The following is a 454844-nucleotide window of genomic DNA, read 5'->3' as shown; positions in this document are numbered from 1 at the left end:
GATCGAGCCGGGGATCTATCTGCCGGGGCGCTTCGGGGTGCGCATCGAGGACATCGTGACCTGCACGGAAACGGGCGGGCGGCGGCTGAACAACACGGCGCGGGAGCTGCGCGTGGTGGCGTAGCGGGCCTGGGCCTGGGCCTGGCCTCGGGTTTGTGCCCCGCGCCCCGCCGGGCCCGTCCCGCTCTCCCCACGTGGAGCGGGGCGGGACCCGGCGGGGCGGGGTGATCAGGGGACCAGGACGACCTTGCCCATCGTGGCGCGGGTCTCCAGGGCCCGGTGGGCGGCGGCCGCCTCGGCGAGGGGGAAGCGGTGGACGGCCGGGACGAGGCGGCCGGACGCGGCCTCGGCCATGGAGCGCTCTTCGAGGGTGCGGATCGGGTCCGGGCCGCCGGCCCTCTCCAGCATCGGCGGGCCGAGCACGACCTGGGAGGTGATGCCGCGCGCCGCCAGCTCCTCCTCGCCGAACTCCAGCGGGCCGCCACCGCCGGTGAGCAGCCCGCCCGAGGACCAGCCGAAGACGAGGTGACGGCCGCCGGGGCCGAGCAGGTCCACGCCCGCGCGGCCGGGCTCGCCGCCGACGCCGTCGAACAGCACGGTCGCGGGGCGGCCGCCGAGGGCGGCGCGGACCTGGTCCGGCCAGGCCGGGTCGGTGTAGTCGACGGCGATGTGGGCGCCCAGCTCGCGTACCCGCGCCACCTTCTCCGGTCCGCCCGCGAGCCCGACGACCGTGGCGCCGGCGTGCCCCGCGTACTGGACGACGAGCTGGCCGATCCCGCCCGCCGCCGAGGTGACGACCGCGACGTCGTCGGCGGCCAGATCGGCGAACTGGAGGATCCCCATGGTGGTCCTGCCGGTGCCGATCATGGCGACGGCCTGGGCCTCGTCCAGGTTGGCGGGCACCTCGTGCAGCTTGCCGGCGGCGACCACGGCCAGTTCGGCGTAGCCGCCGGGGACCATCCCGAGGTGGGCGACGACGCGCTTGCCCAGCCACGCCGGGTCGGTGCCCTCGCCGAGCGCCTCGACGGTGCCCGCGACCTCACGGCCGGGGATGGTCGGCAGTTCGGGCGCGGAGTGCACGGCGGAGGTCAGGCCCTGGCGCAGTGCGGTGTCGAGGAGGTGGACACCGGCGGCGGCCACCGCGATCCGGACCTCGCCGGGGCCGGGGAGCGGATCGCCGGTCTTCTCGAGGACCAGGTTCTCGGCGGGGCCGAAGGCGTGCAGACGGACGGCGTACATGGGGTCTCCCAGGGGTTGCGGGGCTGTCGTACGGCCACCCTCCAACCTCAACCAAAGGTGAAGTCAAGGAGTGTTGAGCGGCGCGGAGACGTGACGGCCCTCACCGCGACCTCCACCTGTGCGCCACCCGTCGAGCGCGAGGGCGGCGGCGGTGAGGGCGCTGTTGAACGACACCTCGCAGAGCACTCCCGGCGCGGCCACCTGGTCGCCCGCCAGATACACCCCCTCGCCCCGGTCGACCGCCGGCCGGTCGTGCCAGGTGGTGCCGGGCGCGTCCACCGCTCCCGTACGCCCGTTGGCCGTGGACTCCCGCCGCCAGACCGTGCGCTCGCGCCAGCCCGGGAAGCCCAGGTCCAGCAGGCGTTCGGCGCGGGCGACGCCGTCCGCCCTGGTCTCGTCCGGGGCGATGGGCAGCTGGCCCTGGATCAGCTGCTCGCCGGGCGGGGCCAGGGTGGGGTCCTGGGCCGTGAAGCGCTCGATCCAGCCGGGGGAGTCGAGGTCGGAGACGGCGAACGCGTCGCCGCGCCGGGTGCGTACGGCCAGGTCGAGCAGCACCGTGCGGCCGCTGTCCCAGGTCAGGGAGGCGTCGCCGAGGAGCGCGCGGGCGGCGGGCAGCGCGGTCGCGACGATCACCGGCCCGCCCGGGGCGGCGGGCAGCGCGTCCATGCGGGAGCCGGTCTCGATCCGTACGCCGAGCTTCCAGGCGTAATCGGCCATGCGTTCGATGGTCGTGCCCCAGCCGCCGCGCACATAGTGGGCCTCCGGCGGCACCTTGGCGGCGCGCCGGAACCGCTCCTGGACGAACGCGGCGGACAGCCGGCCGGGGGCGTGGTGGAAGAGGGCGACGGCGGCGTAGTTCGCGGCCGCGCGCGCCCCGGCCGCGCCGACCACGCCCGTCGCCCAGGTGGCGAAGTCGGCGTCGACCGGCGCCCGCCTGGTCAGCAGCAGCCTGAGCATGGCGGCCGGGGGTACGCGGCGCAGCCGTCCGCCGCGGTGGAAGCGCAGCCGGGCGGCTTCCAGGGGCGGGAGGCCGGCGAGCGGGCCGAGCAGCCCGCGCTGCCTCAGCCATGGCCAGTGCGGCCCGCCCGCGTAGAAGGCGTGCGGGCCCTCGTTGACGCGGTACGGGCCGGGGGCGGTGCGGGCGCGGCCGCCGAGCGTGTGGTGGGCCTCGTGCAGGGTGACCGGGGCCCCGGCCTCGGCGGCGGCGATGGCCGCGGTGAGGCCCGCGAGGCCGCCGCCGATGACGGTGATGCGGTGCATGGGCAGCACTCCTTCCCGTGCTGCGACCCGGGTGGGACCGGATCGCTTCCCCTGTACGACGACGCGGTGGCGCGAGATGTGACATCGGGCCGCTGTCCGGCCGTTGTCAGTGGCGTGGTTCACGATGGAGAGCGGGCCACGGCGAGCGCGAATGGACGGAGCGGTGATGGCAGGGCGCGGCAGGAGCGGGACGGCGGCGGGCGCGGTGCGGGCGGCGCGGCGGCCGGAGGTGACGCTGCCCGGGCTGCGGCCCTACGAGGGCGGGGAGCTGGAGCCGGAGGGGGACTACGACGGGCTGGAGTTCGCGGACCTGGACTTCGCCGGGCAGCGGGCGGGCGGCGCCCGCTTCCTGGACTGCGGGATCCGCCGCTGCGCGTTCGACGAGGTCCGGCTGGCCCGGGCCAGATTCCTCGACTGTGTGCTGGAGGGCGTGCGGGGCGTGGGCACCGATGCGTCCGAGGCGCGGCTGCGGGATGTGGAGCTGGTCGACGCCCGGCTGGGCGGGGTCCAGCTGCACGGCGCGGTGCTGGAGCGGGTGGTGGTGCGCGGCGGGAAGATCGACTATCTGAATCTGCGGACGGCCCGGCTCACGGACGTCGTCTTCGAGGGGTGTGTCCTCGCCGAGCCGGACTTCGGCGGGGCGGTGCTGGAGCGCGTGGAGTTCGTGGACTGCGCGCTGCGCCGGGTGGACTTCAGCCAGGCGCGGATGAAGGACGTGGACCTGCGCGCGGTCGCGGAGCTGGACATCGCGCGGGGCGTGGAGGACCTGGCGGGCGCGGTGATCAGCCCGACCCAGCTGCTCGACCTGGCCCCGGTGCTCGCGGCCCGGCTGGGGCTGCGGGTGGAGGACGCGGCCCGGACCGGGGATCAGAGGCGGGGGTAGCGGGCCTGTAGGTCCCACACCGCCGGGTTGTCGGCCAGCCCCTCGTGCATATCGGTGAGGTCCGCGATCAGGTCGTGCAGGAAGTCGCGGGCCTCCCGGCGCAGCGCGGCGTGGTTGAAGGTGAGCGGGGGCTCCTCGGCCGGCGCCCAGTCGGCCGTGACGTCCACCCAGCCGAAGCGCCGCTCGAAGAGCATCCGGTCCGTCGACTCGGTGAAGTCCAGCTCGGCGTGGACGGGGCGCGCGGAGCGGTTGCCGCGCGGGTCGCGGTCGAGCCGCTCGACGATGTCGCACAGCGCCCAGGCGAAGTCGAGCACGGGCACCCATCCCCAGGCTGTGGACAGCTCCCGGTCCGCCTTGGTGTCGGCGAGGTAGACATCGCCGCAGAACAGGTCGTGGCGCAGGGCGTGCACGTCCGCGGTGCGGTAGTCCGTCTGCGGGGGGTCGGGGAAGCGGCGGGAGAGGGAGTAGCCGAGGTCGATCACACGGTCGATGGTGTCACGGCGCCCGCACCCGCCGTGCGGTGCCGTCCCCGTCCTGCCGGGGCGGGACGGCACCGCACGCGAGCACATGGCTCAGTGGCCGCGGGCGATCCACTCCTCCAGGTGCGGAGCCTCGTCGCCGATGGTGGTCGGGTCGCCGTGGCCCGTGCGGACGACGGTCTCCGGCGGCAGCGACAGCAGCCGCTCCCGGATCGACTCGATGATCGTCGGGAAGGACGAGTACGAGCGGCCGGTCGCCCCGGGGCCGCCCTGGAAGAGCGTGTCACCGGAGAAGACGGTGGTCAGCGTGGGGGCGTGGAGGCAGACCGCGCCGGGGGAGTGGCCGGGGGTGTGCAGCACCCGCAGCTCGGTGCCGGCCACGGTGAGGACGTCGCCGTCGGCGAGCGCCCCGTCCGGCTTGCGGTCCGGGTGGCGCATGCGCCACAGCACCTCGTCGTCCGGGTGCAGCAGGATCGGCGCGCCCGTGCGGTCGGCGACGTCCGGGGCCGCGTCGATGTGGTCGTCGTGGCCGTGGGTGCACAGGATGCCGAGCAGCCGCCGGTCCCCGACCGCCTCGATGATCGCGTCCGCGTCATGGGCGGCGTCGATGACGTACACCTCGCTGTCGTCGCCGACCAGCCAGACGTTGTTGTCCACCTCCCAGGTGGAGCCGTCCAGGGAGAAGGTGCCGGAGGTGACCAGCCGGTCGACGCGTACGGGCGGTGGCGTCATCAGAGCGTCACCACCGAGCGCAGCACCTCGCCGCGCTGCATCTTCGCGAACGCCTCCTCGACATCGTCGAGCCCGATCGTCTCGCTGACGAACGCGTCGAGGTCGAGCCGCCCCTGGAGATACAGGTCGATCAGCATCGGGAAGTCGCGGGAGGGCAGACAGTCCCCGTACCAGGAGGACTTGAGCGCGCCGCCGCGTCCGAAGACGTCCAGCAGCGGCAGCTCCAGCTTCATCTCCGGGGTGGGAACCCCGACCAGTACCACGGTGCCGGCCAGGTCACGGGCGTAGAAGGCCTGCCGGTAGGTCTCGGGGCGGCCGACCGCGTCGATCACGACATCGGCGCCGTGGCCGCCGGTCAGCTCCCGGATGGCCTCGACGGCATCGGCCGTCTTGCCGTTGACCGTGTGGGTGGCGCCCAGCCCGCGCGCCTGCTCCAGCTTCCGGTCGTCCACGTCCACCGCGATGATCTTCGAAGCCCCGGCCAGCAGGGACCCGGCGATCGCCGCGCCGCCGACGCCGCCGCAGCCGATGACGGCGACCGAGTCGCCGCGCCCCACCCCGCCGGTGTTGATGGCCGCGCCGAGGCCGGCCATCACGCCGCAGCCCAGCAGGCCCGCCGCCGCGGCCGATGCGGCCGGGTCGACCTTGGTGCACTGCCCGGCGGCGACGAGGGTCTTCTCGGCGAAGGCGCCGATGCCCAGGGCCGGGGAGAGCGGGGTGCCGTCGGTGAGCGTCATGGGCTGGTTGGCGTTGTGGGTGTTGAAGCAGTACCAGGGGCGGCCGCGGCGACAAGCCCGGCACTGGCCGCACACCGCACGCCAGTTCAGGATCACGAAGTCACCGGGGGCCACGTCCGTGACGCCCTCCCCGACGGACTCCACGACGCCCGCCGCCTCGTGGCCGAGCAGGAACGGGAACTCGTCGTTGATGCCGCCCTCCCGGTAGTGCAGGTCGGTGTGGCATACACCGCAGGCCCGTACCTGCACCACCGCCTCGCCGGGACCGGGGTCCGGAACCACGATCGTCTCGATCCTGACCTGCTCGCCTTTGCCCGGGGCGATGACACCGCGTACGTGTTGAGTCATGGCAGCAGCGTAAGCGCCATCAGCGGTGCGGACGGAGACGGGCCGCACCGGGGTGCGGTGCGGCCCGTCGCCGCTTCGGCGCTCTTGGCGCGCGCCTACTTCGGGTGCTTCAGGCGTTTCTGGTGTTTCAGGTGCTTCAGTTCACGCTGATCCCGGTCCAGGCGGCCGCGACGGCCTTGTACTCGGCGCTGTTCGCCCCGTACAGGTCGGTCGCCGCGCTGAGCGTGGCGGTGCGGGCCTGTGCGTACTTGGAGGTGGAGGTCAGGTACGTGGTCAGCGCCTTGTACCAGATCTTGGTGGCCTTGTCCCGGCCGATGCCGGTGAGCGTGGCCCCGTTGGACGTCGGGCTGTTGTAGCTGACGCCGTTGATGGTCTTCGCGCCGCTGCCCTCGGACAGCAGGTAGAAGAAGTGGTTGGCGGGCCCGGAGGAGTAGTGGACGTCGATGTTGCCGAGCGTCGAGGACCAGTAGTCCCGGGACGCCCCGTCCTTGCTGGGCTTGTCCATGTAGCGCAGCGGGGTGCCGTCGCCGTTGATGTTGATCTTCTCGCCGATGAGGTAGTCACCGACGTCGGAGGCGTTGGCGGAGTAGAACTCCACGGCGGTGGCCATGATGTCGGAGGTGGCCTCGTTGAGGCCGCCGGACTCGCCGCTGTAGTTGAGCTTGGCGGTGGCCGCGGTCACGCCGTGGCTCATCTCGTGGCCGGCCACGTCCATCGAGGTGAGCGCGTTGTTGTTGCCGGAGCCGTCGCCGTAGGTCATGCAGAAGCAGGAGTCCTGCCAGAAGGCGTTGACATAGCTGTTGCCGTAGTGGGTCCGGGAGTACGAGCCGACGCCGTCGTTCTTGATGCCGTTGCGGCCCAGCACCTCCTTGTAGAAGTCCCAGGTCTCGGCGGCACCGTAGTGTGCGTCGACGCCGGCGGTCTGGCGGCCGCCGCCCCACACGTCGTCGGCGTCGGTGAACAGGGTGCCGGTGCCCGACGTGCCCTGGTTCAGGTCATACGTCTTGTGGTTGCCGCGCGTGCTGTCGGTGAGGCTGTAGGTGCTGCCGCTCTTGGTGGTGCCGAGCGTGACCGTGCCGCTGTACTTGCTGGTGCCGGAGCCGGTCTTGACGGCCTCGTCGGTGAACAGCTTCTCGCCGGTGGCGGCGTCGGTGATGACGTGCAGCTCGCTCGGGGTGCCGTCCTTCTGCATGCCGGTGACGACGGTCTCCCAGGCCAGGACCGGCTTCCCGGTCGCCGCCCAGATGACCTTGCGCGGCGACTTGCCGGCCTTGTCGTCGGTGGGCGCCGCCTTGAGGGCGGACTTCTTGGCGTCGGCGGACGGTACCTCCGCGGCCGTGCTCGCCACGGATATCCGGGCCGAGGTCGCCTTGGTCACGCTGCGCGCGCCGCTCGTCTTCTCGTGGACGACGAGGTCGCCGCCGAGGACGGGCAGGCCGTCGTAGGTGCGCTCGTACCGGGTGTGGACGGTGCCGTCCGCGTCCTTGATGACGTCCCGGACGACCAGCTTCTCCTTGGCCCCGAGCCCGAGGTACTCGGCCTGGGCGGAGGCGTCGGCCTGCGCGGCCTGGATCGCGGAGGCGCGCTCCTGGGCGGAGAGCGGCAGCGCCGTCGCGCCGGCCTCACGGCTCAGCTCGGCCTGGGCGTTGGCCGGGCCGGACTGCATGCCGATCACGACCATCGCGGCGGAGGCGACGAGGGCGGCCGCGCGGACGGACTTCTTGCGGGTGGCGGAAGCTATGGATCTCACTCGGTCTCCTAGCCTTGGGGCCGCTGGGTCGCGGCCCTGTGTAGGGGGTGCGGGCAGCCGTGGGTGGGCCGCCCGGTGGTGCGAGGAGTGGTGCGTGAGTGGTGCTTGCTTCGGTGGTGCCGACACCTGGCGCGCGGTCAGCTGACGCCGACTGAAGCTGACGTGCATCTGACATGCGCGGTGACCGAGCAGAGATTGTCATCGAACGATCGGTTCGGACAGGTCTGAAACAAGAATTTGACTTTGCGTTGTCTCTGGCGGAAGCGATTCCGGTCAGGTTTTCGCCACTTACCCGCGCCTGGAAGATGAGGGCTTGTCAGTTTTCGTGCGGTCGTCCATGTCCCCCCGACCGGACCCGCCCTGACCGGCCGACCAGCTCGCGAGCACCGCCAGCTTCTCCGCGGCGGCCGAACCCGGAACCGCCGCGTAAGTGACCAGGAGTTGGTCAGGATCGCCAGGGAGCGCCAGCGTTTCGTACGACAGTTCCAGATCGCCCACGACCGGATGGCGCAGCCGCTTGAGCCCGTGTGTCTTCTCCTTGACCGGGTGATCGGCCCAGAGCCGGCGGAATGTCTCGTTCTTCATCGCCAGCTCGCCGATCAACGATGCCATCAGGGGATCGTCCGGGTGCCGACCCGCGTCGAGCCGCAGATAGCCCACCGTCTCCGCGGCCACGGTGGGCCACTCCGCGTAGAGCTCGCGGGCCGCCGGGTCCAGAAAGGTGTGCCGGGCCGCGTTGCGCTCCCCCTCGGGCATCGCGGAGAACCCCGACACCGCGTCCGCGAGGGCGTTCCAGGCCAGGACGTCCATGCGCCGGCCGAGAAGGAACGCGGGCGTGCCGGTCATGGTCTCCAACAGCGTGTGCACGCCCGTACGCACCCGCTGACCGCCCGCCCGGCGCCCCGCCGCGCCCCGGCCCGGGCCCCGCCGCGGCCGGGCCAGATCCCGCAGATGGGTGTGTTCCGCCTCGTTCAGCCGCAGCACCCGCGCCACCGCGTCGAGCACCGCGTCGGACACATTCGTCCCGCGCCCCTGCTCCAGCCGGACGTAGTAGTCCACGCTGACCCCGGCCAGCTGGGCCACCTCCTCCCGGCGCAGCCCCGGCACCCGGCGCCGCCCATGGGAGATCAGCCCCACGTCGTCAGGGCGTATACGGGCGCGCCGTGAGCGGAGGAAGTCACCGAGAGCGTCATCAGCCATGCCTCGAGAGTAGGTCAGACCCCTTCCGCCAACCTGGTACTGGCAGACCCAGGAAAAGCGTCACCCTGGGTACGGCGGCGCGGCGGCCGCAACCTTGAGGACGTGCCGGACGGCACGACACCACCGCACGACACCTCAGGAGCATCCGAGATGAACCACGCAGACTCGCGCCAGAACGACCTCGCCGGGCGCACCGCCGTCATCACCGGGGCCGCCAGCGGCATGGGCGCGGCGACCGCCCGGCTGCTCGCCGCCCGGGGCGCCCGGGTGGCGCTGTGGGCGCGGCGCGCCGACCGGCTGGACGGACTGGCCAAGGAGATCGCCGCCGAGGGCGGCCAGGCCCTCGCGGTCCCGGTCGACGTGACCGACGAGGCCGCGGTCGCCGCCGGCGCCGCCCGGGTGCACGACGCCTTCGGCCCGGTGGACCTGGTGATCAACGGCGCCGGGGTGATGCTGCCCAACCCGATCGACGCCGGCCGGACCGACGAGTGGACCCGCATGGTGGACACCAATCTCACCGGCGCGCTGCGCGTCGTGGGCGCCTTCACCCAGGACCTGCTCGCCGCGGCGGCGGACGGCAGGCCGGCCGACCTCGTCAACATCTCCTCCATCGGGGCACATGTGCCGTTCCCCACGTATGCGGTGTACTCGGCGACGAAGGCCGCGCTCACCCAGCTGTCGGCGTCGCTGCGCACCGAATTCGGCCCGCGGAATGTGCGCGTCACCAACATCGAGCCGGGGCTGACCGAGAGCGAGCTGGCCGACCATGTCGACAACGCGACGGCGACCGGCCAGCTGGACGACATGTTCGCCGCGCTCGGGGGGCTCTCCTCCGAGGACATCGCCGACCTGATCGCGTACGTCACCAGCCGCCCGGCCCATGTGAACCTGCGCCAGGTGATCGTCCTGCCGACGCGGCAGGCGTGAGCAGGGCTGTGCTGCCGCCGGGGTAGTTACCTGTTGTGACAGTGGAATTGCTGCGGGTGTCCTAAATTGGATGGCGCAAGTGGCCCCTTGCGCCATCAAGGGGCGGAAACGGGACAAGGGGTGGGCACATGCCGTTCCAGCCGCGCGAACTCCAGCCGGATCGATCCGCTCGTGATCTGCTCGGCTTCGAGATCCGGCGCTATCGGGAGAAGGCGGGCATGTCACTCCGGCGGCTCGCGGAGGTGTTGAACTACAGCAAGTCGCACCTCGCACGGATCGAGGGAGGGGAGTCCCTGCCGGAGGATGACCAACTGCCGTCGAAGCTCGACACCTGCTTCGGCACGGAGGGGCTCTTCATCAGGCTGTACGGGTTGGCGAGAAAGGAGCCGTTCCCCGGCAAGTACCGCCGTGTGATGGAGATCGAGAGCCGGGCGCTGGCCATTGAGTCGTACGTGAGCGCCACCGTGCACGGCCTGCTCCAGACCCCGGAGTTCGCGGACCGGTGGCTACGGTGCGGGCACCCGGACGCCCCGGACGGGGAAATCGCGTCGCTGGTCAAGGCGAGGCTCGACCGACAGACGCGCCTGAGCGCGTCCAGGCCGCCGCGCTGTTGGTTCGTTCTCGACGAGACGGTGCTGCGGCGCCGGGTCGGGACCCCTGAAGTGATGCACCACCAGATGGCAAGGCTGCTCGAGCGCGCGGCTCAGCCGAACATCACTGTCCAGATCCTGCCCTTCGCCGCAGGCGGCGAGCACCCCGATCTGGGTGGTTCGCTGACGCTCTTCACGCCGCCAGACCACGCGCAGGTGGCCTATGTAGAAGGCAGCCGATTCGGGACGATCATCGAGGACCGGGACGGGGTGGTAGAGCGCCAGCAGTCCTACGATCTGTTCAGGGCCATGGCCCTCTCGCCTTATGACTCCGAGGCGATGATCCGAGCGGCGATGGAGGACTGGAAGGCATGTCGACCACCCCTGACCTGAGCACCGCTGTCTGGCGCAAGAGCAGCTACAGCAATGCTGACGGCGGCGAATGCGTCGAGGTGGCCGACGGCCACCCCGGCATAGTCCCCGTACGTGACTCCAAGCACCCCCACGGCCCCGCCCTGATCTTCCCCGCCCCCGCGTGGTCCACCTTCGTGGCGGAGCTCAAAGGCGACGGCATCGCCATGCGCTGACCCCCGAAACGACCGAGGGCCGCCCCTCTGGCAGGGCGGCCCTCAGCGTCTTGCGCGCTACGTCCGTCAGACGTTGACGCCGAAGTCCTTGGCGATGCCCGCCAGGCCCGCGGCGTAGCCCTGGCCGACCGCGCGGAACTTCCACTCCGCGCCGTTGCGGTAGAGCTCGCCGAAGACCATCGCGGTCTCGGTCGCCGCGTCCTCGCTCAGGTCGTAGCGGGCGATCTCGGCGCCGCCGGCCTGGTTGATGATGCGGATGAACGCGTTCCGAACCTGGCCGAAGTTCTGGCTGCGGGACTCGGCGTCGTAGATGGAGACCGGGAAGACGATCTTCTCGACGTCGGCGGGGAGGCCCGCCAGGTTGACGTTGATCTGCTCGTCGTCGCCCTCGCCCTGGCCGGTGACGTTGTCACCGGTGTGGACGATGGACTGGTCCGGGGTGGACTTGTTGTTGAAGAAGATGAAGTGCTGGTCCGAGTAGACCTTGCCGCTCGGGTTCACGGCGATGGCGCTCGCGTCCAGGTCGAAGTCGGTACCGGTGGTGGTGCGGACGTCCCAGCCGAGACCCACCGTGACGGCGGTCAGGCCCGGTGCCTCCTTGGTGAGCGAGACGTTGCCGCCCTTGGACAGGCTTACAGCCATGGGGAGTCCCTTTCGTGGTCGAGTCCTCGGTGCTTCGTACTCCGGACGAAGCTACCGTCACCCTCCTCAACGCGGTCCGCCACCCACCGGTTCCAGCTTCCTTTACCTTCTTTGCCAATCTTTAGCGCCGGGCGGTCCGGACAAAAGCAGGTGACGAGCCCGCGGCGGCGCGGGATCATGGGGGACATGTCCGGGCCCTATGTCATCCGTGGCTCGGTCTCCCTGCCGGAGGCCGAGCTCATGTGGCGTTTCTCGCGGTCGTCCGGGCCGGGCGGGCAGCACGTCAACACCAGCGACAGCCAAGTGGAGCTGCGCTTCGACCTGGCCGCGACCGAGGCGCTTCCGCCGGTGTGGAAGCAGCGCGCGCTGGAGCGGCTGGCGGGGCGGCTGGTCGGCGGGGTGGTGACCGTGCGGGCCTCCGAGCACCGCTCGCAGTGGCGCAACCGCGAGACGGCGGCGGTCCGGCTCACGTCGCTGCTGGCCGAGGCGACCGCGCCGCCGCCCAAGCCGCGCCGTCCGACCCGTATCCCACGCGGTATCAACGAGCGGCGGCTGCGGGAGAAGAAGCAGCGCGGCGACACCAAGCGGGGGCGGTCCGGGCGGGACTGGGGCTAGGTGCGGGCTCGGGGCCTGAGTTGTGGTGAGTATCGGACAGCGACACGCCGACACCACGGCGTGTCGCTGTCCGATACTCACCACAAAATCACTGGCGCAGGACGGAGCGGACCGCGTCCGGGGTGCGGCCGACCACCGTCGTGCCGTCGTCGGCCGTGATGATCGGTCGCTGGATCAGGATCGGATGGGCGGCCAGCGCCTCGGTCCACCGGGCGCGGGCGGACTCCTCGCGCGGCCAGTCGGCCAGGCCCAGTTCGGCCGCCACGGACTCGCCGGTGCGGGTGATGTCCCAGGGCTCCAGGCCGAGGCGGCGCAGCACGTCCTCGATCTCCTGGGCGGTCGGCGGCGCCTCCAGATAGCGGCGCACCGTGTACTGGGCGCCCTCGGCGTCCAGCAGGGTCAGCGCGGAGCGGCACTTGGAGCAGGCCGGATTGATCCAGATTTCCATGGCGGAGGACGTTACCCCAGCGTGCGGTAGCGGCTCCGGAAGTACATCAGCGGGCCGCCGTCCGCGCTCGGGGTGCCCGCCGAGAGCACTCGGCCGATCACGAGCGTGTGGTCGCCAGCCGTCACCCGCTGCTCGGTGCGGCTCTCCATGACCGCCAGCGCGCCGCCGACGAGGGGTGCGCCCGAGGCCTCGCCGCGTGAGTAGGGGATGTCTTCGAACAGCAGCCTGTCGCTGATGCGCCCCTTCATGGCGAAGCGTCCCGCTATATGGCGCTGGCTTTCCGACAGGACCGATACCGCCCAGAGGGGCTGTCGGGCCAGTAGGTCGTCCATCCGCGAGCCGTTGCGAACGCTCACCATGACGAGCGGCGGGTCAAGTGACACCGACATAAACGCGGTGGCCGTCATGCCGACGTCCTCGCCGCGCGGCCCGTCCTCCGGGTCGTGGGCGGTCACCAGCACCACGCCCGCGGACAGCCGGGACAGGGCGGCGCGGAACTCGTCCTCGCTCACCCCACCAGCATGGGGGATGGCGGGCTGCGCGGGCGCGGAAGACGATGAGTGCGGCACGTATTGAACGCTAACGTCGGCCCGGCCGGTCCCGCATCGGACCCCGGGACCAGGCCGGTCCTAGGTCGCGGGCCGTATGTGCCGTACGCCCCGGGTGGCAGCCGGCCGCCTTCGGATGACTGGCGAGGGGCGTTTCAGGATTTGCAATCACAAAAATAAGGAGCGCTCCCACGCTTGTCTCCAAGGCTTGAACACTGTCTGTGACATGACTCACACCAGGCAGTAATTGTTGACCCTGTGTACCGAGTGAACAGCTCGCTGTGATTCAGTGGCCATGGCATTCGGACGACGAGAAGGACGACAAGAAGCCAGGAGTTGCTGTCGAGGTCTCGGGGGAGTAGCGATCGATGGAGACCGAGTCGGAGCCGTACATCCGCCTTGCGACCCTGCGGCTGTTGCACCAGGTGGTCGCCGATCTGAACACCGCCCGCAGCCTCGCCGACACCGTGCAGACCGTCGCCGACGGGGTGATCGCCGGGCTCGGTTTCGAGCTCTCGGCCGTCCATCTGGTCCGCCCGGACGGTGACCTGGTCGTCGCGGCCGTCGGCGGCAGCGCCGGGGCCGAGGCCCTGATGGCCGGCCGGGTCGGCTCGCGCGTCGCATGGGACCGCCGGCTGTCCATGGGGGACCGCTGGGGCGATCTGCGCTTCATCCCGTACAGCGAGGGGTGGGTGCTCGACGACGACGACGTTCAGGAGTGGCACACCCCCGGGCCCGCGCCCCGCTTCCCCGACGAGTGGCACCCCATGGACCGCCTGTTCGCCCCGATGTACACGGCGGGCGGCTCCGGCGGCGAGCTGATCGGCGTCATCTCCGTCGACAAGCCGCGCAGCGGCCGGCGCCCCGGCGCCTGGGGGCGCGAGGCCCTCCAGATGTACGCCTTCCACGCCGCCACCGCGATCGGCAACGCCCGCCTGCGCGCCAATATGCAGCGCGCGCTGCTGCGCCTGGAGCGTGAGCAACAGGCCCTGCGCGCCAGCGAGGAGAGCTTCCGGCAGGCCTTCGAGTACGCGCCCAGCGGCATGGCCATCGCCGAGATGGGCGGCGACCAGCAGGGGCGGCTGCTGCGCGCCAACGACGCGCTGTGCCGGCTGCTGGGCCGGCCGGCCTCCGCCCTGCGCCGCTACTCCTTCTCCGACCTCGTCCACCGCGAAGACATCGGCACCCTCGTGCGCACCTCCGCCGAGGGCGGCCGCTCCGAGCTGCGGCTGGCCCGCCGGGACGGCAGCTATGTCTGGGTGAGCCTGCGCAACTCCGTGGTCGCGGACGCGGCCGACGGCCCGCGCTTTCTGCTCACCCACGTCGAGGACATCGAGGAGCGCAAGACCCATGAGCTACAGCTCGCCCACCGCGCCAGCCACGACTCGCTGACCGGCCTGCCCAACAGCGCCGAACTGCGCGCCCGCCTCGGCAGCAGGCTGTGCGGCAGCCCGCCGGGGCCGGGGGAGTACGGGTCGGGGTACGGGTCCGCGGGCGACGCCGCGGAGGCGGGCGGGTTCTCCCGCGGCTACGACGAGTTCGACGGGCCGGGGCTGTTCGACGGGCCGGGCGGGCCGGGCTTCGGCGGCGGCATTCCGTACGAGCCGCATGTGCACACCATCGCGCCGCGGGGGGACGGCGACGTCGACGACGGCCACAAGGGGCTGGCCGTTCTCTTCTGCGACCTGGACGGCTTCAAGTCGATCAACGACCGGTTCGGCCACCATGCCGGCGACGCCGTCCTCATCGAGGTCGCCCGCCGGCTGGCCGCCGGGGTGCGGGAGGGGGATACCGTGGCCCGTCTCGGCGGCGACGAGTTCGTGGTCCTCGCGGACGGCCTCGGCCGGGCCGACGCCAAGGACCTGGCCGGCCGGCTGCGCAACGCCATCACCCCGCCGATCCGGGTCGACGGCCGGGCCGTCCGGGTCGGGGCCAGCTTCGGTATCGGCTGGGCCGGTTGCGGAATGACCGCCGAGGAAGTGCTCCGCTCGGCCGACCAGCGGATGTATATCGAGAAGCGGTCCCGTAGCAAGGAGCGCCGCCGCGCGGGATGAGCGCTCTGGAACCGGGGTTGTGTTCGTCGCGGTAGGCTGCCCCGATGCGGCACTGCCGCCGACGGTGAATCGATCATGAATATTGGCCATCCGGACAGTGCATGCCCTGTTGCGGCCTTCCCGGCCCTGATATGAGCTGTCATGGCGCGTACGCACCTGAGCGCCGTTGGCCATATGCACAGGGGAGTGACGAGAGGGATGACGGCCGGTAACAACGGCTCGGACGCGCCGGAGAACGACGACCCGTTCGCCTATCTGTACCGCTCGGAAGGCGGGCAGGGCGGAGAGTCCGGCTCCGCCTCCCGGGCCGGCGGCTACGGCTACCCGGGCCCGGCCGCCCCGCAGCAGCCAGGGGTCCCCCGCACCTCGTACAACCACGTCCGCGCGGTCGGCGAGCGCACCTACGGGCAGCAGAACCAGCAGGGGCAGCAGGGGCAGCAGGGGCAGCAGATCCCGAATCAGCAGGCCCACTACGCCGCCCCCGAGACCCTTCCCGGCGGAGGCGGCTCCCGCCGGGCCGCCCCCTCGCGCGGCGCCGGCGGCCGCGGCCCCAACAACAAGGGGCTGCTCATCGGCGCGATCGCCGTCGTCGCCGTGGTCGTGGTCGGCATCGGCATCGCGATGATCACGAACAACGGCGACGACAAGGACGACAAGGCCGGCCCGACCAACTCGCCCACGGCGTCCGCGAGTGCCGAGCCCAGCGAGACCCCCGGGGCCTCCAAGGATCCGTCCGAGTTGCCCAGCGAGGACGCGTGGGGCTTGCGTCTGGAGGGCGGCGCGGGCCCCGCGACGGACATCCCCGGCGCCAAGGGTGAGGGCGGTAAGTACGTCGGCGGGCTGAACACCCCCGGCGCGTCCGTGACCTGGAACGTGGACGTCGCCAAGGCGGGCCCGTACCGGGTGTACGCGAGGTACGGCGTGCCCGGCGAGAACCAGTCGCTCTCGCTCACCGTCAACGGGGAGCGGTCGACCCGGCCGATCAATATGGAGAACTTCATCCCGGACGCGAAGAAGGGCGACTGGGAGAAGAGCTGGACGAGCACCTGGTCCCTCGTCAACCTCAAGGAGGGCGCCAACACCGTCAAGGTGTCCTGTGAGGCCGGTGACAAGTGCGAGGTCATCCTCGACCAGCTGTGGCTCACGGGTAAGGACGGCTGACGGCCGTCGGCTGAGGGCGGTCAGGCCGCCGGGTCCTCGGTGACCTCGATCCGCCCCAGCAGCTCCTCGTAGGTGCCGCGGTCGAACTCGCCCGCCGCCGGGGCCCGTACGGCCGCCGCCGACAGGGCCACCGCGCGCGCCAGCCGATCCGGCCACGGGGCCCCCTCGACCAGGCCGGACAGCAGCCCGGCCACCGCGGAGTCCCCCGCCCCCGTCGGGTTGCCCGCGAGGCGGCGCGGCGGGGCGGCCCGCCAGGTGCCCTCGGCGGTGACCGCGAGCATGCCGTCCGCGCCGAGCGAGGCGGCCACCGCGTGCGCCCCACGCCGCCGGGCGTCCCGCGCGGCGCGCAGCGGCTCGGTGGAGCCGGTGAGCCCGGCGAGTTCGTGGGCGTTGGGCTTGACGATGTCGGGGCGCGCGGCGACGCCGCGGCGCAGGGGCTCGCCGCTGGTGTCCAGCAGTGTGGGCACGCCCGCCGCGCGCGCCTCCCGGATGAGCCGCGCGTACGTCCCCACGGGGACGCCGGGCGGCAGGCTGCCGCACAGCGCCACCGCCGACGCCTCGCGCAGCAGCTCGGCGTACGCGCCCAGGAAGGCGGCCCACTCGGGGGTGGTGACGATCGGGCCCGGCTCGTTGAGCTGGGTGGTGTCGCCGGAGTCGGCGTCGACGACGCCGACGGTGCGGCGCGTCGTCCCGGCGATCGGCACCAGGGCGTCCGTCACGGCGCCGCCGAGCTCGGCGAGCCGCTCCCGCAGGACGGTCCCCGTCACGCCTCCGGCGAAGCCGGTGACGACGGCGCGGTGGCCGAGGGCGGCCAGCACCCGGGCGACATTGAGGCCCTTGCCGCCGGGCCGTTCGGTGACCTCGGTGACGCGGTGGGTGGTGTGGGCGCGCAGGCGCGGCACCTGATAGGTGATGTCCAGGGCGGTGTTGAGCGTGACCGTCAGGATCACCCTGGCATCCCCTTCGTCCGTCCCCGCCCGGCCCGAATCCCCGGCGTTGCGGCACACGCACGCGCGAACATCCGTGCGCCCGTGTGTGCCGCCACATGTGTGCCTGTGCGAGCCGCGTGTGTGCGGCTGTGAAGGATCATGCCAAAACGGCGGCGGCGGGCCCAGTCCCCCGGGGAGACCGGCCCGCCCGACCGGGGTGTCGAATCAGCCCACTTCGGGATCGACCACCCATGCGCCATGGCGCATCACGCCCACCACCGCGAAGTCCTCGCCGAGCACCACGAGATCGGCGTCCTTGCCCGCCTCGAGCGAGCCCACCCGGTCGTCCAGGCCGAGGACCTTCGCGGGGGTGGCGGACAGCGCCCGTACGGCCTCGGGCACGCTCAGCCCGTCCAGGGTCACGGCCCGCGCGAAGGCGCGGTCCAGGGTCAGGGTCGAGCCCGCGATGGAACCGGCCGTCGGGCCGGTGCTGATCCGCGCGACCCCGTCGGTGACCTCGACCTCCATCGGGCCCAGCGGATAGATCCCGTCGCTCATGCCGGCCGCGCCCATCGCGTCCGTGATGAAGGCGACCCGGCCGGCGCCCGCGCGGTGGAAGGCGAGCCGCAGCGCGGCGGGGTGCAGATGCGTGCCGTCGTTGATCAGCTCGACGGTGACCCGCTCGTCCTCCAGCAGCGCGGCGACCGGCCCCGGCTCGCGGTGCAGCAGCGGCGGCATCGCGTTGAACAGGTGGGTCGCCACGGTCGCGCCCGCCTCGACGGCCTCGAGCGCGGCGTCGTACGCGGCGTCGGTGTGGCCGACGGCCGCGATGACGCCGCTGTCGGCCAGCAGCCGTACGGAGTCCAGGCCGCCGGGCAGTTCGGGCGCCAGGGTCACCATCTTCGCGGTGCCGCGGGCGGCGTCGACGAGCTTGCGCACATCCGCCGGGTCCGGGTGGCGCAGCAGCGACGGCTGGTGGGCGCCGCAGCGGTGCGGGGAGATGAACGGGCCCTCGAAGTGGACGCCGGCCAGCTCGCCCTGTTCGACCAGCTCGGACAGCGCCGCGGCCTGCCGGGCGAGGTCGTCGAGGTCGCCGGTGACGGTGGAGGCGAGCAGAGTGGTGGTGCCGTGGCGGCGGTGCGTATGAGCGACGGTGAGGGCTTCCTCGGCGGTGCCGGACGAGAAGGACGCGCCGCCGCCGCCGTGCACGTGCATATCGACGAAGCCGGGGACGATCCAGTGGCCGGTCAGGTCGAGCGCCGGGCCGTCAGGGGCCCCCTCGCCACCCGCCGTCGGTGCGCTGCCCGCGCCCGCCTCGACGATGTGCCGCCCTTCGACCGTCACCCGCCCGTTCTCGACCACCCCGGTCGGCAGCACCACTCGGGCGCCCCTGAGAACCGTTCGAGCCGTTCGAGCCGTTCGTCCGACCATCAGGCGCTTACCTCCGTGGAGAGAAGATCCCAGGCGAGCAGACCCGCGCCCAGGCATCCGGCGGTGTCCCCGAGGGCCGCCGGGACGATAGAGGGCAGCTTCTGGAACGTGATCCGCTCCTCGACCGCCGTGCGCAGCGGCGCGAACAGGGTCTCGCCGGCCTCGGCGAGCCCCCCGCCGATGATCAGTATTCCGGGGTCCAGCAGGGTGACCCCGGTGACCAGGCCGTCGGCGAGCGCGCCCACGGCCTCGTGCCATACCTCCACGGCCCGCGGGTCGCCGGACTCGACGGCCTTGGCGCAGTCCGCGGCGTCCGCCTCGGGGTCACCGCTCGCCCGCGCCCAGGCGCGGCCCACCGCGGAGGCGGAGGCGAGCGTCTCCAGACAGCCCGACTGCCCGCATCCGCACGCCGGGCCGCCCGGCCGTACGACGATGTGGCCGATCTCGCCCGAGGAGCCGTTGGCGCCGGGGTCGACGCGTCCGCCGATGCCGATGGCGCCCGCGATGCCGGTGCCCAGCGACACGAACAGAAAGCGGCCGGCCCCTTCGCCCGCTCCTATCCGCCCCTCGGCGAGCCCGCCCATCCGTACGTCGTGGGCGAGCGCGACCGGCGTCCCGGCGAGCCGTTCGGCCAGCAGGGCACGCAGCGGCACATCGCGCCAGCCGAGGTTGGCGGCGAAGACGGCGATGCCGCGGGCCTCGTCGAGGACCCCGGGCACGCCGACCCCGGCCGCTGCGGCCGGCCCGCCGTACCGCTGCTCGCCGATCGCGCGCAGCTCGGCGGCGAAGTCGAGGATCCCGGCGACGACGGCCTCCGGGCCGCGCTCCCGGCCCGTGGGCCGCCTGGCCTCATGGAGGAGCGTGCCGTCCGCCCCCACGAGGGCGGCCTTCATACCGGTGCCGCCCACATCGAGGGCGATGACGTGTCTCACGGGAACAGTTTCGCGCGATCCCCGGCGAGAGGTCTAGTCCACTCGCCGTTCAGGCGGTGCTCTAGGCTCCGATTGTCTGCGCAAAGGTGAAGTTCGATACCTAAGCGATATCCGTATGGTGTAGACCCTGTGGAGGAATGCGGGGCAGACTCGCTCGACCCTCCTGGGGACCGGCCAGGAGGGCGGTCAAACCACGAGGGTGGGGAAGAGCAGTGCAGCGTCGGCGATTCATGGGTCTGACGGCGGCGGGTGCCGCGGCGGCGGCGATATCGCCCGCGCTGACGGCGTGCGGAACCGGAAGCGGCGGCTCTGGCGAAGTCACCCTGAAGGTGGTGGCGGCCGACTACGGCGACAGCTCGGCCAACAGCTCGCAGAAGTACTGGGACAAGCTGGCCCGGGCGTTCGAGGCCAAGCACAAGGACATCAAGGTCGATGTCACGATCCTGAGCTGGACCGAGATCGACAAGCGCCTCGGCGAGATGGTCAAGAAGGGCGAGGCCCCGGACATCGCGCAGATCGGCGCGTACGCCGACTTCGCCGCCGAGGGCAAGCTCTACCGCGCCGACCAGATGCTCTCCATACCCACCCAGGCCGGGTTCATCGACTCCATCGCGCGGGCGGGCGAGGTCAAGCGGGTGGCGTACGGGCTGCCCTTCGTCTCGAGCGCCCGGCTCTTCTTCTACAACAAGGGGCTGTTCGACCAGGCCGGCATCACCTCGGTCCCGGAGACCTGGGCCGAGCTGAAGGAAGCCGCCGTCCAGCTCAAGGCGATCGGAGTGAAGATCCCCTACGGGCTGCCGCTCGGCCCCGAGGAGGGACAGGGCGAGGCCCTGATGTGGCTGCTCGGCGGCGGTGGCGGCTACAGCGACTCCAACGGCAGCTACACCATCGACTCGACCCAGAACATCAAGACCCTCGAGTGGCTGCGCGACGAGCTGGTCGGCAAGGGCCTCACCGGCCCCGACGCCCCGGCCCGCACCAACCGCCAGGACATCTTCGACGCCTTCACGCGCGGCGAGGTCGGCATGCTCAACGGCCACCCGACCCTGATGCAGCAGGCGGACGGCCACGGCATCAAGTACGGCACCGCGCCGCTGCCCGGCCGCGACGGGAAGTCCACCTCCACCCTCGGCGTCGCCGACTGGATCATGGCCTTCAAGCAGAACGGCAACCGTAGACAGGCGGGGCTCTTCCTGGACTTCCTGTACGACCGGAAGAACGTGCTCGACTTCACCACCCAGTACGACCTGCTGCCGGTGACCACCAAGGCCTCCGAGGAGATGCGCAAGGAGACCCAGTACAAGCGGCTGTGGAAGTTCCTCGACGAGCTGGGGACGGCGCAGTTCTACCCGGTGGACAAGACCTCCTGGGCGACGGTCAACCAGAACCTGAAGAACAAGATCGGCGCGGCGGTGGCCAAGGGCGGCGACCCGGCGGGCGTGCTCAGCGAGGTCCAGCGCGAGGCCGACGCGATGGAGAGCGCGGCGAGCTAGCGATGGAGCACGGCGGGCAGGACGCGCAGGGGGACGGGCGCGGCGAGAGCGAGTACGGGGACGAGCGTACGGATGAGCGTAGGGAGGGGCGTACGGACGGGCCGGGCGAGGCGCCCGGCGAGGCGGCCGGCCTCTCCGAGCGGGACCGGGCCGTGCTCGCCGTGGAGCGGCACGGCTGGCCGGGCCCCGGCGCCAAGGAGCGTGCGATACGCGAGCGGCTCGGCATCTCGCCGACCCGCTACTACCAGCTCCTCAACGCCCTCCTGGACGACCCCCGCGCCCTCGCCCACGACCCGGTGACCGTCAACCGCCTGCGCCGCGTGCGCGAGGCGAGGCGCGGACGCCGCTGAACGAATCCGGATCGCCCCACCTTCCCACCCGCCCCGGCGATAGGGTCGGCCGCATGGGCAGCCACAGCCACCCTCTTCCCGTACCCACGACAGCGGCCGGCCGTGAAGGCCTCGACGCGATCCTCCAGCGGCCCGGGGAAGCCGTCGTCGCACTCGACTTCGACGGCACCCTCGCCGACATCGTCCCCGACCCCGACCAGGCGCGCGCCCACCCCGGCGCCGTGCCCGCGCTCTCCCGACTCGCCCCGCGGCTGGGCTCCGTCGCGGTGATCACCGGCCGTCCCGCCGCCCTCGCCGTGGAGTACGGCGGCTTCGCCGAGGCCCCGGACCTCGACCACCTCGTGGTCCTCGGCCACTACGGCGCCGAGCGCTGGGACGCCGCCGACCGCGAGGTCACCGCCCCGCCCCCGCACCCGGGCGTTGCGGCGGCCCAGGCCGGCATCCCGGACGTACTCGCCGCGGTCGGCGCCGCGCGCGGCGCCACCGTGGAGGAGAAGGGGCGCGCCGTCGCCGTCCACACCCGCCGCGCCGCCGACCCGCAGGGCGCCTTCGAGGCGCTGCGCGAGCCGGTGCGGCGGCTCGCCGAGCGGCACGGGTTGATCGTGGAGCCCGGCCGCCTGGTGCTCGAACTGCGCCCGCCGGGCGTGGACAAGGGTGTCGCCCTCACCGAGCACGTACGCGAGACCGGGGCCTCGGCGGTGCTGTACGCGGGCGACGACCTGGGGGACCTGGCCGCGTTCGCGGCGGTGGAGCGGTTGAGGGCGCAGGGGGTGCCGGGGGTGCTGGTGTGCAGCGGCAGCAGCGAGGTCACCGAGCTGGCCCAGCGGGCCGACCTGGTGGTCGACGGCCCCGCGGGTGTCGTCGCCCTGCTGACGGCGCTGGCCGCGGCGGTCGAGGACCGCTAGCTCGCGCCTTCCCGAACCGGGGCTCCGCCCCGGACCCCGGTCCTCAAACGCCGGACGGGCTGGCTGTGCTTTGCCCTCAAGCGCCGGGCGGGCTTAGTCCAGCCCGTCCGGCGCTTGAGGACACGCCCGAAGGGCGTCCGGGGGTCCGGGGGCTTGCCCCCGGTTGCGGGAAGGGGCGGGTAGGGGACAAGGCCCGCCGCAGGCGTCAGACATCCGTCAGCTCGCGCAGCTGCGCGAGGAACCACTGCGCGGGCGGCAGCGCAGTCGCCGCCGCGGCCAGCCGCTTCGTGCGCTCCGCCCGCTCGCCGTCCCCCATCGACAGCGCCTCGTGCAGCGCCCGCGCCGTCGCCTCGATGTCGTACGGGTTCACCACCAGCGCGTCGGCGCCCAGCTCCGCGTACGCCCCGGCCTCCCGCGAGAGCACCAGCGCGCACCCCTGCTCGGAGACCACCGGCACCTCCTTGGCGACCAGGTTCATCCCGTCCCGGATCGGGTTGACCAGGGCCACGTCCGCCAGCCGGTAGGCCGCGAGCGACCGCGCGAAGTCGTCCTTCACATGGAGGGCGACCGGCTGCCAGCCTTCCGTGCCGTAGTCGGCGTTGATCGCGTCGGCGACCCGCCGCACCTCGTCCGTGTAGTCGCGGTAGACGGCCAGGTCCTGGCGGGAGGGGTAGGCGAAGGCCACGTGCACCACGCGCTCCCGCCACTCGGGGCGGGTCTCCAGCAGCCGCCGGTAGGCCAGCAGCCCGCGGACGATGTTCTTGGACAGCTCGGTGCGGTCCACCCGGACGACGGTCTTGCGCCCGGGGCCGATCTGCGCGCGCAGGGCCGTCAGCCGCTCGTCGACGTCCGCGGCCCGGGACCGCTTCCGCAGGAAATCCGCGTCCGCGCCGAGGCCGTGCACGCCCAGCCGGGTCTCGCGCCCCTCGAGGCGCACGGACAGCCGCGGGCCGTCCCGCACCACCTCCGCGCCGAGCACGGCCGCGGCGCAGTCGGCGAAGGCCAGGGCCCAGCGCTCGGTGAGGAACGCGGCGCGGTCGCCGCCCAGGATGCCGCGCAGCACGTCCGCCGCCACGTCGTCCGGCAGCAGCCGGTAGTAGTCCGGGGGCGCCCAGGGGGTGTGCGAGAAATGGCCGATCCGCAGGTCCGGCCGGCGCTCGCGGAGCAGTCCTGGCACCAGCGCCAGGTGGTAGTCCTGGATCAGCACGGCGGCGCCGTCGGCGGCCTCCTGGGCGAGGGCGTCCGCGAAGGCCGCGTTGTACGTCCGGTAGGCGTCCCACTGGGCGCGGAACTCCGCGCCGAAGACCGGCTCCAGCGGCGTCTGGTAGAGCAGGTGGTGGACGAACCACAGCACCGAGTTCGCGATGCCGTTGTACGCGGCGTCGAAGATCTCCGGCGCGATGTCGAGCATCCGCACCAGCTGTCCGCCGGTGTCGCCCGGGTCCAGATGGCCGGGCCCGGCCCGCCGGGCCGCCTCGCGGTCGCCGTCGCCCAGCGCCGCGCAGACCCACACCGCGCCGGCGTCCGGCCCTATGGCGCTGAGGCCGGAGACCAGCCCGCCGCCGCCGCGCTTGGGGGCAAGCGACCCGTCCTCCCGCAGGGCGTACGAGACCGGGCCGCGGTTGGACGCGACGAGGACCTGTGCAGCAGTGTGCTCAGAGGCCATGTCGCGTACCTAGCCATCCCACGCGTCGCGCAAACGTGCGTGCGGTTTCTTCCCCCTCACGCCGCCCGCCGCTCCGCGTACTCCGGGATCTCGATCATCGGCGGCCGCTCCTCCGTGTCCACGGCGCTCGTCCGCGCCACAAAACCGCCCTCGTCCCGGTCGAACTGGGTCAGCCGCGGCCGCACCAGATGCCCGCGCGCCAGCCGCAGCTGGGCCGTGCGGTAGATCGTGGCCGCCATCCGGCCGAGCGCCTGCGGGTCCTGGTGGCGGTGTTTGCGCACGCCGAGGTCGACCTGGGCGAGCGCGCCGAGTCCGACCGTGTGCAGCGAGTCGATGAGAATGGCCAGCTCCACCCCGTATCCGACGGGGAAGGGCAGCCGCTCCAGCAGCGAGCGGCGCGCCGCGTACTCGCCGCCGAGCGGCTGTACGAAACCGGCCAGCTGCGGCCAGTGCAGATTGAGCAGCGGCCGGGCGACCAGCTCGGTGACCCGCCCGCCCTGGCCGGAGGCGTTGCCGAGCGGCCGGTCGTACATCCCCTTGACCAGGTGTACGTCCGGGTCGGTCAGCAGCGGGCCGACGATCCCGGAGACGAAGCGCGCGTCGAATTCCCGCAGGTCGGCGTCTATGAAGCAGATGATGTCGCCGCTGGTCGCCAGCAGCGAGCGCCACAGCACCTCGCCCTTGCCGGGCAGCGTGGGCAGCTCGGGCAGCACGGCGTCGCGGTGCACCACCCTCGCACCGGCCGCCGCGGCGACCTCGGCGGTGCGGTCGGTGGACCCGGAGTCCATCACCACCAGCTCGTCGACCAGCGGGGCGGCCTCGCCCATCAGCTCGCGGCGGATGGCCGCGGCGATCTCGCCGACCGTCGCCTCCTCGTTGAGGGCGGGCAGGACGACGCTCACGGTCCTGCCCGTGGCGCGCTTGGCGGCCAGCAGGCGGTCGAGCGGACGGTCGCCGGCGGACCAGGACCGCTCCTTCAGCCAGCGTTCCACCTCTTCCAGCACGGCCATGCCTCCCTGTTGTGCCTGGCGCGCGTCAGCTGTGACCCATCTCGCGCCTCGGACGACTATCTCAACCATCCAGGCCTTCGGTTACAGTCTTGAACAACGCACGTGACCGTCGTATGTCGGGGGTCCGCGTGCGACAAAAACGCCGCGCTGTGCCCGGCGTCATACCGCTCATCCAGAGGGGCAGAGGGAACGGCCCGTTGAAGCCCCGGCAACCCTCCAGCCGGTCCTGCGTTCTACGCGAAGCGGGGCCCCGGCTCGGGAAGGTGCCAATTCCGGCTCGCGGCGAGATGCGCCGTGAGGAAGATGAGGAGAAAGGGCCTCGCCTCCCATGGCTGTGCAAGCTGTCGAAAGCTCCACCACCTCTTCCGTCTCGCTCGGTCCCGCCGTCGCACTGTCCTGTCGCGAGTGCGGTGAGCGTTTCCCCCTCGGCCCCATTTTCGCCTGTGTGGAGTGTTTCGGGCCGCTCGAGGTCGCGTACGACCTGCCGACCGGCGACCCGGAGGGGCTGCGCCGGCGGATCGAGGCGGGCCCGAACAACATCTGGCGCTACGCCCCGCTGCTGCCCGTCCCGGCGGACGTGGCCGACAAGCCCAACATCAACCCCGGGTTCACCAAGCTGGTGAAGGCCGACAACCTCGCCCGCGAGCTGGGCGTGACCGGCGAGCTGCACATCAAGGACGACTCCGGGAACCCGACGCACTCCTTCAAGGACCGCGTCGTCGCCCAGGCCGTCGAGGCCGCCCGCGCCTTCGGCTTCACCACCCTCTCCTGCTCCTCCACCGGCAACCTCGCGGGCGCGGTCGGCGCCGCGGCCGCCCGCGCGGGCCTGCGCTCCTGCACCTTCATCCCGCACGACCTGGAGCAGGGCAAGGTCGTCATGGCCGCGATCTACGGCGGTGACCTGGTCGCCATCGAGGGCACCTACGACGACGTCAACCGCTTCTGCAGCGAGCTGATCGGCGACCCGGCGGGCGAGGGCTGGGGCTTTGTCAACGTCAACCTCCGCCCGTACTACGCGGAGGGGTCCAAGACCCTCGCGTACGAGATCTGCGAACAGCTCGGCTGGCGGCTGCCGGACCAGCTCGTCATCCCGATCGCCTCGGGCTCGCAGCTGACGAAGATCGACAAGGGGCTGAAGGAGCTCATCGAGCTCGGCCTGGTCGAGGACAAGCCGTACAAGATCTTCGGCGCCCAGGCCGAGGGCTGCTCCCCGGTCTCCACCGCCTTCAAGGCGGGCCAGGACGTGGTGCGGCCGCAGAAGCCGAACACCATCGCCAAGTCGCTGGCCATCGGCAACCCGGCGGACGGGCCGTATGTACTGGACATCGCGCGCCGCACGGGCGGGGCGGTGGAGGACGTGAACGACGAGCAGATCGTGGACGCGATCAAGCTGCTGGCCCGTACGGAGGGGATCTTCGCGGAGACCGCCGGCGGGGTGACCCTGGGCGTGACGAGGAAGCTGCTCGAGAACGGGGTGCTGGACCCCACCCTCACCACCGTCGTGCTCAACACCGGCGACGGCCTCAAGACGCTCGACGCGGTCGCCCCGACGAGTGGACCCACGGCGGTGATCCGCCCCAGCCTCGACGCGTTCCGCGAAGCTGGTCTGGCCTGAATCGGGCCCGCTCAAACCAGCTGGCTTGAATTCGCCCCTCGAATTCGCCCTCGCCCCCCGCAGCAGTTCCCTTGGAAGGTGAAACCCTCATGAGCGTCAATGTCCGGATCCCCACCATCCTGCGCACCTACACCGGCGGGCAGGCCGAGGTCAGTGCCGAGGGCGCGACCCTCTCCGAGGTCCTCGCGGACCTGGACCGGAATCACCAGGGCATTGCGGCCCGCGTCCTGGACGACACCGGCAAGCTGCGCCGTTTCGTCAATGTCTACGTCAATGACGACGACGTTCGCTTCTCCGAGGGCCTGGAGACCGCGACTCCGGACGGCGCCGGTGTCTCGATCATTCCGGCGGTCGCGGGCGGCTGCTGAGCCGGTCGCTCCCCCGCCACAGGCCGGTTGTGGCCCCGCCGCGGGCCGATGTGAGCCGGCCGTACCCCCGAGGTAAACGGAATCGCCCGGTCCTGATAGAAACGGACCGGGCGATTCCGTGTGTTGAATCGCGCTACAGTTGAGCCGTTCCCCTTCTGTTGGCCTCATGGGCGGCCGCATATGAGAACTCGTCAACTTGTGCGTAAAGTGTGCGCGTGAATTGTCGGGTTGATTCCCTTATGCCTGGCCCGACTTGCCCGGAATTCACGGGAATTCTCCACTTATTACCGATCGACCGTCGCCAGAATTCTCGTCCGATTGACCTGTTGCACAGGGCAGTGGGACAGATACATTCAGCGGCGGTCGACGCGTTCCGGCGCACACCCCCCACGACCGGGGGGTGAGGTCTGACCCGGGTCCGCGGAGTGCGGTCCTGCGCAGGGGCCAGCAATAGGGGAGTTAGGAATGGCTCAGGGCACCGTCAAGTGGTTCAACGCGGAGAAGGGGTACGGCTTCATCGCGGTCGACGGTGGTGCGGACGTGTTCGTCCACTACAGCGCGATCCAGATGGACGGTTACCGCACCCTCGAAGAAGGCCAGCGGGTCGAGTTCGAGATCTCGCAGGGCCAGAAGGGGCCGCAGGCGGACATGGTCCGCGTGGCTGTTGGCTGAAGCGCCGACGCGAGGCACTGACTGGACCGTTCAAAGGGCTCGTACCCCCTAGGGGCACGGGCCCTTTGACATGCGTGTTCACATGGGTGTTGACCTGTGCGCCGATGGCCGCTCACGACCGCCTTGTCCCAAGCTGTCACCCCACTCACGCTTGCACTCTCAGGGGTCGAGTGCTAATCATTGGCGTTAGCACTCTGAAGGTGAGAGTGACAGAAGGATCGGGTCGGTGAGGTCCGTCAGGCCACGCGGGGCAAGGAACCGCGGGGCAGACAGGCCGTCCGTCGCGGGCGCCAGGCGCGGTCCGGAGCAATCCACCCCGTCTTGGGAGGACCACTTCACATGGCCAAGATCATCGCGTTCAACGAGGAGGCGCGGCGCGGCCTCGAGCGCGGGATGAACCAGCTCGCCGACGCCGTCAAGGTCACCCTCGGCCCCAAGGGTCGCAACGTCGTCCTCGAGAAGAAGTGGGGCGCCCCCACGATCACCAACGATGGTGTTTCCATCGCCAAGGAGATCGAACTCGAGGACCCGTACGAGAAGATCGGCGCCGAGCTGGTCAAGGAGGTCGCGAAGAAGACGGACGACGTCGCCGGTGACGGCACGACGACCGCGACCGTCCTCGCCCAGGCGCTGGTCAAGGAGGGCCTGCGGAACGTCGCCGCGGGCGCCAACCCGATGGCCCTCAAGCGCGGCATCGAGAAGGCCGTCGAGGCCGTCTCCGCCCAGCTGCTCGAGCAGGCCAAGGACGTGGAGACCAAGGAGCAGATCGCCTCCACCGCCTCCATCTCCGCCGCCGACACCCAGATCGGCGAGCTCATCGCCGAGGCGATGGACAAGGTCGGCAAGGAAGGCGTCATCACCGTCGAGGAGTCGCAGACCTTCGGGCTCGAGCTTGAGCTCACCGAGGGCATGCGCTTCGACAAGGGCTACATCTCCCCGTACTTCGCCACCGACATGGAGCGTATGGAGGCGTCGCTCGACGACCCGTACATCCTGATCGTCAACTCGAAGATCACCAGCGTGAAGGACCTCCTCCCGTTGCTGGAGAAGGTCATGCAGTCGGGCAAGCCGCTGCTGATCATCGCCGAGGACATCGAGGGCGAGGCCCTGGCGACCCTGGTCGTCAACAAGATCCGTGGCACCTTCAAGTCCGTTGCCGTCAAGGCCCCGGGCTTCGGTGACCGCCGCAAGGCCATGCTCGGCGACATCGCCATCCTCACCGGTGGCACCGTCATCTCCGAGGAGGTCGGCCTCAAGCTGGAGAACGCGGGCATCGACCTGCTGGGCCGCGCCCGCAAGGTGACCGTCACCAAGGACGAGACCACCATCGTGGACGGCGCCGGCGACACCGACCAGGTGCAGGGCCGCGTCAACCAGATCCGCGCCGAGATCGAGTCCTCGGACTCGGACTACGACCGCGAGAAGCTCCAGGAGCGCCTGGCGAAGCTGGCCGGCGGCGTGGCCGTCATCAAGGCCGGTGCCGCCACCGAGGTCGAGCTCAAGGAGCGCAAGCACCGCATCGAGGACGCGGTGCGCAACGCCAAGGCCGCCGTCGAGGAGGGCATCGTCGCCGGTGGTGGCGTGGCCCTGCTCCAGACCGTCTCGGTCTTCGAGAAGCTGGAGCTCGAGGGCGACGAGGCCACCGGTGCCCAGGCCGTGCGCCTGGCGCTCGAGGCCCCGCTGAAGCAGATCGCGGTCAACGCCGGCCTCGAGGGCGGCGTCGTGGTGGAGAAGGTGCGCAACCTCACCCCGGGCCACGGCCTCAACGCCGCGACCGGCGAGTACGTCGACCTGATCGCCGAGGGCATCATCGACCCGGCCAAGGTCACGCGCTCCGCGCTGCAGAACGCCGCGTCGATCGCCGCGCTGTTCCTGACCACCGAGGCCGTCATCGCCGACAAGCCGGAGAAGGCCGCCGCGGCGGGCGCTCCGGGCGGCATGCCGGGCGGTGACATGGACTTCTGATCGACGCCTTCCGTCGATCGACCGTCCGAAACGTCGGGGCGGCACCCTCTTCCGGGTGCCGCCCCGACGGCGTTTCAGGACCCGCGCCCTCAGCCGCGCGCGGCCTCCAGCGCGGCCCGCAGATGGCCGTCCGACTCGGTCAGCAGCCGGGTGGCGGTGGGGGCGTCCACCTCGCCGAGGATGGCCAGGATGGCGTGCTTCGTCTCGCCGGCGCTGGCGGCCAGCGCGGCTTCGATCCGCGGGGCGGGGGCCCCGGTGGCGAGGGAGACGATACGGCGCGAGCGCGCCCGCAGCTTGTCGTTCGAGGCGCGCACATCGACCATCAGATTTCCGTAGGTCTTGCCCAGCCGGATCATGGTGATGGTCGAGACCATGTTGAGCACCAGCTTCTGGGCCGTGCCCGCCTTCAGCCGGGTGGAGCCGGTGAGCAGCTCCGGCCCGACCACGATCTCGATGCCGTGCTCGGCGGCCGCCGCGAGCGCCGAACCCGCGTTGCAGGACAGGCCGACGGTGAGCGCGCCGAGCCGGCGGGCGTGCTCGACCGCGCCGACCGCGTACGGGGTGCGGCCGGAGGCGGAGATGCCGACGACGCTGTCCTGGGCGCCGACGGCGAGCGCGTCGAGGTCCGCGGCGGCCAGCTCCTTGCTGTCCTCGGCGCCCTCGACCGAGGTCACCATGGCGGCGGGCCCGCCCGCGATCAGCCCGACGACCTGGCCCGGCCCGGTGTTGAAGGTGGGCGGGCACTCACTGGCGTCGAGCACGCCGAGCCGCCCGGCGGTGCCCGCGCCCATGTAGATCAGCCGGCCGCCGCGGGCCATCCGCTCGGCGATGCCGTCGATGGCGGCGGCAATCCGCGGCAGTTCGGTGGCGACGGCCGCGGGCACGGCCGCGTCCTCGCCGTTCATGATGCGGGCGATCTCGATGGTCTCCAGCCGGTCGATTTCGGCGAGTTCGGGGCGGAATGCCTCGGTGGTGAGCGTGTCCAGCTGGGCGCGCAGCTGTTGTTGGTCAGCGGCGGAAGTCATGGCGAAGCGGCTCTTTCCGGTACGGGGTGTCAACGGGGGGTGTCCCGACTCGGTCAGCGCTCGGTCAGCGGGGTCCGGGCCGGGGGTCATGCCGGTGGGCGAGGGCTTCGTACGAGGCGGCGAGCGCGGGGGCGGCCGCCTCGTACGTACGCTGCGCCACACCTATGAAGAGGCAGTCCACGACGAGGAGTTGGCTGGTGCGGCTGGACATGGCCGCCGGGCGCAGCTCGCTCTCGCGGGCGGTGGAGGTGGTGAGCACCAGATCCGCGTACTGTGCGACCTCGCCGTCGGGGCGGCCGGTGATCGCGACGGTGGTGGCTCCGTGCTCGAAGGCCACCCGCAGGGGCTCGATGACGTCGGTGGTACGGCCCGAATGGGTGATCGCGATGGCGACGTCCCCGGAGTGCAGCTGCACGGCGTTGGTGACCGCGAGGTGCGGGTCGGCGTGCGCGTGGGCTATCAGGCCGATGCGCAGCAGCTTCTGGACCAGGTCCTGGCCGACGAGGCTGGAGGCGCCGACGCCGTAGACGTCGATCCGGCGGGCGGTGGCGAGCGCGCCGACGGCCGCTTCGAGCTGGCTGGTGTCAAGACCGGCGGCGGTGTCGGCCAGGCACTGCTGCTCTTCCTGGGCGAGCTTGGTGACGACGTCGGCGATGGGGTCGTCGACGGCGATGTCGGCCGTGACGGCCGGGGCGCGCCCGGCCGCCTGCTGCGCGGCGAGGGCGGCCAGCGCGAGGCGCAGATCGCGGTAGCCGGGGTAGCCGAGCAGGCGCGAGGTGCGGACCACGGTGGCCTCGCTGGTGCCGGTGCGCTCGGCGAGCCCGGTGACGGTGAGCGCGGCACAGCCGGCCGGATCTCCCGCCACGGCCTCGGCGACGCGCTGCATCGAGCGGGTCATGGAGGGCGCGAGGGTACGGACCTTGGCCGCGAGGGCGGCGGGGGCGGGCGGAGTGGCTTCGGGCACGGTGAAAGTTTCCTTCAGCTTGCTGCTCACCACTGAAAGGTATTTTCACCGCCCGGGGGCAGTCAAGGGTCCGTGCCGGGGCTCGCCCTGCGCCGCTCCATAGCTCCCGGCGCGCTCACCGACGGGCGCCGGCTGTGCGCAAAGGTGACAATGGGGCTCATGAAGCTCGAACATGCACTGCACGCGGCACGGGCGCTCGTGCTCGCCGATCTCGCGGCGGGAGAGGTCGCCCAGGCGGACATCGTCTCTCTCGTCGAGGACTCCATCGCGCACCGCAGGTGGTGGGTCGAGCAGTGGCCGGAAGGGGCCGACTACTTGGCCGGGCTGGTCGCCCAGGACGTACAGGACGCCCTCCTGGAGCGGTACGGCCGCTGGCCACTGTGCCCGGTCTGCACGGAGGGCGGCGATCCGCACGCGCTGGACGTGGAGCCGGAGTTGGGGCCGGATCCGCACTGGGTGTGCGGCAAGACGGCGGTGGCGGTGGCGAGGGTGGGGACGCTCGGGACGATCTGAGGGGTGCGGGGCATGGACGGCCGCCGCTGTCTAGCGTCGCTAGACAACCGAGCGCCGAACATGAACGGGCCGCTCACCCCGTCTTCCGAAGGCCGTCGTGCTCGTCTTCGCCCCGCGGCTCCTGTTCCCGTGCCTCCGAACCGACGATCACGCGCGAAGTGCCCGGCGCCTGATGCGGCAGCCGCGCGGCGAGCGCCGTCGTCCCGACGGCGAGCGCCGCGAGCGCCGCGCCCGTCCAGGCCACGGCCGGGTAGCCCCAGCCCGCGTCGATGACGAGCCCGCCGAGCCAGGGGCCGAGCGTGTTGCCGATGTTGAAGGCGGAGGTCGTGGTCGCGCCCGCGAGGGTCGGGGCGGCGTTCGCGACATTGAACATCCGGGCGTTGAGCGCGGGCCCGGTGAAGAAGGCCGTCACACCGAGCAGCAGCGCCAGGCTCACGGCCACGACCGCGTGGTGCGCGGTCAGCGCCAAGGCGCTCAGCACGACGGCCGTGGCCGTGATGCCGCCGTAGAGCGTGCCGAAGAGATGGGCGTCCGCGATCCGCCCGCCGATCGTCGTCCCCACGATCGCCCCGGCGCCGAACAGCGCCAGCACGCTGGGCACCCAGTCCTCGTCCATCCCGGCCACGTCCGTCAGCAGCGGCGCGAGATACGAGAACAGGCAGAAGACCGCCCCGCCGCTGAGCGCCGTGGTGACCAGCGCCAGCCACACATGCCGGTCGCGGTAGATGGACAGCTCGGCACGGAGCCTCGGCCGGTCCTGCCCGGTCGGCGCCTCCGTACGCGGTACAAGCCCGACCACACCGACGAGCCCGAGCGCCGACAGCGCCGCCACCGCCCAGAAGGCCGCCCGCCACCCGGCGTGCTGACCCAGGAACGCCCCCGCGGGCACGCCCACCACGTTCGCGACGCTCAACCCGCCGAGCATCACCGCCATCGCCCGCGCCCGCGTGTTCACCGGCACCAGCGACACGGCCACCGCCGCCCCCACCGCCCAGAACCCGGCACACGCGAGCGCGCTGACCACCCGGGACGCGAACAGCACCTCGTACGAAGGCGCCACCGCCCCCGCGACCTGGCCAAGCCCGAACACGGCCAGCAGCGCGATCAGCGTCGTCCGGCGCGGGAGCCGCAGCGTGGCGGCGGCGAGCAGCGGCGCGCCGACCACCATCCCGATCGCGAAGGCGGAGATCAGCAGCCCGGCGGTCGGGATCGAGACGTCCATGTCGCGGGCGATGGGTTGCAGCAGCCCGGAGAGCATGAACTCCGAGGTCCCGAGGGCGAAGACGGACAGGCCGAGGACATGGACGGCGACGGGCATACGGACCCGCGCGCGGTCAGCGGGGGACATGCCGAGAGTCAACTACGGCCTGGAGCTTGGTATTCCGCATCAGCCTCCGCCCTCCTGGTTGACTCCTCGCATGGATCCCACGACCACTCTGACAGCTCTGCGTGACTTCTGCGCGGAACATCTCGGTACCGACCTCGCGGACCGCGTCATCAGCCTGGCCCGGCCCGGTTTCGAGCTCACCGAGGCCGCCCCCGGACAGGCCGCCGGGCACAGCCGCTTCGGCGGCAGGGCCATGCTGGAGCCCGGCACCCCCTGGCCGATGTGCGAGGACCTCCCGCTCAGCCTGATCGCCGTCCTCGACACCGACGCCCTGGCGCCCTGGCTCGGCGACCTCCTGCCACCCGGCACCGGCCTGCTCAACTTCTTCCACCTCGACAAGGAGTCCGAGCAGTGCGACCCCACGGCCCGGGAGGTGGCATCGGGCTTCGGCGCGGAGGACCCGGAGGTGGGGAGGGTCATCGCGGCCCGTTCCCCCCTCGCCGTCGAAACGGGACCACCCGCCCGGTCCAGCGTCTTCGCCCCCGTCCCATGGGCGGCGGAACTCGCCTTCGCCTTCCCCGACATCTGGGATTCCGCCTGGGACACGCTCGACCTGGGATACGAGGGGGGCGACTACGAGGCCGTGGAGACGTTCAGGGGCGCGATACACGCCGATTGGTTTCCCCCGGGCCTGCTGTTCTGCGAGGACATGGCCTTCGGCCGGCCGGTCTTCCCCACGGGAAGCTCATCGGTGATGCTGAACGGCGACGACTCGAACCGATACCACCACCTGCTCCAGCTCTCCGACCGGCACGAGTGGCGCCTCGACGGGGAAGGCGGCTGGATGCACTGGTCGATCCCCACCGAGGCGCTGCGCGCGGGCGACTTCAGCCAGGCGATACCGACCCCGGACATGTGGTGACGCGTCGCCGGGCCGGAACACCGACGGCCGGCCGTGCGAGGGGCGAAACCCCTCGCACGGCCGGCCGAACCGCTAGACCCCGAAGGGCGCGGCGTAACGGACGGTGCCGCTCGGCAGCGGGCGGGTCGCGTCCAGGGTGAGGGCCATCATGGCCTCATCCGGGACGTCGAGGGTCACGCCGATGCCGTGGGCGGAGGCACGGCCGAAGCCGAACCGCGGGTAGTACGCCGGGTGTCCGAGGACGGTGACGTAGTACTCGCCCAGCTCCCTGGCCGCGCCGAGCGCGGCGCGGATGGCCGTCGAGCCGGCACCGGTCTTCTGGTGCTCGGGCAGCACGGAGACCGGGGCCAGGCACAGGGCCGGGGTGTCGCCGATGTGACAGCGCGTCAGCAGCGCGTGGCCGACGGGCGAGCCGTTCGCGCCGACGCTGACGACGGACAGGCCCTCGATCCACGACACGTCGTCGCGCAGGGCGTCTACGAGGTCGGCCTCGTACGGGGTGTCGAAGGCGGCGAGGACGATGCCGCGGATGGCCGGGATGTCGGCCTCGGTCTCGGCACGGGTGATCCACTGGTGGTGGGTACGCATGACTGGATGAAGATCCGTTTCATGGTGAGGTTCGTGTAGGACTGCCCCGCGAGCTCACGCTCCCAGCAAGGCGGATGACTGGATCAGGCCGTCGCCCGGGACGTGAGGACGGTCCGGGCGCTGCGCAGCGCAGCGGCCTTATGCGCGGCCATCAACTCGCCCTCCTTGTCGTCCTCGATCTGATCCAACACGAACGCCCGTACCGTACCACGCCGTTGATCTGCCCCGACCTGACGTCCGGCAGCGGGCCCTGCCCGTCACCCAGGGCCGCGCCGGATCGCCTTCACGTGGTGCTTTCTTCGGCGAGCGTGTGCGCCACGAGGGCGTTGGCGTGTCCGTGTCCGAGTCCGTGCTCGGTCTTCAGCCACGTGACGAGCTCCATGTGCTTGGACAGGGGCGAGGAGCGGATGAGGTCCTTCCATTCCGCGATCGGGCGGCCGTACTTCTTCTCGATCGAGGGGGCCATGTTCACCGGCGGCCCGCAGCACACCGAGGCCGATCTCGACCACTACGCCACCGCCGGCGTCCGGGCCTTCCTCGCCGCCTACCGCTGACCGGGGCGCCGCCCGTCGCGGTCCAGGGTGCGCTTGATGACCTGAATCCCCTGGTCGACCATCTCACCCATGGGACCCCGGAGACTGCTGGGTGTCACGTCGGTGATCCAGACGAATCGGCTGCGGTTCTCGGTGTCGTCGAGGATCTGCATGGACGCGTGGTGGTGCGTGGGCTCCAGGGAGCCGCCGACCACCGTGTAGGCGATGCGTCGGGCTTCGTCGTCGAGGTCGACGATGAGCTCGCGCACCACGGTGCCGTTTGCGAAGGTCACGACTCTGATGTCGCCCTCGACGCGGGTGTCGGTGACGAAACCCGGTGCGAGACGCTGGTGGATCTCGCCGAAGGCGCGAACCGCCGCCCAGACGTTCTCCGGTGTGTCGTCGATCAGGACTTCGCGATGGATGGATGCCACAGGTCGATCTTCCTTTCCGTCAGGGCGCTCAGCTGCCGGAGGCGTCGGGGACGAGGCAGAACGGATGCCCCTCGGGATCGGTGAGGACGATCCACCGGCCCTCGCCCGGCTGGAAGTCGGGCCGGGACGCCCCGATGCCGACCAGTTCCTCGACGGCGCCGTCCAGGTCGGTGACGGTGAAGTCGAGGTGCACCTGCGTGGCGCCGTCGGGCCAGCTCGGCGGCCGGTAGTCCGCGGCGCGCACGAAGCCGAGCTGTACCGGGGTGCCGTTGCCCACGGACGCGAAGTCCTGCCCGCTGCTGGTGATTTCCCAGCCGGTGGCCTTCTGGTAGAACGCGGCGAGCGCGGCCGGATCGGCGCAGTCGAACACGACCGTGCTGAGCTGCTCGAGAACAGGCATGCCGATGACTCCTGAGAATCGGTAGAGGATGGGGCTCGACGCCTCGGGGGCGCGGCCCGTCGCAACCCCGCCAGCATGCTCGCGGCGGCAGACCCTCGTCTTGAACATCCTTGCGGGGGCTGTCGGACCCGCCGCGTAGCGTTCGAAAGGTGCTCACAGCTGTTCCTGTCGCCGGCCGTCCCGACTTCGGCATCAGTGCGGTGGCCTGCCGTGCCGACCACACGCGCTGGTCGGCGACGGAAGTGCGCACCGACTACCGGGTGGTGCTCGTGCGGCGCGGCCGGTTCCGCAGAATGAGCGCCGGAGTCCCCGCCGACATCGACGCGGCCTTGGCCTATGTGGGCCACCCGGGCGAGGAGGAGAGCTTCGCCCACCCCACCGGCGGGGATCTCTGCACGGCGATCAGCGTGACGCCGAAGCTGTGGCGTTCCCTGGCCGGAGACGCCGCGGGACCGGCCGCGCCGACGGTCTACGTCGACCCCCGGCTCGATCTGGCCCACCGCCGTCTCCTCGCGGCCGCACGCTCGGGAGATGTCGACTTCGCGGTCTCGGAGGAGCTGCTGGCGCTGCTGTCGACCGCCATCGGCCGGATGGCGGCCGGACCGACCCCGCTCGGCGGCACATCCGCCGGATCTGACCGACGGCTCGTAGCGGCAGCACGCGAGGCGATCGCCGAAGAACACCCCACATCGAACACGCTGTTCTCACTGGCCGAACTGCTGGGCGTCTCCCCCTACCGCCTGAGCCGGGCGTTCCCCCGTGAGCTGGGCGTGTCGGTGACCCGCTACCGTCACCGCGTCCGCATCGGCCGGGCCCTCGACCGCCTCGAGGCCGGCGAAGACAGCCTCAGCGCCCTGGCCGCCGACCTCGGCTACGCCGACCAGGCCCACCTGACCAGGACCATGCGCCAGTACCTGGGCCGCACGCCGACAGCGCTCCGCCACCTGCTGGCCCCGGCCCGCCCGCCCGGGCCATCTTCCGCTCGTACACCGGCTATCGGCGGAGAGTTCCCCTTCACTTGACCCTGCCGGTCTTGGTACCGGGACGGCTCCCCGCCCGCAACACCCGGTCAAGCGACTCAAGTCCGAGGCAGGATGTCTGCCGCACAGGGTGTGTCGATGGCGTCTGGAGAATGGGGGCACACAGTGGATTCCGGGACGGTTCTGTCTGGCAGGTACGAGCTGCACAGGATCCTGGGGCGCGGTGGCATGGGCCAGGTGTGGCTGGGCCGCGACCTGTCGGTGCTGCGGCGGGAGGTCGCGGTCAAACTTCTGCCCGCGTTGGCGGACCCGGGGTCGGTACGGCGTTTCCAGGACGAGGCGGCTGCCCTCGCCAAGTTGCAACACCCCGGTATCACCGTGGTTCACGACGCCGGTAGCCACGATGGGCATCTGTTCATCGTGATGGAGCTGCTGCACGGCTGCGATCTGGCGCAGTTGATGGTCCAACAGCCATCAGGGCTGCCGATCGAGCAGGTGTTGGACCTGGCTCGCCAGACTGTCGACGCTCTGGGCGTGGCACACAGCCGCGGAATCGTCCACCGGGACCTGAAGCCGGCCAACCTCTTCCTCCAGCGCGATGGCCGGGTCAAGATCTGTGATTTCGGTATCGCGCGCAGCACGGATGCCGTCACCTCGGTGACCGCCAGCGGACAAATGATCGGTACACCGCCGTACATGTCGCCCGAGCAATGGCAGTCCCAGCCGGTCGACGCCCGCAGCGACCTGTACTCCCTCGGCTGCGTGATCTTCGAGCTGCTGACCGGGCAGCCCCCGTTCTCTCCCCGCCAGCCCCTCTACACGCTGATGCGTCAGCACGTGGAGCAGCGGCCACCATCCCCTCGCGCATTGCGGCCCGACATTCCCGCTGTGCTGGACGATCTGACCGTGGCACTACTGGCCAAGATGCCCGAGGGACGACCGGACGCCGACAGCCTTGCCTTCGAGCTGGCCCGGCTCGCCGAGCGGGGTGACAGAGCAACGACGAAAACACTCCAGTACCCCGGCGCCGGCGCCTCCGGCGCGCCCACCAACTCCTCGTACGGCATCAGCGGGATGCCCACTTATGCCCTGCTCGGCCGATTGGGCACACGCGCCATGGGAGCGGTGAACTCGGTGGCCTTCAGCCCGGACGGGCAGACGCTGGCCAGCGCTGGTGAGGGCGGGGTCCGTCTCTGGAACGCGCACACCGGCGAGCAGCTCCGTCGGCTCATCGCACACCGTGACCTGGACAGGCTGCTGTTCAGCCCTGATGGCGGCACGGTGGCCACTATCGAGGGCGGCAAGGTGGTGACCCTGTGGGACGCGCACACCGGGGAGCAGCGCGACCAGCTGGCGCACGCCAGATGGCTGACAGGGCTGGCGTTCAGCCCCGATGGACAGACCCTGGCCAGCAGCGGGACGGACGGGATCCACCTCTGGAATATCCGCACCGGCGAGCAGCGTCGCGAGCTCGTCGCGTCCAAGATGGTGTGGTCGCTGGCCTTCAGCCCCGATGGGCAGACGCTGGTCAGCGCTGAGGGCGGAAACGTCCGACTCCGGGGTGCCTACACCGGGGAGCATCGCTCCGAGCTGGCCGGGCACCGCAGATGGGTGTGCTCGGTTGCCTTCAGCCCCGATGGGCAAATCCTGGCTGGTGGCAGCGGGAATTGGGTGTACCTCTGGGACGTCCGCACCAGCGCGCTGCGGCGGCAGCTGACCGGGCACCGCGGGCGGATGCAGACGGAGCACGCGCTGGCCTTCAGCCCGGATGCCCGCATGCTGGCCAGTGGCGGTGCCGACCACAGGGTGCACCTTTGGGACACGCACACCGACGACAAACTCGCCACTTTGACGGATCACCGTGCGCCGATCCGCTCCGTGGCCTTCAGCCCGGACGGGAGCACCCTCGCCGGCGCCGGTGGCAACGAGGTGGTCCTCTGGACCGCCTGAATCACGCATCCAGCAGCGCCAGCTCCGTCGCGAGATTCCGGCGCGCCGCGTCCTCCCAGCGGTCCTGGGCCTCCGGCGTGCGGAACAGCCGGGGCATGGCCAGCAGTTCGCGCAGCACGCCCGCCCGGCCCTCGCGGAAGGCGTCGTCGGGGACGAAGCCGTACTCCTCACGGACGGCGGCGGCGTACACGGCGTAGTCCTCGGGGGATCCGGCCAGCACCGCCAAGTCGGCGTCGCACAGCACTTCGCCGTTCGTGTCGCCGGGACCGGGGGCATGGCTGCGTGTCAGCCGCACCAGGCGGGCGACTTCGGCGGTACGCGCCTGGGGGACGCCCGCCTCGGGGAGGGCGCGTTCGGCGAGGCGGGCGCTGCGGTCCTCGTTGGTGGAGCGCTCGGGGAGGTAGACGGCGTCGTGGAACCAGGCGGCGAGGCGGACGGCGGCGGGGTCTGCGGCATAACGGATCAACTCATCGACCCGGTCCAGGATGGCGATGAGGTGGTCGGTGGTGTGGTACCGGCGCTGGGGTTCGGCCCAGCGGGCCAGGAGGTCCTGGCCGTACGGCTCGGGGGCGGGCTGGGTGACGGGCTCGCGGGCACTGTCGAGGTGGATCGCCCAGCGGGTGAGGAGCGCGTCGTGCGCGGGGTCGGCCATAGGCCAATTGTGGGACGTCCGGGTTTCGGGGTGCGTGTGGTGTGGCAAGCTGTTCGGCATGTCTAGACCACTTCTCGAGGTGATCGCCCTGGACGTGGCCGACGCGGTCGCGGCGCAGGCCGGCGGGGCGGACCGGCTCGAACTGGTCACCGATATGGCTGCCGACGGGCTCAGCCCCTCCCGCGAGACCTTCGCCGCGGTCCGGTCGGCCGTGGACATCCCGCTGCGGGTGATGCTGCGCGCCTCCGACGGCTTCGCGTGCGGTGGGGCCGCCGCGCTCGACGCGCTGTGCGCGCGGGCCGCGGCGCTGCGGGCGGAGGGGGCGGACGAGTTCGTGCTCGGCTTCCTGACCCGCGACGGGCTGGCCGACCTGGCCGCCGTCCGCGCGCTCATGGACGTCATCAGCGCGGGCCCCGGGCTCGACGAGAGCCGATGGACCTTCCACCGGGCCATCGACCGCGCCGCCGACCGCGGCGCGCTCCGCCGGCAACTCGCGGGCGTCCCCGGCCTGGACACCTACCTCACCGCCGGGTCGCCCGCCGGAGTCGACAACGGGCTTCCGGTCCTGGTGGACGAGGCGGCGCACATGGCAGCCGGGCCCCGGATCATGGTGGGCGGCGGGCTGCGGCTCGACCACCTGCCCGCGCTGCGCGCCGCGGGGATCGACGCCTTCCACATCGGCGGCGCGGCCCGGGCCTCGGGGTGGGACGGGCCCGTGGACATCGCCTCGGTCCATCAGTGGCGCGCCGCGCTGGACGAAGTGGTACCGGTGGGCTGACGGGGGTCCCCAGACCCCTGACACATTCGACGATGCCATGGCAGGGGCCACCGGGCGGGTAGTCGCGAGACGGCGTGAGGGGGTGGGGGTGCAGGGGTGGTGCCCTGGACGCTTACGCATATGTGTGGCGCCAAGTTCCGGCCCACTCCGCGCTTCCGGGCACCGGCGCCGTAAATATGCGGTCCAGGGTGACAGCCCCGGAGGCCCCGCCCCCGCACCACCCACGAACACCAGGCGCACCCCCACCGGACCGGCGCGGTCCAGGCCTGACAGCCCCGGAGCCCCCGCCCCCGCACAGCAGGCGCACCCCCCACCGTCAGGCAGCCAACCGCTCCGGGAGCGCCGCCGCGTGGACCACCGTGAGCCCCGACACCGCCCGGGTCAGCGCCACATACAGGCGGCGCAGGCCGGTGCGCTCGTCCGGTTCGCCGTCGACCACCGCGGCCGGCTCGTCCAGCACCACGTAGTCGTACTCCAGACCCTTGGCGAGCGTCGCCGGGACGAGCGTCAGGCGGGCCTCGGCGCTGGTCTCCTCGCCGGGGGAGAGATACGCCAGGCCCGCCGCGTCGAGGGCGTCCGCCAGCACCGGGATCCGCGCGTCGGCCGCGATCAGGCCGATCGAGCCCTCGTGGCCCAGCGCCTCGCGGCAGGCGGCGATCACGGCGGAGTCGAGAGCGGCGGCGTCCACGGCCCGTACGGAGAAGTCGCCCGCCGCCTCGCGGATCGAGGTGGCCTCCGACAGGCCGGGGGCGATGGCGGGCAGCAGCCGCGAGGCGTACGCGATCACCTCGCGCGGCACGCGGAAGCCCTGGGTCAGCTCCTCCACCGCGGCCCCGGACTTGCCGAGGTGGGTGAGGGCCTCCTCCCAGGTCGCGGTCGCCCACGGCGTGGTGCCCTGCGCGATGTCGCCGAGGATGGTCGCCGAGCCCGTGGTGCAGCGGCGGCCCACCGCGCGGTACTGCATGGGGGACAGGTCCTGCGCCTCGTCCAGGACCACATGGCCGAGCGAGTGCGTCCGCTCGACGAGGTCGGTGGCCTCGTCGATCAGCACCGCGTCCGCCGGGGACCACTTCGCGGACTTCACGCTGCGCGCCGGCTTGGCCCACAGGATGGTCTTCTGCTCGTCGGCGTCGAGGATCCCGTCGGCCTGCTCGGCGAGGAAGTCGGGGTCGGAGAGCAGCCGCAGCACCAGCTTGGCCGGGTCCACGGGCGGCCAGATCGCCTTGACAGCCGCCTTCACGGCGGGGTTGCGGGCCACCGCGTCCTGCACCCGGTCGTCGGGCGCTTCGCCGGACTGCTCCATCCGTACGAGCACGGCGTGCGCGATCCGCTGCGGCAGCGCCTCGCGGGCCGCGCCGTAGCGGATGTCGCGGTCCAGCAGCTCGCGGACCATCTCCTCCAGTTCGTACGCCGGGACCCGCCAGCGGCGCGAGCCGCGCACCACGACGCACGGCTCGGTCGGCAGGTTGACATGCGAACGGACGGCGCGGCGCAGCACCTCGGCCATCCGCGCGTCGCCCTTGACGCCGGCCGCGTCGGCGTCGTCCGCGCCCCGCACCTCGACATGCGCGACCAGGTCGTCCACCGTGGCCTGGCCGACCTGGAGCTCGCCGAGCGCGGGCAGGACCTGCTCGATGTAGTGGAGGAAGGAGCGGTTCGGGCCGATGACGAGGGTGCCGGAGCGGGCGAGCCGCTCCCGGTGCGCGTACAGCAGATACGCCACCCGGTGCAGGCCGACCGCCGTCTTCCCGGTGCCCGGCGCCCCCTGGACGCAGACCGTGCCGCCGATCCCGGCGCGCACGATCTCGTCCTGCTCGGGCTGGATCGTGGCGACGATGTCCCGCATCGGACCCACGCGCGGCCGCTCGATCTCGGCCTGGAGCAGCTTGCTGGCGTGCTCCGCCTCGCTCGGGTCGGTGAGGGCCTCGTCCTCGTACGCGGTCAGCTCGCCGCCGGTGTAGCCGAAGCGGCGGCGCAGCCCGACGTCCATCGGCGCTTTCTTCGACGCCTGGTAAAAGGGCTGGGAGACGGGGGCGCGCCAGTCGATGACCATCGGGTCGCCGTCGGCGTCGTGGACATGCCGCCGCCCGATATAGAACTGCTCCCCCTCCGCGCCCTCCGCCGTCTCCGCGCCCGGGGCGTGCAGATAGTCGAGGCGGCCGAAGAACAGCGGGGTGTCGGCCAGGTCGGCGAGGGCCTTGATGCGCTCGTCGACCTGGTGCTGGAGGGCCTCGGCGTTCACCCAGTTGGCGGTGACGTCCTTGAGGTCGAGGGCCTCGACGTCGGCGCGCATGGCGCGGAGGGCGGCACGGGACGCGGCGAGGTGGGTGCGCTCCCGTTCGAGTGGATCGGGGTGGTCAGGGGCGTGCGAGGGCACGGCGTAGCCTCCGGCGTGTACGCGAAGCAGACAGACAAAGTGCGGGGCGTGAATGGCTCACGTCAGAAGCCGGCCGGTTTCCGTCCGGGCGGCGGCTCTCCCTGAGGGGCGGGAGGCGGCAAGACGGGCGATTGTAGCCAGTGTTTCAAGCGACCGCGAATGGTTTTCCGCTGGTTCTCCGCTGGTTCTCCGCCCGGCCCGGCCTGATTGGATGGCATGGGTCGCACCGGGTGGTCCGGGAACGGAGAGGGAGGTGGCGCATGCCCCGAGCGGGTCTGACGCCTGAGCGGGTGGCGGAGGCGGCGGCGGACATGGCGGACGCCGTCGGCCTGGAGAACGTCACGATCTCCGCGCTGGCGCGCAGCTTCGGGGTGGCCGACGCGAGCCTGTACTCGCACGTCAAGAACGTCCGGGACCTGCGCGTCAGGGTCGCGATGCGCGCCGCGAGCGACTTCGCCGACCGCATCACGGCCGCCGTGGCCGGGCGGGCCGGGCGCGACGCCCTGCTCGCCTTCGCCAACGCCTACCGGGACTTCGCGCTGGAGCACCCCGGCCGGTACGCGGCGACCCATATCGAGATCGACCCCGAGGTGGCCGCCCAGTCCTCGGGCGGCGCCCGGATCATCGAGGCCACGTACGCCGTGTTCCACGCGTACGGGCTCACCGAGCCGGACCTGACCGACGCCGTACGGCTGCTGCGCAGCACGTTCCACGGGTACGTCGGCCTGGAGGCGATCGGCGCCTTCCACGACCCGCGCGACGTCCAGGCGTCGTGGGAGCGCGGCGTCAACGCCCTGGCCACGCTGCTGGAGAACTGGCCCTCGGCCGCCAGGTCCTGAGCCGTGCTCTCAGATCAGACGTCCTCAGATCCGACGTCGTCCCCCGCCAGCAGCGCGCTCGCGTCCACGATCCGGTAGGCGTACCCCTGCTCGGCGAGGAACCGCTGGCGGTGGGCGGCGAAGTCCTGGTCGATGGTGTCGCGCGCGACGACCGAGTAGAAGACCGCCCGGTGGCCGTCCGCCTTCGGCCGCAGCACGCGGCCCAGGCGCTGGGCCTCCTCCTGGCGGGACCCGAACGTCCCCGACACCTGGATGGCGACCGTGGCCTCCGGGAGGTCGATCGAGAAGTTGGCGACCTTGGAGACGACGAGGACGGAGATCTCGCCCTGACGGAAGGCGTCGAAGAGCTTCTCGCGCTGCGCGTTGGTCGTCTCGCCCTTGATGACGGGCGCGTCCAGATGCTCGCCCAACTCGTCGAGCTGGTCGATGTACTGGCCGATGACCAGGGTCTGCTGGCCCTGGTGGCGCGCCACCAGCGCCTCGGTGACCCGGCGCTTGGAGTCGGTCGTGGCGCAGTAGCGGTACTTCTCGTCGGGCTCGGCCGTCGCGTACGCCAGGCGCTCGGTCTCCGTCAGATTGACGCGGACCTCGACACAGTCGGCGGGCGCGATATAGCCCTGCGCCTCGATCTCCTTCCACGGCGCGTCGAAGCGCTTGGGGCCGATGAGGGAGAACACATCGGACTCGCGGCCGTCCTCCCGCACCAGCGTCGCGGTCAGCCCGAGCCGGCGGCGCGCCTGGAGATCGGCGGTGAACTTGAAGACGGGGGCGGGCAGCAGATGCACCTCGTCGTAGACGATCAGGCCCCAGTCGCGGGAGTCGAAGAGCTCCAGGTGCGGGTAGACGCCCTTCCGCTTGGTCGTGAGGACCTGGTACGTGGCGATGGTGACCGGGCGGATCTCCTTGCGCGTACCGCTGTACTCGCCGATCTCGTCCTCGGTGAGCGAGGTGCGCTTCACCAGCTCATGCTTCCACTGGCGGGCCGAGACGGTGTTGGTCACCAGGATCAGGGTGGTGGACTTGGCGGTGGCCATCGCCCCCGCGCCCACCAGCGTCTTCCCGGCGCCGCACGGGAGCACCACGACCCCCGACCCGCCGTGCCAGAACCCCTCGACGGCCTGCTTCTGGTACGGGCGCAGCGCCCAGCCGTCCTCGGCCAGCTCGATCGGGTGCGCCTCGCCGTCCACATACCCGGCCAGGTCCTCGGCGGGCCAGCCCAGCTTGAGCAGCGCCTGCTTGATCTGCCCGCGCTCGGAGGGGTGGACGACCACCGTGTCCGGGTCGATGCGCTGGCCGACCAGCGGCTGGATCTTCTTCGAGTGCAGCACCTCCTGGAGGACCGGGCGGTCGGAGGTCTCCAGGACCAGCCCGTGGGTGGGGTGCTTGAGCAGCCGCAGCCGCCCGTAGCGCGCCATGGTCTCGGCGACGTCGACGAGGAGGGCGTGCGGGACGGGGTAGCGCGAGTACTGGACCAGCGCGTCGACGACCTGCTCGGCGTCGTGCCCGGCGGCGCGGGCGTTCCACAGACCGAGCGGGGTCACCCGGTAGGTGTGGATGTGCTCCGGGGCCCGCTCCAGCTCCGCGAAGGGGGCGATGGCGCGGCGGCAGGCGTCTGCCTGCTCGTGGTCGACCTCGAGCAGGAGTGTCTTGTCGCTCTGGACGATGAGCGGTCCGTTCACGCGCCTGGGCCCTTCATGACGGGGGTGGGGGGCAAGCCTCCAGTGTTACGCACTCGGGTGGGTGAACGGGAATGAAGCGCCAGACGGGTGCGGGTGGGGGCACCACGCTGAGGACGATGGCTCTCGAGAACGAGGTGGCGTGAAGAGCGTCGTGCATGATCCGCACTACGGCCCTTGGACGGTCGAGGAAGTTCTGGCCTTGGGGGAGGACTGTGGACAGGGGCGGGAACTGGTGGGAGATGCGCTTCTCCTGTCGCCGGCTCCGGGGACCAAGCACCAGCGGGCTTCGTCCCGTCTGTGGCGCTTGCTGGACGCTGCGGCCGAGGCGGCCGGTGCGCCGGTGGAGGTGCTGAAGATGATCAATGTGGTGCTGCCGGAGGCGCTGTTCATCCCGGACCTTGCCGTGGTGGATGCCGCAGCCACCTGACGCGGAGGCGGGGATCGAGTACCTGTGGCGGCTGGAGCTTGAGCCCATGCCCGCGCTGATCGTCTCCCAGCTGGAGAACGGCCGCTATGTGGAGCGGCTCGCGGCCGAGGCCGGGCACACCACGCTGATCGAGAAGCCGTTCCCCGTCGAGGTGGACCCCGGGGCGCTGGTCCAGCGCAAGCGCTGACGCGCTGACGGGCTACACCTCGCTCACGCTGAGTCGTCCGCCAGCTCGGCGACGCCTGTGATCCGGTGCAGCGGGTACGTGCGCACCTCGTCGGCCGTGTGGTCGTACGCCGTCACGAAGCCGCCCTCGACGCGCACCGGCGCGATGACGCGCTGGCTGGCCGCGCCGTCCGCGTTGACGTAGCCGATCCACACGGCCGAGCCGGTGAGGGCCGCGGCCTGCATGGTGGCGAGGGTGTCGGCGGAGGTGGTGCGGGGCAGCCGGCTGCCCGACGAGGCGGCCGCCGACACCGGCTTGTGGGGTGCCGTCGCGGCGCGGTCACCGGCGCGGATGGCGCGCACCGCCGCGCCCAGGAGCGTCTCGTCGGGCACCGGTGGGCCCTCCGGCACGGGGGCGGGGGCCGAGCGCGGCGGGGTGCGGTGGGCCTCGGCGCGCGTGATCAGCACATCGCCCTCGGCGGACTCGGCCGCCGGCGCGTACCCCATCGCGCGCAGGCCCTCCAGGAGCGCGTCCGGCGCCGCCTGCGCGGCCAGCACCGTCGGCGCGAGGCGGCGCAGCCGCAGGCCCGCCGAGCGGCGGTCGGCGAGGATCTCGGCCAGCAGGGCGTCGTCGTCGCAGCGCACATAGGCGGAGGCGGCGCCGACGCGCAGCCGGCCGTGTTTCCGGGCCACGTCGTCGATGAGGTAGGCGAGCGGCTGGGGCACGGGGGTGCGGGAGTGCTGCGCGAGGAAGGCGTGCAGGTCGGACGCCGCACGCCCGGCGTCAAGCGCGCGGCGTACGGAGGCGGGCGTGAAGCGGTAGACCGTGGCGCCGCCCTTGGACTCCACGTCGGCGAGGACGCCGAGCATCGCCGCGAGCGGCCGCTCCAGCGGGCCGGGCGCGACGGCGGTGAGGTCGGCCTGGAGGAGGACGTGGTCCAGCGGCTGGGGCAGCAGCGGCGCGAGCAGCCGCGCTGCCGCCGCCACGGCGGCAGCGGCCTCGGCCCCGGAGAGGGGTCGGCCGGGCGCGGGCGGGGCCTGCGGTTCCGCCGCGCCCGGCCCCGCCGGGGTGGCGGGGCCCGGGGGCCGCGCCCCGGGGCGGGTGCCGGTCGCCCGGTCGGCGGCCCGGCCCTCGGGCCCGGCGGCCGATGGCGCACCGGCTCGGCCTCCCGACCCGGGGGCGGGCCGGTCAGCGGCCCGTCCTTCGGCCTCGGCGGCCAATGGCCCGGCGGGCCGGTCCCCGGGCTCGCCGGCCTCGGCCTCGGCCTCGGCCTCGGCCTCGGCCTCGGCCTCGGCGGCCTGCGGTGCGAGGCCCTGGCCGACGGTGCCCCGGCTCCGCGCCCGTCCCCCGGGCTCGGTGGCCTGCGGTGCGGTGCCCCGGCCGCCGCCGCCTCGTCGGTTCTCGGCGCCGCCCGCCGCGGGGCCTGCCGGAGCCGGGACCGCGGGTGGGAGCGGGCCCAGAAGGGCGCGGGCGTGGGCGGACAGGGCGCCGCGGCCGGTGACGCCGAGCAGCTCGGCCTCGGTCAGCGTCCACTGGGCCAGCCGCGACCGCAGGTCCTCGCCGGGCGCGCCGCGGTGGGCCGGGCGCTCCCAGCGCAGCCGGGCCAGCAGCGACTCGGCGGCGGGCGAGGCACCGGGCGGGAGGGCGGCGAGGAGTTCGAGGACGCGGCGGCGCACCTCGGGGGCGGGGGAGCGGTCCAGCTCCGGGCCGAGGGCCGCGAGGGTGCGGCCCTTGGCGTCGCGGCCGCCGACCAGGCCGGGCGCGCGGGTCGCGGTCAGCCAGGCGGAGGCGAGCCGCGCCCAGCGCTCCTCGGCGGGCAGCCCCAGCCAGTCGTCGTAGGCGGGGGTGGGCACGTAGCGCTCGTCCGTCTCGCCGTCCGAGGCGACCAGCCCGGCCGCGTACGCCAGCTCGATCCAGAACGCGGCCAGCGGCTCGGTCGCGTCGAGCGCCGCGGCGGTCCGCTTGAGGTCCCGTACGCTCAGGCCGCCCGCGCGCAGGACGGCCGGGCCGGTGGCCCCCCACTGCCCCAGCAGCTCCTCGACCGTGGCCAGGGAGGTGTACGCCTGGCCCGCCGCCGTCGCGTCCACAGCCTGTGGATCGTGGCGCGCCGCGGGCGGGAGTGGCGGCGGCAGCGGCTCGGGCGCGCGGTGCGCGCGGCCGCCGCGCAGATGCAGTGCCACCTCGCGGGGCAGCACCACATTGCGCGACCCGGACGGCAGCAGCAGACCGCGGGCCAGCAGCCACTCGACGGGCGGGCTGGGCGCGGCGACGGACGCCTCCCCGTACGGCGGGCCCCAGGTCAGCTTGGTCAGCACCGCCGTCGCGGCGGCGGGGGCCCCGGCGAGCAGCGCCGCCATACGGGGGCGGTCGCCGAAGAGCGAGGTGAGGGCGGCGGCCGCGGTGACCGGGTCATGGGTCGGCGGCAGCCCGGCCGCCGCCAGGATCTCCTGGAGCCGCCCGGGGGACATCCCGGCCGTGGCCTCCGGGACGGTGGGGCCCAGGCCGGTCGGGGACGGGGTCGTGGGCGAGGGGGCCAGCAGCTCGCGAGCGGTGCGGACCAGGCGCAGCCGGTCGTCGCCGCCCCAGGCGAGCGCCTGGGCGCGCAGGGTGGCCACGGCGCGCGGGAGCTCGGCGAGGATCTGCTCGCGGGTCGCGGCGGGAGGCTCGTCCGGGGCGCCTTCGCGCGTCGTGCCGCTGGGTGCTGCGTCATCGTTTCCGGGGTCCCCCGGCCTGCTGTCGCCCGCCATCAGCGCGCTCAGCGTCTCGTACGGGCACGGGTCAGGCGCGACCGCCAGCGCCTCCGCCGTCTGGAGCGCGAACCGGTCCAGGCGCTCCACGGCCCGTACGACCGAGGCGCGGGTGCCCGCCCGGGTGGCGAGCTGGGTGAGGTCGCCCGGGACGGGGGACAGCAGGTCGGGGCGGGCGCGCAGAAGCGTGGCGAGGGCGTCGTCCCGGCGGGTGCGCAGCTCTTCGGCGAGCGTGCGCGGCGCTCCGCGGCCGCTGTCCCGTGAGCCGGTCTCTGCAGGCACGTGTGCCTCCCGATTCCGCGAACTGGTCATTCGATCCACAGTACCGGGGGCTGGTGACGAGCCGGAGATGCGGCGGCCCGCCCGTCCGGCGCGGTACCGTCGGGACGGTCTGATACGCCAGCGGTGTGCATTCTCAGGGGTCTTGGTGGGGATCGAGAGCGAACAGCTCGTCTACGACTATCTGAGCCGTGTCGGCGATCTGGCACAGCAACAGGGTCTGCCGTCCGGTGACCGGATGCGGCTGGTCGCCGAGTTGCGCGCCGACATCGACCAGAGACGGGGGTCCGTCGGCTCGGACAGCCCGGCCGGGGTGAAGCGGATTCTCGCCAAGCTGGGCACGCCCTCGGAGGTGGTGGCCGCCGCCGGGGGCCGCCCGCGCGAGGGGGACGTTCCGGGCGGGGGCACGGTGGGCGCCGGGGGCGCGGGAGGCGCCGACGGGGCGTACGGGAGCGCGCAGCCGCCGCGCGGCGCGGGCGCGGGCGGGGTGGCGCGCGCGGCGCGCGACAAGCTGTCCGGGCTCGCCGAGCGCAGCGGGCTGATCGGCAAGGTACCGACCCCGCGCGACGGCGACTCGCCGTCTCCTTCCACGTCCGACGGGGCATCCTCAGGCAAAGCTGACCAAGTTGACAGGCACGCGCTCCGGTCGCCCCCGGCCGCCTCGCCGCCGCATCTCGCGGGCGAGGACGAGCTCGGCCCCCGCGACTCCAACCCCGACTGGTGGCATGTCGAGCCCGGCCCGTTCGCCCAGCCGGAACAGCGCGACTCCCCGTTCGGGCAGGTGGAGGGGTTCGTCGGCGGCGTCGAGATCCCCGAACTGCTCGGCATGCCGGGCGAGACGGACAGGGAGACCGGGGAGGCCGCGGGCGAGGGCACGGAGCAGGACGCCGACGCGGGCGCCGAGGAGGCGGAGGCCGCCGGCGGCAAGGCGGCGCGGCGGCCCGGGCTGCTCCGCCGCGCGCTGCGGCGCGGCAAGAAAAAGGGCGGGGACGGGGGCGGGGAGGAGAAGGCGGGCCCCCTCAGCCTGCTGGTCCTTCTCGCGGCCGCGCTGCTCGTGGCCGGAGCCGCGCTGGGCAACCTCATCGTGATGGCCTTCGGCTGGGTGATCGCCTACTACACGCGCAAGCTGTCGCCCGCCGAGGCGAAGTGGGCCGTGCTGGGCATGCCCGGCCTGGTCGCGGCCGGGACCATGGCCTGGCTGTGGGGCCGGGCCAGCGGCAAATGGGGCGAGCAGATCCCCGAGAACGGCATGGGGGACGCGATCCAGGGGGCCTGGCCGGTCGTCGTGCGCGCCGCCGCGATCTCGTCGGCGCTCTTCCTCGTATGGCGCGCGAGGCGGCGGCGGAGCTGACCCCGGGCGGCCGGCCCTCCGGCCGCCGGGGCCCGCGGCGCGGAACGGGGCGCGGAACGGGCGGCGCGGGGGCCGAATGGGGCGCGGGGCACAATGTCGGGCATGCCTTCGTCTACGCCCCAGCATTCCGTGACGGTCGGTTTCGACCTCGACATGACCCTGATCGACTCCCGCCCCGGCATCAAGGCCGCCTTCGAGGCGCTCTCCGCCGCCACCGGCACCTTCGTCGACGCCGACCTCGCCATCACCCGCCTCGGCCCGCCGCTGGAGCAGGAGCTCGCGCACTGGTTCCCCGACGAGCGGATCGAGGAGATGGTGGAGATGTACCGCACGATGTACCCGGAGTACGCGATAGCCCCCACCCTTGCGATGCCCGGCGCCCGCGAGGCCATCGCGGCGGTGCGGCAGGCGGGCGGTCGCTCGGTCGTGGTGACGGCCAAGCACGAGCCGAACGCCAAGCTGCACCTGGCCCACCTGGGCATCGAGGCGGACGCGGTCGTCGGCTGGCTGTGGGCCGAGGCGAAGGGGGAGGCGCTGCGCGAGTACGGCGCATCGGTGTACGTCGGGGACCACACGGGCGACGTGCGCGGCGCGCGCACGGCGGGCGCGCTGTCCGTGGCGGTCGCCACCGGGCCGTGCGACGCGGAGGAGCTGCGGACGGCGGGGGCCGACGTGGTGCTCGACGACCTGACCGCTTTCCCGGCGTGGCTGGCGCGCCACCTGGAGGGGGGAACCCCGCGCTGACCTGGGCGGACGCCCGCCAGGGCGCCGCCCGGCGGGACGTCGCCCGGCAGGACGTCTAGGAGAGCGCCGACGGGGACGCCGACGGGGACTCCGCCTGCCCGGCCGGCCGGGAGGGCCGGTCGTCCTGGCTCGCCAGGGCGGCCGCGCGCCGCTGCGCCCCGATCGAGCGCACCAGACCCGCCGCGGCGAGCGCGAACCCGACGCCCATCAGCATGCACACGAAGTACGCGGCCGACGGCAGCGGGTGCAGGCCCAGGAAGAGCGGGGCCACGGTGACGAGAGTGGCCACCGCGCCCACGCCGAAGACGATCACGCCCAGGCGTACCAGCCGGTCACCGGGGAGGGGCGCCTCCCGGTCGTGGCCGGGGGAGGTTCCGGCGTGCGGGGTTTCATTGCTCACCGCACCAGGGTAGGTCCGAGCAGAGCGCGCGTAGGAACCACCACCCGGAACCACCCGGGTACGTCTTGTCACCAGGCTCCCGACCATTAGCCTTGGTGGTGGCGGGTCTTACGACCCGCTGTAGTGCTATCCAGAGCCGTTTTTAACGTGTTTTCCGACGAGTGACGAGGACGAGGACAGACGTGCCTACCGGCAAGGTCAAGTGGTTCAACAGCGAGAAGGGCTTCGGCTTTCTCTCCCGTGACGACGGCGGCGACGTCTTCGTGCACTCGTCGGTGCTCCCGGAAGGCGTGGACTCGCTGAAGCCGGGGCAGCGAGTCGAGTTCGGCGTCGTGGCCGGAAACCGTGGTGACCAGGCACTTTCGGTGACGGTGCTGGACCCCGCCCCGTCCGTCGCGGCCGCGCAGCGGCGCAAGCCGGACGAGCTCGCGTCCATCGTCCAGGATCTGACCACCTTGCTGGAGAACGTGACGCAGCAGCTGGAGCGCGGGCGCTACCCCGACAAGGCACACGGCAGCAAGATCGCGGGCATGCTGCGAGCGGTGGCCGACCAGCTCGACGTCTAGGCGAGACGTCCGGGGAACTCCAGCGCGTTGTCGCCGAGGGGCGGGACCAGCCCCTCGGCCGCCGCGCGTGTGAGCAGCCCGCGCACCGCGGCGTAGCCGTCCTCGCCGAGGTCGGCGGTGAACTCGTTGACGTAGAGCCCGATGTGCTGGTCGGCGACCGCCGGGTCCATCTCCTGCGCGTGCTCCAGGACATACCCGCGCGACGCCGCCGGGTCGTCCCAAGCCGCCCGTACGGACGTGCGGATGGTCTCGGCGACGGCCCGCAGCCGCTCGGCGCCCAGCGACCGCTTCGCGACGATCGCGCCGAGGGGGATCGGCAGGCCGGTGGTGCGCTCCCAGTGCTCGCCCATGTCAGCCAGGCAGTGCAGGCCGTACTTCTGATAGGTGAACCGGGCTTCGTGGATGACCAGACCGGCGTCCACCCGGCCGTCCCGCACGGCGGGCATGATCTGGTCGAACGGGAGCACGACGACCTCGCCCACCCCGCCCGGCACCTCGCCGGCCGCCCACAGCCGGAAGAGCAGATACGCCGTCGAGCGCTCGCTCGGCACGGCAACCGTCCTGCCCGCCAGGTCCTTTGCCCGCCCCGGCTCCTTGGTGAGCACCAGCGGGCCGCAGCCGCGCCCGAGCGCCCCGCCGCAGGGCACCAGCGCGTACTCGTCCAGGATCCACGGCAGGACCGCGTACGACACCTTCAGCACATCGAGCTCGCCGCGCTCCGCCATGCCGTTGGTGATGTCGATGTCGGCGAACGTGACATCGATCGGGGGTGCGTCCGGGACGCCACCGTGCGCCCACGCGTGGAAGACGAATGTGTCGTTCGGGCACGGCGAATACGCGATACCGAGCGGCTCGGGGGTCATCTGCTGGGTCCCTTCCAGAGTGGCGAGGGCGGGCGTCAGGTCGCGGAAGGCGCCCGCCAGGGCGTCGAGCGCCCCGCCGATCCGCCAGGCCGCGCGGTCGCGCGGGCCGACGGCGTTGGAGACCGCCCGCACCTCCAGAACGGGCACGCCGTGCGCGGCGGCCGCCTCGGCCACCCCGAACCCCTCCATCGCCTCGGCGGCGGCGCCCGGATGGCGCCGGAGCAGCTCGGCGGCGCGCCCGGCGCTGCCGGTCACGGTCGACACGGTGAGCACCGCGCCGCGCACCGCGCCGGTGGCCTCGGCCACGGCCCGTACGAGCGCGGGCTCGGGGAGGTGTTCGACGGTCCCGAAGCCGAGTTCGGTGACGGCGGCGAAGCCGTCGGGGGTCTCGGCACCCAGATCGGCCGCGACGATCGCCTCGGCGACGACGACGGAGCCCAGCGGCGCGGGGGCGAAGCCGCCGCCGATGCCGGCCGAGACGACGAGGCCGTAGGGCGCGCCGCCGAGCTCGGCGGCGGTCAGGGCGGCGGCGGTCGCCGCCGCCGCGGCGGCCGGGCCGACCCCCGCGGCCAGGGCGTCCACGGTGAGCGGGGGGCGGACGGCGCGGTGCGCCGTCCGTCCGCCGGGTACGGGGACCTCGGTTGCCTCGGTCGCCGTCGCGCCCGCGCCGCGCAGCACCGCGTCCCGCTCGGCGGGCACGGCGGTCACGACGAGTACGCGCATCAGCGGCTCCCGGATCTCCCGTCAGGCGTCGGTGTCAGACGTCGGTGTCAGGCGTCGGGTGTCAGGCGTCCCGCGTGATCTTGATCGGCCAGGCGCCCTTGATCCCGGTGCCCTCGCCGGTCTCCACGATCACGAGGGTCACGCTGTCGAGGGTGGTGGTCTGGCCGGTCTGCGGGTTCGTCTGCTGGAACAGCGTCTCGCTGTCGAGACTGCGGTACGTCTTCTTGGACTGGCCGCTGACGACGCCGCGGGCCTCGCTGATCACGATCCAGCCCGACTCGGCGATCTTCGGGTCCACGCCGACCCGCACCTTCTCGCCGGGGCTGACCTTCAGCGACTGCTCGGCCTTCTTGGTCAGGCACGCCGTGACCTGCTTCTCGGACTTGGCGACGACCTCGCCGTCCTTGTAGCAGCCCTTGGGGGCCTCGGTCGTCACGGTCTCCGAACCGACCGTGACCGTCGCCAGCGGGGTCGGCTTGTCGCAGGCGGAGAGGGCGACGAGCCCGAGGGACACGACACAGGCGGCGGTGGCGGCCCGTCGGCCCTTGCCCCTGGAAAACAGCGCAGCGGTCATGCGGGCAGGCTATCTGGCCGTCTCGGTCAAGCCACGCGCGGGTGTGTCGCTCCGTGCCGGGCGGCCGCCAGCAGCCCGCGTACGCTCGCCGCCGTGCCCAGCGCGATCATCGCCCCGGCGATCGACATGCCGAGCGCCCCGTTGAGCGGGACGGCGATGCCCACGGCCCCGCCGACGACCCACGCCAGCTGAAGCGTGGTCTCCGAGCGGGAGAAGGCGGAGGTACGGACCCGCTCGGGCACATCGCGCTGGATCAGCGCGTCCAGCGACTGCTTGGCCAGCGCCAGCGCGAACCCGGCGGTCGCGGCCACGGCGGCGACCATGACCGCGCTGTAGAGCGCCGCCGACGCGACGATCACCCCCAGGGCCGAGGTCAGCACCACCGCGATGATCCGCTCCGGTCCGCGCTCCCGCAGCCAGGCGCCGATGGCCGTGCCCAGCGCGTTGCCGCCGCCCCCCGCGACCGCGGCCACGCCGAGCGAGATCTCGGGGCTCAGCCCGCCCAGCGGGTGCTCGCGGAGCAGGAAGGCGAGGAAGAGGGTCAGAAAGCCGGACAGAGCCTTCAGCGAGGAGCAGGCCTGGAGGGCGTGCAGCACGGACGGGCTGACCTTGCGCAGGCTGACGCGGCGCGTGGCCTTGTCGCCCGCGTCCGCGTCCGCGCCTGCGCTCGCGCCTGAGCGCGCGGCCGCGTCGGCGGGGTCCGGGGCCGGGGTGTCGGTGGGGTCGGGGTCGGGGGCGGGTTCTGGGTCGCGGTGCGCGGGCTTCGGCAGGTGCAGATGGTGCTCGCCGGAGGTGAAGCGCACCCGGCCCTCGCCCTTCGCGGAGTCGACCTTGGACGGCAGCGTGAACGAGAGGAAGCCGCCCCCGGCGAACACCACGCACGCCCCGTACAGCGGCCAGCCCGGCCCGATCTGGTGCAGCCCGGCCCCGATGGGGGCCGCAAGACCGGTCGCCAGCAGCCCGGCGAGGGTGACCCGTGAGTTGGCCTTGACCAGTGAGAAGCGGGGCGGCAGCAGGCGGGGCACGACGGCGGAGCGCACCACGCCGTACGACTTGGAGGCCACCAGCACCCCCAGCGCCGCCGGATACAGCTCAAGACCGCCGCCCACGACCGCGCCCGCCATCGTCAGCGCGAGCACCGCGCGCGTGAGCATGGCGCCGGCCATCGCGGCGCGGCGGCCGTGCGGCAGCCGGTCGAGCAGCGGGCCGACGACGGGGGCGAGGAGGATGAAGGGGGCCATGGTGATGGCCAGGTAGAGGGCGACGCGCCCGCGCGCCTGGTCGGTCGGCACGGAGAAGAAGACGGTGGACGCGAGGGCGACGGTGATCAGCATGTCGCCCGCGGAGTTCACGGCGTGCAGTTCGATCAGCTTGCCGAGGCCGGATTCGCCGGCCCCGTGCGCGTGGGTGGCCCGGCGGATGCCCCTGCCGGTCGCGCTGAACGGGAGGTGCAGCGCCCGCCCGATCCGACGGCCTGACCGTCGGATCGGGCCGTCACCGATGAATCTCGCGACATCCACCCGACCATGTTGCAGCCAAGGCGGCCGATATGTGAGGCCCCCGGCCGCCATCCGGAACTAAGTCTTCCCTTTCAGTGATCTGTCAGTGATCCGTCGACGTCTGGTTCAACAGCCACGTCAGCCAGGCTTTTGGGGCGATCTCCGGTGGTCGTCCTGCGAGGTTGTTCCGAGGTTGTCCCGGGACGGGGGTGGGGCGGGATGGGCCGGACAGGGTAGCGTGCGTTACGCGCCACCGACGGTCGTTCTTGGCCACGCGCCGAGTCGCCATCCCTCAGAATGGGACGTACAAGGTGCGCCCGAGGCAGGATCGGGCGCGGACGTCGACGCGGCCCCATGGTCCGCTCCGTCCGTGGTCCCGCGTCCCGGCTGTGCGGCTGGCGCACTCGTCAGACGGCTGCGACGGCGTGGAAGAGAGAATCGATCCTGTGAGTGCTGCGATGCGAAGCCGTACCCCCGACCGCCTGTGCGCCGAGGCGGTCGAACTCGCGCGCGAGGCGGCCGCCGAGACCGCCAGCCCCGGCACGGTCGGCGCACATGTGCGCGTCGTGGCCGACGCGGACCGCGTCGTCACGCACCTCTTCGAGTGCCAGGAGATGGGCTATCGCGGCTGGCGCTGGGCGGTGACCGTCACCCGGGCCTCCCGCGCGAAGGTCGTCACCGTCGACGAGACGGTGCTCCTGCCCGGGCCGGACGCGCTGCTGGCGCCCGAGTGGGTGCCCTGGAGCGAGCGGCTGCGCCCCGGCGACCTGGGCCCGGGCGATCTGCTCCCCAGCGAGGCCGAGGACATGCGGCTGGAGCCCGGCTACTCGGGCGAGGACACCCCGCTGCCGAACTCCGTCGTCTCGGAGGAGATGCAGCAGCTCGCGGCGGTGGAGGACGCCGATGTGACAGCCGGCGCGCCCGCCGCGCAGGAGGCGGCGCCCGCGGTCGGCAGCATCGGGTCCGTCGCCGAGGAGCTGGGCATGCGGCGCGCCCGCGTGCTGTCCCGCTACGGGCTGCATGGCGCGGCGGACCGCTGGGACGACGCGTTCGGCGCCCGCACGCCGATGGCGCAGGCCGCCCCCGCGTCCTGCCTGACCTGCGGCTTCCTGGTGCCGATCGCGGGGTCGCTGCGGCAGGCGTTCGGGGTCTGCGCGAACGAGTTCAGCCCGGCCGACGGGCGGGTGGTCTCCCTGTCGTACGGCTGTGGGGCGCACTCCGAGGCCGCCGTCATGCCGAAGCCGCCGCGCCCGGCGCTGCCGGTGATCGACGAGACCGTCGTCGAGCCGCTGCCGCTGCGGGGGCCCGCGGAGCGGGCCGAGGGCTCGGTGGAGGCTGACACTCCGGCGGAGGAGCTCGGGCACTCCTGAGCGGGTGCTTGCTCTGCTCCTGAGGTGCTCTTCCTGAGCTTTGTGGTGCGTGCGCCTGCTGTGCGTGCGGGGTGCGGGGGCGGGGCCTTACGGAGCTGTCACCCTGGACCGCATATGTACGGCGCCGGTGCCCGGAAGCGCGGGGAACTTCGCGCCACAAATATTTCCCCTGGCCTTCGGCATGGGGGACCCCAAGCGACAGGGCACCACCCCTGCACCCCCACCCCCTCACCTCTCGTCGGCGGCTCCCCGCGGCGCAGGATGGTGAGGAGGGCGGCGCGAGATCGGGAGCGAGGTGGCGGTACGTTCGGCGAACAGCAGTGGGGAAGGCGGGCCGCGGGGGAACCCTGAGGCGCGGGTCGCGTTCCCCGTTCGGACCCAGACCAGGACCCCGGAGGCGACACGTGAGCAGCACGGCGATGGTGCGAGGCGCGACGGAGGACGCGGATCCGTTCGGGACCGCGCGGCTGCGGCGCGGCGTGCTGGACGCCTGGGCCGCGTCTCCCGCGAGGTTCCGGGAGGACGCCAACGCCGAGGAGGACCTGGCGCTGGGCGGCCACCGTGATCGCCTCGTGGTCGAGCTGGCGCAGAACGCCTCGGACGCCGCCGCCCGGGCCGGCGTGCCCGGCCGGCTGCGGCTGACCCTGCACCCGGCGCGGGACGGCGAGCCCGCCGTGCTGGCCGCGGCCAACACCGGGGCGCCACTGGACGCGGCCGGCGTGGAGTCGCTGTCGACGCTGCGGGCGTCCGCGAAGCGCGACACCGCCGGGTGGGAGGACGCCGCCGTCGGCCGGTTCGGGGTCGGCTTCGCGGCGGTGCTCGCGGTCAGCGACGAGCCCGCGGTCGTGGGCCGCTCGGGCGGCGTGCGCTGGTCGCTGGCGGAGGCGCGGGAGCTGGCGCAGCGCGCGGCGGAGGCGAACCCCGGCCTCGGGGACGAGCTGCGCCGCCGCGACGGGCACGTACCGCTGCTGCGCCTGCCGCTGCCCGCGGAGGGCACCGCGCCGGACGGGTACGACACGGTGGTCGTGCTGCCGCTGCGCGACGGCGCCGCGCAGGACGTGGTGGAGCGGCTGCTGGGCGGTGTCGACGACGCGCTGCTGATCACCCTGCCGGGCCTGGCCGAGGTCGTGGTCGAGACGCCCGAGGGCGTACGGACGCTGCGGCAGACGCGGGCAGAGGGGGCGGGTCCGTACACGGTCGTCGAGGACAGCCGTGCGGGGGTCCGCAGGTGGCGGACCGAGACCGCGGGCGGCCCGCTGGACGCCGCGCTGCTCGCCGACCGCCCGGTGGAGGAGCGGCTGCGGCCGGTGTGGTCGGTGACCTGGGCGGTGCCGGTGGACGCCGAGGGCGCCCCGGCGCGGCCGGACACGGCCCCGGTGGTGCACGCGCCGACGCCGACGGACGAGCCCCTGGGCGTGCCCGCGCTGCTCATCGCCTCCTTCCCGCTGGAGCCCACCCGCCGCCACACCGCCCCGGGGCCGCTGACGGACTTCCTGGTGGAGCGGGCAGCCGAGGCGTACGCGGCGCTGCTGCGCGACTGGCACCCGGTGGGGGTCGGGACGATCGACCTGGTGCCCGGCCCGCTGGGCCGGGGGGAGCTGGACGGCGAGCTGCGCCGGCGGATCCTGGAGCTGCTGCCGCGCGTGCCGTTCCTGCCCAGCGCCGCCGCCCCGGCGGGCAGCGAAGAGGCTGGCGCCGGGGCTGTCGGGACGGAGACGGGCTGGCTGGGCTCGCCGGACGCGCTGGGCCCGGACGCCGCGCAGGGCGGTCCGGGGAACCCGGGCGCCGAGCCGTGGGACGACGACATCCTGGTCGGCGGCTCCGACAGCGAGCCGTACGCGCTGCGGCCCCGGGACGCCGAGATCCTGGAGGGCGCGGGCGCCGAGACGGTCGGGGTGCTGGCCGAGCTGTTCCCCACGCTGCTGCCCGCCGGTCTCGAACGGCGGCAGGAGCTGCGGGTGCTGGGCGTGGCGCGGGTGCCGCTCGGCGAGGTGATCGACCGGCTCGCGGGCGTCGAGCGCGCCCCCGCGTGGTGGCGGCGGCTGTACGACTCGCTGGGCGGCACCGACCCGGACCGGCTCAGCGGGCTGCCGGTGCCGCTGGCGGACGGGCGTACGACCATCGGGCCCCGGCAGGTGCTGCTGCCGCTGCCGGGCGAGGGCGAGGAGCCGGGCGACGACCGGCACCGCACGCTGGCGCGTCTTGGCCTGAAGGTCGCCCATCCGGACGCCGCCCACCCGCTGCTGGAGAAGCTCGGCGCGACCCCCGCGACCCCGCGCGCCGTGCTGACCACCCCTCAGGTGCGGGCCGCCGTCGCCCACTCGCTGGACGCGGAGGACGAGTACGACCCGTTCGCGGAGGACGAGGGCGCGCCCGCCGCCGCGCTCGGCCCCGACACGCTCGCCGAGACGGTTCTCGGCCTCGTCCAGCAGGCCCGGCTGGCGCCCGGCGACGAGCCGTGGCTGGCCGCGCTGGCGCTGCCCGACGAGGACGGCGAGCCGGCCCCCGCCGGGGAGCTGGTCTTCCCCGGGAGCGCCTTCGAGCAGGTGATGCGAGAGGGCGAGCTGGCCGCGTGCGACGCCGAGCTCGCCGAGCGCTGGGGCGAGGAGACGCTGGCGGCGGTCGGCGTGCTGGCCGGCTTCACGCTGGTGCGCGCCACCGATGTGGTCCTGGACCCGGACGAGCTGGAGCCGAGGGAAGGGGACTTCGCCGAGCCCGACGACGTGGGCCTGCTGGACGCGGTCGACGTGTGGTGCGAGGACGTCCTGGACCGGCTGCCCGAGACCCCGGTGCCGCCGGTGGCCACCGAGATCGTCGCCGTGCGGGACCTTGACCTGGTCGACGACGACGCCTGGCCCAGGGCGCTGGCGATGCTGGCGCAGCCGCCGCTGCGCGACGCGCTCACCGCGCCGGTGCGGGTGCTGCTGCCCAACGGCACGACGGAGATCGTGCGCTCGTACACCGCCTGGTGGCTGCGCGGCCACCCGGTGCTGGACGGGCGCCGGCCGGCGGGGCTGCGCGCGGCCGGGGGCGACCCGCTGCTGGTCGGCCTGTACGAGCCGGTGGACGCGGCCGGGTTCGAGGACGAGCAGGTGCTGCGGGCGCTGGGCGTACGGACCTCGGTCGCCGCGCTGCTGGACGAGCCGGGCGGGGCGGCGGAGCTGCTGGCCAGGCTGGCCGACGAGGACCGCCCGGTGACCCCCGCCCAGCTGCACGCCATCTACGGGCTCCTGGCCGACCTGGACCCCGAGCAGGTGACCCTGCCGGACGAGCTGCGCGCCGTGGCCGACGGCGAGGCGCGCGTGGTCGACGCGGGGGAGGCGCTGGTCGCGGACGCGCCGGACCTGATGCCGCTGGCCGAGGCGGAGGGGCGGGCGCTGCTGCCGGTGCGGCCCACGCGGGCGGCGGACGTGGCGGAGCTGTTCCAGGTGCGGCGGCTCAGCGAGGCGTACCCGGCCCCGGTCGTCTCCGAGGGCGAGTCGCACGAGGTCCCGGCGGCGGTGCGCGAACTGCTGCCGGGCGCCCCGCTGTCGTACGTCGAGCACGAGGAGCTGCTGGTAGAGGGCGGCACCGAACTGGACTGGCGCTATGCGGACGGCACCCTGCACGCCTCGACGCTGGAGGGCGTGGCGGCGGGCCTGGCCTGGGCGGCAGGACAGTGGGCGCGCCGCTTCGAGGTGGCGGCCCTCCTGGAGGACCTGACCCGCACCGAGGAACTGGCCCGGGCCCGCTGGTTCGACTGACGCACCCCGGCTTACCCCTTGCGCCCGACCCCCGCGTAGATCCACAGATCCGTCGACTCCGCCTCGGCCCGCTCCCGCTCGCTCCCGGGCCTCCAGCGGTGCGGCATGACCACGCCCGGCTCGACGAGCTCCAGCCCGTCGAAGAAGGCCGTGACCTCCTCCAGGGTGCGCCCCTGCACATGGATGCCGCTCGCGCGGTAGAGCTCGGTGACCGCGTCGGAGAGGCCGGGGCGGGGGTCGATCGCGCCGTGCGAGAGGACGAGGTAGCTGCCCGGCGCCAGCGGGGCGAGCAGCCGCTCGACGATTTCGTAGGGCTTCTGGTCGTCGCCGATGAAGTGCATGAGCGCGTTGAGGGACAGCGCGACCGGCTGGTCCAGATCCAGCGTGGCGTGCAGCTCGTCGGCGGCGAGGATGGCCTCGGGGGCGGTGACGTCGGCGTGGAGGTAGGCGGTGCGCCCTGCACGGCTGGACAGCATCAGCGCCTGTGCGTGGGCCAGGACGATGGGGTCGTTGTCGGCGTAGACGACCCGGGAGGCGGGGGCCGCCTGCTGCGCCACCTGGTGCAGATTGGGCTCGGTGGGGATGCCGGTGCCGATGTCCAGGAACTGGCGGATGCCCGCCTCGGTGGCCAGCCAGCGGGTGGCGCGGTGCATGAAAGACCGGTTGGCGCGGGTCCACGGTATGACGTCGGGCCAGACGGCCTCGACCTGTTCGGCGGCCCGGGCATCGACGGAGTAGTGGGTCTTCCCGCCGAGGAAGTAGTCGTACATACGGGCCGAGTGCGGCTTGCTCGTATCGATTTGGTCCGCTCGAAAACCATGACCGGTCATGAAGCCCACATTACCGGCCAGTTGGCATACGAAGGTGAGCAATCGTCGCACCAGTAGAGAACCGTGGCGGCACTGAAACCTGCGTCACCGACAGCGAGGGCGGTTCCTCCGGGCTCAGGGCTCGCGGGAGCGGCGGATGGCTGCCTCCCGGGCGCGGACGTACCAGATGCCGATCAGTCCGAGGCCGCCGCCGGCCAGGCAGGTCCACAGCCACCACGCATGGCCGTGGTCCGCGTACCAGCTGTAGAAGGGCAGCTGGACCAGGAAGAGGACGAACCACACGATCGTGCCGCCGGTGATGGTGGCGACGACATTGCCCTCAAGGGGCGCCGGGGCCTCGTGTTTGGGGGTCCACTTCGTCATGAGCACAGCTTACGGGCCGGGTGCGGGGGCGGCGGGAGCGCGGTCCCTCCACCCGGCCCGGTCGCTTGCCGTCACCAGTCGTCACTGATCATCCGGGATTGGCGTTTTTGCACTTCATGTATTCATACTGAATCGGTCCGGGTCTGGCTGGAATGTCTTGTCTGATCATCCAAAATGGCCCGTTGGTTGTCTTCACGCACCTTTGAGGTACCTCATGACCCCCTCGGCCACCGCGCCGGCCGACGCCACGCAGCAGGCTCCGGCACCCCCCAAGAGCGGCCTGGACAGGTTTTTCCGGATCAGTGAGCGGGGGTCCTCCATCTCCCGGGAGGTCCGCGGCGGTCTGGCGACCTTCTTCGCGATGGCGTACATCCTCGTGCTGAACCCGATCATCCTCGGGGCCGGCGAGGACAAGTACCACCACCATCTGGACAACGCCCAGCTCGTCACCGCCACCGCCCTGATGGCCGGCCTGACCACCCTGCTCATGGGGGTCATCGGCAACGTCCCGATCGCGCTCGCCGCCGGGCTCGGCATCAACGCCGTGGTCTCGCTTCAGCTCGCGCCCAAGATGAGCTGGCCGGACGCCATGGGCATGGTGGTCCTCGCGGGCCTGGTGCTGATGCTGCTGGTCGCCTCCGGGCTGCGGCAGCGGGTGATGGACGCGATCCCGGGCGGGTTGCGCCGGGCGATCGCGATCGGCATCGGGCTGTTCATCGCCCTGATCGGCCTGGTCGACTCGGGCTTCGTCACCCGTAACCCGGACAAGGCCGAGACCTCCGTGCCCATGGCCCTGGGTGTCGCGGGCAGGCTGCACGGCTGGCCGGTGCTGGTCTTCGTGCTCGGGCTCGCGCTCACCTTCGTGCTGGTCGTCCGCAAGACGCGGGGCGCGATCCTGATCGGCATGGCGACCATGACGGTGGTCGCGGTGGCGATCAACGCGGTGGCGAACATCCCGGACCTGAGCTGGGGGCTGACCGTCCCCAATGTGCCGGACAAGGTGGTTGCCACCCCGGACTTCGGCCTGATCGGTCACATCAGCCTGTTCGGCGGCTTCCATGAGGTGGGCATTCTCACCGGCTGTCTGTTCGTCTTCACCGTGCTGCTGTCCGGCTTCTTCGACGCCATGGGCACGATCATCGGCGTCGGCGAGGAGGCCGGGCTCACGGACGAGCGGGGCCAGCTGCCGGGGATGGGCCGGATCCTGATGGTGGACGGTGTGGCGGTCGCGGGCGGCGGCTTCGGCTCGGCCTCGGCGAACACCTGCTTCGTGGAGTCCACGGCGGGGGTCGGAGAGGGCGCCCGCACCGGCTTCGCCAACGTGGTGACCGGCGGGCTCTTCCTGCTCGCGCTGATCTTCACCCCGCTGGCCAAGGTCGTCCCGTCGCAGGCCGCGACCCCGGCGCTGGTCGTCGTGGGCTTCCTGATCATGGCCGCGAACGTCAAGGAGATCGACTGGAGCGACTTCACGATCGCGGTCCCGGCGTTCCTGACCATGGTGTCGATGCCGTTCACCTACAGCATCACCAACGGGATCGGCCTCGGCGTGCTGTCGTATCTGCTGCTGCGGATCGCGACCAAGCGGACACGGGAGGTGCCGTGGCTGCTGAGCGCGGTCGGGCTGTGCTTCCTCGTCTACTTCCTGCTGGACCCGATCCAGCAGGCGATCGGAACCGGCTGAGGCCGTCACGCGGGCCGGGCCGGGGAGCCGGCCGCGCGGCCGGGGTCAGGTGGTCCGGCCGTAGAAGCGCTCCGTCTCGTCGACGGAGGTCTTGAAGCGTTCGTCGAAGTCCTCGCGAATGAGCGTCCGGATGACATAGTCCTGGACGCTCATTCCGCGTTTTGCGGCATGCTCCCGGATCCGGTCCAGCAGCTCACCGTCCATCCGTAGGCTGAGCACTTTCGATCCCATACGGGTCAGAGTCCCCGTGACATAGGTCTCGTCGCGTCACTTTCCGGAGTGGACTCACTCGTATGGGTGAAAATGCAATAGAGCCGTAACGCGGGTTTTCATTAGACGAGGTAATGAGTTATGCTAAAGACCATGCCGGATCTGTCCCATGATGGCGATGCGGACACAGCCGCGGTGAACTCGCTGCGATCCGCCGTGATGCGACTGTCCCGTCGGCTCAAGCACCAGCGCGTCGACGAGTCGCTCAGCCCTACCGAGATGTCGGTGCTGGGCATTCTGGCCCAGTGCGGCTCCGCCACCCCAGGTGAGCTGGCCCGCAAGGAGCATGTCCAGCCGCCCTCGATGACCCGCATCGTGGCGCTGCTCGAGGCCAAGGGACTGGTCAGGCTGGAGCCGCACCCCGAGGACCGGCGGCAGAAAGTCGTCTCGCCGACCGAGCGGGCAGAGGCCATGCTCGAAGAGAGCCGCCGCAGGCGGAACGCATGGCTGGCCGAGCTGGTCGGCGGGTTGAGCGAGGAGGAGTGGGCCGCGCTGCGGGCCGCCGCGCCGGTCCTGGAGAAGCTCGCGCACATGTGAGAGAAGACGAGCCCGCCTAGGAGGCGAACGCACTTTGAGTACGGGACCCGGAGCAGATTCCGCACCCGCACCCGATATCGACCCCGCGACCGACCCCACTGGTGACGCCGCAGCCGGGCGCACCAGGGGCGGGACCTTCAGTTCCCTGAAGGTCCGGAACTACCGGCTGTTCGCCACCGGTGCCGTGATATCCAACACGGGCACCTGGATGTCGCGTATCGCCCAGGACTGGCTCGTCCTCAGCCTCACCGGCTCCTCGACCGCCGTCGGTATCACCACCGCGCTCCAGTTCCTCCCGATGCTGCTCTTCGGCCTGTACGGCGGCGTCATCGCCGACCGCTACCCCAAGCGGCGGCTGCTGATCCTCACCCAGGGCGCCCTCGGGCTGTGCGGGCTCGCGCTCGCCGCGCTCACGCTCAGCGGCCAGGTGCAGGTCTGGCACGTCTATCTGATCGCGTTCCTGCTCGGCATGGTCACGGTCGTCGACAACCCCACGCGCCAGGCGTTCGTGGTCGAGATGGTCGGCCCGAAGGACCTGCGCAACGCGGTCAGCCTGAACTCCGCGAACTTCCAGTCCGCCCGGCTGGTGGGCCCCGCGGTCGCCGGTGTGCTGATCACCGCCGTCGGCAGCGGCTGGGCCTTCCTGCTCAACGGGCTGTCGTTCGGCGCCCCGCTCATCGGCCTGCTGATGATGCGCCCCGGCGAGCTGCACAAGGTCGAGCGCGCGCCGCGCGGCAAGGGCCAGCTGCGCGAGGGGCTGCGCTATGTCGCCGGGCGCCCGGACCTGATCTGGCCCATCGTGCTGGTCGGCTTCATCGGCACCTTCGGCTTCAACTTCCCGATCTGGCTCAGCGCCTTCGCCGACGACGTCTTCGACGCGGGACCGGGCACCTACGGCCTGCTCAACTCGCTGATAGCGGTCGGCTCGGTGACCGGCGCGCTGCTCGCCGCCCGGCGGACCGCGACGCGGCAGCGGGTGCTGGTCGGCGCGGCGCTGATGTTCGGCCTGCTGGAGGTCGCGGCGGCGCTGTCCCCGGCCTTCTGGCTCTTCGCTGCGCTCATGGTGCCGATCGGGATCTTCTCCCTGACCTTCAACGTGACGGCGAACTCCAGCGTCCAGCTGGCCACCGACCCCGCGATGCGCGGCAGAGTGATGAGCCTGTTCATGATGGTCTTCGTCGGCGGCACCCCGGTCGGCGGCCCGCTGGTGGGCTGGGTGACCGACACCTACGGCCCGCGGGTCGGCTTCGCGGCGGGCGGGCTGGTCTCCGCGGCGGCCGCGGTGGTGGTCGGTCTGGTCCTCGTACGGGCGGGCGGACTGCGGGTGAAGGTCAATCTGCGGCCGGGGCGCCCGCACATCGCCTTCGTGCCGCGCACGCCGGAGAGCCAGGAGGCGTCGCTGCCCGCGGCGGTCTGACCCCGGGCGCGCCGGGCGGGCCGGGCGGGCCGGGCGGTTGCTGCGCGAGACTGGGCGGGTGAGACTCTTCGCCGCTGTGCTGCCCCCCGAGGCGGCCGTCGCCGAGCTCGCCGCCCGGGTCGCCGCGCTGCGCGGGCTCCCGGGCGCGGACGGGCTGCGCTGGACCGAGCGCGCGGGCTGGCACTTCACCCTCGCCTTCTTCGGCCGGGTCGACGAGAGCGTGCTGCCCGAGCTGCACGAGCGGCTGGGGCGGGCGGCCCACCGCCACCCGCCCCACGAGGTCCGGCTCGCGGGCGGCGGCCGCTTCTCCGACAAGGTGGTGTGGGCCGGCGTCGAGGGCGACCGGGCGACCCTGGGCCACCTGGCCGACTCCGCCGAGGCCGGGGCCCGGCGGGCCGGCCTCCACATGGACCGGCACCGCCCCTACCACGCCCATCTCACGCTCGCGCGCTGCCGCGGCGGCGCGGACCTGAGGCCGTATGTGGCGGGGCTCGAGGACTTCGAGGGCAGCGCCTGGACGGTGACCGAGCTCAGCCTGGTGCGCAGCCATCCGCCGACGCCCGGGGTCGCGGGCGCGCACCCCCGCTACGAGGTGGTGGCCGCCTGGCCGCTGGGGCGCTGAGCGGTCCCGTTACCCTCGAGGCGTGGACCCGAAGACCAGGAACCTGATCATGAGCGGTGCGCTCGTGCTGATACTCGTCGTCGTCGCCGTGGCGGCCGCGTTCGGCTGAGGCCGAGCCCGAGCCGTGCCGCCGCCACGGCGTGACGTGACGTTGAGTCCTACCAGGCGAACGCCTCGGGCGAGGGGCCCGTACCCGGGAAGATCTCGTCCAGCGCGGTCAGCAGCTCCTCGCCGAGCGTCAGCTCGCTCGCGCGGACCGCGGAGGTGAGCTGCTCGGCGGTGCGCGGGCCGACGATCGGGCCGGTCACCCCGGGCCGGGTCAGCAGCCACGCCAGGGCCACCTCGCCGGGCTCCAGATCGTGCTTGTCGAGCAGGTCCTCGTACCGCTGGACCTTGTCCCGCACCGCGGCGTCCTTCAGCACGTCGGCGCTGCGCCCGGACGTGGAGCGCGCACCGCCGCCCTCGCGCTCCTTGCGGAGGGCGCCGCCCAGCAGCCCGCCGTGCAGCGGCGACCAGGGGATCACCCCGAGGCCGTACTCCTGCGCGGCCGGGATGACCTCCATCTCGGCGCGCCGCTCGAACAGGTTGTACAGGCACTGCTCGCTGACCAGCCCCAGCGAGCCACGGCGGCGCGCGGTCTCGTTGGCCTGGGCGATGTGCCAGCCGGCGTGGTTGGAGGAGCCGGCGTAGAGGACCTTGCCCTGCTGCACCAGGACGTCGATGGCCTGCCAGATCTCGTCCCAGGGCGTCGAGCGGTCGACGTGGTGGAACTGGTACAGGTCGATGTGGTCGGTGCCCAGCCGCTTGAGGCTGGCGTCGACGGCGCGGCGGATGTTGAGCGCGGAGAGCTTGTCGTCGTTGGGCCAGGGCTCGCCTTCGGCGCCCATGTTGCCGTAGACCTTGGTGGCCAGCACGGTCTTCTCGCGCCGCCCGCCGCCCAGCGCGAACCAGCTGCCGATGATCTCCTCGGTGCGGCCCTTGTTCTCGCCCCATCCGTAGACGTTGGCGGTGTCGAAGAAGTTGACGCCCGCGTCGAGTGCCGCGTCCATGATCGCGTGGCTGTCGGCCTCGTCGGTCTGCGGGCCGAAGTTCATGGTGCCGAGGACCAGCCGGCTGACCTTGAGTCCCGTACGTCCGAGCTGCGTGTACTCCATGAACACCTAGCCAAGCCGTTCGAGTGCGCTCGAATCAAGGGCCCGCCGGGTCAGCTCAGGGCCAGTGCACTTCACCTTCGGTGACGGACACCGGCGCGAAGGTGTCCTCCTCGTAGAAGCGCAGATGGCACTGGAAGCCGAGGGAGTCCACGGCCCGCTCGTGCAGCCAGACCAGGAGCTCGCCCAGCCTGCCGAACTCGTCGGGGTGGAACTCCTGGCGGGAGGTCAGGGCCCAGCCGCCGTGGTTCCCGGGCTCCAGGGCCGACAGGAGTACGCCGCCGGCGCGGTGGGCGGGGCCCTTGGCGGCGAGGACGGGGTACGGCTCGTAGACCGTCAGCCAGTTGCCCTGCTCGTCCTCCTCCGGCCGGCCGTCGTCGCCGATCAGCGGCTCGGCGTAGTCGGTCACGAGGGACAGGGGGGCGGCGGGCTGCGGGGCGAGGCCCAGGTGCCAGCGGAGTTCGGATATCTCGGCGTCCGAGAGGGTGTCGGGGAGATCCACCGACAGGATCAGGTCATAGATATCGGCCACGCGGAGATCATAGCGCCGGGCGATTCCGGAAGGTGGTGCGGAAAATCCGAATGCCCGCATTCTCGGCCGGGGTGCGGCCGAAAAGCGGGCTCTCGGATGCTTCGCCGAATTCTTTTTCTTATCGGCTGTTGCGGGACTTCATGAATCCGAGGACGCCGAAGACGATGGTCAGCGCCGCGCCGATCAGCACCATGTAGAGGCCGGGGCCCGCGGAGATGTCGAGCTGCTTCACGGCCTCTTCCGCGGCCTTCTCGGCCATGCTGTCGGAAACGTTCTCCTCGTCCATGTACTTCTGGGCGACCAGACGAGCCGGGTCCGCCATGTTGATCACGGCGAAGACCGCAGTGACCAGCGACAGGATCGCGGCGCCCAGGTAGAGCGGCGCCTTCTTGGCGACCATGGCGCCGACCAGGACCAGCGCGGCGACGACGGAGACGATCAGCGTGATCACGCCGTCGCCGTCCATCCCCTTGATGCCGCCGTCCGCGCCCTCCATGCCGGAGACCACCCAGTTCACCAGCGAGCCGACAAGGGCGATGACCGCGCCGACGATCCCGAAGATCGCGAACTTCTTGGGCGGCGCGGAGTCCGCCGGAGCGCCCCCGTGCGCGGGCGGCGCGGTTTGTGCGTAAGAAGAACCACCGTAATTGCTCATGGGGCAAGACCGTAGGCGGGCCGTATTCTTCAATGCAACGCCGCGGTCCGCTTTGCCGTCAATGACCGATAAATTTCCGGAAATTAATCTCCGGATCAGCTCAACTGATCGGGAGATTATGAATTCTCTTTACGAGATGCGCCGAGCGCTTCCGCATTCGTTATCTGCCCGTTCTCGACGAAGTCAATCAGACCGGTGTAGCGGCTCTGGGGCCGCCCCCTGGCCGACTGCCGCCCCTCGGGTCCGCGTCCGGATGGCAGGCTTGGCCCCATGCGTTCGCTTCCGTCCGTCCTCGGCGCCGCCGCGCTGGCGGTTCTGCCCGCCGCCGCCCCGGCCGCCGCCGACGACCACACGTCGCCGTCCTCGTTCACGATCGAGGACTCCCGGATCACCGAGTCCAGCGGCCTGGCGGCCAGCCGTCTTCACCCGGGCGTCTACTGGACGCACAACGACAGCGACGACGGCCCGTACGTCTACGCCGTCGACAGCAGGACCGGGCGCACGGTCGCGACCGTCACCCTGCGCGGCATCGGCAGCCCGCGCGATGTGGAGGCCATCTCGATCGGGCCGGACGGCGCCGTCTATGTCGCCGACATCGGCGACAACCTGGGCGGGACCTGGCCGCATGTGTGGATCTACCGCTTCCCCGAGCCGAAGAAGCTCGGCGACACCACGGTCACGGCGACCCAGTTCACGGTGAAATACGAGGACGGCCCGCGCAACGCGGAGGCGATGATGGTCGATCCCAGGACCGGCCGGGCCTACATCGCGAGCAAGAGCCAGGACAACGGCGGCCTGTACGCCGGCCCCGAGAAGCTGTCCGCCTCGGGGGTCAACATCTTCCGGCGGGTCGCCGACATCGACATGGAGGTGACGGACGGAGCCTTCGCCCCGGACGCCAGCAGACTCGTGCTCCGCGGCTATTTCAACGTCGCCGAATACCGCTGGCGCGGCGGAAAGCCGGCGAAGCTCGACAAGGAGCCGGATCTGCCGTTGCAGCGGCAGGGCGAGTCGGTCACCTTCACCACCGACGGCGGCACGCTGATGTACGGCACGGAGGGGCCGGGCAGCAAGGTCACGGCGGTGAAGCTGAGCGGGGAGCTGCTGCCGGACGCGACGGCGAAGGAGCAGAAGAAGAACGGGGGCGGGGACTCCGCGGCGGGCGGTGAGGCGTCGGAGAAGGAGAAGGACGGCAATCTGTTCAAGGCGGCGCTGACGTTCGCCGCTGCCGCGGCCCTGTTCTTCGGCCTGCGCTCGCTCTTCCGCCGGCGGCGCTGAGGGGCTCCGGAGTCACTGCCCCGGGGCTACTGTTCGGCGGCGTCGCCGGCGCGGGTCTCGATGAACGCGCCGATGCCGTCCAGCAGCCTCTTCAGGCCGAATTCGCGGACATCCGTGTCCGGCCCCTTGAAGGCGTCCTCGTCGAGCGCCGCCTGCATCGGGAACCGGCCGCTGGCGAGCGCCTTCTCCATCGCGGGCCCGTGCGCCTTCCAGAACTCCTCGTCGCTGACGCCCGTGCGCTTCTCGGCCATCGTCGAGTTCAGATGGGTGCGGGCGACGCCGGTGGCGAACCCGTCGACGGTCACGATGACATGGACCCGCTCGCGGTCGGTGAGGCCGAGGCCGTCGAGGCCGCGCAGCGCGAACTCCAGCCCCGCCATGGCGTTCGGCCCGAGGACGGGGCGCGCCTGGTCGACCTGGAGCAGCCAGGGGTGGCGCTCGTACAGCTGCCAGGCGCCGCGCGCCACCATCTCCATCGTCTCCCGCCAGCCCAGCTCCAGGTCGTGGACGGTGGGGTCGAAGGACTGGACCTGATCCAGCATCAGGTCCAGTAGCTCGGCCTTGCCGGGGATGTACCGGTACAGCGACATGGTGCCGGTGCCCAGTTCGGCCGACAGCCGCCGCATGGAGACCGCGGCGAGCCCTTCCGCGTCGGCGATGGCGATGGCGGCCGTCACGATCCGCTCCAGGGTCAGCCCGGGTTTGGGGCCGCGGCTGGGCCGCTCGCCGGTGCCCCACATGAGCTCGAGGCTGCGGGAGATGTCTCCGCTGCCGCTGTGTTCGGTGGTCGTCATCGCGTCCTCATCCTAACGCCACGACCAAAAACTGAGTACGGTGTACCCGCTATTGGGTACGCTGTACCCAGTGACCTGATGGGCGCCGAACGACCTGGGGGTTTCTTGTGGACACGGCGCGATGGGCGGTCCTCACCGAAGGACTGTGCAAGCGATACGGACAAAAGTGCGCGCTCGACGGCTTCGACCTGGCCGTCGGCCGCGGCACCGTCCAGGGGTTGCTCGGCCCCAACGGCGCGGGCAAGACGACGGCGGTGCGGATCCTGTCCACGCTGGCCCGGCCGAGCGGCGGCCGGGCGACCGTCGCCGGATTCGATGTGACGGAGCAGCCCCGCCAGGTGCGCCGCCGGATCGGGCTGACCGGCCAGTACCCGGCGCTGGCCGAGCCGCTGAGCGGGCGGCAGAACCTGGTGATGTTCGGCCGCCTCTTCCACCTGGACAAGGCGCGGGCCGCCCGGCGGGCCGACGAACTGCTGAGCGCGTTCGGGCTGACCGAGGCCGCCGACACGGTTTCCAAGGAGTACAGCGGCGGCATGCGGCGCCGGCTCGACCTGGCCGCGAGCATGATCCTCGCCCCGCAGGTGCTGTTCCTCGACGAGCCGACGACCGGGCTCGACCCGCGCGGCCGCAACGAGGTGTGGGAGGCGGTCCGCTCGCTGGTCGCGGGCGGTACGACCGTGCTGCTGACCACGCAGTACCTGGACGAGGCCGATCAGCTCGCGGACCGCGTCGCCGTGATCGACCGGGGGCGGAAGATCGCCGACGACACGCCCGCCGAGCTCAAGCGGGCGATCGGCGGGGACCGGATCGAGGTGGTGGTGCGGGAGACCGCCGACCTGCCGGCCGCCGTCGAGGCCGTGGCGCGGGTCATGGACCGGGCCGCGGTCGGGGTCGGGGGTACGGGCGAGCGGCCCGCCGAGCCGCGGGCCGACCGGGAGGACCGCCGGGTGACGGCCCCGGTGCGCGACCGGGTCACGGCGCTGACCGAGGTCGCCCGGGCGCTCCAGGAGCGGGGCGTGGCCGTCGAGGACATCGGGCTGCGCCGCCCGACCCTGGACGAGGTCTTCCTGCGGCTGACCGGACATCGCACGGACGACGAGCCGAAGGCTGACAAGAGGGTGGAGGTGGCCGCATGAGCCGCGTGGTGACGGAGGAGCGGGCAGCGACGAGGGAAGCCCGCGCGCCCCGGCGCGCCGGGACTGAGCGGGAGGAGGGCGCATGAGCACCGCAGCAGAGGTCAAGGCGGTCGTGGACGGGCCGGAGCGGCGGGTCTACTGGGCGGTCGCGGACTGTCTGACCATCGTGCGGACCGACTTCATCAGCCGTCTCCGCTATCCCTCCGCCATCGCCTGGCAGCTCGGCACGCCCGTGATGTTCGTGCTGCTCTTCGTCTATGTCTTCGGCAGTGCGATGGAGGTGGGCGGCGGGGCCGACTACGAGGACTACGCGCTGCCCGGCATGTTCGCGATGACCATGGCCAACGGCTTCATGGGCACTGCCGTGGTGGTCGCCGCCACCAAGGAGAGGGGCGTCATGGACCGCTATCGCTCCATGCCGATGGCGCCCTCCGCGGTGGTCAGCGGCCGGGGCATCGCCGATGTCATCGGCGCCGCCGTGGATCTCGCGGTGCTCGCGACGATCGCCCTGGCCGTCGGCTGGCGGCCCGACGGCAATCTGCTGGAGACGCTGAGCGCCTTCGCGCTGCTGATCCTGCTGCGGTCCGCGCTGATCTGGGTCGGGGTGTGTCTGGGGCTGCTGATGCCCAATCAGGAGGCCGCGGGGAATCTCTTCGCGGTCGCCTTCCCCCTCGGGATGATCTCCAGCGTCTTCACCCCGCCCGCGATGATGCCGGACTGGCTGGCGGCGATCGCGCTGTGGAACCCCGTCTCGTCGACGGCCAACGCGATCCGCGATCTGTTCGGCAACCCGGTCCCGGGCGGGGGCGGCTGGGTGGAGGAGCACGCGATGCTGATGGCGGTGGTCTGGCCGGTCGCCCTCACGGCGGTGTTCCTGCCGCTGGCCGTACGGCGCTTCCAGCGGCTGAGCAGCTGACCCCCCGTACAACCGGCCCATACGCGGAAGGGGCCCGCGGCCGAATCGGCCGCGGGCCCCTTCCGGGGTTGTCCGGATGTCAGAGGTGCTCGATGACGTAGTCCACGCAGGCGGTCAGCGCCTGCACGTCGGACGGCTCGACGGCCGGGAACATGGCGACCCGCAGCTGGTTGCGGCCCAGCTTGCGGTACGGCTCGGTGTCCACGATGCCGTTGGCCCGCAGCGCCTTGGCGATGGCGGCGGCGTCGATGTCCTCGTTGAAGTCGATCGTCCCGACGACCTGCGACCGCTTGGCCGGGTCGGTGACGAACGGCGTGGCGAACTTCGACTCCTCCGCCCAGCCGTACAGCGCGCTCGAGGAGGCCGCGGTGCGCTGCACGGCCCAGTCCAGGCCGCCCTGCCCGTTGATCCACTCCAGCTGGTCGTTGAGCAGGAAGAGCGTCGCGAGCGCCGGGGTGTTGTACGTCTGGTTCTTCAGGGAGTTGTCGATCGCCGTCGGCAGCGAGAAGAACTCCGGGATGTGCCGGCCCGAGGCGTGCACGCGCGCGGCGCGCTCCAGCGCGGCGGGGGAGAAGGCCGCGACCCACAGGCCGCCGTCCGCGGCGAAGGACTTCTGCGGCGCGAAGTAGTAGACGTCCGTCTGGGCGATGTCGACGGGCAGGCCGCCAGCGCCCGAGGTCGCGTCCACCAGCACCAGCGCGCCCTCGTCGGCGCCCGCCACCCGCTCCAGGGGCATGGCGACACCGGTCGAGGTCTCGTTGTGGGTGAGGGCGTAGACGTCCACGCCCTCCTCCGCCTGCGGCAGCGGGTGCGTACCCGGGTCGGAGGAGATCACGGTCGGCTCCTCCAGCCACGGCGCGAGCTTCGCGGCCTTGGCGAACTTGGAGGAGAACTCGCCGAACGACAGGTGCTGCGACTTGGCCTCGATCAGGCCGTGCGTCGCGATGTCCCAGAAGGCGGTGGAGCCGCCGTTGCCCAGGATCACCTCGTAGCCCTCGGGGAGCCGGAACAGCTCGCGCACGCCCTCGCGCACCTTGCCGACCAGGTTCTTGACCGGGGCCTGGCGGTGCGAGGTGCCCAGCAGAGAGCTGCCGGTGGCGGCCAGGGCGCTGAGCGCCTCGGTGCGCACCTTGGAGGGGCCCGAGCCGAAGCGACCGTCGGCGGGCTTGATGTCAGCGGGAATCTGGATCTCAGCCACGGGGGAAGCCTAATCCGTCGGTATGCGCGGCCTGCCCCGGTGTCCACCGGATGAGACACGGCGTCTCTTCTCCGGGATGGCCCACGAGGCGGCGAGCGCGCCGCAGGCCACCAGCGCGAAGACGGCGAAAGCGCTGGTGTAGCCGGATTCGGCGGGGAAACCGGGGGCGCCGGCGGGGCCCGCGGCGTCGAGGACCGCGGCCGCCATCTGGGCGCCCACCGCACCCCCGACGGTGCGCGCGATCGTGTTGACGCCGCTGGCCACCCCGATGTCCGCGGGCCCCGCCGTGTCGACGACCAGCGTCCCCAGCGCGGCGAACGACAGCCCGTACCCGGCGCCGATGAGCACCCCCGCGGCGTGGAACTGCCACATATGGGCGTGCGCCACGGCCAGGAGCGCGAACGCGAGCCCGCCGCACGCCACGCCCAGGCGCAGCGGCGCCCGGGCCCCGAACCGGTCCCGCAGCCGGGTGGTGAGCGGGCTGACCGCCAGCATCACGACCGCGACCGGGACCAGCACCAGACCGGCCTCGCCCGCCGAGGCCGCGAAGCCGTACCCGGCCGAGGGCGGCGTCTGGACGAACCGGGGGACGAGCGTGATGACGCCGAACATGGCCGCGCCCACGATGAACGTCACCACATTCGTGGCCGCCACCGGCCTGCGGCGCAGCACGCGCGGATCGACCAGCGGCGCGTCGACCCGCGATTCGACGGTGCCGAAGGCGGCGAGCGCGGCCGCCGCGCCCAACAGCAGGCCGATCACCCGGGGCGAGCCCCAGCCCCACGCCGCGCCCTGGCCGATGCCCAGCAGCAGACAGACCAGCGTGCTCCCCAGCAGCGCCGCGCCGGCCAGGTCGACCCGCCCGCCGGGGGGCGCCGCACCGGGCGGCAGCCGCCGGGCCAGCGCCAGGGCGGCGCCGGCCAGGACGAGCAGCGGCCAGAACAGCCAGGCCGTGCCGAACGCGCCGGACATCGGGCCCGACAGCACCATCCCCGCCGCGCCGCCGACCCCGAACATCGCCGACAGCATGGCGATCACGCCCCGGGCGCGATGCGGCTCCACGGCCGTCCGGACCAGGCCGAACGCCAGCGGGAACACCCCGCCCGAGACGCCTGAGACCGCGCGCCCGGCCAGCAGCAGCGGCAGCGAGCCCGCCTCGGCGCCGAGCGCGCAGAGCAGCGTGCCGGCGGTGAAGCAGCCGAGGCAGGCCAGCAGCACCCGGCGGTAGCCGAACAGATCGCCGAGCCGGCCCGCGATCGGGGTGGTGACGGCACTGGCCAGCATGAAGGAGGTCAGCAGCCAGGTGGTGGCGGCGCCGGAGACATGCAGGGAGCGGCCGAACGCCGGAAGGGCCGAGATCACGATCGTCTGCGCCATGCTCGCCGCGAGCGCCGCCGTCAGCACGGCGGGAACGACGAGGCTCGGCCCAGTGCCCCCTTCGGCCGTGCCGCGGCGGCCACGTAGTAATCCGAGCACCAGCATCGCCCCACCTCCGGAGGTAGTTAGGTGAGGCATACCTTAGGAACTTGCGGACACTGTCCGCAAGTTGTTGCCCGGTACGGTTCGGCACGTGAACACGCAAGCCTTGGAAGATGGTTCAGGTGCGGGGGAGCGGCGCGCCTGGGGCAGCCTGGACCGGGCGCACATCGTCGAGACGGCGGTCGCCCTGGCCCGCAGGGAGGGCATGGCCGCGCTGACCATCCGGCGGCTGGCGGCCGAGGTGGGCGCCTCGCGGATGGCGCTGTACCGGCACATCCCCGACAAGGACGCGCTGCTCGGCCTGGTCGCCGACGCCGTGGCCGAGTCCGAGGTGATCCCCGACGAGGCCCGAAACGGCCCCTGGCAGCAACGGCTGCGCCACCTCGCGCACGGCATGCACCGGCGGCTCACCGCCTACCCCGGGCTCGCCGAACTCATCGTGATCCGCGGCAACCACGGCCCCGGCGGGCTGCGCCTCGCCGAGACGATCGTCGAGACCCTCTCCGAGGCGGGCCACGACGAGCCGACCACCGCCCGCTACTACCTCGTCTTCATCGACCTCGTTCTCGGCCGCGCCCACCGGGAGGCCGCCCAGGGTGACCCGACCACGCCCCGGCGCAACGCCGCGCTCCTCGACGCGGCCGAGCGGCGCGCCGACGCCCCCCGGCTCGCCGCGCTGGCGCCCCATCTGCGCGCCGTGACACACGACCAGGTCTTTGAAACGGAACTCGACATTCTCATCCGGGCCCTCGCCGGGGACCATGGGAAACATGGTTGATCACGAGGCAGACGGAGCAGGCGGAGCAGACAAGACAGGCGAAGCACAAGACCTGGAGCGGGCCCTGCGCCGGGCCGTGCGCGGCGAGGTCTCCTTCGACACGACGAGCCGCGCGCTGATGACGATGGACGCGTCGAACTACCGCCGGGTGCCCGCCGGGGTCGTCGCGCCGCGCGACGCCGACGACGTCGCCGCCGCGCTCGCCGTGTGCCGCGAGCGCGCGGTGCCCGTGGTGGCGCGCGGGGCCGGCACATCGATCGCCGGACAGGCCACCGGGGTCGGCGTCGTCCTCGACTTCACCCGCCACATGCGGTCCATCGTCTCCCTCGACCCGGACGCGCGCACCGCCGTCGTCCAGCCCGGTGTGATCCTCGACGACCTACGGGCGGCGGCCGGTGCCCATGGGCTGACCTTCGGCCCCGACCCGTCCACCCACAGCCGCTGCACCCTCGGCGGCATGATCGGCAACAACTCGTGCGGCTCCCACTCGGTCGCCTGGGGCACCACCGCCGACAACGTACGGGAGCTGGACGTCGTGACGTACGGCGGCGAACGGCTGCGCGCCGGGCGCGGCCTGGACGGGCTGCCCCCACGGCTGCGGGAGGCCTTGCGCGCCCTGGTCGACGCCAACCTCGCCCTGCTGCGCACCGGCTTCCCCGAACTGCCCCGCCGCATCTCCGGCTACGCCCTGGACGCGCTGCTGCCCGAGAAGGGCGCCGATGTGGCCCGCGCGCTCACCGGCAGCGAGGGCACCCTGGGCGTGCTGACCGAGGCGACCGTACGCCTCGTGGACGCCCCCGCCGCCCGCGCGCTCGCCGTCCTCGGCTACCCCGACGAGAGCGCCGCCGCCGAGGCCGCCCACACCCTGCTGCCCCACGGCCCGCTCACCGTCGAGGGCATGGCCGCCGACCTGGTCGCGGGGGCGACCGGGCTGCCGGGGGGCGGCGCCTGGCTGTTCGCCGAGGTCGGCGGCGAGACCCGGGCGGAGGCCCTGGCCCGCGCCGAGGCCCTGGCCCGTGCGGCCGCCGACGCCACCACCGACCACACCGTCGTCGCCGACCCGGCCGGGCAGCGCGCCCTGTGGCGGATCCGCGAGGACGCCTCCGGCACCGCCACGCGCATGCCCGACGGCAGCGAGGCCTGGCCCGGCTGGGAGGACTGCGCCGTGCCGCCCGCCCGACTCGGCGCGTATCTGCGCGACTTCCGCGCGCTGATGGCCCAGCACGGGCTGCGCGGCACGCCGTACGGGCACTTCGGCGACGGCTGCATCCACGTACGCATCGACTTCGACCTGCTCACCGAGGCCGGGATCCGGGTCTTCCGCGGCTTCTCCACCGACCTCGCCGACCTCGTCGTCGCCCACGGCGGCTCGCTCTCCGGCGAACACGGCGACGGCCTGGCGCGCGCCGAACTGCTGCCCAGGATGTACGGCGACGAGATGGTCGGGCTCTTCTCCCGCTTCAAGGACCTGTGGGACCCGGCGGGCGGCCTCAACCCCGGCGCCCTCGCCCGCCCGCAGCGCATGGAGGAGAACCTGCGCTTCGCCGTGCTGCCCAGCCGCCCGGTGGACGTGGAGTTCGGCTATCCGCACGACAACGGCGACTTCGCGGCGGCGGTGCGGCGCTGCGTGGGCGTCGCCAAGTGCCGCAACGAGTCCGTCTCCGGCGCGGCCGTGATGTGCCCCTCGTACCGCGCCACCGGCGACGAACAGCACTCCACGCGCGGCCGCGCCCGCCTGCTGCACGAGATGCTCGCGGGCGAGGTCGTGCGCGACGGCTGGCGCTCGGAGGAGGTGCGCGGAGCGCTCGACCTGTGCCTGTCGTGCAAGGGGTGCCGCAGCGACTGCCCGGTCGGGGTGGACATGGCCACGTACAAGGCGGAGTTCCTGCACCACCACTACGAGGGCCGGCTGCGGCCCGCCGCGCACTACTCGATGGGCCGGCTGCCGGTCTGGCTCCGGGCCGCCGCCGCGCTCCGGGCGGCGCCGGTCGCCAACGCGCTGGCGGGCGTGGCGCCGCTGGCCGCGCTCGCGAAGCGAGTCGGCGGCATCGCGCCGGAACGCGACATCCCCGAGCTGGCCCCGGAGCCCTTCACCCGCTGGTGGCGCAGGCGGGCGCGGGCCGCTGCGCGGGGCGGCAGCGACGAGCGGGGCGGCCCGGGCGCCGGGCCGGGCGGCGGTGGCGCGTCCGCGCCGGGGCAGCCCGCCGCGGGGGCGGCCCGCCCGTGGGCGGGCGAGGCGGCGCGGGCCGGCGGCCGCGCACAGACCCCCACCGTCGTGCTGTGGCCCGACACCTTCACCAACTACCTCTCCCCGTCCGTCGGGCAGGCCGCGGTGCGGGTGCTGGAGGCGGCCGGGCTGCGGGTGGTCGTGCCGCCGGGGCCGGTGTGCTGCGGGCTGACCTGGGTGTCGACGGGGCAGCTCGACCGGGCCCGGTCCGTCATGCGGCGCACCCTGGACGTCATGGCCCCGGCCCTGGACGCCGGGCTGCCCGTGGTCGGCCTGGAGCCCAGCTGCGCCGCCGCGCTCCGCACCGATCTGCCCGAACTCCTCGGCACCGCCGACCCCCGCGCCGCCCGCCTCGCCGACTCCGTCACCACCTTCGCCCAGGCGCTGGAGGACCACGCCCCCGACTGGCGGCCCCCGAAGATCGACCGCCCGGCCGTCGGGCAGACCCACTGCCACCAGCACGCGGTCCTCGGCGACGCGGCGGAGCGCCGACTGCGCGCCCGCGCGGGCCTGACGGGCGAGCTGAGCGGCGGGTGCTGCGGGCTGGCCGGCAACTTCGGCTTCGAGCGGGGGCATTACGACGTCTCCGTCGCCTGCGCGGAAGAGCAACTGCTGCCGTCCGTACGCGGCGCCGACCCCGCCGCCGAAGTCCTCGCGGACGGCTTCTCCTGCCGTACGCAGCTCGACCAGCTGGCAGGGCGCCGGGCCCGCCACCTCGCGGAGGTCCTGGCCGAGCGGCTGCCCTGACGCACGCACATCTACCGCGTGCTCACCTGGCCGGGGCGGGCTGGGCGTGGTTGACGATGACGCCGTTGACGACGTTGCGGGGCGCCTGGCCCGACAGCACCCGGTCCAGGCTCTCGACCAGCCGCGCCCTGATCGCGTGGTACGCCTCGTGGGTGACGCCCGCGGTGTGCGGGGTGAGCAGCACGTCGGACCGGCCGCGCAGCGGGGAGCCGGCGGGCAGCGGCTCCTCGGCGAACACGTCGAGCGCGGCCCCGGCCAACTGCCCGCTGTCCAGGGCCCGTACGAGCGCGTCCTCGTCGAGGACCCCGCCGCGCCCTGCGTTGATCACGTACGAGCCCTGGTGCATACGGGTCAGCAGGGCGTCGCCGACGAGGCCGCGGGTGGCGTCGTTCAGCGGCATGTGCAGGGTCAGCACATCGGAGCGGGCGGCGAGTTCGTCCAGGGGCACGTACTCGCGCTCCGGCTCGGACGGCACGGGGTCATGCACCAGCACACGGCTGCCGAACGCGTCGAGGCGCCGCGCGACGGCCCGGCCGATGGTGCCGAACCCGGCGATGCCCACGGTCAGCGCGGCCAGATCGCGCCCGCGCAGCCCCTCGGGGCCCCAGCCGCCCCCGGCGATCCGGGCGTGCCCGGCCGCGTAGTGCCGCACCAGATACAGCAGCGCGCCGACCGCCCAGTCGGCGACGGCGTCGGCGTTGAACCCGGGGAGGTTGGCGACCGGGATGCCCAGCTCGGCCGCGGCGCGGTGGTCGACCCCGTCGAAGCCGACGGCCACGGACTGCACGAGGCGGCACCGCCTCATCTGAGCCAGCAGCTCCGCGGTGATGCGGCGCTCCTTCTCCAGCGGGGCGAGGACGACCGTCGCGTCGGCGAGCGCCGCCCGGTGGTCGTGCGGGTCCTCGTCGGGGCCGATCTCGGTGATGCGCAGGTCCGGGTGGCCGGGCAGCAGCCGCCGCAGCTCATCGGGGCCCAGGTCATTGAGGTGATACAGGGTCACGAGGTGGTCGTCGGGCATGGCGGGCGGCTCCAGAGGTCATCCAGGGTGTGGGGACGCCAAGAGTTTTCGCCACCCCTTAAGATCATGTCAACGGTTAACCGATAACGGTTACCCGTGAGCGTGACCCGGGGCGGCCTTGACGCTCCGCGCCACGCCCCCACCCGCACCGCCGAGGAAAGGAACCGGACCATGACCGCTCAGCGCACCGTCGTCACCGCCCTGACCACCCCGTTCACCGCGGATGGCGACCTCGACCTGCCCGCCGCCCGCGCCCAGTACGCGTTCGCCGCCCGCACCACCGGACAGCTGCTCGTCGCGGGCACAACCGGTGAGTTCCCCGCCCTCAGCGAGGGCGAGCGCATGCTGCTGACCGAGACCGCCCTCGCGGAAGCAGGCGCCGACGGCGTCATCGCCCACATCGGCGCCCCCGACGCCCACGGCGCCGCCCGGCTGGCCCGCGCGGCCGTGGCGGCCGGCGCCCGCCGGCTGGCCGCGCTGACCCCGTACTACCTCCCCGCGAGCGCCGACGAACTCCTCGCGTACTTCGGCCGCATCCGGGAGGCCGCCCCCACCGCCCAGCTGTACGCGTATCTCTTCCCCGAGCGCAGCGGCCTGACGGTCGATCCGGTCCTCTTCGGCAAGCTGGCCGCCTCCTGCGGCCTGACCGGCGTCAAGCTGAGCGGCGCGCCCTCCACCGAGGTCGCGGCCTACCGCGCCGAACTCCCCGACGACTTCGAGGTCTACTCCGGCAACGACCGCCGCCTCGCCGACGTCCTCGCCGCCGGCGGCGCCGGTGCCGTCTCCGGCTGCTCGGCCGCCTTCCCCGAGCCCTTCCTCGCCCTGGCCGCCGCACTGGCCTCCGGCGCCGACGACCTGCCCGCCCTCCAGGACCGCGTCGACCGCACGGTCGACCTCCTTGGCCCCAGCATCGGCCGTATCAAGCACGCCCAGCACACCCGCGGGCTCTCCGCCGGCACCTCCCGCATGACCGTCGGCGACCCGGACCCGGAGACGGCCGCAGCGATCGAGGCGCTGGGGCGGGAGATCCAAGGCTGACACGGGAGCTGAGGCGGCCCACCGCGCCGGCCGGAAGGTCTCGTTCGGGTGATTTGCGGCCTGACCGTGATGCCTGGGCGCACCCGCTCTCGTTAAGCCTGCGGGGCTCGGCATACCGTGGGGGTGGACAAACGCTGTGCTCAAAAATGGTCCGAAACGGGAGGGTTCCGGCGATGGTGGACCGCTTCAGCGACCCGCTTCTGAGCGTCCAGGACGCCGCCCGGCACTTGGACATTCCCGACCGTACGCTCCAGCGCTGGCTGCACCGCGAGAGCGCCGCCGGATCCCCGCTCGTGCACGGCGTCCAGCCGGTCAAGCGCGGCTGGCCGTCGATCCCGTTCGTGGCGATCGTCGAGGCGTATGTGCTCCGCTCGCTGCGCGACTGTCTGAGCATGTCCAAGATCAGGGAGGCGGCGGAAGCCGTCCGCTTGGCGTTCGGCGACGAGTACGGGCTGGCCACCCGGCGAATCGCCACCGATGGCGTGGACATCTTCGTGGAGTACGCGGATGGCGATCTGGCTCGCGCCCGCGACGGTCAGCGGCCCATCAGAGAGGTGATCACCGACTACCTGCGTTACATCGCATGGGAGAGCGGCGATCAGTACCCCTACCGACTACGCCTGCGCCAGTATCCGGACGTCGCCCCGGTGATCATCGATCCGCGGTTCGGCTGGGGCGCGCCGGTCGTCGCCGAGAACAAGGTCCAGGTGGAGGCGATCGTCGGTCTGTGGGAGGCCGGGGAGTCGCTGGAGACCGTCGCGGACGAGTACGGGCTGACGCGTGAGCAGGTCGAAGCGATCTGCCGGACAACCCGCCGACGAGCCGCCTGAGTTCCTTGCCGACCGCTCCTTGGGGCGCCGTACCGTCGCGCTGCTGCGGGAGGCCGGGTGGTCCGTGCGCCATCTCGGCGAGGTGTACGCCGATGACGGGCAGCATGTCCCGGACGAGGAGTGGATCGCTTGCGGGCTGGCCAATGGGTGGGCTCTGCTGACCCAGGACGAGAGGATCCGGTACCGCGCGCATGAGCGCGGTGCTCTTGACGACGGTGGCAACCCCTTGTTCTACCTGAGCAAAGAAGGACCTGCTGATTGCGGACAAGGTGCACCGGTTCCACAGCCAACAGGTGGCCATTTACCGAGCCGTAGCCCGGGGCGAAGCCGCCATCTACGCCGTCTACGAAGACCGCATCGAGAAGAAGTGGCCGTAGCCCTGGCATCCGACAGGCCTCGCTGTTTCAGCCGTCGACGCTTCCGGATGTCGCACAACCACACGCCGAGGTGGTCCTGACCGTTGTCGGGCATGCCGAGCTCCCCTCTGGCCTTGACACGGTGAGCCTCTACCCGTGGTTAAACCCGTCAAGTGCCGCCTGGTCACTCGCGAAAACCAGTGGCACGGCTTGGTGCATACCAATTAGCTTGCGCGCTCGTGACCGAAGGTTCGAAGGCTTCGAAGGCGCGGGGGCTGTTCTCCCGGACGTACGCGGCCGCCACCGCGAGCTTCGCGGCGGTGATGTTCCTGACCGGGTTCGCCGCGCTCGCCGTGGTGCCGACCCTGCCGACCGCGGCCCGGGACCTGGACGGGGTGTCGCTGTTCCCCGTGGTCGCGGGGTGCTTTGTGACGGCGAGTCTGCTGGGAGGGGTGGTGGGCGGCAGGTCGGCTGGGCCACACCAGCGGCGCGATGCAGACCAGCCAGAACCTCGGCCAGGTCACAGTGATGGCCCTGGCCTTCGCCACGCTCAACACCTGCGTGGCGATGGGCGCCTCCACGATGGCCGGTTACGGGGCCGCCTTCGGGCTGCTGCTCCTGCCGCCCCTGCTGATCGCCCTGCTGGCCGGGCGCGCCCGCAGCACGGGAGGCAGAGTGGTGGCCGCCGTCCACGCCGATGAACCATCGCTCACCGGCAGCGGTTCCGACTGAGCCGTGGGGCCGGGGCCGTCTGGGATTCTCTTCCTCATGAACACACCACCAGACGGGCTGCCCGTCTACCGCGTCCTGACCGGACCGGACGACGCCACGTTCTGCCGACGCGTGAGCGAAGCGATCGCTCTCGGCTACGAACTGCACGAAGGCCCTGCCGTCACCTTCAACGGTGAGCGCGTCATCGTCGCCCAGGCGATGATCTGGCCGACGCGCCCGTAAGGACCTTCTGTCCCGCTGGGCCGGACGGGACCGGGCGGCAAAATCATGCAAGCGCGCTTGATTGTTTCTCGCCGCGCTGCCACGCTCCCTTCCCGGGACGCACGACAGGGACCCCACACGACGGGAGCGCAGCGTGTCCGATACGGAGGTCGTGCTCGGCGATTTGCTCGCCGAGGGCGAGGAGTTGGACGGCCTGGTGGCCGGGCTCGCGGAGGAGGCGTGGGCCGCGCCGACGCCCGCCGCGGGCTGGACCATCGCGCATCAGATCGCCCATCTCGCCTGGACCGACGAGCGGGCGGCGCAGGCGGCCACGGACCCGGCGGGGTTCGCGGCCGAGGTGCGGAAGGCCGCCGCAGAGCCGGACAGGTTCGTGGACGAGGCCGCCGAACTCGGCGCGGCGCTGCCGCCCGCGGAGCTGCTGCGGCGTTGGCGCGAGGGGCGGGAGCGGCTGCGGCGCGTACTGGCCGGGCAGCCCGCCGGGGCGCGGCTGCCGTGGTACGGGCCGTCGATGAGCGTGGCGTCCATGGCGACCGCCCGGCTGATGGAGACCTGGGCGCACGGACAGGACATCGCCGACACGCTCGGCGTCCGCCGCGCGCCCACCGCCCGGCTGCGGCATGTGGCCCGGATCGGCGTGCGGGCGCGGGGCTTCGCGTACGCGGTGCGCGGTCTCGAGCCGCCCGCCGAGGAGTTCCGGGTCGAACTGCGCGCCCCCGGCGGGGAGCTGTGGACGTACGGACCCGAGGACGCGCCCCAGCGGGTCACCGGCCCCGCGCTGGACTTCTGCCTGCTCGTCACCCAGCGCGCGCACCGCGCGGACCTGGCGGTCCGGGCCGAAGGGCCGGACGCGGAGCGGTGGCTGGACATCGCCCAGGCCTTCGCCGGACCGCCCGGCAAGGGCCGGGCCCCGGGGCGCACGGGCGAGGGTCGCGTATGACGTCGAAGCCACCCCTCCGCATCGGCAACTGCTCCGGCTTCTACGGCGACCGCCTCGACGCCATGCGCGAGATGCTCACCGGCGGCCCCCTCGACGTGCTGACCGGCGACTACCTCGCCGAGCTGACCATGCTCATCCTCGGCCGGGAGCGCCAGAAGGACCCGGCGCGCGGCTACGCCACCACCTTCCTCCACCAGCTCGACGACACCCTCGCGCTCGCCAAGGAGCGCGGCGTACGGATCGTCAGCAACGCGGGCGGGCTCAACCCGGCCGGGCTCGCCGACGCGATACGCGCCTCCGCCGCCCAACAAGGCCTCGCCGCCCGCGTCGCCCACATCACCGGCGACGACCTCCGCACCACCCACGACTGGCCGGCCCACACCCTCACCGCCAACGCCTACCTCGGCGGCGCCGGGATCGCCGCCTGCCTCCGCTCCGGCGCCGACATCGTCGTCACCGGGCGGGTCACCGACGCCGCCCTCGTCACCGGGCCCGCCGCCGCGCACTTCGGCTGGCGCGCGGACGACTGGGACGCGCTCGCCGGGGCCGTGGTCGCCGGGCACATCCTGGAGTGCGGCGCCCAGGCCACCGGCGGCAACTACGCCTTCTTCACCGAGCACGACATACGCCGCCCCGGCTTCCCGCTCGCCGAGATCCACCCCGACGGCTCCTGCGTGATCACCAAACACCCGGGCACCGGCGGCGCGGTGACCGTCTCCACCGTCACCGCCCAGCTCCTCTACGAGACGGCCGGTGCCCGCTACCCCGGGCCCGACGTCACCGCCCGCCTCGACACCGTACGGCTCACCCAGGACGGCCCGGACCGGGTGCGGGTCCACGGCGTGAAGGGCGAGCCGCCCCCGCCGACGCTCAAGGTCGGCCTCACCCGCCTCGGCGGCTGGCGCAACGAGGTCGTCTTCGTGCTCACCGGCCTCGACATCCAGCCCAAAGCCGCCCTCGTACGCGACCAGATGGAGGCGGCCCTGGCCAAGCGCCGCCCCGCCGAGGTGCGCTGGACCCTCGCCCGTACCGACCACCCCGACGCCGACACCGAAGAGGCCGCCAGCGCCCTCCTCCGCCTCACCGTCCGCGACCCGGACCCGGAAAAGATCGGCCGCGCGGTCAGCGGCGCCGCCGTCGAGCTGGCGCTCGCCGGATACCCCGGCTTCCACGTCACCGCCCCGCCCGGCAAGGGCTCCCCGTACGGCGTCTTCGAAACGGCGCACACCCCCACCACCGACGTCCCGCACACCGCCGTACTCCCCGACGGCACCAGCACGCCCATCCCCCCACCCGCCACCACCACCCCCCTCACCCCCGTCCCCGAACCGCCCCTGCCGCCCCCGCTCCCGCCAGGCCCCACCCGGCGCGCCCCGCTCGGCCTGGTCGCCGGGGCCCGCAGCGGCGACAAGGGCGGAGCCGCCAACGTCGGCGTCTGGGCCCGCACCGACGACGCCTGGCGCTGGCTGGCCCACACCCTCACCCCCGACCGCTTCCGCGCGCTGCTCCCCGAGACCGACGGCCTGCCCGTCACCCGCCACACGCTCCCCGCCCTGCGCGCCCTCAACTTCGTCGTGGACGGCCTCCTCGGCGAGGGCGTCGCCGCCCAGGCCCGGTTCGACCCGCAGGCCAAGGCCGTCGGCGAGTGGCTGCGCTCGCGTCACCTCGACATACCGGAGGACCTCCTGTGACCCGGCTCGCCTCCGCCCTCGACCCGCACGGCGCCGACTACGCCGTCCACCGCGAGGCCATGCTCACCAAGCTCGCCGAGCTCGAAGCCGAGCACGCAAAAGCCCTCGCCGGAGGCGGCGAGAAGTACGTCGCCCGCCACCGCAAGCGCGGCAAGCTCCTCGCCCGCGAGCGCATCGAGCTGCTGCTCGACCCCGACACCCCGTTCCTCGAACTCTCGCCGCTCGCCGCCTGGGGCAGCGACTACCCCGTCGGCGCCTCCGTCGTCACCGGCATCGGCATCATCGAGGGCGTCGAGTGCCTGATCAGCGCCAACGACCCGACCGTGCGCGGCGGGGCCAGCAACCCCTGGACCCTCAAGAAGTCCCTGCGCGCCCACGAGATCGCCCGCGCCAACCGCCTCCCCGTCATCAGCCTCGTCGAGTCCGGCGGCGCCGATCTCCCCAGCCAGAAAGAGATCTTCATCCCCGGCGGCGCGATGTTCCGCGACCTCACCCGCCTGTCCGCCGATGGCATCCCCACCATCGCCGTCGTCTTCGGCAACTCCACCGCCGGAGGCGCGTACATCCCCGGGATGTCCGACCACGTGATCATGGTCAAGGAGCGGTCCAAGGTCTTTCTCGGCGGCCCGCCCCTGGTCAAGATGGCCACCGGCGAGGAGAGCGACGACGAATCCCTCGGCGGCGCCGAGATGCACGCCCGCACCTCCGGCCTCGCCGACTACCTCGCCCTCGACGAGCCCGACGCCATCCGCCAGGCCCGCCGCGTCGTCGCCCGCCTCAACTGGCGCAAGGCGCAACCCGACCCGGGCCCCGCCGAGCCCCCGAAATACCACCCCGACGAACTCCTCGGCATCGTCCCCGGCGACCTCAAAGTCCCCTTCGACCCCCGCGAGGTCATCGCCCGGATCGTCGACGCCTCCGACTTCGACGAGTTCAAGCCCCGCTACGGCCCCAGCCTCGCCACCGGCTGGGCCACCCTCCACGGCTATCCGATCGGCATACTCGCCAACGCCCAAGGCGTCCTGTTCTCCGCCGAGTCCCAGAAGGCCGCGCAGTTCATCCAGCTCGCCAACCAGCGCGACATCCCGCTCCTCTTCCTCCACAACACCACCGGCTACATGGTCGGCCGCGAGTACGAGCAGGACGGGATCATCAAACACGGCGCGATGATGATCAATGCCGTCTCCAACTCCCGCGTCCCCCACCTCTCCGTCCTCATCGGTGCCTCGTACGGCGCCGGGCACTACGGCATGTGCGGCCGCGCCTACGACCCCCGCTTCCTCTTCGCCTGGCCCAGCGCCAAGTCCGCCGTCATGGGACCCCAGCAGCTCGCCGGCGTCCTGTCGATCGTCGCCCGCCAGTCCGCCGCCGCCAAGGGGCAGCCGTACGACGAGGACGCCGACGCCGCCCTCCGCGCCATGGTGGAACAGCAGATCGAGTCCGAGTCGCTCCCCCTGTTCCTCTCCGGGCGGCTGTACGACGACGGCGTCATCGACCCCCGCGACACCCGCACCGTCCTCGGCCTGTGCCTCTCCGCGATCCACACCGCGCCCCTTGAGGGCGCGCGCGGCGGCTTCGGCGTCTTCCGGATGTGAGGATTTTCAAACCCGTGATCCGATCCCTCCTCGTCGCCAACCGCGCGGAAATCGCCCGCCGGATCTTCCGCACCTGCCGCGAACTCGGCATCGCCACCGTCGCCGTCCACTCCGACCCCGACGCCGCCGCGCCCCACACCCGCGAGGCCGACGCGGCCGTACGGCTCCCCGGCGCCGCCCCCGCCGACACGTATCTGCGCGCCGACCTCATCGTCAAAGCCGCCCTCGCGGCCGGCGCCGACGCCGTCCACCCCGGCTACGGATTCCTCTCCGAGAACGCCGGCTTCGCCCGCGCCGTCACCGACGCGGGCCTGCTGTGGATCGGGCCCCCGGCCGAGGCGATCGAGGCCATGGCCTCCAAGACCCGCGCCAAAGACCTCATGCGCGCCGCTGGTGTCCCCCTCCTCGCCCCCGTCGACCCCGACCGCGCCACGCCCGACGACCTCCCCCTCCTCGTCAAGGCGGCAGCGGGCGGCGGCGGGCGCGGTATGCGCGTGGTACACGACCTCGCGGCCCTCCCGGCCGAACTGACCTCCGCCCGCGCGGAGGCGCTGTCCGCCTTCGGCGACGCGGAGGTCTTCCTGGAGCCGTACGTCGAGGGCGCCCGCCATGTCGAGGTGCAGATCCTCGCCGACGCGCACGGCACGGTCTGGGCGCTCGGCACCCGCGACTGCTCCCTCCAGCGCCGCCACCAGAAGGTCATCGAGGAGGCCCCGGCCCCCGGGCTCACCGACGAGCTGCGCCACGCCCTCGACGAGGCGTCGGTCGGCGCGGCGCGCGCGATCGGCTACCGGGGGGCGGGGACGGTGGAGTTCCTGGTGGGGCGGGACGGGCGACCGTACTTCCTGGAGATGAACACCCGGCTCCAGGTGGAGCACCCGGTGACGGAGCGCGTGTACGGGGTGGACCTGGTGGCGCTGCAACTACGGGTCGCGGAGGGCGTACCCCTGCCCGCGGAGCCACCCCCGCCCCACGGCCACGCGGTGGAGGCCCGGCTGTACGCGGAGGACCCGGCGCGGGGGTGGCGCCCGGGGACGGGGGTGATGCACCGGCTGTCGTTCGCGGCCGGCCCGGTGGGGGGTGCGCCTGCTGTTGGTGCCGGGCCGGTGGGGGGTGCGCAGGGTGTTCGTGGCGGGTCCGGGGACGGGGCCTCCGGGGCTGTCACCCTGGACCGCATATTTACGGCGCCGGTGCCCGGAACCGCGGGGAACCCGGAACTTGGCGCCACAAATATGCGTAAGCGTCCAGGGCACCACCCCTGCACCCCCGCCCCCTCCCGTCTCGTCGGCGGCTCCCCGCCGGTGGACCTCGGCCCCGGCCAGGACTGGCTGCGGGTCGACTCGGGACTGTCCGACGGCGACGAGATCACCATCCACTACGACCCGATGCTCGCCAAGGTCATCGCCTGGGCGCCCACCCGAGCCGAGGCCCTGCGCCGCCTCGCACACGCCCTGGAACGGGCCCGGCTGCACGGGCCCGTCACCAACCGGGAGCTGCTCGTACGGGCGTTGCGCCACCCCGCGTTCGAGGACGCCCGCATGGACACCGGCTTCCTCGAACGGCACCTCGGGGAACTCACCGCCACCGACGACGACACCGCCCCCCTCGCCGCACTCGCCGCCGCCCTGGCTGACGCGGCGCGGCGGCCGGCGACCGTGGCCGGGCGGCTCGGCGGGTGGCGCAACGTACCGTCGCAGCCGCAGATCAAGAGCTACCGCTCCGAGCCCGACGGCACCGAGCACGAGGTCCGCTACCGCCTGACCCGCCAGGGCCTGATCGCGGACGACCACCCGAACACCCGCCTGCTTGAATTGAACCCCCATCAGGCCGTGTTGGAGATCGATGGCGTACGCCGAACATTCCACGTCGACACGTACGGCGAGGACGTCTACGTCGACTCGCCCCTCGGCTGCCACGCCTTCACCGCCCTACCCCGCTTCCCCGACCCGACGGCCCGTACCGAACCGGGCTCGCTGCTGGCCCCCATGCCGGGCACGGTCGTCCGCCTCGCCGAGGTGGCGGTCGGCGACCGGGTCGAGGCGGGGCAGCCGATTCTGTGGCTGGAGGCCATGAAGATGGAACACCGGGTCACGGCGCCCGCCGCCGGTGTGCTCTCCGCGCTGCACGCCACCCCGGGCCGGCAGGTCGAGGTCGGGGCGGTATTGGCGGTGGTGGTGGCGGAGGGGGACGAGACGTGAGGGGACGGGGGTGCAGGGGTGGTGCCCTGGACGCTTACGCATATTTGTGGCGCGAAGTTCCGGCCCAGTCAGCGTTTCCGGGCACCGGCGCCGTAAATATGCGGTCCAGGGTGACAGCCCCGGAGGCCCCGGCCCCGCCCCGTACCGAGCACCGCAACCAGTAGCCCGCACCCGGGAGGAGCCGCACATGACCCATGACCCGAGCACCAGCCCCCTGATAGACGGCCCCGAACGCACCGCCCTCCGCTCCGCCGTAGCGGACTTCGCCAAGCGTCGCAGCAGCGAGAAAACGGACCCCGACGCCCTCTGGGCCGAGGCCGGCAAGCTCGGCTATCTCGGCGTGAACCTGCCCGAGGAGTACGGCGGCGGAGGCGGCGGCATCGCCGAGCTGTCCATCGTGCTGGAGGAGCTGGGCGCGGCCGGCTGCCCGCTGCTGATGCTCGTGGTCTCGCCCGCGATCTGCGGCACGGTGATCGCGCGCTTCGGCACGGAGGAGCAGAAGCGCGCCTGGCTGCCGGGGATCGCGGACGGCAGCAAGCGGATGGCGTTCGGCATCACGGAGCCGGACGCCGGATCCAACTCGCACCGCATCACGACCACCGCCCGCCGCGCCCCCGGCGGCGGTTGGCTGCTGACCGGCCGGAAGGTGTTCATCTCGGGCGTGGACATCTCGGACGCGACGCTGATCGTGGGCCGCACGGAGGACGCGCGCACGGGCAGGCTCAAGCCGTGCCTGTTCATCGTGGAGCGCGGGGCGCCCGGGTTCTCATACCACCACATCCCGATGGAGGTCGTGGCGGCGGAGAAGCAGTTCGAGGTGGTGCTGGACGAGGTGGAGCTGCCGGCGGAGGCGCTGGTGGGGGACGAGGACGCGGGGCTGCTCCAGCTGTTCGCGGGGCTGAACCCGGAGCGGATCATGACGGCGGCGTTCGCGCTGGGGATGGGCCGGCACGCGTTGGCGAAGGCCGTGGAGTACGCGCGCGTCCGCCAGGTGTGGAAGGAGCCGATCGGCGCGCACCAGGCCGTGGCACATCCGCTCGCGCAGGCCCATATCGAACTGGAGCTGGCGCGGTTGATGATGGCGAAGGCGGCCCACCTCTACGACGCGGGGGACGACGCGGGCGCGGGGGAGGCGGCGAACATGGCGAAGTACGCGGCGGCGGAGGCGGCGGTGAAGTCGGTCGACCAGGCGGTGCACACGCTGGGCGGAAACGGCCTGACGACGGAGTACGGGCTGGCGAAGCTGATCACGGCCGCGCGGGTGGCGCGGATCGCGCCGGTCAGCCGGGAGATGATCCTCAACTTCGTCTCGCACCAGACGCTCGGGCTGCCCAAGTCGTACTGACGGACCGACCAGGACCTACGGAGGGATCCGCGATGGCGTGGCGCAGTGAGTACCCGGATGTCCCGCTCTTGGACCTGCCCATCCACGAGGCCGTGCTGGCGCGGGCGAGCGCCGAGTTCGGCGACCGGCCCGCGCTGGTGGACGGGGTGGACGGCACGGCGCTGAGCTACGCGGAGCTGGACCGCGCCACGCGGCGGTTCGCGGCGGCGCTGGCGGAGACGGGGGTGCGCAAGGGCGACGTGGTGGCGCTGCACAGCCCGAACTCGGTGCTGTATCCGGTGGTGTTGTACGGCGCGACGCGCGCGGGCGCGGCGGTGACGACGGTGCATCCGCTGGCGACGGCGGACGAGTTCGCGGAGCAGCTGCGGGACGCGAAGGCGGAGTGGATCGTCACCACGTCGGCGCTGCTGGGCGTGGCGCGGCGGGCGGGGGAGCGGGCGGGCGGGGTGCGCGAGGTGTTCGTGTGCGACGCCGTCGAGGGTCACCGGTCGGTTCCGGAGATGCTGGAGTGCACGGCGCCGGAGCCGGTGGTGGAGATCGACCCGGGCGAGGACATCGCGGTGCTGCCGTACTCGTCGGGGACGACGGGCACCCCGAAGGGGGTGATGCTGACGCACCGCAATCTGGCCACGAATCTGGCGCAGCTGCGCCCGCTGGTGCCGACGGGGCCGGAGGACCGGATTCTGGCGGTGCTGCCGTTCTTCCATATCTATGGGCTGACGGCGCTGGTGAACGCGCCGCTGCGGGACGGCGCGACGGTGATCGTGCTGCCGCGCTTCGATCTGGAGCGGTTTCTCGCGGCGATCGAGCAGCACCGGGTGACCGGCCTGTACGTGGCGCCGCCGATCGTGCTGGCGCTCGCCAAGCATCCGGCGGTCAGCGGGCACGACCTGTCGTCGCTGCGGTATGTGATGAGCGCGGCGGCGCCGTTGGACGCGGGTCTGGCGGAGGCGTGTGCGCGGCGGCTGGGGATTCCGCCGCTGCTTCAGGCGTTCGGGATGACGGAGCTGTCGCCGGGCTGCCATGTGGTGCCGCGCGCCGCGCGGGACGTGCCGCCGGGGACGGTCGGCAGGCTGATGCCGGGCACCGAGATGCGCATCGTGGAGACGGCGGGGGCGCGGCGGGATCTGGGAGTCGGGGAGGACGGCGAGATCCTGATCCGGGGGCCGCAGGTGATGAAGGGGTATCTGGGCCGGGCGGCGGAGTCGGAGGCGATGGTCGACGCGGAGGGCTGGCTGCGCACCGGCGATGTGGGGCATGTGGACGCGGACGGCTGGCTGTTCGTGGTGGACCGCGTCAAGGAGTTGATCAAGTACAAGGGCTATCAGGTGGCCCCCGCCGAGCTGGAGGCCGTGCTGCTGACGCACGAGGGGATCGTGGACGCGGCGGTGGTCGGGGTCCGCGACGCGGACGGCAACGAGATCCCCACGGCGTATGTGGTGGCGCGGCCCGGGGTCGCGCTGTCGGCGGACGAGGTGATCGCGTACGTTGCCGGGCGGGTGGCCCCGTACAAGAAGGTGCGGCGCGTGGAGTTCACGGGCGCCGTGCCGCGCTCGGCCACCGGCAAGATCCTCAGGCGTGAGCTGCGCGCCAGGGAAGGGAGTACGACGGCCTCATGACGGACGCTCACGTACGGCGCGCGCACGCGCGCGGTGTCACCGCGCTGACCCTCGATTCGCCGCACAACCGCAACGCGCTCTCCGCCCGGCTGGTCGCCGAGCTGGGCGAGGCGCTGGCGGCGGCCGGGCGGGACGCGGGCACGCGGGCGGTGCTGCTGACGCACACCGGCAACACGTTCTGCGCGGGCGCGGATCTGAGCGAGCCGCCCTCGGCGTCGGCGGCGCTGGATCTGGTCGCGCTGTTGCGGTCGATCGTGGAGCTGCCGAAGCCGGTGGTGGCGCGGGTGACCGGGCATGTCCGGGCGGGCGGCCTGGGGCTGCTGGGCGCGTGCGACATCGCGGCGGCGGGCGGGGGCGCGAGCTTCGCCTTCACCGAGGCCCGGCTGGGGCTCGCGCCCGCGATGATCTCCATACCGCTGCTGCGCCGGCTGGACCCGCGCGCGGCGGCCCGCTACTTCCTGACGGGGGAGCGGTTCGACGCGGCGGAGGCGGCGCGGATCGGCCTGGTGACGCTGGGAGACCCGGGAGCGGACGTGGACGAGCTGCTCGCGCCGGTGCTCGACGGGCTGCGGCGCGGGTCACCGCAGGGGCTCGCCGAGTCCAAGCGGCTGGTCACGGCGGAGGTGCTGGGGGTCTTCGAGCGGGAGGCGGAGCGGCTGGCGGAGCGGTCTGCGGCGCTGTTCGCCTCGGCCGAGGCCCGCGAGGGCATGGCGGCGTTTCTGGAGCGGCGGGATCCGGTGTGGGTGTCGGAGCTGACGCGGGAGGACGCGGGCGCGGTGCGCGGCGGCGGGGAGGCGCGGTGAGCGCCCCGCGCGCCGCGCTGCGCGACCCCAAGCAGGACCGCAGCCGCGCGACGCGGCAGCGGCTGCTGGAGGCGGCCGTGGCCTGTCTGGCCGAGCACGGCTGGGCCAGGTCCACGGTGGCGGTGGTGGCCGAGCGGGCGGGGGTGTCGCGGGGCGCGGCCCAGCATCATTTCCCGACCCGCGAGGACCTGTTCACGGCCGCGGTACAGCATGTCGCCGAGGAGCGCTCGGCCGCCCTGCGCACGCTGTTCTCGCACGAGGGCGGGCACGAGGGTGAGCGGGAGTCGATCGCGGCCGTGGTCGAGGCCTTGGCGGACCTGTACACGGGCCCGCTGTTCCGGGCCGCGCTCCAGCTGTGGGTGGTGGCCTCGTACGAGGAGCAGCTGGGCGCGCGCGTGGCCGCCCTGGAAGCGCGGATCGGCCGGGAGACGCACCGGATGGCGGTGGAGGCGCTGGGCGTTGACGAGACCGTGCCGGGCGTGCGGGAGTCCGTGCAGGGCTTCCTGGACATGGCCCGCGGCCTCGGCCTCGCCAACCTGCTCACCGACGACCGCGCCCGCCGCGACCGGGTGGTGGCGCAGTGGGCGCGGATCCTCGAGGACGTCCTGCGCGGCGGTCAGCGGGAGGGGTCTGTGCAGCCCTCGATGTCGTGCGGGCTGCGCGGGCCGGGGCCGATGTAGTGGGCGGAGGGGCGGACGAGGCGGCCGGTGCGCTTCTGCTCCAGGATGTGCGCGCTCCACCCGGCGGTGCGGGCGCAGGTGAACATGGAGGTGAACATGTGCGCCGGGACCTCCGCGAAGTCCAGGACGATGGCCGCCCAGAACTCGACGTTGGTGGCCAGCACCCGGTCCGGCCGCCGGTTGTGCAGCTCGTCGAGGGCCGCCCGCTCCAGCGCCTCGGCGACCTCGAAGCGCGGCGCGCCCAGCTCCTTGGCGGTGCGCCGCAGCACGCGGGCGCGCGGGTCCTCGGCGCGGTAGACGCGGTGCCCGAAGCCCATGAGCCGCTCGCCGCGGTCGAGGGCCTGCTTGACGTAGGCGGTGGCGTCGCCGGTGCGCTCGATCTCCTCGATCATGTGGAGCACACGGGAGGGCGCGCCGCCGTGCAGCGGGCCGGACATGGCGCCGACCGCCCCGGAGAGCGCGGCGGCGACGTCGGCGCCGGTGGAGGCGATGACGCGGGCGGTGAACGTGGAGGCGTTCATGCCGTGCTCGGCGGCCGAGGTCCAGTAGGCGTCGACGGCGGCGATGTGCTTGGGGTCGGGCTCGCCGCGCCAGCGCCGCATGAAGCGCTCCACGACGGTCTCCGCCTTGTCGATCTCCCGCTGCGGGACCATGGGGAGGCCCTGGCCGCGCGCGGACTGGGCGACGTACGACAGCGCCATCACGGCGGCGCGGGCGAGGTCCTCGCGGGCCTGCGCCTCGTCGATGTCGAGGAGCGGTTTGAGTCCCCAGACGGGCGCCAGCATGGCCAGCGCGGACTGCACGTCGACGCGGATGTCGCCGGAGTGGACGGGGATGGGGAACGGCTCGGCGGCGGGCAGCCCGGGGTTGAACGCGCCGTCGACCAGCAGGCCCCATACGTTCCCGAAGGAGACATGGCCCACGAGGTCCTCGATGTCGACGCCTCGGTAGCGGAGCGCGCCGCCCGCCTTGTCGGGTTCGGCGATCTCCGTCTCGAACGCGACGACTCCTTCGAGTCCGGGTACGAAGTCGGACATCAGGCGGCTCCTCGTGATGTGGTCGACGGTGGACGAGCGGCGGGTGGGGCGAATTCGGCGGGGGCTCGGCGGGGGTTCGGCGGGGACGGGGGTGGGACTCGGACGGTACGGCGGAACTCGGGCGCCCGGCTACCGGGTGATCCGGGATGTCGTGGGGCGCTCGGCGCCGGGACGGCTCCACGGCCGCGCGCGGCTCGCGGTCCGTACCGGACACCCCGGTGATGCCCCGTGCGGGCGGGTCTCATCCGGCCGTGCCGGGCGCGTACCGCCCGGCGGGCACGTGACCAGCCACAGTCTGGTGTCTGAGGTACCCCCGGGGAAGCGTGAGAAGCGGCACACGCCTCCGCCCGCGCGGAAAGGGTTACGGCGCGGCGGGAAGGGGCAGGGGAATCGCCCGTTCGGGGCAGTACCCGAGGCGCGGTGTTGATGTTGCAAGATATGCGCGTGCCTCACGTTGACCCGCAATTCTCGGCGCGGCCGGCCGCGCGCACCTACGACCCGGCCGCCATGCGCGAGCACTACCGCGCGGAGGGCATCGCCGAGAGCGATCTCGCGGCCGACCCGTACGAGCAGTTCACGCGGTGGTTCGAGCAGGCCGTGGCGAGCGGGCTGTTCGAGCCCAACGCGATGGTGGTCTCGACGGCGGACGCCGCCGGGCGGCCCAGCTCGCGCACGGTGCTGATGAAGAGCTTCGACGCGCGCGGGTTCGTCTTCTACACCAACTACAACTCGCGCAAGGGCCGTGAGCTCACCGAGAACCCGTATGTGTCGCTGCTCTTCCCCTGGCATCCGATCGCCCGCCAGGTCGTGATCACGGGCACGGCGCGGCGGACCGGCCGGGACGAGACGGCGGCGTACTTCAGGACCCGCCCGCACGGGTCGCAACTGGGGGCGTGGGCGAGCGCGCAGTCCTCGGTGGTCGGCTCGCGGGAGGAGCTGGACCGGGCGTACGGGGAGCTGGCGGACCGCTATCCGCCGGGGGAGCAGGTGCCGGTGCCGCCGGAGTGGGGCGGCTTCCGGGTGGTGCCGGACGCGGTGGAGTTCTGGCAGGGGCGGGAGAACCGGCTGCACGACCGGCTGCGGTATGTGCCGGGCACGGGCGGGGAGGGCTGGCGGGTCGAGCGGCTGAGCCCGTAGGCGGGCCTCCGAGCAGGAGCAGGAGAAGGGGAGAACGCAGACGACCCGTGGGTCTTCCCCCGCGCCGCGAGGCGCAAGGGGAGCCGGTCGGACGTACCGGCGACCCACGGGTCGGGTGACTGCTTGGGATTGGCCGGCTGCGCACATGCTTCGTGCGCCGGTCCGGCGAATGCGCTGAGCGCGACAACGGACCGCTAGCCCGCAGTCACCTCACGCGTCCGGATTTGATACATCTGCCGAACCACCTCCCTTCTCGTGTGCTCCACACCCTAGGAACCGCTTCGCCACGCCACAAGTGAATTTCCGGGACGCAACGATTTCGCGGAATCCGGTGTGGCGCGTGTCACGTTCGAGTTGAATGTCACGGCGTGCACCACCGCACGCGGTCCACCAGGGGGTGTCCGGTGAGCGCTTCGCGACGTTCCGAGCCCGCACAGCCGGCTCGTGCCGTGCCGTCCGCTCCGACGCCGCCGCGGGCCGCCGAGGTCCGGCCGCCGCGCAGCGGCGCCGACCCGGGAGACGACTCGGGGCTGCTCGCCGCGCTGCTGGACGGCATGGACGCCGCCCTGTGCGCCTTCGACGCCCAGGGCACCGTCACCCACTGGAACCGCGAGGCCGAGCGCATCCTGGGCTGGTCGGCGCGGGAGGCGGTGGGCCGCAAGGGGCTCGCGGGGTGGGCGGTGCGGGCGGCGGACGCGCACGAGGTGGAGGCGCGGCTGATGGCGGCGATCGAAGCCCCGGGGCGCCAGGTGAACGAGTTCGCGCTGCTGACCAAGGACGGCGGCCGGGTCCTGGTGCGCACCCAGTCCTCGGCGGTGCCGCGGGCGGACGGGCGGCCGGGCGGGGTGTACTGCGCGTTCAGCGAGGTGCATACGCAGATCGATCTGGAGCGGTCGATAGCGCTCAGCGAGGCGCTGCTGGACGACGCGTCGTGGAACGTGGTCCTGGTCGACGCCGATCTGCGCCCCGCGGTCGTGAACAGGAACGCGGCGCGCGCGCTGCGCACCGGTCGTACGGCGGCGCTGGGGCGCCCGCTCGGGGAGCTGCTGGACCAGGGCCTGGAGGAGCTGGAGTGCGCGCTCCAGCACGTCCTGGCGGAGGGCGCGCCACCGGCGCCCACGGAGCTGTGGGTGAGCCTGCGGGAGTCCGGCGAGGGCGGTCGCGGCTTGGGGGGCGTACGGGGCCTGACGGGCGGGGGCGTCGCCGGAGAGGGCGGCGCCCCCGCCCGGCGCTGCTGGCGCAGCGGCTTTCTGCGGCTGGCCTCGCCGCTGGCGGAGGAGCCGGTGCCGCTCGGCGTGGCCTGGATCTTCCAGGACGTGACGGAGCTCAAGCGGCACGAGCTGGACGGCTCGCGGCTGCGCTTCCGCGGCAACCAGCTCCAGCGGGCGGCGCGGGCGGCGGCCGAGTGCGAGGACCCGTCCGAGGCGGCCACCGTCCATCTGGACTTCGCGCTCGCGGGCTTCGCCGACCACGCCCTGATCGACCTGGTCCTGGGCGGGCCGCGGGCCGACGGACCGGATGACGGGCCGAGCCGGGTCCGGCTGGTGCGGGCGGCGGCGACGCCGGGCAGCGGCGCCCCGGGCCCGTGTCCGGCGATCGTCCAGGGGGGCATTCCGGTGGCGTACGCGGAGAGTCACCCGGCGCTTCTGGCGGCGGAGCGCTGCGGGTCGGTGCGGGTCAGCGCGAACCGCGTGGAGGAGGCGGTCGCCACCGGGTGGGCGACGGCCCGCAAGTGGCCCGACGGCACGGTCCACGGCCTGTGCGCGGTGCTGCGCAGCCGTGGCCGCACCCTGGGCGTGGTCACCTTTCTGCGCGGCTCCGGCCGCCGCCCCTTCGACCGGGCCGACGCCGGATACGCGGAGGACGTCTCGGCCCGCGTCGCCGCCGCCTTGGACCTGGCCCAGCAACTGGGCTAGGACATGTCCCAGGCCCGCCGCAGGCGGCGGAGGGGCGCGCCTAGCGCTGGTAGAAGATCCGGTCGCCGTAGTCGGCCATGATCTGCCGGTTCCAGTCATGGCCCCCGTCCACGTTGCCGGAGCGCAGCATCGGCGGGTCGATACCGCGCTCGGCGAGCTCGCCCGCCGCCGTGGCCATCACGGCCTGCATCAGCGCGGAGGTGACGACGGTGGAGGCGGGGCCGAAGGGCGCCCCGACGCCGTCGGCGCTCAGTTCGGCGTCGCCGACCGCGATCTTGCTGTCGAGGACCACGTCGCAGTGGTCCTTCAGGAAGCTTCCGGAGCTGTGCCGCGAGGTGGTGGCGGTGGTGTACGCGACGGAGGTCACGCCGATCACCTTGAGGCCGAGGGCGCGCGCGTGCATGGCCATCTCGACGGGCAGCGGGTTGCGCCCGGACAGCGAGATGACGAAGAGCACGTCGCCCGCGCGCACCGGGCTGTTGTCCAGGACGACGCCGGCGAGCCCGTCGACGCGCTCCAGGGCGCTGCCGAGCGTGGCGGGCATCACGTCCACGCCGACCATCCCGGGGACGGGGAGCAGGTTCATCAGGGCCAGGCCGCCCGCGCGGTAGACGACGTCCTGGGCGGGCAGCGAGGAGTGGCCCGCGCCGAAGGCGAAGAGGCGGCCGCCCGCGACGACCGTCTCGGCGATCAGGGCGCCCGCCGCGCCGATGTTCTCGGCCTCCTCGTCGCGTACCCGCCGCAGCAGGCCGATGGCGGCGTCGAAGTACTGCCCGGCCTGCTTGCTCTCGCTCATTCTGGGGTGAACCTTTCCGTCGGATCCTGTGCCGTGTCGGGTGCCGAGTGGCGCGGATCACGTTGGGCCGTCGGTCAGGGAGCTGTCAATACTGGCTCCGCACCGGCCCTGTTCCCGATCAGGACCCGATCGCACCGACGGGTACGGCGACGCCGGACCAGGCCCCGTTGTCGGCGGGATGCGTCAGAATTGGGGTCAGGGCCACCGCACGACACATTCGAGGGGCACGCATGTCCGGACTGATCGACACTACGGAGATGTATCTCCGCACCATCCTCGAGCTGGAGGAGGAGGGTGTGGTCCCGATGCGCGCCCGGATCGCGGAGCGGCTCGACCAAAGCGGCCCGACGGTCAGCCAGACCGTGGCGCGCATGGAGCGGGACGGCTTGGTGACGGTCGCGGGCGACCGTCACCTGGAGTTCACGGAGGAGGGTCGCCGGCTGGCGACCCGCGTGATGCGCAAGCACCGGCTCGCCGAGTGTCTGCTGGTCGATGTGATCGGGCTGGAGTGGGAGCAGGTGCACGCCGAGGCGTGCCGCTGGGAGCATGTGATGAGCGAGGCGGTGGAGCGGCGGGTGCTGGAGCTGCTGCGCCACCCCACGGAGTCGCCGTACGGGAACCCGATCCCGGGCCTTGAGGAGCTGGGCGAGAAGGCGGAGGCCGACCCGTTCCTCGACGAGAGCATGGTGAGCCTGCGCGAGCTGGAGCCGGGCACGGAGGGCAAGACGGTGGTGGTGCGCCGGATCGGCGAGCCGATCCAGACCGACGCCCAGCTGATGTACACGCTGCGCCGGGCGGGTGTGCAGCCGGGCTCGGTGGTGAGCGTGACGGAGTCGCCGGGCGGTGTGCTGGTGGGCAGCAGCGGTGAGGCCGCCGAGCTGGACGCGGAGATCGCGTCCCATGTGTTCGTCGCCAAGCGCTGAGCACTACCGACCCTTGTGGCGCACCTGCGTAACTCCGGCGACACGCTGACCGAATCGACCGGTTCGGCCGATTCGACGGTCGTGACCTGCGACGGTGGCTTTTTCTGAGGTTTTTCTGACATCGGAATCGGTGGAAACCGAGCGCCCGGGCCCATCGCGTGCGACTCTGTCGCGGAGGCATATATGCACGGGCGCGCTCGTGCGCCGAGGTGTGCTGGGGATCCGGGGCGGGGCGTGCGAGGTCTGCTCGTCCGCCTTCCCGGGTTGGGGGGAGGGGGCTCCTTATGGGCCTGACGGGCGGTGCCGCTCCGCGGGCGATCGACGGCAAGGGCAGCGAGGACGGCGAGGACGGTAGGGACAGCGAGGGCCCCGGCGCCTTGAGCCGCCGGGGCCCTGCCTCCCCATGTCCCCCCTCTGGGCCCCCGGCCCCACGGTCCGCTGTGACGCGGCCCGCGCGGCCGGAGGCCTTGGCGACCCGGAGCCCCGAGCTCTCAGGGTCGGCCCCCGCGGACTCCCTTCCCCGAGTAGTCCGCCTCCCGCTAGCTGTCTCCCCTCGGTGCGGACGATCAATCCCCTGGCGCGGTCACTCGAACGAGGGGTGTTGTCGGCTCGTGACGGCGTGTTCGAATACAGGTTCGATATCCTGGGGCCGGTCGAGGGAGGAATGGGGGTGTCGGAGCACATGGTGCGGCGCATCGACGTGACGGGAGCCGGCGGCGTGCGGCTCGCCGCCTGGGAGTTCACCGAGCCGCCCAAGGCGGGCGGCGGCGCGCGGGCGTCGCGCGGGCCGGGTGTTCTTCTGCTCCATGGCCTGATGGGCCGCGCGGCGCACTGGGCGCACACCGCGCGCTGGCTGGCCGCCCGCCATCGGGCCGTCGCCCTCGACCAGCGCGGCCACGGCCGTAGCGAGAAGCCCGCCGACGGCCCGTTCGACCGGGGCACCTATGTGGCCGACGCCGAGGCCGCGGTCGAGCAGCTGGGCCTGGCCCCCGTCACCCTGATCGGCCATTCCATGGGCGCGCTCACCGCCTGGCAGCTGGCCGCCCGCCGCCCCGATCTGGTCCGGGCCCTGGTGATCTGCGATATGCGGGCCTCCGCGCTCGGCGCCGCCTCGCAGGCGGAGTGGGCCGAGTGGTTCGCGTCCTGGCCGCTGCCGTTCGCGACCCTCGCCGATGTGCGCAAGTGGTTCGGCGAGGACGATCCGAGGCTGGAGCGGCCGAGCGCCCCGCGGGGCGACTTCTTCGCCGAGATCATGACCGAGCGTTCGGACGGCTGGCGTCCGGTCTTCTCCCGCCGCCAGATGCTCAAGGCCCGCGCGACCTGGGCCCATGACGCCCATTGGGAGGAGCTGGCGCTCGTGGAGTGCCCGACCCTCGTGGTGCGGGGCCCGGACGGCGAGTTGGGCCGGGCGGAGGCGCAGGAGATGGTGCGCGTCCTGCCGCGGGGTCAGTACGCGGAGGTGACGGAGGCGGGCCATCTGGTCCACTACGACCAGCCGGAGGGCTGGCGCCGGGCCGTGGAGCCCTTCCTGGCCTCGGTGCTGCCCGCGTAAGCCGGAGACATCCCGGGCGGATTGGGTCGGCTGCGGTCAAAGGGTGTCTAGGCTTGTCGCTGCCACGGAAGGGCGGTGCCATGGATGCTGAGTCCCGGATCAGGGCCGCGATCGAGGAGCATTGGCGGGCGTCGGAGCGCGGGGATATCGAAGCCGAGCATGCCGTTTACGCTGCGGACGCGATCCTGGACTACCCGCAGTCGGGCGAGCGTTTCCGGGGCCGCGAGACGATTGCGGCGCAACGTGGCGGGCACCCGGCCGACCGGCACTTCACCGTCCAGCGGATCACCGGCCATGCTCACGTATGGGTGAGCGAATGCGTCATCACCTACGACGGCGTGCCTTCGTACTCGGTGAGCATCATGGAGTTCGCTGACCATCATGTAGTGCACGAGACGCAGTACTTCGGCGGCCCATTCGGCGCGCCGGCGTGGCGGGCCGCGCTCGCGGAGCCGATGCCGGGACGGACTGTCACGGAAGCCTGATACTCGGCCGCCTGGCCGCATCATCCCGCCCGCACAGCGCCGACCGGACTGCTCGGACGGTCTCAGTGCGCTTGGGCGCGGGCTTCCGCGGTGGTCTTCAGATCGCGCAGCCAGGCTTCGAGGCCCGCGCCGAGGGCCGCGGTCGCGGTGGGGACATCCGATTCGACCTGGGCGCCGGTCCAGGTCTCCTCGGTGTGGACGCGGACGCCGCCCTTGACCTTCGTGAAGGTCCACAGGTGGACGCCCTCGTCGATGCGCAGCCCTTCGCCGATCGCGGGCCCGCGCCACAGAATGCAGTGGCCGCGCTGGAGTTGCCGGACGGTGGAGGTGATGTCCAGGGTGGTGGCGGGGGTTGACGGGGTGGCGGGCGCCGGGGTGGTCCACCGGAACTGCGAACCCTTCCGCAGGGGGCCGGGGTCGAGGCGCTTCATGGTGAGGACGGGGGGCTGCCAGGCCGGCCAGCGCTCCACGTCGGTCTGGAGCTTGAAGATGGTGCTCAGCGGCGCGTCGATCACGACGTCGGACTGATAGCGGATGCGGGCCGTGGGGTCGACGCCCTGCCCGCGGCACTGCGAGGCGCCGCCGTGATGGCCCTGGGCGGCCGGGGCTGCCTGGGCGGGCGGGGCGGGCGCCCCGAGGACGCCGGCGACGGCGAGCGAGAGCGTGAGGGCGGCGGCGCGCACGCCGGTCCGGGGCCGGGACTGCCGGGCGGGTGAGGTCGACGGGCCGTTGCTGGACATGGGTGTTCCCTTCAGCTGTCGGGTGGGGGTGGCGGCGTGCGTCGGACAGGGCCTACGGAGTCAGTACGACCTTTCCGGCGACGGTGCCGGATTCGGCCAGCCGCATCGCGTCCGCGGCGCGGGTGAGCGGCAGTTGGGCGGCGATCTGGGCGGTGACGTCACCGCGCTGGAAGGCCGCGAAGACCTGGGAGAGATCGGCGCGCAGCCGGTCCCGGAACCCGTTCTTGGTCAGGGCCCGCCCGGCCCAGACGTTGAAGAAGTAGGCCCGGCGGCGGTTGGGCAGGGCATTCCACAGCCACACCCGGCCGAGGAGCTTGAAGACGGGCCACTGCTTGGACCCCTGGTCGTCCCGGGTGGAGGCGCTGCCGTAGGAGACGAGCGTGCCGCCGGGGGCGAGGAGGCGCCAGGAGTCGACGATGCCCCGGCCGCCGACGTGGTCGAAGACGGCGTCCACTCCGCCGGGGGCGAGTTCGCGGATCCGCGCGGCGACGTCCCCGGCGCGGTAGTCGACGGGGGCGACCCCCTGCTCCCGCAGGGCGTCGTGGTGGCGGGCGGACGCCGTGCCGATCACCTTCACACCGGCGGCGTGGGCGAGCTGGACCAGAACGGAGCCGACGCCGCCGTTGGCGCCGTGCACCACGACGGTCTGCCCCGCGCGGACGCGCGCCTTGCGGTGGAGCATCTGCCAGGCGGTGATGCCGTTGACGACCAGGGTCTCCGCCTCGGCCGCGCCGATCCCGTCGGGGACCTCCACCACGTCCGCCGCGTCGACGACCACATGGCTGGCCCAGCCGCCGACCTTGACCAGCGCGGCCACCCGGGTGCCGGCCAGCCCCGGCTCGACGCCCTCGCCGGTCGTCAGCACCGTGCCGACCAGGTCGTAGCCGGGGACGAAGGGGAACGCCGGCTGGTCGTAGTACCGGCCGCGGCGCATCTGCTGCTCGGCGAACGAGACTCCGGTCGCCTCCATCAGGATCACGACCTGTCCCGGACCCGGGGTGGGGACGGCTCCGTGCCGGATCTCCAGCCCTTCCGGCTCGACCGTGCCCGGCAGGACGACCTCGACGAGTCCACCGGCGTTCATGACGACCTCCACTGCGCTTCGCGTTTCGCTGGATGCTCTTGCGTTCGTTAGAAGTTATAACGCGAAGGCGCGCGGGGCGTCAATGGTTTCCGTGAGAGGTTCTAACTGGTTCTTCGGTGAGGGCCTCGCCGCCGCGCTTACCTCGGCAGGGTGAGGATCTCGGCTCCGTCGTCGGTGATGGCGATCGTGTGCTCGCTGTGCGCCGTCCGGCAGCCTGTCGCACTGCGGAGCGTCCATCCGTCCGCATCGGTGACGAGTCGAGCGGTGTCCGCCATGACCCACGGCTCCAGTGCCAGCAGCAGCCCGGGGCGCAGTGTGTAGCCACGGCCGGGTCGTCCGGCGTTCGGGACATGCGGGTCCTGGTGCATCGTCGATCCGATGCCATGACCTCCGAACTCGGTGTTGATCGGGTACCCGGCCTCGCTGAGGGCCGTGCCGATGGCGTGGGAGATGTCGCCGATGCGGGCCCCGGGTCCGGCGGCGGCGATCCCCGCGGCCAGCGCGCGTTCGGTCGCGCTGATCATCGCGACGCTCTCCGGGGGCTTTGCGTCGCCCACGATGAAGCTGATGGCGGCGTCCGCGGCGACTCCGCCCTTGGAGACGGCGAGGTCGAGTGTCAGCAGATCGCCGTCGGCGAGCGTGTAGTCGTACGGCCGTCCGTGGAGCACGGCGTCATTGACGGCCGTGCAGATGTAGTGGCTGAACGGGCCGCGCCCGAAGGAGGGCGCGTAGTCGACGTAGCAGGACAGCGCTCCCGCCTCGACGATCATGGCCTTGGCCCACTGGTCGATGTCCAGCAGGTTCGTGCCGATCGCGCTGCGGCTCTTCAGCGTCTGGAGGATGTGGGCGACCACGGCGCCTGTGTCTTTTGCTCGGGTCAGTCGGCTGGGGCTCAGGATCTCGATCACGCGGCGTCCTTCTCGTGAAACCAATAACTATACCGGCCATACTGTACCGGTACTTGAATTGGATTCATGGTCGGGCTGCCGCTCACTCCCGCGGCCGCATTGCCCGGTCGAGGAGGGGGAGCAGGCGGTCCCAGTGGCGCTGGAGCCCGGGGGCGCTGAAGGCGTCCGTGTCGGACATCGTGAAGCCGTGGACGGTGCCGGGGTAGATCTCGCAGGTGTGGCCGAGGCCCGCGGCATCCAGGGACTGGTTGAGCTCACTGATGATCGCGGGCGACAGGTCGCCTTCGGCGAGGCCGAGATGTACTTCGGCGCTGAGCTCGGGGATGAGGCGGTGCGGGCTGTCGGGCGCGTCGGTGACCACGAAGCCCGGGTGGAATCCGGCGACGGCGGCCACCTGGTCGGGATGGGCCGCTGCGGTGCGCAGCGCCAGGAGGGTGCCGATGCAGTAGCCGGTCACGGCCACCGGTCCTGACCTGACCTCGGGCTGGGTGGTGAGGAACCTGAGGTAGGCGTCGGCGTCGCGCAGGACGCGTTCGGTGGTGGTGTGTGCCTTGAGCAGGGGCATCAGCTGGGCGATGACCGCGGGCCTGGCCTCTTCTCCGATGTACTCGGGAAGTTCCACCACCGGTGCCGGGCCGTGCCGGTAGTAGAAGTTGGGGACGAGCACGTAGTAGCCGTGCCCGGCCAGTTCGCGGGCCTTCCGCTCCAGCTCGGGTCGCAGGCCGAAAGCGTCCGTGTACAGCAGCACCCCAGGGTGCCGATCGCCGTCGTCGGGGGAGGCGGCGAAAGCGTCGGCCTGGCCGTCAGGGGTGGGAATCCGGAGTGTCTTGGTGGGAATGGCGGATCTTCCTTCCAGGGGTTTGCCCGACCACCGTTAGTCACACTAGCGATGTCGGCGCAAGCGAACGTACATCGCTAGTCGGACTAACGCAATGGGTAGAATGGGCGCCATGACCAGAGCCGAAGCCACGGACATGCCCGACGACGGCGCGCTCAAGACGCCCGACCGACTGCGGCGACGGGCGAGCCGGCTGTTGTCGCAGCTGTCCACGCGGTCGGACCGGCTGGTCAACGAAGGGCTGGCCGAGGCCGACGCCCGCAAGTGGCACTACGCCGTGCTCGCCTCCCTGGAGGATCACGGGCCCGGCAGCCAGGCGACGCTGAGCAGACGCACCGGCATTTACCGCAGTGACATGGTCGGCGTGCTCAACGAACTGGCCGAGCGTCACCTCGTCGAGCGGGCGCCGGACCCCGACGACCAGCGCCGCAACATCATCACGATCTCCGCCCAAGGCCGCCGTCAACTAGGCCGCCTCGACCAGGTCCTGGACGACCTTCACGACGAACTGCTGGCACCGCTGAGTCCGGCCGAACGCGACCAGTTCGTGCAGTTGCTCACCCGACTGCTGGACTACCACGCCCGGACCTCCTGACCTCGCGTAGTGGCAAATGTCCGGTGCTATTCTCGTCTGCGCGATGACGAAAACGTTCCTGATCACGGGGGGTGTGATCGCGTGCAGGCCAAATACCGGGCTTCCGTAGTCGCGTTGACGGCGTCGTTGCTGCTGGGGGGCTTGACGGCCGTGGCGCCGACGGCGTCCGCGGTGGGCGCGTCGGCGTGCCGGTTCGATTCGCCCGATGTGAATTTCAAGGTCCGTACGAGTGGTGCAACATTCCGGACAGGGCCCGGAAAGCGTTATCGAGTGATCGGGACGCTTTACCGGGGGGATTCCTTCCGCTACTTCTGCCGGACGGGTGGCGTCCACGACTTCAAGAAGAGCTGGTCGTACGGAAAGATCACCAAGAGGACCAGCTCGGGAATTCCGGCCGGTACGAAGGGCTGGGTCTACAGCAAGTACCTCGATTAGCGACGGCCCGAACCCTCAGGTGCGCCAGAGCGTCCAGCTGTCGCCGCCGCACTCTTCTTGCAGCACTTGTTCCTCGTCCCCGCTCGTAGTGGGCAGGGCGACGCACTTGCCGCTGTTACGGCTGATCAGCTTCCATGCGTGACGGGAAGTGTCGTAGCGGAAGCTCCAGAGCTGATCCGGGAACAGATCTTGCTCGTCGTCACCGCACAGATAGTGCGTGATGATGGCGTCGTTCTCCTTGCTTGCCGCATCGACCGACAGGCACAGATCGCTGTGCTGATTGCGGATCGAGTACGTGGTTCCGGCCGAACCGGAGTCCTCCACGGAGAGTTTCCAGAACTGCTCGGGGCTCGCGCCACAGCCGGTCTGGATGAGGCCTGCCGATGGGGTGGTGTTCTCCGGGGGCACGGACAGGCACAGGTGGCTGTCGGCATTGGTCAGGCGGAACAGGCCCTTCGGCAGCGGCGGTGCGTCAGCGCGGGCGCGCGGCTTCTTGCCGGGCGATGGGGTGGCCGACGGTGCCGACGGTGTCTGCGGCTTCGACGGGGTCGCCGTGTGCGCGGGTCGGCTGGTGCCGCCGGACGGGCCCGTGAACGGATCGGAGGACCGAGCCGAGGGCCCTGGCGTCGGGCTGTGGGGCGTCGTGATCGTCGGCGTGGCGGACGTGGTGGGTGGCGCGCCTGACGTCGCGGTGTTCTGGCTGTCGGTGACGAACCACATGCCGGCCAGCAGCGCCGCGAGCGCGCCCCACTGGGCGGGGGTGCGCCAGCGCCGGAACCGGCCCCGGCGGTCGCCAGTGCTGCCGGTGCTGCCGGTCGCCGGGGAGCCGACGCCGGCCGGTGGGCGGTCCGCCCCGGACGACGCCTGTTGGGGAGCGCGCGGTCCGGCGTCCGAGTGGAGGTACTTCTCCTGGTCCTCCAGGGCGGTGTTCCGGGCCTGTAACGCGTCGGACTTGGCCTCTTCGGCGATCGTCAGGCTCTCTCTGGCCTGGCGGAGTTCGTCCCCGGCATCCGAGTCCGCTGTCGGGTCCTGCGTCTTCCCGCGCTCGAGCCGGTGGATGACTTCGACCAGGCTCCGGATGCGCTCTTCCGCTTCCGCCAGGTCCGTCTCGGCCTGCGTCTGCGCCTGTACGGCCTTCTCCACGGCCTGCTGTGTCTTCGATACCGGGGCCTGCCGCTGCTGCTTCTGCGCGACCAGTTCGTAGAGGCGCTTGGCCTCTTCGTGCCGCTGCTGCCGGGTGCGGGCGTCGGGTACCTGGCGGTTGATGACCTCATGCAGGATGTGGGCGGGCACCGCCCGTTCACCGGAGCGGTACTGCCCCCACAACGTCTTTCCGCCGCCTTGCGGATAGCGCTCGGCGAGCTCGCGCAGCGTCAGGCCTTCCGTCAGCCGGCACAGCATTCCTGCTAACGCGTTGATGTGCTCCGACTCGCCCCTCAGCCCTTCGAATGGCCGGCCAGACCTGCCCATGAACCCCCCTTTGTCCGCGGACAATCCCCCGATGTCCGCCGCCGACCTGCGCCGAAGATGAACGATCTTGATGGAAAACAGCCCGGCCCGCAGCGTCGATGTCATCGCACCGGATCCCCACGAACGGACCGGTGCTCGGAATCACATCAATGCTGAAGGGACTCTACCCATGCGTATGCGTCGTTCTCCGGCATCTCAGCCAGAAGGAATCTCGATCTCCACCGCCAAGAAGTTTCTGTTCCTGCTCGGCGCGGCCACTCTCGTCATCGGTATCCCCGCGTACGCCGACACCCAGCAGCCCGCGTCGGGTGAGCCCGTCGCCATGGGCCAGATCGTCTCGGCCGAGGACAGCGTCTACGCCCTGGCCGAAGACAACTCCGCGGTCTACGAGTGGTCCTCCGACACGGTCAACTGGCAGAAGGTGGGCGGCCCCGCGAAGGACCTCTACGCGAGCGCCGACGCCGTCTACGCCACCGACCCGGCCACCGGCGATCTCAACAAGTACAACGGCGAGCCCGGCCAGTGGTCCCGCATCGGCGGCGCCGGCGCCGACTTCGCCGCCACCAGCGAGCACCTGTACGGCATCGGCCCCGACGGCACCGGCGTGTGGGAGTACACCGGCCAGGGCGACGCGTGGACCAAGGTGGGCGGCCCCGCCAAGGACCTCTACACCGGCCCCGCCGCCGCCCTGTACGCGACCGACCCGGCCACCGGCGACCTCAACAAGTACGAGGACGGCCAGTGGGCCGGCATCGGCAGCTCAGGCGCCACCTTCGCCGTCACCGACAACAACGTCTACAAACTGACCCCCGACCGCTGCTGCGTGTGGGAATACGACGCCGAGCACAGCCAGTGGAACAAGGTCGGCGGGCCCGCCGGCGAGATCTTCAGCAGCAACACCCTGTACGCCACCAACCCCGACACCGGTGACCTCTACAAGTACAACGGCCGACCCGAGCAGTGGAACCGCGTCGGCGGGCCCGCCGCCGCCTTCACCACCAGCGGCGACCGCCTCTACCGCCTCGCCTCCGACCACCGGTCCGTCCAGATGTACAGCGGCAGCGGGGCGGACGACCAGTGGACCGACCTCCACGCGCCGACCGCCCCCACGGTCTCGGACGACAAGCTCGCCCGGCTGAACAGCCTGACGCAGGAGGGAGAGGATGCCCGCCGCGCCTGGTACACGGCCCTCTACGAACACCAGGCGGGCTCGCCCGACCCCTACGAGTTCGACTGGTCCACGAACGGGTGCAACGCGCCCGCCCCCGACTCCATCGGCGGCTTCGACTTCACATTCGCCTGCTACCGGCACGACTTCGGGTACCGCAACTCCAAGGCCCTGCTCGGCAAGGAGTCCTTCCACAACAGCGTGAACGGAGACTCCGGCAAGGACCGCATCGACCGCGTCTTCCACCAGGACCTGAACACCATCTGCGAGAGCCGGGACTGGCCCGTCGACCACACCGCCGTCGAGCGCGCGCTGTGCCGCCGGGCGGCAGGCCTCTACTACCAGAGCGTCCTCGCGGCAGGCCTGCTCGAGACCCGGTGATCCGCTGAACCACCCGTCGCCCGGCCGGCGCTCCGTCGGCCGGGCTTCGGCTACGCGCCGAGCGGGGTGGCGGCTCAGCCCTTGCTGACCGCCGCCAGGATCTCCGGCAGCCGTGCCGCCGTCCGCGGCGCGGCCAGCCGCAGGCCGCCCAGGGCGACCCCGGCGCCGTACGCCGTGCCCAGCGGCAGCAGCAGCCACAGCCGGTCGTGCGCCCCCGACTCGTGCATCCAGATCGTCACCGCCAGCAGCGGCGCGCAGAGCGCGACGCCGGTGAACATCCCGGCGAGGATGGACCGCCACGCGAGACCCACCTGGCCCGGCGCCACGTTCTTGTAGCCGCTGTCCTGCGGGATGGAGTACGGGTACAGGGCGGAGGCCAGGGCCCCGGTCGCCACCAGCGAGCCGAACAGCGCCAGGGCGAGGCCGAGCGCCTCGGGGGCCGCCGCCCAGTCGTCCATCAGCGCGGCCGCGCCCAGCACCACCAGCGTGACGTACGGCACCCCGATCAGCGAGAGGGCCAGCGCGCGTCCGCGCAGCTCCAGATAGGCCTCGCGCGGCGTGGAAATGGTCTGCGCCACCATCCAGAACGCCGAGGAGTCCTGCCCGAACTGGTTGTACATCTGCATGCCGAGCAGCCCCGCCGCCCAGCAGGAGGAGTAGACGCTGCCCGCGCCCTGGACGCTGGTGACGACCGGCAGCAGCAGGCCGATGGCCAGCGAGGTCACCCACGCCGACTTGGTCTTCGGGTCGCGCCACGCATAGCGCAGCGTGCGCAGCACGACCGTGCCGGTGCGGTCGTCGGGCAGCAGGCGCTGGAGCGCGGGCCGCCCGGCGGCCGAGCCGGGGCGCTTCCGGCCCGGCTCGGCGGCCTGGATGGTCGAGGAGTCGGGCGCGGTCATCAGATGGGTCAGGCCGCGCTGCCACCACCACAGCAGCAGCGCCAGCAGACCGGCCGACAGGGCGAGCTGGGCGGCCGCCGTCCCGTACGCGCCGTCGCCGACGCCTTGGACGGCGTCGATCGCGGCCGCGGGGGGCACCCAGCGCAGCACGTCCGCGAGCGGTTCCAGGGAGGCGAGCCCGTCCTGGCCGGACAGCTTGCCCACCCCTATGTTGACCAGCTGTGCGCCCACCGCCACGAACAGGCCGCTGAGCAGCGCCAGATCGCGGCCTCGGCGGCTGGTGAGCAGCCGGTTGTTGGCGGTCGCGACGGCGCGGGACAGCGCCACGCACAGCAGCATCGCCAGCACCACGGCGAGCACCCCCGCCGCCGCGGCCGCCGCGCCGTGCGCCACGGCGATCACCGAGCCGACCATGAGGGTCAGGGTGAACAGCGGGCCGACGCCGATCAGCGAGGACACCAGGAGGGCGACCACCAGCGGGCGGGGCCGCAGCGGCAGCATCACCAGCCGGGTGGGGTCCAGCGTTTCGTCGCCGCCGGGGAAGAACAGCGGCATCACGGCCCAGCCGAGGGCGAAGACCGCGGCGAGGAGGGTGACCAGCGCGGCGGCGTGGTCGTTGCCGCGCAGCAGGATCAGCCCGAGCAGATGGAACGCCGCGAAGAGGAGAGTGAGGACGACGGAGGTGATGTACGCGGCGCGGCGTCCGGCGGACTGCCGCAGTCCGTTGCGCAGCAGGGACAGCTTGAGCTGGACGAAGAGGGCGGTCAGCGGGCCGGTGGCGGTCATCGGGCGCCGCCGCCCAGCCAGTCGAGGTCGTGCCCGGTCGCTCGGTCGCTGGCGCCGACCAGCTCCAGGAAGGCGTCCTGGAGCGACGGCGCCGCGCCCCGCACCTCGTCCAGCGGGCCGTGCGCCCGGATCCGTCCGCCGGCCAGCACCGCGACCCAGTCGCACAGCGACTCCACCAGCTCCATGACATGGCTGGAGAAGACGACGGTGGCGCCGGAGCGGGTGTAGCGCTCCAGCACCCCGCGGATGGTCTGGGCGGACACCGGGTCGACGCCCTCGAAGGGCTCGTCGAGGAAGAGGACTTCCGGGTTGTGGAGGAGCGCGGCGGCCAGCCCGATCTTCTTGCGCATGCCGGTCGAGTAGTCGACGACCAGCTTGTGCTGCGCCCCCGCGAGGTCGAGCACGTCCAGCAGCTGGGTGGCGCGCTTGTGGACCTCGTCGGCGGGCAGTCCGCGCAGCCGCCCGGTGTAGTCGAGGAGTTCGCGGCCGGACAGCCGCTCGAACAGCCGCAGCCCCTCGGGCAGCACCCCGATCCGGGCCTTCACGGCGACCGGGTCGCGCCATACGTCGTGGCCGCCGATCTCGACCGTGCCGGAGTCGGGCCGCAGCAGCCCGGTCACCATCGACAGGGTGGTCGTCTTGCCCGCGCCGTTGGGCCCGACCAGCCCGATGAACCGCCCGGCGGGCAGCTCCAGATCGATCCCGGCGACCGCGACCTGCTCCCCGTAGCGCTTCCACAGCCCCCGTACGAGCACGGCCGGTATGGCAGCCTTCCCGTGCTCCTCCGGCTCCTTCGTCACGCGGTCCCCCTCTTCGACGCGCGGGGGCCAGGTCGACGCCCCCGTCCGCCGCCCACGATAGGCGCATGGCGCGCGGGGAGGCCGGTACCCGGCGCGCGGCGGCGCGTCTCAGCGCCGTCCCAGGGCTGTCCCGGCGCCGCCCCGGCGCCCTCTCAGCGCCCGTCGCGGCCGCAGGCGTAGGCGAGGGCGCTGACCAGCTCCTCGGCGTCCGGGAGCCAGCGGTTGGCGGCGGTCGGCCGGCGCGCCCACTGGACCGCGCCGTGCCGGCCCACGCGGGTGGGCGGCGCGACCACGTAGTCGCCCTCGCCGCGCGCGACCAGGTCGATCGACGACGGCGGCCAGCCCTGGTTCCGCACCAGGTGGGGGATCTTGGCGGCGGCGCCCGGCAGCACGAAGAAGAGCATTCTGCGCTCCGGGGTGGAGGTGACCGGGCCGAGTTCGACGTCCCTGCGCTCCATCCGCGCCAGCGCCAGACAGCCCGCCGTCTCCGGCACGTCGAGGGCGTCGAAGGTGCGGCCGGTGGGCAGCAGGATCGAGGCGTGCGGCGTCCTGGCCCACGCGCGGCGCGCCACGACGGGGCTGCCGGTCGCCTGGTCCGCCCAGTCGGCGCGGGTCGGATGGGCGCCGGGGGAGGGGCAGTCGGCCGCGCCGCAGCAGCATTGCTCCCAGCACTGGACCGCTCCGTTCACGGGCTCGAGCCAGGCGCCGGGGAGCACGTCCCAGTGCCGCTCCTCGGCGTAGCGCACGGCCGCGTCCCGCAGCGGTTCCCCGCGCTGCTTGGGGATCTGTGGTGCTCCTGTCACATCTGTCACGTCTGTTGCGCCTGTTGCGCCTGTCGCGTGCATGCTCTCGTCCACGACCAGCACAACTCGAGGGACCGGCAAGGGTTACGCCCCCCGGCCCGCTCCGGGGGCCCGCGGGAGCCCGTAGGTCGCACGATTCGGGCATGCGGGGCGCATGGGTGCATGGCCGGGGGCGCGCATGGGGACGCGGCTGTGTGAGCGGGTAGCCACCATGCGTGACGGGCGTACGAGTGTCCGGTAGGCCGTGCCGTGTTCCAGGGCGCGGCCTCCGGGTTCCTGTCGGCGCCGTACGCGCACGATCGCGGTCAATTCGGGCAAGTCCTGCATTCTCCGCACATGCCTGGCGTATCCGCGATATCTGCGGGGCACTGATCAACAGGGACGGCATCCGCCGTAAACGCACAGCAGTCACTGGGGGTAAATCCATGGCCGCTAGGCCGCTTGTGGCGCGGCAGCCGAACGAACGGCTGCAAGCGCTCATCCAGGAAGCCGCGTGCTCCAACGCCGGCTTGGCGCGCAGGGTCAACATGTGCGGCGCCGAGCACGGTCTCGATCTGCGCTATGACAAGACCTCGGTCGCCCGCTGGTTGCGCGGCCAGCAGCCGAGGGGCCGGGCTCCGGGCATCATCGCCGAGGCGCTCGGCCGCAAGCTCGGCCGTACGGTCACGATCGACGAGATCGGCATGGCCAACGGCAAGAACCTCGCCTCGGGGGTGGGGCTCCAGTTCTCGCCCACCGTCCTCGGCGCGATAGAGCAGGTCTGCGAGCTGTGGCGGAGCGACGTCGGGCGCCGCGACTTCCTGAGCGGTTCGACGGTCGCCGCCTCGGCGCTGGTCGAGCCCAGCCGCGACTGGCTGATCACCGGGACGGACTCCCAGGTGGCGCGGACGGCCGGGGCGAAGGTCGGCAGGTCCGACGTGGCGGCGGTGCGGGCGACCACCGACGCGCTCGTCGAGCTGGACCACCGGTACGGGAGCGGGCATGTGCGCCCCGTCGTCGTCCACTACCTGAACAGCGTGGTCTCCGGGCTGCTGGCGGGCTCCTATCGCGAGTCGGTCGGGCGCGAACTGTTCGCCGCGGTCGCCAGGCTGACCGAGCTGGCCGGCTATATGGCGGTCGACACCGGCCAGTCGGGGCTCGCCCAGCGCTACTACATCCAGGCGCTGCGCCTGGCGCAGGCCGCGGGGGACCGCGGTTACGGCGGGTATGTGCTGGCCGCGAGCATGAGCCATCTCGCGGCCCAGCTCGGAAACCCGCGGGAGATCGCCCAGTTGGCGAAGGCCGCGCAGGAGGGCGCGCGCGGACAGGTGCCGCCGCGCGCCGAATCGCTGTTCCTGGCCGCCGAGGCCCGGGGCCACGCGCTGCTCGGGGACGCGCGCGCCTGCCAGGTCGCCGCGGGCCGCGCGCTGGACGCCATGGAGCGGGCGGTGGGCAGCGGCGGCGAGTCCGGCGACGAGCCGCCGTGGATCCGCCACTTCGACCACGCCTACCTCGCCGACGAGTTGGCCCACTGCCATCGCGACCTCGGCCAGGCCGAGCCCGCCAGGCGCCGCGCGGAGGAGGCCCTGGAGGGCCACCCGGAGGGGCGGGTGCGGCGGCGCGCGATCGGGCTGTTGCTGCTGGCCACGGCGCATGTGCAGCAGCGCGAGGTGGAACAGGCCTGCCACACCGGGACGCAGGCGGTCGAGCTGCTCGGATCGCTGCGCTCCAACCGGGGGATGGAGTATCTGGACGACTTCCAGCAGCGGCTGGAGCCGTTTCGGGAGGAGCCGGTGGTGCGGGAATTCGGGGCGCGGATGGAGGTGCAGGTGGCCTGAGGCGGTGATGAGCGTCTCGTTGTCCCGCGAGTCCGCCGGGCACCGTGCCGTCCGGGGACCCGGTAGCGTGAGCCGTTGATTCCGTACGTTCGCAAACCAAGGAGTCCCGGTGACGCAGAGCGGACAGGGGAACGAGCCGCAGCTGCCTGCGGTCCCGCCCGCCCAGCCCGCGCAGCCCGTGCGCGAGGGGGTCGTGCTGCCCGCTCAGGGCGATCAGCGGGCCCACGAACCGCATCAGGCGGCCCCGGCGGGCGGTCAGGCCTGGGGGCAGCCATGGGGGCCGCAGGGCGCCGGGCAGCCCGGCGCTCCGGCGTCGCAGCCGCTGCCGCAGCCTCAGGGGGGCGACGCGGCCCCCGCCCAGCAGGGCTGGCAGCAGGACGCGTCACAGAACGGCTTCCAGAACGCGCCGCTGAGCCCGCCGCCGGGAGCGTACGGACCTCCGCAGGGCGCGCCGCCGCCCGCCCAGGGGCAGCCGTACGCCCAGCATCAGCAGGGCTGGCCCGCGCCCGGTCAGCCGCAGCCGCAGGGCCAGCACCCGCAGCCGCCCGCGCAGCACCCGCAGCACCCGCAGCCGCAGGGCGGGGCGCTGCCGCCGGACAGACAGGCGCAGCCCTTCCCCGGAGCCGCCGACGCGACCCAGATGCTGCCGCCGCAGTCCGGCTTCGGCGGGCCGCCCGCGGCCGACTCCGACGCGACGCAGTACATACCGCCCGTTTCCGGGCAGATGCCCGGCGCGATGCCGCTGCCGCCCGAGGGCGCGGCCCCCGCCCCCGCGGCGCCCCCCGCCCAGGCCGCCCCCGGCCAGGCCCCCGCGGGTGCGCCGCTGCCGCCGGAGAACCGGCCCGCGCACCCCGAATCGGACAACGAGTCCACCACGCTCCTGCGGGCGGTCCGCCCGGGCCGCGCCCGCCACGGCGCCCCGCAGGCCGCCCCGGGCCAGCAGCCCCAGCCCGCCCCCGCCGCCGAGGAGACGCAGGTCCTCCCCGGCCCGATCCCGGCCGCCGGGCCGCCGCAGCCGCAGGGCCACCGCGCCCAGCCGGGCGGCCCGCCGCAGTCCGGCCCCACGCCGTACGCGATCCGTCCCGGCATGCCGGGGGACCGGCCGCCGCCGTCGGAGTTCGACGGCCTGTTCCGCGCCGACGGCGTGCCCGAGGCGGCGGACTCCACGCAGCAGCTGCCGCAGTTCAGCGACCAGGGCCCGCAGCCCCCCGCACCCGCACCCGCCGACGGCGGCGGCCGGGGCAAGCGCGGCGGCCGGAAGATGACGCCCGCGGTTCTCATCGGCATCGTCGTCGCGGGCTGCGCCCTCGCCGGCCTCGCCGCCGGGGCGGCGCTCAGCAGCGACGGCGACGATGACAAGGGCGGCAAGAAGGACTCGGCCGCCGAGAGCCAGACGCCGGACACCAAGACCGACGAGCAGACCAAGGCGGCGGACCCCGTCGAGACGCAGGCCAAGGCGCTCGACGCGCTGCTCGCCGACAGCAACAGCAGCCGCGCGGCGGTGATCAAGGCCGTGGAGGACATCAAGTCCTGCCAGAACCTGTCCGACGCGGCCACGAATCTGCGCACCGCCGCCGGGCAGCGCACCGGCCTGGTGACCCGGCTGGGCAAGATCTCCGTCGACAAGCTGCCCAACCACGCCGAGCTGACGACCTCCCTGACCAAGGCATGGCAGTCCTCCGCCACGGCGGACAACCAGTACGCGGCCTGGGCCGACCAGGTCGGCGGCAAGAAGGGCTGTCACAAGGGCAAGGCCCGCAGGACCCCGAAGGTGGGCGCCGCCGAGCGGGCGAGCGTCGAGGCGACCACGGCGAAGAAGAGGGCGTCCGAGCTGTGGAACCCGATCGCCACGCAGTACGGGCTGACTTCGCACCAGGCGACGGAGCTTTAGCCGGCTTTCCCTGTCCCGCGCCCCGGCCGAGAGCCGGGGGCGTGGGACGGAGGGGGTCAGGTCAGCGGGGTGTACCGGCGGAGCGTCTGCGCGACGTCCACGAACCCCTTGCGGACCGCGACCAGCCGCCCGTCCCGCACCACCTGGTAGGTCACGTCCGCGTTCACGATGCGCGGGTAGCCGTGGATGGACAGCATGTCCTTGTATCCCCAGCGGAGCTCCGGCGTCAGGCCGCCGGTGCCGACCGTGTGGCCGTTGTCCAGCGTGCGCCGGATGGAACGGGCGCTGATGTCGTCGGCCTTCAGCGAGTCCAGGACGGACCGCAGCGCGGTGTAGGCGATCCAGGTGGTCTGGGTGCCGGGGTCCTCCGCGTCGATGCGGGCGTCTTCGAAGGCGTATTCCTTGATGACCTTCTTCATGGGCGCCCAGCGCGGATCGTCCGCGGCCGGGTACCAGCCCGTGGCGTACGCGCCCTCCAGCGGGCTCTTGCGGCCGCCGGTGCTGTCCACGAGGGACTGGCGGACGCTGCCGAGCACGGAGGCGATCCGTACCTTCGGGTGGTCCTCCTGGAGCCGCCGGAAGGAGTCGAAGAACGTGCTGGTGCGCTCGCCCAGCGCCGCGGTCACACAGGAGCCGGTCAGCTCGGCGCCCTGCGTGGCGCTGCCCAGGGAGGTATTGGCGCCCACGCCGTTCAGGGCGGCGCGCGCCTGCCGGGTGTAGTCGCCGGCGTCCTCGGGGGCGCGTATGTCGGTGGCGGCGCGGCGCTTGCCGGCGGCGAGGCCCGCGTCGAGGAGTTCGGGCAGCTCGTCGCCCGCGATGGTGTCGGGGCGGACCAGGGAGACGCGCCGGCACACAGACGCCAGCTGCCGTCCGTTGCCGGCCAGCAGCGCGGCCTGGCCGCCGTTGACCGGGTAGGAGTACGGGCTGTCGAACTCCTCCTGGGTCAGCCCGTATCCGCCGATATAGGGGATGCCCGAGCCCTCCAGGGCGGAGATGAAGTAGCGGCCGAACTGGCTGTACGAGCCGACGACCGCGACGACATTCTCGTCGGCGGCGCGCCGGGCGCAGCGCGCGGCCTCGGAGGGGTCGTTGCGCTCGTTGCAGGTGAGGACCTTCAGCTTGCGGCCGTGGATGCCGCCGGTGTCGTTGACCCAGCGGGCGTACGCCTTCGCCATCGCGGGCATCCCGGGCATATTGGTCGCTTTGGTGTTCTCGGGCGCCCAGGTCATGACCGTGATGGGGTCCTTGGCGTCCGACCCGGACAGGACGCCGCAGCCGGTCAGCGTCCCCGCCCCGAGGGCTGCGCAGAGCGCGGCCGTGAGCCACGGCCGGGGGGAGAAACGTCGCCATCCGGTCATGACATGTGAGCGTGGCGTTCCGTACGTAACGGGGCGGCTATCGCAATTGACAGGAAAGTGACGAGAGGGTGAATTGCGGGGGTCGATGCATGTCCGTCTATGAAGAACGTACGATCGATTCCCGTGCAAGGTTCAGAGAAGTCTTCCCGTCGCGGCCGTCGCTCGACCACCATGGGTGGCATGCCTGTCAACGACATGCCGTGGTGGCGCTGGCGCAGCAACGTGCGCTCGGCGCTGCACATGCTCTCCGACCCCGTCTTCCAGCAGGAGTGCTGGCTGGCGGGCCGGGACGGATACGGGGACGTCACCGACGCCGTGTACCGGCTGGTGGAGGACACCTGGCTGGACAACTGGTCGGCCGAGAAGTACGTCGGCACGATCTTCCGCGACTCGCAGGAGGCGGCGCTCGTCGATGTCGCCGTGCTGCGGGTGCTGCGGATCATGCACCAGGTCGGTGCCGACGCCCTGCCCTTGGCCTACCTGGAGCACCACGGGTGGCCGGAGGCCGTCCGGGCGGCGCGCGACGCACATGTGCGGCTCGCGGCCAACGACGGCGAGGACCCGGACCTGCCCCCGCACACCCTCGAAGTGCTGGCGATCATGACGCGCTCGGTCTAAGACCGTCCGGCAGTAGGGCCCGCGGCCGCGCTCGGTACTGCCGGACGGTCTAGGGGGCGCGGGTGTGCGACGCTATGGAGTCATGAGCCAGTCGCATTCCGCCGCCCCCGATCAGTACATCCTCACCTTGTCCTGCCCGGACAAGGGGGGCATCGTGCACGCCGTGTCCAGCTATCTCTTCATGACCGGCTGCAACATCGAGGACAGCCAGCAGTTCGGCGACCGGGACACCGGGCTCTTCTTCATGCGCGTGCACTTCCGGGCGGACTCGCCGGTGCGGGTGGAGGACCTGCGGGCGAGCTTCGCGGCGGTGGGCGAGTCCTTCCGGATGGACTGGCAGATCCACCCGGCCGGCGAGAAGATGCGCGTCGTGCTGATGGTCAGCAAGTTCGGGCACTGCCTGAACGACCTGCTCTTCCGCTCGCGGATCGGGGCGCTGCCCGTGGAGATCGCGGCGGTGGTCTCCAACCACACCGACTTCGCGGAGCTGGTCGGCTCGTTCGGGGTCCCCTTCCGGCACATCCCGGTGACCAAGGAGACCAAGGCGCAGGCCGAGGCGGAGCTGCTGGCGCTGGTGGAGGCCGAGAAGGTCGAGCTGGTGGTCCTGGCCCGCTATATGCAGGTGCTCTCGGACGACCTGTGCAAGCGGCTGTCGGGACGGATCATCAACATCCACCACTCCTTCCTGCCGAGCTTCAAGGGCGCCAAGCCCTACCACCAGGCGCACGCCCGCGGCGTGAAGCTGATCGGCGCGACGGCCCACTATGTGACGGCGGACCTGGACGAGGGCCCGATCATCGAGCAGGAGGTCGAGCGGGTCGGCCACGGGCTCACCCCGGACCAGCTGGTGGCGGTGGGGCGCGATGTGGAGTGCCAGGCGCTGGCGCGGGCGGTGAAGTGGCACAGCGAGCGGCGCGTGCTCCTCAACGGCCACCGAACCGTGGTCTTTGCCTGAGCCCTCTTTCCGGGCGGTTCACAGCCGCGACAGCGAGGCCGTCGCGAAGAGCACATCGCGGATCGCCTCCGTGTCGCCGAGCTGCCCCGCGGCCGCGTCCTGGGGCGGCACATGCCCGGCGGCCAGCTGGTAGAAGGCCTCGCGGTCGAGGGCGATCTGGGCCACCACCTCCTCCTGGGAGGGCAGCGCGGCGGGGGAGTCCAGCGGGATGAGCCACTCGCCGCTGCCCTCGACCTCCAGCTGGAGCGTGCGGCCGGGCGCGCCCGCCTCGACCAGTTCCCGGGGCGGCCCCGCGAGCCCGGCCCGGCGGCGCTCGGCGAGGGCGTCGGGCAGCAGCCGGGCGCACAGGTCGACCATGGGTTTGAGGTGGGCCGAGGCGGGCGGCTCGTACGGGTAGTCGATCGCCTCGGCGATGTCCCCGGCGTGCACCCAGCACTCGAAGGCGCGGTCGAGGAACGCATCGCCTATGGCCAGCGAGAAGTCCCCGTACGGCACGCGGAGATCGCGGACGCCGCGCCCGGCGAAGGACACGGTCCGCACCAGGGCGTGGCCCTGCTCCCGCCACGGCTCGCGCACGGCCCCCGGCTCGCCCGCCGCCCGGGGCTCCGGCGCGGGCCCGCCGTGCCAGTACGCCTCGGTGCGGGCCGCCGGGGAGCCCTGCGCGTGGGCGCCCAGCGGGTCGGGCAGCCCGAGGGACGAGGCGAGCATGCCGTCGACCACCATCAGGTGCCCGATCACCCCGGCGACGGTGGTGTCCCGCGCTGCCGGCCGATCCCCGTCGAACCATCTGAGCCGCACCGGCGCCCGCCACTCCGCCTCGCCCATGTCGCGCAGCAGCGCGTCCAGCCGGGCGGCCTCCGCGTCGTACACCCCGGCCCAGTCGGGCACCGGGATACGGGCCGGGCGGCGGCCCAGGCAGCCGGCCAGCACGCGGGAGCGCAGCAGCGGGTCGAGGTCCAGGCTCTGCTCGGTGTGCAGCAGGCCGACCGCGTCGCGCAGCCGCAGAGCCTCCTCGGCGCACGGGGTGCAGTGGTTGAGATGCGCCTCCACGGCGGCGGTCTCCTCGGGGGAGCAGGCGGTCAGGGCCCAGGCGCCCAGCAGCGACTTCAGCACCGCGTGCGAGAGCTGCGGCGGGGCCAGCGGCTCGCGCGGCGCGGGCACCCCGTCCACCGGGGGCGCCGGGCGCCAGTGGGGCCAGCGGCCGCTGTCCTCGGCGGCCGCCCGCGGCGGGGGTATGCGCGGCGCCTCCGCGGGCTCGGGCGCCGACGGCGGCTCGTCGCCGCGCCCGGGACCTCCCGTGCCGTCACCCGGCCTGTTCACAGCGCCCGTCCATAGCCGGGCGGCGGAACGGAGTCCGGGGGCGGGACGTTGGCCGTCGCCAGCAGCTGTAGTCCCAGCCGCAGTCGGCGCCTGGCCTCGACCTCCGTCACGCCCAGCTCGGCCGCGGCCTGGCGGTAGTCGCGGCGGTCGAAGTAGGCCAGTTCGAGGGCGGCGCGCAGCGGGGCGGGCATGGAAGTGACGATGTAGTCGGCACGCGCGGCCACGGAGGCCTCCCGGATCCGCTCCTCGATGTCCTCCTGCGTGCGCGCCGGTTCGACGGCGGCCCGCGCCTCCGCCTCGCGGAGCCGGTGCACCGCCTGGCGGTGGGCGAGCGTGGCGATCCAGGAGCGCAGCGAGCCCTGCTTGGGGTCGTACGCGTCCGGGTTCTCCCAGGCGTAGCCGAACACTTCGCGGGTGACGCGGTCGGCGGCCTCCTCGTCCTGGAGCACGCGATAGGCCAGGTTGTGGACGAGAGAGGCGAACCGGTCGTACAACTCGCCCAGCGCGGCGGCCTCGCCGCGCGCCAGCCGCTGCTGCATCCTGCGGTCCCAGCGGGGCGGTGCGTCGCTCGTCATACGGCCCCCATCCCTCGTGGTCGAGTCGTCCGGGCGTTGCCTACGTCATATCGAATGTAGTTGGGGGGCTGGTAGAACACGCGCCCATGCGGCAAAGTGCGGCGCGGTGGGGCTGCGGATGGTATTGGGCCCGTCACTTTGCGCAGGAATCCCGCGACGAAACGCTTCCGCACGGCATAAGGTCGTCATCTCTGGTTCGTGCCGGGGGGTGTTTGGTGGGGCGGCGGGCGGGCAGCCGCTGGGGAACAGGCAATTCCGGATAGCGGGCGAGCGAAGGGCTTCGAGCGCGTGACGTTGAAGGTGATGGAGGACCGTCGGGGGGAGTGGGTCGTCCTCCAGGTCTCCGGAGAGATGGACCTGGTGACCTCTCCCGCCGTCCGGCAGCACGTGCACGAGGCGGTGGCCGAGGGCCGCCACCGGCTGGTGCTCGATCTCCAGGAGGTCCGCTTCTGCGACTCCAGCGGGGTCGGCGTCCTCATCGCGGCGCGCCGGCTGATGCGGTCCTGCTCCGGGCGGCTGCGGCTGATCCTGCCCCCGCAGGGCGCCGCTCACGGCTCGCATGTCCACCGCGTGCTGGCGGCCCTCGGCGTCCGCCGCCTCTTCGACGTCTACCCCGACCTGGCCGCCGCGACCGACACGGCCGCGGACCCGCTGAGCGCGTAGTCGTCCCGGAAACTCCGTGTGCGCCTGAGGGTTTCAGGTTCTTCGGCCGCGGCGTGGCCGTCTGCTGCGGTGGGGTCCGAACCTCGAGGTGCAGGGGTGGACTCCGGTTGTGTGCCGCGATGTGCCGCTTGGCGGCCGGGCGCCGCATCGCCTCGGCGACGGTGCCGGCAGCCGCCCGGCATGGGCCGGGCGTGCTCGCGGCTCTGCCGGGTCCGGTTACGGGTCCCCGCTCCGCTCGCCGAGGTAGGCAGCGCCTGGCGCAGCGCTGCCCACAACTCCGCCTCGCCGCGCCGGGACGGGTCGGCGGGCCAGGTGGCCGGCAGCGCCACGACCACGGCTGACGACGCGCCGGGACGGTGCCGTTGAGCCACACCGACGACCACTGGCCCTCACGCGACTGGGCACGCGCCACCGAGCGGGCCCTCGACGCGCTGGACGAGGAGTGGGAGCACAGCCCCTCGCCACGGGACCGCCTTCCGCTGTTCCGAGCTCTTCAGGGCCCATCACACGACCATCTTCTCGTCGGTCTCGAACAGCTGCTTCTCGATGGCGGAGAGCATCAGTTGAACGGCGTGCGAGCCGCCGCCGCGGCCGACCTTCCACAGCGCCCGGCCGCGCTGGCCCGCGCCCCAGGACGCGATCAGCTCGCACTCGGCGTCGGTCAGGCCGATGGCCTCACGGGTGAGGTTGAGCGGCTTGGTGTCCTGCGCGAGTTGGACGCGGGTCTCACAGGAGGCGATCAGGTCCTTGGCGATGGCGACGGACTCCGATCCGGCCGCGCCGACCGCTTCGAGGTCGCTGAGGCGGTGGGTGGCGAGCACCTGGATGGTGCCGGTCGCCCGGGACAGCCTGAGGTCGGCGTCGATCTTGCGGACCATGGCGGCGCCTCCGCTGCGCATCTGCCGCCACAGCTCGTCCCGCACCACGATCCAGGGCCGGCCGGGACGGTCGATGGCGGCCTGAGCCCAGGAGGAAACACAGGTCAGCACCATCGCCACGGTCTCGTCCCCGTACTGCTCCAAGGCGGAGATGTCGACGGACTGGATCGGCGCGTCCCAGTCCAGGGAGATGGAGGTGTGCTCGTCGAACAGGCCGCCCAGATGGCCGTGGATCATGCCGCCGAGGGCAGAGCGGATGGAGGCCATCTGCTCCCGCGCGGTCTGTACGTCATCGCCGCGCACCCGCAGTTCACGCGCCATGCGATCGGTGGGGTCCTTGAGCACCAGGTAGACGCGCGGCAGGGTGGGGGTTTCCCGGCGTTGTTCGTCGGCTTGTGCCAGCTCACCCGTCACCTCCCGTACCGCGATGTCCAGGCACTCCTCCTCTTGGGGCAGGAGGTTGCGCCGCAGCTGGAGCTCCAGCAGGGCCTTCAGCAGGGTGAGGCGTCGGCGGTGGATCTCTTTCAGCCGCGCTCGCAGCATCTCCCGGTCGGTGATCTTGTGGAGGTCCTGACCCAGTGGTCCGGCGTCCAGGGGGTTGAGGCGCCCGGGCAGCCCGGGACCCAGCCGGACCGGCTCCACGCCCAGATGGCGGCAGAGCTGCTGGTACTCGCCCTTGACATCGCCCGCGATCAGTGTGCGGTGGCCGAAGGCCATCAGCCGGAAGCAGAGAGCCTTGATATGGGCGCTCTTACCGCTGCCGGGAATGCCGGTGATCATGACGTTGGGGTTGGTGCACAGACCGTGGCTCACCCAGGCCGCCGGGTGGGCGGAGAACGCCTGTGTGGTCAGGGTGTTCCAGCCTATGTAGGCGCCGAGCGGGGGAAGGCCGCCGGCGTGCAGAAAGGGATAGATGCCCGCGGCCCGCGCGGTGTCGGCGCGGAAGACCTCCGACCGTACGAGCGAGGCGGCCCGTCCGGCATACGGCTGTCGCCAGCCCTTCTTGGGGGCCACGCGCATGGCGCTTTCGGGGTCCTCCAGCAGCCGGGCGCGGCGCAGTTCGCGTGCGCTGGGCCGGGGGGTGGACGGTGCCGTCCCGGTGTCGGCCTCGATCAGGTTGGTTACCGGGGCGGCTTCGAGCGTGGTGTCGTCGAACCGGCGGCGGTTGAGGGAAAGGCGCATCAGATGCCCACCCGCCGGTCCGGCAGCCCCTGGCCCAGCGGCAGCGCCGCGGCCGCGAAGCCCGCGTCCTGGGCACCCCACATCCGCCGCATCTCCAGACCGGCAGCCGAGGCATCGGCCTGGAGCTCCGCGCAGGCGATCTCCAGTTCCTCCTCGTCCATCACGGTGACGGCCAGCAGACAGGTCAGCCGGACCACGCCCTCGCCGGACGCCCGCGCCACGTCCTGGGCGCGGGCGGTCATCGACTCGCGGCGTTCGTCCTCGGACTCCACCCGGCCGGTCTTGGACCGCAGCTGCCGCGCGGCGTCGCGCTTGGCCTTCTCGCGCGCGAGCTCTTGACGTGCCTTGGCGGGGCCGATCGGCTCGTACACCAGCGACAGTGAACGGCGGGCGTTGCGCCGGGGCCGCAGCAGAGGCTGGAGGAAGGTGGCGTACACCTCGGACTGGGGCAGGCCGCGCACCTGGTAGGACACGGTCCATGCCCCGTCGTGCCGGTACACGCCCCAGCCGGTCTCCGCCGCGGCGGGTCCGGCCACCGTCGGATCGACGCCGGGCGGGGCGCCCTTCCACTCGGGGTCGTGTGCGGCGGCGCTGCGGGCGGCGAGCATCAGCTGCGCCTCCGGGTCGTAGGCCGTGCGGATGGCCTGGGCGACCTTACGGGGCGTCAGCAGCTCCTCGATCTGTAGACCGGCGCTGCTCAACGTCCCCTGCATGGCGTGGATCTCGCGGACCAGCACGGCGGCGGCGCCGATCTGGCCACCGCCGGCTCCCTTGACCGCCAGGCGTGCGCGTGCGGAGGAGAAGGTGATGGACAGAAAGGTCTCGCGGATGGTCGCCACCGGCCCCGCGGTGACCATGAGTTCATCCAGGGCCTGTACCGCGGCGGGCGGGGCGTCGGGGGCGGTGTGGCGCTCCACCCATGACCTCAGCTCGGTCCCGTCGTCGGGGAGGGAGCGCTGGTGTACGGAGATCCTCGTGATCGCCCCGTCTTCCTTGCACTGCGAGCGCAGGAAGGCGGCCCAGGCGCCGACGCGGGCGTTCTGCTTGTCCGTGTCGACCAGCGCCAGGCCGGGGAAGGCGATACGGGCGATGGCGGTGTAGGTGCCGCCGACCGGGTCGTGGACGACGCCGAGTTCGCCGCCCAGCCCGTCGGACGCGTTGAGGATGCGCAGGCGGGCGAGGACTCCGGGCAAGTCCATCGGCTGCTCCCCGGACTTGGTGCGGGGAGCGAAGGCGCCGGAGAGGAAGAGGTTCTTCTTGGTGGCCACGGCGATCTGATGCCTCACTGCGAGAATGATCCATTGATCCGCCGACAACCCCATGACTCGCCCGAGGGCGAGCAGGAGCAGCAGCAGGGCGAGGGGGAGGCAGACGAGTGTCGCGGACCAACTCCGCTGGTAGAGCGGGAGCAGCGCTACGGCGGTCGCGGCCGCCACCAGGGCGAAGCCGGGGCCGGACAGGTTGCCCATGAATCCGATGCGCTCGGACTGCCAGCCGCCGTAGGTGGCGGGCTCTGAGATCGGCATGGGCTAGTCCCTCCACGTGTAGGAGTCCGGTGGAGCCGCGATGGTGTGGTCCCCTCCTGGCGGGAGTGGCGGAGCCGAGGTGTCCGCGGGGGCATCCCGCTCCAGCGTTGCGGAGTACCCTCCCGCCGCGGGCGGCGGTGGTGCCGAGTCGTCGTCGTCCCCGCCGCCGCCCCCGCCGCCCCCGCCGCCGCGCTGACCGCGGCGACCGATGATCACATGGCGGTCGGCACTGGAAGCCGGACCGAGGCCGGCGTGGGCCGCGGTGTTGGCGCCCGCGTCCTCCAGGATGTCCTTGCCGACGGCCGCGGCTTGCAGGCCCAGGCTCACGACACCGCCGAGCTTGCTGCCGAAGCCGCCGGCACCGCTGCCGTTCATGAATTTGGACCAGAAACCGCCGCCGCCGCCGGAGTTTGAGCCGCTGGAGGCGGTGGAGGCGTTGTCGTCCTCCAGCCCCATGGTGAAGCCGGCGCCCCCGCCCATCATGCCCGCGCCTCCCATCTGCGGCCGGGACTTGGAGGCATTCACCGACATATTCGATCCCATCGCGCCGAAGAGCGCGGAGCCGGTGCTGTTGCCGTCGCCGTTGGTGGTGAAGGTCATGAACCTGGCGATCACCGGCCAGGCGAAACACGACAGGACGAAGATCATCAGGCCGACCAGGACATTGCGGGCGCCCTTGCCCTCGCTCATGGCGTTGAAGCCGATGGAGAAGCAGATCACGATCACCGGCTTCATCAGGATCAGCGCGATCACCGCGTTACGGGCCTTGGGCCACCACTCACGGGTCGAGTCCGCCATCTGCCCCGCCAGGACGATGGGCATCACGGCGACCAGGACCATGAGCCCGGCCTGACGCATCAGCATCTCGATCCACAGCGCTCCGATGGCCAGGATGCACAGGATGCCGACGACGATGACAAAGCCGACCGAGGAGGCCAGCATGCCGCTGCCGGTGATCAGCGCGCCGCCGGCGGCAGCCGTCCCACCGGCGGCGCCCAGCCCGGCGAACAGCTCGCCGAGCTGTGTCTGCATCGCCTTCGCCGCGTCCTTCTCTCCGGAGCCGCCGCCCTTGAAGGTCTCATTGATGACCGCGGTGCTCAGCTGGTCGGACCAGTCGAGCGCGGTCTGGATGGCGACCACGTAGACGGCGAGGATGATCGCCCATTTGGCCAGTCCGGTGAGCGCGGTGGCGAGCGGGGCACCCTGCTGGCTGATGGCCAACTTGCCGAACTGGAGCAACAGCAGAAAGGCCGCGAGCAGCACGGACAGGCCGGTCATGATGCTCATCGTGGAACCGATACCGGTCTGCCCCAGCTTGATGGTGGACCAGCTGTTGAACGCGTCGGCGAACTGCTTGAGCACCCATACGACCGACTTGCCGATGTACTCCGCCGCCTTGGTGAGCATGTCGGTCGCCAGACTCGCGACCGCGTCGCCGACCCACTCCCATGGCGTTTTCACGTTGATCATCGGGTAGTTCGAACCATGCTCGTTCGAGCAGTCCTGGAACGTCCGACCGTCGTTCACGCACTTGGTCATCAGCTCATTGAGCTTCTTGTAGTTCTTGTGGTTGTGGTCGGCCTTCTCTCGCCACTCCTTGAGCTTCTTGAGCTCGTGTTTCTTCAGGTCATCCTTGGAACAGCCGTCCATGACATCGCTGCACGGCTCATAGGTGCCGGGTATCTCACCGATGGCCTTCTCTGTGTCGCAGCGTTTGACATCGGCCCCCAGCGTGGTGTTGCACCAGTGGTTCTGGTCATCGAGGCCGATGCCCGGAGACCAGCCGTTGCCCTTGCCGTCGTCGCTCCACTCCTTGGGCGGGTCCTTCGGAGGGCCGTAGTCGACATAGCCCTTGGGATCGTCCGCGGAGGCCACGGGGGCGCTCGCCGCGCCGACGCCGAGACAGAACACCAAGGTCAGCAACAGGGTCAGAGCCCGCCGGAACCGGTCACGCCACATGCGCCACCTGCCACCAACCGCTCTGCCAGGAGATGGGGCTGTCGGGGTCGTAGGACGCCGGGAAAGTCCGCAACTTGCGATAGCGCGGCTCGTCGGTGATCTTCCAATCGCCGTCCTCCCATATGAGGAGGAGGTCGGTCGTCTCATCCTTGATCGGCTCGTTGGCCGGGGTGCCGTCCGGTTTGGTCGCGTAGCGGTCGTAGTTCAGCCAGACCTGGACAAGACGTCGATTCACCAGCGGCGTCGCCCGGATCGCGTTGACGTTGGTGGTGAAAGTCAGACCCCCCGGCACGCCGCCGGAAGGCGCCAGCCCCGCGGCTTCGCGCACCTTGCGGACCTCGGAGACCTGCTTGTCGATGTAGGCGGAAGAACCCCTGGAGGTGACGGCCGACAGCTGTTGCCGGGTCCTGACATCGTCGAGAAAGGGTGACTCCTCCAGGTAGTAGACGGCGGCCGAGACGGCGCCGGGCCCGGTGCGGGGGAAACCGACGGAGAAGCCGTCCTTGCCGCTCTCAGGCTTCAGGAGGTGCATGGGCTTGGCCTTCGCGGGAGTCATCTTGCCCCGCGAGGACGCCGACGGGGTCGGATGAGGTGTGCTGGACCTGCGCTCGCCGGAGGGCGCGGCCGACGCGCCCTGGCCGCTTACGGCGTTGGTCAGCAGAACGCCACCGCCGACGAGCAGGGCGAGCGCCAGTCCCCCGATGGCGACCAGGCGGACGCGGGCCCGGCGGGCCGCGCGGTCTTGGTCTTCCATATCCGCCTCAGTTCGACATGTTGTAGAAGCCCATGACCAGACCAGAGGTAACGCCGATGCCCACCCCGGAGATCAGGCTCCAGAGGATCGAGGATTTGCCCCGGGCGGCGAGACTCGCCCGCTCGGTGTTGTGCCCGATGGCCACCAGACCCCAGCCGACGAGGCCGCCCAGTACCGCCAGAGAGAGCCCGCCGCCCGCGGTCCAGGCGAGAATCGTGCTGGTGGGCGTCCGGATCTCGCCGGGCAGCTTGGGCTTGTAGTCGGGAACGATGGGCTTGTCGGTCGGGTCATCGGCGGCGAGGAACTGAAGGTGCGGGTCGTTGGCAATGGCATGCAGGGACTGCAGAAACTGACTCATGCAGGAACCTTTTTCGAAGCGATGCGGGCGGTGTCGTGGACGCGGGGCGGGGCCGCGGTCTGAGTACGCGGCACGGCAGCCGCGGGGAGTGGATCACCCCAGGCGGCCTGGGCCGAGCCCACCACCGCGAGGGCGAGTTGTCGGCCCGCCTCCAGCGAGCGTGGTTTCAGGCGGGATGCGTCGCGCATCCCGTGGGCGCGGATGCGCGGGTCATAGGGCACCTGGACGACCGCCCGGACTCGAGGTTCGAGCATCGCGGCGGCGGCCTTCACCGCGGCGGGAGACCTGCCCTCCCCGATGCCGGTCAGGGCGACGATCACGCGGTGAAGGGGAAGCCCCTCCGCCGAGGCGGCCTTGACGGCGGTCTGAAGGGCCTGGACCCCGGATCCGGTGGTTGCGGCGCACAGAACCGGTACGGAGAAAGGGAGTTCGCACCAGCGGGCCGTCAGTCCGGTGGAGCCGGCGCAGCGCGCGGTGAGCACATCGTGAGCGACCGGATGGACGGTGTCCGCGACGACCGCCTGCCACCCGCCGATCGCCGCCAACTGGTACCAGGCGGCCGGATCTTCGGGGAGGGGCAAGGGTGGATGACTCCACTCCTGATGATCGGTGAGCACCTGCCATGTGCCGCCGCTCGGAGCCGGAAAGCGGGACGCTGCCGCCTGGACCTGACTGTGGGTCAGCGGCCGGTCCGGCGGGAGCGAGAGCAGGCCCGTTCCGGGCTCGGCGCTCCAGGCGGGCCAGGGTGAGGACAGGCGTGGTCCTGTGTCCAGTACGACGGTCGAGCCCATCGCCGACAGGGCATAGGCCAACAGGCCGGCCGTGGTGGACCGTCCGCTGCCGCCAACCGCGCTCAGCACGGGTACTACCAGCCGGTTTTGTGGTGTGAGTGACATCACAGACTGCGTTTTCACTATGCCCCCCCGCTTGCAATCACTTTCACCGCAGCGAATGCCCCGAAATGAGCGCTTGGCGACGGCGGCGACCGCGACAGGCCTGGCCGCAAAGTGAGCGTTTAGACGGCGGCCACTCGGGCAACGGCGGCCGCAATAGTGAGTGTCTAGCAGACGACATCAGGTCATGTCCACGTGATACTGGTGTGGCCACTGTGATAGAAACACACCCTCAACTTTCCCTCAACACCCGAGCGGCCTGCTGCCAGTTGGGGGAGGATCACCCAGGTGGGGCGGATTGCAGTGCACAGCACCGATCCGTCCGTGAAAGCGGAATGATCTATTCCTGACGCTGCCGCTCGTTCGAGAGTGCAAACTGCGGCAATTGGTGGCAGGCACGGTGCCGCCCGGGGGGCCCTGAGTGGATATCAAACGTGGGCTGAAGCTGGTGCTTGCGGCTTCGCTGACTATGCCGTTCGGCTTGATAGTGGGTGTCTTCGTGCTGGCCTCCCTGTCCGACAGCGGTTCGACCCCACTGGACCCCGGTCTGGCCGGGGGGTCGTTGAAAGTCGGGCGCGGCGGGGTGCCCAGTCAGTACGAGGGACTCATCGTGCAGGCCGCCAACGACTGCAAAGCCGGACTGTCTCCCTCCATACTTGCCGCGCAGTTGAAGCAGGAGTCGGGCTTCAATCCCAAAGCCTCATCGCCCGCCGGGGCCCAGGGGATCGCCCAGTTCATGCCGGGCACCTGGAAGACCTGGGGTGAGGGCGGGGACGTCTGGGACCCCAACGATGCGATACCGGCACAGGGCAGGTTCATGTGCTCGCTGCTGAAGCGGGCCAAAAACCCCGCCAAGTACAACGACTGCCCGACGGAGACTGTCACGGACCCCTCGCAGTACAACGGCTCCCCGACCGAGTTGGCGCTGGCGGGCTACAACGCGGGCTGGTGCGCCGTTGAGCGCTACGCGGGCGTGCCCCCGGCGTCGTTCGCAAAGGGCCAGACGTACGACTACGTCAAGATCATCATGGCGTCGTCGCGCCAGCTGACCCTCTCCGGCTCCTCCGGCGGCTCCTCCGGCGCCTGGACGCGGCCGACGAGCGGTGCACTCGGGACCGTTTATCACGCGACCGGCGCGCACTGGTCCAGCGGCTACCACACAGGCATCGACTTCACCGTACCGACCGGCACGACCGTCAAGGCCGTCGGCCCCGGCACCGTCATCACGGCCGGCCAAGGGGGAGCCTACGGAAACCAGATCGTCATCCGGCACGCCGACGGCAAGTACAGCCACTACGCCCATCTCTCCTCGCTGAGCGTCTCGAAGGGCGACACGGTCAAGGGCGGCCAGAAGATCGGCCTGTCGGGCGCCACGGGCAATGTCACCGGCCCGCACCTGCATTTTGAGATCCGTACCGGGCCGGAGTACGGGTCGGACGTCAACCCGATCCCTTACCTGCGCCAGCACGGCGTGAGCATCTGACGAGCTGGGCCAGGGCCCGGATCCGGGAACCAGTGCCGAACGGACGACGTGAGGTAATTCATGGACGAAGAGGAGACGTTCGCCCCATGGGGCACCGTCAGCCCCGCCTTCTGGGACTTCACCGCGCTCCAGCCCTCGCCGTCGCCGACGGCCGAGCAAGCGGCGCGATCAGCTCCGGCCGCCCTCGCGGCCTCCGGTCCCCAGGCAGCCTCCCGGCTGTCCGCCGCCGAGCCGGTGCCCGACCCTGGGCCGAGGCCGCAGCCACGGCAACCCGCACAAGCAGCGCCCGAACCGCCTCCGGCGAAGTACCGCGAGCGCGTGGCGACCGTTACCACCGCGTTTCAGACAGGGGACCGGGGGCATCTGGCCTGGGCCACGATCGAAGCGGACCAACTGGACCAGCAGATCACCGCCGAGTTCGGCCCGGCACACCCGCACACCATCAATATGCGCGAGTTGCGGGGCTGGCTCGCCCATCTGATGGGGCACCATGCCACCGCTGCCCGCTGGTATCTGCACACCACCAGCCTTCAGGCGGCGGTGGTGGGACATCACCACTCGCTCACCCGCGCCTCGGCGCGGCGGGCCCTCTTCACCTGGACATCCATCACGGACCCACAGGAGAAGCTCAGCGTCGGGGCGGATGTCCTGGCCATGCTCGCCGCAACCGGCGGCCGGGACAGCAAGGCGGCCAGGAGCCTACGGGCCCGGCTGGACAAGCTGCGCGCCCAACACTAGGCGGGGAGTGCCGTCGGGGGGTCACCAAAGCCGCCGGGCTCCGGGGGTGGGAAGCCGTTGCCCCACCCCCCACTCGCCGCATGCGCTCTACGACCGCGACCGCTTACGGATCCGCAGGGAAGCACGCGCCGGCATACGGGACGCCTCAACTGGTGTCGCAGCTGCCGGCTTCGATTCGCCGAAGGCGCGGTCATACTTCTCGCACATCTCCGTGCCGATGCGCGCGCGCATCTCCGGGTCCTTGAACCACGGTGTCGCCGAGACCTTGAGGGGCGGAAGATTGCCGGACAGGATGACCGCGACGTCCTTCGGCAAAGTGCGCAGGTAGTCGATCGGGGCGAGCCGGATGTCCTCGACGCCTTCGTTGGCCGTTATCCTCTGGTGCCCTTCCTGGTGCGTGTATCCGAACCTGTGCTGTGAAACGGATTGATCTCCGATGAGCCGGGAGAGCCGGTCCAGTGTTGTGTCGTCCGAGGACCCGGGTAGGTACACCCGGGTCGTGTGGTTCCCCAGAACCGTGGGGGCTCGCGTGGCGTAGAGCGTCGCCACCTGTGACTCGTCCTGCCAAATCGACATGATGACGATTCCGAATCCACGGTAGGTCGCAGCCATCTTGTCGAGGGTCGGCAGCGGGGCGACGTTGGCGGCTTCCTCGAGCAGGAGCAGCGGGGGGTTCACCAGGGGACCGGCGCCCTGTCGCCGCTGGCGCTTCCGACAGGCTCGAAGGTAGGACATCGCCACCGACTGGAAGACGGGGCGCAGCATTTCTTGTTCTTCCTCGTCGCTGATGGCATAGACGGTGCCACCCGTGTCCAGGACGTGTTCGATATCCAGAATCCGGAGGCCGAAAGGGCTGTAGGGTTTCCCCTCCTCATCAAACCTGATATCCGTCGTCGCCGCCATCTGCGCGGACATGAACGGCTTCAGAATGACGTCCGCATTGGCGAAGATCACGGAGCGGTCCTTCACGTGACGCTTCTGGGTTGCCGACAGCCCACGCCTGGCTATCGCCAGATCCTCCTTCGACGCCTGATCATCGAGTTCGCGTTCATATTCGTCGAAATGCCGCTCTATCGCCTCGAAGTCTTGGTAGCCGATCCAGTTCGCAATGTCCTGCATCGTCTTGTTGGTCTTCCTGGCGATCCACAGCATGGGCCCCATGCATATCTGCGTGAGATTGATCCAGTAGCGCGCCTCCCCATCCTGGCTGGCGTTCTCCATCGCCGCTTCGGAGAGCCATAGAGCTATCTTGTCGGCATCGGAAAAGTCACGAATCGCCATGAGTGGAGACCACGCGCACAGATATTTGCGCTGATCCTCCGGCCACTCTCCTGCGGGATCAAAAATATAAACCGGTCGACCAAGTGTCTCTGCGCGGTAGTTCAGGGTCAGATCCGCGATGTCATTTTTCGTGGACGTGACGAAGATGGCGTCGGGCCAGGTCAGTATGGTCGGCACAACGTATTTCACCGTCTTTGACGAACCCGTTGGGGCGATGACCGCGACCGAGGTGTAGCGCGAGGTCGCCAGCCTGGCCTCCGGGGTGCCCACCACCTCACCCAGGTAGACGCGCCCGGAGAGATTATTCCGGTCAGGGACCAAGAGAGATTCTACTTCCGAGGGCTTCGCCCAGATGACTGAATTATCCCGTTGTGCCTTACGGACCTTGATGTGCCGCGAGCGACGCTGCTGGGCCAGCACGCGAAAAATCCAGCTGAGCACCATCTTCACGATGGCCCCCACCAGGATGACCAATATGACGTAAACCGACCAGAACAACCAGTCGGGTCCCAGCAGTGGCCGATCCACAACCGACCACGCGAGCGCGCGGTCGTCCCAGTGGACGACCAGGTCGATGACCATGGGAAACGTTGTAGAAAAGGGCTGGGCAGGCCAACCGCCGTTTGTGACCAGCGCGACAAGTCCCCCCGCCGCCCATGCCAATACCCCGAGAACCCAAACTATCGCCAGCAAGAGGGCCACACCTGCGGCGATCAGCTCATCCGTCGACCACACGTGGCCGGGCATATCGGTGACGGACTTACTTTTCGCGCTCTTGGACACGCCGTCGGTACCTCTCTCTTCCGGTCTCTTCCGGGTAGGACGCCCTGCACGCCGCCGAGGACCGGAAATCCGAAGATCTCCCGGCCGACGGCTGAGGGGCGCTTCCTGTGAGACCTGCCGATGCAGGGAGATCGGTCATCGAACACGCCTCAGCAACTGGCGAGGGGAGTCAACCGCGAGTCTAGCGGCGAAGCGCCCGCCAATGTGCCCATTCCCTGACGGACTTCGCCGTCCGCACGCGCGGCAAAGGCGCGAACCGGAGTCCGCCGCGAAGGCGTTCACCCGCGATCCGGCCGGGCACCGCAACCTGCTGCCCGGCGCCCATGCGCCCTGGGAACTGGGCGAGGTGTGTGCCGACCGGTGTTTCCCTGGGGTGTTCACCGACAGCCCGTCAGGGACCGATCGCTCAGGATGAGCATTCGGCGCCCGGTCCTAGGACACGAGGCCACCAGTCGGCGCCTGCCACTGGAAAAGGAACGACATCCGACCTGCGACAACACGGCGTCCCACTTCGGACGACCGCACTTTGCCGCTTGTCGTCACCGGCAGCTGTCCAGGACCAACGAGACCAACGAACTGGACGCCCAGTTCCAACCGCCGCGCCAGTGCCTCGGTGACACTTGCGGCCAGCCGAGCCCAATCAGGTTCAGATCGTTCGAAATCGCGGGTGACCTCCAGGACAACTCCGACGCCGTCATGTACCCGCCCGGGGCCGGCGAACGCGGCGATTCGCCCGTGCCGAACTCCGGGGAGCGCTCCGCAGACCGTTGTGATATCCGCGCTGTGGTGATTACGGCCTCGGATGATCAGGGTGTCGTCCTTGCGCCCGAGTACGAAGAGTTGACCTTCACAGAGGAAGCCGAGGTCGCCGGTCTCGAGCCAGCGGTGCTCACCAGACGCGTGCTGCCCCGACTCCATGCTCCAGTAACCGGGTGAGATCTGCGGTCCGCGTACATGAATCTCCCCGACGTCGCTTCCGGCGACGTCGGGCACGATCCGCAGGTGCGTATCGGCGACGGGGGTTCCCGAAGAGATGAGAGAGACGGAAGCCTCCGAATCGGGTGCCGATCCTGTTACCTGGACCACTCGACCGGCCTGGAGCGCACTCCGGTCCACGGTTATCCGGGCTGCTGGGACGTCCGGAGCCGATGCCGTCACAGCCAGTGTCGCCTCGGCGAGACCGTAGGAAGGACTCATGGCGCTCTGCCGTAAACCCGCTGCCGCAAAGCACTCGGTGAATCTCTGCACTGTTTCGGGCCGCACTACCTCGCTGGCGTTGCGGGCGATACGCCAGCTCCGCAGGTCGAGCCGCGCTGCTTGTTCTTTCGAGATTTTGCGGACGCAGTAGTCGTAGGCGAAGTTCGGCGCACTGCCGAGTGTCGCACCGCATGCACTGATCGCTTCCAGCCACGTGGCGGGCCTGCGGACGAATTCCTGAGGGCTCATGAAGTAGGAGGGATAACCGCTGAACAGCGGCCGCATGAGACCCGTGATCAAACCCATGTCGTGATAGAGCGGAACCCAGGTGATCACGCTGTCGGTCGGGCCTTCGCCATAGCGTTTGGCAGCCTGCTGACAGCTCTCATGGAGGTTCTGACTCGTGACCATCACACCCCGGGGACGGGTTGTCGAGCCCGAGGTGTACTGAAGCAGTGCGACAGGCCCTGCCGGTCTCCTTTCGAACGGAGCGTCACTCCGCTCGGGGAGGCTCTCGACATCCACCACGCGTACTCCGAACTCCGCGTCCCCGACCACGCCTTCGACCTGCTGCATCCAGTCCGCGGATGTGATCACCAGCGTCGGCCGGCAGTCAGCCGTGATACGCAGAAGGCGCTCCCGAAAGGCTTCCGGTCGACCGAGGCTCGGCACCGGAGCGGGCACAGGGATGGCGGCGAGTCCCAGACAGGCCAGCAAACCCACGACGAACCCCACCCCGTTGGGCAGGGACAACAGAACCCGGTCCTGTGGTCCCACGCCCTCCTTTTTCAGCCCGGCCCCTGCTTTGTGCACCTGGTCGAGGAGTTGAGGGAAGGTGTAGAGGCCATCAACGCCGCCGTCATGCCAGTGACCGAAGGCTGGGCTCCTGGGGCAGTCGACGGCGTTGCGTATGAGCCAGTCGTATGGCGTGGTCGCCGAGGCCGCGGGAGCGAGGATCTCATGACGCCAGTCGGACAGAGTGCCAAACCCTTCTCTAGGCCAGCGGCGGTGTGACCGTCCCCAACCGCTAGGGGCGAAGCCACACACCTTCGGCATCAGAATCCATCAGAAGATGCCATATCTGATCTCGAAGAGGTTTTCCAAGGGAAGTGCGAGGAATCGACGAAACATACCTGATTCTAAAAAGCGGAGGATCGAATTGAGCCAATGCCTCCGCTGCCTCGCGAACCCTGTCGCGGTCCTTGAGCACCACACAGGCGCCAAGCCTGTCGCACCCATCCACGTTATCGATCGCCGCAACCCCGACGTCTTCGACGAGCGGGATCTGGAGTAGGCCTTCCTCGATTTTCCCGGGCGTACTACGCCGATCGGAGAGAAACAGGATTTCTTTCGCCCTCCCCACCAGATGGACTTGCCCTACCTTGTCCATGTAGCCCATGTCTCCGACACTGATCCAGTGCTGAGTGGGAATCGACATATTCGCGGCAGCCGGCCCCTGGGCCACCTGAATCTGCCCTACCTCGCCTGGTGGAAGTGGTGCACCACGTTCATCGACGATTCGGCAGACTGCGCCAGGGCTCGGCACTCCCAAGCCATTGGGTTCCCCGCGCTTGACGAGTCGTGTAAAGACTGTCCCACCCAGCTCCGTGGCTCCGTAGATGGAAAAGATTCTGGCATTCGGAAAGGCGTCGATGGCCGCCGACGCCAGGCTTCCCGTGACGGGTCCTGCCACGACTTTCACTGTCTTGATCTGCTCAAACGCATCCGCCGTAGGGGAACTGTTGATCAGTTTTTGCAGGGCGTAGGGCGTCACAACCAATTGATTGCAGTCGAACGACTTGACAAGATCGAAGACTTCCCCGGAAGTCTTGGCAGCGACACTCACGGCTCCCGCCGCGATGTGTTGGAGCAGTATTCCGTGGACTCCGGTGGATGTTCCGAACGGTATACCGTAATGTGCGATTTTATCGACCCTGGAGGCCGCGCCCGAGGGCCGATAGACCCAGTCCTTGTGATGGAAGACGATTGGCTTTGGCGTCCCGGTAGTGCCCGAACTGAAGAGGATGTCGAGAGGATCGCCGGGGCTTGGCCGTCCTCGGTCGGACCTGCCATGCCGCACATCTCCGGAATCGATGCAGTCGTCCATCAAAGTGACTGGTCCATCGAGACTTCCCAGGAGTTGGTGATCTTCGGCCAGAACCGCGCATGCCCCGAGCCAGGCGCAGGCCAGGTAGTCGATTGAGACAGAGGCCCAGCTCTTGTTGCTGAGATCGAGGGCGAGACGGTCACCCCTGGCAACGCCGGACCGGCGCAGAAGATCGGCTTTCCGGACAGCTTGAAGCAGCAGAGACCTCAACGGGACGAATCCGTCGGCATCCGCAACCCCGCTCTTGCCCGGAGAGTGAACGCGGTGGGCCATGAGATGGGTAACAGAAAGTCCGTCAGTGGCCATGTCCGACAAAAGTGTCTCCATCGTGGGTCCTCAAGCCGCAGATCGTCACGTCATGGCTGGCCGGCGGTCCGCCGGTTGATGGCACCGACCGTCATGCAGGGGGCGAAGTAACCGCAGCGCTGGACGGTTGACCCCGCCGCGGTGCGTACACAAGGGAGATGGGACGGCATCGGCGACGTAGCCGACGTCCCGCAATGCCTGCGGGAGTTGACCGTAGGGCGCAAGACCCTCGCGCGCTCGTGGGCATTCCGCGAGGTCTATTTGGGGGTATTAATACCTGCGTCGAGGCCGATTATCGGGACCATCGATACGGCGTGTCCAGCATTTGGGACGATTATTCACAAACATAGAGTTGCCGTGCCGAACCCGCTTCTCACACCTCCTCGCGCGTCGAAGCTGCTTGGTGGGTCAGGGACTCCAGGGAGAGTGACATCGTCGATCTACCCTGTCAACAGAGATTTGAAGCGGGCGAGTTGATGGTTGCCCTTGCTATGAACTTCCCATGCCGCACATCGCCATGAGCCGGCCGCGCCTGTCGCCGCCTCGTCTCGGCCGGTTCTACCTTCGACGCGCGGTAGCAACCGTTTTGCTCCGTAGGTCCGTTGCTGGCTTCATCTAGGCCCTGACGTGTTGTTACCCACGGATGAAGCGGGGGTTGACGTGACGCATCCTCGGTGGAAAGGTTCTTGGGTGGCTGTATCGAACCGATGCGACTTACGGGGAATTTCGGGGGAAATTTCTGATGGTTATTCCTATCCGCTGCGCAATCTGGATCGATCGGCGGGCCCCCGGTTGCTCGGATGAATCCTCGTCCCGTGCTGGGCGATTACATCTACGTTAGTTGGCGCGAGCGTGCTCGGCGGGATCGATGGATTCGATGACTCCTGTCATTCGGCAGTCCGTGAATGTCACCCCGTCTGCTTCTTCTTGGTTCATGAAGATAGGTACCAGGTGGACTCTCCCGAAAATCTCACTCAGCACGAACAGATAGCCATCGACTCTCGGATAAACTTGTCGGATGGGCATCCCCGTCATGACCTGACCAGCAGTCAGAGTGCCGTGATCGACCGGCTACCGGAGTTGTTCAGGACTGCTTCCACAGAGCCCTTCGAGAAACTCGAGCGACAGGCTCTCAGGGCGTTCATGTCCGCGTTGGGTCAGCACTCGGCCCCCGTGGAGACCGGGCGGATATTCAGCCTCTACTCGTCATCTGTGGCAACAATGGCACTGGCGAACGCATTGGCGGAGCTGAACCATCGAGTCGCCCTTCTGCATCCCACCTTCGACAACATTCACGACATCCTTTCCCGCTCAGTGAAGATCACCCCGATCGAGGAGGCCGTCTGCGCCCAGGCGCGGTTGGAAGAGATCATTTCCTGGGGTGCGACCTGCCTGTTCATCACGACGCCGAACAACCCAACCGGCTGGGTGCTCCAGCAGGAGGAGTTCGAGCGGGTGGTGAGGGTGTGCGCGGAACGGAACATCCTGCTGTGCCTTGATACGTCGTTCCGGGGCTTCGACAAACGGGCGCAGTTCGACGGCTATGAAGTGCTCCACCGCTACGGCGCGCAGTACGTCGTGATTGAGGACACGGGCAAGCTGTGGCCGATGTCGGAGCTGAAGCTCGGCATCCTCGCGGTGAGCGAGGGCATGTGGCCGGTCATGCGAAAGGCCGTGAGCGACGTCCTCCTGACGGTCTCCCCCCTTGTCCTCAAGCTGGTGGAGTCACTGTCCCGGGACGCGGCGGCCGGCGGACTCGACCGTCTGCACGATCTGATCGCTGCCAATCGCCGACGCGTTGCCCGGACTGTCGGCGCACTGCCCGGCGTGACCCTGCCCGACCCCTCCTCGCGGATCAGCGCCGCCCGGCTCGCTTTTCCCTCGGCCGAGGCCGCCGCACGGGTCAGCTCGGACCTCCTGGAACACGGCATTCACGTGCTGCCGTGCCGGCAGTTCCACTGGGCGCGCCCCGAAGAGGGAGGGCACCTGTTCAGAGTCGCGTTGGCACGCAATCCGGACGTGATCGAGGCTGCTATGTCCCGGCTCAGCGCAGCTGTCAAATCTTCTGTCGGATTGGACTGACATGGCCAACGAAGAATGCACCAGATGCGGGCTTCCTGACACTCGGCGCAGTGTGAACAACGACACGGACGGAGTGTGCTCGGTCTGCCGTCACCATGAGCTGAAGAACACGGTTATCGACTGGGACGCGCGGGAACGCGAGTTCACAGCCCTCGTCGAGGGGATACGAGGCCGTCACGAGTACGACGCCGTCGTCCCCTTCGGCGGGGGCAAGGACGGGGCATTCGTGCTGTACCACCTGGTGCGGGAACGCGGCCTGCGCTGTCTTGCGGTGACAGTCGACAACCGGTTCATGCGACAGCAGGCATGGCAGAACCTCAGCACTGTGCTGGACGAGCTCGGTGTGGATCAGGTCACCTATCGCCCGCCCTTCCCTCTGGTGAAGCGCATGATGCAGGCCGGATTCGAAGCTGTGGGCACGGTGTGCTGGCACTGCAACGCAAGCATCAACGCCTATCCCGTTCGGGTGGCCGTCCAGCTCGGCGTCCCCCTGGTCGTGCATGCTTCCAGTTCCGCCGAGTACCACAGTTATCCAGGGCGCACCTACGCGGACAGCCCCGATTCGGACCTCGCCGACGAGGACTACCAGGAGGTGGCCACCGGACTCAGCTTCGACCGTATGGCCAAGGAGCTCAAGGACGTTGACCGCAAGGATCTGGAAGCCTTCTCCTACCCCGGCCGAGATGAGATCGCACGGGCCGGCGTGCGTCCCATCTTCCTCAGCAACTACCTGAAGTGGGATGACAAGCGGCAGGTCGAGATCATTCGCCGCGAACTGGGGTGGGGCAGCACCTCTCAAGAGGGCATCCCGGAGGGCTATGAGTACGAGAAATTCGACTGTTTTCTCGTGGGGACCCGCGACTATCTCCGCTTCATTCAGGAAGGATACGGCCGGGGCGCGCGGCTCGGCGCGATCGAGGCGCGACTCGGCCGGCTGACCCGTGACGAGGCCATCCAGCTCGGCAAGAGCAGTGACGGTCGACGCCCGGCGAGTCTCGACCGAGTTCTGCGACTGCTCGACGTCGATGAGGAGGTATTCCTGGACGGGGCGGTGAAGCAGGCCAGCAGCGGCCGTGAATTCGACCTCGAACTCGTCAAGCGTGGTTCCGCGCTCTCCGACGCGGATCACATGCCGGGATAGCGGCAGGTGGCGCCAGAAGGCACAGCATGTGCGATCGTCGGAATCGTTGAGGCGGTAGAGGGTGAAACAGTCAGCTTCACAGGACAACGGCGGGCAATCGGATCGGATCGCGTCCGGCTATCCCTTCAGCGCGATCGTCGGACAGCAGGCCATGCGTACAGCCCTCCTGCTGAACATCGTCGATCCGCGGGTCGGGGGGGTTCTCCTCATGGGCGAGCCCGGTACGGGAAAATCCACCGCGGTTCGCGCGCTGCGAAATCTCCTTCCACACATTGCCGTTGTCGCACAGTGTTCGTTCAACTGCGAACCCGACGACGCCGAGGAGCTGTGTCACGATTGCCGGTTGCGGCGGAGCAGCGCCGGTGAACTGCCGGTCCTGATACGGGAGATGCCCTTGGTGACGCTGCCGGTCGGCGCGACCGAGGATCGGCTCATCGGCACACTGAACCTGGAAAAGGCCGTACACGAAGGCCGTGTGGGGCTCTCGCCCGGTCTGCTGGCGGCCGCGCACCGCGGCATTCTCTACATCGACGAAGTGAACCTCCTGCCGGACAGCCTGGCGGATGCGCTGCTCGATGCGGTGAGTTCGGGAGTGAACTTCGTTGAACGAGACGGTGTGTCCGCGAGCCACGCCTCCAGTTTCTCGCTCGTCGGCACCATGAACCCGGGCGAGGGCGAACTGCGGCCACAGATCCTCGACCGTTTCGGGCTGTCGGTCACTTCCGACATCCTGCGGGATGGCGACTCCCGCGTGGATGTGCTCATGCGGCGCATCAACTACGAGCACAGCATCGCCGATCGGCGCCGCTATCTGGCTCAGGACCAGGCGCTCGCCACCCGACTGGACGCCGCGAGGACGCTGCTCGCGGAGGTCGAATGCACACGCGAGGTGGTCGAGTCGGTCACCGAAGTCGTCATCAGCGCCGGTGTCGCCAGCCACCGAGCCGATCTCGTACTGCTGAGGACCGCGATGGCCCATGCCGCGTTCCGGGGGCGGCGCGAGGTGACGCCGTACGACATCGCCGTCTCCGCCCGGCTGGCTCTCGGCCACCGGACCTCTGATCCCCTCGTGCTCGATGAAGCCATCTCCAAGTTCCTGAACACGACCGTGGAGACCTCCCTGGAGGAACTCCTGCGCCTGGAGGACCAGGACGACGGCTCGGGGCCCGAGCCCGCGGCCGACGTCGTGCCTCCGTGGACCGCGCAGCCCTCACCGGCCGGCGCTACGGAGTCATCCGTTCCCCACACGCCGAACGGCCGAGCCCGTCGCGCCGGCGCGGTGCCGCCGCACGGCGGCCATGCCAGGCCGGACCAGGAGGGCGACGCAGACACTGACGACCCTCCTGATACGGAGGCCCGAATACGGACGACGCGGATCCCGGGGGTGTCGGCCGCCCACCTGATTGCTCGACGGGGACCACGGCAGCGGATTCTGGTGCGGCCGAGGATCCTCGCGAGTTCGGGAGGCCGGGCCGTGTCGACCCGGCGAAGCGGTGATGGGCCGATCTCCCTGGCCGCCACGGTTGTCGCGGCAGCGCAGAGATCGATGGCCTCGTCCGGAGGTCCCGCACGGAGCGGAAACAGCGGCCTCTTGTCCCTTCGTGCCTCCGACATCGTGCGTCGGCCGGTGACAGGGCGCTCCGCTGTCGCACTGATCGTGGTACTGGACGCCTCCTGGTCCATGGCCATGGACGGGGTGTTCCGCCAGGCCAAAGCGTTCCTTCTTGCCATGCTGGGGTCGCTGCGACGCGGCGACCGCCTTGCCGTCGTGCTGGCCGGAGGTCCCAAGGCGGAGCTGGTGGTACCCCCCACGCGCTATCCGCAGCAGGCCGTCGACGCGTTGGCATCCTTGCGGGCACGCGGTCGCACACCGCTCGTCGATGGACTGGCACAAGCGGTGTCACTGTGCAGACAGAGCTGGCGCTTTCCCGGTACGAGTGCGCGCGCGGTGATCATTTTGACGGACGGCCAGGAAAACACCGCCGTGGCAGAACAGGAGTCGGTGGCCCAAGCAGCAGCAGGGCTGCGTACCGCACAGGTAGGCGGTGCGGTCCTGGCCCCGATCGGATCCCTGCACGGCCGGGCCGGCGCCGCGCGGAGCATCGCCCGCCGGCTGGGACTCGAGTTCCTGCCCCTTCCGCCCGCCCTGCGGACCACAAGCTGAGGAGGAGTGCAACAGGTGCCAACAGTCCGGACAGGGCCGTACCGAGTGGCCATGGACAGCCAGGACGTCGCAGTGGTTTCCGCGGTGCTGGCCGAAGTCGTCGAGAGGTTCCGCACCGTACAGAACCAGGCCTTTCACGACGAGGCGAGCGTGTATGCCCATGAACTGCCGAGAGCCCTGCGGCAAGGGCTCAATCACTTCCGCCTCTACGAGCCGTCAACGCTCCTCCTGATCAGCGGTTACCCGGTTGACGGCCAGGGCATCGGGCGCACGCCCGCTCATTGGAGAACCGGTTCTTCGGACAGTCCGGCGGATCGGGAGGAGTTCCTGCTCTTTCTGTGCGCGAGTCTCCTGGGTGATCCGGTCGCCTGGGCCGACAAGCACGATGGACGCATCGTGACCAACATCGTCCCAATCCGGGGCGATGAGAACGTACAGCTCGCTTCGAGCAGTTCCACCACACTCACCTGGCACACCGAGGACGCCTTTCACCCGCTGCGCGCGGACTACCTCGGACTCATGTGCCTGCGCAACCACGACCAGGTCGCCACGACGGTCGGTTCGGTCGACGACCTTCAGCTGCCGGACGACGTCGCCGAAGTCCTCGCTCAGCCTCGGTTCGTCATCCTTCCGGACGGCTCACGCTCTGGTGCCGCTACGGAGGACCACCCGATCCCCCTGCTTTTCGGCGGCACGAGTTCTCCCTACCTGCGGCTCGACCAGCACTACACGCGACCTGCCGCCGCCGACGACGCCGAGGCGGCGTCAGCCCTCAGCGTCGCCATGAGTGCTGTAGGCGATGCACTGACCGGCCATGTACTCCGGGCGGGCGACGTCCTGTTCGTCGACAACTACCGTGCCGTGCACGGCCGTGAGTCCTTCGAGGCCCGGTACGACGGCACCGACAGATGGCTCAAGCGGGTCAATGTCGTACGGGATCTCCGCCGCTCCCGTGCCGTACGCGGCGTCGCGCACTCCCGCACGATCGGCTGACCCTGTCCCCGGTGAATCCAGCGCGAAAGGTATGCAATGAATGGACTCCAGGGATACACGCTCCCCTTCTCTCCCACAGGAAACTCGTCGCTTGTGCCGCCCCCGCCGTGGCACTTCTCCGGTGATGTGCTCATGGTCGAATACCGGACCGATCCGGAAGCCGTGAAGGCGTTCCTTCCGGAAGGTCTGGAACCCGGGGAGGACCCGGGGCGGGCCGCGGCCATCTTCGGTGATTGGCAGTCGGCGACCGATGACGGCAGCGAACTCCTCGATCCTGTCAGGTCGCAGTACAAGGAGTTCTATGTCGCACTCTCCTGCACCTGGCAGGGAAAGCCCATGGTGCGATCCCCCTTCTGCTGGGTGGACCGGGATTTCTCACTGGTGCGGGGTCTGATTCAGGGCTACCCCAAGAAGCTCGGGAGCATCTGGATCACCAAGCAGTTCGCCGTCGGCCGGGCCACACCCGGACTGGCCCCGGGGGAGCGGTTCGCGGGGAGCCTCGCGGCGGGCGACCGACGGCTCGTCGAGGCCCGTATCACCCTGGAGAGCCCTGCGGAAGCTCCGGCGCTGGCGTCGGCTCCACTCGTGCACACCCGGCACTTTCCGGCATGGGATCAGTCCGAGTCGGATCTGACCGAGCTGGTGACGGGCGGTAGTGAGGATCTACGGATCGCCAACGTGTGGCGAGGGGATGCTGAGCTGGAATTCTTCGACTCTCCATACGAGGAACTGAGCCTGCTGGCCCCCGTGGAGATCCTGGCCGGCTACCGCTTCTCGTTCGCGGAGACGATCACGGGAGGCCGTCTCCTCGCCCGCAACGGCCGCTGAGACCGAGAACGAGAAAGAGCCCCATGTCAGTTCAGTACAACCCGGGCCTCGAGGGTGTCACCGTGGCTCGTACCGAAATCAGCCATGTCGACGGCAAGAACGGTCGGCTTGTCTACCGCGGTGGCCACGTGATCGAGGAGATCGCCACCCGTTCCTATGAAGAGATCATTCATCTGCTGTGGTTCGGCAGCTTCCCCTCATCCGAGGAGCTCGTCGCCTTCCGGCAGCAGCTCGCAGAGCGTCGCCATCTCAATGAAGGCGCCCTCGCCGCCCTGCACGGACTTCCTCGTGGCGTCAATCCCATGGATGGGCTGCGCACCGTCCTCTCCGCCCAGGGCGCACAGCCCGGCGTGGGCCGGCCCAGCATCGAGGACGCGATCAGCATCACCGCCGTGGTGCCCACCATCGTCGCCGCCTGCTTCCGGCGGGCACAGGGACAGCCTCTGGTCGACCCGCGGGCCGATCTCGGGCACGCCGAGAACCTGCTCTACATGCTGACCTCCCAGGAACCGGAAACGGCCCGCGCTTCCTGGCTCCAGTCCTATCTCGTCCTCATCGCCGAGCACGCCCTGAACCCGTCGACCTTCACCGCACGGATCGTGGGCTCCGCGGGAAGCGACCTCTGGTCAGCGGTGGTCGCGGCCATCGGAACGCTGAAAGGTCCTTCGCACGGCGGAGCGACGCCCGCGGCCGCCGAGATGATCGAAGCCGCTCGCCAGGCGCCCAGCATCTCGACGTTCGTGCGGGCCAGGCTGGAGCGCGGCGAACGGCTCATGGGCTTCGGCCACCGGGAGTACCGGCGATACGATCCGCGCGCCGCGATCCTGCGTGACTTGTGCAAGTCCGCCAACCCCGAGTTCTACGAGACCGCCGTAGCGCTGGAGGAGACGGCCCTGAACGAACTCCTGCGTCGCCATCCGGACCGTCCGAACTTCACCAACGTGGACTACTTCGCGGGCGGGGTGCTGGCCGGAGTCGGCATCCCGGCCGACTACTTCACCTGCTTCTTCGCCGCCGGCCGCGTGGCCGGTTGGACGGCCCACGTACTCGAGTACGTCGGCCAGGACGGACGCATAGTCAGCCCGGCCTCCGAGTGGGCCGGCCCCGCGCTGAGTCCAGTGGAATGAGGGCCCTCACGTTGTTGATCGACACCATGGCGGACTACAGCACCGAGGACGTGCCGGCCCTGCTCGCCGAAGCGGCTCGATCCGGAAGCGGGGTCCACGACACGACCACGGGAGACGTGGTGGTCGCCTCGTACGCCGAAGTGCGGGGATTGCTTCCCGACCGTTGCCTCACCACGAAGCGACCTCCGTCGGATACAAGCGGGCTGTCGCCGGTCCGGCTCGCGATGAGGAAGTTCTACGTCAAATGGCCGCTCTTCTCCGACGGCGACTATCACGCCCGGCTCCGCACACATCTTCAGGGGGCCATCGGCAGGCTCGACGATGATGTGCTGTCCCGGATCGCCGCACATGTGACACGAGCACATCAAAATCATGCCTCGGACACCTTTTCCTGGCTCAAGACCATCTCGGAACCCGTCTCCGTCGACGTCATCGCGGCCGTGGTGGGCAGTTCCGGCGAGGAGACCGAGTGGCTGGTGGAGAAGGCGAAGGTCATTCTGGAAGAGCTGGCGTGGCAGGTCACTGACGACGAGGGGTTCGCCGGTGTCGTCAGCGCGATGGAGTCCGTGGCGCAATGGCTCGACGCCGCGCTCACGCACGGGCGGCTCACCACCCCGTTCATGAAGGCGCTGAGCGCGATCTCCCAGGACGCGGAACTCGGGTTCGACGCCGCACTCGGCGCGATGTGCCAGACGATCACCGGTGCCTACGACCCACTCGTCGCCGCCATCACCGTCCTGGGCCTGCTGAGCGCGCATCCCTCCTTTGCCCACGGGGAGTCCGCCGGTCTCTGTGAGGAGGTGCTGCGGCTTTCGAGTCCGTTCCGGTTCACGCGCCGCTTCGCCACCCGTCCGATCGAGCTCAAGGGACGTGTCATTCCCCCGCACACACGTGTGCTGCTCGGCCTTGGACCGGCGAACCTGGACGAGACGGCATTCCCCGAGCCGACGGAGCTCGGAAAGGAACGGCGTGCGCACGTCGCCTTCGGGGGCGGGTCACACTACTGCCTGGGCGCCGAAGCCGTCCGCGACTCCTTGAGAGCTCTGGTCGGCGTGATGACGGAGCATGGCTTCGCATTCGAAGCGAGCAACGTAGTCCATCACCCCTCACTCGCCATTCTTCGCTTCACCACGGTGGATGGTCGATGGCGGTGACGACGATGTGGTCGACGACCTTGGACAACATCGATGCGGCGGCGCCGGAGATCGAAGCGCTCAGTGCTCAGATCGAGGAAGACGGCGACATCTCGCAGCCCGTCTTCGATCTCCTCAGGCAATGCGGTTGCTTCCGCATGCTGGTCCCGCGCGCGCACGGCGGAGACGAACTCAGCATTCAGCAAGCCCTCGCCGTCATCGAACGCGTCTCCCGGGCGGACGCGTCGGTCGGATGGAACGTCATGATCGGGAGCAGCAATCTGGTAGTGGTGGGGGCCTTCCCCGAAGAGACCTTCGACCGCGTCTACCAGGCGGGACCCGACGTCATGGTCGTGGGCTCCCATGCCCCCAAGGGCACGTGCACCCCCGTTCCGGGCGGCTATGTGATCAACGGCCGGTGGCCCTTCGTCAGCGGCTGCCGGTATGCCGACTGGGTGGTAACCCAGGGCGTGGTGACCGACGGGGACGGCGCGCGGCGGAAGGGCATCGACGGCAGGCCCGACATGAAGCTCTCATTGCTCTCGCCGGACGACGTCGGGATTCTGGACACCTGGCACACGTCTGGTCTGAGGGGAACAGGTAGTCACGACGTCGAGGTGAAAGACGTGTACTGCCCGGAAGAGCGCAACTGCCAGTGGTTCGGCGGGACGCCGTCGAAGTCCAAGGGCATCTTCGCCGTCCCGCCCGTAGCCCAACTGGGCCTGTTCATGGCTGCGGTGGCACTCGGCACCGCACAGGCGGCGCTCGATGACGTCACCGAGCTGGCCTCCTCGGGGAAGCGGCCCGCTTACGGTGTGCGGCGGCTCGCCGAGTCGACGCTTTTCCAGACCGATGTAGGCGAAACCCATATGAAGCTGCGGGCCGCGCGCGCACTCCTCTACGCCGAAGCCGAGGCGGTGTGGCGCAAGGCGGCGGGGGGAGGGGATTTCACCCTGCGCGATCGTGCCCAGATGCGCGCGACCAGCTCACAGGTGTCGGCGATGTGTGTGGACGCCACGACAGCCGCCTACCGGCACGGCGGTGGCAGCGCCATCTACGCCTCGTCATCCTTGCGACGGCGCTTCCAGGACATCCAGGCCCTGGGCCAACACGCCGGTGTCGGACGCGAGTTCTTCACCATTATGGGTGCACTGCTGAGTGGGGAGGAGCCGGAGGTCGTCCGTATTTGAGAGCGGAGAGTGGCGCGTCCTCGCAGGAGCCCAAGAGAGAGCCTCAGCGAGGACCCGATGCCACGGGGCTGCCTGCCAACCCGCACGGATGGCTGATCTGTGTACCCGATGGTCACATCCGCTCGGGGGCAGTGACGCCGAGCAGATTGAGGCCGTTCCGCAGGACCACCCGGCTGGCGTCCGTCAGCCACAGCCGTGCCTGGGTGAGCGGGCTCGGCTCCTCACCCTCCCGCGGGAGGACACGGCAGCTGTCGTAGAACCGGTGGTAGGTGCCGGCGAGCTGCTCCAGGTAATGCGCCACTCGATGCGGCTCCCGCAAGGTAGCGGCAGTAGTCACCACTCGTGGGAACTCACCGAGCATCCGGAGAAGTTCGTCCTCCCGCTCGTGGGAGAGCAGAGCCGGGTCGAAATCCTCGGGACCGCCCTTGTCCACCCCCATCTCCTGCGCCTTGCGCTGGATGGCGCAAAGCCGTGCGTGCGCGTACTGGACGTAGAAGACCGGGTTCTCGTTCGACTGAGAGGTCAGCAGATTGACGTCAAGATCGATCATCGAGTCGACGTTGGCTCGCGCGAGCGAATACCTGGCCGCGTCAACACCTACCGCCTCGACGAGATCGTCGAGTGTCACGACCGTTCCGGCTCGCTTGCTCATACGGACGGGCTGACCGTCCTTCACCAGATTGACCAACTGGCCGATCAGGATTTCGAGGTGTTTGTCGGGATCGTCGCCGAAGCAGGCCGCCATGGCCTTCATCCGGCCCACGTAGCCCTGATGGTCGGCCCCCAGCATGATGACGACCCGCTCGAAACCGCGTGACCTCTTGTTGAGGTAATAGGCGCAGTCAGCGGTGAAGTACGTCCAGGAGCCGTCACTCTTCAAGAGGACGCGGTCCTTGTCGTCGCCGAAGTCGGTACTCCGCAGCCATACCGCGCCATCGGCCTCATAGACGTGTCCGCCTTCCCGCAGGCGGGCCACAGCCTTGTCCAGATCTCCTTGATCGTGGAGACTCTTCTCGTTAAAATAGACGTCGAAGTGAGTGCCGAACTCGGCGAGGGATGTCTTGATCTCGTCGAACATGAGAGACGTTCCCTCGGCCCGGAATACGTCGAGAGCTTCCGAGTCGGGCAGATTCAGCGCCTCGGGGCGACGCTTCAGGACATTATCGGCGATCTCTCGGATGTAAGCGCCGCCGTAACCGTCGTCAGGTACCGGAGCGTTGTGCGCCGAGGCGAGCAGAGACCGGGCGAAGCGGTCGATCTGGGAGCCGGCGTCATTGAAGTAATATTCCCGTGCCACGTCCGCGCCTGCGGCCTCGAGAAGCCGTGCCAGTGCATCCCCTACAACCGCCCACCTGGCGCCGCCGATATGCACAGGGCCCGTCGGATTCGCCGAGACGAATTCCAGGTTGAGGCGCAAACCTTGGAGTTCATTCGTGCGGCCGTAGGCAGTGTCGGCGATGACGATGTCACGCGCCACCGCACCCTTTACGGCACTTTCAAGTGTAATATTCAGGAATCCGGGACCGGCGACTTCCGCCTTCGCGACGCCGGCGGCTGAGCTCACGATGGGTGCCAGCAATTCGGCCACAGCGCGAGCCGGCGTGCCTGCGGCCTTGGCCAGCTGCAATGCGACGTTTGTCGAGTAGTCGCCGTGATCGCGGTGGCGGGGACGCTCAACGTGGACCGACTCGGGCGGGTCCACGGCGAGCTGCCCGGACCTGATTGCTTCGCGCACGCTGTCGGAGATAACGGAGGCCAAGTCTGCTGGGGTCACAGGGTCAGATTAACAGGAACCATTGCCACCCCCGGGTGGGCATGCGGCGGCCTCCGGCCTGCCGATGGGCAGCCACCGAGTCGTGATCGAGCCCTTGGCGACACCTTCAGAGCTGCCGCTGCTTCCCCGGTGTGACATTACGACGCAGTCGGCTGCCGAGGCGCTGCCCAACCGGGGTGCGGACAAGTTGTGTGACCCTCCCCGCGACTCTTCGAGCAGCCCGATGCTGACGCCGTCCAGGACCAGCCGGCAGCTCGGCGCTGTCCCCCCGACTGCCTCGCTCGGTATCGGTCGGGCGGCGTCTCCTTCGGCAGCCGACGTCCGTCCGCCGCCCACCGGGCTTGAGCGGCCGACTTGAGACAGTCGCCGCACCGATGTGGTCGGCATCTTCTCGGACCGCGCCGCTTTGTTCCTTCCCCGTCGCGCCCACGGCACACCGCATAACCTCAAGAACGAGATCTTTCAGACACCATTCCCTCGATACCCTCTTTTGGATCACTTAACACGTAGGTGCTCTGTGAAGTTCGGCAAAAGGTTTCGGCGGCTCAAAGTCTCTTGACTCATGTGCCGCCCCAATGAAAAACTTCGGACCCGGGCCTCTTTAAAACGATTCGACCACTTCAATTCTGTAGGCATCGTCTATGGAGGGCATTGGTGTGATCCGAGGCAGACAGGCCGGCCGGGCGGTCCGGGCGACCTGAGGCGGGGTGCTCACGGTCTTCCGTCGTTACCCCGGTATCGTCCACGTTCACAGGCTGGTGCCCGTTCTTTCTCTGTGGGAATTGGTATTGGATGGCCTGGGCAGCGCAATGAACAGTCGGCTGTTCTCATTGCGTCTGGTTCTCGCATTCGCACGTCAATCAAGGGATGCCTGCTCGCGCCGGAGCGCGGGAACGGGTGTTTTCTGTGTACATGTCTGGAGGGTGCAGTGAGGGACGGATACTACGTTTCAGCCTATTTGACGCCGCCCGGTATGTCTCACCTGTTGGATCTTCGTGCGCGCCATGACAACAACGTTTCGTTGTGGCGGAAGTCGGGGCGGGATGTTCAGGTTGTGGCGTATTGGCCGCTTGAGAGGCTGTCTGGTTGGCGCCGTCATGGGGCGGGCGTTCCCGACGAGGCTTCTGGTATGCGGCTGATCGAGTCCCTGCTGTCTTCGGTGGGCGTCGACATCGATGAGGTGCTGGAGTTTTGGGGGACGCCGGGTATTGGCGGTGATCGCCACGTCGATGTGTCAGAGTACTTCGCGGATGTCGATCTGCCGCCGCACAGCATGGCCCATGTGTTCAGCTGTGCCCTGCTGGACACCGGCATTTCGTGGTCGGAGCCGGTTTTCGCGATGGCGTTGGACGGCGGCCCCGACTCATTTCTCGCCTCGAAGGATCATTCGTCGTCGTTTGCCGGGGCTTATGTCGAGAACGGTTCGTTCACCTGGTTCCCGGTCGAGTCCCCGGCCCGTCTGTTCACGGCGGCGCGCCATCGGTACGCGTTGCGTGAGGGGACGTTGATGGCGCTTGCCACCGCGGCCGACTGCGACGCGGATCTGGCTGAGTTGCGGGAAGAGGCGTTGAGCAGTTTGCCGTTCTTCGGGCCCGCCACGAAGCTTCTGGTCGACTGTGAGCGTTTTCTCGGCTTGTTGCACGAGGCGGTTGTGGAGGCGTTCGCAAGCGGCCGGTGTTCGGCGGATGAACGTTTCAGTCCGGATGAGCAAGTGATGAGTGCCGTGATGAAGGAGATCCAGCGGATCTCGCTGTCCGTCATGGAGCGCAATGTGGAGGAGGCGTCCAGGCGTTTCGGGTTCGATCCGAGCGGGACGAATTTTGCGCTGGCCGGCGGCTTCGCGCTGAACTGCCCCACGACGAGTGCGGTCATGGAGAAGTACAAGTTCAAGCGGCTGGTTGCTCCGCCTTGTGTCGATGACAGTGGCCAGTCGCTTGGGATTGCGTTGGGCGTGTTCCATGTGCGGTGTGGAACGGAATTCGATTTCCGGTTCCCCGGGGCGTATCTGGGGCACTCCGATGATGATCTCGCTGCGGCCCTGGCGGGGTTCGAGGAGTTTATCGCGGATGTCACGCCGGCGGATGCCCGGCAGGTCGTCGAGGATCTGCAGGCGGGTCCTGTCGTGTGGGTGGACGGTCGAGCGGAGCTGGGCCCCAGGGCCCTGGGGCACCGCTCGATCCTGGCGGATCCGAGAGCGCTCACATCCAAGGACGAACTGAATCGGATCAAGCAGCGGGAGTGGTGGCGTCCTGTCGCTCCCATGATCCGCGAGGAGGATTTCGGCGATTGGTTCGAGGCGCCCCGGATATCGCCGTACATGCTGGAGACTTTTCTGGTGCACCGTGATCGGGCAGAGCTTGTGCCGGCCATCGCGCACCTGGACCGTTCGGCCAGGGTCCAGACGGTGAACCGAGAGCAGAACCCGTTCATCTATGACGTGCTGTCTGCTTTCGCCGAAGCGACGGGTGTGCCGATCCTGTGCAACACCTCCCTGAACGACAAGGGCGAGCCGATTATCGACAGCATTCCTCAGGCGATTAATTTCTGCCTGCGGAAGGGTGTCTCGGTGGCCTATCTGAACCAGCATCGTGTCACCTTCAAGAACGCGGACTCGTTCCCGGAGGACAAGCCGCACCCAAGGAACTCCGAGCCTTTTGAGCGGGACGAGTCACAGTTGGCAGACCTCGCCGAGCGACTGAACCCGTCCGGACTCGACAACCTCTACCTGCAGATGTGGCTCCATCGCCCGATGTTGCGCCGTAAATTCGACCCGACGGATCAGCGGAGTGCGCGGACTCTGAAGCGAACAGTCGATTCCTGGCTCGCGATGGACCAGGAACTCGAGGACGACATCATGCTATGGATGAAGCGCGCAACCGGGTCCGCTGAATCGCTGAGTTATCCCATATAAGCGGCAGATGGCCACGTTTCGGGACTGACGGCTCGATAAAAGGTCAGACTTCACCGGATAATCACGAACCAGAGCAAGGGGTATTCATGTCCCAGGCGGAAGCAAAAAGTAGTGCCCTGGAGAGACTGCTGGAAGTCATCTCAGACACCCTGGAAATGGATGTCCAAGACGGTGCAGTTTCCTTTCTGGGTCTGGGTGGCGATTCACTCGCGGCAATCATCGTTGCCGAGACGCTACGCGAAGAGGGCTTGATCGTTGAAATCGGCGATCTATTCTCGGACGTACCCCTTGAACGGGTGGCAGCTGCTCTCCAGGCAAGCTGAAACAGGTCGTTACTGCTGTGCCCATACATGCATGTTCTGGAGGGTGAAGTGAGGGACGGATACTACGTCTCCACCTATTTGACACAGCCCGGCGTGCCTCATCTGTTGGACACGTGGATTCGTCATAACAACAACGTTTCGTTGTGGCGGAAGTCGGGGCGGGATGTTCGGGTTGTGGCGTATTGGCCGCTTGAGAGGCTGTCTGGTTGGGGCCGTCATGGGGCGGGCGTTCCCGACGAGGCTTCTGGTATGCGGCTGATCGAGTCCCTGCTGTCTTCGGTGGGCGTCGACATCGATGAGGTGCTGGAGTTTTGGGGGACGCCGGGTATTGGCGGTGATCGCCACGTCGATGTGTCAGATTACTTCGCGGATGTCGATCTGCCGCCGCACAGCATGGCCCATGTGTTCAGCTGTGCCCTGCTGGACACCGACATTTCGTGGTCGGAGCCGCTTTTCGCGATGGCGTTGGACGGCGGCCCCGACTCTGATTCCATGCTTGCCTCGAAGGATCATTCATCCTCTTTCGCCGGGGCCTATGTCGAGAACGGTTCGTTCACCTGGTTCCCGGTCGAGTCCCCGGCCCGTCTGTTCACGGCGGCGCGCCGCAGGTACAAGTTGCGTGAGGGCCCGTTGATGGCGCTTGCCACGGCGGCCGACTGCGACGCGGATCTGGCTGAGTTGCGGGAAGAGGCGCTGAGCGGTTTGCCGTTTTTCGGGCCCGCCCCGAAGCTTCTGGTCGACTGTGAGCGTTTTCTCGGCTTGTTGCACGAGGCGGTTGTGGAGGCGTTCGCGAGCGGCCGGTGTTCGGCGGATGAACGTTTCAGTCCGGACGAGCAGGTGATGAGCGCGGTGATGAAGGAGATCCAGCGGATCTCCCTGCGCGTCGTGGAGCGCAATGTGGAGGAGGCGTCCAGGCGTTTCGGGTTCGATCCGAGCGGGACGAATTTTGCGCTGGCCGGCGGTTTTGCTTTGAACTGCCCCACGACGAGTGCGGTCATGGAGAAGTTCAAGTTCAAGCGGCTGATTGCTCCGCCTTGTGTGGATGACAGTGGCCAGTCGCTTGGGATTGCGCTGGGGGTGTTCTACGGGCGGTGCGGGACTGAGTTCGATTTCGGGTTCCCCGGGGCGTATCTGGGGCACTCCGATGATGAACTCGTTGCGGCTTTGGCGGGGTTCGAGGAGTTTATCGCGGATGTCACGCCGGCGGATGCCCGGATGGTTGTCGAGGATTTGCGGGCGGGTCCTGTCGTGTGGGTGGACGGTCGAGCGGAGTTGGGCCCCAGGGCCTTGGGGCACCGTTCGATCCTGGCCGATCCGAGAACGGTCAGATCCAAGGACGAACTGAATCGGATCAAGCAGCGGGAGTGGTGGTTTCCTGTCGCTCCCATGATTCGTGAGGAGGATTTCGGCGATTGGTTCGAGGCGCCCCGGATATCGCCGTACATGCTGGAGACTTTTCTGGTGCACCGTGATCGGGCAGAGCTTGTGCCGGCTGTCGCGCACCTGGACCGTTCGGCCAGGGTCCAGACGGTGAGCCGAGAGCAGAACCCGTTCATCCATGATGTGCTGTCTGCTTTCGCCGAAGCGACGGGTGTGCCGATCCTGTGCAACACTTCCCTCCACGACAAGAGCGAGCCGATTATCGACAGCATTCCTCAGGCGATTAATTTCTGCCTGCGGAAGGGTGTCTCGGTGGCCTATCTGAACCAGCATCGTGTCACCTTCAAGAACGCGGACTCGTTCCCGGAGGACAAGCCGCACCCAAGGAGCTCCGAACCGTTTGAGCGGGACGAGTCACAGTTGGCCGACCTCGCCGAGCGACTGAACCCGTCCGGACTCGACGACCTCTACCTGCACATGTGGCTCCGTCATCCGATGTTGCGCCGTAAATTCGACCCGGCGGATCAGCGAAGTGCACGGACTCTGAAGCGAACAGTCGACTCGTTGTTGGCGATGGACGAAGACCTTCGCGCCCACTTCTCGAGGTGGATCGATCTGTCACACAACCCACGCACGAGAGCCGCCGCGGGTGACGTGCCTTCTCCAGCGTCATCCCCCAGGCCCTGAGCCGGCAGGCTTATGTCACGAACCGGTCAACAGCGCACCCGGGTCCACGTTGGGAAAGTGGCGGCGGGCAAGGTGCGGAGAGGACTGCAACCACCTGGCCAGGACGCGTCGGCCATAGTGCTCTGTCGTGCCCGCCCCTTGTGGATCTGTCGTGTCTTTTGTCAGGGCTTCGATGTGCGGGTTGAAAGCGAAAGCGAACGAGTACCGTTCGGCGCCCGTAGGCGGGGTGATCACGCGATGCACAGGGGCGGGCAGCCGGCCGCCGGTTGCCACCTGAAGTGTTTCGCCGAGGTTGACCACGAGTGCTCCGGGCAGCGGTTTCACATCGACCCAGCTGTCGTGGCCGTCCTCCATCTGGAGCCCCCCGACGCCGTCCTGCGCGATGAGGGCCAGTAGACCGTGATCCCGGTGGGCGCCCAGACCATTGTCATCGAAGCCAGGGGTGCCGGCCGGGTAGTGGCTGGTCCGGAGACGGTGGTTGGGATTGCCCGCGACCAGGCCGTCAAAGAAGTCCGGGCGACCGTGGAGGGCCGTCGCGATCGCGCTCAGCAGCCGATGACTGAGCGCGGTGAGTTCGTCCAGCCAGTCGAGCATCACGGGTCGCAGCTCGGGGAGTGCGTCGGGCCACTGGTTCGGTCCGATCAGCTGTCGCCAGGGTGCCCCGGGGTCCAATGGCTGCGGAGCCGTCTCGGGACCTATCACGAACTGCTCACGCCGATCCGCGTCGGCAGGGCCCTTGGTGAGTTCGCCTCGGGACGGAACGAAGCCCCGAAAGTGAGGAGAATTCAGGTCGGCGACGGACATCCGTGCCTGATGTGGGAGGGCGAAAAATCGCTTGGACACCTCGAAAGCGCGGTGAATCGTCTCGGTGGGAATGCCGTGACGCACGAGGTAGACACAGCCTGTGTGCTGGAGCTGATCGGCCAAAACGCTTGCGGATTCGGTCGATTCGGAAGCAGAGCCGGAACCCAGTGTGGACACGTCGAAAACGGGCAGGGGGAGTTCTATGCCTCGGTGTTGTGTCACAGCTGATCCCCTTTCATGAAGTGCCTACCGTCGCGGGTGCGCTGATCATCTGCCCACCGTACCCTTCACACTGTGACGGCGTCGGGCGTTGTCATAGCCGGAGCCGATCCGGCCCACGCTCCCACCCCACGCGCACGCCCGCACCGCCGAGGTCTTGGCGCGCCGACCACGCTACCCGCGCGCGCTCTGGAACTGGCCCTGGGCGTATGACGCGACGGTCGGCGAACAGACCGCCCAGAAACCGATTCCGCTGTTAGCGTGTCACGTGCCGTGGTCTGATACGAGGCTTGTCGGCCAACTCGGACGGTATGCCTTGCTGTGAGTGAGGGGGAGCCTGCTCGTGCGATTTATGAAGCAGGCGGTGTGCTTGGCGCTGGTGACGGGGTTACTCGCTGGATGTGGTGGAGGTTCGGGCGACAGCGGTGAGTGGGACCGATCGCCATCTCCTGAGGATGCGCACCCTGAGAAATCCCTCGCCAAACTGTCTGTCCCACCGGCTTATGACAGAACCAAGGGATGGGAAGAGACCCTCAATTGGGTTCCGAATCCTACGAAGTCGATACCTGTGACCGTAGCGGGGCAGGCGAACGCTGTCGCGTATATGACCGTCGCGCCGAACGGCTACACCGTCCATGTGCGTGACGCTGAGACGGGGTCGGTCCGCTGGTCCGGCAAGCCATGGAACCCTCCCGTTCCCATGGACGACACGGAGGGGGACCCGGACACCGCGACACCGGCCGAGATTCCAGACCTGACCGTTGTCAGCCAGGATGGACGAGAATTCATCGTCGCCTGGGGACACGGAATGAAGGGGGAGGACGACCTTCATGACGGCAAGGAGGTTGTTCAACTTGCCATTTATCCCGTGCAGGGCTCGGGTCGCGCGGTCGCACCCCTGCGTGAGGTTTCCGTACCGGTGGACGACGGGGACGGCAGCCTGACCGTTCGGGACGGCGGTTCGGGTCTCCTTATCACTTGGGGGGCAGGAATCACCCTCAACAACTCCGCAGCCTCCGTGGACGTGACCACGGGAGAAGTTACACAGCACGGCGACGCGGACGAACTCATGGCGCAATGCGACGATGCGGCGTGTTATGGGAGTGAGGTTGAGGCGACGTCCACGCACGGTCCGGTCGTCGACATGGCCGCCGGGGGATTCGGGGTGCCCGACCGCTGGTTCAGCCTCGATGTCGCCCCGAAAGGTGCCTCGACTCGACGGAGCCTGATGGGAGGCTGGAACGGGCGGGTGGAGGCTGCGGTCGGCGGGCATCTGGTCGCACGCTGGGCCGCTGAGAGCGGAGAAGCGATCTGGGCGGTTCACGCCGCTGAGACCGGGAAGATCGAGGCGACCACGACGTGCTCCGTCGACAGTCTGCGACCGGATGAGGAGCGACCTGGCTACCCTGCGGTCGCTTCCCGGGACGGCCGCTACCTGGCGGCCGGCCCTCTGGCCTTCGACTTGCGGCAAAGGAGCGGCCTGTGCCTGGCCGGAGACGGGGATCGAAAGGAGGTGCTCCTCGCATCGGTACGAGATGATGGAACCGCGTACGGTGTCGTCTCCGAGGGTGAAGAGGCCACCGACGATTCGATACAGACCAGGGTTCAGGTGTCCCTGGCCACCGGGCGGCCGACGGCGCTGGGTATTGATACTGAGATTCCTATGGCTCCGCTCAGGGAATCCGCTGTCTTCTTGACACGCGACGAGAGTGACTACGTACGTATCTCGGTCCTTCGGAACCGCTGACTCCACCGGTCATGCGGATGCGGTACCGGTGCCAGGACTGCGCGGCGCGGGCCGGACTCCGGGCAGGCGGGCGCGTACGACGAAGCCACCGTCGGGCAGGGGGTGTGCTTCCATGGTGCCGCCGAGGAGTTGGGCGCGCTCGCGCAGGCCGATCAGGCCGTGGCCGCCGCCCGGCAGGCCGGGCGCGGTGGCCGTCGCGTCGGGCGCACCATTGCGCACCTCGACCCGCAGCTCCCGGGCGCCCGTCCGATCGCCCTCCTCGCCGACCCGGACCCGCACCCGCGCCCCCGGCGCGTGCTTGCGCACATTGGTCAGCGCCTCCTGCACGATGCGGAACACCGCCCGCTCGACCGCCTCCGACTGCCCCAGGTCCTCGAACACCCCCTCCCCGTAGTCGGCCTCGTAGTCGACGTCCAGCGCGCTCAGCTCGATCAGGCGCGGCAGGTCGGCCAGGCACGGCTGCGGGGTGAGCTCCTCCAGGTCGCCGCCCGCCGCGCGCAGCACGCCCACCATGTGGCGCAGCTCGTCCAGGGTGCGCACCGACAGCTCACGGATCGTCCGGGCGCACTCCCGCGCCTCGGCGTCCTGCGCGCTGATCTGCACCGCCCCGGCCTGAAGGCTGATCAGGCTGACCTGGTGGGCGACCACATCGTGCATCTCCCGGGCGAGGCGGGCCCGTTCGGTGCTGAGCACCTTGTGCGCCAGCAGCTCGTCGGCGTGGCGGCGGCTGCGCGTCAGGTCCTCGATGCGCGCGGCCAGTTCGCCGCGGGTGCGCACCAGCAGTCCCAGGCCGATGGGCGCGACGGAGGTCACGGACGCGTCGATCAGGTTCAGGGTGTTCTCCCGGTACGCGGTCGGCTCGAAGTCCGAGACCGGCCACGGCACGAAGTGCGCGGCGGCCAGCAGCAGCGCGGAGACCGCGAGCAGCCGGCGGTCGGGGCGGCGCGCGGCCACGGTGTACAGCGCGATCATGGGCGCGAACCAGATGTAGCCGATGAGGATCCCCGGCAGTGTGGCCAGGAACGCGGTCAGCGGCAGCCGCCGGCGCAGCAGCAGCGCGGCCGCGGCGACCAGCGACACGTTCAGCTCAAGGCCCGGCGTCACGCCGTTGACCAGCAGCGCGTCGGCCACCGCGAGGGCCGTGGGGACGACCAGCGACGCCCAGCGCATCATCGCGGGCCCCCGGCCCACGGGCTCAGCAGCCCCGCCCGGTCGGCCACGATCGCCGCCTGCACCCGGTTGAGCCCGCCCAACTTGGCCAGCAGCGCCCCCACATGGTCCTTGACGGTGCTGGGCGCCAGCCCTATCCGCTCCGCGATCTGCGGATTGGCCAGCCCTTGCCCGATCAGCGCCAGTACCTCCCGCTCGCGCGGGGTGAGCGCCTCGACGGCCGCGGCGGCCGTGGCCTCCGCCTCGGCGGCCAGATAGCCGCCGATCACGGCGCGGGTGACGCCCGGGTCCAGGAGGCTGCCGCCCTCCGCGAGCGTCCGTACGGCCCGTACCAGCTGCTCCGGGTCGGTGTCCTTGAGCAGAAAGCCGGCAGCGCCCGCCCGCAGCGCGGCCGTGACGTACTCCTGCGCGTCGAAGGTGGTCAGCATGGCGACGGCGGGGGCGCGCTCCGCCTCCAGCAGCCGCCCGAGCACGGTCAGCCCGTCCACGTCGGGCATCCGGATGTCCAGGAGGACCACATCGGCCGCGCTGTCGCGCACCGCCTCCACGGCCTTGGCGCCGGAGCACTCCGCGACGACCTCGATGTCCGGGGCCGTGCCCAGGATCAGCCGCAGCCCGGACCGTACGAGCGCCTCGTCGTCCACCACAGCCACACGGATCACCGGCCCCTCCCTCCCGTTGGCTGTCATGCTCATTACCCGGACAGCCTGCCGCATGCGCGGTACAAAGTGGAGTGCCTACCTCCGCCTGTTGGGGGGAGCACCCCCGCCGGTCGGCGGGGGTGACCGGAAGACCAGGGGCGGATTCCCCGGCCGCCCGCCGCCGTGCACAGTGGTCCCACGCCGCATCACCCCGCGGCCGCCAGGCCGCCGCGGCCCCCACACGCGACGGCCTGGCGCCGGCGGGCCCACGAGACGGCGGGTCGCGAGACAGGGGGAGGGGCGGGGGCGCGGCCGAAGCCCGTCACACCGGGGGCTCCGCAGGGGCGGGCCCCAGGGTGGTGGTGCCGGGCGCGGCGCGGTGGCCCAGCCCCATGCGGTACGCGTCCATGGCCGCCTCGGCGCGGCCGCCGCGCCGCAGCAGATCGCCCAACAGCCGGCACAGATCGGCCAGATCACCGGCCGCACCCGTCCGCTCCAGCAGGGACAGGGCCGCGCGGTAGTGCTCCTCCGCCGCCGCCGCGTCGCCGCGCTCCTCCGCGATCAGGCCGAGCAGCCGGTGCGCCCCGCCCGCGTGCACCACGCCGTGCTCGGCGGTCAGCCCAGGCACCCCACCATCACCCGCAACCTCACCATCACCGCGCCTGAGCAACGGCACGAGCAACGCCTCCGCCTCCGCCGTCCGCCCGCGCCGCCGCAGCACATCCGCCAGCTCCACCTCCACCTGCACCGTGTACAGCGTGGCCCGCTTGGACGCCAGCATGTCCCGCGCGATGGACAGTTCGCGCTCCGCCCGCTCCAGATTGCCGTCCTGCGCGTGGACATAGCCGCGCATCCAGTGGCAGTGGGCGAGATCGGTGTGGATGCGCAGCTGCTCGTACAGCTCCTGCGCCTTGGCCAGCGAGGCGTCGGCCTCGGCGGTGCGGCCCTCGGCGATGAGCGTACGGGCCACACCGCGGTGCATCCGGGCGAGCAGCCCCGGGTCGTCCACGCTGGGCGCCAGCGCGAGCGCCAGCTCGGCGGCGCGCGCGGCGCGGGCATGCGCCCCCATGTCCATGTACGGGGGTATGGCCGCGGTGTAGAGCAGCAGCAGGGCGTTCGGGTCGTGCAGGCCCGAGGCGTTGAGCTCGTCGATGGCGCTCTCCAGGAGGTAACAGGAGTAGCGCAGTTCGCCGGAGAGGAAATGGGCCACGGCGCGCCCGCGGATCGCCGGGATCCGCCGGGGCAGCGGCTCGTCGGCCAGCAGCTGCTCCGCCGCCTCGTAGTGGGCGCGCGCCACGGCCAGTTCGCCGGTCTCCAGCGCGCAGTCGCCGAGCCCGACCATGGCGGAGGCCCGCTCGTCCCGGAAGCCGAGCCGCTCCGCCTCGACCATCAGCTGGTGGAAGTGCCCGACCGCGTCCTTCGCGTCGCCGGTGGCCAGCGCCCTGCGTGCGTCGGTGAGCCCGGCCCGCAGCCGGATCGCGTCGTGCGGGTCGCGGCCGGTGGTCAGCTCCTCGTAGCTGACGCCGAGGCGTTCGGCGAGGTGGCGCAGCGCGGCCTCGGAGGGGCGCACCTTGCCGGACTCCAGCGTGGAGACATACGCGGCGGTGTAGGCGGGCTCGGCCAGCTGCCGCTGGGTGAACCCCCGTTCGGTACGCAGCCTGAGCACCCGGCGCCCGATCTCCGCGGCCCCGTCCGTCGCGCGTACGTCCCCGGCGTTTCTCCCGCCCACCCTGCCCTCTTCTCCCCAGCGGCTGCTTAATCGCCGAGTTAAGTCCATTTACGCGAGGATTGAAACATGTCGAAGGTGATGGATCGGGGGGTCGGCCGGTTCGGAGGCGGTGACCGCCGCTCAGCCGGGACTCCCGCTCGCCGACCACCACTTCGACGTACGGCTCGACCATACGGCTCCCGGGGGCGAGCGGATCACGATTCGGGCGGGGAGCGCGGCCGGGGCGACGGCGCCGACGCCCGCCGCCGGCCGGCGTACCTCGAGATCGGCCGGGGCGCCCGCGCCGGTATGATCCACCGCAGGCCGCGAACCGCCGAGGCGGATCGCGATCCTCCTGGTGGGACAGGGCTCGAGACGCGACCGGATCCATTGCCACCGGCACTTCGTGAGACGCCGGTGACTACTGACAACTGCTGACGACAACTAGCGACTTCCCTAATTCCCATTGCCGAATCGCGGTTCGAGCCCCTAGGTTGAGCGGCGACTTAATCGGGCTTAACTGGCTGCTTATAAAGCCGAGTTCGGGGGGTACACCACCGTGCGCAGACGTCTGCCCAGACGTTTCTCGATACGCACTGCGGCCGTCGCCGGCGGCCTCGTCCTGACGGCGACCCTGGCCGCGACCGCGTCGGCCACGGCGTCGGCCGCCCCGGAACCGCCTCCGCCGCCCAGCCGCGCCGCCGCGGCCCAGGGCGCCGAGCGCACCCACGAGGTGGAGTACTTCACCCGTCCCGGCGGCCATCCCCGCCACACCGAGGTACCGGCCGCCACCCCGGAGCGTCTCGCCCGCGCGGACCGGCCGCTGTCCGCCCCCGAGGCCGCCGCCGACGGCGACGTCAACGCGGTCATCCAGACCGGCCCGGTCGCCGACAAGCTCGACGTCGTCGTCATCGGGGACGGCTACACCGCCGCCCAGCAGGACGACTTCCACGCCGATGTGCGGTCCAAGTGGGCGCAGATGTCCGCGGTCGAGCCGTACGCCTCGTACAAGGAACTGTTCAACGTCTGGTCGGTGGACGCGGTCTCCAACCAGTCCGGCGTCTCCGGGGACCCCGGCAAGGACGTCGTCAAGGACACCGCGCTCAAGTCGTACTTCTGGTGCGACGACATCGAGCGGCTGCTGTGCGTCGACACCGACAAGGTCGAGTCGTACGCCGCCAAGGCCCCCGACGCCGACCTCGTGGTCGTGCTGTCCAACTCCACCAAGTACGGCGGCGCGGGCTACACCCTCACCTCCCAGATCGGCTACGACGGCATCGCCACCGCCTCCTCCGACCACCCCGACTCCGACCAGGTCGCGGTGCACGAGACCGGGCACTCCCTCGGCAAGCTGGCCGACGAGTACTTCTACGACGAGTACGGCACCTACACCGGCGCCGAGCCCGACGAGTCCAACGCCTCCAAGCTGAGCGCCGCCCAGCTGACCGCGCAGAAGAAGAAGTGGTACCGCTGGATCGGCCAGACCTCGCCCGACGGCGGCACGGTCGGCGCGTACGAGGGCGGGCGCTACTACCCCAAGGGCATCAACCGCCCCACTGATAACTCGATCATGCGCACCCTCGGCCGTGAGTTCAACCTCCCGGGCCGCGAGGCGATGATCGCGGGCTTCTACCGGTACGCCACCGTCGTCGGCAGCACGACCGGCACGGACACCGCCCTCAAGCGCGACGCGGCCATCAAGATCACCCTCCCGGCCTCCGCGACCGTGAAGTGGTCCGTGGACGGCACCGAGGTCACCGACGCGCGCGGCAAGAAGTCGGTCACCCCGGCCTCCCTCGGCATCGCCGCCGACGGCCGCTCGCACACGGTCACCGCCACGGCCACGGACAACACCACGGCGGTCAAGGACCCCGCCCTGCGCAAGCTGCTGACCGACTCCCGCACCTGGAAGGTCACCGCCTAGCCGCACCGCCGCCACCCCCCAGCTGCCGCCCCGTGGACCCCCGCCGCGGGGCGGCTTCTTTTCCGGGTTTCTGTGTTTCCGCGCTTCTGCTCAGCTTGCGTAGGGCCGCACTTAACACCCCCTCATCCCTCCGTAACACCCTCACCGGTCACGGGCTGTCCGCCGTCAGCCCGCGAAGCAGCTCCCGGGCCCGCTCGGCGAACGTCCCGCTTCCGGTCGCGGCGCCCCGTTCCAGGAACTCGATCGCGCGCTCGCGGTCGCCGTCCTCGGCGGCCATCTCACCGAGCCTGAAGGCGCCCTCGGCGATCAGCTCGGGCTCGCGCGCCGCCTTCAGCATCCGCTCGTACCAGGTGCGGGCGCCGTCCCGCTCGCCCAGCCAGTAGTGCAGCTCGCCGAGATGCCCGGTGGCCCGCGGCCGGTGGAGGGAGTCGGCCTTCAGCGCCTTCTGGTACCACTTCAGCGCGGCGGGCAGGTCGCGGCGCCCCTTGGCGATGTGGCCGAGCAGCATGGCGGCGTAGCCCCTCGTGGTGAGCTCGCTTCCGGCCAGCTCCACCGCGCGCAGCAGATGGGTCTCGGCGGTCTCCTCGTCCCCCAGGTCGAGGGCCGTCCAGCCGAGGCCGAGGGTCGCCCAGGCGGGCTTTTTGACGCCGAGGTCGAGGGCCTGGAGGTAGGCGGCGCGGGCTTCCTCGTTGTCGCCGTCGCCGCCGCGCGTGCGCAGCGTGTCGCCGAGGTGCAGCACCATCTCGGCCAGGGTCGTCCGGTTCTTCTTCTGGTCGAGATCGCGCGCGGCGGCGATGCGGTGGGCCGACCGGGCGGCCTCCACAGCGCCGTCGAAGTCGTTCAGGGTGACCAGGACGGAGGCGAGGTCGTAGCCGGCGCGCATGGCGTTGGTCGCCCCGCCGGTCTCGATCGCCCGCCGGTACGCCTCGGCGGCGCCGCGCAGTCCGCCTCGCCGCTCCCGCAGGAGGTCGGCCTTCTTCCGGTACGCCCTGCCGACGGCCGCTGGGTCCTCTTCGCGCTCGATCAGCCGGTCGTACAGGAAGAGCGCGTCGTCCTCGTCCGAGGCGTCCTCGCCGAGCTTGCGCAGCTCGTCGAGCGTCAGGCGCTCCTCCTCCGGGGGCTCGACGGGCGCCCCCGCGCGATAGATCCGGAACTCGCCTCCGTACCCCTGGGATCCAGTGATCGCCGAGACCGCGAGCATGCCGCCGTCCGGCGACCAGGCCAGGGCGGGGAGGGTGCTGCCACCGGACCGGCAGCGCATGAGCAGCGCGCCGTCGGAGACCCGCCACAGGTCGATCCGCTCGTCCCCCTCGATCTCGTCGTCGGCCGGGCCCTTCCCGCAGCCGGCCACCAGATAGGCCCCGTCCGGCCGCACGAGCGCGTCCGACCGGATTCCGGGGAGGGTGCCGAGGACGCGTCCGCTCTCCGGGTCCAGGATGTGCACATCGCTCCCCTGGGCGACGAACATCCGGGTCTCGTCGCCGGTGAAGGAGACGCTTCCGACCGACGCCTTCCCTCTCGGAAGGTGCAGCCGGCGGGGCGATTCGCCGGACGAGCACAGCACATCGACCCAGCCGCCGTAACCGGTGAACCCGCCGTAGCCGCCATCGGCGCGATAGCGGCCGAAGCCCCCGTCGGCCCGGTAGCGGCCGGTGCGCGAGCGGGCTTCGCGGGGCTGCGGCGGGACGTCCACCTCGGCGCCGGTGTCGACGTCGTAGGCGCGGGTCGCGGCGGCGCCGTCCTCCGCCCCTCCGCCCCATCGGACGCGCTTGGTGAGCTGATGGGTGCCGGGCACCCACTGGATGTCCTGGCCCCACAAGGAGCTGTGCGGGACGCGGACGTGCTCGCTCCAGTCGTCGGTGCGGAACACCACCAGCTCGCAAGCCTGGCTGGTGACCGCGAGATACCGTCCGTCGTCCGAGAAGGCCAGATCGCTGGGGGTGCCGTCGTCGTCTTCCTCGCCAGGGAACGGGTCGAGCGTGACCGCGGGACGGCGCAGGTCCAGCACCGTGGGGGCGTCCGCCTCCAGCACCTGGTCTGCCGTGGTCGCATAGGAGGCGGTCGCCCAGCCGTGGCCGGCGCTCAGCGACCCCAGCCAGCGCGCGTCGGTGACCTCGACGTCGTAGTCGGCCTGGACGAGGAGATCCTCGTGCGCCCAGCGGCCGTCGCGCTCGTGGTAGAAGTCCTGGAGGCGCTGCCAATCGGCCTCGGCCGCGGGGTGGTTGCGGGTGGCCGTCCGCTCGATCCGCCGGACGTACCGATGGGTGTGGGCGGCGACCCACTCGGGGTCGAGGACCTCGTCGACGCCGATCCTCCGCAGCGGGTGGAGCGAGGAGACCGGCAGGCGGTTCGCCGCCTCCCACAGCAGCGTGAAGAAGAAGCTCGGATCGTCGGGCAGCGGCGCGTGGGTCCGGCTTTCCGTGTCGTAGTACACGACGAAGACGCGGAACCGGACGCGCGACGCCTCGGGCGCGACGTCGAGGACGCGGATGCCGTACAGATCGGTGGACATCTGGCCTTCCACAGCAGGGGACTTGGGCGGTCCAGTCCATGGTCACAGAGGGGTCCGACAGCCCGCGGCAAACCCTGGCCGATTGTGGGCACGGCTCAGGGTGCGTCCGGCGGGTCTTGACGCCTGCGGCGGGCCCTTCCCCACCCCGCCCCTTCCCGGCCCCTGTCCATATGCGGCTCCGCCGCGTGGTGGGGCTTTGTTCCAGACCCCAGAGGTCCAGGGGCGAAGCCCATGCCACGCGGCGGAGCCGCACATAGACACTGCGGGAAGGGGCGGGGTGGGGAAGATCAGCCGGACACGGCTCAGGGCCGCCGCAGCAGCCCCCGCTCCAGGGCCACCACCACCGCGCGCGTGCGGTCGTTCACGTCGAGCTTGGCGAACAGCCGCAGGAGATGGGTCTTGACGGTGGCCTCCGTGATGACGAGACGCCTGCCGATCTCCGCGTTGGTCAGGCCGTCGGCCACGGCGTTGAGAACGTCGGTCTCGCGCGCGGTGAGCGGGTCCTGGGGCGGGCGGCGCATGCGCGCGATCAGCTTCTCGGCCACCCGGGGCGCGAGGACGGTCTCGCCGCGCGCCGCCGAGCGGATCGCGTCGGCGAGCTGTTCGCGGGTGGTGTCCTTGAGGAGATAGCCGATGGCACCGGCCTCCACGCCGCGCTCGATGTCCTGGTCGGTGTCGTAGGTCGTGAGGATCAGGACCCGGGTGTGCGGGTATCGGGCGACGATTTCGGCGGTCGCCCCCACCCCGTCGAGGACCGGCATCCGCAGGTCGACGAGCGCGACATCGGGGGCGTGCCGCTCGACGAGTTCGAGGGCCGCCCTCCCGTCCCCCGCCTCCCCGACGATCTCGATGCCGTCCTCGCCGGCGAGCAGGGCGACCACGCCCGCCCGCATCACGGTGTGGTCGTCCACCACGACCACCCGGACTCGTTCGCTGGTCATCCCGTCCCCTCGTGCCGCTTGTCGCGCGCCTCGCCACTTGTCTCCAGCGGAATCATCGCCAGGATGCGCGTGCCGTCGCCGACCGAGCTGGTGACCGTCAGCCGGCCGCCCAGTTCCGCCAGGCGTTTGCGCATCCCGTCGAGCCCGAAGCCCGCCGACTCCTCCGGGACGAAACCCGTGCCGTCGTCGGTGACCTCCAGCTCCACACCGTACGGCCGGCGGGCCAGGATCACCCCGACCGTGGACGCCCGCGCGTGCTTGCGGACGTTGGCCAGGGACTCCTGGGTGCAGCGCAGCAGCGCGATCCGGGTCTGCTGGTCGCACACCACGTCCGCCAGGTCGGCGCCCACCGTGAGCCCGGTGTCCTCCGCGAAACGGTCGAGGATACGGCGCAGCGTCCGCGCCACGGAGCCGGCCGCCGCGCCGTCCCGCTGCTGTGCCGAGCCCACCAGCTCCCTTGCCTCGGCGAGGTTCTCGCGGGCCGTCGACTCGATCGAGCGCAGCTGCTGGGCGCTGCGCGCCGGATCGGAGGCGAGCCGGGCCCGGGCCGCCTCCGCGAGCACGACGATCGACGCGAATCCCTGCGCGAGGGTGTCGTGGATGTCCCGTGCCATCCGCTCCCGTTCGTCCGCCGCCCCCTGACGCTGGTGGGCCTCGGACAGCTCCGCCTGGGTCCGCTCCAGTTCGACGATCAGCCGGGCGCGTTCGGTGCTCTGGGCGACCACCGAGTGTGCCCACAGCCCGATCAGGACCCCCACGGCCACGACGATCAGGGTGGACACCAGCGTCTCGCTGAAGAACTCCAGTGACCAGCCCTGCCGGGACCAGCTCCCCGCCAGCGTCGCGGCGGTCGCCAGCCCCAGGAACCCCATGGAGGCCCTGGGGGTCCGCCCGAACATCCAGTAGTGCGGCAGCGTCACCATGAACAGCGCCGCATAGCTGCTGCGCAGATACGCCAGCCCGCCGAGCGCGAGCACCAGTACCGAGAGATAGACGTGCGGCCGTACGACGGGATTGCCGGGGAAGCGGTCGAGGAGCGCGTAGCACAGCACCACGGAGCCCAGCAGCGCGAGCGCCCAGTACCTGCTCCCGCCGGGCCGGTCCATCGCGGCGAGCCCGACGGCCATCGCGGCGAACAGCACCCAGCACACCGCGCTCCAGCGGCGCAGCGACTGTGCCCAGAAGGCGTCGGCGGAGGGTCCGGCGAGAGCGGTCATACCGATCAACGTACGTCGACCGCCGGCTGTCCGTGGGCCGCGCGGCCCGGCTCGGCCGCGGCCTCCCGCCCCGGCCGCGACGGCCGCGACGGCCACCAGGTCGCCTCGCCGAGCAGCAGCAGGGCCGCGGGCAGGATCATGATCCGGACGACGAAGGCGTCGAGCAGCACGGCCGCCGCCAGGACGAAGCCGATCTGCTTCATCTCGATGATGTGCAGGAAGACGAAGCTCACGAAGACCGTCGTCATCACGACCGCGGCGCTGGTGACCACGCTCGCCGAGCTGCGGATGCCGTCGAGCACCGCCTGCCGCGTGGGGACGCCGGCGAGCGCGGCTTCCCTGATCCGGCTGACCACGAACACCTGGTAGTCCATGGAGAGTCCGAAGAGGATCACGAAGAGGAAGAGCGGGACGCGGGACCCGATCGAGCCGGTGGAGTGGAAGTCCAGCAGCCCCTCGGCCCAGGTGTTCTGGAAGACGAGGACGAGCAGCCCGAGCGCGGCCGCGGCGGACAGCAGGTTCAGTACGACACCGATCAGGCCGAGCACCACGGAGCGGAAGGCGTACACGGTCATCGCGAACGTCACCAGGAGCAGGGCCCCGATCACCAGGGGCAGTTTGCTGTTCTGGTGGGCGGGATAGTCGGCGTAGCGGGCGACGTCGCCACTGACCCCGTACTCCGCGCCCGCGACCCGGCCGACGGTGGCGGGCAGGTAGTCGTGGCGCAGGTGGGCGAGGGAGGTCTTGGCCTGGTCGGAGTTGCCGAGGTACGGCACCTTCAGCCGCAGGACGCTCACCCGGTGGTCGGACGAGGTCCTGATCCGCGAGCCGTCGGCGAACAGCGGATCGCGGTCGGCCAGCTCGGCGAGCTTGCGCAGCGCGCCGGTGACCTCGCGGGTGCGCGAGGCGTCGGCGCGTACGACGACGTCGTGCGTGACCCGCTGCTCGGGAAACGCCTCATTGAGACGGTCGTACACCCGCATCGCGGGGATTTCGCGGGAGTGGGTGTCCCGGCTCATCTCCGTGATCTTCAGCCCCGTCAGCGGAAGGGCGAGGGCGAGCAGCGCGAGGAGCGAGACGCAGAGTGTGGCGAGGGGATGCCGGGCGGCGGGCCGCAGCAGCGCCGCCCAGATCCGGCCGCCGGCCCGGTCGCCGCCCTCGCCGCGTGCCCGCCGGGCCGGCTTGCCGCGCTCCGCCCGGCGCCGTGCCCTGCGTTCCGCCCGCTTGCCGAGTACGACCAGCAGTGCGGGCAGCGCCGTCACGGAGCTGGCGACGGCGACCAGGACGACCACGATGGTGCCGGTCGCGAGCGAGGAGAAGATCACGTCGGAGGCCAGATACAGCGTCGCGGTGGAGGCGACGACCGCAAGACCCGACACCACCACCGCATGCCCCGAGGTGGCCGCCGCCAACTCCACCAGCGCCTCGGCGCTCAACCGACCGCCGCCGCGGGCCCGCTCCTCGCGCTCCCGCTTCAGGTAGAAGAGCGTGTAGTCGACGCCGACCGCAAGGCCGATCATCAGGATCACGTTTGTGCCCACCCCGACGTCGGGGGACAGGTGCGAGACCACCATCGACAGGCCGATCGCCGCCGCGATCGACGACAGGGCGAGCAGCAGCGGCACGATGGCCATGACGACCGAGCCGAAGGCGATCAGCAGCGTGATCAGCGTGACCGGAAGCGTGATCTTCTCGGACAGCGCCAGGTCGTCGTTGCGCTGCTGGTCGACCCCCTTGCTGGTGGAGGGACTTCCGGTCTCCTCGAGCAGCAGCCGCGGATGGGTCTTCTGCACGGCCTCGGTCTGTGCGACCAGCGCGCCGACCTTGGCGTCCGCGTCCAGCTCCTCGCCCTTGATGGCCACCTCGACCATGAGGATCCGGCCGTCGCGGGACCACAGCGGCGCGGCCACGCCCGCGACCTCGGGCAGTCGCTTCATCCGCGCCGTGAGGTCCCGCGCGGCCGCCTCAGCGGCCCGCTTGTCGGCCCGACTGTCGAGGGCGCCGGACCGGGCGGAGATCAACACCTGCTCGGCGGACCGGCGCTCCAGATGCCCCTCGGCCGCCATGGCCTCGGCCCGGCCCGCCTCGCCGACGCGGTAGTCCGCCGTCTTGGCGCTGTTGGTGCCGACGGCTCCGCCGACGACCAGGCACAGCGCCACGAACACAAGCCATCCGACGACCGCCCGCCAGGGGTGCCGCGCGCTGTGGCGCGCCATGCGCACAGTGAGTGAATTCATACCCTAAAGCCTTGTTGACCAGGGCGGTTGCCGGACAGAGGCGTCAGGTTGAACCTGCCGTCCACCGTTCGGTGGACCAGGGGGAGGGGGTTATCCCCCCGTACGCTTGAACCGAGTACCGCGTCGAGCAGCATCGCGGTCGGCTGGAGGTGTCAGTCGTCGAAGTCGGTGGAGCGGGTGAGCCTTTCCCAGGAGCGGAGTTCGGTGCGCGCACGGTCGAGGTGGTCGGTGATCGCGTCGGCGGCGTCTTTGCCGAGCGGCAGCCGCAGCGGCGGCTCGTCGGCGTCCAGGGCGGTGAGGACGGCGGCCGCGGCCTTGGCCGGGTCCCCGGGTTCCTGGCCGCTCCCGCCCGGCAGCCCGGAGAGGACGGGTCCTACGGTGTCCTGGTAGGCGTCCAGAGCCGGGGAGGGCCGCAGCGCCGCGGCGTCGGCGAAGCCGGTACGGAACGCGCCGGGCTCGACGATCAGCACCCGGATGCCGTGCGGGGCGACCTCGGCGGCCAGGGCCTCGGAGAGCCCCTCCAGGGCGAACTTGGTGGCGCAGTAGGCGCCGACTCCGGCGAAGGCGAACCGCCCGCCCATGCTGGTCAGCTGCACGATGGCGCCCGAGCCCCGGCGGCGCATGTGCGGCAGCGCGGCCCGGGTGAGCGCGGCCGGGCCGAAGAAGTGCAGGTCCATCAGGTCCCGCAGCTCCGCGTCGGTGGTCTCCTCGACCGCCCCCACCATCCCCCGGCCGGCGTTGTTGACCAGGATGTCGATCCGGCCGTGCCGGGCTGCCACGCCGTCGACCGCGGCCTGGACGGCCGCGATGTCGGTGACGTCCAGCGGTAGCGCCTCGACCTGGTCCGGGTGCGCGGCGACCAGGTCGTCGAGCAGCGTCGTACGGCGGGCGGCGGCGACCACGATGTCGCCCGCGGCCACCGCCGCTTCGGTGATCGCCCGGCCGAACCCGCTGCTCGCCCCGGTGACCAGCCATACCCTGTTCATGTTCTTCTCCTTGTGCCGGTCTGTGTGTGTACCACCTTGCGAGGCGCACCGTTTGCGCGTCCAAGACCTGCCGTGATAGCCGATGGTTATGGACGTTCACGGACGGGATCTGCGGTACTTCGCCGCAGTGGCGGAGGAGTTGCACTTCACGCGCGCGGCCGAGCGGCTGTACGTCTCGCAGCCCGCGCTGAGCAAGCAGATCAGGATGCTGGAGAAGCAGGTGGGGGCCGCGTTGTTCGAGCGCGACCGGCGCGAGGTGCGCCTGAGCGCGGTCGGCGCGGCGCTGCTGCCGCATGCGCAGCGCATGCTCGCCGAGTGGGAGGCGGCCCAGGAGACAGTCGCCCGGGTCGTGGCCGACCAGGCGGGCCGTCTCGTCGTGGGGATGAGCACCAGCCCGGGGCGCGGGGGCGTGCTGCCGGCGATCCGCTCCCGCTTCACCGCCGCGCGCCCCGATGCCCGCCTCGTACTTCGCCAGGTTCCCTGGCAGGACTCGACCGCCGGGCTCGCCGACGGCACGTGCGACGCGGCGTTCGTCTGGCTGCCGCTGCCCGACCCGGACCGCTACCGGTGGGTGGTGGTCGCCGAGGAACCCCGCCTGGTCGCCATGGCCGAAACTCACCCGCTCGCCGACAGGGAGATCATCGACTTCACCGACCTGCTGGACGAGCCGTTCCTCGCTCTGCCCGACAGCGCGGGGCCGCTACGGGACTACTGGCTCGCCACCGACGCCCGCGGCGGGAAGCCGGCGCTCATCGGCGCGGAGGTGGCAAGCACCGAGGAGACGTACGAGGCGCTCGTCGCGGGTCTCGGCGTGGTCCTGCTGGCGGCCGGGAACGCCCCGCTGATCACCCTCGGCGGAGTCGTCACCCGTGTGGTGAGGGGCATCTCGCCCAGCCGCTTCGCCCTGGCCTGGCGCGCCGACGACCGCCGCCCGCTGGTGCGGGAGTACGTGCGCGCGGGTGAGCTGGCGACCGGGACGACGGACTGAGGCGGCGCGCACGCGGCTATGCCGTCAACTCCCGCTCCAGCGGCGTACGGAACCGGGGCGTGACCCGGACCTCCCCCAGCCACCCGCTCAGCCGCGCCGCCTCCGCCTCCACGGCGGCCGCCGCCTCCCGGCCCACGTCGGTCAGCGGTCGCCAGACCACCTCGCCGCTCGCGCGCTGGGCCCAGCCGCCGACGACGCGGCCGTTCCACCACACCGTCGGGCCGATGTTGCCGCTGCCGTCGAAGAGCGGCTTCACATGGTCCGGGTCGAGATACCAGTCGCGGGCCTGCCATCCCATGGCCGTCGGGTCGAGGCCGGGCAGCAGCGCGGCCCAGGGCTCGCCGTCCGCCACCGGCTCGCCGTCCCCGGCCACCACGTACCCCGGCCCCTCCGCCAGCGCCACACCCTCCGCGCCGATGTCGGCCAGCGCCCGCCGGGTGTCGGTCACCGTCCACCCCGTCCACCACTTCAGGTCGGCCTCGGTCGCGGGGCCGTACGCGGCCAGCCAGCGGCGGGCCAGTTCGGCCTTCGCCTCGCGGACGGGGAGGTCGGGGAGCGGCGGGACGAGGGCCCACGGGTAGAGGCTGCTGGTCCAGGAGCCGCGCGGGCGGCAGCGGCGCAGATGGCCGTCGGAGGCGAGCAGGCGCAGCACCCGGCTGCCGACGGTCGGCCGGGCCGCGTACGGCTTGCCGGGCGCCATGACGATCCGCTCGCGCAGCGCGGGCACGTCCTCCGCCACCTCGGCGGTCGTCGCCTCGCCCCGCCCGGCCACGGCCGCCAGCACGGCCTTCTCCACCTCGGCCAGCCGCGCCTCGTCCCAGTGCTCCTCGGCGCGCTCCCGCAGATGCTTCAGCAGCGTGGCCCGCTCCCGTACCGCGATGGCCCGCGCGGTCGACGAGCCGACGACCGGCGCGAGCTCCGTCGTCACCGCGAAGATCGTGCGCCGCATGCTCAACAGCTTGACCAGCGAGACGTCCTCGTACAGCGCCCGCTCCACCTCCCCGGCCCCCGGCTCCCGCAGCCGCGCGCACGCGGACAGATACACGGTGGCCGGATCGGTCGCATGCAGCCCGACAACCGCGTCCGCCACGGCTTCTACGACTGCCGCCCGGGCGGACGGCGCCAGCAGATGCCGCCGCCCGAGGCGGGCGCGGCGCTGGGCGGGGGTGATACGGGGGAGGGAGTCGCTCATGGTGGCCGACGGTAGGGGCCGTACCTGTCACCTTCTGGCAGGTATGACGTCGCGGGGCGCGGTCACTCTGTGGGTGCCACCCCGAGGTCGCGGCGCATGGCGGCCCGCATGGCCCGGATCAGGTCCCAGATCTCCCTCTGACCCCGGACCGCTGTAGCCATGGTTTCCCCTTCCTGGGGCTCTCCTCGCTCCAGACGTTTGACCTGGCCATAGACCCTGTTCAGGGCTTGATTGACCGTACGCGCACATGCGAGCACCTCGTCCGGGGCGATCATCTGCGCTTCGGAGTATCGATCGCGGTGGGCACTCTTGGCTTCTTCGAGTACCTCCCTGTCCGCCTCCTCGACACCGCGTTCCCGCATGACATGCAGATGACGGTTGAGCGCCGTGGTGAACTGACGTGCGTCCCGATTGAGCTCCACGTAGCAGGTGCGTCGGCTGAGCAGGTTCTCGCGAAGCTCCTCGTGACCGCGAAGCAGGTCTATCTCGCGACGTTTCGCCCGTTCGGAGGCGCGCTGAGTGAGCAGCGACCCTCCTAGCGTCCCGGCTACACCTGCCACCGCGATGATCACCGAACCAAGATCCACGGATGCCCCCTTGAAGCAGTTGCGCTCATCTCCGCTGCGCGCCGGCGCACGCGGTTCACCTCTCCCGCGACCCTGGTGGACCGGCCGCCGATCTCGAGGCTCAGCGAGTGTGCGGCGTCGCGGCGGCGATGAAGTCGCGGATGCCCTGCCGGGACCGCTCGCGGATGTGGTCCAGCCGGTCGCGGTCCTCGGCGCGGTGCAGCTCGGTCACGTGCTCGAGGATCCGCTCGGAGAGTTCCACGAGGGCGGGGTCGTCCGAGAGCATCTGCGCGCGGAACATCGCCTCCTGCGCGGCGTAGCGCAACTCGTAGACGTGCTCCCGCAGCTCCGGGGTGTCCTCGTCGGGCCGGTTCTCGTGCTGGACGAACCACCGTTGGACCAGCACCCGGCGGTAGTTGAGCAGCGCCCCCGCGTACGCGCAGTACGCGTCGATCCGCTCCTGCCGCAGCTTCTCCGCGCGGGCGAAGTGCTCGCTGCGGTCGGTGTTTCGCCGCTGGAAGACGTAGGTGACACCGGAACCCAACACCGTGCCGAGCACGGCTATGAAACTCGCCAGGACTGCCTCCATGGGGGAAGTTGACCACAACGCGGCTGGGGACCAAGGCGGAGTCCGTCGGGGCCGTGCGGCAAGATGAAGCCCATGGATAGCTTCGGGGGAAGCGGTGGCCGCCTGCTGGCCGGGCGCTACCAGTTGGTGTCACGGCTGGGGCGCGGCGGCATGGGTACGGTGTGGCGGGCCGTCGACAAACTGCTGGGCCGGGATGTGGCCGTCAAGGAACTGCACATCGACGAGGGGCTGGACGGGATGTCGGCCCTCGACCTCCAGCAGCAGCACGAGCGCACGCTGCGCGAGGCCCGCACCGTGGCGCAGATCAAGCATCCGAATGTGATCGTCCTCCATGACGTGGTGGAGGAGGACGGACGCCCGTGGATCGTCATGGAGTTGGTCGACGGCAGCTCGCTCGCGGACCGGCTGGCCGCCGAGGGGCCCGTCGGGCCGAGTGAGGCGGCGCGGATGGGGTTCGCGCTGCTGGACGCGCTGAGGGTCGCGCATGAGCGCGGGGTGCTGCACCGGGACATCAAGCCCGCGAATGTGCTGGTGGAGGCGGGCACCGGGCGCGTGGTGCTGACGGACTTCGGGATCGCGCAGGTGACGGGAAGCACGACGATCACGGAGACCGGGACGTTCGTGGGCTCGCCCGAATACACCGCGCCCGAGCGGATGTCGGGGCAGCGCACCGGCCCGGAGTCGGACCTGTGGTCGCTCGGTGTGCTGCTGTGCACGCTGGTCAGCGGCGAATCGCCGTTCCGCCGCGACTCGTTGGGCGGGGTGCTGCACGCGGTCGTGTTCGACGAGATACGGCCGCCCGCGGCCGCCGGTGCCCTGGCCCCCGCCATCGAGGGGCTGTTGCAGCGCGATCCCGCGCTGCGGCTGAACGGGGACGGGGCGGCCCGGATGCTGCGGATGTGTCTGGGGCCGGGGGACACCCCCGAGATCCCTCTGGAGTACACGCCGACGCAGCCCGCCGTGCCGGTGACGACCGGCCACGGGGCCGGCCACGGTCCCGGGTACGGGGCCGCCACCCCCGTCGCCCCCGTCCCCTCCCGCCGCGCCCCTCGCCGCCGTACGGCGCTGATCGCGGCCGTCGCGGTGGTCGCGCTGGCCGGTCTCGGCGCCGGGGTCGCGGCGCTGGCCCTCGACCGGGGCGACGGCGACGGCGACAGCGACGGCAAGGCCGCCGCCACGAGCGCCCCCGCCAAGGAGCCGTCGAAGACGCCGCCGTCGGGCAAGTCGTCGCCCACCGCCTCCAAGACCGCCGTCCCGGACGGCTACGAGCTGGTCAACGACCCGGCCGGCTTCACGATCGCCGTGCCCAAGGGCTTCTCCCGCGAAGTCAAGGCCCCGCGCGTCTACTACAACTCGCCGGGGAACGAGTTCCGCATCGGGATCCACGTCCAGGAGCTGGACCCCAAGGGCCCGTTGCAGCTGAGCCAGGAGGCGGACGCCAGGGGGCCGCAGAACTACCCGGGCTACCGCAGCGGCCAGGTCATCCAGACCGAGCGCCAGGGGCTGCCCGCCGCGCTGTGGGCGTTCGTCTGGAACGGCTCGGCCGACGACGGCGGCTCGCGCCAGACGTACGACCTGACCTGGAACGAAGCGGGAAAGATGTACGACGTGTGGGTGTCCGCGCCGGTCGTCAGCAAAACCGAGGGAAAGCAGTATTTCGACACGGCTGTCGACACTTTCTCCGTTTCCGCCAAACAGAATTGAACGGCACCGCAACGGCTTTGTCACGAGCGGCCACAGCCACCCGGGGCCGCTGGCGGGCCGTGCGCCCGAGCAGGTAATGATGGTGCCATGACGAACGACGGGGGACGGGCGAACGAGCCCACCAGCTACGAGCTGCAGCCGCCGCAAGCCCCGGCCGCGCCGGTGCCGTCCCAGGGGGAGCCCAACGGGGAGTCCAAGGCGGAGTCCAAGACGGAGTTCGAGGCGGAGTCCTCGGCGGCTTCCCAGGACCGGCAGCCCGACAGCCCGTACGAGCCGACGCAGCTCGACGGCCGGGCGGCCGCCGGGCAGCCCGACCCCCGTACGTCGGCGCCCGCGCCGGCCAACCAGGACCCCAACATCGGCCGCGTCATCGGCGGCCGCTACCGCCTCGTCTCCCGCCTGGGACACGGCGGCATGGGGACGGTCTGGCGGGCGCACGACCAGGTCGTCGACCGCGATGTCGCGGTCAAGGAGCCACGGGTGCCCGAGACCCTGCCGGAGGGCGAGCGGCAGAAGGTCTACCAGCGGATGCAGCGCGAGGCGCGCGCCGCGGCCCGGATCGACCACCCCTCGGTGGTCTCGGTGTACGACGTGGCCGTCGAGGACGGCCGGCCCTGGCTGGTGATGGAGCTGGTGCGCGGCGACTCGCTCGGCGACCGGCTGGCCGAGGGCACGCTGGACCCGCGCGAGGCGGCCCGGATCGGCGTCGCGGTGCTGGGCGCGCTGACGGCCGCGCACGACGCCGGGGTGCTGCACCGCGACGTCAAGCCGGACAACGTCCTGCTCGGCCGGAACGACCGGGTGGTGCTGACCGACTTCGGCATCGCGCAGGTCGAGGGCGAGCAGGGGCTGACGGAGACCGGCGCGTTCGTCGGCTCCCCCGAATTCATCGCGCCCGAGCGGGTGCTGGGCCAGCGGCCCGGCCCCGAATCGGACCTGTGGTCGCTGGGCGTCGTGCTGTACGCGGCGGTGGAGGGCATGTCCCCGTTCCGCCGCTCGCACGCCCCCGCGACGCTCCAGGCCATCCTCTCCGCCGAGCCCCAGACGCCCGCGCGCGGCTCGGGCGCGCTCGGCACGCTCATCATGCAGCTGCTGCGCAAGGAGGCCGCGGCGCGGCCGACGGCGGCCGAGGCGCGGAAGGCGCTGGAGGAGGTGGTCCGGCCGCCGCAGCCGGTGCCTACTGTGCTCGCGACCAGCCTGTACGCCCCGCCCCAGGCCCACATCCAGGCCGGGGCGGGCGCCGAAGCCGGAGTCGGAGCAGGGGAGGCGCAGAGCGGGGGCAGCCGCTTCGTACCGCCCATCCTGCACAAGAACCGCAAGGCGCAGCTCGGCCTGGGCGGCGTGGTGCTGGTGGTGGCCGCCGTGCTGGTGCTGACCCTGATGAAGCCGTTCGCGAGCGAGAGCGATCTTCCCAAGGGGTGGATGGTCCGGGAGGAGCGCGATGTCGTGGGCGCGTCCCTGGCCGTGCCCAGCGAGTACCGGCGTGTGCAGGACGACATCGCGGACAACGCGTCCGTCACCTTCACGGACCCCAGCGGCGTCTACACCGTTTTCCTGAGCCGGCAGAAGGCCAACGACCAGCGGGAGATCAAGGACACCCGCGACATGGCCGGGCAGGTCGTCCGTTACTACAAGAGCCCCCAGTCGTCCATGGAGGACGTCGAGAGCAAGACGGAGCAGGCGAAGCAGCAGGGCAAGGACGGCGCGGTGGACCTCACCACCACCTACGTCCCCTCCGGCAGCAGCAGGGACGACAACCCCATCCGCTATGTGAAGCGCGACCACATCTACGTGGACAAGACGCATACCGCCTGGCAGTTGACCGTGACCATGCCCGCCGACGGCGACGCCCGCCCGACCGGCGACGAGATCTACAAGAACGTCGTGGAGAGCCTCAAGATCGAGGGCCTCTGACGGACCCGTCCGGCGCGACGTGTGTGCGTGGCCGGTGAAAGCAGGTTACCGCCGGGTACCCAAACCGGCCCGGCGGGCCTACCCTCGCCCCCATGACGGACTCGCAGGACAGCGCACAGCCCACACAGGACGCCGCGCACACCACCACGCCCGCCCCCGCCGACGGCAACCCGGTCGCTCCCGCGGGCGCCCGCACCGCCGTGCACGTCGTCACGCCCGAGCTGGTCGCCCGGCTCTCGCGCGGCGTGGTGGGCGGCGGCAGGACCACCAGCCACACCCCCTTCACCGGGGAGGTCCTGGCCGAGCTGCCCGAGTCCACCCCCGAGGACGTCGCCGAGGCATTCGAGCGGGCGCGCAAGGCGCAGTCGGCGTGGGCCCGTACACCCGTGCGGCGGCGCGCCGCCGTGCTGCTGCGCTTCCACGACCTGCTCATGCGCCACCAGTCCGAGGTGCTCGACCTGATCCAGGTGGAGACCGGCAAGACCCGGCTGCACGCCCACGAGGAGGTGCAGGAGGTCTGCCTCACCGCCCGCCACTACGGGCGCAAGGCCCCCGCCTATCTGGGCGCGCGCCGCCACACCGGGGCCGTCCCGGTGCTCACCAAGGTCACCGAGCTGCGCCAGCCCAAGGGCGTCATAGGCCTGATATCCCCCTGGAACTACCCCCTCTCCCTCTCCGTCGGCGACTCGCTCCCCGCCTTCGCCGCGGGCAACGCCCTGGTGATGAAGCCGGACACCGAGACCGCGCTGACCGCCCTGTGGGCGCGCGAGCTGCTGATCGAGGCCGGGCTGCCCAAGGACGTGTGGCAGATCGTCCTCGGCGAGGGCCCGGTCGTCGGCCCCGCCGTCGTCCAGCACGCCGACTACGCGTCGTTCACCGGCTCCACCCGCACCGGCCGCGAGGTCGCCCAGCGCGCGGCGGCGCGGCTGATCGGCTGCTCGCTGGAGCTGGGCGGCAAGAACGCCATGCTGGTGCTGAGAGACGCCGACCTCGACAAGGCCGCCGAGGGCTCGGTGCGCGCCTGCTTCTCGTCCGCCGGGCAGCTGTGCGAGTCGATCGAGCGGCTCTACGTCCACACGTCGATCGCCGACGCCTTCCTGGAGCGGTTCGTCGCCCGGACGAAGGCGATGCGCCTGGGCACGGCCCTCGCGTACGGGGCCGAGATGGGCTCGCTCGCGGGCGAGCGCCAGCTGGAGACCGTCGTACGCCATGTCGACGAGGCCCGGGAGAAGGGCGCCAAGGTGCTCACCGGGGGCCGCGCCCGGCCCGACATAGGCCCCTACTTCTACGAGCCGACCATCCTCGACGGCGTCGAGCCGCCGATGGCCGTGTGTGCTGAGGAAACGTTTGGCCCGGTCGTCTCCATCTACCGCTTCACCGAGGAGGACGAGGCCGTCGAGCGCGCCAACGCCACCCCGTACGGCCTTAACGCCAGCGTCTGGACGAAGGACGGCCGGCGCGGCCGCGCGGTCGCCGCCCGGCTGCGGGCCGGGACGGTCAACGTCAACGAGGGCTACGGCGCGGCGTACGGCAGCGTCCGCGCGCCCCTGGGCGGGATGGGCGACTCCGGTCTCGGGCGCCGCCACGGCTCGGAGGGGATCCTCAAGTTCACCGAGGCGCAGACGGTCGCGCACCAGCGGTTGCTGCCGCTCGGCCCGGCCTTCGGGATGACGGACGAGAACTACGCGGCGTTCATGACCCGTAGCCTGCGCGCGATGAAGGCGCTGCGCCTGCGCTGATGGGCGCGCGGCAAGGGGAGGTACTGCGGTGGACGACGCATACGACGACACGCACGACGACACGCACGACGACACGCACGACGACACGCACGACGACGCGTACGTCGACGCTTACGACTACGACGTCATCGTCGTCGGCTCGGGCTTCGGCGGCTCCGTCACGGCCCTGCGCCTGACCGAGAAGGGATACCGCGTCGGCGTCCTGGAGGCGGGGCGCCGCTTCACCCCCGAGACCCTGCCCAAGAACTCCTGGCACCTCCGCGACTACCTGTGGGCGCCCGCCCTCGGCTGCTACGGCATCCAGCGCATCCATGTCCTGGGCAAGGTGATGGTGCTGGCGGGCGCCGGGGTCGGGGGCGGCTCGCTCAACTACGCCAACACCCTCTACGTACCGCCCGAGCCGTTCTTCCGGGACCCGCAGTGGGGCGCCATCACCGACTGGCGGGCGGAGCTCGCGCCGTACTACGACCAGGCGCGGCGGATGCTCGGCGCGCGGCTGAACAAGACCATGACCCCCTCCGACGAGCACCTGAAGGCCGCCGCCGAGCGGATGGGGGCGGGCGAGACCTTCCATATGGCGCCGGTGGGCGTGTTCTTCGGGGACGGCGACGACGCGGACGGGACGGCGACGGCGGCGCCGGGGGAGCGCGTCCCGGACCCGTACTTCGGCGGCGCGGGGCCCGCCCGCAGGGCCTGCACCGAGTGCGGCGAGTGCATGACCGGCTGCCGCCACGGCGCGAAGAACACCCTCAACGAGAACTACCTCCACCTCGCCGAGCGGGCCGGCGCCGTCGTCCACCCCATGACGACCGTCATGGCCGTCGGCGAGGACCGGCGGGGCGGCTACCGGGTCACCACCGTCCCCACCGACCGGCGCCGCAAGGGCCCGCCGCGCGTGCTGCGCGCCCGCCAGGTGGTGCTGGCCGCCGGGACGTACGGCACCCAGACGCTGCTGCACACCATGCGGGACAAGGGCCTGCTGCCCCGGATCCCGGACCGGCTCGGCATGCTCACCCGCACCAACTCCGAGGCCCTGGTCGGCGCGCAGACCACGGACCGCCGCTACCGCAAGGTCCGCCCCGGGCAGGGGCGGGCCGACTTCACCCGTGGCGTGGCGATCACCTCGTCCATCCACCCCGACGACACCACCCACATCGAGCCCGTCCGCTACGGCAAGGGCTCCAACGCGATGGGGCTGCTGTCCGTCCTCCAGATCCCGGAGGGCGGCCGACTGCCGCGCTGGCTGCGGTTCCTGGGGAGCCACCTCCGGCACCCGGTGCTCGTGGTGCGCTCGCTGTCCACCCGGCGCTGGTCGGAGCGCACCATTATCGGCCTGGTCATGCAGACCCACGACAACTCGCTCACCACCTACCGCAGGCCGAAGGGGCTCGGGAAGGGCCTGCTGACCGCCCGGCAGGGCCACGGCGCACCCAACCCGGACCACATCCCCGAGGGCGCGGAGGCCGCCCGCCATCTCGCCGAGTCCATCAACGGCTTCCCGGGCAGCAATGTCGGCGAGCTGATCGGCACCCCGCTCACGGCGCACTTCCTCGGCGGCTGCCCGATCGGCACGGACCCCGACCACGGCGTCATCGACCCGTACCACCGGCTGTACGGGCACCCGGGCATCCATGTCGTGGACGGCGCGGCGGTCTCCGCGAACCTGGGCGTCAACCCGTCCCTGACCATCACGGCCCAGGCGGAGCGCGCCATGTCCCTGTGGCCCAACAAGGGCGAGCCCGACCCCCGCCCACCCCAGGGCGCCCCGTACGAGCGCCTGTCCCCGGTCGCGCCGATGGCCCCCGCCGTCCCCGAGGACGCCTTCGGCGCCCTGAAGCTCCCCCTGCTACCGGTCCCCAAGGTGCCGCCCGCCGACGACTAGCTCCGCGACTGTGCCCGAGGCCCGTAGGTCAGGCGGCGCAGGACGACCTCGGCGGGGCCGGCCTGGTTGCGCTTGTCGAGCAGGCGGGCGATCGATACGGTCATGAGCCAGACGGTCACCGCGATGATCAGACCGGTCACCGTGGGGCTGCCGAACCGGTCGCCGAGGGCGAGCGTGAAGGGCGCCAGGAGGATCAGCCAGGCCACCGACTGAAACAGGTATCCCGACAGGGAGCGCCGGCCCAGGGCCGAGAGCGCGTCGACGACGGGGCCGGGCCGGGTGGCCCGCATGGCGATCAGGCCGAAGACGGCCACATAACCCGGGCCGGCGAACATGCCGCTGCCGCCGTGGAGCATCATCATCAGGCCGGCGGCCGACTCATCGACGTGCAGCCATCCGGCGCCGGTCAGAGCGGCGGGGAGACCTCCGGCGATGGCGACGCCGAGTCCAAGGACGGCGGTCCACTTGAGCAGGGCCTTGTGGCGGGCCGGTTCCTCGAGGACGCGGCGGCGGGCGGCCCACATGCCCAGCCACGTGATGACGATGAAGGGCAGGACGGTCAGCGTGTGCATCGGCCATTCGCCGAGGCGATCCAGCATGGACGCGAGGTAGTCGGGCGCGGCGAGGGAGTCGACATGGCTCGACGGCAGCGGGGCCGACCCGCCCGAACCTCCGATGCCGCTCACCACGATGGCGCCGATGACCAGGACCTCGACCGCCGACAGCGCCCAGAGCACCAGCGCGGTCCGGTGGAACTTGTCGCCGCGGCGCAGGAGCACCAGGGTCATCACGATCCCGACGATCCCGTAGGCGCCGAGGAAGTCGCCGTAGTACAGCAAGGTGGCGTGCGCGAACCCGAAGGCGACGAGCCACAGGTTGCGGCGTAAAAGCACCGAACGGACCTGCTTCGGCGTGGCGCCGGAGGCGTCCTGGCGGCGGGCGAGTTGGACGAGTCCGTAGCCGAACATCACGGCGAAGACCGGGTACCCGCGGGCGTGGACGAGTTCGAAGAGCGTGAAGTTGAGGGCGCGGTCGGCGCCTTCTGGCGTGGTGTCGAGGCCGGGCTCGCCGGCGAAGACGACTCCGGCGACGTTGGCCAGCGCGATGATCAGCAGCATCGCTCCCCGGGCCAGGTCCGGCGCGAGGGCGCGTTCGGCGCGCCGCACCGGCCCTCTCGATGTCCGCAGTGCGGTGTCAGTGCTCACGTTCGTCCCTCTCCCCGAGATCCCGGCTTTAGTTTCTTGGAGAAAGTATCACGGGCATACTAAATGCAACAGGTGCGCTGGATCTGGCATGATGGGCCTCATCGACCGGGACGGACGAGGGAGCCATGACCAGCGAGGACTTCATTCCGGCGCCGCTGCGCCGGCTGTGGGGGATCTCGGAGTCCTCGCGTCTCGGGCGGCCCGCGGTCCTCGACGTCAACCTGGTCGTCGCCGCGGCGGTGGAGATCGCCGACCGCGACGGCCTCGGCGGCGTGACGCTTCCCAAGGTCGCCAAGAGCCTCGGCTTCACGGGGATGTCGCTCTACCGGTACGTCGGATCCAAGGACGAGCTGCTCACGCTCATGGCCGACTCAGCCCTGGGTGCGCCGCCGGCCATGGACACCGACGACTGGCGCGAAGGGCTGCGCGGCTGGGCCTTCGCGCAGCGGGCGGTTTTCCGGCGTCGGCCGTGGCTGACGCGCGTGCCCACCTCCGGACCACCCTCCGGACCGAACCAGATCGCCTGGATGGAGGCCGCCCTGGCGATCATGTCCCGCACCCGCCTCGACTGGGCGCACAAGGTTGGCGTCCTATCGCTGATCAGCGGCTACGTGGTCCAGTCCGTGCGGCAGTACAGCGAACTCGCCGAAGGCAGGGCCGAGGGCCAGGGGCAGGCCGACGCCGAGCGCGAATACGGTCGCGCGCTGGCGCGGCTCGTCGAGCCCGAGCGCTTCCCCGAGACGGCCCGGCTGTTCTCCTCGACGCTGTTCGAGGCACCGCCGTCGGACACCCCCGATGAGGCGATCGCCGACGCGGACTTCTCGCTCGGGCTGGAGCTGATCCTCGACGGCGTCGCCGTCCGGGTCGAGGGCGAGGGCCCCGACTCCTGAGGGGGTGTCACGGCTCTCGCCGGTCCCCACCGCCGCCGCGCGTCGCCATCCCACCGGTGCGTCGCATGCCCCGCACGCGCGAAGGGGCCGCCCCATCCGAGGCGACCCGGTCCATCGAAAACCTGTTTGACTTGGAGCGCACTCCAACCCTTAGCGTCTTGGGCAGACGGTTCGGAGCACAGGAGTCACAGCCCTGGAGGCAGCAGCATGACCGACGTTTCCACCCGACGCCTCGGCGAACTGGCGGTCTCCGCGCAGGGCCTGGGGTGCATGGGCATGAGCCACGCCTATGGCGCCGCGGACGACGAGCAGTCGATCGCGACCCTGCACCGCGCCCTCGACCTCGGGGTGACCCTGCTGGACACCTCCGACTACTACGGCGTCGGGCACAACGAGGAGCTGATCGGGCGGGCCATCGCCGGGCGCCGTGACGAGGTGGTGCTGGCGACGAAGTTCGGCTTCGCCAACCGCCTGGGCGAGCCCACCCGGATCCGCGGCGACGCCGCCTACGTGCGGCAGGCGTGCGAGGCGTCGCTGCGCCGGCTCGGGGTCGACCACATCGACCTCTACTACCAGCACCGGGTCGATCCGCAGGTGCCGATCGAGGAGACCGTCGGCGCCATGGCCGAGCTGGTGCGGGCCGGTAAGGTCCGCCACCTCGGGCTGTCCGAGGCCGGTGCGCAGACCATCCGGCGGGCGCACGCGGTGCACCCGATCGCCGCGCTCCAGAGCGAGTGGTCGCTGTGGACCCGTGACCTGGAGACGGAGATCGCCCCGGTCTGCCGCGAGCTGGGCATCGGCCTCGTCCCGTTCTCCCCGCTCGGACGCGGCTTCCTGACCGGCCGGTACACCTCGGTCGAGGGGCTGGAGGAGACCGATATGCGGCGGACCCAGCCGCGTTTCGCCGACGGCAACCTCGCACGGAACCTGGCCATCGTCGCGAAGCTGAACGAGCTGGCCGAGGCGAAGGGGGTCACCGCCGGTCAGCTCGCCCTGGCCTGGGTGCAGCACCAGGGCGACGACGTGGTGCCGATCCCCGGCACCCGGCGGCAGCGGTACCTGGAGGAGAACCTCGCGGCCCTGGACGTCGAGCTGTCCGCCGAGGACCTCGCCGCCATCGAGGCCGCCGCCCCGCCCGAGCGGATCGCGGGCACCCGCTACGACGCGACCAGCCTCACCTTCGTCAACGGCTGAACAGCGCCTCCGGCCGGCTCGCCACGGGGCTCTCCGCTGTCACTGCTCGGATCTAGGGTTGCGCCGAAGATCTCGCCGACCACCAGGACAGGGGACGATGAGCGGCATAGAGGTACTGCATCCGCGCGTGCTCAAGCAGATCGAGCGCCTCAACGGCCGACTCCCGGAGGATTTCGCACCCCGCGAGTGGACCGTGGCGACGCCCGCGGGCGAGCACGCCGTGCCGCCGTCGATTCAGGCGTTACTGGCGGTGCGCTGGCCCGCAGAGCACGTCATGCGTACCAACGACGAGTACGAGTGGAGCGTTGGGCTGCCTTCGCAGTGCGAGGTCGAGGATGGCCTGGTCGCGGAGGACGAGCCCCGCCCGTGGTACGCCGTTGGCCACAACGAAGGGCAGTACTACCTGCTCGTCGATCTCGCCGAGGCTGCCGACGTGAGCGACCCGCTGGTGTACGAGGTCGACCACGAGGGGGATCAGACGGTATACGGCGGGGAACTCGTGTCGGCTGTGCTGTCGGGGCTGAGGGTGCCGCGGCCACCGTCGGCGAGGTCCCGCTTTCCGCGTGCCTGTGCGGCCGGCGATCTGACCGTGGTGCGTGAAGCGCTCACTCGTCGGAAGAAGCTCGGCGGCTTCGTCACCTCGGGGCTGACTCCACTTCACCTCGCCGCGTTCTCGTCCCGGTCTCCCGAACTGGTGCAAGCCCTGCTGAGCGCGGGCGCCGATCCGAACGCTGTTGTGGGTGAGGTCAGGTCCCTGACCACTTACGTTCCCCGGGATCGCATCTTCGGACGTGCGATAGCTCCGGGCAGTACACCCTTGCACGCGGCCCTCACCGCGATGTTCAACAGCTGGGCAGGGCCGTACGACATCGTGCGCGACATCGTCGGGGCGCTGCTCGACGCAGGTGCTGACCCGAATCTGGCCGACGAGAGAGGGGACGCCCCGATCCACTACCTGCACACCAACAGCGAGCCCGAAGCGAGTGACATCATCCGGCTGTTGCTCGGAGCGGGCGCCGACCCGAACGCCGAGACACAATGGCGATCCGGCCCCTTGAGCGATGCGGTCAGCTTCGCACGTCCCGAGACCGTGAAAGACCTTCTCGATGCCGGCGCCGACCCCCTCAAGCCGTCCCGGCAAAGCTTCTGGGATGTGGACGGGGTAACCCCTTTGCACAAGGCTGCCTACCTGGCCCGCGAGGAAGTCCTCCGTTTGCTGCTCGCCCGCATCACGGACGTCGATGTCCGGACCCCCAAGGGGGTGACCCCGCTCCATGTGGCCCTGACCTCCCGCGGCACGACGGGGCTGCGCCTGCTCATCGAGGCGGGCGCGGACACCTCGGCCGTTCTGGCCGATCCCGCGGCGCTCAAGCCGGAACTCCGTGCCCATACGCCGGTGGAGATCGCCCGTGAACTCGGCAACACCGAAGCCGTGGATCTCCTGACGGCCGCCCGCGCCGCGGCCTCCGGCTCCCCCTGAGCAGTTCCCCCCCGAGCGCGAAGGGGCCGCCCCGGGCGGGGGCGGCCCCTTCTGGTACGGCGACGCGTTACGCGGCCAGGCCACCGCTGCGGCGGCGGCGCACCACGAACACCGCACCGGCGCCCGCGGCCATCGCGACGCCGCCGATCACGGCGATGGTCGGCAGCGCGGAGGAGGAGCCGGTCTCGGCGAGGGTGCCCTTGGGGTCGATCTTCGTGTCGCCCTGCGGCTTGGGCAGGGGCTTCTTGCCGCCCTGCGGCTCCGGCTTGGGCTCGGCCGGCGGGACGTGGCCGGGCTTGGAGCCGGCGGCCAGCACGTCGAACTCGTAGTAGTCGCCGGTCGAGAAGACGCAGTTGCCCTCGTCGTCCGCGTACACGCCGAAGGTGAGCGCGTAGCCGAAGCCGTCACCGAGGGCCTTGGCGGAGACGCTCAGCCGCATGTCGATGGTGAGGGTCTCGTGGGCGCGCACGTCGGTGTAGCCGAGGTAGCCGGCGGCCGGGTCGTTCTCGTCGGTGGAGATCGACTTCCAGACCCCGCTCTCCGGGTCCTTGAACTGGAGGGTCAGGAACTTGCCGGTGCCGTCGGGGTGCTTGGAGTCCGCGGTGCCGGCGAAGACACCGAAGTCCACGCGCTTGAAGGCCTTGTCCGAGTCGTTCTCGACCTGGAACTTGAAGCCGTGGAAGCCGCTGCCGGCCACGACCTTGGACGGCAGACCGGAGATGGTGGTGGTGAGGTCGGGGTCCTCGTTGTACGACCCGTCGTCGTTGCAGTCGTCGCCCGGCGTCGGCTCGTCGGTCGGGTCGCCGGTCGGCGGGGCGGTCGTGGGGGTGTCGGTGCTGGGCGGAGTGGTCGGCGGCTTGGTGTCCGTCGGGTCCGTGGTGGGCTCGGTGGTCGGCGGCTTGGTGTCCGTCGGGTCCGTGGTCGGCTCGGTGGTCGGCGGGACCGTCGGGTCGGTCGGGGACGGGGTGGTCGGTGTGGGGTCGGCCGACGGCTCGACGGTGGCGGTGGGCTCGTTCGTCGGCTCGTCCGCGAAGGCGGCGGGCGCCGCGAGCAGCGCGGCAGGGACGATGGCGGCCGTCGCTGCGGCGGTCGCCAGGGCGCGGCGAAGCTTCATGAGACCTCTTCTGGGTCCATCGTGCCGCTGGTCGCCAGCGGCACGCAGTGGAAGGCCGTCGCGGTGGGGGCGCGGTCTGGCCGTGCGTTTGCACGTACATGACCGGCCAGCTGGCCGAAAGGTTGCCCTCGGGGTTGCTCACAGAATGGTCACAGAAAGACCCGATCAAGGTCACGGATCTCTGGAACCGTGAAAGGCGAAGGGCCCCGGGGGCGCCCGAGCGGGACGGGCGCCCCCGGGGCCCTAGGCGGTCAGCACCGGCGTCAGGGCAGCGCCGGTGCTGAAGGGCGGCGCCGGGGGGAGCGCCGCTGGCTTTGAGTGCCGTCGGCTTTCGGGGTGGTGCGCGTGGTAAGTCGGAGGGGGGCGTACGCCCGCGTGGTCGGACCAATGACGGTAGGGAGGTCCGGGGCGTCTTCCCTGATGTGCATCGTGGTGGATGCGGCGCTCCCGGCGCAACCATTTCGACCGGATACGGTCGGCCCCGGGCGTCCCCGGGGCCGACCGTTCTTTAGGGGTGGTGACCGGGCTGCTGTCCCCTGCTGACCGGTCACCTCGCCGAAGCGAGGTCCCACGACGCGCGCCGCCTGAATCACCGCAGGGGGCACGTCTCATCGCCTCGGCGGATCTGAGCCACGCGTGGATTTTTCCGGGCCGCTCCTGGCTGGCGCGGACACCGGGCTCAACGAAGCGGCTCACGGCCCGGTCACGTGGCGTACGGGTGACGACGCGTGACGGCGCGAGCCCGGAAAGTGCCCGCAAAGAGCCCGGAAAGTGTCGATGGTGAGCCCGTTAGAATCGAAGGTCCAACCCCCTTCAGTCACCGCCACCACCGCCGGAAGGCCGCCGAAGTGCCATCAGCGTCCCCTGCTGCCGCCCCCGACACCGTCCTGGTCGTCGACTTCGGCGCGCAGTACGCCCAGCTCATCGCTCGTCGTGTCCGCGAGGCCCGGGTCTACAGCGAGATCGTCCCGTCCACCATGCCGGTGGCCGAGATGCTCGCCAAGAAGCCGAAGGCGATCATCCTGTCCGGCGGCCCCTCGTCGGTCTACGCCGAGGGCGCGCCCCGCGTCGACCGCGCGCTGTTCGAGGCCGGGGTGCCGGTCTTCGGCATGTGCTACGGCTTCCAGCTGATGGCCACCACGCTCGGCGGCACCGTCGACAACACCGGCGCCCGCGAGTACGGCCGGACGCCGCTGACCGTCTCCAAGCCCGGCTCCACGCTCTTCGAGGGCACCCCGGCCGAGCAGACCGTGTGGATGTCGCACGGCGACGCCTGCTCGGCCGCCCCCGAGGGCTTCACCGTCACCGCCTCCACCGACGTGGTGCCGGTCGCGGCCTTCGAGAACGACGAGAAGAAGCTGTACGGCGTGCAGCACCACCCCGAGGTGATGCACTCCACCTACGGCCAGCAGGTGCTGGAGCACTTCCTCTACCGGGGCGCCGGGATCGAGCCGAGCTGGACCACCACCAATGTGGTGGAGGAGTCCATCGCCGCCATCCGTGAGCAGGTCGGCACCAAGCGCGCGATCTGCGGCCTGTCCGGGGGCGTGGACTCCGCGGTGGCCGCCGCCCTCGTCCAGCGGGCCATCGGCGACCAGCTGACCTGCGTGTACGTGGACCACGGCCTGATGCGCAAGGGCGAGTCCGAGCAGGTCGAGAAGGACTTCGTCGCGGTCACCGGCGTCCAGCTGAAGGTCGTCGACGCGGAGGAGCGCTTCCTGACCGCGCTGGCCGGGGTGTCCGACCCCGAGGAGAAGCGGAAGATCATCGGCCGGGAGTTCATCCGGGTCTTCGAGCAGGCCCAGGCCGAGCTGGTCGCCGAGGCGGGCGCCGCGGGCGAGGCCGTGGAGTTCCTGGTGCAGGGCACCCTCTACCCGGATGTGGTGGAGTCCGGCGGCGGCACCGGCACCGCCAACATCAAGTCCCACCACAACGTGGGCGGGCTCCCGGACGACCTCGAGTTCGAGCTGATCGAGCCGCTGCGCCGGCTGTTCAAGGACGAGGTGCGGATGGTCGGCCAGGAGCTCGGCCTGCCGGACGAGATCGTCCAGCGCCAGCCGTTCCCGGGCCCCGGCCTGGGCATCCGGATCGTCGGCGAGGTCACCAAGGAGCGTCTGGACCTGCTGCGCGAGGCCGACGCCATCGCGCGCGAGGAGCTGACCGCCGCGGGCCTGGACCGGGACATCTGGCAGTGCCCGGTGGTGCTGCTCGCCGATGTGCGCTCGGTGGGCGTGCAGGGCGACGGCCGCACCTACGGCCACCCGATCGTGCTGCGCCCCGTCTCCTCCGAGGACGCGATGACCGCGGACTGGTCGCGGCTGCCGTACGACGTGCTGTCGCGGATCTCGACCCGGATCACCAACGAGGTCGACGAGGTGAACCGCGTGGTCCTGGACATCACCAGCAAGCCGCCGGGCACCATCGAGTGGGAGTGACCCCGTAACCCCTATCGACGCCGACGCCGCCGCCCACGTTCCATGGGCGGCGGCGTCGCCGTCGTTCCGGCCCTGTCTCAGCTCTGGCGTCCTGTGATACCCCCAGGTAGCTTCCGCTCCGAGCCCTGAGAGCACACAGTGCGCCAAGGAGTGAGCCGCCGATGCCGCCGACGCCGGAGCCGATCCCCACCGACCAGTTGCACTTCATCCTGCCGCCGCAGCACACCTCGGTCGAGGACGAGCGGCGCCACCGCAAGGAGCGCCTCGCCGCGGCCCTGCGCCTCTTCGGGCGGTACGGGTTCGAGGAGGGCGTCTCGGGCCACATCACCGTGCGGGACCCGGAGTACGCCGACTGCTTCTGGGTGAACCCCTTCGGGATGTCCTTCGGCCACATCACCGTCAGCGATCTGATCCTCGTCAACCAGGCGGGCCGGGTCGTCCAGGGGCGGCACCATGTCAACCAGGCGGCGTTCGTCGTTCACTCCCAGGTGCATCAGGCGCGGCCGGACGTCACAGCCGTCGCGCACTGCCACTCGCCGTACGGCCGCGCCCTGTCGGCGCTCGGCGAGCTGCTCGACCCCATCACCCAGGACGTCTGCGCCTTCTTCGAGGACCACGCGCTCTACGACCGCTACACGGGCGTGGTCGTGGACGAGGCGGAGGGACGGGACATCGCGGAGGCGCTGGGCACCCACAAGGCCCTCATCCTGCGCAATCACGGCCTTCTGACGGTCGGTGGCTCGGTCGACGCGGCCGCCTGGTGGTTTATCGCGATGGAGCGCTCATGCCAGGTGCAGCTGGCCGCGAAGGCCGCGGGCAAGCCGGTCCTGATCGACCACCGGAACGCCGCGCAGACCCGTGAGCAGCTGGGCACCGACCTGGTCGCCTGGATCAACTATCAACCTCTGTACCAGCAGATCACCCGCGGTGAACCGGACCTGCTGAGCTGAGACCCTCCGAGTTACGGCACAATCCCCTCTTGACACTTGTCAGTTGGGACAAGCACGACTGACCCGAGAGAACGACGAGCGGGAGCGCCTCGTGGCGGTGAACACGGCGGAAGACGCCACGACGGCAGAGCGGCATACGCACAGCGGTTGCGAGTGCCCTGAGCACGCCCGTGACGGGCACCGGAAGGCGGTGGCCGCGTTCCTGGCCCTGCGCGACCGGTTCGCCGCCGGAGAGGGCCTTCCGGCGGCGCTCGCGCACTCCGCCGAGGCCTCCCGGCAGTGGGTGTCGGACGAGCTGACGCAGGCGGCCAGGACGACCTGGGACACCGGCCGCGCCGAGAGCGTCGCGTGGGGCGGGTCGGTGCGGCGGCGCACCCTGTTCGTGGTGTGGGGCGCGGTCGGCGCGCTGCTGATCGGGCAGCTGGCCACGGCGGTCGGCGCGGGCTGGTCTGCGGCGCGCACCGCCTCCCTGGTCGTCGCGGTGCTCGCCGCCGTGCTGCTGACCCTCGCCGCCCTGCTGCACCGCGGCAGCGGCGGCCCGCTGGCCCCGCTGGTCGGCGAGGACAACCGCCTGTCCACCTCGCGCGCCGTGGCCGCCGCGTGGGTGCTGTTCGCGGTCTACGCGGTGCTGATGCTCTCCGTCGAGCTGGCCTTCGCCCCGGGCGAGGCGGAGCGCGCGGCCGACGGGCTGGCCCTGGAAGGCGCCGCCGGGCTGCTCACCGTCACCGCCCTGAGCTGTGTGGCCGCGGTGGCGGCCCGGCTGGTGGTGGCGGCGCGGGTGCGCTCGCAGCGGCTCCAGAAGGTCCGGGCGCTGCGCCCGCGCGCCGCCGACCTGCTGGCCGACGACGCGGGCCGCGGCAGCCTCGCGGACGCGCAGTACGTGGTGGTGCACGCGGTGGTGCTCGTCTTCGCCGCGGTGCTGCTGGCGCGCGAGCCCTGGAGCCTGCCCGAACTGCCCTGGGGGCTCGTGCTGCTGGCGGCCGTCTCGGCTCTGATGTACCTGGCCGGGAAGTACGCGGAGGGCGGGCGGCCCACGGTGCTCTCGGTGGTCCGGGTCCGGCCCGAGGAGGGCGGCTTCGACCGGGACGCGCCGATCCGCACCGGCGACGACATCGAGATCCGCGGCAGCGGCTTCGTGCCCCCGGGCGCGCAGGAGCCGGACCGGCTCGCCCGGATGGTCGTACGCATCGGGGCGGTGCATGTGCAGGTCCCGCTGGTGCCGGTCGCGGGGGGCTTCAGCAACCCGACCGACTCCGTGCTGACCGTGCCGGTGCCGGTGGACGTGGAGCCGGGGCGGGTCGAGGTGCAGGTGATCACCGCGGCGGGGGCGGAGACAAACCGCTATCCGATTGACGTTCTGGACTGAGTCGCCTCCCCGTTTCCTCCGTAAGGTTTTGTTGACGAGGCAACGGGAGAGGCGGGCGTCATGAGGCATGCTGACAGAACGGTCGGGGCCGGCTCGGGCAGTATGAGCGGCGTGGGCGGCATAGGCGGCAGCGGCGGCGGGCACGGCGGCGGCTGGCGGGACTCCGCCGCGCGGTACGCCCTGCTGCCGCTGCGGATCTTCCTCGGGGTGACGTTCGTCTACGCGGGGATCGACAAACTGACGGACTCGGCCTTCCTGGCCGACAGCGGCACCGGCTCGGTCGGCGAGCTGATGCGGAACGTGCGCGACAGCTCCGCGGTGCCGTGGCTGATCGACCAGTCGCTGAAGGACCCGTCGACCTTCGGATACATCATCGCCTTCGGGGAGTTGGCGGCCGGGCTCGGCACGCTCGTGGGGCTGCTGGGGCGGCTGGCGGCGTTCGGCGGCGCGCTCATCTCGCTGAGCCTGTGGCTGACGGTCAGCTGGCAGTCGGATCCCTACTACTACGGAAACGATCTGGCGTATCTGATGGCCTGGCTGCCGCTGGTCCTCGCGGGCACGCCCTATCTGTCGCTGGACATGGCCCTCTCCAAGCGCCGCAGGCGCCAGGGCGCGCAGCTGTTCACCTAGTCCCGGCCCTGGTGGGGCTCGCGTGCCGCGTCGCGGCGGTCGGCGGGCATCGACTCGTAGCGCCGGCGCAGCTCGTCCATGGGCAGGTCGCGCAGCGGCGGGGCGGCGTCCTCGGTGAGGCGGGCGCGGTGCCGCCGGACGCCGAAGGCGAGCGCCGAGACGAGCCCCGCCAGGCACAGCCCGCCCACGGTCACGGGCAGGGCCGCGAGGGGCGGCAGGTCCCACTCCCCGGCGGCGTCCAGGCCGTACGCGAGGCCCACCCCGAGGACGACGAGTCCGGCGAACAGCCTGCCCGGCTCGAAGGCGTGGCGCTTCATGACCGGCTCACCTCCACATTGCCAAGGCCGATCTCCAGGTCCAGCCGCAGCGTGCCCTTCGCGGTGTGTCCGTCCGCCGGCGGCACGGTCACCGTACGCTCCCGGGCCGGCTCGATGTCGATGTCGTCGCTCTTCTCGCCCGGCAGCCGGATGTCGCCCAGGCCCACATGGATCGTCAGCTCCAGCCGCGCGTCCTTGGGCACGGTGACCGCCAGCTTCCCCGCGCCGACCTCGGCGTGCGTGGTGACGATCTGACCCTTCTCCAGGGACATGCGGTCCAGCTTCAGCTCGCCGACGCCCCCGCCCAGCTCGTACGAGCCGCGCACGGCCGCCGCGGACTCGGGCGCCCAGGTGCGGCGCGACCAGTCGGTGGTGACGGACTTGGGGAGCCAGGCCGAGGCCGCCAGCAGCGCGGCGGTCACCACCGCGAGCACGACGGTGCCCGAGCCCGTGCGGCCGTACCGGGAGCTGACCACGAGGCCGAGCCCGAGGACGCCCAGGGCGCAGGCGAACCCGATCTCCAGGCTGGTGCCCAGCGGCCGGGAGGACCATGTCGGGGACGCGCCCGCCACGCCCGCCGCCACGGCGAGCAGAAACGTCCAGCCGCCGATCGACGTGGACTCGGGCGCCTTGCGCATCGGCCGGCGGGGCGTCCACCGCCCGATGCCCCGGGGGGCGTACGCGGCGCCGTCCGAGCCGTCGTCGGGGCCCCACAGATAGCCCGTGGCCTGGCCGGCCAGGCCCGTCGTGCCGTCCTTGACGATCGGGTCGCGCCACCAGGAGGGGCCGTCCCAGGCCGACGGCGGGGCCTTGGTCTCGGGGGGCGCGTCGGCCACCGCCTGGGCCGTCGCCGGGTCCACCGAGCCCTCGCCGGCCACCTGGAGGCGGTGGCGGGACCAGTAGCCCGCGCCGGCCGCGGCGATGACGAGCATGATGGAGAAATAGATCATGTTGCCGTTGTTGAGCATGGACAGGAACAGCCCGCAGCCGACCAGGGCGCACAGCACCGCGGTGAGCGCCGGGCCCTCCACGCGGCCCGAGAGCAGCCTGCGGCCCTCGTTCTCCTCCTCGCCCTGGAGAGGGACCAGCAGCCAGCAGAAGCCGTACAGGATCAGGCCGGAGCCGCCCGCGGCGGCGAGCACGGCGAGCACCACCCGGAAGATCACCGGATCCACGTCGCAGAACCGGCCGAGCCCCCCGCACACGCCCGAGATCATTTTCTGATCGCGGCTGCGGCGCAGCGGCGCCCTCATCGGCGGCCGCGGCTCGCCGGACGCGGCCGGGCCGGCGGCCGGGCCTGGGGCGGGGCCCGTGGCGGTGGGTGCATCGGTCATGCTCACCATGGTGACAAGCCGCCGGGCGCGGCTGTATCCGTGACAACCCTGGGCCTTCCCTGAGATCTTCCCCGAGGCCGCGGCGGCTATCGTGGCGCATCGAACATATGCGGGGGCCATGGCAGTCGGGGGAGCGGGAGGGGCACACAGTGTCAGACGAAGGGCGGCTGATCGCGGGCAGGTACCGGCTGGCCGTGCAGATCGGCCGCGGCGGCATGGGCACGGTCTGGCGGGCCCAGGACGAACTGCTCGACCGTCAGGTCGCGCTGAAACAGCTGCATATCTCTCCGCACCTCACCGAGGACGAGGTCTCCACCCTCTTCGAGCGCACCCGCCGCGAGGCGCGCAGCGCCGCCCGCATAGCCCATCCCAATGTGGTGGTCGTCCATGACGTCGTGGAGGACTCGGGGCTGCCGTGCATCGTGATGGAGTACGTGCCCTCGACCACGCTGGGCGATCTGCTCAAGGGCGGCCGGACCATCAGCCCCGACGAGACGGCCCGGATCGGCCGCGGCATGATCGCCGCGCTGCGGGCGGCGCACGCGGCGGGGGTGCTGCACCGCGACGTCAAGCCCGGCAATGTGCTGCTCGGCGACGACGGCCGGGTGGTGCTCACCGACTTCGGCATCGCCATGGCGACCGGCACCTCGACGCTCACCAAGACCGGCGAGGTCGTCGGGTCCATCGACTTCATCGCGCCCGAGCGGATCAGGGGCCGGACCCCGGGGCCCGCCTCGGACCTGTGGGCGCTGGGCGCGACGCTGTATCAGGCCGTCGAGGGGCGGCCGCCGTTCCGTAAGGCCACGCCGATCGAGACCGGGTACGCGATCGCCGTCGACCCGCTGGAGCCGCCGCTGCGGGCCGGGCCGCTGACCGGGCTGATCGAGGCGCTGCTGGCCAAGGAGCCCGAGGACCGGCCGAACGGGGAGCAGATCGACCGCGCGCTGCGCGGCCCGGCGGGGCTGCCGGAGACCACGTCGATGCCTAGGCCGGACCCGGAGGCCCTCACCACCCAGCTGCCCGCGGCCACGCCCGCACCCACGCCCACGGTCGACCCCGCGCCCACCCACACCCCCACCCCCACGCCGACGCCCGGCTACGGCCATACGCCGACGCCGACGCCCGGGTACGGCCACACGCCGACGCCGACGCCCGGGTACGGCCACACGCCCACGCCCACGCCCGGGTACGGCCACACCCATGTGAACTCGTACCCCCCGGCGCCGCCCCCGCACGGCGGCCGCCGCAGCCGTAAGGCGGTGTGGACCGCGTCGGTGGCCGCGGTGGCCGTGGTCGGGGTGGCGGCCGGGGTGTATCTGTCGGGCGTCGACCTCGGCGGGGGCAAGGACGACGGGGGGCGGCCCGGCTCCTCCGACAGCGCGACCAGCGCGTCGGCGTCGCCGACGTACAAGATCCCGCCCCTTCCCGACGGGTATCACCGGGTCGAGCTGACGGAGTTCGGCGTCTCCCTCCCCGTGCCGGACGACTGGACCCGCCAGCCCGACAACAGCTCGCAGGGCACGGTGGACGGCACCCAGGAGGTCAGATTCCTGGACTCGTCCCAGAAGGCCAGGCTGATGGTCAACGTCATCGACCCGGCGGGCCCCGACCCTGTGAAGCACTTCGAGGGGCTCGAGACCCAGCTGAAGCAGGAGTATCCGGTCTTCGAGCGGATGCGCTTGTCGGAGACGAAGTACCGGGGCCTGCCCGGGGCCATCTGGGAGTTCAAGTTCCAGGGGCGGGAGCGCTGGTACCGCGCCATCGACCTCGGCTTCGGCGAGGAGGGCGGCAAGGCGTACGCGCTCTACCTGAGCGCGCCCGCGGACGAGTGGGAGACGTACCTGCCGGTCTTCCAGAACGTCAAGGAGGGCTTCAAGATCGAGGAGAGTTCCTCCTGACCCTGCCGACGGCCCCGTCGGGGATCCATCAGGGGCGACCCTGATGCCCGGATGCCGCCGGACGTGTGACGATCGGGGCATGACCGCCGCCGCGCCCCCGTCCGCCGAGCCGCCCCCGCGCAAGCTGTACCGCAGCGCCGAGGGGCGGATGCTCGGGGGCGTCGCGCGTGGTCTCGCCGGGCATCTGGGGCTGCCGGTGTCCTGGGTGCGGTTCGTGTTCATCGCGCTGCTGATGGCCGAGGGCTTCGGCGCGCTGGTGTACGCGCTGTTCTGGTTCGTGGTGCCGCTCGGCTTCGGCGGCGTCGAGACGTCCCGCCCGGCCCCCGACCGGGGCGCCGAGGGCGGCCGCCGCATTCTGGCCCGCAAGCCCGACAAGGGGCAGGTCTTCGCCCTGCTCGCGCTGCTGGTCGGCATGGGCGTCTTCGTCGAGAACTTCCAGCTGGGCCGCGCCAACATCTACGTCTGGCCGCTGCTGCTGATCAGCGCGGGCGTGGCCCTGGTCTGGCGCCAGGCGGACAACTCGCGGCGCTCCCAGTGGGTCGAGCTCAGCCGCCGCAAGCAGGTGCTGCCGATCGCGCGGGGGGCCGCCGGGGTGGTGCTGGTCGGCGCCGGGGTGACGGGCATCGTCGTGCTCCAGGGCTCGGCCAAGCACCTGGGCGCGGTGCTCCAGGCCGCGCTCGCGGTGCTGGTGGGCATCGCGCTGCTCGCGGGCCCGTACCTGGTGCGGATGGCCCAGGACCTCTCCGACGAGCGCCTGATGCGCATCCGCGCCCAGGAGCGGGCCGAGGTCGCCGCCCACGTCCACGACTCCGTGCTGCACACCCTGACCCTGATCCAGCGGAACGCGGAGGACCCCCGCGAGGTCGCCCGGCTGGCCCGGGCCCAGGAGCGCGAGCTGCGCGCCTGGCTGTACCGGCCGGAGGGCCGGGGCAAGGACGAGGCGGAGGAGCCGGACACGCTGGCGGAGGCGGTCAAGGCAGCCGCGGCCGAGGTCGAGGACCATCACGGCGTGCCGATCGAGGTGGTCGTCGTCGGCGACTGCCCGCTGGACGAGAAGCTGGCCGCGCAGCTCCAGGCGGCGCGCGAGGCGATGGTCAACGCCGCCAAGTACGGTGGCGACGGCGGGGCCGTCCAGGTCTTCGCCGAGGTCGAGGGGGCCACGGTGTTCATCTCCGTACGGGACCGGGGCCCGGGCTTCGACCTGGACGCGGTGCCGGAGGACCGGATGGGCGTGCGCGAGTCCATCATCGGCAGAATGCGGCGCAACGGCGGTACGGCGCGGCTGAGGTCCGCGCCCGACGGGGGCACGGAAGTGGAGCTGGAGATGGAGAGGGCGGCGACGACGACATGACCGACGCGAGCGGGGCGGCGAACGAGGCCGGCGGGGCGAGCGGGGCGGCGGACGGGACGGAGGGCCGCCGAGTGCGGGTCGTCCTCGTCGACGACCACCGGATGTTCCGGACCGGCGTCCAGGCCGAGATCGGGGAGACGGCCCGCACGGGCGTCGAGGTGGTCGGGGAGGCGGCGGACGTCGACCAGGCCGTCACGGTGATCGGCGCCACCCGGCCGGAGGTGGTCCTCCTCGACGTCCACCTCCCGGGCGGCGGAGGCGTCGAGGTGCTGCGCCGCAGCGCCGCGCTGATGGCCGACCCCGACCGGCCGGTGCGGTTCCTGGCGCTGTCGGTCTCGGACGCCGCCGAGGATGTCATCGGGGTGATCCGCGGCGGCGCCCGCGGCTATGTCACCAAGACCATCACCGGCACCGACCTGGTCGACGCGATCTTCCGGGTCTCCGAGGGCGACGCCGTCTTCTCGCCCCGCCTCGCCGGCTTCGTCCTCGACGCCTTCGCCTCCACGGACGCCCCGCCGGTGGACGAGGACCTCGACCGGCTCACCCAGCGCGAGCGCGAGGTGCTGCGGCTGATCGCCCGCGGTTACGCGTACAAGGAGATCGCCAAGCAGCTGTTCATCTCGGTGAAGACGGTCGAGAGCCATGTCTCGGCGGTGCTGCGCAAGCTCCAGCTCTCCAACCGCCACGAGCTGACCCGGTGGGCGACCGCCCGCCGCCTGGTGTGACCCGCCTGGTGTGACCCTCGGGCCTCAGTAGCCGATCGTGAACCGCCGCTGGACGAACCGGGGCAGCTCGGCCTCGTCGATCAGCGCGACGGCGGCGTCCTCGAAGGAGATGCGGCTGCGCCCCTCGGCGTCCAGGACCGGCTGGTCGCCGCCGAGCCGGAAGCGGCCGGTGCGCTCGCCGGGGGCGATCTCCTCGGCCGGGCTGAGGTAGGTCCACAGCCGGTTCGAGGTGCGCAGCACGTTCAGGGCGTCCCGGTGGCCCCGGACCGCGGCCGCGTACTCCCTGGGCAGGCCGATCGAGTCCAGCGTCGCGTACAGGTCCTCGTCGGAGTCGGCGCGGGTGACGCCCGGCCTGATCTCCAGGCTGCCCGCGCCGCCGATCACGATGAGCCGGGTCCTGGGGTGGCTCTCCAGGGCCTTCAGCAGCGACGTGGCCGCCGTGGCGTACGCGGTGGGGTCGGCGATCGAGCGCCGCACGGTGTCCGCGAGGTCCCGGGCGGCGTTGCCCGGCTGGAAGCCGCTGATCAGGACGTCTAGCCCGGGCAGGACCGCCGCCACGGCGTCGGCGTCGAAGATGTCGACGCTCTTCCAGACCACGTTCTCGCGGTCCTCCTCGATACGGGAGGCGTCGCGGGTGAGCGCGGTGATGTGGTGGCCCCGGCCGAGAGCCTCGGTGACGACGCGCTGTCCGATGCCGCCGGTGGCGCCTATGACTCCAATGCGCATGACAGAAATCTCCCCTGTGCGAGCCGTGCTCTATATGGCGTGCCGTGACTATACGGTGTGAAGTTTTTATACGGAAACCAAGGATTGTGACGCTGTAGAGTGCTCCCGTGGGTACGACAGGACGGCGGGAGAGGCTGCGCGCCGAGACGACGGCCGAGATCAAGAAGGTCGCGCTGGGGCTGATGTCCTCGGGCGGGCCGGACGCGATCACCCTGCGGGCCATCGCCCGCGAGATGGGCATGACGGCCAACGCCATCTACGGCTACTTCGCCACCCGGGACGACCTGGTCACCACGCTGATCAGCGACGTGTACACCTCGCTCGCCGACGCCGTGGAGGCCGCCCGGGACGCCTGCCCCGCCGACGACCCGGCCGGCCGCATCGCGGCCTGGGCCAACGCCTTCCGCGACTGGGCTCTCACCAGCCCGGAGGGCTTCCGGCTGATCTACGGCGACCCCGTACCCGGCTACCGGGCGCCCGAGGGCAGCGCCGCGCCCGAGGCCGAACACCGCGTCTGCGCCGGGCTGACCGGCCTGGCCGCCGGGGCCTGGCCGCACGCCAAGGCGCTCTACCCGGAAGCCGAGTTCGCGTGGTCGGACTTCGACCCCAAGCTCGCGGCCGAGGTGCGCGAGGAGTTCCCCGGCCTGCCGCCCGCCGCCGTGGCCATCGCGCTCCGCCTCTGGGGCCATCTGCACGGCCTGGTCTCACTGGAGATCTACGGCCATATGCGGGTCCAGACCCCGCGCCCGGACAAGATCTACCGCGCCGAGGTCGCCCAGCTGATCCGCGGCCTCGGCCTGCCCGCGTAGCGGCGCCACGGCTTCGCCGCGGCGGCCCGGGCCCGTCTCCCGGGCCGCCAGTTGCTTGTTGCCTGTCAGCCGTCGGCGCGTGCCATGGTCTGCTTGGCCAGCTCGTACGCGGGCAGCATGGCGTCGTGCTCCTCGCTGTCGAGCCCGCCGAGGTGCAGCACGACACCTCCCTTCGGGGTCACCACCGCGAGCGCACGCTCCCGCTTGGACTCGTCCAGGTCGGGGACGTCGAGGATGTAGCTGATCTCCGCGGCGGGCAGGTCGCCGGCCTTCACCTCGCTGTACCGGGCGTCGCGTACGCCCTTCTCCTCGGCGATGAACGCCTTCAGCAGCTGCCGGGGCTCGGCGCCGGCCGCGGCCTTGCCCTTGTCCCCGGTCCAGACGCGCAGAAAGCCGACGTGCCCGGCGGGCTTCGCGTCGATCTCGCAGACCAGGGTCACCGGCCCCTGCGAGAGCAGCGTGGAGCCCAGCTCGGGGTCCGCCCCCTCCAGCTCCTTCACCGCCTCCGGCTTCCACGACTTGGCGAGGCTGAACCGCACCGGCAGCGCGCAGGCCGTGTCCGGGCCGCCGAGTTCGCCGCCCGCGGCCGCCGTCTTGACGCCGCCGCCGCTCTTGGCGCTGTTCTTGCCGCTCTTGCCGCCCTTGTCGTCGTCGTTCGAGTCCGAGGAACAGCCCGTCAGTACTCCGAACACGCCGATCACACCGATCGCCACCGCGGCGCCCACGGCCGCCCGACCCGGTTTGCGCATCCCACGCATCGCGCTGTTCCCCGCCTTCTGCACAGAAAAATCGAAAATTCGCCGCAGCATATACGGAACGGAAGCCGATTGACCGAGGGTGGCACGGCCGGCCGGAACGCTCAGAGGCGAAACGTTTCCGGTCCCCGCGCTCCTGTGCATAACGTGCTTGAGCCGCCCGCGACTTGTGGCCGCGGGCCGGGAGGAGGCGCGAGCGATGGGCACCGCGGGAGAGTCGGCGGCACCGGAACCGGAGTGGTGGCAGACCTGGGAGGCCGAAGCGGAGCGGCGCCTGCCGCCGCACGCCTACACCTACTACGCCTCCGGCGCCGTACGTGACGTCACCCGGGACGAGGGGCTGCGCGACTGGGACGCGCTGCGGCTGCTGCCGCACGTGCTGCGCCGGGTGTCCGGGGTCGCCACCCGTACGACGGTGCTGGGCACCGAGGTCGCCACCCCTGTGCTGGTAGCGCCCATGGCGGGCCAGGAGTACGCCCACCCTGACGGGGAGCGGGAGATGGCCAAGGGCGCGGCCGGGGCCGGGTCCCTGCTGGGCGTGACGACCTGGACCGCCAGCCGCTTCGAGGACATCGCCGCGTCGGGCGCGCCCTGGTGGTACCAGGTGTACGTCACCCGCGACCGCGGCCTGACCGCCGAACTCGTCCGGCGCGCCGCCCACCACGGCGCCCGCGCCCTGCTGTTCACCGTCGACCTGCCGGTGCTCGGCCGCCGCGGCGAGAAGCAGCGCGCCGCCGACCTCGACCCGACCGTGCGCCTGGTCAACCTCGAGGGCCGCCAGGTGCTCCCGCGCGAAGAGGTCCAGTCGGAACCGGACCTGACGCCGGACCTGATCGGCTGGCTGCGCGAGACCAGCGGGCTCCCGGTCGTGGTCAAGGGGGTGCTGCGGGCGGACGACGCCAGGGTCGTCGCCGACCACGGGGGCGCGGGCGTGGTGGTCTCCACCCACGGCGGCCGCCAGCTCGACCGCAGCGTGACCTCGGCGTCCGCGCTGCCGCGCGTGGCCGAGGCGCTCGCGGGCACCGGCGTCGAGGTGTACGCCGACAGCGGGGTGCGCCGCGGCGAGCACATCGCCGCGGCCCTCGCGCTGGGCGCCCGCGCGGTGTTCGTCGGCCGCCCGGCGCTGTGGGGCCTGGCCACGGAGGGGGCCGCCGCGGTTCAGGAGGCCGTGGAGCGGCTCACCGCCGAACTCGCCCACACCATGACCCTGCTGGGCGCCGCGGACCCGGCCGCGCTCACCCCCGACCTCGTCGCCTGAGCCCGGGCCCCGTGGCACCGTGGCCCCGTCTCACCCGAAGCCGAGGCGCCGCGGCGCGGCCACGTCCAGCGTGTCCTTGACCATGGCGAGCGCCGCGCCGAGCGGGCTGGAGCGGCCGCCGCTCACGGTGATGTCGCCCGCGTCCGGGCAGCCGTAGACCACGGCCTTCTCGGGCCCGGTGAGCGCGTGCAGCGGGTCGCCGGGAGCGGTCCGCTCCAGGCGGACGCGGACCAGCAGCGGCTCGTCGGCGGTCGCGCTCGCGACCGCCCGCAGGCGGTGGTCCGAGGCGGCGGCCGCCCGCGCGGCCCGCGCCGCGCCCTCGTCCACCGCTTCGGTCTCGGTACGGATCGCCGAGGCGTCCCACCCCCACAGCAGGGCCGCCAGCAGCCGCGCCTTCGTGGCGGCGTCGGAGCCGGACAGATCGGCGCTGGGATCGGCCTCGGCGATGCCGCGCCGCCGTGCCTCGGCGACCGCGTCGGGCAGGGAGTCTCCGGCCGCCAGGCGGTCGAGTACGAAGGTGGCGGTGCCGTTCGGGCAGGCGCGGATGGAGCGGCAGCCAAGGCCGCGTACGCCCGCCCTGGCCAGGTCGGCCGCGGGCAGGGCGGCGCCGGTGGCGCCCGAGATCCTGATCAGAGAGCCGCCCGCCGCCGCGGCGAGCCCCAGCTCCCGCCAGTGGCTGAGGAGATGGCTCTTGGTGGCGGTGACCACATGCACGCCGCGGCGCAGGGCGAGCAGCGCCTCGGCGGCCGCCTGGTCGCACACCTCGGGGGAGGACGGCACGCACTGGACCAGCACCCCGGCCCCCGTACGGTCCAGCGTCCCGGCCAGCGGCAGGGCCGGGCCCCAGGCGGAGCGGGGCGGCAGCGGCGCCCAGGTGCCCGTGCTGTCGGCGGGCGTCCCGTCGGTGGGCGTCCCGTCGGCGGGCGGCAGATACTCGGCCGAGCGGGCCCGTACGGCCGCCAGGCGCAGCCGCACCCCGTACCGGCGTGCCAGGGCCTCGCCGTGCTGGGCCAGGTGCTCGGCGTACGCCCGGCCGACCGGGCCGTAGCCGGACAGCACGACGGCCGCTGGGGCCGGCTTTTGGGCGACGGTTTCGTCCGACACGGGTGCGGGTCTCCTTCGCGCGCGGCTCGACGCTGATCCAGGAGAACGCTACGCGGGCCGGGTCGCGCCCGAGAACGGCATCTGGTCGATCGGCGCCACGCGGACGGGCGCGCCGGGGCGCGGGGCGTGGATCATGCGGCCGCCGCCGATGTAGAGGCCGACATGGCTGACGCCGGAGTAGAAGAAGACCAGGTCACCGGGGGCGAGCTCGGTGCGCGAGACCCGCCGGCCCGCGTTGATCTGGGTGTAGGTGGTGCGCGGCAGGGCTACCCCGGCGGCCCGCCAGGCGGCCTGGGTCAGCCCCGAGCAGTCGTAGCCGCGCGGGCCGGTCGCGCCCCAGACGTACGGCTTGCCGAGCGCCCCGTACGCGTACGAGACGGCGCGGGCCGCGCGGCCGGAGACGGGGGCGTACGGGGCGGTGCCGAGCCCGGTGTCCGCGCCGTGGGCGCCCTGGGCCTCGTAGCGGCGGCGCTGTTCGCCGGTCAGCTGGTCGAGCAGGGCCTCGGCGGCGGCGAGCTTCTTACGGGCGGCGCCCCGGTGGCGGGCGAGCGCCGCCTGGGCGCCGCGTAACTGGTCGAGCCGGTCCTGCGCCTCGCCGCGCACCTGGCGTAACTCCCGGCTCTGGCGGGCCAGCCCCGCGACGGCGGCGGCCTGGCGGCTGCCCGCGTGGTCGGCGAGTGAGGCGCGCCGCAGATACTGCCCGGGGGAGGAGGAGAGCGCGAGCTGGAGGGTCGGGGAGATGGTGCCGGAGCGGTACTGGGCGGTGGCGTAGGCGCCCAGGGCGTTGCGCGAGGCGTTCAGCCGCGCCGTCCGGCGGGCCGCCTCGTCGCGCAGGTCGTCGAACGACTCGCGGGCCCGGTCCGCTTTCACCTTCGCGCCGTTGTATCTCTCGTTGGCCTCCTCGGCCTCCCGCTGGTACTGGTCCACCTTCGCCCTCACCTGGGCGGGGGTGAGGCGGGTCTCGGCGTGGCCGGTGCCGCTCAAGGCGGTGGTGGCGGCCCCCGCGAGGGCGATGGCGGCGGCTGTCCAGGCGGTGCCGGCGGTGAGCGAGCGCTGCTTGGGCTTCCTGTGCGACGCCACGGCGGCGGCCACCTTCCTTCACGTTCTCGCGTGCTGTTGCGTGCTTTGTTGCTTGATGTCGGGCAGGCGGCAGCCCGCCGATGAGGCGGGGACCCTCGGTTGACGGGAGGCGGACTGCCACCTGGAGGAGGAAGCTAGGCGGGCGGCCGCGGGCGGGCGGTGCGATGAACGGGAGTGGACGGATTCGGCGCCCCGATGCCCGTAACCGACCGCCCGGCGCCCGGGCCGCCGATGACTCGAGGGCGGCCGTGATCGAAGCGGCGATAGTGGCCCACCCGGTTGCCGGGGGCTGATATGGGCCCAACTACGCTCCAAGGTCATGGACGTCCTCATCAATGTTTTCGTCGGCCTGCACATCGTCGGTATCGCCGCGCTGCTCGGCGGCTTCCTGGCGCAGCTGAAGCCGATGCGCGCGGGCGAGGGCCGGATGACCCCGGGGATGCTGCACGGCGCTCTCACCATGCTGGTGACCGGCGCCGCGCTGGTGGGGCTCAACCAGGCCGACGACAACAGCGTCAACAACATCAAGATCGGCGTGAAGCTGGCGCTGCTGATCGTGATCCTGGGGCTGGTCTATGTGAAGCGCGACGACGAGAAGGTGGAGGCCGCGGCCCTCGGCACGGTCGGGCTGCTGACCACGGCCAACATCTTCGTCGCCGTCCTGTGGACCTGAGCACCGCCCTGAGCACCGCCCTTGGGGCCTGACCGCTCCTGTCAGGTTCCGCGCAACCTTTTGTCCCCACTGTGTGTCTCATCGGGCAAGGCAGCCGAAGGGAGCGGATAGTGGGGGTACTTGCGGCGTGGGGCCGCCGGACAGGCGTGGCCTTGGGGGTAGCGGGGATGGTGGTGCCGCTGGCGGTGGCGCTGGCCACTCCGGCGCAGGCCGCCTCGTCGTGCACGACGAGCACGGGGCCGTATCAGAAGAAGGTGGAGAAGTTCCTGGGCCGCCCGGTGGACGGGCGGCAGTCGCGGGCGGACTGCCTCGCGATCCAGAAGTTCCAGGTCAACCACGGCATCAGCCCGACCATCGGCTATGCGGGACCGGTCACCTGGGGCGTGATGAACCTGATCAACACGCAGAAGGCGGCCGGGCACAACCCGAACAAGGCGAGGAAGTGCCCCACCAACAAGGGCCGCATCGCCTGTGTGGACCTCACGCGCCAGCTGAGCTGGATCCAGGACGGCTCGCGGCTGGTGTACGGCCCGGTGCCGGTGCGCACCGGCCGCGACCGGTATGAGACCCGGGTCGGGCTGAAGAAGATCTACTGGCGGAACATCGACCACTGGTCGACGATCTACGACGTCCCGATGCCGTACAGCCAGTTCTTCGACGGCGGCCAGGCCTTCCACTCCATCTCGGGGAGCGTGTGGTCGCCGCCCGGCTCCCACGGCTGCGTGAACATGCGCAAGGCGGACGCCAAGAAGTACTGGAGCCTGCTGCGGAACGGCGACGACGTCTACGTGTACGGCCGCAAGCCCGGCACCTGAGCCACCGTCTCCCGGGTCCCGGGAGACGGGTTCCGGGTCCCGGTGGGCCGACCGCCCTCCGGGACCCGGGAAGCCGCTACGCCGGCCGGACGCTGCCGTAGATCGGCATCTCGGTGATCGGCGCCTTCTTCACCACATCACCCGGCTTCGGGGCATGAATCATCATTCCGTCGCCTATATAGAGGCCGACATGGCTGATGTCGTCATAGAAGAAGACGAGATCGCCCGGCTGGAGGTCGGCGGTCGACACCCGCGTGCCGACCTTCACCTGGTCCCAGGTCGTGCGCGGCAGTGAGACCCCGGCGGCCTTCCAGGCGGCCTGGGTGAGCCCCGAGCAGTCGTAGGAGTTGGGGCCGGTCGCGCCCCAGACGTACGGCTTGCCGACCTGGGCACGCGCGAAGGCGATGGCCTTGTCGGCCTTGGTGGTCTGCGAACTGGAGGAACCCGAAGAGCCCGAGGAGCCCGACGAACCCGAAGACCCGGACGAGCCGGCGGACCCCGAAGAGCTGGAGCCGCTCGCCTGTTCCTGCTGTTTCTGCTGCGCCTGCTGCTCCTGCTGTCGCTTCGCCGCCGCCTCCCGCTGCTGCCGCGCCAGCTCCGCGGCCTTGCGCTGGGCCTCCTCTTCCTTCTTCTTCTCAATCGCCGCCAGCCGCGCCTTCTCCTCCGCGGTCAGCTTCGAGAGCAACTGGCGCGCCTGGGTGAGCTTGCCCTGGACGGTCTGCTTCTGGGTCTTCAGCTCCTGTTGCGAGCGGGTCAGCGTGGCCAGGCTCTCACTGGCCTTGGTGCGCTCCTTGGCGGCCGTGGCCTGTTGGGTCAGAAAGTCGTCGACGGCCTTCTTCTGCCCGCTGGACAGCCGGTCCATCAGATGGGACTGGTCGAAGATGCCCTTCGGATCCGAGGCGAACAGCAGCGTCGCGGCGCTGGAGGCCATGCCGCCGTTGCGGTACTGCGCGGCCGCGAGGCTGCCCAGGGTGCGCCGCGCCTCGTTCAGCTTCTCGGTGCGCTTGGCGACGCTGTCCAGGAGCTGGTCGACCTTGGCGCGCTGCCGGCCGGTGCGCTCCTTGGCCGCGTTGTAGCTCTGGGTGGCGGACTCCGCCTGGTGGTAGAGGGTGTCGACCTTCTTCTTGACCTCTTCGACCGACGGCTTCGGCTTGCCGGGCTCGGCGCTCGCCGTCTGGGAGAGGAGGGTGACGGATGCGAGGGCGGCCGTCGTGACGCCGACGGCGGTGCGGCGGCCGGTGGCCGAGTCCAGTATTCGGGTCCGCGGCTTGCGGTGCGACGCCAAGGGAGGCGACTCCTTCCGTGGACCGCCTACCGGGTTAGCTGTCGGGTTCGGGCGTCGGAAGGCTGCCCTACGGACCGGATGGTGACGGCCGACGTCGCCACATGGTCCGATTCACCCCAGTGGTGCCTCTGGGTCCCCGGCTCCGGCTGCCTCGCGGCGGGACCGGACTCGGCGGAGACAGCCCGTGTCGACGCGGTCGCCGACGGGTTCCGGACCGCCTGATCGAGGACGGTAGTGGGCTTGTGGGGCTCATGTGAAGCCTGGTGTTCGAATTGTCCCGAAACCGTTTCGTGACATCCGCACGTACGCTGTCAGTGCGGCAGCCTAGACTCGGTGAGCGATGAGCAGCCTCTTTGACGACAGCTTCCTGGCGGACCTCGGGCCCTCGGACGAGGAGCCTCCGCCGCCCGAGGACGACGGCCACCCCGCAGCTGAGGGCGTTCCACACGACCTCTTCGACGGGAAGTTCGACGCGCCCGTCCCCAGGGAGGCGTACTACCGCGACGGCGCGGCGCGGCCCGCGGTGGACACGTCCGCGCTGCTCGAGGGGATGAACGAGCAGCAGCGGGCCGCCGTGGTGCACACCGGCTCGCCGCTGCTGATCGTCGCGGGCGCCGGGTCGGGCAAGACCAGGGTGCTCACCCACCGCATCGCGTATCTGCTCGGCGCGCGCGGGGTCCACCCCGGCCAGATCCTCGCCATCACCTTCACCAACAAGGCCGCGGGCGAGATGAAGGAGCGGGTCGAGGAGCTGGTCGGCCCGCGCGCGAAGGCCATGTGGGTGTCGACCTTCCACAGCGCCTGTGTGCGCATCCTGCGCCGGGAGTCCAAGAAGCTGGGCTTCACCTCCTCCTTCTCGATCTACGACGCGGCGGACTCCAAGCGGCTGATGGCGCTGGTGTGCCGGGATCTCGACCTGGACCCGAAGCGGTATCCGCCCAAGTCCTTCAGCGCCAAGATCTCGAACCTGAAGAACGAGCTGATCGACGAGGAGACCTTCGCCGGGCAGGCCGCGGACGGCTTCGAGAAGACGCTCGCCGAGGCGTATGTGATGTACCAGTCGCGGCTGCGCGAGGCCAACGCCCTCGACTTCGACGACATCATCATGACGACGGTCAATCTGCTCCAGGCGTTCCCCGACGTCGCCGAGCACTACCGCCGCCGCTTCCGGCACGTCCTGGTCGACGAGTACCAGGACACCAACCACGCGCAGTACACGCTGGTGCGCGAGCTGGTCGGGCCGGGCCCGGTGGCCGCCGCGGACGGCGGCGCGGACGAGGGCGAGGTGCTCGGGGCCGCCGAGCTGTGCGTGGTGGGCGACGCCGACCAGTCGATCTACGCCTTCCGGGGCGCCACGATCCGGAACATCCTCCAGTTCGAGGAGGACTACCCGGACGCCACGACCATCCTCCTGGAGCAGAACTACCGCTCGACCCAGACGATCCTCAGCGCGGCCAACGCCGTCATCGAGCGCAATGAGAACCGGCGCCCGAAGAACCTGTGGACCGACGCCGGCGCCGGGGCGACCATCACCGGCTATGTGGCCGACACCGAGCACGACGAAGCGCAGTTCGTCGCCGACGAGATCGACCGGCTGACGGACGCGGGCGACGCCAGGTCCGGAGACGTCGCCGTCTTCTACCGGACCAACGCCCAGTCCCGTGTCTTCGAGGAAGTCTTCATCCGGGTCGGCCTGCCGTACAAGGTCGTCGGCGGCGTGCGCTTCTACGAGCGCAAGGAGGTCCGTGACGTCCTGGCGTATCTGCGGGTGCTGGCCAACCCGGAGGACTCCGTCCCGCTGCGCCGCATTCTGAACGTGCCGAAGCGCGGCATCGGCGAGCGCGCCGAGGCGATGATCGACGCGCTGGCGCAGCGCGAGAAGATCACCTTCCCGCAGGCGCTGCGCCGCGTCGACGAGGCATACGGCATGGCGGCCCGCTCGGCCAACGCGGTGAAGCGGTTCAACGTCCTGATGGAGGAGTTGCGGACGATCGCCGAGTCGGGGGCGGGGCCGGCCACCGTGGTCGAGGCGGTGCTGGAGCGCACGGGCTATCTGGCGGAGCTCCAGGCGTCCACGGACCCGCAGGACGAGACCCGCATCGAGAACCTCCAGGAGCTGGCGGCCGTCGCCCTGGAGTACGAGCAGGATCGCGGCGAGGAGACCCCGGGCACGCTCGCGGAGTTCCTGGAGCAGGTCGCGCTCGTCGCAGACTCCGACCAGATCCCGGACGACGACGCCGAGGGCGCCGGGGTCATCACGCTGATGACGCTGCACACCGCCAAGGGCCTGGAGTTCCCGGTGGTCTTCCTCAGCGGTATGGAGGACGGGGTCTTCCCGCATATGCGTGCGCTCGGCCAGACCAAGGAGCTGGAGGAGGAGCGGCGGCTGGCGTATGTCGGCATCACGCGGGCGCGTGAGCGGCTCTATCTGACGCGGTCGACGATGCGCAGCGCCTGGGGGCAGCCCGCGTACAACCCGCCGTCGCGGTTCCTGGAGGAGATCCCGGACCAGTATGTGCGCTGGCAGCGCACCGGGCCCGCCACCCCGTCGGCGTCGATGGGGGCCATCGGGGCCGCCGCGGGGGTCGCGTCCTCGCTGTCCTCGTCGCGTTCGAGGGCGGGCGCCGGGGCCGCCGGCTTCGCCACGCGGCGGGCCAAGGAGCGGCCGGTGGTCGCGCTGGCCATCGGCGACCGGGTCACCCATGACGCGTTCGGGCTCGGCACCGTGGTCGCGGTGAAGGGAAGCGGGGACAACGCGGAGGCGACGATCGACTTCGGAGGGGAGAAGCCGAAGCGGCTGCTGCTGAGATACGCACCGGTAGAGAAGCTGTGAAGTTGTAGGGGGGTGCACCGCGGCCCGCGCGGGCCGCGGTGCCGCCGCCCAGGGCGCCTATGCCTGCGACGCCTAGGCCGCGTACGCCTACGCCTACGTCGGGTCGAGGCCGTGGCTGCGCAGCCACGAGAGCGGGTCTATGGCCGAACCGCCGCCGGGGTGCACCTCGAAGTGGAGGTGCGGGCCGGTGGAGTTGCCGGAGTTCCCGGAGTACGCGATGACGTCCCCGGCCTTCACCGTGCCGCCCCGGATCTTGGCGCTGCTCAGATGGCAGTACCAGGTCTCGGTGCCGTCCGGGCTGGTCACTATGACCATGTTGCCGTAGGCGTCGTTCCACTGGGTGCGTACGGTGCCGTCGGTCGCGGCCATGACCGGCGTGCCGTAGCTGACCGGGAAGTCGATGCCGGTGTGCACCGACATCCAGTTGATGCCGGCCTGGCCGTAGGTGGCGCTCAGGCCGTGCTGCGCGACGGGCAGCGCGAACTTCGGCCGCAGCGCTTCCTTGCGCGCGGCCTCCTCGATCTTGCGCTTCTTCTCCGCCGCCTGGCGCGCCCGGAGGTCGATCCGCTCCTGGGTGCGGCTGGCGCGGGCCCGGAAGTCATCGGCGTCCTCGAGGCCCGCGGCGAGCTGGGTGTCCAGCTTGCTGTTGGCGACCGAGGCCTTGACCGGCGGGGTGTCCGCGGCGGCCTGCGTGGTCTTGGCGTCCTTCTTGTCGTCTCCGAGGTTGCTGACGGAGGCGGCGGCCACGGCGGTGACGCCCAGCGCGCAGACGGAGGGGACGGCGACGGTGAGGAGCGCCGAGCGTTTGGGGCGGGCCGAGGGGGCGCGGCGACGGCTGCGGCCGCTCTCCCGGCGGGGGGAGGGCAGCTGTACCGCTTCGGACTCGGTGGTCCTGTCGCCCTCGAAGTCGGCGTCGTCGGCGGAGTCGGCGAGGTCCGAGGGGGCGGTGGTTTCGGGGGAATCGGCGGAGTCGGCCGTGCCGGCCTGGGGGGAGTCGAGGTCCAGGACCATGAGGGAGGTCTGGGTCTCGGCCTGGTGCACGGCCGCCGCCCCGGGTTCCGGCTCCGCCTCGGGGGCGGCGTACGGGTGCTCGGCGGGCTGTTGCTGATATCCGCCGTGCTCGTACCCGCCCTCCTGGTACTCGCCCTGGCCGTAATCGTTTTGGCCGTATTCGCTTTGGCCGTACTGCGACTCGTCGACGGTCGCGTAGGCGCTCATGTCCCAGAACTGGGTCTGCCCGGTGTCGACCCCGGAGGTGTCGAACTGCCCGGTGCCGTCCCACTCGGCGGACTGGGCGGACTGGGGGACCTGGGCGGCCGTCAGGTCGTGGTGGCCGGAGGTGTCCCAGGCGGTGGCGTCCCACTGGCCGCCGGTGTCGGAGCCCTGCTGGGCCGGGATGGTGCCGGACAGCGGGACGCCGGAACTGGCCCACATCGCGGTGGTGTCATAGGTGCCGGAGTCATAGGCGCCGCCGGTGCTGCCCCACTGCGTGGCGTCGTACTGCCCGCTGGCGGAGCCATCGTGGCCGGTGCCGTAGCCGCCGCCGTCATGGCTGCCGGGAAGGGCGCCGAAGAGAGGGTCGCCGTCGCTGTAGGAGGCGGCGAGGCCGTCGAAGTTGCCGGTGGAGTAGCCGTCGTACCCGGCGTAGCCGTGCGCTGTGCCCTGCTGGTCGTATGCCTCGTAGTACGGATATGAGGCGTCGGGAGCGGGGACGGTCGAGGTTGTGATCCCCGACGGGTGACGGTCGTTCACCACCACTTCTCTTTCGCCTCGGCAGCAGGAGAATTAGCGGCGACTGTACCCGCCAGTTTGGGACGGCGACAATCTTCATCAGGTTTTGAGTAACGCCGGCACGGGCATTTGGCCGCCTTTCGGTGGACTGGACGCCGTAATTTGGCCGGGTGTTCGATTACTGTTCGGCAACTTCCGGCCCTGTCACGCAACCGAGGCGGCGCCTGAAGCGTCTGTCGGTACCCCCTCGGCGGCGTCCAGCGCCTCGCATATGTCGGCGGCGACCGCATGGTGCACCGGAAGGGTGAGATGTCCGATTCCGTTGACGCGGACGCTGTGCGCCAGGAGATCCGGATGGTCGATCCTCGCTGTCTCCGCGGGGATCATCAGCTGGTCCACCTCGCTCCAGAAGGCGATGAACCGGGTACGGCAGCCGGGCGCGGGGCGCCGTAATTCCTCGATCACATCGGAGTCCGGGCGCATCTGCCGCACCAGCGGATGCGCGGACAGCAGGGGCGCGGTGCGGGTGCCGGAGTGCGGGGTGCCCAGGGTGACCAGCGTGTGCACCCGGGCGTCCCCGCCCAGCCGCTGCACGTAATAACGGGCGATCAGGCCGCCCAGGCTGTGGCCGACGACATCCACCCGGCTGTGGCCGGTGCGCTCACAGATCTCCCGCACATGCCGGTCGAGCAGCGCGGCGGCGGTGCGGAGATCGCAGGTCAGCGGGGAGTAGTTGAGCGCCTCCACATGCTGCCGGCCGTGCCGGCGCAGGGAGCGGCGCAGCAGAACGAACACCGAGCGGTTGTCGATGAAGCCGTGCAGCAGAAGGACCGGGCGGTGGGCCCGGCCGTCCGTGGGCAGCCGGGGCGCGGCGCCGGGCGGCGGCGCGGCGGGCGGGCGCTCCTGGAGCAGGCCGGTCGGATAGAGGAGGAGGTGCCCGGCGAGGACCGCCAGGTCGAGAACGGTGGCGCGGATACGGATCGGGATGGGGATCGGGAAGGGGATGGGGATTCGGGTGAGGCCCATGGCGGCCGACCTCCTGAACGGCGCGCGGGAGGCGGCGCTGTCCCCCGCATGCCCTCGCGGGCAGCCGGCGGCGGACGGTTCGTGGTCGTCGCGGTACGACCGCTCCGTCGCACCGCGGCGCCAGGCGGCCCTCGCTGACGGCGCGGCGCGGTGCGACGGTCCCCGCTGCGGCTCCCCTGATTGGCCGGCCCGACGTGGGTGACCGCCTTGCGGCGGCCGAGGAGGAGGTGGGCGCGGCCGAGGTGAATGTGTCCCACGTGTGATTTCCCCTTCGCCGCGTGCCGTGAAACGGCTGGCTGCGGGATCCTGGAGATAACGTTCGTTCACGTTCGCGACATGGAGGCTGCGATGGGTGTGACCGGTCCGATCCGTGTGGTGGTGGCCAAGCCCGGGCTCGACGGTCACGACCGCGGGGCGAAGGTCATCGCGCGGGCGCTGCGCGACGCGGGCATGGAGGTCATCTACACCGGCCTGCATCAGACGCCCGAGCAGGTAGTCGACACCGCGATCCAGGAGGATGCCGACGCGATCGGGATGTCCATCCTCTCCGGCGCGCATATGACGCTCTTCTCGAAGGTGATCGAGCTGCTGCGGGAGCGGGACGCGGAGGACATCAAGGTGTTCGGCGGCGGCATCATCCCCGACGCGGACATCCCGCTGCTCAAGGAGCTGGGGGTGGCCGAGATCTTCACCCCGGGGGCCACGACCGCCTCGATCGTGGAGTGGGTCAGGGAGAACGTACGGCCGGTGGCCGCCTGACCCGCGCGCCACGGGCCGTGGGTCCCGGCCGGCGCTATGGCACCGGGCTGACCGCCGCCGTGTCCGGCGGTTCGAGCTCGCGGCGCATCGCCGCGCGCAGCCGGAGCGTGCCCACCAGGCGCTGGAACGCCTCCGACCAGTAGCTCCCGGCACCTGGCGAGCCGTCCGCCGGCTCGTCCGGTATCGCGGTGAGCACTTCGAGCCGGTCGGCCTGGTCCGGGTCCAGACAGCGCTCGGCCAGCCCCATGACACCGCTGAAGCTCCACGGATAGCTGCCCGCGTCGCGGGCGATGTCGAGCGCGTCCACGACGGCCCGGCCCAGCGGCTCGGCCCAGGGCACCGCGCACACCCCCAGCAGCCGGAAGGCGTCGGACAGCCCGTGGGCCGCGATGAAGTCCGCGACCCACTGGGCCCGTTCGGCCGGGGGCAGGGCGGACAGCAGCTTCGCCGGATCGCGCCAGGACGGAGCGGCGGGCTGGGCACCGGCCGGGGCGCCCGGGGACGGCGGCGCGGTCGGGGCGAGCGGCGAGCCCGGGAGGGGCGAGGCGGCGGGCGGCTCGGACGGCGCGCCGAGCAGGGCGCGGGACCACTCCACATTCCGCTGCCGGACGGCCGCCCGGCACCAGGCCGCCTGGAGGTCCGCCTGCCAGCCGTCGGCGACCGGCAGTGCCACGATCTCGGCCGCGCCACGCCCGCCGAACCAAGCGCTCCAGCACTCCAGCGGCGTCGCCTCCACCAACTGGCCGAACCACCACGCCCGCTCGCCGCGCCCCGAAGGCGGCTTGGCCACGACACCGTCGCGCTCCATGCCGCTGTCGCACTCGGCCGGCGCGTCGATGGCGATCACCCCGTCGGTGAGCGAGACACAGGCCCGGGAACGCTCGGCCATACGGGAGGCCAGCGCCGAGCCGGGGAGGGCGGACAGCAGCTCGGCGGCCGTGGCCCGGACGTTCCGGCTGCGGTCGGCCAAGGCCTGCTCCAGGAACGGCTCGTCGGAGGGCGAGAGGTCGTCGCGGAGCGAGTCCAGGAACATCAGCCGGTCCTCCGCGCGCTCCATGGACCACGTGCCGCCGAGCAGCGCGAGACCGAGCTCCGGGTCGCGGTGGCGCACCGCCGTCAGCAGCGAGACCCGCTCGGCGAACAGGCCCTCCTCCCACTGGCGCTGTACGTCCGCGGGCACGGCGGGGGCGTCGGGCGCGGCCGGGGCTGCTCCGACGCCCGCTCCGGCCGGGGACCCGGCCGCGGTTCCGGCGGGCGAGTCGACTGTTGTCGCGGGGCCCGGAGTCGCGGCGCCCGCGGACCCGGGCGCTCCGGCCGACCCGGCCGCCTCCGCCGTCGTGGCCGCGCGCCCGGTTCCGCCGCCGCGCAGGGCGAACTTCCACTCCGGGTTCAGCCGGGCCAGCCACAGGACCCGGGGCCCGCCGAGCGCGAGCGCCTCGGGGCGCAGATCGGTGCGGGCGCGGGCGGCGTCCAGCAGGGCCGGGAGGAGGGCGTCAGGCGCTCGATAGCCGCGTTGGTTGGCCATGGTGAGCCACTGCGGGAGCAGCTCGGCGAGGTCGGGCGCGGAGCGCCGGCCGCCCCCTCCGGCCGAGCGCCCGGCGAGCAGCATGGCCAGCCGGTTGCGGGCGGCAGGCGGCAGCGGCGGGCGGGGGTCCTCGGGCGCGGGCGACGGGGCGGGCCGGGCTGCGGCGGGGCGCAGCCCGGCCCGCCGCAGCACGGTGCTGAGCGCGGCGGCGTCCAACAGGGCGGCGGACGCGTCCTGGCCGGGGCGCGGTGCGACGGGCGGGGTGCGGCGCTCGGTGCCGAGCAGGGCGGCGGCGACCAGGTCGTCCCAGGGCGCGGTGGTGGTCACGGCATGCCTCCATGCGGTGTCGAGCCGGTGCCGGACGGGTGCTGGAGCGGAACGGGGGCCGGATCCCAGGTGGTGAGCGGGGCGAAGCCGCGGTGGCCGCACTCGCCGAAGACCGTGACGGGGGCGCCGCCCGAGACCGCGGTCAGCCGCCACAGGTCCGTACGCCCCGCGCACCGCGGGTCGATCGGCAGGGCGGAACCGGTGCGGGTGTCCGCCAGCTGCCAGCCGTCCTCGCCGCCCGGGACCGGGGTCACCCCCGCGAGCACGACCGGCCAGGCGTCCAGCCAGGGGTCCTCGCGCAGCGCGTCACCATAGGCGGCCAGCGCTGTGGCGATGTCACTCCCGGGCGGCACGGGGGCTGCCGAGGGCGCGGGCGCGGGGGACGGCGGCGGGTCCGGGCGGGGGGTGCCGAGCGCGGCGCGCAGCGGGCGCCCGGCCGGGTAGTAGGTGAGGTCGGCGTCCAGCACGATCCCGACCGGCAGGGCCAGTTCGGGGGAGTTCCCGGCGGCGCCGAAGGAGAGCAGCAGGGCCATCCGGCCCGTGTCCTCGCCGCGCAGCCAGATGCGGCGCGTGGTCAGCCTGCCGTCGGCGCTGTCCTGCGCGCCGAGGACGAGCCAGCGGTCGGGGACGGCGGTGCCGGAGGCCAGCAGCTCGGCCGTGGTCGTGGTGAGGCCGACGCGCGAGCGGGCCGTGGTGGCCAGCGCCTCCGGGAGCCGGCCGAGGTGGAGAAAGCCCTGGTTCAGGAGGTGCAGCAGGGCGCACTCCTCCAGCAGCCGCGCGGGCCAGCCCGGGCCGGAGGACGGAATCGCGCCCAGCTCCCGCACCCGCGCCTCCAGTCCGGGCGCCTGCGCGTCGACCATGCGCGCGGCCGTCTCGTCCCAGGTCGCGTAGCCCGCGCGGTCGGCTCCGGCCAGGCCGTTCCGGAGCAGGTCCGCCAGGCGCTGCTCCAGTTCGGAGGCGCCCGCGGCGATGCGCTGGGCGCGCCGCTCGGCCCGCCGCCTGGCCGCCTCCGGGTCGGCGACGCCGCCCGGCCCCTTTCCTGCCCCGGCGGCGGCTCCGGCGGTGGCGGTTGACGCCTCGCGCTCGGCGCGCTCCCGCCGCCCGCTCAGCCACTGCCCGGCCCACTCCGGCGGCTCCTCGGCCTCCCGGACGCCCCCGCCGCCCGCCCACAGGAGGAGCAGCCCGAGCGCATGCTTGCAGGGGAACTTCCGACTGGGGCAGCTACAGCGGTAGCCGGGCCCGTCCAGATCGACGACTGTCTGGTACGGCTTGCCGCCGCTGCCCGCGCACAGCCCCCACACGCCCCGGCCGTGGGCCCCCGCTCCGGACCACGGGCCGGGCGCGGCGAGCTTGCCGCCCGACTTGCGTGAGGCGGCGTCAGGAGCCAGGGCCAGCACCTGCTCCGCCGTCCAGCGTTCCCCCTGCGCATTCATGTCCTCGACGGTACGGGCGACCACTGACAACGGCCCCGGCCTGCGGGATTGTTGACGGTCGGGCCGGTTGTCAGTGGGGTGGTGCAGGGTGGTCGAGGGTCCGGAAACGGACAAAGAGACGAGTCGTGGGGGAGCTGTGACCGTGCCTGTGCCCAACGGAGACGAGACCGCCGAGACCGGCGGCGGCACCGAGCCCGCCGTGCCCGCAGCCGAGGGGTCGGCGGGGGCTGCCGGAGCCGAGGCCCTGCGCCCACATGCCGAGGACGCCTTCGCCGAGGAGCTCAAGGCGCTCGCCGCGGCCGACGACCGCCCGCGGCCCGCCCGCTGGCGGCTGTCGCCGTGGGCCGTCGCGACGTACCTGCTCGGCGGCACCCTGCCGGACGGCACCGTGATCACACCCAAGTACGTGGGCCCGCGCCGCATCGTCGAGGTCGCGGTCACGACCCTGGCCACGGACCGCGCGCTGCTCCTGCTGGGGGTGCCGGGCACGGCCAAGACGTGGGTCTCCGAGCATCTGGCGGCGGCGGTCAGCGGCGATTCGACGCTGCTCGTCCAGGGCACCGCGGGCACGCCCGAGGAAGCCATCCGCTACGGCTGGAACTACGCCCGGCTCCTCGCCCACGGCCCCAGCCGCGAGGCGCTGGTGCCGAGCCCGGTGATGCGGGCGATGGCCGAGGGCATGACCGCGCGCGTGGAGGAGCTGACCCGTATCCCGGCCGACGTCCAGGACACGCTGATCACCGTCCTGTCGGAGAAGACCCTGCCGATCCCCGAGCTGGGGGAAGAGGTCCAGGCGGTCCGCGGCTTCAACCTGATCGCCACGGCCAACGACCGGGACCGTGGGGTCAACGAGCTGTCCAGCGCCCTGCGCCGCCGGTTCAACACGGTCGTGCTGCCGCTGCCCGCGACCGCAGAAGAAGAGGTCGACATCGTGTCCCGCCGCGTGGCCCAGATCGGCCGCTCGCTGGATCTGCCCGCGGTCCCCGAGGGCGTGGCCGAGATCCGCCGGGTGGTCACGGTCTTCCGCGAGCTGCGGGGAGGGGCCACGGAGGACGGGCGTACCAAGCTCAAGTCGCCGTCGGGCACGCTGTCGACGGCCGAGGCGATCTCCGTGGTCACCGGCGGGCTCGCCCTGGCCGCCCACTTCGGGGACGGCGTCCTGAGGGCGGGCGATGTGGCCGCGGGGATTCTGGGCGCGGTGGTCCGTGACCCGGCGGCGGACCGCGTCATCTGGCAGGAGTATCTGGAGACGGTGGCCCGCGAGCGCGACGGCTGGAAGGACTTCTACCGCGCGTGCCGCGAGGTGGGCGCGTGAGCGGCGCCGCCCCGGGCCGCGCGGCGGGGCCCGACGGGGCAGGGCCGCCCTGGCCGCTGCTCCTGGGGGTGCGCCACCACGGCCCGGGCTCCGCGCGGGCGGTGCGCGCGGCGCTCGACGCGTGCGAGCCGGGCGCCGTGCTCATCGAGGGCCCGCCGGAGGCGGACGCGCTCGTCGAGTTCGCCGGGCAGGAGGGCATGCGGCCCCCTGTGGCCCTGCTCGCCCACGCGGTGAGCGATCCGGGACAGGCGGCGTTCTGGCCGCTGGCCGGGTTCTCGCCGGAGTGGGTGGCCATCCGGTGGGCGCTGTCCCGCGGCGTCCCCGTGCGGTTCATCGACCTCCCGGCGGCGAACTCGCTGGCCATGGCGGGCCGTACGGAGGGGGATCCCGCGGAGGGTCCGCTGGAGGAAGCGGCGGAGGATCCGGCGGGGCGGGTGCGGGTGGACCCGATGGGGGTGCTCGCGGAGACCGCCGGATACGACGATCCGGAGCGCTGGTGGGAGGACGTCGTCGAGCACCGCGGCACCGGCGCCGAGGGGGGCGGCGCGGCCGGCTGGGCGGACGCGGTCGGGCCGTTCGCCGCGCTCGGCGAGGCGATGGCCGTCCTCCGCGCCGAGTACGGCCACGGCGGACATGAGCACGACGCGGTGCGCGAGGCGCACATGCGGCTGCGGCTGCGCGAGGCGCGGCGGGAGTTCGGGGACCGGGTCGCCGTCGTGTGCGGGGCCTGGCACGTCCCGGCGCTGGCCGGGAGGGCGACCGTGACCGCCGACCGCGGGCTGCTCAAGGGGCTGCCGAAGGTCAAGGCGGAGCTCAGCTGGGTGCCGTGGACGCACCGCCGGCTGGCCCGGCACAGCGGCTACGGGGCGGGGATCGCCTCCCCCGGCTGGTACAGCCATCTCTTCCACGCGGCGGACCGCCCGCTGGAGCGCTGGCTGACCAAGGTCGCCGGGCTGCTGCGCGCCGAGGACTTCGCCGTCTCGTCCGCGCATGTCATCGAGGCGGTGCGGCTCGCCGAGACCCTCGCCGCCGTGCGCGGACGCCCGCTGGCCGGGCTCGCCGAGACCACGGACGCGGTGCGGGCGGTGATGTGCGAGGGCTCCGATGTGCCGCTCGCGCTGGTCCACGACCGGCTGGTCGTGGGGGACGTCCTGGGCGAGGTGCCCGAGGCGGCGCCCGCCGCTCCGCTCCAGCGGGACCTGGCGCGCACCCAGCGTTCGCTGCGGCTCAAGCCGGAGGCGCTGGAGCGCGATCTGGAGCTGGACCTGCGCAAGGAGACGGACGCCGCGCGCAGCCGTCTGCTGCACCGGCTGCGGCTGCTCGGCGTCGACTGGGGGACCCCGGCCGCCTCGCGCGGCAGCACCGGCACATTCCGGGAGACCTGGCGGCTGCGCTGGGAGCCGGAGTTGTCGGTGCGGGTAGCCGAGGCCGGGGTGTGGGGCACCACCGTGCTGTCGGCCGCCACGACGCGGGCGGAGGCCAAGGCCGTGGACGCCACCGCCCTCGGCGAGGTCACGGACCTGGCCGAGCGCTGTCTGCTCGCCGCGCTCCCCGACGCGCTCCCGGTCGTGATGCGCGCGCTCGCCGACCGGGCCGCGCTCGACGCGGACGTCGGGCAGCTCGCCCAGGCCCTGCCCGCGCTCGTCCGTTCGGTGCGCTACGGGGATGTGCGCGGCACGGACACCGCCGCCCTGGCCGAGGTCGCCGTGGGGCTGGCCGAGCGCGTCCTGATCGGGCTGCCGCCCGCCTGCTTCGGCCTCGACGCGGACGGGGCCGCCGAGATGCGCGGCCATCTCGAAGCCGTGCACCGGGCCGTCGGCCTGCTGTCCGAGATCCGGGCGGACGGCGCGGAGAGCCCGGACGGAGGAGGCGGCAAGGACGGAGGAAGCGGCAAGGACGGCGGGCTGCGGGGCCGCTGGCTCGCCGTGCTGCGCGCGCTCGCCGAGCGTGACGGCGTGTCAGGGCTGATCCGCGGCCGGGCCGCGCGCCTGCTCCTGGACGACGGCAGGCTGGCCGAGGGCGAGGCGGCCCGGCTGATGGCCCTGGTGCTGTCGCCCGGCACCGCGCCGGCCGAAGCGGCCTCCTGGATCGAAGGGTTCGTGGGCGGCGGCGCGGGCGGCGGAATGCTCCTGGTCCACGACGAGCGGCTGCTCGGCCTGCTGGACAGCTGGCTCACGGGCGTCCCGGCGGAGGCGTTCACGGACGTACTGCCGCTGCTGCGGCGCACGTTCGCGGCGTACGACGCGGGGGTGCGCCGCACCCTGGGCGAGCTGGTCCGCCGCGGGCCCGCGGCGGACCAAGGACCGCGCCCGGTGGGCGACCCGCCCGCGCCCGGCTTCGGCCCCGGCCTGGACGAGGACCGCGCGGCGGCCGTCCTGCCGACGGTCCGCCTCCTCCTGGGCCTCGACGCCCAGCACGACAACGAGGGCAACCACGAGAACCAGTACGGGACGGAGGTGGCCGGATGACCGGGCAGGCGACCGGGGCCGCGGCGGACGAGCGGCTGCGCCGCTGGCGGCTGGTGCTCGGCGGGCAGGGCGGCGACGGCACCGGATGCTCCCTGAGCGGGCGGGACGCCGCGATGGACCGCACGCTCGAAGCGCTCTACGGCGAGGGTGGCGGGTCGGGCCCCGGCGGCGGAGCCGCCACGGCCCGCGGCGGCTCCGCCGGGGGCGGCCCGCGCTCGGCCGGGCTCGGCGGCTCCGCGCCCCAAGTGGCCCGCTGGCTCGGCGACATCCGCAGATACTTCCCGACGTCCGTGGTCCAGGTCATGCAGCGCGACGCCATCGACCGGCTCGGCCTGTCCGCCCTGCTCCTCGAGCCCGAGATGCTGGAGGCAGTGGAGGCGGACGTGCACCTCGTCGGGACCCTGCTCTCGCTCAACAAGGCCATGCCGGAGACGACCAGGACCACCGCCCGCGCCGTCGTCCGCAAGGTCGTGGAGGACCTGGAGAAGCGGCTGGCCACCCGCACCCGCGCCACCCTCACCGGCGCCCTCGACCGCTCCGCCCGGACCAGCCGCCCGCGCCACCGCGACATCGACTGGGACCGCACCATCCGTGCCAACCTGAAGAACTACCTGCCCGAGCACCGGACGGTCGTCCCCGAGCGGCTCATCGGATACGGGCGGGCGGCGCGCGGGGTCAAGAAGGACGTGATCCTGTGCATCGACCAGTCGGGGTCGATGGCCGCGTCCGTGGTCTACGCCTCCGTCTTCGGCGCCGTGCTGGCCTCGATGCGCTCCCTCGCCACCCGGCTGGTCGTCTTCGACACCGCCGTCGTGGACCTGACGGAGGAGCTGGACGACCCGGTGGACGTGCTCTTCGGCACCCAGCTCGGCGGCGGCACGGACATCAACCGGGCCCTCGCGTACTGCCAGTCGCAGATCACCCGCCCCGCCGACACCGTCGTCGTGCTGATCAGCGATCTGTACGAGGGCGGCATACGCAACGAGATGCTGGGCCGGGTCGCGGCGATGAAGGCGTCCGGCGTGCAGTTCGTCGCGCTGCTCGCGCTGTCCGACGAGGGCGCGCCCGCCTACGACCGCGAGCACGCCGCGGCGCTCGCCGCGCTCGGCGCGCCCGCCTTCGCCTGTAGTCCGGATCTGTTCCCCGATGTCATGGCAGCGGCGATCGAAAAGCGTCAACTGCCCATACCGGACAAGGAGCTGTAACCGTGGCCGGGGGGTTGCGCGGCCCCCCGTCCGTCGTGCAAGGATCAACCCATCGCCCCGGAAGTGAATCTGACCTTCCGATTGGTGATTCCAACCCTGCTTCGCCCTGTTCCGTATGCCCGTACGTCTGGGAAGGCCCCTGTCTTGTCTGCTGTGTCCGCCATGCCTGCCGCTGTGCGCCTGCCGCGCACCGCGGCCGCGCGGCGGGCGCTGCTGGCGGCGCTGTTCCTCGGGGCTTTCCTGGCACTCGCGTTCCTCTTCGGAGGCAGCGCGCACGCCGCCGAGCGTACGGACACGGGCGGGACGGTCGACACACAGGCGGCCTCCGGGCTGCTCGACCCGGGCCGCGCCGACGACACCGTGGCGCGGCATACCGGCAATGCGGCCGCGGCCGCGGGTGACACCGGGGCCGCGGGCGACGCAGCCCAGGTCACCGACGACGCCGTGCGGGATGCCGTACGGCCGGTCGAGCGGCAGACCCGGGAGCTCACCGAGCCGGTCACCGACCTGCTGGACGAGACGGGCAGCTCTCTGCCCGTCCACCTCCCCTCCGACGCGCTCGGGGGGGTCGGCGGCGACACCGGTAAGAGCGGCTCCGTGCCTGCTCATCGCCTGTTCGACGGCCGAAACGCCAAGGGCGACACGGCTCCCGTGCGCTCGGCCGAGCACACCGCTTCCCGCATCGGGCCCATGGCCCCGCGGGCGGCGGCCGTGACCGCGCCGCGCACCGTCGCCGACGACGGCCGGGCCCCGGTCGTCCGGGCGGCGCACGGCCCGGCCCAGGGCGGCGGCGTTCCGGCGCCGCTTCACCTCCCCCTCCCCGGTTCCCCGGTGGGAACCGTCTCCCAGTGCACCGGCGACAGCGGCGCCCCCCGTCACGGGGATATCCACGCCGCCCTCGTGCCCGGCGGCCCGGCGAGCCATTCGCTGCGGCCCGGCGCCATCCGCGCCGAGAGCTCCGCGCCCACGCGCGAGCGGTTCAACGAAGTCCTCGAATTCCCCGGATAGGGCAGACCTTCACCCCCGTCTGCTTGAGACCTGCCGCGCGGGGGCGGGTCAGGTCTGCCCGTCCGAACATCCCCCTGAATTCGAAGGACTTCCCCCTCATGCGTAACAACATCCGCCGTTCCATCCTCGTCGCCGCTGCCGCCACCGGTATCTGGGCCCTCGGCACCGCCGCCGCCAACGCGGCCGAGCTGCCCGACGTCCCGTCCACCGACAACGTCACCAGCACCGTCGGCGGCGCCGCCAAGACCGCCGGGGACACGCTGCCGACGGACGGCGTGAAGGACGTGACCAACGGCGTGGCCGACACCTCCAAGGTCACCGACGCCGCCGGCGAGACCGTGGACGGCGCCAAGGCCACCGTGGACGGCGCGGCCTCGAAGGTCACCGGCGCCGCGAAGGGCGCGCTGCCGGGCGTCGGCGATGTGACCGGCCTGACCGACGGCCTCACCGAGGGCGCCACCGGCAAGGCCGACCCGGCGAAGGCGGTCAAGGACGCCAAGAAGACGGTCAAGAAGGCGCAGAAGGCCGCCAAGAAGGCCGCTGACCTGGACCTGCCCACCGGCGAGGTGCCCGGCGTGGTGCCGCAGCTCCCCGGCCTCGGCTCGCTGCCGTCCGTGCCCGTCCTCCCCTCCGTCCCGGGCGAGCTGCCCGCCCTCCCCTCGGTCCCGGGCGAGCTGCCGGCCGTCCCGGCCACCCCTGAGCTGCCCGCCGCCCCCGGCTCGGCCGACAACCTGCTCGCCGCCCTCTCCGGCGCGGGCGTCCGTCCGGAGGAGCTGACCGGCAAGGCCCAGCGCACCCTGGGCGACGCCCAGTCGACCGTGGGCGGCGTGGCCCCGGGCGAGCTGCCGCCCGCCGGGCACGACGTCGTGGGCCAGGTGACCCCCGTCGTGCAGCAGGCCGCCGGTGACGCCGGTGTGCTGGGCGACGACGTGTACCTCCAGGTCGCTCCGTTCGCCGAGAACCTGGCCAACGGTGCCGAGGGCGACGCGACGGGCCTGGCCGGCGACAGCGTGCTGCTGGTGCAGGGCCTCACCATGACGGTGACCACCGACGGGCAGATCCTCGTCGGCAACGCGGTCGCGGGTGCGGAGTTCCTGGTTCCGGTGCTCCCCGGTGACCTGACGAACGCCGCCAACATCCCGGCGCTCCCGGCCCTGCCGGCCGTCCCCGCCACCCCGGCCGACCTGCCGTCCGTGCCGGACGCGACCCTGCCGACCGTCCCGGCCGAGCTCCCGACGGTTCCGGCCGACCTTCCGGCGGTTCCGGCTGACCTGCCCGCCGTTCCGGCTGAGCTCCCGACGGTCCCGGCTGACCTGCCCGCCGTTCCGGCTGACCTGCCGACCGTTCCGGCTGACCTGCCCACCGTTCCGGCTGACCTGCCCACCGTTCCGGCTGACCTGCCCACCGTTCCCGCCGACCTCCCGGCCGCGGAGCTGCCCTCCGTTCCGGCCGAGCTGCCCACCATCCCGGCCGAGCTGCCCACCGTGGACGGCGTCGACGGCCTCGGCGGCCTGAACGTCTGAGGATGACACCACCTGCCGTACGCCGTACGGCATCTGCTTGACCGATCGGGCGGCCCTCGTTGGGGAGGGGGCCGCCCGTTCGTTTGCCCTCTGAGCAGCCCCGCTGTACGAAGATAGGTGGGTATGGTCGCGATCTGTGACCGTAATCACCGCGCCAGTGTGATCTGCGATTTAGGGACGCAGGTGCTGCGGGGATAACCTGCGAGACGGACATGCCGCGTACCCGGCGCACGTGTGCCGCCCTCGTCAAAGATCGCGTCCTCACGCTGCCACCGCGGCACGCCCGCGCAGACAACGAACCGCGATATCCATGGAAAAGGGACGGACGCGCGTGGACCTGTTCGAATACCAGGCGAGGGACCTCTTCGCCAAGCACGGTGTACCGGTGCTGGCCGGTGAAGTCATCGACACGCCTGAGGCGGCGCGCGAGGTGACAGAGCGACTGGGCGGCCGCGCGGTCGTCAAGGCGCAGGTCAAGGTTGGTGGCCGCGGCAAGGCCGGTGGCGTCAAGCTGGCCTCCGACGCGGATGACGCGGTCACCAAGGCCTCCCAGATCCTGGGCATGGACATCAAGGGCCACACGGTCCACAAGGTGATGCTCGCCCAGACCGCGGACATCAAGGAGGAGTACTACGTCTCCTTCCTCCTGGACCGGACCAACCGCACCTTCCTCGCCATGGCCTCCGTCGAGGGCGGCGTGGAGATCGAGGTGGTCGCGGAGCAGAACCCCGAGGCGCTCGCCAAGATCCCGGTCGACGCCATCGAGGGCGTGACCAAGGAGAAGGCCGCCGAGATCGTCGCCGCGGCGAAGTTCCCGGCCGACATCGCCGACCAGGTCGCCGAGGTCCTCCAGACCCTGTGGAAGGTCTTCATCGAGGAGGACGCCCTCCTCGTCGAGGTCAACCCGCTGGTCAAGACCGGCGAGGGCAAGATCATCGCGCTGGACGGCAAGGTCTCCCTGGACGAGAACGCCGCCTTCCGTCAGCCGGAGCACGAGGCGCTCGAGGACAAGGCCGCGGCCAACCCCCTCGAGGCTGCTGCCAAGGCCAAGGGCCTCAACTACGTCAAGCTCGAGGGCGAGGTTGGGATCATCGGCAACGGCGCGGGTCTGGTCATGTCGACCCTCGACGTCGTCGCGTACGCCGGTGAGAACCACGGTGGCGTCAAGCCCGCCAACTTCCTCGACATCGGTGGCGGCGCCTCCGCCGAGGTGATGGCCAACGGCCTGGAGATCATCCTCGGCGACCCGGACGTCAAGTCGGTGTTCGTCAACGTCTTCGGCGGGATCACCGCCTGTGACGCCGTGGCCAACGGCATCGTCCAGGCCCTGGAGCTGCTGAAGAGCAAGGGCGAAGAGGTCACCAAGCCGCTCGTCGTGCGCCTCGACGGCAACAACGCGGAGCTGGGTCGCAAGATCCTGACCGACGCGAACCACCCGCTCGTGCAGCAGGTGGACACCATGGACGGAGCGGCCGAGCGCGCCGCCGAGCTCGCGGCTGCGAAGTAAGGGAACAGGTCACCAACACCATGGCTATCTTCCTCACCAAGGAAAGCAAGGTCATCGTCCAGGGGATGACCGGGTCCGAGGGTCAGAAGCACACCCGTCGGATGCTCGCCTCGGGCACCAACATCGTCGGTGGTGTGAACCCGCGCAAGGCCGGTACGAAGGTCGACTTCGACGGCACCGAGGTACCGGTCTTCGGCACCGTCAAGGAGGCCATCGAGGCCACCGGCGCGGACGTCACCGTCATCTTCGTCCCGGAGAAGTTCACCAAGGACGCGGTCATCGAGGCGATCGACGCCGAGATTCCGCTCGCCGTCGTGATCACCGAGGGCATCGCGGTCCACGACACCGCCAACTTCTGGGCCTACGCCGGCCAGAAGGGCAACAAGACCCGCATCATCGGCCCGAACTGCCCGGGTCTGATCACGCCGGGTCAGTCGAACGCGGGCATCATCCCGGCCAACATCACCAAGCCGGGCCGGATCGGTCTCGTGTCGAAGTCCGGCACGCTGACCTACCAGATGATGTACGAGCTGAGCGACATCGGCTTCTCGTCCTGCGTCGGCATCGGCGGTGACCCGATCATCGGCACCACCCACATCGACGCCCTGGCCGCCTTCGAGGCCGACCCCGACACCGACCTGATCGTGATGATCGGCGAGATCGGCGGCGACGCGGAGGAGCGGGCAGCGGACTTCATCAAGGCCAATGTCACCAAGCCGGTCGTCGGCTATGTGGCGGGCTTCACCGCGCCCGAGGGCAAGACCATGGGCCACGCCGGTGCGATCGTGTCCGGTTCCTCCGGCACCGCGCAGGCGAAGAAGGAGGCCCTGGAGGCCGCGGGCGTGAAGGTCGGCAAGACCCCGTCCGAGACCGCTCGCCTGGCCCGCGCCGCGCTGGCCGGCTGACGCCGCCCGCCGGAGCGCACGGCTCACGGGCGCGGGCCCGCATCACCCACTCGGTGGTGCGGGCCCGCGCCCTTTTCCGTCTCCGCCGCCTCTATCGCGAAAAGGGCATAAGCGCAATCTTTGCGACACGGCGACTAATCGCCTGATGTGCGGATGAAACGGCTGTTATTGGCAGCATGGGCGCGTGACCCAATTGACCGAACGCAGCCCGTCGTTGTCCCCCCATGGCTGGCCGCGGCGCCGCGCCGTGCTCCGGCGCCCGTCCTCCGCGGTCAGGGAGGCGTTCCTCGGCGGCGTCGTGGCCGCGGGGCTCGGTCTTGGCGCGCTCGCCGTCGTCGTACTTCTGCTGTGGATCACCTCCTCGGACCCCGACAGCAGCCCGGACGGGGCCCTGCACATCGCCGCCGACCTGTGGCTTCTCGCGCACGGCGGGGACCTCGTACGGAGCGGGGCGGCGTCCGGGGGCACCGCGCCCGTCGGGCTCACCCCGCTGCTGTTCAGCGCCCTGCCGTGCTGGCTGCTCTACCGGGCCGGGCGGCATGCGATCGAGACGGGCGTGCCGGACGAGGAGGCGGAGCCCGAGGCGGCGGGCGGCGGCGAGGGGCGGTGGCTGCCCGACGGGGCCCCGCTCCACCCGCGTACCGCCTTCGGATGGGTGACGGGCGGCTATCTGCTGGTCGGGGTGGCGATCGTGGTGTACGCCTCGACGGGGCCGCTGCACGTCGAACCGCTCAGCGCCCTGCTGCATCTGCCGCTGGTCGCCGCGGGCGCCGTGGCGGTGGGGGTGTGGGCGGCGGACGGACGGTTCCCCGTCCCGCTGCTGCCCGCCCGTGCGCGCCAGGCGTGTCGTCGGTGGCGTGGCCGGCTGGGTGAATGGGCGCGTGCCCGGTTGCTCGCCCGGCTGCCGCGCGCCGTACGGCTCGTCGCGGCCTTCCACCGGCTGAGGCGGCTGGTGCGCCTGGTGTGTCTGGTGCCCTTCGTACGGCTGCGGTCGACCGGCGCGCGGCGGGGCGCCGCCCCCGGGTCCGCCGCGTTCCGGCCGCCGTTCCACCGCACCCCCGCGTTCCGCGGCGGGACGCTCCGGGCCGCCGGGGGCGCCCTCGCCGTGCTGCTCGGCACCGGCGCGCTGCTCACGGCGGTGTCGCTGATGAGCCACGCGGGCGAGGTGCAGTTGGCGTTTCTGGAGCTCAGCGACGAGTGGTCCGGCCGTTTCGCGTTGTTGCTGATCACCCTGGCGCTGCTGCCGAACGCGATCGTCTGGGGCGCCGCGTACGCACTCGGCCCGGGGTTCATGGTCGGCGCCGCCGCCGTCGGCCCGCTCGGCGCGCCGGACTACCCCGACCTGCCCCGCTTCCCCCTGCTGGCCGCCTTGCCCGCGGAGGGCGGGGGCACCCTGCTGGGTTGGGTGACGGGGTGCGCGGCGGGGGCGTCGGTGGCGTGGTTCGTCGCGATCGCGGCGGTACGGCGGGCGGACGGTGGCGAAGGCGGCGAGGGGCGGCGGGCGCCGCGCCCGGCCGTGGCGGTGTGGGGGTGGGGGCAGACCGCCCTGATGGCCGCCGGCGCGTCGCTCGGCTGCGCGGCCGCGATGGCGGTGCTGGCCGCCGCGTCCGGCGGGGCCCTGGGCACCCACGGGCTCGCCGAGCTGGGGCCGAGCGGCTGGCGTACGGGAGCGGCAACGCTGGTCTGGACGGCGGTGCCGGGGATCCCCGGAGCGGTGCTCCTGCGGTGGCTGCGGCTGTTCGTGCCCGCGCTGCTGGCCTGGTGCGCCCGCAAGGCGGAGGCCCGGGCGTGGGCGGCCTCGGCGACGCGCGCGCAGGAGGGTCGCGACGAGGGCCTGGCGGCGGCCGGGGACGCGTCGGCGCCGTGGTGGCGGCAGTTGCTCCCGCGTGCCGCGGCCCCCGCGCCTGAGGCTGACCCGGCGGCCAAGCCACCCGCTGACCTGGGCCATTAGGCCTGTCCGGCGGGTCTCGACGCCTGCGGCGGGCCTCTTCCCCACCCCGCCCCTTCCCGATTCCTGGGGCTCCGCCCCAGACCACCCCGGTCCTCAAGCGCCGGACGGGCTGGCTGTGCTTTGCCCTCAAGCGCCGGGCGGGCTTGGTCCAGCCCGTCGGGGGCACCTCCCAGCGGTAGCTGGGGGAGCTTGAGGACACGCCCGCAGGGCGTTCGGGGGTCCGGGGGCTTGCCCCCTCACGCGGCGGAGCCGCATATCGATGCTGCGGGAAGGGGCGGGGCGGGGAACAAAGCCCGCCGCAGGCGGCCGATGCGGCCGCGCTCGCCCGCTCAGTCCTCCGTGCTGAGCAGCGGCCGGAGCTGCTTCGGCAGCAGGTCCTCGCAGGCGTGCCGGGACGTTTGGGTGAGGGAGTCGTCCACACACGAGTAGTAGTCGCTGTAGACGATCTGGACGGTGAAGGTCGCCGCGACGATGGCCAGCGCCAGACCGCCCGTGACCAGCCCGCTGATCGCCGCCGTGGCCTGCGGCTTCGAGGGGCCGGTGCCCGGCGCCGGGAGGTGGGCCGGGGTGGCGCCGGGGGCGGGCGGCGGTGCGTTCAGCGGGGCGGCCGAGGGGGGCGTCGCCGGCGCGGGCCGGCGCGGCTTGGCGCGCAGGGAGCTGATGCCCCAGTAGAGGGCCAGCGCGCCGAGCAGCAGCGCGATCTGCGGCAGGCTGAACAGCGCGAAGAAGAAGCCCCACATGCCCGCGAGCAGGGCGTAGCGGGCGCGCCGCTGGGCGGGGTCGGTCGGGTCCCAGCGCGGGCCGCCCGAGCCGCCCTGGCCGCCGTTACCGGACGGCCGCCCGGGGCCCGAGCCGAAGCCGCCGTTCTGGCGGCCGGGCTGGCGGCTGCTCCACTGGCTGCCCCAGGCCGGGGGCTGCTGCGGCGCGCCGTCCTGGCCACCCGCCGCGCCGTCCTGGCCACCCGGTGCGCCGTCCTGGCCACCCGGTGCGCCGGGGGCGCTGGGCCACGGAGGCGCGCCGGCCCCGCCAGGCCCGCCGGCCCCACCGCTGTCGTTGCCGTTGTTGCTGCCGTTGTTGCTGCCGCCCTCACCGCCGCCCGTCGCGGCGTCGGGCCGGGCCCTGGGCTGCCAGGGCTGGTCCGGCCGTCCCTCCGGCGGCGGCGCGAAGGGGTTGTGCTCCTCGCGCCCGGCGGGCGAGCCCTCGGGCGAGGCGGAGGAGGACGGGGACTGCTGCTCCCGGAGCAGCGGCGTCGTGCGCGACGTGCGGGCGTGCCTCATCGCGGCCCCCCTGTACGGGCAGGGGTCGGCGTGAGGCAGTGAGCCGCGCGGCGGCGTCGGTCCGGCATGTGGAGGTGTCTTCCCCTTGTGTCGTCGTGTTGCACGCAAGGCTTCCGTACGGCCTGCGCCGTACGGCTCCCCTGCGCGGGCGCGACGGTGGTTCCCACGGCGTCAGTCGGATTCGCAGTCCAGACGCTACCTCCCGCGCCCGCCCCCGTCCCCCGGGGGCCGTTTGATGTGCCGGTATCGTTGCTGACGGTCGGCGGCTTCGTAGAGTTCCCCGGAATTCAGGACTCCGTGACCTTGTACGACCACACAAACGCAGTCGCACCCCACAGAGAAGCACCCGCCCCAGCCTTCGCACCACCCCCCGCATCGCCCGCGAGAAAGATCCCCGCCGTGGCCTCCCCGCCTCCCCTCGCCGCCCGCCCCGAGCGCCCCGCCCGCCTCGTCGTCCTCGTCTCCGGTTCCGGTACGAACCTTCAGGCCCTGCTCGACGTGATCGCCGCCGAGGGAGCCGCCGGCTTCGGCGCGGAGGTCGTGGCCGTCGGCGCAGACCGCTCCGGCATCGCGGGCCTGGAGCGCGCCGAGCGCGCGGGGATCCCCACCTTCGTATGCCGGGTGAAGGACCACGCCACCCGCGCCGAGTGGGACCGCGCGCTGGCCGAGGCCACCGCCGCGTACGAGCCGGACCTCGTGGTCTCGGCGGGGTTCATGAAGATCCTGGGGCGGGAGTTCCTCACCCGCTTCGGCGGCCGGTGCGTCAACACCCACCCCGCGCTGCTGCCCAGCTTTCCCGGTGCCCACGGCGTGCGCGACGCGCTCGCGTACGGCGTGAAGGTGACCGGCTGCACCGTCCATCTCGTCGACGACGGCGTCGACACCGGCCCGATCATCGCCCAGGGCGTGGTCGAGGTCCGGGACGAGGACGACGAGTCCGCTCTGCATGAGCGGATCAAGGAAGTCGAGCGCTCGCTGCTCGTCGAGGTCGTGGGGCGTCTGGCCCGCAACGGCTACCGCATTGAGGGACGAAAGGTAATGATCCCGTGACCGCCGAAGGTACGAAGCGGCCCATCCGCCGCGCGCTGGTCAGCGTCTACGACAAGTCGGGGCTCGAGGAGCTGGCCCAGGGGCTGCACGCGGCCGGGGTCCAGCTCGTCTCGACCGGCTCGACTGCGGCGAAGATCGCCGCCGCGGGCGTCCCGGTCACCAAGGTGGAGGAGCTCACCGGCTTCCCCGAGTGTCTCGACGGCCGCGTCAAGACGCTGCACCCGCGCGTCCACGCGGGCATCCTCGCCGACCAGCGGCTCGACTCGCACCGCGAGCAGCTCGCCGAGCTGGGCGTCGAGCCCTTCGAGCTGGTCGTGGTCAACCTCTACCCGTTCCGGGAGACCGTCGCCTCGGGCGCCTCGCCCGACGAGTGCGTGGAGCAGATCGACATCGGCGGCCCCTCGATGGTCCGCGCCGCCGCCAAGAACCACCCGTCCGTGGCCGTGGTCGTCAACCCCGGGCGCTACGCGGATGTGCTGAAGGCCGCCGCCGAGGGCGGTTTCGACCTCGAGCAGCGCAAGCGGCTGGCGAGCGAGGCGTTCCAGCACACCGCTGCGTACGACGTGGCGGTCGCCAACTGGTTCGCGGAAGGCTACGCGGCCGACGAGGGCCCCTGGCCGGACTTCATCGGCGTCACCTACGAGCGCAAGCAGGTGCTGCGCTACGGCGAGAACCCGCACCAGCCCGCCGCGCTCTACACCAACGGCTCCGGCAAGGGTCTCGCGTACGCCGAGCAGCTGCACGGCAAGGAGATGTCCTTCAACAACTACACCGACACCGAGGCCGCGCGGCGTGCGGCGTACGACCACGACGCGCCCTGTGTCGCGATCATCAAGCACGCCAACCCCTGCGGCATCGCGGTCGGCGCGGACGTCGCCGAGGCCCACCGCAAGGCGCACGCCTGCGACCCGCTCTCGGCGTTCGGCGGCGTGATCGCCGTCAACCGCCCGGTGACGGTCGCCATGGCCGAGCAGGTCGCCGAGATCTTCACCGAGGTCATCGTCGCCCCCGCGTACGAGGACGGCGCCGTCGAGGTGCTGGCCCGCAAGAAGAACATCCGCGTGCTGCGCTGCCCCGACGCCCCGGCGGCGGGCGGCGAGTACAGGTCGGTCGAGGGCGGCGACCTGGTGCAGGCCAAGGACCGGCTCCAGGCCGAGGGCGACGACCCGGCCAACTGGACCCTGGCGACCGGCGACACGCTGGACGCCGACGGCCTGGCCGAGCTGGCCTTCGCCTGGCGCGCCTGCCGGGCCGTGAAGTCCAACGCGATCCTGCTCTCGAAGGACGGCGCGACGGTCGGCGTCGGCATGGGCCAGGTCAACCGCGTCGACTCGGCGCGGCTGGCCGTGCAGCGGGCGGGCGAGGAGCGGGCGAGCGGCTCGTACGCCGCCTCCGACGCCTTCTTCCCCTTCCCGGACGGCTTCGAGGTGCTGGCCGAGGCCGGGGTCAAGGCCGTGGTGCAGCCGGGCGGCTCGGTCCGCGACGAGCTGACCGTCGAGGCGGCCCAGAAGGCGGGCGTGACCATGTACTTCACGGGCACGCGCCACTTCTTCCACTGAGTGGTACCGACCGAGGGCCGCACCCCCGACGCGCGGGGTGCGGCCCTCGGGCCGTGGGCGACATACGTCACACGACGCACGACATACATGGCCCGGATCCCGCCGGACCCCGGGTGGGGCGGGCCCTGATTGGAACAGACGTCCCCGCATCCGGGAGGATGAAGCCATGACCGCGCAGATTCTCGATGGCAAGGCAACCGCAGCCGCGATCAAGTCCGACCTCGTCAGCCGCGTGGAGGCGCTCAAGGCCAAGGGCGTACATCCCGGCCTCGGGACCGTGCTGGTCGGCGAGGACCCGGGCAGCAAGTGGTACGTCGCGGGCAAGCACCGCGACTGCGCCGAGGTCGGCATCGCCTCCATCCGGCGCGACCTGCCCGAGACCGCCACCCAGGAGGAGATCGAGGCGGCCGTACGGGAGCTGAACGAGGACCCGGAGTGCACGGGCTACATCGTCCAGCTGCCGCTCCCCAAGGGCATCGACGCCAACCGCGTGCTGGAGCTGATCGACCCGGCCAAGGACGCGGACGGGCTGCACCCGACGAACCTCGGCCGGCTGGTGCTGAACGAGACCGGCCCCCTGCCGTGCACCCCGTACGGCATCATCCAGCTGCTGCGCCACCACGGCGTGGAGATCAACGGCGCCCATGTGGTGGTCGTCGGCCGCGGCATCACCGTCGGCCGGTCGATCGGGCTGCTGCTCACCCGGCGCTCGGAGAACGCCACGGTCACGCTGTGCCACACCGGCACCCGCGACCTGTCCGGGCTGCTGCGGCAGGCCGACATCATCGTGGCGGCGGCCGGGGTGCGGCACCTGATCAAGGCGGAGGACGTCAAGCCGGGGGCGGCGGTGCTCGACGTCGGCGTCAGCCGGGACGAGCACGGCAAGATCGCCGGTGATGTGCACCCCGACGTGAGTGAGGTCGCGGGCTGGATCTCCCCGAACCCGGGCGGCGTCGGTCCGATGACCCGCGCTCAGCTGCTGGTCAACGTGGTGGAGGCCGCGGAGCGCGCCGCCAAGGCCACCGACGGCGACAGCGGTGCCGGGCATGCCGGCTGAGGCCGACGAGCCGACCGCGGACTCGACCGCCGAGCCGACGGCGGAGCGAACGGCCGAGCGGACGGCCGAGCGGACGGCCGAGTCGGCCGGACAGCGCCCCGCCATGAGGTCGCGACGCTTTCCGCTGATCACGCGGGACACCGCGCGCCCGGAGGGCGGCGGCCGCGCCGCGCCCGGCGGCGCTCCGGCGCCCGCCCGTCAGTGGCCGCTGCTGGCGGTGATGGGCGGCGTCGGCGTGGGGCTGCTGCTGGTGTCCCTGGACGCGTTCCGCGCGGGCACGGTCCTGGTGGGGCTGTCCCTGCTGGCGGGCGCGCTGCTGCGGTGGGCGCTGCCGGAGGTCGGGATGCTGGCGGTGCGCTCCCGGTTCACCGACATGCTGACGTACGGAGTGCTGGGCTCGGCGATCGTGCTGCTGTCGCTGATGGTCCAGCCCGACCCCTGGGTGGAGATCCCGTTCCTGGAGGACGTGGTGCATTTCACCGTCCGATAAACCCCGCCTCTCGAACGTTCGCCGCGACGGCCCGTCCTCTCCCCCGAAGAAGGACGGGCCGTCTGGCATAAGGGTTCTGTTAAAAGCCCTGCTGGATCAATGGACGTCGAGGGCCTGTGGCGCGGAAGTGACCATTCCGGTACGACGTCTCGGGTGTGCAACAGCTGTGTAGGGGCGCATGGGAGAGCGCATCGGAGTCCGGAATGCTCCGGTGCGCCCCTGCTGGGGGAACTGTCATTCTTGGGCAGGGCAGGGGAAGTTCACGGGTACATGCGGGGGGACAGGGGGAGGCAAATGCCTCGTTGGAGGGAGCTGCCGGAGGAGCTCGATCCGCAGGTTCGGGAGTTCGCCGGGCAACTGCGCCGGCTCGTCGAGCAGAGCGAGCTGAGCCTGGTCGCGGTCGCCGACCGCACCGGCTACAGCAAGACGTCATGGGAGCGCTATCTGAACGGCCGTCTGCTGCCGCCGCAGGGCGCGGTGGTGGCGCTGGCCGAGGCGACCGGCACGGACGTCGAGCATCTGAGCACCCTGTGGGAGCTGGCGGAGCGCGCGTGGAGCCGCTCCGAGCTGCGGCACGACGTCACGATGGAGTCGATCAGGGTCGCGCAGGCGCGGGCCGCGCTGGGAGAGCCGAGGGCCGCGACGCCCCGTGTCGAGCCTCCGCGCGCGGAGTTACCCCATACCGAGTTGCCGCGTACCGAACCACTCCGCGCAGACCCACTCCGCGCCGAGCCGCCCCGTACCGAGCCGGAGCCACCCCGCGGCGAGCCACCCCGCGCTGAGCCACCTCGTACCGAGCTACCTCGTACCGAGGCTCCCCGCGCCGAGGCTCCCCGTGCCGAGACGTCCCGTGCCGAGACCTCCCGCTCCGAGGCAGCGCTCAGGGCCGTCGCCGCCCGGTCCGTGGCGGACCCCCCGCTCGTCTCCGCCACGCCGACCGTGCTCCCCGCGCCGCCCGACCGGCCGGGACCGCCGCGTGCGGGCGCCCCCGACGGCGCCGGGCCGTCGTCACAGCCGCCGTCGCCGGACCGGCGGCGCCGCCGCGCCCCGCTGTTCGGCGCCGCGGCGGTCGGGGTGGCGCTGGTGACCGCGGGCGCGGTGCTCCTGGTCAACCCGGGGGGCCACGCGGACGAGCGGCTGAAGGACCCGACGCCCGGCCGGACCACGACCACCGGCCCCGGGCTGCCCAGCGGGGTGAAGTGCGCGGGCCAGGAGTGCACCGGCCGGGACCCCGAGGCGATGGGGTGCGGCGGCACGTACGCCAGGACGACCGCGAGCGTGACGGTGGGCAGCGCGTATGTCGAGGTGCGCTACAGCAAGGTGTGCGGCGCGGCATGGGCCCGGATCACCAAGGGCCGTCCCGGCGATCGCTTACAGGTGACCGCCGCCGTCCAGGGCGGCGTCCCGGCGCGCGCCGAGAACGGCAAGGTCAACGCGGACGGCGACGCCTACACCCCGATGATCGCGGTCGGCTCCTCCACCGGCGCCAGGGGCTGCGCCACGCTCACCACGGGACAGCGCGGCTGCACCGCGGCGGCCACCACGGGGCGCACCGGCGCACCGTAGCGCGCCCCTCGTTCGAGGGAGTCTCCGAGGAATATCGGCATCGGTGGGAATGCCCGCGCCGAATCAGGGCAGGCGCACGCCTACCCCCCACGGGTGCGGCATGGCGCCGGGGCGGCCGTCTGCTCACTCCCCCCTTGCCGGCAGGCGGCCGCCGAATGCCGAGCCGGGGCCCGCGCGGCCCCGGCCCGGCCTTGCCGGTCGGCGGTGAGCAGTTACACAGTGGCCCCCGGGGTTCCGCGCGCCCCCGTCGGATAGCCTGACGCGGGTATCTCGACACCAAGAGATCGACAGAAAACACAGCGCAGGAGACCGCCATGACCCGCACTCCCGTCAATGTCACCGTCACCGGCGCGGCCGGCCAGATCGGCTACGCGCTGCTCTTCCGCATCGCCTCCGGCCAGCTCCTCGGCGCGGATGTGCCGGTCAAGCTGAACCTCCTGGAGATTCCCCAGGGTCTGAAGGCCGCCGAGGGCACCGCGATGGAGCTCGACGACTGCGCCTTCCCGCTGCTTCAGGGCATCGACATCACCGACGACCCGAACGTGGCCTTCAACGGCGCGAACGTGGCGCTGCTGGTCGGCGCCCGCCCGCGGACGAAGGGCATGGAGCGCGGCGACCTGCTGGAGGCCAACGGCGGCATCTTCAAGCCGCAGGGCAAGGCCATCAACGACCACGCGGCGGACGACATCAAGGTCCTGGTCGTGGGCAACCCGGCGAACACCAACGCGCTCATCGCGCAGGCCGCCGCCCCGGACGTACCGGCCGAGCGCTTCACCGCGATGACCCGCCTGGACCACAACCGCGCCCTGTCGCAGCTCTCGAAGAAGACCGGCGTCCCGGTCTCGGAGATCTCCAAGCTCACGATCTGGGGCAACCACTCCGCCACCCAGTACCCGGACGTCTTCCACGCCGAGGTCGCGGGCAAGAACGCCGCGGAGGTCCTGAACGACGAGCAGTGGCTGGCCGACACGTTCATCCCGACCGTCGCCAAGCGCGGTGCCGCGATCATCGAGGCGCGCGGCGCCTCGTCGGCCGCCTCCGCCGCCAACGCCGCCATCGACCACGTGTACACCTGGGTCAACGGCACCCCGGCCGGGGACTGGACCTCCGCCGGTGTGGTCTCCGACGGCTCGTACGGCGTGGCGGAGGGGCTCATCTCGTCCTTCCCGGTCACCGCCAAGGACGGCAAGTTCGAGATCGTCCAGGGCCTGGACATCAACGACTTCTCGCGCGCCCGCATCGACGCGTCGGTGAAGGAGCTGGAGGAGGAGCGCGACGCCGTGCGCGGCCTCGGCCTGATCTGACGGCTGTACGGCCGTACGGGTTACGTAGCCGTATCCGCGTTCGTATCCGAAGGGCCACCTTCCGGTATTCACTCCGGAGGGTGGCCCTTTCGCCATTCTCTATGACTGTGGCTGGGATTCCCCTATTTTGGGAGGGGTTGCCGGTGAGGGTTGACGCCGGCCTCGGGGGCGGGGGAGCGCATGGCCGGCGATACGGGCACGGGATACGACGAGCGCGACGCCCGGCGAGGCCTGCGGGTGGCCGCCGTGGCGGTGGTGTTGTGCGGCGCGGTCGCGTTCGCCGGATGGGTGGCGTTCGGGAGCGATGGCAAGGCCGGACATCGGGCGGGGCTCTTTCCCGGGGTGAGCGACAGCCCGGCGCCCGGGCCGTCGGGCGGGGACGGAACACCGCCCTCCGACGCCTTCCCGGCCCCCGGACCGGAGTCGGGCACTCCGTCGGCCTCCCCGTCGGCCTCTCCCTCGGCGGGCCCGTCCGAGTCCCCGTCACAGACCCCTTCGGACACGCCCTCCGCGCCGCCGGGCGAGCCGCCCGAGGGCTTCCGTACGGAGGACGACGCGGCGGGCTTCACCCTCGCCGTCCCGGACGGATGGCGGCGCACCGTCGAGGGCCCCAGCGTCTTCTACACCTCGTCCGACCGGGCCACCAGGCTTCAGATCTTCGAGTTGCACGGCCCGGAGGGCACTCCGTACGAGTCCGCGCGGGAAGCCGAGCGGATCGCCTCGCGCCAGCGCGGCTATGAGCGGATCACCCTGGAGCGGGCGGGTCAGGGCGCGATGGACGCGGCGGAGTTGGAGTACACGTACGACAGCCAGGAGTACGGCGGCCTCCGGCGCATCCTCGACCACCGCTTCGCCGCGGCCGACGGCACGATGTACGCCGTGCTGGTCATCGGCCCGGCCGGCGGTCGCGCCGGGCAGGAGGAGATCCAGCGGACCGCCGTCGACTCCTTCCGCCAGAATTGACGCGGCCCTTCCGTGAGTCTCGTGATCGGGTGAGTCCGGCCACTTTTGAACGAGAATCACGCATGGGCCCGGTCCGTTCGGGGAGGGGCTCGGCGTCGTCGGTGAGGCCGGCGGCGCGAATCCCGCGGCATCGGAAGGCGGAGCGGACGTGTCGGCAGCCGAGACCATTCTTGTGGACGGGGTGTGGCGCGCCGCCGCATCCGGCGCGCAGCGGGAGGTCCTCGACCCCGCGGACGCCAAGACCCTCGCGGTCGTGTCCGAGGGCGGCTCCGATGACGCCGACGCGGCCGTCGCCGCCGCCCGCCGCGCCTTCGACACGGGCCCCTGGCCGCATACGCCGGTGGCCGAGCGGGCGGCGCTGCTGCTCCGCGCCGCCGATCTGCTCCAGCGCGACCGCGAGAAGATCGCGCTGTCCGAGAGCCGCGACACCGGCAAGACGCTCCAGGAGGGGCGGGTCGATGTCGACGACGTCACCAACGCCTTTCGCTACTTCGCCCGGTTGGCCGCCGCCGAGCCGGCCGGGCGCGTGGTCGACGCGGGCACCCACGATGTGCACAGCGTGGTCGTGCACGAGCCGGTGGGCGTCTGCGCGCTGCTCACCCCGTGGAACTATCCGCTGCTCCAGGCCGGCTGGAAGGTCGCCCCGGCGCTCGTCGCGGGCAACACGTTCGTCGTCAAGCCCAGCGAACTGACCCCGCTGTCGACGGTGCATCTGATGAAGCTCCTGGCCGAGGCCGGGCTGCCGGCGGGGGTCGGCAATCTGGTGACCGGCGCGGGCGACCCCGTCGGCGCCCGCCTGGCCGAGCACCCCGATGTGGATCTGGTGTCCTTCACCGGCGGTCTGGCCGGCGGTACGAAGGTGATGCGGGCGGCCGCGCCGGGCGTGAAGAAGGTCGTGCTCGAACTCGGCGGCAAGAACCCCAATGTCGTCTTCGCCGACGCCTGCGACACCGCCGAGGGCTTTGACACCGCCGTCGACCAGGCCCTCAACGCCGCCTTCATCCACAGCGGCCAGGTCTGCTCGGCCGGGGCCCGGCTGATCATCGAGGAGCCGGTGCGCGAGCGGTTCGTCGCCGAACTCGCCCGCCGGGCCCGGAAGATCCAGCTGGGTCGCGGCACCGAGCCGGGCGTCGAGTGCGGCCCGCTCGTATCGGCCGCGCAGTTGGACAAGGCCGAGGCGTATGTGGCCTCCGCACTGGAGGAGGGCGCGCTGCTGCGCTGCGGCGGCGAGCAGCCCGAGCCGTCCGAGTCCCGCCCCGCGACCGGGTACTTCTATCTGCCGACGATCCTCGACCAGTGCCACCGCGAGATGCGGGTGGTGCGGGAGGAGACCTTCGGCCCGATCCTGACCGTCGAGTCCTTCCGGACCGAGGACGAGGCCGTCGCGCTCGCCAACGATACGGAGTACGGGCTCGCGGGCGCCGTCTGGTCCCGGGACACCGCGCGGGCGCGCCGTGTCGCGGGGCGGCTGCGGCACGGCACGGTGTGGATCAACGACTACCACCCGTACCTCCCGCAGGCCGAGTGGGGCGGGTTCGGCAAGTCCGGCGTCGGGCGCGAGCTGGGGCCCTCGGGGCTGGCCGCATACCGCGAGACCAAGCACATCTACGAGAACCTGCGCCCGGCCCCCGTCCGCTGGTTCGCCGGCTGACCCGCGTACGCCCGCACGCCGACGTGAGTGTCGGCGCGCGGGCGTGCAGTGCGTTCAGGACGTCTTCCGGACCGCTGCCCGGCCCCTGGTCAGCCGATGATGCTGGTCAGCCAGGAGCGGTGGTAGTGGAGGTCGGTGTAGATGTCCGGGGTCGAACCGCAGACCTCGCCGATGCCACGGCTGTCCACGCCGACGATCTGCCAGCGGCCGTTGACCTTCCTCAGCAGCGGCGAGCCGGAGTCACCGTTGCACGGGCCGTAGGTGTCCTGCGGGTTGTCCGTGCACACATCGCCCTCGCGGATGCCCCACGCGTCGTCCCCCGCGGCGTCCACCCGGCACTCTTCCGCGGCCGGGTTGAGCACCGTGGTGTCGAGCTCCTGGAGCTTCACCGGGAGCTTGCTCACGTCGCCGACGTCGGCCGTCGAGGTGTAGCCCCAGCCGAGCTGGCGGACCGCGGTGCCCTCCTTGGTCGACGTGGGCGCCAGGGCGACCGGCTTGTTGGTCACCGCGGTGTCGAGCTGGAGGAGCGCGACGTCATAGCCCTCGGAGCGGTCGTCGAGCCACTTGTACCCGGGGTCGACCTCGATCTTCTTGATCTTCGCGACGGTGCCGCCGGTGGTCCGGTCGTTGGAGCCCACCCGGACGTGGAACAGCGCCGGGTCCATGACCGTGTACGGGTCCGAGCCGGTGCCCGGCTCGGTGACGCAGTGCGCCGCGGTCACCACCCAGTCCTTGCGGATCAGCGCTCCGGTGCAACGGTGACCGTCCGGATCCCCGTTCCTTTCCTTCTGCAAGGAAACGATGAATGAGTAGTTTTCGGTGGCGTCATGGCCGCCGATAATCCTGGGGGTCGGAGTCGAGGGATTTTCGTCGGCCTGCGCCGCCCCGGCGCCCGCCAGCGCGCCCACGGAAAGCGCCGCGGCCAGCACCGCACGGGTCGCCAACCGGCGTCCCCCACCCAGGCGTTCGGCCGCTCCGCGCTCCCCTATGAGATTTGTCATTCTGTTGTTGCTCCCCGATTTCTGTACCGCTTTTCCAGGTTTTCCCGGAATTCGAGTGCACGATAACTCCGCCCCGCAGACGTGTCCAGCGGCTTTAAATGTCGCTGGGTTCCGGAGGAATCCCGTTGGCGTTATTGGTCGGCTTTGCGGTGAGAAATCGGGAGAGCCGTATTTCCTTGTCGGGATTATGGCCTTACGCCGGGCGCGGTTCCGCGGCGATCGCCTCGACCGCGGCCGGCGACCGGCGGAACGGACCCGGGCCGAACGTGACGCGAGTCGCACCCGGCGCGCCGCATCCCGTCGGCCGCGCGAAGGTGCCGGTCATGCCCTGCCCGGCACCATGCGGGTGCTGACGCCAATGCGGTTCCAGGCGTTGATGGCGATGATCGCGGCGATGACCTGGGCGAGCTCGGCCTCCTCGAAGTGGGCCGCCGCCCGCTCGTACACCGCGTCCGGGACGAAGCCGTCGGTCAGCACGGTGACGGCCTCGGTCAGCGCGAGCGCCGCCCGCTCCTTCTCGGTGAAGAAGCCCGCCGCCTCCTCCCAGGCGCTGAGGAGGTGCAGGCGCTCCTCGGTCTCGCCCGCCTCGCGCGCGTCCCGGGTGTGCATGTTGACGCAGAACGCGCAGTGGTTGATCTGCGAGGCGCGGATCTTGATGAGGTCGACCAGGGCGGGGTCGAGGTCCTTGCGGGCCGCCGCGTCGAGGCCGACCATCGCCTTGTAGAACTCGGGGGCGAGCTTCGCCAGCCGCATGCGGGGGCCGTGCTCGTGGGTGCTCTGGGGTGTCTTGTCGGTGGTCGTCATGACTGCCACGCTAGGGCGCGAGTAGCCCAGCGGTATGGTCCATTTCCATGGAGGATTCATGGGCCATTTCCGGGCCGCCCCCGGCCGGGCCCGGCGCCGATCTGCATCTGGACCTGGGGCCCGACCTGCGGTCCGGCCTTCCGGGGCGCGGCACCACGGGGGTGCGCGCCGCGCTGATCCGCTCCCTGCGCGACGCCGTACGCGGCGGACGCCTCGCCCCCGGCACCCGGCTGCCCTCCTCCCGCTCGCTCGCCGCCGACCTCGGCATCGCCCGTAACACCGTCGCCGACGCCTACGGCGAGCTCGTCGCCGAAGGCTGGCTCACCGCCCGGCAGGGCTCGGGAACCCGCGTCGCCCAGCGCGTCGTACCGCCCGAGCCCGTGCCCCCGCGCACCCCGCCGGCCGCCGCGCCGCACCGCCAGCCCGCCTACGACCTGCGGCCCGGCTCGCCCGACGTCTCGTCCTTCCCCCGCGCGGCCTGGCTCTCCGCCGCCCGGCGGGCCCTGGCCGCGGCGCCGAGCGACGCCTTCGCGTACGGCGGGCCGCGCGGGCGGCCCGAGCTGCGCCGCGCGCTCGCCGACTATCTGGCGCGCGCCCGGGGGGTGCGGGCCGACCCGGAGCGGATCGTGGTCTGCGCGGGGTTCAAACAGGGGCTGGCCGTGCTCAGCAGGGTGCTCCGGGCCGCGGGCGAGCGGGACGTGGCCGTCGAGTCGTACGGGCTGGACTTCCACTGGGACGTCATGCGGCGCGCCGGGCTGCACACCGTGCAGCTGCCCGTCGACGACCGCGGCGCCCGCACCGACGAGCTGGCCGGGCTCGGCGGCGTACGGACCGTCATACTCACCCCGGCGCACCAGTTCCCGACCGGGGTGTCCCTGCACCCCGACCGCCGCGCCGCCGTGGTCGACTGGGCCTCCCGCACCGGCGGGCTGGTGGTGGAGGACGACTACGACGGGGAGTTCCGCTACGACCGCAACCCGGTCGGGGCGCTCCAGGGGCTCGACCCCGAGCGCGTGCTCTACCTGGGCACGTCGAGCAAGAGCCTGGCCCCGGCGCTGCGGCTGGCCTGGATGGTGGTGCCGGCTCATCTGATGGACGGCGTGCTGGCGGTCAAGGAGGCGGGGGAGTGGCCGACGGCCGCGCTGGACCAGCTGACGCTCGCCGAGTTCCTCGACTCCGGGGCGTACGACCGCCATGTGCGCGGCATGCGGCTGCGCTACCGGCGCCGCCGCGACCAGCTGGTCGCGGCGCTCGCCGAGCGCGCGCCGGGGGTGCGGGTCAGGGGGATCGCGGCGGGGCTGCACGCGGTGCTCGACATCCCGCCGGGGACCGAGCGCTCCGTGGTGCAGGGCGCGGCCTGGCAGGGCCTGGCGCTGGACGGACTGGCCCGCTTCCGGCACGAGCCGCCCGCCGCCCGGCCCGGCGGGGAACCGGCCGAACCGGCTGAACCGGCCGACGCGCTGGTGGTCGGCTACGGGACCCCGCCCGACCACGCGTTCGCGGGCGCGCTGGAGGCGCTGTGCCGGGCGCTCCCGGTGTGATGCCAGGATGAGGGCCGTCGAGCGCTGCCCGACGGCCCTTGGCGCTCACCCGGCCAGGACCGCCCGCAGCTGGTCCAGCCCCCAGTCCAGATCCTCCTTGCTGATCACCAGCGGGGGCGCGAGCCGGATCGTGGAGCCATGGGTGTCCTTGACCAGCACCCCCCGGTCCATGAGCTGCTCCGAGATCTGCCGCCCGGTGCCGAGCGCGGGGTCGATGTCCACCCCCGCCCACAGCCCCCGCCCGCGCACGGCGCGCACGCCACCCCGGTACGCCGGGCTCTCCACCAGCAGCCCCAGCTCGCCGTGCAGATGCTCGCCGAGCTCCGCCGCCCGCTGCTGGTACTCACCCGTCCGCAGTATGGCGATGACCTCCAGCGCGACCGCGCAGGCCAGGGGGTTGCCGCCGAAGGTCGAACCGTGTTCGCCCGGCCGGTACACCCCGAGCACCTCGTGGGAGGACACCACCGCTGACACCGGCACCACACCGCCGCCGAGCGCCTTGCCCAGCACATAGACGTCCGGGACGACGCCCTCGTGCTCGCAGGCGAAGGTCTTGCCGGTGCGGCCCAGGCCGGACTGGATCTCGTCCGCCATGAACAGCACGTTCCGCGCGCGGGTCAGCTCCCGGACCCCGGCCAGATAGCCGGCCGGCGGCACCAGCACCCCCGCCTCGCCCTGGATGGGCTCCAGCAGTACGGCCACCGCGTCGTCACCGGCGGCGTCCAGGGCCGCCTCCATCGCGGCCAGATCGCCGTACGGCACGATCTCGAAGCCCGGCGTGTAGGGGCCGAAGTCGGCGCGGGCCTCGGGGTCGGTCGAGAAGCTGATGACGGTGGTCGTCCGGCCGTGGAAGTTGTTGTCCGCGACGATGATCTTCGCCCGGCCGTCCGGAACGCCCTTGACCCGGTAGCCCCACTTCCGGGCGGTCTTCACGGCCGTCTCCACGGCCTCTGCCCCCGTGTTCATGGGCAGCACCATCTCCATGCCGCACAGCTCGGCCAGCTCCGAGCAGAAGGTGGCGAAGCGGTCGTGATGGAACGCGCGGGAGGTGAGCGTGACCCGCTCCAGCTGGGCCTTCGCGGCCTCGATCAGCCGGCGGTTGCCATGCCCGAAGTTGAGCGCCGAGTACCCGGCGAGCATGTCGAGGTACCGCCTCCCCTCGACATCGGTCATCCAGGCGCCCTCGGCGGACGCGACGACGACCGGAAGCGGATGGTAGTTGTGCGCGCTGTGGGCCTCGGCGGCGGCAATGGCGCGTTCCGTTGAGGTCAAAGTCATGCTCCGTTCGGTGTCGGGGCCGATCAGTGCTCTTTTCTATCGTCGCCCGGGCGGTTTGCGAAGAAACTTTACGGCGCGGGGGCCCGCTGGCGTGGGCTGCCGTCGGTTCACCGGGCTTCCCGATTTCGTGGCTCATTTCGTGGCTCCCGGCGTCCGCAGATGGCACGGCGAAGTCGCGAAGGCGGCCTGCGGGCCGCACAGTGGGTAGCGGTGGGCTCACCGGCCGAATCTGAAAGGAGCCCTGGCGATGGCCGTACCGCGCGTCCCGCCCAACATCTTCAGCATGGCCTTCGGTCTGGCCGGTCTCGGCGGCAGCTGGGTGGCCGCTGGTCAGGCGGGGCATGTTCCGGCGACCGTCGGAAGAGCCCTGATCGGACTGGCCGCTGCCGTGTGGCTGGTATCGGTGGGTTGGTATCTGGCCTACGTGTGCGGCGGCAGGGGGAGGCTCCGAGCCGATCTGGAAGACCCCGTGGCGAGTCCGTTCGCCTCCCTGGCGCTGATCACCCCGATGCTGCTGGCGAGCGAGGGGCTGGCGCCGTACAGCCCGACGGCGGGGAAGATCCTGGTGGACGTCTTTCTCGTGCTGACCGTGTTGTTCGGCGGGTGGCTCACCGGACAGTGGGTCTGCAGGGACATGGAACTGGACCGGATGCACCCCGGCTACTTCCTGCCCACGGTGGCCGGCGGCCTGGTTTCCTGCATCAGCGCCGCGAGGGTGGGACAGACCCGGCTGGCCGAGGTCATGTTCGGCTTGGGCGTGATCTGCTGGTTCATCCTCGGTTCGATGATCACGGGAAGGCTGTTCCACCGCCCTCGACTGCCCGAGCCGCTCCTGCCGACGATGACGATCGAGGTGGCCCCCGCCGCCATCGCCAGCGTCGCCTACTTCGCACTCGACCAGGGCCGGGTGGACTCCATCGCGGCCGGGCTGGCCGGATACGGACTGCTGATGGTCATCGTCCAGCTCCGGCTGATCCCCCTCTACGCGCGCCTGCGGTTCACGGTCAGCACGTGGGCCTTCACCTTCTCCTGGGCCGTGGTCGCCACCACCACGCTGCACTGGATCGATGTCGGCAAACCGGCGGGCCACCTCGTCTACACCTACCTCGTCCTCGCGGCCATCACCGTCCTCATCGGTGGCATCGCGGCCCGGACCGTCCTGGCCCTGGCCCGTGGCGAACTGCTTCCGCCCTCGTCGCCCGCCTCCGGCGCCCACAGCTCGTAGACAAGCTCGGCGTGCCCCTCAGTCGATACAGAACTCGTTGCCCTCGATGTCCAGCATCGGGATGCACGAATCATTGCCGTCATACAGCGTCTGCACGTGTACCGCGCCGAGCGGGACCAGCCGTGCGCATTCGGCCTCAAGTGCGGCGAGGCGCTCTTCCCCCACGAGTCCGGTGCCGACCCGCACATCAAGATGAACCCGGTTCTTGGCGGCCTTCCCTTCGGGGACGCGCTGGAAGTACAGCCGCGGGCCCACACCTGAGGGATCAATGCATGCGAACCATGAATCCCGCTGCTCAGGTGGTTGCGAGTGCTTGAAATCGTCCCACGTGGCAAACCCCCCCGGCGGCGGCGGTACGACGTACCCCAACACCTCGCACCAGAAACGAGCGAGGCGCTCAGGTTCTGCGCAGTCGAAGGTGACTTGGAACTTCTTGATCGACGTCATCGGCCCACCATATTGGCGCGTGCTGTTCACCGAGATCCCGGGGTTTCATCTCCGTGCTCCCTGTAGCCGGGGTGGCCAGCGGGCGAAGGCGCTGCGGAACCGCACAGCGCGGGCCGGCGTCTGCCAGGTCGCTCGGGGCGGCCGACACTTCACTCCTGGATTTCCAGGAGCCACTCCTGGAAATCCAGGAGCCTCATTTTGTGGGAGTCGTTAGAGTCCCGCCGTGAGAGATCTCCGCCTACTGCCCAAGGCTCATCTGCACACGCACCTGGAAAGCACCGTCCGCCACGCTACGATCCGCGAGCTGGGCGGCGAGCCGCCTGTCCAGGACCGGCCATTCACCAGTTTCGGGGAGTTCGCCGACCAGCGGGCCGGGGTGCGCGCGCTGCTGCGCGACCATCGGCACTTCCGTCGTATCGCCGAGGAGTTCTGCCAGGACGAGGCGGGCCAGGGCGTCCGCTACGCGGAGGTCACCTTCACCGCGGCGGCTCACGGCGAGCGCGTCGGCGATCCGGAGATGCCGCTGCAAGCCGTGCTGGAGGGGCTGGCCGCCGGCGCGGAGCGATACAGCATCCAAACTCGGGTGATCCTGGACCACTCGCGCCGTCGCCCCGTCGAGCGGCTGTGGGAAAGCGTCAAGCTCGCCACCCGGTACCCGCAGGTGATCGCCATCGGCCTCGCAGGAGACGAGTCCTACCCGGCGGCACCCTTCGCCGAGGTGCTCCAGGCCGCCCGCGAGGCGGGGCTGCACCTGGTACACCATGCCGGGGAGACGGCGGGCCCGGCCAGTGTCCGGGAGGCCTTGACGGCGGGGCACGCGGAGCGGATCGGCCACGGCATCCGCGTGTTGGAGGATCCGGACCTGGTGGCCGAGTTGCGGAGACGCCGTGTGCCGCTGGAGGTCTGCCCCTCCTCCAATGTCCTGCTCGGCCTGGTGCCGTCGCTGGCGGAGCACCCGCTGCCGCGCCTGATCGAGGCCGGTCTGACGGTCACCGTGAACACTGACGGGGAGACGTCGTTGGCGGCGGAGTACCAGCACGCCCGGGAGATTTTCGGGTACGGCGACGCCGAACTGGCGAACCTGGCCCGTGCCTCGGTCGAATCCAGCTTCGCTCCCGCGGAGTTGAAAGCGCAGATCAGCACGGAGATCGATCAATGGCTGAGCACATGACGCGTGATGATGGCAGGACCCGGATCCGATGCGCGGAGGAGGCGGATGCGGCCGTGATCGCGAGCATCCATATGGCCTCGCGGTCGGCGACCATGCCCTATCTGCCCCCGCAGAAGCGCGATCACGAGCAGGTGACCCGATGGGTTCGGGACGTCCTGCTCAAGCAATGCCGCACCTGGGTGGCAGTGGGTGATGCGGAGATCACCGGCTATGCAGCCCTTGACGGTGACATGCTCGAAGACCTGTATCTGCGCCCGGACGTCCGTCGGCAGGGCATCGGCACGCTACTGCTCGATGAGGTAAGGCGGCACAGCCCTGACGGGGTGTCCCTCCACGTCTTTCAGCAGAACACCGAGGCCCGCGCGTTCTACGAGCGCCACGGGTTCACCGTCCTCGACACCAACAACGGTGATCGCAACATGGAGAACCTGCCCGATATGACGCTTCGCTGGACACCCGACAGGATCATCTGACAGGGCAGGGGATGGTCGGGCGGATCCGGTTCGCGCTGCATGCGACCACGTGGACGGAGGCGAATCCGGTCCCCCGCAGGTACCAGCCGCCGACGACGTCTCCGCCCCAGCTGAGCCGGTCACCGGCGGCCGTGAACCGTTCGGCCTGCCGCGCGGGGTCCTTGTCGTGGTCGGTCATGAAGCCGGGTGAGGCGGCCGCGATCTGCTTCCACTCCTGGGGGGTGATGTCGTGGACGACGAGGTGTGGTGGTCGGCGTGTGGATTCGTCGTCGTAGGTTCGGCGTTCTCCGGTCCAGCGGTAGCAGTGCCAGTGTGACGCTGTCATGAGGGTGGCTCCGGTGTGGTGGGGAGCGGCCCCGCCCCGGCGGGGGCGGTCTGAGGACGGGGCCGTCGTGTGGCTAGTGCGCGTACTGGCGTCCGTCGTCGGAGTCGCCGGGTGTCTGGCCGCCGGGTGCCGGGGCGTCGGTGTCGGGCATGGTGTCGCCGTCGTCCGGGTCCTGGCGGGTGGCGTGCTGTAATCGCATGGGCTGTTCCTGTGGGTTCAGGTGTGCAGGGGTGTCCTTGCGCTGGTTGCGCGGTGCTCGTCCCGGTCACTGGCCTGCAAGCGGGGGCCGGGGCGAGGCGTTTGGGCGGGCTTACGCCGTCGAGGTCGGGATTTGTGGTGAGTTTGAGACGGCGACACGCCGTCGCTTCGGCGTGTCGCTGTCTCAAACTCACCGCAAAGTCACTGGCAGCGGCCCGCTGGTCTAGGTGGCGTCTGCCTTCAGGGCCTCGATGGGCGGGGTCTGGTGGCAGTCGCAGTCACAGCGGACGGTGAAGATGAGCGCGCCCCGGGTCGCGGGCGGTATGGGCGCCGCCCGGACCTCGCCCGGTCCTTTGCAGTATGCGTGGATCTCGGCGGGCGTGGTGTCGGGTTCGGCGGTGTACATGGCGCAGTACGGGGACAGGTGCCGGGGACCGGCTGGGACGGTCATGCCGTCGTCTGGCTCTCGCGCTGGAGGGTGACGAGCACCTCGTACAGGTCGGTGTCGGGGTGCGGTCGTCGGCGGTTGCAGTCCGGGCACAGGTGGCGCAGGCAGCCGGGCCCGGAGGCAGACGCGCGCAGCACGGTGATCGGCTCGCGGGTGGGTTTGTCGCAGCGGTAGCAGTACTCCGTCACCGGGCGGCCTCCTCGCGGGGGCCGAGCGCTTCGCGGGTCGCGGTCCGCAGCGCGGCGAGCAGGGCCGCCGGATCGGTCAGGCGGCCGCAGTACCGGAGCGGTACGCGCCAGTGGACGGCGGGTCCCGTCGTGCGGGTCGCGGGAGGTACCTCGATGTAGGCGGTCGCTCCCCAGACTTGGATGCTGGGCAGCAGGTTCATGTCCCATTCGGCGGCTGAGCCGGGCGCGATCAGCCAGTAGAGGACCTTGTCGAAGGGGTTCTCGATGACCCCGCCCGTCGCGTCGCCCAGTAGATCGAGGGTGCGTTTGCCGATGCCGATCGAGAGGGGAACGCGCACGACGTCCCACGATCGGCCGGCGGGCCGCAACTCCGCGCTACGGCCGCTTGGTGGTGCCCACGGCGCGGGTCCCGGTGCCGAACAGGGGAAACCACACCTAATCGTGCCCGTGTGACGCGGCTCACCGGCATGATGAGGTCATGAGCACGCGCGAAACCCTCCTCGGTGCTGCTGCCCTCAAGTCCCTGCGGAGGACACGAGGCTGGTCTCTGGCCGATACCGCTCGGGCGCTCAGCGCCACAGCGCGCTGCCTCGGCCAGCCTCTCGACTCATCCGTCGCGAGCGTGCAGCGATCAGTGGCCCGGTGGGAGAGCACGACGCGCCCCATCCTCCCCAGCGACCGATATCAGCTGCTGCTCGCCCACCTCTACGCCCGAGGTGTCGACGGGCACATCGCACTCGGGCCGGGTAGCGACTTCGCCGAGCTGCTTGACGCACTGGCCTACCTGGGAGAGTCGGAGGCCCGGCTGAGCGATCTGCGCGCGCTGTTGATCCGCGCGGCCACTGATGATGGGACCGGCCTGCTCGCCCTGCTCGGGCCCACAACCCGACTGTCCATGGCCGCCGCACTCACCGATCCGGCGCGTGTCGACGAGGTTCTGATCGACGGGCTGCGGACCGCCGTGGGTGACGTCAACGCACAAGTCGGCTCGCTGCCCTTCGCTCGGCTCCAACTACTGCTCGCCCCCGTGATCGAGTCCTGCCGACGACTCCTGACCGGAGATGTCCCTGCCGCCCTGTTGCCTGGGCTACGCACGGTCGCGGCGCAGGCTTACACCCTCGGAGGACGGCTGGCGTTCGAGACCCGAGACGACCAAGCCTCCCGCGCGCTGTACACGGCCGCCACGGCTACGGCCGGACAGCTCGACGCCCGGTGGCGCCGGGCCGTCGTCCACATGAGCCACGCCCTGGTCACCCTGTACTCCACCCCCGGCATCGAAGCGGCCTGTGGGTTGGTCGACGCAGCGGTGCGTGATGCGCGTACGGGCGACAGTGTCCGCGTGCGGGCCCGAGCGCATGCGTTACAAGCCGAGGTGGCCGCCCGGGCGGGGGCCGAGCGGCACGCGCAAACGGCGCTGTCGCTTGCCTGGTACGACCTCGACGGCGACGGCGAGGACGACCCGGCGCTGACGAGCTTCGGCCGGGACCACCTCGGCGGTTTTGAGGGCCTCTGTGAGCTGTACGTCGGAGACGCGGCGGTCGCTCACGACTTCTTTGCCGGTAGCGCGGCGGCTCTCGGAGCACCGCGTGAGCGGGTACAGCGGGCCATCGTCTCCATCGACCAGGCCCTGGCCTGCATCCGGCTGGACGCGCCTGAGAGAGCTGCGGATCTCCTGCACAGCTGCGTCGACTCCGCCGTCAGTACCGGCGGGCGTGTGCCTGCGCTACGGCTGCGGCAGGCACGCAAGGAACTGCGGCCCTGGCGGCGTGAGGACTTCGTCGCCCATCTTGACGATCACCTCGTCGAGATACTCGGAAGGTGACGGGCCCGCAGCACGTCGTCGTTCCCGACGCCCGGATGGGGCGAAACCGGACCATGACTACAGTGGAACCGCACACCGTGACTGGCGAACGTGGAAGAGACCACGAGGAAGCGGTGCGCTCCAGCCACCACGAGGTGCCGCCCGCCTGGGCACCCCGGGACCACGACCGGACCAACCGACCGATCGCCCGGAGGACACCGTGAGCCTGCCGCATTCCCCTTCCACCCCCGCCCCCGCTCCCTCCCATCCCGCGTTGGCCGCCACCGATCCGGAGCTTGCCGCGCTGGTCGGCGCGGAGGAGCGGCTCCAGGCGGAGACCCTGCGCCTGATCCCCAGCGAGAACTATGTCTCCAGCGCCGTGCTGGAGGCCTCCGGCACCGTGCTCCAGAACAAGTACAGCGAGGGCTACCCGGGCCGCCGCTACTACGAGGGTCAGCAGATCATCGACCAGGTCGAGACCCTCGCCGCGGACCGCGCCAAGGCCGTGTTCGGTGTCGAGCACGCCAACGTGCAGCCCTACTCCGGCTCGCCCGCCAACCTCGCCGTCTATCTGGCCTTCACCGAGCCCGGCGACACCGTCATGGGCATGTCGCTGCCCATGGGCGGCCACCTCACCCACGGCTGGGGGGTCTCCGCCACCGGTAGGTGGTTCCGCGGTGTCCAGTACGGGGTGCGGCAGGACACCGGCCTGATCGACTTCGACGAGGTGCGCGACCTGGCCCGCAAGGAGCGCCCCAAGGTGATCTTCTGCGGTGGCACGGCGGTGCCCCGCACCATCGACTTCGCCGCCTTCGCGGAGATCGCCCGCGAGGTGGACGCGGTGCTGGTCGCCGACATCGCGCACATCGCCGGGCTGATCGCGGGCGGCGCCCACCCCTCCCCGGTGCCGCACGCCGATGTCATCTCCACCACCACTCACAAGACGCTGCGCGGCCCGCGCGGCGCGATGCTGATGTCGCGCGAGGTGCACGCCAAGGCGATCGACAAGGCCGTCTTCCCCGGGCTTCAGGGCGGCCCGCACAACCAGACCACCGCGGGCATCGCCGTCTCTCTGCACGAGGCCGCCCAGCCCGCCTTCCGCGACTACGCCCACGCCGTCGTCGCCAACGCCAAGGCCCTTGCCGAAGCCCTGCTCGCCCGCGGCTTCGACCTGGTCTCCGGCGGCACCGACAACCACCTGATCCTCATGGACCTCACGCCCAAGGAGGTGCCGGGCAAGGTCGCGGCGAAGGCCCTCGACCAGGCCGGGATCGTGGTGAACTACAACACCGTCCCCTTCGACCCGCGCAAGCCGTTCGACCCCTCCGGCATCCGGATCGGCACTCCCTCCCTGACCTCGCGGGGCCTGCGCACCGAGCACATGGCCACCGTGGCCGAGTGGATCGACCGGGGCGTGGGCGCCGCCGGGACCGGCGACGAGGAGACGCTCGCCAAGATCAGGGCCGAGGTCGCCGAGCTGATGGCGGCCTATCCCGCCCCGGGTCTGCCGACCGCCTGACGCCGGGCCCCCTGGGACCGTTCACGGAGTCCTGCCCGGCCGTCAGGCCGGGCAGGTCCCGCCACTGCTCCTCCGCCCAGACCCGGACCCGTGTGTCCTGGTCCCGCCCGTCCCGGACCTGCCCGCCCTGGTCCCGCCCGTCCCGGTCCGGTGCGGTCGCGGGACCGGCCGCCGAGGCGCGCACTATCCGCGCCATCACCCGCTCGACCAATGTCTCTCCGTCCACCGGCGGCACGCCCGGCGGGTGAGACTCCAGCGCGCGCCCGAGCGCCCGCAACTCGTCGGGCAGCCGCCCGCCCGCGCCCGGGGCCGCAGCCCCCGTGGTTTGCGCGGCCGTCCCCGTGGGAGTCCCCGAGGGAGTCTCCGCGGCAGGGTCCCTGGTCCGCTCCGTCACTTCCCCACCTTCCTTCCTCCTTCTCCAACAGCAGCTCCAGCCGCCTGAGCGCACGGCTGAGCCGGGATTTCACCGTGCCGCGCGGCCAGCCGAGCGCCTGCGCGGTCTCCGCCTCGTCCAGATCCAGCAGATAGCGGTAGGTGACCACCCGCCGCTGCTCCTCGCTGAGCTCGTCCAGCGCGGCCAGCAGCCTGGACCGCCGCTCGCCGGCCAGCGCCGCCACCGCCGGGTCCGCCGATTCCGGTATGGCCGGCTCGGCCCCGCCCAGAGCCGCCTCCCGGCCCACCGCCGTGTGCATCCGCCGAGCCGAGCGGAGTGCGTTTCTCGTTTCATTGGCCACGATCCGCAGCAGCCACGGCCGGAACGCCGCGCCCTCCCGGAATCCCCCCAGGGCGAGATACGCCTTCACAAAGGCGTCCTGCACCACATCCTCCGCATCGGCGCCAGCCCCGAGCAGCACCGCCGTGCGGTGCGCTATCGGCGTGTGGGCCCGCATCAGCTCCGCATACGCCTCGGTGTCCCCGGCCCGCACCCGCGCGATGATCTCCGCGTCGCCGCCTGCCTCGGCCGGCGCCGGCCCTGCCGTCATTCGCGCGATGAGGTCCCCCTCCCGCGCCCTCTCACGAGTCCTCACACCTTTCATACACCGGCGGACCGAGTCCGGTTCCACACCTGAGAGAATGGGTGCCATGGCCCTCGATCGTCCCCGTGTCCTCTCCGGTATCCAGCCCACCGCAGGCTCGTTCCACCTCGGGAACTACCTCGGTGCGCTCCGCCAGTACCTCGTACTTCAGGACACCCACGACGCGTTCTACATGGTCGTCGACCTGCATGCGATCACCGTCCCGCAGGATCCGGCGGAGCTGCGCGCCAACACCCGGGTGGCCGCCGCCCAGCTTCTCGCCTCCGGGCTCGACCCGGACCGCTGCACGCTCTTCATCCAGAGCCATGTGCCCGAGCACGCGCAGCTCGCCTGGGTGATGAACTGCCTGACGGGCTTCGGCGAGGCCTCCCGGATGACCCAGTTCAAGGACAAGACGGCCAAGCAGGGCATGGAGCGGGCCACCGTGGGCCTGTTCACCTACCCGGTGCTCCAGGTCGCCGACATCCTGCTCTACCAGGCCAGCCAGGTCCCGGTCGGCGAGGACCAGCGCCAGCACGTCGAGCTGACCCGCGATATCGCCGAGCGCTTCAACGGGCGCTACGGCGACACCTTCGTCATCCCCGCTCCCTACATCGTCAAGGAGACCGGGAAGATCTACGACCTTCAGGACCCGGCGATCAAGATGAGCAAGTCGGCCTCCACGCCGAAGGGCATCATCAACCTGCTGGACGAGCCCAAGGTCTCGGCGAAGAAGATCAAGAGCGCGGTGACGGACACCGAGACCGAGGTCCGCTTCGACGAGGAGAAGAAGCCCGGCATCAGCAATCTGCTGACCATCTACTCCACCCTCACCGGCACCTCCATCGCGGATCTGGAGCGCACGTACGAGGGCAAGGGCTACGGCGCGTTCAAGACCGAGCTCGCCGAGGTGCTGGTCGAGTGGGTCACGCCCTTCCGTGAGAGCACCCAGGAATACCTCGCGGACCCCGCGACGTTGGACGGGATCCTGGCCAAGGGCGCGGAGAAGGCCCGGGCCGTCGCGGGCGAGACGCTGGCCCGCACGTACGACAAGGTGGGCTTCCTGCCCGCGAAGCACTGATCGAAGCACCGGCTGAAGTACACACGACGACTTCGGCGACCACCTCGCCCGCGCGTGCCCGAGCAGGCGCACAGAGGCAGTGGGCGTCGGCCCAGGGGCCCCTTCACGGAGGGCCGTGGGCCTGTGCGCCGAAGGACCGAGGAACCTAGCCGCGAAGGCGGCACTGCCGCCACACTGACACCGGTGCGGCGGCTGACGCCCACAACGCCCGGGAGGGCCAGGAGGGAGAACGCAGTGGGGACCGTAACGCTCGGGGTTTCGATCGCGGTCCCGGAGCCGTACGGCAGCTATCTCCAGGAGCGGCGCGCGGGCTTCGGCGACCCTGCCGCGCATGGCATCCCCACCCACGTCACGCTGCTGCCGCCCACCGAGGTCGACGCCTCGGCGCTGCCCGGCGTCGAGGACCATCTGGCGACCGTCGCGGCCGAAGGCCGCCCGTTCACGATGCGGCTGGAGGGCACCGACACCTTCCGCCCGCTGTCCCCGGTCGTCTACGTCAAGATCGTCGAGGGCGTCGAGGAGTGCACCGCGCTCCAGGCGCGGGTGCGGGAGGCGTCCGGGCCGTGCGCCCGCGAGCTGCATTTTCCCTACCACCCCCATGTGACGATCGCCCACGGCATCGACGACGAGGCCATGGACCGGGCCTACGCGGAGCTGAAGGACTTCGCGGCGGCCTGGACGATCGGTGGCTTCGCGCTTTACGAGCAGGGTGCGGACGGGATCTGGCGCCTGGAGCGTGAGTACCCCTTCGGCGGCGGCCCCGGCCCGCAGGGCACCGGCCCCGTCGTCCCCCGTCAGGTCAATCTCTCCCGTCCACCAGCGCCCTCCCTCTGAGCGGTGTCGTCGGGACCGAACGTACAGGCGGGGCGGGGGCGCTCGGCCGGGTGTTTCCACAGCCTCGCCAAAAAGAGTGATTAGCCGAGTGTCGGACTAGTCGATCCGGGCCGACCACCCATCGGGAGCGAGACCCTGGCCACCGGGACTGAAAGCCGACCGGAGGGTACTCGCTGATCATGGACTGGTTGACCCGGCTGCCACTGATCGGCCCCCTGATGGTCCGGCTGATGCGCACCCACGCCTGGCGCTCGTACGAGACGCTGGAGCGCGTCCACTGGAGTCGGCTGGCCGCCGCCATCACCTTCATCAGCTTCCTCGCCATCTTCCCCCTGATCGCCGTCGCCGCGGCGATCGGCGCCGCCGCGCTCAGCGCGCAGCAGATGCGGGACCTGGAGAAGAAGCTCGCCCAGCAGGTCCCCGGCATCTCCGGCCAGCTCGACCTCAGCGGCCTCATCGAGAACGCCGCCACCATCGGCATCGTCGCCGGCGTGCTGCTGCTGTTCACCGGCATCGGCTGGGTGGGCTCGCTGCGCGAGTGCCTGCGCGCGGTGTGGGAGCTGGAGGAGGACCCCGGCAGCGCGGTGAAGCGCAAGCTCAAGGACGCCGTCGTGCTCGTCGGCCTCGGCGGCGTCGCGCTGGCCTCCTTCGCCGTCTCCGGCTTCGCCGTCACCGCCGTCGGCTGGACCGCGCGCCACCTGGGCATCCCCGAGAACGGGCCCGGCGGCTATCTGCTGCGGGTGGCGGCCTTCGCGGCCGCCGTCGTCGCCGACTTCGTGCTGCTGTGCTACGTCCTGACCTGGCTGCCCGGCGTGCGGCCGCCGCGCCGCCGCGTCGTCGTCGCGGCGCTGATCGGCGCGGTCGGCTTTGAACTGCTCAAGCTGTTGCTGAGCAGCTACCTCCAGAAAGTCGCGGCGAAGAGCATGTACGGGGCCTTCGGAGTGCCCATCGCCCTCCTCCTGTGGATCAACTTCACAGCCAAGCTGACGCTCTACTGCGCCGCCTGGACCGCCACCAAACCGGCCCCCGAGCCCGAGACGCCCCAGCCGGAGACGCCCGAGCCAAAGACGCCCGAGCCCGAGACGCCCCAGCCGGAGACGCCCGGGCCGACGGCCCCGCAGCCCGAGCGCTCCTGACCGCCTGACCGAGTCGAGCGTTTCAGCCGCGCGAGCGGCGCCGCACCAGCTCCGGCAGCGGCCACCGGCGGTGCACCGCGAACGCCACGCCCGCCAGCAGCACGAGCGAGCCGCCCGTGACCCCGAGAGCCGTCCACTTCCCGTTCGAACCGCCGTCGCCCGGGGAGACCGCCGCCTGCGCGCGCTCGCCGGCCTTCTTCCCCGCCTCGTCCGACGGGGACCCGCTGTTGAGGCCCTTCGGGCCCGGCCGGACCAGCGCGCCCACCGGCTCGACCGAGTCCGCCGCCTTGAAGCCCCAGTCGAAGAGGGTCGCGGTCTCCTTGTACACCTCGCTGGGCGCCTGCTTCTGCGGGTTCATGACGGTCACCAGCAGCACCCGGTCACCGCGCTGCGCCACGCCGGTGAAGGTGGAGCCCGCGTTCGTCGTGTAGCCGTTCTTCACCCCGGCGATGCCCTTGTACTGCGGGATGCCGAAGCCGGTCAGCAGGCGGTTGGTGTTCTGGATCCCGAAGCTCTCCCGCTTCTTGCCGCCCTTCTTGTCCTTCTTGTACTCCCCGGGGAACTGCGCCGTCGCCGTCGCGCTGTACTCCCGGAAGTCCGCCTTCTGGAGCCCTGAACGGGCGAACAGAGTCAGGTCGTACGCGCTGCTGACCTGGCCCTTCTCGTCGTATCCGTCGGGGGTGACGACATGCGTGTCGAGCGCGTTCAACTGCTTGGCGTGTGCCTGCATCTCCTCCACCGTCTTCGTCTTGCCCCCGTTCATCGCGGACAGTACGTGCACGGCGTCGTTGCCCGAGCGCAGGAAGACGCCGAGCCACAGGTCGTGCACGGTGTAGGTCAGGTTCTCCTTGACCCCGACCAGGCTGCTGCCCTCGCCCATGCCGGCCAGGTCCGACGGATCCACCTTGTGCTCGCGGTCCTTGGGCAGCTTGGGCAGCACCGTATCCGCGAAGAGCATCTTCAGCGTGGAGGCGGGCGGCAGCTTCCAGTGCGCGTTGTGCGCGGCGAGCACATCGCCGGACTCCGCGTCGGCCACCAGCCACGAGCGTCCGCTCAGCCCCTTGGGCAGCGCGGGCGCGCCCGCCTTCAGCGAGACCTGGGTGCCCGGACGGCCGAGCCGCTCGCCGCCCACGGTGGACATCGTGGCGGGCGGCTTGGCGTTGTCCTTGTCGTCCGAGCCGTCGGCGGCCGCGGCGGCGTGGGCCGGGGCGGCGGACAGCAGGGCGGAGAGCAGGAGGGCGGAGGTGGCGGAGGCGATGGTGAGCGGTGCGGCGGTGCCCCGCTTCGGGGCGCAGGAGGTGGTCGGCACGCCTGTGAACGTACCGGCCGTCGAACCCCCGGGCGACATTGCCACGGCCTTACGAGTGGCCGACCCGCGCGAGGTTCGCCCGGCAGGCGTGCTCATACTGGACAGCATGAAGCTCAGCCGCCCCGTTTCCTGGTTCCTGCTCGCCTTCGGGGTCTGGAGCTGGGCCATCTGGTTCACCTTTGTCAAAAACTTGTGGAAGGACAGCAGCGGGCTCGCTTTCGACGACGCCGGGGATCCCACCGCGTACTTTTGGGTGCATCTGCTGCTCGCGATCACCTCGTTTCTCTTGGGGACGGGGATTGGCGTGATCGGGTTCCGTGGTCTGCGCGCGCTGCGCCGCGAGGACGCCGCTCAGCAGGAGCAGTAGAAGCAGTAGAAGCAGTGGTGGCGTAACGGGCGCCTTGGTGGCGCGAATGGGGAGGGACCTGCGTCTTGGCCGTGCTCTTCGCCCTTGTGGCGTTCGCCGTCGTCGGGCTGCTGTCCGGCGTCCACTGGTATCTGTGGCGGCGGCTCGTCGGTGACACGACCGCGCGGGGCGGGCTCGCCCGGCGCGTCGGGACGGTGGCCGCGGTGGTCCTGCCGCTGATCAGCGTGGGCGCGCTGGTCTCCGGTCGGGCCGGAGCGCCCTTCGCCCTCCAGCAGGCCCTGGCCTGGCCGGGGTATCTGTGGCTGGCGCTGGTGCTCTATCTGATGCTTGCCCTGCTGGTGGGCGAGGCCGTACGGCCGCTGCTCCGCCGGTGGCTGGAGCGGCGCGACGCGGCCCGGCTCGCCCAGTCGGCCGAGCCGTTGGCCGCCCTGCCCGCGGAGCGGTCGCCGGTGGCGGTGCGCGCCGGGACCGAGGCCGACACGGACACCGTGACGGAGACTGTCACGGAGGCCGACACCGAGATCGCGACCGTCGCGACACCACCCCCCTCCCGCCGGCTGTTCGTCGCGCGCACCGTGGCCGTCGGGGCGGCGACCGTGGCCGCGGGCACCGTGGGCTACGGCACGTACTCCGTGCTGCGCGGGCCCCGTCTGAAGCGGGTCACCGTGCCGCTGGCCAAGCTGCCGCGCCAGGCGCACGGCTTCCGGATCGCCGTGGTCAGCGACATCCACCTCGGGCCGATCCTGGGCCGCGCCCACACCCGGCGGATCGTGGAGACGATCAACCGCACCAACCCCGACATGATCGCCGTCGTCGGCGACCTCGTCGACGGCAGCGTCGCGGACCTCGGCTCCGCCGCCGAGCCGCTGCGCGAGCTGCGCGCCCGCCACGGGTCGTACTTCGTCACCGGCAACCACGAGTACTTCTCCGGCGCCGCGCAGTGGGTCGACCACGTACGCGAGCTCGGGCTGCGGCCGCTGGAGAACCAGCGCACCGAGCTGGGCGGCTTCGACCTGGCCGGGGTGAACGACGTCGCGGGCGAGGACGAGGGCGAGGGCCCCGACTTCAAGGCGGCGCTCGGCGACCGCGACCCGGCGCGCGCCTGTGTGCTGCTCGCCCACCAGCCGGTGGTGATCCACGACGCGGTGGACCACGGCGTGGATCTCCAGCTGTCCGGGCACACCCACGGCGGGCAGATGTGGCCCGGCAACTATGTCGCCGAGCTCGCGAACCCCACCGCCGCCGGGCTCGAGCGCTACGGCGACACCCAGCTCTACGTCACGCGCGGCGCGGGCGCCTGGGGCCCGCCGGTACGGGTGGGGGCGCCGCCGGACATCACCGTCGTGGAACTGGCAGCGACCCGCGCCTGACCCCAAGGGACCCCAAGGGCCCCCAACGACCTTCAGGGACGGCCGGCGGGTCAGGGCCTCGGCAGGGACACCGCGACCGTCAGCCCCGCGCCCGGCGCGGTGGTGACGCGTACCGTGCCGCCGTGCGCGTCGACCGCCGCCCGTACGACCGCCATGCCCAGGCCGCTGCCCTCCGCACCGCCCGTACGGAAGAAGCGGTCGAAGATGCGCTCCGCGTCCCGCGGGGGCATGCCCGGCCCCTCGTCGGCGACGCGCAGCACCCCGTGGCCGTCCTCCTCGGCCACCGTCACCCGCACCCGGGCGTCGGCGGGCGTGTGGATGCGCACATTGGCCAGCAGATTGCTGACGATCTGGTGGAGGGTCGGCTCGTCGGCGAGGACCAGGCAGTCCGCGGGCAGGCTCAGCTCCACCGGGCGGCCGGGCTGCTGGGCGCTGAGGTCGGCGGCGGCGCCGCGGGCCACGCACGCCAGGTCCACGGGCGCGGGGCGCAGCCGCGGCCGCTGGTCGAGGCGGGCCAGGGCGAGGAGTTCGTCGACGAGCCGGGCCATCCGCTCTGCCTCGGCGTTCATCCGGCCCATCGCGCGCGCCCGTTCCGCCTCGTCCTTGAACATGCCTTTCTCGTCCAGCTGGAGATAGCCGCGGATCGCGGCGAGTGGCGTCCGCAGCTCGTGCGAGGCGTCGGCAATGAACCGGCGCAGCTGTCCGGCGGCGTGCTCGCGTGTGACGAAGGCGGTCTCCAGCTGCTGGAGCATGGTGTTGAGCGCGGTGCGCAGCTGCTCGACCTCGCCGCCGTTGCGCCGGTGGCCGGGGGAGGCGACCCGGCGGGAGAGGCCGAGCCCCTGAGGACAGCCCTCGGCGATGGCGGAGGCGGTCTCGACCATGTCCTCCAGGGGGTGCAGCCGTCGCCGCGCGCCGAAGAAGGTGGCCGCGCCCAGGCAGGCGACCAGGATGGTGCCGACGATCAGCACCATCCGTACGACCTTGTGCATCGTCTGGGTGACGGCCGTCGTGGAGTTGGCCACCAGGAGCAGCAGGCCGTCGGGGCCGCTCAGGCTCAGGGCGGTGACCCGGTAGCCGGTGCCTTGCGCGGTCACGTCGATGGGCTCGTCGCGGCGGGCCAGCGCGGCGGCGTCGGGGACGGCGTCGGCGAGGGCGCGCTGGATGGCGTCCGGCGCCACTCTGCCGAACGGCGCGGCCTTGCCGTCGCGGCCGACGACGGTGAACAGGGTCCGGCTGGAACGGTTCTTGGTGGCGAACTGGCCGCTCAGGTCGGCGATCGCGCCGATGGCCTCTATCTGGTCGCGGGTCAGCCCGGTCCGCTGGAGCCCGTCGCGGGAGGCGATGAGATCGTTGTCGATGTTGGCGACCATGTAGTGCCGGATGCCCACGGTGTTGACCCACATGGCGGCGGTGATGCCGATCGTCAGCATGGCGATGGTGCTGAGCGTCAGCTTGGCCCGCAGCGTCGCGCGCCGGTGCTGCTCCTTGCGCCGACACCTCCCGCGCCAGCACTTCATGTCGGCTCCACGGGCCGCAGGCCGTAGCCGACGCCGCGCCGGGTGCGGATCAGCGGCGGCCCCAGCGGGTCGAGCTTGCGCCGCAGGTAGCTGATGTACGTCTCCACCACCGTCGACTCGACCGAGAAGTCGTAGCGCCACACGTGCTGGAGTATCTGCTCCTTGGTGACGACGCGGTCGGCGTTGCGCAGCAGAAGCCGCAGCAGGTTGTACTCGGTGGGCGTCAGCTCCACGGGCTGGCCCGCGCGCCGCACCGTGAACGTCGCCTCGTCCATCTCCAGGTCGCCGTGGCGCAGGACGCTGCGCGGCTCCCTGCCCGGCGCATTACGGCGGGTGCGGCGCAGCACGGCGCGGACCCGCGCCAGCACCTCGTCGATGGTGAACGGCTTGGTGATGTAGTCGTCTCCGCCCAGCGCAAGGCCGCTGACCAGGTCGGACGAGGCGTCGCGGGCGGTGAGGAACACCACGGCGAGGTCGTCGCGCTCCTCGGTGAGCCTGCGGCACACCTGCCAGCCGTTGCCGTCGGGCAGCATCACGTCGAGCAGCAGCAGGTCGGGCCGGTGCTCGCGGGCCATCTCGATGGCCTGCCTGCCGGTGGACGCCCAGTGCACCACGAACCCGTGGAAGCGGAGCATGATGGTGAGGACGTCGGCGATGCTCGGCTCGTCCTCCACGACCAGCACGCTCGCCGCGCGGGCGGCGTCCGCCCCGCCCGCCGTGCGGTCCGCGGACTCCTCTGGGGGCGGCGGGGCGAAGGGGTCCGCCCCCGGTGCCGGGGCGGGGGGCCTGGCGGTGTGGTCGTCCTGCATGGGGACCAGTATCCGCGTCCGCCGCGCCCCGACCCTGGGAGATTCCTCATACGAACTTGAGAGTTTCCTGTGAGGCCCCGGCCTGGTTTGGCGGCGCTCCGGGGCCCCGCAGAAGGTGGACGGGTACGACCCGGACGACCACAAGGAGATGTTGACGTGACCGCTTTGGCACGCTGGTGCTTCCGGCGCGGATGGGTGGTGATCGTTGCGTGGGTGCTGGCGCTGGCGGGGCTCGGCGGGGTGGGCAGTGCCCTGGGTACCACCTACTCGGACGGGTTCCAGCTGCCCGACACGGAGTCCGCACGCGCGCTCAAACTGATGAAGGAGGCCTTCCCGCAGCAGGCCGGTGAGTCGGACACCGTGGTGTGGCACGTCACGGACGGCTCGGTGCGGGACGCCTCCGTCAAGGAGCGGATGGCGGCGGCGCTCGCCGACATCGCCAAGCTGCCGGACGTCGGCGCCGTCGCCAGCCCCTACGACAAGGGCGGCAAGGGCCGCATCAGCAGGGACGGCCGCACCGCCTACGCCACGGTCACCCTCGCCAAGCAGGGCAAGGATCTGCCCGAAGGCCTGGTCGAGCAGATGATGGACACCGCCAGGGCGCCCGCGGGCAAGGGACTCCAGGTCGAGTTGGGCGGCAAGGCCGTCGCGGATGCCGAGCGGCCGCCGCAGAACATCGCCGAAGTTGTCGGGATCATCGCCGCGGCCGTGGTGTTGTTCCTGGCCTTCGGCTCGTTGTTCGGCATGCTGCTGCCGATCGTCACTGCGCTGTTCGCCATCGGCACCGCGTCCTTCCTGGTCATCCTCCTCAGCCACGGCGTGGAGATCCCCCAGATCGCGCCGATCCTGTCCACCCTGGTGGGCCTGGGTGTCGGCATCGACTACGCGCTGTTCATCATCACCCGGTACCGCAAGGCGATCCTGCGGGGCCGGCCCCTGGAGGAGGCTGCGGTCCAGGCGGTCGACACCTCGGGACGGGCCGTCCTGTTCGCGGGCGGCACGGTGTGCATCGCCCTGCTCGGCATGTTCGCGATGGGCATGACGTTCCTCAACGGCGTGGCGATCGCCGCGTCACTGAGCGTTGTCTTCACCGTCGCCGCGGCAGTGACGCTGCTGCCCGCGATGCTCGGCGTGCTCGGCATGCGGATCCTCAGCCGCCGCCAGCGCCGCAGGTTGGCCGCGAACGGCTCCGAGCCGGAGGCCGTGAACGGCGCAGCCGCCCGCTGGTCCACGTTCGTGGAGCGGCACCCGCGGATGCTGACCGTGGTGGCGGTCGCCGTGATGGCGGCGCTGTCCATCCCCACGCTGTCGCTGCGCCTCGGCTCCTCCGACCAGGGCAACAATCCGTCGTCCACGACCAGCCGCAAGGCGTACGACCTGCTGGCGGACGGTTTCGGGCCGGGCTTCAACGGCCCGTTGCAGATCGTCACCGAGGTGCCCGGCACCGGCGACCGGGCGGCCGTGGCTACGCTGGCCAAGGACCTCGCCGCGGTCAAGGGCGTCGCGCAGGTCGCACAGTTGCCGCTGCCGCCGGACGCCGGCATCGCGGTGCTTTCGGTCGTGCCGACGACGTCACCGCAGTCGGAGGAGACGTCCGAGCTGATCGACCACCTGCGGGAGGACGTCGTCCCGGCCGCTGAACGCGGCACCACGATGAAGGCGCACGTCGGCGGGGCCACCGCGACCTACAAGGACTTCGCGCAGGTCCTCACCGGCAAGCTGCCGATGTTCATCGCCATTATCGTCGCGCTGGGCTTCGTGCTGCTGCTGATCGCCTTCCGCAGCCTGCTGGTGCCGCTGACCGCCGCCGCGATGAACCTGATCGCCGCCGTGGCGTCCTTCGGCCTGGTGATCGTGGTGTTCCAGTGGGGCTGGGGCGTCGAGTTGCTGGGTGCCGGCAAGGAGGGCCCGATCGAGCCGTTCCTCCCGGTGATCATGCTGTCGCTGCTGTTCGGCCTGTCCATGGACTACCAGGTGTTCCTGGTCAGCCGGATGCACGAGGAGTGGGTGCACACCGGGGACAACGCCCGGGCCGTGCGCGTCGGCCTCACGGAGACCAGCCGCGTCATCAACTCCGCGGCGGTCATCATGATCTGCGTGTTCGGGGCGTTCATCCTCAGCGGGCAGCGGATCATCGCCTTGTTCGGTATCGGCCTCGCGGGCGCTGTCGCGCTCGACGCGTTCATTCTGCGGACGATCCTGGTGCCCGCCCTCATGTACCAGTTCGGAGCCGCCAACTGGTGGCTGCCGCGCGCGATCGACAAGCGGCTGCCGCACCTGGCGGTCGACCCGCCGGACCGCCCGTACCCGGGGGTCTCGCCGGAGCTCGAGGGGGAACGGGAGCTGGCGGCGGAGCGCTGAGTTCGAGCGTGCAGGGGCGCTTCTGGAAGCCGGGAGCGCCCCGAGGCGCCGTGCGTCGTCCCGAAGCCGGGCGGACCACCCGACGCAGGGGTACGGAGTTCCGGCGTCCTTGAGCCGTAAGGTGACGGTGGTCGGCGTCCGTCGATCCGCCGGCCAAGCGGCGCCGGGCTCAGGGGGGTTGGGATGACGGGCTACCACGGGGGCATAGAAGGGCTTGCGCCGGGGGCCCGGGTCGGGCCGTATCGCATCCTGTCGGTGCTCGCCGGCGGGGGCATGGGGCGGGTGTATCTGGCCCGTTCGCCCGGGGGCCGGCTGGTCGCGCTCAAGACGATTCGTGAAGAGGGGCCGATCAGCGACGCCGCCCGGCAGCGGTTCGCGCGCGAGGTGAGGCTCGCCAGACGGGTCTCGGGCATCTACACCGCCAATGTGATGGACGCCGACCCCGACGCCGATGTGCCGTGGATGGCCACCGAGTACATCGCGGCACCTTCCCTGGCCCATCTGGTGGAGACCTGCGGGCCGCTGCCCGTCCCCGCGGTGTGGTGGGTGGGCGCCGGGATCGCCGAGGCGTTGGTGAACGTGCATGCGGCGGGGCTCGTGCACCGGGACGTCAAGCCCTCCAATGTGCTGCTGCCCGAGGGCGGCCCGCGCGTGATCGACTTCGGCATCTCGCACGCCGTCGACGTGACCCGGACCACGGCCACGCTGGGGACGATCGCCTTCACCTCGCCCGAACAGGCCCGGGGCGAGGAGAGCAGCCCGGCGTCCGATGTCTTCTCCCTCGGGGCGACGATGTTCTGTCTCGCGGTCGGCCGCCCCCCGTACGCCGAGACCGGCGAGGTTCTGCAACTGCTGGGTCGGGTCGCCCAAGGGCGGCTCGACCTGACCGGACTGCCCGCTGAGCTCGACGGCCCCGTGCGCGGCTGTCTGGCGGCCGACCCGGCCGACCGGCCGTCGCCGCGGGAACTGCTCGAGGTCCTGGCCGCCGAACTCGACGCGCCGGCCACGGCCTCGGACGACACGGCCTGGCTGCCGCCGAACTGGTTGCGGGCCATCGACGCCTTCCGGGAGCGCGGTTCGGCCTCCGCCCAGGAGCCCGGCCGGGAGAGCGGCCCGCAGAGCGGCACGCCGGCCGGCTCCTGGGGCCTGGTGGAGCGCGGCGAAACGGCGTGGCCGGCCGAGGCCGCCGTCCTCCAGGACGCACGGACCGCGCCGGTGCCCCCGCCCCCGCCGACCCGGCACCACACCGTCCTGACCGGTCCGCCACGGCGGGCGAGCGGGCCGGGCCGGCGGAAGATCGTGGCTGCGGTCGCCGCGATCGTCGTGGTCCTCGCCGTCGTGCTGGCGGCGCTGATGTTCAACAACTTCAACAACTCCGACAACTCCGACAACGGGGGCGAGCCGAAGGCGCGAGCGAGCGGGAGCACGTCGGCGTCGCCGGGCTCGGCGAGTCCCACGAGTACGGCGGACACGGCCGCGGAGCCCGCGCTACTGACCGGCGAGTGCACCGACGTCTTTCATGACGGCAGCGCGTGGTATCCGGCCGACAAGGTCCCGGGGCGGGTCGACTGCGCGGCCGACGACGCCTACTACAAGGTGGTCGACCGCGCGGAACAGCGCGAGGGGATGGACTGTTCGCAGACCTGGCAGATCGAGTGGAAGCCGGCCGAAGCGGACCGGCCGGCGCTGTGCATGGAGCGCCTCTACCGGGTGGGGCAGTGTTTCCCGCTGCACACGGACTCGTGGGGCGAGGAGATCGTCGAGGCGCGGGTCGGCGCCCGGACGCCGTGCGGGTGGCAGATCCCCTTCACCGGCCGCGACTGGCTGAAGGCGCGGATCTTCAAGGTGCTCGAGGGCCAGGACAAGGTCTACGCCGACGCCTGTGGCGATGACTTCGGGACGTACATGGTGATCGTCAAGCCCCGTGAACTCGCCCTCTGCGCCCGGGAGACATGAACCGGGAGGCATGGGCCGGAGGCATGAACCGGGAGGCGTGAACCGGGCCCGGACGCCCGAGGGCCCCGTCTCCCGGAACTCACGTACCGGGGGACGGGGCCCTGAGCGGATCCACGACCAGGGATCAGAAGCGCCGCGTGATGAGCGCGCGCTTCACCTCCTGGATCGCCTTGGTGACCTCGATGCCACGCGGGCAGGCCTCCGTGCAGTTGAAGGTGGTGCGGCAGCGCCAGACGCCGTCCTTGTCGTTCAGGATCTCCAGGCGCTGCTCACCGCCCTCGTCGCGCGAGTCGAAGATGAAGCGGTGCGCGTTGACGATCGCCGCCGGGCCGAAGTACTGGCCGTCGTTCCAGAACACCGGGCACGAGGAGGTGCACGCGGCGCACAGGATGCACTTGGTGGTGTCGTCGAAGCGCTCGCGGTCCTCGGCGGACTGGAGGCGCTCACGCGTCGGCTCATTGCCCGTCGTGATCAGGAAGGGCATCACATCGCGGTACGCCTGGAAGAACGGCTCCATGTCCACGACCAGGTCCTTGAGGACCGTGAGGCCCTTGATGGCCTCGACCGTGATGGGCTTCTCAGGGTTGATGTCCTTGATCAGCGTCTTGCAGGCAAGCCGGTTGCGGCCGTTGATCCGCATGGCGTCGGAGCCGCAGATGCCGTGGGCGCAGGAGCGGCGGAAGGTCAGGGTGCCGTCCAGATCCCACTTGATCTTGTGAAGCCCGTCGAGGACGCGCTCCTTCGGATCGATGTCGATCTGGAAGTCCTCCCAGAACGCATCCGCGGAGACCTCCGGGTTGAAGCGGCGGATCCGGAAGGTGACCGTGATCAGGTGCGAAGCGTTGGCCTCGGCCGCCTCCGGAGCCTCGGAGGGCTTGTCAAGCGTGGGGGTGCTCATCAGTACTTACGCTCCATCGGCTGGTAGCGGGTCTGCACGACCGGCTTGTAGTCGAGGCGGATGGAATCGGAACCGTCGGCGCCCACCTCGCGGTACGCCATGGTGTGGCGCATGAAGTTGACGTCGTCGCGGTTCGGGTAGTCCTCGCGGTAGTGGCCGCCGCGCGACTCCTTGCGGGCCAGGGCGGAGACGGCCATGACCTCGGCCAGGTCCAGCAGGTTGCCCAGCTCGATGGCCTCCAGCAGGTCGGTGTTGAACCGCCTGCCCTTGTCCTGGACGCTGATGTTCTTGAAGCGCGAGCGCAGGTGGCCGATCTCCTCGACGGCCTCCTTCAGCGTCTGCTCGGTGCGGAAGACCATGACGTTCTTGTCCATGGTCTCCTGGAGCGCCTTGCGGACCTCGGCGACCCGCTCGCTGCCGGTGGCGTTCCGCAACCCCTCGACCTGGTCCTGGACGAGCCGGGACGGGTCGTCGGGGAGCTCGACGAAGTCGTTCTCGGCGGCGTACTCGGCGGCGGCGATGCCGGCCCGGCGGCCGAAGACGTTGATGTCGAGCAGCGAGTTGGTGCCCAGGCGGTTGGCGCCGTGCACGGAGACACAGGCGACCTCGCCCGCCGCGTACAGGCCCGGCACGACGGTGTCGTTGTCGGACAGCACCTCGCCCTGGACGTTGGTCGGGATGCCGCCCATCGTGTAGTGCGCGGTGGGCTGGATCGGGATCGGGTCCGTGTAGGGCTCGATGCCCAGGTACGTCCGGGCGAACTCGGTGATGTCGGGCAGCTTGGCGTCCAGCTGCTCCGGCGGCAGGTGGGTCAGGTCCAGGTAGACGTGGTCGCCCTCGGGACCGCAGCCGCGGCCTTCCCGGATCTCGGTGTAGATGGAGCGGGAGACGACGTCGCGGGAGGCGAGGTCCTTCATGACGGGCGCGTACTTCTCCATGAAGCGCTCGCCGTCCTTGTTGCGCAGGATGCCGCCCTCACCGCGGGCGCCCTCGGTGAGCAGGATGCCCATGCGCCAGATGCCGGTCGGGTGGAACTGGAAGAACTCCATGTCCTCCAGCGGCAGCCCGCGCCGGTAGGCGACCGCCTGGCCGTCACCGGTCAGGGTGTGGGCGTTGGAGGTCACCTTGAAGAACTTGCCGCAGCCGCCCGAGGCGAAGACGACGGCCTTCGCCTGGAAGACATGGAGCTCGCCGGTGGCCAGCTCGTACGCCACCACGCCCGCGGTGCGCTGGACGCCGTCGACCTCGGTGAGCAGCAGGTCCAGGACGTAGAACTCGTTGAAGAACTCCACGCCCTCCTTCACGCAGTTCTGGTACAGCGTCTGGAGGATCATGTGGCCGGTGCGGTCCGAGGCATAGCAGGACCGGCGGACCGGGGCCTCGCCGTGGTTACGGCTGTGGCCGCCGAAGCGGCGCTGGTCGATGGTGCCGTTCGGGGTCCGGTTGAACGGCAGGCCCATCTTCTCCAGGTCGAGGACCGAGTCGATGGCCTCCTTCGCCAGGATCTCGGCGGCGTCCTGGTCGACCAGGTAGTCGCCGCCCTTGATCGTGTCGAAGGTGTGCCACTCCCAGTTGTCCTCCTCGACGTTCGCGAGGGCGGCGGCCATGCCGCCCTGGGCGGCGCCGGTGTGGGAGCGGGTCGGGTAGAGCTTGGTCAGCACCGCGGTGCGGCTGCGCTTCGTCGACTCGATGGCCGCGCGCATCCCGGCGCCGCCGGCGCCGATGATGACGGTGTCGTACTTGTGGATCTTCATGAGTGGATACCTCAGCCCCGGGGCCTAGCGGATGTTCGGGTCGAAGGTGAAGATCACCAGAGTGCCGAGCACAATGGTGAATCCTGCCGCCGTGTAGAGCAGCCCCTTCAGCCACAGGCGGGTGTTGTCCCGCTCCGCGTAGTCGTTGATGACCGTGCGCAAGCCGTTCGCGCCGTGCAGCGTGGCGAGCCACAGCATGATCAGGTCCCATGCCTGCCAGAACGGCGAGGCCCAGCGGCCGGCCACGAAGGCGAAGCCGATCTTGGAAACACCGCCGTCGAGGACCAGCTGGATCAGCAGGTGGCCCAGGACGAGCACGACCAGCACGATGCCGGACAGCCGCATGAACAGCCAGCCGTACATCTCGAAGTTGGTGCGCGTCGCCTTCGGCGTCTTACGGGTACGGGCGCGCGGCGGCTCGATGAGCGGCGCGGGGTGGTCCACGTCGTACTGGTGGACGCTGTCGGTCGCGGGGGTGGTGGTCTCGGCGGACATCTCGCGTCAGCCCTTCCCGAACAGCTGGCGCAGGGTGTGCTCCAGAACCGGATAGAAGGCACCGGCCATCAGCACGACCCAGACGCCGACAACGCTCCACAGCATCTGCTTCTGGTACTTCGGGCCCTTCGACCAGAAGTCCACGGCGATGACGCGCAGACCGTTGAGAGCGTGGAACAGGATGGCGGCCACCAGGCCGTACTCCATCACGTTCACGATCGGATTCTTGTATGTGGCCACGACGTCGTCGTAGGCCTCGGGCGACACGCGAACGAGCGAGGTGTCCAGCACGTGGACGAACAGGAAGAAGAAGATGAGGACGCCGGTGACTCGATGAGCCACCCAGGACCACATGCCTTCCCGGCCGCGATACAGCGTTCCAGCCGGCACGGAAAACCCTCCGGAAACGGGGATTGGGGCCTGCCGGCTTCTGTCGGTCGGGCCCGGCCGGGTATGGTCCACCGGCCCTGGCCATCGTAGCGACGTGTTGTCGGCTCGCTCGCCCGGGGGGCGTCAGTGTGATCGATCAGGCACGTACGGCCTATATCAGGCGGGGCGGAACCGTGGGATTCCGGACAGCTGTAGAGGGCCCGAAATCAGCCGTACGAGCCTGCCGCGCGCGATCCGCCGCAGTTCCTCGGCCGCCTTGGCCCGCTCGGCGTCCCGCTCGTTGTCCAGCCGGGCATGTATTTCGGCCAGCACCCGGTTCCGCATCTCGTCGGGGTGCAGCCCGTCCAGGCAGATCACGAAGACATGGCCGAAGCGGCGCTCGTACTCGGCGTGGGCGGCCCGCAGCGCGGTGTGCGCGGCCAGCGCCCCCGCACCGTCCATGGGGATGACAGCCGGCAACTGCTCGACCACCGCCTCGTCGGCGAGGGCCTCGTCGAGGTCGGCGGGGGAGAGGTCGTAGCTGGCCTCGTCGCCGGCGGCGAGCAGCGCGCCGAGATCCGGATACGGGCGGTGGGCCGCGATCAGCCGCGCCCAGCGGCGGCTGCCACAGCAGGCGAGCAGCGCGCCCTCGGCGACGCCGGCCGGGGCGGCGTTGAGGTGGCCGAGCAGAGCGGCATCGCCTGTCGCGGCGGGCGGTGCCTGCGCGGCGGAGGCGCGCTGGCCGGGCGGCCGGGCGGAGCGGGAAGAACGGGGAGAGCGAAGGATGCGGGGCGCGGACGGGGTGCGCGGGGAGTCGCTGGGCCTGGACAGCATGGGCTCCTTGGACACGCGTGGCGGGCCCGGCGGCGCGGGCGGTACAAGGGTGTGAATGGTGATGAAGGTGATGTGGGGGATGAAGGTGGTGCTGGGGATGTAAGGGGCGCGAGGGTTTGAAGTGGTGCGATCGGCAGTTCAAGGTAACGATATGTGTCAGTCACTGTCCGGCGGCTGTGCGAAATTCACCCGGAAGGGGCGGTTTCATGGCATGCGGTGGACGACTGGGGCGCAAGGGACTGGGCGCCGTCACGGCCCTGGCCGCGGCCTTCACCCTGGTCACCGGCTGCGGGCACGAGGGCGGCAAGGGCGGGCACCCGGCCACCACCACCCACAGCCCGAGCCCCACCGCCACGGCCACCGGCCGCCCCCGGGCCACCCCGAGCCCCCGCCCCACCACCGCCACGCCGCGCCCCCCGGCCAGCCCGACCACCCTCCCCGCCGCGCCCCGCACCATCCCGTCCGTCCGGAGCTTCACCCCCAAGGCCGGCCCCGGCTGGCGGCCCGGCGCGCGCAGCCGCGTCGTCGCCGACACCCGCGGCCCGCTCGCCGACGAGGCCGGGCTGATAGCCCGCGAGCTGGGCATACCCGTCAGCTCGGGCCCCGTCCGGCGCGGCGATCTCCAGCTCGCGCTGCGCCCCAAGCAGAGCGGCGGCGCCGAGGCGTACGTCCTCACCGTGCGCGACGGCCGGGCCCTGATCACCGGCTCCACCGACACCGGCGTCTTCTACGGCACCCGGACCGTCAAGCAGGCGCTGCGCTCCGGGGACCGGCTGCCGCAGGGCGTGATCCGCGACTGGCCCGACCGCTCACAGCGCGGCCTCAACCTCGACATCGCCCGCAAGTACTTCCCGCCCTCCTGGATCGAGGCCCGGCTGCGCGAGATGGCCGACCTCAAGCTCAACCAGCTCGGCCTGCACTTCTCCGACGATCAGGCCTTCCGGATCCAGAGCAGCTCGCACCCGGAGATCGTGGCGCCCCAGCACCTCACCAAGCAGGAGCTGCGCAACATCGTGCGCCTCGCCCAGAGCCTGCACATCACCGTCATCCCCGAGATCGACTCGCCCGGCCACCTCGGCGCGGTCATCCGCGCACACCCCGCGCTCCAGCTGCGCACCGCGACCGGGGCCGCGTTCCGCGGCGCCGTGGACATCACGAACCCGGCCGCCGCGCGCATCGTGGACGATCTGATGCGCGAGTTCGCGCCGCTCTTCCCCGGCCGGTACTGGCACCTGGGCGGCGACGAGTACGGCGCGCTGATGTCACGGAACCCCGAGGCCACCTATCCGGCCCTGGCCACCGCCGCCCGGCTCGCCTACGGGCCGAAGGGGCGCATCCAGGACCTGGCCACCGCCTGGCTCAACGCCCGCGCGGCGGTCGCGCGAGAGCTGGGCAAGGTGCCCAAGGCATGGAACGACGGCTTCTTCGCCGGCGGCGTGGTCACCCCCGCCCGGGACATCCAGGTCGAGTACTGGACGGGCCGGGAGAGCGGGGCGCGAAAGCCGGAGGAGTATCTGCGCGAGGGGCGCACGGTGGTCAACCTCAACGACGAATACCTCTATTACGTGCTGGGCCAGCCGAACAACTTCCGCTACCCGACCGGCCGACGTATATACGAGGAGTGGACCCCGGCGGTCCTGCGCGGCACCACGCCCGTCAAGGACCCGGCGCTGACCGGTCCCTCCCGAATACAGGGCGCGCGCTTCGCGGTGTGGTGCGACATCGCGAACGCGCAGACGCCGACGCAGGTGGCCGACGGCATCAGGCTGCCGCTCGCGGCACTGGCCCAGAAGCTGTGGACTCCCGGGAAGCCGCCCTTGAGCTGGAAGAACTTCACCGCTCTCCGCGCCCGGCTGACGAAGTGAGCTTCCGCGGGCCCCTGACCGGGGCGACCGGATGAGTCGGAGAGAGGTCCGAGAAGTCGGAGGGACGGTCGGGGCCGCCACCCCCCACAGGAGAGGCCCCGACCGCCGTCCGGTACGGGCCCGCCAAGGACCCGTATTCCCTACAGCGTCGCACGCCTCGATTCCGTCACACCTCCCGCGGACGCGACCGAGTCCCTCCGCGGGCGGGACCGGAAGGCCCCGGGCCGCGTCCGGTGCCCGGTCCGGCTCTGGACGTGACCGGTCGAATCCCCGTAACGTGCAGGTCCGCGCCGGTGGGCGCGGTGTGTTGTTTATTCCTTGCGTGGCCTGAGACGGGGCCATGTGCCCAGGGGGACTCCAAACATGTATCCGTGTGGGAACTGCCGTGCCGTGGCCGTCGGCCCCGACGGGCGCTGCGCCGCATGCGGGACCTACCAGCAGCAGCTCCAGCAACAGCCGCCGCCGCCCCCGCAGCAGCAGCCCCAGCAGCCTATGCCGCATGTTCCGCAGGGGCAGGGGCCCCTGCCGCCCGCACCGCCCCTCTCCTATCCGTCCGCCCCGGGCATGGGGATGCCGGCCGGCGGGGTGGATCTGCGACGCGGGCTGTCGACCGCGCTGGTGGTGCTGTTCGGCGTGACCATCGCCGCGCTGATTCTGGCGTTCGCCGGACGGGCGAGCCAGTACGGCGTGTACTCGGATCTCGTCGACGGGCGGAGCGTGACCGTCGAGGAGGCCAATGACGCCGACGACTTCGCCGCGGTCTCCTTCTACCTCTCGACGGCGGTCATGATCGCGGTCGCCGTCGTCTGGCCGATCTGGTTCCGCCGGCTGCGGCTGAACGCCGAGGTCTACGCCCCCGGACAGCACCGCTTCGGCAGCGGCTGGGCCGCCGGGTCCTGGTTCACCCCGGTCGTCAACCTGTGGTTCCCCAAGCAGATCGCCAATGACATCTGGCGAGCCAGCTCCCCGCAGGGGCCGCACAACGTACGGCGCGGCCTGCTCAACGGGTGGTGGGTGACATGGATCGTCGGAGGGGTGACGTTCTTCGTGGGCCTCTTGCAGTTCGGCCAGGCAAACGGGGAGGCACGCAAGGCCGGCTTCTTCTCGCTGAACCGGCACATCGACGACATGACGTCGGCGCTCGCCCTGATCATGTTCGCGTATCTCGTCACCATCGCGGCGGCCATCCTCGGGCTGCTGCTCGTCCGCCAGATCACCGCGATGCAGGAGCAGCGCGCGTCCCTTCCGCCCCAGATCGGCGGGGTGGCCCCGTACGGGGCGGCCGTCCCTCCGTACGGAACTCCGCCCTACGGCCCGCCCGGTCCGGTGAACCAGCCGTATCCGCCCCATGGCCACGGCTAGCCTCAACTACGGCATCGCTGGACCTCCGATTCTCCGAGTGGGGCAGGTAGAGGGCGTGCACGGGGACGACGCGGAACTGACCGTCGCGGTGCGCGCGGCGCAGGACGGAGACGAGACCGCTTTCCGGACCGTGTACCGAGCGGTCCACCCTCGCCTCCTGGGGTATGTGCGAACGCTGGTCGGCGACGGCGACGCGGAGGACATCACCTCCGAGGCGTGGCTCCAGATAGCCCGGGACCTGGTCAGGTTCAGCGGCGACGCCGACCGCTTCCGCGGCTGGGCCGCGCGCATAGCCCGCAACCGGGCGCTCGACCACATCCGGATGCGCGGGCGGCGCCCGGCGATCGGAGGCGACGAGACCGAGCTGGAGGGCCGGGCGTCCGACGTGGACACGGCGGACCAGGCGCTGGAGGCGCTCGGCACCGGCCGCGCGCTCGGGCTCGTGGCCCAGCTGCCGCAGGACCAGGCCGAGGCGGTGGTGTTGCGGGTGGTCCTCGGGCTCGACGCCAAGAGCGCGGCCGCGGTGCTCGGCAAGCGCCCCGGCGCGGTGCGCACCGCCGCCCACCGGGGACTGCGGCGCCTGGCCGACCTTCTCGAGGCCGGGAAAGGGTCCGAGCACGGGGTACTGGACGGGGTCCCGCTTCAGCGGGAGTCACGCAGAGGGACCGCGAGGTCCGCTGGTGTGACGGATTCCGGCGCCCCGACGCAGAAGGACATGTGATGGCCGACGACCACCGCTACAGCTGGCTGGATGACGATGCCGCGGAGCGGTTGCTTCGTGGCGAGGCTGCGTGGGTGCGATCCAGCGCTCTCGATCCGGGCGATCCGGGTGATCCGGGTGATCCAGGTGACGCGAGCGGGCTGAGCGAGTCGAGTGAGCCGAGCCGGTCGCGCCAGGCGCGGCGGGAGGCGGAGGCCCTGGCCGCCGTGCTCGGCGCCATGGCCGAGACGTCCGGCCCGGTCCCGGCGGACGGCACCGCCGACGGCCAGAAGCCCCTCCCGGGCGAGGAGGCCGCGGTGGCCGCGTTCCGCGCGGCGCTGGCCGAGCGGGCCGCGGAGACCCGACGGGCCGGACAGGCCGGGCAGATCGGCCGGGCCGCCCGCGCGATGCGGGTACGGTTCGGCGCCGACGGCGGCTCGGCGCCCCTCGGGCCGTTCCGGTTGACGAGACCCTCGGCCGGATCGGGCGCGTCGGGCGGATCGGCGCGGCTGCGCCGGCCGCTGCATGCGGGACTGGTCGCCGCGCTGGCCGGCTGTGCGCTCAGCGGATTCGCGGTCGCGACGGCCTCGGGCGTACTGCCGTTCGGCACGCATGACGGCTCGCCGGGCCCCAAGGTGAGCATGTCCGCCAGCGACACCGCCGACGGGGAGTCGGCCGAGCCGAACTTCTCCCCGGGCGGCCGGACGCCCCCCAGAGAAGACGGATCCGCCGACAACGATGCCAGCGACGGCGGCTCGTACGGCTCCGGAGGCGCGCACACCTCACCCGGCCACGGGCAGGGCGCGGACGGCGACGAGGCCGACGAGGACATCCACGACGACCAGGGCAAGCACGACGACGCCTCGGGGCAGGGCTCGAACGGCGCCGACGGAGGGGGCTGGTCGCTCACCGTCTGCCGCCAGTACGTGGCAGCGGCGGACGGCGGCGCGGCCGTCGACGACAAGGACCTGCGCAAGCTGGAGAGGGCCGCGGGCGGCGTGACCGCGATCGACGGCTACTGCGCCGAGGTCATCGAGCACGGCGGCGACAACGAGGGCGTCCCGCGCAGCGGCCACGACAACGGCAATGGCGGCAGCGGCGACAACGGCCAGGGCGGCGACTCCGGCGACTCCGGCGGTTCGGGCGGCTCCGGCGACTCCGGCGGCGACAACAGCGGAGCAGACCCGGGAAAAGGGGACGGGGGCACGGGCACTGACGGCGCCCCGCCGCCCCCAGCACCCCCGCCTCCGCCCTCGTCCGACCCGGTGACCCCCGACGCGACGCCGTCCACCGACGGCCCGACCGGGACCCCTGACGGCACCACCGGGACCGCTGACGGCGAGACCGGGACGTCCGGTGACGCCACCGACGGCGCGGCGGACGACGCCTCGACCCCCGCCCAGTGAGGTTCCGGAATCGGGTGTGACGTTTTTTTCGGCGGTGACGCTGTAAGAAACGGGCCGACTGGTCATCGGCCGAGCGCAGGAGCCGAGGTTCCCCCCGTACCGACGGCTCCGCGCATATGGCGCGGGCGGGGCACGTTCCCCCGGCCCTGCCCGCGCCCTTCTCCTCGGCCCGTCGGTCGGCGACCTACTTGTAAACCACGACCTTGTCACCCGTCCGGACCTGGTCGAAAAGCCTGGCGATCTTGCCCTTGTCCCGCACGTTGACGCAGCCGTGCGAGGCACCGCTGTAGCCGCGGGCCGCGAAGTCCGCCGAGTAGTGCACCGCCTGGCCGCCGCTGAAGAACATCGCGTACGGCATCGGGGTGTCGTAGATCGTCGAGACGTGGTCCCGGCTCTTGAAGTCGACCTTGAACAGCCCCTCCCGCGTCGGCGTGTACTGCGAGCCGAACCGCACATCCATCGCCGAGACCACCTTGCCGCCCACCATCCAGGCGAGCGTGCGGCTCGTCTTGCTGATGCACAGCACCCGCCCGGTCATACAGCGCGGGTCGGGCTTGGCGAGCGGGTTGGTGGTCGGCGGATACAGCTCGTCGCGGGTGGGCCGCTTGGTGGCGCCGCGCACCGAGTTCCAGGTGCGCAGGTCGACCGAGCCGGTGGCCGTCAACCCGTGGGCGCGCTGGTACGCCTGCACCGAGGAGCGCGTGACGGTGCCGAAGTAGCCGGTCGGGTTGCGGTCGAAGAGGCCGAGCCGGCGCAGCCGCGCCTGTAATTCGCGCACCTGCTCGCCGCTCGTGCCGAAGGCGATCACCGCCGGCGGTGGTGGCGGGGCGGTCCGCCGGGGCGGCACGGCCCGGTGGGTGCGCGGCGCCCTGGGCGACGGCTTCTTCCAGGTCTTGTGCGGCCGCGGCTTCGCCGGTGCCGCGTGGGCGGGCGCACTGCTGCTCGTACGCACCTCGGGTTTCGCGTGCGCGTGCCCGGTGTCGGCCAGGCCCTGCTCCTTGCACCCCGTGACCAGCGCCGCCACCGCAGCCGTGGCGAGCGCCGTACGGGCCACCGTTATCCGGTGCATCCTCCCCATCCCCCAGTCCCTGTCCGTGCCCCGGTCCTGTCGCTGTGCAGTTCTGTGCCTGTTCGCAGTTCGCAGTTCGCTGTTGCTATCCGTCTTCCATGCTTCCCGGGGCTGCCGCGCGGCGAACATCGGCGCATGCTGTGTGGAGGACCACGGCGACCGGAGCGGCAGGAGGAGCGAACCCATGGCGCGCGATGCGGAGTCGGGATTTCCCGTCGAGCCGGTGTACGGGCCCGGGGAGCCGGCCGGCTGGGACCCGGAGGAGGCGCTGGGCGAGCCGGGCACCTACCCGTACACGCGCGGCGTCCATCCCTCGATGTACACCGGCCGCCCCTGGACGATGCGCCAGTACGCGGGCTTCGGCACCGCCGCCGAGTCCAACGCCCGCTACCGCCGGCTCATCGACCACGGCACGACCGGCCTGTCCGTGGCCTTCGACCTGCCCACCCAGATGGGCTACGACTCCGACGCCCCGCTCGCACACGGCGAGGTCGGCAAGGTCGGCGTCGCCATCGACTCGATCGAGGACATGCGGACGCTGTTCGCGGGCATCCCGCTGGACCGGGTCTCGACCTCCATGACCATCAACGCCCCCGCGGCCCTGCTGCTCCTGCTCTACCAACTGGTCGGCGAGGAGCAGGGCGTGGCGGCCCGGAACCTGACCGGCACCATCCAGAACGACGTGCTCAAGGAGTACATCGCCCGCGGCACCTACATCTTCCCGCCGGGCCCCTCGCTGCGCCTGGTCGCGGACGTCTTCAAGTACTGCCGGGCCGAGATCCCCCGCTGGAACACCATCTCCATCTCCGGTTACCACATGGCGGAGGCGGGCGCCTCGCCCGCGCAGGAGATCGCCTTCACGCTGGCCGACGGCATCGAGTACGTCCGCACGGCCCTCGCCGCGGGCATGGCCGTCGACGACTTCGCGCCCCGCCTGTCGTTCTTCTTCGTCGCCCGTACGACGCTCCTGGAGGAGGCCGCCAAGTTCCGGGCGGCGCGCAGGATCTGGGCGCGCATCATGCGCGAGGAGTTCGGCGCACGCGATCCGAGGTCGCAGATGCTGCGCTTCCACACCCAGACGGCCGGGGTCCAGCTCACCGCCCAGCAGCCCGAGGTGAACCTGGTGCGGGTCGCGGTCCAGGGCCTCGCCGCGCTCCTCGGCGGCACCCAGTCCCTGCACACCAACGCCTTCGACGAGGCCATCGCGCTGCCCACCGACAAGTCCGCCCGCCTCGCGGTGCGCACCCAGCAGGTGCTGGCCCACGAGACGGATGTGACGGCCACGGTCGACCCGCTCGCCGGCTCGTACGCCGTCGAGTCGCTGACGGACGCCGTCGAGGCCGCCGCCCTCGATCTGATGCGGCGGGTCGAGGACCTGGGCGGCGCCGTGGCCGCCATCGAACGGGGCTTCCAGAAGGAGCAGATCGAGCGCAACGCCTACCGCATCGCCCAGGAGACGGACGCGGGCGAGCGGGTGGTCGTCGGCGTCAACCGCTTCCGGCTGGAGGAGGAGGAGCCGTACGAGCCGCTGCGCGTGGACCCGGCCATCGAGGAGCGGCAGCGGGACCGCCTGGCGAGGCTGCGTGCCGAGCGCGACCGTACGGCGGTGAGCAGGGCGCTTTCGGCGCTGAGGAAGGCCGCCGAGAGCGAGGCGGGGACGGCGAACGTCCTCCACCCGATGAAGGACGCGCTCGCCGCCCGCGCCACGCTGGGGGAGGTGTGCGACGCGCTGCGGGACGTATGGGGTACGTACGTCCCGGCCAATACCTTCTGACCGGGTCACGGTTTCTGGTCTACTTTCAGGACTGACTCGGGGCCAGGGGGCCCGGGGACCACGGGGGGTGGGCCGATGAGGAGCGGATGGGCGCGGGGCGCCGCGGTGGCGGGGCTGCTGCTGGCGGCGTCGGCGGTCGCCGGGTGCGGCGGCGACGGTGACGGTGGCGACGGAGGCGTGTTCGGCCTGCCGGCGAGCGGCGCGTCGCCGAGCGGTGACGGCGGCGGCGGCGCCGCCGTGGGCGGCGTGGTGAGCGGGCCACCGCTGCTGCTGCTCCCCGTGACGCGGGCGGACCCCAGTCCGTGCCCGAGCGGCGCCACCGACGCGTACACGGACCCGCCGACGGAGCAGACGGGCGCGACCGGCCAGGCCGAGCAAGCCGGGCAGTCGTGTCTCCACGTCGATCCGGACGCCGGGATGACCGTGCGCAGGACCAAATCGGTGAAGGCGAGCCTCGACCAGCAGTACAGCCAGGGCTTCATCGTGGACATCGACCTCGACAGCGCGGACGCCGCGCGCTTCGGCGAGCTGACGGGCAAGGTCGCGCGGCGGCAGAGCCCGCGGAACCGGATCGCGATGGTGCGCGGCGGCAAGCTGCTGTCCGCCCCGTCCGTCGCCTCGGCCATCACCGGAGGCAAGGTCCAGATCAGCGGGTCGTTCGACCGGGACAAGGCGGAGCAGCTGGCCCGGGACCTCGGCGGCGGCTGAGCCGCACCGCTCGTTGTTTCCGCTCGTTGTTTCCGACACAAGAAACGCTACGTTGGGGGGATCAGGGACCACTACTCAAGGATCACCGGGGAGAATCGCGATGCCGGGAGGCAGGCTCACCCAGCAGGAACGCCAGCAGATCGCGCTGGGGCTGGCCGACGGCCTCGCCTACGCGGAGATCGCCAGGCGCCTCGACCGCCCGACCTCGACCGTCACCCGCGAGGTGATGCGCAACGGCGGCCCCACCGCCTACCGCGCCGACCTGGCCCACCGCGCCACCGAACGCCGCGCCCACCGGCGCAGGCCCGCCCCCTCCCGAGGGGCGGAGTCGGTTCCCTCGTCACACGGACGCGACGCCGAGGCCGTGCGCGAGTACGAGGAGACGCTCACCACCGTCTTCATGCAGTCGGGCACACCCAAGATGATGTCCCGGGTGCTGGCCTGCCTCATCACCAGCGACAGCGGCAGCCTCACCGCATCCGAACTCGTCGAGCGACTCCAGGTCAGCCCGGCGTCCATCTCCAAAGCGGTCGCGTTCCTCGACAGCCAGGGACTCGTCCGCCGGGAACGCGACGAACGCCGCCGCGAGCGTTACATCGTCGACGACGACATCTGGTACGAATCCATGATGGCCAGCGCCCGGTCCACCGCCCAGGTCGGCGAGATCGCACGGCAGGGCGTCGGCATCTTCGGCCAGGGCACCCAGGCCGGCACCCGCCTCGAGAACATCTCCCGCTACCTCGACTTCATCAGCGAAGCCGTCGCCCGCGCCGCCGAACAGGCCCGCGAAGTCCTCCACACCAAACCCCAGGCGACCTGAGCCCTGTCCAGCGGATCTTGACGCCTGCGGCGGCCACGCTGCGGAGCAGCAAATCGACGCGGCCCCCACCCCGCCGGACCCTAGCCCGTGACCGTCTGCCGTGCGCCCGTGACCAGGCGGGAGTGGATCCGTACGCCCGGGGAGCACTCCGTCAGGGCCGCGGCGAGCGCGTCGCCGGCGGCGGTCAGGGCGGCGTCGTCCATGGGCCCGAGGGCGTCGAGGACGAACATGGCCCGGGTGGTGGCGTGGGTCAGCCGGGTGCGGGTGCACTGGCGCCAGTTCCAGCGGCGGCAGGTGACCCCCACGTCGTCGCGCCAGACCACCTCGCCGGGCGCGGGGTGCTCCACGACCGCCTCGCCGCCGGCCGTGGTCTCGAAGGTCTCGTCGCCCTCGGCGCGGACCAGGCGCGCCGGGCCCGCGTAGTGGTCGAGATCCTCGCCGCCGAGCGGCAGGACATGGGCGACGGAGATCGCGTTGTAGATGTCGGTGAGCCGGTCCACGCGGGGCAGCCCGGCCGCCACCCGCCGCAGCAGCGCCTCCGCGCTGGGCCGTGTGCGCTGCGGCTTCGCGCCGAAGGCGCGGAACGCCTCGCGCCACGCGGCGATGTGCGGGTGCTCCTCCACGGCCCCGTCGCCCAGCAGCTCGCGCGCCGTGGACTCCGCCGCCGCGAGCATGCCCTCGCTGAAGTCGTCGCTGGGGCCGGGGCGCAGCCCCTCGGCGGTGAGGAGGAGCGCGCGGTAGTCGGGGCGCAGCGCGAGGACGGCGGGGTCGATGGTGGCCGAGTCGAGCCATTCGGCTGCGTCGAGTGTCACGGTTCTCCCTATGGGTCTGCGGGCTCCGCAGTCCAATATGCCATACGGTGGAGTGCAGTGCAGTGGACGGAAGGGGTGGCTGCGGGACTCGCGTCCCGGGGCAAGGTGGACTCAGCTCCACCCGAGGACGGCGGGCTCCCCACATGGTGCCGGGCGGCCCGGCGCGGAATCCTCTGACACATGACGACATACACCATCGGCACCCTCGGCCGTAGGCCGCACCGCAGTGAACCGCCGGCCGGCCGGTACCCCGTCGGCGCGATCTTCCTGCACCTGGTCGACCGCGACCGGTGCGACGCCTGGGTGCCGTCCAGGCCGTACCGCGAGCTGATGGTCGGCGTCCGCTACCCGGCCCGCGAGGTGGAGGGGTACGAGCGGGTCCCGGGGAGCTTCGCCCACGAGGACGCCCCGCCCGTGCTGGACCCGGTCGGCCCGCGCCCCGTGGTGCTCTACTCGCCCGGCGTCGGCGAGGCGCGTGTGCCGGGCACGCCGCTCGTGGACGAGCTGGCCTCGCACGGCTACGTCGTCGTGTTCATCGACCACGCCGACGACGCGCCGGCGGCGAAGTTCCCGCACGACCGGGTGGCGGACGTCCGGTTCGTGCTCGACCAGCTCGCCTCGCTCGCCCCCGGCCTGCTGGACCTGTCCAGGATCGGGCTGTGCGGCCGGTCCGAGGGCCGTCTCGCGGACCTGGGGACCCTGTACGACGACCCGAGGATCAAGGCGGTCGCCGATCTGGACGGAGAGGGAGACGGAGACGGGGCCGCGGCTCGCCTCGTGGCGTTCTTCGACCGCCGACTGCTCGGCCGGGAGGAGATTCCCGCGGCTACAGCAGCCCGAGCTGGACGGTGAGCATCGCGATGACGACCGTCAGCACCCAGCCGAGGACGGACTCCAGCCGCCCGTCGTCGGAGGGTCCGCCGGTCCGGTGCCGGAATCGCACGCGGCGTGCCGCGATGTCGGTCATGCGGGTGTCCTTCTCACTCGGCGATGATCGGCATGAGGCAGCCGTCACCCGGCCCAGGGTGCGCACACGCGTCCCGTGAGGTAAAGCGGGAGTGGCCGAACTCACGTGCACCGGTCCCCGCCCACGGGCACGGGCGAAGCGAGTCGAGGAGGTCCGCCGTGACCAGCGTCATTCCCCAAGGCTTGAGTGAACAGGTCCGTGCGTTGGCCGGCGGTGAGGTGTCCTCCCGCGCACTGGTCGAGCGGGCGCTGGACCGCATCGCCGAAACGCAGGGCACGCTCAACGCCTTCCGGCGGGTACGGGCCGAGGCGGCCCTCCGCGAGGCCGACGAGGCCGACCGGCTGCTGGCGGCCGGGCGGCGGCTGCCGCTGCTGGGGGTGCCGATCGCGGTCAAGGACGACGCGGATGTGGCGGGCGAGCCGACCGCCTTCGGGTGCCGCGGGGAGTTCCCGCCCAAGACCGAGGACTGCGAGGCGGTGCGGCGGCTGCGGGCGGCCGGGGCCGTCGTCGTGGGCAAGACCAACACGCCCGAGCTGGGGCAGTGGCCCTTCACGGAGGGGCCGGCCTTCGGGCTGACGCGCAACCCGTGGAACCCGGACCACACCCCGGGCGGTTCCTCCGGCGGATCCGCGGCCGCGGTCGCCGCGGGCCTGGTGCCCGCCGCGCTCGGCTCGGACGGGGCGGGCTCGGTCCGTATCCCGGCCGCCTGGACCCATCTGATCGGCGTCAAGCCGCAGCGCGGCCGGATCTCCACCTGGCCGGAGGCCGAGGCGTTCAACGGCATCACCTGCTACGGGTCCCTCGCCCGCACGGTCGAGGACGCCGCCCTGCTGCTGAACGCGGCGACCGGCAGCCACCCGGGCGATCTGCACCAGCCGCCGCCGGTGGACGTGCTGTCCGCCGTGCGCCGGGACCCGGGGCGGCTGCGCGTCGCGCTCTCCCTGAAGCCCCCGTTCACCGGCACGCACAAGCATCTCGACCCGGTCGTCCGGGCCGCCGTCCTACGGCTCGCCGAGCGGCTGGCGGCGCTGGGCCACGAGGTCGTGGAGGCCGAGCCGCGCTACGGCGTCGGGGTCGGCCTGTCCTTCCTGCCGCGGGCCATGGCGGGGCTGTGGGAGTGGTCCTCGCACGTCCCGGACCGGGCCCTGCTCGACGTACGCACCCTCACCGCCGTCCGGCACGGCAGGCTGCTGGGCGGCAGGCCGCTGCGTCTGGCCCGGGCGGCCGAGGAGCCGCTGCGGCGCAGGGTCGGGGAGCTCTTCTCGCGCGACGGCCACGGCTTCGACGTGGCGCTCTCCCCGACGACCGCGACCCCGCCGCTGCGGATCGGGACCATGGCCGAGCTGAACAGCTGGCACACCGACCGGGCGACGATCGCGGCCTGCCCGTACGCCTGGCCGTGGAACGTCCTGGGGTGGCCGGCCGTGAACGTACCGGCCGGCTTCGCCGACGAGAACGGGACGCTGCCGGTGGGCGCGCAGCTGCTGGGCCCCGCCAACAGCGAGCCGCTGCTGATCTCGCTCGCCGCGCAGCTGGAGGCGGATCAGCGGTGGTACGAGCGGTGGCCGGGCGGGGTGCGGGCGGGGGCCGCCGGGTTGGGCTGACGGCACCCGTATGCCCGTGCCGTACGGGCGCCCGTACCGCCTCGCGCTTTCACGGCGGCACGGCGTCACGGTTTCACGGCTTCACGGCGCCAGGATGTCCAGCTCCCGCAGCGCGCCGACCGTGATCTCCCGGGTGCACGCCTCCGCCCGCACCGCGTCCCGCGCCCGGATGGCCTCGGCGACCCGGACGTGCAGCGTGACCGCCTCCGGGTCCGGGTCGCTGAACATCACCTGGTGCTGGGTGCGCCCCGTCAGCACCTCCGCGACCACATCGCCGAGCCGCGCGAACATCTCGTTGCCCGAGGCCTTGAGGATCACCCGGTGGAACGCGATGTCGTGGACCAGATAGGCCGCCAGCTGCTGGCCGCGTGAGGTGGCCACCATGTTGAGGGCGTGTTCGGTGATCTCGGCGCACTGCTGGGGCGTGGCGTGCTCGGCGGCCAGCGCCGCCGCGGCCGGTTCGATGGCCGAGCGCAGCGCGGTCAGTGAGCGCAGCTGGCGCGGCCGGTCGGAGCCGGCCAGCCGCCAGCGGATGACCTGCGGGTCGAAGACGTCCCACTCCTCGGTCGGGCGCACCGTGACCCCCACCCGGCGGCGGGACTCCACGAGGTGCATGGACTCCAGCACGCGCACCGCCTCGCGCACGACGGTCCGGGAGACGTCGAAGCGCTCCTCCAGCTCGTCCGTCCGCAGAACGGTGCCGGGCGGGTATTCCCCTGCTGTGATCGCGGGCCCGAGGGATGCCAGCACGCGTGCGTGCAGTCCACGCCCCTGGTTGTCCATGGGCTCACCTTACGTGCCGAGTCGCATCTCAAATAAGTATGACTTTTAGGTCACGGACTCTTGAATACGTCGTACCTGTGGGGTTGAGTGTGCCGCGGCGTCGAGGTCGATGAAGACGGCGCCGGAGAAGACAGTGAGGTATCCATGCAGACCCCCCAGGTTGTCGTCGTCATGGGAGTGTCCGGCACGGGCAAGACCACGGTCGGCGAGCGGCTGGCGGCCGAGCTCGGTGTTCCGTACGCCGAGGCCGACGACTTCCACCCGCCGGCCAACATCGCCAAGATGTCGGCCGGTGTCCCGCTCGACGACGACGATCGGTGGCCCTGGCTGGACGCCATCGGCGTGTGGGCGCACGAACACACCGCGGGTGGCGGGGTGGTCAGCTGCTCCGCGCTCAAGCGCGCCTACCGTGACCGGCTCCGTGCCGCCGCCCCCGATGTCTTCTTCCTCCATCTCACCGGTGACCGCGATCAGATAGCCGCGCGGATGGAGGCCCGCAAGGGCCACTTCTTCACCAGCAAGATGCTCGACTCACAGTTGGCCACCCTCGAACCGCTGCAACCGGACGAGAACGGCGTCGCGGTGGACATCACCCCCGAGCCCGAGACCGTCACGGAGCGCGCCGTCGCCGCACTGCGGCGGCTCGAACCGTAGCGGTAACGCCCGACCCGACCCGTCCTGTCCCGTCCCCGGGCCGCACCTGGCATACCCGGCACAGCCGGATAAACAAACGTACGGCCAAGACACGCACGCAAAGGAAACCTCCGTGACCAGTCTCAGCGTCGAGATGCTGGCAGCGGATCCCGTCGACCCCATCACGTCGGCCGGTCACGCCCAGCTGGGAATCGCCGTCCTCGTCGGCATCGCCGTCATCGTCCTGCTCATCACCAAGTTCAAGCTGCACGCCTTTCTGTCGCTGACCATCGGCTCGCTGGCCCTCGGTGCCGTCGCGGGTGCGCCGCTGGACAAGGCGATCGCCAGCTTCACGACCGGGCTCGGCAGCACGGTCGCGGGAGTCGGCGTGCTGATCGCGCTCGGCTCCATACTCGGCAAGCTCCTCGCGGACTCCGGAGGAGCGGACGAGATCGTCGACACGATCCTCGCCAAGGCGAACAAGCGCACCATGCCGTGGGCGATGGCGCTGATCGCAGGCATCATCGGGCTGCCGCTCTTCTTCGAAGTCGGCATGGTGCTGCTGATCCCGGTCGTGCTGCTGGTGGCCAAGCGCGGCAACTACTCGGTGATGCGCATCGGTATCCCGGCCCTCGCCGGCCTGTCCGTCATGCACGGCCTGGTGCCGCCGCACCCCGGCCCGCTCGCCGCGATCGACGCGGTGAAGGCCAATCTGGGCGTCACCCTGGCGCTGGGCGTGCTGGTCGCGCTGCCCACTGTCGTGATCGCCGGGCCGCTCTTCGCGCGTGTCGCCGCCCGCTGGGTGGATGTCACCCCGCCCGACCGGCTGATCCCGGCCCGTCCCTCGGAGGAGCTGGAGCGTCGCCCCGGCTTCGGGATCACCGTGGCCACGGTGCTGCTGCCCGTGGTCCTGATGCTCGGCAAGGCGCTCGTCGACATCGTCGTGGACGACCCGGCCAACGGCGTCCAGCGGGTCGCGGACGTGGTCGGCTCGCCGCTGATCGCGCTGCTCGCCGCCGTCATCGTCGGGATGTTCACGCTCGGCCGGGCGGCCGGCTTCACCAAGGACCGGCTGACGTCCACGGTCGAGACCTCGCTCGCCCCCATCGCCTCCATCCTGCTGATCGTCGGCGCGGGCGGCGGCTTCAAGGCGACGCTGGTCGACATCGGCGTCGGTCAGATGATCATGGACGTCTCCAAGGACTGGAACGTCTCCGCGCTGCTGCTCGGCTGGCTGATCGCGGTCGGCATCCGGCTGGCGACCGGCTCGGCCACCGTGGCCACGATCTCCGCCGCCGGTCTGATGGGCCCGCTCGCGGCCGATATGAGCACCACGCACACCGCGCTGCTCGTGCTCGCCATCGGCGCCGGGTCGCTGTTCTTCAGCCATGTCAACGACGCCGGGTTCTGGCTGGTCAAGGAGTACTTCGGGATGAGTGTCGGGCAGACCGTGCGGACCTGGTCGGTGATGGAGACCATCATCTCCGTCGTCTCGCTCGGCTTCGTCCTGCTGCTCTCACTGGTCATCTAGCGACCTGGTCATCCAGCGCGACCTGGTCATTCAGCGACCTGGCCGTCCAACGATCCGGCCATCCAGCGATCTATGGGGGAACACACACCCATGACGACACATCCGCTCTTCGACATCGCGGGCCGCACCGCCCTCGTCACCGGCTCCAGCCGGGGCATCGGCCACGCCCTCGCCCGGGGCCTGCTGGAGGCGGGCTGCACGGTGGTGCTCAACGGCCGTGACCCGGCACGCCTCAAGGCCGCGGCGGCCGAACTCGCGGATTCCGTGGAGGCGACGGGGAACACCGCCGCCGTCCACACCGCCGCCTTCGACGTCACCGACGGACCCTCCGTCGTCGCCGGGATCGCCGAGGTGGAGGAGCGGGTCGGCCCGCTCGACATCCTGGTCAACAACGCGGGCATGCAGAACCGCGCCCCGCTGCTGGAGTTCACCGACGCCGACTGGCACCAGATCCTGGACACCAACCTCACCAGCGCGTTCCTGGTGGGCCGCGAGGCCGCCCGGCGGATGACCGAGCGCGGACACGGAAAGATCGTCAACGTCTGCTCGCTCCAGAGCGAGGTGGTGCGCCCCGGCATCGCCCCCTACGCGGCGACCAAGGGCGCGCTGAAGATGCTCACCAAGGGCATGTGCGCCGACTGGGGCCCGTACGGAATCCAGGTCAACGGGCTGGGCCCGGGCTATATCGAGACGGAGCTGACCCGGCCGCTCGTCGAGGACGAGAAGTTCAGCGCCTGGGTGCGCGGACGGACCCCGGCGGGCCGCTGGGGGCGGACCGAGGACCTGGTCGGCGGGCTGCTGTATCTCGCGTCCCCCGCGGCGGACTTCGTCAGCGGGCAGATCCTTTACATAGACGGCGGCATGACGAGCGTGCTCTGAGCACGGAGAGGTATGGGTGGAGACATGGTGCTGGGCTGTGTGATCCATGGGCAGGGCGATCTGCGGATCGACGAGCTCCCCGAGCCGAGTCCGGCTCCCGGGCAGGCCGTCGTCGCGATCCGCTACGGCGGAATCTGCGGATCCGATCTGCACTACCACCGCCACGGCGGGGTCGGTGACTTCCGGCTGAGTGAGCCGATGGTGCTGGGCCACGAGGTCGTCGGCACGGTCGTCGGGTACGGCGAGGGCGCGAGCGGACCCGCGCCCGGCACGCCCGTCGCCGTCCATCCGGCCACGCCCTGCGGGGTGTGCCCGGAGTGCGCGGACGGCCGGGCCCAGGTCTGCCGTGACACCCGCTACCTGGGCAGCGCGGCGCGGACCCCGCACGTCCAGGGCGGCTTCGCGGCCCGTATCGCCGTCCCGGCGGAGCAGCTGCGGGCCCTGCCCGAGGGGCTCGACCTGCGCCGCGCCGCGCTCGCGGAGCCGCTGTCGGTCGCCCTGCACGCGGTGCGGCGCGCCGGTGACCTCAAGGGCCGTCGGGTGCTGGTCACGGGCGCCGGGCCGATCGGCTGTCTGGTCGTGGCCGCCGCGCGGGCGGCGGGCGCCGCGGAGATCACGGTGACCGATCTGCTGCCGCGCGCCCTGGAGTTCGCGGCCTCCGCCGGCGCCACCGCGTGCGTACGGGCCGACGACCCGGACGACCCGAACTGGCCGGACGACGAGGTGGACGTCGCGATCGAGGCGTCCGGTGTGGCGGCCGGCCTGGACACCTGTGTGCGCCGAATACGGCGCGGCGGCGTCGTCGTACAGCTGGGCATGCTGCCGCCCGGGCAGAGCCCGATCGCGGGGAACCTGCTGGTCAGCCGGGAGATCGAGGTGCGCGGGGCGTTCCGCTTCCACACGGAGTTCGACGACGCCCTGCGGCTGCTGGCGGCCGAGCCGTCCCTGGAGGCGCTGATCAGCGCGGTCCGGCCGGTGCAGGAGTCGGTCGACGCCTTCGCGCTGGCCGCCGACCGCAGCCGCTCCTGCAAGGTGCTGCTGGAGTTCGGCGAGAAGTAGAGCTGAGCCGTACGGAGCGGGCGGCGTGGCGGAGCTGACTCCGCCACGCCGTCCGCCGTTTGCGGACGCGGATGCGGACGCGGATGCGCCGCATGCCATGGACATGTCTAGGCCAATCGTGGCAGGCTTTCCGCGGCGCGGGTTGGACAACGTTGTCGGGTCAGCTCGCGCGGCAAGTCAGAACGCACCACGCACCCCCTCCTCAACGGACGTGGAGCCCCTTCCATGAGACGTGCCATCACCTTCTTGAGCGCGATAACCGTCGCCGCCATGGGCTGGACCCTCGGTACCGCCCAGGCCGCTCCCGCGCCGCCCCCGCCGCCCGGGCCCGCGCAGGAGACCTCCTTCTCCGCTGAGCAGCAGCGGTCCGCGCTGCGCTTCTGGACCGCCGAACGCCTCCGCACCGCGCGGGACATGACCGGGCCGCGGCAGACCGGCACCACGGACGCCCGGTCGTCGGCCGCTGGACCGTCGGCGGCCGGACCGCGGGTGACGATCCCCCCGGTGTCCGCGCCCGAATCCGTGTCGCCCTCGGGCGCCGCCCCCTCGGTGGCCGCCTCCTCGCCCACCCCCTGGACCGGGGGCGGCCTGATCAGCACCACGGCGGGCAAGGTGTTCTTCCAGAACGCGTCCGGGGGCACGTTCGCCTGCTCGGCCACCGTCGCCAACGCGGACAACAAGTCCGTCGTCCTCACCGCCGGCCACTGCGTCGTCGACGCGGGCACCGGCGAGGTCTACCGCAACTGGGTCTTCATCCCGGGCTACGCCAACGGCAACCGCCCCTTCGGCACCTTCACCGCCAGGTCGCTCTTCCACCTCGGCCAGTACGTCTCCACGCGCGGCGACGCCAACTGGGACCTCGCCTACGCCGTCATGGGCCAGGTGAGCGGGCGCTCGCTGGTCGACACCGTGGGCGCCCAGGGCATCGCCTTCAACTCGCCCACCGGCCGCCACGTCCACTCCTTCGGCTACGGCGGCTCGGCCGCGGAGGGCAACGGCGAGCGCCTGAACCACTGCGAGGGCGACGAATACCCCGACGCGGGGCGGCCCGGCTCCACGATGTGGGGCATCGACTGCGTACAGACCGGGGGTTCGAGCGGCGGCGGCTTCCTGGCCGACTTCAACACCTCGAACGGCGGCGGCTATCTCATCGGCAACATCAGCGTGAGCGCCGGCAACAACGAGTACCACCCGACGCTCGGGAACGAGGCGCTGGATCTCTACCGTCAGGCGGGCGCGGCGTAGGCCCTGTCCGGCGGATCTTGACGCCTGCGGCGGGCCCACGCGGCGGAGCCCCGCGCGGCGGAGCCGCATATCGACCGCCGCTCGGACACTGCCTCACCCCGCCCCTTCCCGGCCCCTGCCGATATGCGGCTCCGGGGGAAGGGGCGGGGCGGGAAAAGATCCCCCGGACACCTCCTGGCCGCCGAGTCCGGCCAGATAGTCCCGTAGCCCGGCTTCCTCGTCCGCGCGAAACCGATGTACCCATCGGGGCGGACGAGGAAGAGCCCGCGCTCCCCGTAACCGGCCCGGATATGCCCCTCGGGGTCGAGCAGATCGGGCGCCTCCCCATGGGCCAGGGCGAGGCCGACCGGACGGGGTCAATACGTCAATAAGTACGTATACTCATGCGCTCGCCCATGTCCGGGGTGAGGATGACCCGCATGAGGAACACGGTCGCGGTGCTCGCGCTGCTGCCGGTCAACGCCCTGGCCGTGGGCTACGGATGGCTGGCGGTCGGGATGACCGGGTGGGCGGCGAACGCGGACAACCAGGGCGAGCCGTACGAGCCGCCACTGGCCGAGCTGGGCACGGCGTGCGGTGCGGTGGTGATCATCGGCGTCGCCTTGTGGTGCGCCCGGTTGCGACGAGCCGCGGTATTTCAAGCGGTTCCGTTGCTTCCGCTGGTCGCGCTGATGACGGGCTGAACCCTGGGCGGTGTGCGTCAGCTCACGGATGGTGGCCGCGTCTTCCTGCCCGCGCCGAGCACAATGATCGTATGACCCAGCGAATCGACGCGGCGACCGCCCACGCATGGGCGGCCCTGGGCGGCGCGCCGCAACTGCTCCAGACGGTGTCGTACGTCCCGGCCGACGGGGTGCTGCCCTCCCGCCTGCCCGTACGGGAGCTGGCCCGCGCCACCGTCGGCGCGTGCTCGCTTGCCGCCGCCGAGCTCGCGGCGCGGCGGTCCGGGGGAGCGGTGTCCGCCGTACGGGTGTCGGAGGCCGCGGTCGGCACGGCCTTCGTCAGCGAGCGGCATCTGCGGATCGACGGCCGGAAGCCGGTGAACTTCGCGCCGCTGTCCGGCTTCTGGCGCGCGGCCGACGGCTGGGTGCGCACGCACGCCAACTACCCGCACCACCGCGCCCGCCTGCTGGCCGCCCTCGGCATCGCGGACGAAGGCGATGAGAACGCCCTCGCCAAGCGCCTTGCGGAGGAGCTGGCGGGCCGCCCGGCGCAGTGGATCCAGGAGACGGTGTACGAGGCGGGCGGCCTGGCCGTGGCCGTAGCGCCCCCCGCACAGACCGCCCCCGGAGCCGCACCCACGCTGATCGAGTCCCGGCAGGTCGGCGACGCCGCCCCCCGCCCGCTGCCGCCCGCGCCCCTCCCCGCGAGCGGCGTACGGGTCCTCGACCTGACCCGCGTCATCGCCGGGCCCGTGGCCACCCGCACCCTGGCGCTGCTCGGCGCCGATGTGCTGCGTGTCGACTCCCCGCGCCTGCCGGAGGCCCCGGACGCCCACGCCGACACCGGCTTCGGCAAGCGCTCCACCCGGCTGGACCTCGCCGACCCCCGGGACCGGCAGACCTTCGACGAACTCCTCGCCCACGCCGACGCCGTGGTCACCGGCTACCGCCCGGGCGCCCTCGAGCGCCTCGGCCTCGCCCCGGACGCCCTGCTGGAGCGCCGCCCAGGACTCGTCGTCGCCCAGGTGTCGGCCTGGGGCTGGTCCGGCGCCTGGGCCGACCGGCGCGGCTTCGACAGCCTCGTCCAGGCCGCGAGCGGCATCGCCGCCCTCGAAGCCGCCCCCGACGGCCACCCCGGCGCACTCCCCGCCCAGGCCCTGGACCACGGCACCGGCTATCTGCTCGCCGCGGCGGTCCTGCGCGCACTGACCGAGGGCCAGGAGAGCGGCGGCGGACGCCACCTGCGCCTCTCCCTGACCGCCACGGCCTCCTGGCTGATGCACGGCATCACTCCCGCCACCCCCACCACCCCGCCCGGCGACGCCTACGACCCCACCCCCTGGCTGACCGAGCGCCCCGCCCCGTACGGCCGCCTCCGCTACGCCCGCCCACCCCTCGGCCACGCCGACGCCCCGCGCGACTGGTCCCACCCGCCCACGCTCTGGGGCACGGACCGCCCGATGTGGCTCTGACCTCGCGCTACAGGCCGTTGGCGAAGGTGACCGCGGCGACTTCCAGCGTCTTCGGGCCGTCCGCGGTCGGCCGCCGCTCGTCGTCCTCGTCACTCCGTTGCCGCCATGCCTGCCACGCCGCCTTGAGGCCGAGAGCGAGGGGCAGCAGTCCGAGGTAGGGGATGGCCGCCTCGGGCAGGAAGGTCGCGCCGAACGCGGCGGCGACGGCGGCGGCGAGGATGGCGGCGAAGCCGAGGTACTGGCCGAGCACGATCCGGCGACCGGAGCCGCCGTGGGGCTCATGCGATGCCCTGCCAGGCGTCGGCTCCGAAGGTGCCTTTGACATCGGAGGCGATGGTCGTGGGGTTCACCGTGGCCTGGAGGGCGTAGACGGTGGTCTTGCGCGCGCCGCGGACACTGAGGTGTACGGGGTTGTCGCCCGGGTGGGCCGCGAGGATGCGCTTGAGCTCTTTGACGGACTGTTCGGTGACGCGGTGCGAGGGGAGCGAGAGCCTCACGGGTGGCCTGCCGCCGATCTCGGCGGAGGAGATGTCGAGGACGGAGAGTTCGCGACCGAAGATGTTCATGGTTCCGTCCCTGTCTTCGACCTTTCCCTTGACGGCGATGACGTTGTCCTCGGCCAGCGCGTGCTGCACGAGCTGGTATGCGGCGGGGAAGAAGAGAATTTCGATGCCGGCGTCACGGTCCGCGAGGTTCACGATGGCCCAGGCGTTGCCCTGTTTGGTCATCTTGAGCTGAATGCCGGTGATCAGCCCGGAGAGCTGTACGTCCCCGGTGGTGCGGCCGGAGGCGAGCAGTTCGGCGATGGAACAGTCCCGTGCCCGGGAAAGGACGTGCTCGGCGCCGTCCAGCGGGTGGGCCGATACGTACAGGCCCAGCATTTCGCGTTCGGTCGCCAGGAGCTGCCGGCGTGGCCACTCCGTCTCGTCGATGGGGAAGTCGAGACCGAAGGCCGGTTCGCCGCTTCCCTCGCCGCCCAGGTCGGCGAAGAGGTCGTCCTGTCCGTAACTCGCCGCCTTCTTCACGGGGATGATCGTGTCGATGGCGTCCTCGTGGACGGCGGTGAGGCCCTTGCGGGAATGGCCCAGGGAGTCGAAGGTGCCGGCCTTGATCAGGGATTCCACGGCTCGTTTGTTCAGCGCGGGCAGGTCGGCCTTGCCGAGGAAATCGGAGAAGGAGGTGAATTTCCCCCTCCGGCGCGCTTCGACAACGGCCTCGATGACGTTGTCGCCGACGTTGCGTACGGATCGCAGCCCGAACCGTACGTCGTCGCCGACGGCGGTGAACTCGGCGACGGACTCGTTCACGTCCGGCTGGAGGACGCGGACGCCGTTCTTGCGGGCGTCGGCGAGGTAGACCGCGGCCTTGTCCTTGTCGTCGCCGACCGAGGTGAGCAGGGCGGCCATGTACTCGGCCGGGTAGTTGGCCTTGAGGTAGGCGGTCCAGTACGAGACGAGGCCGTAGCCGGCGGTGTGGGACTTGTTGAACGCGTAGCCGGAGAACGGGAGCATGACGTCCCACAGGGCCTTGATGGCTTCCTCGCCGTGCCCATTGCCGCGCATGCCGGAGTGGAACTTGTCCCACTCGGCGGCCAGTACCTCCGGTTTCTTCTTGCCCATCGCACGGCGCAGCAGGTCGGCGCCGCCGAGGGTGTACCCGGCCAGTTCCCGGGCGATGGCCATGATCTGCTCCTGGTAGACGAGCAGATGGAAGGTGTTGCCGAGGATCGGCTCCAGAGCGTCGCGCAGCTCGGGGTGGATCGGGGTGATCTCCTGGCGGCCGGTTTTGCGGTGCGCGTAGTTGGTGTGCGCGTTGGCCGCCATGGGGCCGGGCCGGTAGAGGGCGTTGACCGCGGCGATGTCCTCGAAGCGGGTGGGTTCCATCTGCTTCAGCAGGACGCGCATGCCGCCGCCGTCGAGCTGGAAGACACCGAAGGTGTTGCCCTCGGCCAGCAGCCGGTATGTCGTGGCGTCGTCCAGAGGGATCACGACGGTGGACGGGTCGCCGTCCAGGGGATCCACGGTGGCCAGGCTGATGCCCCGGTTCTCGCGGATGTTCTCGATGGCCTGGTCGATGACGCCCAGGTTCCGCAGCCCCAGGAAGTCCATCTTGATCAGGCCCATGGCCTCGCAGGACGGGTAGTCGAAGCCGGTGATCTTCACGCCGTCCGAGGCACGCATGTGCAGCGGAATGCGGTCGGTGAGCTTCGTTTTGGAAAGGATCACCGCCGCGGCGTGCACTCCCGTGCCGCGGGTGAGGCCCTCCACCCCGCGGGCGGTGTCGAGGACCCGCTTCACATCCTGTTCGTTGTCGTACATCTGCCGGATCTCCCCGGCCTCGCCGTATCGCTCGTGGGAGGGATCGAAGATGGCGGCCAGCGGGGCGGACTTGCCGTTCTGGTCCGGCGGGAGCGCCTTGGTGATCCGCTCGCCGTGGGCGTAGGGATAGCCGAGGATGCGCGAGGAGTCCTTGATCGCGTTCTTGGCCTTGATCTTGCCGAACGTGTTCACCATCGCGGTGTACTCCTCGCCGTACTTCTCGGTGACGTAGCGGACCATCCGGTCGCGCTGACGGTCGTCGAAGTCGAGGTCGACATCCGGCGGGTTGATGCGCTCGGGGTTCAGGAAGCGTTCGAACAGCAGGCCGTGTTGCAGGGGGCACAGCTCCGTGATGCGGGTGGCGTAGGCGACGATCGAGCCGGTGCACGAACCCCGGCCGGGACCGAGCGGGATCCTGTTCTCCCGGGCGTGGCGGCAGATGTCCGCCACGACGAGGAAGTAGGAGCTGAATCCCATGGGGCCGATCACCGACATCTCGGTCTCGAAGCGATCCAGGATGTGCTGGGGGACCGGGTCTCCGTAGCGCATCGCCAGCCCCTTGAGGACTTCCTTGCGCAGCCACGACTCCTGGGTCTCGCCTTCGGGCACGTCCGGGAACCGCGGCATCTCGTCGACGTAGTCGAACACCTCGTCGTAGGACTCGACGCCCTCGGCGATCAGCAGGGTGTTGTCGCAGGCCTCCGGAAGCTCCGAGAACAGGCCGCGCATCTCGGCGGCCGTCTTGAGGTAGTAGCCGGAGCCGTTGAAACGGAAGCGGCCCGGGTCGTCCTTGTTCTTGCCGACGCCGATGCACAGCAGGCTGTCGTGGGCGTCGGCCTGGTCTTCGGTGACGTAGTGCGCGTCATTGGTGGCCAGGAGCGGAAGGTTCAGTTCCGTGGCCAGCCGCAGCAGGCCCTCGCGGACCTCACGCTCGATGTCCAGACCGTGGTCCATCAGCTCCAGGAAGTAGTTCTCGCGGCCGAAGATCTCCTGGTAGGCCGCGGCGGCAGCCTTCGCCTCGTCGTACTGGTTCAGCCGCAGGCGGGTCTGGATCTCGCCGGACGGGCAGCCGGTGGTGGCGATGACGCCGTCCGGCCGCTCGGCGATCAACTCCCGGTCCATGCGCGGCTTTCCGGCGGGGAACTGACCCTGATAGCTGGCCTGCGTGCTGAGCCAGAACAGATTCCGCAGGCCCTGGCTGTTCCGCGCCCACATGGTCATGTGGGTGAAGCGGCCGCCACCGGAGACATCCTTCGATCCCTCGCCGTCCGCGCTCGTGGCGCGACGGCCTCCCGGCCCCCAGAACTCCTGCTTCCGGCCGAACCGAGAGGAAGGCGCCACGTACGCCTCGATGCCGATGATCGGCCTGATCCCCTCGAAGCCCTTCGCGACCTGCGCGAACTCATAGGCACCGAACATGTTGCCGTGGTCGCTCATCGCGATCGCGGGCATCCCCTGCCGGGCCACCTCGCCGAACATCGGCGTCAGCTTCTGCGCGCCGTCCAGCATCGAGTACTCGGTGTGGTTGTGGAGATGAACGAAGGAATCCGGCATGTATGGGTCGCCTCCTGCCGCGCTGGTTGCCAAACCACAGGTTGATCGGAGACATCAAAACGAGCGTGGCGTACTGGAATCAAACAACTATTTCGGTGCTCAGGCTCAACGATTGGTTGTCCATCTAGGATGGGCGGCATGGATCTCACTGCCGTGCGCACCTTCGTCGCCGCCGTGGACGCGGGACAGTTCCAGGAAGCCGCCGCCAACCTGTCGATCACTCCACAGGCTGTGTCCAAGCGCGTCGCCGTGCTGGAGAAGGACCTCGGTGTGCAGTTGTTCAGCCGTACGGCCCGCGGCGCCCGGCTCACCATCGACGGGCAGGCGTTCCTGCCCTACGCCCGCGCTCTCCTCCAAGCCGAGGAACGGGCGGCCGCGTCCGTGCGGCCCGGGCGCCGGGCGTTGCGGGTCGACGTGATCCGCTACCGGGTCTCGGTGGCGGGTCTGCTGCGCGACTTCCACCGCGCGCATCCCGAGACCGAGCTCGATGTCCTGAACCTGTTCGATTTCGACACGGCCATCGCCGCCGTCCGGTCCGGGACGATCGACGCGACCTTCCGCGCCGTGACCATGCCGGGCCGGCAGCTCCCCGACGGAATCGAGGCCACTCCGGTCTTCGACGAACCGCTGTACCTGTTCACCGGGCCGGCCCACGAGTTCGCCGGCGCCCCCGCGATCGCTCCCGCCCAGCTCGCCGGGCGCCGGATCTGGATGCCCGGCAACATGCCCGGCACCGAGTGGGCCGCCTACTACGACGAACTCGCCGCCACGTTCGGTCTCACCATCGACGCGGTCGGCCCGAACTTCGGTGTCGAGCATCTGCTCGACACCATCGCGGACTCCTCGACGCTGGCCACGTTCGTCAGCGAGCAGACCCCGCTCGTCTGGCCCGCCCGCCACGACCTGCGACGCATCCCCCTCCAGGAACCGACCCCGGTCTACCCGCACTCCCTGGTCTGGCGCACCGACAACCCCCACCCCGCCCTGGCCGCCCTGCGCCACCATCTCACCTCCGCGTATCCCGGCCGCGCCGACAACGGCATCTGGACGCCGAAATGGGCCCAGCGCGCTCAGCCTGCACATGCATGAACACGCATGACCGATGTACGTGGCGGTGCCGAGCTGAGCGAATCCGGCCGGGCCACGGGAAGGATCGTGCTGACGGTTCGGTGACCGCTGGCGTACCCACGGTGCCGAAGAGAGCGAGACCACTGGAGAGCGGCATGACTTCTCATGACACCCCAGCCGCCACGCACGCGGCACGGCTGTACGCGCACTTCCTGGACGACGAGAAAGACGGCGCGGGCCGAGGACTGACACTGGCCGAACGGATACAGCAGCAGGTGCCCAACGTCGGCTTCATCGCACGCAACCAGCGTCTCTTTGTGCTGCGGGCGGTGCGTACCGTCGCCGAGCAGTACGGCATCCGGCAGTTCCTGGACATCGGCTCCGGGCTGGACCACGCACCGAACGTCCACGAGGTGGCGCAGGCCGTCGACCCGACCTGCAAGGTCGTCTACGTCGATCGGGACGAGGCGGTCATGGCGAGGCTGTCGGCCACGTGGGAGGGGGACCCCCGGGTCGGCTGCCTCACGGCCGATGCGCGCGATCCCGAGTCGATCCTGCGCTCCCCGGTCGTGAGGAGGAGCATCGACTTCGGTCGGCCTGTCGGGCTGCTCCTGGCCTCGGTCTTCCTGTTCGTCGAGGACGAGGACGATCCGGCCGGCATCATCGAGCGGCTGGTCGGAGAGCTGCCGAGTGGCAGCTATGTGGTCTTTTCGCAGGGCACCCACGACTATGACGGCGACCGGCGCACCGTGGAACTCCTGACCTCCTTGTACGCGGAGGGCGGCGTGACCGTCACACCGCGAGACAAGGCCACCATCGCGGGATTCCTGGAACGGGCCGGCTTGGAGATCCTTGCCCCCGGCATCGTCGCCACCAACCATTGGCGGCCGGACGCGGACGCCCGGCCGGGGGACGAGGCCGACTCCTGCATTCACGCCGCCCTCGCCTACAAGCCGTAGGCACGCTGTTGGTGGAAAGGAATGCGTACATTGCTGTGCTACCCGATCGGGAGTCCATGGTGAGTCTGTCCGGCCAGATACTTCCGCTCGTAGGCGTCGCCCTGGGGGCTGCCATGTCGTTCCTGGTGAGCAGCTTGAACGAGCGGACGAGGTGGCGCAGGCAACAGTCTGTGCGCTGGGACGAGCACCGCTTGACGGCCTATGCCGAGTACGCCCACGCCGTGAAAGAGCTGGCGGCTCGTTACCAGATGATCGCTGCCGCCCGGGGTCTGGTGTCGGGACCCATGCCATGGGAACCCACGCCCGAAGTGCTGGCCGAGGTACGGGAATTGGAGTCGCGCCGCTCCGCGCTGTCGGAGACGCTCGGGCTGCTCGGTGACACGGAGGCGAACACCGCGTCCAGGACACTTGACCACTGCCTGTGGCGGTTGGAGTGTCTGGCCCGCGGTGTCGCCACGGAGGTCGAACAGAACTGGGATCAGGCGTATCAGGAGTTCCGAGAGGCGCGGAGCCGCTACGTAGAACAGGCCCGCGCCAGCCTCGGTGTGTCAGGGGCCGTTGCCCGGGACGTCGCCTGGCCGGCCGCATGGCGTCCCGTGCCCCGGTCATCGTCTTCCCAGTGACGCGGTGCCCGGCACGGGCGCAGTCTCAGCCGCCCTCGCGCCACGGTCCGTGCTGGCTGGGGACACATCAGGACCGCCCACCCCGCCAGGCGGGGGACCGCGACACAGGGGCGGGACCTTGTCCTGGCAGTCGCCCGGTTCATTCGGGTGGTCCGGATCGGCCGCGCATTCCTGGCCGTGCGTGGGCGGGCGCGCGCCTCCTTCGCAGCTGGTGGCCATGCCCCCGGACATTGACCCGTCGCGCCGGGGCGCCTGCCGACCCTTCCGCTTCGACGACGACGCACTCGTCACACCGCACCTGGCCCGGCTCCTCGGCCATGATTCGCCGTTGATGCATCTGCGGCGTCACGGCGAGGTGGGGATGTGCTCGCGCTTCGTCGAGCACACAGAAGAACTGTGGGCCGGTGGCGTTCCCGTCCCCGAGAACTCGGCCGCCCCGCGGTAGCGGCAGTTGGCGGGGGACGGCGGCCTGGACGCGTGGCGCCCGGGCCGCCGGGGCAGCCCGGGGGTCAGCCGTCTTCGCCGGGCGGGGTGCCGCAGCTGGGGCCGCCCGGGCCGTTGAACTGGACCGAGCTGAGGAAGTCCCGGTAGTCGGGGAAGAAGTTGCCCTTGCCGCTCGGGCCGGCGGAGGTGACGACCGTGCAGCCCGTGTAGTTCGCGTCGGACCAGAGGTGGATGGTGGAAGAGGTCCGGTTCCAGTCCGACTTGGCACGGTCGTTCATGCCGAGCGCCGCGAGGTCCGGCGTGTTTCCGTTCAGCTTGATCATGTCGCCGGTGCCGTCGAGCCCCGAGAACATGCAGTAATAGCCGTCAGGACACCGGTCGTACCCGCCGGCCTCGGCCGCGTGGGCCATGGAGGACGGCAGCGCGGTGGCGGACGCGACGGCCACCGATACCAGCAGGGCACGGAACGTGTTCCTCATCTATTTTCCTCCTTGGCCCGAATCGGGCCCAGCGGGTGATGCGCCGAACCAACGGGAGGAGACCCTAGGGCGGGCCGGGCCGTCAGCGCACCCGAACGGCCGTCAACGACCGCTTGATGACAGGAGTCAGGCGTTGCTCCACGAAGCGGTAGAGCAGCCAGGCGAGGACCAGCATCAGCAGGATGGTCAGGGCGAAGGTGCCGTACGAGGGGATGCCCAGCTTCTGGTGGAGCAGCTCGACCACCACCCAGCCCAGGTGTTCATGGACCAGGTAGAAGGGGTAGGTGAGCGCGCCCGCGAGGGTGAGCCAGCGCCAGTTGGCCCACTGGAACTTCCCCAGGGCGATCAGGGCGACCGCGAGATAGCCGAAGGCGACGATGGCGACGATGCCGAGCGTCGAGCGGTAGGAGAAGAAGGAAGGATTCGGCGCGTGCCACAGCTCGGCCACTGCGTAGTGCTGGCCGATGAGGAAGCTGAGGCCGACGATGCCCCAGGCCAGGGCGTCGTGGCCGTAGCGGTGGATCAGGTAGAGGCCCATGCCGCCGATGAAGTACGGGGCGTACTCCGGCATCAGGACCAGCTCGAGGAAGGGCTGGTTCGCGGCGTCCGCGAGGGCGGCGCCCAGGGTCCATACGGCGCAGAAGAGGATGACGCGCCGGCGGTTGGCGCCGGGGAGGACGACGAAGAGCGCGAACAGGGCGTAGAAGCGCAGCTCCGCCCAGAGCGTCCAGCACACGCCCAGCACCCGGTCCGCGCCGATGGGCTGCTGAAGCATGGTGAGGTTGACGAGCGTGTCGCTGGGCGAGACCGACTTGAACGCGATCCAGGGCAGCGCGAAGACGGCGGTGACGATGAGGATCGCGGCCCAGTAGGCGGGGTACAGCCGGGAGACGCGGGAGGCGAAGAAGGAGCGCAGGGGGCGGCCCCAGCCGCTCATGCAGATGACGAAGCCGCTGATGACGAAGAAGATCTGGACGCCGAGGCAGCCGTACGCGAAGTAGGTGGACGCGGTGGGGAACTGCTCGCGGGGGGAGGTGCCCCACGCCTGGCTGATCTCCCCGCCCCGGCCGCCGTAGTGGTACGCGGCGACCATCAGGGCGGCGAGCAGCCGCAGGCCGTCCAGCGCGCGCAGTCGTACGGGCGCGCCGCGGGACGGGCGCGAGCCCTCGGGGGAGGGGGAAGGATTCTGCGGGAGTGCGGGGGGCAGGGGCGCGCGGGGGATATCGGGCCGGTGTCGTCCGCGTCCCCGCCGGCCGGGGTGCTCCCCGAGCCGGTGGACGACGGGGCGGGTGCGCCTGCGGTCGCGGTCATGATGTCACCTCGTTCCGCGTCGCCCCGTCACCCTCAACGCGTATTCGGCCGAGCTCTCTGCCCGTGGTCATGGTGCCGTTTCCGTTCCTTCGCACTCGTCGCCTGTCTGTCCCGTACGGCCCGCTCAGTCCCCCGGTGCACCCGGTTCACCCCGTGGCCGCTCGCTTCAGCGCCGACCGCTTGAGCGCGCGCGCCCGGCGCGCCACGCGGCGCACGGTTTCGTTGCGCGGGATGAAGGCGAGCTGGGAGGGGACCGCGCCGGGCAGGGCGAGTGCCGTGAGGCGGCGGCGCTTGAAGTAGCGCCAGGTGGCGGCGTCCAGGTGGGCGGCGAGGTAGCGCTCGGCGGCGGGGCGCAGATTCGGGTAGATCTTGGCCTGCATGGCGAAGCCGACCGCGCTGACCAGCCCGGTCAGCCGCTGGCCGGTGCGCTCGTCGGTGGGCGGGGTCCAGGCGGCGACGGCCTTGTGGTCCTCGAGGTCGGGCAGCAGCGCGTCGACGATGGTGACCGGGACCCGGTTGCTGTTCTGGTAGGGGGTCAGCCGCTCCAGCAGCACCTCGGTGCCGATCCGGGCGACGGGCAGCCCGTAGAAGACGCTCGCGGTGAGCAGCGCGGTGGAGAAGCAGCCGATGACCAGGGCGGGGGCCATCCGCTGGTACAGCACCTCGGCGAGGACGGGCGTGTCCATGACGGTCAGCTCGGCGCCCAGCTCCGCGGCCTTCTTCTCCAGCATCCGCGACCAGCGGGCCGGCGCGGTGGGGTGCGGCTTGAACACGACGCTGCGGTGGCCGAGGGCCACGGCCCCGCGCAACATCCGCACATGCAGCTCTTCCTCCTCCTGTGGAGTGAGGATGTCGAGCGCGGAGAGGTACTGGCCGAGGATCAGGGCCGGGCCCACGCCGGTGGCGATCCGCTCGCTCGCGGAGGCGACGCTGCGCGGGGCAGCGTCGGTGATCTCGGTGAGCACCTTGGTGAAGACATCGGTCGGGATGATCTCCGGCTCGACGCCGAACTCGGTGAGCAGCAGCGGCCGCAGCCCCGGGACGAGGTCGAGGTGGAGGAGGCGGCGGATGCGGGTGCCGATCAGTGGATCGAGTTTGTTGCGGGTGGGGCCGTAGCTCATCAGCCCGTCGGCGTAGACGTCGATGGGCGCGCCCTGGAAGACATTGGCGATCGCCCCGGCCGGGTTGACCTGGATGGACTCCAGGACGATCTCGATGTCGTCGTCGCCCAGGTTCCACAGCAGCCGCAGATGGCGCTCCCACAGCGGGGCGTCGTCGGCGCGCGGGGACCAGCCGCCCGGGTGGAACGGGCTGATCGTCTCGTTCCAGGACAGGACGCGGTCGAAGCGGCCGCGCAGCCGCTCGAAGCCCGGCATCTCGTCGATGGCGGGCGTGGTCTCGGGCGTCGCGGCGTTGTTGCTGACGAGCAGCAGCCGGCGGTCGGCCGGGCCGATGCGGTCCGAGTCGAGCGCGGCGACGATCGTGGCGGCGCCGTAGAGCGTGGAGGCGAGGAAGATCTGGGTGCGCTTGCGGGGGGCGCGGGGCGCCCGGGCGGACCCGGCGGCTCCGGCGGGGACGAGGGCGGACATCAGGCCGCCACCTCCGTCACCGGGCGGCGCTTGAGCCGGCGCAGCCGGGCGGCGCGCTCGTAGTCCATCGAGTCCAGCGCTTCTTTGAGTACGTCCTGTGGCATGCGCTTCATGGCGGCCGCGGACATGGAACGCAGTTTCCTGGCCACGGTCGGCTCGAACCTTTCGATGTTGCCGAGATGGTGGGAAATGATCGCGCAATAGGTGCGCACGGCCTTCGGGAGAAGATCGGCCGCGTCCCGGTCCTGGGCCGTTTCTTCGATTACCTGATCGAATGCGCGAATGAAGTCGAGCTGCCGTACGTCGCCGATCTGGGTCAGGGAGGAGGCGACGCCGCGTCGGTAGAAGACGCCGAGCAGTCCGACCACCGCGAATGAGCTCGCCTCGCGGTGCAGCTTCCAGATCCAGGGGCGGTCCTCGGCGGTGCGCAGACCGTGGGTGAAGTGCAGCAGGCCCTGGTCGGCCAGGCGGCGGTGGTAGATGCCCGCCCAGGCGTAGGCGTAGTCGACGGAGGTGGAGCGGTCGGCGGGGAGGATGACGTCGCGCGGGTTCATGACGACGTTGCGCAGACCGTGCGGCACGCGGTGGATCGTGCGCGCCCGGCCGGTGCACTGGACATGGTCGGTGCGCACGAAGTCGCACCCCAAGTCCTCGATGGACGCGAGGAGTTGCTCGTAGTAGCCGGGGGCGAGCCAGTCGTCGCCGTCGAGGAAGGTGAGGTACTCGCCGCGGGCCGCGTCCAGGCCGGTGTTACGGGCGGTGGCGAGCCCCCCGTTCTTCTCGTGACGCACGTAGACGGCCCCCGGAAGATCGCGCTCGGCGCGCTCCAGGATCTCCGGCGTCCCGTCGGTGGCACAGTCGTCGACGAGAATGAATTCGAAGTCCGCACGCGCGTTCGCACGCAGACTTCTCAGCGTATCGGGGGCATAGGTCTGCACGTTGTAGAACGGCACGATGACGGAGAGCTTAACCACTCGCGTGACGGTAGGTCGCCGTCTGGCATTCGGCTTGACGAGGGGTGTACGTGAAGGTGAACGAAGGACGTCAGGACGGTTAACCCGCCGCCCCTGTCACCACATTTACGCGGTTGACCGGGGGCTTCGACCGACTTCCCGACAGCTTCCGGAAGACTTCCCGACGGCTTTCCGAAGGGCTCCCGTCGGTTCCCGTCGGCCGATTCGCCAAGCGTCGATGTTCTGTTAACCCTTTGTTGCTCCTGAGTTGGGCCGCGAATCGAAATCGCTTCCTAGCGTCAACGTCGTGCCCTCACGTACCAATTCCCCCCTACGAGTCGCCGTGCTCGCGGACTCCGACACCCGGTGGAAATGGGGCGCGCTCACCGCGCACCGCCTCGTACCGGATGACCTGGACTCCGCCTCCGCCCGCCGCATGGACGGCTTCCTGCTGCGCGGCCGGGCCACGCCGACGGTCCGGCAGCTCGCCGAGGTCGGGGTGCGGGCGGACTCGCTGCGTGAGGTGACGGGGGTCGAGTTCGTCGCGGCGATGGACCGCGAGCGGTACGACGTGATCGTACTTTCCCTGGTCGGCGGCGCCGTCCAGGCCATGCTGCACGGCCTCGCCCGCGCCTGGGAGGGCGCGCCGCGCCGCCCCGTCGTGGTCACCGGCTATGTGGGCGTGGTCTACGAGAAGCTCGCCGACGGCCTGCTGCTGCGGCACGGCGCGGATGTCGTCCTCGCGAACTCCCGCCATGACGCGGAGCGGTTCCGCGACGTCTACACGGGCGTCGGCGCGTCGGCGGACAGCGTCGTGGAGTGCGCGCTGCCGTTCCTCGGGGGCGCCCCGTACGACGAGAAGGCGCGCGAGGGGCGGGCCCACCCCGGCGGCACCGTGGTCTTCGCGGTCCAGCCGTCCGTCCCGGACAACCGCACCGACCGGATGTACCTGCTGCGCCGCGCCGTGGAGCACGCCCGGGCGCACCCTGACCGCGAGGTCCTGGTCAAGCTGCGCAGCAAGCCCGGTGAGCACACCACGCACATCGAGGAGCTGCCGTACCAGAAGCTGGTCGGCAAGCTCGGCGACGGCGTGCCGAAGAACTTCCGCCTCGCCTACGGGAACATGGGCGAGGTCCTGGACACCACGGACCTGCTGGTGACGGTCAGCTCCACGGCCGCCCTGGAGTCCCTGCACCGCGGCATCCCGACCGCCGTCCTCACCGACCTCGGGGTGCGCGAGGTGCTGGGCAACCACCACTTCCTCGGCTCCGGCTGCCTCGCCTCCTGGGACCAGCTGGACGCGGGCCACCTCCCCGAGCCCGACCCCGAGTGGGTGAGCCGCCAGGGCGTCGCGGCCGACGGCGCGTACGAGACGGCCTTCGACGCCGCACGCGAGCGGGTCGCCGAGCTGGCCGCGGCGGAGCAGCTGCCGCCGCTCGCCCCCTACTACACGCGCGTCACCGCGCCCGGCTATCTGCCCGCGAGGCTCGCCCGGTACGGCTTCGAGCCGGACGGCCGGCCCCGGCCGGGCGCGGCGGCCGGGGACGACGCGCAGGTCAGCGGGTTGCGGCGGGTCGTACGCAACACCATGCGGGAGGCGGCGCGCGGCGCCTACCGGCACGGCGTCCAGCGCGTGGCGCCGGTGATCCGGCGGATGGGGGAGCTGTGAGCACCCCAGCGGGTCACCCCACCGCAGCCGGCCTCGTGCACCCCCCACGCGAAAACCCCGAAGGCACTGAAGGAGCCGCCATGTCCCCCTCCGACCGGCGTGTGGTCGCCGTGATCCCCGCCCGAGGCGGTTCGAAGGGCGTGCCCGCCAAGAACCTGGCCGCCGTGGGGGGCGTGCCGCTCGTCGCGCGCGCCGTCCGGGAGTGCCGGGCGAGCCGCCTGGTGACGGACGTGATCGTGTCCACCGACGACGCGGGCATCGCCGCCGTGGCCCGCGGCGCGGGCGCGGAGGTCGTCCAGCGGCCCACCGCCATCGCGGGTGACACCGCGACCAGCGAGGCCGCCGTGCTCCACGCGCTCGACGCGTACGAGGCGATCCACGGGTTCTCCGCGGAGGTGGTGCTGCTGGTGCAGTGCACCAGCCCGTTCATCGTCCGCGAGGACGTGGACGGCGTCGCCGAGGCGGTGCTGGACGGCGGGGCGGACACCGCGCTGACCGTGGCCCCGTTCCACGGCTTCGTCTGGCGGGACGCCGAGGACGGGACCGACGCGGACGCCGAAACGACGGCCGACGGCGGGTACGGCGTCAACCACGACAAGTCGTACCGGCCGCGCCGCCAGGACCGGCCGCAGGACCTGCTGGAGACCGGCGCCGCGTACGCGATGCGCGTCGAGGGGTTCCGCGCCGAGCGGCACCGCTTCTTCGGCCGCACCGCGCTGGTGCGCACCGACGCCGCCCGCGTCCTGGAGATCGACGACCCGCACGACCTGGCGCGGGCCCGCGCCCTCGCGCCCCTCCTCGACGCCCCGCGCCCCGGTGCGCTCCCCACCCGCGACGACATCGACGCGGTGGTACTCGACTTCGACGGCACCCAGACGGACGACAAGGTGCTGATCGACTCCGAAGGACGCGAACTCGTCGCCGTGCACCGCGGCGACGGGCTCGGGATCGCCGCCCTGCGCCGCGCTGAGCTGGCGCTGCTGATCCTGTCCACGGAGCAGAACCCGGTCGTCGCCGCACGCGCCCGCAAGCTGCGGGTCCCCGTGCTGCACGGCATCGACCGGAAAGACCTCGCGCTGAAGCAGTGGTGCGAGGAGCAGGGCATCGCGCCGGAGCGCGTGCTCTATGTCGGCAACGACGTCAACGACCTCCCGTGCTTCGGCCTCGTCGGCTGGCCCGTGGCGGTCGCAGGTGCGCACGACGTCGTGCGCGGCGCCGCACGCGCGGTCACCTCCACGCCCGGAGGTGACGGTGCGATCCGCGAGATCGCCTCGTGGATTCTTGGAAAGGAACTGTCTTAAGTGAGCTCCAACAATCGCCTCCGTACGCTCGGTGACAAGATCGCCGGCCCCGGCCACCCGGTCTACGTCACCGGTGAGATCGGCATCAACCACAACGGCGACCTGGAGAACGCGTTCAAGCTGATCGACGCTGCCGCGGACGCCGGCTGTGACGCGGTCAAGTTCCAGAAGCGCACCCCGGAGATCTGCACCCCGCGCGACCAGTGGGACATCGAGCGGGACACCCCCTGGGGCCGGATGACCTACATCGACTACCGGCACCGCGTCGAGTTCGGCGAGGACGAGTACCGCGCCATCGACGAGCACTGCAAGAAGCGCGGGCTCGCCTGGTTCGCCTCCCCGTGGGACACCGAGGCCGTCGCCTTCCTGGAGAAGTTCGACGTCCCCGCCCACAAGGTGGCCTCCGCCTCGCTGACCGACGACGAGCTGCTGCGCGCCCTGCGCGCGACCGGCCGCACGATCATCCTGTCGACGGGCATGTCCACCCCGAAGCAGATCCGCCACGCGGTGGAGGTGCTGGGCAGCGACAACATCCTGCTCTGCCACGCCACCTCGACGTACCCGGCCAAGGCCGAGGAGCTCAACCTGCGCGTGATCAACACGCTTCAGGCCGAGTACCCGAACGTGCCGATCGGCTACTCGGGCCACGAGACCGGTCTCCAGACCACCCTCGCCGCCGTCGCGCTCGGCGCGACCTTCATCGAGCGCCACATCACCCTGGACCGCGCTATGTGGGGCTCGGACCAGGCCGCCTCGGTCGAGCCGCAGGGCCTCCAGCGCCTGGTGCGCGACATCCGCACCATCGAGGAGTCGCTGGGCGACGGCGTCAAGAAGGTCTACGAGAGCGAGCTCGGGCCGATGAAGAAGCTGCGCCGTGTCGCGGGCGTCGTCGCCGAGGGCGAGTCCGCCGAGCGCGAGCCGGTCGGGGTCTGACCGTCCGGTCGGAGCCAAAGAGGTCCAACCAAGGGGCCTGAGAGGGCCATGAGGACTAAGAGGTCCGAGAGGGCCAAGAGGTCTGAGAGGTCCGAGAGGGTCATGAGGTCCAAGAGGCCAAGGAGCCGTCTGCTGTGAACTCATCGGCCGGTCAGCCCGGCCCACACCCGGAAGCGGCGGGTCCCCGTGACTCGTCGGGGGCTGCCCGCCGCTTCCGGGCCCTGCCCCGGGACGCCGCGGAGCGTGCCGCACGTCCCGGTACCACCGGCGCCGGCTCCGGCGCCACCCTGGCCTTCGTCGAGAGCCCGGTCCAGCTGCTGAACGTCCTGGAGTGGGCGCATACGGCCGGGGCCGACCCCGACGGGCTCACGGTCGTGGTGCTGTCGCCGCACGACCCGATGACGCGCGGTCAGCTGCGCCGTATGGCGGAGCTCGCGCGGGACGAGGGCTTCGCGGTGCGGTGGGAGGAGGCGCGCGGCGGGGCGGGCGCGCCGCTGAAGACGATCGGGGGGCTGCGCGGGCCGCTGCGCCGCGCCGACCGGATCGTCATCGGCGATCCGTTCTCGCGCTATGTGCAGCTGCTGCTCATGCTCACCCGCGCCCGGGACCTGGTCGTCGTCGACGACGGCACGGCCACCATGGAGTTCGTCTCCCAACTGGCCAGCGGTGAGCCCCTGGTGCGCTGGCACCGGCGCGGCACCGGCCGGGGGGCGCGCGAGATGGTGTTCGCTCCGGTGTCCGCGAACGCGCGTCGTCGGCTCACCCCAGGTGGCGACCGGCGCGTCGAGGTGTTCAGCTCGATGCCCGTCGAGCCGCCCGCCGGGGTGACGGTCACGGCCAACTCCTTCGCCTGGACCCGGGACCGCTTCGGCCCGCCGACGCTCACCCGGGGCACCGACCTGGTGGGCACCTCCCTGGTGGAGACCGGGGTGGTGGACCTGGAGCGCTATCTGGAGGCGGTGGCCTCCCTGGCCCGTACGCACGGGGCGACCCGCTACTTCGCGCACCGCCGCGAGAGCGCCGAGAAGCTCCACCGGGTCTCGGTCGAGATCGGGCTGGAGATCGTACGGCCGGACCTGCCGCTGGAGCTGATAGCCCGCCGCGGCCCCATCGGCCATACGATCGTGAGCTTCCCGTCGACCGTCGTGCACACGCTGCCGCTCGCGCTCGTGGGCACGGGGGTCAAGGTCGCGGTCTGCGATGTGGACCCCGCCTGGCTGCGCAGCGACGCCTCGCCGCGCGCCCAGGGGTTTCTGTCGGGGGTCACCGGCACCGCCCGGGACGCGCACCGGCTGCGGTCGATGCCCGCGTCGGCGGCGCCGTGAGCGGCGGGTCCGGGGGCCCATGACCACGTCGATGACCACATCCTGAGATGACGGCGGCAACTTCCTGTCAGGGCTTCACCTGTACGCCATGTGGCGCTCGTCACTACCAGGCGGCGGCGGAGGGGCCTGTTATACCCCCTGACTAGGGAGATCATGCGCAAGGGGTGGCAGTTTCCCGTCCCCGAACGGGTTGATGTTTTGTTGATCGACATCCGGCCGCCCCACCAGCCGTTCTACGCTTCATCGGGTGAAGCAATTGATGTCCCCCCAGACCGATTCCGTCACCGCCGAGGCCGAGGCCGTCACCGCCCTGGCCGCCGCACCCGAGGTCGCCGCCAGTCTCAGCGCGGACGCCCTCGCTCTGCCCGGCCGGCTTCCCGAAGAGCTTCGGACGGAACTGATCGCCTTCCGGCGGGACATCCACATGCACCCGGAGCTCGGCAACCGCGAGGTCCGCACCACCGCCGCGATCAAGGCGCGGCTCGAGCAGGCCGGCCTGGAGCCGCGCGTGCTGCCCTCCGGCACCGGCCTCATCTGCGACATCGGCACAGGCACCGGGACTGGGACCGGGACCGGTACCGGCGACGCCGCGGCCCTGCCCATGCTGGCGCTGCGCGCCGACATCGACGCGCTGCCCATCCCGGACACCAAGTCCGTGCCCTACCGCTCGACCGTGCCCGACCGCGCCCACGCCTGCGGCCACGATGTGCACACCACCGTCGTCCTCGGCGCCGGTCTGGTGCTGGCCGAGCTGGCCCGCGAGGGCCGGCTGCCGCGCCCCGTGCGGCTGCTGTTCCAGCCCGCGGAGGAGGTGCTGCCCGGCGGCGCGCCCGACGCGGTCGAGGCGGGTGTGCTGGACGGGGTCGGCCGGATCCTCGCGGTGCACTGCGACCCCGGGGTCGACGTGGGCCGCATCGGGCTGCGCGTCGGCGCGATCACCTCCGCCTGCGACCGCCTGGAGGTCTCCCTCGACGGCGCGGGCGGTCACACCGCGCGCCCCCATCTGACCACCGATCTGGTGACCGCCGCCGCGAAGGTGATCACTGAGGTGCCCGCGCTGCTGTCCCGCCGCGTCGACACCCGCTCCGGCCTGGCCGTTACCTGGGGCCGGGTGGAGTCGGGCCACGCCTGCAACGTCATCCCGCAGCACGCCGAGCTGTCGGGCACGGTCCGCTGCCTGGACCTCCCGGCCTGGCGGGAGGCGCCCGATCTGGTGCACGCCGCCGTCGACGAGATCGCGACCCTGCACGGCGCCAAGTCGGAGATCAACTACGTCCGCGGGGTGCCGCCCGTGGTGAACGAGGAGAGCTCGGTCGGGCTGCTGCGCCGGGCGATGGAAACGCGCCGTGGATTGTATGCGGTGGAGAGCACCGAGCAGAGCCTCGGCGGCGAGGACTTCTCCTGGTACCTGGAGCATGTGCCCGGCGCGATGGCGCGGCTGGGCGTCCGCAGGGTCGGCGACACTGTCCGGCGTGACCTGCATTGCGGCGATTTCGACGTGGATGAAGAGGCCATCGAGGTTGGCGTGGAGCTGTTCACCGCCGCGGCTTTGCTCGATTGACATGTCCCGGAGGCCCCCAGGACAAGTCAGATTCGCGACGATCCGATAACGGCTTCCGGGGGCCCCTTTATCTGCCATCTACGCGCGTTACGATGCGGCGAAACCAGCGCCGAAGGAGGCGCGCTCAAGCCGAAGGGGATCCCTCGTGCGCCGGGTATCCAGCATCGCCGTCGCGGGCATAGGCATCGCGGCCCTCGCTTTCACCACCACGGCCTGTGGTGGCAGCAGCTCGTCCGACTCCAAGAAGAAGGACAAGGGCGTCGCCATCGCCTATGACGTCGGCGGGCGTGGCGACCAGTCCTTCAATGACGCAGCGTACGCCGGCTTCGTCAAGGCCAAGAAGGAACTGGGGGTCGCCGGCGACGACATCGAGCCGTCGGAGGGCGAGTCCGACGCCGACAAGGTGCAGCGCCTGACCGAGCTGGCCCGTGAGGGGCACAACCCGGTCATCGCCGTCGGGTTCGTCTACGCCCCGGCGGTGAAGGAGGTCGCCAAGAAGTTCCCGAAGGTCACCTTCGGCCTCGTCGACGACGACACCGTCCACGCCAAGAACGTGGTCAACATGGTGTTCAACGAGGAGCAGGCCTCCTACCTGGCGGGCGTGGCGGCCGCCCTGACCACCAAGACCAAGACCGTGGGCTTCGTCGGCGGCGTGGAGAACCCGCTGATCAAGAAGTTCGAGGCGGGCTACGTCCAGGGCGTCCAGGAGACCGACAAGTCGGTCAAGGTGAAGGTCCAGTACCTGACCCAGCCGCCGGACTACAGCGGCTTCAAGAAGCCCGACGCCGGCAAGGACACCGCCAACGGTGAGCTGGACGGTGGCGCGGACGTCATCTACCAGGCCGCGGGCGACTCGGGCAGCGGCGTCATCGAGGCCGCCGCCACGCGCGGCAAGTGGGCCATCGGCGTCGACAGCGACCAGTACACGCAGAAGGGCCTGGCCAAGTACAAGGACAAGATCCTTGCCTCGGCGACCAAGGGCGTCGCCGACGCCGTCTTCAACCTGGTCAAGTCCGTCAAGGACGGCAAGCCGGAGTCCGGCACCGTGCGCTACGGCCTCAAGACGGGCGGCGTCGGCCTGGCCGACTCCAACCCCGCCTACCAGAAGATGACCAAGGTCGTCGAGGCGGTCGAGGCCGCGAAGAAGAAGATCATCAGCGGCGAGATCAAGGTCAAGACGACGCCGTAAGGCGGCATTCGATCTGCTGAGCAGATGTTGAGCGGGGCCTGGGGAGGGAGCTTTGGGCACACCACCTCAGGTCCCGCTCGCTGTGCGGCGGCCCGTTGCGGCCCCGTGATTCCACCAGGTACCGCCGAGACTCCTTCTTCGAGGAGAGTGCGCCATCAACGCGTCCAGCAGTCCGCCCGCCGTAGAACTCAGCGGGATCACCAAACGTTTCCCCGGCGTCGTCGCCAACCACGACATCCACATCGCCGTCCGCAAGGGCACCGTGCACGCGATCGTCGGTGAGAACGGCGCGGGCAAGTCCACCCTGATGAAGACCCTCTACGGCATGCACAAGCCGGACGAGGGGACCATCGCGGTCGATGGCGAAGAGGTCTCCTTCCACAGCCCCGCCGACGCCATCGCCCGCGGCCTGGGCATGGTGCACCAGCACTTCATGCTCGCCGACAACCTCACCGTCCTCGAGAACGTGGTGCTCGGCGCCGAGAAGCTGTACGGCATCGGCTCCAAGGCCCGTGCGAAGATCAAGGAGATCTCGGACGCGTACGCCCTCGGGGTGCGCCCCGACGTCCTCGTCGAGGACCTGGGCGTCGCCGACCGCCAGCGCGTGGAGATCCTGAAGGTCCTCTACCGGGGCGCGCGGACGCTGATCCTGGACGAGCCGACCGCCGTGCTGGTCCCGCAGGAGGTCGACGCGCTCTTCGACAACCTCCGCGAGCTCAAGGCCGAGGGACTCACCGTCATCTTCATCTCGCACAAGCTGGGCGAGGTGCTCTCCGTCGCGGACGACATCACCGTCATCCGGCGCGGCACCACGGTCGGCTCCGTCGTCCCCTCCGAGGTCACCGCCCGGCAGCTCGCCGAGCTGATGGTCGGCAGCGAACTGCCCTCGCCCGAGACGCGCGAGTCCACCGTCACGGATGTGCCGATGCTCCAGGTCGAAGGGGTGACCCTGACCGCGCAGGACGCCGAGCACGGCGCCCGCACCGTGCTGGACGACATCACCTTCACCATCCGCAAGGGCGAGGTGCTGGGCCTGGCCGGGGTCGAGGGCAACGGCCAGACCGAGCTGATCGAGGCCCTGGTCGGCATCCGCAGGACCGACAGCGGCACCATCCTCCTCGGCGACGAAACCATCACCGACTGGCCCACCCGCCGCCGCCGCGAGGGCGGCGTCGGCTACATCCCCGAGGACCGGCACCGCCACGGCCTGCTGCTCGACGCGCCGCTGTGGGAGAACCGCATCCTCGGGCATGTCACCGAGCGCCCCAACAGCAAGGGCAAGGGCTTCTGGCTCGACCTCAAGGGCGCGCGGACGGACACCGAGCGGATCGTGGCCGAGTACGACGTGCGCACCCCCGGCATCGAGGTCACCGCGGCCTCGCTGTCCGGCGGCAACCAGCAGAAGCTCATCGTGGGGCGGGAGATGAGCCACCGTCCGCGGCTGCTCATCGCCGCGCATCCCACCCGCGGCGTGGACGTCGGCGCGCAGGCGCAGATCTGGGACCAGATCCGCGAGGCGCGCCGGGAGGGCCTGGCCGTACTGCTGATCTCCGCGGACCTGGACGAGCTGATCGGCCTGTCCGACACCCTGCGGGTCATCTACCGCGGCCGGCTGGTCGCGGACGCGGACCCGGCGACCATCACCCCCGAGGAGTTGGGCTCGGCCATGACCGGCGCGGCCACGGGCCATCTGGAGCACCCCGCCGAGGAGGGGGCGGCGCGATGACGAAGACCAACGAGGAGAAGCCGACGAGCGGCAGCCCCGCCAACTCCGCCGAGTCCGCCAAGCCCGCCGAGTCCGCCAAGTCCGGCGGTTCCGGCGGTTCCGCGGGCAAGAGGTTCAGCCGTGACCGGCTGCTGCTGGCCGCGGCCGGCCCGGTGCTGGCCCTGGTGGTGGCGGTGCTGCTGACCTCCGGGGTGCTGCTCATCTCGGGCAAGAGCCCGTTCGAGCCGTACCAGCTGATGCTGGACTACGCGTCCAACGCCGATATCCAGGTGCTCATCGTCAACCAGGCGAGCTCCTACTATCTGGCGGCCCTCGCGGTGGCGGTCGGCTTCCGGATGAATCTGTTCAACATCGGCGTGGACGGCCAGTACCGGCTCGCGGCGATGGCCGCGGCCCTGGTCGGCGCCAATGTCGATCTCCCCGGCCCGCTGAGCATCGCGCTGATCGTGATCGTCGCCATGCTGGTGGGCGCCTTCTGGGCGGGCATCGCGGGCATCCTCAAGACCACCCGCGGCGTGAGCGAGGTCGTCTCCACGATCATGCTCAACGCGATCGCCACCAGCCTGATCGCGTATCTCATCCTGCCCGAGCAGTTCGGTGTGCAGCCCAAGGGCAGCAACAACCTCACCACCGGCGACCTGCCCGAGTCCTCCTGGTTCCCGGGCCTCCACGTCAGCGACGTGGCCGGTGACATCTACGGCTTCGTGTTCGTCGCGATCGGCTGCGGCGTGGCGTACTGGCTGGTGCTGGGCCGCACCCGCTTCGGCTTCGACCTGCGCGCCACCGGCGCCAGCGAGAGCGCGGCGGCCGCCAGCGGCGTCGACGCCAAGCGCATGGTGCTCACCAGCATGCTGATCTCCGGCGCGGTGGCGGGCCTGGCGGGCATGCCGGTGCTGCTCGGCGACTCGCACACGTACAGCCTGAACTTCCAGACCGGCATCGGCTTCACGGGCATCACCATCGCCCTCCTCGGCCGCAACAACCCGGTCGGGATCGCCTTCGGCGCGCTGCTCATCGCGTTCCTCGACAAGGCGTCCCAGACGCTGGACTACAACGGCTACGAGAAGGAGATCGCCACGATCATGCAGGGCCTGATCGTGATCTCCGTGGTCGTCTCCTACGAAACCGTTCGCCGGTACGGCCTGCGCCGCCAGCAGCGGAGGGTCGGCGAGGAACTCGCCGCCGCGGCCCGCACGACGACGACCCGTGAGGAGGTGCCGGCGTGAGCACCACCCCCGTGTTGGACAAGCCGCAGTCGCGGAAGCCGGTGCGCCGGAAGCTGTCCCTGCCCGTGATCCTGCTGATCGTCGCGGGCGCCCTGGTCCTGACCTCGGTGGTCCGGATGATCACCGGCGCCGACGACATCACCTCGGTGGGCCAGGTCGCGGGCGCGCTGGAGCTGGCCATCCCGATCGGGCTGGCCGGGCTCGGCGGCCTGTGGGCCGAGCGGGCGGGCGTGGTCAACATCGGCCTCGAGGGCATGATGATCCTCGGCACCTGGCTGGGCGCCTGGGCCGGGTATCAGTGGGGGCCGTGGACCGGCGTGCTGTTCGGCATCGTCGGCGGTGCGCTCGGCGGGCTGCTGCACGCCATCATCACGGTGACGTTCGGCGTCAACCACATCGTGTCCGGTGTGGCGATCAACATCCTCGCCGTCGGCGCCACCCGCTATCTCTCCAACTTCACCTTCCTGGAGAGCTCGGGGTCCGCCCGCAAGTCGCCGCCCATCGACCCGATCACCCAGATCACCGTGCCAGGGCTGTCGGACGCGATGAAGACCCTCAACGGCAAACACTGGTTCCTCGTCTCCGATGTCGCGGGGTTCATCGGCGGTGTGGTGACGGAGCTGTCGCTGCTGACCGTCGTGGCGCTGCTGCTGGTGCCGCTCACCTGGTGGGCGCTGTGGCGCACCTCGTTCGGCCTGCGGCTGCGGTCCTGCGGCGAGAACCCGGTGGCGGCGGAGTCCCTGGGCGTCAATGTCTACCGGTACAAGTACCTGGCCGTGATCATCTCCGGCGGGTTCGCCGGGCTCGGCGGCGTCTTCCTGGCCGAGGTGGCCTCCAACATCTACCAGGAGGGCCAGACCGGAAACCGCGGCTACATCGGCCTGGCCGCGATGATCTTCGGTAACTGGATGCCCGGCGGTCTCGCCATGGGCGCGGGCCTGTTCGGCTACACCGACAGCCTCAACCTGCGCTCCGGCGGCACCAATGTGCACGCGCTGCTGCTGCTCCTGGTGATCGTGCTGGTGCTGGTCGTCCTGTGGCAGCTGTACCGGAAGAAGTACCTGGCAGCGGCCATCGGCGCGGCGTCCTCGGCGGTGCTGCTGGTCTGGTATTCGCTGACCGATGAGGTGCCGAGCCAGTTTGTGACCGCGGCGCCGTACATCGCCACGCTGCTGGTGCTGGCGCTGTCCGCCCAGCGGCTGCGCGCACCCAAGGCGGTGGGGCTCCCCTACCACAAGGGAGGCGGATGATGACCACGGCGGCGACCCCGACCGCGAACGCGCCGGTCGACTGGGAAGCGCTGCGCGCGCAGGCCCGGGGCGTCATGTCCCGGGCCTACGCCCCGTACTCCCGCTATCCCGTGGGCGCCGCCGCGCTCGTCGACGACGGCCGCACGGTGACCGGCTGCAATGTGGAGAACGCGGCGTACGGTGTCGCGCTCTGTGCCGAATGCGGCCTGATCTCCGCGCTGTTCGCCTCCGGCGGGGGCCGGCTGACCGCGTTCACCTGCTGTGACCACGCCGGCGCGGTGCTGATGCCCTGCGGCCGCTGCCGCCAGCTGCTGTGGGAACACGGCGGCCCGGAGCTCCAGGTGGACACCGCCTCGGGCATCCGCCCGCTCGCCGAGCTCCTTCCGGACGCGTTCGGTCGCAACGACCTGGAACGCTGAGCGAGCTCTCCCCGCTCTCCCCGATGAAAGGCCCGCACCCCACCATGGACGCCATCACCGTCATCCGCGCCAAACGCGACGGCGGCCGTCTCACCGACGCCCAGATCGACTGGATCATCGACGCCTATACGCGCGGTGAGGTCGCCCACGAGCAGATGTCCGCGCTCGCGATGGCGATCTACCTCAACGGCATGGACCGCGCGGAGATCGCCCGCTGGACCGCCGCGATGATCGCGTCCGGCGAGCGTATGGACTTCTCGTCCCTTGCGCGCCCGACCGCCGACAAGCACTCCACCGGCGGCGTGGGCGACAAGATCACGCTGCCGCTGGCCCCGCTGGTGGCCGCCTGCGGCGCGGCCGTACCGCAGCTGTCCGGGCGCGGCCTCGGCCACACCGGCGGCACGCTCGACAAGCTGGAGTCCATCCCCGGCTGGCGGGCGCAGCTCTCCAATGAGGAAATGCTGCGGGTGCTCGAGGACGTCGGCTCCGTCATCTGCGCGGCGGGGGAGGGGCTGGCCCCCGCGGACCGGAAGCTGTACGCGCTGCGCGATGTGACCGGGACGGTGGAGTCGATCCCGCTCATCGCGAGCAGCATCATGTCGAAGAAGATCGCCGAGGGCACCGGCTCGCTGGTGCTGGATGTGAAGGTCGGCTCCGGCGCCTTCATGAAGGACCTGGCCTCGGCGCGGGAGCTGGCCGCCACCATGGTGGGCCTGGGCACCGACCACGGGGTCCGTACGGTCGCCCTGCTCACCGGCATGGCCACCCCGCTCGGCCGCACCGCGGGCAACGCGCTTGAGGTCCGCGAGTCCGTGGAGGTCCTGGCGGGCGGCGGCCCGGCCGACGTGGTCGAGCTCACCCTCGCCCTCGCCCGGGAGATGCTGGACGCGGCGGGGCTGCCGGACGCCGACCCGGCCAAGGCGCTCGCGGACGGCTCCGCGATGGACCACTGGCGCCGCATGATCGCCGCGCAGGGCGGCGACCCGGACGCGCCGCTGCCGGTCGCCCGCGAACGGCATGTCGTGACGGCCGAGTCGACCGGCGTGCTGACCGGCCTGGACGCCTACGCGGTCGGCGTCGCCGCCTGGCGGCTTGGCGCGGGCCGGGCCCGCAAGGAGGACCCGGTGCAGGCCGGGGCCGGCGTGGAGATCCACGTCAAGCCGGGTGACGCGGTACGGGCGGGCGAGCCGCTGCTGACGCTGCACACGGACACGCCGGAGAAGTTCGACTACGCGCTCGAGGCGCTGGCGGGGGCGGTGGGCTACGCCCCGCCGGGTACGGAGTTCACGCCCGAGCCGATCGTCCTGGACCGCATCGCGCGGTAAACAGAGACGGATGGGCGAAGGGGCCGCTCCGCCGGGACAGTGGCGGAGCGGCCCCTTCGGGCTCTGTGGTTGTTCTGCGGTGTCGGTTGTTACGCCTGCGCGGCCAGTCGGCGCAGGCCCTGGGTGGTCTCGTTGGACGATGTGCGCTCGGGCTGCCGCGTCGAGCGTGCCACGATCTCCGCGCGCCGCTCGGCCAGCGCCTTGCGGGTCGCGTAGAGCGTGATGGCCGCCGCGCCGCCCACGGCCACCAGGCCGAGCACGACCGTGCCGGTCCAGCCGGACGCGTGGAAGGCGAGCGCACCGAGGGTGCCGCCCACGCTGCTGCCGATGTAGTACGCGGTCTGGTAGAGCGCCGAGGCCTGGGCGCGCCCGGTCTTGGCGGCCCGGCTGACCGAGGAGGAGGCCACGGCGTGCCCCGCGAAGAAGCCCGCGGTGATCAGCACCAGGCCCAGCAGCACCGCGGCGAGCGAGTCGCCGAGGCTCAGCAGCAGCCCGGCCGTCGTGGTGGTGACCGCCACGTACAGCGCGCCGCGTCGGCCCAGCCGGCCGACCAGCTTTCCGGCCGCCGCGGAGGAGGCCGTACCGACCAGGTAGATCAGGAAGATCGAACCGACCAGGGACTGCGAGAGGTTGAAGGGCTCGGCGACCAGGCGGTAGCCGATGACCGTGTAGACGCCGCCGAAGACGGTCATGAACAGCGCGCCGATCGCGTACAGCCTGCGCAGCAGCGGATCGGACAGGTGCCCGCCGACCGTACGGGCCAGGGCGCGCGGGCTGACCGCGGCCGGGGTGAAGTGGCGCGCCTTGGGGAGCAGCAGCCGGAAGGCGATCGCGCAGACCAGCGACAGGACGCCGACCGTGGCCAGCGACACGCGCCAGCCCCAGCCGTCCGCGACCCAGCCGGTGAGCAGCCGGCCGGTCATGCCGCCGAAGCTGTTGCCCGCCACGAACAGCCCGATGGTGCCGATGAGGGAGGCGGGGCGGACCTCCTCCGAGAGGTAGGCCATCGCGGAGGCGGGGATGCCGGCGATCGCGGCGCCCTGGACGGCGCGCAGTGCGATCAGCCAGCCCAGGTCCGGGGCGAAGGGCACCGCGAGCCCGACCGCGACGGCGACGGCGAGCGAGCCGGTCATCATCGCGCGGCGGCCGAAGCGCTCGGACAGGGCGCTGAGCGGGAGCACCGCCAGGGCCAGCGCGAGGGTGGCGGCGGAGACGGTCCAGCTCGCCTGGTCCGGCTGGACATGGAGGTCGGCGGAGATCGCGGGGAGCAGTGCCTGGGTGGAGAAGAGAAGGGCGAACGTCGCGAGACCGGCGGCGAAGAGAGCGAGCCTCATCCGGCCGAAGCCGGGGTCTCCGGGGCTCATTCGGTCCGGGTTCGCCCGAGTAGCGGTCGTGTTGGCGCAGGCGTCCATCGGGGTTCCGGTGGACGCCTCGGTATCAGCAGGAGACATGACTCGACCGTATGTGCCCCTCTTTGATGCGTCCAATGCACGGAATTGCCATAATCGATGCTGTGCCGCATCAGCCGAGGTCAGCGAGATCACTGTCACGCGCCAGCAACGAAAAAGACATTCCCGTGACAGCCGAGTTCGAGGCCGACTCCTGGGCCGCGTCCCTCACCCCCCGCCTCGTGCAGTTCGCGGCGGTGGCCCGGCACGAGCACGTCACCCGCGCCGCGCAGTGGCTCGGCGTGCCCCAGTCGACCCTCAGCCGGGCGATGGTACGTCTCGAAGAGGACCTGGGCGTCGCGCTGTTCGCCCGCCGCGGCCGCACCGTCGCGCTCACCCCCGCCGGCCGTACGTTCCTGCGCGCCGTGGAACGGGCGCTGGCCGAGGTCGAGCGCGCCGCCGAGTCCGTACGCGCCGACGCCGACCCGGCCTCCGGAAAGATCGCCTTCGGGTTTCTGCACACCCTCGGCCCGGAGACGGTACCCGGTCTGATCCGGGCCTTCCGGGTCGACCACCCGCGCGTGCGCTTCCAACTCGTCCAGAACTACGGCGAGGCGATGATCGAGCGGATGCGCACGGGCGACCTGGACCTCTGCCTCACCTCGCCCATCCCCGACGCCCCCGACCTGGTCGCGCGCCGCCTCGACGAGCAGCGGCTGCGCCTGGTGGTCCCCGACGACCACTGGCTCGCCGGCCGTAAGCGGGTCAGGCTCGCCGAGGCCGCCGCGGAGCTCTTCGTCACCCTCGAACCGGGCTACGGGCTGCGGCGCATCACCGACGCGCTGTGCGCCGAGGCGGGCTTCAAGCCGAAGATCGCCTTCGAGGGGGAGGAGGCCGAGACGCTGCGCGGCCTGGTGGCCGCGGGGTTCGGCGTGGCGCTGCTGCCGCCCCCTGCGGTGCCGCGCCCCGGCGTCGCGGAGCTGACGGTGACGGCCCCGCGGGCGGTCCGCGAGATCGGCGTCGCCTGGCTCGACGGCCACCCGGACACCGCCCCGGTCGCGGCCTTCAAACGCTTCCTGCTGAGCCGCCGCGGGCAGCTGCTGCCCAGGTGACGACGCGGAGTGCGGCTCAGCGCGGCAGCGAGGAGCCGAACCCCGCCGCCAGCGGCATGCGCAGCCCCAGCGGCGGCGGGGCCGCGAGCGCGTCCGCGACCGGGCGCGAGTAGCCGTGGGTGAACAGGGAGCCGAGCAGGAAGTCGGCGGTCAGCGCCTGCACTTCGGAGCGGTGGTGGTGCAGGCCGTGCCCGTCCGTGTGGACCTCGAAGCGGCACACGTCCCGGTTGGCCTTCTTGGCCCGCTCCGCGAGCCGGTACGACAGCTCGGGGTCGGTCCGCTGGTCGTTCGTCCCGTGGGCGATGAGCACCTGCCGACCGACGAGCTGTTTCACCGGTTCGGGATCGAGCCCGGACTCGGGTTCGGGCAGCCAGGGGGCCAGCGCCACCACCGAGACGACGGCCTCGTGTCCGGCGGCCCGCAGCGCGGCGCGGGCGCCCAGGCCGTGGCCGACGAGGCACACCGGCACATCGCCGTAGCGCCGCACCACCTCGTCCACCGCCCACGCGGCGTCCGCGGCGGGATGGGCCGCCTCGCCGTTCCATCCGCGATGGCGGTAGTGGACGACATGGGCGGTCAGCCCCTCGGCGCGGCCCGCCCGGACCAGCCGCCGGGCCAGGGGGAGCACCGACGCCACCGACAGCCGGGACGGCCGCCCGGTGCCGGTCTCCGGCCCGCCGGGGAGCAGCAACACCACACCGTGCACGGTCTTTTCGGCGGCGGCCGCGCCTCTCGGCCGCCCCAGCCGGGCGCCCCGCTCGGGCAACGCTTGCTGAGCCATGGCGACACGATCGCAGAAGGAGCGGTGTACTCCACCACTCGTGCGGGTCACTGTTGCATATCTATCGAGGGCTGTCTACGCGCGTAGGTGTATGGTGCGCAGATGACGAGCGAGTACAACGACCGCCCCACCCCCGAGCAGATCCGCCGTGCCCCGAAGGTGTTGCTCCACGATCACCTGGACGGCGGGCTGCGCCCCGCCACCGTCGTCGAACTCGCCCGCGACGCGGGCTATGACGCGCTGCCGGAGACCGATCCGGACGGGCTGGGCCGCTGGTTCCGGGAGGCCGCCGACTCCGGTTCGCTCGAGCGCTACCTGGAGACCTTCGCGCACACCTGCGCCGTCATGCAGTCCCGCGACGCGCTGTTCCGCGTCGCCGCCGAGTGCGCCGAGGACCTGGCCGCGGACGGGGTCGTCTACGCCGAGGTGCGCTACGCCCCCGAGCAGCACCTGACCCGGGGGCTGACGCTGGAGCAGGTGGTCGAGGCGGTCAACGAGGGGTTCCGCGAGGGGGAGCGGCGGGCCGGGGAGAAGGGCCACCGGATCCGCGTCGGCGCCCTGCTCACCGCGATGCGCCACGCCGCCCGCGCGCTGGAGATCGCCGAACTCGCCAACGCCTACCGCGACCGCGGCGTCGTCGGCTTCGACATCGCGGGCGCCGAGGCGGGCTTCCCGCCCACCCGCCACCTCGACGCCTTCGAGTATCTGAAGCGGGAGAACAACCACTTCACGATCCACGCGGGCGAAGCCTTCGGGCTGCCCTCCATCTGGCAGGCGCTCCAGTGGTGCGGCGCGGACCGGCTCGGCCACGGCGTCCGCATCATCGACGACATCCAGGTCGCCGACGACGGGAGCGTGACCCTCGGCCGGCTCGCCTCGTACGTCCGGGACAAGCGCATCCCGCTGGAGCTGTGCCCGACCTCGAACCTCCAGACGGGCGCGGCCCGCTCGTACGCCGAGCACCCCATCGGGCTGCTGCGCCGGCTGCAATTCCGGGCGACCGTTAATACGGATAATCGTCTGATGGGCGGAACGAGCATGAGTGCGGAATTCGAGCACCTCGTTTCGACGTTCCACTACACGCTCGACGACATGCAATGGTTTACGGTCAATGCAATGAAATCCGCCTTCATTCCTTTTGGTGAACGTCTGGCGATGATCAATGACGTGATCAAGCCCGGATATGCCGAATTGAAGTCCGAGTGGCTGTTCCGTCAGATGGCCTCGGCATCACCAGTGACCAGGGGATCTGGCCTCGGCGGCAGGTAATCGTACGGGCCGGGATAAACGGCCGGTAAGGCGGGCGGCGGAGGCTTTTTCGGGTTTGCGGGCAGCGGAAAACAATCGCTACGTTGCCGTACCGGTCAAGCCCCCGTCTCAAGGACAGATTTCTGATGAAGCAGGGAACCATCAAGACCCTCGGCGCCATTGCCCTCGGTGCGGTCGCCGTCATTGCCGGAGGCGGCACCGCGGCCGCGGCGGGCAACGCCCCGGTCGGCCCCGCGGCCCCCGGCGGGGCAGCCGGGCAGACGAAGGCGGTCGCCGGGCAGGGACCGGCGTCGCCGGGACAGGCGCCGCAGGCGGCCCCGCAGGCGGCCCCGCGGCCGGGCCAGCCCGGCCCCAACAAGGGCCTGCTGGGCGGCCTCCCCCTCCAGGGCCTGAGTGCCGGCGGTCTGGCGGGCGGCCTGCTGGGCTGACCCGCGCACTGTCGGGCACTGGGGCCCGCACACCCGGACCGGGCGTGCGGGCCCCGGCGTGTGCGCAAGTACTGCTACGGGGCGATCCCGACGCCGGCGATGGTCGAGGCCACGGCCTGGACGCCCTCCTCGCGCTCCCCTTCCCGGCCCTGGCGCCGGGGGTGTGCGGCCTGCTTCCGGTCCGCCCGCCGGCGCAGCCATGCCCGTACCGGGGGGACCACCGCGAGATGCGCGAGCGCGACGCCCGCCGTGTTGAGCAGCACCGTGTCGACGTTCATGATCTGGCCGGTCAGCTCGCTGTGCACGAGCGCGATCGTCAGGGAGAGCATGGCGCCGGCGAAGACCGTCCGGACGAACGAGGCGAGCGGGTAGACCGTCACCCGGCCCCCCGCCAGCGGCAGCAGCACCCCCAGCGGCGCGAGCAGCAGCAGCGCGCCGCCGATGCTGCGGGTGGCCTCCCAGGGGCCGAGCGCCAGATCGGCGCGGATGGTGGCCAGCGGTTCCAGGGACACGGCGGTCACCCAGGGCGCGGTGAGCGGGCGCAGGGTCAGCCAGCCCACGTACGAGAGGTGTGCGACCAGAAGCACGAAGCCCGCGGCGCGGAAGCGGAAGGCGGCCCTGCGGCGGCCGGAACCATGACCCTGCACGCTTCTTAAGGACGCCTCTTGCGGGGGTCCCGGTTCCGCAGGAGGCGCGCTGGTGAGAAACGGGTTACCGGTGAGTCGGCCGAGAGCCCGGACAAGCGGGATCAGGAGACGAGCACTCCGGAATTCACCGCGATCTCGGGGTGCCGGCGCATTTCCTCCGTGCACTCGTACCGCTTGAGCGGATCCCGTTCGGCGTCCGGGCCGCCGAGCACCACCCGGTGTGCGGAATCCGCCGCCGAGGTCTCCGCAAGGGTGCAGACGATCTGCGCGAGCGCGTAGGACTGGAGCTCCTCCGGCAGCCGGTTCAGCCGCAGCGCGTCGTCCGGGTCGCCCTTGGCCGGGCCGGAGATCTTTACCCAGTCCTCCACCGCGGTGGAGAACCCCGCCCCCTCCTCGGCCGCCGTCGGCGGCTCCCGCAACTGCTCCAGCAGCGCCTGGGCGATCTCCAGCGGCTTCGGGGGTGTCTTCTCGTCCGTCAGCTGTGTGGTGCGGCTCACGGAGAGGATCCGCGAGGTGCACAGCAGATAGATCCGCACGGAGACCCAGCCCTCCCCCTCGGCCGACCGCCCCGGCTCGGGCGCCTGGCACGACGCGCGCGACGGGGCGGGGCCCGCGTCCACCGGCACCGACGTACCGCGGATGCCGCATCCCGCGGTCAGCAGCGCCATCGCCCCGAGCAGGGCGCCCGCCGCCCGCCGCCTCATCGCTTACCCCCCTCGTCCGGGCCGTCCTGACCATCGGTGTTGTCCTGGCCACTGTCCTGGTCCGGCTCGTTGAGCCGTGACGCGTCCATGGGCAGGCGCAGCGTGAAGACGGCGCCGCCGTCGGGGAAGTTGTCCGCGGTGATCTCGCCGCCGTGGATATGGGCGTTCTCCAGCGCGATGGACAGGCCGAGGCCGCTGCCCTCCGACCGGGGCCGGGAGGCGCTGGCCTTGTAGAAGCGGTCGAAGACATGCGGCAGCACATCCTCGGGGATGCCCGGGCCGTGGTCCCGGACCTGGATCAGCAGCTCGTCGTCCACGGGCCGCACCGAGACCCGGACCGGTGAGCCGCCGTGCTTGAGCGCGTTTCCGATCAGGTTGGCGAGGATGACGTCCAGCCGCCGCGGGTCGAGCCGGGCCACGATGCCGCGCTCCGCGTCCAGCTCGACCGCGTCCAGCCAGGCGCGGGCGTCGATGCACGCCGTCACCTGGTCCGCGACATCGACATCGTCGAGGACCAGCCGTGCCGTGCCCGCGTCGAAGCGGGTCACCTCCATCAGGTTCTCCACCAGGTCGTTCAGCCGCCGCGTCTCGCTCACCACCAGCTGCACCGCCGGGGCGATCATCGGGTCGAGCGCGTCGGTCTCCTCCTCCAGCACCTCGGTCACCGCCGTGATCGCGGTGAGCGGGGTGCGCAGTTCGTGAGACATGTCCGCGACGAAGCGGCGGCTGGCCGCCTCCCGCGCGCTCAGCTCCTCCACCCGCTTCTCCAGCCGCTCCGCGGCCCGGTTGAACGTACGGGAGAGATTGGCGAGCTCATCGGTGCCGGAGACCTCGAGGCGGGTGTCCAGGTGCCCCTCGCCCAGCCGGTGCGCGGCCTCCCCGAGCCGCTGCACCGGCCGCAGCACCGTGGCCGCGGCGGCCTGCGCGAGCAGCGCGGAGCCGATCAGCGCCAGGGCGGTGGCGATGCCCAGGGACCAGGCCAGGGAGTTGAGGTCCTGGCGCTCGGTCTCCAGGGACTTGAGCATGTAGCCGGTCGGCCCGCCGCCGTTCACCCGCGCGCCGGCGACCAGATACGGGGTGCCCTTCACCGTGATCCGCTGCCAGTAGAGGTGGTACGGGGAGGTATTGGAGCCCGCGACGGCGCGTTTCCTGTCCACCGCGCTCCGCAGCGCCTCCGGCACGGTCTTCAGCGTGAACAGTTCGTCCGCGGAGGCCGCGGGGCACGGGCCGCCGCCCTCGGTCGGGGCGACCAGCACCACCTCGTACTTCTGGGTGTTGTCCGCCATCCGAGCCGCCGCGTCCTGCAATTCGGGACAGGTCGGCACGGAGGGCAGCGGGTCGGTGGCCTCCTTCAGAGACTTGCGGAAGTCGTCGAGCGCGGCGTCCTGGGTGCGCGTGAGCACCGCGTCGCGGTTCAGCCAGTACGCGATCGCCGACGCGGACACCGCGGCCGCCAGCGCCACCAGACCGAACACCAGCATCAGCCGCAGCCTCAGACTGAGCCAGTGCAGGAACCACGCGGCCCAGCCGCGGGCCCGGCCGGGCTTCTCGCTCACTGCGGCGCGTCCAGCCGGTATCCGACGCCGCGCACCGTACGGATCAGCGTCGGGGACGACGGCACGTCCTCCACCTTCGCGCGCAGTCGCTGTACGCACGCGTCCACCAGCCGGGAGTCACCGAGATAGTCGTGCTCCCACACCAGCCGCAGCAGCTGCTGCCGCGACAGCGCCTGCCCGGGTCTGCGGCTCAGCTCCAGCAGCAGCCGCAGCTCAGTGGGGGTGAGCTGGAGGTCCTCGCCGTTCTTGGTCACGGTCATGGCCGCACGGTCGATGACCAGGCTGCCGAACGACGCCGAGTCATTGGCCTCCCGCTCGCCGCGGCGCAGCACCGCGCGGATACGGGCGTCGAGCACCCGCCCCTGCACGGGCTTGACCACATAGTCGTCCGCACCCGACTCCAGCCCGACCACGACGTCGATGTCATCGCTCCGCGCGGTCAGCAGGATGATCGGCAGCTGGTCGGTGCGCCGGATGCGGCGGCACACCTCGAAGCCGTCGATGCCGGGCAGCATCACATCCAGCACGATCAGATCCGGCCGCTGCTCACGCAGCAGTTTCAGGCCGTCCTCGCCGGTCGCCGCCGTCGCCACGCGGTGGCCCTGGCGGGACAGGGAGAGTTCGAGGGCCGTGCGGATGGCGTCGTCGTCCTCGATCAGCAGAAGGAAAGGCACGTTGGTCATTCTGGCCTACAAGGGGCCTGTAGTTCGACCGTCAGGCGGCCAGGAGGTTCATTCACCCCCTACCCCTGTGACGAGCCTGTGACAGTCGGCAGACAGGGCCATGAAACTGGCCCGGCAATCTTTTGGGCACCGGGAGGAACGACGGCCCGGGAAGCGAGAACCGAGCAAGCTCTGCCGACGGGGGGCGCGAGATGAACACACTGCACTTCAACAACGCCAGCGCAGTCATTCGCACGCGCCTCCACGACGCCGGCCGGAGCAACGAGAAGTCCGGTGCCGTGAGCGGGCGGGGGTGCGCTCGCGGCACCGGGCGTCAGCGGCCTCCTTACATGGTGGCTATTGACGCGTACACGGGGGACAACGGGGGACGCGGGGGGAACGGGGGAAGCTCGTACAGGGAGGAATCGGGGGAGCGGCGCGATGCGTCGGAGGCGGAGTTCACCGCCTACGTCCAGGAACGCCGCGCCTCCCTGTACGCCACCGCCTACCACCTGACCGGCGACCGGTTCGAGGCCGAGGACCTGCTCCAGAGCGCGCTGTTCTCGACCTACCGGGCCTGGGACCGGATCAGTGACAAGGCAGCGGTCGGCGGCTATCTCCGCCGCACCATGACCAATCTGCACATCAGCGCCTGGCGTCGGCGCAAGCTCAACGAGTACCCGACGGAGGAGCTGCCGGAGACGGTGGGCGACCACGACGCGATGCGCGGCACCGAGCTGCGCGCCGTGCTGTGGCAGGCCCTGGCCCGGCTGCCCGAGCTCCAGCGCACGATGCTGGTGCTGCGCTACTACGAGGGTCGGACAGACCCGGAGATCGCGGACATACTCAACATCAGTGTCGGAACGGTCAAAAGCAGCATCTGGCGCTCGCTGCGCCGGCTGCGTGAGGACGAGTGCCTCAGCTTCGGCCGGGACGAGGAGGAGTCCTTCGGGGAGCTTGTCGCCTGAGGGATGAGGGTGGGGGACACGGGGGAACCGCGGGGGGACCACGGGGGCCGGCGTTCGGGGGAGCGCCGGTAGCACGGGGGAAACGGGGGAAGTACGGGGGATCACGGGGGATCACGGGGGAAACGAGCGGGTCCGGACGGCCGGGGGGTCTGTCCGGGCCCGCTTTCCGCTGTCCGACTGTCGGGGGTTCGGCTGCCTCAGGCGGACTGAGGCGCGGCGCCGCTCGGCGCCGCCTCCGCGGCCCTCGTGCCGGGGCGGGCCCGGCCGGCGGCCGCGGCGGCCGCGATCCGGCCCATGGCCCCGTCCTTCCCGCACGGGTAGGCCCCCAGCGCCGCCTGCCGCGCCACGATCCCGCGCTCCGAGCGCATCAGCCGCCAGCCCCGCCGCAGCAGATAGGGCACCGACTTGCGCCCCTCCCGCAGATCGCGCACCAGGCGGCGGCGGAAGGTGGTGGAGGGGCGGCCGCGCAGGCAGAGGGCGTCGGCGAGGACGCCGAGCGCGCGGCAGCGCTCGATGATGTCGGCGGCGAAGATCCCCTCGGCGACGAACAGCGGGGTGCGGCCGATGCCCAGCGGCTCGGCGCCGACGATGGCGCTGGTGGCGATGTCGTACACCGGCACCGTCGTACGGGACGTACGGCACAGCTCCTCGATCGCCGCGACCGCCGCGTCCGCGTCCCATGACAGAGGTGAGTCCCAGTCGGCGCCCGCCCCGCCCGGGAGCTGTGGCAGCGAGGGGTCGTCGCCCTCCTTGTAGAAGTCGTCCAGATTGAGCACGGGCAGCCCGGTGCGGACCGCCAGGGACGACTTTCCGGAGCCGGAGGGCCCGGACAGCAGGACGACGCGGGCGGTTATGGGAGGAACGGTCACGGGACACCAGTGTGAGGCATGGCGCCGCCGGGGGGACCCCTCAGGTCGTGTGGTGTTCCCCCGGCGGTCGCGCGGCGTTCCCCCGGGCGCGCTACACGCCCATCGGGTGCCACACCGTCTTCGTCTCCAGGAAGGACAGCAGCCGGGCCGTGCCCGGGTCGGCCGACCAGTCCACAGGCTGTGGACGGACGACGCGCTTGAGGTTGTCCGCGGCCGCCTCCTCCAGCGCGCGGGCCAACTCCGCGTCCGCTCCCGCGAGGTCGATCGCGTTGACGTCCTGGTGGGCGGCGAGCGGGGTGGCGATCTCGGCGGTGCGGCCGGAGAGGACGTTGACCACGCCGCCCGGGAGGTCGGAGGTGGCCAGGACCTCGCCGAGGGAGAGCGCCGGGAGCGGGGCCCGCTCGCTCGCCACGACCACGGCCGTGTTGCCGGTGACGATCGCCGGGGCGATCACGGAGACCAGCCCGAGGAACGACGACTCCTGCGGCGCCAGCACGGCCACCACACCGGTCGGCTCGGGCGTGGAGAGGTTGAAGTACGGGCCCGCGACCGGGTTGGCGGCCCCGGCGATCTGGGCGACCTTGTCGGACCAGCCCGCGTACCAGACCCAGCGGTCGACCGCAGCGTCCACGACGGCGGCGGCCTTGGACTTGCCGAGCCCCTCCGCGTCGGCGACCTCCCGCGCGAACTGCTCGCGGCGGCCCTCCAGCATCTCGGCGACGCGGTAGAGGATCTGGCCGCGGTTGTAGGCCGTGGCCCCCGACCAGCCGCCGAACGCCTTGCGGGCGGCGACGACCGCGTCGCGGGCGTCCTTGCGGGAGGAGAGCGGCGCGTTGGCGAGCCACCTGTTCCTAGGGTCGGTCACCTCGTACACCCGCCCGCTCTCGGACCGGGGGAACTTGCCCCCGACGAACAGCTTGTAGGTCTTGAGAACGCCCAGGCGCTCGTCGTGCTTATCGGACTTCTCAGACATCGAGGTACGCCTCCAGGCCGTGGCGGCCGCCCTCGCGGCCGTAACCGGACTCCTTGTAGCCGCCGAACGGAGAGGCCGGGTCGAACTTGTTGAAGGTGTTGGACCACACCACGCCCGCGCGGAGCTTGCTCGCCATCCACAGGATGCGCGAGCCCTTCTCGGTCCAGATCCCGGCGGACAGGCCGTACGGGGTGTTGTTCGCCTTCGCGACCGCCTCCTCCGGGGTGCGGAAGGTCAGGACGGAGAGCACCGGGCCGAAGATCTCCTCGCGCGCGATGCGGTGGGCCTGGGTGACGCCGGTGAACAGGGTGGGCGCGAACCAGTAGCCGGAGGAGGGCAGGGCGCACTCCGGGGCCCAGCGCTCGGCGCCCTCCGCCTCGCCCGCGTCCGCGAGGGTACGGATCCGGGCCAGCTGCTCGGCCGAGTTGATCGCGCCGATGTCGGTGTTCTTGTCCAGCGGGTCGCCGACCCGGAGCGTGCGCATCCGGCGCTTGAGCGCGTCCAGCAGCTCGTCCTGGATGGACTCCTGGACGAGGAGGCGGGAGCCCGCGCAGCAGACGTGGCCCTGGTTGAAGAAGATGCCGCCCACGATGCCCTCGACGGCCTGGTCGATCGGCGCGTCGTCGAAGACGATGTTGGCCGCCTTGCCGCCCAGTTCGAGGGTGACCTTCTTGTCCGTACCGGCGACGCCGCGGGCGATCGCCTTGCCGACCTCGGTGGAGCCGGTGAACGCGACCTTGTCGATGCCGGGGTGGGCCACCAGCTCGGCGCCCGTGGAGCCGTCGCCGGTGATGATGTTGACGACGCCCTTGGGGAGCCCGGCCTGGCGGCAGACGTCCGCGAAGAAGAGGGCGGACAGGGGGGTGGTCTCGGCGGGCTTGAGGACGACCGTGTTGCCCGCGGCGAGGGCGGGGGCGATCTTCCACGCGAGCATCAGGAGCGGGAAGTTCCAGGGGATGATCTGGCCCGCGACGCCCAGCGGCTTCGGGTTCGGCCCGTAGCCCGCGTAGTCGAGCTTGTCGGCCCAGCCCGCGTAGTAGAAGAAGTGCGCGGCGACCAGGGGAAGGTCGACATCGCGCGACTCGCGGATCGGCTTGCCGTTGTCCAGCGACTCCAGGACCGCGAGCTCGCGCGAGCGCTCCTGGACGATGCGGGCGATGCGGAAGAGGTACTTGGCGCGCTCGGCGCCGGACAGCGCGGACCACTTCCCGAAGGCCTTGCGGGCCGCCTTGACCGCGCGGTCCACGTCCTCGGCGCCCGCCTGGGCGACCTCGGACAGGGTCTCCTCGGTGGCGGGGGAGACAGTCTTGAAGGCCTTGCCGTCGGCGGCCTCGGCGAACTCGCCGTCGATGAACAGCCCGTACGACGGGGCGATCTCGACGACGGAGCGGGACTCCGGTGCGGGCGCGTACTCGAATGCGTTCGTCATGGCTGGGTTCGTCATGGCAGCTTCAGTCCACCGTCACATAGTCGGGACCGGAGTACCGTCCGGTGCTCAGCTTCTGGCGCTGCATCAGCAGGTCGTTGAGGAGGCTGGAGGCGCCGAAGCGGAACCAGTCGGCCGTCAGCCAGTCCGCGCCCACCGTCTCATTGACCAGCACCAGGTATTTGATGGCGTCCTTGGAGGTGCGGATGCCGCCCGCGGGCTTCACCCCGACCTGCACCCCGGTGGTGTCGCGGAAGTCGCGGACCGCCTCCAGCATGAGGAGGGTGACGGGCGGCGTCGCGTTGACCGCCACCTTGCCGGTGGAGGTCTTGATGAAGTCGGCGCCCGCGAGCATCGCCAGCCAGGAGGCGCGGCGCACATTGTCGTACGTCTGGAGCTCACCGGTCTCGAAGATGACCTTGAGGTGGGCGGCGGTGCCGCTGCCGTCCTCGCGTCGGCACGCCTCCTTGACCTGCCGGATCTCCTCGAAGACCTGGAGGTAGCGCCCGGACAGGAACGCGCCGCGGTCGATCACCATGTCGATCTCGTCGGCCCCGGCGGCCACGGCCTCCCGGGTGTCGGCGAGCTTGACGGCGAGCGCCGCCCGGCCGGAGGGGAAGGCGGTCGCGACGGAGGCCACATGGACCTCGGGCCCGCCCGCCTCGGCCAGGGCCTGCTTGGCGGTGGCCACCATGTCGGAGTAGACGCAGATCGCCGCGACCTTGGGGACGGTGCGGTCGGTCGGGTCGGGGCTGACCCCCTTGGCGCACAGCGCCCGGACCTTGCCCGGGGTGTCCGCGCCCTCCAGGGTCGTCAGGTCGATCATGGAGATGGCCAGGTCGATGGCGTACGCCTTCGCCGTGGTCTTGATCGAGCGGGTGCCGAGCGCGGCGGCACGGGCCTGGAGGCCGACCGCGTCGACGCCCGGCAGGCCGTGCAGAAAGCGGCGCAGCGCGCCGTCGGTGGCGGTCACGTCCGCCATCGACGCCAGTCGCTCGGCCGCTTCCGCGCCGTATGCGGGAACTGTGGTGGGCATGGTCACCAGGGGAGCATATCTACGCGCGTAGCCGAATGTCACCCCCGGATGCCGAACCGCCTGGTACGGAGGGCGGAGTCCTGCCGGAGTACTAGTTCGATCTGCCGACGCGGACCGGGACCCGGGTCGCATCCCGGCTCCGTCCCATCCCGCTAGCCTCGGCCATCGAAGCAGCTCACACGTGTCGCTCGGGACGAGCACGGCTGCCCCCGAAACCGCGCCCCCTCCGCATGCTTCGAGGAGAACGATGCCCGACAGCGGCCACACCTACCTCTGCGCGCTCGACGTGCTGGAGGAGAACGTCCCCCGGCGCTTCGAGGTGGAGGGCGTTCCCGTCACCCTCGTCCTCACCGGGCAGCAGGTCTTCGCCATCCACGACATGTGCTCGCACAGCGCCGTCTCGCTCTCCGAAGGCGAGGTGGACGGCTTCAGCATCGAATGCTGGCTGCACGCCTCCAGGTTCGACCTGCGCACCGGCAGGCCCCTCGATCCCCCGGCGACACGCCCCGTCCCCGTCTATCCGGTTCGCATCGACGACGGGAGCGTGTACGTACGCCTGACGGGAGAGGGCTGATGGACGCACCGGACGGCGCCGCGGTCGGCGCCGTCGGCGCCGAGCGTTCCGACGCCGCCCGCAACCGCGCCCTCCTGCTGGAGGCCGCCCGTCGCCTGGTCGCCGAGCGCGGCGCCGAGCACGTGACGATGGAGGCGGTCGCGAAGGGGGCCGGCGTGGGAAAGGGCACCCTCTTCCGCCGTTTCGGTGACCGGGACGGCCTCCTGGCCGCCCTCCTCGACGAGGCCGAGGCCGGCTTCCGTGAGGTGTGCACCTCCGGTCCCCCGCCCCTCGGCCCCGGCGCACCGGCGGCGGACCGGCTGACGGCGTTCGGCTGGGCCCTGATCGACCGCATCGCCGATGGCACGGACCTGGGCGCCGCCTTGGCGCGGCAACTTCGCCCCCGGAACCGCAACGCCTCCGATACGGGTCGCGCGTTTCACCGCCATGTGTCGGTGCTCCTGTGGGAAGCGGGAGTCGACTGTGACCATGACGTGCTCGCCCATGCCCTGCTCGCCTTCACGGCCTTCGAGACGGCGGACTATCTGGTCCGCGAGCGCGGAGTTCCCGCCGACGACCTCCAGGCCACCTGGGCGGACCTGGTGCGCATGGTGACTCGACCGGACGGCTGTCAGGGGGGCCCGGCGCGAGGAGGGTCTTGATCGCGCCGAGGGTTCCGGGGCCCGCCCGAGGCCTGCCCGAGGCCCTGCATACAGGCCGCCGCGCCGGTGCGGCAGAATCGGCCGTATGACGAGCCCGGACGACTCCTCGCACGACTCCTCCGCCCCGCACGAGCCCGGCCAGGGGTCCACCGACCAGGGGACCGAGTACGCGGACCGCGTCTACCGCTCTCCGGGCGGCATCGCGGGCGGCGTGCTGCTGCTCGCGATCGGCGCCTGGCTGGGGATCGACGCGGTGATCCGGGGCGAGGGGCGGACGCCGTGGGTGGCGCTGGCCGGGCTGTTGTTCGCGGTGCCGCTGGTGATCGCGTTCACGGTGCGGCCCGCGGTGTACGCGGGCCGGGACCGGCTGCGGGTGCGCAACCCCTTCCGTACGATCACCCTGCCCTGGGGCTCGGTGGAGGCGGTGCGCGCGGGCTTCTCCAGCGAGGTGCTCGCGGGCGGCGCGAAGTACCAGATGTGGGCCATCCCGGTGTCGCTGCGGCAGCGCAAGCGGGCGGGCCGGCGGCAGGCGAAGGCGGCGACCGAGGACCCCTTCCGCCGTACGTCCGTCCAGGTCTCGGCGGACGCGGCCGAGGCGCAGCGCGCCACGGCCGACCGCTCCATCGACGAGCTGCGCGGCCTCGCGGAGACGAACGCCGAGCGCGAGGGCGCACAGGGCGAGCCGGAGGTGCGCTGGGCGTTCGAGGTCATCGCGCCTGCGGTGGCGGGGATCGTGCTGCTCGCGGTGGTGCTGGCGATCACCTGAGCGGCCACCTGAGCGGCTACCTGAGCGGTCTACGTGTACCCGGCCAGGCCGAGACTGCGAGGATGACCCGGGTGATCAACACTAGTGATCCTGCGGCGCGGGCCGAGGACATAGCGGAAGCCCTCTTCACCCCCTCTGGCAGCGTCGGCTCGGAGCCTGTCCCCGTCCTGGCCTACCCCGCCGGAGCGGATCGCCTCGCCCGCCGCGAGGCGCTGCGCCCGGTGTACGAGGCGATCGTGGCGCGTATCGGCGCGCCTACCCTGCTCGGCGGCGCCGTCGGAGGCCCGAGGGTGCGCTGGTGCACCCGTGAACGGATCCTTCAGCTGTCCGGAGACCACACCCACGCCGAGCTGTCGGTGCACGACGCCGACGAGTTCGAACGTGATGAATGGTGGACCTTTGACCGCACTCGCCCCGCGCGCAGCGGTCAGCCACACCGCTTCGACGCACTGCCCTACACATGGCAGCTCGACCGCAAAGGTCCCGGATTCGCTACGTCCTGGACGTACAACGGGGTGAAGGTCGCCGACGACTGGGATCATGCGGTCACGGGCCTGGAGCTCATGCTCGCCGCGTGGGTGGAGCAGTATCCCGTCCAGGCCCCGGGGGACTGGATCGCCTTCACTCTGTGGACCTCCCGCGACTGGCGCCGCGACATGATCGTGTCGTACACGCCCGCCGACCACGGGCGCGAACTGGCCGTGTGCATCCACGACCGGGGCATCGAACAGACCGAGGAACGACAAGCGAAGATGCGCGAGCGTGGCTGGCAGATCCTGGATGAGCACCAGTGGTGGCGTACCAAGCTGCCGGAAACCGACCCTGACGCGCCCCGGCTGATCGCCGAGCTCATCATCGCCGAGTGCCGTGCTCGCAAAGCCACCTGCCCGGACGAGTTGTGTGCTCACAGCATCAGCGCGGGCGACAACGGCGAGCTGTGGCTCACCGGCCTGGGCCTACCGACCCGCCCCTCGCGCGGCGAGCACTATTGAGCCTGAGTCCCCTGAGTCCCCTGAGTTCACCGACCCGGCTCGTGACTCTTGCCCTGGCGGTGGTCGCGGTCCGGATCGGCGGTGGTGCCGTCATCGTCGTGCGCGGGCAGGCGCCTGCCCCTGCTCTCCGCCACGCGCAGCACATCGCGCAGCGCCTCGCACAGGCGGTTCGCCAGGAACCGGAGTTCTCCGGCGTCCGCCTTGCGGTCGGCGAGTAGCGCGCGGGCGTGGCCGAGAAGTTGTGTCCCCATGGATAGCTGGAGGGCTTCGATCTTGTCGGCGCGTCGGCTCAGGGGGCTGTCGCCGTGGTCCGCCGCCAGGTAGCACGGCTTGCCGTCCGGACTGGTCCAGGGCAGCAGGCGCAGGCCGGTCGTCGCGTTCATCCGGCTGCCTCCGCGCCGTGGATCCGGGAGGCGAAAAGGGCACTCACGCACGCGCGTGTGCGCCGGTTAGGGTCGGTCACGTCATCAGCTCCTCTATGGCTACGGCTGGTGGCTGCGCCCCCGGACGCTCCCTCCAAGTCGCGTCGCGGGGGTCCTGCGTGTAGCGGGCCTTGTTCACTGTTTGTAGTGCAAGCGTGGCTGTCGGTGCGTACGCTCGGCAGTGGTTGGACTCCCGACCGCACCTTGGGAGGCAGGAGTTGCGTACATGGCCGCGCGCAAACGCGAACTGACACCCGAACGAAGCGTTCGCCATCTCTTCGGCGCCGAGCTGCGCCGACACCGCGAAGCGGCGGGGATGAGCCTGGACCAGCTCGCCGAAGTGGTGAACTCGAGCCGCAGTCACCTGGGTCGGATCGAGCTCGCGGAGTACATGATCCCTCCCGAACTCCCCGCTCAGCTGGACGCGGCGTTCGGCACGGACGGGATCTTCGTGAAGCTGTACGCGCTGGCCCGGCGCGAGGTGCACCCGGACAAGTACCGGCGGCGCATGGAGCTGGAGACGCGTGCGCAGGCCATCGCCTGCTACGCCGGGCAGCTCGTGCCCGGTCTGTTGCAGACGGAGGACTACGCACGGGAGCTGTTCCGGGTCAGCAACCCCGAGGCGACGGCAGAGGAAATAGAAGAGAAGGTGGCGGCTCGCATGAGTCGGCAGGCTCTGTTGCGAGGCACCCCAGCGCCTCATCTGTCGGTGGTCTTGGACGAGGCGTCCGTGCGGCGGCCGATCGGCGAGCCGGTGGTCATGCGTGCCCAACTGGCCCGCCTGGCAGAACTGGTGGACACTCCCACCAGCGTGATTCAGCTGCTGCCGTTCGAGCACGGTGGGCATGCGCTGATGGGCGGCACGCTGAATCTGCTGACGCTGGACGACGGTACGACCGTCGCCTATGAGGAGAGCATCGCTACGGGTGAACTCTTGGAGGACAGGGAGAGGGTGGTGAGGCGTATGCGGTCGTACGATCTGCTCAGGGCATACGCCTTGTCGCCGACCCAGACGGCGGCATTCATCCGTTCCGTCATGGAGGCATTGACGCCATGAGTGGCACCCCTGATCTCTCCCGCGCGGAGTGGGTCAAGTCCAGCTACAGCAACGGTGATGGCGGTGATTGCGTCGAGTGGGCACCCGCCTACGTGTCCACCGGCCGGGTCCCCGTCCGCGACAGCAAGGACCCGCACGGCCCCGCACTGGTCTTTCCGGTGGCAGCCTGGTCGTCCTTCGTCTCGGCCGTCAAGGGTGGCGGGTTCCCCACTGCCTGATCCGGTCAACGGCACCAGAGCACGGCCCTCGCTGCTGGCGGGGGCCGTTGCGCCGCATCGTTCTTATCCTGGCTGTGATATGCCCGAGTCGACGGGGGTGGGCGTTGGAACGCGGGGAGTTGATTGCAGGCAGGTACGAGCTGATCGAACGGCTCGGCCGTGGGGGTATGGGCGAGGTGTGGGCCGGAAAAGACCGGAGCCTGCGCCGTGATGTCGCGGTCAAGCTGCTCGTCCTCCAGGATGCGCCCGACTCGGAGCTGGCCCTGCGGTTCGAACGGGAGGCCGTGGCTGCCGCGCAGGTCAACCATCCCAACGCGGTCGCCCTTCACGACCGTGGCGTTCACGAGGGCGCGCTGTTCCTGATCATGGAGAAGGTCGAGGGCGCCACGCTCACCCAGCACATCCGTGACGAGAGTCCGATGACCGCCGCCCGCGCGCTGGAGATCGCCTACGGGATCTGCGCGGCACTCGTCGCCGCGCATCAGGCCGGTGTCATCCACTACGACATCAAGCCGCACAACGTGATGATCAACCCCGATGGCCAGGTGAAGGTGGTCGACTTCGGTATCGCCGGGTTCGTCCAGACCATGTTCACCGTGGCGGGTTCCTCCCAGCTGACTCCTGCCGGCACCCCCGAGTACGGCGCACCGGAGCAGTTCCTCACCGAACGCGGCGACGTGCGTTCGGACCTCTACGCCTTCGGCGGGGTGCTGTTCGCCCTGCTCACTGGTCGGCCACCCTTCACCGGGCACAACGCCTTGGCGCTCGTACGCCGCAAACTGGACGAGGACGCACCCCCGCTCGCCTCACTCCGCCCGGACTTGCCGCCCGCGCTGACGGCGCTGGTCGCCGAACTCCTGGCTCGTGATCCGCAGCGACGTCCTGAGTCGGCGCGGCAGGTCCTCGAACGCCTCAGTCGCCTGCGGACCGCGCTCGCGTACGGCCCTGCGGACAGTTCGGCCGAGGCTCGTAAAGTGCTGCTGGCCAGGACGGCCGGGGCGATGAGGGCCGTGCTCGCCCAGGCGGAAACGCTTGCCCGGGCCCGGCTCGGGCAACGCGTCTCCCGGCCATCACGGCCGTCCGCGGAGACGGCAGTGCAGACGCGGCGCCTGCCCAGCTCCGCCGGACCGTTCGACGCGACCTGGACCGGCGAGGAGCCGCTGTCCACCTACGCACGCGGGCCGGGCGTCTTCCGTGCCTGGTTCTGGGCCGTGGGATTGTCGATGGCGGCGACAGGAATGATCTACTTCCCGATGGGTACGGGGCACTTTCAGAGGGGACCTGAGGCCGATTTCACCCCGTGGGTGCTTCTCTTCGTATCGGGGGGCCTTGTCGCGGTTCCTGCGGCCCTCGTGGTCGTCTGGGCGGTCATGAACACCTTCTGGGAAGTGCAACACGCGCTCCTGCGCAAAAAGAGAGGCGGATGGGGGCTGCACGTCGGTCCCCAGGGCATCGTGACCCACAGCGCCGCGGGAAGGCACGAGTTCGCCTGGGACCGGATCCAGCGCGTTGCCATCGAAGAGATCCAGTGCTCACCGTCGTACCAGTACACCGGAGTTCACATCGACCTCGCGTCCGGTGCCACGCGGCCGACGATGATGCGGCCGGCGGGGTGGCTCTATGCCGAGCCCGGCACGGTCAAAGTGCGCCCGAGCGGGCGGATCCCCATCTGTGTCCTCGGCCCGATGACGGAGCGACAGCGGACCGATCTGATGGAAGCCCTCTCCGAGTACGGCGGTCAGCGGTGGGTGCCGTCGGCCTCCTTTGGGACGCTGCCCATCGATCTTTGATCAGGCATCCCGCAGCCGTCGCACCATCGGCTCGTAGTTGGCATGGCCGCCTTTCACCCATGCCTCGGCGCACTCCAGCGCGGTGCTGCCCTGGTACGAGGTGTCGCGGACACCGTGGCGGAGAAGTTCGTCGACGAGTTCGAGAAGTATGTCGCCGGGCACCTCGCGCTCGTAGTAGCCGGTGAAGTGGAGCAGCGCGTGCAAGGCCGGGCCGTCCCCCGGCCGTAGCCACGTCCGCTGGGCCGCCACCTCGGCGTCCTCGGGGCGGGCTCCCGACTCCAGGAGGAACCGCACCGCGTTGACGCGTGTTTCGAGGGCAGGTCGGCCGTCGCTGTAGGGCAGGACGGCCAAGAGATCCATGGCCGCGATTGTGTACGACGGTCAGTGCCCGCGCTGGTCGATGAGCACGGCCAGGCCGTCCAGGATGCGCTGGAGGCCGAACTCCCAGGCCTGGTCCTGCCCGCCGGACTGTTCCGCCGAGGCGAGGGCGGCGGCCAGGGCGGGAAAGCGCTCGCCCTGGGCCCGCATCAGGTCGGCGAGGATGCCGCTCAGCTCCGCCTCGGGGGTGCCCGCCGGGCCCGCCGCCCGGGCCTGCTGGGTGATGGCGCGTACATGGCCGACCAGCAGCACGACCGCGTCCATCCGCTCGGCGCCGCTGAGCCCCGTACCGTCCAGCGCGGAGATGGCGCGCTCCATCCAGCCCAGCTCCGCGGGCCCCATGACCCGCGGTCCGACGGTGGCGTCCAGCGTCCATGGGTGCTGGAGGAAGGCGGAGAGCAGGTGGCGGGCCCAGTCCGCCAGCCGGCCCCGCCAGCCCGACGGCTGTGGGCCCGCCGCCGGGTACGGGCCGATCGCGGCATCGACCATCAGCGCGACCAGCTCGGCCTTGCCCGGGACGTAGCGGTACAGCGCCATTTTGGTGACGCCCAGTTGTGCGGCGACCCGCTGCATCGAGACGCCGGCCAGCCCCTCCGAGTCGGCGATCTCGATCCCGGCCCGCGCGATGCGGTCCAGGTCGAGGGTCGGCCGGGGGCCGCGTGACGGCTTGGCGTGGGGGCCCCACAGCAGCCGCACGGTCTCGGCAGGGTTGTCGCCCATGTCCGTCGCCCTTCCAGCCTCGGCATCTTGGCGTGCCAAATAACTGCGTCTATGGTACACAGTAATTAATCGTGTCCGTCGGACACAGTTCTCAAGGGTGGGGAACCATGAACCGGAACGTCCTTATCTCCGGCGCGAGCATCGCCGGTCCGGCGCTGGCCTATTGGCTGGGGCGCCACGGCTTCAACCCGACGGTCGTCGAGCTGGCCCCGGCCCTGCGCGGTGGCGGCCAGGCCGTCGACTTCCGGGGCGATACGCACCTGACCGTCCTGGAGCGCATGGGCCTGCTGCCCGAGCTGCGCGCGATGCAGACCGGCGGCTCCCCGATGACCTTTGTGGACGAAGGCGGTCGGACCTTGCTGCACCTGCCCGCTGAGTTCGCCGGCGGCGCGATCGAGGTGCTCCGCGGCGACCTGGCCCGGCTGCTGTACGAGCGCAGCCTGGACCACACCGAGTACCTCTTCGGCGACTCGATCACCGGCCTCACCGAGACGCCCTCCGGCGTGCGGGTCGACTTCCGGCACGCGGCCTCGCGCGAGTTCGACCTGGTGATCGGCGCGGACGGGCTGCACTCCAACGTCCGGCGCCTCGCCTTCGGCCCCGAGGAGGACTACGTGAGCCACCTCGGCTACTACGCAGCCACCTGGCAGCTCGCCAACGAACGGGGGTGGGGGCGGGGCTCGGTCGGCTACAACACGCCGGGGCGGCTCGCCTCCGTCGGGGCCGACCGCCGGGACCCGGCGCGGGCCGGGGCGTTCTTCGTCTTCGCCGGTCCCGAGCTGTCGTACGACCGCCACGACCCCGAGCAGCAGAAGCGTCTGATCGCCGACGCCTTCTCCGGACTCGGCTGGGAGGTGCCCCGCCTGCTCGATTCGCTGCGCCGGGCCCCCGAGCTGTACTTCGACTCGATCAGCCGGGCAGACGTGGACACCTGGTCACGGGGCCGGGTGTGCCTGGTGGGCGACGCCGCGTGCGGGGCCACCATCGGGGGGATGGGCACCGGGACCGCCATGGTGGCCGCCTATGTGCTGGCGGGCGAGCTCGCGCGGGCCGGAGGCGACCATCGAGCGGCCTTCGCGCGCTACGAGGACAGGCTCCGGAAGTACGCCAAGGGCTGCCAGACCGGCGGCGACCGCACCGGGAAGTTCCTCGCGCCCGGCACCGCGACCGGCCTGCGCTTCCGCAACGGCCTGCTGTCCAAGCCCGTCTTCCTGAACTGGATGCTCAGGCTGGGGGAGAAGGTCAGCAGCGATGTGGCCCTGCCCGACTACGCCGCCGAGCCGCGTCGCCCGAACCCAGGGCCGGGCGTGTCGGGGGACGTTGTTACGTTCCCCGTATGACGGAGCATCTGGAAGATCTCATTGTCCGGGCCATTGCCGCACGCGATGGTGACGCCCCCGAACTCGAGGAACTGGCGAGGACCGCTCCGGAAAGCCTGGCGCCTTATCTGCCCCGGCTCCTCGCCGCGGACGTGGTGTATCCGGCCGCGCTGTACTGCGCGGCCGACGACGAGACACAGCGTGGTCTCGTCGCCGAGGCCGATGCGGGCGGCAAAGGCGCACTCCGCCTGAACCACCTGCTGGCCGCCCTGGCCCAGACACGGGGACCGGTCGCCGAGGAGGCCTTCCGGCGGTGGCGCGACCAGCCGCCGCCCGGCGCCGACAAGCTCTTCCTCACGCCCGCCGAGTACATGCCGGAAGGCGGCTGGACGTTGGAGGGGGACCGGGCCCGGGAGCTGTGCGGGCCCGTCGCCCACCACCTGGTGGTCGAAGCAGCCGAGGAAGCCGAAGAAAGCCGGATCCCGCAGGAGCGCTGCCGGGGATGCGGCGCCGCGCTGTGGACCGCGCTGGACCTGGACACGGCCGACGCACGGGTCGCCGGGGCGCTGGTGCACGCCGGCTGGTCGGGGCGGCTGCGGCTGGTCCTCTGTTACGGGTGCGCCGTCGACGAAGCCGACCCGGTGTTCCTCGGCGTCGGGCCGGACGGGACCTCCCGCCTTTCGGATCCGCCCGAGCCCGGTACGGGCCTCCCGGCGGCCGGGGCGCCCACCGAGCGCCTGGTCCCCGGCCACCCGTCGGGCCCCTACCCCGACGGCTCGGCGATCGGCGGCCGGCCGGTGTGGATGGACGACGCCGAGTACCCGCGGTGTCCGGCGTGCGGGAAGCTCATGGCGTACATCGCCCAGATCGATATGCAGGACATCAGCCACATGGTCGGCTACCACACGTTCTTCCTGGACGCCGGGTGCGGCCTGGCGGCGATGGTCTCGCAGCCCGAATGACGTGCGCTACCCACGCACTTCGAGGGAGAGATGCGCGGACAGCGCGCGGAGGAAGTCCGGCGCGTCGAAGATCTCGCCCGCGGAGGCGACACCGACCGTCCTGGTCCGTCCCGTGAGGATGCGGTGGACCGCTTCCACCGCGAGCGGCGCGGAGACGGCGTAGATGTCCTGGCCCCTTGCCACGGCGCGCCGTTCGGCGCCGCCGTTGCGCACGACGACATCGACGAGGAAGGTCTGCGCGGACCGCCCGCGCTCGTCGACCGCCTCCGGCGCCGGGGTGTCCGGGGCCGACAGGTCCCGGGCGGCCTCGACCGCCATGTAGGTGCGCACCTCGGGGATGGACAGGTGGCTGGGGATGGTGACGACGTCGGCCATCGTGAACTCCCCGATCACGGCCCGGGGGCCCATAGGGTCGGGGAAGGGCCACTCCAGGGTCGGCAGTTCGTCGTCGTGGTACTCCAACTGTCCGTTCGCGTAACGGACGTGTCGGCCGCCCCGCCGCTGCCGGGAGACCGCGCCCGCCGTGCGCGTCCCGGCGGTGGGGTGCCAACCGTTCAGCCCGTACGCGATGTGCGCCTCGTCGGCCGCCGTCCAGTCGTCGCCCATCGCGGCGGTGGCCAACAGGTCGCCGAGGCCGCCGTAGAAGGCCATCGCGGGGACGATCGCCGTTCCCGCGGCGCGGGCGCGGTCCGCGAAGTGGGCGAAAGTGTCGACATTGGCTTCGATCTCGGCCGCCACGTCCACATACGGGATCCCGGCGCGCAGGGCCGCCTCGATCACGGGGGCGGCCGTCGTGGCGAAGGGCCCGGCGCAGTTGATCACGGCCGCCGCGCCGGCCAGCGCGCGGTCGAGCGAGGCCGGGTCGTCGACCGACGCCGGGCGGGCGTCCAGGCCGGATTCGGACTCCGCCAGCACCTTCAGCTTGTCGGCGTCCCGCCCGGAGAGAACCGGGACGAAACCGCGTTCCCGCAGCTCTGCCACCACAAAGCGCCCGGTGTGCCCGTACGCGCCGAACACCGCCACCGTGAGCCCTGATCCCATGGTTCTCTCCCGTACTTGAATGATCCGCTGCGATCCGTCACGGACATCCTGGCGAGGGCGGGCACCCCACACGAGTGTCCGGAACGACATGACCCATACAATTCCGGACGTGAACACTGTCGCGCTGGCCGTCACCGACGGGATGCTTCACTTCGAACTGTCCGCGGCGTGCGAGGTCTTCGGCGCCGACCTGACCGGCGTGGCCGACCCCTGGTACGACTTCGTCCTCTGCGGGACGGGCGCCGTGCGGGTCGGCCGGTTCCGCCTGGAGCCCGACCACGGGCTCGACCACCTCCGGCGCGCCGACACCGTGATCGTCCCGGGCTGGGCCGATATCGACGAGGACCCACCGGCCGACCTGGTCGACGCGGTGCGCGCGGCCCACGAGGCGGGCGCGCGCGTGGCCTCCCTCTGCACGGGCGCGTTCGTGCTGGCCGCCGCCGGCCTCCTGGACGGGCTGCGCGCGACGACCCACTGGGCGCACACCGAGGTCCTGGCCGCCCGCTACCCGGAGGTGGAGGTGGACCCGGATGTGCTCTACGTGGACAACGGCAGCGTGCTCACCTCCGCCGGCAAGGCCGCCGCGATGGACCTGTGTCTGCACCTGGTCCGCCTCGACCACGGCTCGTCGATCGCCAACACGGTCGCCCGCCGCCTGGTCGTGCCGCCGCACCGGGACGGCGGCCAGGCCCAGTTCGTCACCACTCCGGTGCCCGCCCCGGACAACCATCCGCTCGCCGAGCTGTTCCCCTGGGTGATGGAACGGCTGGACCAGCCGCTGACCGTGGAGGACCTGGCCCGCCGGGCGCGGATGAGCTCGCGCAACCTGGGCCGCCACTTCAAGGTGGTGACCGGCACCACCCCGTTGCAGTGGCTGCTGACCCAGCGGATCCGCCACGCCCAGGAGTTGCTGGAGACGACCGGCGACAGTGTCGACGCCATCGCGGCGGCCACCGGCATGGGCACCGCCACGACCTTGCGCCGACACTTCAACCGCACGGTCGGGGTGCCCCCGGACACCTACCGGCGCACCTTCCGCTCCCGGACGGGGCCGGCCTGATCGGCGCGTCGGCCGTGCCTCAGATCCCCGCCGCCTCCGCGAGATCCGCCTTGAGCGCCGACAGGACCTGCTCCGCCGTCGCGCGCGCCGCGGCGAGGGCGTCCGCCGCGGGGGCGTCGACCACCACCTCCAGGTAGCACTTCAGCTTCGGCTCGGTGCCGCTCGGGCGGACGATCACCCGGGCCGACCGGACGGTGGACCCCGGGATGGCGCCGGCCCGGCCGGAGAGCTGATAGCGCAGGCCGTCGGTCGGGGGCAGGGCCGCCGTACCGCGCGAGAGGTCCTCGCCGGCGGACACCGCGAGGCCCGCGAGCTCGGTGGGCGGCTGTTCGCGCAGCCGCTTCATGACCTGGGCGATCAGGGACAGGTCCTCGACGCGCACGGACAGCTGGTCGGTGGCGTGCAGCCCGTGCTCCAGCGCGATGTCGTCGAGCAGGTCGGTGAGGGTGCGGCCCTGCTCCTTGAGCTCGGCCGTCAGCTCGGCGACGAGCAGGGCGGCGGTGATGCCGTCCTTGTCGCGTACGCCCTCGGGGTCGACGCAGTAGCCGAGCGCCTCCTCGTAGGCGTAGCGCAGCCCGTCGACCCGGGCCAGCCACTTGAAGCCGGTCAGCGTCTCGGCGTACGGGAGGTCCGCGGCCTGCGCGATGCGGGACAGGAGGGAGGACGAGACGATCGAGGTCGCGAAGGTGCCGCGGGCGCTCTTGTGGATGAGGTGAGTGGCCAGGAGCGCGCCGACCTCGTCGCCCCGGAGCATCCGCCAGGCGGTCGCGGCGGGGGCCGCGGCCGGTACGGCCACCGCGCAGCGGTCGGCGTCCGGGTCGTTCGCGATGATGATGTCGGCCCCGCCGGGGCCGAGGCCGCGGGCGGTGGCGAACGCCAGGTCCATCGCGCCCGGCTCCTCCGGGTTGGGGAACGCGACGGTCGGGAAGGCCGGGTCCGGCTCGCCCTGCTCGGCGACCACCACAGGGGCCGGGAATCCCGCGCGGGCGAAGGCGGCGGTGACGGTCTCGCGGCCGACGCCGTGCAGCGGGGTGTAGACGACGCGTACGTCCCGAGGGGAGCCGGGGGTCAGAACGGCGTCGGTACGGGCGAGATAGGCGTCCAGGACGTCGTCGCCGAGGGTCTCCCAGCCGGAGTCCGGGCGGGGAACGCTGTCGAGGGCGCCGATCGCGGCGATCTCGGCGGCGATGTCGAGGTCGGCGGGCGGCACGATCTGGGAGCCGTCTCCGAGGTAGACCTTGTAGCCGTTGTCGCGGGGCGGGTTGTGGCTGGCGGTGACCTCGACCCCGGCGACGGCGCCGAGGTGGCGGATGGCGAAGGCGAGGACGGGGGTGGGGAGCGGGCGCGGCAGCAGCGCGGCCCGGAGGCCCGCGCCGGTCACGACGGCGGCGGTGTCGCGGGCGAAGTCGGCGCTCTTGTAGCGGGCGTCGTAGCCGATGACGACGAGGCCGGGCCGCTGCGCGGTGGGCGGCTGCCCGGTGGAGTGCCCCTGCTCGGCGAGGTACGCGGCGAGGCCGGCGGCGGCGCGGATGACCACGGCGCGGTTCATGCGCATGGGCCCGGCGCCCAGTTCGCCGCGGAGGCCGGCGGTGCCGAACTGAAGGGTGCCGGAGAAGCGGTCGGCGAGCTGGTCGAGGGCCGTGGGTTCGCCCGTGTCGGCCGCCTGGAGCAGCTTGGCCAGCTCCTCGCGGGTCTCGGGGTCGGGGTCCTCCGCCATCCAGGTGCTGGCCTTGGAGATCAGCTCGGACTCGGGGGTGGGCGCCATGGGAGGCCTCCTGGGGTGGCTGGGGGGTGGCTGGTGGGGCTGGCGGTGGCTGGGTCGGGTGTGCGGTCCGGGGGCGGGGCCGGGCGGCGCTGTCGCGAGCCCGCGTCCACCGCCTCGGGGCCGCCGGGGGTTGGATGGCCGCCGAGCGTGGCTGACCAGTGAGTACCCCGGGAAACGGGCACGACGCCAGGGCCCGCGCGGGGCGGGTCGGCGACGGCCCGGTCCGGTGCCGCGCGTTGGCGGTCGCCGTCGTCCGGTCGCCCGGCCGTGCGCTACCCGGCCTGCGGGTCGCCCGGCCGTCTCTCGCCGGGTTCGGCGGTGGCTCTCCCCCTTACCTGCCCCTTCCCGACCGTTTCGATCTGCGGCTCCGCCGTGTGGGTGGCTCCGCCCCAGACGCCGGGGTCCGGAGGCGGAGCCCCTGTGCGGCAGAGTCGCATATCGACAGGGGGAGGGAAGGGGCGGGGAGGGGAGGGGAGCGGCCCGCCGCAGGCGCCAAGATCCGCCGGACAGGGCGTAGTGGACTGGGCCGGCAGCCGCCCAGCGGTCCGGTCCGGTCCGGCGGCTCGGGCCGGCAACCCTGCCCAGCGGTTCGAACCAGCGGCTCGGGTCCGCGGCCTGGGGCAGCGTGTCCCAGGCACCGGCTCGGCGTCCGCGACCCGGGTCCGGCGGCTCCGGTCGACCCGGCCGGGTCAGCGGGTCCGGCAGGCGGCTCCGGGTCCGAAACTCGGGTCCGTAACTCGCGTCGCGGCGGCTCGGGTCGCGGCGGCTCGGGTCCGTACGGCCGGGGTCACCGGCCTGAGGCAGAGCGTCCGGGGCGCCGCATCGGGTCCTGCGGGTCCGGTCCGGCGGGTCCGGTCCTGCGGGTCCGGGGCGGTCGGGTCCGGGGCGTCGGCTCGGGTCGGCGAGCCGGCGGTTCGGGCCCCCGCCCGCGGGCGGGGCGCCGGCGGGTGCCGTCAGACGCGGTCGAGGACCTGCGCCAGGAGGCTCCCCATCCGCGCGGCCGAGTCGCGGCCCGCCTGGAGGACCTCCTCGTGGTTGAGGGGTTCGCCCGTCATGCCCGCGGCGAGGTTGGTGACCAGGGAGATGCCGAGGACCTCGGCGCCCGCCTCGCGGGCGGCGATCGCCTCCAGGGCGGTGGACATGCCCACCAGGTCCGCCCCGAGGGTGCGGGTCATGTTGATCTCGGCGGGCGTCTCGTAGTGCGGGCCGGGGAACTGCGCGTAGACGCCCTCCTCGAGGGTGGGGTCGATCTCCCGGCAGAGCGCGCGCAGCCGCGGCGAGTACAGATCGGTGAGGTCGACGAAGTTCGCGCCGACGATCGGGGAGGCGGCGGTGAGGTTGATGTGGTCGCTGATCAGCACCGGCTGACCGGGGCGCATGCCCTCGCGGAGGCCGCCGCAGCCGTTGGTGAGGACGACGGTCTTGCAGCCGGCGGCGACGGCGGTGCGTACGCCGTGCGCGACGGCGGCGACACCGAGGCCCTCGTAGAAGTGCGTGCGGCCGAGGAAGACCAGCGCTCGCTTGTCGTTGATCTTGTACGAGCGGATCTTGCCCGCGTGGCCCTCGACGCTGGGCGGCGGGAAGGAGGGGAGTTCGGTGACCGGGAACTCGTGTTCCGGGGCGCCCAGGGCGTCGGTGGCGGGCACCCAGCCGGAGCCGAGGACCAGGACGACGTCGTGGGTCTCTTCGCCGGTGAGTTCGCGCAGGCGTGCGGCCGCGACGTCGGCGGCGGCGTAGGGGTCCCCCTGATGGGTAACTGATGCGTTCACGCGCATGAGACTAGCCGGTGATTGCCTACGCGCGTAGACGTTCTTGACGACGGTGTTCGATTCTTTGCCAAGGCGCGATCGAACCGCGTCGGGGTGGTGTGGAAAGAGGCACGGAAAGGGCACGGCAAGGGCAGGGCAAGGACAGGGCACGGGAAGGGCGGCGGGGCGCCCGGCCTCAGCAGGGGCGCTTGCGCAGTTCCATGACGTAGTCGTGCGGGGCCCCCGCGGATTCCGCGGCGTCCGCGATCTCGCCGAGGTAGCGGGCGGAGGGCAGGCCGCCCTCGTAGCCGTTGAGCACATAGAGCCAGGCCGGCTCGTCGCCGTCCAGGGTGTGGACCCGGATCCGCATCCGGCGGTAGATGTCCAGGCCGACCCCCTCCCAGCGGTCCATGGAGTCCTCGTCCATGGGGGCGATGTCGTACAGGGCGACGAAGACCTGGGAGCGCGGCGCCTCGACGATGGTCGGGAGGGCACCCTCCCAGCCCATCTGCTCGCCGCCGAAGGTGAGGCGCCAGCCGTTGATCCACCCCGTGCCGCGCAGCGGGGAGTGCGGTGCGCGGCGGGACATCAGCCGCGCGTCGAGGTTGCCGGCGTACGCGGCGTAGAGCGACATGGCTCAGAGGGTACGGGAGTGAGGGAGGAAGGTTTCGGGGGCGGCGGGAACCCCCCGTGAGAGTGATGTCGAACGGGTGCGGGACAATGGAGCATGTGACTCGGATCGTGATCATTGGTGGCGGACCCGGCGGCTATGAGGCGGCGCTGGTCGCCGCACAGCTCGGCGCGGAGGTGACCGTCGTCGACTGCGACGGTCTGGGCGGGGCGTCGGTGCTCACCGACTGTGTGCCCTCGAAGACATTGATCGCCACCGCTGAGGTGATGACGAACTTCGACTCTTCGTACGAGGAGTTGGGGATCATCGTGGCCGATGACACCCCGCCGCTGGCGCAGGCGGCCCAAGTCGTGGGCGTTGACCTGGGCAAAGTCAATCGACGGGTGAAGCGTCTCGCGCTGGCCCAGTCGCATGACATCACGGCTTCGGTGACGCGCGCGGGCGCGCGGGTGATGCGCGGGCGCGGGCGGCTGGAGCCGTCGCAGGCGCCCGACGGGTCGCGGAAGGTGATCGTCCGCGCCGCCGACGGAACCGAGCAGACGCTGGTCGCGGACGCCGTGCTGCTGGCGACCGGGGCGCACCCCAGGGAGATCCCGGACGCGCTGCCGGACGGCGAGCGCATTCTGAACTGGACGCAGGTGTACGACCTGGACGAGCTCCCGGAGGAGCTCATCGTGGTCGGCTCCGGCGTCACGGGCGCCGAGTTCGCGGGCGCGTACCAGGCGCTGGGCTCCAAGGTCACGCTGGTCTCGAGCCGGGACCGGGTGCTGCCGGGCGAGGACCCGGACGCGGCGGCCGTGCTGGAGGACGTCTTCCGGCGGCGCGGGATGAATGTGATGGCGCGCTCGCGGGCGCAGGCCGCCAAGCGGGTCGGCGACCGGGTGGAGGTGACGCTGGCGGACGGCCGGGTGATCACGGGCACCCACTGTCTGATGGCCGTCGGCTCGATCCCGAACAGCGCCGAGATGGGCCTGGAGGAGGCCGGGGTCCGGCTCAAGGAGTCCGGGCACATCTGGACCGACAAGGTCTCGCGGACCAGCGCGCCGGGCGTGTACGCGGCGGGCGACTGCACCGGGGTGCTGGCGCTGGCGTCGGTGGCGGCCATGCAGGGCCGGATCGCGATGTACCACTTCCTCGGTGACGCGGTCGCCCCGCTGAACCTGAAGACCGTGTCGGCCAACGTCTTCACGGACCCGGAGATCGCCACGGTCGGCTACTCCCAGGCGGATGTGGACGGCGGGAAGATCGACGCCCGGGTGGTGAAGCTGCCGCTGCTGCGCAACCCGCGCGCGAAGATGCAGGGCATCCGGGACGGCTTCGTGAAGATCTTCTGCCGTCCGGGCACCGGCATCGTGGTCGGCGGTGTGGTGGTCGCGCCGCGCGCGAGCGAGCTGATCCACCCGATCTCGCTCGCGGTCGACAACAACCTGACGGTGGAGCAGATCGCCAGCGCCTTCACGGTGTACCCGTCGCTGTCCGGCTCGATCGCCGAGGTGGCGCGGCAGCTGCACACGCGGAAGACGCAGGAAGAGGCCTAAGGGAAGCGCAGCCCGCTCCAATACCATCCCGAGGGGTCGCAGAAGAACAACATCGGTTAATTGGTGCAAGCTGCTGAAACCAGACGGTCGTTGGCGTTACTGTCAGTTTCGTGTTCGCTGCAGAACGTCGCCAATTGATCCTTGAAATGGTGCGGGCGAACGGAGCGGTATCGCTCCGCGAGCTCGCCCGCGTCGTCCAGACCTCCGAAGTGACCGTCCGGCGGGATGTGCGGGCGCTGGAGGCAGAAGGACTGCTCGACCGCCGGCACGGCGGTGCGGTGCTGCCGGGCGGATTCACCAGGGAGTCCGGCTTCCCGCAGAAATCCCATCTAGCGACCGCGGAGAAGACGGCCATCGCCGATCTCGCGGCCGGTCTCGTCGACGAGGGCGAGGCCGTCGTGGTCGGCGCCGGGACGACCACGCAGGAGCTGGCCCGCCGGCTCGCGCGTGTCCCGGGCCTGACCGTGGTCACCAACTCCCTGCTCGTCGCACAGGCGTTGGCGCACGCCAACCGGGTCGAGGTCGTCATGACCGGCGGCACCCTGCGCGGCTCCAACTACGCGCTGGTCGGCAGCGGCGCCGAGCAGTCCCTTCAGGGGCTGCGGGTCAGCCGGGCCTTTCTGTCCGGCAGCGGGCTGACCGCCGAGCGCGGCCTGTCCACGTCCAACATGCTGTCGGCGAGCGTCGACCGCGCGCTGGTCCAGGCGGCGGCGGAGGTGGTGGTCCTCGCGGACCACTCCAAGCTCGGCACCGACACCATGTTCCAGACGGTGCCGACGGACGTGATCACCCGGCTGGTCACGGACGAGCCACCCGCGCACGACGACCGGGCCCTGACCGAGCTCCAGGCCCTCGCCGACCAGGGCGTGCAGATCGCGGTGGCCGGGCCGGGCGCGGGCTCGGGCCCGGCGGGCGGCGACGGCGGCCCGGCGGGGCCGGGGCGGCAGCAGCCCCGGCACGGCGGCCCGCCCACCGCGCGCGCCGGCGAGGAGGGGCTGCCGCTCCCCGGACCGCGCCGCAACCACCCGCACCCACCGGGGGGCGGGGCGGGCGCCACGCTGCGCGGCGGGATGCCGCTGGCGGAGCAGCCGGGGGGCCGGGTCGCCGACCTGGCGCCACGGCGGCGCTGAGAGCGCAGAGGGCGCTGAAGCCCTGGCCGGGTCAGCGGGACTTGAGCCCGGTGAAGGTCAGGGCCAGCAGCCGGTCGGCCAACTCCGGGTCGTCCGGCGACTGTTCCACGGCCAGCGCGATGGCGTTGGTCAGCTGCATCAGATCGTCTATGCCGACGTCGGACCGTACGTTCCCGGACTGCTGGGCGCGGGCGAGCAGCGCGCTGCCCGCCTCGCGCATCGGCAGGCCGCACCCCTGGGACAGCGAAGAGCTCGCGTCCCCGGAGGCGGCCATCAGCGCGTGCGAGAGCCCGCGGTAGGTGCTCGCGTAGTCGATGATCTCGCGCAGCCAGTCGACCAGCGCACGGCACGGCTGCGGGGCCTTCGCCAGCTCACGGGCGCGCGCCAGCAGCGCGCACACCTCTTTCTGGAAGACGGCCCCCATGAGCGCGGTGCGGTTGGGGAAGTGCCGGTAGAGGGTGCCGATGCCGACGCCCGCGCGGCGCGCGATGTCCTCCAGCGACGCGTCGGTACCGTGCTCGACGAACGCGGTCCTGGCCTCGGTCAGCAGCCGCTCGTAATTGCGGCGCGCGTCGGCGCGCATGGGGCGCGCTGGGGCGTGCGCTGTGGCTGTCTCCAACGCCATCGCGGTCCTCCCTGCGCCGTTGGTCGTACGGGTCCGTGGGTCAAGCATGCCATTACGAGCCGGGTCGGGGCGGCGCCGGCAGCGGGGGCTGGGGCTCGGCGCGGTACGGGTCGAGAGCGGCCGCGCGCTCATGGTAAGGGGCCCGGGACAACAGGCAGGCCAGCGTCCACATGGTTCGCTCGGCGGCCAGCTCGGACGGCAGCGCCAGGCCCAGCGACTCGGCCAGCGGCTTGCGGCCCACGTTGACCAGCGCTCGTACGGCGGCGGCCCACACGTCGGTGGCCGTCACGGCGGACCGGTACCAGAGCGGGATCAGCGCGACCAGGACGGCCGCGGTGGTCAGCAGCGCGGTGCGGTCGGCGTCCGCGGAGCCCAGGGCGGCCAGGGCGGCCGCGGCCACCGCGGCGTGCCCGTAGAGCAGGGATATGAAGAAGTCGACGCTGGCGCGGGCCAGTTCCTCCTGGCGGCGGACCTGCTCGGGCGCCGTGCCGGTCAGCTCGCCCCAGAGCACCTGGGTGTCGAGGCGGAAGCGGTCGTAGCCGTACTCCTCCAGGCGGCGGATCGCGTTGCCCAGGCGGGTGGGGGCGATCTGGTCGCCGTCGATCGGGTAGCGGCTCAACCGCTCCTGGAGCAGTGCGCGTTGTGCCGCCGTGCGTAGCCGGTCCCGTCGGGCGGCCCGGGCGATACGGGGGGTGGCGCGCAGGTCGGCCAGTTGCCGGGCCGCCTCGGGCGGCAGCGCGCCCGCGCGCTCGCGCTCCTCCAGCCGCAGCAGGGTGAGGCGGTCGTGGAGCTCCTGCTTGGTCTGCCGGTGGCGGCGGCAGCGCGCGTCGTAGGCGGTGGCGGGCCACAGGACGTAGCCCTCCAGCAGGCGGTAGAGCAGGGTCTGCACGGCGGAGAGGACCAGCCCGAGGAGGAGGGACACGGTCAGCAGAAGGACGGCGGTGTTGACCTTCGACGAGGGCCACAGCCGCTGCGCCAGGTCGATGTGGTGGAGGCTGGGCGCGACGGTGAAGAAGAAGACGGAGAGGTTGAGGGCGGTGGGCAGGATCCAGCCGACGAGCAGCGTCCAGGCGCCGCCGAGCACGCCTTTGGCGATGTCACCCATGGGGGAGGGCCTCTCGTGGGTGGGTGTCTGGCAGGCGGGTCACGCGTTGTCGTCCGTCCGTCGTCCCAGTCGTCGTCACCGAACGGAGGCCCGGGGCCGGGCGGCCATGGCGTCGCCATAGGCTCCCCCTCCTCGGCCGGGCTCACATCCTGCCGCGCGGAGGGCGCCGGTGGCCACCGTATGCACCGGGCCCCGGTCGAGGGGATCGACCGGGGCCCGGGGTTCAGCTGTATGGCGAGGCGTCAGCCCCAGCTGTCAGTCCTTGATTTCGCAGATGACGGCGCCGGCGGTGAGGGCGGCGCCGACCTCGGCGGCCAGGCCCTTGACGGTGCCCGCGCGGTGGGCGTTGAGGGGCTGTTCCATCTTCATCGCCTCCAGGACCACGACCAGATCGCCCTCGGCGACCTGGTCCCCCTCGGCGACGGCGACCTTGACGATGGTGCCCTGCATCGGCGACGCCAGCGCATCACCGGACGCGGCCGATCCGGACTTCTTCACGGCCTTGCGCTTGGGCTTCTTCGCCCCTGCCCCACCACCCATAGGAACAGCCGCCACACCGAGGGAGGCGGGGAGGGAGACCTCCAGGCGCTTGCCTCCGACCTCGACGACCACGATCTCGCGCGCGACGGGCTCGTCGGTTTCGTCGGTGGTGGTGGGGGTGTAGGGGGTGATGGTGTTGGTGAACTCGGTTTCGATCCACCGGGTGTGGATGGTGAAGGGGTCGGCGGTGAAGGCGGGGTCGGTGACCACGGCGCGGTGGAAGGGGATGGCGGTGGCCATTCCCTCGACCTGGAACTCCGCGAGCGCGCGGGCGGCGCGCTGGAGGGCCTGGGTGCGGGTGGCGCCGGTGACGATCAGCTTGGCGAGGAGGGAGTCCCAGGCGGGGCCGATCACGCTGCCGGATTCGACGCCGGCGTCCAGGCGGACGCCGGGGCCGGTGGGCGGGGCGAAGGTGGTGACGGTGCCGGGGGCGGGCAGGAAGTTGCGGCCCGGGTCCTCGCCGTTGATGCGGAACTCGAAGGAGTGGCCGCGCACGGGCGGGTCGTCGTAGCCGATCGGCTCGCCGTCCGCGATCCGGAACATCTCCCGCACCAGGTCGATCCCGGTGACCTCTTCGGTGACGGGGTGTTCGACCTGGAGGCGGGTGTTGACCTCCAGGAACGAGATCGTCCCGTCCGTGCCCACCAGGAATTCGACCGTGCCCGCACCCACATACCCGGCCTCCTTGAGGATGGCCTTCGACGCGCGGTAGAGCTCGGCGTTCTGCTCCGGCGTGAGGAACGGGGCGGGGGCTTCTTCGACGAGTTTTTGGTGGCGTCGTTGGAGGGAGCAGTCGCGGGTGGAGACGACGACGACGTTGCCGTGGGTGTCGGCGAGGCACTGGGTTTCGACGTGGCGGGGCTTGTCGAGGTAGCGCTCGACGAAGCATTCGCCGCGGCCGAAGGCGGCGACGGCCTCGCGGACGGCGGAGTCGTAGAGTTCGGGGACCTCGTCCAGGGTGCGGGCGACTTTCAGGCCGCGTCCGCCGCCGCCGAAGGCGGCTTTGATGGCGATGGGGAGGCCGTGTTCGCGGGCGAAGGCGAGGACTTCGTCGGCGCCGGAGACGGGGTCGGGGGTGCCGGCGACCAGGGGGGCTCCGGCGCGCTGGGCGATGTGGCGGGCGGCGACCTTGTCGCCCAGGTCGCGGATCGCGGCGGGCGGGGGGCCGATCCAGGTCAGGCCGGCGTCGAGGACGGCCTGGGCGAACTCGGCGTTCTCGGAGAGGAAGCCGTAGCCGGGGTGGATGGCGTCCGCGCCGGACTCGGCGGCGGCGGCCAGGACCTTGGCCTGGTCGAGATAGCTGGCGGCGGGGGTGTCACCGCCCAGCGCGTACGCTTCGTCGGCCGCGCGCACATGTACCGCGTCCCGGTCCGGATCGGCGTAGACCGCAACACTCGCGATCCCCGCGTCCCGACAGGCACGGGCAACCCGGACCGCGATTTCGCCACGATTGGCGATGAGCACCTTGCGCACGATGGCTCCCTCCTTGAAACAAGCCGAGTTTAGGTACAGGTGACACCACACGCCGAGAAGAACTCGGGCGTGAGCTTGACCACACGGAGCGTGAAACTTGCTGTGAAGAGGCAGCCGTCTCCCCCGTCGTTCCACGGTACGCCCGGTTTTTCGGGCCGGACGACGGTTCGCGCGGCGGCCGGGTTCTCCGGTGGTCGGAGCGGTGGTCCGCCGTGTTTCTTTGTGGAATCCCTACGAACGCGGGACGGAAACTTTGCCGCGGCGTTCCGGTCTGACGAGTGCCTCCGCGACCCCTTGTCGCGGGGCTTACCCGTTAGTAGCGTTCGTGATGTCGAACCTCCTCGGGGGGACGGCCCCGAGCCGGTGCAGCGGAAGAGGTGGGGCGGGGTGGCGCGACGCAGACCTGTGGCCGTGGTGACGGCCGTGATGCTGATCGTGGAGGCGGCCGGAATAGCGCTGCTCAACTGGGTCCTGGGCCTGGTGGTCGACCGGCAGCAGATGTCCCTGGGCGGCCTCGACCCGGACGCGATGTCGGTCGGCACATGGGTGGCGGGCGGGGTCTTCGGCCTCTATCTGCTGCTGTGCGGCCTGGTGCTGCTCCGGATGGCCGTACGGGACCGCGCCCCGGGGCGCTTTGCCCGCATCCTGCTCATCACCTGTGCCGTGGTGCACGCGCTGGTGGGCGCCTTCGCGGTCGGCCTCGTCGGCTGGCTCGCCTTCGCGCTCATGATGGTGATGCTCGGCCTGATCGTGCTGAACCTGCTGGCGTACGACGAGACGGAGCGCCCGGCCGAGCCCGCCGGCGCGACCGTGGCCCCGGACGCCCCGCGTCCCGCTTGAGGGGTGCCGCGCGGCCGAGTTGCCGCCCGGCGCCGTAGCCGGGCGACGGGCGGCGACCGCCCGGCCGGTTCACTGCCCGGCGTCGGCCCACAGGTCGGTGATGCTCACGCCCAGCTCGGCCAGGAGCCGGCGCAGCAGCGGCAGGGACAGCCCGATGACGTTGCCCGAGTCGCCCTCGATGCCGTCGACGAAGGGCGCGGAGCGGCCGTCGAGCGTGAACGCGCCCGCCACATGCAGGGGTTCGCCGCTGGCGACGTACGCCGCGATCTCGGCGTCGGTCGGCTCGCCGAAGTGGACCGTGGTGGAGGCGGTGGCGGAGGTGCGGCGGCCGGTCGCCGTGTCGATCAGGCAGTGCCCGGTCCGTAGCACGCCTGAGCGGCCGCGCATGGACTTCCAGCGGGCGGTGGCCTCCTCGGCGTCCGCGGGTTTGCCGAGCGCCTGGCCGTCCAGTTCCAGGACCGAGTCGCAGCCGATGACCAGGGTCCCGGCCGCCTCCGGGAGCGCGGCCACGGCGCCCGCCTTGGCCTCGGCGAGTATCCGCGCCAGCTCGGCGGGGGTGTCGGCGCTCAGCGCGTCCTCGTCCACACCGCTGACGATCACCTCGAAGGCCAGCCCGGCCTGGCGCAGCAGGGCGCGGCGGGCGGGGGAGGCGGAGGCGAGGATGAGTGGGCGCGGCGTGTCAGTCATGCGCCCTAGCGTAGGTGGCCCGCCGGTCGTGGACACCGGCCCGGGCGCAGGTCACGGGTGCATGCTCAGCAGCAGCATCAGGGTCAGGGTCGCGACCGCGAGCACCGTGCTCGCGCGGCGGAGCATGTCCTGGGCCCGCCGCAGTTCGTCGGGCGGCTCGTCGGGCGGATCGGACCACAGCATGCGTTCGATCCTGCGCCGTGGCACGGCGGTGGCGCCTGAGTACGCGTACTCAGGCGCCACGGCGTAAAGGACTATTTTCGCGACAAACGGTGACGGTGCGAGGGCCGGAGGGCCGGGACGCCGCCTCAGCTCGGCCAGTACGTCGTACGCCACGCCCTCGGCCCCGGGTGCGGCATCCGGCGGGCGGGGATGGTGCGGGCCGGGTCGGACCACTCCGGCGGCGCGCCCTCGCCCTGCGCGGCGGCCGCGGCGGCCGCCGCGCGCGCCTGGACCACCGCGAGCGCGGCGGCGAGCTCCTCCGGGGTGGGATTGCCCCGTACTATCTTGATCATGGAAACAGCCCTTCCTGGAGGGGGATGGGGGATGTTGCCTACGGCGGGATCTTCGCCTACAGCGGGATGTTGCCGTGCTTCTTCGGGGGCAGGCTCTCGCGCTTGTTGCGCAGTGAGCGCAGGCCCTTGACGATGTGGCGGCGGGTGTCGGACGGCATGATCACCGCGTCGACGTAGCCGCGCTCGGCGGCGGCGTACGGGTTGAGGAGCGCCTCCTCGTAGTCGGCGATCAGCTCGGCGCGGGTCGCCTCGGGGTCCTCGGCGGCGGCGATCGTCCGCCGGTGGAGGATGTTGACGGCGCCCTGGGCGCCCATGACCGCGATCTGCGCGGTCGGCCAGGCCAGGTTGAGGTCCGCGCCCAGGTGCTTGGAGCCCATGACGTCGTACGCGCCGCCGAAGGCCTTGCGGGTGATGACGGTGATCAGCGGCACGGTGGCCTCGGCGTAGGCGAAGATCAGCTTCGCGCCGCGCCGGATGATGCCGTTGTACTCCTGGTCGGTGCCGGGCAGGAAGCCTGGCACGTCCACGAAGGTCAGGACGGGCACGTTGAAGGCGTCGCAGGTGCGCACGAAGCGGGCGGCCTTCTCCGAGGCGTCGATGTCCAGGCAGCCCGCGAACTGGAGCGGCTGGTTGGCCACGATGCCCACCGGGTGGCCCTCGACCCGGCCGAAGCCGGTGAGGATGTTCGGCGCGAAGAGCGGCTGGGTCTCCAGGAACTCGCCGTCGTCCAGCACGTGCTCGATCGCCTTGTGCATGTCGTAGGGCTGGTTCGCCGAGTCCGGGATGAGGACGTCCAGCTCCTGGTCCTCGTCGCTGACCTGGAGGTCGGCCTCGTCGGGGAAGGCCGGGGGCTCGGAGAGGTTGTTGGACGGGAGGTAGGACAGCAGCGCCTTGACGTACTCGAAGGCGTCCTTCTCGTCGGCCGCCATGTAGTGGGCCACGCCGGAGGTGGTGTTGTGGGTACGGGCGCCGCCGAGGGCCTCGAAGCCCACGTCCTCGCCGGTGACCGTCTTGATCACATCCGGTCCCGTGATGAACATGTGCGAGGTCTGGTCGACCATCACCGTGAAGTCGGTGATCGCGGGGGAGTAGACGGCCCCGCCCGCGCACGGTCCGACGATCAGGCTGATCTGCGGGATGACGCCCGACGCATGAACGTTTCGGCGGAAGATCTCGGCGAACAGGCCGAGGGCGACCACGCCCTCCTGGATCCGGGCGCCACCGCCGTCGTTGATGCCGATGATCGGGCAGCCGGTCTTCAGGGCGAAGTCCATCACCTTGACGATCTTCTCGCCGTAGACCTCGCCGAGCGAGCCGCCGAAGATCGTGAAGTCCTGGGAGTAGACGCAGACCGGGCGGCCGTCCACCGTGCCGTAGCCGGTCACCACGCCGTCGCCGTACGGGCGGTTCTTCTCGATGCCGAAGCTGGTCGAGCGGTGCCGCGCGAACTCGTCGAGTTCGGTGAACGAGCCCTCGTCGAGGAGCAGATTGATGCGCTCTCGCGCGGTCAGCTTGCCCTTGGCGTGCTGCTTCTCCACCGCTCGCGCCGAGCCCGCGTGGGTGGCCTCGTCGATGCGGCGCTGGAGATCCGCGAGCTTGCCCGCGGTGGTGTGACGATGGGGAATCTCGGAGGAGATCTCAGGCTCGGACATCGGGATGCGGCTCCTGCTCGTCCTCGGGGCCTTGCGGAATCAGGCCGTGAAACGGGGGTCGGCGGGCGGGAAAAGGGTGCTTGCGCCGGCTGGGCTACCGGCACGTAGCGTATCGGCGGGACTGTATGCGGGCACTGCGTCGTTGGCCACACCTCCTCACCCTAGGCTGGCGCGTATGACGCCATCTGACACCCCGGGCGGCCGGGGCGGCCGCTGGTCCGACCTGGAACGTCCCCCGCTGGTCGAGGCCGCGCTGCGGCGCGCGCTGGTGCGGCCCGGCGGGCTGTGGACCGAGCTCGACGTGGTGCAGGCGACCGGCTCCACCAACACCGATCTGGTCACCCGGGCGGCCGCGGGCGCCCCGGAGGGCGCGGTGCTCGTGGCCGAGGAGCAGACCGCCGGGCGCGGACGGCTGGACCGCACCTGGACCGCCCCGCCCCGCTCCGGGCTGTTCTTCTCGGTGCTGCTGCGGCCGGGCGCCGCCGGGGTGCCCGGCGAGCGCTGGGGCTGGCTGCCGCTGCTCGCCGGCGTCGCGAGCGCCGGGGCGCTGTCCCGGGCGGCGGGCGTGGACACCGCGCTGAAGTGGCCCAACGACCTGCTGGTGACGGTCGAGGGCCAGGAGCGGAAGTTCGGCGGGATCCTCGCCGAGCGGACCGGTGACGCGGTGGTGATCGGCGTCGGCCTGAACATCTCGCTGCACGCCGACGAGCTGCCGGTGCCGACGGCCGGTTCGCTGGCGCTCGCGGGCGCCGTCTCCACCGACCGGGACCCGCTGCTGCGGGCCGTGCTGCGGTCGATCGAGGAGTGGTACGGGGAGTGGCGCCGGTTCGAGGGCGACCCCGGGGCCTGCGGGCTCCAGGAGACGTACGCGGCGGGGTGCGCGACCCTGGGCCGTAGGGTGCGTGCCGAGCTGCCCGGCGGCGGGGAGCGCGTCGGCGAGGCCGTCGCCATCGACGGCGACGGGCGGCTGGTGCTCGCCACCGAGGGCGGTGTGCAGGAGCCGGTCTCCGCCGGGGACATCGTGCATCTGCGGGCCGTGTCGTAGCTCCGGGTACGGAGTCGGGGCGGTGGTCCGGCAGCGAGCGGGCGGAGATTTTTTGAGCCCTGGGGCAAAGAGTTTTCCCAGCTTCCCCGGGGAGAGTGAGCTAGGGCACACCTGACGTATCGTTGTGGCGGTCCGTCCAGTTCGGGGCGGCCGTGAGCCGGAAACCGAACTACCGGAAGAGGGAACGGAAGGGCAGTGCGCAGGGATCGGACAGGGGGCCGCCGGTGACCGCCGACGACAGGGATTCCGGCGCGGCTCCGGACGCCGGGGCCCGGGGCGCGGCCGCCGATGACGCCGACGCCCCGCCCGTCGACGGGGGTGCGGTCGGCGGCGGTGGCGGCGAGCCCGAAGTGGACCCTCTCTCGCTACGGCTCGAGCAGCTGATCCTCGGGGCGGAGCGGCAGTACACCCCTTTCCAGGCGGCCCGCAGCGCCGGGGTGTCCGTGGAGCTGGCCACCCGCTTCTGGCGGGCGATGGGCTTCGCCGACATCGGCCAGGCCAAGGCGCTCACGGAGGCGGATGTGCTGGCGCTGCGGCGGCTGGCCGGCCTGGTGGAGGCGGGGCTGCTCAGCGAGCCGATGGCCATCCAGGTGGCGCGGTCGACGGGCCAGACCACGGCCCGGCTGGCCGACTGGCAGACCGACTCCTTCCTGGAGGGGCTCACCGAGCCGCACGAGACCGGCATGACGCGGACCGAGATCGCCTACCCGCTGGTGGAGCTGTTGCTTCCGGAGCTGGAGGAGTTCCTGGTCTATGTCTACCGGCGGCAGCTGGCGGCCGCGACGGGCCGGGTGGTGCAGACGGCGGACGACGCGGAGATGGTCGACCGGCGGCTGGCGGTCGGCTTCGCGGACCTGGTGAGCTTCACCCGGCTGACCCGGCGGCTGGAGGAGGAGGAGCTCGGCGAGCTGGTCGAGGCGTTCGAGACCACGGCCGCCGACCTGGTGGCCGCGCACGGCGGCCGGCTGATCAAGACGCTGGGCGACGAGGTGCTGTACGCGGCCGACGACGCGAGCATCGCGGCCGAGATCGGGCTGCGGCTGATCGAGACGCTGACCCATGACGAGACGATGCCCGAGCTGCGGGTCGGGATGGCCTTCGGGACCGTCACGACCAGGATGGGCGATGTCTTCGGCACGACGGTGAACCTGGCCAGCCGGCTGACCTCCATAGCCCCGAAGAACGCGGTCCTGGTGGACGGCGCGTTCGCGGAGGAGCTGGGGCGGCTGAGGGCCGCCCCGGTGTCGGAGGTCCAGGCCGCGGAGGAGGCGGCCGCCGCGGAGAAGGAGGGCGAGGAGCCGCCCTCGTACCGCTTCGCGCTCCAGCCGACGTGGCAGCGGCCGGTGCGTGGGCTGGGGGTCGTGGAGCCGTGGCTGCTGACCCGGCGGGGCTGAGGGGGCAGGGCTGAGGCGCGTACCGCCGAGTGCGCCGTCGAGTTCCCGTACGGGGGTTCTGCGTACTTATGTGCGCAGTTCCTGTGTCTCTTCAGGGAAGCCCGGGGTGCAGGACTGCCGTATCGCGCTAGCCTACCTGCGCGCGAGATGAGTGGATCTTGGCGATCCCGGCGAGCCTCGAGCTCATGCCCTCGCGCTGTCGGCCTGTACCGAAGACAGAAGCCAGGAGCACTGTGAGCCAGCCTTACGAATCGGTCGCCCAGCCGACTGCCGTTCCCCCTCCGGGCTGCCCGGCGCATGCCGGCGGCACCGGAGCCGAGCCGCTTTACACGGCCGAGTTCTTCCAGGACCCGTACGCCGTCTACAAGCGGCTGCGCGAGACCCATGGCCCGCTCGCGCCCGTGGAGCTGGACCCGGGCGTCACGGCCGTGCTGTGCGTCGGTTACGAGACGGCCCTGGAGATCCTTCGGCGCCCCGAGACGTTCTCCAAGGACGCGCGCAACTGGCGGGCGAGAAATGAGGGCCGGGTCCCCGAGGCCACCCACTCCGCCCAGCTCATCAGGCCCCGGGCCCAGGCCGGCTGGGTGGACGGCGAGGCGCACCGGCGGCTGCGCAGCGCCATCGACGACAGCATGAGCCGGATCGACCCGGGGGCGCTGCGCGGCTATGTGGAGCGCATAGCCGACTCGCTGATCGACCAGTTCGCCGCGGCGGGCGAGGCCGATCTGATCCCCGAGTACTGCCAGCTGGTCTCGATGCTGACCGTCGGCGAGCTGTTCGGCTGCCCGAAGGACATCGCGGACCGACTGTTCGGGGCCATGGCGCAGCTGCTGGACGGTCAGGACCCGATGGCCGCGGCCCAGGAGGTCGATGCCACGCTGCTGGCCCTGATCGAGCTCAAGCGGACGGAGCCGGGTCCTGACGTCACCTCCTGGCTGATCGCCCACCCGGCGCGGTTGACCGACGAGGAGCTGATCGAGCAGCTGCTGCTGATGATGGGCATGGGCAGCGAGCCGGTGCCCAGCCTGATCAGCAACGCCCTGCGGGTGCTGCTGACCGACGAGAACTTCGCGGGGGACCTCGCGGGCGGGGGCATGCTCGTCGAGGACGCCCTGGACGAGGTGTTGTGGACCGCACCGCCGCTGGCCAATCTGGCTGTGCACTTCCCGCTGCGGGACGTCACGATCAGCGGGACCCGGCTGCGCGCGGGCGAGCCCGTGGTGATCAGCTTCGCCGGGGGCAACCAGGACGCGCTCGAATCCTCCCAGCACAAGCAGGGAAACCGGGCTCACCTGGCCTTCAGCGCCGGGCAGCACACCTGCTCCGGCCGCAGCCAGGGGCGGCTGATCGCGACCGCGGCCATCGAGAAGCTGCTGGACCGGCTTCCGGACATCGAGCTCGCCGTCGACGCCGAGAAGCTGGAGTGGCGCCCGGGGCTGTACCAACGCGGGCTGACCGCGCTCCCGGTGCGGTTCGCGCGCGTCGGCGAGCCGCCCAAGGCCGCGGAGTGGGACGCCGGGCCCGAGCCGGCGGCCCCCGCTCCTGCTGCTCCGACCTCGGCCCCTGAGGTCACGGTCCAGGGGATCCCCGCCGCCCCGACCGCCCCGCCCGCCCCGTCGGCGCCGCCGGCGGTGCCGGGCGCGGAGGTGGCGGCCGTGGTGGAGCCCGGCGGTGCGCCCGGGGAGGCGGCCAAGCCGAAGCCGACCGGCGTGCTGGCCTTCCTGGCCCGATGGCGACGCTCGCGCAAGTGACCGGTGCCCCGTCGCCCCCGGCGTCCACTGGCCGGGGGCGGCGCGGGCTGCGATGATCCGTCCCGACGTGTTCACGGTCGTTAACCGGGAGGGTCGTGTGAGTGAGCAGCGCTACGGCGAGTGGGTCGCGGTCCGGCGGGAAGACTTCGTGGCCGAGCTGGTACTGGACCGGCCCAAGGCCATGAACGCCGTCTCCACGGGGATGGCGCGGAGTATCGCCGAGGCGTGCGCCGCGCTGGCCCAGGACAGGTCCGTACGGGCCGTGGTGCTGTCCTCCAGCCACGAGCGGGCCTTCTGCGTGGGCGCCGACCTGAAGGAGCGGAACTCCCTGAGCGACGCCGAGCTGGGGCGGCAGCGGCCGCTGGCGCGCGCCGCCTACACGGGGGTGCTGGAGCTGCCGGTGCCGACGGTGGCCGCCGTGCACGGCTACGCGCTGGGCGGCGGCTATGAGCTGGCCCTGGCCTGCGACCTGATCGTCGCGGACGGCACGGCGGTGGTCGGGCTGCCCGAGGTCTCGGTCGGGGTGATCCCTGGCGGCGGCGGCACCCAACTGCTGCCGCGCCGGGTCGGGGCCGCGCGCGCCGCCGAGCTGATCTTCACGGCGCGGCGGGTGGCCGCCGCTGAGGCCCATGAGCTGGGCCTCGTCGACCGGCTGGCCGCGGACGGCGAGGACCGTACCGAGGCGCTGGAGCTGGCCCGGCGGATCGCCGCGAACTCCCCGGTGGGGCTGCGGGCGGCCAAGCGGGCGCTGCGGGTCGGTTACGGACTCGATCTGCGGGCAGGGCTCGAGATCGAGGACGCGGCCTGGCGGTCGGTGGCCTTCTCCGGGGACCGGGCGGAGGGCGTGGCGGCCTTCAACGAAAAGCGCACACCGAACTGGCCCGGCGAATAGCCCGATACGGGACAAGGCAGAATTCGCCGAACATTCCTACGCTGGACTGTGCGGTGTGCGCGGCAGGGGAATGTGAGGCGTGGTGACAGGCGAGGGTGATGCGCGGCTGACGGCCGTGGTGGGACTGGCGCAGGCGATGGCGGCCGCGCACACCCCGCGTGAGGCGGTGCGGTCCGCGGCGGAGGCCGCGCGCCGCGCGCTCGGCGGGAGCTTCGCGGCGGTTTCGGTGTGGGAGCGGGAGCTGGGGCGGCTGCGGGTGCTGGTCAACAGCGGGGAACTGGCCGAGGGGGAGGAGGAGTTCCCCGAGCACGAGTCCTATCCGGTGCACGAGTTCCCCGAGATCACCGAGTTTCTGCATGAGCAGTGGGCGCGGGGCGGGGAGCCGCACGCGTGGGTGGAGGTGGCGGGCGGTCCGGGCGTGGACCCGTACGCGGGCACGGGCGCGGCGGGCGGTCCGCAGGGGGTGCTGCGCGGCGTCAGCCCCGGGCGGGCGGCGGCGCTGCGGCGGCGCGGGCGCGGCAGCTGCGTCGTCGCGCCGATCGTGCTGCACGGCCGGGCGTGGGGCGAGCTGTATGTGGCGCGGCGGGCCGGGGGGCCGGTGTTCGGCCGGGCCGACGCCGACTTCGCGACCGTCCTGGCCGCGGTGACCGCCGCCGGGATCGCGCAGACCGAGCGGCTGGAGGAGGCCCGCAAGCTGGCCTTCACCGACCCGCTGACCGGGCTCGGCAACCGCCGGGCGGTGGACATAAGACTGGACGAGGCGCTGGAGGCGCACCGCCGTGACGACTCGGTGGTGGTGAGCCTGGTGATGTGCGACCTCAACGGGCTCAAGCAGGTGAACGACACGCTGGGGCACGCGCTGGGCGACCGGCTGCTGGAACGGTTCGGCTCGGTGCTCTCGCTGTGCGGCGCGATGCTCCCGGGGGCCCTGGCGGCCCGGCTCGGGGGCGATGAGTTCTGCCTGGTGGAGGTCGGCCCGTCGGCGGACGAGGTGGTGCGGGTGGCCGACGAGCTGTGCCGCCGGGCCGCCGAGCTGGAGCTGGGTGAGGGGGTCGCGTGCGGGGTGGCCTCGACGGGTGACCCGATCGGCCCGGTGCACAGCGCCCGCCGGCTGTTCCGGCTGGCGGACGCGGCCCAGTACCGGGCGAAGGCCGCCCGCTCGGCGAAGCCGGTGGTCGCGGGGCGCGAGGGGGGTCCGGAGGACCCGGTGGTCCGCCTCGCGGACAGCGCCGCCGCGGACAGATCGATCCGCGCCCCCGAACGCCGCCGCTTCCGCGGCCGGCTCTAGCCGCCGCGTGAGCCCGCCGCAGGCGGCGAGAGCGCTGCCGGGTCGGGCGGCGGGTGACAGGCGGGGATTCAGTATCTAGGGTGCCTGAATATGGATATGCATTCTGTAGTGCTGGGTACCTCCGGGACGACCGCGACCGACGTGCTCGCCGTCGCCCGCGGCGGCGCGCGGGTCGAGCTGTCCGAGGACGCCATGGCCGCCGTCGCCGCCTCGCGCCGGATCATCGACGACCTCGCCGCCAAGCCGGAGCCCGTCTACGGCGTCTCCACCGGCTTCGGCGCGCTCGCCGTCCGCCACATCAGCCCGGAGCTGCGCGTTCAGCTACAGCGCAACATCGTGCGCTCGCACGCCGCGGGCATGGGGCCGCGGGTCGAGCGCGAGGTGGTGCGCGCGCTGATGTTCCTGCGGCTGAAGACGCTCGCCTCGGGCCGCACCGGCGTGCGCCCGGTGGTCGTACGGACCATGGCCGCCGTGCTCAACGCGGGGATCACGCCCGTGGTGCACGAGTACGGTTCGCTGGGCTGCTCCGGAGACCTCGCCCCGCTCTCGCACTGCGCGCTGACGCTGATGGGCGAGGGGGAGGCCGAGGGGCCGGACGGGGCGCTGCGCCCGGCCGCCGAGCTGCTGGCCGAGCACGGCATCGAGCCGGTCGAGCTGCGCGAGAAGGAGGGGCTCGCGCTGCTCAACGGCACCGACGGGATGCTGGGCATGCTGCTCATGGCCTGCGAGGACCTGGGGCGGCTGTTCACCGCCGCCGATGTGACGGCCGCGCTGTCGCTGGAGGCGCTGCTGGGCACCGACCGGGTGCTGGCCCCCGAGCTGCACGCCATCCGGCCGCACCCGGGCCAGGCGGCGAGCGCGGACAACATGCTGCGGGTGCTGGCCGGATCCGGTCTCACCGGGCACCACCAGGACGACGCGCCGCGGGTCCAGGACGCCTACTCGGTGCGCTGCGCGCCCCAGGTCGCGGGCGCGGGCCGGGACACGCTCACGCACGCCCGGCTGGTCGCCGACCGCGAGCTGGCCGCCGCCGTGGACAATCCGGTGGTGCTGCCGGACGGCCGGGTGGAGTCCAACGGCAACTTCCACGGGGCGCCCGTCGCCTACGTCCTGGACTTCCTGGCGGTCGCCGCGGCCGACCTCGCCTCGATCGCCGAGCGCCGCACCGACCGGCTGCTCGACAAGAACCGCTCGCACGGCCTGCCGCCGTTCCTGGCGGGGGACGCCGGCGTGGACTCGGGTCTGATGATCGCGCAGTACACCCAGGCGGCGCTGGTGAGCGAGATGAAGCGGCTGGCGGTGCCCGCCTCCGTCGACTCCATCCCCTCCTCGGCGATGCAGGAGGACCATGTCTCGATGGGCTGGTCGGCGGCGCGCAAGCTGCGTACGGCGGTGGACAACCTGACCCGCGTGATCGCGGTGGAGCTGGTCGCGGCCACCCGCGCGATCGAGCTGCGGGAGGGGCTGACGCCGGCCCCCGCGAGCCGGGCGGTGCTGGCGGCGGTGCGCCGGGCGGGCGTCGAGGGCCCGGGGGCGGACCGCTATCTGGCGCCGGACCTGGCGGCCGCGGACGCGTTCGTACGGTCGGGGCAGCTGACCGAGGCGGCGGAACAGGTGACCGGACCCCTGGCCTGAGCGGCCTCCAGCGCCTGGCTAGTACGCCTCGGGGCGCGTGCGGCGTACGGACGCGGTCACCATCGCGACCCCGAGCCCCAGGAAGGCCGTGCCGCCGATCAGGTACGGGGTGACGTCCACGCTGCCCGTGTCGGCGAGGTTCTCACCGGAGGCGGGCTGGGCGGCTCTCGTCTGTGCGGCGGGGGCCTGGCCCTCCCGCTCGACGGTGGCGTTCGCGGAGGGGACGAACCACAGGGCGCACAGCAGCGAACCCGCGGCGGCGGCGGTCATCAGCGGTCGGCGTGCGGACAACTGCATCCTCCTTGAGGCGGCGGTGAATTGGCCTCGTGCGTCCGATCGTAGTGACAACTGCGGGTCGCGCGGAAGCGAGACCCCCCGGAGGCATACCCTCCGTCGTATGGGCAGTCCGAAGACATCATGCTTTGCCCGGCTATGCCGGGTTTGGGTGCGAGTGCCCCCCAGGGATCCTCGAAGATCCGTGTCCCGACGCGCCGGAGTGGAACGGAGTCCTGCGATGTTGCGTCCTGGAGGATAAGAGGGGACGGGACGACTGCGCCGCACGGGTGCCGGTTACCCCGGTCGGGCCACCGGCTTGACCGGCGCCTTTGCTAAGTGGCCTTGCGCACAGTTTTACTGTGCGAGGAACCGGCCAAAAGGTACAGGCGTTCTTGTCAGATAGGTCCGGGGTTTCTGGGGTCCAGATCAATGGAGAAGCGTGTGATGACGGACGGCAAGCGCCGTAGGGGGCTGGTGGCCGCGGCCGCCGTGCTCAGCGGAGTACTGACCCTCGCGGCGTGTGGTGGGGGCGGCGACGGCGGCAGCGACGGCAACAAGAACAACGCCGGCGGCGACAAGTCGCAGTCGCAGGTGGACGAGGCGGCCGCCAAGGACGCGTCGGAAGCCCACATCAAGATCACGCCCAAGGCCGGAGCCACCAACGCGGGCATCAACAGCGACACCAAGGTCACCGTCTCCGGCGGCACACTCAAGGACGTGAGCATGACCGCGGCCGCGACCGGTACCAAGGTCCCCGGCTCCATATCGTCCGACGGGAAGTCCTGGAAGCCGAGCGGGCAGCTGGAGCGGTCCACCCAGTACAAGATCGCCGCGACGGCCGAGGACTCCAAGGGCCGCAAGGCGACCGAGAACTCCTCCTTCACCACCGTCTCGCCGGCGAACAGCTTCATCGGCAACTTCACGCCGGAGAGCGGCGCGACGGTCGGCGTCGGCATGCCCGTGTCGATCAACTTCGACAAGGCGATCAGCGACAAGAAGGCCGTCCAGTCGGGCATCACGGTCAGCTCCAGCAGCGGTCAGCAGGTCGTCGGCCACTGGTTCGGCAGCCAGCGGCTGGACTTCCGGCCGAATGAGTACTGGAAGGCCAACTCGACCGTCACCCTGAAGCTGGACCTCGACGGCGTCGAGGGCTCGCCGGGGGTGAAGGGCGTCCAGGAGAAGACCGTCACCTTCAAGATCGGCCGCTCCCAGGTCTCCACGGTCGACGCCGAGGCCAAGACCATGAAGGTCGTGCGCGACGGCAAGCTGTTCAAGACCATCAAGATCTCGGCCGGCAGCCCGCAGAACACGACCTACAACGGTCAGATGGTGATCTCCGAGAAGTTCAAGGAGACCCGGATGAACGGGGCCACGGTCGGCTTCACGGACAGCGACGGCAAGGGCGAGTACGACATCAAGGACGTGCCGCACGCCATGCGCCTGACCACCTCGGGCACCTTCATCCACGGCAACTACTGGGGCGCCAAGTCCATCTTCGGCGCCGTCAACACCAGCCACGGCTGCGTGGGCCTGTCGGACACCAAGGGCGCGAACGACCCGAACACCGACGGGACCTGGTTCTACAACGAGTCGCAGATCGGTGACGTCGTCATCGTGAAGAACTCGAAGGACCGGACCGTCGCGCCGGACAACGGCCTGAACGGTTGGAACATGAAGTGGAGCGAGTGGGTCGCGGGCAGCGCCACCGGCGCCTGACGCACCCTTAGCACTTCCGCCCCGGGCGGCGGTCGGCCTTCTCGGGCCGGCCGCCGCCCGTCGGCTTTCTCAGCCCGCTCTCATCCTGCCCTTATCCGCTCATCACACGACGCCCCTACCGTCGCGCGCATGTTCTTCACCTACCTCCGGCGCGAGCTGCGCCGCCGTAGAAAGGCGGCGCTCGTCGTCGCCTCGGGTCTGGCACTGGGCATCGCGCTCGTCATCGTCGTCACCTCGGTGTCCTCCGGCATGGAGCGCGCACAGGGCAAGGTGCTGGAGTCGCTGTACGGCCTGGGCACCGACATGACCGTCACCAAGGCCCGCGAGGCGTCCTCGGGCAGCAACCAGAACTCGCGCCCGCGCTTCGAGTTCGACGCCCGCGACAGCGACGACGACAAAGAGCAGAGCAGCGACCGGGTGATGGTGCAGGGCTTCCAGACCCTGTCCGCCGCGACCGTGACCAAGATCGGGAAGCAGGACGGGGTCGCCGACGCGGTCGGCGGGCTGAACCTCCAGGTCCTGAAGGTCAGCGGGCAGTTCAACCGGGGCGAGTTCAAGCAGAACCCGAACGCCGGCGGCAACCGGCAGGGCGGCGGCCCCGGCGGCGAGGGCGGCGGCGCGCCGCAGGGGCAGGTCGAGGGCGGCGGCGCCCAGTTCGACGTCAACTCCTTCTCCGTCTACGGGGTCGACGTCTCCCACCTCGGCCTCGGCCCGCTGACCTCCTCCAGGATCAGCAAGGGCAAGACCTTCACCAGCGCGCAGGGCAACGCCAAGGCGGCGGTCGTCGACAGCGCGTACGCCAAGGAGAAGAAGCTGGCGCTGGGCGACGACGTCACCATCTCCGGCACCAAGTTCGAGATCATCGGGATCGCGACCGCCGACAGCGGCTCGTCCGCCGCGAACGTCTACATCCCGCTCAAGCAGGCGCAGACCCTCTCCGACTCCAAGGACAAGGTCACCACCGTCTACGTCAAGGCGGCCGACTCGCAGCGCATCGACGGCGTCAAGTCGGCCATCCAGAGAAACGTCTCCGGCACCACGGTCACCACCTCCGCCGACCTCGCCAAGACCGTCTCAGGCTCCCTGTCCACCGCCTCCGACCTCGCCTCCAACGTCGGCAAGTGGCTGTCCATCGCCGTCCTGGCCGCCGCCTTCCTGGTCGCCGGGCTGCTCACCTCCTCGGCGGTCAGCCGCCGGGTGCGGGAGTTCGGCACGCTCAAGGCGCTGGGCTGGAAGAGCGGCCGGGTCACCCGCCAGGTGGTGGGCGAGGCCCTGGTCAACGGGCTGCTCGGCGGGGCGCTCGGGATCGCGCTCGGCCTCGCGGGCGCCTACGCGGTGACCGCGATCAGCCCCAGCCTCACCGCCCAGCTGGGCTCCACCGGAGGCGGCGCGGGCGGCGGCATGGGCATGGGCGGCCCGGGCGGCGGCGGGCCCGGCGGCATGGGCGGCGGGCTGCGCCAGGCCGCGACCAAGTCGCTGGACGTGGCGCTCACCGCCCCGGTCAGCGCGGCCACCATCGCGCTCGCGGTCGGCCTCGCCGTCGCGGGCGGGCTCGTGGCGGGCGGCTTCGGCGGCTGGCGCGCCTCGCGGCTGCGCCCGGCGGACGCGCTGCGCCGCGTCGAGTAGCCCGGCGATCCCCACCCTCAGCCCACGCCTGAACGCCTGACCAGGAGTCAAGGAGTCACCCCATGTACCAGCTCAGCGGCGTCACCAAGCGCTACCGGCGCGGCAAGGACACCGTCGACGCCCTCGCCGGCGTGGACCTGACCATCGAGGACGGCGGCCGTCTGGTGATCCAGGGCCCCACCGGCGGCGGCAAGTCCACCCTGCTCCAGATGCTCGGCGGCCTGGACCGCCCCACCTCCGGCGCGGTCGAGCTCGACGGCGTCGATCTGGCCTCGCTCAGCGAGGCCCGGCTCACCAAGGTCAGATCCGAGAACATCGGCTTCGTCTTCCAGAGCTTCAATCTGATCCCCACGCTCACCGCGCAGGAGAACGTGGAGACCGCCCTCGTCCCGCTGGGCGTCAAGGCCGCCGAGCGGCGCGGGCGCGCCGCCGAGGCGCTGGAGTCGGTCGGGCTCGGCGAGCGGCTCGGGCATCTGCCCGGGGAGATGTCCGGCGGCCAGCAGCAGCGCGTGGCGATCGCCCGCGCGCTGGTCAAGCGCCCCAAGGTGCTGCTCGCCGACGAGCCGACCGGCAACCTGGACGAGTCGATGCGCGACGAGATCATGACCCTGCTGGAGGGGCTGTGGGAGGAGCACGGCCTGACCTTCGTCATGGTCACCCACGACAGCGCCATCGCCCGCCGCGCCCCGCGCCTGGCCACGATCGAGAAGGGGAGGGTGAAGGTCACCGAGCGCGCCGCCTGAGCCGCCCGGATCCATCCGGTACGGGGCGTCAGCGTCGGCGCAGGTCCTTGGCGCGTACGTAGCGCAGGCCGCAGGCGTCCTCGTACGGGTCGCCGTCCGCGCCGAACAGGCTCTGAATCGGCTGCATCGGAAGCCAGGTCAGCCCGTATGCCCAGCGCCGGACGGTCTGCCAGAAGCGCGGCCGCCCGCCGTCCGCGTCGCGCACCACCCGGGCGGCGAACAGGAATTTGCCGATCGTCGTCCGGAAGATCCAGGGCCCCAGCACATGGTGGAGGAAGGACAGCCCGAACACCCCGGCCAGGGCGGTGCCCCAGAACGGCTCCGGCCCACCGAGGGCGGGAATGAGCCGCACGGTGATGGCCATGCCGCCGAAGAGGGCGATCAGGCCGTCCGCGGTCGCCGAGAACCACCGCCGGAAATCGCCGATGGCCTCGGGGACGGCGGGCGGCTGTGGCTGGGGCTGAGGATGCGGGGGATGGGCGTACGGGTGCGGGTAGGGCTGCCGGGCCTGGGAGTCGATCATGTGGGGCATCCTGCCGCGCGTCTGTGACGTTCTTTTCTCAAGACGGTGCGCGGCCGGTATCGATGCGGTGAGAGAGGTGTGGCGCGGCGCCGAGTGGCGGCGCCGCCGCACCCCGGGAGAATGGGCCGAGGGGATGATGTCCGGCCGCCGCGACGGCCGGGGCCCGACCCGGAGGCGCCGATGCCCGAAGTCAGCGAGCCCTACCAGCCCGGCACCCCCTGCTGGATCGATGTGGTGGCCCCCGACCAGGCGGCCGCCCTCGGCTTCTACGCCGGGGTCCTCGGCTGGGAGGGCAGCCCCGGCCCGCCCGAGACCGGCGGATACGCGCTGTGCACCCTCAAGGGCAGACCCGTGGCCGGGATCATGTCGGCCGAGTCGATGGGCGACCAGCCCGTGCCGCCGCCCGCCTGGACCACGTACTTCGCCTCCGCCGACGCCGATGCCACCCTTCAGGCGATCACCCGCAACGGGGGGACCGTGTTCACCCCGGCCGTGGAGGTGATGAACCTGGGGCGGATGCTGGTGGCGGCCGATCCGACCGGGGCGGTCTTCGGCGTCTGGGAGCCGCGGGAGTTCCCCGGCGCGGGCATCGTCAACGAACCCGGCGCACTGATCTGGAACGAGCTCAACACCACCGACCACGAGGCGGCCGCCGCCTTTTACGAGGCGGCGCTGGGCATCCGGAGCGCCCCGATGGAGGGCGCCGAGGGCTACTTCGCCCTGTCCGTGGACGGCCGCCCGGTGGGCGGGATGCAGCAGCTGAGCGAGGACGCCGCGGCCGACGTGGGCTCGCAGTGGCTGGTCTACTTCGCGGTCGCGGACACCGACGGGGCCGTGGCGCGGGTGCTCTCGGCCGGCGGAACGGTGGGCCGGGAGCCCTTCGAGATGGTGGCGGGCCGGATGGCCGTGGTCCGCGACTCGCAGGGGGCGGCGTTCGCCCTGATCGCCCCGAAGCCGATGACCACGTGAGGATGACCGCGGTTCAGCCCGCGTCGGCCCGCTTGAGCACGAAGTAGCCCCCGGTGGAGCCGAGATACGCGTAGCGCTGGTTCGGGTGCAGCTGCTTCGCGTACTGCACGAGCTCCCCGGGCGTGCGCTCCGGCTCCTGGAGGGCTATGTAGTCCGGCACGACATCGCGGGTGTTGCCGACCCACAGCACCCGGCAGCGGTTGGTGAGCCGGCTGATCGGCCCCACGTTGGCCTCGACCGACGCCCCGTCCGGGATCCTGGCCAGCAGCCGCTCGACCTCGGTGACTTCCTTGGGCTTTTCGTAGAAGTCCGGGTTGGTGAGGTTCTCCAGGGGCAGCGAGGCGGTCAGCGCCAGCGCCGCGGCCGCGACCATGCCGGGCAGCTGCCGGGCGTACGAGGCCAGCCAGGCGCGGTCGCTGTCGCGGGCGCGGTCTGTGGCGTCGACGAGGGCGAGCGCGACGATCGGCATCAGCACCGCGCTGTAGTGCCAGTCGGTGCCCCAGTAGTGGTCGTCGTGGGAGACCAGGCGCCAGCCGAGGGTGGGCACGGCGGCCAGCAGCAGCGGGGAGCGCAGCGCGAGCAGGCCGCTGGTGGGCAGCAGCACCCACAGCAGGGTGCGCACCGCGGTCTCGAAGGGGATGGTCCCGGTCTGCTCGCCGCCGCTGCCGACCTTGTCCCAGTAGTCGTACGAGCCGCCGCCGTTGAAGCTCGGGATGATCACCCCGAGCGCCAGGGCGGAGGCCAGCACGCCGAAGCCGATGAGGCCGATCGCGAGCGGGACGATCCGCGGCGGGCGCTCCTGCCAGGCGCGGATCACGATCACGGCGCCGATCGCGGCCACCGTGGCCCCCATGTCCTCCTTGACGAAGACGAGCGGGGCGGCCCAGAGCATCGCCGCGTACCAGCGCCGGAGTATCACCGCCTCCAGGGAGAAGGCGAGCAGCGGCATGGCGAAGGCGATCTCGTGGAAGTCGAAGTCGACGGCGCGCTGGACGCCCCAGGACAGCCCGTACGCGACGCCGATCGCCAGCCCCCGGCCCCGCCCCAGCAGGCGCGTCGCCACGCGGGTGACGGGGATGATCGACAGGGCGAAGAGGGCGGCCTGGGCGACCAGCAGGGTGACGGGGGAGGGAAAGACCCGGTAGAACGGGGCGAGCAGGGCGGTGACCGGGCTGAAGTGGTCGCCGAGGATGTTGAAGCCGGGGCCCTTGAGATCGGCGACGGGGGTCCGGAGATGGGCGTAGGAGCGTATCGCCTGCTCGAAGATGCCCAGGTCCCAGGACATGGTCGCCATCCGCCGGTAGCGGGTGATCGACACCGCCGCGAAGGCCACGAAGAAGGCCGAGGCCAGCCAGTACGGGTCGAGGCGCGGGTGCCGTAGCCCGGCGGCCGAGGCACCGCCCGGCCGGGCGCGGTCCAAGGTGGCGGTCGCTCCCTCGGTGGTGGTGCCGGGAGGGAGTGCGGCGGCCGTGTCCATCCAGGGTCCTTATCGTGTGGGCGGTCTGTGCGAAAAGATACCGAAGGAGGCCGGAGGGTTGCAGAAACGGTTTGGGCGGGCGCTGATTCCAGGGCTCGCCGTGCTGCTGGCCGTCGCCGGGTGTTCGTCCGGGTCCGAGAAGGACGACGACGGCCGGAGCGGCGCAAAGCAGAGCAGGGGCGGACAGAGCAGCGGTGGACAGAGCAGCGCTGGACAGGGCGGCGCGGGGCAGGCGGTCATTCCGCTGAAGAACCCGGACGGTACGAAGCCGGGCCTGGCGCCCGTGACGACGAAGACGGACCGGGTCGCGGCCGAACGGCTCATCGACCAGTTGGTCACCAAGGGACGGGGGCCGAGGACGGGCTACGAGCGGGACAAGTTCGGCTACGCGTGGATGGACACGGCCGACGGGGTGCCGCTGGCGCGGAACGGCTGTGACACCCGGAACGACCTGCTGCGCCGCGACGGGCAGGAGCTGCGCTTCCGGTCCGGCTCCGACTGTGTGGTCGTCGCCATGACGCTGCACGACCCGTACACCGGCAAGACCATCGAGTGGCGCAAGGAGAAGGCCGCCGAGGTGCAGATCGACCATGTGGTGCCGCTGTCGTACAGCTGGCAGATGGGCTCCTCGCGCTGGCCGAAGAGCAAGCGCCAACAGCTGGCGAACGACGTGCTCAACCTGATCCCCGTCGACGGCCGGGCCAACTCGTCCAAGGGCGACTCCGGGCCCGCGTCCTGGCTGCCGCCCGACACCTCGATCCGGTGCGCGTACGCGGCCCGCTTCGCCCAGGTCGCGCTCAAGTACGAGATACCGGTGACCGCCGCCGACCAGCGGATGATGCGGCAGCAGTGCGCCGGGTGACCCGCACCACATCGAGCCGCACATGAAGCCGCCCGCGCGCCGGGTCGGCGCGCGGGCAATGTCGGCCTTTTCGACCGGCTTTCGACGGGCTTTCGACCGGCCTTCGATCAGAGGGCGTCGAGGTCGACGATGTCCCCGGTCGGGGCCTTGGCGTCGACCGGCTTGTCGAAGTCGCTGAACGTGACCGTGCCGGGCTCCTTGCCGCCCTTGATGACCATCTTGAGGATGTACGGCTTGCCCTCGGTGGCGACGTAGGTGGTGTACGTCTCGTCGCCGTCGGTCTCGGTGAGGGTGATCGCGGGCTTGCCGTCGACCGTGGTGGTCTCGCCCTTGCGCGCGAGGTTGGGGCCGGCCTCGAAGCCGGCCAGCATCGCGTCGGAGTCGCAGAAGGCGGTGAAGTCCTTGGCATCCGCGCCGCTGGCCTTGGACTTGGTCCAGCGCTCGCCGATCGCCTCGGCCGCCGCCGCGCCGTCCTCGCCGCCCTGTGACTTCCAGAAGGCGCGGTCGAACTTCATGTAGACCAGGCCGCCGGTCTTGATCAGCTCGACACCGCCGTCGGCGCCCATGCTCACCTTGCCCGCGCAATCGCCCTTGTTGTCCGAGGACATGTGGTACTTCATGGAGCCGCCGTCGACGATGCCGTCCAGGTCCGTGGTCAGGGACGTCGCCGACTTCATCGCCTTCATGGCCTTGTTGGCTATCTGCGGACCGGTCAGCTTCTCCAACTCGGAGCCGGGGGCCTTGGTGGACGCCGTGGCCTTCGAACTCGCCGAGACCGACTGCCCGGACTTGCCGGCTTCGCCGCCCTTGTCGCCGTCGGAGCCGCAGGCGGTCAGGGCGAGTGCGGTCACGGCGCACAGCGCCGCCAGGGTCGTGGTGGAGCGCATCAGTTCGTCTTCTTCCAGTTCTTGCAGCCGTTGGTCTTGAAGTATCCGTCGCCGGCGGCGATGGTCACCACGCCGTTTCCGGAGACGTTCTCGTTGGCGATGATCGAGTCGATGCCGTGCAGGGCGTCCTTGTCGCGCTCCCAGTAGCAGGTGTCGTCATCGGCGTTGCCGGTCGACTTGTATGTACCGGGGGCGAGGTCGGCCCCGATCCGGTACATGCCGCCGTTCCCGTCCACCTCGGACTTGGGGGTGCCGGAGGCCTTGGCGGGGACCGCCTCCCAGCCGTGGCAGTCGTTCGACTTGAAGATCTTGTCGGTCGCCTTGATCGTCACATAGGCGGTGCCCATGACGTTGTCGTTGGCGATGAGCGAGTCGGTCTCGCCGCTGGAGTCCTTGGCCCGCTCCCAGTAGCACATGCCGTCGGTGTTGTCCGTGGACATGTAGGTGCCGGGCTTGACGTCGGAGCCGACCTGGAAGGTGCCGTCGCCGCCGATGGCGGCCTCGGCCTTGGGCTTTTCGGCCTTGTCGGCCTTGTCAGCCTTGTCGGCGGAGTTGTCCTTCGAGCCCCCGCCGGACGAGGTCCCCTGGGCCGAGGTGCCCTTGTCCTTGTCCTTGTTGTCGTCTCCGCCTCCCGCCAAGGCGCCGCCGATGGCGATCACCACGACGAGCGCCCCCGCCCCGGTCAGGACCTTGTGCCGGGCGAACCAGTTCTGCTTCGTCTGCTGCGACATGCGGCAGCCCACCCCTATCTGACGCTCTTATCGGGGCCGGAGTGGCCCCGTGAACCGATGGGTCAATCACAGCAGAGTCTGTGAACCGAGTCAACAAGAATCAGTTGAGCGGTAGGATTCACGGCGTGAACGTATCTCTTTGAAGATCGCGATCGATATGCTCGACGCCACAGCCGCACACGGGACGGGAGTCAGCCAGGTGGCCGACAACGCAGCAGAGGTGACCGCCGCCGGGATCGCCCGGCTGGCCGGGGTCGGCCGGGCCGCCGTCAGCAACTGGCGGCGCCGCCACGCGGATTTCCCCAAGCCGGTCGGCGGCACCGAGACCAGCCCGACCTTCGCCCTCGGCGAGGTCGAGCGCTGGCTGCGCGCCCAGGGCAAGCTCGCCGAGGTGCCGCTGCGCGAGCGTCTCTGGCAGCTGCTCGCCGGGCATCCGGCCGGGGCCCCCGCCGCGCTCGGCCACATCGGCGCCGTACTCCTCCTCGTACGGGACCGGCCCGCCCGCTGGCGCCAGTTGAGCGAGGCCGCCGATCCGCAGCTGGCCGAGCTGCTGCCGCCCGCGCTCGCCCCGGTGCTGACCGCCCGGCTCGGCGAGCAGCACCCCGTGCCCGTCGCGGACCCGGACGGGCTGCGGCCCTTCGTACCGCTGCTGCGCCAGGCGGCCGAGCTGGCCGCCGAGGCGGGCCCGCGCGAGGCGTACGAGTTCCTGGTCGGGCGCCATCTGGACGCCAACCCGCGGCAGTACACGGTCACCCCGCCCGACCTCGCCGAGCTGATGGCCGCCCTGGCGGGGGTGGCGGGCGGCCCGGCGGGTCCCGAGGGCGCCGGGGGTCCTGAGGGGGCCGGGCCCATCGTTCTCGACCCCGCCTCCGGCACCGGCGGCCTGCTGCGCGCCGTTCTGCGCACCCACAGCGCGGCCACGCTGTACGCCCAGGAGCTGGACCGCGACCTGGCCGCCCTCACCGCGCTGCGGCTGGCCCTGGCCCACGACGCCCACGACACCCACGGCGCCCAGGTGCGGGTGTACGGCGGCGACAGCCTGCGCGCGGACGCCCTGCCCCAGCACACCGCCGACGCGGTCGTCTCCCACCCGCCGTTCAACGAGCGCAACTGGGGCCACGACGAGCTCGCCTACGACCCCCGCTGGGAGTACGGCTTCCCGGCCCGCACCGAATCCGAGCTCGCCTGGGTCCAGCACGCCCTCGCCCACGTCCGCGACGGCCGCCCCGCCGTGCTGCTGATGCCTCCCGCCGCGGCCTCCCGCCGCTCCGGCCGCCGCATCCGCGCCGATCTGCTGCGGCGCGGCGCGCTGCGGGCGGTGGTCGCGCTGCCCGCCGGGGCCGCCCCGCCGTACGGCATCCCGCTGCATCTGTGGGTGCTGTGCCGCCCCGGGGCCGGGCAGCCGGCCGCGCCCCGGCTGCTGCTGGTCGACGCCGCGGCGGCCGCGGCCTCGGCGGCGGCCCCGGGCGACGGCCCGGTGGCGGGGGTCCCCGGGTATCCGGCGGCCGCGGCCTCGCCCGGCCGGGACAAGCTGCCCTGGCAGCTCGTGCGCGACACCGTCCTGGACGCCTGGCGCGCCTTCGACAGCGGCGGCGGCGCCCCCGAGCGGCCCGGGGTGTGCCGGGTGGTGCCCGTGATCGAACTCCTCGACGACGACGTCGACCTCGCTCCTGCCCGCCATCTGCCGCCGCCCGCCGCGGGCGGCGGCGCCGAGGAGCTGGCCGCCGTCCGCGACCGGCTCACCGCCACCCTGGCCCGTACCGTCGAACTGACCCCCGTGGCGCCCGCGGGCCCGGATGGACCCGAGGACCGGGCGGCGGGCCCGGCGGCCGGGGCGCAGAGCCAGCGCTGGCCCATGACCACCGTCGGCGAACTGGCCCGCGCCGGCGCCCTGGTGCTGCGCACCGGCAGTGCGGCGACGGCGGCCGCGGGGCCGGGGGCGCCCCCTCTGCTCACCGAGTCCGATGTGCTCACCGGGACCGGCCCCAGCGGCACCCTCCCCGCCGCCCAGGCCCCCGCGCCCGGCGCGGCGGCCGGCGAGCGGCCCGAGGCGCCCGCCGAGGAGCCGGTGCTGACCGCGGCGGGCGATGTCGTGGTGCCGCTGATCGGCGGCGGCACCGTCGCCCGCGTGGTGGACGAGGCCGCGGCCGGGGCCGCGCTCGCCCGCAATCTGTGTCTGCTGCGGCCCGACCCGGAGGCGCTGGACCCGTGGTTCCTCGCCGGGTATCTGCGCGGCAGCGCCAACCAGCGGCAGGCCAGCAGCTATGCGTCGACCGCCACCCGGCTCGACGTACGCCGCCTGCGGTTGCCCCGGCTCCCGCTCGCGGACCAGCGGCGCTACGGCCAGCAGTACCGCACCCTCGCCTCCTTCGAGGAGGCGCTGAGGCTCGCGGGGCGGCTGGGGGAGCAGTTGATGCGAGGGCTGTACGACGGACTCGCCGACGGTACCGTCCAGCCCCATTGATCGCGCTTATGTGATCAAAGAGACGCCGGATTCCGTACAACCCGGGTTCCCCTCGCCACGTCGATGTATACGCTCAAGCGCGCGCCCGCACGCGCGCGAGCACACCCTCGGCACCAGGTCCCCAGGAGCAGCAATGCACGGCTACGCACCCGCGCCGCCGCCCCGCCCCGCGTCCACCGCGACGGTGGCCGTCCTGCGGGTGGTCTTCGTCGCCCTGTCGCTGCTGACCTTCGGCCTGCTGTCGTGGGTGACGATGCTGCGCGTGGCCATCCTGCGCCGCCGCGCGCTCGACTGGCTGCTGTTCTGGGGCACCTGTGTGGTGGTGGTGCTCGCGTTCGTGGAGTTCGGGACCGGCCCGGACGAGCCCGACGCGCTGGCGTACACGACCCTGACGGTCATGTTCCTGCTGGCCGTAGGCGTGTCGACGCACTACCTGATCGTGGACATCAGGCACCACCGCCCGGCGCCGGCCGCGGGGCCGTACGTCCCGCCGGGGTACCCGCACCCGCCGGGGCCCTACGGCTACCCGGCCCCGCCGCACCAGCCCGTGCCGCCGCACCAGCCCGTCCAGCCCCACCCGCAGCCATACGCCCAGCCGCAACCCCAGCCGCAACCCCAGCCGCAACCCCAACCCCAGCCTCACCCGCAGCCGGAGCGCATCCAGCGTGTGCGCGCCGAGTTGGATGAGCTCAGCGACTACCTCCGCAGAGAGCAGGGCCGTTGAACGGACGCGTCGTCGCCGACCGCTATGAGCTGGCCATGCTCCTCGGCCAGGGCGGCATGGGCCAGGTGTGGACCGCGTACGACCGGCGGCTCGACCGCCGCGTCGCGGTCAAGCTGCTGCGCCCCGACCGGATGGCGATACCCAACGACGACGTGGACGACCTGCGCCGCCGCTTCGTACGCGAGTGCCGGGTCACCGCGCAGGTCGACCACCGCGGTCTGGTCACCGTGCACGACGCGGGCAGCGACGGCGACGACCTGTACCTGATCATGCAGTACGTCGAGGGCGCCGACCTCGCCGACCACCTCGCCGAGCACGACCCCTACCCCTGGCAGTGGGCGGTGTGCGTCGCGGCCCAGCTGTGCGCCGTGCTCTCCGCCGTCCACGCGGTGCCGATCGTGCACCGCGACCTCAAGCCGCGGAACGTGATGATCCGCCCCGATGGCTCGGTGACCGTCCTCGACCTCGGCGTGGCCGCCGTCCTGGACACCGACACCACCCGCCTCACCCACACCGGATCGCCCATCGGCAGCCCCGCCTACATGGCGCCCGAGCAGGCCATGGGCGGCGCCGTCGGCCCGTACACCGACCTGTACGCGCTGGGCGTGCTGCTGCACGAACTCCTCATCGGCAATGTGCCCTTCGCCGGCTCCACCGCCCTGGGCGTGCTGCACCGCCATCTCTACGAGCCGCCGGTCCCGGTCCGCCAGGCGCGGCCCGAGGTGCCCGAGGCGCTGGAGGCGCTGGTGCTGCGGCTGCTCGCCAAGGACCCCCAGCACCGGCCGGCCGACGCCCAGGAGGTCTACCAGGCGCTGGTTCCACTGCTGCCCTATGCCGCCGTGGCGCCCGGTGTCGCCGCCACCGGCCCCATGGATCCCACGCGCCCCTTCCTGCGCCCGCACGCCCCCTGGCCGGACCGCCCCGCCCCGCCGACCGTAGCCCCTCCACCGCCCGCGCCCACCGCCCCCGCGCGCTCGGATGTGGCGGAGGCCGTGGACGAGGTCAAGCGCCTGCTCGACCAGGGGTGGATCACCCAGGCCGTGGACATCCTCGGCTCGATCCTCCCGGCGGCCGCCGCCGAGCACGGCGAGCTGTCCCCGGTCGTACGGTCGCTGCGCAAGCAGTACGCGGTGACCCTCATGGACGACGGGCAGTACCGCCGCGCCCTGCCCGAGCTGCGGCGCCTCGCCGACGAGTACGCCGCCGAGTCGGGCCCGGAGGCGCTGCGCAAGTCCCTTCAGTTCCGCTACGAGGCGGCCCAGTGCCTCGAGCAGCTCGGCGAGGCCGCACAGGCGCTGGTCGAATACCGCACCCTGCTCCCGTACTTCGAGCAGTACGCGGCCACCGACCCCACCCCGCCGCTGGAGATCCGCCGCCGCATCGGGCTCCTGCTGCTCTCCCTCGGCGACCGCCCGGCCGCCCATGACATGCTGGCCCGCCTTCTGTTCGACGCCGAGCGGCTGCACGGCCCGCATCATCCCTTTCCGGAGGAAATCCGCCGTACCCTGCACTGGCTCGGGCAGGTCCGCGGCTAGCGAGGTGGCCGGAGCCCAGGCGAATCGTTGTCGAAGCAGTGGCTTCGGCCGCGCCGACTCCATACCATCGATCAACGCCAGGTCGATCTATGCCGGGAGACTTGATGCAGCATCCCTCTGGGGGGCGACCCCCATACCGTCGACAGACCCGCGCCACCCTCGCCATCCCCGCCGCGTCCGCCCTGCTGCTCGCCGCACCGCTGCTCACGGCCTGCGGTAATGACGCGCACCCCGGGGCCGCCGCCGTCGTGGACGGCAGCCGGATCACCGTCTCGCAGCTCCAGGCGAGGGTCAACGACGTCCGGGACGCACAGCAGGGCTCTGCGAAGTCCGAGCAGCTCGTGGCCAACAGCGGTCAGCTGAGCCAGAACACCCTGATCCGCATGATCCAGTTCCGGGTGATCGAGCGGGCCGGCAAGGACAACGAGGTGCGGGTGACCCGCCGCGATGTGCAGCAGTACCGCAAGGCCGCCGAAACCCAGTCCGGCGGCGGCGCCGCGCTGCGCGGCCTCTACCTGGAGCAGGGCATCGCCCCGGACGGCATCGACGACGCGATGCGGATGGAGCTGACGCGCAACGCGCTGGTCACCAAGCTCGGCACCGCCAAGGTCAACGAGGTCTTCGCCAGTACCTCCAAGAAGCTGGGCATCGAGGTCAACCCGCGCTACGGGACCTGGGACGACCGGCGGGGCACGGCCGTGCTGACCAAGGAGGCCTGGCTGCGCACCTCCGAGGACGTGAGCCGGCAGGCGTAGGTTACGTTTCAAGGGTGACCGCCTCCCAAGACCTCAACAGCGCTCCCACCGGCCGTATCGTCCTGCTCACCACCAGCCACCGGGTGGCGCCCGGGCTGCTGTCGTGGCCCGCGTGGCAGGCGCTGCGCGGCGCGGACCGGGTGCTGTGCGCGGACCCGGCCCATCCGCAGCTGCCGTATCTGCGGGAGGCGGGCGTCGTCGTGGAGGAGGCGGCGCCCGGCGCTCGGGAGCTGGTCGACTACTGCACCGTCGAGCCGGGCCGCACCGCCGTGGTGATCACCTCGGCGGACGGGGACTCCGGGCTGACCGACGGCCTGGCCCGGCTCGCCGGGTCCGGGCGGGAGCGGATGCCGGATCTGGAGCTGCTGCCCGGCGCGTACGACCTGCCGGGCGCGCGCCTGCTGGACCTGGTCCAGGTGATGGACCGGATCCGGGTGGAGTGCCCGTGGAGCGGCGCCCGCACCAGCGAGGAGCTGGTCAAGTACGGCATCGAGGAGGCGTACGAGCTCGTCGAGGCCATCGAGCAGGGCGACCGCGAGGCGCTGCGCGAGGAGCTGGGCGACGTTCTGCTCCAGGTCGTCTTCCACGCCCGGATCGCGCAGGAGGACCCGGACGAGCCGTTCTCGATCGACGAGGTGGCGGGCGGGATCGTGGACAAGCTGGTCCACCGCCATCCGCATATCTTCGGCGAGGAGGCGGCCGAGACCGCCGAGGACGTCAAGGCGCACTGGCTGCGTACGAAGGCGATCGAGAAGCAGCGCGACTCGGTCACCGACGGGGTGCCGCTCGGTCAGCCCGCCCTCGCGCTGGCCGCCAAGCTGGCCTCCCGCGCCCGTACGGAGGGCCTGGCGGTGCCGGTCCCCGAGGGCGAGGGCGTCGGCTACGAACTGCTGGCCCTGGCCGTGCGGGCGGCCGAGCGGGGCATCGAGCCCGAGACCGCGCTGCGCGCCGCGGCCCGTACGTACCGCGACGCGATACGGGCGGCCGAGGCCGCCCGGCGCAAGGCCGGATAACGCCTGCGGACCCCGCTACCGCCGGGGCCCGTGGCCGTTCCGCCGGGCACCCGCTATGCGTTCCCTGTCCGTCCGGCGGCGATGACCGATGCCATGAGCTCGGCGTCCAGCAGGCTGGCGTCGGCGAGCCGACTGCTGGAGGCATAGGAGTTCAGCAGGGCCTTGGTGATCCGCAGCGCCGAGGCGGAGCGGCGGACGACGGGCCGGGTCCACTCGTCGACCACGCGGTCCAACTCCGCCTCCGGGACGACCCGGTGGAGCACGGACAGCCGCTCGGCCTGAGCCGCGTCGAACCCGGCGCCGGTCAGGATCAGTTCGCGGATCCTGGCGGTCCCCGCCTCCTGCAACAGGCGGGGCAGCGAGCCTCCCCAGGCGGCCGGGAGGCCCAGAGCGAGCTCCGGCAGTCTGAAGCGGCAGTCGTCCGCCCCGACGCGCAGATCGCAGAAGAGGGCCAGGGCCAGCCCGGCGCCGATGACCTGGCCGTGCAGCCGGGCGATGGTGACGGCGCTCGTGGTGGCCAGGGCGTCGCACACCCGGCGGGCCTTGCCGCCGGTGGTCCGCAACCCCGCACCGGTGGGGTCCGTGTCGAGTTGGTCGCCGAATTCCCGTCGGTCGCCGCCCGTGCAGAAATTCTCGCCCGCTCCGGAGAACACGACCACTCGGATATCGGGGCGGTCGTGCACGGCACCGAGCACTGCCAGCAGATCGTCCAGCACGCGTTCCGTGATGGCGTTTCCGTTTTCCGGGGTGTTGAACCTCACCTGCACCACGGGGCCGTCGTGGGTGACATACAGCGACTTGAGTGACACGCCGTTACCTTCTTCCCGCGGATCAGCGCTCGGCCACATGGAGTGCGGTGAGCCGGCGGAAAGCCATGCGGGGTTCCCAGAGGGGCGGTGTGGTGACGCGCAGGGTCGGAAAACGGCGGATGAGACCCTGGAGCAGTTCGGTGGCCTCCACCCGGGCGAGTGCGGCTCCGATGCAGTAATGAATTCCGCCGCCGAAACCGAGATGGGCGGCCGTGCGCCCGATATCGAAGGTGTCCGGGTCGACGAATTGGTCCGGGTCATGATTGGCCGCGGCTATCATGACGTGCACTACTTCGTCCCTCGCTATTCGAACCCCGGAGAGAACGGTGTCCTCCGTGGCGACCCGGGTGGTCAGATGAATGGGGGGATCGTAACGCAGGACCTCTTCGACGGCGTTGGGCGCGGCCTCGGGGTGGTCCAGCAGCCAGGCTCGCTGCCGCGGGTGCTGGTCGAGCAGCCAGACCATGTTCGACAGCAGGGTCGAGGTGGTCTCCAACGAGGCGATGACGATGAACATCACCAGGTGGTAAAGCGTTTCGTCAGCGACCTCCCGGTCCGGTTCGAGCTCGTCCCAGGTGCGGATCCAGTTCGAGAGGGCGTCGTCGCCGAGGGACCGCCTGCGCTCCGCGACCACCGCGGTGAAATACTCGCGTAGACCTTCGGCGGCGGCATTGGCCTGAGCCAGCTGGCTGGCGGAGGGGAGTAGTTCCTGGGCATATGCCTGGCCGTGCGTGAGCTCCCTGAGCAGGGCGTGGTCGGCCTGGGGGAGTTTCAGCCAGTGGCCGATGGTGGCCACCGGCAGGTCCTCGCCGACCAGGGCGGAGAAGTCGGCCTCGCCGTTCGTGCGCAGTTGACCGGAAAGCCGGTCGAGAAGGTCTTCGACGGCCTGGGCGACAAATGGCTGAAGCCCGGTCAGCGTATTGCGGTCAAATACATTTCCGAGGGAACGCCGCTGCCGGGTGTGGTGCGGCGGATTGAGTCCCTGGAGTGTCTTACTCAATTGACGTGAAGCGGGCGCGCTCCAGCGATTTCCCTCGCCTTGGCGTGCCCGCCACTCGGCATCAAAGGTGGCCCAGGTCCTACTGCGCAGGACCTGGTCGCACAGTTCATGGGACAGCAAAAGGTGTCCGCCCCAGGGAGCGGGCAGCACATCGCCCATCGACCTGAGTTCGGCGTAGATGGGGTAGGGGTCGGCCTGCCCTCGGGAAGCGCGTAGGCGGGACATGAGTGAAACCATTGAACGGCGGTCGACGATCGTGCCGGCGGCGGTAGGTTCCACAACCACTCCTTCTGGTCCACAAAACCCCGGTCGGGGTCACACTAAGTCGCGTAAATGGCTGGAACACAGCGGTCCGCTTGAATTCCCGATACGTCCTACCCGCACGATTGAACATCCATTCATACGGAAATTGGTTCGAAATGTGGGCAAGATCACGACCGCCACCAGGCGAGGAATGAGCTCCACGCGCTGCTCTTCGACGCCTTGCCCTGGGAGCGCGGCTGGGGTGCGGCCGCGGGGGTGGTCGCCGGACCCGCCGACGGGGTTGCGGACATGACCGAGGACTGCTGCATGCGAACCGGGGCGAAGCGGGCCGGAAGCGAGTTGAGGGCCCGGTGGAACGGACCGGGACGCCAGGTCAGGCTCTCCACGGGCACGGCCAGTTCGATATCCGGCAGGTGGTTGAGCAGGTTCTCGATGGCCGCCACCGCGATGAGCTGGCCGGAGTCCTTCGCGGGGCACGCGTGCGGCCCGGCGCTCCAGGCCAGGTGGGCGCGCTTGCTGAGGACCTGCCGCGACGAGGACAGCGCGGGGTCGGTGTTGGCGGCCGCGAAGCTGATCAGCACGAGATCGCCCGCGTTCAGCAGGCTGCCGCCGAGGTCGACGTCGCACACCGGGTAATGCGGGGCGTAGTTGGCCATCGGCGGGGTGTTCCACAGCACGTCGTCGATGACGTCCTCGACCAGGAGCCCGCCGGCCTGCGTACCGCCGGCGTGCTTCTCGTCGCACAGCAGCAGGTACAGACCGTTGGCGATGAGGTTCCGCTGCGGTTCCGTACCGGCGCTGATGAGCATGACCAGCTGATGGATCATCTCCTCGTCCGACAGCTTGGCCGGGTGGGCCATCAGCCGCGAGGTGACGTCGTCGCCCGGCTGCCGCCGCTTGAGGGCGACCAGCTCGATCAGGGCCTGGGTGAGCTCCTCGTTCGCCTTCTCGGCATCCATGCTGGCGTCGAAGATGCCGGAGGTGCCGAAGACCAGCCGGTCACCGATGGACGGCGAGCAGCCGAAGAGCTCATTGAACACCAGCAGCGGCAGCATCTTGGCGTAGTCGCTGAGCAGATCGGCTTCGCCGAGCGCGCTGAACTGGCTGATCAGGTACGAGGAGACGCGCTCGACCTGGCGGCTGAGCCAGTGCGCGTCCACGCCGGCGAGGCTGTCCGTCACCGCCTGGCGCAGTCGCAGATGCTCCGCGCCGTCGGTGAACAGCGCGTTCGGCCGGTAGGCGAGCATGGGCAGCACCGGGTTGTTCGGCGCCACCTTGCCCTCGTTCAGATCACGCCAGCGGCGCGAGTCCTTCCGGAAGGTGTCGGGGTTCTGCAGCAGTTGGAGTGCCGCCGCGTAGTCCGTGACGAGGGTGGCGTCCACACCGGGGGCCAGCTCGACCGGCGCGGCCGGCCCGTAGTGGCGCATGTGGTCGTAGAACGCCTGCGGATCGGCCGCGAACTCCGGGCCGTACATCGGCACGCGCCTGCCGCTGTTGTGCGCGGGGCAGCCGGGTGGTGGCTCGGGGAAGGCCGATTGGTTGTTCATTCTTGCTCCTAGCGGGCACGTTCCTGGAGATAGCGCACGAGGGTGATCAGTGCGTTGGCCGATGACTTCGTGTCGCGTGCGTCACAGGTGACGACCGGCGTCTCCGGCAGCAGGTCGAGAGCCTCACGAAGCTCGTCGTCGGAGCGGACCGGCGTGCCGTCGAAGTGGTTGACGGATATCGCGTAGGGGAGCCCGTACTGCTCGACCAGGTCGATGACGTCGAAGGACTCCTTGAGACGGTCGGGGTCGACCAGCACCAGCGCCCCGAGGGCGCCGCGGGTCATGTCCTCCCAGACCTGCACGAAGCGCTGCTGTCCGGGGGTGCCGAACAGATACAGGACGAGTCGGTCACTGAGGGTGAGCCGGCCGAAGTCCATGGCCACGGTGGTCGTGGTCTTGCCGTGGACCCCGCGCAGATCGTCGATGTGGGCCGCCGCCTGCGTCATGGTTTCCTCGGTGCGCAGCGGGGGAATCTCGGACATGGTGCCGATGAATGTCGTCTTGCCCACGGCGAAATGCCCCACCACCAGGATCTTGGCGGCTATCTGCACATCGTTGCGCAGATAGACGTCCTCATCCGAAGCGGGCCTGGAGACCATCGAGCACCTCCTGGAGCACCGATACGTCAACGAGTTGAGCGGGAGGCGCCGGGGCGCGCGTGATGAGATATCCGTCCGAGGAGAGGTCGGACAGCAGCACCTTCACGATGCCGATCGGAAGTCCCAGGTGTCCCGCGATTTCGGCGACCGAGAGGTAACCTCCGCCACACAGGTCCAGAAGGCGGCGCTTCTCCGGGTCGTAATGGCTTGGTGGTCGCTGTTCGGAGGCGGTGACCAGCGTGATCAGATTGAACTGGTCGTTCTCCGGCAAACCGCGACCGTTGGTGATGACGTACGGTCGCACTAAGGGCGCGGCCTCTGGCTCTTGCTCACCCGGTGTAATCATGCCTGAATACTTGTGCTCTCTCGAGGCGGAGTGCTGAGGGCCTTGCCGAGCTGGCCGACGAGCTGCTGCATCCGGAAGGTGATGTCCGCCATGTCGACGTCGGGAGCGGACGACACGGCCAAGTAGGCGCCTTCTCCGGCGGAGATGAGGAAGACCCAGCCGCCGTCGAACTCCACCAGCGTCTGGCGCCAGGTCATCCGGGGGTCGCCACAGAAGCTGGACATCGTGCGGCTCAACGACTGGATGCCGCTCATCGCCGCGGCGATCGAGTCTGCCTCGTCCTTCTGGACGTCCTTGGAGCGGGCCATCAGCAGACCGTCCGCGGAGACCAGGAGCGCGTGACGGGCGCCTGGTACCTCCAGGGCGCTCTCAAGCATCCATGACAGATCGTTGTTCACGAAAGATCGTGCCCTTCCCTGCTCGGGTTTGCGGAGCGGCCGGACTGAGTGCCGCGCTGGAAAGCGCCCATGATCGAGGCTGCCTCCTCGCTCGTCCGGGCCGCGGCGGAGGTGGAGTCCGCCCTGGGCACGATGGAGATCGAGCCCTTGCGCCGACGTTTGGGCAGGCCCCCGGGCGTGGAGGGTTCGCCGGAAGCCTCCTCGGCACGCGGCCTGGCGGCGGCCGGGGTGACCGCCGACGGCTCCTCCGGCTCGGGCATGTTGGTGAGAAGGTCCTCGGGCAGAAGTACCACCGCGCGCACACCACCGTAGGGAGAGGCCGAATCCACGGAGACAGTGAAGCCGTAGCGGGCAGCGAGCACGCCGATGACCGCGAAACCGAACTGCGGGGGATTTCCCAGGCCCGTGACGCCCGACGCTCGCTTGGAGGCGAGGAGCTCGTCGGCCCTGTTCTTCTCTTCCTCGTTCATACCGACACCGGCGTCGTCGATGATGATGCAGACGCCCTTGGGCACGGTGCGGATGGTGATGTCGATCGGCGAGTCCGGTGCCGAATAGCTGGTCGCGTTGTCCAGCAGCTCGGCCAGCGCCAGCGCGACCGGCTCGACGGCGCGGCTGACCAGGGCGAAGTTCGACTGGGAACGGATCTCGACGCGCGTGTAGTGGCGGATACGGCCCTTCGCGCTGCGGACCACGTCGTACACCGAGGCGACCGAGCGCTGGCGGCCGAGCCAGCCGTCACAGAGCACGGCGATGGACTGGGCACGCCGACCGAACTGCGAGTTCATGTGGTCGATCTCGAGGAGGTCCTGGAGCATGTAGTGCTCCCCGTACTTCTCCTGGGTCTTGGAGATCGCCAACTGCTGCTCGTTGGCGAGACCCTGGAGCGTACGCATCGCGGACTTCAGCGCGCTCTTCGTGGCTTCTTCCGCGCGGTCATGGGCTTCCTGGACCGCTGCCGAATAATTGCTTTCGAGCTCGGTATGGCGATTCTGGAGCTCGGCCTTCTCGTTGACGAGCTTTGTACGTGCCTTTCGCCCGCGGAATATGGCGGTTGCGGCGAGAGGAGTACCAACGATCAGAGCCCAGAGCGCTGGGTCCTGTATGTATTGCGTCATGAGACTCTCTTTAAGCGACTAGACCGCCAGGGACTGAAAGGGTTTCGCACGGTGCGTTCCGGATTGTCGTCGGGGCGGCGGCGAGTCAGTGGCCGGACGGGGCCCGCTCGATTCGAGGACGGCACTCCCGTCTCCACGGCGCCAGCGCGGGGGCGTCGGCCTGCCGGATCGGCTCCAGATGCCCGACTGGCGGCATAATGCTCCTCAGAGTGATGACCCTTTTCGGCTTTTTGCCGGATGCCGCGTGTCTACGCGCCCATGGCTCGCCTGGCAAGCGCGGTGATCGTATCACCAGGGTCAGGGGCCGATGTGCATGTGCCTCCGTCCCATTCGCGGCGCTGACACTGATTCAGCCACGCGGACTTCGCCCTGTGTTCACCGACTCCGCCGGGTATGGCAGGGCGTCGCGGGGCGCGCCCGTGGGCACCCCCCTGCCGGGCCTTCGGTGGCGGTCCGGTATCGGCCAATCACGCTGTGCTTGAGTGCCCGATCGGGCATTCGCACACGCATCGGATATGGCCCGGTGTTTATGCCCCTGTTTCCATGGGATCGCGAATTCGGGACCTGTCTTAGACCGTCCGGCAGTAGGGCCCGCGGCGTCGCGTGCCGATGGCTTTCGCCTGAACGCACCGCGCTCGTCGCACGCAGCGCCGCTGCGCTCTCCTCACGCGGCACGCCCAGACTCGGCCCTCGACCCGCTCCTTCTCCCGCGCTCCCTACTCCCGGACGGTCTTATCGTCGGGGGATGCCAGACCAGCCCCGCCCCGACTGCCCCTCGACCCTTTTCAGCTGGGAGTTCGCCGACGACCCGTATCCGGCGTACGCCTGGCTGCGCGAACACGAGCCTGTTCACCGGACCACCCTGCCCAGCGGTGTCGAGGCATGGCTGGTGACCCGCTATGCCGACGCGCGGGCCACGCTCGCCGATCCCCGGTTGTCGAAGAATCCGATTCACCACAGTGAAGTCGCCCACGCCAAGGGAAAGGTGGGCATTCCGGGTGAGCGCGGCGCGGACCTCATGACGCATCTGCTCAATATCGACCCGCCCGACCACACCCGGCTGCGGCGGCTGGTGTCCAAGGCGTTCACGCCGCGCCGTGTGGCGGCCTTCGCTCCGCGCGTCCAGGAGCTGACCGACCGCCTCATCGACGACTTCCAGGCGAGAGGGGAGGCGGACCTGATCCATGAGTTCGCCTTCCCGCTGCCCATCTACGCCATCTGCGATCTGCTGGGCGTGCCCCGCGAGGACCAGGACGACTTCCGGGACTGGGCCGGGATGATGATCCGTCACGGGGGCGGGCCGCGCGGCGGGGTGGCCCGGGCGGTGAAGCGGATCCGCGCCTATCTCGCCGATCTCATCCACCGCAAGCGGGAGTCGCTGCGCGAGGGTGAGGCGGATGACTTGATCTCCGGGCTGATCCGGGCCAGTGACCACGGCGAGCACCTCACCGAGAACGAGGCCGCGGCCATGGCCTTCATCCTTTTGTTCGCCGGCTTCGAGACCACCGTCAATCTCATCGGCAACGGCGTCTACGCGCTGCTGCGCGACCCCGCCCAGTGCGACCGGCTGCGCCGGGCCCTCAATGAAGGGGACGAGGGGCTGCTGGCGACCGGTGTCGAGGAACTGCTCCGCTATGACGGGCCGGTGGAGATCGCCACCTGGCGGTTCGCCACCGAACCCGTGGTGATCGGCGGCGAGCGGATCGCCGCGGGCGAGCCGGTGCTGGTGGTGCTCGCCGCCGCCGACCGGGACCCCGAGCGCTTCGACGCACCCGATGTGCTCGATCTCTCGCGCACCGACAACCAGCACCTCGGGTACGGCCATGGCATCCACTACTGCCTGGGCGCTCCGCTGGCCCGGCTGGAGGCCCAGACCGCCATTGGCACCCTGCTGCGGCGCCTGCCGGATCTGCGGCTCGCGGTGGAGCCGGAGGATGTGCGCCGGCGCGGCGGCCTGATCATGCGGGGGCTGCGCGAACTGCCCGTGACCTGGGGCCCGGTCGCCGGGGTCGGGCCGGAAGCAGGGCCGGCGGCAGGGCCCGGCAACGCCTCGGGAGCGGGGCATAGGTGACATAACGTCAGTCACGTGATCGCTGCGTGACCTGGGATACATCTGCTTGTGATGATCGTATGGCGTCGCTATGTTTCGACCGACGACTCAGCCGCCACACGAGAGGCAGAACGCATGCGCTCCGGGAACGGTCGACACCGCCGCCCCCGTCAGGCTCCGGCAATCGTGCTCGCAGCGGGGGTGACCGGCGCGGGCATCGCCATGCCGCTCTTCGGCGCCGTCAGCGCCCAGGCCGCGGAAGCCCAGACCTGGGACCGCGTCGCCGAGTGCGAGAGCGGCGGGATGTGGAGCGCCAACGGAGGCAATGGCTTCTACGGCGGTCTCCAGATCACCTTGGACATGTGGAAGAAGTACGGCGGCCAGCAGTACGCCCCGCGCCCCGACCTCGCCAGCCGCTCCCAGCAGATAGCCATCGCCCAGGCGATCCTCGGCGACCGCGGGCCGGACGCCTGGCCGAGCTGTGCGCTGGGTGCCGGGCTCGCCGACCTCGGCGACGCGCTGGACGGGAACTCCGGCGGCAAGGGCGGGCCGGAGGCCAAGGATTCGGAGGAGCCCACGGGGATCGACGACTCCAAGACGGGGGAATCGTCCGGTAATTCCGGTCAGTCCGATAACTCCCGTGAATCCGATAACTCGGAGGAGTCCGGTAAGTCCGACAAGACCGGGACGCCGGATCCCTCCGCGACCGGCGACGGCGCGGACGGCAGCGCGGTCGATGGCGCTTCCGACGGGAAGGGCCACGGCAAGTCCGGCGACTCCGACCGCGCCGCCGACGAGACGTCCCGCGGGGAGGGCGGCGCGCCCTCCGGCGCCGACAAGGGCGCCAAGGGCGACAAGGTCGACGAGGACTCCTCCGCGCCCACCGGCCGCCACCGCGGCGCACCCGACGCCCAGGAGGGCGAGTCCGGGGACGCGTCGGACGAGGCGCGGCCCTCCGGGCGGCACGCCTCGCGCGGCGGCGAGGGCCGCACCGAGATCACGCTTCCGCCCCTCGGCCGCGAGGACTCCAGCGTGCGCACCGATGACGCCTCGTCAGACACCGTGGACGGGCAGGAGGCCAACGGAGACTGGGCCCGGCTGTACCAGAGCGACAAATCGCTCATCGGGGGCAACCCCGGCCTCATCCACCCTGGTCAGCGTCTCGATCTCAGCGCGAGGTAGCGGCAGTTCGGGGTGAAATGCCCGATCTGGCGGCAGTGAGACATACATCTCGTCACATCGCCCGGCCTGTGCCTCCTGTCCGATCTTTCCGTACCCGGCCTCACCTGCGTAGATGTGGGACGGCTGGGTGCGGATCGGGCCGCCTTCGCTGAGATATGGGGGTTTGAACCTCATCGGAAGGTGTGTTTAACGTCTTCCCGCTCGCTACCGCGGGCACCGTCGATCGTCACGCCGAGTCCTGCCGGCGGTCGGGGGGAACCAGACGCGTCAGCGCCGAAGGCAGGAGCGGGGGACCCAAGGTAGGTGCCGCGGCGGCCCGGAGACGGGCTCGGTCGGCTAGGGGTGAAGACGGACGCGGTCAGCCGCGTCCGGCCGGGCAACTCACGTCCGAACCCGACAGCTCACCTCGTAGGCGTCGGTGAGGAACGAACATGCGTAACGACAAGGGTAAGCACCGCCGTCCCTCGAAGGTCACCCGCATCGCCGCACTCGCCGGCGTCGCCGGTGCGGCCATCGCCGCACCGATCCTGGGGGCCACCTCCGCCTCGGCCGCGACCACCGCCCAGTGGGACAAGGTCGCGCAGTGCGAGTCCGGCGGCAACTGGTCCATCAACACGGGCAACGGCTTCTACGGCGGCCTCCAGTTCACCAACTCCACCTGGGCCGCGTACGGCGGTACGTCCTTCGCCTCCCGCGCCGACCTGGCCACCAAGGACCAGCAGATCCAGATAGCCGAGAAGGTCCTGGCCGGGCAGGGCAAGGGCGCCTGGCCGGTGTGCGGCACGGGGCTGACCACCAGCGGCACCCCGACCCCCTCCAGCTCCACCACGCAGTCCTCGAAGCCGGCCCAGCCTGCCAAGCCGGCCCAGCCCGCGAAGCCGGCCCAGCCTGCCAAGCCCGCCCAGCCCGCCAAGCCGAAGGCGCAGCCCCGCGGCGAGGGTCAGCACGCCGCGCGCGGTGAGGCCCGCCACACGTTCAAGAAGGGCGACGGCGAGTACAAGGTCAAGTCCGGCGACACCCTCTCCAAGATCGCCGAGGCGCACCACGTCAAGGGCGGCTGGAAGAAGCTCTTCGAGCTGAACAAGGACATCGTCGAGGACGCCAACCTCATCTACCCGGGCCAGCAGCTCCACCTCGGCTGACCCCCCGCCGGGACCGTTCCCCCCAGCCCGGCGACCGCGACCCCGACATCCCCGAGGACCGCCCCGGCCGGGCGCGCCGCCCCCCCACCTGAGGCGCGCCCCGCCGGGGCTTCGTCGGGCCCGGCCCCCGGGCCCGTTAGGCTCATGCCGGAGAACGACAGACCCATACGAAGGAGAACCTCGTGCCGTCCATCGACGTCGTCGTAGCTCGCGAGATCCTCGACTCGCGAGGCAACCCCACGGTCGAGGTCGAGGTCGGCCTCGACGACGGCAGCACCGGCCGTGCCGCCGTGCCCTCCGGTGCGTCCACCGGTGCCTTCGAGGCCCTCGAACTCCGCGACGGTGACAAGAACCGTTACGGCGGCAAGGGTGTCGAGAAGGCCGTCCTCGCCGTCATCGAGCAGATCGGTCCGGAGCTCGTCGGCTACGACGCCACCGAGCAGCGCCTGATCGACCAGGCGATGTTCGACCTGGACGCCACCCCGGACAAGTCCTCGCTCGGCGCCAACGCCATCCTCGGCGTCTCGCTCGCCGTGGCGCACGCCGCGTCCGAGGCCTCCGACCTCCCGCTCTTCCGGTACCTCGGCGGGCCGAACGCCCACCTGCTGCCGGTCCCGATGATGAACATCCTCAACGGCGGCTCGCACGCCGACTCCAACGTGGACATCCAGGAGTTCATGATCGCGCCGATCGGCGCGGAGTCCTTCTCCGAGGCGCTGCGCTGGGGCACCGAGGTGTACCACACCCTGAAGTCCGTGCTGAAGGAGCGGGGCCTGTCCACCGGCCTCGGCGACGAGGGCGGCTTCGCCCCGAACCTGAGCTCCAACCGCGACGCCCTCGACCTGATCGTCGAGGCGATCAAGAAGGCCGGCTACCAGCCGGGCCAGGACATCGCGCTGGCGCTCGACGTGGCCGCCTCCGAGTTCTACAAGGACGGCACCTACACGTTCGAGGGCAAGGCGCGCAGCGCCGCCGAGATGACCGCGTACTACGCCGAGCTGGTCGACGCGTACCCGCTGGTCTCCATCGAGGACCCGCTGAACGAGGAGGACTGGGACGGCTGGAAGACGATCACCGACCAGCTCGGTGACAAGGTCCAGCTGGTCGGCGACGACCTGTTCGTCACCAACCCGGAGCGGCTGGCCCGCGGTATCGAGAGCGGCACCGCGAACTCGCTGCTGGTCAAGGTCAACCAGATCGGCTCGCTGACCGAGACCCTGGACGCGGTCGAGCTGGCCCAGCGCAACGGCTTCAAGTGCATGATGTCGCACCGCTCCGGCGAGACCGAGGACGTCACCATCGCCGACCTGGCCGTCGCCACCAACTGCGGCCAGATCAAGACCGGTGCCCCCGCCCGCTCCGAGCGCGTGGCCAAGTACAACCAGCTGCTGCGCATCGAGGAGATCCTCGACGACGCGGCGGTGTACGCGGGCCGCTCCGCCTTCCCGCGCTTCAAGGGCGCGGTCGTCAAGGGCTGAGCCCCGCCGAGTCTGACCGCCGTCCCCGGCCCCGGTCCCGTACCGTGGCCGGGGACGGCGTACACAGCGAAGTCATGACCGGGGAGGCGACGTGCCGGCGGATCGGGATCGGTTCTCCACCGCGACCAGGCTGAGGGCGTTCGGCGAGCACGCCGCCGCCCGCGTCTACCGCGCCCGTATCCGGCGCCGCCGCAGCCGTCTCACCGGCCGGGCCGCGCTCCTCGCGCTGGTCGTCTGCTCGCTCGTGGTGGCCCTCGCCTATCCGATGCGGCAGTACATCTCGCAGCGCTCGGACATCTCCGAACAGCGGCGCCAGGCCGAGAAGGAGCGCGCGGACGTCAAGAAGCTGCTGGAGCAGAAGGCCAGGCTCCAGGACCCGGCGTACGTCGAGCAGCAGGCCCGCGAGCGGCTGCACTTCACGCGGCCGGGGGAGACCGGCTACAGCGTGGTCGACGGCGGCGGCGAGACCGAGCGCTCGTCCGACCAGGGCGCGGCCGACCGCCCCTGGTACAGCAACATGTGGGACAGCGTCGATAAAGCTGACAAGGCGGATAAAGCCGACCAGGCGGACGCGACGGACCACGCGGGCCGCGCCGGGCGCTGACCGAAGAAACCGGCCGCCCCGGGCGGCCGGTCCGAACCGATCGAAGAGAACATCCCACCCATGGACACGCCTCCTCCGCAGACGGAGCCCACCGCGCCCACCGACGCGGACATCGCCGCCGTCAAGGAGCAGCTGAACCGCCTGCCGCGCGGGCTGCGCGCCGTCGCGCACCGCTGCCCCTGCGGCAACCCGGACGTCGTCGAGACCGCGCCGCGGCTCGAGGACGGCTCGCCCTTCCCGACCCTTTACTACCTGACGTGCCCGCGCGCCGCCTCGGCGATCGGCACGCTGGAGGCCGAGGGCGTGATGAAGGACATGTCGGCACGGCTGGCCGCCGACCCCGGGCTGGCCGACGCCTACCGGGCGGCCCATGAGGACTATCTCGCGCGCCGCGACGCGATCGAGGTGCTGGAGGGGTTCCCGAGCGCCGGCGGCATGCCGGACCGGGTGAAGTGTCTGCATGTCCTCGTGGCCCACTCCCTCGCCGCGGGCCCCGGCGTCAACCCGCTCGGGGACGAGGCCATCGCCCTGCTGCCGAAGTGGTGGGCGAAGGGGCCGTGCGTGACGCCGTGCGGCGGGGCGACGGACGCCGAAGAGGACGCGGGGGACAGAGCATGACCCGCGTCGCGGCCGTGGACTGCGGCACCAACTCGATCCGGCTGCTGGTGGCCGACGCCGATCCGGCCACCGGGCGGATCACCGAGCTGGACCGCCGGATGCGGATCGTCCGGCTCGGCCAGGGCGTGGACCGCACCGGGCGGCTGGCCCCCGAGGCCCTGGAGCGCACCTTCGCGGCCTGCCGTGAGTACGCGGAGGTGATCGGCGGGCTCGGCGTCGAGCGGGTCCGCTTCGTCGCCACCTCCGCCTCCCGCGACGCCGAGAACCGCGAGGAGTTCGTGCGCGGGGTCGTGGCGTTCCTGGGCGTGGAGCCCGAGGTGATCAGCGGCGACCAGGAGGCGGAGTTCTCCTTCACGGGCGCCACCAAGGAGCTGACCGACCGCGAGGGCTTCGCCCGGCCGTATCTGGTCGTGGACATCGGCGGCGGCTCGACGGAGTTCGTGGTCGGCGACGAACGGGTACGGGCCGCGCGCAGCGTGGACATCGGCTGTGTGCGGATGACGGAGCGTCATCTGGTCGTGGACGGCCGGATCACCGATCCGCCGGCGGTCGGTCAGATCGCCGCCATAAGGGCCGACATCGAGCGGGCCCTGGATCTCGTCGAGGAGACGGTGCCGATCCGGGGGGCGGGTAGTCTGGTCGGGCTGGCGGGCTCGGTCACCACCGTCGCCGGCATCGCGCTGGGGCTCTCGGAGTACGACTCCTCCGCCATCCACCACTCGCGCGTCTCCCTCGACCAGGTCCGCGAGATCACGGACAAGCTGATCGGCTCGACGCACGCCGAGCGGGCGGCGATCCCGGTGATGCACGAGGGCCGGGTGGATGTGATCGCCTCAGGGGCGCTCGTGCTGCTTACGATCATGGAGCGATGCGGGGCCCGGGAGGTCGTGGTGAGCGAGCACGACATCCTCGACGGCATCGCCTGGAGCATCGCCTGACGGGGCTCTGAGGGCCGCCCGGAGGGTGTGTGGACCCCGTGTGAGGGGCCCGTGGAGACGGGCCCGGCAAAAAGTTCGTGAAAAGCTTCACATGAAAAAATTGCCTGGTGGCCGCCGGGTGTGACGGCTGAGACTCCTTCGTGGGTGGTTTCGGCGGACGCTCCCGCCGGACGGCCCTCCCGGAGGTTGTTTCAGGCGTGTGACGGCGAGGCCGCGGACCCCGGTGGTCTACTCCCGCGTTCACTCGCAAGCGCAGATCAGCGGGGCTGTCAACGCGTCGGCGACCCTGGTGGTTCCCCTCGGCGGGTATGGCGTGTGTCACGGGGGCGGCGGAGTGTAGCAGACCCCCTCAACAAGCTTGTGAAGGGGCTCACGAGGCACCCCCCGGAGGGTGCTGGATACTCGAATCATGAGCACCACGGAGCGTCCCAGGATCCTCGTTGTAGGCGGTGGGTACGTAGGCCTGTACGCGGCGCGCCGCATTCTGAAGAAGATGCGGTACGGCGAGGCGACCGTCACGGTCGTCGACCCCCGCTCGTACATGACGTACCAGCCCTTCCTTCCAGAAGCTGCGGCCGGCAGCATCTCCCCGCGCCACGTCGTGGTCCCGCTGCGGCGTGTGCTCCCCAAGGCGGAGGTCCTCACCGGCCGAGTGACGACCATCGACCAGGACCGCAAGGTCGCCAACGTCCAGCCGCTCGTCGGCGAGGCGTACGAGCTGCCCTTCGACTACCTGGTCATCGCTCTCGGCGCGGTCTCCCGCACCTTCCCGATCCCCGGCCTCGCCGAGAACGGCATCGGCATGAAGGGCATCGAGGAGGCCATCGGCCTGCGCAACCACGTCCTCGAGCAGCTCGACAAGGCCGACTCCACGACCGACGAGGAGGTCCGCCGCAAGGCGCTGACCTTCGTCTTCGTCGGCGGTGGCTTCGCGGGTGCGGAGACCATCGGCGAGGTCGAGGACATGGCGCGCGACGCCGCCAAGTACTACACCAGCGTGAAGCGCGAGGACATGCGCTTCGTCCTGGTCGACGCCGCCGACAAGATCCTCCCCGAGGTCGGCCCGAAGCTCGGCCAGTGGGGTCTGGAGCACCTCCAGAAGCGCGGCGTCGAGGTCTACCTCGGCACCTCGATGGACTCCTGCATCGACGGCCACGTGGTGCTGAAGAACGGCCTCGAGGTCGACTCCAACACGATCGTGTGGACGGCCGGCGTCAAGCCGAACCCGGCGCTCGCCCGCTTCGGCCTCCCGCTCGGCCCCCGTGGCCACGTGGACACCGCGGCGACGCTTCAGGTCCAGGGCAGCGAGTACATCTGGGCCGCGGGCGACAACGCCCAGGTGCCGGACCTCGCCGTCGGCGAGGGCGCCTGGTGCCCGCCGAACGCCCAGCACGCGCTGCGCCAGGCCAAGGTGCTCGGCGACAACGTGATCTCGGGCATGCGGGGCTTCCCGCAGCGCGAGTACAAGCACGCCAACAAGGGTGCGGTCGCGGGGCTCGGTCTGCACAAGGGCGTCGCGATGATCGTCGTCGGCAAGACCAAGATCAAGCTCAAGGGCCGGCTGGCCTGGTACATGCACCGTGGCTACCACGGCATGGCCATGCCGACCTTCAACCGCAAGATCCGGGTCGTCGCCGACTGGACGCTGGGCATGTTCCTCAAGCGCGAGGTCGTCTCCCTCGGCGCCATGGAGAACCCCCGCGAGGAGTTCTACGAGGCGGCCGCCCCGGTCTCCGCGGCAGCCGCGGCCAAGCAGGCCGAGAAGGCCAAGGCGTCCTGACGCCGGGCCGCGCCGAGCACAGCTGAACGCCGAAGGGCGTCCGCCATCCGTGGGGCGGGCGCCCTTCGGCGTTTCCCGTTTCCGGTGCCCTGGTGTCCCGGTGCGCCTGCGAGCGGATGGTCTTTGCCGATTCCACACGTGTCGGCGGGACTGTGCGGGGGACCCGTGGTGTTTACGTGGTGAGTGAATCTTCCTGACTCGCCATCACGGAGGTGTGTGACATGGCCGACGCCGCCCGGCGGCTCACCGCACTGGCCGAGGAGGTACTGGGAGCCCCGCTCCCCGTCCGGATCCGCGCCTGGGACCACAGCGAGGCGGGCCCACCGCACACCCCCGTCCTCGTCCTGAGGCACCGCAGGGCGCTGCACCGGCTCCTGTGGAAACCCGGCGAGCTGGGCCTGGCCCGCGCCTGGGTGGCCGGCGACCTCGACATCGAGGGCGATCTGTACGAGGCCCTGGACCTGATGGCCGGGCTGCTGTGGGAGCGCGGCCCCGCGGCTCAGCGGCAGTCGAAGGCGGCTGCGGCCCTCAAGGCGCTGCGCGATCCCGCGGTGCGCTCCGCCGCCCGCACCCTGATCGGCCTCGCCAGGCCCGCACTGCCCCCGGCCCCGCCCCGCGAGGAGGCGCGCCGTGTGTGGCGCGGGCCGCTGCACACACTGCGCCGCGACAAGGAGGCCATCAGCCACCACTACGACGTCGGCAACGACTTCTACGAGCTGGTGCTCGGCCCGTCCATGGTCTACTCCTGCGCCTACTGGGAGCGGCCCCCCGCCGAGGGCGGCACGCTGGAGGACGCCCAGCGCGCCAAGCTCGACCTCGTCTGCCGCAAGCTGGCGCTCCGGCCCGGCCAGCGGCTGCTGGACGTCGGCTGCGGCTGGGGCTCGATGGTGCTGCACGCGGCGCGCGAGTACGGTGTGCGCGCCGTCGGCATCACGCTCTCGCAGGAGCAGGCGGCGTACGCCCGCAAGCGCGTGGCCGACGCCGGGCTCACCGACCAGGTCGAGATCCGGGTCCAGGACTACCGCGAGATCGCCGACGGTCCGTACGACGCGATCTCCTCGATCGGCATGGCCGAGCACGTCGGCTCCGCGCGCTACGCCGAGTACGCCGCCGACCTCCACGCCCTGCTGAAGCCCGGCGGCCGGCTGCTCAACCACCAGATCGCGCGGCGCCCGGAGCCCGACGAGGAGGCGTACCACGTCGACGAGTTCATCGACCGCTACGTCTTTCCCGACGGCGAGCTGGCCCCGGTCGGGCGGACCGTCGCCCAACTGGAGGAGGCGGGCTTCGAGGTGCGCGACGTGGAGGCGATCCGCGAGCACTACGCCCTCACGCTGCGCGGCTGGGTCGCCAACCTGGAGGCCCACTGGAAGCAGGCCGTCCGGCTCACCTCGCCGGGGCGGGCCCGGGTGTGGCGGCTCTACATGGCGGCGTCGGCGCTGTCCTTCGAGCGCAACCGCATCGGGGTGAACCAGGTCCTGGCGGTCCGCACCCCGGAGGACGGCACGTCCGGCATGCGGTTGCGCTCCCGCGACTGGCTGGGGTGAGAGCGGGGCTTCCCCTACCCGCCCCTTCCCGGCCCCTGTCGATGTGCGGCTCCGCCGCGTGAGGGGCTCCGCCCCGGACCCCGGTCCTCAAACGCCGGACGGGCTTGATTCGCCCTGGCGGGCGAATCAAGCCCGTCCAGGCGGAAAGTCAGCCCGTCCGGCGCTTGAGGACACGCCCGAAGGGCGTCCGGGGGTCTGGGGGCTTGCCCCCCAGTTTCGGGAAGGGGCGGGTAGGGGAAAGGGCCCCCCGCCCCCTACTCCGCCTTGATCGCCGCCAGCATGTTGAGCTTTGCCGCGCGGCGGGCCGGCCACAGTGCGGCCAGGACGCCGACGACCGCGGCCAGCACCAGGAAGACGGTCATCCGCCCCCACGGCAGCACCAGCTCATACGTGGGCAGGCCGCTCGCGATCAGCTCGCCCGCCGCCCAGCCGAAGAAGACGCCGAGGCCGATCCCGAGCACCCCGCCGAACAGCGAGATCACCAGCGACTCCAGGCGCACCATGCGCTTGATGCCGCGCCGGTCGAGACCGATGGCCCGCAGCATGCCGATCTCCTGGGACCGCTCGAAGACCGACATCGCGAGGGTGTTGATGACCCCGAGCACCGCGACGATGACGGCCATGGCCAGCAGCCCGTAGAGCATATTCAGCATCAGGGTGAAGAACTGGGCGATGCCGTTGGAGATGTCCTTCTTGTCCTGGACCTGGATCGCGGGGTTGTTGCCGAGCGCCTTCTCGATGGCGTTCTTGGTGGCCTCGGAGGCCCCGTCCTTGGTCTTCAGCATGACCTGCATATCGGTCACGGTGCGCATGTGCGGGGTGAGGGTGGCGTTGTCCAGCATGATGCCGCGGATCATCTGGTTGCCCTCGTAGACGCCCGCGACCGACAGCCGACCCTTGCGGCCGTCCTCGTAGGTGACGGTGAAGGCCGAGCCGCGCTTCCACCCGTAGCGGTCGGCGGTCTTGTCGTCGACCACGGCCTTGTCGCCGCCGAGCCCGGCGAAGGAGCCTTCCTTGAAGTCGACTCCGACCAGGTCCTGGATGGCCTTGCCGTTGACGCCCGTCAGGTATTCGGTGTCGCCGTCGACCCGGGACGCGGAGTTGCGCAGCGGGCTGAGGGTGGTGACCTGGTCGAGCTTGCCGAGGGTCCGCTCCACGTCGGGCGACAGCGGGCGGACGCCGTCGAAGCCGCCCAGGCTGACCACGTAGTCCGACTTCAGGGCGCCGGTGGCCATGTTGTCGATGCCCTTCTGGACGCTGCCCGCGATCACGGTCATGCCCGTGATCAGCGTCAGACCCACCATCAGGGCGGAGGCCGTGGCGGCGGTACGGCGCGGGTTGCGCACCGCGTTCTGCCGGGCGAGCTTGCCGGAGATCCCGAAGGCGCGCAGCACGGGGGCGGCGGCCGCGATCAGCGGGCGGGACAGCAGCGGGGTGAGCACGAACACACCGATCACCAGGACCGCCGCGCCCAGGCCCATGGGGAGCTTGCCGTCGCTGCCCATGCGGCTTCCGGCCAGCACGCCCGCCGCGCCCGCCGCGGACAGGACGGCGCCGATGGTGTTGCGCACCACCAGGCCGCGGGTGGTGGGCGCGGCGTGCACGCTGTTCATCGCGGCGACCGGCGGGATCTTCGCGGCGCGGCGGCCCGGCAGCCAGGCGGCGAGCACGGTCACCACGACGCCGACCACGAGCGAGACCGCGATGGCGGTCGGGGAGACGACCAGCGGGCCGTCCGGGACGGTGGCCCCGGTGGAGTTCAGCAGCGAGCGCAGCCCGGCGCCGATGCCGATGCCGGCGACCAGGCCGGTGACGGCGGCGACCGCGCCGACGGCGGTGGCCTCGATCAGCACCGAGCGCGTCACCTGGCGGCGGGACGCGCCGACCGCGCGCATCAGGGCCAGCTCGCGGGTGCGCTGGGCGACCAGCATGGTGAAGGTGTTGGCGATGATGAAGATGCCGACGAAGAGCGAGATCCCGGCGAAGACCAGCATGCCGGTCTGCATGCCGCTCATCTGCTGCTTGATCAGGGCGGCCTGGTCGTCGGCGAGCTGCTGACCGGTGGTGGCCTCGGCGTCCTTGGGGAGGATCTTGTCGACGCCCGACTTCAGGGCGGCCTGCGAGGTGCCCGGGGCGGCCTTCAGGTCGATCTCGTCGAACTCACCCGGCTTGGCGAACAGCCGCTGAGCGTTGGCGGTGTCGAACAGCACCAGGCTGCCGCCCGCGGCGACATTGCCGTCGTCGGTGGTGAAGACGCCGACGACCTTCTCCTGGCGCACCGGGCCGTCCACCGACAGCCGGACCGTGTCGCCCACCTTGTAGTGGCCGCGGTCGGCGGTCTTGGAGTCGAGCGCGACCTCGCCCGCGGCCTTGGGGGCGCGGCCGTCGGTCAGCGTGTAGCGGGGGTCCTTGCCGTCGGCGCCGGGGTAGTAGTTGGCGCCGGTGTTGGCGAAGCCGTTGCCCAGCAGGTCGCCGTTCTTGTCGGCGACCGCGGTGTAGCCGGAGACGGCGCCGATGGCCGAGGCGGTGCCGGGCACCTGACCGGCCTGGTCGAGCAGGCGCTGGGTCAGCCGGGGCGCGGCGCCGGGGTTTCCGGAGTCGTCGTCGGACTTGTCCGGCTGGATGGCGACGTCGACGCCCGAGAAGCCCTTCTCGGAGCTCTTCTGATAGGCGCTGGAGATGGTGTCGGTGAACACCAGGGTGCCCGAGACGAAGGCCACGCCGAGCAGGACGGCGAGTACGGTCATCATCAGCCGGGCCTTGTGCGCGAGCACGTTGCGCAAGGCGGTACGGAGCATGGTCAGTCCAAGTAAGAGGGTGGCGTGGGGCGTGGGGCGCCGGGCCCGGATCAGCTGGTGCGGCCCTTGGCGTCGAAGCGCTTCATCCGGTCCAGGACCGTCTCGGCGGTCGGGTCGCGCAGCTCGTCGACGATCCGGCCGTCGGCGAGGAAGACCACCCGATCGGCGTACGAGGCGGCGACGGGGTCGTGGGTGACCATGACCACGGTCTGGCCCAGTTCGCGTACCGAGTTGCGCAGGAAGCCGAGGACCTCGGCGCCGGAGCGCGAGTCCAGGTTGCCGGTCGGCTCGTCGGCGAAGATGATCTCGGGCTTGCCGGCCAGCGCGCGGGCCACCGCGACGCGCTGCTGCTGGCCGCCGGAAAGCTGGGCGGGGCGGTGCTTGAGCCGGTCGGACAGGCCCACGGTGGTCACCACCTGGTCCAGCCACGCCTTGTCCGCCTTGCGGCCGGCGATGTCCATCGGCAGGGTGATGTTCTCCAGCGCGTTGAGCGTGGGCAGCAGGTTGAACGCCTGGAAGATGAACCCGATCTTGTCCCGGCGCAGTTGGGTGAGCTTCTTGTCCTTGAGCGAGGTCAGCTCCACGTCACCGATGCGGGCCGAGCCGCCGGAGACCGTGTCCAGGCCCGCCATGCAGTGCATCAGGGTCGACTTGCCCGAGCCCGACGGGCCCATGATGGCGGTGAACTCGGCCTGCCGGAATTCGACGGAGACACCGTCGAGGGCGACGACCTGAGTATCGCCCTGCCCGTAGACCTTGGTGAGGTCCGTGGCGCGCGCCGCGGCGGTGGCGCGGGCGGCGGCGGCCTGGACGCCGGAGGGGGTCGTGGTCACGGTGGGGGCTCCTGTCGGGTGGTGTGGGGACATCAGGGCGTTCCTCCCATGGTCACAGCACAAGGGGGACGGGGTATCAGCCCGCGCTCCGGTTTCCGTACGGGACCAGGGACGTATGCCGCGGTGCCGGGTCCTCCTTGGGTATGAGAAGAGACCGTTCCTAGGGGCTGAGCGGGAGTGAGTCCTGGTGCCAGGACTCGTGCTCAGCCGTGTGCCCCGAACGGTTGTGGGCACTCCCCCAGCTACCGCTGGGAGGTACCCCCTGGTCCCCCGCTTTCGCTCCGCGTCCGGCGCCGGCGGATCGTGTCCGTGGTCCGGGAATGCGGGGGCGGGTTTCCTCACGCCCCAGGACGCCCGATGCGGCCTGGACGCTCCGATGCCCCGCAGCATCGCTCCGGTGCTGTGGGGGCGGTTGTGTCCGTCGCCGGATCGGGCATCCCAGGGCGCGCCGTCCGATGGCCACGGCGGCGGCGTCGTGGCGGGTGGTCTTGCGGGTCCTGGTGGTCAGGGGCCGCCGCCAGTGCTGGGCGCCCCAGCGGGAGGTGTAGGCGGGATCGACCGCGACGACGGTGATGCCGAGCTCGGCGGCCATCGACACCAGCCGGCTGCGCAGCCTGCTCACGGGCATGCCGGAGATCAGTTTGCGGAAGCGCTTGCGCCTGCCGTGCTTCTCCCGGGTCTTCTCGGCCTGGAAGTCCAGGTCTTCGATCGCGATGGCCACACCGTGGCGCTGGGCCCGGTGCAGCAGCCGGATCAGAGCGTGCCGCAGCTGTGCGTCCCGGTGCGGTGCGCTGCCCGACAGGTCATAGCCGAACGTCTTCGGCTCGCCTACCGGATTGCCATGGGCGTCCAGGCGCCAGGCGGCCAGATGGTCGGCGTTCATGTCCACACCCACCAGCCCGCCAGCCCGGGCCGCCTCCAGCGGCACCGCCTTCACCGGCGGGATCTGCCAGGAAGCCGTCAGGTACCAGCGGCCACGCCCCACGTCGAAGTGGATGCGGTACGCCACGGCACGGTTCGCCACGATACGGTCCGCCCACTGCTCGCCCCGATACCGGAAGCGGACCCGGCAGGCCAGTACATACCGGCCGTGGGGCCTGTTCGCCAGAGCGGCCAGCGGCGCCGGAAGCCTGATGCTCACCTCACCGTCCGGCGTGACGCGGATCGTCTCGTTCCCGCAACCCTTCCCGGACTCGCCATCGGCCTGGAGGAACCAGCGCTCGGCCTCCCACCGCTCCCGCCACTGCGCCTCGGTCAGCTGGGCGGCTTGGAGGTTGTGCCGGTTGCGCAGCAGCTTCCTTCCACCGCGTACCACCCGCACCCGCCCGGCCTCACGGGCCGCCTGTTCCCGCTCCAGCCGGTCCTCGAGCAGGTGCAGGCGCCGGGACTTGGCGAACCACTCCTGCCGGGAGCGGTAACCACCGGGCGAGCCCTTGGACCCCTTCGACCCGACCGGCAGCGACAGCCGACAACCGATCGTATCGATGCCCGCCTGGAGGTTCTGGATGTGCGTGAGCTGACCGCGCCGGGCCAGCGCCCACTGATCATGCGTGGCCTTGGTGACACTGCCCGCCCAGCGCGAGGAGGACTGACCGGTCAAAGCCCGCTTGCGCCGCGCCCACTGGTCACTGTCGTGATCCAGCCCGGCCGCGCAGCGGGCCTTCAGGTCCCGGGAGGCCAGGGAGCCCAGCAGCCCACCGACCAGGCGCAGGACCTTCTCATCCTGCCCGGTCAGCCCCTTGAGACTGCTGCGGATCGCCACTCCGGTCGGGCCGGGCACCACGAACGGCGCCGCCACCTCGCGCAGCCCGCCCACCTCTCCCACCCCCGCCCGGTACCGAAGAACCCGTCACCACACCCAACGAGCACCACCCGCATCAGTCACGCATTCGATGCGAGAACCCTCATTCCCTTCCAGCCCAGGCCCGCCGCATGGTCGCCGGTGCTCACTCATGCACACCAAAACGCGCCCAAGCGCTGTCAATCGGCAGCAGCTCACAACCCCCCGTACGGGGGCGTCGAGATTGCGTCAATCCCCTGCCGGGGGCGTGGTGCGGCATATGAGCAGGTCCGATGGGCGCCGGTGTGTGCGGTTGCCCCGACCCGATGCTGATGGGCCCTCAGTTGCCAATAAAATAAGACAACCTCGGTTCGTCGATCCGCTGTTCGGGGGCGTGCCCCCGGATAGGCTCGTGGCTGCTCTCCTACGGGGAGGGACGTACGTGCGTGCTCGTACGACCCGAGGGAGCCGCGCCCGGATGGTGGAATGCAGACACGGCGAGCTTAAACCTCGCTGCCCCTCGCGGGCGTACCGGTTCAAGTCCGGTTCCGGGCACACCCAGTCCCAGCGACCGTACGCTGAGTGCGCGTCCGGTCGCCCAACGTCCACCGCGCGGGGCCCGCATGGGCCTCGCGCCGCTCGCGCGCGCGTGAAAATATCCTCCCTGGGCACTAGAGTGCTTTCTTTGCTTACCCATTACTCTGTAGTCAAGGTCGCGCAGGGCGGCCATGGAGGAGTGAGATGAGGAGCAGCAACCCGGTCTTCTCGCGACGGGGGTTCAGCCGCGACGGCGGCTACGCGGGCTTCGGCGCGGCACCGCAGGCCGGGGGCCCCGCCGCAGCCCAGGGCAACCCGTACGCGCAGACCCAGGCACCGACCAACCCGTACGCGGCCGGTGACCAGCAGAATCTGACACCCGACCAGCTTCAGCAGATGTACGGCGCCCCGCCGGCCGGTCCGCTTCAGACCGGCCGTATGACGATGGACGACGTCGTCATGCGCACCAGCATGACGCTCGGCACCGTCATCGTCGCCGCCGCGGCCGCCTGGATCATGGAGCTGCCCGTCGCCGTCGGCTTCGGCGCCGCGCTCGTGGCGATGGTGCTGGGCCTGATCCAGTCGTTCAAGCGCAAGGCCTCGCCCGCGCTGATCATGAGCTACGCCGTCTTCGAGGGCCTCTTCCTCGGCGTCATCAGCCAGGTGTACAACGAGCGCTGGTCCGGCATCCCGATGCAGGCCGTGCTCGGCACGATGGCCGTGTTCGTCGGTGTGCTCGCCGCGTACAAGACCCGGCTCATTCGGGTGAACGCGCGATTCCAGCGCTTTGTGGCCGCCGCCGCCATCGGCTTCCTGCTGCTGATGTCGGTCAACCTGCTCTTCGCCGCCTTCGGCGGCGGTGACGGCCTCGGCTTCCGCAGCGGTGGCATGGGCATCCTGTTCGGCATCATCGGCGTGGTGCTCGGCGCCGCGTTCCTGGCGCTCGACTTCAAGCAGATCGAGGACGGCATCAGCTACGGCGCTCCGCGCGAGGAGTCCTGGCTGGCCGCGTTCGGTCTGACCCTGTCGCTGGTGTGGATCTACCTGGAGCTGCTCCGGCTGATCTCCCTCTTCCGGGACTAGCCGTCCCCCCGGACATCGTCCGGGACCGGATCACCAGCTGATCACGAAGGGCCCGCGAGGCATACGCCCCGCGGGCCTTTCGTCCTGTTCGATGGTGTGGGGAGGGGAGGGGGCTAGAGCAGCTTGCGCGCGGCCCGCCTCAGATCGTGCTCATGAATGATCGCCTTGGCGTGGCCGTACGCGAGCTGGTGTTCACCGCGCAGCCAGCTGACCTTCTCCTCGAAGCGGAAGAGAGCGGGCCCTTCGTCTACGGTGCGCAGCCAGTCGACGACTTCACGGCCGGTGCATTGGGGGATTCGGGAGAGCAGGTTCCGGTGGGTTTCTTCGGAGAAGGATTGGGACATCGGCGCCTCCGACGCGTCCGTTTTCCAGGCCTTTCTTCACGGCCCGGGTCTGGTCCTTCAGCTCACCGTGCCTGAGAGTTCGGCTGTTGGCAACAGTCCGCGGGTGGCGCATAGGCTCGCGGCGTGGATGATGCGACCTCTTTGCTGACCGCCGTGGACCGGCTCGCCGACCGTCTGCGCTCCCTTCCGCAGTCCCGTCTGAGCCGGGGTGTGGCGGCCGAGGGGCTCGCGCTGGCAAGGGAATTGTCGGTGCGGGCCCAGCGGATCGACGAGCCCGGGAGCAGCCCGAGGATCATGCCGGACGCGGGGATGTTCGCGGTTGCCGACCAGGTGGCGGTGGCCGGTCACGATTTGGCGCATGCGCTGGAGCGCGCGCCTCGTGGTGCCGGGGCGGGCGGAGCCGAGGGCGATGGGGCGCTCGCCTCCGCGGTGGCCCTGGTGGAGGCCACGGCCCGGCGCTGCGACCTCTGAGCCGGGGCCGGGGGCCGGGGGCCGGGGCTACAGGGAGGCGATGACGCGGTCGGCGAGGATGTACACCTGCTCGTCACCGCAGCCGAAGGTCAGCGCGTAGGCGCCGAGGACCCCGGAGCTGCCCAGCAGTACCGGGCCGCGCCCCTCGCGCAGCGCGTCCGCGAGCCGCTCCGCGGTCTCGCGGTGGCCGGGGGTCATACAGACCGTGGTGCCGTCGGCGAAGACATACACATCCAGGGTGCCCAGCGGGCCTGGGCGCACATCGGCGAGCGGGGTGTGGGCGTCGGCCAGCGCGGTGAGCCGGGCCACGGTGCGGTCGTGGTCGGCGACGGTGGGGTGCGGCGAGAAGTCCGGGTGCGAGGGGTGGCGCCGGCGCGCGGCCGCCAGCTCGGACGACTCCACGGCCTCGGCCGCCGGCTCCGCGTCCAGGCCGGGATCCGGCTCCAGGTCCACCTCGGCCTCCGCGCCCGTCTCCGGGCACTGGTCCGGTTCGCTCACGAGGTCGAGCGCGTCCAGGTCGATCAGCGGCTCCACCCCGGCCGGGTCGGCCTGCCGGGGCACATACGGGATGACGTCCGGCTGGGGCTCCTCGCCGAGCCCGGCCAGCCTGCCCAGCAGCGGGTGCGCGTCGGCCGCCGCGGCGGTGTCCCGGGCCTCCTGTGCCGCCCAGAACGCCCGCGCCTCGGCCAGCTCGCGCTCCCGCTCCTCGGCGAGCGCGTCGGCGACGGCGGCGCGTATCTCGGCGACGGGGGTGGCGGCGGAGCGGGGCGCGGGGACCGCGACGGGGCCCGGCTCGGCGGCTGTGTCAGGGCTCGTCCCGCCGTCCCGGCCGGCGGTGGGAGCGGCCGCCGCCGCGAGCTCGGCGCGCAGCTCGGCGATCTGGCGCCGGGTGCCGCGGGCGGTGAGCAGGGCGGAGGCGCCCACGGCCGTGGCGGTGGCCGCGGCCAGGAGGGCGGCGATAGTCATGGCGCTCACTGACTTGACTCCCGGTTCCTGTTGATCCCCCGAATTCCTACCTCAGCTTGGCCCGCGCCGCCGCCCCGTGTCAGTGCATAACATCACCAAGTGGACGGAAATCGGGGTCGGCGGATGCGGTGAGGGCCCGGAACACCCCCGCTGAGCTGGGCTTACACCACTCCCCCAGGACCTTGGTCACATCCTGGGGGAGATTCGGTCACAACTCATGTGCTCGCCTCATGTGCTGGGCGCATGTGCCCAGAGAGACTCGGTGTCCTCGGCCCGGCTCAGCTCAGCCGCTCCAGCACCATGGCCATGCCCTGGCCGCCGCCCACGCACATGGTCTCCAGGCCGAACTGCTTGTCGTGGAACTGGAGCGAGTTGATCAGCGTGCCGGTGATCCGGGCGCCGGTCATTCCGAAGGGGTGGCCGACGGCGATCGCGCCGCCGTTCACATTGAGCCGGTCCAGGTCGATGCCCAGGTCGCGGTAGGACGGGATGACCTGCGCGGCGAACGCCTCGTTGATCTCCACCAGGTCGATGTCGCCGATCGCCATCCCGGCGCGGGCGAGCGCCTGCTTGGACGCCTCCACCGGCCCGTAGCCCATGATCTCCGGCGAGAGCGCCGAGACGCCGGTGGACACGATCCGCGCCAGCGGCGTCACGCCCAGCTCGCGCGCCTTGGTGTCCGACATGATCACCAGCGCCGCGGCGCCGTCGTTGAGCGGGCAGCAGTTGCCCGCGGTGATCAGCCCGTCGGGGCGGAAGACCGGCTTGAGCCCGCGTACGCCCTCCAGGGTGGTCCCCGCGCGCGGGCCGTCGTCCTTGGCGACGACCGTGCCGTCCGGGGTCGTCACAGGGGTGATCTCGCGCTCCCAGAAGCCGTTCTTGATGGCCTCCTCGGCGAGGTTCTGCGACCGCACGCCGAACTCGTCCATGTCCTCGCGGGTGATGCCCTTCAGCCGGGCCAGGTTCTCGGCGGTCTGGCCCATCGCGATGTACGCGTCGGGGATCAGACCGTCCTCGCGCGGGTCGTGCCAGTCGGTGCCCTTCTGCTCGGCGCGCGCGGCGGTGCGGGCCTCGGCGTCGGCGAAGAGCGGGTTGTGGGTGTCCGGCAGCCCGTCCGAGGTGCCCTTCACCGAACGGGAGACCATCTCGACGCCCGCCGAGATGAAGACGTCGCCCTCGCCCGCCCTGATCGCGTGCAGCGCCATCCGGGAGGTCTGGAGCGAGGAGGAGCAGTAGCGGGTGATGGTGCAGCCGGGGAGGTGGTCCATGCCCATCTGCACGGCCACGATCCGGCCCAGGTTGTGGCCCTGCTCGCCGCCCGGCAGCCCGCAGCCGAGCATGAGGTCGTCGATGTCGCGCGGGTCCAGCTCGGGGACCTTGGCGAGCGCCGCCTGGATGATCTCGGCGGTCAGGTCGTCCGGCCGCAGCTCCTTGAGCGAACCCTTGAAGGCCCGGCCGATGGGGGAACGGGCGGCAGAGACGATCACGGCTTCGGGCATCACGGCTCCAGATGGCGCGAGGGGCGGGCTGGGTGGACTCTGAGGGAAGTTACCCGCACGTATCGCATGGGTCACGGCATCAGGGCTGTGATGCGGGCCTCTTTTCCAAGCGTACGCTCAGCGCCTCGGGGGCTCAGCGGGCCGCCGGGGGCGGGCCCGTGGAGGAGGGGGCTCCGGCCGGTTTCGGGGCGGCGGGCGTCCGCTCGCCCGAGGCGTGGCCGTCGCGGCGCAGCAGCCGGGCCCAGGGGCCGCGGGCCGCGGTGACCTCGGTGCCGCCCTCGGCCGCCGCCTCCGCCGCGGCCTTGGCCACCGGCAGGATGCCCACGTCGCGGGCCTCCTCGGGCACCTCGGGCCACAGGCCGAGCGCCCCGCACAGCGTCGGCAGAATGGCCATGGCGGCCGTCGCGTAGCCCTCCGCCGAGGGGTGGTAGTTGTCCGGCCCGAACAGCTCGCGCGGGTTGGCCGCGAACTCGGGCCCGAGGAGATCGCCGAGCGAGACCGTACGGCCGCCCTGCTCGACCACCCCGATGGTCTGCGCGGCGGCCAGCTGGCGGCTGAGGCGGCGGGCGATCCAGCGCAGCGGCTGGTAGACGGGCTCGATGGTGCCGAGATCAGGGCAGGTGCCCACCACCACCTCGCAGCCGCCGTCGCGCAGCCTGCGCACCGCCTCCGACAGCAGCCGTACGGACTGGGCGGGCGGCATGCGGTGGGTGACGTCATTGGCGCCGATCATGATCACGCAGACGTCGGGGAGGGTCGTCGGGTCCTCGAGGGCCAGAGTCACCTGGCGCTCCAGGTCATCGGACTGGGCGCCGGGCTGGGCCACGTTGTGCAGGTCGACGGGGAGCTCGGCGACCGCGGCGAGCCCGGAGGCGAGCAGCGCGCCCGGGGTCTGGCTGGGCCGGTGCACGCCCTGCCCGGCGGCGGTGGAGTCGCCGAGAAAGGCCAGCCGCAGCGCGGGCCGGCCGGCGCGGGGGGCGAAGTCGAGACCGTAGCGGCCGTCGGCGCGCGGGGGCGGGTCCTCGGATCCCCCGACCACCCGCTTCGCGTGCGAGACCTCGGTGAGCAGCAGAACGGCGGCCACGCCGCCCAGCAGCCCGATCCCGCCGCCTCCGTACGCCGCCGCGGCGGCGATCCGCCGCGCGACCCTCGCTCTCGACATGGACATGGGTCCAGGTCACCTCCGTCCACACGTCCGTTGCTCCTTTGTACCCTTTTTTGTACGACTTGCTAACCGCTTTTCGCCTGGCTTGTCGCCCGGCTTGTTGCCGCGTTCGCGCTCGGGCGCCACGCACCCGTTAAGCGGTCACAGCGCGCAATAAGCTGGGCAGCACGGGCCCGCGACGGCGGCCGCCCGCCCTGACCGCGGAGAACCCGCTGACTTCGGACCTGGAGCAGGTGTGCAGTACTACGATTCGATGATTGAGCTGGTCGGCAACACCCCGCTGGTAAAGCTCAACAGCGTCACCGAGGGCATCCGGGCGACCGTCCTGGCCAAGGTCGAATACTTCAACCCCGGCGGCTCGGTGAAGGACCGCATCGCGGTGCGGATGATCGAGGCCGCCGAGCGCTCCGGGGCGCTGCGGCCGGGCGGCACGATTGTCGAGCCTACCTCCGGCAACACGGGCGTGGGGCTGGCGATGGTCGCCCAGCGCAAGGGCTACAAGTGCATCTTCGTCTGCCCCGACAAGGTGTCCACCGACAAGATCAATGTGCTGCGGGCGTACGGCGCCGAGGTCGTGGTCTGCCCGACGGCCGTGGACCCCGAGCACCCCGACTCGTACTACAACGTCTCGGACCGCCTGGTGCGCGAGACCCCGGGCGCCTGGAAGCCGGACCAGTACAGCAACCCCGACAACCCGCGCTCGCACTACGAGACGACCGGTCCCGAGCTGTGGGAGCAGACGGAGGGGAAGATCACCCACTTTGTGGCGGGCGTCGGCACCGGCGGCACGATCAGCGGCACCGGCCGCTACCTCAAGGAGGCCAGCGAGGGCCGGGTCCAGGTCGTCGGCGCGGACCCCGAGGGCTCGGTGTACTCCGGCGGCAGCGGCCGCCCGTATCTGATCGAGGGCGTCGGCGAGGACTTCTGGCCGACGGCCTACGACCGGACCGTCGCCGACCGGATCGTCGCGGTCTCCGACAAGGACGCCTTCCAGATGACCCGGCGGCTCGCCCGCGAGGAGGGGCTGCTGGTCGGCGGCTCGTGCGGGATGGCCGTGGTGGCGGCGCTGCGGGTCGCCGAGGAGCTGGGCCCCGACGATGTGGTGGTCGTGCTGCTCCCCGACAGCGGCCGCGGCTACCTTTCTAAAATTTTCAACGACGAGTGGATGGCGGACTACGGCTTCCTGGAGGAGGAGGGCCCGGCGGTGCGCGTCGGCGACGTCCTCCAGGGCAAGGAGGGCGGGCTGCCCTCGCTGGTCCATATGCACCCGGACGAAACGGTCGGTCAGGCCATCGAGGTGCTGCGGGAGTACGGCGTCTCGCAGATGCCCATCGTCAAGCCGGGCGCCGGGCACCCGGACGTGATGGCCGCCGAGGTCATCGGGTCGGTGGTGGAACGCGAGCTGCTGGACGCGCTGTTCGCGCAGCGCGCCGCGCTGACCGACCCGCTGGAGAAGCACATGAGCGCGCCGCTGCCGCACGTCGGCTCGGGCGAGCCGGTCGAGGACCTGATGGCGGTGCTGGGCGGGGCGGACGCGGCCATCGTGCTGGTGGAGGGGAAGCCGAGCGGCGTGGTGAGCCGGCAGGACCTGCTGGCGTACCTGGCCAAGGGCGCTCAGGGCGCTCCCCAGCGGTAGCCGCGGCGGCAGCCGTTCCGGTGGTCAACTGCCGTCTCGGAAAAGGTCGCTCGTCCTTCCGGTAAGTGGTACGTGGGTGTCACGCGCCCGCAGCACGCGCTTAACACAGCTCCGGCACATTAGTGGGTGTCGGAACGGACGACACCGACACCCGAAGAGCGGCGACAAGGACCTCCGGAGCGGCTCCCGGACCTCCATGGTCGCCCGGACGCGACGGCTCGGCTTGCCCCGGCCCGCGTCCCTGGCGGGGACCGCCGTCGTCCCGCCCTCGGTGCTCACGCCGGGGTGCGGCGGTCCCCCCCTATACATCCCCCCGTACATCCCGCTCTCTCTACGTGTCCCAGTCGCCGCGCGTCTCGCGGCGGCGGCGGAGCACGGAGAACCATCCGGACGCGTGCACCGCGTTGACCGCGACGATGCCGCCCCAGGTGACCAGCAGCCCGGACAGCCCCGCGTTGGCCGCGGCGATCGCGGAGAGCGGGATGGCCAGCACGAGCGTGACCACCACGAAGGCGAAGCGCTCGCCGAGCCCGAGCCCGAGGCCGGGACCCTGGCCGGGGAGGCCCGCCGGGTCGGGGCGCGCGCCGCGCGCGGCGGCCATCTGCTCCTCGGCCATCTGCCGCCGCACCTGGCGGTCAGCGGTGTCGTTGAACCGCTGCTCGACCTTCTCCATGAAGGAGTCGACCAGCTCCGTCTCGTACTCCGCCCCCAGCTCCTTGCGCGTCTGGAGGGTGGCGTCGAGTTCGCGCTTCAGTTCGGCGTCACGACTGTCCATGCTCCAACGGTACGGTCTCAGGGACGCGTTGTCGGTGGGGCTAGCCCCCCGAATCGCGTGGGGGGACAGGTAGCCGTACCTCCCGGCCCGCTGTGGAAGGAGCCAGTCCGTGTCCGCACCTCTGCTTACGTCCCTCGCCGGATCGGGAGGCGCGTCGGGAGGCGACCGCCCCGACGCGCTCACCGTGGGCCCCCGCGCCTGCTCGCGCGAGGAGCTGCTCGGCGCCGCGGGCGCGGTCGCGGCCCGTATCGCCGGAGCGCCCGTCGTCGCCGTCCGGGCGACCCCCACGGCGGAGACGGTGGCGGCCGTGGTGGGCGCGCTGCTCGCGGGGGTGCCCGTGGTGCCCGTGCCGCCGGACTCCGGCCCCGCGGAACGGGACCACATCCTCCGGGACTCCAAGGCCGCGCTGCTGCTGACGGGGGAGCCGTCGGAGGACGAGCACGCCGCGCCCGTGGAGACCGTCCCCGTGGACCTGGCGGAGCGCGCGGCGTGGAGCGGGGCCGAACCGGCCCCGGAGTCGACGGCGTTCATCCTCTACACCTCCGGCACCACCGGCGCGCCCAAGGGCGCCCTGATCTCGCGGCGCGCGGTGGCCGCCGACCTGGACGCGCTGGCCGGGGCCTGGGCCTGGACGCCGGAGGACACGCTCGTCCACGGCCTGCCGCTGTTCCATGTGCACGGGCTGGTGCTCGGCGTGCTGGGCGCGCTGCGCGTGGGCAGCCGGCTGGTGCACACTGGCCGGCCGACCCCGGCGGCGTACGCGGCGGCGGGCGGCAGCCTGTACTTCGGCGTGCCGACGGTCTGGCACCGGGTCGTCCAGGACCCGGCCGCCGCCCGCGCGCTCTCCGCCGCCCGGCTCCTGGTGTCCGGCAGCGCCCCGCTCCCCGCGCCCGTCTTCCGCGACCTGGAGCAGCTGACCGGCCACCGCCCGGTCGAGCGCTACGGCATGACGGAGACGCTGATCACCATCAGCACCCGGGCGGACGGCGAGCGCCGCCCCGGCTATGTCGGCACCCCGCTGTCCGGCATCCGCACCCGGATCGCCGCCGAGGAGGGCGCCGAGATCGGCGAGCTCCAGCTCACCGGCCCGACCCTCTTCGACGGCTACCTCAACCGCCCGGAGGCGACCGCCGGCTCGTACACCGAGGACGGCTGGTTCCGCACCGGCGACATCGCCGCCGTCGAGCCCGACGGCTTCCACCGCATCGTCGGCCGGGCCTCCACCGACCTGATCAAGTCCGGCGGCTACCGCATCGGCGCCGGCGAGGTCGAGAACGCGCTGCTGGACCACCCGGCGGTGCGTGAGGCGGCCGTCGTCGGCGCCCCGCACGAGGACCTGGGCCAGCAGATCGTGGCGTATGTCGTCGCCGACGGGGTGAGCGAGGCGGAGCTGATCGACTTCGTCGCCGGGCAGCTCTCCGTCCACAAGCGCCCCCGCAAGGTCCGCTTCCTGGACGCGCTGCCGCGCAACGCCATGGGGAAGCCCCAGAAGAAGCTGCTGCCCCCGGCCTGAGGGCTTCCGGCCTGAGGGACTTCGGCCGGGCGGCGCGGCCCGGGCTGGGCCGCGCCGCCCTTCGGCGGTGCTATCGCTTGGCGAGGCCGTTCCGCTTCACCCAGTCGGCCGCCACCTCGTCCGGGTCCTTCTTCTCGACGTCGACCAGCTTGTTCAGCTTGGCCAGCTCGTCCGTGGTGAGCGCGCCGCCCAGCCGGGCCAGGGCCCTGCGGACCTTGGCGTCGGCCTTGGCGCCGCGCACGACGGGGACGATGTGCTGGGCGGGGATGAGCTGCTTGGGGTCGGCGAGGATGATCCAGCCGTTGGCCTGGATGTCGGGGTCGGTGCTGAAGAGGTTGGCGACGTCGACGTCGCCCTTCTTCAGGGCGCCCTTGACCAGGGGGCCGGAGGCGTCCAGGGACTTGAACTCCTTGAACGTGGTCCCGTAGACGTTCTTCAGACCGACCAGGCCGACGACCCGCTTCTTGTCCTCCGCCGGTCCGCCGAAGACCAGCTTGCCGTCGAGCCGGTGGAGGTCGGCGAGGCTGCGCAGCCCGTACCGGTCGGCCGTCTCCTTGGTGACGGCGAAGACGTCCTTGTCCTCGGCGGCGGCGTACGGGAGGGCTTCCAGGCTGCCGGGGAGGGCGACGGTCAGCGCGTTCTGGAGGTCGCCGGCCTCCGTCTCCTTGGCGGTGTCGTCGAAGTGCAGGAGCAGATTGCCCTGGTACTCGGGGAGCAGGTCGATATCGCCCTGCTGGAGGGCGGGGATGACGATCTCGCGGGAGCCGAGGTTGGGGCGGACGCTCGCCTTGACGCCGGCGCCGCGCAGCGCCTCGGCGTAGAGGTAGCCGAGAATCTGGTTCTCGGTGAAGTTGGCGGTGCCGACGACCAGGCCGCCCGCGCTGCTGCCGCCGCCGGAGCCGCCGTCGTCCGAGCCGCCCTTGAGCGAGGTCACGCCGCCGCAGGCGGCGAGGGCGGGGAGGGAGGCGGCGCCGAGGAGGCCGCCGAGCAGGGCCCTGCGAGTGGGGCGGGGGGCCCGGGGGTTCAGGGAGGTCATGCGGGACTTCTCCTCAGTTCCTCAAGTCGAGTGGGCGTGCGAGGGCGCGGGGCGGTTGCGGAACAGCAGGCGCTGCACTCCGGCCAGCGCCAGGTCCAGGGCGATGGCGAGCGCGGCGACCAGCACCGCCCCGCCCAGCACCTGCACCAGGTCGCGCTGGGCGAGCCCGTCGAAGACGTACCGGCCGAGCCCGCCGAAGCTGACGTACGCGGCGATGGTGGCGGTGGCCACGACCTGCACGGTGGCCAGCCGCAGCCCGGTCATGACCAGGGGGAGCGCGAGGGGCAGCTCGATCCGCAGCAGGACCTGGTGGGCGCGCATGCCCTGGCCGCGCGCGGCGTCCTTGACCTCGGGGTCGACGGCGGCCATGCCGGCGTAGGTGTTGGTGACGATCACCGGGACCGCGAGGGCGACCAGCGAGACGTACACCGGCCACATGCTCAGCCCGCTGGCCAGGAAGACCAGCGTGACCAGGCCGACCGTCGGCAGCGCGCGCCCGAACCCGGCGAGGTTGATGGCCAGGAAGGCGCCGCGGCCGGTGTGGCCGATGAGCAGGCCGACGGGGAGGGCGATCAGGGTGGCGACGACGGTGGCCAGGAGCGAGTACTGGAGGTGTTCGAACAGGCGGGTGGCGATGCCGTCGGGCCCGGACCACTGGGCGCCGCTGGTCAGCCAGACGCCGAGGTTCTTCAGCAGTTCGATCATGTCAGGCACGCCTCCTCAGCCACGGGGTGCACAGCCACTGGACGGTCACCAGCACGGCGTCCGCGGCCAGCGCGAGCAGCAGGGACAGGGCGACTCCGGCGACGACGGGGGTCGGGTAGTTGCGCTGGAAGCCGTCGGTGAACAGCTGGCCCAGGCCGCCGTATCCGATGTAGCTGGCCACGCTGACCAGCGAGATCGCCATCACGGTGGCGACCCGCACGCCCGCCATGATCACGGGGAAGGCGAGCGGCAGCTCGACGGTGAGCAGGGTACGCAGCGGGCGGGCGCCCATCGCCTTGGACGCCTCGCGGGCCTTGGCGGGGACGCTGTCCAGGCCCTCGACGGTGTTCCGCAACAGCACGACCAGGGTGTAGATGGTCAGGCCGGTGATCGCGGTGGTGCGGGTGAGGCCGGTGACCGGCAGCAGCAGCACGAAGATCGCGATGGACGGGATGGTGAACAGGACGTTCGACAGGCCCAGCAGCAGCCCGCGCAGCGGCCGGACGCGGTGGGCGAGCACGGCCAGCGGCACCGCGATCAGGATCCCGAAGAGCACGGAGGGGATGGCGGTGGACAGGTGGTCGAGGGTGAGCCGGACGAGGTCGTCGCGGTGATCGGGGAACCAGCCCCAGTCGATGGTCATGCGGTCACGCCCGCGTCCTGAGGTGTGGCCGTGCCGTCCGTGGCTGTGCCGTTCGCTGCCGCGGCCGTCCGCGCCGCCTCCGCGTGGCGCCGCCCGGCGTGCTCATGGATCAGCTCGCGGTCGGTCACTCCGGTGAGGACGCCGTCGGCGTCCACGCGGGCCACCAGGCCGGCGGGGGAGGCGATCGACTCGTCGAGTGCGGTCAGCAGGGAGTCGCCGTCCCGCAGCGGGCGCACGGGCAGCAGCGGGGCGCGGTCGCCCTGCGGGCCCTCGGTGTCGCGCCAGCCGAGCGGCTCGCCGCGCTCGGAGGTGACCAGCCGCCAGCGCCCGCCCGCTCCCTTCGGGCCCGCCTCCCCGGTGGGCGCGGGGCGCTGCGGCACGTCGGCGAGCGTGGAGAGCGAGAGCAGCTTCAGGCCGCGCTCGGCGCCGAGGAAGCCCGCGACGAAGTCGTCGGCCGGGTCGGCCAGCAGCTCGGCGGGCGGTGCGCACTGCACGAGGTGGCCGCCGGTGCGGAAGACGGCTATGCGGTCGCCGAGCCGCACCGCCTCGTCGATGTCGTGGGTGACGAAGACCACGGTCTTGCGCAGCTCGCTCTGGAGGCGCAGCAGCTCGTTCTGGAGCTGGGTCCGCACGACCGGGTCGACGGCGCCGAAGGGCTCGTCCATCAGCAGCACCGGCGGGTCGGCCGCCAGGGCGCGGGCGACCCCCACGCGCTGCTGCTGGCCGCCGGAGAGCTGGTGCGGGTAGCGCTTGCCGGCGTCGGCGGGCAGGCCGACCAGCTCCAGCAGCTCGGCGGCGCGCGCCCGCGCCTTGCGGCGGCCCCAGCCGAGCAGCAGTGGCACCGTGGCGATGTTGTCGAGCACCGTGCGGTGTGGGAACAGCCCGGCCTGCTGGATGACGTAGCCGATGCCGCGCCGCAGCTCGGCGGCGTCGGCCCGCTGTACGTCACGGCCGCCGACGCTGATGGTGCCGCTGCTGGGCTCGACCATCCGGTTGACCATCCGGAGGGTGGTGGTCTTGCCGCAGCCCGAGGAGCCCACGAGGACCGTGATGCCGCCCTCGGGCAGTTCGAGATCGAGGTCGTCGACGGCGGTGGTGCCGTTCGGGTAGTGCTTGCTGACGCGATTGAAGCTGATCATCCGCTTCCCCTTGCCCTGTCTGCATATAGTCATGCACAGTCGTAGGCGAGTGAATAGAAGTCAAGAGTCCGGTGTTAATCAACGGTTACTTCTGCTCACAATGTGGGACGGAATGTCGATCTCCGTCCGAATAGGGTCCGAACAGGGTGCGGGTGAAAGGGGATCCGCTGGATGTTGTCTCAGATGTTGGGCTCTACGGGCACTGCGGGTACGGCGGGCGGCGCACGCGGTAGCGGCGCCGGGGACAGTGCGGGCGACGCCGCGCCCCAGGTCGTACTGGACGGCCGGACCCTGCGCGTGGCCGATGTGGTGCGGCTCGCCGACCGGACCGCCCGCCCCGCCGCGCCCGACCCGGACGCCTTCGCCCGCGCCGAGCGCTCCTGGGAGACCGCGCTCCGGCTGGCCGCCACCGGGCGCGTCTACGGCCGCAGCACCGGCGTCGGCGCCAACCGCACCGAGGACGTCGGGACCGCCGACCAGGAGCACGGCCTGCGCCTGCTGCGCAGCCACGCCGGCGCCATCGGCGCCCCGCTGCCGGGCCGCGAGGTCCGCGCCATGCTCGCCGTACGCGCCAACCAGCTCCTCGCGGGCGGCGCCGGGCTGCGCCCCGCCGTCGTCACCGCCCTCGCCCAGGCCCTGGAGAGCGGCGCCCACCCGGTCGTCAACGAACACGGCGCGGTCGGCACCGGTGACCTCGCCGCGCTCGCCCAGACCGGCCTCGCCCTCGTCGGCGAACACCCCTGGGACCTCACCGACGCCGCCCCGGAAGGCCGCGCCCCCGCGCCCGTCGAGCTCGACGGCAACGACGCGCTCGCCCTCATCAGCAGCAACGCCCTCACCCTCGGCCAGTCGGCGCTCGCCCTGGACGAGCTGCGCCGGCTGCTGTCCGCCTCGCTCACCGTCGCCGCGCTCTCGCTGATCGCGGTCGGCGGCTCGCTGGAGGCGTACGCCGAGCCCGTGCACGAGGCGCGCCCGCTCCCCGGCTCCGTCGAGGCGGCCGCCCGCATGCGCGCCCTGCTCGGCGCCCCGGCCCGCCCGACGCCGCCGCTGGGCCGGATCCAGGACCCGTACGGCTTCCGCTGCCTGCCGCAGATCCACGGACCGGCGCTGGACGCCGCCGACGCGCTGGAGCGGGTGCTGACCGTCGAGTTCAACGCCGCCGCCGAGAACCCGCTGATATGCGCCGAGGACGAGGCCGCCTACCACCACGGCAACTTCTACGCCGCGCACCTCGCGCTCGGCCTCGACCACTTCCGGCTCGCCACGCTTCAGACCGCCCGGCTGTCCACCGCCCGGCTCGCCGCCCTGTCCGAGCCGGACTTCACCCGGCTGCGGCCCTTCCTCGGCGACGCCGCGTCCGCCAGCTCGGGCGTGATGATCCTGGAGTACGCGGCGGGGGCGGCCCTCGGCGAGCTGCGGGCCGTCTCCCACCCGGCCTCGCTCGGCCACGCCGTGCTCTCGCGCGGCGTCGAGGAGCAGGCCAGCTTCGCCTCGCTCGGCGCCCGGCAGACGCTGCGGGTGATCGACAACTACCGTCAGGTGCTGGGCTGTGAACTGGTCGCGGCCGTACGGGCGCTGCGCCAGCGCGGGCTGGAGCCGGAACCGGAGCTGCCGGTCGGCGCGGCGTTCGCCTTGGCGGCGGACCAGCTCGATCCGAGGATGGAGGACCGTCCGCTGACGCAGGATGTGGCGGTGGCCGCGGGCCTGCTCGACGGGCTGGCGGACATCGGCGTCGCGGGCGCGGAGAGTTGAGCATCGGGGAGTGGGCCCGGGAGGGCCGAGAGGGGCAGGAGAGAGCGATGAGTACGAACACGGGGGCGTCGGCGGAGGCGGAGGCCCTGGCTGCGGCCGGGGCGCGGGACGACGCGGCCGCGGTGCAGGGTGACGCGGCCGGGGCGGGGGCGGGGGCCGGCGCCGCCCGGCTTCAGAAGCTCTTCGAGGGCCACCGGCTGACGCCCACCCAGCGGCGCATCGCCCACTGCATGGTGCGGCGGGCGGCCGACGCGCCGTTCCTGTCGAGCGTCGAGCTCGCCGAGCTGGCCGGCGTCAGCCAGCCGTCGGTGACCCGCTTCGCGGTCGCGCTCGGCTTCGACGGCTACCCGGCGCTGCGCAGGCATCTGCGCGAGGTCGCCCCCGCCGAGCGGGGCGAGGGCGGGGACGCCTACAACGAGTACCAGCAGGCGGTCCAGTCGGAGATCGACAACCTGCGCCATCTGGCGTCCCTGCTCGCCGACCCGGCCCCGGTCGTACGGGCCGGGCGGCTGCTCGCCGAATCCCGGCCGCTGCCGGTGCTCGGCCTGCGCGCGGCCTCCGCCCAGGCGGGCGGCTTCGCGTACTTCGCGCGCAAGGTCCACCCGGACGTACGCCTGCTCGACGAGGGCGGCACCATGCTCGCCGACCGCGTCGACGCGGCGGTGCGCGCGGGCGCGACCGCCCTGCTGTGCTTCGCCCTGCCGCGCCATCCGCGCGAGGTCGTCGAGGGCCTGGAGTACGCCAGGTCCGCCGGGCTGACCGTGGTGACGGTCGCCGACAGCGCCTTCGCGCCGGTCGCCCGCCACAGCGACCTGCTGCTGCCCGCGGCGGTCGGCACCGGGCTCGCCTTCGACACGGCGTGCGCGCCGATGCTGCTGGGGCGGGTGCTGCTGGAGGCGATGTGCGACGCGCTGCCGGACGCGCAGGCGCGGCTGGAGGAGTTCGACGCCAAGGCCGCGGCGCGGAGCCTGTTCGTGGAGTGACCGCCTCTCAGAGAATTCTCAGGCCCGGTGACTGGAGTCCGTCCCTCGAACGCTGTATGCACGGCTTGTACAGGTGACCGGATTCGAGACGAGGAGGTCTGTCGTGGGGCGCGGGGCGTATGCGCTGGCGCGGGTGGCCGTGGTTCTGCGGGCGCCGGCGGGATGGCTGTGGTGGCTGGGCCTGCTGGCCGCCGGCGTCGGGGTGCTGGTGCCGGGGCTGACGGGGCGCCGGATCGGAGTGCTGGCGGGAGCGGCGCTGTTCCTGATCGCGGCGGTCGTGACCTTCCTGGCCCGCCGCGGGCGGTATCTGGAGCTGGCGCGCGCCGCCTCTCGGGCGGGCAGGTCGGTGTTCCTCCAGGACCGTGCGGTGACCGTACGGGCCCGGCGGCGCGCGCTGCGCTGGTGGCTGCTGCTGGCGTTCCTGGCCGCGGTGGGGTCGTCGTTCGCCGTGCCCGCGGCCGTCGGGATGCTGATGGCGGGGGTCGGCGCCGGGCTGTGGGCCAAGGCGCTGTGGCTGGGCCACTGGGAGCGGGCGAACGACGTGCTGCTGTGGGTGCGCGCGGAGTGGGTGGCCCGCGGCGGTCCGGCGGGCAAGGGCGTGAGCGCCTACCGGACGACCGGGATCGTGGCCGGGGACGCCCGGCCGGGCGGGGCCAGGCGGGGCCGCGCGGAGGCCGCGGCGGCGCGCTGACGCGTCACCCGGACCGGGGCGGGGTGCCTTGACCGTTCGCCGGACGGCCCGGAAACCGGGCCGTCCGGCGAACGGGGAAGGCCCCCCGGACGATCACCCGACGGTCAGCGGGAGACGTGGGCCGGAGTGAACTCGACCGGCAGGGCGGCCACGCCCCGCATCCAGATGGACGGCCGCCACTCGATCTCATCGGCGGGAAGCGACAGCACCACATCGGGGATCCGGTCGAGGAGCACCTCGATGGCCGCCTTGGTGATGATCTCGGCCAGCTCCGGCGCCGGCTCCGGGCAGCGGTGCTCACCGTGGCTGAAGGACAGATGGGCCTGGTTGCCGGCGGAGCCGGCGGTGAAGTCGGGCCGCACCTGCGGGTCGGTGTTCGCGGCGGCCAGGCCCAGGATGACGCAGTCGCCCTTCTTGATCTGCTGCCCGCCGAGCCTGGTGTCCTGGGATGCCCAGCGCCCGATGAAGTTCTGGGTCGGGGTGTCCTCCCACAGCACCTCGGTGAGCGCCTGGCTGACGCTGCGGCGCCCGCCGGAGATCGTGACGGCGAACCGGTCGTCGGTCAGCATCAGCCGCAGGGTGTTGCCGATCCAGTTGGACGTGGGCTGCTGACCGGCGGCCATGATCGAGATCATGTCCTGGATGATCTCTTCGTCGCTGAGCCCGGCCGGGTGAGCCGCCATCCGCGAGGGCACGTCCGCCTTGGGCTCACGGCGGCTGCGCTGCACCAACTCCGCCATCTTGGCGGCTATTCGGCCGTACGCCGCGACAGCTCCCTCGCCGTCGTCCAGTGAGGCGGTCATGTCCCGCTCCAGGTCGGCCGTCTCGGAGGGCTCGAGGCCGCAGATCCGGGCCACCACACGCAGCGGGACCTGGCTCGCGTACTCGGTCATCAGCTCGGCCCGGCCGCTGCCCGCGAAGGCGTCGATCAGCTCGTCGGCGACCCGTTCACTGTGCGCGCGCACCTCGAACTGGTCCGCTGCCGACAGGGCGTCGCTGATCGCCCCCGAGCGCCGCTGGTGCTCCGCGCCCTCGGTGAACAGCACGGACGGCTGATAGCCGACGAACGGCAGCAGCGGCCAGTCGTCCGGGATCCGGTCCCAGGCGTGCCAGCGGCGGGAATCGCGGGCGAACAGCTCGGGGTTGGTGGTGACGCGGTGCACCTCGCGGTAGCCGAGGACCAGCCAGGCGGGGATGTCGCCGTCGAGCAGGACCGGGGCGACCGGCCCGTGTTCCCGCCGCAACTGCCCGTAGAGGTCGGCCGGATCCTCCTGGAACCGCAGGGCATGCATGCGTACGCCGCCGGGGTTGTGGGCGGGGCAGCCTACGGGGGGCGAGGGGACCTGGGGATGATTCATGCGGTGTGCTCCTGGGCGGGCGGCACGTTCGCCGGCACGCCGAAGGAGTCCCGCATTGCTCGAACGATTGAACGGCTCAACGTGCTGGGGGCTGGCGTAGGGCCGCCCGACCATACGGAGCCTTGGGTTCCATACGGTGGACGACCTGGGCAAAGGCTAACAGCCACCCGCCGTGTGAAGGGAAGTTGGTGGCTGTACTGAACGCTTGCCGCCGCTGGACTGAACGCGTGCCGGTGCTGGCCGGCGCCGATGGCAGAAGACCTCCAAAGGGGAGGCATCAAAGCCCCGACAGCGCGCCCGTGTGCTCGCCGCCGCTCTCGGCGACGATCTCGTCGACGGACTGCGGCGAGCGTACGGGCGCGAAGCGCACGCGGCCGTTCCTGCCGCCGTTGCCGCCGTTGCCGCCGCTGACCGAGAAGCCGTAGATCCCGGGGCGGGGCAGGCTGTTGTACGCGAAGTGGTTGGAGAAGTAGTACGCGCCCGTGTCCAGCAGCGCGACCAGGTCGCCCGCCTCCAGCGCGGGCAGCGGCCGGTTCACGGCGACCAGGTCGCCCGCGAAGCAGCACGGCCCGGCCACGTCCTGCGGCACCGGGCCGCCCGGCCCGGTCGGCTTGGCCACGCCCTCGCCGTCGTACGCCGCGAGCCGCAACGGCCATGACTCCGGGGCGAAGACGGTGCGCGTGGCCAGCTGGGCGCCCGCGTGGGTGACGGCGATCGGGCGGCCGCCCGCCGACTTGGTGTACTCCACGCGCGCCAGGACCGTGCCGGACTTGGCGACCAGCGACCGCCCGAACTCCGTGACCAGCCCGTACCGGCCGTCGAACAGCCCGGGGACGGTAGCGAGCAGCAGACGGGCGTAGTCGCGGTAGCCGGGGGTGATCTCGTCGGAGCCGAAGTTGACCGGCAGCCCGCCACCGATGTCGAGCGTGTCGATCTGCTGTCGGCCGACCTTCCGGTTGATCTCCTCGGCGAGCTCGTACGCCGCCCGTACGCCCGCCGCCATCAGGTCCAGCGGGCAGCCCTGGGAGCCCACGTGCGCGTGCAGCCGGGTCAGCCAGGGCCGCTTCGTGAACGCGTTCACGACCCACTCGCGCGCCCCCACGTCCAGCAGCGCCACCCCGAACTTCGAGGTCGCGGTGGCGGTGCTGAGCGCCCCGATGCTGCCCCCGCCCACCTGCGGATTGACCCGCAGCCCCAGCGGGCCGGGCGGCAGCGCGGGCCCGGGGCCGCTCCGCGGCGACACCAGCGCGTTCAGGCGGGCCAGCTCCTGCGGGTTGTCGGCGTTGACGGCGATGCCGAGCTCGACGGCCTCGCGCAGCTCGGCGTGGGTCTTGGCGGGCGAGTCGAGCACGATGCGCTCGGGGGCGACCCCCGCGGCCCGGGCCAGGGCCAGCTCGCCGGGGCTGGCCACCTCGCAGCCGATCCCGTCGTCGGCCAGCAGCCGCAGCACGGGGACGAGCGCGGCGGCCTTGACGGCGAAGGCGTGCAGCACGGGGGTGCCCGGCGCGACGACCTCGTCGAAGGCGGCCCGCAGCTCGGCCGCGGCGGCGCGGATGCCCGCCACGTCCAGCAGCCCGACGACGGGCTGGTCGGGGCCGATCAGCCCCTGCTCCACGGCGGCCCGCACCGCCCGCTCCCGCCGGGCGGCCGCGCCCGCCCCCGTTGCCACCGCATTCGATGTCATGTCACCAGCCAACCACCACGCGCCCCCGCCGCCCAGCCCGCTCCGCGGCCCGTCCCACGTGGTGGGCCAGGTGGGTTTCCCCTGCCCCGCCCCTTCCCGGCCCCAGTCGATGTGCGGTCTCCGCCCCGGCCCCCGGGGGCGGGAGCCGGATGCAGGGCTCACCGCGCGGCGGGGGCTCGTCTGGCCGAAAGCCGGGAAGCGGCGGGGCCGCCCCTGGGCCCGGGGGCGTGGGCGGAGCCCCCGGTTCGGGAAGGGGCGGGGTGGGGAAAAGTGACCGTCGGCCGGGCTTAGCCGGTGGAGCCCAGGTCGCGGCCGAGGTCGCGCAGCGGGCCGCCGACGCGCTGCGCGAGCCCGTCGCGCAGCTCCGTCAGCCGTTCGATGCGCTCGTCGAGATACGTCAGCCGGCGCCGGACGATCATATTGGGGAGCGTGCACAGACCGGGCTCCCCGTCCGTCCGGGGCTCGGTGGCCGCGGGGCGGTCGCGGCGGTTCGCGGGGAGCGCCTCGATGGCCGCCACGAGGGCCCGTACGTCCTCGATGGTCAGGCCGGCGGTCAGTAGTTCGCGCACGGCGCGCAGATGGCGCACGTCCTCGGCCGTGTAGTCGCGGTGCCCGGAGGGCGTGCGGCGCGCGGTGAGCAGCCCGCGCTGCTCGTAGTAGCGCAGCGCCCGTGGCGTCAGCCCGGCGGCCGCCGCCGCGTCCCCGATGCGCATGGGTCCCCCCGTTCCTTTGCGCCTTGACGCCTTGGCGCCTTGGCGCCATTGTCGCGCCGCGCCGTCTACAACTCCACCAGCACCGCGCCGACATGGCGCCCCTCGACCAGCTCGCACAGCGCGCGCGGCGCCTGCTCGACGCCCCGCAGCCGGATGTGCGGATAGGCCATCGTGCCCTCGCGCAGCGCGCGGCCGAATTCGCGCACGTACTCGGGATACGCGTCCATGTGGTCGTAGGCCGCGATGCCGCGCAGCGTGATCCCCCGCGCGATGAGGGCGAAGGTGCTGATCGCGGTGGTGGCCATGGCGTCGCCGGTCAGCTGGGCGGACAGCGCGCCGACGAGGGCGAAGCGGGCGCCCCGGCGGGCCACGGCCAGCGCCGCCAGCAGCTGCTCGCCGCCGACGTTGTCGAAGAGCACGTCGATGCCGTCCGGGGCCGCCTCGCGCAGCTGGGCCTCGATCGGCCCGGCGCCCCGGACCACGGCCGCGTCGTAGCCGAGCTCCTCGACCAGGTAGTCGGCCTTGCGCCGGGAGCCGGTGGAACCGATGACCCGGGCGGCGCCGTGCAGCCGGGCGAACTGCCCCGCCAGCGTGCCGACCCCGCCGGCCGCGCCGGTGACGAACACGGTGTCCCCGGCCCGCACCTCCGCCCCGCGCACCACGCCCAGCCAGGAGGCGAAGCCCTGCGAGAGATACGCGGCGGGGTCGGGCAGCCCCTCCGGGCCCAGCCGCTCCGCCTCCGCGGCCTCCACGAGCGCGTACTCGCGCCAGCCCAGCCGGTGCCGGACCAGCTCGCCGGGGGCGAGATCGGTGCCGGGTGCGGCGACCACCTCGCCGACGGCCGGGCCGTGCATGGGGTCGCCGGGCCGCTGGAGCAACTGGGACAGTTCGAAGCTGTCGGGGTCGGCGAGGGTCAGGGGCCGCATCACGGCGGCGACGTTCATGAGCCGGTTGCGGACCAGCACCTGCCCCGGGCCGGGCTCGGGCACGGGGGCGGTGACGACCTCGAAGTGGTCGGTGGTGAGCGTGGTCCGGGGGCGGTCGGCCAGGAGTACCTGGCGGTGGGTGGCGGGCACGGATCCGGGCACGGGCGCAGGCTGTGACATGGAGCGCTCCTCGGTGTGGAGGTGTCGCGGTGGAGCGGAACGCCGAGACGGTAAGACCTGACGTATACGTCAACCGCAAGTCCGCCTCCCGGAACACTCCGTGAGCCCGGTGTTGACTAACCTTATTCATCGACGCAAAGATGTGAATATATTGATCCAGTCAACGGCAGGGAGGCACGGCCCATGTCAGGACCGCGACCCGTACGCGCACCGTGTGGCACCGAACTCAGTGCCCTGGGATGGCAGCAGGAAGCCGCTCTGCGGATGCTCCAGAACAACCTCGACCCGGAGGTCGCCGAGCACCCGGACAAGCTCGTCGTCTACGGCGGCACGGGCAAGGCGGCGCGCGACTGGCGCTCGTTCGACGCCATGGTCCGCACGCTCACCACGCTGAAGCAGGACGAGACGATGCTGGTCCAGTCGGGCCGGCCGGTCGGCGTCATGCAGACCCACGAGTGGGCGCCGCGCGTGCTGATCGCCAACTCCAACCTGGTCGGCGACTGGGCCAACTGGGAGGAGTTCCGCCGTCTGGAGGCGCTCGGCCTGACCATGTACGGCCAGATGACCGCCGGCTCGTGGATCTACATCGGCACCCAGGGCATCCTCCAGGGCACGTACGAGACCTTCGCCGCGGTCGCCGCGAAGCTGCATTCAATGGGTAAAGGGGTCAACGGCACCCTGGCCGGGACCATCACCCTCACCGCCGGCCTCGGTGGCATGGGCGGCGCGCAGCCGCTCGCGGTCACCATGAACGACGGCGTCGCCATCTGCATCGACTGCGACCCGCGCGCCATCGAGCGCCGCATCGCCCACCGCTACCTGGACGTACGGGCCGACAGCCTGGACCACGCCCTCCAGCTGGCCGTCGAGGCGCGTGACGCCAGGCGGCCGCTGTCCATCGGCGTCCTGGGCAACGCGGCCGAGCTGGTCCCCCAGCTGCTCGCGATGAACGCCCCCATCGACATCGTCACCGACCAGACCAGTGCCCACGACCCGCTGGCGTATCTGCCGCTGGGCGTGGACTTCGACGAGATGGCCTCGTACGCCGCCGAGAAGCCCGCCGACTTCACCCAGCGGGCCCGCGAGGCCATGGCGCGGCACGTCGAGGCCATGGTCGGCTTCATGGACGCGGGCGCCGAGGTCTTCGACTACGGCAACTCGATCCGCGGCGAGGCCCAGCTGGCCGGATACGACCGCGCCTTCGCCTTCCCCGGCTTCGTGCCCGCCTACATCCGCCCGCTCTTCTGCGAGGGCAAGGGCCCCTTCCGCTGGGCGGCCCTGTCCGGCGACCCCAAGGACATCGCGGCCACCGACAAGGCCATCCTCGACCTCTTCCCGGAGAACGAGTCGCTGGCCCGCTGGATCAAGATGGCGGGGGAGCGGGTCCACTTCCAGGGCCTGCCCGCCCGGATCTGCTGGCTCGGCTACGGCGAGCGCGACAAGGCGGGTGAGCGCTTCAACGACATGGTGGCCGACGGCACGCTCGCCGCGCCGCTCGCCATCGGCCGCGACCACCTGGACTGCGGCTCGGTGGCCTCCCCGTACCGCGAGACGGAGGCGATGCTCGACGGCTCGGACGCGATCGCGGACTGGCCGCTGCTCAACGCCATGGTCAACGTCGCCTCGGGCGCGTCCTGGGTCTCCATCCACCACGGCGGCGGCGTCGGCATGGGCCGCTCCATCCACGCGGGCCAGGTCACGGTCGCCGACGGCACGGCGCTGGCGGGCGAGAAGATCCGCCGCGTGCTGACGAACGACCCGGGCATGGGCGTGATCCGCCACGTGGACGCGGGCTACGACCGCGCGGACGAGGTAGCGACGGAACGAGGCGTTCGCATCCCCATGCGCGAGGAGGACACCGCATGAGTGTGGGCAATCGTCCCGCAGAGGGGGCACCTCCCAGCGGTAGCTGGGGGAGGGACGGGTGGGCACACCCCGACCACCGGCCCGCACCCGCGCACGAAACGGAACCTCAGGCGGCGACCGGCGCACCCGGGGCCACGTTCCACGAGATGTGGCGCGACCTCCTCCCCATCGGCCGCAACCAGGCAACCACCGGCTACCGCCGCTACGCCTGGACCCCCGCCGACGCCGACTGCCGCGCCTGGTTCCGCGCCCAAGCGGAGACCCGCGGCCTCGCCTACGAGGAGGACCGCAACGGCAACCAGTGGGCCTGGCTCGGCGACCCGACCGCCGGGGACGCTGTCGTCACGGGCTCGCACCTGGACTCCGTGCCGGACGGCGGCGCCTTCGACGGCCCGCTCGGCGTCGTCTCCTCCTTCGCCGCGCTGGACGAGCTGCGCTCGCGCGGGGCGCGCCCCGCCAAGCCGCTCGCCGTCGTCAACTTCGGCGACGAGGAGGGCGCCCGCTTCGGCCTGGCCTGCGTGGGCTCGCGGCTGGCCGCCGGGCAGCTGAGCGCCGAGCAGGCGCACGCGCTGCGCGACGGCGACGGGGTGAGCCTGGCGCAGGCCATGGAGCGCGCCGGGTACGACCCGGAGGCGATCGGCCCGGACCCGGAGCGGCTGGCCCGCATCGGCGCGTTCGTGGAGCTGCACATCGAGCAGGGCCGCGCCCTGGCGGATGGCCCGCACCCCGTCGGCGTCGCCTCCGCCATCTGGCCGCACGGCCGCTGGCGGTTCGACTTCCACGGCGAGGCCAACCACGCCGGGACGACCCGGCTGGAGGACCGCCGCGACCCGATGCTGACCTACGCGAACACCGTCCTGGCCGCGCGCAAGAAGGCGCGGCTCGCCGGGGCGCTGGCGACCTTCGGCAAGGTCGGCGTGGAGCCGAACGGCGTCAACGCCATCGCCTCGCTGGTGCGGGGCTGGCTGGATTCCCGGGCCCCCGACGAGGAGACGCTGGCGGCCGTCGTCGGCGAGATCGAGCGCGCGGCCGTGGAGCGCGGGCTGCGGGACGGCGTGGAGGTCAAGGTCACGCGGGAGTCGTTCACGCCGGTGGTGGAGTTCGCCCATGGCCTCCGCGACGAGCTGGCGGGGCTCCTCGGCGGGGCCCCGGTCCTGCCCACCGGCGCGGGACACGACGCGGGCATTTTGTCCGCGTCCGTACCGACCGCCATGCTGTTTGTAAGGAACCCCACCGGCGTCTCGCACTCACCCGCCGAGACGGCGGCCGAGGATGACTGCCTCGCCGGGGTGACGGCACTCGCCGACGTACTGGAGGGCCTGGCGTGTCGCTGACGGCGCAGACCTACTGGGCGGAGCATGCCTGGCTGGGCGAGAGCGTGCAGCCGAACGTGCTCATCGTGACGGCGGTCGACGGCCGGATCAAGGAGGTGCGGGCGGATACGCCCGTGCCGCCCGCCGGGGCCGTCTGGCTGCGTGGGCTGACCCTCCCGGGCCTGGCCAACGCCCACAGCCACGCCTTTCACCGCGCCCTGCGCGGCGTGGTCCAGGCGGGCAGTGGCACCTTCTGGACCTGGCGGGAGGTGATGTACGGCGTCGCGGACAAGCTCACCCCCGAGCGCTACTTCGATCTCGCCCGCGCCGTCTACGCCGAGATGACCATGGCGGGCATCACCTGCGTCGGCGAGTTCCACTACCTCCATCACGCGCCCGGAGGCACCCGCTACGACCACCCCAACGCGATGGGGGAGGCCCTGATCGCGGCCGCCGCCGAGGCCGGGATCCGGATCACCCTCCTCGACACCTGCTATCTCTCCTCCGGTTTCGGGGCCGAGCCCGACGCCCACCAGCTGCGCTTCTCCGACGGCACGGCGGAGGCCTGGGCGGAGCGGGTGTCCGCGCTCAAGGGGGACGGCAACACCCGTATCGGCGCGGCCGTCCACTCGGTGCGGGCGGTGCCCGTGGACCAGCTGGGGACCGTCTCCGGCTGGGCCGACCACCATGCCGCCCCGCTCCATGTCCACCTCTCGGAGCAGACCGCCGAGAACGACGCCTGCGTCGAGGCGCACGGCTTCACCCCCACCCGGGTGCTCGCCGACCACGGGGTGCTCGGCCCGCGCACCACGGCCGTGCACGCCACCCATCTCACCCCCGGGGACATCCGGCTGCTGGGCCACTCGGCCACCGGTGTCTGCATGTGCCCGACCACCGAGCGCGATCTCGCCGACGGCATCGGCCCGGCCGCCCAGCTGGAGCAGGCGGGCTCCACCCTCTCGCTGGGCAGCGACAGCCATGCCGTGATCGACATCCTGGAGGAGGCACGCGCCATGGAGATGGACGAGCGGCTGCACACCCGCACCCGGGGCCACTGGAGCGCGCCCCGGCTACTGCGCGCCGCCACCGCCGACGGCCACGCCGCCCTCGGCTGGGGCGACGACGCGGGCCGGATCGAGCCCGGTGCGCTCGCCGACCTCACGACGATCGCACTGGATTCCGTCCGCACGGCGGGACCGCCGCCCGCCCTCGGCGCCGAGACGGCCGTATTCGCGGCGACCAACGCGGATGTCCGGCACACCGTGGTCGGCGGGCGCCATGTCGTACGGGACGGGGCGCACCAGCTCGTCCCCCGAGTCCCCGAGGCCCTGGCCGAGGCCATCGCGGCCCTGCGGGACTGAGCCACAGCACCATGCCCGGCCCGGTGACCGGCCCCATGACCGGCCGCTTCACGACCGGCCATTTCACCACCGGCCCCATGAGGGCCCGGTGACCGGCCAGATGAAGGAGAACGCCCGCGATGACGACCGCGACCGCCATCATCGACATCTCCACCCTCGTCACCAACGACCCCTCCCTCGGCGAAGGCCCCCTCGGTCTGATCCGGGACGCGGCCGTCGTGATGGAGGACGACCGCATCGCCTGGATCGGTGACTCGAGCAAAGCACCCGCCACCGACAATCAGGTCGACGCCGGCGGCCGGGCGCTGCTCCCCGGCTTCGTGGACTCCCACTCCCACCTCGTCTTCGCGGGCGACCGGACGGAGGAGTTCAACGCCCGGATGTCCGGCCGCCCGTACAGCGCGGGCGGCATCCGCACCACGGTGGCCGCCACCCGCGCCGCCTCCGACCAGGACCTGGACGCGAATGTGGCGCACTACGTCCGCGAGGCGCGCCGCCAGGGCACCACGACCCTGGAGATCAAGTCCGGCTACGGCCTGACCTCCCAGGACGAGGCCCGCTCGCTGGAGGTCGCCTCCGCCTACACCGACGAGGTCACCTATCTGGGCGCCCATGTCGTGCCGCCCGAGTTCGCCGACGACGCCGCCGCGTACGTGGATCTGGTCACCGGCCCGATGCTGGACCTCTGCGCCCCGCGCGCCCGCTGGATCGACGTGTTCTGCGAGCGGGGCGCCTTCGACGGCGACCAGGCGCGTACGATCCTCACCGCCGGAGCGCGGCGGGGGCTGACCCCGCGTGTGCACGCCAACCAGCTGACCCAGGGCCCCGGCGTCCAGCTGGCCGTCGAGCTGGGTGCCGCCTCCGCCGACCACTGCACCCACCTCTCCGACGCCGATGTCGACGCCCTGGCCCAGGGCGACACGGTCGCCACGCTGCTGCCGGGCGCGGAGTTCTCCACCCGCTCGCCGTACCCCGACGCGCGCCGGCTGCTGGACGCGGGCGTGACCGTGGCGCTCTCGCCCGACTGCAACCCGGGCTCGTCCTTCACCAGCTCCATGTCCTTCTGCGTCGCGCTGGCCGTCCGTGAGATGCGGATGACCCCGGACGAGGCGGTCTGGGCGGCCACGGCCGGCGGGGCGCGGGCCCTGCGCCGTACCGACGTCGGCCGGGTCGCCGTCGGCCTCCGCGCCGATCTGGTCCTGCTGGACGCCCCCTCGCACGTCCACCTCGCCTACCGCCCCGGCGTCCCTCTCGTCGCGGCGGCCTGGCACGGCGGCACGCTGGTCTGACGGACGTTCCCTACGCCGGCACCTCCAGGACCGCCTTACCGCGCACCCGGCGGCCGAGCAGCGCCTCGGCCGCCTCGGTGGCTCGCGACCAGTCGCCCCGCCAGGCGATCTGCGGGTCAAGCTCGCCGCTCGCCACGAGCCCGGCCAGCCACGACAGGTCCTCGGCCAGCCCGTCCACGTCGTCCAGCAGGAAGTACGTGGTGATGGACCGGTTGTGTCCTTCGTTGCCGAAGAAGGCCCCGTACGGGAAGCTCTCGCCGTCGCCGCCGTTGTGCCCCAGGGCGATCAGCGTCCCGTGCGGGGCCAGGGTCGCGTACGCGGCGACCAGCGCCGCGCCGCCGACCAGGTCGATCACGCCGTGCACCGGCTCGGCCGGCTTCACCGCGGCCGGTTCTCCGGCGCTCACGATGACCTCGTGCGCCCCCAGCGCGCGCAGCTCGGCCTCCTTCGACGGATCCGAGGTGGCCGCGACGACGTGCGCGCCGCCCCGGGCCGCCAGCTGTACGGCGAAGCGCCCGACCCCGCCGCCCGCGCCCGTCACCAGCACCCGCCGGCCCAGGATCGGCCCGAGGCGGCGCAGCGCGCGCAGCGCGGAGCCCGCGGCCACCGGCAGCGTGCTGACCGCCCCGGGGTCGGTGCCGGGCGGGACGGCGGCGAGCAGGCCGGTGTCCACCGCGCGCAGCTCGGCCCAGGCTCCGTCGGCGCCGAGGGAGACCACGGGCGTGCCGGCGGTCGGCCCGGAGCCGTCCGCCGCCGCCCGGACCACCACGCCCGCCGCGTCCCAGCCGGGCACGGCCCCGTCCTCGCCGCCGGGCAGGACGTGGGAGACCTCGCCGTAGTTGAGCGAGAACGCCTCGACCCGCACCAGCGCCTGGTGGGGCGCGGGCTCGGGGTCCGGGACTTCGGCCAGGGACAGATGCCCGGGGGCCGCATGGTCGATCGTCAGTGCGCGCACGTCCGCCTCCGCGGTTCACAGATGCTGCTGATCAAGGAATCCCATAGTGCCACTCAGTGGCATAAGCCTACAAGTGGCAAAAGACCCGGGGAGGCGCCGGGCGGTAGGCTGCCGGGCGTGGTGAACGAACTGCCGCTGCGCGAGCGCAAGAAGCTGCGCACCCGCGAGGCCCTGGTCGAGACCGCCCTGGCGCTCTTCTCGGAGAAGGGGTTCTGCGCGGTCACGCTCGATGAGCTGGTGGGCGCGGTGGAGGTGTCCAAGCGCACGTTCTTCCGTACGTTCGCCTCCAAAGAGGACGTCGCGCTCGCGCCCGAGAAGGAGCTGTGGGCCGCGTACGGCGCGCGCATCGAGGCGCAGCCGCTGACCGGCCCGCTGCTGACGGCGCTCGAGGACACGCTCTTCGCCGCCGTGGCGGACATGGCGGACGGCTGGGAGCGCCGCTTCCGCGTCAGCCGCGCACTCGCCGACCGCACCCCGGCGCTGACCGCGCACAGCCTCGGACACTGCGCGGACGTCACCGACGCCCTCGTGCGCTCCGTCGCACGCCGCCGGCCCGACTCGGCGACCGACGAGTTGCGGGTGCGGCTGCTGCTCGAGCTGATGCTGGCGGCGTGGCGCAGCGCGCTCAAGGAGTGGGCGCGGGCCCCGGGCGAGCCGGGCCGCGACGAGCTGCGGGCGCGGACGCGCGAGGCGCTGAACGCGCTTCCGGGAGTCGCCGGCCTGATCACCGACTCCACCCGGGGCTGACGCGCGGCGGACGGGGAGTCATGTCCCGGAAATGCCAGGTTTTTCGGCCGATGTATTCGATGTGGGGAATGCGTGCGGGGAATGGCCGCGGGGGAGGGACACGCGGGCGCGGATAAGGGCCCGTCCCAGGCCTGGGGGCGGGCCCTTATCCGTCTGCGGTGAGCGCTACTCCTCGATCATCAGGCCTCTGCGGAGCCGGACGAGTGTGCGCGACAGCAGCCGGGAGACATGCATCTGGGAGATGCCCAGCTCATCACCGATCTCCGATTGCGTCATATTCGCCACGAAGCGCAGGGAGAGAATCTTCCGGTCGCGCGGCGAGAGATCCGCGATGAGGGGTTTGAGGGATTCGACGTATTCGATGCCCTCAAGGCCGTGATCCTCATAGCCGATGCGGTCCGCGAGCGCGCCCTCGGTGTCGTCCTCTTCCGGCTGGGCGTCCAGCGAACTCGCGGTGTACGCGTTGCTCGCGGCCATGCCCTCGATGACCTCGGCGGTGGTGATGTCCAGCCGCTCGGCCAACTCGGCGGCGGTCGGGGCGCGGTCCAGTCGCTGGGCCAGTTCGTCGCCGGCCTTGGCCAGGTCGAGCCGCAGCTCCTGAAGCCGCCTGGGGACCCGCACCGACCAACTGGTGTCCCGGAAGAAGCGCTTGATCTCGCCGATGATGGTCGGCATGGCGAAGGTGGGGAACTCGACGCCGCGGCTGAGCTGGAAGCGGTCGATGGCCTTGATGAGGCCGATGGTCCCGACCTGGACGATGTCCTCCATGGGCTCGCTGCGCGAGCGGAAGCGGGAGGCGGCGAACTTGACCAGGGCCAGGTTGAGCTCGACCAGGGTGTTGCGGACGTACGCGTATTCGTGCGTGCCTTCTTCGAGGATTTCGAGCCGCTCGAAGAGGGTCTTGGACAGCGCCCGCGCGTCTACCGGCCCTACCGTTTCATACGGCGGGATCTCGGGTAGATCGGCCAGTTCGGGCAGATCCTCGAAAGAAAGACCGGTGACCGTAGGGCCATCCGGGCCGGAAGTGAACTGTTGCGGCGGGGGTGTCGACGAGGCGGTGAGCCGAGTGTCCTGAGTGGTCCGAGTGGTCACAGAGGAATCGGTGCGCGATTCGTCGAGCCGGGGTGACATAAGTCTCCTCCCTCATTCTCGGCATATGGCTGCCGATGCCATTACGACTGCTGCGGTTTGCGGCGCCTCCAAAGCCGGCCGTGGCGGGTGTGTCTCTCTACGCCTACCCGGATTCACCTGCAAGTGGCAAGTCCAACTTGTCCGTGTTTGGCGAAGTATGTGGATTGTTCGGGTACCGGAGGCCGTGGAGAAGGCGTAATGTTCGACACGCGCAATCGAAAGCAACGAGACGCCAGAAGAGGTGCGCACATGGACCGCCAGATGGTCGGCAGCGCAAGCAAGGGCCGACTACGGGTCGAGGTTCGGCACCACGGGGCGAGCGCGGTCGTGACACCGGCGGGTGAGCTGGATCACCACACCGCCGAGGCGTTGCGAGAACCGCTCGAGGCCTGCGTGGAGGAGGGGCATGCGCGGCTGGTCGTGGACTGTTCCAGGCTGGAGTTCTGCGATTCCACCGGGCTCAATGTCCTCCTCGGCGCCCGCCTGAAGGCCGAGGCGGAGGGCGGCGCGGTCCATCTGGTGGCCATGCGGCCGGTCGTGGCGCGCGTGTTCGAGATCACGGGGGCGGAGGCCGTCTTCACGGTGCACGACTCCCTGGACGCGGCGCTCGTCGAGTAGCGCGGGCTCTTCCTGTTTCCGTGTTTCCCGGGGGCATCTCCGACACGTCATGGATGCGTAGTCCGCGTCACACGAGACGTTCGGAGGAAGTGGGTGTTCTCACGCTTTCGTCGGGCAGGAGACAGGCTGAAACTGTTGAAAAGATCAGGTATTCCTTGTCCCTGAATCGGTGAATCGGTGAGGTGAAGCCGCTGATGAGCACCACCCGGCCGTACCCGCCGGGCGACCGTGGCCCGGAGCCGGACGGCCCCGCTGCTTCGGCCACCCCGACGGCGACCCCACCCGTCGGGCCCATCCGCCAGACCCGCAGGCTCCACCTGATCGGGGCCAGCGGCGCGGTGCCGCGCGCTCGCGACTTCACTCGCGAGGCGCTGCGCGACTGGGGCTGGCTCCCGGCGGTGACGGCCGATCAGCGGGCCGCCGCCGAGGACGTCCTGCTCGTCGTCTCCGAACTCGTCACCAACGCCTGTTTGCACGCCGACGGGCCCGAGGAGCTGCGCGTCAGCTGCTCGGCGAAGGTGCTGCGGCTCGAAGTGGTGGACCTCGGCTCGGGCACCCCCGCCCCCCGCACCCCGCACCGCGCGGGCCGCCCCGGCGGACACGGCATGTTTATCGTGCAGCGGCTCTGCCTCGACTGGGGGGTCGTACGGAACCCCGACGGCGCCGGCAAGACGGTCTGGGCCGAACTCGCCGCTCCCTCCTGACGACTGGGGTCCCCTCCCTGCCCGGCGGCCTGCGCGGGCCCGCGCAGGCCCTGGTTTCCACATCTTCACCCGCTTCGCGTCGAACCGGCGCGTACTTTGTCTTCCCTCCATAAGGTCCCCGGCGTACTGTCAGCGCCCGATCTGATGTGTCGTCAGTAACATTCGGCTGCGGCACTTGACGAGAGGGGATCTCGAGGTGTCCCACACACAACGCCACCCCGCCGGCCGTGGCGCAGCCCTCGCACTCACCGCGGCCGTGGCCGGCTCGGCGGTACTCCTCACCGCCCCGGCCGCGCGGGCCGTCACCGTGGACGTCAACTACAAGTGCCAGACGCCGATCGGTGACAAGAGCGCCGTGTCGCCCATCGACATCAAGGCCGTGAAGAGCGGCAGCGCGTACAAGCTCACCATGTCCTTCCAGAAGGGCGTCTCCTCCAGCCCCGTCGAGCTGGGCAAGGGGGCCATGCACCCGAGCGCGCTCATCAAGCTCGGCGGCGCGGAGAGTGGGACGCTCAAGGTCGCCGGGCCCCCCAACGCCGAGGCCATCCCCGCCAACACCCCGATCAAAATCACCGACTTGACGGGCGACTACACCCCGAAGAAGAACGGGAAGGTCACCTTCACCGCCTCCACCCTCACCATCAAGGCGCTGGGCACCACCACGACCTGCACGCCGGGCAACAGCCCGGGGCCCTCGCTGACCCTGGACGTCACGGGCGCGGGCGGCTCGGGCGGCACGAGCGGCAGTACGGACGGCGGCACGGGCGGCACAGGCGGTACGGGCGGATCCGGAACCAGCGGCACCGGCGGCACCAGCGGTGCGCAGAGCTCCTCCGGCGGCAGCCTTCCGCAGACCGGACCGGCGGACTCCGCGCTCGCCCTCGGCACGCTCGGCGCCACGGTGGTTCTCGCCGGAGCGGCCGGAACGCTCTGGCTGACCCGACGCGGGCGCACGCGCCGCGCGTAGGGGCGCCGGCCGGACACCGGGCCGGGCCGGGCCCGCCGCCGCCCCGCGGTCAGGCACGAGCACGAGCACCAGCACCAGCACTCAAGGAGCCGCCGATGCCGTCTCGTATCCGCGCAGCGTGGACGGTCGCCGCCGTGCCCGCCCTCGCCACCGCCCTGCTCGCCGCCGCGCCGCTCACCGCGCCCGCCACGGCCGCCGGGCCGGACTGGTCCGCGCGCCCCGCGGCCGGCGGCGCGGGCGGGCCGGGCGCCGACGACCGGCCGTACTTCTATCTGGAGGGCGGGCCGGGCAGCGCGCTCCGGGACCGGCTCTCGGTCGTCAACCACGGCAAGCGGCCCCGTACCGTCCAACTCCGCGCCGCGGACGCCGCTTCCGACGGCGCGTGGATCGCGCTCGCCGCCAAGCGGGTCACGGTCCCGGCCCGCACCCGCGCCGACGTCCCCTTCACCCTCACCGTCCCGCCCGAGACGCCGCCCGGCGACCACCCCGGCGCCATCGTCGTCTCCGGCGGCGGCCACGAGGTGCGGGTACCGGTGTATCTGCGGGTCGGCGGGCGGACGCTGGCGGCGCTCTCCGTCGAGGACATGAAGGTGGTCAAGGCGGACGGCGGCGCCGCCATCCACTACGCGCTCGTCAACCGCGGCAACACCGTGCTGACGCCCCGGCTGGCGGTCCGCGCCGACGGGCTGTTGGGCGAGGTGCTGCGCCGGGACGCCCGCACGCTGCCCGTCCGACTGGCGCCGGGCCGCCGGGTGCGGCTCACCGAGAAGTGGCCGGGCGCGCCCGCCCTCGACTCGGTGGACGTCACCCTCACCGTCACCGCGGCGGGCGGCGCCCACGCCTCCGCCTCCGCCGACTACACCGCCGTGCCCCGGGGCGTCGTGGCCGGGGCGGCGGCCGTGGGTCTCGGCGCGGCCGGGGGCGGGAGCGCGTGGCTGCTGCTGCGGCGGCGTGGCCGTCACCGCCCGCCCGGCGTCCCCGGGACAGGCCCCACGGACGGCGGCGCGGACGGCGGCGCGGAGGGCGGCGCGCCCGTGGAACCCGCGCGGGAGACACGGGAACCGACAGGCACGGCGTCAGGAGCGAGGACGTGACAGGCCGTACGGACATCCAGCCGACCCCGCGCCCGGCGCCGAGGCCCCCCGGCGCGGCCCCCCGCGGACACCGCCCGCTCGCCGCGCTGTTGGCCGTGCTCGCGCTCGTCGTGCTGGCGCTCGGCGCGCCGCCGCAGGTCCGGGCCTTCGCGGCCGACGGACCGACCGCGACGGTGTCGAAGGAGGAGGCGGGCGCGGGGGGTTCGGTCACCGTGAGCGGCCGGGGGTGGCGGCCCCGCGCACTGCTCATGATGCTCATCTGCGGACAGAACATGATCGGCGGCACCAACTCCTGCGCCAATTCCGACGGCAGAGCGGTCACCACCGATGCTCAGGGCGCCTTCAGCAAGAAGCTGCCGGTCGCCGAGCCGCCCGAGCCGTGCCCCTGCGTCATCCATGTGGCGACCGTCACCGGCGAAGCCGCCACCGTGGATGTGACGTTCCGCGTCGCGGGGCATCCGGTCGAGCCGCTGCCGGAGCGGGAGGGGACCGGGGGCGAGCGGCTGCGGGCGCTGTCCGCGCGGCTCGACGGTTCGAGCGGGCTGCTCACCTGGTTCGGCGCGCCACCGCAGCGGCGTCTGGTGGTCACCGTCGCCAACCTCGGCTCCACCCCGGCCCGCGACCCGGTCTTCCAGGTGGGCACCTCGCACGGCGTGTTCGCTCCCTCCTGGGAGGAGCAGCAGTGGCGGGGGACCCTAGCGGCCGGGAAGAAGGCACAGGTCGAGCTCCCCGTCGAGCTGTCGGCGGGCGCGCACGGCGACTATCAGGTGTCGCTCAGGTACGGCGGGAAGGTGCTGGTCGAGCAGGAGTGGACGGTGGGGCGGCCGTGGGGCGTCACGCTCTTCTGGATCCTGCTGTGCGTGGTGGTCCCGGCGGCGGTCTTCCGCATCGGCATGGCCGTCGTGGACAAGGTGCGCCCGCGTACGGCGGTGGTCAGCGGGCGCGGTGGCCGCCGCCGCCCGGTACGGCGGTGGCCGCTGCGTAACCGGCGCACCCGCCGGCCGCCGTCCAGGTCCCCGGCCCCGGCGGAGAGCGAGGGTGGCGGCGCGCTGCCCTGGTTCACCCCGGACACCCTGCCGGGCAGCTCACTGCCTCAGCCGAAAGGCACAGAGCGAACAGAGCGAACAGAGCGACAACTTTCCGCACCGTCCCAGGAGAACCGACCGACCCCGAAAGGAACGACGTGAGTACGCAACGAAGAGTGGGCGCGGCAGCGGTCGCGCTGCTGCTCGGCGGTGCGGGCGTGCTGATGGGCGCGGGCACCGCACGGGCGGCCGAGGTCTCGTACGCGACCGAGTGTCTGCCGCCGCCGATCTCCGGCCTGCCTCCGGTGGAGGGCACCACGACGGTGGAGGTGCAGGCCCCGGCGACGGCGAAGGTCGGCGACGAGGTCGAGGTGGTCTGGAAGACGGTGCAGGCCGCCTCCAAGAACCTGCCGATCCTCGACATCGAGGAGAACACCGTCAAGCCGACCGGCACCCTCACGGTGGGTGGCGCGCAGACGGGCGCGCTGGCCATGGAGGGGCCGCGGGAGAACCCGGTGATCCCCAAGGACAGCGTGATGAAGCTGTCCGACATGAAGGGCACGCTCAAACTGACGAAGGCGGGGGAGGTGACACTGACCCCGGGCGCGTACAACATCAACATCAGCAAGCCGCTGTCCACGGACACCGCGTGTTCGGCGAAGGAGGCGGTCAAGGCCGCGGCCACCATCAAGGTGACGGACGGCGGCTCCACCACGACGGGCGGCTCGACCACCGGCGGTAACACAACAGGCGGCACCACGACCGGCGGCACCACCACGGGCGGCACCACGACGGGTGGGAACACCACCGGGGGCACCACAACAGGTGGTAACACCACGGGCGGTAACACCACCGGCGGCACCACCACGGGCGGCGGCGGTGGCGGCGACTCGTACACCGGCAAGGAGGTCCAGGTCGCCTACGCCTGCAAGACCCCCATCGGCGACAAGAACGCCACCTCCCCGGTCCGCATCGACGCCGTCAAGAAGAGCGGCAGCTTCGACCTGACCGTCAAGTTCGGCAAGTCCGTCATGGACAGCCCGGTCGACATCCCCGCGGACTCGGTCAAGCCGTCGATGGCCGTCAAGGTCGGCGGCGCGGACAAGGGCACGGTCGCGGTGGAGGGCCCGACCAACAAGGAGGCCATCAAAGCAGGCGCCCCGATCGAGATCCCCGACCTCACCGGCAGCTACAAGCCCGGCGGGAGCGGCAAGTCGACGCTCACCCCCGGGGTGCTCACGGTCAACGCGCTCGGTACGAAGACCGTCTGCACCCCCGCCAGTGGCACCCAGGCCTCGCTCGAGCTGGACACCACGGCCCAGCCGGGCGGCACCTCGGGCGGCGACAGCGGTTCCAGCGGCAGCGGCACCAGCGGTACCAGCGGCTCCACGTCCGGCGGTGGCACCTCCACCAGCGGCGGGCTTGCCGAGACCGGGGCGAGCGACCACGGCGGCCTCAAGGCCCTCGGGCTGGTGGCCGGCACGGCCATCCTGCTCGGCGCCGCCGTCTTCACCCTGACCCCCTGGCGCAGACTGCGCGGCACACGCTGACGCACGGCGCGTACGCGAGGGGCCCGGCGCGATCACCCGCGCCGGGCCCCTCACTCATCCACGGCGTCTCAGTGGACGTCGGCCATCAGTCGCACGACCTTCTTGCGCGAGAGATAGATCGCGACACCGGCCGCCGCGGCCGCCGCCGCCTCCAGCGCGATGATCCCCACGCCGCTCAGGTCGACCCCAGCGATGGACAGCAGGCCCGTGACGCAGTCGCCGGCGGTGACGGCCAGGAACCACACGCCCATCATCTGGCTCGCGTACTTCGCGGGCGCCATCTTGGTGGTCACCGAGAGCCCCACGGGCGACAGGCACAGCTCGCCCATGGTCTGGATCAGATAGATCGACACCAGCCACATCGGGCTGACCTTCGCACCGTCCGAGGCCATCCCCATCGGGACCATGAAGACGAAGAAGGACGCGCCGATCAGCAGCAGGGCCAGGGCGAACTTCGCCATGGTGCCCGGCTCCCGGCTGCGCCGCGCCAGGGCCAGCCAGGCCCAGGCGAAGACCGGCGCCAGCGCCATCACCATCAGCGGGTTCACCGACTGGAACCAGGACGACGGGAAGTGCAGGCCGAAGATCGTGTCGGCGGTCTTGGTCTCGCCGAAGGCGGACATCGTCGAGCCGCCCTGGTCGTAGATCATCCAGAAGACGGCCGCGGCCACGAAGAACCAGATGTAGCCGCTGACCTTGGTCTGCTCGACCGGTGTGAGCTCCTTGTCGCGCTTGATGCGGACCAGCACCCCGGTGGGGATGATCAGACCCAGGATGGTGATCGGCACCAGCGCCCAGTTGAGCGTCCAGTGGCCGGTGGCCACCACCACGGTGTAGAAGACCGCCGCGACGGCCAGCCAGATCAGGCCCTTGCGCAGCCAGGCGTTGCGCTCGGCGACCGCCAGCGGGGTCGGCACCACGCTGCTGCGCGGGCTCAGATGGCGGGTGCCGACCAGGAACTGGATCAGGCCGAGCCCCATGCCCACCGCGGCGAGCGCGAAGCCCAGGTGCCAGCTGTACTGCTGGCCGATGGTGCCGATCACCAGCGGGGCGGCGAAGGCACCGAGGTTGATGCCCATGTAGAAGATCGTGAAGCCGCCGTCCCGGCGCGGGTCGGACGGGCCGTCGTAGAGGTGGCCGACCATCGTGGAGATGTTGGCCTTCAGCAGCCCCGAGCCCAGGGCGACCAGCGCCAGACCGGCGAAGAACGTCGCCTGGCCGGGCACGGCGAGCGCCAGGTGGCCGGCCATGATGATGCCCGCCGCGACGGCGACCGTCTTGCGCGGGCCCCAGACGCGGTCGCCGAACCAGCCGCCCGGCATCGCGAGCAGATAGACCATGGCCAGGTACACCGAGTAGATGGCCACCGCGTTGCCCTGCGTCAGCTCCAGGCCGCCGCCCTGGCTGCCGGCCTTGGCGTCCGGGCCCCCGGCGATCAGGTAGAGGACCAGCAGGGCCCGCATGCCGTAGAAGCTGAAGCGCTCCCACATCTCGGTCATGAAGAGAGTGGCCAGGCCGCGGGGGTGGCCGAAGAAGGTCTTGCCGCCGTCGGCAGGGGTTCCCTGCCTGGCCGCGCCCTTCGTCTGGCTGGACGCCATGGTGGTTCCTTGATGTGCTCATGCCCGGGCGGGGTGCCGCACGAGGGCGTGCCCGGTGGGGGGTGGCGGCCGTGTGTCGGACCGGCAGAGCAGATGGCTGCGGCCCCGTACACGACGAGGACCTTCGGCGCTGCGTTTACGGCCAAAGGTCCCGAAAAGTTGCTACGGACTCCGTGTCACCATACGACACGCCATGCACGACAATGACCGTATTGAGAGATAGCTCACGCGTGCCGTGTGCAACCTTTTGTGCTTCGGCCGTAGTCCCGTGCGCGCCCCGTGCGCGAACCTGGTCGGACTACCATCACCCCATGACCCGAGTACTGCTCGCCGAGGATGACGCGTCCATCTCGGAGCCGCTCGCCCGCGCCCTGCGCCGCGAAGGATACGAGGTCGAGGTGCGGGAGGACGGACCGACCGCGCTCGACGCCGGGCTGCAAGGAGGCGTCGACCTGCTCGTCCTCGACCTGGGCCTGCCGGGCATGGACGGCCTGGAGGTCTGCCGCCGTCTGCGTACGGAGGGCCACGGCTTCCCCGTCCTGGTGCTCACCGCGCGCGCGGACGAGGTGGACACGGTGGTCGGCCTCGACGCCGGCGCCGACGACTATGTCACCAAGCCGTTCCGCCTCGCCGAGCTGCTGGCCCGGGTGCGGGCCCTGCTGCGGCGCGGTGCCGTGGAGACGCAGGCGCAGCAGCCGGCCACCCACGGGGTGCGCATCGACGTCGAGTCGCACCGCGCCTGGATGGGTGACGAGGAGCTCCAGCTGACCGCCAAGGAATTCGATCTGCTGCGGGTCCTGGTCCGGGACGCGGGGCGGGTCGTCACCCGCGACCAGCTGATGCGCGAGGTGTGGGACACCACCTGGTGGTCGTCCACCAAGACCCTCGACATGCACATCTCCTGGCTGCGCAAGAAGCTCGGCGACGACGCGGCCAACCCCCGGTACATCGCCACCGTGCGCGGGGTCGGGTTCCGATTCGAGAAAAGCTGAGCAAAGCCGAGAGACATCCCCAGCGTGACACGGTAGGGCTATGCGCCGTCGTTTGATCAATTCCACGCTCGCCGTGGTGCTCGTCGTCATCGCCGTCTTCGGTCTTTCCCTGGTCATCGTGGAGACCCGGACCATCGAGGACAGCGCCCAGGAGAGCGTCGAATCGGACGCGGTGCGTCTGGTCAGCATCGTCGACAGCAGACTGCTGGGCGGCGAGGGGGTGACCCCCACGGTGCTGCGGGAGCAGATCGAGCCGGGCCGCTACGCCCTGATCAGGATCCCGGGCCACGATGTGGTGGAGATCGGCCGGCGCCCGACCGGCAGCGTCATCTCCGCCAAGGAGAAGGGCGAACAGGGCGAGACGGTGCTGGTCGAGGCGTCGCGCTCGACCGTCAGCCAGGAGATCGGCCGCACCATGCTGATCATCCTGGCGGTGGCGTTGCTCGCCGTGCTCGCCGCCGTCTTCCTCGCCGTACGGCAGGCCCACCGGCTCTCCGCCCCGCTCACCGACCTCGCCGAGACCGCCGAGCGGCTGGGCTCGGGGGACCCGCGCCCCCGCCACCGGCGCTATGGGGTGCCGGAGCTGGACCGGGTCGCCGATGTGCTCGACTCGAGCGCCGAGCGGATCGCCCGGATGCTCACCGCCGAGCGCCGGCTGGCCGCCGACGCCTCGCACCAGCTGCGTACGCCGCTGACCGCGCTGTCCATGCGGCTGGAGGAGATCACGCTCACCGACGACCCGGAGACGGTCAAGGAGGAGGCCCAGATCGCGCTGGCCCAGGTGGAGCGGCTCACTGACGTCGTCCAGCGGCTGCTGACCAATTCGCGGGACCCGCGGACCGGCTCCGCGGTCGCCTTCGACCTGGACGAGGTGGTCAAGCAGCAGATCGAGGAGTGGCGCCCGGCCTCGCGCAGCGAGGGCCGCGCCATCGTGCGCTCCGGGAAGAAGGGGCTGCGGGCGGTAGGCACCCCGGGGGCCGTCGCCCAGGTGCTGGCCACGCTGATCGAGAACTCGCTGATGCACGGTGACGGCACGGTCGCGCTCCGCACCCGCGTGACCGGCAACCAGGCGGTGGTCGAGGTGTCCGACGAGGGGCCCGGCGTGCCGCCCGACCTGGGCGCGCGGGTCTTCGAGCGCACGGTCAGCGGGCGCAACTCCACGGGTCTTGGGCTCGCCGTCGCCCGCGACCTCGCGGAGGCGGACGGCGGCCGTCTGGAGCTGCTCCAGCAGCACCCGCCGGTCTTCGCGCTCTTCCTGAGCCGCGAGGGCGACGCCGGGCGCGAGGGCGCCGCTTCCTGACTACTTCCTGACCGTCCGGTCGGGCGCCTCGGAGAGGAAGGACTCGGCCGTCTCCACCGCCTCCTTGGCGGGCAGCGCGCGGAACACCCAGGTGCGGTAGGACCAGAACCGGAAGAGCGTGGCGATGCCGATGCCGAGGAACTTGAACACGTTGTTCTGGAGCTGGCTGTCCCAGCCGAACCCGTACGTGGCCGTGTAGAGCACGCCGTTCTCGATGATCAGGCCGACCGCGCTGAACAGCAGAAAGAGGGTGAGTTCCTTGGTGCGCCCCTGCTTGTCGCGGTCCCGGTAGGTGAAGTACCGGAACCCGACGTAGTTGAAGACGATGGCGACGATGGTCGCCGCGATGCTGGCCCGCACCGTGGGCAGCTCGGTGACATGGCTGATCAGGTTGAAGACGCCGAGGTTGACGAGGACGCCGGCCCCGCCGACGGCTCCGAACTTGAGGATCTCATGGGTGAGTTGATCCACTCGTGCGCGCAGCCTGCCGAACATGCGCTGTTCACTCATGGCGACTTCTCAGCCCCGTCCGATCGCATCGACAACATCGCCCCATGCTAACCAGCGGGCGGGGCGCCCGCCTGCCGGTGCCCCCGAACCGGCCCTTTCTCATCGGTCGCCGCGGGTCCGTACCCGCAGCTCCAGCACCGCGGCCACCGCTTCCAGCCACCGCGCCACCGTCTCGTCCTCCGCCACGCCCTTCGCCAGCGGCACGGCCGCCCCCAGCCAGTCGCGCGCCAAGGCGCCCGCCTCGCCCCCGGGGAGCGGCTCGGGCAGTTCGGAGGCCATCCGGGTGCCCCCGCGCCGCACCACCTCCCCGAGGTAGGCGACCGACCGCGGCAGCACCCCCAGCCGCTCCGCCCCGAGCGCGGCGGCGATCGCCCCGTCCCCGAAGAGCGCGGTGCGGTGGGCGCCGCCGAACATCAGCCCGTAGCGGATCATCAGGGGGACGTCGAGGGCGAGCAGCTCCTCGTCGGACATGTTCTGGTGTGTCATGGTGCTGGTCACTTCGGCAGACTGTATTCGTAGGCGTCCGGCAGGCGTTTGTCCGAGGCCTTGTCCATGTGGTTGTTGATGAAGTCGTCCTCGCTGATCCAGGTGGTGAACCCCCAGGGGTTGTAGACCTCCAGCTTGTCGCCCTCATGGCCCACGATCATCATCGCGTGCCCCACCGGGACCCGCTCCCCGTCGACGGTGTCGAACCCCTGGACGCCGATCGGGACGGGCTTGCCCTCGTCCACCGCCTGCTCGATCAGCGGCAGGGCCGCGCGCCGGGAGTCCGCGGTGCGCACTTCGCGCTGCTCGTAGGAGGAGCCAGTGTGCGGCGCGATCTCGTCGTTGATGACCTTGTTCTTGCCGATGAGGTCCATGCCCCCGTCGGGGAGGGGACCGCCGTCGCCCTCCTTGTGGACCCGGGTCTGCTCGTCGAGCAGCCGCTTCTTGAACGCGGCGGGGCTGTCGTACGCCGGGTCGCCGGGGTGCCCGCCGGTGGTCAGCCGCAGCGTGTAGACGGGGTCGACCAGGGCGCGGGCGGTGACGGTGGACGAGGCCACGCAGGTCCCGCTCTTGTCGGGCTGCATCCACACCGCCCCCTTCGAACCGGGGACGTCGAACTCGGACGCCGAGTCGACGCCGACCCTGGTGTCCCCGCTGGTGTGGAACGGCGCGAGGTGTTCGCGCAGCCAGGTCGCGTCCCGGCCCTGGATGTCCTCGCCGAAGGACCGCAGCGTCTTGATGTCGTACCCGGCGGCCAGGGCCTTCATCAGATACGCGCTCTCCTGCGGGGACTTGGCGCGGGAGATCAGCCGGTCGAACTCGGCCTGGTCCTGCGCGCTCATCTTGTCCCTGAACTGCGCGGAGCGCTTGAGTTCGTTGGCGCTGAGGATCTCGTTGAGGTCCGCGGGGCCGCCCGGATCGGCCGCGTCGGCGATGACCAGCCGGTCCGCGTCGGTGAGGCCGCCGGCGGTGACCTTCCGGGTCCGGGCCTGTGCGGCCAGCTTGTTGAGCTTGTCCGCCGCCTTCTTTCCGCCCTCCTTGGCCCGGTCGTCCGCCTCCATCAGGTACGTGATGCCGTCGAGGGTGGCCTTCTTGGCTTCCAGGAGCTGTTCGCGATCGCTGAACATGCCGCACAGCGACTTCCCGTAGTCCAGCGCGACGCGCGCGTACTCGTCCGTCGCCTGCGCCGCCCCGATGTCGATGGCCAGCTGCCGCAGCACCGGCACGGCCTCCCGGAGCTTTTCGGCCGTCTCGTCGGTGGTGCGCGAGGCGGCGCCCACGACCTCGCTCGCCTTCTCCCCGGCCGTGCCCACCCACACCGCGGGCAGTCCGGCCTTCGCCACCTTTCCCAGGTCGCCCTGCGCTGACTCCAAGAGCTCCGCGGCCCGTGTGTAGCTCGCCGCGACGCCGTCGATGTGGTCCGGGTCACCGAAGGGCACGGGAGTGTCCCGTGCCTTGCCGATCGCGTCGGACAGATCCGAGCAGAACCCGATCGCCGCGAAGCCCGTGTCCTCGAACTTCAGGGACTTCACGTGCTTGTGCAGCGCGTCCAGCTTCTGCTGCTTGGTCTGATCCTGCGACTTGTGCTGCGTTTTGTCGTGCCCGGCCATGTGCGCTGCGCCTCTCAGGGGTTCTGCGAGAAGCGGTCGATGGCGCTGAACTCGCTCTTTCTGGCGAGGTCGGTTCCGCGATACGCCCTCGAACTGACGCCGATCTTCTTCTGGAGCTCGCGCACCGCGCCCTCAAGGGTCTTGCACTCGGCGATCCAGGCGTCGGAGAAGTCGTTGAAGGCGGGCGCGGCCCCGTACTCGCCGAAGTGCATCAGGGAGGAGGGCAGTTCGAGCAATCCGCCGAATCCGGGGAGCCCGCCCTCGTCACCCTTCTCCAGCAGCTCCTTGGCCGCCTTGATGTCATCGGCGGCGAGCCCCAGGCGCTCCCCCTGGCTGAGCGCGCCGCCGTGTTGGATGCCGAGGTCCTTGTCCTGCCCCATCAATGCCTCCCCCGAGGAAATGGACGCGGCGGGTCCGCGTCAAATACGGCCGAATCCTAACCATCGTGCCTGAGACCTGGACGGGCAGGTCACATGCGTCGCTCCCGGGGCGCCGGATCAGCGCACGGTCACCTGGTAGGTGACGGTGCGGGGAAGGGTGGGGGAGTAGCCACCTGCGGACTTGTCCGTGCCGAAGGAGTTGGCGAGGACGATCCGGGTCTGTCCGGCCTTCACTGCCTCGAAGGTGAAGTACTTGGTGGAGCCCCCGCCGACCAGTTCCTTCTCGCGGGCGGTCTGGTACGAACTCTCGCCGGCCTTGCGCAGCACCGCCGCGGACGGGCCGGGCTCGGCCAGGCTCCAGTCGGCGCGCGCGGAGATGTTCTGCCGCATGGCGATCGAGAACCGCTCGCCGCTCTTGACGGTGATCGGGCCCTCGGTGCGGTCCAGGTCCTTGGAGTAGGCCGGGTCCTGGTGGACGGTGCCGAGACCGGTGGGCTCGGGGTCGGCGGATGGCGAGGGGGAGGAGGTGGGGGAGGACGAGGCCGAGGTCGGCTTGGCGTGCTCGCTGGGCGTGGCCGTGTCCTGGCAGCCCGCGGCGCAGAGCGCGATGCCGGTCAGGAGCAGGGCGGAGGTGCGACGGGCGAAGGGGCTCATGATCACTTCGGTAGGTAGACGGAGTAGGCGGTCGGGTAATGACCGTTGGTCGTGTAGCCCATCCTGTTGTTGACGAAGTCGTCCTCGCTGATCCAGGTGGTGGTGCCCCATGGGTTGTAGACCTGGAGTCGGTCGCCCTCGTGCCCGACGATCATCATCGCGTGTTTGCCGGAGTAGCCCTTGACGTCGACCGGGACGGGCACGCCGTCGTCGACGTTCCGTTCGATCTCGGCCAGGGACGCCTGGCGCTCCGCGGTGTTGTCCAGCTTCCGCTCGGCGTAGTTGGCGCCGGTGTGGCCGCCCACCTCGACGTCGTTGACGTGCTGCTGGCCGTAGGGGTTCATGCCGCCGTCGGGCAGGGGATCGCCGCCGCCCTCCGCGTGGACGCGGTTCTGCTCCTGCTTGAGGCGGTCGGCGAACGCGGTGGGGTTGTCGTACGCGGGGTCGTCGGGGTGGCCGCCGGTCGTGAGGCGGAGGGCGTACAGGGGGTCGATCATCGCCCGTGCGTTGACGGTGGACGAGGCGACACAGGTCCCGTCCGGACCCTGGTCCCACTTGGCGCCCTGGTAGTTCACATAGTTGGTGCCGGATTCGGTGCTCTGGATGACGACAGGGGTGAGACGGTCGCTCAGCCACTGCGGGGACCGGCCGTGGATCTGCTGGGCGAAGCGGTCGATCTCCCGCACATCGTGCCCCGCGGCCAGGGCCTTCATCAGATACGCCCGCTCCTGCGGGGACTTGGCGGCGGACAGCAGCCGGTCGAACTCCGCCTTGTCGTGTGCGTTCATCTTGTCCATGAACTCGGAGGACCGCTTCAGCTCGTTGGCGGTGAGGATCTCGTTGAGATCGGCGGGCCCGCCGGGGGCCGCGGCGTCGGCGAGGACGAGCCGGTCGGCGTCGGTGAGCCCGTCGGCGGTGACCTTGCGGGCGCGGGCCTCGGACGCCAGCTTGGTGAGCGCCTTCTGGGCCTCGACGCCGGCCGCCTTGGCACGGCCGGCGGCCTCGCTCATATACGAGACGCCGTCGAGGACGGCCGTCTTCGCCCGGCGCAGCTCGTCGGCCGGCATGAGGAGGCCGCCGTTGTTCAGGATCGACGCCGCCGCGTTGAGCGCACTGACCCCGAAGTCGTGCTTCGACTGGGCCTCGCGGATGCCCTCGGACAGGGCCCGCAGCACGGGGACGGCCTCCTCGAACTTCTGGGCCATCTGATCGGCGGAGTACGAGGCGGCGCCCACGACCTCGCTCGCCTTCGCCCCCGCGGTGCCCACCCACACGGCGGGCAGCCCCTCCTTGGCGACCTTCTTCACATCGCCCTGAGCCCTGTCCACGATGGCGGCGGCCTGCCGGTAGCGCCCCGCGACGCCGTCGATGTGGTCCGGGCTGCCGTAGGGGGCCGAGAATTCCCGCGCCTCGGTGATCGCGTCGGCCAGGTCGTTGCGCGCCCTCATCGGGTCGTCGAAGGAATCGGGGTCCACCTGGATGGCCTGGACGCGCTTGTGCAGCTTGTTGAGGCCGTCCTGGTTGTCGGTGAACTTCTCTCGCAGTCTGCCCGTCGTCATTCGGCTTCCCCCCGTAGGACCTGCTCGGCAGGTCCATGTCGAATGCACGGAGATCATAACGTCGTGGAGGAACATCCAATAGATCCGCCGAGGCAGCCCCCCGGGGCCCCGGATACGCGCCCCGGGGCCCGCCTGGCCGGGAAGCTACCCTTGGGGGCGTGACATTCCCGGTAGTCGGCATGGTCGGCGGCGGCCAGCTCGCCCGTATGACCCACGAGGCGGGCATCCCCCTCGGTATCAGGTTCAAGCTGCTCAGTGACACCCGCCAGGACTCGGCGGCCCAGGTGGTCAGCGACGTCGTGGTGGGCGACTACCGCGACCTGGAGACCCTTCGTGCGTTCGCACAAGGCTGTGATGTGGTCACCTTCGATCACGAACATGTCCCGGCCGAGCATCTGCGCGCACTGGAGGCGGACGGCGTCGTCATCCGCCCCGGCGTCGAGGCGCTGCTGCACGCCCAGGACAAGGGCGTCATGCGGGAGCGGCTGCGCGCCGCCGGGGTGCCCTGCCCCCGCCATCGCATCGTGGCCGACCCCGCCGACGTCGAGCGGTTCGCCGAGGAGGGTGACGGCTTCCCGGTCGTCCTCAAGACGGTGCGCGGCGGTTACGACGGCAAGGGCGTGTGGGTCGTCCGGGACGCGGCCGAGGCGGCAGAGCCCTTTCGCGCCGGGGTGCCGGTCCTCGCCGAGGAGAAGGTCGACTTCGCCCGCGAGCTGGCCGCCAATGTCGTACGGTCCCCGCACGGCCAGGCCGTCGCCTACCCCGTCGTCGAGTCGATCCAGGTCAACGGGGTCTGCGACACCGTGATCGCCCCGGCCCCCGGGCTCTCCGACGAGCTGTCCGGGCAGGCCCAGGAGATGGCGCTGAAGATCGCGGCAGAGCTCGGGGTCGTCGGCCATCTCGCGGTCGAGCTCTTCGAGACCCGGGACGGGCGGCTGCTGGTCAACGAGCTGGCGATGCGCCCGCACAACTCCGGCCACTGGACCCAGGACGGCGCCGTCACCTCCCAGTTCGCCAACCATGTGCGCGCCGTGCTCGACCTGCCGCTCGGCGATCCGCGCCCGCGCGCCACCTGGACCGTCATGACCAATGTGCTCGGCGGCGACTTCCCCGACATGTACACCGCGTATCTGCACTGCATGGCCCGCGACCCCGCCCTGAAGATCCATATGTACGGCAAGGATGTGAAGCCCGGCCGCAAGGTCGGCCACGTCAACACCTACGGCGACGACCTGGCCGACGTGCGCGAGCGCGGCCGCCACGCCGCCGACTACCTCCGAGGGACCATTACCGAATGAGCAGCCCCAGCGCCCCCGTCGTCGGCATCGTCATGGGCTCCGACTCCGACTGGCCCGTGATGGAGGAGGCGGCGAAGGCCCTCGACGAGTTCGAGATCCCGTACGAGGTGGACGTGGTCTCCGCCCACCGCATGCCGCGCGAGATGGTCACCTACGGCGAGAACGCGGCGCCCCGCGGCCTCAAGTCGATCATCGCGGGCGCCGGCGGCGCCGCCCACCTCCCGGGCATGCTGGCCTCCGTCACCCCGCTGCCGGTGATCGGCGTGCCGGTCCCGCTGAAGTACCTGGACGGGATGGACTCGCTGCTGTCGATCGTCCAGATGCCCGCGGGCGTGCCCGTGGCCACCGTCTCCGTCGGCGGCGCCCGCAACGCCGGGCTGCTGGCCGCCCGGATGCTGGCCGCCCACGACCCCGAACTGCTCGCCCGGATGCGCGACTTCCAGGAGGAGCTGAACGAGCAGGCGACGCAGAAGGGCAAGCGGCTGCGGGCCAAGGTGGACGGCGCGAAGTCCTTCGGCTTCGGCAAGTAGCGGGGCGCGTGTCCGACGTGGCCCCCGTGACTTGGACCGGGCCGCGTAAGAGGATGGAGGGATGACCGAGCGACTCGCGCAAGCCCGTGCACTGCTGGCCGCCCACCCCGTCGTCGACGGCCACAACGACCTCCCCTGGGCCCTGCGCGAGCAGGTCCGCTACGACCTCGACCAGCGCGATATCGCCCTCGACCAGCGCGCCCACCTGCACACCGACATCCCGCGGCTGCGGGCGGGCGGCGTGGGCGCGCAGTTCTGGTCCGTCTACGTCCCCTCGCGGCTGAGCGGCGACGCGGCGGTCAGCGCCACCCTCGAACAGATCGACGTGGTGCGGCGGCTGGCCGACCGCTACGCCTCCGATCTGCGGCTCGCCCACACCGCCGACGACGTGGAGGCGGCGCGGGCCGAAGGCCGGATCGCCTCGCTCATGGGCGCGGAGGGCGGCCACAGCATCAACTGCTCGCTCGCCACGCTGCGCGCGCTGTACGAACTCGGCGTGCGCTATATGACGCTCACGCACAACGACAACATCCCCTGGGCGGACTCCGCGACCGACGAGCCGAGCGCCCACGGCCTCACCCGCTTCGGCGAGGAGGTCGTCCGGGAGATGAACCGGATCGGCATGCTCGTCGACCTCTCGCATGTCTCGGCGGACACCATGCGGGACGCGCTGCGGGTGACCGACGCCCCCGTCGTCTTCTCGCACTCCTCGTCGCGCGCCGTGTGCGACCACCCGCGCAACATCCCCGACGACGTCCTCGCGCTGCTGCCCGCCAACGGGGGTGTGGCGATGGTCACCTTCGTCCCGAAGTTCGTGCTGCCCGAGGCCGTGGCATGGACGCGGGCGGCGGAGGAGAACATGCGCGCCCACGGCCTGGACCCGGTGGCGACCACGCCCGAGGCCATGAAGATCCACCAGGCGTACGAGGAGGCCAACCCCCGCCCGGTGGCCACCGCGGCCACCGTCGCCGACCACCTCGACCACATGCGCGAGGTGGCGGGCATCGACCACCTCGGCATCGGCGGCGACTACGACGGCACGCCCTTCGTCCCCTCGGACCTCGCCGATGTCGCGGGCTATCCGAACCTGATCGCCGAGCTGCTGGAGCGCCGCTGGTCCGAGGCGGACCTGGCCAAGCTGACCTGGCGCAACGCGGTGCGGGTGCTACGGGACGCGGAGGCGGTGGCCCGGGACCTCGGCACCCACCGAGGCCCTTCGCTGGCGACGATCGACGAGCTGGACGCGGCGGGCGCCTGACGGCGCCCGGCCGGGCCGTGGAGGTTCAGGCCGTGAGGGATCAGGCCGTGGGGGATCAGGCCGTGGGGGATCAGGCCGTGGGGCGGCCCAGCGCCCGGTAGGACCAGCCCGCCTCGCGCCACCGCTCCGGGTCCAGCGCGTTGCGCCCGTCGAGGATCCGGCGCTCCGCGACGGCCTTGCCCAGCGCCGCCGGGTCCAGCTCGCGGAACTCGGCCCACTCGGTCAGGTGCAGCACCGCGTGCGCGCCCCGCGCGGCCTCCAGCGCGCTGGGCGCGTAGGCGAGGGTGGGGAAGTGGGCGCGCGCGTTGTCCATGCCCTTGGGGTCGAAGACGGTGACCTGGGCGCCCTGGAGGTGGATCTGGCCCGCGACATTGAGCGCGGGGGAGTCCCGTACGTCGTCCGAGTCCGGCTTGAAGGTCGCCCCCAGCACCGCGACGCGCTTCCCGAGGAAGCTGCCGCCGACGGCGTCGCGGGCCAGCTCGACCATGTGACCGCGCCGCCGCATGTTGATCGAGTCGACCTCGCGCAGGAAGGTCAGCGCCTGGTCGGCGCCGAGTTCACCGGCGCGCGCCATGAAGGCCCGGATGTCCTTGGGCAGACAGCCGCCGCCGAAGCCGATCCCGGCCCGCAGGAACTTCTTCCCGATGCGGTCGTCATGGCCGATGGCCTCGGCCAGCTGGACCACATCGCCGTCCGAGGCCTCGCAGACCTCGGCCATGGCGTTGATGAACGAGATCTTGGTCGCGAGGAAGGAGTTGGCCGCGGTCTTGACCAGCTCGGCGGTCGGGAAGTCGGTGACGACGAACGGCGAGCCTTCTGCGAGCGGCGTCTCGTAAACCTCGCGCAGCAGCTTCTCCGCGCGGTCGCTCGTCACGCCGACCACGATGCGGTCCGGGTGCAGGGTGTCCTGTACGGCGAAGCCCTCCCGCAGGAACTCCGGGTTCCAGGCCAGCTCGGCGTCCGCCCCCACCGGGGCCAGCTCCGCCAGCCGGGCCGCGAGCCGGACCGCGCTGCCGACCGGGACGGTGGACTTGCCGACGACCAGAGCGGGGCGGCGCAGATGCGGGGCGAGGGACTCGACGGCGGCGTCCACGTAACTCATGTCACACGCGTACTCGCCGTGTTTCTGCGGAGTGTTCACACAGATGAAGTGGATGTCGCCGAACTCGCCGGCCTCCTCGTAGGAGGTGGAGAAGCGCAGCCGCCCGGTCGTCCCCTCGAACCCCGCGACATGCCGCCGCAGCAGCTCCTCCAGGCCCGGCTCGTACATCGGGGCCTTGCCGGCCGCGAGCTTCTCGATCTTCTCCGGGACCACGTCCAGGCCCAGCACCTCGAAGCCGAGCTCAGCCATGGCCGCGGCGTGTGTGGCGCCCAGGTAGCCGGTGCCGATCACGGTGATCTTGAGGGCCATGCGTGCTCCAGAAGGCGTGTGGGCGGGGTGCGCTGCATGAGCATAGTCGCGCCCGCGCGCGAGCTCCGATCCGCTGCCCCTCTCCCTGCCGCCTCCCTGCCGTCCGCTGTCGGCAAAGTCACCTGTACCTGATCAGGACGGCGCTCTAGAATTCGGTTACTTAACGGTAGTTAGCACTCAGGGGAGTGAGAAGATCTTGGCGAGTTCCACGGACTTCGACCTGTACCGGCCGTTGGAGGAGCACGACCTGCTCCGCGAATCGGTGCGCGCGCTCGCCGAGGCGAAGATCGCTCCCCATGCCGCGGAGGTCGACGAGGAGGGGCGGTTCCCCCAGGAG

The 454844-nt window shown here is 71.6% G+C and carries 402 protein-coding genes, 1 tRNA gene, 5 pseudogenes and 4 riboswitches (2 of these 412 cut by a window edge); of the genes and pseudogenes, 228 read left to right on the top strand and 180 right to left on the bottom strand.

What is annotated here, in order from left to right; translation table 11 throughout:
• A protein-coding gene (locus ACH4S9_RS31125) for an aminopeptidase P family protein (protein WP_311724642.1) crosses the window boundary here: on the top strand, positions 1–124 show its final stretch. Its footprint begins 980 nt before the window's first position; the window shows 124 of its 1104 coding nt (coding positions 981–1104); its start codon lies off the left edge, out of view; it ends in the stop codon at positions 122–124.
• 104 nt (positions 125–228) lie between these two features.
• Here the strand turns inward: ACH4S9_RS31125 and ACH4S9_RS31120 are convergent, their stop codons facing one another.
• Together ACH4S9_RS31120 and ACH4S9_RS31115 are read right to left on the bottom strand one after the other, a co-directional pair.
• Positions 229–1239, bottom strand: a complete 1011-nt coding sequence (locus tag ACH4S9_RS31120; RefSeq protein ID WP_398374813.1) for a zinc-binding dehydrogenase — start codon at positions 1237–1239, stop codon at positions 229–231.
• A 63-nt stretch (positions 1240–1302) separates the two neighbouring features.
• On the bottom strand, positions 1303–2499 hold the full coding sequence (locus tag ACH4S9_RS31115) for an NAD(P)-binding protein (protein WP_398374811.1): 1197 nt from the start codon (positions 2497–2499) through the stop codon (positions 1303–1305).
• 166 nt (positions 2500–2665) lie between these two features.
• Here ACH4S9_RS31115 and ACH4S9_RS31110 point away from each other — a divergent pair, with 166 nt between their 5' ends.
• Positions 2666–3382 (top strand): pentapeptide repeat-containing protein, encoded by a 717-nt coding sequence (locus ACH4S9_RS31110; RefSeq protein WP_398374809.1) that lies wholly within the window; start codon positions 2666–2668, stop codon positions 3380–3382.
• On the opposite strand, the gene ACH4S9_RS31105 is transcribed toward ACH4S9_RS31110, so the two are convergent.
• From ACH4S9_RS31105 to ACH4S9_RS31085, 5 genes are all read right to left on the bottom strand, one after another.
• Positions 3367–3864, bottom strand: coding sequence for a hypothetical protein (locus tag ACH4S9_RS31105; protein WP_352133549.1), 498 nt, complete (start codon positions 3862–3864; stop codon positions 3367–3369). The two genes, ACH4S9_RS31110 and ACH4S9_RS31105, sit on opposite strands and share 16 nt — an antisense overlap.
• Positions 3865–3954: 90 nt before the next feature.
• Positions 3955–4593 (bottom strand): MBL fold metallo-hydrolase, encoded by a 639-nt coding sequence (locus tag ACH4S9_RS31100; RefSeq protein ID WP_398374807.1) that lies wholly within the window; start codon positions 4591–4593, stop codon positions 3955–3957.
• Positions 4593–5678 (bottom strand): S-(hydroxymethyl)mycothiol dehydrogenase, encoded by a 1086-nt coding sequence (locus ACH4S9_RS31095; protein ID WP_398374805.1) that lies wholly within the window; start codon positions 5676–5678, stop codon positions 4593–4595. The genes ACH4S9_RS31100 and ACH4S9_RS31095 overlap by 1 nt, the downstream gene beginning before the upstream one ends.
• Positions 5679–5814: 136 nt before the next feature.
• Positions 5815–7428, bottom strand: a complete 1614-nt coding sequence (locus tag ACH4S9_RS31090; RefSeq protein ID WP_358846089.1) for a M4 family metallopeptidase — start codon at positions 7426–7428, stop codon at positions 5815–5817.
• Positions 7429–7716: 288 nt separating this feature from the next.
• Complete coding sequence (locus tag ACH4S9_RS31085) at positions 7717–8628, bottom strand: helix-turn-helix transcriptional regulator (protein ID WP_398374803.1); 912 nt, start codon at positions 8626–8628, stop codon at positions 7717–7719.
• A 150-nt stretch (positions 8629–8778) separates the two neighbouring features.
• On the opposite strand from ACH4S9_RS31085, the gene ACH4S9_RS31080 reads away from it, so the two are divergent.
• From ACH4S9_RS31080 to ACH4S9_RS31070, 3 genes are all read left to right on the top strand, one after another.
• Entirely contained in the window at positions 8779–9555 is a 777-nt protein-coding gene (locus ACH4S9_RS31080) for an SDR family oxidoreductase (RefSeq protein WP_311724489.1), read from the top strand.
• 128 nt (positions 9556–9683) lie between these two features.
• Positions 9684–10538, top strand: coding sequence for a Scr1 family TA system antitoxin-like transcriptional regulator (locus ACH4S9_RS31075; protein WP_398374801.1), 855 nt, complete (start codon positions 9684–9686; stop codon positions 10536–10538).
• Positions 10517–10732, top strand: a complete 216-nt coding sequence (locus ACH4S9_RS31070) for a DUF397 domain-containing protein (protein ID WP_385346986.1) — start codon at positions 10517–10519, stop codon at positions 10730–10732. Before ACH4S9_RS31075 ends, ACH4S9_RS31070 begins: the two co-directional genes overlap by 22 nt.
• A gap of 66 nt (positions 10733–10798) precedes the next feature.
• On the opposite strand, the gene ACH4S9_RS31065 is transcribed toward ACH4S9_RS31070, so the two are convergent.
• Positions 10799–11374, bottom strand: coding sequence for a TerD family protein (locus tag ACH4S9_RS31065; protein WP_311724486.1), 576 nt, complete (start codon positions 11372–11374; stop codon positions 10799–10801).
• A 177-nt stretch (positions 11375–11551) separates the two neighbouring features.
• Between ACH4S9_RS31065 and arfB the strand changes: the two genes are divergently transcribed.
• Entirely contained in the window at positions 11552–11989 is a 438-nt protein-coding gene (gene arfB / locus ACH4S9_RS31060; protein ID WP_398374905.1) for an alternative ribosome rescue aminoacyl-tRNA hydrolase ArfB, read from the top strand.
• Between the two features lie 88 nt (positions 11990–12077).
• On the opposite strand, the gene ACH4S9_RS31055 is transcribed toward arfB, so the two are convergent.
• On the bottom strand, positions 12078–12437 hold the full coding sequence (locus tag ACH4S9_RS31055) for an arsenate reductase family protein (protein WP_398374798.1): 360 nt from the start codon (positions 12435–12437) through the stop codon (positions 12078–12080).
• Between the two features lie 11 nt (positions 12438–12448).
• Positions 12449–12949: a flavin reductase family protein gene (locus ACH4S9_RS31050; protein ID WP_311724483.1), complete on the bottom strand. Its 501-nt coding sequence runs from the start codon at positions 12947–12949 to the stop codon at positions 12449–12451.
• Between the two features lie 404 nt (positions 12950–13353).
• Between ACH4S9_RS31050 and cdgB the strand changes: the two genes are divergently transcribed.
• Entirely contained in the window at positions 13354–15039 is a 1686-nt protein-coding gene (cdgB, locus tag ACH4S9_RS31045; protein ID WP_398374796.1) for a diguanylate cyclase CdgB, read from the top strand.
• A gap of 198 nt (positions 15040–15237) precedes the next feature.
• The gene (locus tag ACH4S9_RS31040) at positions 15238–16200 is read left to right on the top strand and encodes a CBM35 domain-containing protein (protein WP_398374794.1); all 963 of its coding nucleotides are present in this window, start codon (positions 15238–15240) and stop codon (positions 16198–16200) included.
• A gap of 20 nt (positions 16201–16220) precedes the next feature.
• Here ACH4S9_RS31040 and ACH4S9_RS31035 read toward each other — a convergent pair whose 3' ends face one another.
• The 3 genes from ACH4S9_RS31035 to ACH4S9_RS31025 form a co-directional block, all read right to left on the bottom strand.
• Complete coding sequence (locus ACH4S9_RS31035; protein WP_358846100.1) at positions 16221–17150, bottom strand: 1-phosphofructokinase family hexose kinase; 930 nt, start codon at positions 17148–17150, stop codon at positions 16221–16223.
• A gap of 204 nt (positions 17151–17354) precedes the next feature.
• Positions 17355–18560, bottom strand: a complete 1206-nt coding sequence (gene nagA, locus ACH4S9_RS31030; protein WP_311724479.1) for an N-acetylglucosamine-6-phosphate deacetylase — start codon at positions 18558–18560, stop codon at positions 17355–17357.
• On the bottom strand, positions 18560–19492 hold the full coding sequence (locus tag ACH4S9_RS31025) for an ROK family protein (protein ID WP_358846102.1): 933 nt from the start codon (positions 19490–19492) through the stop codon (positions 18560–18562). Before ACH4S9_RS31025 ends, nagA begins: the two co-directional genes overlap by 1 nt.
• Positions 19493–19722: 230 nt before the next feature.
• On the opposite strand from ACH4S9_RS31025, the gene ACH4S9_RS31020 reads away from it, so the two are divergent.
• From ACH4S9_RS31020 to otsB, 3 genes and pseudogenes are all read left to right on the top strand, one after another.
• Positions 19723–20985 (top strand): extracellular solute-binding protein, encoded by a 1263-nt coding sequence (locus ACH4S9_RS31020; RefSeq protein WP_311724477.1) that lies wholly within the window; start codon positions 19723–19725, stop codon positions 20983–20985.
• A 113-nt stretch (positions 20986–21098) separates the two neighbouring features.
• A pseudogene (locus tag ACH4S9_RS31015) lies at positions 21099–21335 on the top strand (DUF3263 domain-containing protein); the annotation flags it as partial.
• A gap of 53 nt (positions 21336–21388) precedes the next feature.
• Positions 21389–22240 (top strand): trehalose-phosphatase, encoded by an 852-nt coding sequence (otsB, locus tag ACH4S9_RS31010; RefSeq protein ID WP_385346998.1) that lies wholly within the window; start codon positions 21389–21391, stop codon positions 22238–22240.
• A gap of 205 nt (positions 22241–22445) precedes the next feature.
• Here the strand turns inward: otsB and ACH4S9_RS31005 are convergent, their stop codons facing one another.
• Positions 22446–23906: a trehalose-6-phosphate synthase gene (locus tag ACH4S9_RS31005; protein ID WP_398374792.1), complete on the bottom strand. Its 1461-nt coding sequence runs from the start codon at positions 23904–23906 to the stop codon at positions 22446–22448.
• A gap of 56 nt (positions 23907–23962) precedes the next feature.
• Positions 23963–24910, bottom strand: a complete 948-nt coding sequence (locus ACH4S9_RS31000; protein WP_398374903.1) for a glucosyl-3-phosphoglycerate synthase — start codon at positions 24908–24910, stop codon at positions 23963–23965.
• A gap of 171 nt (positions 24911–25081) precedes the next feature.
• A riboswitch (SAM riboswitch) is annotated at positions 25082–25226 on the top strand.
• A gap of 18 nt (positions 25227–25244) precedes the next feature.
• Here ACH4S9_RS31000 and thrC point away from each other — a divergent pair.
• From thrC to groL, 4 genes are all read left to right on the top strand, one after another.
• Complete coding sequence (thrC, locus tag ACH4S9_RS30995) at positions 25245–26531, top strand: threonine synthase (RefSeq protein ID WP_385350844.1); 1287 nt, start codon at positions 25245–25247, stop codon at positions 26529–26531.
• Positions 26532–26620: 89 nt separating this feature from the next.
• Positions 26621–26899: a MoaD/ThiS family protein gene (locus ACH4S9_RS30990; protein WP_311724471.1), complete on the top strand. Its 279-nt coding sequence runs from the start codon at positions 26621–26623 to the stop codon at positions 26897–26899.
• Between the two features lie 465 nt (positions 26900–27364).
• Entirely contained in the window at positions 27365–27571 is a 207-nt protein-coding gene (locus tag ACH4S9_RS30985; RefSeq protein ID WP_009716982.1) for a cold-shock protein, read from the top strand.
• Between the two features lie 339 nt (positions 27572–27910).
• The gene (groL, locus tag ACH4S9_RS30980) at positions 27911–29536 is read left to right on the top strand and encodes a chaperonin GroEL (protein WP_311724470.1); all 1626 of its coding nucleotides are present in this window, start codon (positions 27911–27913) and stop codon (positions 29534–29536) included.
• 89 nt (positions 29537–29625) lie between these two features.
• Here the strand turns inward: groL and murQ are convergent, their stop codons facing one another.
• Together murQ and ACH4S9_RS30970 are read right to left on the bottom strand one after the other, a co-directional pair.
• Positions 29626–30561: an N-acetylmuramic acid 6-phosphate etherase gene (gene murQ, locus ACH4S9_RS30975; protein ID WP_398374789.1), complete on the bottom strand. Its 936-nt coding sequence runs from the start codon at positions 30559–30561 to the stop codon at positions 29626–29628.
• Between the two features lie 64 nt (positions 30562–30625).
• Positions 30626–31555, bottom strand: coding sequence for a MurR/RpiR family transcriptional regulator (locus ACH4S9_RS30970; RefSeq protein ID WP_398374787.1), 930 nt, complete (start codon positions 31553–31555; stop codon positions 30626–30628).
• 120 nt (positions 31556–31675) lie between these two features.
• Here ACH4S9_RS30970 and ACH4S9_RS30965 point away from each other — a divergent pair, with 120 nt between their 5' ends.
• Entirely contained in the window at positions 31676–32038 is a 363-nt protein-coding gene (locus ACH4S9_RS30965) for a hypothetical protein (RefSeq protein ID WP_311724466.1), read from the top strand.
• Between the two features lie 73 nt (positions 32039–32111).
• On the opposite strand, the gene ACH4S9_RS30960 is transcribed toward ACH4S9_RS30965, so the two are convergent.
• On the bottom strand, positions 32112–33356 hold the full coding sequence (locus ACH4S9_RS30960) for a Cmx/CmrA family chloramphenicol efflux MFS transporter (RefSeq protein ID WP_398374901.1): 1245 nt from the start codon (positions 33354–33356) through the stop codon (positions 32112–32114).
• A gap of 100 nt (positions 33357–33456) precedes the next feature.
• On the opposite strand from ACH4S9_RS30960, the gene ACH4S9_RS30955 reads away from it, so the two are divergent.
• Complete coding sequence (locus ACH4S9_RS30955) at positions 33457–34287, top strand: DUF1963 domain-containing protein (protein ID WP_398374785.1); 831 nt, start codon at positions 33457–33459, stop codon at positions 34285–34287.
• A gap of 72 nt (positions 34288–34359) precedes the next feature.
• On the opposite strand, the gene ACH4S9_RS30950 is transcribed toward ACH4S9_RS30955, so the two are convergent.
• Positions 34360–34875, bottom strand: a complete 516-nt coding sequence (locus ACH4S9_RS30950) for a GNAT family N-acetyltransferase (RefSeq protein ID WP_398374783.1) — start codon at positions 34873–34875, stop codon at positions 34360–34362.
• A 283-nt stretch (positions 34876–35158) separates the two neighbouring features.
• Positions 35159–35341 (bottom strand): DUF4287 domain-containing protein, encoded by a 183-nt coding sequence (locus ACH4S9_RS30945; RefSeq protein WP_398374782.1) that lies wholly within the window; start codon positions 35339–35341, stop codon positions 35159–35161.
• Between ACH4S9_RS30945 and ACH4S9_RS30940 the strand changes: the two genes are divergently transcribed.
• Positions 35283–35429: a hypothetical protein gene (locus tag ACH4S9_RS30940; protein ID WP_398374909.1), complete on the top strand. Its 147-nt coding sequence runs from the start codon at positions 35283–35285 to the stop codon at positions 35427–35429. The genes ACH4S9_RS30945 and ACH4S9_RS30940 overlap by 59 nt on opposite strands.
• Here the strand turns inward: ACH4S9_RS30940 and ACH4S9_RS30935 are convergent.
• On the bottom strand, positions 35420–35842 hold the full coding sequence (locus ACH4S9_RS30935) for an SRPBCC family protein (RefSeq protein ID WP_398374780.1): 423 nt from the start codon (positions 35840–35842) through the stop codon (positions 35420–35422). The two genes, ACH4S9_RS30940 and ACH4S9_RS30935, sit on opposite strands and share 10 nt — an antisense overlap.
• A gap of 28 nt (positions 35843–35870) precedes the next feature.
• A complete protein-coding gene (locus ACH4S9_RS30930) occupies positions 35871–36242 on the bottom strand; it encodes a VOC family protein (RefSeq protein ID WP_398374779.1) in 372 nt (123 codons plus the stop codon).
• Between the two features lie 149 nt (positions 36243–36391).
• Here ACH4S9_RS30930 and ACH4S9_RS30925 point away from each other — a divergent pair, with 149 nt between their 5' ends.
• Positions 36392–37264: a helix-turn-helix transcriptional regulator gene (locus ACH4S9_RS30925; protein WP_398374778.1), complete on the top strand. Its 873-nt coding sequence runs from the start codon at positions 36392–36394 to the stop codon at positions 37262–37264.
• 72 nt (positions 37265–37336) lie between these two features.
• Positions 37337–39172, top strand: coding sequence for a WD40 repeat domain-containing serine/threonine protein kinase (locus ACH4S9_RS30920; protein ID WP_398374776.1), 1836 nt, complete (start codon positions 37337–37339; stop codon positions 39170–39172).
• Position 39173: 1 nt separating this feature from the next.
• Here the strand turns inward: ACH4S9_RS30920 and ACH4S9_RS30915 are convergent, their stop codons facing one another.
• Positions 39174–39824, bottom strand: a complete 651-nt coding sequence (locus ACH4S9_RS30915) for a hypothetical protein (protein WP_311724458.1) — start codon at positions 39822–39824, stop codon at positions 39174–39176.
• Between the two features lie 58 nt (positions 39825–39882).
• Between ACH4S9_RS30915 and ACH4S9_RS30910 the strand changes: the two genes are divergently transcribed.
• Positions 39883–40602 carry a copper homeostasis protein CutC gene (locus ACH4S9_RS30910; RefSeq protein WP_398374774.1) on the top strand — a complete coding sequence of 240 codons (720 nt, stop codon included), beginning with the start codon at positions 39883–39885 and terminating at the stop codon, positions 40600–40602.
• A 316-nt stretch (positions 40603–40918) separates the two neighbouring features.
• Here the strand turns inward: ACH4S9_RS30910 and ACH4S9_RS30905 are convergent, their stop codons facing one another.
• A complete protein-coding gene (locus ACH4S9_RS30905; RefSeq protein WP_398374773.1) occupies positions 40919–42979 on the bottom strand; it encodes a HelD family protein in 2061 nt (686 codons plus the stop codon).
• A 260-nt stretch (positions 42980–43239) separates the two neighbouring features.
• On the opposite strand from ACH4S9_RS30905, the gene ACH4S9_RS30900 reads away from it, so the two are divergent.
• A complete protein-coding gene (locus ACH4S9_RS30900; RefSeq protein WP_398374772.1) occupies positions 43240–43818 on the top strand; it encodes a TetR/AcrR family transcriptional regulator in 579 nt (192 codons plus the stop codon).
• 14 nt (positions 43819–43832) lie between these two features.
• On the opposite strand, the gene ACH4S9_RS30895 is transcribed toward ACH4S9_RS30900, so the two are convergent.
• Entirely contained in the window at positions 43833–45497 is a 1665-nt protein-coding gene (locus tag ACH4S9_RS30895) for a DNA repair helicase XPB (protein WP_361193401.1), read from the bottom strand.
• 139 nt (positions 45498–45636) lie between these two features.
• On the opposite strand from ACH4S9_RS30895, the gene ACH4S9_RS30890 reads away from it, so the two are divergent.
• Complete coding sequence (locus ACH4S9_RS30890; RefSeq protein ID WP_398374769.1) at positions 45637–45924, top strand: hypothetical protein; 288 nt, start codon at positions 45637–45639, stop codon at positions 45922–45924.
• A complete protein-coding gene (locus ACH4S9_RS30885) occupies positions 45908–46111 on the top strand; it encodes a hypothetical protein (protein WP_398374767.1) in 204 nt (67 codons plus the stop codon). The genes ACH4S9_RS30890 and ACH4S9_RS30885 overlap by 17 nt, the downstream gene beginning before the upstream one ends.
• Positions 46112–46134: 23 nt before the next feature.
• On the opposite strand, the gene ACH4S9_RS30880 is transcribed toward ACH4S9_RS30885, so the two are convergent.
• Positions 46135–49149, bottom strand: coding sequence for a helicase-associated domain-containing protein (locus tag ACH4S9_RS30880; RefSeq protein WP_398374765.1), 3015 nt, complete (start codon positions 49147–49149; stop codon positions 46135–46137).
• A gap of 115 nt (positions 49150–49264) precedes the next feature.
• Here ACH4S9_RS30880 and ACH4S9_RS30875 point away from each other — a divergent pair, with 115 nt between their 5' ends.
• Both ACH4S9_RS30875 and ACH4S9_RS30870 read left to right on the top strand, forming a co-directional pair.
• Positions 49265–50467: a hypothetical protein gene (locus tag ACH4S9_RS30875; protein WP_398374763.1), complete on the top strand. Its 1203-nt coding sequence runs from the start codon at positions 49265–49267 to the stop codon at positions 50465–50467.
• 93 nt (positions 50468–50560) lie between these two features.
• Positions 50561–51211, top strand: a complete 651-nt coding sequence (locus ACH4S9_RS30870; RefSeq protein WP_398374761.1) for an HAD family hydrolase — start codon at positions 50561–50563, stop codon at positions 51209–51211.
• A 55-nt stretch (positions 51212–51266) separates the two neighbouring features.
• On the opposite strand, the gene ACH4S9_RS30865 is transcribed toward ACH4S9_RS30870, so the two are convergent.
• Positions 51267–51611 carry a hypothetical protein gene (locus tag ACH4S9_RS30865; RefSeq protein WP_394816750.1) on the bottom strand — a complete coding sequence of 115 codons (345 nt, stop codon included), beginning with the start codon at positions 51609–51611 and terminating at the stop codon, positions 51267–51269.
• Positions 51612–51793: 182 nt separating this feature from the next.
• Here ACH4S9_RS30865 and ACH4S9_RS30860 point away from each other — a divergent pair, with 182 nt between their 5' ends.
• Positions 51794–52177 carry a cold-shock protein gene (locus ACH4S9_RS30860; RefSeq protein ID WP_311724449.1) on the top strand — a complete coding sequence of 128 codons (384 nt, stop codon included), beginning with the start codon at positions 51794–51796 and terminating at the stop codon, positions 52175–52177.
• On the opposite strand, the gene ACH4S9_RS30855 is transcribed toward ACH4S9_RS30860, so the two are convergent.
• From ACH4S9_RS30855 to ACH4S9_RS30840, 4 genes and pseudogenes are all read right to left on the bottom strand, one after another.
• Positions 52174–53040, bottom strand: coding sequence for a 1,4-dihydroxy-6-naphthoate synthase (locus ACH4S9_RS30855; protein ID WP_398374900.1), 867 nt, complete (start codon positions 53038–53040; stop codon positions 52174–52176). The genes ACH4S9_RS30860 and ACH4S9_RS30855 overlap by 4 nt on opposite strands.
• A gap of 39 nt (positions 53041–53079) precedes the next feature.
• A pseudogene (locus ACH4S9_RS30850) lies at positions 53080–53763 on the bottom strand (futalosine hydrolase); the annotation flags it as partial.
• 61 nt (positions 53764–53824) lie between these two features.
• The gene (locus ACH4S9_RS30845) at positions 53825–54337 is read right to left on the bottom strand and encodes a hypothetical protein (RefSeq protein ID WP_311724448.1); all 513 of its coding nucleotides are present in this window, start codon (positions 54335–54337) and stop codon (positions 53825–53827) included.
• A 26-nt stretch (positions 54338–54363) separates the two neighbouring features.
• The gene (locus tag ACH4S9_RS30840) at positions 54364–55857 is read right to left on the bottom strand and encodes an MFS transporter (RefSeq protein WP_398374758.1); all 1494 of its coding nucleotides are present in this window, start codon (positions 55855–55857) and stop codon (positions 54364–54366) included.
• A 437-nt stretch (positions 55858–56294) separates the two neighbouring features.
• On the opposite strand from ACH4S9_RS30840, the gene ACH4S9_RS30835 reads away from it, so the two are divergent.
• Entirely contained in the window at positions 56295–57206 is a 912-nt protein-coding gene (locus tag ACH4S9_RS30835) for a DUF3027 domain-containing protein (protein WP_398374756.1), read from the top strand.
• A 419-nt stretch (positions 57207–57625) separates the two neighbouring features.
• Positions 57626–60949, top strand: coding sequence for a sacsin N-terminal ATP-binding-like domain-containing protein (locus ACH4S9_RS30830; protein WP_398374898.1), 3324 nt, complete (start codon positions 57626–57628; stop codon positions 60947–60949).
• A gap of 11 nt (positions 60950–60960) precedes the next feature.
• Here ACH4S9_RS30830 and ACH4S9_RS30825 read toward each other — a convergent pair whose 3' ends face one another.
• Together ACH4S9_RS30825 and ACH4S9_RS30820 are read right to left on the bottom strand one after the other, a co-directional pair.
• Positions 60961–61779, bottom strand: coding sequence for an SAM-dependent methyltransferase (locus tag ACH4S9_RS30825; protein WP_311724440.1), 819 nt, complete (start codon positions 61777–61779; stop codon positions 60961–60963).
• A 114-nt stretch (positions 61780–61893) separates the two neighbouring features.
• Complete coding sequence (locus ACH4S9_RS30820; RefSeq protein WP_311724439.1) at positions 61894–62142, bottom strand: DUF2530 domain-containing protein; 249 nt, start codon at positions 62140–62142, stop codon at positions 61894–61896.
• 214 nt (positions 62143–62356) lie between these two features.
• Here ACH4S9_RS30820 and ACH4S9_RS30815 point away from each other — a divergent pair, with 214 nt between their 5' ends.
• The gene (locus ACH4S9_RS30815; RefSeq protein ID WP_398374753.1) at positions 62357–63823 is read left to right on the top strand and encodes an NCS2 family permease; all 1467 of its coding nucleotides are present in this window, start codon (positions 62357–62359) and stop codon (positions 63821–63823) included.
• 45 nt (positions 63824–63868) lie between these two features.
• On the opposite strand, the gene ACH4S9_RS30810 is transcribed toward ACH4S9_RS30815, so the two are convergent.
• Complete coding sequence (locus ACH4S9_RS30810; protein WP_352130292.1) at positions 63869–64054, bottom strand: ribbon-helix-helix protein, CopG family; 186 nt, start codon at positions 64052–64054, stop codon at positions 63869–63871.
• Between the two features lie 132 nt (positions 64055–64186).
• Here ACH4S9_RS30810 and ACH4S9_RS30805 point away from each other — a divergent pair, with 132 nt between their 5' ends.
• The 3 genes from ACH4S9_RS30805 to thpR are packed head-to-tail and all read left to right on the top strand — an operon-like array spanning position 64187 to position 66669.
• On the top strand, positions 64187–64630 hold the full coding sequence (locus ACH4S9_RS30805) for a MarR family transcriptional regulator (protein WP_311724436.1): 444 nt from the start codon (positions 64187–64189) through the stop codon (positions 64628–64630).
• 34 nt (positions 64631–64664) lie between these two features.
• A complete protein-coding gene (locus ACH4S9_RS30800; RefSeq protein ID WP_311724435.1) occupies positions 64665–66047 on the top strand; it encodes an MFS transporter in 1383 nt (460 codons plus the stop codon).
• 58 nt (positions 66048–66105) lie between these two features.
• Entirely contained in the window at positions 66106–66669 is a 564-nt protein-coding gene (gene thpR, locus ACH4S9_RS30795) for an RNA 2',3'-cyclic phosphodiesterase (protein WP_398374750.1), read from the top strand.
• A 158-nt stretch (positions 66670–66827) separates the two neighbouring features.
• On the opposite strand, the gene ACH4S9_RS30790 is transcribed toward thpR, so the two are convergent.
• The 3 genes from ACH4S9_RS30790 to ACH4S9_RS30780 form a co-directional block, all read right to left on the bottom strand.
• Positions 66828–67823: an aldo/keto reductase gene (locus tag ACH4S9_RS30790; protein ID WP_398374748.1), complete on the bottom strand. Its 996-nt coding sequence runs from the start codon at positions 67821–67823 to the stop codon at positions 66828–66830.
• A gap of 55 nt (positions 67824–67878) precedes the next feature.
• Complete coding sequence (locus ACH4S9_RS30785) at positions 67879–68352, bottom strand: hypothetical protein (RefSeq protein WP_385351067.1); 474 nt, start codon at positions 68350–68352, stop codon at positions 67879–67881.
• A gap of 118 nt (positions 68353–68470) precedes the next feature.
• Positions 68471–69007, bottom strand: coding sequence for a hypothetical protein (locus tag ACH4S9_RS30780; RefSeq protein ID WP_398374746.1), 537 nt, complete (start codon positions 69005–69007; stop codon positions 68471–68473).
• Between the two features lie 270 nt (positions 69008–69277).
• Between ACH4S9_RS30780 and ACH4S9_RS30775 the strand changes: the two genes are divergently transcribed.
• Positions 69278–70285 carry a hypothetical protein gene (locus tag ACH4S9_RS30775; RefSeq protein ID WP_398374745.1) on the top strand — a complete coding sequence of 336 codons (1008 nt, stop codon included), beginning with the start codon at positions 69278–69280 and terminating at the stop codon, positions 70283–70285.
• A gap of 26 nt (positions 70286–70311) precedes the next feature.
• On the opposite strand, the gene ACH4S9_RS30770 is transcribed toward ACH4S9_RS30775, so the two are convergent.
• Entirely contained in the window at positions 70312–71079 is a 768-nt protein-coding gene (locus ACH4S9_RS30770; RefSeq protein WP_398374743.1) for a TetR/AcrR family transcriptional regulator, read from the bottom strand.
• A 107-nt stretch (positions 71080–71186) separates the two neighbouring features.
• Between ACH4S9_RS30770 and ACH4S9_RS30765 the strand changes: the two genes are divergently transcribed.
• Together ACH4S9_RS30765 and ACH4S9_RS30760 are read left to right on the top strand one after the other, a co-directional pair.
• A complete protein-coding gene (locus ACH4S9_RS30765) occupies positions 71187–72215 on the top strand; it encodes an ATP-binding cassette domain-containing protein (protein WP_398374741.1) in 1029 nt (342 codons plus the stop codon).
• Positions 72216–72297: 82 nt separating this feature from the next.
• Positions 72298–73131, top strand: coding sequence for an ABC transporter permease (locus ACH4S9_RS30760; protein ID WP_361184156.1), 834 nt, complete (start codon positions 72298–72300; stop codon positions 73129–73131).
• Positions 73132–73210: 79 nt separating this feature from the next.
• Here ACH4S9_RS30760 and serC read toward each other — a convergent pair whose 3' ends face one another.
• Together serC and ACH4S9_RS30750 are read right to left on the bottom strand one after the other, a co-directional pair.
• Positions 73211–74329: a phosphoserine transaminase gene (gene serC, locus ACH4S9_RS30755; RefSeq protein ID WP_385350385.1), complete on the bottom strand. Its 1119-nt coding sequence runs from the start codon at positions 74327–74329 to the stop codon at positions 73211–73213.
• Positions 74330–74338: 9 nt separating this feature from the next.
• Positions 74339–75811 (bottom strand): MFS transporter, encoded by a 1473-nt coding sequence (locus tag ACH4S9_RS30750; protein WP_398374739.1) that lies wholly within the window; start codon positions 75809–75811, stop codon positions 74339–74341.
• Between the two features lie 88 nt (positions 75812–75899).
• Here ACH4S9_RS30750 and ACH4S9_RS30745 point away from each other — a divergent pair, with 88 nt between their 5' ends.
• Together ACH4S9_RS30745 and ACH4S9_RS30740 are read left to right on the top strand one after the other, a co-directional pair.
• The gene (locus ACH4S9_RS30745; protein WP_385350379.1) at positions 75900–76586 is read left to right on the top strand and encodes a TetR/AcrR family transcriptional regulator; all 687 of its coding nucleotides are present in this window, start codon (positions 75900–75902) and stop codon (positions 76584–76586) included.
• Positions 76579–79560 (top strand): FAD-binding and (Fe-S)-binding domain-containing protein, encoded by a 2982-nt coding sequence (locus ACH4S9_RS30740; RefSeq protein ID WP_398374737.1) that lies wholly within the window; start codon positions 76579–76581, stop codon positions 79558–79560. Before ACH4S9_RS30745 ends, ACH4S9_RS30740 begins: the two co-directional genes overlap by 8 nt.
• A gap of 22 nt (positions 79561–79582) precedes the next feature.
• On the opposite strand, the gene ACH4S9_RS30735 is transcribed toward ACH4S9_RS30740, so the two are convergent.
• Complete coding sequence (locus ACH4S9_RS30735; protein ID WP_398374736.1) at positions 79583–80578, bottom strand: 2-hydroxyacid dehydrogenase; 996 nt, start codon at positions 80576–80578, stop codon at positions 79583–79585.
• Positions 80579–80749: 171 nt separating this feature from the next.
• Between ACH4S9_RS30735 and ACH4S9_RS30730 the strand changes: the two genes are divergently transcribed.
• The 14 genes and pseudogenes from ACH4S9_RS30730 to ACH4S9_RS30665 all read left to right on the top strand — a co-directional run bounded on the left by ACH4S9_RS30730 (position 80750) and on the right by ACH4S9_RS30665 (position 94624).
• Positions 80750–81616, top strand: coding sequence for a dihydrodipicolinate synthase family protein (locus tag ACH4S9_RS30730; protein ID WP_398374734.1), 867 nt, complete (start codon positions 80750–80752; stop codon positions 81614–81616).
• Positions 81617–81789: 173 nt separating this feature from the next.
• A complete protein-coding gene (locus ACH4S9_RS30725; protein WP_398374732.1) occupies positions 81790–82446 on the top strand; it encodes a DUF433 domain-containing protein in 657 nt (218 codons plus the stop codon).
• Complete coding sequence (locus ACH4S9_RS30720; protein ID WP_398374730.1) at positions 82397–82903, top strand: hypothetical protein; 507 nt, start codon at positions 82397–82399, stop codon at positions 82901–82903. Before ACH4S9_RS30725 ends, ACH4S9_RS30720 begins: the two co-directional genes overlap by 50 nt.
• A 138-nt stretch (positions 82904–83041) precedes the next feature.
• Positions 83042–83275 (top strand): annotated as a pseudogene (locus ACH4S9_RS30715) (MFS transporter); the annotation flags it as partial.
• Positions 83276–83294: 19 nt separating this feature from the next.
• The gene (locus tag ACH4S9_RS30710) at positions 83295–83534 is read left to right on the top strand and encodes a hypothetical protein (RefSeq protein WP_361184144.1); all 240 of its coding nucleotides are present in this window, start codon (positions 83295–83297) and stop codon (positions 83532–83534) included.
• A gap of 36 nt (positions 83535–83570) precedes the next feature.
• The gene (locus ACH4S9_RS30705) at positions 83571–83756 is read left to right on the top strand and encodes a DUF1737 domain-containing protein (RefSeq protein ID WP_398374728.1); all 186 of its coding nucleotides are present in this window, start codon (positions 83571–83573) and stop codon (positions 83754–83756) included.
• A 133-nt stretch (positions 83757–83889) separates the two neighbouring features.
• The gene (locus ACH4S9_RS30700) at positions 83890–84693 is read left to right on the top strand and encodes a TIGR03084 family metal-binding protein (protein WP_398374726.1); all 804 of its coding nucleotides are present in this window, start codon (positions 83890–83892) and stop codon (positions 84691–84693) included.
• A complete protein-coding gene (locus tag ACH4S9_RS30695; protein ID WP_398374724.1) occupies positions 84690–86384 on the top strand; it encodes an acyclic terpene utilization AtuA family protein in 1695 nt (564 codons plus the stop codon). Before ACH4S9_RS30700 ends, ACH4S9_RS30695 begins: the two co-directional genes overlap by 4 nt.
• Positions 86381–87979: an acyl-CoA carboxylase subunit beta gene (locus tag ACH4S9_RS30690; RefSeq protein ID WP_398374722.1), complete on the top strand. Its 1599-nt coding sequence runs from the start codon at positions 86381–86383 to the stop codon at positions 87977–87979. Before ACH4S9_RS30695 ends, ACH4S9_RS30690 begins: the two co-directional genes overlap by 4 nt.
• A gap of 14 nt (positions 87980–87993) precedes the next feature.
• Positions 87994–90177, top strand: coding sequence for an acetyl/propionyl/methylcrotonyl-CoA carboxylase subunit alpha (locus tag ACH4S9_RS30685; RefSeq protein WP_398374720.1), 2184 nt, complete (start codon positions 87994–87996; stop codon positions 90175–90177).
• 187 nt (positions 90178–90364) lie between these two features.
• Positions 90365–91522 carry an acyl-CoA dehydrogenase family protein gene (locus tag ACH4S9_RS30680; RefSeq protein ID WP_398374718.1) on the top strand — a complete coding sequence of 386 codons (1158 nt, stop codon included), beginning with the start codon at positions 90365–90367 and terminating at the stop codon, positions 91520–91522.
• 32 nt (positions 91523–91554) lie between these two features.
• Positions 91555–93141, top strand: a complete 1587-nt coding sequence (locus ACH4S9_RS30675) for a 4-coumarate--CoA ligase family protein (protein ID WP_385345362.1) — start codon at positions 91555–91557, stop codon at positions 93139–93141.
• On the top strand, positions 93138–93944 hold the full coding sequence (locus ACH4S9_RS30670) for an enoyl-CoA hydratase family protein (protein WP_398374717.1): 807 nt from the start codon (positions 93138–93140) through the stop codon (positions 93942–93944). The genes ACH4S9_RS30675 and ACH4S9_RS30670 overlap by 4 nt, the downstream gene beginning before the upstream one ends.
• Positions 93941–94624 carry a TetR/AcrR family transcriptional regulator gene (locus ACH4S9_RS30665; RefSeq protein ID WP_398374715.1) on the top strand — a complete coding sequence of 228 codons (684 nt, stop codon included), beginning with the start codon at positions 93941–93943 and terminating at the stop codon, positions 94622–94624. The genes ACH4S9_RS30670 and ACH4S9_RS30665 overlap by 4 nt, the downstream gene beginning before the upstream one ends.
• Here the strand turns inward: ACH4S9_RS30665 and ACH4S9_RS30660 are convergent.
• Positions 94561–95661, bottom strand: a complete 1101-nt coding sequence (locus tag ACH4S9_RS30660) for a citrate synthase 2 (RefSeq protein WP_361184119.1) — start codon at positions 95659–95661, stop codon at positions 94561–94563. The genes ACH4S9_RS30665 and ACH4S9_RS30660 overlap by 64 nt on opposite strands.
• Positions 95662–96099: 438 nt before the next feature.
• On the opposite strand from ACH4S9_RS30660, the gene pdxH reads away from it, so the two are divergent.
• Together pdxH and ACH4S9_RS30650 are read left to right on the top strand one after the other, a co-directional pair.
• Positions 96100–96798 (top strand): pyridoxamine 5'-phosphate oxidase, encoded by a 699-nt coding sequence (pdxH, locus tag ACH4S9_RS30655; RefSeq protein ID WP_398374712.1) that lies wholly within the window; start codon positions 96100–96102, stop codon positions 96796–96798.
• A 449-nt stretch (positions 96799–97247) separates the two neighbouring features.
• Positions 97248–98714: a PAS domain-containing protein gene (locus tag ACH4S9_RS30650; protein WP_311724406.1), complete on the top strand. Its 1467-nt coding sequence runs from the start codon at positions 97248–97250 to the stop codon at positions 98712–98714.
• 40 nt (positions 98715–98754) lie between these two features.
• Here the strand turns inward: ACH4S9_RS30650 and ACH4S9_RS30645 are convergent, their stop codons facing one another.
• Positions 98755–99510 carry an SIS domain-containing protein gene (locus ACH4S9_RS30645; protein ID WP_311724405.1) on the bottom strand — a complete coding sequence of 252 codons (756 nt, stop codon included), beginning with the start codon at positions 99508–99510 and terminating at the stop codon, positions 98755–98757.
• Positions 99511–99740: 230 nt separating this feature from the next.
• Here ACH4S9_RS30645 and ACH4S9_RS30640 point away from each other — a divergent pair, with 230 nt between their 5' ends.
• From ACH4S9_RS30640 to ACH4S9_RS30630, 3 genes are all read left to right on the top strand, one after another.
• On the top strand, positions 99741–100433 hold the full coding sequence (locus ACH4S9_RS30640; RefSeq protein ID WP_311724404.1) for a metal-dependent transcriptional regulator: 693 nt from the start codon (positions 99741–99743) through the stop codon (positions 100431–100433).
• A gap of 682 nt (positions 100434–101115) precedes the next feature.
• Positions 101116–101985: an alpha/beta fold hydrolase gene (locus tag ACH4S9_RS30635; RefSeq protein ID WP_398374896.1), complete on the top strand. Its 870-nt coding sequence runs from the start codon at positions 101116–101118 to the stop codon at positions 101983–101985.
• Positions 101986–102065: 80 nt separating this feature from the next.
• Complete coding sequence (locus ACH4S9_RS30630) at positions 102066–102470, top strand: nuclear transport factor 2 family protein (RefSeq protein WP_311724403.1); 405 nt, start codon at positions 102066–102068, stop codon at positions 102468–102470.
• A 62-nt stretch (positions 102471–102532) separates the two neighbouring features.
• Here ACH4S9_RS30630 and ACH4S9_RS30625 read toward each other — a convergent pair whose 3' ends face one another.
• From ACH4S9_RS30625 to ACH4S9_RS30610, 4 genes are all read right to left on the bottom strand, one after another.
• Positions 102533–103210 (bottom strand): SRPBCC family protein, encoded by a 678-nt coding sequence (locus tag ACH4S9_RS30625; RefSeq protein ID WP_361184111.1) that lies wholly within the window; start codon positions 103208–103210, stop codon positions 102533–102535.
• A gap of 52 nt (positions 103211–103262) precedes the next feature.
• Positions 103263–104294, bottom strand: coding sequence for a medium chain dehydrogenase/reductase family protein (locus ACH4S9_RS30620; protein ID WP_398374709.1), 1032 nt, complete (start codon positions 104292–104294; stop codon positions 103263–103265).
• 137 nt (positions 104295–104431) lie between these two features.
• Positions 104432–105202, bottom strand: coding sequence for a type I methionyl aminopeptidase (map, locus tag ACH4S9_RS30615; RefSeq protein WP_398374707.1), 771 nt, complete (start codon positions 105200–105202; stop codon positions 104432–104434).
• An 82-nt stretch (positions 105203–105284) separates the two neighbouring features.
• On the bottom strand, positions 105285–106040 hold the full coding sequence (locus ACH4S9_RS30610) for a dienelactone hydrolase family protein (protein ID WP_398374895.1): 756 nt from the start codon (positions 106038–106040) through the stop codon (positions 105285–105287).
• A 112-nt stretch (positions 106041–106152) separates the two neighbouring features.
• Here ACH4S9_RS30610 and ACH4S9_RS30605 point away from each other — a divergent pair, with 112 nt between their 5' ends.
• Both ACH4S9_RS30605 and ACH4S9_RS30600 read left to right on the top strand, forming a co-directional pair.
• Positions 106153–106635, top strand: coding sequence for a MarR family winged helix-turn-helix transcriptional regulator (locus ACH4S9_RS30605; RefSeq protein ID WP_398374705.1), 483 nt, complete (start codon positions 106153–106155; stop codon positions 106633–106635).
• 9 nt (positions 106636–106644) lie between these two features.
• A complete protein-coding gene (locus ACH4S9_RS30600; protein WP_361184101.1) occupies positions 106645–107070 on the top strand; it encodes an SH3 domain-containing protein in 426 nt (141 codons plus the stop codon).
• A 15-nt stretch (positions 107071–107085) separates the two neighbouring features.
• Here ACH4S9_RS30600 and ACH4S9_RS30595 read toward each other — a convergent pair whose 3' ends face one another.
• The gene (locus ACH4S9_RS30595; protein ID WP_398374704.1) at positions 107086–108645 is read right to left on the bottom strand and encodes an RICIN domain-containing protein; all 1560 of its coding nucleotides are present in this window, start codon (positions 108643–108645) and stop codon (positions 107086–107088) included.
• 64 nt (positions 108646–108709) lie between these two features.
• Between ACH4S9_RS30595 and ACH4S9_RS30590 the strand changes: the two genes are divergently transcribed.
• On the top strand, positions 108710–110089 hold the full coding sequence (locus tag ACH4S9_RS30590) for a phospholipase A2 (RefSeq protein ID WP_398374703.1): 1380 nt from the start codon (positions 108710–108712) through the stop codon (positions 110087–110089).
• Between the two features lie 74 nt (positions 110090–110163).
• Here ACH4S9_RS30590 and ACH4S9_RS30585 read toward each other — a convergent pair whose 3' ends face one another.
• The 3 genes from ACH4S9_RS30585 to ACH4S9_RS30575 all read right to left on the bottom strand — a co-directional run bounded on the left by ACH4S9_RS30585 (position 110164) and on the right by ACH4S9_RS30575 (position 113419).
• A complete protein-coding gene (locus tag ACH4S9_RS30585) occupies positions 110164–111774 on the bottom strand; it encodes a transporter (protein ID WP_385345347.1) in 1611 nt (536 codons plus the stop codon).
• The gene (locus ACH4S9_RS30580; RefSeq protein ID WP_358845312.1) at positions 111771–112574 is read right to left on the bottom strand and encodes an ABC transporter ATP-binding protein; all 804 of its coding nucleotides are present in this window, start codon (positions 112572–112574) and stop codon (positions 111771–111773) included. The genes ACH4S9_RS30585 and ACH4S9_RS30580 overlap by 4 nt, the downstream gene beginning before the upstream one ends.
• 152 nt (positions 112575–112726) lie before the next feature.
• Positions 112727–113419: a bifunctional DNA primase/polymerase gene (locus ACH4S9_RS30575; RefSeq protein WP_398374702.1), complete on the bottom strand. Its 693-nt coding sequence runs from the start codon at positions 113417–113419 to the stop codon at positions 112727–112729.
• Between the two features lie 383 nt (positions 113420–113802).
• Between ACH4S9_RS30575 and ACH4S9_RS30570 the strand changes: the two genes are divergently transcribed.
• Entirely contained in the window at positions 113803–115194 is a 1392-nt protein-coding gene (locus ACH4S9_RS30570; protein WP_311724392.1) for a transcriptional regulator, read from the top strand.
• A 109-nt stretch (positions 115195–115303) separates the two neighbouring features.
• A complete protein-coding gene (locus ACH4S9_RS30565) occupies positions 115304–117085 on the top strand; it encodes a hypothetical protein (RefSeq protein WP_398374700.1) in 1782 nt (593 codons plus the stop codon).
• A 56-nt stretch (positions 117086–117141) separates the two neighbouring features.
• Here ACH4S9_RS30565 and ACH4S9_RS30560 read toward each other — a convergent pair whose 3' ends face one another.
• Positions 117142–118443, bottom strand: a complete 1302-nt coding sequence (locus ACH4S9_RS30560) for an ABC transporter substrate-binding protein (RefSeq protein ID WP_361184085.1) — start codon at positions 118441–118443, stop codon at positions 117142–117144.
• Positions 118444–118542: 99 nt separating this feature from the next.
• On the opposite strand from ACH4S9_RS30560, the gene ACH4S9_RS30555 reads away from it, so the two are divergent.
• Positions 118543–119061, top strand: a complete 519-nt coding sequence (locus tag ACH4S9_RS30555) for a hypothetical protein (RefSeq protein ID WP_311724389.1) — start codon at positions 118543–118545, stop codon at positions 119059–119061.
• Between the two features lie 82 nt (positions 119062–119143).
• Positions 119144–120016: a formyltetrahydrofolate deformylase gene (gene purU / locus ACH4S9_RS30550; protein ID WP_361184083.1), complete on the top strand. Its 873-nt coding sequence runs from the start codon at positions 119144–119146 to the stop codon at positions 120014–120016.
• Positions 120017–120034: 18 nt separating this feature from the next.
• Here the strand turns inward: purU and ACH4S9_RS30545 are convergent, their stop codons facing one another.
• Positions 120035–121336, bottom strand: coding sequence for a zf-HC2 domain-containing protein (locus ACH4S9_RS30545; protein ID WP_385345338.1), 1302 nt, complete (start codon positions 121334–121336; stop codon positions 120035–120037).
• Complete coding sequence (locus tag ACH4S9_RS30540) at positions 121333–121911, bottom strand: sigma-70 family RNA polymerase sigma factor (protein WP_398374697.1); 579 nt, start codon at positions 121909–121911, stop codon at positions 121333–121335. Before ACH4S9_RS30540 ends, ACH4S9_RS30545 begins: the two co-directional genes overlap by 4 nt.
• Positions 121912–122214: 303 nt before the next feature.
• On the opposite strand from ACH4S9_RS30540, the gene ACH4S9_RS30535 reads away from it, so the two are divergent.
• A complete protein-coding gene (locus ACH4S9_RS30535) occupies positions 122215–122574 on the top strand; it encodes an STAS domain-containing protein (protein WP_311724385.1) in 360 nt (119 codons plus the stop codon).
• A 503-nt stretch (positions 122575–123077) separates the two neighbouring features.
• On the opposite strand, the gene ACH4S9_RS30530 is transcribed toward ACH4S9_RS30535, so the two are convergent.
• The 6 genes from ACH4S9_RS30530 to ACH4S9_RS30505 all read right to left on the bottom strand — a co-directional run bounded on the left by ACH4S9_RS30530 (position 123078) and on the right by ACH4S9_RS30505 (position 130091).
• On the bottom strand, positions 123078–124472 hold the full coding sequence (locus ACH4S9_RS30530) for a type VI secretion protein (protein ID WP_385345384.1): 1395 nt from the start codon (positions 124470–124472) through the stop codon (positions 123078–123080).
• Positions 124473–124633: 161 nt separating this feature from the next.
• The gene (locus ACH4S9_RS30525; protein WP_311724383.1) at positions 124634–126160 is read right to left on the bottom strand and encodes an SCO6880 family protein; all 1527 of its coding nucleotides are present in this window, start codon (positions 126158–126160) and stop codon (positions 124634–124636) included.
• Positions 126161–126163: 3 nt separating this feature from the next.
• Positions 126164–128119: a hypothetical protein gene (locus ACH4S9_RS30520; RefSeq protein ID WP_398374694.1), complete on the bottom strand. Its 1956-nt coding sequence runs from the start codon at positions 128117–128119 to the stop codon at positions 126164–126166.
• Positions 128109–128873 carry a hypothetical protein gene (locus ACH4S9_RS30515; protein WP_311724381.1) on the bottom strand — a complete coding sequence of 255 codons (765 nt, stop codon included), beginning with the start codon at positions 128871–128873 and terminating at the stop codon, positions 128109–128111. The genes ACH4S9_RS30520 and ACH4S9_RS30515 overlap by 11 nt, the downstream gene beginning before the upstream one ends.
• A gap of 7 nt (positions 128874–128880) precedes the next feature.
• Entirely contained in the window at positions 128881–129231 is a 351-nt protein-coding gene (locus tag ACH4S9_RS30510; RefSeq protein ID WP_311724380.1) for a hypothetical protein, read from the bottom strand.
• Positions 129228–130091 (bottom strand): hypothetical protein, encoded by an 864-nt coding sequence (locus tag ACH4S9_RS30505; protein ID WP_311724379.1) that lies wholly within the window; start codon positions 130089–130091, stop codon positions 129228–129230. Before ACH4S9_RS30505 ends, ACH4S9_RS30510 begins: the two co-directional genes overlap by 4 nt.
• Before the next feature lie 454 nt (positions 130092–130545).
• Here ACH4S9_RS30505 and ACH4S9_RS30500 point away from each other — a divergent pair, with 454 nt between their 5' ends.
• Complete coding sequence (locus tag ACH4S9_RS30500) at positions 130546–131607, top strand: peptidoglycan DD-metalloendopeptidase family protein (RefSeq protein ID WP_398374692.1); 1062 nt, start codon at positions 130546–130548, stop codon at positions 131605–131607.
• A 60-nt stretch (positions 131608–131667) separates the two neighbouring features.
• A complete protein-coding gene (locus tag ACH4S9_RS30495; protein WP_398374690.1) occupies positions 131668–132345 on the top strand; it encodes a hypothetical protein in 678 nt (225 codons plus the stop codon).
• Positions 132346–132432: 87 nt separating this feature from the next.
• On the opposite strand, the gene ACH4S9_RS30490 is transcribed toward ACH4S9_RS30495, so the two are convergent.
• The 3 genes from ACH4S9_RS30490 to ACH4S9_RS30480 all read right to left on the bottom strand — a co-directional run bounded on the left by ACH4S9_RS30490 (position 132433) and on the right by ACH4S9_RS30480 (position 138040).
• The gene (locus ACH4S9_RS30490; RefSeq protein ID WP_385345328.1) at positions 132433–134409 is read right to left on the bottom strand and encodes a type IV secretory system conjugative DNA transfer family protein; all 1977 of its coding nucleotides are present in this window, start codon (positions 134407–134409) and stop codon (positions 132433–132435) included.
• 432 nt (positions 134410–134841) lie between these two features.
• Entirely contained in the window at positions 134842–136662 is a 1821-nt protein-coding gene (locus ACH4S9_RS30485; RefSeq protein ID WP_398374688.1) for a fatty acyl-AMP ligase, read from the bottom strand.
• The gene (locus ACH4S9_RS30480) at positions 136634–138040 is read right to left on the bottom strand and encodes a class I adenylate-forming enzyme family protein (RefSeq protein WP_398374687.1); all 1407 of its coding nucleotides are present in this window, start codon (positions 138038–138040) and stop codon (positions 136634–136636) included. The genes ACH4S9_RS30485 and ACH4S9_RS30480 overlap by 29 nt, the downstream gene beginning before the upstream one ends.
• A 1038-nt stretch (positions 138041–139078) precedes the next feature.
• Here ACH4S9_RS30480 and ACH4S9_RS30475 point away from each other — a divergent pair.
• The 8 genes from ACH4S9_RS30475 (at position 139079) to ACH4S9_RS30440 (ending at position 148677) form a co-directional block, all read left to right on the top strand.
• Entirely contained in the window at positions 139079–140101 is a 1023-nt protein-coding gene (locus ACH4S9_RS30475) for an aminotransferase class I/II-fold pyridoxal phosphate-dependent enzyme (protein ID WP_361184064.1), read from the top strand.
• A 1-nt stretch (position 140102) separates the two neighbouring features.
• A complete protein-coding gene (locus ACH4S9_RS30470) occupies positions 140103–141242 on the top strand; it encodes an N-acetyl sugar amidotransferase (protein WP_311724373.1) in 1140 nt (379 codons plus the stop codon).
• A gap of 61 nt (positions 141243–141303) precedes the next feature.
• A complete protein-coding gene (locus ACH4S9_RS30465; RefSeq protein ID WP_385345320.1) occupies positions 141304–143406 on the top strand; it encodes a VWA domain-containing protein in 2103 nt (700 codons plus the stop codon).
• 51 nt (positions 143407–143457) lie between these two features.
• Positions 143458–144399 carry a TauD/TfdA family dioxygenase gene (locus tag ACH4S9_RS30460; RefSeq protein ID WP_361184054.1) on the top strand — a complete coding sequence of 314 codons (942 nt, stop codon included), beginning with the start codon at positions 143458–143460 and terminating at the stop codon, positions 144397–144399.
• Between the two features lie 36 nt (positions 144400–144435).
• Positions 144436–145227, top strand: coding sequence for an acetoacetate decarboxylase family protein (locus tag ACH4S9_RS30455; protein ID WP_311724370.1), 792 nt, complete (start codon positions 144436–144438; stop codon positions 145225–145227).
• Between the two features lie 23 nt (positions 145228–145250).
• Positions 145251–146354, top strand: coding sequence for a citrate/2-methylcitrate synthase (locus tag ACH4S9_RS30450; protein ID WP_311724369.1), 1104 nt, complete (start codon positions 145251–145253; stop codon positions 146352–146354).
• A gap of 11 nt (positions 146355–146365) precedes the next feature.
• Positions 146366–147508 carry a cytochrome P450 gene (locus ACH4S9_RS30445; RefSeq protein ID WP_311724368.1) on the top strand — a complete coding sequence of 381 codons (1143 nt, stop codon included), beginning with the start codon at positions 146366–146368 and terminating at the stop codon, positions 147506–147508.
• The gene (locus ACH4S9_RS30440) at positions 147499–148677 is read left to right on the top strand and encodes an acyl-CoA dehydrogenase family protein (RefSeq protein ID WP_311724367.1); all 1179 of its coding nucleotides are present in this window, start codon (positions 147499–147501) and stop codon (positions 148675–148677) included. The genes ACH4S9_RS30445 and ACH4S9_RS30440 overlap by 10 nt, the downstream gene beginning before the upstream one ends.
• Before the next feature lie 112 nt (positions 148678–148789).
• Here the strand turns inward: ACH4S9_RS30440 and argS are convergent, their stop codons facing one another.
• Complete coding sequence (argS, locus tag ACH4S9_RS30435; protein WP_311724366.1) at positions 148790–150451, bottom strand: arginine--tRNA ligase; 1662 nt, start codon at positions 150449–150451, stop codon at positions 148790–148792.
• A gap of 1129 nt (positions 150452–151580) precedes the next feature.
• Here argS and ACH4S9_RS30430 point away from each other — a divergent pair.
• The 3 genes from ACH4S9_RS30430 to ACH4S9_RS30420 all read left to right on the top strand — a co-directional run bounded on the left by ACH4S9_RS30430 (position 151581) and on the right by ACH4S9_RS30420 (position 155752).
• Positions 151581–153362: a carbamoyltransferase C-terminal domain-containing protein gene (locus tag ACH4S9_RS30430; RefSeq protein ID WP_398374684.1), complete on the top strand. Its 1782-nt coding sequence runs from the start codon at positions 151581–151583 to the stop codon at positions 153360–153362.
• An 86-nt stretch (positions 153363–153448) separates the two neighbouring features.
• The gene (locus ACH4S9_RS30425; RefSeq protein WP_311724364.1) at positions 153449–153685 is read left to right on the top strand and encodes a phosphopantetheine-binding protein; all 237 of its coding nucleotides are present in this window, start codon (positions 153449–153451) and stop codon (positions 153683–153685) included.
• A 249-nt stretch (positions 153686–153934) separates the two neighbouring features.
• Positions 153935–155752 carry a carbamoyltransferase C-terminal domain-containing protein gene (locus ACH4S9_RS30420; protein WP_311724363.1) on the top strand — a complete coding sequence of 606 codons (1818 nt, stop codon included), beginning with the start codon at positions 153935–153937 and terminating at the stop codon, positions 155750–155752.
• Between the two features lie 15 nt (positions 155753–155767).
• Here the strand turns inward: ACH4S9_RS30420 and ACH4S9_RS30415 are convergent, their stop codons facing one another.
• Positions 155768–156778: an isopenicillin N synthase family dioxygenase gene (locus tag ACH4S9_RS30415; protein WP_385345308.1), complete on the bottom strand. Its 1011-nt coding sequence runs from the start codon at positions 156776–156778 to the stop codon at positions 155768–155770.
• Between the two features lie 697 nt (positions 156779–157475).
• Between ACH4S9_RS30415 and ACH4S9_RS30410 the strand changes: the two genes are divergently transcribed.
• Positions 157476–158522 carry a hypothetical protein gene (locus tag ACH4S9_RS30410; protein ID WP_311724361.1) on the top strand — a complete coding sequence of 349 codons (1047 nt, stop codon included), beginning with the start codon at positions 157476–157478 and terminating at the stop codon, positions 158520–158522.
• Positions 158523–158531: 9 nt separating this feature from the next.
• Here the strand turns inward: ACH4S9_RS30410 and ACH4S9_RS30405 are convergent, their stop codons facing one another.
• The 3 genes from ACH4S9_RS30405 to ACH4S9_RS30395 all read right to left on the bottom strand — a co-directional run bounded on the left by ACH4S9_RS30405 (position 158532) and on the right by ACH4S9_RS30395 (position 162062).
• On the bottom strand, positions 158532–159695 hold the full coding sequence (locus ACH4S9_RS30405; RefSeq protein ID WP_385345304.1) for a sensor histidine kinase: 1164 nt from the start codon (positions 159693–159695) through the stop codon (positions 158532–158534).
• Positions 159692–160354 carry a response regulator gene (locus ACH4S9_RS30400; RefSeq protein WP_385345302.1) on the bottom strand — a complete coding sequence of 221 codons (663 nt, stop codon included), beginning with the start codon at positions 160352–160354 and terminating at the stop codon, positions 159692–159694. The genes ACH4S9_RS30405 and ACH4S9_RS30400 overlap by 4 nt, the downstream gene beginning before the upstream one ends.
• Positions 160355–160655: 301 nt before the next feature.
• Positions 160656–162062 carry a helix-turn-helix domain-containing protein gene (locus ACH4S9_RS30395; RefSeq protein ID WP_398374682.1) on the bottom strand — a complete coding sequence of 469 codons (1407 nt, stop codon included), beginning with the start codon at positions 162060–162062 and terminating at the stop codon, positions 160656–160658.
• Between the two features lie 538 nt (positions 162063–162600).
• On the opposite strand from ACH4S9_RS30395, the gene ACH4S9_RS30390 reads away from it, so the two are divergent.
• Complete coding sequence (locus ACH4S9_RS30390; protein ID WP_398374680.1) at positions 162601–163965, top strand: M64 family metallopeptidase; 1365 nt, start codon at positions 162601–162603, stop codon at positions 163963–163965.
• A gap of 148 nt (positions 163966–164113) precedes the next feature.
• Here the strand turns inward: ACH4S9_RS30390 and ACH4S9_RS30385 are convergent, their stop codons facing one another.
• From ACH4S9_RS30385 to ACH4S9_RS30365, 5 genes are all read right to left on the bottom strand, one after another.
• Complete coding sequence (locus tag ACH4S9_RS30385; RefSeq protein ID WP_398374678.1) at positions 164114–166477, bottom strand: WD40 repeat domain-containing protein; 2364 nt, start codon at positions 166475–166477, stop codon at positions 164114–164116.
• A 302-nt stretch (positions 166478–166779) separates the two neighbouring features.
• A complete protein-coding gene (locus tag ACH4S9_RS30380; RefSeq protein ID WP_358845300.1) occupies positions 166780–167418 on the bottom strand; it encodes a response regulator transcription factor in 639 nt (212 codons plus the stop codon).
• On the bottom strand, positions 167415–168635 hold the full coding sequence (locus ACH4S9_RS30375) for a sensor histidine kinase (protein ID WP_398374677.1): 1221 nt from the start codon (positions 168633–168635) through the stop codon (positions 167415–167417). Before ACH4S9_RS30375 ends, ACH4S9_RS30380 begins: the two co-directional genes overlap by 4 nt.
• Positions 168636–168640: 5 nt before the next feature.
• On the bottom strand, positions 168641–170872 hold the full coding sequence (locus ACH4S9_RS30370; protein WP_398374675.1) for an MMPL family transporter: 2232 nt from the start codon (positions 170870–170872) through the stop codon (positions 168641–168643).
• A gap of 152 nt (positions 170873–171024) precedes the next feature.
• A complete protein-coding gene (locus ACH4S9_RS30365) occupies positions 171025–171858 on the bottom strand; it encodes an oxidoreductase (RefSeq protein ID WP_398374673.1) in 834 nt (277 codons plus the stop codon).
• A gap of 82 nt (positions 171859–171940) precedes the next feature.
• On the opposite strand from ACH4S9_RS30365, the gene ACH4S9_RS30360 reads away from it, so the two are divergent.
• Positions 171941–172846 carry a LysR family transcriptional regulator gene (locus ACH4S9_RS30360; RefSeq protein ID WP_398374672.1) on the top strand — a complete coding sequence of 302 codons (906 nt, stop codon included), beginning with the start codon at positions 171941–171943 and terminating at the stop codon, positions 172844–172846.
• A gap of 16 nt (positions 172847–172862) precedes the next feature.
• Here the strand turns inward: ACH4S9_RS30360 and ACH4S9_RS30355 are convergent, their stop codons facing one another.
• From ACH4S9_RS30355 to ACH4S9_RS30345, 3 genes are all read right to left on the bottom strand, one after another.
• The gene (locus ACH4S9_RS30355; protein WP_361184019.1) at positions 172863–174038 is read right to left on the bottom strand and encodes a winged helix DNA-binding domain-containing protein; all 1176 of its coding nucleotides are present in this window, start codon (positions 174036–174038) and stop codon (positions 172863–172865) included.
• Positions 174039–174100: 62 nt separating this feature from the next.
• Positions 174101–174625: a hypothetical protein gene (locus tag ACH4S9_RS30350; protein ID WP_311724349.1), complete on the bottom strand. Its 525-nt coding sequence runs from the start codon at positions 174623–174625 to the stop codon at positions 174101–174103.
• 100 nt (positions 174626–174725) lie between these two features.
• Positions 174726–175193: a hypothetical protein gene (locus tag ACH4S9_RS30345; RefSeq protein WP_385345283.1), complete on the bottom strand. Its 468-nt coding sequence runs from the start codon at positions 175191–175193 to the stop codon at positions 174726–174728.
• A 63-nt stretch (positions 175194–175256) separates the two neighbouring features.
• On the opposite strand from ACH4S9_RS30345, the gene ACH4S9_RS30340 reads away from it, so the two are divergent.
• From ACH4S9_RS30340 to ACH4S9_RS30325, 4 genes are all read left to right on the top strand, one after another.
• Entirely contained in the window at positions 175257–176897 is a 1641-nt protein-coding gene (locus tag ACH4S9_RS30340; protein ID WP_398374670.1) for a serine/threonine-protein kinase, read from the top strand.
• Positions 176898–176984: 87 nt separating this feature from the next.
• Entirely contained in the window at positions 176985–178811 is a 1827-nt protein-coding gene (locus tag ACH4S9_RS30335) for a serine/threonine-protein kinase (RefSeq protein ID WP_398374669.1), read from the top strand.
• Between the two features lie 92 nt (positions 178812–178903).
• Positions 178904–180550, top strand: a complete 1647-nt coding sequence (locus ACH4S9_RS30330) for a succinic semialdehyde dehydrogenase (RefSeq protein WP_398374668.1) — start codon at positions 178904–178906, stop codon at positions 180548–180550.
• 127 nt (positions 180551–180677) lie between these two features.
• Positions 180678–182432: a GMC oxidoreductase gene (locus ACH4S9_RS30325; protein WP_398374892.1), complete on the top strand. Its 1755-nt coding sequence runs from the start codon at positions 180678–180680 to the stop codon at positions 182430–182432.
• On the opposite strand, the gene ACH4S9_RS30320 is transcribed toward ACH4S9_RS30325, so the two are convergent.
• A complete protein-coding gene (locus ACH4S9_RS30320; protein WP_398374667.1) occupies positions 182429–183637 on the bottom strand; it encodes a DUF418 domain-containing protein in 1209 nt (402 codons plus the stop codon). The two genes, ACH4S9_RS30325 and ACH4S9_RS30320, sit on opposite strands and share 4 nt — an antisense overlap.
• Positions 183638–183762: 125 nt before the next feature.
• Here ACH4S9_RS30320 and ACH4S9_RS30315 point away from each other — a divergent pair, with 125 nt between their 5' ends.
• The 3 genes from ACH4S9_RS30315 to ACH4S9_RS30305 all read left to right on the top strand — a co-directional run bounded on the left by ACH4S9_RS30315 (position 183763) and on the right by ACH4S9_RS30305 (position 187201).
• Positions 183763–184527 (top strand): TetR/AcrR family transcriptional regulator, encoded by a 765-nt coding sequence (locus ACH4S9_RS30315; RefSeq protein WP_398374666.1) that lies wholly within the window; start codon positions 183763–183765, stop codon positions 184525–184527.
• 207 nt (positions 184528–184734) lie between these two features.
• Positions 184735–185721: an aldo/keto reductase gene (locus ACH4S9_RS30310; protein ID WP_385345269.1), complete on the top strand. Its 987-nt coding sequence runs from the start codon at positions 184735–184737 to the stop codon at positions 185719–185721.
• A gap of 97 nt (positions 185722–185818) precedes the next feature.
• Positions 185819–187201, top strand: a complete 1383-nt coding sequence (locus ACH4S9_RS30305; protein ID WP_398374665.1) for an ankyrin repeat domain-containing protein — start codon at positions 185819–185821, stop codon at positions 187199–187201.
• A gap of 67 nt (positions 187202–187268) precedes the next feature.
• Here the strand turns inward: ACH4S9_RS30305 and ACH4S9_RS30300 are convergent, their stop codons facing one another.
• Positions 187269–188315: an LAETG motif-containing sortase-dependent surface protein gene (locus tag ACH4S9_RS30300; RefSeq protein ID WP_358845288.1), complete on the bottom strand. Its 1047-nt coding sequence runs from the start codon at positions 188313–188315 to the stop codon at positions 187269–187271.
• An 848-nt stretch (positions 188316–189163) separates the two neighbouring features.
• On the opposite strand from ACH4S9_RS30300, the gene guaA reads away from it, so the two are divergent.
• The 4 genes from guaA (at position 189164) to ACH4S9_RS30280 (ending at position 193696) form a co-directional block, all read left to right on the top strand.
• Positions 189164–190750, top strand: coding sequence for a glutamine-hydrolyzing GMP synthase (gene guaA / locus ACH4S9_RS30295; protein WP_311724337.1), 1587 nt, complete (start codon positions 189164–189166; stop codon positions 190748–190750).
• 161 nt (positions 190751–190911) lie between these two features.
• Positions 190912–191700: a class II aldolase/adducin family protein gene (locus tag ACH4S9_RS30290; RefSeq protein WP_311724336.1), complete on the top strand. Its 789-nt coding sequence runs from the start codon at positions 190912–190914 to the stop codon at positions 191698–191700.
• Between the two features lie 91 nt (positions 191701–191791).
• Complete coding sequence (locus ACH4S9_RS30285; RefSeq protein WP_311724632.1) at positions 191792–193066, top strand: hypothetical protein; 1275 nt, start codon at positions 191792–191794, stop codon at positions 193064–193066.
• 102 nt (positions 193067–193168) lie between these two features.
• Complete coding sequence (locus ACH4S9_RS30280; protein ID WP_358845353.1) at positions 193169–193696, top strand: DoxX family protein; 528 nt, start codon at positions 193169–193171, stop codon at positions 193694–193696.
• Here ACH4S9_RS30280 and ACH4S9_RS30275 read toward each other — a convergent pair.
• Together ACH4S9_RS30275 and ACH4S9_RS30270 are read right to left on the bottom strand one after the other, a co-directional pair.
• Positions 193693–194013: a hypothetical protein gene (locus tag ACH4S9_RS30275; RefSeq protein ID WP_385341069.1), complete on the bottom strand. Its 321-nt coding sequence runs from the start codon at positions 194011–194013 to the stop codon at positions 193693–193695. The genes ACH4S9_RS30280 and ACH4S9_RS30275 overlap by 4 nt on opposite strands.
• Positions 194010–195347, bottom strand: a complete 1338-nt coding sequence (locus ACH4S9_RS30270; protein ID WP_398374663.1) for a PspC domain-containing protein — start codon at positions 195345–195347, stop codon at positions 194010–194012. The genes ACH4S9_RS30275 and ACH4S9_RS30270 overlap by 4 nt, the downstream gene beginning before the upstream one ends.
• A 107-nt stretch (positions 195348–195454) precedes the next feature.
• Here ACH4S9_RS30270 and ACH4S9_RS30265 point away from each other — a divergent pair, with 107 nt between their 5' ends.
• From ACH4S9_RS30265 to ACH4S9_RS30255, 3 genes are all read left to right on the top strand, one after another.
• A complete protein-coding gene (locus tag ACH4S9_RS30265; RefSeq protein ID WP_398374662.1) occupies positions 195455–197245 on the top strand; it encodes a protein kinase in 1791 nt (596 codons plus the stop codon).
• 79 nt (positions 197246–197324) lie between these two features.
• Positions 197325–198596 carry a PspC domain-containing protein gene (locus ACH4S9_RS30260; RefSeq protein ID WP_398374661.1) on the top strand — a complete coding sequence of 424 codons (1272 nt, stop codon included), beginning with the start codon at positions 197325–197327 and terminating at the stop codon, positions 198594–198596.
• Entirely contained in the window at positions 198593–199321 is a 729-nt protein-coding gene (locus ACH4S9_RS30255; protein ID WP_398374659.1) for a LuxR C-terminal-related transcriptional regulator, read from the top strand. The genes ACH4S9_RS30260 and ACH4S9_RS30255 overlap by 4 nt, the downstream gene beginning before the upstream one ends.
• 24 nt (positions 199322–199345) lie before the next feature.
• On the opposite strand, the gene ACH4S9_RS30250 is transcribed toward ACH4S9_RS30255, so the two are convergent.
• Positions 199346–200047, bottom strand: a complete 702-nt coding sequence (locus ACH4S9_RS30250; protein ID WP_311724329.1) for an NAD(P)H-binding protein — start codon at positions 200045–200047, stop codon at positions 199346–199348.
• A 107-nt stretch (positions 200048–200154) separates the two neighbouring features.
• Between ACH4S9_RS30250 and ACH4S9_RS30245 the strand changes: the two genes are divergently transcribed.
• Complete coding sequence (locus tag ACH4S9_RS30245; RefSeq protein WP_398374657.1) at positions 200155–200856, top strand: TetR/AcrR family transcriptional regulator; 702 nt, start codon at positions 200155–200157, stop codon at positions 200854–200856.
• A gap of 65 nt (positions 200857–200921) precedes the next feature.
• On the opposite strand, the gene ACH4S9_RS30240 is transcribed toward ACH4S9_RS30245, so the two are convergent.
• Complete coding sequence (locus ACH4S9_RS30240; protein ID WP_398374656.1) at positions 200922–201605, bottom strand: lipoprotein; 684 nt, start codon at positions 201603–201605, stop codon at positions 200922–200924.
• Positions 201606–201810: 205 nt separating this feature from the next.
• Here ACH4S9_RS30240 and ACH4S9_RS30235 point away from each other — a divergent pair, with 205 nt between their 5' ends.
• A complete protein-coding gene (locus tag ACH4S9_RS30235; RefSeq protein WP_311724326.1) occupies positions 201811–202869 on the top strand; it encodes an alpha-hydroxy acid oxidase in 1059 nt (352 codons plus the stop codon).
• A gap of 30 nt (positions 202870–202899) precedes the next feature.
• Here ACH4S9_RS30235 and ACH4S9_RS30230 read toward each other — a convergent pair whose 3' ends face one another.
• On the bottom strand, positions 202900–203973 hold the full coding sequence (locus ACH4S9_RS30230) for a homoserine dehydrogenase (RefSeq protein WP_398374654.1): 1074 nt from the start codon (positions 203971–203973) through the stop codon (positions 202900–202902).
• 48 nt (positions 203974–204021) lie between these two features.
• Positions 204022–205053, bottom strand: coding sequence for an NlpC/P60 family protein (locus tag ACH4S9_RS30225; protein WP_398374653.1), 1032 nt, complete (start codon positions 205051–205053; stop codon positions 204022–204024).
• A gap of 319 nt (positions 205054–205372) precedes the next feature.
• Here ACH4S9_RS30225 and ACH4S9_RS30220 point away from each other — a divergent pair, with 319 nt between their 5' ends.
• Both ACH4S9_RS30220 and ACH4S9_RS30215 read left to right on the top strand, forming a co-directional pair.
• The gene (locus ACH4S9_RS30220) at positions 205373–205726 is read left to right on the top strand and encodes a hypothetical protein (RefSeq protein WP_311724323.1); all 354 of its coding nucleotides are present in this window, start codon (positions 205373–205375) and stop codon (positions 205724–205726) included.
• A gap of 167 nt (positions 205727–205893) precedes the next feature.
• Positions 205894–206541 carry a L,D-transpeptidase gene (locus ACH4S9_RS30215; RefSeq protein WP_311724322.1) on the top strand — a complete coding sequence of 216 codons (648 nt, stop codon included), beginning with the start codon at positions 205894–205896 and terminating at the stop codon, positions 206539–206541.
• Between the two features lie 76 nt (positions 206542–206617).
• On the opposite strand, the gene ACH4S9_RS30210 is transcribed toward ACH4S9_RS30215, so the two are convergent.
• The gene (locus tag ACH4S9_RS30210) at positions 206618–207826 is read right to left on the bottom strand and encodes an NlpC/P60 family protein (protein WP_398374651.1); all 1209 of its coding nucleotides are present in this window, start codon (positions 207824–207826) and stop codon (positions 206618–206620) included.
• Between the two features lie 7 nt (positions 207827–207833).
• A riboswitch (cyclic di-AMP (ydaO/yuaA leader) is annotated at positions 207834–208010 on the bottom strand.
• Positions 208011–208166: 156 nt separating this feature from the next.
• On the opposite strand from ACH4S9_RS30210, the gene pcrA reads away from it, so the two are divergent.
• Entirely contained in the window at positions 208167–210659 is a 2493-nt protein-coding gene (gene pcrA / locus ACH4S9_RS30205; RefSeq protein ID WP_358846454.1) for a DNA helicase PcrA, read from the top strand.
• Between the two features lie 93 nt (positions 210660–210752).
• Here the strand turns inward: pcrA and ACH4S9_RS30200 are convergent, their stop codons facing one another.
• Both ACH4S9_RS30200 and ACH4S9_RS30195 read right to left on the bottom strand, forming a co-directional pair.
• Positions 210753–212411 (bottom strand): M23 family metallopeptidase, encoded by a 1659-nt coding sequence (locus ACH4S9_RS30200; protein ID WP_398374650.1) that lies wholly within the window; start codon positions 212409–212411, stop codon positions 210753–210755.
• A 183-nt stretch (positions 212412–212594) separates the two neighbouring features.
• On the bottom strand, positions 212595–213416 hold the full coding sequence (locus tag ACH4S9_RS30195) for an alpha/beta fold hydrolase (RefSeq protein WP_311724318.1): 822 nt from the start codon (positions 213414–213416) through the stop codon (positions 212595–212597).
• A 348-nt stretch (positions 213417–213764) separates the two neighbouring features.
• Here ACH4S9_RS30195 and ACH4S9_RS30190 point away from each other — a divergent pair, with 348 nt between their 5' ends.
• The gene (locus tag ACH4S9_RS30190; protein ID WP_398374648.1) at positions 213765–214175 is read left to right on the top strand and encodes a cobalamin B12-binding domain-containing protein; all 411 of its coding nucleotides are present in this window, start codon (positions 213765–213767) and stop codon (positions 214173–214175) included.
• 34 nt (positions 214176–214209) lie between these two features.
• On the opposite strand, the gene ACH4S9_RS30185 is transcribed toward ACH4S9_RS30190, so the two are convergent.
• Both ACH4S9_RS30185 and ACH4S9_RS30180 read right to left on the bottom strand, forming a co-directional pair.
• A complete protein-coding gene (locus ACH4S9_RS30185) occupies positions 214210–216027 on the bottom strand; it encodes a DUF5691 domain-containing protein (protein WP_398374647.1) in 1818 nt (605 codons plus the stop codon).
• Positions 216024–217460, bottom strand: coding sequence for an SWIM zinc finger family protein (locus ACH4S9_RS30180; protein ID WP_398374645.1), 1437 nt, complete (start codon positions 217458–217460; stop codon positions 216024–216026). Before ACH4S9_RS30180 ends, ACH4S9_RS30185 begins: the two co-directional genes overlap by 4 nt.
• A gap of 199 nt (positions 217461–217659) precedes the next feature.
• Between ACH4S9_RS30180 and ACH4S9_RS30175 the strand changes: the two genes are divergently transcribed.
• From ACH4S9_RS30175 to ACH4S9_RS30140, 8 genes are all read left to right on the top strand, one after another.
• Positions 217660–218775, top strand: coding sequence for an AAA family ATPase (locus tag ACH4S9_RS30175; RefSeq protein WP_352130529.1), 1116 nt, complete (start codon positions 217660–217662; stop codon positions 218773–218775).
• Positions 218772–221243 (top strand): DUF5682 family protein, encoded by a 2472-nt coding sequence (locus ACH4S9_RS30170; protein WP_398374643.1) that lies wholly within the window; start codon positions 218772–218774, stop codon positions 221241–221243. The genes ACH4S9_RS30175 and ACH4S9_RS30170 overlap by 4 nt, the downstream gene beginning before the upstream one ends.
• Complete coding sequence (locus tag ACH4S9_RS30165) at positions 221240–222448, top strand: VWA domain-containing protein (RefSeq protein ID WP_385341037.1); 1209 nt, start codon at positions 221240–221242, stop codon at positions 222446–222448. Before ACH4S9_RS30170 ends, ACH4S9_RS30165 begins: the two co-directional genes overlap by 4 nt.
• Positions 222449–222610: 162 nt before the next feature.
• Positions 222611–223456 (top strand): hypothetical protein, encoded by an 846-nt coding sequence (locus tag ACH4S9_RS30160; RefSeq protein WP_398374640.1) that lies wholly within the window; start codon positions 222611–222613, stop codon positions 223454–223456.
• Positions 223457–223554: 98 nt separating this feature from the next.
• The gene (locus ACH4S9_RS30155; RefSeq protein WP_398374638.1) at positions 223555–224979 is read left to right on the top strand and encodes a hypothetical protein; all 1425 of its coding nucleotides are present in this window, start codon (positions 223555–223557) and stop codon (positions 224977–224979) included.
• 331 nt (positions 224980–225310) lie between these two features.
• On the top strand, positions 225311–226486 hold the full coding sequence (gene sucC / locus ACH4S9_RS30150) for an ADP-forming succinate--CoA ligase subunit beta (protein WP_311724309.1): 1176 nt from the start codon (positions 225311–225313) through the stop codon (positions 226484–226486).
• Between the two features lie 20 nt (positions 226487–226506).
• Positions 226507–227391, top strand: coding sequence for a succinate--CoA ligase subunit alpha (gene sucD, locus ACH4S9_RS30145; RefSeq protein WP_014177349.1), 885 nt, complete (start codon positions 226507–226509; stop codon positions 227389–227391).
• 184 nt (positions 227392–227575) lie between these two features.
• Positions 227576–229342, top strand: coding sequence for a DUF6350 family protein (locus ACH4S9_RS30140; RefSeq protein ID WP_398374636.1), 1767 nt, complete (start codon positions 227576–227578; stop codon positions 229340–229342).
• A gap of 329 nt (positions 229343–229671) precedes the next feature.
• On the opposite strand, the gene ACH4S9_RS30135 is transcribed toward ACH4S9_RS30140, so the two are convergent.
• Positions 229672–230619 (bottom strand): hypothetical protein, encoded by a 948-nt coding sequence (locus ACH4S9_RS30135; protein WP_398374634.1) that lies wholly within the window; start codon positions 230617–230619, stop codon positions 229672–229674.
• A 399-nt stretch (positions 230620–231018) separates the two neighbouring features.
• Here ACH4S9_RS30135 and purN point away from each other — a divergent pair, with 399 nt between their 5' ends.
• The 8 genes from purN to ACH4S9_RS30095 all read left to right on the top strand — a co-directional run bounded on the left by purN (position 231019) and on the right by ACH4S9_RS30095 (position 240259).
• Positions 231019–231669: a phosphoribosylglycinamide formyltransferase gene (purN, locus tag ACH4S9_RS30130; protein ID WP_311724305.1), complete on the top strand. Its 651-nt coding sequence runs from the start codon at positions 231019–231021 to the stop codon at positions 231667–231669.
• A complete protein-coding gene (gene purH, locus ACH4S9_RS30125) occupies positions 231666–233228 on the top strand; it encodes a bifunctional phosphoribosylaminoimidazolecarboxamide formyltransferase/IMP cyclohydrolase (RefSeq protein WP_398374631.1) in 1563 nt (520 codons plus the stop codon). Before purN ends, purH begins: the two co-directional genes overlap by 4 nt.
• Before the next feature lie 166 nt (positions 233229–233394).
• Positions 233395–234285: a bifunctional methylenetetrahydrofolate dehydrogenase/methenyltetrahydrofolate cyclohydrolase gene (locus ACH4S9_RS30120; RefSeq protein WP_385341023.1), complete on the top strand. Its 891-nt coding sequence runs from the start codon at positions 233395–233397 to the stop codon at positions 234283–234285.
• 103 nt (positions 234286–234388) lie between these two features.
• A complete protein-coding gene (locus ACH4S9_RS30115; RefSeq protein ID WP_311724630.1) occupies positions 234389–234775 on the top strand; it encodes a DUF3017 domain-containing protein in 387 nt (128 codons plus the stop codon).
• Positions 234776–235069: 294 nt separating this feature from the next.
• The gene (locus ACH4S9_RS30110) at positions 235070–236341 is read left to right on the top strand and encodes a DUF2690 domain-containing protein (RefSeq protein ID WP_398374629.1); all 1272 of its coding nucleotides are present in this window, start codon (positions 235070–235072) and stop codon (positions 236339–236341) included.
• Between the two features lie 314 nt (positions 236342–236655).
• Positions 236656–237645 carry a malate dehydrogenase gene (locus ACH4S9_RS30105; RefSeq protein WP_311724301.1) on the top strand — a complete coding sequence of 330 codons (990 nt, stop codon included), beginning with the start codon at positions 236656–236658 and terminating at the stop codon, positions 237643–237645.
• Between the two features lie 180 nt (positions 237646–237825).
• On the top strand, positions 237826–238608 hold the full coding sequence (locus tag ACH4S9_RS30100) for a serine/arginine repetitive matrix protein 2 (protein WP_398374627.1): 783 nt from the start codon (positions 237826–237828) through the stop codon (positions 238606–238608).
• 148 nt (positions 238609–238756) lie between these two features.
• A complete protein-coding gene (locus ACH4S9_RS30095; protein ID WP_398374625.1) occupies positions 238757–240259 on the top strand; it encodes an aldehyde dehydrogenase family protein in 1503 nt (500 codons plus the stop codon).
• 89 nt (positions 240260–240348) lie between these two features.
• Here ACH4S9_RS30095 and ACH4S9_RS30090 read toward each other — a convergent pair whose 3' ends face one another.
• On the bottom strand, positions 240349–241260 hold the full coding sequence (locus tag ACH4S9_RS30090; RefSeq protein ID WP_311724296.1) for a serine protease: 912 nt from the start codon (positions 241258–241260) through the stop codon (positions 240349–240351).
• A 321-nt stretch (positions 241261–241581) separates the two neighbouring features.
• Positions 241582–242064 carry a carboxymuconolactone decarboxylase family protein gene (locus ACH4S9_RS30085; protein ID WP_311724295.1) on the bottom strand — a complete coding sequence of 161 codons (483 nt, stop codon included), beginning with the start codon at positions 242062–242064 and terminating at the stop codon, positions 241582–241584.
• 47 nt (positions 242065–242111) lie between these two features.
• Here ACH4S9_RS30085 and ACH4S9_RS30080 point away from each other — a divergent pair, with 47 nt between their 5' ends.
• A complete protein-coding gene (locus tag ACH4S9_RS30080; RefSeq protein ID WP_398374622.1) occupies positions 242112–243605 on the top strand; it encodes a PLP-dependent aminotransferase family protein in 1494 nt (497 codons plus the stop codon).
• 45 nt (positions 243606–243650) lie between these two features.
• Here ACH4S9_RS30080 and rocD read toward each other — a convergent pair whose 3' ends face one another.
• Positions 243651–244877 (bottom strand): ornithine--oxo-acid transaminase, encoded by a 1227-nt coding sequence (rocD, locus tag ACH4S9_RS30075; RefSeq protein WP_311724629.1) that lies wholly within the window; start codon positions 244875–244877, stop codon positions 243651–243653.
• 253 nt (positions 244878–245130) lie between these two features.
• On the opposite strand from rocD, the gene ACH4S9_RS30070 reads away from it, so the two are divergent.
• Entirely contained in the window at positions 245131–246108 is a 978-nt protein-coding gene (locus ACH4S9_RS30070) for a TDT family transporter (RefSeq protein WP_398374621.1), read from the top strand.
• An 18-nt stretch (positions 246109–246126) separates the two neighbouring features.
• Here the strand turns inward: ACH4S9_RS30070 and ACH4S9_RS30065 are convergent, their stop codons facing one another.
• Positions 246127–246555: a VOC family protein gene (locus tag ACH4S9_RS30065; protein WP_311724292.1), complete on the bottom strand. Its 429-nt coding sequence runs from the start codon at positions 246553–246555 to the stop codon at positions 246127–246129.
• A 223-nt stretch (positions 246556–246778) separates the two neighbouring features.
• Between ACH4S9_RS30065 and add the strand changes: the two genes are divergently transcribed.
• Together add and ACH4S9_RS30055 are read left to right on the top strand one after the other, a co-directional pair.
• Positions 246779–247726 (top strand): adenosine deaminase, encoded by a 948-nt coding sequence (gene add / locus ACH4S9_RS30060; protein ID WP_398374618.1) that lies wholly within the window; start codon positions 246779–246781, stop codon positions 247724–247726.
• On the top strand, positions 247711–248199 hold the full coding sequence (locus ACH4S9_RS30055) for a GNAT family N-acetyltransferase (protein WP_398374616.1): 489 nt from the start codon (positions 247711–247713) through the stop codon (positions 248197–248199). The genes add and ACH4S9_RS30055 overlap by 16 nt, the downstream gene beginning before the upstream one ends.
• Here ACH4S9_RS30055 and ACH4S9_RS30050 read toward each other — a convergent pair.
• The 5 genes from ACH4S9_RS30050 to ACH4S9_RS30030 all read right to left on the bottom strand — a co-directional run bounded on the left by ACH4S9_RS30050 (position 248192) and on the right by ACH4S9_RS30030 (position 249696).
• Positions 248192–248524: a hypothetical protein gene (locus ACH4S9_RS30050; RefSeq protein WP_398374615.1), complete on the bottom strand. Its 333-nt coding sequence runs from the start codon at positions 248522–248524 to the stop codon at positions 248192–248194. The genes ACH4S9_RS30055 and ACH4S9_RS30050 overlap by 8 nt on opposite strands.
• Before the next feature lie 73 nt (positions 248525–248597).
• Entirely contained in the window at positions 248598–248723 is a 126-nt protein-coding gene (locus ACH4S9_RS30045; RefSeq protein WP_398374613.1) for a hypothetical protein, read from the bottom strand.
• 222 nt (positions 248724–248945) lie between these two features.
• Complete coding sequence (locus ACH4S9_RS30040; RefSeq protein WP_385341001.1) at positions 248946–249173, bottom strand: hypothetical protein; 228 nt, start codon at positions 249171–249173, stop codon at positions 248946–248948.
• On the bottom strand, positions 249170–249358 hold the full coding sequence (locus tag ACH4S9_RS30035) for a hypothetical protein (protein ID WP_311724286.1): 189 nt from the start codon (positions 249356–249358) through the stop codon (positions 249170–249172). Before ACH4S9_RS30035 ends, ACH4S9_RS30040 begins: the two co-directional genes overlap by 4 nt.
• A complete protein-coding gene (locus tag ACH4S9_RS30030) occupies positions 249355–249696 on the bottom strand; it encodes a hypothetical protein (protein ID WP_385340998.1) in 342 nt (113 codons plus the stop codon). The genes ACH4S9_RS30035 and ACH4S9_RS30030 overlap by 4 nt, the downstream gene beginning before the upstream one ends.
• Before the next feature lie 140 nt (positions 249697–249836).
• Here ACH4S9_RS30030 and ACH4S9_RS30025 point away from each other — a divergent pair, with 140 nt between their 5' ends.
• Entirely contained in the window at positions 249837–251180 is a 1344-nt protein-coding gene (locus ACH4S9_RS30025; protein ID WP_398374611.1) for a hypothetical protein, read from the top strand.
• Positions 251181–251247: 67 nt separating this feature from the next.
• Positions 251248–251338: riboswitch (ZMP/ZTP riboswitch) on the top strand.
• A gap of 41 nt (positions 251339–251379) precedes the next feature.
• Positions 251380–252678, top strand: coding sequence for a serine hydroxymethyltransferase (gene glyA / locus ACH4S9_RS30020; RefSeq protein WP_385340994.1), 1299 nt, complete (start codon positions 251380–251382; stop codon positions 252676–252678).
• Positions 252679–253067: 389 nt separating this feature from the next.
• On the opposite strand, the pseudogene ACH4S9_RS30015 reads toward glyA, so the two are convergent.
• A pseudogene (locus ACH4S9_RS30015) lies at positions 253068–253616 on the bottom strand (RNA polymerase sigma factor); the annotation flags it as partial.
• Positions 253617–253761: 145 nt separating this feature from the next.
• Between ACH4S9_RS30015 and trpS the strand changes: the two are divergent.
• The 3 genes from trpS (at position 253762) to ACH4S9_RS30000 (ending at position 256745) form a co-directional block, all read left to right on the top strand.
• Positions 253762–254775, top strand: a complete 1014-nt coding sequence (gene trpS / locus ACH4S9_RS30010; RefSeq protein WP_311724282.1) for a tryptophan--tRNA ligase — start codon at positions 253762–253764, stop codon at positions 254773–254775.
• A gap of 234 nt (positions 254776–255009) precedes the next feature.
• The gene (locus ACH4S9_RS30005; RefSeq protein ID WP_311724281.1) at positions 255010–255609 is read left to right on the top strand and encodes a 2'-5' RNA ligase family protein; all 600 of its coding nucleotides are present in this window, start codon (positions 255010–255012) and stop codon (positions 255607–255609) included.
• A gap of 179 nt (positions 255610–255788) precedes the next feature.
• On the top strand, positions 255789–256745 hold the full coding sequence (locus ACH4S9_RS30000) for a YhjD/YihY/BrkB family envelope integrity protein (RefSeq protein ID WP_311724279.1): 957 nt from the start codon (positions 255789–255791) through the stop codon (positions 256743–256745).
• A gap of 22 nt (positions 256746–256767) precedes the next feature.
• Here the strand turns inward: ACH4S9_RS30000 and ACH4S9_RS29995 are convergent, their stop codons facing one another.
• Positions 256768–258054, bottom strand: a complete 1287-nt coding sequence (locus ACH4S9_RS29995; protein ID WP_311724278.1) for a D-alanyl-D-alanine carboxypeptidase — start codon at positions 258052–258054, stop codon at positions 256768–256770.
• Positions 258055–258160: 106 nt separating this feature from the next.
• On the opposite strand from ACH4S9_RS29995, the gene ACH4S9_RS29990 reads away from it, so the two are divergent.
• Both ACH4S9_RS29990 and ACH4S9_RS29985 read left to right on the top strand, forming a co-directional pair.
• A complete protein-coding gene (locus tag ACH4S9_RS29990; protein ID WP_398374608.1) occupies positions 258161–258421 on the top strand; it encodes an SCO4848 family membrane protein in 261 nt (86 codons plus the stop codon).
• Positions 258422–258486: 65 nt separating this feature from the next.
• Positions 258487–259791, top strand: a complete 1305-nt coding sequence (locus tag ACH4S9_RS29985) for a metallophosphoesterase (RefSeq protein WP_398374606.1) — start codon at positions 258487–258489, stop codon at positions 259789–259791.
• Positions 259792–259841: 50 nt separating this feature from the next.
• Here the strand turns inward: ACH4S9_RS29985 and ACH4S9_RS29980 are convergent, their stop codons facing one another.
• Both ACH4S9_RS29980 and ACH4S9_RS29975 read right to left on the bottom strand, forming a co-directional pair.
• Complete coding sequence (locus tag ACH4S9_RS29980; protein ID WP_398374604.1) at positions 259842–261308, bottom strand: ATP-binding protein; 1467 nt, start codon at positions 261306–261308, stop codon at positions 259842–259844.
• On the bottom strand, positions 261305–262117 hold the full coding sequence (locus ACH4S9_RS29975) for a response regulator transcription factor (protein ID WP_398374603.1): 813 nt from the start codon (positions 262115–262117) through the stop codon (positions 261305–261307). The genes ACH4S9_RS29980 and ACH4S9_RS29975 overlap by 4 nt, the downstream gene beginning before the upstream one ends.
• Before the next feature lie 156 nt (positions 262118–262273).
• Between ACH4S9_RS29975 and ACH4S9_RS29970 the strand changes: the two genes are divergently transcribed.
• Complete coding sequence (locus tag ACH4S9_RS29970) at positions 262274–264478, top strand: MMPL family transporter (protein ID WP_398374601.1); 2205 nt, start codon at positions 262274–262276, stop codon at positions 264476–264478.
• A 183-nt stretch (positions 264479–264661) separates the two neighbouring features.
• Positions 264662–266434 (top strand): serine/threonine protein kinase, encoded by a 1773-nt coding sequence (locus ACH4S9_RS29965; RefSeq protein WP_398374599.1) that lies wholly within the window; start codon positions 264662–264664, stop codon positions 266432–266434.
• A gap of 124 nt (positions 266435–266558) precedes the next feature.
• Here ACH4S9_RS29965 and ACH4S9_RS29960 read toward each other — a convergent pair whose 3' ends face one another.
• From ACH4S9_RS29960 to ACH4S9_RS29940, 5 genes are all read right to left on the bottom strand, one after another.
• Entirely contained in the window at positions 266559–267332 is a 774-nt protein-coding gene (locus ACH4S9_RS29960; protein WP_311724268.1) for a succinate dehydrogenase iron-sulfur subunit, read from the bottom strand.
• A complete protein-coding gene (gene sdhA, locus ACH4S9_RS29955; RefSeq protein ID WP_311724267.1) occupies positions 267332–269086 on the bottom strand; it encodes a succinate dehydrogenase flavoprotein subunit in 1755 nt (584 codons plus the stop codon). The genes ACH4S9_RS29960 and sdhA overlap by 1 nt, the downstream gene beginning before the upstream one ends.
• A gap of 24 nt (positions 269087–269110) precedes the next feature.
• The gene (locus ACH4S9_RS29950) at positions 269111–269581 is read right to left on the bottom strand and encodes a succinate dehydrogenase hydrophobic membrane anchor subunit (RefSeq protein WP_311724266.1); all 471 of its coding nucleotides are present in this window, start codon (positions 269579–269581) and stop codon (positions 269111–269113) included.
• 6 nt (positions 269582–269587) lie between these two features.
• Positions 269588–269971, bottom strand: coding sequence for a succinate dehydrogenase, cytochrome b556 subunit (sdhC, locus tag ACH4S9_RS29945; protein WP_311724626.1), 384 nt, complete (start codon positions 269969–269971; stop codon positions 269588–269590).
• A gap of 156 nt (positions 269972–270127) precedes the next feature.
• The gene (locus ACH4S9_RS29940; RefSeq protein ID WP_398374596.1) at positions 270128–270784 is read right to left on the bottom strand and encodes a 2-oxo-4-hydroxy-4-carboxy-5-ureidoimidazoline decarboxylase; all 657 of its coding nucleotides are present in this window, start codon (positions 270782–270784) and stop codon (positions 270128–270130) included.
• A 206-nt stretch (positions 270785–270990) separates the two neighbouring features.
• Between ACH4S9_RS29940 and ACH4S9_RS29935 the strand changes: the two genes are divergently transcribed.
• The 4 genes from ACH4S9_RS29935 (at position 270991) to ACH4S9_RS29920 (ending at position 276117) form a co-directional block, all read left to right on the top strand.
• On the top strand, positions 270991–272649 hold the full coding sequence (locus ACH4S9_RS29935) for a family 20 glycosylhydrolase (RefSeq protein ID WP_398374594.1): 1659 nt from the start codon (positions 270991–270993) through the stop codon (positions 272647–272649).
• A gap of 390 nt (positions 272650–273039) precedes the next feature.
• Entirely contained in the window at positions 273040–274011 is a 972-nt protein-coding gene (locus ACH4S9_RS29930; protein ID WP_311724263.1) for a DUF4328 domain-containing protein, read from the top strand.
• A gap of 55 nt (positions 274012–274066) precedes the next feature.
• A complete protein-coding gene (locus ACH4S9_RS29925) occupies positions 274067–274732 on the top strand; it encodes an RNA polymerase sigma factor (RefSeq protein WP_311724625.1) in 666 nt (221 codons plus the stop codon).
• On the top strand, positions 274732–276117 hold the full coding sequence (locus tag ACH4S9_RS29920) for a hypothetical protein (RefSeq protein WP_398374592.1): 1386 nt from the start codon (positions 274732–274734) through the stop codon (positions 276115–276117). Before ACH4S9_RS29925 ends, ACH4S9_RS29920 begins: the two co-directional genes overlap by 1 nt.
• 184 nt (positions 276118–276301) lie before the next feature.
• On the opposite strand, the gene ACH4S9_RS29915 is transcribed toward ACH4S9_RS29920, so the two are convergent.
• A complete protein-coding gene (locus tag ACH4S9_RS29915) occupies positions 276302–277186 on the bottom strand; it encodes a peptidoglycan-binding protein (protein WP_398374590.1) in 885 nt (294 codons plus the stop codon).
• A 184-nt stretch (positions 277187–277370) separates the two neighbouring features.
• On the opposite strand from ACH4S9_RS29915, the gene ACH4S9_RS29910 reads away from it, so the two are divergent.
• The 3 genes from ACH4S9_RS29910 to ACH4S9_RS29900 all read left to right on the top strand — a co-directional run bounded on the left by ACH4S9_RS29910 (position 277371) and on the right by ACH4S9_RS29900 (position 280488).
• The gene (locus ACH4S9_RS29910) at positions 277371–278960 is read left to right on the top strand and encodes a methylmalonyl-CoA mutase (protein WP_398374589.1); all 1590 of its coding nucleotides are present in this window, start codon (positions 277371–277373) and stop codon (positions 278958–278960) included.
• A 75-nt stretch (positions 278961–279035) separates the two neighbouring features.
• Complete coding sequence (locus ACH4S9_RS29905; RefSeq protein WP_398374587.1) at positions 279036–279668, top strand: SecDF P1 head subdomain-containing protein; 633 nt, start codon at positions 279036–279038, stop codon at positions 279666–279668.
• A gap of 100 nt (positions 279669–279768) precedes the next feature.
• Positions 279769–280488, top strand: coding sequence for a helix-turn-helix domain-containing protein (locus tag ACH4S9_RS29900; protein WP_398374585.1), 720 nt, complete (start codon positions 279769–279771; stop codon positions 280486–280488).
• A gap of 80 nt (positions 280489–280568) precedes the next feature.
• Here ACH4S9_RS29900 and ACH4S9_RS29895 read toward each other — a convergent pair whose 3' ends face one another.
• Complete coding sequence (locus ACH4S9_RS29895) at positions 280569–281300, bottom strand: B3/4 domain-containing protein (protein WP_398374584.1); 732 nt, start codon at positions 281298–281300, stop codon at positions 280569–280571.
• A gap of 180 nt (positions 281301–281480) precedes the next feature.
• Here ACH4S9_RS29895 and ACH4S9_RS29890 point away from each other — a divergent pair, with 180 nt between their 5' ends.
• Positions 281481–282152, top strand: a complete 672-nt coding sequence (locus tag ACH4S9_RS29890) for a hypothetical protein (RefSeq protein WP_398374582.1) — start codon at positions 281481–281483, stop codon at positions 282150–282152.
• On the opposite strand, the gene ACH4S9_RS29885 is transcribed toward ACH4S9_RS29890, so the two are convergent.
• Complete coding sequence (locus ACH4S9_RS29885; RefSeq protein ID WP_311724254.1) at positions 282127–282267, bottom strand: SCO1431 family membrane protein; 141 nt, start codon at positions 282265–282267, stop codon at positions 282127–282129. The two genes, ACH4S9_RS29890 and ACH4S9_RS29885, sit on opposite strands and share 26 nt — an antisense overlap.
• A gap of 158 nt (positions 282268–282425) precedes the next feature.
• Between ACH4S9_RS29885 and ACH4S9_RS29880 the strand changes: the two genes are divergently transcribed.
• Positions 282426–283871: an amidase gene (locus ACH4S9_RS29880; RefSeq protein WP_398374579.1), complete on the top strand. Its 1446-nt coding sequence runs from the start codon at positions 282426–282428 to the stop codon at positions 283869–283871.
• Between the two features lie 81 nt (positions 283872–283952).
• Here the strand turns inward: ACH4S9_RS29880 and ACH4S9_RS29875 are convergent, their stop codons facing one another.
• Positions 283953–284654 (bottom strand): FCD domain-containing protein, encoded by a 702-nt coding sequence (locus tag ACH4S9_RS29875; RefSeq protein WP_358847023.1) that lies wholly within the window; start codon positions 284652–284654, stop codon positions 283953–283955.
• Positions 284655–284798: 144 nt separating this feature from the next.
• On the opposite strand from ACH4S9_RS29875, the gene ACH4S9_RS29870 reads away from it, so the two are divergent.
• The 7 genes from ACH4S9_RS29870 (at position 284799) to ACH4S9_RS29840 (ending at position 292135) form a co-directional block, all read left to right on the top strand.
• On the top strand, positions 284799–285308 hold the full coding sequence (locus ACH4S9_RS29870; protein WP_358847022.1) for a gluconokinase: 510 nt from the start codon (positions 284799–284801) through the stop codon (positions 285306–285308).
• Between the two features lie 112 nt (positions 285309–285420).
• The gene (locus ACH4S9_RS29865) at positions 285421–286818 is read left to right on the top strand and encodes a GntP family permease (RefSeq protein WP_398374577.1); all 1398 of its coding nucleotides are present in this window, start codon (positions 285421–285423) and stop codon (positions 286816–286818) included.
• 90 nt (positions 286819–286908) lie between these two features.
• Entirely contained in the window at positions 286909–287697 is a 789-nt protein-coding gene (locus ACH4S9_RS29860; RefSeq protein WP_311724249.1) for an SDR family oxidoreductase, read from the top strand.
• Positions 287698–287721: 24 nt separating this feature from the next.
• Entirely contained in the window at positions 287722–288756 is a 1035-nt protein-coding gene (locus ACH4S9_RS29855) for an L-idonate 5-dehydrogenase (RefSeq protein ID WP_398374888.1), read from the top strand.
• A gap of 225 nt (positions 288757–288981) precedes the next feature.
• Positions 288982–290001, top strand: coding sequence for a trypsin-like serine peptidase (locus tag ACH4S9_RS29850; protein ID WP_385340954.1), 1020 nt, complete (start codon positions 288982–288984; stop codon positions 289999–290001).
• 419 nt (positions 290002–290420) lie between these two features.
• Positions 290421–290684, top strand: coding sequence for a hypothetical protein (locus ACH4S9_RS29845; RefSeq protein ID WP_398374574.1), 264 nt, complete (start codon positions 290421–290423; stop codon positions 290682–290684).
• A 71-nt stretch (positions 290685–290755) separates the two neighbouring features.
• Positions 290756–292135: a CoA transferase gene (locus tag ACH4S9_RS29840; RefSeq protein ID WP_398374573.1), complete on the top strand. Its 1380-nt coding sequence runs from the start codon at positions 290756–290758 to the stop codon at positions 292133–292135.
• A gap of 7 nt (positions 292136–292142) precedes the next feature.
• Here ACH4S9_RS29840 and ACH4S9_RS29835 read toward each other — a convergent pair whose 3' ends face one another.
• Both ACH4S9_RS29835 and dnaE read right to left on the bottom strand, forming a co-directional pair.
• Positions 292143–292385, bottom strand: coding sequence for a hypothetical protein (locus ACH4S9_RS29835; protein WP_398374571.1), 243 nt, complete (start codon positions 292383–292385; stop codon positions 292143–292145).
• Positions 292386–292413: 28 nt separating this feature from the next.
• Positions 292414–296007 carry a DNA polymerase III subunit alpha gene (gene dnaE, locus ACH4S9_RS29830; RefSeq protein ID WP_398374569.1) on the bottom strand — a complete coding sequence of 1198 codons (3594 nt, stop codon included), beginning with the start codon at positions 296005–296007 and terminating at the stop codon, positions 292414–292416.
• 138 nt (positions 296008–296145) lie between these two features.
• Here dnaE and ACH4S9_RS29825 point away from each other — a divergent pair, with 138 nt between their 5' ends.
• The 4 genes and pseudogenes from ACH4S9_RS29825 to ACH4S9_RS29810 form a co-directional block, all read left to right on the top strand.
• On the top strand, positions 296146–297096 hold the full coding sequence (locus tag ACH4S9_RS29825; RefSeq protein WP_398374567.1) for a LysR family transcriptional regulator: 951 nt from the start codon (positions 296146–296148) through the stop codon (positions 297094–297096).
• Between the two features lie 134 nt (positions 297097–297230).
• Entirely contained in the window at positions 297231–298034 is an 804-nt protein-coding gene (locus ACH4S9_RS29820) for an SAM-dependent methyltransferase (protein ID WP_398374565.1), read from the top strand.
• Positions 298035–298147: 113 nt separating this feature from the next.
• Positions 298148–298657, top strand: coding sequence for a hypothetical protein (locus tag ACH4S9_RS29815; RefSeq protein ID WP_398374563.1), 510 nt, complete (start codon positions 298148–298150; stop codon positions 298655–298657).
• A 262-nt stretch (positions 298658–298919) separates the two neighbouring features.
• Positions 298920–299102: pseudogene (locus ACH4S9_RS29810) on the top strand (XRE family transcriptional regulator); the annotation flags it as partial.
• A 64-nt stretch (positions 299103–299166) separates the two neighbouring features.
• Here the strand turns inward: ACH4S9_RS29810 and ACH4S9_RS29805 are convergent.
• From ACH4S9_RS29805 to ACH4S9_RS29790, 4 genes are all read right to left on the bottom strand, one after another.
• Complete coding sequence (locus ACH4S9_RS29805) at positions 299167–299580, bottom strand: peptidase inhibitor family I36 protein (protein WP_398374562.1); 414 nt, start codon at positions 299578–299580, stop codon at positions 299167–299169.
• 82 nt (positions 299581–299662) lie between these two features.
• Positions 299663–300787 (bottom strand): acyltransferase family protein, encoded by a 1125-nt coding sequence (locus tag ACH4S9_RS29800; RefSeq protein ID WP_398374886.1) that lies wholly within the window; start codon positions 300785–300787, stop codon positions 299663–299665.
• Between the two features lie 250 nt (positions 300788–301037).
• Positions 301038–302480, bottom strand: a complete 1443-nt coding sequence (locus tag ACH4S9_RS29795) for a polysialyltransferase family glycosyltransferase (protein ID WP_361183869.1) — start codon at positions 302478–302480, stop codon at positions 301038–301040.
• Positions 302480–303454: a glycosyltransferase family 2 protein gene (locus ACH4S9_RS29790; RefSeq protein WP_311724228.1), complete on the bottom strand. Its 975-nt coding sequence runs from the start codon at positions 303452–303454 to the stop codon at positions 302480–302482. The genes ACH4S9_RS29795 and ACH4S9_RS29790 overlap by 1 nt, the downstream gene beginning before the upstream one ends.
• 322 nt (positions 303455–303776) lie before the next feature.
• Here ACH4S9_RS29790 and ACH4S9_RS29785 point away from each other — a divergent pair, with 322 nt between their 5' ends.
• The 11 genes from ACH4S9_RS29785 to ACH4S9_RS29735 all read left to right on the top strand — a co-directional run bounded on the left by ACH4S9_RS29785 (position 303777) and on the right by ACH4S9_RS29735 (position 317357).
• Positions 303777–305102, top strand: coding sequence for a DUF6716 putative glycosyltransferase (locus tag ACH4S9_RS29785; protein ID WP_398374885.1), 1326 nt, complete (start codon positions 303777–303779; stop codon positions 305100–305102).
• A gap of 80 nt (positions 305103–305182) precedes the next feature.
• On the top strand, positions 305183–306403 hold the full coding sequence (locus tag ACH4S9_RS29780) for an acylneuraminate cytidylyltransferase (RefSeq protein WP_311724226.1): 1221 nt from the start codon (positions 305183–305185) through the stop codon (positions 306401–306403).
• Complete coding sequence (locus ACH4S9_RS29775; protein ID WP_311724225.1) at positions 306404–307336, top strand: N-acetylneuraminate synthase family protein; 933 nt, start codon at positions 306404–306406, stop codon at positions 307334–307336.
• 221 nt (positions 307337–307557) lie between these two features.
• A complete protein-coding gene (locus ACH4S9_RS29770) occupies positions 307558–308661 on the top strand; it encodes a hypothetical protein (RefSeq protein ID WP_385341080.1) in 1104 nt (367 codons plus the stop codon).
• A gap of 259 nt (positions 308662–308920) precedes the next feature.
• Positions 308921–310222 (top strand): amidohydrolase, encoded by a 1302-nt coding sequence (locus ACH4S9_RS29765; RefSeq protein WP_398374882.1) that lies wholly within the window; start codon positions 308921–308923, stop codon positions 310220–310222.
• Between the two features lie 145 nt (positions 310223–310367).
• Positions 310368–311411, top strand: coding sequence for a BMP family protein (locus ACH4S9_RS29760; protein ID WP_385340932.1), 1044 nt, complete (start codon positions 310368–310370; stop codon positions 311409–311411).
• 154 nt (positions 311412–311565) lie between these two features.
• Positions 311566–313137 carry an ABC transporter ATP-binding protein gene (locus tag ACH4S9_RS29755; protein ID WP_361184199.1) on the top strand — a complete coding sequence of 524 codons (1572 nt, stop codon included), beginning with the start codon at positions 311566–311568 and terminating at the stop codon, positions 313135–313137.
• Positions 313134–314363 (top strand): ABC transporter permease, encoded by a 1230-nt coding sequence (locus tag ACH4S9_RS29750; protein WP_361183863.1) that lies wholly within the window; start codon positions 313134–313136, stop codon positions 314361–314363. Before ACH4S9_RS29755 ends, ACH4S9_RS29750 begins: the two co-directional genes overlap by 4 nt.
• Positions 314360–315613, top strand: coding sequence for an ABC transporter permease (locus tag ACH4S9_RS29745; protein ID WP_398374557.1), 1254 nt, complete (start codon positions 314360–314362; stop codon positions 315611–315613). Before ACH4S9_RS29750 ends, ACH4S9_RS29745 begins: the two co-directional genes overlap by 4 nt.
• Positions 315613–316032, top strand: coding sequence for a cytidine deaminase (locus ACH4S9_RS29740; protein ID WP_311724221.1), 420 nt, complete (start codon positions 315613–315615; stop codon positions 316030–316032). The genes ACH4S9_RS29745 and ACH4S9_RS29740 overlap by 1 nt, the downstream gene beginning before the upstream one ends.
• Before the next feature lie 44 nt (positions 316033–316076).
• A complete protein-coding gene (locus ACH4S9_RS29735) occupies positions 316077–317357 on the top strand; it encodes a thymidine phosphorylase (protein WP_361184196.1) in 1281 nt (426 codons plus the stop codon).
• 89 nt (positions 317358–317446) lie between these two features.
• Here the strand turns inward: ACH4S9_RS29735 and ACH4S9_RS29730 are convergent, their stop codons facing one another.
• Positions 317447–318769, bottom strand: a complete 1323-nt coding sequence (locus ACH4S9_RS29730) for an MFS transporter (protein ID WP_398374880.1) — start codon at positions 318767–318769, stop codon at positions 317447–317449.
• Between the two features lie 74 nt (positions 318770–318843).
• Here ACH4S9_RS29730 and ACH4S9_RS29725 point away from each other — a divergent pair, with 74 nt between their 5' ends.
• Positions 318844–319857 carry a LysR family transcriptional regulator gene (locus ACH4S9_RS29725; RefSeq protein WP_311724220.1) on the top strand — a complete coding sequence of 338 codons (1014 nt, stop codon included), beginning with the start codon at positions 318844–318846 and terminating at the stop codon, positions 319855–319857.
• 16 nt (positions 319858–319873) lie between these two features.
• Here ACH4S9_RS29725 and ACH4S9_RS29720 read toward each other — a convergent pair whose 3' ends face one another.
• Entirely contained in the window at positions 319874–320638 is a 765-nt protein-coding gene (locus ACH4S9_RS29720; RefSeq protein ID WP_361183857.1) for an alpha/beta hydrolase, read from the bottom strand.
• Between the two features lie 102 nt (positions 320639–320740).
• Between ACH4S9_RS29720 and ACH4S9_RS29715 the strand changes: the two genes are divergently transcribed.
• Both ACH4S9_RS29715 and ACH4S9_RS29710 read left to right on the top strand, forming a co-directional pair.
• Entirely contained in the window at positions 320741–321907 is a 1167-nt protein-coding gene (locus ACH4S9_RS29715; protein ID WP_311724218.1) for an adenosine deaminase, read from the top strand.
• Between the two features lie 125 nt (positions 321908–322032).
• Positions 322033–322335 carry an ATP-binding protein gene (locus tag ACH4S9_RS29710; RefSeq protein ID WP_311724217.1) on the top strand — a complete coding sequence of 101 codons (303 nt, stop codon included), beginning with the start codon at positions 322033–322035 and terminating at the stop codon, positions 322333–322335.
• Between the two features lie 74 nt (positions 322336–322409).
• Here ACH4S9_RS29710 and ACH4S9_RS29705 read toward each other — a convergent pair whose 3' ends face one another.
• From ACH4S9_RS29705 to afsQ1, 4 genes are all read right to left on the bottom strand, one after another.
• Positions 322410–322982, bottom strand: a complete 573-nt coding sequence (locus tag ACH4S9_RS29705) for a VanZ family protein (protein ID WP_311724216.1) — start codon at positions 322980–322982, stop codon at positions 322410–322412.
• Positions 322983–323083: 101 nt separating this feature from the next.
• Entirely contained in the window at positions 323084–323686 is a 603-nt protein-coding gene (locus ACH4S9_RS29700; protein WP_398374554.1) for a hypothetical protein, read from the bottom strand.
• The gene (locus ACH4S9_RS29695) at positions 323683–325167 is read right to left on the bottom strand and encodes a HAMP domain-containing sensor histidine kinase (RefSeq protein WP_311724618.1); all 1485 of its coding nucleotides are present in this window, start codon (positions 325165–325167) and stop codon (positions 323683–323685) included. The genes ACH4S9_RS29700 and ACH4S9_RS29695 overlap by 4 nt, the downstream gene beginning before the upstream one ends.
• A gap of 71 nt (positions 325168–325238) precedes the next feature.
• The gene (afsQ1, locus tag ACH4S9_RS29690; RefSeq protein WP_311724214.1) at positions 325239–325916 is read right to left on the bottom strand and encodes a two-component system response regulator AfsQ1; all 678 of its coding nucleotides are present in this window, start codon (positions 325914–325916) and stop codon (positions 325239–325241) included.
• Between the two features lie 200 nt (positions 325917–326116).
• Between afsQ1 and ACH4S9_RS29685 the strand changes: the two genes are divergently transcribed.
• Complete coding sequence (locus ACH4S9_RS29685; protein WP_311724213.1) at positions 326117–326872, top strand: SigE family RNA polymerase sigma factor; 756 nt, start codon at positions 326117–326119, stop codon at positions 326870–326872.
• Positions 326873–327069: 197 nt separating this feature from the next.
• Here ACH4S9_RS29685 and ACH4S9_RS29680 read toward each other — a convergent pair whose 3' ends face one another.
• The 4 genes from ACH4S9_RS29680 to deoC all read right to left on the bottom strand — a co-directional run bounded on the left by ACH4S9_RS29680 (position 327070) and on the right by deoC (position 331176).
• Complete coding sequence (locus ACH4S9_RS29680; RefSeq protein ID WP_311724212.1) at positions 327070–327741, bottom strand: ATP-binding protein; 672 nt, start codon at positions 327739–327741, stop codon at positions 327070–327072.
• A gap of 91 nt (positions 327742–327832) precedes the next feature.
• A complete protein-coding gene (locus ACH4S9_RS29675) occupies positions 327833–328714 on the bottom strand; it encodes an aldehyde dehydrogenase family protein (RefSeq protein WP_398374552.1) in 882 nt (293 codons plus the stop codon).
• Positions 328707–330143 (bottom strand): aldehyde dehydrogenase family protein, encoded by a 1437-nt coding sequence (locus tag ACH4S9_RS29670; protein WP_398374551.1) that lies wholly within the window; start codon positions 330141–330143, stop codon positions 328707–328709. The genes ACH4S9_RS29675 and ACH4S9_RS29670 overlap by 8 nt, the downstream gene beginning before the upstream one ends.
• Before the next feature lie 22 nt (positions 330144–330165).
• Positions 330166–331176 (bottom strand): deoxyribose-phosphate aldolase, encoded by a 1011-nt coding sequence (gene deoC / locus ACH4S9_RS29665; protein ID WP_361183835.1) that lies wholly within the window; start codon positions 331174–331176, stop codon positions 330166–330168.
• 247 nt (positions 331177–331423) lie between these two features.
• Between deoC and ACH4S9_RS29660 the strand changes: the two genes are divergently transcribed.
• The 4 genes from ACH4S9_RS29660 to ACH4S9_RS29645 all read left to right on the top strand — a co-directional run bounded on the left by ACH4S9_RS29660 (position 331424) and on the right by ACH4S9_RS29645 (position 334149).
• Positions 331424–331750, top strand: a complete 327-nt coding sequence (locus ACH4S9_RS29660) for a non-heme iron oxygenase ferredoxin subunit (RefSeq protein WP_358848406.1) — start codon at positions 331424–331426, stop codon at positions 331748–331750.
• Complete coding sequence (locus ACH4S9_RS29655) at positions 331750–332391, top strand: TetR/AcrR family transcriptional regulator (protein WP_398374549.1); 642 nt, start codon at positions 331750–331752, stop codon at positions 332389–332391. The genes ACH4S9_RS29660 and ACH4S9_RS29655 overlap by 1 nt, the downstream gene beginning before the upstream one ends.
• An 85-nt stretch (positions 332392–332476) precedes the next feature.
• Positions 332477–333157, top strand: a complete 681-nt coding sequence (locus tag ACH4S9_RS29650) for a PH domain-containing protein (protein ID WP_398374547.1) — start codon at positions 332477–332479, stop codon at positions 333155–333157.
• Between the two features lie 62 nt (positions 333158–333219).
• On the top strand, positions 333220–334149 hold the full coding sequence (locus ACH4S9_RS29645) for a hypothetical protein (protein ID WP_398374545.1): 930 nt from the start codon (positions 333220–333222) through the stop codon (positions 334147–334149).
• A gap of 26 nt (positions 334150–334175) precedes the next feature.
• On the opposite strand, the gene ACH4S9_RS29640 is transcribed toward ACH4S9_RS29645, so the two are convergent.
• Positions 334176–334532 (bottom strand): hypothetical protein, encoded by a 357-nt coding sequence (locus ACH4S9_RS29640; RefSeq protein WP_385340884.1) that lies wholly within the window; start codon positions 334530–334532, stop codon positions 334176–334178.
• 265 nt (positions 334533–334797) lie between these two features.
• On the opposite strand from ACH4S9_RS29640, the gene ACH4S9_RS29635 reads away from it, so the two are divergent.
• From ACH4S9_RS29635 to ACH4S9_RS29625, 3 genes are all read left to right on the top strand, one after another.
• Entirely contained in the window at positions 334798–335628 is an 831-nt protein-coding gene (locus tag ACH4S9_RS29635) for a Scr1 family TA system antitoxin-like transcriptional regulator (RefSeq protein ID WP_385340882.1), read from the top strand.
• Positions 335625–335846, top strand: a complete 222-nt coding sequence (locus ACH4S9_RS29630) for a DUF397 domain-containing protein (RefSeq protein ID WP_385340880.1) — start codon at positions 335625–335627, stop codon at positions 335844–335846. The genes ACH4S9_RS29635 and ACH4S9_RS29630 overlap by 4 nt, the downstream gene beginning before the upstream one ends.
• A 119-nt stretch (positions 335847–335965) precedes the next feature.
• On the top strand, positions 335966–337636 hold the full coding sequence (locus ACH4S9_RS29625; RefSeq protein WP_385340878.1) for a serine/threonine-protein kinase: 1671 nt from the start codon (positions 335966–335968) through the stop codon (positions 337634–337636).
• Here the strand turns inward: ACH4S9_RS29625 and ACH4S9_RS29620 are convergent, their stop codons facing one another.
• Both ACH4S9_RS29620 and ACH4S9_RS29615 read right to left on the bottom strand, forming a co-directional pair.
• Positions 337637–337996, bottom strand: coding sequence for a hypothetical protein (locus ACH4S9_RS29620; protein WP_385340876.1), 360 nt, complete (start codon positions 337994–337996; stop codon positions 337637–337639). It abuts the gene before it with no gap.
• A 21-nt stretch (positions 337997–338017) separates the two neighbouring features.
• Positions 338018–338734: a TetR/AcrR family transcriptional regulator gene (locus ACH4S9_RS29615; protein ID WP_385340874.1), complete on the bottom strand. Its 717-nt coding sequence runs from the start codon at positions 338732–338734 to the stop codon at positions 338018–338020.
• A gap of 107 nt (positions 338735–338841) precedes the next feature.
• Between ACH4S9_RS29615 and ACH4S9_RS29610 the strand changes: the two genes are divergently transcribed.
• Both ACH4S9_RS29610 and ACH4S9_RS29605 read left to right on the top strand, forming a co-directional pair.
• Positions 338842–340074, top strand: coding sequence for an FAD-dependent monooxygenase (locus tag ACH4S9_RS29610; protein WP_398374542.1), 1233 nt, complete (start codon positions 338842–338844; stop codon positions 340072–340074).
• Positions 340071–341015, top strand: coding sequence for a hypothetical protein (locus ACH4S9_RS29605; RefSeq protein ID WP_398374540.1), 945 nt, complete (start codon positions 340071–340073; stop codon positions 341013–341015). The genes ACH4S9_RS29610 and ACH4S9_RS29605 overlap by 4 nt, the downstream gene beginning before the upstream one ends.
• A gap of 6 nt (positions 341016–341021) precedes the next feature.
• On the opposite strand, the gene ACH4S9_RS29600 is transcribed toward ACH4S9_RS29605, so the two are convergent.
• Positions 341022–342056, bottom strand: a complete 1035-nt coding sequence (locus ACH4S9_RS29600; protein ID WP_311724197.1) for a saccharopine dehydrogenase NADP-binding domain-containing protein — start codon at positions 342054–342056, stop codon at positions 341022–341024.
• Between the two features lie 109 nt (positions 342057–342165).
• Between ACH4S9_RS29600 and ACH4S9_RS29595 the strand changes: the two genes are divergently transcribed.
• Entirely contained in the window at positions 342166–343116 is a 951-nt protein-coding gene (locus ACH4S9_RS29595; protein WP_311724196.1) for a helix-turn-helix domain-containing protein, read from the top strand.
• A gap of 19 nt (positions 343117–343135) precedes the next feature.
• Here ACH4S9_RS29595 and ACH4S9_RS29590 read toward each other — a convergent pair whose 3' ends face one another.
• The 3 genes from ACH4S9_RS29590 to ACH4S9_RS29580 form a co-directional block, all read right to left on the bottom strand.
• Positions 343136–344881, bottom strand: coding sequence for a phospho-sugar mutase (locus tag ACH4S9_RS29590; protein ID WP_398374538.1), 1746 nt, complete (start codon positions 344879–344881; stop codon positions 343136–343138).
• Between the two features lie 953 nt (positions 344882–345834).
• The gene (locus tag ACH4S9_RS29585; protein ID WP_311724194.1) at positions 345835–346656 is read right to left on the bottom strand and encodes a purine-nucleoside phosphorylase; all 822 of its coding nucleotides are present in this window, start codon (positions 346654–346656) and stop codon (positions 345835–345837) included.
• A 169-nt stretch (positions 346657–346825) separates the two neighbouring features.
• The gene (locus tag ACH4S9_RS29580; protein WP_311724193.1) at positions 346826–347263 is read right to left on the bottom strand and encodes a gamma-glutamylcyclotransferase; all 438 of its coding nucleotides are present in this window, start codon (positions 347261–347263) and stop codon (positions 346826–346828) included.
• A gap of 86 nt (positions 347264–347349) precedes the next feature.
• Between ACH4S9_RS29580 and ACH4S9_RS29575 the strand changes: the two genes are divergently transcribed.
• The gene (locus ACH4S9_RS29575; protein WP_352130515.1) at positions 347350–348798 is read left to right on the top strand and encodes an NAD(P)H-quinone dehydrogenase; all 1449 of its coding nucleotides are present in this window, start codon (positions 347350–347352) and stop codon (positions 348796–348798) included.
• Between the two features lie 110 nt (positions 348799–348908).
• Entirely contained in the window at positions 348909–349928 is a 1020-nt protein-coding gene (locus ACH4S9_RS29570) for a DeoR/GlpR family DNA-binding transcription regulator (RefSeq protein ID WP_311724191.1), read from the top strand.
• Positions 349929–349959: 31 nt separating this feature from the next.
• Here the strand turns inward: ACH4S9_RS29570 and ACH4S9_RS29565 are convergent, their stop codons facing one another.
• From ACH4S9_RS29565 to ACH4S9_RS29555, 3 genes are all read right to left on the bottom strand, one after another.
• A complete protein-coding gene (locus ACH4S9_RS29565) occupies positions 349960–350553 on the bottom strand; it encodes a helix-turn-helix domain-containing protein (protein ID WP_358848392.1) in 594 nt (197 codons plus the stop codon).
• A gap of 52 nt (positions 350554–350605) precedes the next feature.
• A complete protein-coding gene (locus tag ACH4S9_RS29560; protein WP_361183796.1) occupies positions 350606–351658 on the bottom strand; it encodes a hypothetical protein in 1053 nt (350 codons plus the stop codon).
• A 255-nt stretch (positions 351659–351913) separates the two neighbouring features.
• Entirely contained in the window at positions 351914–353671 is a 1758-nt protein-coding gene (locus ACH4S9_RS29555; RefSeq protein ID WP_398374534.1) for an acetyl/propionyl/methylcrotonyl-CoA carboxylase subunit alpha, read from the bottom strand.
• Positions 353672–354097: 426 nt separating this feature from the next.
• On the opposite strand from ACH4S9_RS29555, the gene ACH4S9_RS29550 reads away from it, so the two are divergent.
• Positions 354098–354511 (top strand): hypothetical protein, encoded by a 414-nt coding sequence (locus ACH4S9_RS29550; RefSeq protein ID WP_398374878.1) that lies wholly within the window; start codon positions 354098–354100, stop codon positions 354509–354511.
• Positions 354512–354580: 69 nt separating this feature from the next.
• On the opposite strand, the gene ACH4S9_RS29545 is transcribed toward ACH4S9_RS29550, so the two are convergent.
• The 4 genes from ACH4S9_RS29545 to ACH4S9_RS29530 all read right to left on the bottom strand — a co-directional run bounded on the left by ACH4S9_RS29545 (position 354581) and on the right by ACH4S9_RS29530 (position 357365).
• Positions 354581–355198 carry a nucleoside triphosphate pyrophosphatase gene (locus tag ACH4S9_RS29545; protein WP_311724187.1) on the bottom strand — a complete coding sequence of 206 codons (618 nt, stop codon included), beginning with the start codon at positions 355196–355198 and terminating at the stop codon, positions 354581–354583.
• A gap of 51 nt (positions 355199–355249) precedes the next feature.
• Positions 355250–355381: a morphogenic membrane protein MmpB gene (gene mmpB / locus ACH4S9_RS29540; RefSeq protein WP_311724186.1), complete on the bottom strand. Its 132-nt coding sequence runs from the start codon at positions 355379–355381 to the stop codon at positions 355250–355252.
• 125 nt (positions 355382–355506) lie between these two features.
• Positions 355507–355713 carry an acyl-CoA carboxylase epsilon subunit gene (locus ACH4S9_RS29535; protein WP_398374533.1) on the bottom strand — a complete coding sequence of 69 codons (207 nt, stop codon included), beginning with the start codon at positions 355711–355713 and terminating at the stop codon, positions 355507–355509.
• A gap of 56 nt (positions 355714–355769) precedes the next feature.
• Positions 355770–357365, bottom strand: coding sequence for an acyl-CoA carboxylase subunit beta (locus tag ACH4S9_RS29530; protein ID WP_385349636.1), 1596 nt, complete (start codon positions 357363–357365; stop codon positions 355770–355772).
• A 175-nt stretch (positions 357366–357540) separates the two neighbouring features.
• Here ACH4S9_RS29530 and ACH4S9_RS29525 point away from each other — a divergent pair, with 175 nt between their 5' ends.
• The 6 genes from ACH4S9_RS29525 to hutH all read left to right on the top strand — a co-directional run bounded on the left by ACH4S9_RS29525 (position 357541) and on the right by hutH (position 365370).
• Complete coding sequence (locus ACH4S9_RS29525) at positions 357541–358410, top strand: biotin--[acetyl-CoA-carboxylase] ligase (RefSeq protein WP_311729342.1); 870 nt, start codon at positions 357541–357543, stop codon at positions 358408–358410.
• 224 nt (positions 358411–358634) lie between these two features.
• Complete coding sequence (locus ACH4S9_RS29520) at positions 358635–359804, top strand: adenylate/guanylate cyclase domain-containing protein (protein WP_385349640.1); 1170 nt, start codon at positions 358635–358637, stop codon at positions 359802–359804.
• Positions 359805–360037: 233 nt separating this feature from the next.
• Entirely contained in the window at positions 360038–361555 is a 1518-nt protein-coding gene (locus ACH4S9_RS29515; RefSeq protein ID WP_398374532.1) for a cytochrome P450, read from the top strand.
• A gap of 97 nt (positions 361556–361652) precedes the next feature.
• On the top strand, positions 361653–362447 hold the full coding sequence (locus ACH4S9_RS29510; RefSeq protein WP_311729345.1) for an enoyl-CoA hydratase-related protein: 795 nt from the start codon (positions 361653–361655) through the stop codon (positions 362445–362447).
• A gap of 136 nt (positions 362448–362583) precedes the next feature.
• Positions 362584–363735, top strand: a complete 1152-nt coding sequence (locus ACH4S9_RS29505; protein ID WP_358847594.1) for a GGDEF domain-containing protein — start codon at positions 362584–362586, stop codon at positions 363733–363735.
• Between the two features lie 96 nt (positions 363736–363831).
• On the top strand, positions 363832–365370 hold the full coding sequence (gene hutH, locus ACH4S9_RS29500) for a histidine ammonia-lyase (protein ID WP_398374531.1): 1539 nt from the start codon (positions 363832–363834) through the stop codon (positions 365368–365370).
• An 18-nt stretch (positions 365371–365388) separates the two neighbouring features.
• Here hutH and ACH4S9_RS29495 read toward each other — a convergent pair whose 3' ends face one another.
• Positions 365389–365667, bottom strand: coding sequence for a hypothetical protein (locus ACH4S9_RS29495; protein WP_311729347.1), 279 nt, complete (start codon positions 365665–365667; stop codon positions 365389–365391).
• A 423-nt stretch (positions 365668–366090) separates the two neighbouring features.
• Between ACH4S9_RS29495 and ACH4S9_RS29490 the strand changes: the two genes are divergently transcribed.
• The 3 genes from ACH4S9_RS29490 (at position 366091) to ACH4S9_RS29480 (ending at position 369731) form a co-directional block, all read left to right on the top strand.
• Positions 366091–367362, top strand: a complete 1272-nt coding sequence (locus tag ACH4S9_RS29490) for an Ig-like domain-containing protein (RefSeq protein WP_385349651.1) — start codon at positions 366091–366093, stop codon at positions 367360–367362.
• Between the two features lie 129 nt (positions 367363–367491).
• A complete protein-coding gene (locus ACH4S9_RS29485) occupies positions 367492–368988 on the top strand; it encodes an ABC transporter permease (protein WP_398374529.1) in 1497 nt (498 codons plus the stop codon).
• Between the two features lie 62 nt (positions 368989–369050).
• On the top strand, positions 369051–369731 hold the full coding sequence (locus ACH4S9_RS29480) for an ABC transporter ATP-binding protein (RefSeq protein ID WP_311729350.1): 681 nt from the start codon (positions 369051–369053) through the stop codon (positions 369729–369731).
• 28 nt (positions 369732–369759) lie between these two features.
• Here ACH4S9_RS29480 and ACH4S9_RS29475 read toward each other — a convergent pair whose 3' ends face one another.
• Positions 369760–370254, bottom strand: a complete 495-nt coding sequence (locus ACH4S9_RS29475; RefSeq protein ID WP_398374527.1) for an RDD family protein — start codon at positions 370252–370254, stop codon at positions 369760–369762.
• Positions 370255–370434: 180 nt separating this feature from the next.
• On the opposite strand from ACH4S9_RS29475, the gene ACH4S9_RS29470 reads away from it, so the two are divergent.
• On the top strand, positions 370435–371223 hold the full coding sequence (locus tag ACH4S9_RS29470) for a VOC family protein (protein ID WP_398374526.1): 789 nt from the start codon (positions 370435–370437) through the stop codon (positions 371221–371223).
• A gap of 13 nt (positions 371224–371236) precedes the next feature.
• On the opposite strand, the gene ACH4S9_RS29465 is transcribed toward ACH4S9_RS29470, so the two are convergent.
• Positions 371237–372700 carry a DUF2079 domain-containing protein gene (locus tag ACH4S9_RS29465; RefSeq protein ID WP_358847583.1) on the bottom strand — a complete coding sequence of 488 codons (1464 nt, stop codon included), beginning with the start codon at positions 372698–372700 and terminating at the stop codon, positions 371237–371239.
• Between the two features lie 58 nt (positions 372701–372758).
• Between ACH4S9_RS29465 and ACH4S9_RS29460 the strand changes: the two genes are divergently transcribed.
• On the top strand, positions 372759–373562 hold the full coding sequence (locus tag ACH4S9_RS29460) for an HNH endonuclease family protein (protein WP_398374525.1): 804 nt from the start codon (positions 372759–372761) through the stop codon (positions 373560–373562).
• A 107-nt stretch (positions 373563–373669) separates the two neighbouring features.
• Here ACH4S9_RS29460 and ACH4S9_RS29455 read toward each other — a convergent pair whose 3' ends face one another.
• Positions 373670–374449: a hypothetical protein gene (locus ACH4S9_RS29455; RefSeq protein WP_398374524.1), complete on the bottom strand. Its 780-nt coding sequence runs from the start codon at positions 374447–374449 to the stop codon at positions 373670–373672.
• Entirely contained in the window at positions 374449–375180 is a 732-nt protein-coding gene (locus ACH4S9_RS29450) for a hypothetical protein (RefSeq protein ID WP_398374523.1), read from the bottom strand. Before ACH4S9_RS29450 ends, ACH4S9_RS29455 begins: the two co-directional genes overlap by 1 nt.
• A gap of 157 nt (positions 375181–375337) precedes the next feature.
• Here ACH4S9_RS29450 and ACH4S9_RS29445 point away from each other — a divergent pair, with 157 nt between their 5' ends.
• The 5 genes from ACH4S9_RS29445 to ACH4S9_RS29425 all read left to right on the top strand — a co-directional run bounded on the left by ACH4S9_RS29445 (position 375338) and on the right by ACH4S9_RS29425 (position 381671).
• The gene (locus ACH4S9_RS29445) at positions 375338–377644 is read left to right on the top strand and encodes a class I SAM-dependent DNA methyltransferase (RefSeq protein ID WP_398374876.1); all 2307 of its coding nucleotides are present in this window, start codon (positions 375338–375340) and stop codon (positions 377642–377644) included.
• Between the two features lie 133 nt (positions 377645–377777).
• Positions 377778–378368, top strand: a complete 591-nt coding sequence (locus ACH4S9_RS29440; RefSeq protein ID WP_398374521.1) for a hypothetical protein — start codon at positions 377778–377780, stop codon at positions 378366–378368.
• A 35-nt stretch (positions 378369–378403) separates the two neighbouring features.
• A complete protein-coding gene (locus ACH4S9_RS29435; RefSeq protein WP_352135323.1) occupies positions 378404–379903 on the top strand; it encodes a serine/threonine-protein kinase in 1500 nt (499 codons plus the stop codon).
• Positions 379904–380007: 104 nt separating this feature from the next.
• Positions 380008–380658, top strand: a complete 651-nt coding sequence (locus ACH4S9_RS29430) for a SurA N-terminal domain-containing protein (RefSeq protein ID WP_361187757.1) — start codon at positions 380008–380010, stop codon at positions 380656–380658.
• A gap of 14 nt (positions 380659–380672) precedes the next feature.
• On the top strand, positions 380673–381671 hold the full coding sequence (locus ACH4S9_RS29425; RefSeq protein WP_358847576.1) for a nucleoside triphosphate pyrophosphohydrolase: 999 nt from the start codon (positions 380673–380675) through the stop codon (positions 381669–381671).
• A 53-nt stretch (positions 381672–381724) separates the two neighbouring features.
• Here ACH4S9_RS29425 and ACH4S9_RS29420 read toward each other — a convergent pair whose 3' ends face one another.
• The 7 genes from ACH4S9_RS29420 to ACH4S9_RS29390 form a co-directional block, all read right to left on the bottom strand.
• On the bottom strand, positions 381725–382519 hold the full coding sequence (locus ACH4S9_RS29420) for an enoyl-CoA hydratase/isomerase family protein (protein ID WP_385349677.1): 795 nt from the start codon (positions 382517–382519) through the stop codon (positions 381725–381727).
• Positions 382503–383717, bottom strand: a complete 1215-nt coding sequence (locus ACH4S9_RS29415) for a cytochrome P450 (RefSeq protein WP_385349709.1) — start codon at positions 383715–383717, stop codon at positions 382503–382505. The genes ACH4S9_RS29420 and ACH4S9_RS29415 overlap by 17 nt, the downstream gene beginning before the upstream one ends.
• Positions 383718–383911: 194 nt before the next feature.
• Positions 383912–385291: a cytochrome P450 gene (locus tag ACH4S9_RS29410; RefSeq protein WP_311729363.1), complete on the bottom strand. Its 1380-nt coding sequence runs from the start codon at positions 385289–385291 to the stop codon at positions 383912–383914.
• Positions 385292–385299: 8 nt separating this feature from the next.
• Positions 385300–385890 carry an ATP/GTP-binding protein gene (locus tag ACH4S9_RS29405; protein WP_311729364.1) on the bottom strand — a complete coding sequence of 197 codons (591 nt, stop codon included), beginning with the start codon at positions 385888–385890 and terminating at the stop codon, positions 385300–385302.
• Positions 385865–386236 (bottom strand): DUF742 domain-containing protein, encoded by a 372-nt coding sequence (locus ACH4S9_RS29400; RefSeq protein ID WP_311729365.1) that lies wholly within the window; start codon positions 386234–386236, stop codon positions 385865–385867. The genes ACH4S9_RS29405 and ACH4S9_RS29400 overlap by 26 nt, the downstream gene beginning before the upstream one ends.
• Complete coding sequence (locus ACH4S9_RS29395) at positions 386233–386634, bottom strand: roadblock/LC7 domain-containing protein (protein WP_311729366.1); 402 nt, start codon at positions 386632–386634, stop codon at positions 386233–386235. The genes ACH4S9_RS29400 and ACH4S9_RS29395 overlap by 4 nt, the downstream gene beginning before the upstream one ends.
• Positions 386631–387752, bottom strand: a complete 1122-nt coding sequence (locus ACH4S9_RS29390; RefSeq protein ID WP_311729367.1) for an ATP-binding protein — start codon at positions 387750–387752, stop codon at positions 386631–386633. The genes ACH4S9_RS29395 and ACH4S9_RS29390 overlap by 4 nt, the downstream gene beginning before the upstream one ends.
• Positions 387753–388497: 745 nt before the next feature.
• Here ACH4S9_RS29390 and ACH4S9_RS29385 point away from each other — a divergent pair.
• From ACH4S9_RS29385 to ACH4S9_RS29345, 9 genes are all read left to right on the top strand, one after another.
• Positions 388498–389823: a cytochrome P450 gene (locus ACH4S9_RS29385; RefSeq protein WP_311729368.1), complete on the top strand. Its 1326-nt coding sequence runs from the start codon at positions 388498–388500 to the stop codon at positions 389821–389823.
• A 165-nt stretch (positions 389824–389988) separates the two neighbouring features.
• On the top strand, positions 389989–390984 hold the full coding sequence (locus ACH4S9_RS29380) for a transglycosylase family protein (protein WP_398374519.1): 996 nt from the start codon (positions 389989–389991) through the stop codon (positions 390982–390984).
• A gap of 261 nt (positions 390985–391245) precedes the next feature.
• A riboswitch (cyclic di-AMP (ydaO/yuaA leader) is annotated at positions 391246–391414 on the top strand.
• A gap of 1 nt (position 391415) precedes the next feature.
• A complete protein-coding gene (locus ACH4S9_RS29375; RefSeq protein WP_311729370.1) occupies positions 391416–392126 on the top strand; it encodes a transglycosylase family protein in 711 nt (236 codons plus the stop codon).
• A 182-nt stretch (positions 392127–392308) separates the two neighbouring features.
• Positions 392309–393604, top strand: a complete 1296-nt coding sequence (gene eno / locus ACH4S9_RS29370; RefSeq protein ID WP_311729371.1) for a phosphopyruvate hydratase — start codon at positions 392309–392311, stop codon at positions 393602–393604.
• Between the two features lie 91 nt (positions 393605–393695).
• The gene (locus ACH4S9_RS29365; protein WP_358847569.1) at positions 393696–394208 is read left to right on the top strand and encodes a septum formation initiator family protein; all 513 of its coding nucleotides are present in this window, start codon (positions 393696–393698) and stop codon (positions 394206–394208) included.
• A gap of 60 nt (positions 394209–394268) precedes the next feature.
• Positions 394269–394826, top strand: coding sequence for a DUF501 domain-containing protein (locus tag ACH4S9_RS29360; protein ID WP_311729373.1), 558 nt, complete (start codon positions 394269–394271; stop codon positions 394824–394826).
• Positions 394823–395764, top strand: a complete 942-nt coding sequence (locus ACH4S9_RS29355; protein WP_358847568.1) for a Ppx/GppA phosphatase family protein — start codon at positions 394823–394825, stop codon at positions 395762–395764. The genes ACH4S9_RS29360 and ACH4S9_RS29355 overlap by 4 nt, the downstream gene beginning before the upstream one ends.
• Positions 395765–396173: 409 nt before the next feature.
• Positions 396174–397544, top strand: coding sequence for an NAD(P)/FAD-dependent oxidoreductase (locus ACH4S9_RS29350; protein ID WP_311729375.1), 1371 nt, complete (start codon positions 396174–396176; stop codon positions 397542–397544).
• 221 nt (positions 397545–397765) lie between these two features.
• A complete protein-coding gene (locus ACH4S9_RS29345; RefSeq protein ID WP_398374516.1) occupies positions 397766–399091 on the top strand; it encodes a class I SAM-dependent methyltransferase in 1326 nt (441 codons plus the stop codon).
• Positions 399092–399345: 254 nt separating this feature from the next.
• On the opposite strand, the gene ACH4S9_RS29340 is transcribed toward ACH4S9_RS29345, so the two are convergent.
• The 3 genes from ACH4S9_RS29340 to ACH4S9_RS29330 all read right to left on the bottom strand — a co-directional run bounded on the left by ACH4S9_RS29340 (position 399346) and on the right by ACH4S9_RS29330 (position 404538).
• Positions 399346–401889: an ABC transporter permease gene (locus tag ACH4S9_RS29340; protein ID WP_398374514.1), complete on the bottom strand. Its 2544-nt coding sequence runs from the start codon at positions 401887–401889 to the stop codon at positions 399346–399348.
• 50 nt (positions 401890–401939) lie between these two features.
• Positions 401940–402722, bottom strand: a complete 783-nt coding sequence (locus ACH4S9_RS29335; RefSeq protein WP_398374513.1) for an ABC transporter ATP-binding protein — start codon at positions 402720–402722, stop codon at positions 401940–401942.
• 160 nt (positions 402723–402882) lie between these two features.
• Positions 402883–404538, bottom strand: coding sequence for an IS200/IS605 family accessory protein TnpB-related protein (locus ACH4S9_RS29330; protein WP_398374875.1), 1656 nt, complete (start codon positions 404536–404538; stop codon positions 402883–402885).
• 436 nt (positions 404539–404974) lie between these two features.
• Here ACH4S9_RS29330 and ACH4S9_RS29325 point away from each other — a divergent pair.
• Together ACH4S9_RS29325 and ACH4S9_RS29320 are read left to right on the top strand one after the other, a co-directional pair.
• Positions 404975–405057, top strand: a tRNA-Leu gene (locus ACH4S9_RS29325).
• A gap of 186 nt (positions 405058–405243) precedes the next feature.
• Positions 405244–406122, top strand: a complete 879-nt coding sequence (locus ACH4S9_RS29320) for a Bax inhibitor-1/YccA family protein (protein ID WP_398374511.1) — start codon at positions 405244–405246, stop codon at positions 406120–406122.
• Between the two features lie 113 nt (positions 406123–406235).
• Here ACH4S9_RS29320 and ACH4S9_RS29315 read toward each other — a convergent pair whose 3' ends face one another.
• Positions 406236–406466 (bottom strand): DUF4287 domain-containing protein, encoded by a 231-nt coding sequence (locus ACH4S9_RS29315; RefSeq protein ID WP_311729380.1) that lies wholly within the window; start codon positions 406464–406466, stop codon positions 406236–406238.
• A gap of 123 nt (positions 406467–406589) precedes the next feature.
• On the opposite strand from ACH4S9_RS29315, the gene ACH4S9_RS29310 reads away from it, so the two are divergent.
• Positions 406590–406937: a hypothetical protein gene (locus tag ACH4S9_RS29310; protein WP_385350057.1), complete on the top strand. Its 348-nt coding sequence runs from the start codon at positions 406590–406592 to the stop codon at positions 406935–406937.
• Positions 406938–406964: 27 nt separating this feature from the next.
• On the opposite strand, the gene ACH4S9_RS29305 is transcribed toward ACH4S9_RS29310, so the two are convergent.
• The 3 genes from ACH4S9_RS29305 to ACH4S9_RS29295 form a co-directional block, all read right to left on the bottom strand.
• A complete protein-coding gene (locus tag ACH4S9_RS29305; protein WP_385350075.1) occupies positions 406965–407903 on the bottom strand; it encodes a hypothetical protein in 939 nt (312 codons plus the stop codon).
• Between the two features lie 278 nt (positions 407904–408181).
• Positions 408182–409402: an acetyl-CoA C-acetyltransferase gene (locus ACH4S9_RS29300; RefSeq protein ID WP_385350055.1), complete on the bottom strand. Its 1221-nt coding sequence runs from the start codon at positions 409400–409402 to the stop codon at positions 408182–408184.
• Positions 409403–409535: 133 nt separating this feature from the next.
• Positions 409536–410570, bottom strand: coding sequence for an SGNH/GDSL hydrolase family protein (locus tag ACH4S9_RS29295; protein ID WP_385350052.1), 1035 nt, complete (start codon positions 410568–410570; stop codon positions 409536–409538).
• A 232-nt stretch (positions 410571–410802) separates the two neighbouring features.
• On the opposite strand from ACH4S9_RS29295, the gene ACH4S9_RS29290 reads away from it, so the two are divergent.
• The gene (locus ACH4S9_RS29290; protein WP_352134655.1) at positions 410803–412203 is read left to right on the top strand and encodes a cystathionine beta-synthase; all 1401 of its coding nucleotides are present in this window, start codon (positions 410803–410805) and stop codon (positions 412201–412203) included.
• Between the two features lie 331 nt (positions 412204–412534).
• Here ACH4S9_RS29290 and ACH4S9_RS29285 read toward each other — a convergent pair whose 3' ends face one another.
• Positions 412535–412978, bottom strand: a complete 444-nt coding sequence (locus tag ACH4S9_RS29285; RefSeq protein WP_311729385.1) for a hypothetical protein — start codon at positions 412976–412978, stop codon at positions 412535–412537.
• A gap of 109 nt (positions 412979–413087) precedes the next feature.
• On the opposite strand from ACH4S9_RS29285, the gene ACH4S9_RS29280 reads away from it, so the two are divergent.
• Entirely contained in the window at positions 413088–414491 is a 1404-nt protein-coding gene (locus ACH4S9_RS29280) for an acyl-CoA synthetase (protein WP_398374507.1), read from the top strand.
• A 70-nt stretch (positions 414492–414561) separates the two neighbouring features.
• Here the strand turns inward: ACH4S9_RS29280 and ACH4S9_RS29275 are convergent, their stop codons facing one another.
• From ACH4S9_RS29275 to ACH4S9_RS29260, 4 genes are read right to left on the bottom strand one after another with little or no spacing between them, the layout of a single operon-like run.
• A complete protein-coding gene (locus ACH4S9_RS29275) occupies positions 414562–415527 on the bottom strand; it encodes an ABC transporter substrate-binding protein (protein WP_398374505.1) in 966 nt (321 codons plus the stop codon).
• A 21-nt stretch (positions 415528–415548) separates the two neighbouring features.
• Positions 415549–416232, bottom strand: coding sequence for an ABC transporter permease (locus ACH4S9_RS29270; protein WP_398374873.1), 684 nt, complete (start codon positions 416230–416232; stop codon positions 415549–415551).
• A 1-nt stretch (position 416233) separates the two neighbouring features.
• Complete coding sequence (locus ACH4S9_RS29265; protein WP_311729388.1) at positions 416234–416875, bottom strand: ABC transporter permease; 642 nt, start codon at positions 416873–416875, stop codon at positions 416234–416236.
• On the bottom strand, positions 416872–418014 hold the full coding sequence (locus tag ACH4S9_RS29260; protein WP_398374504.1) for an ABC transporter ATP-binding protein: 1143 nt from the start codon (positions 418012–418014) through the stop codon (positions 416872–416874). Before ACH4S9_RS29260 ends, ACH4S9_RS29265 begins: the two co-directional genes overlap by 4 nt.
• Before the next feature lie 183 nt (positions 418015–418197).
• Here ACH4S9_RS29260 and ACH4S9_RS29255 point away from each other — a divergent pair, with 183 nt between their 5' ends.
• The 3 genes from ACH4S9_RS29255 to ACH4S9_RS29245 all read left to right on the top strand — a co-directional run bounded on the left by ACH4S9_RS29255 (position 418198) and on the right by ACH4S9_RS29245 (position 421440).
• Complete coding sequence (locus tag ACH4S9_RS29255) at positions 418198–419766, top strand: aromatic amino acid ammonia-lyase (protein ID WP_398374503.1); 1569 nt, start codon at positions 418198–418200, stop codon at positions 419764–419766.
• A 47-nt stretch (positions 419767–419813) separates the two neighbouring features.
• Positions 419814–420749: a MurR/RpiR family transcriptional regulator gene (locus ACH4S9_RS29250; protein ID WP_311729391.1), complete on the top strand. Its 936-nt coding sequence runs from the start codon at positions 419814–419816 to the stop codon at positions 420747–420749.
• A 103-nt stretch (positions 420750–420852) separates the two neighbouring features.
• Positions 420853–421440 (top strand): hypothetical protein, encoded by a 588-nt coding sequence (locus tag ACH4S9_RS29245; protein WP_398374502.1) that lies wholly within the window; start codon positions 420853–420855, stop codon positions 421438–421440.
• A 104-nt stretch (positions 421441–421544) separates the two neighbouring features.
• On the opposite strand, the gene ACH4S9_RS29240 is transcribed toward ACH4S9_RS29245, so the two are convergent.
• From ACH4S9_RS29240 to ACH4S9_RS29225, 4 genes are all read right to left on the bottom strand, one after another.
• Positions 421545–422798, bottom strand: coding sequence for a cytochrome P450 (locus ACH4S9_RS29240; protein WP_311729393.1), 1254 nt, complete (start codon positions 422796–422798; stop codon positions 421545–421547).
• Between the two features lie 277 nt (positions 422799–423075).
• The gene (locus tag ACH4S9_RS29235; RefSeq protein WP_311729394.1) at positions 423076–424482 is read right to left on the bottom strand and encodes a diaminopimelate decarboxylase; all 1407 of its coding nucleotides are present in this window, start codon (positions 424480–424482) and stop codon (positions 423076–423078) included.
• A 287-nt stretch (positions 424483–424769) separates the two neighbouring features.
• Positions 424770–425195: a MerR family transcriptional regulator gene (locus tag ACH4S9_RS29230; protein ID WP_398374501.1), complete on the bottom strand. Its 426-nt coding sequence runs from the start codon at positions 425193–425195 to the stop codon at positions 424770–424772.
• A 65-nt stretch (positions 425196–425260) separates the two neighbouring features.
• On the bottom strand, positions 425261–426301 hold the full coding sequence (locus ACH4S9_RS29225; protein ID WP_398374499.1) for an MDR family NADP-dependent oxidoreductase: 1041 nt from the start codon (positions 426299–426301) through the stop codon (positions 425261–425263).
• Between the two features lie 183 nt (positions 426302–426484).
• On the opposite strand from ACH4S9_RS29225, the gene hutU reads away from it, so the two are divergent.
• The 4 genes from hutU to hutI all read left to right on the top strand — a co-directional run bounded on the left by hutU (position 426485) and on the right by hutI (position 432130).
• Positions 426485–428167, top strand: a complete 1683-nt coding sequence (hutU, locus tag ACH4S9_RS29220; protein WP_398374498.1) for a urocanate hydratase — start codon at positions 426485–426487, stop codon at positions 428165–428167.
• A gap of 146 nt (positions 428168–428313) precedes the next feature.
• A complete protein-coding gene (locus ACH4S9_RS29215) occupies positions 428314–429501 on the top strand; it encodes an allantoate amidohydrolase (RefSeq protein ID WP_385350025.1) in 1188 nt (395 codons plus the stop codon).
• Positions 429492–430841, top strand: coding sequence for a formimidoylglutamate deiminase (locus ACH4S9_RS29210; protein ID WP_398374497.1), 1350 nt, complete (start codon positions 429492–429494; stop codon positions 430839–430841). The genes ACH4S9_RS29215 and ACH4S9_RS29210 overlap by 10 nt, the downstream gene beginning before the upstream one ends.
• Before the next feature lie 119 nt (positions 430842–430960).
• A complete protein-coding gene (hutI, locus tag ACH4S9_RS29205) occupies positions 430961–432130 on the top strand; it encodes an imidazolonepropionase (protein ID WP_311729400.1) in 1170 nt (389 codons plus the stop codon).
• A gap of 10 nt (positions 432131–432140) precedes the next feature.
• Here hutI and ACH4S9_RS29200 read toward each other — a convergent pair whose 3' ends face one another.
• A complete protein-coding gene (locus ACH4S9_RS29200) occupies positions 432141–433085 on the bottom strand; it encodes a zinc-binding dehydrogenase (protein ID WP_398374496.1) in 945 nt (314 codons plus the stop codon).
• Positions 433086–433202: 117 nt separating this feature from the next.
• On the opposite strand from ACH4S9_RS29200, the gene ACH4S9_RS29195 reads away from it, so the two are divergent.
• Positions 433203–433832, top strand: coding sequence for a TetR/AcrR family transcriptional regulator (locus ACH4S9_RS29195; protein ID WP_398374495.1), 630 nt, complete (start codon positions 433203–433205; stop codon positions 433830–433832).
• Between the two features lie 165 nt (positions 433833–433997).
• Here the strand turns inward: ACH4S9_RS29195 and ACH4S9_RS29190 are convergent, their stop codons facing one another.
• Positions 433998–434963, bottom strand: a complete 966-nt coding sequence (locus tag ACH4S9_RS29190; protein ID WP_311729403.1) for an RNA polymerase sigma factor SigF — start codon at positions 434961–434963, stop codon at positions 433998–434000.
• Between the two features lie 249 nt (positions 434964–435212).
• On the opposite strand from ACH4S9_RS29190, the gene ACH4S9_RS29185 reads away from it, so the two are divergent.
• From ACH4S9_RS29185 to ACH4S9_RS29160, 6 genes are all read left to right on the top strand, one after another.
• Entirely contained in the window at positions 435213–435581 is a 369-nt protein-coding gene (locus ACH4S9_RS29185; RefSeq protein WP_311729404.1) for an STAS domain-containing protein, read from the top strand.
• 194 nt (positions 435582–435775) lie between these two features.
• On the top strand, positions 435776–436285 hold the full coding sequence (locus ACH4S9_RS29180; RefSeq protein WP_311729405.1) for an ATP-binding protein: 510 nt from the start codon (positions 435776–435778) through the stop codon (positions 436283–436285).
• Between the two features lie 196 nt (positions 436286–436481).
• The gene (locus tag ACH4S9_RS29175; protein WP_398374493.1) at positions 436482–437252 is read left to right on the top strand and encodes an LPXTG cell wall anchor domain-containing protein; all 771 of its coding nucleotides are present in this window, start codon (positions 436482–436484) and stop codon (positions 437250–437252) included.
• A 95-nt stretch (positions 437253–437347) separates the two neighbouring features.
• On the top strand, positions 437348–438346 hold the full coding sequence (locus ACH4S9_RS29170; RefSeq protein ID WP_398374492.1) for a hypothetical protein: 999 nt from the start codon (positions 437348–437350) through the stop codon (positions 438344–438346).
• The gene (locus ACH4S9_RS29165) at positions 438343–439533 is read left to right on the top strand and encodes a neocarzinostatin apoprotein domain-containing protein (protein ID WP_398374491.1); all 1191 of its coding nucleotides are present in this window, start codon (positions 438343–438345) and stop codon (positions 439531–439533) included. The genes ACH4S9_RS29170 and ACH4S9_RS29165 overlap by 4 nt, the downstream gene beginning before the upstream one ends.
• A 14-nt stretch (positions 439534–439547) precedes the next feature.
• Entirely contained in the window at positions 439548–440921 is a 1374-nt protein-coding gene (locus ACH4S9_RS29160; RefSeq protein WP_398374872.1) for a hypothetical protein, read from the top strand.
• 68 nt (positions 440922–440989) lie between these two features.
• Here the strand turns inward: ACH4S9_RS29160 and ACH4S9_RS29155 are convergent, their stop codons facing one another.
• The gene (locus ACH4S9_RS29155; protein WP_311729409.1) at positions 440990–442519 is read right to left on the bottom strand and encodes an oligopeptide:H+ symporter; all 1530 of its coding nucleotides are present in this window, start codon (positions 442517–442519) and stop codon (positions 440990–440992) included.
• Between the two features lie 311 nt (positions 442520–442830).
• Between ACH4S9_RS29155 and ACH4S9_RS29150 the strand changes: the two genes are divergently transcribed.
• Together ACH4S9_RS29150 and ACH4S9_RS29145 are read left to right on the top strand one after the other, a co-directional pair.
• Positions 442831–443511: a response regulator transcription factor gene (locus ACH4S9_RS29150; RefSeq protein WP_014177112.1), complete on the top strand. Its 681-nt coding sequence runs from the start codon at positions 442831–442833 to the stop codon at positions 443509–443511.
• Between the two features lie 40 nt (positions 443512–443551).
• Positions 443552–444811: an ATP-binding protein gene (locus ACH4S9_RS29145; protein WP_311729410.1), complete on the top strand. Its 1260-nt coding sequence runs from the start codon at positions 443552–443554 to the stop codon at positions 444809–444811.
• On the opposite strand, the gene ACH4S9_RS29140 is transcribed toward ACH4S9_RS29145, so the two are convergent.
• From ACH4S9_RS29140 to ACH4S9_RS29115, 6 genes are all read right to left on the bottom strand, one after another.
• Positions 444812–445321, bottom strand: a complete 510-nt coding sequence (locus ACH4S9_RS29140) for a GtrA family protein (RefSeq protein ID WP_311729411.1) — start codon at positions 445319–445321, stop codon at positions 444812–444814.
• 99 nt (positions 445322–445420) lie between these two features.
• Positions 445421–445819 carry a hypothetical protein gene (locus tag ACH4S9_RS29135; RefSeq protein ID WP_311729412.1) on the bottom strand — a complete coding sequence of 133 codons (399 nt, stop codon included), beginning with the start codon at positions 445817–445819 and terminating at the stop codon, positions 445421–445423.
• Positions 445816–447417: a peptidoglycan-binding protein gene (locus ACH4S9_RS29130; RefSeq protein ID WP_311729413.1), complete on the bottom strand. Its 1602-nt coding sequence runs from the start codon at positions 447415–447417 to the stop codon at positions 445816–445818. Before ACH4S9_RS29130 ends, ACH4S9_RS29135 begins: the two co-directional genes overlap by 4 nt.
• 14 nt (positions 447418–447431) lie before the next feature.
• Complete coding sequence (locus tag ACH4S9_RS29125; protein ID WP_311729414.1) at positions 447432–447797, bottom strand: hypothetical protein; 366 nt, start codon at positions 447795–447797, stop codon at positions 447432–447434.
• A 117-nt stretch (positions 447798–447914) separates the two neighbouring features.
• A complete protein-coding gene (locus ACH4S9_RS29120; protein WP_398374490.1) occupies positions 447915–448451 on the bottom strand; it encodes a protease inhibitor I42 family protein in 537 nt (178 codons plus the stop codon).
• A 2-nt stretch (positions 448452–448453) separates the two neighbouring features.
• Complete coding sequence (locus ACH4S9_RS29115; protein ID WP_398374489.1) at positions 448454–450010, bottom strand: peptidoglycan-binding protein; 1557 nt, start codon at positions 450008–450010, stop codon at positions 448454–448456.
• 179 nt (positions 450011–450189) lie between these two features.
• On the opposite strand from ACH4S9_RS29115, the gene ACH4S9_RS29110 reads away from it, so the two are divergent.
• The 3 genes from ACH4S9_RS29110 to ACH4S9_RS29100 all read left to right on the top strand — a co-directional run bounded on the left by ACH4S9_RS29110 (position 450190) and on the right by ACH4S9_RS29100 (position 453096).
• Positions 450190–451308, top strand: coding sequence for a 5-(carboxyamino)imidazole ribonucleotide synthase (locus ACH4S9_RS29110; protein ID WP_385348559.1), 1119 nt, complete (start codon positions 450190–450192; stop codon positions 451306–451308).
• Complete coding sequence (gene purE / locus ACH4S9_RS29105) at positions 451305–451838, top strand: 5-(carboxyamino)imidazole ribonucleotide mutase (RefSeq protein WP_311729418.1); 534 nt, start codon at positions 451305–451307, stop codon at positions 451836–451838. Before ACH4S9_RS29110 ends, purE begins: the two co-directional genes overlap by 4 nt.
• Positions 451839–451899: 61 nt before the next feature.
• Positions 451900–453096 carry a dipeptidase gene (locus ACH4S9_RS29100; protein WP_311729419.1) on the top strand — a complete coding sequence of 399 codons (1197 nt, stop codon included), beginning with the start codon at positions 451900–451902 and terminating at the stop codon, positions 453094–453096.
• Between the two features lie 70 nt (positions 453097–453166).
• Here the strand turns inward: ACH4S9_RS29100 and ACH4S9_RS29095 are convergent, their stop codons facing one another.
• Positions 453167–454507, bottom strand: a complete 1341-nt coding sequence (locus tag ACH4S9_RS29095) for a UDP-glucose dehydrogenase family protein (protein WP_398374487.1) — start codon at positions 454505–454507, stop codon at positions 453167–453169.
• Between the two features lie 196 nt (positions 454508–454703).
• Between ACH4S9_RS29095 and ACH4S9_RS29090 the strand changes: the two genes are divergently transcribed.
• Positions 454704–454844 carry the start of an acyl-CoA dehydrogenase family protein gene (locus ACH4S9_RS29090; RefSeq protein WP_385348490.1) on the top strand. Its footprint extends 1032 nt past the window's final position, so only the first 141 of its 1173 coding nucleotides appear in the window; the start codon lies at positions 454704–454706; the stop codon falls past the right edge of the window.

The sequence above is a fragment of the Streptomyces sp. NPDC021225 genome, from assembly GCF_044332865.1.
Lineage (GTDB): Bacteria > Actinomycetota > Actinomycetes > Streptomycetales > Streptomycetaceae > Streptomyces.
The sequence above is the reverse complement of the archived record's forward strand: the minus strand, read 5'-3'. Positions and strand labels throughout refer to the sequence as shown.

Coding starts and splice junctions, on each gene's coding strand:
- ACH4S9_RS29990 (WP_398374608.1), top strand. CDS start 258,161: ATGAAGCTCAGCCGCCCCGTTTCCTGGTTCCTGCTCGCCTTCGGGGTC.
- ACH4S9_RS29575 (WP_352130515.1), top strand. CDS start 347,350: ATGGAGCATGTGACTCGGATCGTGATCATTGGTGGCGGACCCGGCGGC.
- ACH4S9_RS30830 (WP_398374898.1), top strand. CDS start 57,626: ATGGTGCGAGGCGCGACGGAGGACGCGGATCCGTTCGGGACCGCGCGG.
- ACH4S9_RS29340 (WP_398374514.1), bottom strand. CDS start 401,889: ATGCTCCGTACCGCCTTGCGCAACGTGCTCGCGCACAAGGCCCGGCTG.
- ACH4S9_RS29270 (WP_398374873.1), bottom strand. CDS start 416,232: ATGATCGAACTGCTGAAGAACCTCGGCGTCTGGCTGACCAGCGGCGCC.
- ACH4S9_RS30960 (WP_398374901.1), bottom strand. CDS start 33,356: ATGCCCGTCGCCGTCCATGTCCTCGGCCTGTCCGTCTTCGCCCTCGGG.
- ACH4S9_RS30515 (WP_311724381.1), bottom strand. CDS start 128,873: ATGGAAGACCAAGACCGCGCGGCCCGCCGGGCCCGCGTCCGCCTGGTC.
- ACH4S9_RS30385 (WP_398374678.1), bottom strand. CDS start 166,477: ATGTCCACCGATCTGTACGGCATCCGCGTCCTCGACGTCGCGCCCGAG.
- ACH4S9_RS30790 (WP_398374748.1), bottom strand. CDS start 67,823: ATGGAGTACACGCAGCTCGGACGTACGGGACTCAAGGTCAGCCGGCTG.
- ACH4S9_RS29870 (WP_358847022.1), top strand. CDS start 284,799: ATGCAGACCCCCCAGGTTGTCGTCGTCATGGGAGTGTCCGGCACGGGC.
- ACH4S9_RS29180 (WP_311729405.1), top strand. CDS start 435,776: ATGAGCACCACCCGGCCGTACCCGCCGGGCGACCGTGGCCCGGAGCCG.
- ACH4S9_RS30510 (WP_311724380.1), bottom strand. CDS start 129,231: ATGAGTCAGTTTCTGCAGTCCCTGCATGCCATTGCCAACGACCCGCAC.
- ACH4S9_RS30835 (WP_398374756.1), top strand. CDS start 56,295: ATGCGAAGCCGTACCCCCGACCGCCTGTGCGCCGAGGCGGTCGAACTC.
- ACH4S9_RS31080 (WP_311724489.1), top strand. CDS start 8,779: ATGAACCACGCAGACTCGCGCCAGAACGACCTCGCCGGGCGCACCGCC.
- ACH4S9_RS29450 (WP_398374523.1), bottom strand. CDS start 375,180: ATGTCGCAGCAGACGAAGCAGAACTGGTTCGCCCGGCACAAGGTCCTG.
- ACH4S9_RS29400 (WP_311729365.1), bottom strand. CDS start 386,236: ATGATTACACCGGGTGAGCAAGAGCCAGAGGCCGCGCCCTTAGTGCGA.
- ACH4S9_RS30485 (WP_398374688.1), bottom strand. CDS start 136,662: ATGCCGAAGGTGTGTGGCTTCGCCCCTAGCGGTTGGGGACGGTCACAC.
- ACH4S9_RS29850 (WP_385340954.1), top strand. CDS start 288,982: ATGAGACGTGCCATCACCTTCTTGAGCGCGATAACCGTCGCCGCCATG.
- arfB (WP_398374905.1), top strand. CDS start 11,552: ATGGGGGACATGTCCGGGCCCTATGTCATCCGTGGCTCGGTCTCCCTG.
- ACH4S9_RS29560 (WP_361183796.1), bottom strand. CDS start 351,658: ATGGGTGACATCGCCAAAGGCGTGCTCGGCGGCGCCTGGACGCTGCTC.
- ACH4S9_RS30590 (WP_398374703.1), top strand. CDS start 108,710: ATGCGTATGCGTCGTTCTCCGGCATCTCAGCCAGAAGGAATCTCGATC.
- thrC (WP_385350844.1), top strand. CDS start 25,245: ATGGCTGTGCAAGCTGTCGAAAGCTCCACCACCTCTTCCGTCTCGCTC.
- ACH4S9_RS29795 (WP_361183869.1), bottom strand. CDS start 302,480: ATGTCCGCCCTCGTCCCCGCCGGAGCCGCCGGGTCCGCCCGGGCGCCC.
- ACH4S9_RS29120 (WP_398374490.1), bottom strand. CDS start 448,451: ATGAGCCCCTTCGCCCGTCGCACCTCCGCCCTGCTCCTGACCGGCATC.
- ACH4S9_RS29320 (WP_398374511.1), top strand. CDS start 405,244: ATGAGGAGCAGCAACCCGGTCTTCTCGCGACGGGGGTTCAGCCGCGAC.
- ACH4S9_RS29805 (WP_398374562.1), bottom strand. CDS start 299,580: ATGAGGAACACGTTCCGTGCCCTGCTGGTATCGGTGGCCGTCGCGTCC.
- ACH4S9_RS29115 (WP_398374489.1), bottom strand. CDS start 450,010: ATGACGACGGGCAGACTGCGAGAGAAGTTCACCGACAACCAGGACGGC.
- ACH4S9_RS29980 (WP_398374604.1), bottom strand. CDS start 261,308: ATGAAGTGCTGGCGCGGGAGGTGTCGGCGCAAGGAGCAGCACCGGCGC.
- ACH4S9_RS30855 (WP_398374900.1), bottom strand. CDS start 53,040: ATGACCCCCGAGCCGCTCGGTATCGCGTATTCGCCGTGCCCGAACGAC.
- ACH4S9_RS30815 (WP_398374753.1), top strand. CDS start 62,357: ATGACCCCCTCGGCCACCGCGCCGGCCGACGCCACGCAGCAGGCTCCG.
- ACH4S9_RS29465 (WP_358847583.1), bottom strand. CDS start 372,700: ATGGACACGGCCGCCGCACTCCCTCCCGGCACCACCACCGAGGGAGCG.
- ACH4S9_RS30410 (WP_311724361.1), top strand. CDS start 157,476: ATGGACGACACGGAGGGGGACCCGGACACCGCGACACCGGCCGAGATT.
- ACH4S9_RS30810 (WP_352130292.1), bottom strand. CDS start 64,054: ATGGGATCGAAAGTGCTCAGCCTACGGATGGACGGTGAGCTGCTGGAC.
- ACH4S9_RS30775 (WP_398374745.1), top strand. CDS start 69,278: ATGCGTTCGCTTCCGTCCGTCCTCGGCGCCGCCGCGCTGGCGGTTCTG.
- ACH4S9_RS30045 (WP_398374613.1), bottom strand. CDS start 248,723: ATGCGATTACAGCACGCCACCCGCCAGGACCCGGACGACGGCGACACC.
- ACH4S9_RS29190 (WP_311729403.1), bottom strand. CDS start 434,963: ATGTCACCCCGGCTCGACGAATCGCGCACCGATTCCTCTGTGACCACT.
- ACH4S9_RS29675 (WP_398374552.1), bottom strand. CDS start 328,714: ATGTCTGAGAAGTCCGATAAGCACGACGAGCGCCTGGGCGTTCTCAAG.
- ACH4S9_RS29445 (WP_398374876.1), top strand. CDS start 375,338: ATGCTCGACGCCACAGCCGCACACGGGACGGGAGTCAGCCAGGTGGCC.
- ACH4S9_RS30530 (WP_385345384.1), bottom strand. CDS start 124,472: ATGCGCGTGGCCCCCAAGAAGGGCTGGCGACAGCCGTATGCCGGACGG.
- ACH4S9_RS29530 (WP_385349636.1), bottom strand. CDS start 357,365: ATGTCCGAGCCTGAGATCTCCTCCGAGATTCCCCATCGTCACACCACC.
- ACH4S9_RS30280 (WP_358845353.1), top strand. CDS start 193,169: ATGAGCGGCGTGGGCGGCATAGGCGGCAGCGGCGGCGGGCACGGCGGC.
- ACH4S9_RS29435 (WP_352135323.1), top strand. CDS start 378,404: ATGCTCCTCGGCCAGGGCGGCATGGGCCAGGTGTGGACCGCGTACGAC.
- ACH4S9_RS30520 (WP_398374694.1), bottom strand. CDS start 128,119: ATGTGGCGTGACCGGTTCCGGCGGGCTCTGACCCTGTTGCTGACCTTG.
- ACH4S9_RS30540 (WP_398374697.1), bottom strand. CDS start 121,911: ATGACGAGCGACGCACCGCCCCGCTGGGACCGCAGGATGCAGCAGCGG.
- ACH4S9_RS30370 (WP_398374675.1), bottom strand. CDS start 170,872: ATGAATTCACTCACTGTGCGCATGGCGCGCCACAGCGCGCGGCACCCC.
- ACH4S9_RS30705 (WP_398374728.1), top strand. CDS start 83,571: ATGAACACACCACCAGACGGGCTGCCCGTCTACCGCGTCCTGACCGGA.
- ACH4S9_RS29255 (WP_398374503.1), top strand. CDS start 418,198: ATGTTGGGCTCTACGGGCACTGCGGGTACGGCGGGCGGCGCACGCGGT.
- ACH4S9_RS30675 (WP_385345362.1), top strand. CDS start 91,555: ATGGCGTGGCGCAGTGAGTACCCGGATGTCCCGCTCTTGGACCTGCCC.
- ACH4S9_RS31120 (WP_398374813.1), bottom strand. CDS start 1,239: ATGTACGCCGTCCGTCTGCACGCCTTCGGCCCCGCCGAGAACCTGGTC.
- ACH4S9_RS30710 (WP_361184144.1), top strand. CDS start 83,295: ATGCAGACCAGCCAGAACCTCGGCCAGGTCACAGTGATGGCCCTGGCC.
- ACH4S9_RS30000 (WP_311724279.1), top strand. CDS start 255,789: ATGGACTGGTTGACCCGGCTGCCACTGATCGGCCCCCTGATGGTCCGG.
- ACH4S9_RS29545 (WP_311724187.1), bottom strand. CDS start 355,198: ATGACTGACACGCCGCGCCCACTCATCCTCGCCTCCGCCTCCCCCGCC.
- ACH4S9_RS29535 (WP_398374533.1), bottom strand. CDS start 355,713: ATGATCAAGATAGTACGGGGCAATCCCACCCCGGAGGAGCTCGCCGCC.
- ACH4S9_RS29780 (WP_311724226.1), top strand. CDS start 305,183: ATGTCCCCCTCCGACCGGCGTGTGGTCGCCGTGATCCCCGCCCGAGGC.
- ACH4S9_RS29875 (WP_358847023.1), bottom strand. CDS start 284,654: ATGGACAACCAGGGGCGTGGACTGCACGCACGCGTGCTGGCATCCCTC.
- mmpB (WP_311724186.1), bottom strand. CDS start 355,381: ATGCTGTGGTCCGATCCGCCCGACGAGCCGCCCGACGAACTGCGGCGG.
- ACH4S9_RS29230 (WP_398374501.1), bottom strand. CDS start 425,195: ATGCGCATCGGGGACGCGGCGGCGGCCGCCGGGCTGACGCCACGGGCG.
- ACH4S9_RS29420 (WP_385349677.1), bottom strand. CDS start 382,519: ATGTGGCCGAGCGCTGATCCGCGGGAAGAAGGTAACGGCGTGTCACTC.
- ACH4S9_RS30560 (WP_361184085.1), bottom strand. CDS start 118,443: ATGACCGGATGGCGACGTTTCTCCCCCCGGCCGTGGCTCACGGCCGCG.
- ACH4S9_RS29305 (WP_385350075.1), bottom strand. CDS start 407,903: ATGACTATCGCCGCCCTCCTGGCCGCGGCCACCGCCACGGCCGTGGGC.
- ACH4S9_RS29345 (WP_398374516.1), top strand. CDS start 397,766: ATGGCCGACGCCGCCCGGCGGCTCACCGCACTGGCCGAGGAGGTACTG.
- ACH4S9_RS30100 (WP_398374627.1), top strand. CDS start 237,826: ATGGCCGGCGATACGGGCACGGGATACGACGAGCGCGACGCCCGGCGA.
- ACH4S9_RS30495 (WP_398374690.1), top strand. CDS start 131,668: ATGGACGAAGAGGAGACGTTCGCCCCATGGGGCACCGTCAGCCCCGCC.
- ACH4S9_RS29360 (WP_311729373.1), top strand. CDS start 394,269: ATGGACACGCCTCCTCCGCAGACGGAGCCCACCGCGCCCACCGACGCG.
- ACH4S9_RS29635 (WP_385340882.1), top strand. CDS start 334,798: ATGGCCGCGCGCAAACGCGAACTGACACCCGAACGAAGCGTTCGCCAT.
- ACH4S9_RS29375 (WP_311729370.1), top strand. CDS start 391,416: ATGCGTAACGACAAGGGTAAGCACCGCCGTCCCTCGAAGGTCACCCGC.
- ACH4S9_RS30645 (WP_311724405.1), bottom strand. CDS start 99,510: ATGAGCGAGAGCAAGCAGGCCGGGCAGTACTTCGACGCCGCCATCGGC.
- ACH4S9_RS30910 (WP_398374774.1), top strand. CDS start 39,883: ATGTCTAGACCACTTCTCGAGGTGATCGCCCTGGACGTGGCCGACGCG.
- hutU (WP_398374498.1), top strand. CDS start 426,485: ATGTCAGGACCGCGACCCGTACGCGCACCGTGTGGCACCGAACTCAGT.
- ACH4S9_RS29455 (WP_398374524.1), bottom strand. CDS start 374,449: ATGCGCTCCACCACGACCCTGGCGGCGCTGTGCGCCGTGACCGCACTC.
- ACH4S9_RS30405 (WP_385345304.1), bottom strand. CDS start 159,695: ATGATGCGCTGGGCGTCGCTGGTCGTCCCCACGGCCCTCGCGGTGGCC.
- ACH4S9_RS30070 (WP_398374621.1), top strand. CDS start 245,131: ATGGCCGTACCGCGCGTCCCGCCCAACATCTTCAGCATGGCCTTCGGT.
- ACH4S9_RS30220 (WP_311724323.1), top strand. CDS start 205,373: ATGGACGTCCTCATCAATGTTTTCGTCGGCCTGCACATCGTCGGTATC.
- ACH4S9_RS29765 (WP_398374882.1), top strand. CDS start 308,921: ATGTCCCCCCAGACCGATTCCGTCACCGCCGAGGCCGAGGCCGTCACC.
- ACH4S9_RS30450 (WP_311724369.1), top strand. CDS start 145,251: ATGTCAGTTCAGTACAACCCGGGCCTCGAGGGTGTCACCGTGGCTCGT.
- ACH4S9_RS29845 (WP_398374574.1), top strand. CDS start 290,421: ATGAGGAACACGGTCGCGGTGCTCGCGCTGCTGCCGGTCAACGCCCTG.
- ACH4S9_RS29485 (WP_398374529.1), top strand. CDS start 367,492: ATGTTCTTCACCTACCTCCGGCGCGAGCTGCGCCGCCGTAGAAAGGCG.
- ACH4S9_RS30345 (WP_385345283.1), bottom strand. CDS start 175,193: ATGGAGGCAGTCCTGGCGAGTTTCATAGCCGTGCTCGGCACGGTGTTG.
- pdxH (WP_398374712.1), top strand. CDS start 96,100: ATGCGCGTGCCTCACGTTGACCCGCAATTCTCGGCGCGGCCGGCCGCG.
- ACH4S9_RS29750 (WP_361183863.1), top strand. CDS start 313,134: ATGACGAAGACCAACGAGGAGAAGCCGACGAGCGGCAGCCCCGCCAAC.
- ACH4S9_RS29505 (WP_358847594.1), top strand. CDS start 362,584: ATGGCGGCCGCGCACACCCCGCGTGAGGCGGTGCGGTCCGCGGCGGAG.
- ACH4S9_RS29390 (WP_311729367.1), bottom strand. CDS start 387,752: ATGACGCAATACATACAGGACCCAGCGCTCTGGGCTCTGATCGTTGGT.
- ACH4S9_RS30770 (WP_398374743.1), bottom strand. CDS start 71,079: ATGACGACCACCGAACACAGCGGCAGCGGAGACATCTCCCGCAGCCTC.
- ACH4S9_RS30620 (WP_398374709.1), bottom strand. CDS start 104,294: ATGAACGCCGGTGGACTCGTCGAGGTCGTCCTGCCGGGCACGGTCGAG.
- ACH4S9_RS29415 (WP_385349709.1), bottom strand. CDS start 383,717: ATGGTTTCACTCATGTCCCGCCTACGCGCTTCCCGAGGGCAGGCCGAC.
- ACH4S9_RS30985 (WP_009716982.1), top strand. CDS start 27,365: ATGGCTCAGGGCACCGTCAAGTGGTTCAACGCGGAGAAGGGGTACGGC.
- ACH4S9_RS29140 (WP_311729411.1), bottom strand. CDS start 445,321: ATGAGTGAACAGCGCATGTTCGGCAGGCTGCGCGCACGAGTGGATCAA.
- ACH4S9_RS30105 (WP_311724301.1), top strand. CDS start 236,656: ATGACCCGCACTCCCGTCAATGTCACCGTCACCGGCGCGGCCGGCCAG.
- ACH4S9_RS29960 (WP_311724268.1), bottom strand. CDS start 267,332: ATGAGCACCCCCACGCTTGACAAGCCCTCCGAGGCTCCGGAGGCGGCC.
- ACH4S9_RS31110 (WP_398374809.1), top strand. CDS start 2,666: ATGGCAGGGCGCGGCAGGAGCGGGACGGCGGCGGGCGCGGTGCGGGCG.
- ACH4S9_RS29150 (WP_014177112.1), top strand. CDS start 442,831: ATGACCCGAGTACTGCTCGCCGAGGATGACGCGTCCATCTCGGAGCCG.
- ACH4S9_RS30870 (WP_398374761.1), top strand. CDS start 50,561: ATGTCGGGCATGCCTTCGTCTACGCCCCAGCATTCCGTGACGGTCGGT.
- ACH4S9_RS30760 (WP_361184156.1), top strand. CDS start 72,298: ATGAGCACCGCAGCAGAGGTCAAGGCGGTCGTGGACGGGCCGGAGCGG.
- ACH4S9_RS29935 (WP_398374594.1), top strand. CDS start 270,991: ATGGCATGCGGTGGACGACTGGGGCGCAAGGGACTGGGCGCCGTCACG.
- ACH4S9_RS29820 (WP_398374565.1), top strand. CDS start 297,231: ATGACTTCTCATGACACCCCAGCCGCCACGCACGCGGCACGGCTGTAC.
- ACH4S9_RS29470 (WP_398374526.1), top strand. CDS start 370,435: ATGCCCGAAGTCAGCGAGCCCTACCAGCCCGGCACCCCCTGCTGGATC.
- ACH4S9_RS29125 (WP_311729414.1), bottom strand. CDS start 447,797: ATGGGGCAGGACAAGGACCTCGGCATCCAACACGGCGGCGCGCTCAGC.
- ACH4S9_RS30885 (WP_398374767.1), top strand. CDS start 45,908: ATGCCGCAGCCACCTGACGCGGAGGCGGGGATCGAGTACCTGTGGCGG.
- ACH4S9_RS29295 (WP_385350052.1), bottom strand. CDS start 410,570: ATGTCCATGTCGAGAGCGAGGGTCGCGCGGCGGATCGCCGCCGCGGCG.
- ACH4S9_RS29605 (WP_398374540.1), top strand. CDS start 340,071: ATGACGGAGCATCTGGAAGATCTCATTGTCCGGGCCATTGCCGCACGC.
- ACH4S9_RS29145 (WP_311729410.1), top strand. CDS start 443,552: ATGCGCCGTCGTTTGATCAATTCCACGCTCGCCGTGGTGCTCGTCGTC.
- ACH4S9_RS30335 (WP_398374669.1), top strand. CDS start 176,985: ATGACGAACGACGGGGGACGGGCGAACGAGCCCACCAGCTACGAGCTG.
- ACH4S9_RS30330 (WP_398374668.1), top strand. CDS start 178,904: ATGACGGACTCGCAGGACAGCGCACAGCCCACACAGGACGCCGCGCAC.
- ACH4S9_RS31040 (WP_398374794.1), top strand. CDS start 15,238: ATGACGGCCGGTAACAACGGCTCGGACGCGCCGGAGAACGACGACCCG.
- hutI (WP_311729400.1), top strand. CDS start 430,961: ATGACGACCGCGACCGCCATCATCGACATCTCCACCCTCGTCACCAAC.
- ACH4S9_RS29910 (WP_398374589.1), top strand. CDS start 277,371: ATGGCGCGCGATGCGGAGTCGGGATTTCCCGTCGAGCCGGTGTACGGG.
- ACH4S9_RS30340 (WP_398374670.1), top strand. CDS start 175,257: ATGAAGCCCATGGATAGCTTCGGGGGAAGCGGTGGCCGCCTGCTGGCC.
- ACH4S9_RS31070 (WP_385346986.1), top strand. CDS start 10,517: ATGTCGACCACCCCTGACCTGAGCACCGCTGTCTGGCGCAAGAGCAGC.
- ACH4S9_RS30055 (WP_398374616.1), top strand. CDS start 247,711: ATGGCTGAGCACATGACGCGTGATGATGGCAGGACCCGGATCCGATGC.
- groL (WP_311724470.1), top strand. CDS start 27,911: ATGGCCAAGATCATCGCGTTCAACGAGGAGGCGCGGCGCGGCCTCGAG.
- ACH4S9_RS30300 (WP_358845288.1), bottom strand. CDS start 188,315: ATGAAGCTTCGCCGCGCCCTGGCGACCGCCGCAGCGACGGCCGCCATC.
- ACH4S9_RS30920 (WP_398374776.1), top strand. CDS start 37,337: ATGTCTGCCGCACAGGGTGTGTCGATGGCGTCTGGAGAATGGGGGCAC.
- ACH4S9_RS30375 (WP_398374677.1), bottom strand. CDS start 168,635: ATGACCGCTCTCGCCGGACCCTCCGCCGACGCCTTCTGGGCACAGTCG.
- ACH4S9_RS29645 (WP_398374545.1), top strand. CDS start 333,220: ATGACCCGGGTGATCAACACTAGTGATCCTGCGGCGCGGGCCGAGGAC.
- ACH4S9_RS29475 (WP_398374527.1), bottom strand. CDS start 370,254: ATGATCGACTCCCAGGCCCGGCAGCCCTACCCGCACCCGTACGCCCAT.
- ACH4S9_RS30425 (WP_311724364.1), top strand. CDS start 153,449: ATGTCCCAGGCGGAAGCAAAAAGTAGTGCCCTGGAGAGACTGCTGGAA.
- ACH4S9_RS30480 (WP_398374687.1), bottom strand. CDS start 138,040: ATGGAGACACTTTTGTCGGACATGGCCACTGACGGACTTTCTGTTACC.
- ACH4S9_RS29355 (WP_358847568.1), top strand. CDS start 394,823: ATGACCCGCGTCGCGGCCGTGGACTGCGGCACCAACTCGATCCGGCTG.
- ACH4S9_RS30470 (WP_311724373.1), top strand. CDS start 140,103: ATGGCCAACGAAGAATGCACCAGATGCGGGCTTCCTGACACTCGGCGC.
- ACH4S9_RS29225 (WP_398374499.1), bottom strand. CDS start 426,301: ATGTCACAGCCTGCGCCCGTGCCCGGATCCGTGCCCGCCACCCACCGC.
- ACH4S9_RS29155 (WP_311729409.1), bottom strand. CDS start 442,519: ATGGCGTCCAGCCAGACGAAGGGCGCGGCCAGGCAGGGAACCCCTGCC.
- ACH4S9_RS30735 (WP_398374736.1), bottom strand. CDS start 80,578: ATGCCCGACGACCACCTCGTGACCCTGTATCACCTCAATGACCTGGGC.
- ACH4S9_RS29430 (WP_361187757.1), top strand. CDS start 380,008: ATGCAGCATCCCTCTGGGGGGCGACCCCCATACCGTCGACAGACCCGC.
- ACH4S9_RS30430 (WP_398374684.1), top strand. CDS start 151,581: ATGCGGCTGATCGAGTCCCTGCTGTCTTCGGTGGGCGTCGACATCGAT.
- ACH4S9_RS30460 (WP_361184054.1), top strand. CDS start 143,458: ATGGACAGCCAGGACGTCGCAGTGGTTTCCGCGGTGCTGGCCGAAGTC.
- ACH4S9_RS29815 (WP_398374563.1), top strand. CDS start 298,148: ATGTCGTTCCTGGTGAGCAGCTTGAACGAGCGGACGAGGTGGCGCAGG.
- ACH4S9_RS29725 (WP_311724220.1), top strand. CDS start 318,844: ATGCACGGAATTGCCATAATCGATGCTGTGCCGCATCAGCCGAGGTCA.
- ACH4S9_RS29940 (WP_398374596.1), bottom strand. CDS start 270,784: ATGCTGTCCAGGCCCAGCGACTCCCCGCGCACCCCGTCCGCGCCCCGC.
- ACH4S9_RS30260 (WP_398374661.1), top strand. CDS start 197,325: ATGACCGCCGCCGCGCCCCCGTCCGCCGAGCCGCCCCCGCGCAAGCTG.
- ACH4S9_RS30255 (WP_398374659.1), top strand. CDS start 198,593: ATGACCGACGCGAGCGGGGCGGCGAACGAGGCCGGCGGGGCGAGCGGG.
- ACH4S9_RS29735 (WP_361184196.1), top strand. CDS start 316,077: ATGGACGCCATCACCGTCATCCGCGCCAAACGCGACGGCGGCCGTCTC.
- ACH4S9_RS30080 (WP_398374622.1), top strand. CDS start 242,112: ATGGAGGATTCATGGGCCATTTCCGGGCCGCCCCCGGCCGGGCCCGGC.
- ACH4S9_RS30740 (WP_398374737.1), top strand. CDS start 76,579: ATGGTTGATCACGAGGCAGACGGAGCAGGCGGAGCAGACAAGACAGGC.
- ACH4S9_RS29585 (WP_311724194.1), bottom strand. CDS start 346,656: ATGCGCGTGAACGCATCAGTTACCCATCAGGGGGACCCCTACGCCGCC.
- ACH4S9_RS31065 (WP_311724486.1), bottom strand. CDS start 11,374: ATGGCTGTAAGCCTGTCCAAGGGCGGCAACGTCTCGCTCACCAAGGAG.
- ACH4S9_RS29670 (WP_398374551.1), bottom strand. CDS start 330,143: ATGACGAACGCATTCGAGTACGCGCCCGCACCGGAGTCCCGCTCCGTC.
- ACH4S9_RS29860 (WP_311724249.1), top strand. CDS start 286,909: ATGACGACACATCCGCTCTTCGACATCGCGGGCCGCACCGCCCTCGTC.
- ACH4S9_RS30845 (WP_311724448.1), bottom strand. CDS start 54,337: ATGACCGCTGCGCTGTTTTCCAGGGGCAAGGGCCGACGGGCCGCCACC.
- ACH4S9_RS30190 (WP_398374648.1), top strand. CDS start 213,765: ATGGGTGTGACCGGTCCGATCCGTGTGGTGGTGGCCAAGCCCGGGCTC.
- cdgB (WP_398374796.1), top strand. CDS start 13,354: ATGGAGACCGAGTCGGAGCCGTACATCCGCCTTGCGACCCTGCGGCTG.
- ACH4S9_RS30315 (WP_398374666.1), top strand. CDS start 183,763: ATGACCAGCGAGGACTTCATTCCGGCGCCGCTGCGCCGGCTGTGGGGG.
- ACH4S9_RS29965 (WP_398374599.1), top strand. CDS start 264,662: ATGACGGGCTACCACGGGGGCATAGAAGGGCTTGCGCCGGGGGCCCGG.
- ACH4S9_RS30355 (WP_361184019.1), bottom strand. CDS start 174,038: ATGAGCGACTCCCTCCCCCGTATCACCCCCGCCCAGCGCCGCGCCCGC.
- ACH4S9_RS30940 (WP_398374909.1), top strand. CDS start 35,283: ATGAGGTCCTTCCATTCCGCGATCGGGCGGCCGTACTTCTTCTCGATC.
- ACH4S9_RS29720 (WP_361183857.1), bottom strand. CDS start 320,638: ATGGCTCAGCAAGCGTTGCCCGAGCGGGGCGCCCGGCTGGGGCGGCCG.
- ACH4S9_RS29590 (WP_398374538.1), bottom strand. CDS start 344,881: ATGGCGCCCACCCCCGAGTCCGAGCTGATCTCCAAGGCCAGCACCTGG.
- ACH4S9_RS30160 (WP_398374640.1), top strand. CDS start 222,611: ATGCCTGCCGCTGTGCGCCTGCCGCGCACCGCGGCCGCGCGGCGGGCG.
- ACH4S9_RS30380 (WP_358845300.1), bottom strand. CDS start 167,418: ATGACCAGCGAACGAGTCCGGGTGGTCGTGGTGGACGACCACACCGTG.
- ACH4S9_RS29215 (WP_385350025.1), top strand. CDS start 428,314: ATGTGGCGCGACCTCCTCCCCATCGGCCGCAACCAGGCAACCACCGGC.
- ACH4S9_RS30660 (WP_361184119.1), bottom strand. CDS start 95,661: ATGTCCGACTTCGTACCCGGACTCGAAGGAGTCGTCGCGTTCGAGACG.
- ACH4S9_RS31100 (WP_398374807.1), bottom strand. CDS start 4,593: ATGACGCCACCGCCCGTACGCGTCGACCGGCTGGTCACCTCCGGCACC.
- ACH4S9_RS30195 (WP_311724318.1), bottom strand. CDS start 213,416: ATGGGCCTCACCCGAATCCCCATCCCCTTCCCGATCCCCATCCCGATC.
- ACH4S9_RS29855 (WP_398374888.1), top strand. CDS start 287,722: ATGGTGCTGGGCTGTGTGATCCATGGGCAGGGCGATCTGCGGATCGAC.
- ACH4S9_RS30990 (WP_311724471.1), top strand. CDS start 26,621: ATGAGCGTCAATGTCCGGATCCCCACCATCCTGCGCACCTACACCGGC.
- ACH4S9_RS29275 (WP_398374505.1), bottom strand. CDS start 415,527: ATGACCTCCCTGAACCCCCGGGCCCCCCGCCCCACTCGCAGGGCCCTG.
- ACH4S9_RS31115 (WP_398374811.1), bottom strand. CDS start 2,499: ATGCACCGCATCACCGTCATCGGCGGCGGCCTCGCGGGCCTCACCGCG.
- ACH4S9_RS29975 (WP_398374603.1), bottom strand. CDS start 262,117: ATGCAGGACGACCACACCGCCAGGCCCCCCGCCCCGGCACCGGGGGCG.
- sdhA (WP_311724267.1), bottom strand. CDS start 269,086: ATGAAGATCCACAAGTACGACACCGTCATCATCGGCGCCGGCGGCGCC.
- ACH4S9_RS29610 (WP_398374542.1), top strand. CDS start 338,842: ATGAACCGGAACGTCCTTATCTCCGGCGCGAGCATCGCCGGTCCGGCG.
- deoC (WP_361183835.1), bottom strand. CDS start 331,176: ATGCCCACCACAGTTCCCGCATACGGCGCGGAAGCGGCCGAGCGACTG.
- ACH4S9_RS30040 (WP_385341001.1), bottom strand. CDS start 249,173: ATGACCGTCCCAGCCGGTCCCCGGCACCTGTCCCCGTACTGCGCCATG.
- ACH4S9_RS30725 (WP_398374732.1), top strand. CDS start 81,790: ATGGTGGACCGCTTCAGCGACCCGCTTCTGAGCGTCCAGGACGCCGCC.
- ACH4S9_RS30085 (WP_311724295.1), bottom strand. CDS start 242,064: ATGACGACCACCGACAAGACACCCCAGAGCACCCACGAGCACGGCCCC.
- ACH4S9_RS29285 (WP_311729385.1), bottom strand. CDS start 412,978: ATGGACAGTCGTGACGCCGAACTGAAGCGCGAACTCGACGCCACCCTC.
- ACH4S9_RS31085 (WP_398374803.1), bottom strand. CDS start 8,628: ATGGCTGATGACGCTCTCGGTGACTTCCTCCGCTCACGGCGCGCCCGT.
- ACH4S9_RS30880 (WP_398374765.1), bottom strand. CDS start 49,149: ATGACCAGTTCGCGGAATCGGGAGGCACACGTGCCTGCAGAGACCGGC.
- ACH4S9_RS29095 (WP_398374487.1), bottom strand. CDS start 454,507: ATGGCCCTCAAGATCACCGTGATCGGCACCGGCTACCTGGGCGCCACA.
- ACH4S9_RS30585 (WP_385345347.1), bottom strand. CDS start 111,774: ATGACCGCCACCGGCCCGCTGACCGCCCTCTTCGTCCAGCTCAAGCTG.
- ACH4S9_RS29900 (WP_398374585.1), top strand. CDS start 279,769: ATGCCGGGAGGCAGGCTCACCCAGCAGGAACGCCAGCAGATCGCGCTG.
- ACH4S9_RS30695 (WP_398374724.1), top strand. CDS start 84,690: ATGACGTCGAAGCCACCCCTCCGCATCGGCAACTGCTCCGGCTTCTAC.
- ACH4S9_RS29550 (WP_398374878.1), top strand. CDS start 354,098: ATGCTGATCGTGGAGGCGGCCGGAATAGCGCTGCTCAACTGGGTCCTG.
- ACH4S9_RS30575 (WP_398374702.1), bottom strand. CDS start 113,419: ATGCACGCGACAGGCGCAACAGGCGCAACAGACGTGACAGATGTGACA.
- ACH4S9_RS31005 (WP_398374792.1), bottom strand. CDS start 23,906: ATGGCCTCTGAGCACACTGCTGCACAGGTCCTCGTCGCGTCCAACCGC.
- ACH4S9_RS29650 (WP_398374547.1), top strand. CDS start 332,477: ATGACGAGCCCGGACGACTCCTCGCACGACTCCTCCGCCCCGCACGAG.
- ACH4S9_RS30525 (WP_311724383.1), bottom strand. CDS start 126,160: ATGCCGATCTCAGAGCCCGCCACCTACGGCGGCTGGCAGTCCGAGCGC.
- ACH4S9_RS29615 (WP_385340874.1), bottom strand. CDS start 338,734: ATGGGCGACAACCCTGCCGAGACCGTGCGGCTGCTGTGGGGCCCCCAC.
- pcrA (WP_358846454.1), top strand. CDS start 208,167: ATGAGCAGCCTCTTTGACGACAGCTTCCTGGCGGACCTCGGGCCCTCG.
- ACH4S9_RS29495 (WP_311729347.1), bottom strand. CDS start 365,667: ATGCAGTTGTCCGCACGCCGACCGCTGATGACCGCCGCCGCCGCGGGT.
- ACH4S9_RS29565 (WP_358848392.1), bottom strand. CDS start 350,553: ATGGCGTTGGAGACAGCCACAGCGCACGCCCCAGCGCGCCCCATGCGC.
- ACH4S9_RS29600 (WP_311724197.1), bottom strand. CDS start 342,056: ATGGGATCAGGGCTCACGGTGGCGGTGTTCGGCGCGTACGGGCACACC.
- ACH4S9_RS29250 (WP_311729391.1), top strand. CDS start 419,814: ATGAGTACGAACACGGGGGCGTCGGCGGAGGCGGAGGCCCTGGCTGCG.
- ACH4S9_RS30945 (WP_398374782.1), bottom strand. CDS start 35,341: ATGGCCCCCTCGATCGAGAAGAAGTACGGCCGCCCGATCGCGGAATGG.
- ACH4S9_RS29170 (WP_398374492.1), top strand. CDS start 437,348: ATGCCGTCTCGTATCCGCGCAGCGTGGACGGTCGCCGCCGTGCCCGCC.
- ACH4S9_RS30065 (WP_311724292.1), bottom strand. CDS start 246,555: ATGACGTCGATCAAGAAGTTCCAAGTCACCTTCGACTGCGCAGAACCT.
- ACH4S9_RS30250 (WP_311724329.1), bottom strand. CDS start 200,047: ATGCGCATTGGAGTCATAGGCGCCACCGGCGGCATCGGACAGCGCGTC.
- murQ (WP_398374789.1), bottom strand. CDS start 30,561: ATGACTTCCGCCGCTGACCAACAACAGCTGCGCGCCCAGCTGGACACG.
- ACH4S9_RS30955 (WP_398374785.1), top strand. CDS start 33,457: ATGGATCCCACGACCACTCTGACAGCTCTGCGTGACTTCTGCGCGGAA.
- ACH4S9_RS30025 (WP_398374611.1), top strand. CDS start 249,837: ATGAGCACGCGCGAAACCCTCCTCGGTGCTGCTGCCCTCAAGTCCCTG.
- ACH4S9_RS30900 (WP_398374772.1), top strand. CDS start 43,240: ATGCCCCGAGCGGGTCTGACGCCTGAGCGGGTGGCGGAGGCGGCGGCG.
- ACH4S9_RS29920 (WP_398374592.1), top strand. CDS start 274,732: ATGGCCGACGACCACCGCTACAGCTGGCTGGATGACGATGCCGCGGAG.
- ACH4S9_RS30750 (WP_398374739.1), bottom strand. CDS start 75,811: ATGCTGGTGCTCGGATTACTACGTGGCCGCCGCGGCACGGCCGAAGGG.
- ACH4S9_RS29185 (WP_311729404.1), top strand. CDS start 435,213: ATGGACCGCCAGATGGTCGGCAGCGCAAGCAAGGGCCGACTACGGGTC.
- ACH4S9_RS29440 (WP_398374521.1), top strand. CDS start 377,778: ATGCACGGCTACGCACCCGCGCCGCCGCCCCGCCCCGCGTCCACCGCG.
- ACH4S9_RS30120 (WP_385341023.1), top strand. CDS start 233,395: ATGACCGCGCAGATTCTCGATGGCAAGGCAACCGCAGCCGCGATCAAG.
- ACH4S9_RS30365 (WP_398374673.1), bottom strand. CDS start 171,858: ATGAACAGGGTATGGCTGGTCACCGGGGCGAGCAGCGGGTTCGGCCGG.
- ACH4S9_RS30240 (WP_398374656.1), bottom strand. CDS start 201,605: ATGCGCAAACCGGGTCGGGCGGCCGTGGGCGCCGCGGTGGCGATCGGT.
- ACH4S9_RS29685 (WP_311724213.1), top strand. CDS start 326,117: ATGAACACACTGCACTTCAACAACGCCAGCGCAGTCATTCGCACGCGC.
- ACH4S9_RS30360 (WP_398374672.1), top strand. CDS start 171,941: ATGGTTATGGACGTTCACGGACGGGATCTGCGGTACTTCGCCGCAGTG.
- ACH4S9_RS30165 (WP_385341037.1), top strand. CDS start 221,240: ATGACCGGGCAGGCGACCGGGGCCGCGGCGGACGAGCGGCTGCGCCGC.
- ACH4S9_RS29660 (WP_358848406.1), top strand. CDS start 331,424: ATGCCCGACAGCGGCCACACCTACCTCTGCGCGCTCGACGTGCTGGAG.
- ACH4S9_RS29265 (WP_311729388.1), bottom strand. CDS start 416,875: ATGACCATCGACTGGGGCTGGTTCCCCGATCACCGCGACGACCTCGTC.
- ACH4S9_RS29825 (WP_398374567.1), top strand. CDS start 296,146: ATGGATCTCACTGCCGTGCGCACCTTCGTCGCCGCCGTGGACGCGGGA.
- ACH4S9_RS29480 (WP_311729350.1), top strand. CDS start 369,051: ATGTACCAGCTCAGCGGCGTCACCAAGCGCTACCGGCGCGGCAAGGAC.
- nagA (WP_311724479.1), bottom strand. CDS start 18,560: ATGGTCGGACGAACGGCTCGAACGGCTCGAACGGTTCTCAGGGGCGCC.
- ACH4S9_RS31095 (WP_398374805.1), bottom strand. CDS start 5,678: ATGACTCAACACGTACGCGGTGTCATCGCCCCGGGCAAAGGCGAGCAG.
- ACH4S9_RS30915 (WP_311724458.1), bottom strand. CDS start 39,824: ATGGCCGACCCCGCGCACGACGCGCTCCTCACCCGCTGGGCGATCCAC.
- ACH4S9_RS30440 (WP_311724367.1), top strand. CDS start 147,499: ATGGCGGTGACGACGATGTGGTCGACGACCTTGGACAACATCGATGCG.
- ACH4S9_RS29840 (WP_398374573.1), top strand. CDS start 290,756: ATGACCCAGCGAATCGACGCGGCGACCGCCCACGCATGGGCGGCCCTG.
- ACH4S9_RS29240 (WP_311729393.1), bottom strand. CDS start 422,798: ATGAATCATCCCCAGGTCCCCTCGCCCCCCGTAGGCTGCCCCGCCCAC.
- ACH4S9_RS30805 (WP_311724436.1), top strand. CDS start 64,187: ATGCCGGATCTGTCCCATGATGGCGATGCGGACACAGCCGCGGTGAAC.
- ACH4S9_RS29110 (WP_385348559.1), top strand. CDS start 450,190: ATGGTCGGCGGCGGCCAGCTCGCCCGTATGACCCACGAGGCGGGCATC.
- ACH4S9_RS29490 (WP_385349651.1), top strand. CDS start 366,091: ATGACGGACGGCAAGCGCCGTAGGGGGCTGGTGGCCGCGGCCGCCGTG.
- ACH4S9_RS29740 (WP_311724221.1), top strand. CDS start 315,613: ATGACCACGGCGGCGACCCCGACCGCGAACGCGCCGGTCGACTGGGAA.
- ACH4S9_RS29915 (WP_398374590.1), bottom strand. CDS start 277,186: ATGCACCGGATAACGGTGGCCCGTACGGCGCTCGCCACGGCTGCGGTG.
- ACH4S9_RS30670 (WP_398374717.1), top strand. CDS start 93,138: ATGACGGACGCTCACGTACGGCGCGCGCACGCGCGCGGTGTCACCGCG.
- ACH4S9_RS29655 (WP_398374549.1), top strand. CDS start 331,750: ATGGACGCACCGGACGGCGCCGCGGTCGGCGCCGTCGGCGCCGAGCGT.
- ACH4S9_RS30290 (WP_311724336.1), top strand. CDS start 190,912: ATGCCGCCGACGCCGGAGCCGATCCCCACCGACCAGTTGCACTTCATC.
- ACH4S9_RS29890 (WP_398374582.1), top strand. CDS start 281,481: ATGACGACATACACCATCGGCACCCTCGGCCGTAGGCCGCACCGCAGT.
- ACH4S9_RS30455 (WP_311724370.1), top strand. CDS start 144,436: ATGAATGGACTCCAGGGATACACGCTCCCCTTCTCTCCCACAGGAAAC.
- sucD (WP_014177349.1), top strand. CDS start 226,507: ATGGCTATCTTCCTCACCAAGGAAAGCAAGGTCATCGTCCAGGGGATG.
- ACH4S9_RS29730 (WP_398374880.1), bottom strand. CDS start 318,769: ATGGACGCCTGCGCCAACACGACCGCTACTCGGGCGAACCCGGACCGA.
- ACH4S9_RS29410 (WP_311729363.1), bottom strand. CDS start 385,291: ATGAACAACCAATCGGCCTTCCCCGAGCCACCACCCGGCTGCCCCGCG.
- ACH4S9_RS31020 (WP_311724477.1), top strand. CDS start 19,723: ATGGGTCTGACGGCGGCGGGTGCCGCGGCGGCGGCGATATCGCCCGCG.
- ACH4S9_RS30680 (WP_398374718.1), top strand. CDS start 90,365: ATGACCCATGACCCGAGCACCAGCCCCCTGATAGACGGCCCCGAACGC.
- ACH4S9_RS29710 (WP_311724217.1), top strand. CDS start 322,033: ATGAAGCAGGGAACCATCAAGACCCTCGGCGCCATTGCCCTCGGTGCG.
- ACH4S9_RS30275 (WP_385341069.1), bottom strand. CDS start 194,013: ATGAAGCGCCACGCCTTCGAGCCGGGCAGGCTGTTCGCCGGACTCGTC.
- ACH4S9_RS30180 (WP_398374645.1), bottom strand. CDS start 217,460: ATGAATGCGCAGGGGGAACGCTGGACGGCGGAGCAGGTGCTGGCCCTG.
- ACH4S9_RS30555 (WP_311724389.1), top strand. CDS start 118,543: ATGAAGAACGTACGATCGATTCCCGTGCAAGGTTCAGAGAAGTCTTCC.
- ACH4S9_RS29620 (WP_385340876.1), bottom strand. CDS start 337,996: ATGGATCTCTTGGCCGTCCTGCCCTACAGCGACGGCCGACCTGCCCTC.
- ACH4S9_RS30535 (WP_311724385.1), top strand. CDS start 122,215: ATGGAGGACCGTCGGGGGGAGTGGGTCGTCCTCCAGGTCTCCGGAGAG.
- ACH4S9_RS29715 (WP_311724218.1), top strand. CDS start 320,741: ATGACGAGCGAGTACAACGACCGCCCCACCCCCGAGCAGATCCGCCGT.
- ACH4S9_RS31075 (WP_398374801.1), top strand. CDS start 9,684: ATGCCGTTCCAGCCGCGCGAACTCCAGCCGGATCGATCCGCTCGTGAT.
- ACH4S9_RS30965 (WP_311724466.1), top strand. CDS start 31,676: ATGGGGCTCATGAAGCTCGAACATGCACTGCACGCGGCACGGGCGCTC.
- ACH4S9_RS30310 (WP_385345269.1), top strand. CDS start 184,735: ATGACCGACGTTTCCACCCGACGCCTCGGCGAACTGGCGGTCTCCGCG.
- ACH4S9_RS30155 (WP_398374638.1), top strand. CDS start 223,555: ATGCGTAACAACATCCGCCGTTCCATCCTCGTCGCCGCTGCCGCCACC.
- dnaE (WP_398374569.1), bottom strand. CDS start 296,007: ATGCCGGATTCCTTCGTTCATCTCCACAACCACACCGAGTACTCGATG.
- ACH4S9_RS29700 (WP_398374554.1), bottom strand. CDS start 323,686: ATGAGGCGGCGGGCGGCGGGCGCCCTGCTCGGGGCGATGGCGCTGCTG.
- ACH4S9_RS30115 (WP_311724630.1), top strand. CDS start 234,389: ATGAGGTCGCGACGCTTTCCGCTGATCACGCGGGACACCGCGCGCCCG.
- purU (WP_361184083.1), top strand. CDS start 119,144: ATGAGCCAGTCGCATTCCGCCGCCCCCGATCAGTACATCCTCACCTTG.
- ACH4S9_RS29905 (WP_398374587.1), top strand. CDS start 279,036: ATGAGGAGCGGATGGGCGCGGGGCGCCGCGGTGGCGGGGCTGCTGCTG.
- ACH4S9_RS30780 (WP_398374746.1), bottom strand. CDS start 69,007: ATGAGCAATTACGGTGGTTCTTCTTACGCACAAACCGCGCCGCCCGCG.
- otsB (WP_385346998.1), top strand. CDS start 21,389: ATGGGCAGCCACAGCCACCCTCTTCCCGTACCCACGACAGCGGCCGGC.
- ACH4S9_RS29630 (WP_385340880.1), top strand. CDS start 335,625: ATGAGTGGCACCCCTGATCTCTCCCGCGCGGAGTGGGTCAAGTCCAGC.
- ACH4S9_RS29100 (WP_311729419.1), top strand. CDS start 451,900: ATGACCGAGCGACTCGCGCAAGCCCGTGCACTGCTGGCCGCCCACCCC.
- ACH4S9_RS29405 (WP_311729364.1), bottom strand. CDS start 385,890: ATGGTCTCCAGGCCCGCTTCGGATGAGGACGTCTATCTGCGCAACGAT.
- ACH4S9_RS30625 (WP_361184111.1), bottom strand. CDS start 103,210: ATGTCCAGCAACGGCCCGTCGACCTCACCCGCCCGGCAGTCCCGGCCC.
- ACH4S9_RS30605 (WP_398374705.1), top strand. CDS start 106,153: ATGACCAGAGCCGAAGCCACGGACATGCCCGACGACGGCGCGCTCAAG.
- ACH4S9_RS29385 (WP_311729368.1), top strand. CDS start 388,498: ATGCCAGACCAGCCCCGCCCCGACTGCCCCTCGACCCTTTTCAGCTGG.
- ACH4S9_RS30570 (WP_311724392.1), top strand. CDS start 113,803: ATGGCCGCTAGGCCGCTTGTGGCGCGGCAGCCGAACGAACGGCTGCAA.
- ACH4S9_RS29580 (WP_311724193.1), bottom strand. CDS start 347,263: ATGTCGCTCTACGCCGCGTACGCCGGCAACCTCGACGCGCGGCTGATG.
- ACH4S9_RS30630 (WP_311724403.1), top strand. CDS start 102,066: ATGGATGCTGAGTCCCGGATCAGGGCCGCGATCGAGGAGCATTGGCGG.
- ACH4S9_RS29235 (WP_311729394.1), bottom strand. CDS start 424,482: ATGACATCGAATGCGGTGGCAACGGGGGCGGGCGCGGCCGCCCGGCGG.
- ACH4S9_RS30270 (WP_398374663.1), bottom strand. CDS start 195,347: ATGACCGATGCACCCACCGCCACGGGCCCCGCCCCAGGCCCGGCCGCC.
- ACH4S9_RS30640 (WP_311724404.1), top strand. CDS start 99,741: ATGTCCGGACTGATCGACACTACGGAGATGTATCTCCGCACCATCCTC.
- ACH4S9_RS30215 (WP_311724322.1), top strand. CDS start 205,894: ATGGTGGTGCCGCTGGCGGTGGCGCTGGCCACTCCGGCGCAGGCCGCC.
- trpS (WP_311724282.1), top strand. CDS start 253,762: ATGGCCCTCGATCGTCCCCGTGTCCTCTCCGGTATCCAGCCCACCGCA.
- ACH4S9_RS30135 (WP_398374634.1), bottom strand. CDS start 230,619: ATGAGGCACGCCCGCACGTCGCGCACGACGCCGCTGCTCCGGGAGCAG.
- ACH4S9_RS30820 (WP_311724439.1), bottom strand. CDS start 62,142: ATGACGAAGTGGACCCCCAAACACGAGGCCCCGGCGCCCCTTGAGGGC.
- ACH4S9_RS30235 (WP_311724326.1), top strand. CDS start 201,811: ATGGGCACCGCGGGAGAGTCGGCGGCACCGGAACCGGAGTGGTGGCAG.
- ACH4S9_RS30930 (WP_398374779.1), bottom strand. CDS start 36,242: ATGCCTGTTCTCGAGCAGCTCAGCACGGTCGTGTTCGACTGCGCCGAT.
- ACH4S9_RS29300 (WP_385350055.1), bottom strand. CDS start 409,402: ATGCCCGAAGCCGTGATCGTCTCTGCCGCCCGTTCCCCCATCGGCCGG.
- ACH4S9_RS30595 (WP_398374704.1), bottom strand. CDS start 108,645: ATGACATCGACGCTGCGGGCCGGGCTGTTTTCCATCAAGATCGTTCAT.
- ACH4S9_RS30050 (WP_398374615.1), bottom strand. CDS start 248,524: ATGACAGCGTCACACTGGCACTGCTACCGCTGGACCGGAGAACGCCGA.
- ACH4S9_RS29130 (WP_311729413.1), bottom strand. CDS start 447,417: ATGGCCGGGCACGACAAAACGCAGCACAAGTCGCAGGATCAGACCAAG.
- ACH4S9_RS29695 (WP_311724618.1), bottom strand. CDS start 325,167: ATGCTGGTGTTCGGTCTGGTGGCGCTGGCGGCCGCGGTGTCCGCGTCG.
- ACH4S9_RS29885 (WP_311724254.1), bottom strand. CDS start 282,267: ATGACCGACATCGCGGCACGCCGCGTGCGATTCCGGCACCGGACCGGC.
- ACH4S9_RS29950 (WP_311724266.1), bottom strand. CDS start 269,581: ATGTCCGCCGAGACCACCACCCCCGCGACCGACAGCGTCCACCAGTAC.
- ACH4S9_RS30730 (WP_398374734.1), top strand. CDS start 80,750: ATGACCGCTCAGCGCACCGTCGTCACCGCCCTGACCACCCCGTTCACC.
- ACH4S9_RS30420 (WP_311724363.1), top strand. CDS start 153,935: ATGCGGCTGATCGAGTCCCTGCTGTCTTCGGTGGGCGTCGACATCGAT.
- ACH4S9_RS29640 (WP_385340884.1), bottom strand. CDS start 334,532: ATGAACGCGACGACCGGCCTGCGCCTGCTGCCCTGGACCAGTCCGGAC.
- purE (WP_311729418.1), top strand. CDS start 451,305: ATGAGCAGCCCCAGCGCCCCCGTCGTCGGCATCGTCATGGGCTCCGAC.
- ACH4S9_RS30825 (WP_311724440.1), bottom strand. CDS start 61,779: ATGACCGGTCATGGTTTTCGAGCGGACCAAATCGATACGAGCAAGCCG.
- ACH4S9_RS29315 (WP_311729380.1), bottom strand. CDS start 406,466: ATGTCCCAATCCTTCTCCGAAGAAACCCACCGGAACCTGCTCTCCCGA.
- ACH4S9_RS30090 (WP_311724296.1), bottom strand. CDS start 241,260: ATGACAAATCTCATAGGGGAGCGCGGAGCGGCCGAACGCCTGGGTGGG.
- ACH4S9_RS30635 (WP_398374896.1), top strand. CDS start 101,116: ATGGTGCGGCGCATCGACGTGACGGGAGCCGGCGGCGTGCGGCTCGCC.
- ACH4S9_RS30265 (WP_398374662.1), top strand. CDS start 195,455: ATGCGGGGGCCATGGCAGTCGGGGGAGCGGGAGGGGCACACAGTGTCA.
- ACH4S9_RS31055 (WP_398374798.1), bottom strand. CDS start 12,437: ATGGAAATCTGGATCAATCCGGCCTGCTCCAAGTGCCGCTCCGCGCTG.
- ACH4S9_RS30950 (WP_398374783.1), bottom strand. CDS start 34,875: ATGCGTACCCACCACCAGTGGATCACCCGTGCCGAGACCGAGGCCGAC.
- ACH4S9_RS30110 (WP_398374629.1), top strand. CDS start 235,070: ATGCCTCGTTGGAGGGAGCTGCCGGAGGAGCTCGATCCGCAGGTTCGG.
- hutH (WP_398374531.1), top strand. CDS start 363,832: ATGCATTCTGTAGTGCTGGGTACCTCCGGGACGACCGCGACCGACGTG.
- ACH4S9_RS30305 (WP_398374665.1), top strand. CDS start 185,819: ATGAGCGGCATAGAGGTACTGCATCCGCGCGTGCTCAAGCAGATCGAG.
- ACH4S9_RS29525 (WP_311729342.1), top strand. CDS start 357,541: ATGACGCCATCTGACACCCCGGGCGGCCGGGGCGGCCGCTGGTCCGAC.
- ACH4S9_RS29260 (WP_398374504.1), bottom strand. CDS start 418,014: ATGATCAGCTTCAATCGCGTCAGCAAGCACTACCCGAACGGCACCACC.
- ACH4S9_RS29350 (WP_311729375.1), top strand. CDS start 396,174: ATGAGCACCACGGAGCGTCCCAGGATCCTCGTTGTAGGCGGTGGGTAC.